The 452,981-nt window shown below is 60.8% G+C and carries 456 protein-coding genes and 5 tRNA genes (2 of these 461 only partly in view); 197 read left to right on the top strand and 264 right to left on the bottom strand.

Translation table 11 applies throughout. From position 1 onward, the window contains the following. From cysK to tyrS, 4 genes are all read right to left on the bottom strand, one after another. Positions 1-95, bottom strand: the 5' end (the start) of a protein-coding gene (gene cysK, locus IB285_RS06090) for a cysteine synthase A (RefSeq protein ID WP_190787336.1). The gene continues 826 nt to the left of window position 1, outside the view; the window shows 95 of its 921 coding nt (coding positions 1-95); its start codon is at positions 93-95; its stop codon lies off the left edge, out of view. 1 nt (position 96) lies between these two features. Further along, positions 97-1,407, bottom strand: coding sequence for an MFS transporter (locus tag IB285_RS06085; protein WP_190787335.1), 1,311 nt, complete (start codon positions 1,405-1,407; stop codon positions 97-99). A gap of 84 nt (positions 1,408-1,491) precedes the next feature. Continuing rightward, positions 1,492-1,830, bottom strand: a complete 339-nt coding sequence (locus tag IB285_RS06080) for a PilZ domain-containing protein (protein WP_190787334.1) — start codon at positions 1,828-1,830, stop codon at positions 1,492-1,494. 97 nt (positions 1,831-1,927) lie between these two features. Then, a complete protein-coding gene (gene tyrS / locus IB285_RS06075; protein WP_190787333.1) occupies positions 1,928-3,160 on the bottom strand; it encodes a tyrosine--tRNA ligase in 1,233 nt (410 codons plus the stop codon). A 76-nt stretch (positions 3,161-3,236) separates the two neighbouring features. Between tyrS and IB285_RS06070 the strand changes: the two genes are divergently transcribed. Continuing rightward, positions 3,237-3,755 (top strand): DOMON domain-containing protein, encoded by a 519-nt coding sequence (locus IB285_RS06070; RefSeq protein ID WP_190787332.1) that lies wholly within the window; start codon positions 3,237-3,239, stop codon positions 3,753-3,755. Here the strand turns inward: IB285_RS06070 and IB285_RS06065 are convergent. Further along, entirely contained in the window at positions 3,752-4,237 is a 486-nt protein-coding gene (locus IB285_RS06065) for a TspO/MBR family protein (RefSeq protein ID WP_199803338.1), read from the bottom strand. The genes IB285_RS06070 and IB285_RS06065 overlap by 4 nt on opposite strands. Before the next feature lie 71 nt (positions 4,238-4,308). Between IB285_RS06065 and IB285_RS06060 the strand changes: the two genes are divergently transcribed. Together IB285_RS06060 and IB285_RS06055 are read left to right on the top strand one after the other, a co-directional pair. Further along, positions 4,309-5,511, top strand: coding sequence for an exo-beta-N-acetylmuramidase NamZ family protein (locus IB285_RS06060; RefSeq protein ID WP_190787330.1), 1,203 nt, complete (start codon positions 4,309-4,311; stop codon positions 5,509-5,511). Between the two features lie 3 nt (positions 5,512-5,514). Next, positions 5,515-6,531 carry an aspartyl/asparaginyl beta-hydroxylase domain-containing protein gene (locus tag IB285_RS06055; protein WP_190787329.1) on the top strand — a complete coding sequence of 339 codons (1,017 nt, stop codon included), beginning with the start codon at positions 5,515-5,517 and terminating at the stop codon, positions 6,529-6,531. Between the two features lie 20 nt (positions 6,532-6,551). On the opposite strand, the gene IB285_RS06050 is transcribed toward IB285_RS06055, so the two are convergent. Then, positions 6,552-7,736, bottom strand: a complete 1,185-nt coding sequence (locus IB285_RS06050; RefSeq protein ID WP_190787328.1) for a vWA domain-containing protein — start codon at positions 7,734-7,736, stop codon at positions 6,552-6,554. Positions 7,737-7,869: 133 nt separating this feature from the next. Between IB285_RS06050 and IB285_RS06045 the strand changes: the two genes are divergently transcribed. Beyond that, complete coding sequence (locus tag IB285_RS06045) at positions 7,870-9,270, top strand: methyl-accepting chemotaxis protein (protein ID WP_190787327.1); 1,401 nt, start codon at positions 7,870-7,872, stop codon at positions 9,268-9,270. Here the strand turns inward: IB285_RS06045 and IB285_RS06040 are convergent. Both IB285_RS06040 and IB285_RS06035 read right to left on the bottom strand, forming a co-directional pair. Further along, positions 9,255-9,704 carry a GFA family protein gene (locus IB285_RS06040; RefSeq protein WP_190787326.1) on the bottom strand — a complete coding sequence of 150 codons (450 nt, stop codon included), beginning with the start codon at positions 9,702-9,704 and terminating at the stop codon, positions 9,255-9,257. The two genes, IB285_RS06045 and IB285_RS06040, sit on opposite strands and share 16 nt — an antisense overlap. Next, positions 9,704-10,573, bottom strand: coding sequence for an AAA family ATPase (locus tag IB285_RS06035; protein ID WP_190787325.1), 870 nt, complete (start codon positions 10,571-10,573; stop codon positions 9,704-9,706). The genes IB285_RS06040 and IB285_RS06035 overlap by 1 nt, the downstream gene beginning before the upstream one ends. Before the next feature lie 194 nt (positions 10,574-10,767). Here IB285_RS06035 and IB285_RS06030 point away from each other — a divergent pair, with 194 nt between their 5' ends. Continuing rightward, the gene (locus tag IB285_RS06030) at positions 10,768-11,979 is read left to right on the top strand and encodes a bifunctional alpha/beta hydrolase/OsmC family protein (RefSeq protein WP_407925601.1); all 1,212 of its coding nucleotides are present in this window, start codon (positions 10,768-10,770) and stop codon (positions 11,977-11,979) included. Here IB285_RS06030 and IB285_RS06025 read toward each other — a convergent pair. The 3 genes from IB285_RS06025 to IB285_RS06015 all read right to left on the bottom strand — a co-directional run bounded on the left by IB285_RS06025 (position 11,976) and on the right by IB285_RS06015 (position 15,593). After that, positions 11,976-12,353, bottom strand: coding sequence for a hypothetical protein (locus IB285_RS06025; RefSeq protein WP_190787323.1), 378 nt, complete (start codon positions 12,351-12,353; stop codon positions 11,976-11,978). The two genes, IB285_RS06030 and IB285_RS06025, sit on opposite strands and share 4 nt — an antisense overlap. Beyond that, on the bottom strand, positions 12,346-14,337 hold the full coding sequence (gene parE, locus IB285_RS06020; RefSeq protein WP_190787322.1) for a DNA topoisomerase IV subunit B: 1,992 nt from the start codon (positions 14,335-14,337) through the stop codon (positions 12,346-12,348). Before parE ends, IB285_RS06025 begins: the two co-directional genes overlap by 8 nt. Positions 14,338-14,399: 62 nt before the next feature. Continuing rightward, positions 14,400-15,593, bottom strand: coding sequence for a penicillin-binding protein activator (locus tag IB285_RS06015; protein WP_190787321.1), 1,194 nt, complete (start codon positions 15,591-15,593; stop codon positions 14,400-14,402). 40 nt (positions 15,594-15,633) lie between these two features. On the opposite strand from IB285_RS06015, the gene rsmI reads away from it, so the two are divergent. From rsmI to gshB, 3 genes are read left to right on the top strand one after another with little or no spacing between them, the layout of a single operon-like run. Next, the gene (rsmI, locus tag IB285_RS06010) at positions 15,634-16,491 is read left to right on the top strand and encodes a 16S rRNA (cytidine(1402)-2'-O)-methyltransferase (RefSeq protein WP_190787320.1); all 858 of its coding nucleotides are present in this window, start codon (positions 15,634-15,636) and stop codon (positions 16,489-16,491) included. Beyond that, a complete protein-coding gene (locus IB285_RS06005; protein ID WP_190787319.1) occupies positions 16,488-16,844 on the top strand; it encodes a YraN family protein in 357 nt (118 codons plus the stop codon). The genes rsmI and IB285_RS06005 overlap by 4 nt, the downstream gene beginning before the upstream one ends. An 11-nt stretch (positions 16,845-16,855) precedes the next feature. After that, positions 16,856-17,812 (top strand): glutathione synthase, encoded by a 957-nt coding sequence (gshB, locus tag IB285_RS06000; RefSeq protein ID WP_190787318.1) that lies wholly within the window; start codon positions 16,856-16,858, stop codon positions 17,810-17,812. A gap of 265 nt (positions 17,813-18,077) precedes the next feature. On the opposite strand, the gene IB285_RS05995 is transcribed toward gshB, so the two are convergent. The 4 genes from IB285_RS05995 to IB285_RS05980 form a co-directional block, all read right to left on the bottom strand. Continuing rightward, complete coding sequence (locus IB285_RS05995; protein ID WP_190787317.1) at positions 18,078-18,299, bottom strand: hypothetical protein; 222 nt, start codon at positions 18,297-18,299, stop codon at positions 18,078-18,080. Positions 18,300-18,302: 3 nt separating this feature from the next. Continuing rightward, positions 18,303-19,202: a tyrosine recombinase XerC gene (locus IB285_RS05990; RefSeq protein ID WP_190787316.1), complete on the bottom strand. Its 900-nt coding sequence runs from the start codon at positions 19,200-19,202 to the stop codon at positions 18,303-18,305. Beyond that, positions 19,199-20,350: a radical SAM family heme chaperone HemW gene (gene hemW, locus IB285_RS05985; protein ID WP_190787315.1), complete on the bottom strand. Its 1,152-nt coding sequence runs from the start codon at positions 20,348-20,350 to the stop codon at positions 19,199-19,201. Before hemW ends, IB285_RS05990 begins: the two co-directional genes overlap by 4 nt. Positions 20,351-20,492: 142 nt before the next feature. Further along, on the bottom strand, positions 20,493-20,744 hold the full coding sequence (locus IB285_RS05980; protein WP_190787314.1) for a hypothetical protein: 252 nt from the start codon (positions 20,742-20,744) through the stop codon (positions 20,493-20,495). A gap of 1 nt (position 20,745) precedes the next feature. Between IB285_RS05980 and IB285_RS05975 the strand changes: the two genes are divergently transcribed. Then, positions 20,746-21,198 carry a CAP domain-containing protein gene (locus tag IB285_RS05975; RefSeq protein WP_199803337.1) on the top strand — a complete coding sequence of 151 codons (453 nt, stop codon included), beginning with the start codon at positions 20,746-20,748 and terminating at the stop codon, positions 21,196-21,198. On the opposite strand, the gene rdgB is transcribed toward IB285_RS05975, so the two are convergent. Continuing rightward, complete coding sequence (gene rdgB, locus IB285_RS05970; protein WP_190787313.1) at positions 21,199-21,828, bottom strand: RdgB/HAM1 family non-canonical purine NTP pyrophosphatase; 630 nt, start codon at positions 21,826-21,828, stop codon at positions 21,199-21,201. Further along, positions 21,825-22,538 carry a ribonuclease PH gene (rph, locus tag IB285_RS05965; RefSeq protein ID WP_190787312.1) on the bottom strand — a complete coding sequence of 238 codons (714 nt, stop codon included), beginning with the start codon at positions 22,536-22,538 and terminating at the stop codon, positions 21,825-21,827. The genes rdgB and rph overlap by 4 nt, the downstream gene beginning before the upstream one ends. Before the next feature lie 106 nt (positions 22,539-22,644). Here rph and hrcA point away from each other — a divergent pair, with 106 nt between their 5' ends. From hrcA to IB285_RS05950, 3 genes are read left to right on the top strand one after another with little or no spacing between them, the layout of a single operon-like run. Then, complete coding sequence (gene hrcA, locus IB285_RS05960; protein WP_190789014.1) at positions 22,645-23,700, top strand: heat-inducible transcriptional repressor HrcA; 1,056 nt, start codon at positions 22,645-22,647, stop codon at positions 23,698-23,700. A gap of 17 nt (positions 23,701-23,717) precedes the next feature. After that, positions 23,718-24,317, top strand: coding sequence for a nucleotide exchange factor GrpE (gene grpE / locus IB285_RS05955; RefSeq protein WP_190787311.1), 600 nt, complete (start codon positions 23,718-23,720; stop codon positions 24,315-24,317). Positions 24,318-24,329: 12 nt separating this feature from the next. Further along, positions 24,330-25,247, top strand: a complete 918-nt coding sequence (locus IB285_RS05950) for a cobaltochelatase CobT-related protein (protein WP_190787310.1) — start codon at positions 24,330-24,332, stop codon at positions 25,245-25,247. A gap of 2 nt (positions 25,248-25,249) precedes the next feature. On the opposite strand, the gene IB285_RS05945 is transcribed toward IB285_RS05950, so the two are convergent. The 3 genes from IB285_RS05945 to IB285_RS05935 form a co-directional block, all read right to left on the bottom strand. Continuing rightward, on the bottom strand, positions 25,250-25,918 hold the full coding sequence (locus IB285_RS05945) for a crotonase/enoyl-CoA hydratase family protein (RefSeq protein WP_190787309.1): 669 nt from the start codon (positions 25,916-25,918) through the stop codon (positions 25,250-25,252). Between the two features lie 104 nt (positions 25,919-26,022). Continuing rightward, on the bottom strand, positions 26,023-26,496 hold the full coding sequence (locus IB285_RS05940; protein WP_190787308.1) for a vgr related protein: 474 nt from the start codon (positions 26,494-26,496) through the stop codon (positions 26,023-26,025). Between the two features lie 50 nt (positions 26,497-26,546). Next, positions 26,547-27,083: a copper chaperone PCu(A)C gene (locus tag IB285_RS05935; protein ID WP_328705857.1), complete on the bottom strand. Its 537-nt coding sequence runs from the start codon at positions 27,081-27,083 to the stop codon at positions 26,547-26,549. A gap of 176 nt (positions 27,084-27,259) precedes the next feature. On the opposite strand from IB285_RS05935, the gene dnaK reads away from it, so the two are divergent. From dnaK to IB285_RS05920, 3 genes are all read left to right on the top strand, one after another. Then, entirely contained in the window at positions 27,260-29,194 is a 1,935-nt protein-coding gene (gene dnaK, locus IB285_RS05930) for a molecular chaperone DnaK (RefSeq protein ID WP_190787307.1), read from the top strand. A gap of 72 nt (positions 29,195-29,266) precedes the next feature. Continuing rightward, positions 29,267-30,409 (top strand): molecular chaperone DnaJ, encoded by a 1,143-nt coding sequence (gene dnaJ, locus IB285_RS05925; protein ID WP_190787306.1) that lies wholly within the window; start codon positions 29,267-29,269, stop codon positions 30,407-30,409. A 58-nt stretch (positions 30,410-30,467) separates the two neighbouring features. Beyond that, positions 30,468-31,361, top strand: a complete 894-nt coding sequence (locus IB285_RS05920) for an MBL fold metallo-hydrolase (protein ID WP_190787305.1) — start codon at positions 30,468-30,470, stop codon at positions 31,359-31,361. Positions 31,362-31,376: 15 nt separating this feature from the next. Here the strand turns inward: IB285_RS05920 and IB285_RS05915 are convergent, their stop codons facing one another. Further along, the gene (locus tag IB285_RS05915) at positions 31,377-33,701 is read right to left on the bottom strand and encodes a patatin-like protein (protein WP_190787304.1); all 2,325 of its coding nucleotides are present in this window, start codon (positions 33,699-33,701) and stop codon (positions 31,377-31,379) included. Between the two features lie 71 nt (positions 33,702-33,772). On the opposite strand from IB285_RS05915, the gene radA reads away from it, so the two are divergent. From radA to IB285_RS05870, 9 genes are all read left to right on the top strand, one after another. Beyond that, positions 33,773-35,140 carry a DNA repair protein RadA gene (gene radA, locus IB285_RS05910; RefSeq protein ID WP_190787303.1) on the top strand — a complete coding sequence of 456 codons (1,368 nt, stop codon included), beginning with the start codon at positions 33,773-33,775 and terminating at the stop codon, positions 35,138-35,140. Positions 35,141-35,151: 11 nt separating this feature from the next. Continuing rightward, entirely contained in the window at positions 35,152-35,691 is a 540-nt protein-coding gene (locus IB285_RS05905) for a CvpA family protein (protein ID WP_190787302.1), read from the top strand. Between the two features lie 5 nt (positions 35,692-35,696). After that, positions 35,697-36,137, top strand: coding sequence for an iron-sulfur cluster assembly scaffold protein (locus tag IB285_RS05900; protein ID WP_190787301.1), 441 nt, complete (start codon positions 35,697-35,699; stop codon positions 36,135-36,137). Between the two features lie 53 nt (positions 36,138-36,190). Further along, complete coding sequence (locus IB285_RS05895; RefSeq protein WP_190787300.1) at positions 36,191-37,831, top strand: MFS transporter; 1,641 nt, start codon at positions 36,191-36,193, stop codon at positions 37,829-37,831. Next, entirely contained in the window at positions 37,815-38,864 is a 1,050-nt protein-coding gene (gene alr / locus IB285_RS05890) for an alanine racemase (protein ID WP_190787299.1), read from the top strand. Before IB285_RS05895 ends, alr begins: the two co-directional genes overlap by 17 nt. 69 nt (positions 38,865-38,933) lie before the next feature. After that, a complete protein-coding gene (phaR, locus tag IB285_RS05885; protein ID WP_190787298.1) occupies positions 38,934-39,521 on the top strand; it encodes a polyhydroxyalkanoate synthesis repressor PhaR in 588 nt (195 codons plus the stop codon). A gap of 62 nt (positions 39,522-39,583) precedes the next feature. Beyond that, complete coding sequence (proS, locus tag IB285_RS05880; protein WP_190787297.1) at positions 39,584-41,128, top strand: proline--tRNA ligase; 1,545 nt, start codon at positions 39,584-39,586, stop codon at positions 41,126-41,128. 85 nt (positions 41,129-41,213) lie between these two features. Continuing rightward, the gene (rnr, locus tag IB285_RS05875) at positions 41,214-43,511 is read left to right on the top strand and encodes a ribonuclease R (protein ID WP_190787296.1); all 2,298 of its coding nucleotides are present in this window, start codon (positions 41,214-41,216) and stop codon (positions 43,509-43,511) included. Between the two features lie 47 nt (positions 43,512-43,558). After that, positions 43,559-44,074: a peroxiredoxin-like family protein gene (locus IB285_RS05870; protein WP_190787295.1), complete on the top strand. Its 516-nt coding sequence runs from the start codon at positions 43,559-43,561 to the stop codon at positions 44,072-44,074. Here IB285_RS05870 and IB285_RS05865 read toward each other — a convergent pair. Then, the gene (locus IB285_RS05865) at positions 44,071-44,523 is read right to left on the bottom strand and encodes a universal stress protein (RefSeq protein WP_190787294.1); all 453 of its coding nucleotides are present in this window, start codon (positions 44,521-44,523) and stop codon (positions 44,071-44,073) included. The two genes, IB285_RS05870 and IB285_RS05865, sit on opposite strands and share 4 nt — an antisense overlap. 127 nt (positions 44,524-44,650) lie before the next feature. Here IB285_RS05865 and IB285_RS05860 point away from each other — a divergent pair, with 127 nt between their 5' ends. The 5 genes from IB285_RS05860 (at position 44,651) to IB285_RS05840 (ending at position 48,736) form a co-directional block, all read left to right on the top strand. Beyond that, entirely contained in the window at positions 44,651-46,078 is a 1,428-nt protein-coding gene (locus IB285_RS05860; protein ID WP_190787293.1) for a 2-oxo acid dehydrogenase subunit E2, read from the top strand. Continuing rightward, the gene (locus tag IB285_RS05855) at positions 46,075-46,554 is read left to right on the top strand and encodes a hypothetical protein (RefSeq protein ID WP_190787292.1); all 480 of its coding nucleotides are present in this window, start codon (positions 46,075-46,077) and stop codon (positions 46,552-46,554) included. The genes IB285_RS05860 and IB285_RS05855 overlap by 4 nt, the downstream gene beginning before the upstream one ends. Before the next feature lie 22 nt (positions 46,555-46,576). Next, positions 46,577-46,936 (top strand): acyl-CoA thioesterase, encoded by a 360-nt coding sequence (locus tag IB285_RS05850; protein ID WP_234033078.1) that lies wholly within the window; start codon positions 46,577-46,579, stop codon positions 46,934-46,936. A 188-nt stretch (positions 46,937-47,124) separates the two neighbouring features. Further along, on the top strand, positions 47,125-48,540 hold the full coding sequence (gene lpdA, locus IB285_RS05845) for a dihydrolipoyl dehydrogenase (protein ID WP_190787291.1): 1,416 nt from the start codon (positions 47,125-47,127) through the stop codon (positions 48,538-48,540). A gap of 7 nt (positions 48,541-48,547) precedes the next feature. Then, positions 48,548-48,736, top strand: coding sequence for a hypothetical protein (locus IB285_RS05840; RefSeq protein ID WP_190787290.1), 189 nt, complete (start codon positions 48,548-48,550; stop codon positions 48,734-48,736). A 15-nt stretch (positions 48,737-48,751) separates the two neighbouring features. Here the strand turns inward: IB285_RS05840 and IB285_RS05835 are convergent, their stop codons facing one another. Both IB285_RS05835 and IB285_RS05830 read right to left on the bottom strand, forming a co-directional pair. Then, positions 48,752-50,092 (bottom strand): putative bifunctional diguanylate cyclase/phosphodiesterase, encoded by a 1,341-nt coding sequence (locus IB285_RS05835; protein ID WP_190787289.1) that lies wholly within the window; start codon positions 50,090-50,092, stop codon positions 48,752-48,754. A 624-nt stretch (positions 50,093-50,716) separates the two neighbouring features. Continuing rightward, positions 50,717-50,806, bottom strand: a tRNA-Ser gene (locus tag IB285_RS05830). A 152-nt stretch (positions 50,807-50,958) separates the two neighbouring features. Here IB285_RS05830 and IB285_RS05825 point away from each other — a divergent pair. The 9 genes from IB285_RS05825 to mazG all read left to right on the top strand — a co-directional run bounded on the left by IB285_RS05825 (position 50,959) and on the right by mazG (position 58,969). After that, positions 50,959-51,993 (top strand): lytic murein transglycosylase, encoded by a 1,035-nt coding sequence (locus IB285_RS05825; protein WP_190787288.1) that lies wholly within the window; start codon positions 50,959-50,961, stop codon positions 51,991-51,993. Between the two features lie 100 nt (positions 51,994-52,093). Beyond that, a complete protein-coding gene (locus IB285_RS05820) occupies positions 52,094-53,218 on the top strand; it encodes a D-alanyl-D-alanine carboxypeptidase family protein (RefSeq protein ID WP_328705856.1) in 1,125 nt (374 codons plus the stop codon). Next, positions 53,215-53,877 (top strand): dTMP kinase, encoded by a 663-nt coding sequence (gene tmk / locus IB285_RS05815; RefSeq protein WP_190787286.1) that lies wholly within the window; start codon positions 53,215-53,217, stop codon positions 53,875-53,877. Before IB285_RS05820 ends, tmk begins: the two co-directional genes overlap by 4 nt. After that, complete coding sequence (locus tag IB285_RS05810) at positions 53,874-54,839, top strand: DNA polymerase III subunit delta' (protein ID WP_190787285.1); 966 nt, start codon at positions 53,874-53,876, stop codon at positions 54,837-54,839. The genes tmk and IB285_RS05810 overlap by 4 nt, the downstream gene beginning before the upstream one ends. After that, on the top strand, positions 54,832-56,406 hold the full coding sequence (gene metG, locus IB285_RS05805) for a methionine--tRNA ligase (protein WP_190787284.1): 1,575 nt from the start codon (positions 54,832-54,834) through the stop codon (positions 56,404-56,406). Before IB285_RS05810 ends, metG begins: the two co-directional genes overlap by 8 nt. Next, positions 56,406-57,182: a TatD family hydrolase gene (locus tag IB285_RS05800; protein ID WP_190789011.1), complete on the top strand. Its 777-nt coding sequence runs from the start codon at positions 56,406-56,408 to the stop codon at positions 57,180-57,182. Before metG ends, IB285_RS05800 begins: the two co-directional genes overlap by 1 nt. Further along, positions 57,179-57,961: an MBL fold metallo-hydrolase gene (locus IB285_RS05795; protein WP_190787283.1), complete on the top strand. Its 783-nt coding sequence runs from the start codon at positions 57,179-57,181 to the stop codon at positions 57,959-57,961. Before IB285_RS05800 ends, IB285_RS05795 begins: the two co-directional genes overlap by 4 nt. Then, the gene (locus tag IB285_RS05790) at positions 57,958-58,125 is read left to right on the top strand and encodes a hypothetical protein (RefSeq protein ID WP_190787282.1); all 168 of its coding nucleotides are present in this window, start codon (positions 57,958-57,960) and stop codon (positions 58,123-58,125) included. Before IB285_RS05795 ends, IB285_RS05790 begins: the two co-directional genes overlap by 4 nt. Positions 58,126-58,180: 55 nt before the next feature. Beyond that, positions 58,181-58,969, top strand: a complete 789-nt coding sequence (gene mazG / locus IB285_RS05785; RefSeq protein WP_190787281.1) for a nucleoside triphosphate pyrophosphohydrolase — start codon at positions 58,181-58,183, stop codon at positions 58,967-58,969. On the opposite strand, the gene hflX is transcribed toward mazG, so the two are convergent. From hflX to dusB, 7 genes are all read right to left on the bottom strand, one after another. Then, entirely contained in the window at positions 58,970-60,274 is a 1,305-nt protein-coding gene (hflX, locus tag IB285_RS05780; protein WP_190787280.1) for a GTPase HflX, read from the bottom strand. A gap of 17 nt (positions 60,275-60,291) precedes the next feature. Next, a complete protein-coding gene (gene hfq, locus IB285_RS05775; protein ID WP_190787279.1) occupies positions 60,292-60,888 on the bottom strand; it encodes an RNA chaperone Hfq in 597 nt (198 codons plus the stop codon). A gap of 161 nt (positions 60,889-61,049) precedes the next feature. Then, entirely contained in the window at positions 61,050-62,438 is a 1,389-nt protein-coding gene (gene ntrX / locus IB285_RS05770) for a nitrogen assimilation response regulator NtrX (RefSeq protein WP_190787278.1), read from the bottom strand. Between the two features lie 46 nt (positions 62,439-62,484). After that, a complete protein-coding gene (locus IB285_RS05765) occupies positions 62,485-64,710 on the bottom strand; it encodes a sensor histidine kinase (RefSeq protein WP_190787277.1) in 2,226 nt (741 codons plus the stop codon). Between the two features lie 70 nt (positions 64,711-64,780). Further along, positions 64,781-66,217: a sigma-54-dependent transcriptional regulator gene (locus IB285_RS05760; protein ID WP_190787276.1), complete on the bottom strand. Its 1,437-nt coding sequence runs from the start codon at positions 66,215-66,217 to the stop codon at positions 64,781-64,783. Further along, complete coding sequence (locus IB285_RS05755; RefSeq protein ID WP_190787275.1) at positions 66,198-67,289, bottom strand: two-component system sensor histidine kinase NtrB; 1,092 nt, start codon at positions 67,287-67,289, stop codon at positions 66,198-66,200. The genes IB285_RS05760 and IB285_RS05755 overlap by 20 nt, the downstream gene beginning before the upstream one ends. Before the next feature lie 61 nt (positions 67,290-67,350). Beyond that, entirely contained in the window at positions 67,351-68,367 is a 1,017-nt protein-coding gene (dusB, locus tag IB285_RS05750) for a tRNA dihydrouridine synthase DusB (protein ID WP_190787274.1), read from the bottom strand. A 76-nt stretch (positions 68,368-68,443) separates the two neighbouring features. Between dusB and IB285_RS05745 the strand changes: the two genes are divergently transcribed. Continuing rightward, positions 68,444-69,604: a bifunctional 2-C-methyl-D-erythritol 4-phosphate cytidylyltransferase/2-C-methyl-D-erythritol 2,4-cyclodiphosphate synthase gene (locus tag IB285_RS05745; protein WP_190787273.1), complete on the top strand. Its 1,161-nt coding sequence runs from the start codon at positions 68,444-68,446 to the stop codon at positions 69,602-69,604. A gap of 11 nt (positions 69,605-69,615) precedes the next feature. Beyond that, complete coding sequence (locus IB285_RS05740; protein ID WP_190787272.1) at positions 69,616-70,140, top strand: CinA family protein; 525 nt, start codon at positions 69,616-69,618, stop codon at positions 70,138-70,140. Here the strand turns inward: IB285_RS05740 and IB285_RS05735 are convergent. Beyond that, entirely contained in the window at positions 70,101-70,562 is a 462-nt protein-coding gene (locus IB285_RS05735) for a type II toxin-antitoxin system RatA family toxin (protein WP_190787271.1), read from the bottom strand. The two genes, IB285_RS05740 and IB285_RS05735, sit on opposite strands and share 40 nt — an antisense overlap. Then, positions 70,562-71,512 carry a lipoyl synthase gene (lipA, locus tag IB285_RS05730; protein ID WP_190787270.1) on the bottom strand — a complete coding sequence of 317 codons (951 nt, stop codon included), beginning with the start codon at positions 71,510-71,512 and terminating at the stop codon, positions 70,562-70,564. Before lipA ends, IB285_RS05735 begins: the two co-directional genes overlap by 1 nt. A 139-nt stretch (positions 71,513-71,651) precedes the next feature. On the opposite strand from lipA, the gene IB285_RS05725 reads away from it, so the two are divergent. The 4 genes from IB285_RS05725 to IB285_RS05710 are packed head-to-tail and all read left to right on the top strand — an operon-like array spanning position 71,652 to position 74,378. Next, positions 71,652-72,641, top strand: a complete 990-nt coding sequence (locus tag IB285_RS05725) for a sodium-dependent bicarbonate transport family permease (RefSeq protein WP_190787269.1) — start codon at positions 71,652-71,654, stop codon at positions 72,639-72,641. Continuing rightward, positions 72,638-72,946, top strand: a complete 309-nt coding sequence (locus tag IB285_RS05720; protein ID WP_190787268.1) for a P-II family nitrogen regulator — start codon at positions 72,638-72,640, stop codon at positions 72,944-72,946. Before IB285_RS05725 ends, IB285_RS05720 begins: the two co-directional genes overlap by 4 nt. Positions 72,947-72,976: 30 nt before the next feature. Next, positions 72,977-73,618, top strand: a complete 642-nt coding sequence (locus tag IB285_RS05715; protein ID WP_190787267.1) for a carbonic anhydrase — start codon at positions 72,977-72,979, stop codon at positions 73,616-73,618. Positions 73,619-73,658: 40 nt separating this feature from the next. Then, entirely contained in the window at positions 73,659-74,378 is a 720-nt protein-coding gene (locus IB285_RS05710; RefSeq protein ID WP_190787266.1) for an NYN domain-containing protein, read from the top strand. 80 nt (positions 74,379-74,458) lie between these two features. On the opposite strand, the gene IB285_RS05705 is transcribed toward IB285_RS05710, so the two are convergent. Then, positions 74,459-75,808, bottom strand: coding sequence for a tetratricopeptide repeat protein (locus IB285_RS05705; protein WP_190787265.1), 1,350 nt, complete (start codon positions 75,806-75,808; stop codon positions 74,459-74,461). 393 nt (positions 75,809-76,201) lie between these two features. On the opposite strand from IB285_RS05705, the gene gyrA reads away from it, so the two are divergent. After that, on the top strand, positions 76,202-78,958 hold the full coding sequence (gene gyrA / locus IB285_RS05700; RefSeq protein ID WP_407925600.1) for a DNA gyrase subunit A: 2,757 nt from the start codon (positions 76,202-76,204) through the stop codon (positions 78,956-78,958). Positions 78,959-78,982: 24 nt separating this feature from the next. Here the strand turns inward: gyrA and IB285_RS05695 are convergent, their stop codons facing one another. Continuing rightward, positions 78,983-79,633 (bottom strand): lysoplasmalogenase family protein, encoded by a 651-nt coding sequence (locus tag IB285_RS05695; protein WP_190787263.1) that lies wholly within the window; start codon positions 79,631-79,633, stop codon positions 78,983-78,985. Positions 79,634-79,723: 90 nt separating this feature from the next. Between IB285_RS05695 and trmFO the strand changes: the two genes are divergently transcribed. Continuing rightward, positions 79,724-81,109 carry a methylenetetrahydrofolate--tRNA-(uracil(54)-C(5))-methyltransferase (FADH(2)-oxidizing) TrmFO gene (gene trmFO, locus IB285_RS05690; protein WP_190787262.1) on the top strand — a complete coding sequence of 462 codons (1,386 nt, stop codon included), beginning with the start codon at positions 79,724-79,726 and terminating at the stop codon, positions 81,107-81,109. Positions 81,110-81,111: 2 nt separating this feature from the next. Here the strand turns inward: trmFO and IB285_RS05685 are convergent, their stop codons facing one another. Together IB285_RS05685 and IB285_RS05680 are read right to left on the bottom strand one after the other, a co-directional pair. After that, positions 81,112-81,576, bottom strand: a complete 465-nt coding sequence (locus IB285_RS05685; protein WP_190787261.1) for an EF-hand domain-containing protein — start codon at positions 81,574-81,576, stop codon at positions 81,112-81,114. A 41-nt stretch (positions 81,577-81,617) separates the two neighbouring features. Further along, complete coding sequence (locus tag IB285_RS05680; RefSeq protein ID WP_190787260.1) at positions 81,618-82,271, bottom strand: hypothetical protein; 654 nt, start codon at positions 82,269-82,271, stop codon at positions 81,618-81,620. Positions 82,272-82,457: 186 nt separating this feature from the next. Here IB285_RS05680 and IB285_RS05675 point away from each other — a divergent pair, with 186 nt between their 5' ends. Genes IB285_RS05675 through IB285_RS05665 form a run of 3 tightly spaced genes read left to right on the top strand, consistent with a single transcriptional unit; the run spans position 82,458 to position 85,248 of the window. Further along, positions 82,458-83,990: a TadE/TadG family type IV pilus assembly protein gene (locus IB285_RS05675; RefSeq protein ID WP_190787259.1), complete on the top strand. Its 1,533-nt coding sequence runs from the start codon at positions 82,458-82,460 to the stop codon at positions 83,988-83,990. Continuing rightward, positions 83,987-84,607, top strand: a complete 621-nt coding sequence (locus IB285_RS05670) for a TadE/TadG family type IV pilus assembly protein (protein WP_328705854.1) — start codon at positions 83,987-83,989, stop codon at positions 84,605-84,607. Before IB285_RS05675 ends, IB285_RS05670 begins: the two co-directional genes overlap by 4 nt. Next, positions 84,604-85,248: a TadE/TadG family type IV pilus assembly protein gene (locus tag IB285_RS05665; RefSeq protein WP_190787257.1), complete on the top strand. Its 645-nt coding sequence runs from the start codon at positions 84,604-84,606 to the stop codon at positions 85,246-85,248. Before IB285_RS05670 ends, IB285_RS05665 begins: the two co-directional genes overlap by 4 nt. Before the next feature lie 4 nt (positions 85,249-85,252). Here the strand turns inward: IB285_RS05665 and IB285_RS05660 are convergent, their stop codons facing one another. The 3 genes from IB285_RS05660 to IB285_RS05650 all read right to left on the bottom strand — a co-directional run bounded on the left by IB285_RS05660 (position 85,253) and on the right by IB285_RS05650 (position 88,258). Continuing rightward, on the bottom strand, positions 85,253-86,635 hold the full coding sequence (locus IB285_RS05660; RefSeq protein ID WP_190787256.1) for a pyruvate dehydrogenase complex E1 component subunit beta: 1,383 nt from the start codon (positions 86,633-86,635) through the stop codon (positions 85,253-85,255). A 3-nt stretch (positions 86,636-86,638) separates the two neighbouring features. After that, entirely contained in the window at positions 86,639-87,760 is a 1,122-nt protein-coding gene (gene pdhA, locus IB285_RS05655) for a pyruvate dehydrogenase (acetyl-transferring) E1 component subunit alpha (protein WP_190787255.1), read from the bottom strand. 198 nt (positions 87,761-87,958) lie between these two features. Beyond that, the gene (locus IB285_RS05650) at positions 87,959-88,258 is read right to left on the bottom strand and encodes an FtsB family cell division protein (protein WP_190787254.1); all 300 of its coding nucleotides are present in this window, start codon (positions 88,256-88,258) and stop codon (positions 87,959-87,961) included. 157 nt (positions 88,259-88,415) lie between these two features. Here IB285_RS05650 and IB285_RS05645 point away from each other — a divergent pair, with 157 nt between their 5' ends. The 3 genes from IB285_RS05645 (at position 88,416) to IB285_RS05635 (ending at position 91,519) form a co-directional block, all read left to right on the top strand. Continuing rightward, positions 88,416-89,288: a mechanosensitive ion channel family protein gene (locus IB285_RS05645; RefSeq protein ID WP_234033076.1), complete on the top strand. Its 873-nt coding sequence runs from the start codon at positions 88,416-88,418 to the stop codon at positions 89,286-89,288. Between the two features lie 93 nt (positions 89,289-89,381). Then, the gene (locus IB285_RS05640; protein WP_190787253.1) at positions 89,382-90,296 is read left to right on the top strand and encodes a haloalkane dehalogenase; all 915 of its coding nucleotides are present in this window, start codon (positions 89,382-89,384) and stop codon (positions 90,294-90,296) included. Then, positions 90,293-91,519, top strand: coding sequence for an MFS transporter (locus IB285_RS05635; protein WP_199803334.1), 1,227 nt, complete (start codon positions 90,293-90,295; stop codon positions 91,517-91,519). Before IB285_RS05640 ends, IB285_RS05635 begins: the two co-directional genes overlap by 4 nt. Before the next feature lie 11 nt (positions 91,520-91,530). Here IB285_RS05635 and IB285_RS05630 read toward each other — a convergent pair. From IB285_RS05630 to grxC, 4 genes are all read right to left on the bottom strand, one after another. Beyond that, positions 91,531-91,607: transfer RNA gene (locus IB285_RS05630), tRNA-Arg, on the bottom strand. Between the two features lie 34 nt (positions 91,608-91,641). After that, positions 91,642-92,118: a DUF1178 family protein gene (locus tag IB285_RS05625; RefSeq protein WP_190787252.1), complete on the bottom strand. Its 477-nt coding sequence runs from the start codon at positions 92,116-92,118 to the stop codon at positions 91,642-91,644. An 8-nt stretch (positions 92,119-92,126) separates the two neighbouring features. Beyond that, positions 92,127-92,921 carry a carbon-nitrogen hydrolase family protein gene (locus IB285_RS05620; RefSeq protein ID WP_199803435.1) on the bottom strand — a complete coding sequence of 265 codons (795 nt, stop codon included), beginning with the start codon at positions 92,919-92,921 and terminating at the stop codon, positions 92,127-92,129. Positions 92,922-92,953: 32 nt separating this feature from the next. Beyond that, complete coding sequence (grxC, locus tag IB285_RS05615; RefSeq protein ID WP_190787250.1) at positions 92,954-93,217, bottom strand: glutaredoxin 3; 264 nt, start codon at positions 93,215-93,217, stop codon at positions 92,954-92,956. Between the two features lie 164 nt (positions 93,218-93,381). Here grxC and IB285_RS05610 point away from each other — a divergent pair, with 164 nt between their 5' ends. Further along, positions 93,382-93,870 carry an Hsp20 family protein gene (locus IB285_RS05610; RefSeq protein WP_190787249.1) on the top strand — a complete coding sequence of 163 codons (489 nt, stop codon included), beginning with the start codon at positions 93,382-93,384 and terminating at the stop codon, positions 93,868-93,870. Between the two features lie 448 nt (positions 93,871-94,318). Here the strand turns inward: IB285_RS05610 and IB285_RS05605 are convergent, their stop codons facing one another. The 3 genes from IB285_RS05605 to tpiA form a co-directional block, all read right to left on the bottom strand. Continuing rightward, entirely contained in the window at positions 94,319-95,953 is a 1,635-nt protein-coding gene (locus tag IB285_RS05605; RefSeq protein ID WP_190787248.1) for a CTP synthase, read from the bottom strand. A gap of 110 nt (positions 95,954-96,063) precedes the next feature. Beyond that, positions 96,064-96,432 carry a preprotein translocase subunit SecG gene (gene secG / locus IB285_RS05600; RefSeq protein ID WP_190787247.1) on the bottom strand — a complete coding sequence of 123 codons (369 nt, stop codon included), beginning with the start codon at positions 96,430-96,432 and terminating at the stop codon, positions 96,064-96,066. Positions 96,433-96,509: 77 nt separating this feature from the next. Further along, positions 96,510-97,283, bottom strand: coding sequence for a triose-phosphate isomerase (gene tpiA / locus IB285_RS05595; RefSeq protein ID WP_190787246.1), 774 nt, complete (start codon positions 97,281-97,283; stop codon positions 96,510-96,512). 223 nt (positions 97,284-97,506) lie between these two features. Here tpiA and IB285_RS05590 point away from each other — a divergent pair, with 223 nt between their 5' ends. From IB285_RS05590 to lexA, 11 genes are all read left to right on the top strand, one after another. Beyond that, positions 97,507-99,444, top strand: a complete 1,938-nt coding sequence (locus tag IB285_RS05590) for a peptidylprolyl isomerase (protein ID WP_190787245.1) — start codon at positions 97,507-97,509, stop codon at positions 99,442-99,444. A gap of 129 nt (positions 99,445-99,573) precedes the next feature. Then, on the top strand, positions 99,574-101,007 hold the full coding sequence (gene trpE, locus IB285_RS05585; protein WP_190789008.1) for an anthranilate synthase component I: 1,434 nt from the start codon (positions 99,574-99,576) through the stop codon (positions 101,005-101,007). Positions 101,008-101,026: 19 nt separating this feature from the next. Further along, positions 101,027-102,133: an alpha/beta fold hydrolase gene (locus IB285_RS05580; RefSeq protein ID WP_190787244.1), complete on the top strand. Its 1,107-nt coding sequence runs from the start codon at positions 101,027-101,029 to the stop codon at positions 102,131-102,133. Next, on the top strand, positions 102,130-102,969 hold the full coding sequence (locus IB285_RS05575) for a phosphodiester glycosidase family protein (protein WP_190787243.1): 840 nt from the start codon (positions 102,130-102,132) through the stop codon (positions 102,967-102,969). Before IB285_RS05580 ends, IB285_RS05575 begins: the two co-directional genes overlap by 4 nt. Continuing rightward, positions 102,969-103,946 (top strand): prolyl aminopeptidase, encoded by a 978-nt coding sequence (gene pip / locus IB285_RS05570; RefSeq protein ID WP_234033075.1) that lies wholly within the window; start codon positions 102,969-102,971, stop codon positions 103,944-103,946. The genes IB285_RS05575 and pip overlap by 1 nt, the downstream gene beginning before the upstream one ends. Beyond that, positions 103,943-104,554: an anthranilate synthase component II gene (locus IB285_RS05565; protein WP_190787241.1), complete on the top strand. Its 612-nt coding sequence runs from the start codon at positions 103,943-103,945 to the stop codon at positions 104,552-104,554. Before pip ends, IB285_RS05565 begins: the two co-directional genes overlap by 4 nt. After that, positions 104,551-105,543: an anthranilate phosphoribosyltransferase gene (gene trpD, locus IB285_RS05560; RefSeq protein WP_190787240.1), complete on the top strand. Its 993-nt coding sequence runs from the start codon at positions 104,551-104,553 to the stop codon at positions 105,541-105,543. Before IB285_RS05565 ends, trpD begins: the two co-directional genes overlap by 4 nt. 5 nt (positions 105,544-105,548) lie before the next feature. Continuing rightward, positions 105,549-106,337, top strand: coding sequence for an indole-3-glycerol phosphate synthase TrpC (trpC, locus tag IB285_RS05555; RefSeq protein WP_190789007.1), 789 nt, complete (start codon positions 105,549-105,551; stop codon positions 106,335-106,337). Between the two features lie 151 nt (positions 106,338-106,488). Then, entirely contained in the window at positions 106,489-106,962 is a 474-nt protein-coding gene (gene moaC, locus IB285_RS05550) for a cyclic pyranopterin monophosphate synthase MoaC (RefSeq protein ID WP_190787239.1), read from the top strand. Then, positions 106,944-108,152 carry a molybdopterin molybdotransferase MoeA gene (locus tag IB285_RS05545; RefSeq protein WP_234033074.1) on the top strand — a complete coding sequence of 403 codons (1,209 nt, stop codon included), beginning with the start codon at positions 106,944-106,946 and terminating at the stop codon, positions 108,150-108,152. The genes moaC and IB285_RS05545 overlap by 19 nt, the downstream gene beginning before the upstream one ends. A gap of 194 nt (positions 108,153-108,346) precedes the next feature. Further along, positions 108,347-109,036: a transcriptional repressor LexA gene (gene lexA, locus IB285_RS05540; protein ID WP_190787238.1), complete on the top strand. Its 690-nt coding sequence runs from the start codon at positions 108,347-108,349 to the stop codon at positions 109,034-109,036. Positions 109,037-109,058: 22 nt separating this feature from the next. Here the strand turns inward: lexA and IB285_RS05535 are convergent, their stop codons facing one another. Next, the gene (locus tag IB285_RS05535; RefSeq protein WP_328705853.1) at positions 109,059-111,188 is read right to left on the bottom strand and encodes a ComEC/Rec2 family competence protein; all 2,130 of its coding nucleotides are present in this window, start codon (positions 111,186-111,188) and stop codon (positions 109,059-109,061) included. A 149-nt stretch (positions 111,189-111,337) separates the two neighbouring features. Here IB285_RS05535 and gltX point away from each other — a divergent pair, with 149 nt between their 5' ends. From gltX to IB285_RS05520, 3 genes are read left to right on the top strand one after another with little or no spacing between them, the layout of a single operon-like run. Continuing rightward, positions 111,338-112,762, top strand: coding sequence for a glutamate--tRNA ligase (gene gltX / locus IB285_RS05530; protein WP_190787236.1), 1,425 nt, complete (start codon positions 111,338-111,340; stop codon positions 112,760-112,762). A 39-nt stretch (positions 112,763-112,801) separates the two neighbouring features. After that, a complete protein-coding gene (locus IB285_RS05525) occupies positions 112,802-114,088 on the top strand; it encodes a citrate synthase (RefSeq protein WP_190787235.1) in 1,287 nt (428 codons plus the stop codon). 21 nt (positions 114,089-114,109) lie between these two features. Then, on the top strand, positions 114,110-114,319 hold the full coding sequence (locus IB285_RS05520; RefSeq protein WP_190787234.1) for a hypothetical protein: 210 nt from the start codon (positions 114,110-114,112) through the stop codon (positions 114,317-114,319). A gap of 2 nt (positions 114,320-114,321) precedes the next feature. Here IB285_RS05520 and IB285_RS05515 read toward each other — a convergent pair whose 3' ends face one another. From IB285_RS05515 to IB285_RS05500, 4 genes are all read right to left on the bottom strand, one after another. Further along, on the bottom strand, positions 114,322-115,752 hold the full coding sequence (locus tag IB285_RS05515; RefSeq protein ID WP_190787233.1) for a sensor histidine kinase: 1,431 nt from the start codon (positions 115,750-115,752) through the stop codon (positions 114,322-114,324). Between the two features lie 11 nt (positions 115,753-115,763). After that, complete coding sequence (locus tag IB285_RS05510) at positions 115,764-116,723, bottom strand: hypothetical protein (protein WP_190787232.1); 960 nt, start codon at positions 116,721-116,723, stop codon at positions 115,764-115,766. Positions 116,724-116,763: 40 nt separating this feature from the next. Beyond that, the gene (locus tag IB285_RS05505) at positions 116,764-117,960 is read right to left on the bottom strand and encodes a hypothetical protein (RefSeq protein ID WP_190787231.1); all 1,197 of its coding nucleotides are present in this window, start codon (positions 117,958-117,960) and stop codon (positions 116,764-116,766) included. A 113-nt stretch (positions 117,961-118,073) separates the two neighbouring features. Beyond that, on the bottom strand, positions 118,074-118,373 hold the full coding sequence (locus tag IB285_RS05500; RefSeq protein WP_190787230.1) for an Hpt domain-containing protein: 300 nt from the start codon (positions 118,371-118,373) through the stop codon (positions 118,074-118,076). A gap of 142 nt (positions 118,374-118,515) precedes the next feature. Between IB285_RS05500 and IB285_RS05495 the strand changes: the two genes are divergently transcribed. Beyond that, on the top strand, positions 118,516-120,996 hold the full coding sequence (locus tag IB285_RS05495) for an ATPase (protein ID WP_190787229.1): 2,481 nt from the start codon (positions 118,516-118,518) through the stop codon (positions 120,994-120,996). Here the strand turns inward: IB285_RS05495 and IB285_RS05490 are convergent. The 22 genes from IB285_RS05490 to IB285_RS05385 all read right to left on the bottom strand — a co-directional run bounded on the left by IB285_RS05490 (position 120,993) and on the right by IB285_RS05385 (position 140,303). After that, positions 120,993-121,283, bottom strand: coding sequence for a DUF1467 family protein (locus IB285_RS05490; protein WP_190787228.1), 291 nt, complete (start codon positions 121,281-121,283; stop codon positions 120,993-120,995). The two genes, IB285_RS05495 and IB285_RS05490, sit on opposite strands and share 4 nt — an antisense overlap. Next, positions 121,283-122,950, bottom strand: a complete 1,668-nt coding sequence (locus IB285_RS05485; protein ID WP_190787227.1) for a ribonuclease J — start codon at positions 122,948-122,950, stop codon at positions 121,283-121,285. The genes IB285_RS05490 and IB285_RS05485 overlap by 1 nt, the downstream gene beginning before the upstream one ends. 33 nt (positions 122,951-122,983) lie before the next feature. Beyond that, positions 122,984-123,775 carry a type III pantothenate kinase gene (locus IB285_RS05480; RefSeq protein ID WP_190787226.1) on the bottom strand — a complete coding sequence of 264 codons (792 nt, stop codon included), beginning with the start codon at positions 123,773-123,775 and terminating at the stop codon, positions 122,984-122,986. 12 nt (positions 123,776-123,787) lie between these two features. Beyond that, positions 123,788-124,498, bottom strand: coding sequence for a biotin--[acetyl-CoA-carboxylase] ligase (locus tag IB285_RS05475; RefSeq protein WP_190787225.1), 711 nt, complete (start codon positions 124,496-124,498; stop codon positions 123,788-123,790). Positions 124,499-124,508: 10 nt separating this feature from the next. Beyond that, positions 124,509-125,987: an NADH-quinone oxidoreductase subunit NuoN gene (gene nuoN, locus IB285_RS05470; protein WP_190787224.1), complete on the bottom strand. Its 1,479-nt coding sequence runs from the start codon at positions 125,985-125,987 to the stop codon at positions 124,509-124,511. Continuing rightward, the gene (locus tag IB285_RS05465) at positions 125,987-127,525 is read right to left on the bottom strand and encodes an NADH-quinone oxidoreductase subunit M (protein WP_190787223.1); all 1,539 of its coding nucleotides are present in this window, start codon (positions 127,523-127,525) and stop codon (positions 125,987-125,989) included. The genes nuoN and IB285_RS05465 overlap by 1 nt, the downstream gene beginning before the upstream one ends. Further along, on the bottom strand, positions 127,525-129,534 hold the full coding sequence (nuoL, locus tag IB285_RS05460; RefSeq protein ID WP_190787222.1) for an NADH-quinone oxidoreductase subunit L: 2,010 nt from the start codon (positions 129,532-129,534) through the stop codon (positions 127,525-127,527). The genes IB285_RS05465 and nuoL overlap by 1 nt, the downstream gene beginning before the upstream one ends. 6 nt (positions 129,535-129,540) lie before the next feature. Continuing rightward, positions 129,541-129,846, bottom strand: a complete 306-nt coding sequence (gene nuoK / locus IB285_RS05455; protein WP_190787221.1) for an NADH-quinone oxidoreductase subunit NuoK — start codon at positions 129,844-129,846, stop codon at positions 129,541-129,543. Beyond that, complete coding sequence (locus IB285_RS05450; protein ID WP_190787220.1) at positions 129,843-130,466, bottom strand: NADH-quinone oxidoreductase subunit J; 624 nt, start codon at positions 130,464-130,466, stop codon at positions 129,843-129,845. The genes nuoK and IB285_RS05450 overlap by 4 nt, the downstream gene beginning before the upstream one ends. 45 nt (positions 130,467-130,511) lie before the next feature. Beyond that, complete coding sequence (gene nuoI, locus IB285_RS05445) at positions 130,512-131,000, bottom strand: NADH-quinone oxidoreductase subunit NuoI (RefSeq protein WP_190787219.1); 489 nt, start codon at positions 130,998-131,000, stop codon at positions 130,512-130,514. Next, positions 130,997-132,043, bottom strand: a complete 1,047-nt coding sequence (gene nuoH / locus IB285_RS05440) for an NADH-quinone oxidoreductase subunit NuoH (RefSeq protein ID WP_190787218.1) — start codon at positions 132,041-132,043, stop codon at positions 130,997-130,999. Before nuoH ends, nuoI begins: the two co-directional genes overlap by 4 nt. Next, entirely contained in the window at positions 132,040-132,315 is a 276-nt protein-coding gene (locus tag IB285_RS05435; RefSeq protein ID WP_190787217.1) for a hypothetical protein, read from the bottom strand. Before IB285_RS05435 ends, nuoH begins: the two co-directional genes overlap by 4 nt. Continuing rightward, a complete protein-coding gene (nuoG, locus tag IB285_RS05430) occupies positions 132,312-134,330 on the bottom strand; it encodes an NADH-quinone oxidoreductase subunit NuoG (RefSeq protein WP_190787216.1) in 2,019 nt (672 codons plus the stop codon). The genes IB285_RS05435 and nuoG overlap by 4 nt, the downstream gene beginning before the upstream one ends. Continuing rightward, positions 134,331-134,795, bottom strand: a complete 465-nt coding sequence (locus tag IB285_RS05425) for a DUF3291 domain-containing protein (RefSeq protein ID WP_190787215.1) — start codon at positions 134,793-134,795, stop codon at positions 134,331-134,333. Beyond that, positions 134,795-136,087 carry an NADH-quinone oxidoreductase subunit NuoF gene (gene nuoF / locus IB285_RS05420; RefSeq protein ID WP_190787214.1) on the bottom strand — a complete coding sequence of 431 codons (1,293 nt, stop codon included), beginning with the start codon at positions 136,085-136,087 and terminating at the stop codon, positions 134,795-134,797. Before nuoF ends, IB285_RS05425 begins: the two co-directional genes overlap by 1 nt. Further along, positions 136,074-136,262 (bottom strand): hypothetical protein, encoded by a 189-nt coding sequence (locus IB285_RS05415; protein WP_190787213.1) that lies wholly within the window; start codon positions 136,260-136,262, stop codon positions 136,074-136,076. The genes nuoF and IB285_RS05415 overlap by 14 nt, the downstream gene beginning before the upstream one ends. Before the next feature lie 97 nt (positions 136,263-136,359). Beyond that, positions 136,360-137,028 carry a complex I 24 kDa subunit family protein gene (locus IB285_RS05410; protein ID WP_190787212.1) on the bottom strand — a complete coding sequence of 223 codons (669 nt, stop codon included), beginning with the start codon at positions 137,026-137,028 and terminating at the stop codon, positions 136,360-136,362. Next, positions 137,021-137,332 (bottom strand): hypothetical protein, encoded by a 312-nt coding sequence (locus tag IB285_RS05405; protein ID WP_190787211.1) that lies wholly within the window; start codon positions 137,330-137,332, stop codon positions 137,021-137,023. Before IB285_RS05405 ends, IB285_RS05410 begins: the two co-directional genes overlap by 8 nt. Beyond that, a complete protein-coding gene (locus IB285_RS05400; RefSeq protein ID WP_190787210.1) occupies positions 137,329-138,534 on the bottom strand; it encodes an NADH-quinone oxidoreductase subunit D in 1,206 nt (401 codons plus the stop codon). The genes IB285_RS05405 and IB285_RS05400 overlap by 4 nt, the downstream gene beginning before the upstream one ends. A 2-nt stretch (positions 138,535-138,536) precedes the next feature. Beyond that, a complete protein-coding gene (locus IB285_RS05395) occupies positions 138,537-139,310 on the bottom strand; it encodes an NADH-quinone oxidoreductase subunit C (protein ID WP_190787209.1) in 774 nt (257 codons plus the stop codon). A 16-nt stretch (positions 139,311-139,326) separates the two neighbouring features. Beyond that, a complete protein-coding gene (locus tag IB285_RS05390; RefSeq protein ID WP_190789004.1) occupies positions 139,327-139,857 on the bottom strand; it encodes a NuoB/complex I 20 kDa subunit family protein in 531 nt (176 codons plus the stop codon). A gap of 71 nt (positions 139,858-139,928) precedes the next feature. Beyond that, positions 139,929-140,303 carry an NADH-quinone oxidoreductase subunit A gene (locus IB285_RS05385; protein ID WP_190789005.1) on the bottom strand — a complete coding sequence of 125 codons (375 nt, stop codon included), beginning with the start codon at positions 140,301-140,303 and terminating at the stop codon, positions 139,929-139,931. A gap of 216 nt (positions 140,304-140,519) precedes the next feature. Between IB285_RS05385 and IB285_RS05380 the strand changes: the two genes are divergently transcribed. Further along, positions 140,520-141,293, top strand: coding sequence for a glutathione S-transferase family protein (locus tag IB285_RS05380; protein WP_190787208.1), 774 nt, complete (start codon positions 140,520-140,522; stop codon positions 141,291-141,293). Positions 141,294-141,309: 16 nt separating this feature from the next. Here IB285_RS05380 and IB285_RS05375 read toward each other — a convergent pair whose 3' ends face one another. Further along, positions 141,310-142,740, bottom strand: a complete 1,431-nt coding sequence (locus IB285_RS05375) for a coniferyl aldehyde dehydrogenase (RefSeq protein WP_190787207.1) — start codon at positions 142,738-142,740, stop codon at positions 141,310-141,312. A gap of 170 nt (positions 142,741-142,910) precedes the next feature. Here IB285_RS05375 and IB285_RS05370 point away from each other — a divergent pair, with 170 nt between their 5' ends. Next, positions 142,911-144,107, top strand: coding sequence for a thiolase family protein (locus IB285_RS05370; protein WP_190787206.1), 1,197 nt, complete (start codon positions 142,911-142,913; stop codon positions 144,105-144,107). A 24-nt stretch (positions 144,108-144,131) separates the two neighbouring features. Here IB285_RS05370 and IB285_RS05365 read toward each other — a convergent pair whose 3' ends face one another. Then, positions 144,132-144,617: an SH3 domain-containing protein gene (locus IB285_RS05365; RefSeq protein WP_190787205.1), complete on the bottom strand. Its 486-nt coding sequence runs from the start codon at positions 144,615-144,617 to the stop codon at positions 144,132-144,134. A 128-nt stretch (positions 144,618-144,745) separates the two neighbouring features. On the opposite strand from IB285_RS05365, the gene IB285_RS05360 reads away from it, so the two are divergent. Next, positions 144,746-145,762, top strand: coding sequence for a 2-hydroxyacid dehydrogenase (locus IB285_RS05360; RefSeq protein WP_190787204.1), 1,017 nt, complete (start codon positions 144,746-144,748; stop codon positions 145,760-145,762). Positions 145,763-145,789: 27 nt separating this feature from the next. On the opposite strand, the gene IB285_RS05355 is transcribed toward IB285_RS05360, so the two are convergent. From IB285_RS05355 to IB285_RS05325, 7 genes are all read right to left on the bottom strand, one after another. Further along, positions 145,790-146,581, bottom strand: coding sequence for an enoyl-ACP reductase FabI (locus IB285_RS05355; protein ID WP_190789003.1), 792 nt, complete (start codon positions 146,579-146,581; stop codon positions 145,790-145,792). A 35-nt stretch (positions 146,582-146,616) separates the two neighbouring features. Further along, positions 146,617-147,846: a beta-ketoacyl synthase N-terminal-like domain-containing protein gene (locus IB285_RS05350; protein ID WP_190787203.1), complete on the bottom strand. Its 1,230-nt coding sequence runs from the start codon at positions 147,844-147,846 to the stop codon at positions 146,617-146,619. A gap of 26 nt (positions 147,847-147,872) precedes the next feature. Continuing rightward, on the bottom strand, positions 147,873-148,382 hold the full coding sequence (gene fabA / locus IB285_RS05345; protein ID WP_190787202.1) for a bifunctional 3-hydroxydecanoyl-ACP dehydratase/trans-2-decenoyl-ACP isomerase: 510 nt from the start codon (positions 148,380-148,382) through the stop codon (positions 147,873-147,875). A gap of 119 nt (positions 148,383-148,501) precedes the next feature. Further along, the gene (locus IB285_RS05340) at positions 148,502-149,221 is read right to left on the bottom strand and encodes a class I SAM-dependent methyltransferase (protein ID WP_190787201.1); all 720 of its coding nucleotides are present in this window, start codon (positions 149,219-149,221) and stop codon (positions 148,502-148,504) included. Continuing rightward, positions 149,218-150,345 carry a peptide chain release factor 2 gene (gene prfB, locus IB285_RS05335; RefSeq protein WP_190787200.1) on the bottom strand — a complete coding sequence of 376 codons (1,128 nt, stop codon included), beginning with the start codon at positions 150,343-150,345 and terminating at the stop codon, positions 149,218-149,220. Before prfB ends, IB285_RS05340 begins: the two co-directional genes overlap by 4 nt. A 77-nt stretch (positions 150,346-150,422) precedes the next feature. After that, a complete protein-coding gene (locus tag IB285_RS05330; protein WP_190787199.1) occupies positions 150,423-152,945 on the bottom strand; it encodes a penicillin-binding protein 1A in 2,523 nt (840 codons plus the stop codon). Positions 152,946-153,031: 86 nt separating this feature from the next. Beyond that, a complete protein-coding gene (locus tag IB285_RS05325) occupies positions 153,032-153,925 on the bottom strand; it encodes an N-acetylmuramoyl-L-alanine amidase family protein (RefSeq protein ID WP_190787198.1) in 894 nt (297 codons plus the stop codon). A gap of 452 nt (positions 153,926-154,377) precedes the next feature. Between IB285_RS05325 and IB285_RS05320 the strand changes: the two genes are divergently transcribed. Then, positions 154,378-157,074: an Rne/Rng family ribonuclease gene (locus tag IB285_RS05320; RefSeq protein ID WP_190787197.1), complete on the top strand. Its 2,697-nt coding sequence runs from the start codon at positions 154,378-154,380 to the stop codon at positions 157,072-157,074. A gap of 42 nt (positions 157,075-157,116) precedes the next feature. Here IB285_RS05320 and IB285_RS05315 read toward each other — a convergent pair whose 3' ends face one another. Then, positions 157,117-157,752 (bottom strand): class I SAM-dependent methyltransferase, encoded by a 636-nt coding sequence (locus tag IB285_RS05315; RefSeq protein WP_190787196.1) that lies wholly within the window; start codon positions 157,750-157,752, stop codon positions 157,117-157,119. Positions 157,753-157,835: 83 nt separating this feature from the next. Next, positions 157,836-158,600, bottom strand: coding sequence for a nucleotidyltransferase family protein (locus IB285_RS05310; RefSeq protein ID WP_190787195.1), 765 nt, complete (start codon positions 158,598-158,600; stop codon positions 157,836-157,838). Positions 158,601-158,748: 148 nt separating this feature from the next. Between IB285_RS05310 and IB285_RS05305 the strand changes: the two genes are divergently transcribed. Both IB285_RS05305 and IB285_RS05300 read left to right on the top strand, forming a co-directional pair. Beyond that, a complete protein-coding gene (locus tag IB285_RS05305) occupies positions 158,749-159,936 on the top strand; it encodes a hypothetical protein (RefSeq protein WP_190787194.1) in 1,188 nt (395 codons plus the stop codon). Positions 159,937-159,938: 2 nt separating this feature from the next. Then, entirely contained in the window at positions 159,939-161,048 is a 1,110-nt protein-coding gene (locus IB285_RS05300) for a glycosyltransferase family 4 protein (RefSeq protein ID WP_328705851.1), read from the top strand. A gap of 14 nt (positions 161,049-161,062) precedes the next feature. On the opposite strand, the gene IB285_RS05295 is transcribed toward IB285_RS05300, so the two are convergent. Continuing rightward, positions 161,063-161,809, bottom strand: coding sequence for an SDR family NAD(P)-dependent oxidoreductase (locus tag IB285_RS05295; protein WP_190787193.1), 747 nt, complete (start codon positions 161,807-161,809; stop codon positions 161,063-161,065). A gap of 226 nt (positions 161,810-162,035) precedes the next feature. Here IB285_RS05295 and IB285_RS05290 point away from each other — a divergent pair, with 226 nt between their 5' ends. From IB285_RS05290 to zapE, 3 genes are read left to right on the top strand one after another with little or no spacing between them, the layout of a single operon-like run. Further along, positions 162,036-162,818: a succinate dehydrogenase iron-sulfur subunit gene (locus IB285_RS05290; RefSeq protein WP_190787192.1), complete on the top strand. Its 783-nt coding sequence runs from the start codon at positions 162,036-162,038 to the stop codon at positions 162,816-162,818. Positions 162,819-162,840: 22 nt separating this feature from the next. Beyond that, complete coding sequence (locus tag IB285_RS05285; protein ID WP_190787191.1) at positions 162,841-163,329, top strand: PaaI family thioesterase; 489 nt, start codon at positions 162,841-162,843, stop codon at positions 163,327-163,329. After that, positions 163,326-164,441, top strand: a complete 1,116-nt coding sequence (gene zapE, locus IB285_RS05280; RefSeq protein ID WP_190787190.1) for a cell division protein ZapE — start codon at positions 163,326-163,328, stop codon at positions 164,439-164,441. The genes IB285_RS05285 and zapE overlap by 4 nt, the downstream gene beginning before the upstream one ends. A 3-nt stretch (positions 164,442-164,444) precedes the next feature. Here the strand turns inward: zapE and IB285_RS05275 are convergent, their stop codons facing one another. The 4 genes from IB285_RS05275 to IB285_RS05260 form a co-directional block, all read right to left on the bottom strand. After that, on the bottom strand, positions 164,445-165,320 hold the full coding sequence (locus IB285_RS05275) for a crotonase/enoyl-CoA hydratase family protein (protein WP_234033072.1): 876 nt from the start codon (positions 165,318-165,320) through the stop codon (positions 164,445-164,447). 289 nt (positions 165,321-165,609) lie between these two features. Beyond that, positions 165,610-166,725 (bottom strand): ExeA family protein, encoded by a 1,116-nt coding sequence (locus IB285_RS05270; RefSeq protein WP_190787188.1) that lies wholly within the window; start codon positions 166,723-166,725, stop codon positions 165,610-165,612. Positions 166,726-166,840: 115 nt separating this feature from the next. Then, positions 166,841-168,073, bottom strand: a complete 1,233-nt coding sequence (locus IB285_RS05265) for a pyridoxal-dependent decarboxylase, exosortase A system-associated (RefSeq protein WP_190787187.1) — start codon at positions 168,071-168,073, stop codon at positions 166,841-166,843. Further along, entirely contained in the window at positions 168,070-169,626 is a 1,557-nt protein-coding gene (locus IB285_RS05260) for an acyl-CoA ligase (AMP-forming), exosortase A system-associated (protein ID WP_190787186.1), read from the bottom strand. The genes IB285_RS05265 and IB285_RS05260 overlap by 4 nt, the downstream gene beginning before the upstream one ends. 255 nt (positions 169,627-169,881) lie before the next feature. On the opposite strand from IB285_RS05260, the gene IB285_RS05255 reads away from it, so the two are divergent. After that, positions 169,882-170,229, top strand: coding sequence for an acyl carrier protein (locus IB285_RS05255; protein ID WP_190787185.1), 348 nt, complete (start codon positions 169,882-169,884; stop codon positions 170,227-170,229). A gap of 30 nt (positions 170,230-170,259) precedes the next feature. Here IB285_RS05255 and IB285_RS05250 read toward each other — a convergent pair whose 3' ends face one another. Genes IB285_RS05250 through IB285_RS05225 form a run of 6 tightly spaced genes read right to left on the bottom strand, consistent with a single transcriptional unit; the run spans position 170,260 to position 177,820 of the window. Then, positions 170,260-171,465, bottom strand: a complete 1,206-nt coding sequence (locus IB285_RS05250) for a class I SAM-dependent RNA methyltransferase (protein ID WP_190787184.1) — start codon at positions 171,463-171,465, stop codon at positions 170,260-170,262. Further along, entirely contained in the window at positions 171,462-172,850 is a 1,389-nt protein-coding gene (locus IB285_RS05245) for an NAD(P)H-hydrate dehydratase (RefSeq protein ID WP_190787183.1), read from the bottom strand. Before IB285_RS05245 ends, IB285_RS05250 begins: the two co-directional genes overlap by 4 nt. A gap of 23 nt (positions 172,851-172,873) precedes the next feature. Then, positions 172,874-174,589: a dihydroxy-acid dehydratase gene (gene ilvD / locus IB285_RS05240; protein ID WP_190787182.1), complete on the bottom strand. Its 1,716-nt coding sequence runs from the start codon at positions 174,587-174,589 to the stop codon at positions 172,874-172,876. A gap of 41 nt (positions 174,590-174,630) precedes the next feature. Further along, the gene (locus tag IB285_RS05235; RefSeq protein ID WP_190787181.1) at positions 174,631-175,356 is read right to left on the bottom strand and encodes an N-formylglutamate amidohydrolase; all 726 of its coding nucleotides are present in this window, start codon (positions 175,354-175,356) and stop codon (positions 174,631-174,633) included. After that, positions 175,353-176,165, bottom strand: a complete 813-nt coding sequence (locus IB285_RS05230; RefSeq protein WP_190787180.1) for a 4-(cytidine 5'-diphospho)-2-C-methyl-D-erythritol kinase — start codon at positions 176,163-176,165, stop codon at positions 175,353-175,355. The genes IB285_RS05235 and IB285_RS05230 overlap by 4 nt, the downstream gene beginning before the upstream one ends. 8 nt (positions 176,166-176,173) lie before the next feature. Next, positions 176,174-177,820: an electron transfer flavoprotein-ubiquinone oxidoreductase gene (locus tag IB285_RS05225; RefSeq protein ID WP_190787179.1), complete on the bottom strand. Its 1,647-nt coding sequence runs from the start codon at positions 177,818-177,820 to the stop codon at positions 176,174-176,176. 88 nt (positions 177,821-177,908) lie between these two features. Between IB285_RS05225 and IB285_RS05220 the strand changes: the two genes are divergently transcribed. From IB285_RS05220 to IB285_RS05205, 4 genes are read left to right on the top strand one after another with little or no spacing between them, the layout of a single operon-like run. Beyond that, complete coding sequence (locus IB285_RS05220) at positions 177,909-178,691, top strand: uracil-DNA glycosylase family protein (RefSeq protein WP_190787178.1); 783 nt, start codon at positions 177,909-177,911, stop codon at positions 178,689-178,691. Then, positions 178,691-180,457, top strand: coding sequence for a lytic transglycosylase domain-containing protein (locus IB285_RS05215; RefSeq protein ID WP_234033071.1), 1,767 nt, complete (start codon positions 178,691-178,693; stop codon positions 180,455-180,457). The genes IB285_RS05220 and IB285_RS05215 overlap by 1 nt, the downstream gene beginning before the upstream one ends. A 12-nt stretch (positions 180,458-180,469) precedes the next feature. Then, complete coding sequence (moaB, locus tag IB285_RS05210) at positions 180,470-181,000, top strand: molybdenum cofactor biosynthesis protein B (RefSeq protein ID WP_190787177.1); 531 nt, start codon at positions 180,470-180,472, stop codon at positions 180,998-181,000. A 39-nt stretch (positions 181,001-181,039) separates the two neighbouring features. Next, the gene (locus tag IB285_RS05205) at positions 181,040-182,152 is read left to right on the top strand and encodes a PA0069 family radical SAM protein (protein ID WP_190787176.1); all 1,113 of its coding nucleotides are present in this window, start codon (positions 181,040-181,042) and stop codon (positions 182,150-182,152) included. Positions 182,153-182,161: 9 nt separating this feature from the next. On the opposite strand, the gene IB285_RS05200 is transcribed toward IB285_RS05205, so the two are convergent. The 6 genes from IB285_RS05200 to dnaE all read right to left on the bottom strand — a co-directional run bounded on the left by IB285_RS05200 (position 182,162) and on the right by dnaE (position 190,090). Then, entirely contained in the window at positions 182,162-183,028 is an 867-nt protein-coding gene (locus tag IB285_RS05200) for a sterol desaturase family protein (RefSeq protein WP_190787175.1), read from the bottom strand. A gap of 41 nt (positions 183,029-183,069) precedes the next feature. After that, positions 183,070-183,510: a DUF1330 domain-containing protein gene (locus IB285_RS05195; RefSeq protein WP_190787174.1), complete on the bottom strand. Its 441-nt coding sequence runs from the start codon at positions 183,508-183,510 to the stop codon at positions 183,070-183,072. Then, positions 183,507-184,037: a GNAT family N-acetyltransferase gene (locus IB285_RS05190; protein ID WP_407925615.1), complete on the bottom strand. Its 531-nt coding sequence runs from the start codon at positions 184,035-184,037 to the stop codon at positions 183,507-183,509. The genes IB285_RS05195 and IB285_RS05190 overlap by 4 nt, the downstream gene beginning before the upstream one ends. Beyond that, positions 184,024-185,631, bottom strand: coding sequence for a long-chain fatty acid--CoA ligase (locus IB285_RS05185; RefSeq protein WP_234033069.1), 1,608 nt, complete (start codon positions 185,629-185,631; stop codon positions 184,024-184,026). The genes IB285_RS05190 and IB285_RS05185 overlap by 14 nt, the downstream gene beginning before the upstream one ends. 116 nt (positions 185,632-185,747) lie before the next feature. Then, positions 185,748-186,575 carry a helix-turn-helix domain-containing protein gene (locus tag IB285_RS05180; protein ID WP_190787172.1) on the bottom strand — a complete coding sequence of 276 codons (828 nt, stop codon included), beginning with the start codon at positions 186,573-186,575 and terminating at the stop codon, positions 185,748-185,750. Next, positions 186,575-190,090 carry a DNA polymerase III subunit alpha gene (gene dnaE, locus IB285_RS05175; protein WP_190787171.1) on the bottom strand — a complete coding sequence of 1,172 codons (3,516 nt, stop codon included), beginning with the start codon at positions 190,088-190,090 and terminating at the stop codon, positions 186,575-186,577. Before dnaE ends, IB285_RS05180 begins: the two co-directional genes overlap by 1 nt. 109 nt (positions 190,091-190,199) lie before the next feature. Here dnaE and IB285_RS05170 point away from each other — a divergent pair, with 109 nt between their 5' ends. Further along, positions 190,200-190,481, top strand: a complete 282-nt coding sequence (locus tag IB285_RS05170; protein WP_190788999.1) for a DUF6958 family protein — start codon at positions 190,200-190,202, stop codon at positions 190,479-190,481. A gap of 6 nt (positions 190,482-190,487) precedes the next feature. Here the strand turns inward: IB285_RS05170 and IB285_RS05165 are convergent, their stop codons facing one another. The 5 genes from IB285_RS05165 to IB285_RS05145 all read right to left on the bottom strand — a co-directional run bounded on the left by IB285_RS05165 (position 190,488) and on the right by IB285_RS05145 (position 193,861). Then, positions 190,488-190,967 (bottom strand): glutathione peroxidase, encoded by a 480-nt coding sequence (locus IB285_RS05165; RefSeq protein ID WP_190787170.1) that lies wholly within the window; start codon positions 190,965-190,967, stop codon positions 190,488-190,490. Between the two features lie 16 nt (positions 190,968-190,983). Next, on the bottom strand, positions 190,984-191,505 hold the full coding sequence (locus IB285_RS05160) for a hypothetical protein (RefSeq protein ID WP_190787169.1): 522 nt from the start codon (positions 191,503-191,505) through the stop codon (positions 190,984-190,986). A 113-nt stretch (positions 191,506-191,618) separates the two neighbouring features. Further along, entirely contained in the window at positions 191,619-191,900 is a 282-nt protein-coding gene (locus IB285_RS05155) for a hypothetical protein (RefSeq protein WP_190787168.1), read from the bottom strand. A 49-nt stretch (positions 191,901-191,949) separates the two neighbouring features. Next, positions 191,950-192,630, bottom strand: coding sequence for an ABC transporter ATP-binding protein (locus IB285_RS05150; RefSeq protein WP_190787167.1), 681 nt, complete (start codon positions 192,628-192,630; stop codon positions 191,950-191,952). Continuing rightward, on the bottom strand, positions 192,623-193,861 hold the full coding sequence (locus IB285_RS05145) for a lipoprotein-releasing ABC transporter permease subunit (RefSeq protein WP_190787166.1): 1,239 nt from the start codon (positions 193,859-193,861) through the stop codon (positions 192,623-192,625). The genes IB285_RS05150 and IB285_RS05145 overlap by 8 nt, the downstream gene beginning before the upstream one ends. Positions 193,862-194,090: 229 nt before the next feature. Between IB285_RS05145 and purF the strand changes: the two genes are divergently transcribed. The 3 genes from purF (at position 194,091) to IB285_RS05130 (ending at position 196,817) form a co-directional block, all read left to right on the top strand. Continuing rightward, entirely contained in the window at positions 194,091-195,578 is a 1,488-nt protein-coding gene (gene purF, locus IB285_RS05140; RefSeq protein ID WP_190787165.1) for an amidophosphoribosyltransferase, read from the top strand. 3 nt (positions 195,579-195,581) lie between these two features. Continuing rightward, complete coding sequence (locus tag IB285_RS05135) at positions 195,582-196,298, top strand: SDR family NAD(P)-dependent oxidoreductase (protein ID WP_190787164.1); 717 nt, start codon at positions 195,582-195,584, stop codon at positions 196,296-196,298. Positions 196,299-196,469: 171 nt separating this feature from the next. Further along, a complete protein-coding gene (locus tag IB285_RS05130) occupies positions 196,470-196,817 on the top strand; it encodes a PilZ domain-containing protein (RefSeq protein WP_190787163.1) in 348 nt (115 codons plus the stop codon). 21 nt (positions 196,818-196,838) lie between these two features. Here IB285_RS05130 and IB285_RS05125 read toward each other — a convergent pair whose 3' ends face one another. The 4 genes from IB285_RS05125 to IB285_RS05110 are packed head-to-tail and all read right to left on the bottom strand — an operon-like array spanning position 196,839 to position 201,661. Next, a complete protein-coding gene (locus IB285_RS05125) occupies positions 196,839-198,035 on the bottom strand; it encodes a serine hydrolase domain-containing protein (RefSeq protein ID WP_190787162.1) in 1,197 nt (398 codons plus the stop codon). A gap of 27 nt (positions 198,036-198,062) precedes the next feature. Next, positions 198,063-199,298, bottom strand: a complete 1,236-nt coding sequence (locus IB285_RS05120; protein ID WP_190787161.1) for an SAM-dependent methyltransferase — start codon at positions 199,296-199,298, stop codon at positions 198,063-198,065. 53 nt (positions 199,299-199,351) lie between these two features. Then, on the bottom strand, positions 199,352-200,737 hold the full coding sequence (locus IB285_RS05115) for a cryptochrome/photolyase family protein (RefSeq protein WP_190787160.1): 1,386 nt from the start codon (positions 200,735-200,737) through the stop codon (positions 199,352-199,354). Between the two features lie 15 nt (positions 200,738-200,752). After that, positions 200,753-201,661, bottom strand: coding sequence for a metal-dependent hydrolase (locus IB285_RS05110; RefSeq protein WP_190787159.1), 909 nt, complete (start codon positions 201,659-201,661; stop codon positions 200,753-200,755). Between the two features lie 96 nt (positions 201,662-201,757). On the opposite strand from IB285_RS05110, the gene IB285_RS05105 reads away from it, so the two are divergent. Both IB285_RS05105 and IB285_RS05100 read left to right on the top strand, forming a co-directional pair. Next, positions 201,758-202,705 carry an alpha/beta hydrolase gene (locus IB285_RS05105; protein WP_190787158.1) on the top strand — a complete coding sequence of 316 codons (948 nt, stop codon included), beginning with the start codon at positions 201,758-201,760 and terminating at the stop codon, positions 202,703-202,705. After that, on the top strand, positions 202,698-203,192 hold the full coding sequence (locus IB285_RS05100; RefSeq protein WP_190787157.1) for an RNA pyrophosphohydrolase: 495 nt from the start codon (positions 202,698-202,700) through the stop codon (positions 203,190-203,192). Before IB285_RS05105 ends, IB285_RS05100 begins: the two co-directional genes overlap by 8 nt. A 9-nt stretch (positions 203,193-203,201) precedes the next feature. Here the strand turns inward: IB285_RS05100 and IB285_RS05095 are convergent, their stop codons facing one another. From IB285_RS05095 to IB285_RS05060, 8 genes are all read right to left on the bottom strand, one after another. Further along, positions 203,202-203,882 carry a glutathione S-transferase family protein gene (locus IB285_RS05095; protein WP_190787156.1) on the bottom strand — a complete coding sequence of 227 codons (681 nt, stop codon included), beginning with the start codon at positions 203,880-203,882 and terminating at the stop codon, positions 203,202-203,204. 25 nt (positions 203,883-203,907) lie between these two features. Continuing rightward, a complete protein-coding gene (locus IB285_RS05090; RefSeq protein WP_234033068.1) occupies positions 203,908-204,402 on the bottom strand; it encodes a tetratricopeptide repeat protein in 495 nt (164 codons plus the stop codon). A gap of 62 nt (positions 204,403-204,464) precedes the next feature. Continuing rightward, a complete protein-coding gene (locus IB285_RS05085) occupies positions 204,465-205,643 on the bottom strand; it encodes an RsmB/NOP family class I SAM-dependent RNA methyltransferase (RefSeq protein WP_190787154.1) in 1,179 nt (392 codons plus the stop codon). Then, a complete protein-coding gene (locus tag IB285_RS05080; protein WP_190787153.1) occupies positions 205,640-205,918 on the bottom strand; it encodes a hypothetical protein in 279 nt (92 codons plus the stop codon). Before IB285_RS05080 ends, IB285_RS05085 begins: the two co-directional genes overlap by 4 nt. 3 nt (positions 205,919-205,921) lie before the next feature. Then, positions 205,922-207,376 carry an IMP dehydrogenase gene (guaB, locus tag IB285_RS05075; protein ID WP_190787152.1) on the bottom strand — a complete coding sequence of 485 codons (1,455 nt, stop codon included), beginning with the start codon at positions 207,374-207,376 and terminating at the stop codon, positions 205,922-205,924. A gap of 114 nt (positions 207,377-207,490) precedes the next feature. Next, the gene (locus IB285_RS05070; protein WP_234033724.1) at positions 207,491-207,706 is read right to left on the bottom strand and encodes a hypothetical protein; all 216 of its coding nucleotides are present in this window, start codon (positions 207,704-207,706) and stop codon (positions 207,491-207,493) included. A gap of 82 nt (positions 207,707-207,788) precedes the next feature. Continuing rightward, complete coding sequence (locus tag IB285_RS05065; RefSeq protein ID WP_190787151.1) at positions 207,789-209,267, bottom strand: M28 family peptidase; 1,479 nt, start codon at positions 209,265-209,267, stop codon at positions 207,789-207,791. After that, positions 209,264-210,019 carry a 3-hydroxybutyrate dehydrogenase gene (locus tag IB285_RS05060; RefSeq protein ID WP_190787150.1) on the bottom strand — a complete coding sequence of 252 codons (756 nt, stop codon included), beginning with the start codon at positions 210,017-210,019 and terminating at the stop codon, positions 209,264-209,266. The genes IB285_RS05065 and IB285_RS05060 overlap by 4 nt, the downstream gene beginning before the upstream one ends. Before the next feature lie 131 nt (positions 210,020-210,150). Between IB285_RS05060 and ypfJ the strand changes: the two genes are divergently transcribed. Continuing rightward, positions 210,151-211,011 (top strand): KPN_02809 family neutral zinc metallopeptidase, encoded by an 861-nt coding sequence (ypfJ, locus tag IB285_RS05055; protein WP_190787149.1) that lies wholly within the window; start codon positions 210,151-210,153, stop codon positions 211,009-211,011. Positions 211,012-211,048: 37 nt separating this feature from the next. Then, positions 211,049-211,510 carry a hypothetical protein gene (locus IB285_RS05050; protein WP_328705850.1) on the top strand — a complete coding sequence of 154 codons (462 nt, stop codon included), beginning with the start codon at positions 211,049-211,051 and terminating at the stop codon, positions 211,508-211,510. A gap of 59 nt (positions 211,511-211,569) precedes the next feature. On the opposite strand, the gene IB285_RS05045 is transcribed toward IB285_RS05050, so the two are convergent. Beyond that, complete coding sequence (locus tag IB285_RS05045; RefSeq protein ID WP_190787148.1) at positions 211,570-213,237, bottom strand: M56 family metallopeptidase; 1,668 nt, start codon at positions 213,235-213,237, stop codon at positions 211,570-211,572. Beyond that, the gene (locus IB285_RS05040) at positions 213,234-213,605 is read right to left on the bottom strand and encodes a BlaI/MecI/CopY family transcriptional regulator (protein ID WP_190788996.1); all 372 of its coding nucleotides are present in this window, start codon (positions 213,603-213,605) and stop codon (positions 213,234-213,236) included. The genes IB285_RS05045 and IB285_RS05040 overlap by 4 nt, the downstream gene beginning before the upstream one ends. Positions 213,606-213,761: 156 nt before the next feature. Between IB285_RS05040 and IB285_RS05035 the strand changes: the two genes are divergently transcribed. After that, positions 213,762-215,312, top strand: a complete 1,551-nt coding sequence (locus IB285_RS05035) for an esterase-like activity of phytase family protein (protein ID WP_190787147.1) — start codon at positions 213,762-213,764, stop codon at positions 215,310-215,312. A 3-nt stretch (positions 215,313-215,315) separates the two neighbouring features. On the opposite strand, the gene IB285_RS05030 is transcribed toward IB285_RS05035, so the two are convergent. From IB285_RS05030 to sdhC, 4 genes are read right to left on the bottom strand one after another with little or no spacing between them, the layout of a single operon-like run. After that, positions 215,316-216,299 (bottom strand): C13 family peptidase, encoded by a 984-nt coding sequence (locus tag IB285_RS05030; RefSeq protein WP_190787146.1) that lies wholly within the window; start codon positions 216,297-216,299, stop codon positions 215,316-215,318. Positions 216,300-216,359: 60 nt separating this feature from the next. Then, complete coding sequence (gene sdhA / locus IB285_RS05025) at positions 216,360-218,204, bottom strand: succinate dehydrogenase flavoprotein subunit (RefSeq protein ID WP_190787145.1); 1,845 nt, start codon at positions 218,202-218,204, stop codon at positions 216,360-216,362. Then, complete coding sequence (gene sdhD, locus IB285_RS05020; RefSeq protein ID WP_190787144.1) at positions 218,204-218,590, bottom strand: succinate dehydrogenase, hydrophobic membrane anchor protein; 387 nt, start codon at positions 218,588-218,590, stop codon at positions 218,204-218,206. The genes sdhA and sdhD overlap by 1 nt, the downstream gene beginning before the upstream one ends. Positions 218,591-218,602: 12 nt before the next feature. Further along, on the bottom strand, positions 218,603-218,983 hold the full coding sequence (gene sdhC / locus IB285_RS05015; protein ID WP_190787143.1) for a succinate dehydrogenase, cytochrome b556 subunit: 381 nt from the start codon (positions 218,981-218,983) through the stop codon (positions 218,603-218,605). A 106-nt stretch (positions 218,984-219,089) separates the two neighbouring features. Here sdhC and IB285_RS05010 point away from each other — a divergent pair, with 106 nt between their 5' ends. From IB285_RS05010 to IB285_RS05000, 3 genes are read left to right on the top strand one after another with little or no spacing between them, the layout of a single operon-like run. Continuing rightward, positions 219,090-219,815 (top strand): SDR family NAD(P)-dependent oxidoreductase, encoded by a 726-nt coding sequence (locus IB285_RS05010; RefSeq protein ID WP_190787142.1) that lies wholly within the window; start codon positions 219,090-219,092, stop codon positions 219,813-219,815. Continuing rightward, entirely contained in the window at positions 219,805-220,719 is a 915-nt protein-coding gene (locus IB285_RS05005) for a 50S ribosomal protein L11 methyltransferase (protein WP_234033066.1), read from the top strand. The genes IB285_RS05010 and IB285_RS05005 overlap by 11 nt, the downstream gene beginning before the upstream one ends. Positions 220,720-220,734: 15 nt before the next feature. Beyond that, entirely contained in the window at positions 220,735-221,421 is a 687-nt protein-coding gene (locus tag IB285_RS05000) for a DUF2459 domain-containing protein (RefSeq protein WP_328705849.1), read from the top strand. On the opposite strand, the gene IB285_RS04995 is transcribed toward IB285_RS05000, so the two are convergent. Beyond that, positions 221,418-222,611 carry an RNA polymerase sigma factor gene (locus tag IB285_RS04995; protein WP_190787141.1) on the bottom strand — a complete coding sequence of 398 codons (1,194 nt, stop codon included), beginning with the start codon at positions 222,609-222,611 and terminating at the stop codon, positions 221,418-221,420. The two genes, IB285_RS05000 and IB285_RS04995, sit on opposite strands and share 4 nt — an antisense overlap. A 29-nt stretch (positions 222,612-222,640) precedes the next feature. After that, entirely contained in the window at positions 222,641-222,997 is a 357-nt protein-coding gene (locus IB285_RS04990; protein WP_190787140.1) for a YciI family protein, read from the bottom strand. Between the two features lie 156 nt (positions 222,998-223,153). Between IB285_RS04990 and IB285_RS04985 the strand changes: the two genes are divergently transcribed. Beyond that, on the top strand, positions 223,154-223,825 hold the full coding sequence (locus IB285_RS04985) for an SDR family oxidoreductase (protein ID WP_190787139.1): 672 nt from the start codon (positions 223,154-223,156) through the stop codon (positions 223,823-223,825). Here IB285_RS04985 and IB285_RS04980 read toward each other — a convergent pair. From IB285_RS04980 to IB285_RS04955, 6 genes are all read right to left on the bottom strand, one after another. Further along, a complete protein-coding gene (locus IB285_RS04980; RefSeq protein WP_190787138.1) occupies positions 223,822-224,922 on the bottom strand; it encodes a serine hydrolase in 1,101 nt (366 codons plus the stop codon). The genes IB285_RS04985 and IB285_RS04980 overlap by 4 nt on opposite strands. 71 nt (positions 224,923-224,993) lie before the next feature. Next, a complete protein-coding gene (locus tag IB285_RS04975; protein ID WP_190787137.1) occupies positions 224,994-225,494 on the bottom strand; it encodes a CinA family protein in 501 nt (166 codons plus the stop codon). After that, positions 225,494-227,560: an NAD-dependent DNA ligase LigA gene (gene ligA, locus IB285_RS04970; RefSeq protein ID WP_190787136.1), complete on the bottom strand. Its 2,067-nt coding sequence runs from the start codon at positions 227,558-227,560 to the stop codon at positions 225,494-225,496. The genes IB285_RS04975 and ligA overlap by 1 nt, the downstream gene beginning before the upstream one ends. Positions 227,561-227,569: 9 nt before the next feature. Beyond that, a complete protein-coding gene (locus tag IB285_RS04965) occupies positions 227,570-228,283 on the bottom strand; it encodes a GNAT family N-acetyltransferase (RefSeq protein ID WP_190787135.1) in 714 nt (237 codons plus the stop codon). A gap of 45 nt (positions 228,284-228,328) precedes the next feature. After that, the gene (gene recN, locus IB285_RS04960) at positions 228,329-229,996 is read right to left on the bottom strand and encodes a DNA repair protein RecN (RefSeq protein WP_190787134.1); all 1,668 of its coding nucleotides are present in this window, start codon (positions 229,994-229,996) and stop codon (positions 228,329-228,331) included. A gap of 81 nt (positions 229,997-230,077) precedes the next feature. Beyond that, positions 230,078-230,872: an outer membrane protein assembly factor BamD gene (locus IB285_RS04955; protein ID WP_190787133.1), complete on the bottom strand. Its 795-nt coding sequence runs from the start codon at positions 230,870-230,872 to the stop codon at positions 230,078-230,080. 243 nt (positions 230,873-231,115) lie between these two features. Here IB285_RS04955 and IB285_RS04950 point away from each other — a divergent pair, with 243 nt between their 5' ends. Next, positions 231,116-231,949, top strand: coding sequence for a hypothetical protein (locus IB285_RS04950; RefSeq protein ID WP_190787132.1), 834 nt, complete (start codon positions 231,116-231,118; stop codon positions 231,947-231,949). On the opposite strand, the gene IB285_RS04945 is transcribed toward IB285_RS04950, so the two are convergent. Beyond that, on the bottom strand, positions 231,946-234,567 hold the full coding sequence (locus IB285_RS04945; protein WP_190787131.1) for an ATP-binding protein: 2,622 nt from the start codon (positions 234,565-234,567) through the stop codon (positions 231,946-231,948). The two genes, IB285_RS04950 and IB285_RS04945, sit on opposite strands and share 4 nt — an antisense overlap. A 129-nt stretch (positions 234,568-234,696) precedes the next feature. Beyond that, entirely contained in the window at positions 234,697-234,945 is a 249-nt protein-coding gene (locus IB285_RS15000) for a hypothetical protein (protein ID WP_234033065.1), read from the bottom strand. Positions 234,946-234,948: 3 nt separating this feature from the next. Between IB285_RS15000 and IB285_RS04935 the strand changes: the two genes are divergently transcribed. Beyond that, the gene (locus tag IB285_RS04935; RefSeq protein WP_190787130.1) at positions 234,949-235,104 is read left to right on the top strand and encodes a Flp family type IVb pilin; all 156 of its coding nucleotides are present in this window, start codon (positions 234,949-234,951) and stop codon (positions 235,102-235,104) included. Between the two features lie 172 nt (positions 235,105-235,276). On the opposite strand, the gene lepA is transcribed toward IB285_RS04935, so the two are convergent. From lepA to IB285_RS04920, 3 genes are all read right to left on the bottom strand, one after another. Then, positions 235,277-237,094, bottom strand: coding sequence for a translation elongation factor 4 (gene lepA / locus IB285_RS04930; RefSeq protein ID WP_190787129.1), 1,818 nt, complete (start codon positions 237,092-237,094; stop codon positions 235,277-235,279). 71 nt (positions 237,095-237,165) lie between these two features. After that, positions 237,166-239,286, bottom strand: a complete 2,121-nt coding sequence (locus IB285_RS04925) for a putative bifunctional diguanylate cyclase/phosphodiesterase (protein ID WP_328705848.1) — start codon at positions 239,284-239,286, stop codon at positions 237,166-237,168. Positions 239,287-239,528: 242 nt separating this feature from the next. Next, positions 239,529-241,664, bottom strand: a complete 2,136-nt coding sequence (locus IB285_RS04920; RefSeq protein WP_234033064.1) for a putative bifunctional diguanylate cyclase/phosphodiesterase — start codon at positions 241,662-241,664, stop codon at positions 239,529-239,531. A gap of 253 nt (positions 241,665-241,917) precedes the next feature. Between IB285_RS04920 and IB285_RS04915 the strand changes: the two genes are divergently transcribed. Then, complete coding sequence (locus tag IB285_RS04915; RefSeq protein WP_234033063.1) at positions 241,918-243,630, top strand: alpha/beta fold hydrolase; 1,713 nt, start codon at positions 241,918-241,920, stop codon at positions 243,628-243,630. Positions 243,631-243,752: 122 nt separating this feature from the next. Then, positions 243,753-244,607: an alpha/beta fold hydrolase gene (locus tag IB285_RS04910; protein WP_328705847.1), complete on the top strand. Its 855-nt coding sequence runs from the start codon at positions 243,753-243,755 to the stop codon at positions 244,605-244,607. On the opposite strand, the gene IB285_RS04905 is transcribed toward IB285_RS04910, so the two are convergent. Next, positions 244,604-245,512 (bottom strand): alpha/beta fold hydrolase, encoded by a 909-nt coding sequence (locus IB285_RS04905; RefSeq protein WP_190787127.1) that lies wholly within the window; start codon positions 245,510-245,512, stop codon positions 244,604-244,606. The two genes, IB285_RS04910 and IB285_RS04905, sit on opposite strands and share 4 nt — an antisense overlap. A gap of 109 nt (positions 245,513-245,621) precedes the next feature. Here IB285_RS04905 and IB285_RS04900 point away from each other — a divergent pair, with 109 nt between their 5' ends. Together IB285_RS04900 and IB285_RS04895 are read left to right on the top strand one after the other, a co-directional pair. Further along, entirely contained in the window at positions 245,622-247,388 is a 1,767-nt protein-coding gene (locus IB285_RS04900; protein WP_190787126.1) for an N-acyl-D-amino-acid deacylase family protein, read from the top strand. Continuing rightward, positions 247,385-248,221 carry an SDR family NAD(P)-dependent oxidoreductase gene (locus IB285_RS04895; protein ID WP_190787125.1) on the top strand — a complete coding sequence of 279 codons (837 nt, stop codon included), beginning with the start codon at positions 247,385-247,387 and terminating at the stop codon, positions 248,219-248,221. Before IB285_RS04900 ends, IB285_RS04895 begins: the two co-directional genes overlap by 4 nt. On the opposite strand, the gene IB285_RS04890 is transcribed toward IB285_RS04895, so the two are convergent. The 7 genes from IB285_RS04890 to IB285_RS04860 form a co-directional block, all read right to left on the bottom strand. Continuing rightward, the gene (locus IB285_RS04890; RefSeq protein ID WP_190787124.1) at positions 248,218-249,303 is read right to left on the bottom strand and encodes a DUF2855 family protein; all 1,086 of its coding nucleotides are present in this window, start codon (positions 249,301-249,303) and stop codon (positions 248,218-248,220) included. The two genes, IB285_RS04895 and IB285_RS04890, sit on opposite strands and share 4 nt — an antisense overlap. A 38-nt stretch (positions 249,304-249,341) precedes the next feature. Beyond that, positions 249,342-249,968 (bottom strand): glutathione S-transferase family protein, encoded by a 627-nt coding sequence (locus IB285_RS04885; RefSeq protein WP_190787123.1) that lies wholly within the window; start codon positions 249,966-249,968, stop codon positions 249,342-249,344. Beyond that, complete coding sequence (locus IB285_RS04880) at positions 249,965-250,282, bottom strand: antibiotic biosynthesis monooxygenase (RefSeq protein ID WP_190787122.1); 318 nt, start codon at positions 250,280-250,282, stop codon at positions 249,965-249,967. The genes IB285_RS04885 and IB285_RS04880 overlap by 4 nt, the downstream gene beginning before the upstream one ends. After that, a complete protein-coding gene (dnaN, locus tag IB285_RS04875) occupies positions 250,279-251,406 on the bottom strand; it encodes a DNA polymerase III subunit beta (RefSeq protein WP_190787121.1) in 1,128 nt (375 codons plus the stop codon). The genes IB285_RS04880 and dnaN overlap by 4 nt, the downstream gene beginning before the upstream one ends. Positions 251,407-251,566: 160 nt before the next feature. Continuing rightward, positions 251,567-252,319, bottom strand: coding sequence for a 3-oxoacyl-[acyl-carrier-protein] reductase (fabG, locus tag IB285_RS04870; RefSeq protein WP_190787120.1), 753 nt, complete (start codon positions 252,317-252,319; stop codon positions 251,567-251,569). Continuing rightward, positions 252,319-253,257 (bottom strand): ACP S-malonyltransferase, encoded by a 939-nt coding sequence (gene fabD, locus IB285_RS04865; protein WP_190787119.1) that lies wholly within the window; start codon positions 253,255-253,257, stop codon positions 252,319-252,321. Before fabD ends, fabG begins: the two co-directional genes overlap by 1 nt. A 25-nt stretch (positions 253,258-253,282) precedes the next feature. Then, a complete protein-coding gene (locus tag IB285_RS04860) occupies positions 253,283-254,113 on the bottom strand; it encodes an LD-carboxypeptidase (protein WP_190787118.1) in 831 nt (276 codons plus the stop codon). Between the two features lie 54 nt (positions 254,114-254,167). Here IB285_RS04860 and IB285_RS04855 point away from each other — a divergent pair, with 54 nt between their 5' ends. From IB285_RS04855 to IB285_RS04845, 3 genes are all read left to right on the top strand, one after another. Beyond that, complete coding sequence (locus IB285_RS04855) at positions 254,168-255,595, top strand: Mur ligase family protein (RefSeq protein ID WP_190787117.1); 1,428 nt, start codon at positions 254,168-254,170, stop codon at positions 255,593-255,595. Then, positions 255,592-255,873: an FUSC family protein gene (locus tag IB285_RS04850; RefSeq protein ID WP_190787116.1), complete on the top strand. Its 282-nt coding sequence runs from the start codon at positions 255,592-255,594 to the stop codon at positions 255,871-255,873. Before IB285_RS04855 ends, IB285_RS04850 begins: the two co-directional genes overlap by 4 nt. A gap of 65 nt (positions 255,874-255,938) precedes the next feature. After that, complete coding sequence (locus IB285_RS04845; protein WP_190787115.1) at positions 255,939-257,465, top strand: class I adenylate-forming enzyme family protein; 1,527 nt, start codon at positions 255,939-255,941, stop codon at positions 257,463-257,465. On the opposite strand, the gene IB285_RS04840 is transcribed toward IB285_RS04845, so the two are convergent. Both IB285_RS04840 and IB285_RS04835 read right to left on the bottom strand, forming a co-directional pair. Then, positions 257,462-258,109 carry a glutathione S-transferase family protein gene (locus IB285_RS04840; RefSeq protein WP_190787114.1) on the bottom strand — a complete coding sequence of 216 codons (648 nt, stop codon included), beginning with the start codon at positions 258,107-258,109 and terminating at the stop codon, positions 257,462-257,464. The genes IB285_RS04845 and IB285_RS04840 overlap by 4 nt on opposite strands. After that, positions 258,109-259,068 (bottom strand): DUF808 domain-containing protein, encoded by a 960-nt coding sequence (locus IB285_RS04835; protein ID WP_190787113.1) that lies wholly within the window; start codon positions 259,066-259,068, stop codon positions 258,109-258,111. The genes IB285_RS04840 and IB285_RS04835 overlap by 1 nt, the downstream gene beginning before the upstream one ends. Before the next feature lie 196 nt (positions 259,069-259,264). Here IB285_RS04835 and rpsF point away from each other — a divergent pair, with 196 nt between their 5' ends. From rpsF to IB285_RS04815, 4 genes are all read left to right on the top strand, one after another. Beyond that, the gene (gene rpsF, locus IB285_RS04830; protein ID WP_190787112.1) at positions 259,265-259,630 is read left to right on the top strand and encodes a 30S ribosomal protein S6; all 366 of its coding nucleotides are present in this window, start codon (positions 259,265-259,267) and stop codon (positions 259,628-259,630) included. Beyond that, positions 259,630-259,854 (top strand): 30S ribosomal protein S18, encoded by a 225-nt coding sequence (gene rpsR / locus IB285_RS04825; protein ID WP_007164455.1) that lies wholly within the window; start codon positions 259,630-259,632, stop codon positions 259,852-259,854. Before rpsF ends, rpsR begins: the two co-directional genes overlap by 1 nt. Positions 259,855-259,868: 14 nt before the next feature. After that, entirely contained in the window at positions 259,869-260,543 is a 675-nt protein-coding gene (gene rplI, locus IB285_RS04820; protein ID WP_190787111.1) for a 50S ribosomal protein L9, read from the top strand. A gap of 127 nt (positions 260,544-260,670) precedes the next feature. Further along, the gene (locus IB285_RS04815; protein WP_190787110.1) at positions 260,671-262,119 is read left to right on the top strand and encodes an AMP nucleosidase; all 1,449 of its coding nucleotides are present in this window, start codon (positions 260,671-260,673) and stop codon (positions 262,117-262,119) included. Positions 262,120-262,171: 52 nt separating this feature from the next. On the opposite strand, the gene IB285_RS04810 is transcribed toward IB285_RS04815, so the two are convergent. The 12 genes from IB285_RS04810 to IB285_RS04755 all read right to left on the bottom strand — a co-directional run bounded on the left by IB285_RS04810 (position 262,172) and on the right by IB285_RS04755 (position 271,813). Then, entirely contained in the window at positions 262,172-262,897 is a 726-nt protein-coding gene (locus IB285_RS04810) for an SIMPL domain-containing protein (RefSeq protein ID WP_190787109.1), read from the bottom strand. Further along, complete coding sequence (gene rimK / locus IB285_RS04805; RefSeq protein WP_190787108.1) at positions 262,897-263,802, bottom strand: 30S ribosomal protein S6--L-glutamate ligase; 906 nt, start codon at positions 263,800-263,802, stop codon at positions 262,897-262,899. Before rimK ends, IB285_RS04810 begins: the two co-directional genes overlap by 1 nt. 59 nt (positions 263,803-263,861) lie before the next feature. Further along, positions 263,862-264,293 carry an ATP-dependent zinc protease family protein gene (locus IB285_RS04800; RefSeq protein ID WP_190787107.1) on the bottom strand — a complete coding sequence of 144 codons (432 nt, stop codon included), beginning with the start codon at positions 264,291-264,293 and terminating at the stop codon, positions 263,862-263,864. Further along, positions 264,290-265,354 (bottom strand): YncE family protein, encoded by a 1,065-nt coding sequence (locus tag IB285_RS04795; RefSeq protein ID WP_190787106.1) that lies wholly within the window; start codon positions 265,352-265,354, stop codon positions 264,290-264,292. The genes IB285_RS04800 and IB285_RS04795 overlap by 4 nt, the downstream gene beginning before the upstream one ends. Continuing rightward, positions 265,344-265,913, bottom strand: coding sequence for a type III secretion system chaperone family protein (locus IB285_RS04790; RefSeq protein ID WP_190787105.1), 570 nt, complete (start codon positions 265,911-265,913; stop codon positions 265,344-265,346). The genes IB285_RS04795 and IB285_RS04790 overlap by 11 nt, the downstream gene beginning before the upstream one ends. Next, positions 265,910-267,781, bottom strand: a complete 1,872-nt coding sequence (locus IB285_RS04785; RefSeq protein ID WP_190787104.1) for a M2 family metallopeptidase — start codon at positions 267,779-267,781, stop codon at positions 265,910-265,912. Before IB285_RS04785 ends, IB285_RS04790 begins: the two co-directional genes overlap by 4 nt. A gap of 69 nt (positions 267,782-267,850) precedes the next feature. Further along, positions 267,851-268,366, bottom strand: a complete 516-nt coding sequence (locus tag IB285_RS04780) for a hypothetical protein (protein WP_190787103.1) — start codon at positions 268,364-268,366, stop codon at positions 267,851-267,853. After that, positions 268,363-269,121: an alpha/beta fold hydrolase gene (locus IB285_RS04775; protein WP_328705846.1), complete on the bottom strand. Its 759-nt coding sequence runs from the start codon at positions 269,119-269,121 to the stop codon at positions 268,363-268,365. The genes IB285_RS04780 and IB285_RS04775 overlap by 4 nt, the downstream gene beginning before the upstream one ends. Further along, positions 269,118-269,606 (bottom strand): GFA family protein, encoded by a 489-nt coding sequence (locus IB285_RS04770; RefSeq protein WP_190787101.1) that lies wholly within the window; start codon positions 269,604-269,606, stop codon positions 269,118-269,120. The genes IB285_RS04775 and IB285_RS04770 overlap by 4 nt, the downstream gene beginning before the upstream one ends. Then, positions 269,570-270,220: a 2-hydroxychromene-2-carboxylate isomerase gene (locus tag IB285_RS04765; RefSeq protein ID WP_190787100.1), complete on the bottom strand. Its 651-nt coding sequence runs from the start codon at positions 270,218-270,220 to the stop codon at positions 269,570-269,572. The genes IB285_RS04770 and IB285_RS04765 overlap by 37 nt, the downstream gene beginning before the upstream one ends. 19 nt (positions 270,221-270,239) lie before the next feature. Then, on the bottom strand, positions 270,240-270,782 hold the full coding sequence (locus IB285_RS04760) for an aspartate-semialdehyde dehydrogenase (protein ID WP_190788990.1): 543 nt from the start codon (positions 270,780-270,782) through the stop codon (positions 270,240-270,242). A gap of 5 nt (positions 270,783-270,787) precedes the next feature. Beyond that, a complete protein-coding gene (locus tag IB285_RS04755) occupies positions 270,788-271,813 on the bottom strand; it encodes an aspartate-semialdehyde dehydrogenase (RefSeq protein WP_190787099.1) in 1,026 nt (341 codons plus the stop codon). Between the two features lie 79 nt (positions 271,814-271,892). Between IB285_RS04755 and IB285_RS04750 the strand changes: the two genes are divergently transcribed. After that, positions 271,893-272,759: an alpha/beta fold hydrolase gene (locus IB285_RS04750; protein ID WP_190787098.1), complete on the top strand. Its 867-nt coding sequence runs from the start codon at positions 271,893-271,895 to the stop codon at positions 272,757-272,759. On the opposite strand, the gene IB285_RS04745 is transcribed toward IB285_RS04750, so the two are convergent. The 10 genes from IB285_RS04745 to IB285_RS04700 all read right to left on the bottom strand — a co-directional run bounded on the left by IB285_RS04745 (position 272,743) and on the right by IB285_RS04700 (position 281,000). Next, positions 272,743-274,965, bottom strand: coding sequence for a S9 family peptidase (locus IB285_RS04745; RefSeq protein WP_190787097.1), 2,223 nt, complete (start codon positions 274,963-274,965; stop codon positions 272,743-272,745). The two genes, IB285_RS04750 and IB285_RS04745, sit on opposite strands and share 17 nt — an antisense overlap. Before the next feature lie 131 nt (positions 274,966-275,096). Further along, entirely contained in the window at positions 275,097-275,465 is a 369-nt protein-coding gene (gene rplS, locus IB285_RS04740) for a 50S ribosomal protein L19 (protein ID WP_328705845.1), read from the bottom strand. Continuing rightward, entirely contained in the window at positions 275,462-276,211 is a 750-nt protein-coding gene (trmD, locus tag IB285_RS04735; protein WP_190787096.1) for a tRNA (guanosine(37)-N1)-methyltransferase TrmD, read from the bottom strand. The genes rplS and trmD overlap by 4 nt, the downstream gene beginning before the upstream one ends. Continuing rightward, positions 276,208-276,519 carry a hypothetical protein gene (locus IB285_RS04730; RefSeq protein ID WP_190787095.1) on the bottom strand — a complete coding sequence of 104 codons (312 nt, stop codon included), beginning with the start codon at positions 276,517-276,519 and terminating at the stop codon, positions 276,208-276,210. The genes trmD and IB285_RS04730 overlap by 4 nt, the downstream gene beginning before the upstream one ends. Next, entirely contained in the window at positions 276,507-277,472 is a 966-nt protein-coding gene (locus tag IB285_RS04725; RefSeq protein ID WP_190787094.1) for a carbon-nitrogen hydrolase family protein, read from the bottom strand. The genes IB285_RS04730 and IB285_RS04725 overlap by 13 nt, the downstream gene beginning before the upstream one ends. Next, positions 277,469-277,984: a ribosome maturation factor RimM gene (rimM, locus tag IB285_RS04720; protein WP_190787093.1), complete on the bottom strand. Its 516-nt coding sequence runs from the start codon at positions 277,982-277,984 to the stop codon at positions 277,469-277,471. The genes IB285_RS04725 and rimM overlap by 4 nt, the downstream gene beginning before the upstream one ends. A gap of 9 nt (positions 277,985-277,993) precedes the next feature. After that, positions 277,994-278,566, bottom strand: coding sequence for a 30S ribosomal protein S16 (gene rpsP, locus IB285_RS04715; protein WP_190787092.1), 573 nt, complete (start codon positions 278,564-278,566; stop codon positions 277,994-277,996). A gap of 50 nt (positions 278,567-278,616) precedes the next feature. Then, complete coding sequence (gene ffh / locus IB285_RS04710; RefSeq protein WP_190787091.1) at positions 278,617-280,095, bottom strand: signal recognition particle protein; 1,479 nt, start codon at positions 280,093-280,095, stop codon at positions 278,617-278,619. A 386-nt stretch (positions 280,096-280,481) separates the two neighbouring features. Next, positions 280,482-280,557 (bottom strand) — tRNA-Ala (locus IB285_RS04705). Positions 280,558-280,652: 95 nt separating this feature from the next. Then, positions 280,653-281,000, bottom strand: coding sequence for a TIGR02300 family protein (locus IB285_RS04700; RefSeq protein WP_190787090.1), 348 nt, complete (start codon positions 280,998-281,000; stop codon positions 280,653-280,655). A 167-nt stretch (positions 281,001-281,167) separates the two neighbouring features. Here IB285_RS04700 and aroA point away from each other — a divergent pair, with 167 nt between their 5' ends. The 7 genes from aroA (at position 281,168) to IB285_RS04665 (ending at position 287,719) form a co-directional block, all read left to right on the top strand. Continuing rightward, positions 281,168-282,487: a 3-phosphoshikimate 1-carboxyvinyltransferase gene (gene aroA, locus IB285_RS04695; protein ID WP_190787089.1), complete on the top strand. Its 1,320-nt coding sequence runs from the start codon at positions 281,168-281,170 to the stop codon at positions 282,485-282,487. Beyond that, positions 282,484-282,756, top strand: a complete 273-nt coding sequence (locus IB285_RS04690) for a CBU_0592 family membrane protein (protein WP_190787088.1) — start codon at positions 282,484-282,486, stop codon at positions 282,754-282,756. Before aroA ends, IB285_RS04690 begins: the two co-directional genes overlap by 4 nt. Next, the gene (locus IB285_RS04685) at positions 282,753-282,962 is read left to right on the top strand and encodes a hypothetical protein (RefSeq protein WP_190787087.1); all 210 of its coding nucleotides are present in this window, start codon (positions 282,753-282,755) and stop codon (positions 282,960-282,962) included. Before IB285_RS04690 ends, IB285_RS04685 begins: the two co-directional genes overlap by 4 nt. Beyond that, the gene (cmk, locus tag IB285_RS04680) at positions 282,959-283,582 is read left to right on the top strand and encodes a (d)CMP kinase (protein WP_190787086.1); all 624 of its coding nucleotides are present in this window, start codon (positions 282,959-282,961) and stop codon (positions 283,580-283,582) included. The genes IB285_RS04685 and cmk overlap by 4 nt, the downstream gene beginning before the upstream one ends. Positions 283,583-284,049: 467 nt before the next feature. After that, positions 284,050-285,756: a 30S ribosomal protein S1 gene (gene rpsA, locus IB285_RS04675; protein ID WP_190787085.1), complete on the top strand. Its 1,707-nt coding sequence runs from the start codon at positions 284,050-284,052 to the stop codon at positions 285,754-285,756. 221 nt (positions 285,757-285,977) lie between these two features. Further along, positions 285,978-286,733, top strand: a complete 756-nt coding sequence (gene gloB / locus IB285_RS04670; RefSeq protein ID WP_190787084.1) for a hydroxyacylglutathione hydrolase — start codon at positions 285,978-285,980, stop codon at positions 286,731-286,733. A 5-nt stretch (positions 286,734-286,738) separates the two neighbouring features. Continuing rightward, positions 286,739-287,719, top strand: coding sequence for an NADPH:quinone oxidoreductase family protein (locus IB285_RS04665; protein WP_190787083.1), 981 nt, complete (start codon positions 286,739-286,741; stop codon positions 287,717-287,719). Between the two features lie 74 nt (positions 287,720-287,793). Here the strand turns inward: IB285_RS04665 and IB285_RS04660 are convergent, their stop codons facing one another. From IB285_RS04660 to IB285_RS04625, 8 genes are all read right to left on the bottom strand, one after another. Next, complete coding sequence (locus IB285_RS04660; RefSeq protein ID WP_190787082.1) at positions 287,794-288,324, bottom strand: F0F1 ATP synthase subunit B family protein; 531 nt, start codon at positions 288,322-288,324, stop codon at positions 287,794-287,796. Continuing rightward, entirely contained in the window at positions 288,317-288,811 is a 495-nt protein-coding gene (locus IB285_RS04655) for a F0F1 ATP synthase subunit B family protein (protein WP_190787081.1), read from the bottom strand. Before IB285_RS04655 ends, IB285_RS04660 begins: the two co-directional genes overlap by 8 nt. Positions 288,812-288,895: 84 nt before the next feature. After that, entirely contained in the window at positions 288,896-289,123 is a 228-nt protein-coding gene (locus IB285_RS04650; RefSeq protein WP_027442220.1) for a F0F1 ATP synthase subunit C, read from the bottom strand. A gap of 48 nt (positions 289,124-289,171) precedes the next feature. Next, a complete protein-coding gene (locus IB285_RS04645; RefSeq protein ID WP_190787080.1) occupies positions 289,172-289,960 on the bottom strand; it encodes a F0F1 ATP synthase subunit A in 789 nt (262 codons plus the stop codon). 50 nt (positions 289,961-290,010) lie between these two features. Next, entirely contained in the window at positions 290,011-290,337 is a 327-nt protein-coding gene (locus IB285_RS04640) for an AtpZ/AtpI family protein (protein WP_190787079.1), read from the bottom strand. Positions 290,338-290,499: 162 nt separating this feature from the next. Then, on the bottom strand, positions 290,500-290,886 hold the full coding sequence (locus tag IB285_RS04635; RefSeq protein WP_407925614.1) for a YdbL family protein: 387 nt from the start codon (positions 290,884-290,886) through the stop codon (positions 290,500-290,502). 41 nt (positions 290,887-290,927) lie between these two features. Further along, entirely contained in the window at positions 290,928-291,188 is a 261-nt protein-coding gene (locus IB285_RS14995; RefSeq protein ID WP_234033062.1) for a YnbE family lipoprotein, read from the bottom strand. Then, positions 291,185-294,322: an intermembrane phospholipid transport protein YdbH family protein gene (locus IB285_RS04625; RefSeq protein WP_190787078.1), complete on the bottom strand. Its 3,138-nt coding sequence runs from the start codon at positions 294,320-294,322 to the stop codon at positions 291,185-291,187. The genes IB285_RS14995 and IB285_RS04625 overlap by 4 nt, the downstream gene beginning before the upstream one ends. A 245-nt stretch (positions 294,323-294,567) precedes the next feature. Between IB285_RS04625 and radC the strand changes: the two genes are divergently transcribed. Next, complete coding sequence (gene radC, locus IB285_RS04620) at positions 294,568-295,278, top strand: RadC family protein (protein ID WP_328705844.1); 711 nt, start codon at positions 294,568-294,570, stop codon at positions 295,276-295,278. 1 nt (position 295,279) lies between these two features. Here the strand turns inward: radC and IB285_RS04615 are convergent, their stop codons facing one another. Beyond that, on the bottom strand, positions 295,280-297,523 hold the full coding sequence (locus tag IB285_RS04615; protein ID WP_190787076.1) for an FAD-dependent oxidoreductase: 2,244 nt from the start codon (positions 297,521-297,523) through the stop codon (positions 295,280-295,282). Between the two features lie 135 nt (positions 297,524-297,658). Here IB285_RS04615 and purB point away from each other — a divergent pair, with 135 nt between their 5' ends. The 9 genes from purB to IB285_RS04570 all read left to right on the top strand — a co-directional run bounded on the left by purB (position 297,659) and on the right by IB285_RS04570 (position 305,553). Continuing rightward, complete coding sequence (gene purB / locus IB285_RS04610; protein WP_190787075.1) at positions 297,659-298,969, top strand: adenylosuccinate lyase; 1,311 nt, start codon at positions 297,659-297,661, stop codon at positions 298,967-298,969. A gap of 100 nt (positions 298,970-299,069) precedes the next feature. Next, positions 299,070-299,453, top strand: a complete 384-nt coding sequence (locus IB285_RS04605) for a LapA family protein (RefSeq protein WP_190787074.1) — start codon at positions 299,070-299,072, stop codon at positions 299,451-299,453. Further along, entirely contained in the window at positions 299,450-300,124 is a 675-nt protein-coding gene (gene pyrF / locus IB285_RS04600; RefSeq protein WP_190787073.1) for an orotidine-5'-phosphate decarboxylase, read from the top strand. Before IB285_RS04605 ends, pyrF begins: the two co-directional genes overlap by 4 nt. A 10-nt stretch (positions 300,125-300,134) precedes the next feature. Further along, complete coding sequence (locus IB285_RS04595; protein WP_190787072.1) at positions 300,135-300,779, top strand: phosphoribosylanthranilate isomerase; 645 nt, start codon at positions 300,135-300,137, stop codon at positions 300,777-300,779. 116 nt (positions 300,780-300,895) lie between these two features. Continuing rightward, the gene (gene trpB / locus IB285_RS04590) at positions 300,896-302,113 is read left to right on the top strand and encodes a tryptophan synthase subunit beta (protein ID WP_190787071.1); all 1,218 of its coding nucleotides are present in this window, start codon (positions 300,896-300,898) and stop codon (positions 302,111-302,113) included. 44 nt (positions 302,114-302,157) lie between these two features. Further along, on the top strand, positions 302,158-302,553 hold the full coding sequence (locus IB285_RS04585) for an endonuclease domain-containing protein (RefSeq protein WP_190787070.1): 396 nt from the start codon (positions 302,158-302,160) through the stop codon (positions 302,551-302,553). Further along, positions 302,550-303,332: a tryptophan synthase subunit alpha gene (trpA, locus tag IB285_RS04580; protein WP_190787069.1), complete on the top strand. Its 783-nt coding sequence runs from the start codon at positions 302,550-302,552 to the stop codon at positions 303,330-303,332. Before IB285_RS04585 ends, trpA begins: the two co-directional genes overlap by 4 nt. Before the next feature lie 12 nt (positions 303,333-303,344). Further along, entirely contained in the window at positions 303,345-304,196 is an 852-nt protein-coding gene (gene accD / locus IB285_RS04575) for an acetyl-CoA carboxylase, carboxyltransferase subunit beta (protein WP_190787068.1), read from the top strand. A gap of 19 nt (positions 304,197-304,215) precedes the next feature. Then, a complete protein-coding gene (locus IB285_RS04570; protein ID WP_190787067.1) occupies positions 304,216-305,553 on the top strand; it encodes a bifunctional folylpolyglutamate synthase/dihydrofolate synthase in 1,338 nt (445 codons plus the stop codon). Here IB285_RS04570 and IB285_RS04565 read toward each other — a convergent pair whose 3' ends face one another. Beyond that, positions 305,554-307,365: an AmpG family muropeptide MFS transporter gene (locus IB285_RS04565; protein ID WP_190787066.1), complete on the bottom strand. Its 1,812-nt coding sequence runs from the start codon at positions 307,363-307,365 to the stop codon at positions 305,554-305,556. A 68-nt stretch (positions 307,366-307,433) separates the two neighbouring features. Between IB285_RS04565 and IB285_RS04560 the strand changes: the two genes are divergently transcribed. From IB285_RS04560 to rsmD, 3 genes are read left to right on the top strand one after another with little or no spacing between them, the layout of a single operon-like run. Continuing rightward, positions 307,434-308,618 carry an aromatic ring-hydroxylating oxygenase subunit alpha gene (locus IB285_RS04560; protein ID WP_190787065.1) on the top strand — a complete coding sequence of 395 codons (1,185 nt, stop codon included), beginning with the start codon at positions 307,434-307,436 and terminating at the stop codon, positions 308,616-308,618. Positions 308,619-308,638: 20 nt separating this feature from the next. Further along, positions 308,639-309,418, top strand: a complete 780-nt coding sequence (locus IB285_RS14990) for a pseudouridine synthase (protein WP_190787064.1) — start codon at positions 308,639-308,641, stop codon at positions 309,416-309,418. Next, positions 309,415-309,978: a 16S rRNA (guanine(966)-N(2))-methyltransferase RsmD gene (gene rsmD / locus IB285_RS04550; RefSeq protein ID WP_328705843.1), complete on the top strand. Its 564-nt coding sequence runs from the start codon at positions 309,415-309,417 to the stop codon at positions 309,976-309,978. Before IB285_RS14990 ends, rsmD begins: the two co-directional genes overlap by 4 nt. 36 nt (positions 309,979-310,014) lie before the next feature. On the opposite strand, the gene IB285_RS04545 is transcribed toward rsmD, so the two are convergent. After that, on the bottom strand, positions 310,015-310,377 hold the full coding sequence (locus tag IB285_RS04545; RefSeq protein WP_190787063.1) for a hypothetical protein: 363 nt from the start codon (positions 310,375-310,377) through the stop codon (positions 310,015-310,017). A gap of 336 nt (positions 310,378-310,713) precedes the next feature. Then, positions 310,714-311,019: a hypothetical protein gene (locus IB285_RS04540; protein ID WP_190787062.1), complete on the bottom strand. Its 306-nt coding sequence runs from the start codon at positions 311,017-311,019 to the stop codon at positions 310,714-310,716. A 174-nt stretch (positions 311,020-311,193) separates the two neighbouring features. Here IB285_RS04540 and IB285_RS04535 point away from each other — a divergent pair, with 174 nt between their 5' ends. Then, positions 311,194-313,500 (top strand): ATP-dependent helicase, encoded by a 2,307-nt coding sequence (locus IB285_RS04535; RefSeq protein ID WP_199803330.1) that lies wholly within the window; start codon positions 311,194-311,196, stop codon positions 313,498-313,500. Between the two features lie 64 nt (positions 313,501-313,564). On the opposite strand, the gene IB285_RS04530 is transcribed toward IB285_RS04535, so the two are convergent. Beyond that, positions 313,565-313,888 (bottom strand): UrcA family protein, encoded by a 324-nt coding sequence (locus IB285_RS04530; protein ID WP_190787061.1) that lies wholly within the window; start codon positions 313,886-313,888, stop codon positions 313,565-313,567. Positions 313,889-314,178: 290 nt separating this feature from the next. Here IB285_RS04530 and IB285_RS15120 point away from each other — a divergent pair, with 290 nt between their 5' ends. After that, the gene (locus tag IB285_RS15120; RefSeq protein WP_190787060.1) at positions 314,179-315,177 is read left to right on the top strand and encodes a helix-turn-helix transcriptional regulator; all 999 of its coding nucleotides are present in this window, start codon (positions 314,179-314,181) and stop codon (positions 315,175-315,177) included. A gap of 34 nt (positions 315,178-315,211) precedes the next feature. Here IB285_RS15120 and IB285_RS04520 read toward each other — a convergent pair whose 3' ends face one another. Then, on the bottom strand, positions 315,212-316,615 hold the full coding sequence (locus tag IB285_RS04520) for a DEAD/DEAH box helicase (protein ID WP_190787059.1): 1,404 nt from the start codon (positions 316,613-316,615) through the stop codon (positions 315,212-315,214). Between the two features lie 147 nt (positions 316,616-316,762). Next, on the bottom strand, positions 316,763-317,386 hold the full coding sequence (locus tag IB285_RS04515) for a hypothetical protein (protein ID WP_190787058.1): 624 nt from the start codon (positions 317,384-317,386) through the stop codon (positions 316,763-316,765). 161 nt (positions 317,387-317,547) lie between these two features. On the opposite strand from IB285_RS04515, the gene IB285_RS04510 reads away from it, so the two are divergent. Further along, the gene (locus tag IB285_RS04510) at positions 317,548-318,993 is read left to right on the top strand and encodes an FAD-binding oxidoreductase (RefSeq protein WP_190787057.1); all 1,446 of its coding nucleotides are present in this window, start codon (positions 317,548-317,550) and stop codon (positions 318,991-318,993) included. Positions 318,994-319,153: 160 nt separating this feature from the next. Then, entirely contained in the window at positions 319,154-319,939 is a 786-nt protein-coding gene (locus tag IB285_RS04505; protein ID WP_190787056.1) for a SapC family protein, read from the top strand. Between the two features lie 241 nt (positions 319,940-320,180). Here the strand turns inward: IB285_RS04505 and IB285_RS04500 are convergent, their stop codons facing one another. After that, positions 320,181-321,209: an N-formylglutamate amidohydrolase gene (locus tag IB285_RS04500; protein WP_190787055.1), complete on the bottom strand. Its 1,029-nt coding sequence runs from the start codon at positions 321,207-321,209 to the stop codon at positions 320,181-320,183. A gap of 200 nt (positions 321,210-321,409) precedes the next feature. On the opposite strand from IB285_RS04500, the gene cpdR reads away from it, so the two are divergent. The 4 genes from cpdR (at position 321,410) to IB285_RS04480 (ending at position 324,631) form a co-directional block, all read left to right on the top strand. After that, positions 321,410-321,799 carry a cell cycle two-component system response regulator CpdR gene (gene cpdR, locus IB285_RS04495; protein WP_190787054.1) on the top strand — a complete coding sequence of 130 codons (390 nt, stop codon included), beginning with the start codon at positions 321,410-321,412 and terminating at the stop codon, positions 321,797-321,799. A 110-nt stretch (positions 321,800-321,909) separates the two neighbouring features. Next, a tRNA-Val gene (locus IB285_RS04490) sits at positions 321,910-321,984 on the top strand. Between the two features lie 92 nt (positions 321,985-322,076). Next, positions 322,077-323,525 carry a DUF6538 domain-containing protein gene (locus IB285_RS04485; RefSeq protein ID WP_190787053.1) on the top strand — a complete coding sequence of 483 codons (1,449 nt, stop codon included), beginning with the start codon at positions 322,077-322,079 and terminating at the stop codon, positions 323,523-323,525. 83 nt (positions 323,526-323,608) lie between these two features. Next, positions 323,609-324,631, top strand: coding sequence for a hypothetical protein (locus tag IB285_RS04480; protein ID WP_190787052.1), 1,023 nt, complete (start codon positions 323,609-323,611; stop codon positions 324,629-324,631). Positions 324,632-324,884: 253 nt separating this feature from the next. On the opposite strand, the gene IB285_RS04475 is transcribed toward IB285_RS04480, so the two are convergent. Further along, complete coding sequence (locus IB285_RS04475) at positions 324,885-325,490, bottom strand: SOS response-associated peptidase (protein WP_190787051.1); 606 nt, start codon at positions 325,488-325,490, stop codon at positions 324,885-324,887. 408 nt (positions 325,491-325,898) lie between these two features. Further along, positions 325,899-326,426: a hypothetical protein gene (locus tag IB285_RS04470; protein ID WP_234033060.1), complete on the bottom strand. Its 528-nt coding sequence runs from the start codon at positions 326,424-326,426 to the stop codon at positions 325,899-325,901. A gap of 331 nt (positions 326,427-326,757) precedes the next feature. Here IB285_RS04470 and IB285_RS04465 point away from each other — a divergent pair, with 331 nt between their 5' ends. The 9 genes from IB285_RS04465 to IB285_RS04425 all read left to right on the top strand — a co-directional run bounded on the left by IB285_RS04465 (position 326,758) and on the right by IB285_RS04425 (position 335,089). Next, the gene (locus tag IB285_RS04465; RefSeq protein ID WP_190787049.1) at positions 326,758-327,468 is read left to right on the top strand and encodes a recombinase family protein; all 711 of its coding nucleotides are present in this window, start codon (positions 326,758-326,760) and stop codon (positions 327,466-327,468) included. 130 nt (positions 327,469-327,598) lie between these two features. Then, positions 327,599-327,877, top strand: a complete 279-nt coding sequence (locus IB285_RS04460; RefSeq protein ID WP_190787048.1) for a hypothetical protein — start codon at positions 327,599-327,601, stop codon at positions 327,875-327,877. Then, a complete protein-coding gene (locus IB285_RS04455; protein WP_190787047.1) occupies positions 327,874-328,137 on the top strand; it encodes a helix-turn-helix domain-containing protein in 264 nt (87 codons plus the stop codon). Before IB285_RS04460 ends, IB285_RS04455 begins: the two co-directional genes overlap by 4 nt. A gap of 311 nt (positions 328,138-328,448) precedes the next feature. After that, positions 328,449-328,703, top strand: a complete 255-nt coding sequence (locus IB285_RS04450) for a hypothetical protein (RefSeq protein ID WP_190787046.1) — start codon at positions 328,449-328,451, stop codon at positions 328,701-328,703. Between the two features lie 39 nt (positions 328,704-328,742). Beyond that, the gene (locus tag IB285_RS04445) at positions 328,743-329,639 is read left to right on the top strand and encodes a hypothetical protein (RefSeq protein ID WP_190787045.1); all 897 of its coding nucleotides are present in this window, start codon (positions 328,743-328,745) and stop codon (positions 329,637-329,639) included. 14 nt (positions 329,640-329,653) lie between these two features. After that, entirely contained in the window at positions 329,654-329,974 is a 321-nt protein-coding gene (locus tag IB285_RS04440; protein ID WP_190787044.1) for a hypothetical protein, read from the top strand. Between the two features lie 222 nt (positions 329,975-330,196). Further along, a complete protein-coding gene (locus IB285_RS04435) occupies positions 330,197-330,709 on the top strand; it encodes a hypothetical protein (protein ID WP_190787043.1) in 513 nt (170 codons plus the stop codon). Beyond that, positions 330,706-331,221, top strand: coding sequence for a hypothetical protein (locus tag IB285_RS04430; protein ID WP_190787042.1), 516 nt, complete (start codon positions 330,706-330,708; stop codon positions 331,219-331,221). Before IB285_RS04435 ends, IB285_RS04430 begins: the two co-directional genes overlap by 4 nt. A 31-nt stretch (positions 331,222-331,252) precedes the next feature. Beyond that, a complete protein-coding gene (locus IB285_RS04425; protein ID WP_190787041.1) occupies positions 331,253-335,089 on the top strand; it encodes a transglycosylase SLT domain-containing protein in 3,837 nt (1,278 codons plus the stop codon). Positions 335,090-335,130: 41 nt separating this feature from the next. Here IB285_RS04425 and IB285_RS04420 read toward each other — a convergent pair whose 3' ends face one another. Then, positions 335,131-336,375 (bottom strand): PIN domain-containing protein, encoded by a 1,245-nt coding sequence (locus tag IB285_RS04420; RefSeq protein WP_190787040.1) that lies wholly within the window; start codon positions 336,373-336,375, stop codon positions 335,131-335,133. A gap of 477 nt (positions 336,376-336,852) precedes the next feature. On the opposite strand from IB285_RS04420, the gene IB285_RS04415 reads away from it, so the two are divergent. From IB285_RS04415 to IB285_RS04395, 5 genes are all read left to right on the top strand, one after another. After that, complete coding sequence (locus IB285_RS04415) at positions 336,853-337,548, top strand: SDR family oxidoreductase (protein ID WP_190787039.1); 696 nt, start codon at positions 336,853-336,855, stop codon at positions 337,546-337,548. Positions 337,549-337,707: 159 nt separating this feature from the next. Continuing rightward, positions 337,708-338,928, top strand: a complete 1,221-nt coding sequence (locus IB285_RS04410) for an NADP-dependent isocitrate dehydrogenase (RefSeq protein ID WP_190787038.1) — start codon at positions 337,708-337,710, stop codon at positions 338,926-338,928. 96 nt (positions 338,929-339,024) lie between these two features. Further along, a complete protein-coding gene (locus IB285_RS04405) occupies positions 339,025-340,674 on the top strand; it encodes a bifunctional GNAT family N-acetyltransferase/carbon-nitrogen hydrolase family protein (protein ID WP_190787037.1) in 1,650 nt (549 codons plus the stop codon). A 31-nt stretch (positions 340,675-340,705) separates the two neighbouring features. Next, positions 340,706-342,475 (top strand): cation:proton antiporter domain-containing protein, encoded by a 1,770-nt coding sequence (locus IB285_RS04400; protein WP_190787036.1) that lies wholly within the window; start codon positions 340,706-340,708, stop codon positions 342,473-342,475. 66 nt (positions 342,476-342,541) lie between these two features. Then, positions 342,542-342,730, top strand: coding sequence for a hypothetical protein (locus tag IB285_RS04395; protein ID WP_190787035.1), 189 nt, complete (start codon positions 342,542-342,544; stop codon positions 342,728-342,730). 23 nt (positions 342,731-342,753) lie between these two features. Here IB285_RS04395 and alaS read toward each other — a convergent pair whose 3' ends face one another. The 6 genes from alaS to dapA all read right to left on the bottom strand — a co-directional run bounded on the left by alaS (position 342,754) and on the right by dapA (position 351,578). Continuing rightward, positions 342,754-345,414 carry an alanine--tRNA ligase gene (gene alaS, locus IB285_RS04390; RefSeq protein ID WP_190787034.1) on the bottom strand — a complete coding sequence of 887 codons (2,661 nt, stop codon included), beginning with the start codon at positions 345,412-345,414 and terminating at the stop codon, positions 342,754-342,756. 223 nt (positions 345,415-345,637) lie between these two features. Then, positions 345,638-346,702 (bottom strand): recombinase RecA, encoded by a 1,065-nt coding sequence (gene recA / locus IB285_RS04385; RefSeq protein ID WP_190787033.1) that lies wholly within the window; start codon positions 346,700-346,702, stop codon positions 345,638-345,640. A gap of 135 nt (positions 346,703-346,837) precedes the next feature. Continuing rightward, positions 346,838-349,264: a response regulator gene (locus IB285_RS04380; protein WP_190788984.1), complete on the bottom strand. Its 2,427-nt coding sequence runs from the start codon at positions 349,262-349,264 to the stop codon at positions 346,838-346,840. A 111-nt stretch (positions 349,265-349,375) separates the two neighbouring features. Continuing rightward, positions 349,376-349,909, bottom strand: a complete 534-nt coding sequence (locus IB285_RS04375) for a DUF2062 domain-containing protein (RefSeq protein ID WP_190788983.1) — start codon at positions 349,907-349,909, stop codon at positions 349,376-349,378. 216 nt (positions 349,910-350,125) lie between these two features. Beyond that, entirely contained in the window at positions 350,126-350,608 is a 483-nt protein-coding gene (gene smpB / locus IB285_RS04370; RefSeq protein WP_190787032.1) for an SsrA-binding protein SmpB, read from the bottom strand. An 82-nt stretch (positions 350,609-350,690) separates the two neighbouring features. After that, complete coding sequence (dapA, locus tag IB285_RS04365) at positions 350,691-351,578, bottom strand: 4-hydroxy-tetrahydrodipicolinate synthase (RefSeq protein ID WP_190787031.1); 888 nt, start codon at positions 351,576-351,578, stop codon at positions 350,691-350,693. Positions 351,579-351,686: 108 nt separating this feature from the next. On the opposite strand from dapA, the gene IB285_RS04360 reads away from it, so the two are divergent. From IB285_RS04360 to rlmN, 4 genes are read left to right on the top strand one after another with little or no spacing between them, the layout of a single operon-like run. Next, positions 351,687-353,642, top strand: coding sequence for a lytic transglycosylase domain-containing protein (locus IB285_RS04360; protein WP_234033059.1), 1,956 nt, complete (start codon positions 351,687-351,689; stop codon positions 353,640-353,642). An 8-nt stretch (positions 353,643-353,650) separates the two neighbouring features. Further along, a complete protein-coding gene (greB, locus tag IB285_RS04355) occupies positions 353,651-354,133 on the top strand; it encodes a transcription elongation factor GreB (RefSeq protein WP_328705842.1) in 483 nt (160 codons plus the stop codon). Continuing rightward, positions 354,126-354,590 carry a hypothetical protein gene (locus IB285_RS04350; protein ID WP_190787029.1) on the top strand — a complete coding sequence of 155 codons (465 nt, stop codon included), beginning with the start codon at positions 354,126-354,128 and terminating at the stop codon, positions 354,588-354,590. Before greB ends, IB285_RS04350 begins: the two co-directional genes overlap by 8 nt. A gap of 41 nt (positions 354,591-354,631) precedes the next feature. Next, entirely contained in the window at positions 354,632-355,870 is a 1,239-nt protein-coding gene (gene rlmN, locus IB285_RS04345; protein ID WP_190787028.1) for a 23S rRNA (adenine(2503)-C(2))-methyltransferase RlmN, read from the top strand. A gap of 71 nt (positions 355,871-355,941) precedes the next feature. Here rlmN and IB285_RS04340 read toward each other — a convergent pair whose 3' ends face one another. Further along, entirely contained in the window at positions 355,942-356,394 is a 453-nt protein-coding gene (locus IB285_RS04340; RefSeq protein ID WP_190787027.1) for a hypothetical protein, read from the bottom strand. A 52-nt stretch (positions 356,395-356,446) separates the two neighbouring features. On the opposite strand from IB285_RS04340, the gene IB285_RS04335 reads away from it, so the two are divergent. The 4 genes from IB285_RS04335 (at position 356,447) to IB285_RS04320 (ending at position 359,235) form a co-directional block, all read left to right on the top strand. Beyond that, on the top strand, positions 356,447-357,043 hold the full coding sequence (locus tag IB285_RS04335) for a class I SAM-dependent methyltransferase (protein ID WP_190787026.1): 597 nt from the start codon (positions 356,447-356,449) through the stop codon (positions 357,041-357,043). Further along, a complete protein-coding gene (locus IB285_RS04330) occupies positions 357,040-357,690 on the top strand; it encodes an MOSC domain-containing protein (protein WP_190787025.1) in 651 nt (216 codons plus the stop codon). The genes IB285_RS04335 and IB285_RS04330 overlap by 4 nt, the downstream gene beginning before the upstream one ends. Before the next feature lie 126 nt (positions 357,691-357,816). Next, positions 357,817-358,323 (top strand): glycine zipper 2TM domain-containing protein, encoded by a 507-nt coding sequence (locus IB285_RS04325; RefSeq protein ID WP_190787024.1) that lies wholly within the window; start codon positions 357,817-357,819, stop codon positions 358,321-358,323. Positions 358,324-358,443: 120 nt separating this feature from the next. Then, complete coding sequence (locus IB285_RS04320; protein ID WP_190787023.1) at positions 358,444-359,235, top strand: SDR family oxidoreductase; 792 nt, start codon at positions 358,444-358,446, stop codon at positions 359,233-359,235. On the opposite strand, the gene IB285_RS04315 is transcribed toward IB285_RS04320, so the two are convergent. Beyond that, entirely contained in the window at positions 359,220-359,660 is a 441-nt protein-coding gene (locus IB285_RS04315) for a DUF1801 domain-containing protein (RefSeq protein ID WP_190787022.1), read from the bottom strand. The two genes, IB285_RS04320 and IB285_RS04315, sit on opposite strands and share 16 nt — an antisense overlap. Before the next feature lie 86 nt (positions 359,661-359,746). On the opposite strand from IB285_RS04315, the gene IB285_RS04310 reads away from it, so the two are divergent. Beyond that, the gene (locus tag IB285_RS04310; RefSeq protein WP_190787021.1) at positions 359,747-360,994 is read left to right on the top strand and encodes an SAM-dependent methyltransferase; all 1,248 of its coding nucleotides are present in this window, start codon (positions 359,747-359,749) and stop codon (positions 360,992-360,994) included. Positions 360,995-361,003: 9 nt separating this feature from the next. Here IB285_RS04310 and IB285_RS04305 read toward each other — a convergent pair whose 3' ends face one another. After that, complete coding sequence (locus tag IB285_RS04305) at positions 361,004-361,429, bottom strand: hypothetical protein (RefSeq protein WP_199803329.1); 426 nt, start codon at positions 361,427-361,429, stop codon at positions 361,004-361,006. A 93-nt stretch (positions 361,430-361,522) separates the two neighbouring features. Continuing rightward, on the bottom strand, positions 361,523-362,347 hold the full coding sequence (locus IB285_RS04300) for an SDR family NAD(P)-dependent oxidoreductase (RefSeq protein WP_190787020.1): 825 nt from the start codon (positions 362,345-362,347) through the stop codon (positions 361,523-361,525). A 158-nt stretch (positions 362,348-362,505) separates the two neighbouring features. Here IB285_RS04300 and IB285_RS04295 point away from each other — a divergent pair, with 158 nt between their 5' ends. The 3 genes from IB285_RS04295 (at position 362,506) to IB285_RS04285 (ending at position 365,986) form a co-directional block, all read left to right on the top strand. Beyond that, positions 362,506-363,720: an argininosuccinate synthase gene (locus IB285_RS04295; protein ID WP_190787019.1), complete on the top strand. Its 1,215-nt coding sequence runs from the start codon at positions 362,506-362,508 to the stop codon at positions 363,718-363,720. Positions 363,721-364,621: 901 nt separating this feature from the next. Then, on the top strand, positions 364,622-365,242 hold the full coding sequence (locus tag IB285_RS04290; RefSeq protein ID WP_190787018.1) for a septal ring lytic transglycosylase RlpA family protein: 621 nt from the start codon (positions 364,622-364,624) through the stop codon (positions 365,240-365,242). A 447-nt stretch (positions 365,243-365,689) separates the two neighbouring features. Further along, positions 365,690-365,986, top strand: a complete 297-nt coding sequence (locus IB285_RS04285) for a hypothetical protein (RefSeq protein ID WP_190787017.1) — start codon at positions 365,690-365,692, stop codon at positions 365,984-365,986. A gap of 186 nt (positions 365,987-366,172) precedes the next feature. Here the strand turns inward: IB285_RS04285 and IB285_RS04280 are convergent, their stop codons facing one another. The 5 genes from IB285_RS04280 to IB285_RS04260 form a co-directional block, all read right to left on the bottom strand. Continuing rightward, the gene (locus tag IB285_RS04280) at positions 366,173-366,466 is read right to left on the bottom strand and encodes a hypothetical protein (protein WP_190787016.1); all 294 of its coding nucleotides are present in this window, start codon (positions 366,464-366,466) and stop codon (positions 366,173-366,175) included. Between the two features lie 71 nt (positions 366,467-366,537). After that, the gene (locus IB285_RS04275; RefSeq protein ID WP_190787015.1) at positions 366,538-366,780 is read right to left on the bottom strand and encodes a hypothetical protein; all 243 of its coding nucleotides are present in this window, start codon (positions 366,778-366,780) and stop codon (positions 366,538-366,540) included. Between the two features lie 160 nt (positions 366,781-366,940). After that, positions 366,941-368,227, bottom strand: coding sequence for a DUF5677 domain-containing protein (locus tag IB285_RS04270; protein ID WP_190787014.1), 1,287 nt, complete (start codon positions 368,225-368,227; stop codon positions 366,941-366,943). 235 nt (positions 368,228-368,462) lie between these two features. Continuing rightward, positions 368,463-371,378: an excinuclease ABC subunit UvrA gene (uvrA, locus tag IB285_RS04265; protein WP_190787013.1), complete on the bottom strand. Its 2,916-nt coding sequence runs from the start codon at positions 371,376-371,378 to the stop codon at positions 368,463-368,465. A 147-nt stretch (positions 371,379-371,525) separates the two neighbouring features. Then, entirely contained in the window at positions 371,526-373,826 is a 2,301-nt protein-coding gene (locus IB285_RS04260) for a winged helix-turn-helix domain-containing protein (protein WP_190787012.1), read from the bottom strand. Positions 373,827-374,048: 222 nt separating this feature from the next. Here IB285_RS04260 and IB285_RS04255 point away from each other — a divergent pair, with 222 nt between their 5' ends. Further along, the gene (locus tag IB285_RS04255) at positions 374,049-374,390 is read left to right on the top strand and encodes a UrcA family protein (RefSeq protein WP_190787011.1); all 342 of its coding nucleotides are present in this window, start codon (positions 374,049-374,051) and stop codon (positions 374,388-374,390) included. Positions 374,391-374,605: 215 nt separating this feature from the next. Next, entirely contained in the window at positions 374,606-374,932 is a 327-nt protein-coding gene (locus IB285_RS04250; protein ID WP_190787010.1) for a hypothetical protein, read from the top strand. A 132-nt stretch (positions 374,933-375,064) separates the two neighbouring features. Here the strand turns inward: IB285_RS04250 and IB285_RS04245 are convergent, their stop codons facing one another. After that, the gene (locus tag IB285_RS04245; RefSeq protein WP_190787009.1) at positions 375,065-375,274 is read right to left on the bottom strand and encodes a hypothetical protein; all 210 of its coding nucleotides are present in this window, start codon (positions 375,272-375,274) and stop codon (positions 375,065-375,067) included. Positions 375,275-375,543: 269 nt separating this feature from the next. On the opposite strand from IB285_RS04245, the gene IB285_RS04240 reads away from it, so the two are divergent. Then, entirely contained in the window at positions 375,544-376,125 is a 582-nt protein-coding gene (locus IB285_RS04240; RefSeq protein ID WP_234033058.1) for a lysozyme, read from the top strand. A gap of 200 nt (positions 376,126-376,325) precedes the next feature. On the opposite strand, the gene IB285_RS04235 is transcribed toward IB285_RS04240, so the two are convergent. From IB285_RS04235 to IB285_RS04225, 3 genes are read right to left on the bottom strand one after another with little or no spacing between them, the layout of a single operon-like run. Next, positions 376,326-377,069, bottom strand: a complete 744-nt coding sequence (locus IB285_RS04235; protein WP_190787007.1) for an ABC transporter ATP-binding protein — start codon at positions 377,067-377,069, stop codon at positions 376,326-376,328. Beyond that, positions 377,066-378,046, bottom strand: coding sequence for a FecCD family ABC transporter permease (locus IB285_RS04230; protein ID WP_190787006.1), 981 nt, complete (start codon positions 378,044-378,046; stop codon positions 377,066-377,068). Before IB285_RS04230 ends, IB285_RS04235 begins: the two co-directional genes overlap by 4 nt. Further along, positions 378,043-378,909: an ABC transporter substrate-binding protein gene (locus IB285_RS04225; protein ID WP_190787005.1), complete on the bottom strand. Its 867-nt coding sequence runs from the start codon at positions 378,907-378,909 to the stop codon at positions 378,043-378,045. The genes IB285_RS04230 and IB285_RS04225 overlap by 4 nt, the downstream gene beginning before the upstream one ends. 324 nt (positions 378,910-379,233) lie before the next feature. On the opposite strand from IB285_RS04225, the gene IB285_RS04220 reads away from it, so the two are divergent. From IB285_RS04220 to IB285_RS04155, 14 genes are all read left to right on the top strand, one after another. Further along, entirely contained in the window at positions 379,234-379,491 is a 258-nt protein-coding gene (locus IB285_RS04220) for a hypothetical protein (RefSeq protein ID WP_234033057.1), read from the top strand. 108 nt (positions 379,492-379,599) lie between these two features. After that, a complete protein-coding gene (locus IB285_RS04215; protein WP_190787003.1) occupies positions 379,600-381,561 on the top strand; it encodes a putative bifunctional diguanylate cyclase/phosphodiesterase in 1,962 nt (653 codons plus the stop codon). 299 nt (positions 381,562-381,860) lie between these two features. Further along, positions 381,861-382,835: a malate dehydrogenase gene (mdh, locus tag IB285_RS04210; protein ID WP_190787002.1), complete on the top strand. Its 975-nt coding sequence runs from the start codon at positions 381,861-381,863 to the stop codon at positions 382,833-382,835. Beyond that, positions 382,835-383,014, top strand: coding sequence for a hypothetical protein (locus tag IB285_RS04205; RefSeq protein WP_190787001.1), 180 nt, complete (start codon positions 382,835-382,837; stop codon positions 383,012-383,014). Before mdh ends, IB285_RS04205 begins: the two co-directional genes overlap by 1 nt. A gap of 12 nt (positions 383,015-383,026) precedes the next feature. Then, positions 383,027-383,917, top strand: coding sequence for a succinate--CoA ligase subunit alpha (gene sucD / locus IB285_RS04200; protein ID WP_190787000.1), 891 nt, complete (start codon positions 383,027-383,029; stop codon positions 383,915-383,917). Positions 383,918-383,993: 76 nt separating this feature from the next. Further along, positions 383,994-386,855, top strand: a complete 2,862-nt coding sequence (locus IB285_RS04195) for a 2-oxoglutarate dehydrogenase E1 component (protein WP_190786999.1) — start codon at positions 383,994-383,996, stop codon at positions 386,853-386,855. A gap of 29 nt (positions 386,856-386,884) precedes the next feature. After that, positions 386,885-388,120, top strand: a complete 1,236-nt coding sequence (odhB, locus tag IB285_RS04190) for a 2-oxoglutarate dehydrogenase complex dihydrolipoyllysine-residue succinyltransferase (protein ID WP_190786998.1) — start codon at positions 386,885-386,887, stop codon at positions 388,118-388,120. A 10-nt stretch (positions 388,121-388,130) separates the two neighbouring features. Next, positions 388,131-388,451 (top strand): hypothetical protein, encoded by a 321-nt coding sequence (locus tag IB285_RS04185; RefSeq protein WP_190786997.1) that lies wholly within the window; start codon positions 388,131-388,133, stop codon positions 388,449-388,451. Next, positions 388,444-389,844 (top strand): dihydrolipoyl dehydrogenase, encoded by a 1,401-nt coding sequence (gene lpdA, locus IB285_RS04180; protein ID WP_190786996.1) that lies wholly within the window; start codon positions 388,444-388,446, stop codon positions 389,842-389,844. The genes IB285_RS04185 and lpdA (IB285_RS04180) overlap by 8 nt, the downstream gene beginning before the upstream one ends. Positions 389,845-389,864: 20 nt before the next feature. Continuing rightward, positions 389,865-390,851: a Rossmann-fold NAD(P)-binding domain-containing protein gene (locus tag IB285_RS04175; RefSeq protein WP_190786995.1), complete on the top strand. Its 987-nt coding sequence runs from the start codon at positions 389,865-389,867 to the stop codon at positions 390,849-390,851. A gap of 80 nt (positions 390,852-390,931) precedes the next feature. Beyond that, a complete protein-coding gene (locus tag IB285_RS04170) occupies positions 390,932-392,095 on the top strand; it encodes a serine hydrolase domain-containing protein (protein ID WP_190786994.1) in 1,164 nt (387 codons plus the stop codon). Positions 392,096-392,237: 142 nt separating this feature from the next. Continuing rightward, the gene (locus IB285_RS04165; RefSeq protein ID WP_190786993.1) at positions 392,238-393,596 is read left to right on the top strand and encodes an amidase family protein; all 1,359 of its coding nucleotides are present in this window, start codon (positions 392,238-392,240) and stop codon (positions 393,594-393,596) included. Positions 393,597-393,613: 17 nt separating this feature from the next. Next, the gene (locus IB285_RS04160; protein WP_234033056.1) at positions 393,614-394,324 is read left to right on the top strand and encodes a PepSY domain-containing protein; all 711 of its coding nucleotides are present in this window, start codon (positions 393,614-393,616) and stop codon (positions 394,322-394,324) included. After that, positions 394,324-395,016, top strand: a complete 693-nt coding sequence (locus IB285_RS04155) for a trimeric intracellular cation channel family protein (RefSeq protein ID WP_190786991.1) — start codon at positions 394,324-394,326, stop codon at positions 395,014-395,016. Before IB285_RS04160 ends, IB285_RS04155 begins: the two co-directional genes overlap by 1 nt. Here the strand turns inward: IB285_RS04155 and IB285_RS04150 are convergent. From IB285_RS04150 to rpsL, 35 genes are all read right to left on the bottom strand, one after another. Beyond that, positions 395,013-395,861, bottom strand: a complete 849-nt coding sequence (locus IB285_RS04150; RefSeq protein ID WP_190786990.1) for a hypothetical protein — start codon at positions 395,859-395,861, stop codon at positions 395,013-395,015. The two genes, IB285_RS04155 and IB285_RS04150, sit on opposite strands and share 4 nt — an antisense overlap. A gap of 165 nt (positions 395,862-396,026) precedes the next feature. After that, positions 396,027-396,569, bottom strand: a complete 543-nt coding sequence (locus IB285_RS04145) for a hypothetical protein (RefSeq protein ID WP_190786989.1) — start codon at positions 396,567-396,569, stop codon at positions 396,027-396,029. Between the two features lie 145 nt (positions 396,570-396,714). Next, positions 396,715-398,112 (bottom strand): serine hydrolase domain-containing protein, encoded by a 1,398-nt coding sequence (locus IB285_RS04140; protein WP_190786988.1) that lies wholly within the window; start codon positions 398,110-398,112, stop codon positions 396,715-396,717. Positions 398,113-398,200: 88 nt separating this feature from the next. Continuing rightward, positions 398,201-398,623 (bottom strand): 50S ribosomal protein L17, encoded by a 423-nt coding sequence (rplQ, locus tag IB285_RS04135; protein WP_190786987.1) that lies wholly within the window; start codon positions 398,621-398,623, stop codon positions 398,201-398,203. A gap of 144 nt (positions 398,624-398,767) precedes the next feature. After that, positions 398,768-399,823, bottom strand: a complete 1,056-nt coding sequence (locus IB285_RS04130) for a DNA-directed RNA polymerase subunit alpha (RefSeq protein ID WP_190786986.1) — start codon at positions 399,821-399,823, stop codon at positions 398,768-398,770. Positions 399,824-399,939: 116 nt separating this feature from the next. Next, positions 399,940-400,332 (bottom strand): 30S ribosomal protein S11, encoded by a 393-nt coding sequence (gene rpsK / locus IB285_RS04125; protein ID WP_190786985.1) that lies wholly within the window; start codon positions 400,330-400,332, stop codon positions 399,940-399,942. A 57-nt stretch (positions 400,333-400,389) separates the two neighbouring features. Beyond that, entirely contained in the window at positions 400,390-400,758 is a 369-nt protein-coding gene (gene rpsM / locus IB285_RS04120) for a 30S ribosomal protein S13 (protein ID WP_190786984.1), read from the bottom strand. A 392-nt stretch (positions 400,759-401,150) separates the two neighbouring features. Then, positions 401,151-401,840 (bottom strand): SRPBCC family protein, encoded by a 690-nt coding sequence (locus IB285_RS04115; protein WP_190786983.1) that lies wholly within the window; start codon positions 401,838-401,840, stop codon positions 401,151-401,153. 72 nt (positions 401,841-401,912) lie between these two features. Continuing rightward, entirely contained in the window at positions 401,913-402,557 is a 645-nt protein-coding gene (locus IB285_RS04110; RefSeq protein WP_190786982.1) for an adenylate kinase, read from the bottom strand. 65 nt (positions 402,558-402,622) lie between these two features. Next, on the bottom strand, positions 402,623-403,987 hold the full coding sequence (secY, locus tag IB285_RS04105; RefSeq protein WP_190786981.1) for a preprotein translocase subunit SecY: 1,365 nt from the start codon (positions 403,985-403,987) through the stop codon (positions 402,623-402,625). Between the two features lie 105 nt (positions 403,988-404,092). Next, entirely contained in the window at positions 404,093-404,596 is a 504-nt protein-coding gene (gene rplO, locus IB285_RS04100; RefSeq protein ID WP_190786980.1) for a 50S ribosomal protein L15, read from the bottom strand. Between the two features lie 72 nt (positions 404,597-404,668). Further along, positions 404,669-404,854, bottom strand: a complete 186-nt coding sequence (rpmD, locus tag IB285_RS04095) for a 50S ribosomal protein L30 (RefSeq protein ID WP_190786979.1) — start codon at positions 404,852-404,854, stop codon at positions 404,669-404,671. A gap of 5 nt (positions 404,855-404,859) precedes the next feature. Then, complete coding sequence (rpsE, locus tag IB285_RS14980; protein WP_234033055.1) at positions 404,860-405,711, bottom strand: 30S ribosomal protein S5; 852 nt, start codon at positions 405,709-405,711, stop codon at positions 404,860-404,862. Continuing rightward, the gene (rplR, locus tag IB285_RS04085; protein ID WP_190786978.1) at positions 405,711-406,055 is read right to left on the bottom strand and encodes a 50S ribosomal protein L18; all 345 of its coding nucleotides are present in this window, start codon (positions 406,053-406,055) and stop codon (positions 405,711-405,713) included. Before rplR ends, rpsE begins: the two co-directional genes overlap by 1 nt. 1 nt (position 406,056) lies before the next feature. After that, positions 406,057-406,590: a 50S ribosomal protein L6 gene (gene rplF, locus IB285_RS04080; protein WP_190786977.1), complete on the bottom strand. Its 534-nt coding sequence runs from the start codon at positions 406,588-406,590 to the stop codon at positions 406,057-406,059. Continuing rightward, positions 406,590-406,985 (bottom strand): 30S ribosomal protein S8, encoded by a 396-nt coding sequence (gene rpsH / locus IB285_RS04075; RefSeq protein ID WP_190786976.1) that lies wholly within the window; start codon positions 406,983-406,985, stop codon positions 406,590-406,592. Before rpsH ends, rplF begins: the two co-directional genes overlap by 1 nt. Positions 406,986-406,996: 11 nt before the next feature. Beyond that, entirely contained in the window at positions 406,997-407,302 is a 306-nt protein-coding gene (rpsN, locus tag IB285_RS04070; protein WP_190786975.1) for a 30S ribosomal protein S14, read from the bottom strand. A 43-nt stretch (positions 407,303-407,345) separates the two neighbouring features. Beyond that, positions 407,346-407,927 carry a 50S ribosomal protein L5 gene (gene rplE / locus IB285_RS04065; protein ID WP_190786974.1) on the bottom strand — a complete coding sequence of 194 codons (582 nt, stop codon included), beginning with the start codon at positions 407,925-407,927 and terminating at the stop codon, positions 407,346-407,348. Next, positions 407,920-408,240 carry a 50S ribosomal protein L24 gene (gene rplX / locus IB285_RS04060; protein ID WP_190786973.1) on the bottom strand — a complete coding sequence of 107 codons (321 nt, stop codon included), beginning with the start codon at positions 408,238-408,240 and terminating at the stop codon, positions 407,920-407,922. Before rplX ends, rplE begins: the two co-directional genes overlap by 8 nt. Position 408,241: 1 nt before the next feature. Then, positions 408,242-408,610, bottom strand: coding sequence for a 50S ribosomal protein L14 (gene rplN / locus IB285_RS04055; RefSeq protein WP_010411138.1), 369 nt, complete (start codon positions 408,608-408,610; stop codon positions 408,242-408,244). Between the two features lie 68 nt (positions 408,611-408,678). Continuing rightward, entirely contained in the window at positions 408,679-408,981 is a 303-nt protein-coding gene (gene rpsQ, locus IB285_RS04050; RefSeq protein WP_190786972.1) for a 30S ribosomal protein S17, read from the bottom strand. A gap of 10 nt (positions 408,982-408,991) precedes the next feature. Continuing rightward, the gene (gene rpmC / locus IB285_RS04045; protein ID WP_190786971.1) at positions 408,992-409,204 is read right to left on the bottom strand and encodes a 50S ribosomal protein L29; all 213 of its coding nucleotides are present in this window, start codon (positions 409,202-409,204) and stop codon (positions 408,992-408,994) included. After that, positions 409,204-409,638, bottom strand: coding sequence for a 50S ribosomal protein L16 (rplP, locus tag IB285_RS04040; protein ID WP_190786970.1), 435 nt, complete (start codon positions 409,636-409,638; stop codon positions 409,204-409,206). Before rplP ends, rpmC begins: the two co-directional genes overlap by 1 nt. Positions 409,639-409,659: 21 nt before the next feature. Next, complete coding sequence (rpsC, locus tag IB285_RS04035) at positions 409,660-410,355, bottom strand: 30S ribosomal protein S3 (RefSeq protein WP_190786969.1); 696 nt, start codon at positions 410,353-410,355, stop codon at positions 409,660-409,662. Between the two features lies 1 nt (position 410,356). Further along, a complete protein-coding gene (gene rplV / locus IB285_RS04030) occupies positions 410,357-410,740 on the bottom strand; it encodes a 50S ribosomal protein L22 (protein WP_190786968.1) in 384 nt (127 codons plus the stop codon). Continuing rightward, positions 410,740-411,015 carry a 30S ribosomal protein S19 gene (gene rpsS, locus IB285_RS04025; RefSeq protein ID WP_190786967.1) on the bottom strand — a complete coding sequence of 92 codons (276 nt, stop codon included), beginning with the start codon at positions 411,013-411,015 and terminating at the stop codon, positions 410,740-410,742. Before rpsS ends, rplV begins: the two co-directional genes overlap by 1 nt. 6 nt (positions 411,016-411,021) lie before the next feature. Further along, positions 411,022-411,858 carry a 50S ribosomal protein L2 gene (gene rplB, locus IB285_RS04020; RefSeq protein ID WP_190786966.1) on the bottom strand — a complete coding sequence of 279 codons (837 nt, stop codon included), beginning with the start codon at positions 411,856-411,858 and terminating at the stop codon, positions 411,022-411,024. Between the two features lie 8 nt (positions 411,859-411,866). After that, positions 411,867-412,175, bottom strand: coding sequence for a 50S ribosomal protein L23 (locus IB285_RS04015; RefSeq protein ID WP_190786965.1), 309 nt, complete (start codon positions 412,173-412,175; stop codon positions 411,867-411,869). Then, a complete protein-coding gene (gene rplD / locus IB285_RS04010; protein WP_190786964.1) occupies positions 412,168-412,791 on the bottom strand; it encodes a 50S ribosomal protein L4 in 624 nt (207 codons plus the stop codon). The genes IB285_RS04015 and rplD overlap by 8 nt, the downstream gene beginning before the upstream one ends. Positions 412,792-412,794: 3 nt before the next feature. Next, positions 412,795-413,610 (bottom strand): 50S ribosomal protein L3, encoded by an 816-nt coding sequence (gene rplC, locus IB285_RS04005; RefSeq protein WP_190786963.1) that lies wholly within the window; start codon positions 413,608-413,610, stop codon positions 412,795-412,797. A gap of 297 nt (positions 413,611-413,907) precedes the next feature. Continuing rightward, positions 413,908-414,219 carry a 30S ribosomal protein S10 gene (gene rpsJ / locus IB285_RS04000; protein ID WP_061924928.1) on the bottom strand — a complete coding sequence of 104 codons (312 nt, stop codon included), beginning with the start codon at positions 414,217-414,219 and terminating at the stop codon, positions 413,908-413,910. Positions 414,220-414,531: 312 nt separating this feature from the next. After that, positions 414,532-415,707, bottom strand: a complete 1,176-nt coding sequence (tuf, locus tag IB285_RS03995; protein ID WP_190786962.1) for an elongation factor Tu — start codon at positions 415,705-415,707, stop codon at positions 414,532-414,534. Between the two features lie 91 nt (positions 415,708-415,798). Then, positions 415,799-417,892: an elongation factor G gene (gene fusA / locus IB285_RS03990; RefSeq protein WP_190786961.1), complete on the bottom strand. Its 2,094-nt coding sequence runs from the start codon at positions 417,890-417,892 to the stop codon at positions 415,799-415,801. A 103-nt stretch (positions 417,893-417,995) separates the two neighbouring features. Further along, positions 417,996-418,466: a 30S ribosomal protein S7 gene (gene rpsG / locus IB285_RS03985; RefSeq protein WP_190786960.1), complete on the bottom strand. Its 471-nt coding sequence runs from the start codon at positions 418,464-418,466 to the stop codon at positions 417,996-417,998. 251 nt (positions 418,467-418,717) lie between these two features. Then, positions 418,718-419,089 carry a 30S ribosomal protein S12 gene (rpsL, locus tag IB285_RS03980; RefSeq protein WP_007164630.1) on the bottom strand — a complete coding sequence of 124 codons (372 nt, stop codon included), beginning with the start codon at positions 419,087-419,089 and terminating at the stop codon, positions 418,718-418,720. A 541-nt stretch (positions 419,090-419,630) separates the two neighbouring features. On the opposite strand from rpsL, the gene IB285_RS03975 reads away from it, so the two are divergent. From IB285_RS03975 to IB285_RS03965, 3 genes are all read left to right on the top strand, one after another. Then, positions 419,631-420,560 carry a hypothetical protein gene (locus tag IB285_RS03975; protein WP_190786959.1) on the top strand — a complete coding sequence of 310 codons (930 nt, stop codon included), beginning with the start codon at positions 419,631-419,633 and terminating at the stop codon, positions 420,558-420,560. Then, entirely contained in the window at positions 420,550-421,071 is a 522-nt protein-coding gene (locus IB285_RS03970; protein ID WP_190786958.1) for a hypothetical protein, read from the top strand. Before IB285_RS03975 ends, IB285_RS03970 begins: the two co-directional genes overlap by 11 nt. A 490-nt stretch (positions 421,072-421,561) precedes the next feature. Further along, complete coding sequence (locus IB285_RS03965) at positions 421,562-422,083, top strand: hypothetical protein (protein WP_190786957.1); 522 nt, start codon at positions 421,562-421,564, stop codon at positions 422,081-422,083. A gap of 55 nt (positions 422,084-422,138) precedes the next feature. On the opposite strand, the gene IB285_RS03960 is transcribed toward IB285_RS03965, so the two are convergent. From IB285_RS03960 to IB285_RS03915, 10 genes are all read right to left on the bottom strand, one after another. Further along, positions 422,139-422,681, bottom strand: a complete 543-nt coding sequence (locus tag IB285_RS03960; RefSeq protein WP_190786956.1) for a GNAT family N-acetyltransferase — start codon at positions 422,679-422,681, stop codon at positions 422,139-422,141. Beyond that, the gene (locus IB285_RS03955) at positions 422,678-423,466 is read right to left on the bottom strand and encodes a LysR family transcriptional regulator (protein WP_190786955.1); all 789 of its coding nucleotides are present in this window, start codon (positions 423,464-423,466) and stop codon (positions 422,678-422,680) included. The genes IB285_RS03960 and IB285_RS03955 overlap by 4 nt, the downstream gene beginning before the upstream one ends. Positions 423,467-423,539: 73 nt before the next feature. Continuing rightward, a complete protein-coding gene (gene apaG, locus IB285_RS03950; RefSeq protein ID WP_190786954.1) occupies positions 423,540-423,947 on the bottom strand; it encodes a Co2+/Mg2+ efflux protein ApaG in 408 nt (135 codons plus the stop codon). A 148-nt stretch (positions 423,948-424,095) separates the two neighbouring features. Beyond that, positions 424,096-424,473 (bottom strand): hypothetical protein, encoded by a 378-nt coding sequence (locus tag IB285_RS03945; protein WP_190786953.1) that lies wholly within the window; start codon positions 424,471-424,473, stop codon positions 424,096-424,098. Between the two features lie 55 nt (positions 424,474-424,528). Then, positions 424,529-424,738, bottom strand: coding sequence for a hypothetical protein (locus IB285_RS03940; protein ID WP_190786952.1), 210 nt, complete (start codon positions 424,736-424,738; stop codon positions 424,529-424,531). A 187-nt stretch (positions 424,739-424,925) separates the two neighbouring features. After that, positions 424,926-425,696 carry a helix-turn-helix transcriptional regulator gene (locus IB285_RS03935; RefSeq protein WP_190786951.1) on the bottom strand — a complete coding sequence of 257 codons (771 nt, stop codon included), beginning with the start codon at positions 425,694-425,696 and terminating at the stop codon, positions 424,926-424,928. 174 nt (positions 425,697-425,870) lie between these two features. Further along, positions 425,871-426,500, bottom strand: coding sequence for a 2-hydroxychromene-2-carboxylate isomerase (locus tag IB285_RS03930; RefSeq protein WP_190786950.1), 630 nt, complete (start codon positions 426,498-426,500; stop codon positions 425,871-425,873). Positions 426,501-426,572: 72 nt separating this feature from the next. Then, entirely contained in the window at positions 426,573-428,093 is a 1,521-nt protein-coding gene (locus IB285_RS03925; protein ID WP_190786949.1) for a SulP family inorganic anion transporter, read from the bottom strand. Positions 428,094-428,553: 460 nt separating this feature from the next. Next, positions 428,554-429,771 carry a trans-sulfuration enzyme family protein gene (locus tag IB285_RS03920; RefSeq protein ID WP_190786948.1) on the bottom strand — a complete coding sequence of 406 codons (1,218 nt, stop codon included), beginning with the start codon at positions 429,769-429,771 and terminating at the stop codon, positions 428,554-428,556. 19 nt (positions 429,772-429,790) lie between these two features. Beyond that, the gene (locus IB285_RS03915; protein WP_190786947.1) at positions 429,791-430,330 is read right to left on the bottom strand and encodes a TetR/AcrR family transcriptional regulator; all 540 of its coding nucleotides are present in this window, start codon (positions 430,328-430,330) and stop codon (positions 429,791-429,793) included. Positions 430,331-430,406: 76 nt separating this feature from the next. Between IB285_RS03915 and IB285_RS03910 the strand changes: the two genes are divergently transcribed. Together IB285_RS03910 and IB285_RS03905 are read left to right on the top strand one after the other, a co-directional pair. Further along, complete coding sequence (locus IB285_RS03910; protein ID WP_190786946.1) at positions 430,407-430,814, top strand: hypothetical protein; 408 nt, start codon at positions 430,407-430,409, stop codon at positions 430,812-430,814. 63 nt (positions 430,815-430,877) lie between these two features. Further along, complete coding sequence (locus tag IB285_RS03905; RefSeq protein ID WP_190786945.1) at positions 430,878-432,224, top strand: phospholipid carrier-dependent glycosyltransferase; 1,347 nt, start codon at positions 430,878-430,880, stop codon at positions 432,222-432,224. Here the strand turns inward: IB285_RS03905 and IB285_RS03900 are convergent. Genes IB285_RS03900 through IB285_RS03880 form a run of 5 tightly spaced genes read right to left on the bottom strand, consistent with a single transcriptional unit; the run spans position 432,221 to position 435,895 of the window. Beyond that, complete coding sequence (locus tag IB285_RS03900; RefSeq protein ID WP_190786944.1) at positions 432,221-433,324, bottom strand: glycosyltransferase family 2 protein; 1,104 nt, start codon at positions 433,322-433,324, stop codon at positions 432,221-432,223. The two genes, IB285_RS03905 and IB285_RS03900, sit on opposite strands and share 4 nt — an antisense overlap. Positions 433,325-433,339: 15 nt before the next feature. Then, a complete protein-coding gene (gene leuB, locus IB285_RS03895) occupies positions 433,340-434,398 on the bottom strand; it encodes a 3-isopropylmalate dehydrogenase (protein ID WP_190786943.1) in 1,059 nt (352 codons plus the stop codon). Between the two features lie 7 nt (positions 434,399-434,405). Continuing rightward, the gene (recO, locus tag IB285_RS03890) at positions 434,406-435,008 is read right to left on the bottom strand and encodes a DNA repair protein RecO (RefSeq protein ID WP_190786942.1); all 603 of its coding nucleotides are present in this window, start codon (positions 435,006-435,008) and stop codon (positions 434,406-434,408) included. A gap of 42 nt (positions 435,009-435,050) precedes the next feature. Continuing rightward, positions 435,051-435,302 (bottom strand): accessory factor UbiK family protein, encoded by a 252-nt coding sequence (locus tag IB285_RS03885; RefSeq protein WP_190786941.1) that lies wholly within the window; start codon positions 435,300-435,302, stop codon positions 435,051-435,053. Positions 435,303-435,346: 44 nt separating this feature from the next. Then, the gene (locus IB285_RS03880) at positions 435,347-435,895 is read right to left on the bottom strand and encodes a TspO/MBR family protein (RefSeq protein WP_190786940.1); all 549 of its coding nucleotides are present in this window, start codon (positions 435,893-435,895) and stop codon (positions 435,347-435,349) included. A gap of 722 nt (positions 435,896-436,617) precedes the next feature. Here IB285_RS03880 and IB285_RS03875 point away from each other — a divergent pair. Next, the gene (locus tag IB285_RS03875; protein ID WP_190786939.1) at positions 436,618-437,289 is read left to right on the top strand and encodes a DUF6969 family protein; all 672 of its coding nucleotides are present in this window, start codon (positions 436,618-436,620) and stop codon (positions 437,287-437,289) included. A gap of 3 nt (positions 437,290-437,292) precedes the next feature. Here the strand turns inward: IB285_RS03875 and IB285_RS03870 are convergent, their stop codons facing one another. Next, complete coding sequence (locus IB285_RS03870) at positions 437,293-438,048, bottom strand: TlyA family RNA methyltransferase (protein ID WP_190786938.1); 756 nt, start codon at positions 438,046-438,048, stop codon at positions 437,293-437,295. A 34-nt stretch (positions 438,049-438,082) separates the two neighbouring features. Here IB285_RS03870 and IB285_RS03865 point away from each other — a divergent pair, with 34 nt between their 5' ends. From IB285_RS03865 to IB285_RS03845, 5 genes are all read left to right on the top strand, one after another. Continuing rightward, positions 438,083-438,730, top strand: a complete 648-nt coding sequence (locus IB285_RS03865; RefSeq protein WP_190786937.1) for a hypothetical protein — start codon at positions 438,083-438,085, stop codon at positions 438,728-438,730. A 780-nt stretch (positions 438,731-439,510) separates the two neighbouring features. Further along, a complete protein-coding gene (locus tag IB285_RS03860) occupies positions 439,511-440,593 on the top strand; it encodes a branched-chain amino acid aminotransferase (RefSeq protein WP_190786936.1) in 1,083 nt (360 codons plus the stop codon). A gap of 4 nt (positions 440,594-440,597) precedes the next feature. Further along, the gene (gene trhO / locus IB285_RS03855) at positions 440,598-441,536 is read left to right on the top strand and encodes an oxygen-dependent tRNA uridine(34) hydroxylase TrhO (RefSeq protein WP_190786935.1); all 939 of its coding nucleotides are present in this window, start codon (positions 440,598-440,600) and stop codon (positions 441,534-441,536) included. A 6-nt stretch (positions 441,537-441,542) separates the two neighbouring features. Continuing rightward, positions 441,543-442,187: a glutathione S-transferase gene (locus tag IB285_RS03850; RefSeq protein WP_190786934.1), complete on the top strand. Its 645-nt coding sequence runs from the start codon at positions 441,543-441,545 to the stop codon at positions 442,185-442,187. A gap of 52 nt (positions 442,188-442,239) precedes the next feature. Next, positions 442,240-442,623, top strand: a complete 384-nt coding sequence (locus tag IB285_RS03845) for an STAS/SEC14 domain-containing protein (RefSeq protein ID WP_190786933.1) — start codon at positions 442,240-442,242, stop codon at positions 442,621-442,623. A 6-nt stretch (positions 442,624-442,629) separates the two neighbouring features. Here the strand turns inward: IB285_RS03845 and IB285_RS03840 are convergent, their stop codons facing one another. Further along, entirely contained in the window at positions 442,630-443,523 is an 894-nt protein-coding gene (locus tag IB285_RS03840; RefSeq protein ID WP_190786932.1) for a LysR family transcriptional regulator, read from the bottom strand. 128 nt (positions 443,524-443,651) lie between these two features. On the opposite strand from IB285_RS03840, the gene IB285_RS03835 reads away from it, so the two are divergent. The 3 genes from IB285_RS03835 to IB285_RS03825 all read left to right on the top strand — a co-directional run bounded on the left by IB285_RS03835 (position 443,652) and on the right by IB285_RS03825 (position 445,504). Further along, a complete protein-coding gene (locus IB285_RS03835) occupies positions 443,652-444,365 on the top strand; it encodes a pirin family protein (protein WP_190786931.1) in 714 nt (237 codons plus the stop codon). An 86-nt stretch (positions 444,366-444,451) separates the two neighbouring features. After that, positions 444,452-445,045 (top strand): FMN-dependent NADH-azoreductase, encoded by a 594-nt coding sequence (locus IB285_RS03830; RefSeq protein WP_190786930.1) that lies wholly within the window; start codon positions 444,452-444,454, stop codon positions 445,043-445,045. A gap of 33 nt (positions 445,046-445,078) precedes the next feature. Beyond that, complete coding sequence (locus IB285_RS03825) at positions 445,079-445,504, top strand: DoxX family protein (RefSeq protein WP_190786929.1); 426 nt, start codon at positions 445,079-445,081, stop codon at positions 445,502-445,504. 64 nt (positions 445,505-445,568) lie between these two features. Here IB285_RS03825 and IB285_RS03820 read toward each other — a convergent pair whose 3' ends face one another. Continuing rightward, positions 445,569-447,644: an NAD(+) synthase gene (locus tag IB285_RS03820; protein WP_190786928.1), complete on the bottom strand. Its 2,076-nt coding sequence runs from the start codon at positions 447,642-447,644 to the stop codon at positions 445,569-445,571. Between the two features lie 59 nt (positions 447,645-447,703). Then, positions 447,704-448,717, bottom strand: coding sequence for a DNA topoisomerase IB (locus tag IB285_RS03815; protein ID WP_190786927.1), 1,014 nt, complete (start codon positions 448,715-448,717; stop codon positions 447,704-447,706). Positions 448,718-448,837: 120 nt separating this feature from the next. Between IB285_RS03815 and yghU the strand changes: the two genes are divergently transcribed. From yghU to IB285_RS03800, 3 genes are all read left to right on the top strand, one after another. After that, the gene (yghU, locus tag IB285_RS03810) at positions 448,838-449,698 is read left to right on the top strand and encodes a glutathione-dependent disulfide-bond oxidoreductase (protein ID WP_190786926.1); all 861 of its coding nucleotides are present in this window, start codon (positions 448,838-448,840) and stop codon (positions 449,696-449,698) included. Between the two features lie 99 nt (positions 449,699-449,797). After that, the gene (locus tag IB285_RS03805; RefSeq protein ID WP_190786925.1) at positions 449,798-451,180 is read left to right on the top strand and encodes an MFS transporter; all 1,383 of its coding nucleotides are present in this window, start codon (positions 449,798-449,800) and stop codon (positions 451,178-451,180) included. Between the two features lie 69 nt (positions 451,181-451,249). After that, positions 451,250-451,324 (top strand) — tRNA-Gln (locus IB285_RS03800). Positions 451,325-451,377: 53 nt separating this feature from the next. Here the strand turns inward: IB285_RS03800 and IB285_RS03795 are convergent. Then, positions 451,378-452,151 (bottom strand): SDR family NAD(P)-dependent oxidoreductase, encoded by a 774-nt coding sequence (locus tag IB285_RS03795; protein ID WP_190786924.1) that lies wholly within the window; start codon positions 452,149-452,151, stop codon positions 451,378-451,380. Positions 452,152-452,200: 49 nt separating this feature from the next. Next, positions 452,201-452,981, bottom strand: partial view of an NAD(P)/FAD-dependent oxidoreductase gene (locus tag IB285_RS03790; protein ID WP_190786923.1) — the 3' portion only. It continues 191 nt past the right edge of the window; 781 of the gene's 972 nt are visible here — the last part of the coding sequence; the start codon falls outside the window, past its right edge; the stop codon is at positions 452,201-452,203.

Here is a 452,981-nt window from a genome sequence, read left to right as displayed (position 1 = left end):
TCCGATTTCAGCCAGACTTCGTGATCGGGAAACATCCGCGACAGGCGGATATGCGGGGTGTTGCCGATCGTTTCGAGAATGCTGTGCGCTTTCATGTCAGGCCTCCTGGGGATTGGTTCTATCTTGTTTCTGATCGTCTTCTAACAAATTGTCCGGCGGATCGAAGGTCTTTGTTGTTCGCAGCACCGGGAATACGCGGCTCCATAGCCCGACAGTTACAATAGCGCCGATCCCGCCTGCGACCACGGCGGCGACCGGACCGATGAGGAATGCGAGGGTGCCGGAGAAGAAATCTCCGCCTTCGTTAGAGGCGCTTATCGTAAGCAGGCTGACCGAGGATACCCGGCCGCGCTTATCGTCCGGCGTGTGGAGCTGGATCAGCGATTGGCGGATATAGACGCTGAACATGTCCGCTGCGCCGACGATAAATAGCATCGCGAGGCTGAGCGGCATGGATTTGGAAAGGCCGAAAATGATCGTGGCCAGGCCGAATACGGCAACCGCCCAAAGCATTTTGGGCCCGACGCCTGTCTTGATCGGGCGGAAGGAGAACCACAGCGCTGTCAGCGCCGCTCCGACAGCGGGAGCCATCGCGAGTTGACTGAGCCCGGTTTCTCCCACTTGCAGGATGTCGCGTGCGTAGACCGGAAAGAGAGCGGTTGCGCCCGCGAGAAACACCGCAAGCAGATCGAGCGTGATTGCGCCAAGCACCATCTTATTGTGCACGACATATTTCATGCCGTCGACGATGGCACCGATGGGGCGCTGGTCCTTGCGAATGGCGGGCTGCGGGACTTTCCCAATGAGTGAAAGCGCCACCACCGACACCGCGAACAGACCGGTCGCCACTGCATAAGGGAGGGCAGGGCCGATGGCATAGAGGTAGCCGCCCAGCGCCGGCCCTCCGATCATTCCGACCTGCCAAGAAATCGAAGATAGCGCGATCGCGGTGGGCAGAATGTCCTTCGGAACGAGATTGGGCGCCAGTGCGGAGAGTGCAGGCCCGGCAAACCCGCGCGCCACGCCCAGCAATACCGCGATGCCGAACAGGATCGGGATCGAGATCGCGTCGGTCCATGTTGCCCAGCCAAGCACGGCTGCGCAGATAAGTTGCAGCAGAACTGTTAATCGCCCGAGCGATCGGCGGTCGAAACGATCGGCAGCGAGCCCGGAAAAGGGCGTGAGTATGAACAGCGGCAAGAATTGAAGGAGGCCGATAAGAGCGAGCTGGCCGGAGGCCCCGGCAATGGTCATCCCGCCATCGCGCGCGATGTTGTACGTCTGCCAGCCGATGATCAACAGCATCGCGTATTGCGCCAACGTCATCGACAGGCGGCTCAGCCAATAGCAGCGAAAGTTATGGATCCGAAACGGATGGGTCGAAGGATCGGTGCTTGTCTCGGTCACGCAAGCGCCATGGCAGCAGACGCCATGTCTGCCAAGCCAGCTATACTATTCCGTAATGAGCCGCTGCTTTTGCGGCGGTGCTAATTACCGATTGCGACGCAGACGCGGATTGGGCTGCAGCGTGTCGATGATATCCATGAAGTCATCGAGGCGGATGATACGCTCGAACTGGAAGCCCGCGCGATTGTCGCGGGTCCAGATGACATAGGCCTCTATCCGGCCGACGATGGGCAAGCGAATGATTACGCGGTCGCCGCGGCTGAGCTTTTCCGCGTCATCGACCATGAAACCGTGGGCGGAAATGTTGCTGACATGAAGGTTCAGGTCGCCATGCGCGAAGTGCTCGACGATCACCGGATAGTCGACCGGATGACGCGCTGCGCGGCGCAAATCAGTGACGCTTAAGTTTGCTCCCGCTGACACGTTTACACGACCTCCATTATCAAACCCTGCGATCCCTAATGCACCGCAAAGGCTGATAATTGGTAAATCGCGCGGGTCGGGCGCTTTTGCGCTCAGGTCAAAGGGTGACGATGCCGTGCTTCTTCTTGCCCAGGCTGAGCTTCAATGCGTCCCCTTCGGCAGGCGCGATTAGGAAACCGGGATCCGTGATCGCCTTACCCTCGAGCTTGACTGCCCCTTCGGCGAGTTTGCGCTTTGCCTCGCCATTGGAAGCGGTGAAGCCGAGTTCCGTCAGCACCGCTCCGATGCGCATGCCGTCCTGCCCGACAGAAAGCGTCGGCAGGTCTTCGCCAGCGCCTCCGCCAGCGAATGTATCGCGCGCTGTCGCTTGAGCAGCACTTGCGGCCTCCGCGCCGCGGACCATGGCCGTTACCTCGTTGGCCAGCACCTCCTTGGCATGGTTGATTTCCGCCCCTTCCAGCGCTTCGAGACGAGCGATCTCGTCCAGCGGCAAGTCGGTGAAGAGCCGCAGGAACTTTCCCACGTCCTGGTCATCGGTGTTGCGCCAGTATTGCCAGAAATCGTAGCCGGGCAGCTTGTCTTCATTGAGCCAGATCGCGCCATCGACCGACTTGCCCATCTTCGCGCCATCTGCACGGGTGATCAGTGGAGCCGTGACGCCGTAGACCTCTTTCCCGTCGATCCTGCGGGTCAGCTCTATACCGTTGACGATATTGCCCCACTGGTCGCTGCCGCCGAGCTGTAGGCGGCAATCGTAATCGCGCGCCAGCACAAGGAAGTCATACGCCTGCATTATCATGTAGTTGAATTCGATAAAGGTGAGCGGCTGCTCACGGTCGAGCCTGGTTTTGACCGAATCGAACGTCAGCATACGGTTGACGGTAAAATGCGGACCGACATCGCGCAGCATCTCGATATAGCCGAGCTTGCTCAGCCAATCGTCATTGTTGATGAGAAGCGCGCCTGTTTCGCTGTCGTCGAAGCGCAGGATCTTTTCGAAGCTGCCTTTAATCGAGGCGACATTGCTCGCGAGCCGCTCTTCGGTCAGCATCTGGCGCGTTTCGTCCTTGCCCGAAGGATCGCCGACCTTTGCCGTGCCGCCGCCCATGATGACGATTGGCTGGTGCCCTGCCTGTTGCAATCGTTTGAGCAGCATGATCGAAGCCAGGTTGCCGATATGCAGGGAAGGAGCGGTCGGGTCGAAGCCGACATAGCCGGTTACCACCTGTTTCTGTGCAAGCGCATCGAGCGTGCCAGCATCGGTGATCTGGTGCAGATGGCCGCGGCTTTCCAGCAGGCGCAAAAGTTCGGATTCGTAATTCTCACTCATGGCGCACGCGCTTAACAGCGGGGGCGGGGCTGGGGAAGGGCTTGCCCGCTCTGCCAGGCTCCGCAATAGGACGCGCATGACACCTCTCATGCTTCACCAGACATGCGATCTCGGACCCATCCGGGCCGTGACCGCTTCTCTCACGCCGACCGAGGCAGGGTGTGAGGCGGAATTCCGTCTCGATGGCCGCGCGGATGCCATCGTCGTGCCGCCTCAGGCAGAACCGGAGCGGATGGACAATCTGTGGAAGACCACTTGTTTCGAGATTTTCTGGCAACCGATCGGAGGCTCCGCCTACCGCGAGTTCAACCTGTCGCCATCGGGCCGCTGGGCGGCGTACGACTTCGACAGCTTTCGCGAAGGTATGCGCGATGCGCCGGTCGCCGCAATCAGCGTTGCGTCATCATACGATGAGACCGGACTTGTCCTCACAGCGAGCATCGCCGCCGAACTGCCCGATCCCGCGCAGGTGGCGCTCAACGCCATAGTCGAGCATCAGGGAGGCGATCTGCAATTCTGGGCGCTCGCCTTTCCGCCAGGCAAGCCGGAATTTCATTCGGAAGCGTGCCGCCAGATGATTGTCGACAGGCGTTAAGCGGTCGCTTTTCCGAACGGCGCGTTGAGCTGGACGATCTTCCAGTTGAGCAGCATCGCGAAGCTCACCCAGGCGAGATACGGAACGTTCAGCCATCCGGCGAGCGATGAGTATTGCGGCAGGATTACGCACAGCGACAGCACCGAAGCCCACAGGAACACGTTTTCGAACAAGGCCCAGTCCGGGCGCTTTACTTTGAAGAACAGCGGCGACCACGCGAGATGCAGCACGAAATTCACGGCGAACAGCGCGATAACAATGTTGCGATCTGCAATGGTCGGTGCGCCCACCCACGCGCGGTAAATGCTCCACGCCGATAGGCCGAGAATGATCGTCCATGCCGGACCGAACGCCCAATCGGGCGGCTGCCAGCTGGGCTTGTTGAGATTTCGGTACCACTCGCCGATCTCGGTCAGCGCGCCGCCCGCGCCGCCGAGGATGATTGCCCAAAGGCCTGCAATGATTGCGGGTGTCCACTCCATGGATGGAGCCTTACGCGCATGCATGCGCAAATACCATTGCCTTTGGATGGCCGGTGTTCCAACCACGGCCCATGAAGTTTGGAATCGACCGCCTGCTCGCCGACCCGCAATTGCTTAGCGAATTGCAGGGAAAGCGCGTCGCCCTTGTCGCGCACCCTGCGAGCGTGGCCGAAGATCTGACCCATAGCCTTGATGCGCTGATCGCTGCGGGTGTGAATGTCACCAGCGCCTTCGGTCCGCAGCATGGTCTCAAGGGCGATAAGCAGGACAACATGGTCGAAACGGCGGACGAAACGGATCCGCAATACGGCATTCCGGTGTTCTCGCTCTACGGCCCGGTGCGGCGCCCCACCGGGCAAATGATGACGAGCGCGGATGTATTCCTGTTCGATCTGCAAGACCTTGGCTGCCGCATCTACACCTTTGTCACTACTCTGCTGTATCTGCTTGAAGAGGCGGCGAAAACTGGCAAGGAAGTGTGGGTTCTCGATCGTCCCAATCCGGCGGGCCGTGCTGTCGAGGGCACGCTGTTGGTTCCTGGTAACGAGAGCTTCGTTGGCGCGGCTCCCATGCCGATGCGCCACGGCCTGACGATGGGCGAGATGGGGCATTGGTTCATCGAGCATTTCGGCTTGGACGTTGGCTATCGCGTTGTGAAGATGGAAGACTGGAAGCCCGATGGCCCCGGTCATGGCTGGCCGGTGGACCGCGTCTGGATCAACCCCTCGCCCAATGCTGCCAATGTGAACATGGCGCGCGCCTATGCCGGTACGGTTATGATCGAAGGCGCGACCGTCAGCGAGGGGCGGGGAACCACGCGCCCTCTCGAGGTTCTGTTCGGCGCGCCGGATGTGGATGCAAAGGCTGTGCTGGCAGAGATGCGCAAGCTTGCACCGGATTGGCTAAATGGTTGCGCTCTACGCGATTGCTGGTTCGAGCCGACCTTCCACAAGCATGCAGGTACGCTCTGCAATGCCTTGATGGTCCACGCAGAAGGCCCGCATTACGATCACGATTCGTTCAAGCCATGGCGGTTGCAGGCGCTCGCTTTCAAAGCGATCAGACGGCTTTATCCAGGCTATCGGATCTGGCGCGGGACCGATTTCAAATACGAGTATACCGAGGATGTTCTCGCAATCGATGTGATCAATGGCGGACCGGCTTTGCGCGAATGGGTCGATGATCCAAGTGCCATGCCCGACGATCTCGATGCGCTCGCCTCGACTGACGAAGCGGCCTGGATCGAGCAGGTGAGAGGGCACCTGCTGTACTGAGCTATGGCTATTGACCGACCTAATCCGGCTATGGACGAGGCCGAAGCAGACCGGCGGCTCGGCGCGGACAGGCGCGATGCGCTGGCCATGCTCGCCAAGGCCGACAACCGCATGCTTGCCGGGGATCACAGAGCTGCCAACGCGTACTATGGCCAAGTCGGAAGGCTGGCGGCCGAGGGCGCACCCATCAATCGCTCGGAACTGCTGCGAGCACGCGATGCGTGCGAATGGCTGGCGCGCCGGTTCGGTGACGTCATCAGGGAGGGGCTGGTCGAGCGGGGATTAGCCGTAGGCGACATGCACCCCCGTTTCGCCAAATCGCTGGCTCTCATGCTGGGTGAAAGGCAGCGCGAGGCAGTTTACGTGCGATATCCGCAGATGCCGCAAATGTACTTCTATCCGGACCTTCCGCATGTTGAATTCGCGGACCCGAATTCGGCTGAATGGGCGGCAATGATAGAGGCCCAGACCGATAACATCCTCAGTGAAGCCAAAGCGCTGCTCGCCGGCGGTGCGGATTTCGGCCCCTACGTCAAAGCGACGCAGGATCGTCCGCAGGGCGACGTGCACGGTATGCTGGAAAACTCGTCCTGGAGTACGCTGGACCTGACGGACAAGGGTGCGCCCGTGCCTGAAAGGATCGAATTGGCTCCAAAGACATGGTCCAGCGTGTCGGAGAATGCGCCGCTGTGCGATATAGGCAACCGCGCGCCTTCGGTGATGTTCTCAATGCTGCGCGCAGGTTCGCGCATTCCGCCGCATACTGGGATGATCAACACCCGCTACGTGTGTCACCTGCCGCTCATCGTACCCGGCAACGGCGCGCTGCGCGTGGGAGAGCAAAAGCGCGAATGGGAATACGGCAAGCTGATGATGTTCGATGACACGGTCGAGCACGAGGCATGGAATGACGCCGCGACCGACCGATTGGTGTTGATCTTTGATGTGTGGCGGCCGGAGATCAGCGCCGAAGAGCGCTCTCAAATTCGGACTCTGTTTGAGGTGGTCGACGCCTACTAGCGCGCGCTGTGGTGCGGCGCTTAGTGCCCTTGCTTGCGGCTTAGCTCGCGCATCGCATCATCCAGCCCCTCCAGGGTGAGCGGGTACATGCGGTTGTCGACGAGTTCTTTCATCATCTTCGTCGATTGCGAATAGCCCCATTGCTTCTCAGGCACGGGGTTTAGCCAGATGGTCGCAGGATAGGTGTTGGTCACGCGCTGCATCCATACGGCGCCGGCTTCTTCGTTCATGTGTTCGACACTGCCGCCCGGATGCGTGATTTCGTAGGGGCTCATCGCGGCATCGCCGACAAAGATCACCTTGTAATCGTGTCCGTATTTGTGGAGCACGTCCCACACCTTGGTCCGTTCCTGCCAGCGGCGTTTGTTGTCCTTCCAAACACCTTCGTAAAGGCAGTTATGGAAGTAGAAGAATTCGAGGTTCTTGAATTCGGCATTGGCTGCGCTGAACAGCTCTTCGCAAAGCTTAATGAAGGGGTCCATCGAGCCGCCCACATCGAGGAACAGCAGCAGTTTCACGGCATTGTGACGCTCGGGCCGCATGTGAATGTCGAGCCAGCCCTGTTTCGCGGTGCCATCGATGGTCGCATCGAGATCAAGCTCGTCCGCGGCGCCCTCCCGCGCGAACCGGCGCAGGCGGCGCAGCGCCATCTTGATGTTGCGGGTGCCCAGTTCCTTGGTGTTGTCGAGGTTCTTGAACTCGCGCTTTTCCCAGACCTTGATCGCGCGCTTGTGCTTGCTCTCGCCGCCGATGCGCACACCTTCGGGGTTGTAGCCAGAATTGCCGAACGGCGAGGTGCCCCCGGTGCCGATCCACTTGTTGCCGCCTTCGTGGCGCTTTTCCTGTTCGGCCAGACGCTCTTTCAGCGTCTCCATGATCTCGTCCCAGCTGCCGAGTTTCTCGATCTCGGCCATTTCCTCTTCGGTGAGGAATTTTTCGGCAACGTTTTTCAACCAATCTTCGGGAATATCGACCGGGTTCTGCCCGTAATCGGTCATCACCCCCTTGAACACTTTGTGAAAAACCTGGTCGAAGCGGTCGAGAAGCCCTTCGTCCTTCACGAAGGTAGCGCGGCTGAGATAGTAGAACGCCTCGGGCGTCTGCTCGATCACGTCCTTGTCGAGCGCTTCAAGCAGCGTCAGGTGCTCCTTGAAGCTCGCGCCGATACCTGCTTCGCGCAGTTCGTCCATGAAGTTGAAAAACATGGGTGTGGTGTAGCGGCGCAGAGACAGCGTTTCCAGTCTTTTAGCGACGTCAGTCGCCGCCCCTTAAAGCTTCGCTAACCATCAACGCTTACTGCGGCAAAGGTACTGTTCATACTCAGGGGTCGCAGCCGCAATGAAATCTACCGCCATCGATGCAACCGACGCAGTCGCGCTCGAGAGTATTCCTGAAAGCTGCGGCGCTGTAACGGTCGGATGCACCGACGTCGCCGGGGTCGTGAAGGCGGTCATTCAGTCGTCTGAAAAGCTGCGCGAAGAACACGAGGCGCTGCGCGGGACCGTGCGCGCGCTGGAGGTGGATCAGGAAAAGGTGGCAGAGGCGAGCGACGAAGCGCGCCTGCTTTCCGAACGCGCGATCGAGCGCTTGGGTGAGGGGACCGCGCTGATCCAGGCTTCGCTCGATCAGATCAACGGCCTGCTCGACCTTGTCGGCACCCTTGGCCAGCACGTGACCAGCTTTTCCGCGGCGATGGAACAGGTACGCCGCAGTGCGCAGGACATCGACGATATCGCCGAGACGACCAATATTCTCGCGCTCAACGCGACAATCGAGGCCATGCGCGCAGGCGAGGCGGGGCGAACCTTCGCCGTGGTTGCGAGCGAGGTGAAGAGCCTCGCGAACGACACCCGCAAGGCTACCGAAGAAATCGCCCAGACCGTCGAGGCGCTCGGCGGTGAGGCGAACGAGGTTATCGGCCGTATCGAGGCTGGCTCACAGGCCAGCAGCGAAGCGAAGGCATCGGTCGCGCGGATCGAAACGACGATCAGCAGCGTTGGCGAACTTGTGGAAGAGGTGGATAAGCAGAATGACGTGATCGCCCGTTCCACCGGCACGATCAGTAATCACGTGGGCGCCGTGCAGGATGTGCTCAACAGCTTCGATCAGGCCGCGCGCGATAATGAAGAGCAACTTGAAGGCGCCCATCACAAGATGGGCGACCTTGAGCTTACCGCTAGCGAGATGTTCGACCGGATCGTCCATGCCGGGCTTTCACCGCAAGACAGCGTGATGGTGCAAAAGGCTCAGGAAATCGCGGCCGAGGTGAGGCAACATGCCGAAGCGGCGCTGGCGTCAGGCGCGCTCAGGGAAGAGGCGCTGTTCGACACGAATTACGAAGAGATCTCCGGCAGCAATCCGCCGCGTTTCCGTACCGCGCTGACCGATTGGGCCCATGCCGAGTGGCGCACATTCCTGGACGAGGCAAAGGCCGGGAGCGAGCACGTTATCGCCGCTGCCTGCACCGATCTCAGCGGGTATCTGCCAACGCACCTGACCGAACGTTCACGCAAGCCCACCGGTGACCTGACCCACGACACCCAGTTCTGCCGCAATGGTCGGATGATCCTCGATCCGATCGACAAGCGCGCCAAGGCGAGCGACGCGCCTTACATGATGGCTGTCTACCGGCAGGAGGGCGACGGCGAGCAATATCTAGTCGTGCGCAATGTCTACGTGCCGCTCATCATCAATGGCCGCCGCTGGGGCGATTTCGAACTGGCTTACACCTTCGATTGATCGGAGGCGGGCCGCTGCCATTCGGCGGAACCGGGGCCGGCCTCAAGCACAGTCATGCCATCAGGGAAAGGCGCCCATGATGGCGCGCTCGGCCCCCAGATGATCGAAGTCGGCGGGCAGATTTCGGGATCGTCGAGCGTGCCTGCGCGCACGCGCATCGGCTGCTCCGGCCCCTTTACCGTCTCGCTGTAAAGCTGCGATCCGCATTTCGCGCAAAAGCCGCGCTCGACCGTGTTGCCGCTGTCGGCGACACGCTGGATCGTGGTGATCGGCCCGGAATATTCGACGGAGGGGGCGGGGAACAGAACATTGACCGTCGCCATGCCGGAAGCGATCCGCTGGCAGTCCCGGCACCAGCAATAGCGGGCGCCCTGTGGTTCGGCGGCGATGGTGAAACGCACCGCCCCGCAAAAGCATCCGCCCTGGTGCGCCATCAGGTCGGATTGCGGCGAGCCATGAAGGCAAGCCGTTCGAACAGCATCACATCCTGTTCGTTCTTGAGCAGCGCGCCGTGCATCGGCGGGATCGCGCTGTTGGGATTGGAGTCCTGCAGCACCTCTAGCGGCATGTCTTCGTTGAGGAGCAGCTTGAGCCAATCGAGCAGCTCGCTGGTCGATGGCTTTTTCTTGAGGCCGGGCACTTCGCGCAGCTCGTAGAAGATATCCATCGCCTTTTTCACGAGCGTCTTCTGGATGCCTGGATAGTGCACGTCGATGATCGACTGCATCGTCTCGCGATCGGGAAACTTGATGTAATGGAAGAAACAGCGGCGCAGAAAGGCGTCCGGCAGTTCTTTCTCATTGTTCGAGGTGATCACGACGATAGGTCGCTCCTTCGCCTCGATCCGCTCCTGCGTTTCGTAAACGTCGAAGCTCATCCGGTCGAGCTCCTGAAGAAGATCGTTCGGAAATTCGATATCGGCCTTGTCGATCTCATCGATCAGCAGCACGGGAAGCTCTTCGGACGTAAACGCCTCCCACAGCTTGCCCTTCTTGATGTAGTTGCGAATATCGTGGACCCGCTCTTCGCCCAGCTGACCGTCACGCAGGCGAGCAACGGCATCGTATTCGTAAAGGCCCTGCTGCGCTTTTGTTGTCGATTTGACGTTCCATTCGATCAGCGGCGCATTGATGGCCTTCGAAATCTCGTGAGCGAGAACCGTCTTGCCTGTGCCGGGTTCGCCTTTGACCAGGAGCGGGCGGCGCAAGGTCACTGCGGCATTGACAGCCACCTTGAGGTCATCGGTCGCTATGTAATCGCTCGTGCCTTCGAAACGCTGCTGGCCATTGGGCTGATCGGTCATGGGAATCCTTCGATTGGTCCGTATTCGAAACTTAAATGCTGCGCTGCGATAGGGCGGCCCGCGCACTGGCGCAAGAGGTGAGGGCGCGGGCTATCTGAATAGAGAAGCGCCGATGCGGAAAGGCTTTTTGGAGAAGAGGTGTAGCGATTTGCGCCCTTTTCCCGAATATGGGTGAAAGGAGGACACCTATGCCGATGGAATCGCTTTCAATCGCCACGCCGAGCGGACAGACATTGTCCGGCGCGCTCGAAATGCCGACCGGGCTGGTTCGCGGTGCTGCGGTATTCGCGCACTGCTTCACCTGCACGAAGCAGAGCCGCGCTGCGATCAGCGTCGCGCGCGCCTTGGCCCGGCAAGGGATCGCATGCCTTCGTTTCGATTTTACCGGGCTTGGCGGGAGCGACGGTGATTTCGGCAAAGCCGGGTTCGCGACAGACATCGTCGATCTCATCGCCGCTGCAGAGCATCTGTTCGAGCGCTTCGAAGGCAAGCTCCTGCTCGTCGGGCACAGTCTAGGCGGCGCGGCGGTTCTTGCTGCTGCTTCGCAGCTGGGCAGCTCCAAGGTTGCCGCGGTCGCTACCATCGGCGCGCCTTCGGATGTTCCGCACGTCCTGCACAACATCTCCGGCGATCTCGACGCGATCGAGCGTGATGGCGAGGGCGAAGTGACAATCGGAGGACGCCCCTTCAACCTAAGCGGCGAATTCCTCGAAAAGACGCGCTCGGTGGACTTGCTCGCCTTGGTGAAAGACCTGCGCATTCCGTACCTCGCGCTTCATTCCCCCTCCGACGACATTGTCGGTGTCGAGCACGCCAGCGCTCTCTTCCAGGCCGCGTTTCACCCGAAGAGCTTCGTAAGCCTCGCGGGTGCAGACCACTTGCTTACCAACCCCTCCGACGCTGAATTTGCCGCGAGCATCATTGCGAGCTGGGCGCAGCGATATCTGCCGCTGCGCGACGATTGGCCGATGCCGGAAGACGGAGTTGTGGTGCAGACCGGGCACGGCAAATTTGGCACCGAAGTGCACACGGCTACGCACCGGTTCGTCGCGGATGAACCCCGGAGCTATGGCGGTGACGATACCGGGCCGACCCCATACGACCTGCTGCTGGCCGCTCTGGGCACCTGCACCGCGATGACGATGAAGATGTATGCCGACCGCAAGGAATGGCCATTCGACGGCGCGCGTATCCATGTCACTCACGAGCGCAACCACGCGGAAGACTGCGGACACGCGCTTTCTGCAGAAGAAGAGGGCATGACCGCACAGGCGCTCAACCGAGTGATCGAGGTGTTTGGCGATGAGCTGACCGAGGAACAGCGCCGAAAAATCATCGAAATTGCCGACAAATGCCCGGTTCACAAGACGTTAGAGGGGCATCTTCACATTCACACGGAAAGCTAGAGCCGGTCTAGCGAACCTGCGCATACGAGCAGGAATGTGAGAGTGAGGATGGCGAGGGTCGCGACCTTCCATCCGGTGCCCGCGTCCTTCATCCCGCGATCCCAGGTCCACGCTCCGATCGCGCCGGTGACCAGTGCGGACAGCGCAATAGTGATGGCTCCATGCTGACCCAGCAGCAGGATGAAGATCGCGAAAACGGCCACCATCTGGACCACCAACGCGCCGGTAAACCAAACTATCGGGATCGGCCTGTACGCCGTGTCGGGCACCTCCCAATCGGGCAGCGAGCTGTCGGGACGCGAAATGCGCCGGTCGCCCGCCATGATATCCTCTTCGCGGGGGTTGGGATAGCGCGGCTTTTCCTCGTCAGGCATCGATCATGTCGCGGTCCATTTCGCCCGCGCGGTTCTGGATGAAGTTGAAGCGGTGCTCGGGGTTGCGGCCCATGAGCTGATCGACCAGCTCTTTGACAGCCGCCCGGTCTTCGAATTCTGGCGGCAGAGTGATGCGGATCAGCGAGCGCGTGTCCGGGTGCATCGTGGTTTCGCGCAGTTGCTGAGGGTTCATCTCGCCGAGGCCTTTGAACCGGGCAACCTCGACGTTCTTGCCCTTGAAAACCGTCTGTTCCAGCTCGGCGCGATGTTCGTCGTCGCGCGCGTAGCGGCTCTCTTTCCCGGCGGTGAGACGATACAGGGGGGGCTGGGCGAGGAACAGATGCCCCTTGCGAACGATGTCAGGCATTTCCTGGAAGAAGAACGTCATCAACAAGGTCGCGATATGCGCGCCATCGACGTCGGCATCGGTCATTATGATGACGCGGTCGTAACGCAGCGCCTCGGCATCGCAGTCCTTCCGGGTGCCGCAGCCGAGCGCAAGGGACAGGTCGGCGATCTCGCTATTGGCGCGGATCTTGTCTGCGGTCGCGCTGGCGACGTTCAGGATCTTTCCCCGGATCGGCAGGATCGCCTGCGTCTTGCGGTCGCGCGCCTGCTTTGCGCTGCCGCCTGCGGAATCGCCTTCGACGATGAACAGCTCGGTTTCGCCGTCGGTTTCGCCGGAGCAATCGGTGAGCTTGCCGGGCAGGCGCAGCTTCTTCGCATTGGTCGCGCTCTTGCGCTTGATCTCGCGTTCCTGCTTGCGCTTCAGCCGCTCATCCATGCGCTCCATGACCTCTCCCAGCAGCGCCTTGCCGCGCTCCATGTTGTCGGTCAGGAAATGGTCGAAATGGTCGCGTACGGCGTTTTCGACGAGGCGCGCGGCTTCGGGAGAGGTCAAGCGGTCCTTGGTCTGCGACTGGAACTGCGGGTCGCGGATGAAAACCGACAGCATCACTTCGCCGCCCGTCATCACGTCGTCAGCGGTAATGTCCTTTGCTTTCTTCGTGCCGGTCAATTCGCCGAACGCCCGGAGCCCCTTGGTCAGCGCAGCACGCAGCCCCTGTTCGTGGGTTCCGCCATCGGGTGTGGGGACGGTGTTGCAGTACCAGCTGGTCGACCCATCGGAATAGAGCGGCCACGCAACGGCCCACTCCACCTTGCCCTGAGACTGGCCGTCCGGTCCCTCGGGGAAATCCTGATTGCCGGTGAAGGGCTGTGCGGTCACGCATTCGCGCGCGCCGACCTGCTCGGCGAGATGGTCTGCAAGACCGCCGGGAAACTTGAAAGTTGCCTCGGCAGGCACGTCATCGCTGGCAAGGCTCTCGGCGCATTTCCAGCGGATTTCGACACCCGCGAACAGGTATGCTTTGGAGCGCGCCAGTTTGAACAGCCGATGCGGCTTGAACTTGCGGTCGCCGAAAATCTCCGTGTCGGGCGTGAAGCTGACCTGGGTGCCGCGCCGGTTGGGCGCCGCGCCGATTTCCTCGATCTTGCCAAGCGTCTGACCCTTCGCAAACTCCTGCGCATAGAGTTGCTTGTCGCGGGCGACTTCGACGCGGGTGTGAGACGACAACGCGTTGACGACGCTTACGCCGACACCGTGCAGGCCGCCGCTGGTCGCGTAGGCTTTGCCGGAGAACTTGCCGCCAGAATGCAGCGTAGACAGGATGACTTCGAGGGTCGATTTGCCCGGAAACTTGGGATGCTCGTCGACCGGGATGCCGCGACCATTGTCCGAAATCGTCAGCCTGTTGCCTTCCTCGAGGCGCACCTCGATCCGGTTTGCATGGCCGGCGACCGCTTCGTCCATCGAATTGTCGAGCACCTCGGCGGCGAGATGGTGGAGCGCGCGGTCATCGGTGCCGCCGATATACATGCCGGGGCGGCGGCGCACCGGCTCCAGCCCTTCGAGCACTTCGATCGAGGAGGAATCGTAATCGCCGCTCGATGTCGGCGTGTTTTCGAAAAGGTCGTCGGACATAGCTCCGATATGGCGCGCCTGGCGCCTGCTAACAAGCGCAGCCCGAGGTGTTTTGCGCCGCTTTAATTGCCGAAAGTGCCCGGCGCAGCATCCACTGCGACCACGCGGTCGCCGCGAACTTCGCGCACTTCCAGCATACGCTCGGCCACTCCGTTGCGGCCAAAGCGAAATGCGCCGTCCACGCCGAGGAAGCCTCCGCGATCATAGAGCTGGTTTTTGGGGAAGTTGTTGCCGACCCTCCAATCGCGCGCCACGCGCAGGGTCAACAGCACCGCATCATACCCCAGCGTCGCGATGCGGTAGGGCCGTGATCCGAAGCGCGTTTCGTAGCTGTCGGCAAAGCGGCGATAGCGCCCGTCGGAAACCGCCGAGAACAACGCGCCGTTGATCGCATTGGAGCGCGTTAGGACAGACTCGCCGCTCCAAAGCTCCGTGCCGAGCAGCCGAGTCCCGCTGGCGCCGCCGCTTTTCAACTCGCCTGCCGCCTGCACGGCAAGCCGCGCGCCATCGGCGATGAGGACAGTATCGTACCCGCCTGCCTGGCGCAGACGCTGCGCCGCGCTGACAATCGAGGTGTTGCCGCGGGCATACCGCGCCGACCCGATGAGATTGCCGCCATAATCGCTCAGCGCGTTGTTGAGCGCATCGAAGGAGCGCTGTCCATAATCGCCTTCGGGCACGAGCGCAGCGAAACTGTTCGATCCTCGTTCGCGGGCATATTGCACGGTGCGCCGGATCGACTGTTCGGGAATGTGACCCATCACGAAAACATCGGAGCCTGCAACCGTCACATCGTTCGAAAACGCGATTGCAGGGACATTCGCAGCGCTGGCTGCAGCCCGCACCGCTGGCACATTCTGCCCGAGCAGTGGGCCAAGGATGAGCTTGTTTCCGTCCGCAATCGCCTGACGGGCTACCGCTGCCGCACCATCAGCCGTGTCGTAAGTTGTGATGCGCAGATTGTCAGCATTGGTATCGAGCAGCGCCATCGTGGTCGCATTCGCGAGCGATTGCCCGACATCGGCAGTGTTGCCTGACATCGGTACGAGTAGCGCAACGCGGTGCCGGGTGGCATCGGTGGGCAGGGCAGAGCTTGGCTCGGGCGAAGGGCCGACATCCGGGCCGGTCGATCCAGGACCTGTCCTTGGAATGACCGCACACCCGCTCAGCAGGGCCGCAGTGCCCGCGATGGTAAGCGCGCGTTTCGAGAACACGCGGCCGATGGCGCGCGAAAGTGTTGCGTGCGTAAGCTTCATTCTTGCCGACCCCTGATCGCTGCTTCATGGAAGGCCTCTCATGCAGACGCCTCAATCTGAATCAGCCCTTAGTGAACCTCTGGAAGCCGGGCTTTATATTGTCGCAACACCGATTGGCAATCTTGGCGATATAACGGTGCGTGCTGTCGATGTGCTGCGCGGGTGCGAAGTGATCGCGTGCGAGGACACGCGGGTGACGGGCAAGCTTTTGAAGCATTGCGGCGTTTCCACGCGGATGCAGCGATATGACGATCATGCATCGGAACGGCAACGAGCCACGTTGATAGAACAGGCACGCACGCAGGCCGTGGCGCTGGTAAGCGATGCGGGCACGCCGCTGATATCGGATCCGGGGTACCGCTTGGTACGCGACGCGCGTAAGGCGGGTATCACCGTGACCAGCCTGCCCGGCGCCTGCGCGGCGATCACAGGGCTGACGCTGGCGGGCCTTCCCAATGATCGCTTCCTGTTTGCGGGATTTCTTCCCGTGAAGGAGAAAGCGCGCGCGAACATGCTGGCCGAACTCGGCGAAGTCGCCGCGACGCTGATCTTCTACGAAACCGGCCCCCGGCTTGAAAGGAGCCTGCGCGCGATCGCCGACATCTGGCCGCAGCGCGAAGTCGCCGTTGCGCGCGAGCTCACCAAATTGCACGAGGAATGCCGCACCGGCGCGGCCGCGGAACTGGCCGAGCACTACCGCGAACATCCGCCAAAGGGTGAGATCGTCCTGCTTATCGGTCCGCCTGCTGAAAACATCGGCGATGGCGATCCCGATGCGCTGCTTACCGAGGCGCTCATCGATCACAGCCCCAGCAAGGCGGCAGGAATCGTCGCCAAGGCCACTGGCCTGGACCGAAAGGATCTCTACTCACGCGCCGTGGAGCTCAAAAACCAGTGACAGCAAAGCGTGAAATCGCAGAGCGGCGCGGGCGCGAAGCGGAGGCGCAGGCCGCGCAGTGGCTCGCGGTGCAGGGCTGGCACATTCTCGCCGAGCGGGTGAAAACGCCGCTCGGAGAAATCGATCTCATCGCGCGTAAGGACGGGCTTACCGCCTTTATCGAAGTCAAATGGCGCAAGCGGGCGCGCGATCTCGCCGAGGCGATCGACGAGCGCCGCCTTTTGCGCGTTGCCGCCGCGGTCGAGGCGGTCGCGCATGAATACGCCGAAGCCGGTGACGATCTGCGGATCGACGTAATCCTGCTTGCACCCGGCACCCGCCCGCGCCACATCACCAACGCGTTCCAACCGTAAAGGATATCTGCATGAGCCTGCGCGTCGCGGTCCAGATGGACCCCATCGAGAATATCAATATCGCCGGGGATTCGTCGTTTGCCTTGATGCTCGCAGCGCAGGAACGCGGATATTCCATCTTTGAATACCATGTCGAAAGCCTGACGCTCGACGCCGACGACCGCCTGTTTGCCGAGTGTTTCCCGGTGACGGTCCAGCGCGTCGAAGGCGATCATTTCAGCAAGGGCGAGGCGCAGCGGCTCGATCTTGGCAAGGACATCGATGTTGTCTTGATGCGGCAGGATCCGCCCTTCCACATGGGCTACATCACCGCGACGCATATGCTCGAGCGCATCAAGAGCGAAACGCTGGTCGTCAACGATCCGGCTAATGTCCGTAATGCGCCTGAAAAGGTGATGGTGCTCGATTACCGCCGCTTCATGCCGCCCACCTTGGTCACCCGGTCGCCGGACGAAGTAAAACGCTTCATGGAGGAACATGGCGCGGTCGTGGTCAAGCCGATCCACGGGAATGGCGGCAAGGCGATTTTTCGCATCCCGGAAAGCGGCGACAACCTCACCGCTCTGTTCGAGGTCTTCAACCAGACCTGGCCCGAGCCGCACATGGTCCAGCCCTTCCTTCCCGAAGTGGCCGAGGGCGACAAGCGCATCGTCCTGATCGACGGCGAAATCGCAGGCGCAATCAATCGGATACCGGGCGAAGGCGAGTTCCGTTCGAACCTCGCCATGGGCGGCAGCGCGGAGGCAACGCAGCTGACGACACGCGAGCGCGAGATTTGCGAGGCGATGGGGCCGGAGCTCAAGCGTCTGGGCCTGACCTTCGTCGGCATCGATGTGATCGGCGGCAAATGGCTGACCGAGATCAATGTGACATCGCCGACTGGGATTGTGGCGATTTCGAACTTCGACGGGACGGATCTGGCTGGGATGATCTGGGACGCGATTGAGGGGCGGTTGGGGTCGCTTTGATCTTTAGGAAAAGCTTGATCGCGGTCGGACTCGGATGCCTTGCTATTATGGTCGCCTTTATTATCGCTGCGGCGTTTGGCCTTACATGTGCATGGGACATCCTTTTCGGCATCGCTTACTGCCTTGATGGGTACGGCGGCTGCCCCTGGGACTAAGCACCTCGTCATTGCGAGGAGCCGAAGGCGACGCGGCAATCCAGCTTCTGGGGTTTTCACTTGAAGCAAGGCCAGAAGCTGGATTGCTTCGCTCCGCTCGCAATGACGATCTAGAGGCTTGTGCCCCGCTGCCAAAAACACATAACCGCCATCGAACAAGGCGCGTATAAAAAGGCAAACAGGATGTAGTCGAAGCTGTCGCTCGGATCGAAGTATGTCACCGAGTAAATGTATGGTCCGATCAATTGATAGTCGAGCAGTAGAGCCGGGAAGGAGGCGATCGTGAGGCTACTCAGTTCGTTAAGTGCGATTAAGATCGTCTTCCAGATCATCTATCACCCCTTCTTCGCTCTCGGATGCGCCCTCCGGTAATTCTCCAGCAAACTCGCTGCATCGACTTTCGTGTAAATCTGGGTCGACCCCAGCGAGGCGTGCCCAAGCAATTCCTGCAAACTGCGCAAATCTGCTCCCGCGCCCAGCAAGTGCGTTGCGAAGCTGTGCCTCAGCGCGTGAGGGGTGGCAGTGTCGGGCAGACCTAGCGCGCGGCGTGCCTTGGCCATCGCCTTTTGCACCATGCCCTGTGACAACGCGCCGCCCTTGGCACCGCGAAACAGTGGTTCCTTCGCCGACAGGGGGTAGGGGCATGCTTTTGCATATTCGGCGACCGCGTCCCGCGTGATTGGCAGCACCGGGACGATGCGCTGCTTGCCGCCTTTGCCGGTCACCTGCAGGGTCTCGGCCAAGGGGACATCGCGGCCCTGCAGCGATAGCGCTTCGGCGATGCGCAGGCCCGATCCATACATCAGCAGCAGCACAGCCCGGTCGCGCGCTCCGATCCAGTCCTCGCTCGCGGTCCCCTCGATCAGGTCGGCAATGTTCACGGCATCGTCGGGCGTAACGGGGCGCGGAAGCCCCTTCTTGAGCCGAGGTCCGCGCACCCGCGGCGAAGCGGGATCGGGATCTCCGGTTTCGCTGCGGGCAAAAGCGATCAGGGATTTGAGCGCGGAAAGCTCGCGCGCGGCACTGGTATTGGCAAGCCCTTCCGCCCGGCGCGCAGCCAGATGCGCGCGCAGGTCATGCGCTTCAAGCGCTGCAATCTCGGTAAAGCTCGACAGATCGCGGCCGTCGATCAGCTTGCGGGCGGCGAGGCAGTAAGCGCGCACGGTATGCGGTGACCGGCGCAGGCTTTGGGTCAGATGCGCTTGCCACGCCTCGAGAATTTCCGCGCGGCTCATGCCTTCACCAGCGCATCGGCCACGATCTCGGCAAGCAAACCGTCGAGCAAGGGCCGCCCGGCGGCGCTGACGCCGAGGTGTGGACCATCCTGCCAAAGGAGACCAAGATCGGTGTATTGGGTCACTTTCTCCGGAACGATAAGTTCGCTCCGCGCAATGCCGAAGCGTGCTTCCAATGCCGCGATGTCGAGGCCCTCTTTCAGCCTGAGACCCATCAGCAGGGCCTCGCTCGCCTGTTCGGGTATCGCCAGCGATCTCTGCTCGGCTATCCCGTGGCCGCGCTTCTCAACAGCGGCGAGGAAATTCTCCGGCTTCTTGTGTCGCGCAGTCGCAAAGCCGCCGCGCCGCCCATGCGCGCCCGGCCCAATCCCGGCATAATCCTGATACCGCCAATAGGTAAGGTTATGGCGGCTTTCCTCGCCGGGGCGGGCGTGATTGCTGGTTTCATAGGCGGGAAGACCGGCGGCCTGGGTCAGTTCCTGCGTCAGCGCGAACAGTTCTGCGGCTTCGTCATCGTCCAGCGGCGCGAAGACACCGCGCCTTACATCGGTGGCAAAGCGTGTGCCCGGTTCGATCGTCAGCTGGTAGAGCGACAGGTGCGACGTGCCGAAATCCAGCGCTTCCTCCAGCTGAGATCGCCACTGACGGGCAGATTGGCCGGGGAGGGCATAGATCAGGTCGAAACTCACCCGTTCGAATTGCTCCCTCGCGGTCTGCAAGGCATCCCGTGCCTCCGCCGAACCGTGAAGGCGCCCCAGCCATCGCAGCGTCTCGTCATCGAGCGATTGGACGCCGAGCGAGGCGCGGTTGATTCCCGCCGCTGCAAGGTCGGCGAAATTGGCCGCTTCGACCGACGACGGATTGGCCTCCAGCGTGATCTCGATGTCGCTGTCGAACCCCCACAAGTCCTGCGCTTCGCTCAGCAAGCTTTCGACGAGGCGCGGCGGCATCAGCGAGGGTGTTCCGCCGCCGAAGAAAATGGAAGTGAGCGTTTCGCCGCCCGCTTCCGCAGCCTCGGCGCGCATATCCTTGAGCAGCGCGGCTTCCCAGGCGGCAGTGTCGACGCGCTCACGGACATGCGAGTTGAAGTCGCAATAGGGGCATTTCTTTTCGCAAAAAGGCCAGTGAATGTAGAGCGCGCGTGCCACTTCTCGACTCTATGCGATGAGCGCGGCGAAAAGCCAATCGGTCACTTCAGCTCATTCCCGCACCGGGTGAGGCATCGGCGGTTGCGCATTCGAGCCGAGCGGTTTTGACTAACGAGAATTAAGCATGTTGGTTCAGGCGGAATTAGACATGCGGGGTCGATAGAAATTTCATGAAAACAGGACGCGATTTGCTGCGCTCATCGAGCATACTCGTCTTCGCTTTGCCGTTCTTGCTGGCAGGTTGCGGAGGCGGAGGGTCTTCTTCGGGCGGGGGCACGGCTGTCGCCGTCGCGCCGCTTCCAGGCTCACCTCCCGCGCCAAGCCCTACGCCGTCCCCATCGCCGACCCCGACGCCCGCTCCCACACCTTCGCCATCGCCCACCCCACCGGGCACTGTGACGACGGTTCAGGACGAGTTGCTGCAAGTGATGTTGCGCGATCATAATCGGGCGCGCGCAGAGGTCGGTGTCCCCGACCTGGTACTGGACGATGACCTCAGCCGCGCGGCGCTCGCCTACGCTGAGGAACTCGCAGCGTCAGGACGGTTCGAACACAGCCCGGGGACCACGCGTCCAAACCAAGGTGAGAACCTATGGGCGGGCACCGAAAGCGCGTTCACCTTTGAAGAAATGGCCGCAGGCTGGATCGATGAGAAGCAATACTACATCCACGACAGCTTCCCCTATGTCAGCACGACAGGGCGCTGGCAGGATGTCGGCCATTACACCCAGATCATCTGGCGCAATACGGAAAGGCTAGGCTGCGGTATCGCAACCGGGACGGGCCGCGATTATCTCGTCTGCCGATATTCTCCGCAGGGAAATATCGTCGGTCAGTTCGCCTATTGATCAGCTGCCGAACTGGTCCGCGACCAGTTTTGCAAACGCATCGGCGCGGTGGCTGATGGAGTGCTTTTCAGCCTGGTCGATCTCGGCAAAGGTTTGCTCGCGGCCATTGGGAATGAAGACCGGATCGTAGCCGAAACCCATTTCTCCGCGCGGCGGCCAGGTGAGCGAACCGGGGCATTGCCCTTCGTAGATCGCATGCTCTCCGTCGGGCCACGCAATCGCCAACACGCAATGAAATGCCGCGCTGCGATCAGTGTCGGAACCAAGCTGTTGCAACATCCCTTCGACCTTGCCCATGGCCATGTACCAGTCGCGGCCCGGATCGCCTTCGAACCATTGCCGCTCGGCCCAATCGGCGGTGTAGACACCCGGGCGTCCGCCCAGCGCATCGACGCCGAGGCCGCTGTCATCGGCCAGGGCTGCAAGGCCTGATGCTTCCGCTGCCGAGCGCGCTTTTATGAGGGCGTTCTCGGCAAAGGTCGTTCCGGTTTCAGGCGGCTCCGGCAGGCCAAGCGACCCGGCAGAGATGCACTTCATTCCATACGGGTCGAGCAGCGCCGAGATTTCCTTCAGTTTGCCGGAATTGTGGGTTGCAATCACAAGCGACCCGCCGCCAAGTTTCCGCGTCATTTTGTCGCTTCCAGCTGCTTGGCGAAGATGCCGTCGCAGCCGATCCGGGCGAGGCGCAGCAGGCGCAGCAGGCCTTCTTCGTCATAGGTCGCGCCTTCGGCAGTGGCTTGCACTTCGGCGATTTGACCGCCTTCGATCAGGACGAAATTGGCATCGGCCTCTGCGGAAGAATCCTCGGGGTAATCGAGATCGAGCACCGGCGTGCCATTATAGATGCCGCAGGAAATGGCCGCGACCTGGCCCGTGATCGGATCTTCCTTGATATCGCCGCTCTGCATCAGCCCGTTCACCGCGAGACGCAGCGCGATCCACGCGCCGGAGATCGATGCAGTGCGTGTTCCGCCGTCGGCCTGGATCACATCGCAATCGAGCGTAATCTGGCGCTCGCCCAGTTTCTTGAGATCAACCACCGCGCGAAGGCTGCGACCGATCAGACGCTGAATCTCCTGCGTGCGGCCGGACTGCTTGCCGCGGGCGGCTTCGCGGCTGCTGCGCGTGTGCGTGGAGCGCGGGAGCATCGAATATTCGCCGGTAACCCAGCCTTCGCCCTTGCCGCGCAGCCATGGCGGGATGCGTTCTTCGACGCTTGCGGTGCACAGCACGCGGGTATCGCCGAAGCTGATGAGGCAGGAGCCCTCTGCGTGCTTGGTAAAACCGGTTTCGATGGTGATAGCGCGCATTTCGTCGGGCGCGCGTCCTGATGGGCGCATGAATAAAGCTCCTGGGTGTTCGATTCGTGTCTTGCCGCGCGGTGTGGCGGGGAACATCGCTGGCCGCAAGGCTTGGCGAATGCGCGATGTGCGCTAAATGGACGATATGGCTTCACCACCGATCACCGAACTGGCCGAGAGGGCGCGCGAGATTTTTCGCCGTGTGGTCGAAGGGTACATCGAGAGCGGACAGCCTGTCGGTTCGAAGACTTTGGCGGCCGATGGCACGCTCAGCCTCTCGCCGGCTTCCATCCGGTCGGTTCTGGCAGAGCTGGAAAGTCTCGGGCTTCTGGCTGCGCCGCATACCAGCGCGGGCCGGATGCCGACCGATGCAGGACTGCGCATCTTCGTCGATGGAATGATGCGCGTCGCCGAGCCGACCCATGAAGAACGCGCGCAGATCGAAGCGCGCCTTTCGGAAAGCGGCCCGGTGGAGCAGGCGCTGCAGAAAACGAGCGCACTGCTCTCCGACCTGTCGGGAGCCGCGGGCATGGTGATGGTCCCCACGCGCGAACAGAAACTGGCGCAGTTCAGTCTTGTCGATCTGGGACAGGGCAGGGCGCTCGCCGTGCTTGTTGGCGAGGATGGCGGGGTCGAGAACCGGGTCATGGAGCTTGGAGGTGCGCTCAGCCCCAGCGCGCTCGATCAGGCCAGCAATTACATCACCTCGCGCCTATCCGGCAGGACGCTGGCCGACGCTGCGCAGGCGATGCACGCGGAACTCCGGGCGGGGAAAACTCAGCTGGACGATGCCAGTAGAGATCTGGTCGAACGCGGCCTCGCGGTGTGGAGCGCGGATGCCGATGAGCGTCCGGTCCTGATCGTGCGCGGCGCGGCCAACCTGCTGGATGAAAGCGCGCTTGACGATATCGACCGGGTGCGATCGCTGCTCGATGATCTGGAAAACAAGCAATCGGTCGCCAGTCTGCTCGAAAGCGCGCGCGAAGCCGATGCGACGCGCATTTTCATCGGCAGCGAAAACCGACTGTTTGGGCTCTCCGGATCATCGGTCATCGCCTCGCCCTACCGCGACAGGGAAGGGCGCATCGTCGGTGTTCTGGGCGTGATCGGGCCCACGCGGTTGAATTACGCGCGGGTTGTCCCCATGGTTGACCTGACCGCAAGATCGCTTGGCCGTTCGCTGGACAAGCTCATCGTTTGAATGGAAAATCAAAGCACATGATCGACAATGACAAGCCGCAGGAAGATGCGGTGAATGAAGACGTAAAGGCAGAACTGAAGGGCGTGCCGGAGGAATTCCTCACCGATGATGACGAGCTGGAAGCGCCGGAAAGCGACACCGACCTGACCGAAGCGCTCGAAGCCTTGCGCCGCGATCTGGACGAGGCGAAGCAGGAAGTGCTTTATGCCAAGGCCGACACGCAGAATGTCCGCCGCCGCGCGGAAAAGGACATTCAGGACGCGCGCAACTATGCCGCGACCGGCTTTGCGCGCGACATTCTGAGCGTAGCGGACAATCTCTCACGCGCCATCGATGCCATCCCGGGATCGCTGCGCGAGGACGAGAAGATGAAAGGTCTGGTGGTCGGCCTTGAAGCAACGCAGCGAGAGCTTGAAAAGGTCTTCAAACAGCACGGCATCGAACGGATCGCCGCGATGGGCCTGCCGCTCGACCCAAACCAGCATCAAGCGATGATGGAAGTGCCGACGGACGACAAGGAGCCGGGCACTATTGTGCAGGAAATGCAGTCGGGCTGGATGATCAAGGACCGCCTGCTGCGCCCAGCAATGGTGGGTGTGGCGAAGAAGCCGGATTGATCGAAATTGGCGTTGACGGGCTTTCTCATCGCGCTCGTTATTGGTGTGTCGATTGTCTGGCTACTTAGGTCGATCTTTTCAGCTAAGACTGAGAAAGATCGTCCAGAATTGTCCTATTCGGTGTTCACTACCGAGTACGACATTGTCTGCCATGGCACCGAGGTCGACCGGCTACTTGAAGAGCATGCGCTTAATCGCGCGCCTGCACGTCACCTCAGTGAAGAGAGTAATCCAGACCGGATTGCCGTCGCCAAAGCCGCTAGAGATCGTACTTGCGAGAACCTGGGAAGCCGTGAGCATGTGGATCTGTCGGACACGTCTATCCTTGTCATGCTGGACCAATCCGGTTCGATGGCGGAACGGATGCCTCAAGTTTCGGCGCAATTGGCCGGCTGTCTCGAGCATTTGGAGATTTGCGATGCAAGGACGTCTCTTGTTGGTTTCACAACGGTAGGCTGGCACGGTGGTCGCTCGCGCCAAAAATGGTCATCATCGGGAAAGCGCAAGTATCCTGGACGTTTGTGCGACTTGCTTTTCGTGCGGCACTCAGATTTCGACGAGCCTGCCCGGAAGATAGACCTTGAGCCGATGAACCTCCACAACGTTCTTTTCGAGAACGTGGATGGAGAGGCGTTGGCGTGGGCGTGCGAACGTCTCAAAGAGGAACGAAGAGAACAGAAACTGCTGATTGTGGTAAGTGACGGAGCACCGGTAGATGACTCCACTTTGCAAGCCAACGAACCATCTTTTCTGTGGCGCCACTTTCTAAATACCGTTCAAGAGATTGAGAATGATCCGGAAATAGCAATTGCTGCAATTGGCTTGGATTACCGCGTAGATTCAGTTTACTCGCACGCAATTTCCGTCGACGCGGAAAATGAGGTTGCCGCGGCAGTCTTATCGCTGATGAAAGAACTGCGAGTGCGATAGCTTCACCCAAAATCAGGGAGCGGGCTTGCTTCGATATCGTCGATCAATTGGCGGTTCATTGCCGCCTTGTTCGCGTTGAAAGCGCCTGCGTTCAGGCCCTTCATGTGGGCGAGCTCCTCGGTGAGCGCGCTGTCCACCTCGTTTGGCTCGACGACCCGGTCGAAATAACCCGCCTCGCGCGCGGCGTCGGGGGCGAACATCTCTGACGTGGCAACTGCTTTGCGGCCATGCGGGCCGAGCCGCGCCGCGCCGAGGATCATGGGATAGATCGGCAGCGCCATCCCGATCGCGCTCTCGTTCATGCCGGTCACGAAATCGCCGCGCGTGCCGATGGCCTTGTCCGCCGCCAACATCAGAAAGGCGCCCATAGGATAGGCGTGGCCTTCGCAAAGGGTGATCACCGGAGCCGGGTGGCGCAGGATGGCGAGGATCGCGTCCTTGCCTGCCTGAAGCTGTGCGGTGGCGGTTTCGGGCCCGGCAGCGAAGCCTTTGAGGTCGAAGCCTGCCGAGAAAATGCCGGATCGCCCGCGAATAGCTACAGGTGCCTGATCACCGGCGCACTCGGCCAGGGCCGCTACCAGCGCATCGAGCTTTTCCTTGTTAAGCGCGTTTACCTTGCCGTCGTCCATGGTGATGAGATGTGCGCCGTCCAGCTGGGTGAGAGTGATCACGGTCTGCTCCTTTTTTCAGGTCCCGGGCTCGCCGCTATCCCACGAATTCGGGGCAGGCAAAGCGCATTTTTGCCATACCGCTACGGCGCGCTGCGGCAATGCGATTACAAAGTTGCGCCCTTGAAGCGCACGAGCATGTCATAGGCAGCCTTGTCCGCGATCCCGGCGACCTTCGCACCGTGCCTCAGCCAGAAGGCGTGCTTCACGATTTCGGCCTGCTGCTCGATGCCATAGGCACTGAATGGCTGGCCCGGTTTCAGCGTGTAGTCGTAGCGGCAGAAAGGGTGGCGGTTGAGGATGAGATACCAGTCGCCGCGCGTCTGCGTCTGCCAGACATGAGCAAGCTCGTGGATCAAAAGGCCCTGGCGCGCGAGATTCTCGGCAGAGAAGTCATCGCAATAGGCCGAACCGCCGGGATGGAAATGCACATGCCCGCGCGGTGCCATCGTTATTCGTTTGGGCTGAAACGGAAAGAACTTGCGGCGTTTCAGCTTGACCGAACGGTAATCGATCGCATCGCCATAGACGGTGCGGGCGAGGGTGACCTCGCCCGGCGTCAGATGCCGTTCGCCGCCCACCGGGCAGGCGGGCAGCGGAGTATCGGTGCCGGTCGGTAGGTCGCCGTGCTTCAGCTGTCGTCCCCGCTATTCGGTGCAGGAAGGCCGCGCTCGTCCCCTGCGGGCAAGACATCCGCCTCGAAAGTGTGGGTGCCCCCGCCGGAGACGGTCAGCGTAACTTCGGCCTTGTCACCGGGTTTGAGTTCGGGTGACGGCTCGAATGCCATGACATGCAGACCGCCCGGCTCGAAGCTAACCTCCGAACCCTTCTTGATCGCAATCGGTAGCGCTTCCATCATCTGTACTTTGAAATCGTACTCGCCGTAATCGTGCAAGGTCGCGCTGCCTGCCTGAGTAACGTCGGCCCGGCGAATGGTGAGGCCCCGATCTCCTTCGTAGGTGAGGTCGAAATAGACGGCTGCCGGGTTGCCTTCGACGGCCCCAAGGATCATCCGCGCGTTATCGACGCTGATGCCCGGCACTTGCCCTTCGACTGCTACCGGCGCTTCGACTTCGCTTTCGCACGCCCCCAGCATAATCGTGCTGCCAAGCGCGGCAGCGACCAGCAATTTCTTCATATTGCGTCCCGTTTTTGTAGTTGCATCCACGTTTGTGTCCCCTCCTTGGATGGTTTGAAAACTAGTGCGGCCAATCTCTTGTGCCAAGCAAAACCGCACCTATATCCGCCTCATATTCGAGCCGCCGAGGCGCTTTGCCCAAAGGATTTTCCACCGGGGAAGCACACGAAGGCGGTGTCCAAAGACCATGATAGGATGGGGAAATAATGGGTAAAGTAATCGGTATCGACCTCGGCACGACCAACTCCTGCGTTGCAGTGATGGATGGCGGCAAGCCCAAGGTTATCGAAAATTCCGAAGGCGCGCGCACGACGCCTTCCATCGTCGCCTTCACCAAGGATGGTGAGCGATTGATCGGTCAGCCTGCCAAGCGCCAGGCGGTCACCAATCCGGACAACACTCTGTTCGCGATCAAGCGGCTTATCGGCCGCCGTTTCGACGATCCTCTGACCAAGAAGGATATGGAGATCGTCCCTTACGACATCGTAAAGGGCAAGAACGGCGATGCCTGGGTCGAAGCAGGCGGTGAGGAATACTCCCCCAGCCAGATTTCCGCCTTTATCCTGCAGAAGATGAAGGAAACCGCCGAAAGCTATCTCGGCGAAACGGTTGAGCAGGCCGTCATCACGGTCCCCGCTTACTTCAACGACGCGCAGCGCCAGGCGACCAAGGACGCCGGCCAGATCGCCGGTCTAGAAGTGCTGCGCATCATCAACGAGCCAACGGCTGCTGCGCTTGCCTATGGCATGGACAAGGAAGACGGCAAGACCATTGCTGTTTACGACCTTGGCGGCGGTACTTTCGACGTCTCGATCCTCGAGATCGGTGACGGTGTGTTCGAAGTGAAGTCCACCAACGGCGACACTTTCCTGGGCGGTGAAGATTTCGACAACGCGATCGTCGATTACCTCGCCGAGCAGTTCCAGAAAAAAGAGAACATGGACCTGAAGACCGACAAGCTCGCGCTTCAGCGTCTGAAAGAAGCGGCGGAAAAGGCCAAGATCGAGCTTTCGAGTTCGGCCACGACCGAAGTCAACCTGCCCTTCATTACCGCGCGCATGGAAGGTGGTTCATCTACCCCGCTGCACCTTGTTGAAACTATCAGCCGCGCCGACCTCGAAAAGCTGGTCGGCAAGCTGATCGATCGCACGCTCGAGCCCTGCAAAAAGGCTCTGGCCGATGCGGGCGTCAGCAAGGACGAGATCGACGAAGTGATCCTGGTGGGCGGCATGACCCGCATGCCGCGCGTCCGCGAAGTGGTCGAGAAATTCTTCGAAGCGAAGCCGCACACCGGTGTGAACCCCGATGAAGTGGTCGCCATGGGTGCTGCAATCCAGGCCGGCGTCCTTCAGGGCGACGTCAAGGATGTGCTGCTGCTCGACGTGACGCCGCTTTCGCTCGGTATCGAAACGCTGGGCGGGGTCTTTACTCGCATGATCGATCGCAACACGACGATCCCGACGAAGAAGACCCAGACCTACTCGACCGCCGAAGACAATCAGAACGCGGTGACGATCAAGGTCTATCAGGGCGAGCGTGAAATGGCGGCTGACAACAAGCTGCTCGGCAATTTCGACCTTGTCGGCATTCCGCCCGCACCGCGCGGTGTCCCGCAGATCGAGGTCACCTTCGATATCGACGCAAACGGCATTGTGTCGGTTGCTGCGAAGGACAAAGGCACCGGCAAGGAACAGACGATCAAGATCCAGGCATCGGGCGGTCTGTCGGATTCCGACATCGACCAGATGGTGCAGGACGCGGAGAAATTCGCGGACGAGGACAAGAAGCGTAAAGCCGCTGCCGAAGCGCGCAACCAGGCCGACAGCCTCGTGCACGCCACCGAGAAGCAGCTCGAAGAGCATGGCGACAAGATCGACGCCGGTACGAAGGCCGAAGTCGAGGAAGCGCTGGCCGCCACCAAGACCGCTCTTGAAGGCGACGATGCGGACGAGATCACAGCGAAGGCCGAAGCTCTGACGCAGGTAGCGATGAAGATGGGTCAGCAGATCTACGAACAGGAGCAGGCAAACGCCGCCCCTGAAGGTGGTGACGCAGGCGCTGACAGTGCTGCCGAAGAACCGGCCGACGAAGAAGTCGTCGACGCCGAATTCTCCGAGGTCGACGAAGACAACAAGGGCTGATGTCCTGATGAAACCGGCAATCACCACCGGCGCTCAGCGTGCCGGTGGTGATTAGCTTTGGGACGGATACCTATGGCAGCTACTCAAGTCGATTATTACCAGACACTCGAAGTGTCGCGCGATGCCGATGGCTCGACGCTCAAAAGCGCGTATCGCAAGCTCGCAATGAAGTATCACCCGGACCGCAATCCGGGCGATGCCGATGCTGAAGCCAAGTTCAAGGCGTGCAACGAGGCGTATGAGTGTCTCAAGGATCCGCAAAAGCGCGCAGCCTATGACCGCTACGGGCACGAGGCGTTCACGCAAGGGATGAACGGCGCGGGCGGTTTCGGCGGAGGCCGGGGCGGTCAGGGTGATTTTGCCGATATCGGCGACATTTTCGAAACGATTTTCGGTAGCGCATTTGGCGGTGCAGGCGCAGCGCGCCAACAGCAGCGCCGCGGAGCCGATCTGCGTTATGACATGCAGGTTACGCTCGAAGAAGCGTTTGAGGGCAAATCCACCGAGATCGAGATCGAGGTCTCGCAAAGCTGCGATACGTGTGATGGCTCCGGCGCAACGCCCGGTACGGGTGAGCGCCAGTGCAATCTGTGCCACGGACAAGGCTCGGTGCGCGCGAAACAGGGTCTGTTCGTGGTTGAGCGGCCATGCCCCACATGCGGCGGGCGCGGCGCAGTTATCGAAGACCCGTGCGGTGATTGCCGCGGCGAAGGCCGCGTGGACCGCGCACAGGCACTCGAAGTCGATATTCCGCCGGGCGTCGATACCGGTACGCGTATCCGACTTTCAGGGAAGGGTGAGGCGGGGCAGCGCGGTTCCCCTCCCGGCGATCTCTATATCTTCATTCATGTGAAGGACCACGCCGTGTTCGAGCGCGAAGGCACCACGCTCGCCGCGCGCATCCCGGTCAGCTTCACGACAGCCGCACTCGGCGGAAGTGTGAGCATCCCCGATCTCGATGGCTCGACCAACACTGTCGACATTCCGGTTGGCATCCAGTCCGGCAAACAGCTGCGAGTGCGCGGCGCCGGTATGCCGGTGCTCCAAGGGCGCGGGCGCGGCGACCTCGTCGTCGAGATCAAGGTCGAGACGCCGACCAAACTCAGCCGCCGGCAAAAAGAGATCCTCGAAGAGTTCCGCGAGACCGAGACTGGCGACGAGTGTCCGGAGAGCAAGGGCTTCTTCAGCAAGATCAAGGATGTCTTCGGCACATAGCGCGCTCGACACGGGTTTCATCGCAGGTTAGTCCTCTCACGCAAGAGGAGAGAATGCCATGAACCGTTTCGCCGCCCTTTCAATTGCCTCCGCAGCCCTGCTGGTCGCATCGCCGACGATTGCCCAGCGCAATTTCGATAACGTCGAAGTCACTTCGGAAGAAATCGCACCAGGCGTCGCGGTCCTGTTTGGTGCGGGCGGCAATATCGGGGTGAGCTACGGCGAAGACGCGACCGTGATGATCGACGATCAGTTCGCGCCTTTATCGACCAAGATCGAGGCAGTGGTTGCCGATCTGGGCGCAACGCCGGTCAAATACGTCGTCAACACGCATTGGCATTTCGACCACACGGGCGGCAATGAGCATTTTGGCAAGACAGGAGCGACGATCTTTGCGCATGACAATGTCCGCATCCGCATGGCCGAAGGAGGTACGGCAGCGGGCAACAACACGCCGCCAGCGCCGAAAAAAGCTCTCCCTATAGTTACTTACGGACAGGGCCTGAGATTTCACCTCAACGGTGATACGATCAACCTAGCGTTTGTCGGCGGCGGTCACACGGATGGCGACAGTGTGGTGATGTGGGAGGAAAAGAACATCGTTCACATGGGCGATCTCTATTTCAACATTCCCGGCTATCCCTTTATCGACGTCAATTCGGGCGGTAACGTCTACAACGCGATGCAATCGCTCGATCTTGTCATTGCCATGACCGACAGCGATACCAAGGTCATTCCGGGCCATGGCCCGATGTCGAACAAGGCCGAACTGGTCGCCTACCGCGCGATGATCGGCGAGGCCGTGTCACGGGTCGAGAAACTGCATTCCGACGGCATGAGCCTTGAGGAGGCAGTGGCTGCACAGCCGCTGGCGGATATCGATCGCGGGGAGGGCGGTTTTATCAGCGCCGATGCGTTCGTCACTGCGATCTGGAACAGCATCGAGCAGTAATCGGACCTCTTCTGGTCAGACGTCTGAAAACTTCGCGATCACTTCTTCCCGGACGGTTTCGAGCAAGCCTTGCTGGCACCGTCCTGCTGCCTCTTCCTCCGCGATGATCGCGAGGAATGCCGCGCGTTTCACGCGGCGCACCATGGTATCCGGCAGCCCAGTTTCGACCGTGGACGAAACAAAATCGACCATGCGCTCAGCCCCGTGGAGGCGGCCCCAGAGGTAGTCGTTTTCACGGTAGGACCTGCTGAAGAATGCGCCGAAATTGTAAAATTCGATCCCGCGCAGGGTGGCCTGCGTGCCGCCTTCGCGAATGGAGCGGGCGTCGTCTGGGGAAATGCGATCGATTTTCGCCGGATTGTACTCCGCGAGTTGATCGCTCTGGACTAGCGGAAGCGTGGCGACATCGTAAAAAGGAAAGCCGAGATAGGTAAGCAGCATGCGCCGCTTAAGGTTTTTGGGCATCGCCTCGAGCGCTTCTGCGAACATCTCCTCCGCTTCGATATCGGTTTCCGGCAAGAGCCTGCGCGATGCGAGGTAATCGAGCACCGATCCCGGATTTTCCAGCACATGTATTGCGATCTGCCTGAATTCGCCGCACCTGATCGCGCTGTCGTCCGCGCGGAGGTACAGGCTCAGGATATCGTAGATCTTGCCGCGGGCGACATCGAGCGCGTCGTCCGGAATATCGGGGTCGGTTTCCCAGTCGCGCGAAAGGCGCCGCGCAAGCAGCTGCAACCGGCGAATTCGAAAGCCGATATCGTGCGCCCGGAAGAAGGCGATGGCTTCGGGTGTCGCGCCGCCGCTTTCCTGGGTGAGTGTCTCTATCCCGCGCGCCGCCAATTCCCGCCGCAGCACTTCGGCGATGAGGCCGCTATCCGCCAGCGTCAGTTCGGGTGCGGAGGCGTGCGTCAGCTCGGCTAGGCGATCAATGATCGCGCTGAACTTTGTCTGGGCATAGGATCCGAAGGCATAGCCGGCACGCTCGGCGGCGGCCTGCTGCGCTTTTGCGCGCCAATTTCCCAGGCGTTTGGGTGTCGGACTGTCGAGGAAGAAGGTCCGCCCGAACAGCTTTTCGACGGCGCGCTCGATCTCGGGCCGCAGCCCTCTGACGATGCGGCTCAACCGTTCGGCATCGCGCGCTTGTTGCTCGATCCGTTCCAAGTCATCGCGGATCGGCTGTTCGCGCGGGATCGTCGAAAGCGAGCCGAATATTGCTCCGAAAAAGCCGATTGGCCGGTCGAGTTGATCGCCCACGGAAACCGTGCGGTCCGGACGCGGTTCGATATAGACGAACCGCCGGTCGACTTCGCGCTGCGACGTGCGCCGCGCAAGCGCATCGAGGGCGGCTGCGAACGGCGCGTTCACGAGCACAGCACCGTCAATCAAGGCGACGTTCTCCACCGTGCCATCGCGAACATGGATTGGCATCACCCGATTGAGGAAGGCTCCACGCGACGACCAGTCATGTCCCTCAGCGTCCCCAAGCCGGTCAATCTCGGCCATGGTAAGCGGCGGGAATGCGCCGGGAAAGCTGGCTGTCGCCCGCGCGGCGAGAACCAGTTCGAGCGGGTCGGCCAAGGGCGTTTCGCGTGCCCGCGACACATTCGCCCTGAAGGCGATCGGCATGCGGTGCTCTGTTTCCTCGACGATCGGCGGAGAGTTCAGCCGCAGCATTTCCGCGTGTCCGCGAAAATCGGTCGCCGTCACGAACAGGTCGATCGGATGGCCATCGGGGAGTAGCGGCGGGCCATCCTCGGTTGCCTCCATGCTTTCCAGCGCCTCGAACAACATCGCGGAGAAGCGATCGCCCGAAAAAGGCGGGCTGAACCAGCGCCCGCGAACAAGCCTCGAAACTTTGCCACGAACTTCAGAACGGGTTTCGGGCGAGACGCTTTCGCTGACCGCATTCCCGGGACGTTTGAGAAACCAATCGGCAATCGGCTGCGCCCAAAGCTTTGCAAAGCGCCACATCGGTTCCGCATCGGGGTCGGTCAAACGGCTGACATCGGCGTTTTCGAGCCAAAGATCGGTGAGCGGCTCGAACGACCGGCCCGAATGCAATGCCTGAGCCAGGAAAATAGCGTTGATCCCCCCAGCGCTTGCTCCGGTCAGAATATCGGGAAGCACGCGCAGCCTCACGCCATGATCACGCTCGATCTCGGCAATGAAGTCACGGTACACACGGGCGACGCCTGTCAGCGTACTATCCTCGTTCGCATGATAGCACCGGCTCGCGCGGGCGAGGTGCCACACTTCCTTCGTTACTCCGTGCATGTAAACGGCGAGGCTGACGCCGCCGTAACATACCAGAGCAAGACGCAGTTCCTTTTGGCGCATGATTCACGCTCTGCCGGGGAAAGGTTGGCTTTGCAATTGCGTTCTGCAAATGTTCCAGATATTGGCGGGCCATGGCAAAGAGCAAGAAACGGTTTGTGTGTCAGTCCTGCGGCAGTGTTTCTCCGCGTTGGCAGGGGCAGTGCCCCGATTGCGCGGAATGGAATACACTGGTCGAAGACGCACCTGCGACGGTCTTCTCGCAAAAGCACGATCTGTCGCGCGGTGGGCGCGGTATCGAGTTTGTGCCGCTCAACAAGCCGACCGAGCTACCGGTGCGCAAATCGACGGGGTTGGCCGAATTCGACCGCGCGCTGGGCGGAGGTCTGGTGCCAGGTTCGGCGGTGCTCATGGGCGGTGATCCGGGGATAGGAAAATCGACGCTGCTGCTGCAAACCGCGGCGACCATTGCACGCGGCGGTAATGATGTCGTGTATGTGAGCGGGGAGGAAGCCGCAGGCCAGGTTCGCTTGCGCGCATCGAGGCTGGGGGTTGCCGACGCGCCGATCCGCCTCGCCTCGGAAACATCGGTTCGCGATATCTTGACGACCCTGGGCAATGGTCCGGCTCCTGCCTTGCTGGTGATCGATTCCATCCAGACGATGCATTCCGACACGATCGAAGGGGCTCCGGGCACCGTCAGCCAGGTCCGAGGCTGCGCGCTCGAATTGATCCGTTATGCCAAGGAAAACGGGACGGCTCTGTTCCTCGTCGGCCATGTCACGAAGGACGGGAATATCGCCGGCCCGCGCGTGCTTGAACACATGGTCGACGTCGTGATGAGCTTTGAGGGAGAGCGCAGCCACCAATACCGCATCCTGAGGGCGCTCAAGAACCGTTTCGGTGCGGTCGATGAAATTGGCGTCTTCTCGATGGCGACCGAGGGGCTGGAAGAGGTTGCCAACCCGTCCATGCTGTTCCTGTCCGGGCGGGATCGAGCGTTGGCAGGCAGCGCGGTGTTTCCGGCTTTAGAAGGCACGCGGCCTGTGCTGGTGGAGATTCAGGCGCTCATTGTCCGCTTGCAATCGGGTGCGACGCCGCGCCGCGCCGTGGTGGGCTGGGACAACGGGCGGCTTGCCATGCTGCTTGCCGTGCTTGAATCCCGGTGCGGACTGAATTTCAGCTCTGCCGAAGTGTATCTCAATATCGCGGGCGGATATCGCCTCGCCGACCCGGCGGCCGATCTCGCGGTGGCCGCCGCGCTTGTGTCGGCGCTGGCGGACAAACCGCTTCCCGACAAGGCTGCCTGGTTCGGCGAGGTGTCGCTCGCGGGTGAAATCCGACCGGTTGCGCATTCGGATTTGCGGCTGAAAGAGGCGGAGAAGCTCGGCTTTTTGAAGGGTTATGGACCGTCCGACATGAAGAACGGATCTTCCACCATGAAGTATCTTGGTTTGGGACAACTTTCGAACCTCGTTGACCAGGTGATGGGCAGCGCATAATCGAAGCGGCCATGGGATTGTTCGACATCATCGTGCTGTTGCTGGTCGGCTTCGCTGCAATCGGCGGATTTATCCGGGGCCTCGTGCAGGAAGTGCTTTCGCTCGCGGCCTGGATACTGGCCGCGTTCTCCATCCATTACCTGCATGGACCGCTGACAGAGGGGCTGGGCACTTTTTACAACGGAGCGGCCGTTACGCCGATCCTCGCCTTCGCTCTCCTCCTGCTGATTCCCTATGCCGCCATGCGCGTTATCGCGGGTAATGTCGGCGAAGCATCGCGAAATTCCATTCTTGGGCCGATCGACCGGGTGCTTGGCTTCGGGTTTGGCACCGTCAAGGGCGTGATCATCGTCGTCTTTGCCTTTTCCATCGTTGCCATCGGGTTCGATACCGTGTGGGGATATAAGGGACGCCCGACCTGGATCACGTCGGCGCGGACCTATCCTGCGGTCGACACATTCTCGCGCGAACTTGTGCAGATGATCGCGGAGCGGCGCGCCCGTGTTCAGAGCGAGGCCGATGCGGCGGAAGCGGTCGTTACGGAAGAATAGAGGCGATGGCCGATCCCGCCGGTACCAAGCTCTATTCACCGCAATTGCTGGCACTGTCTGCTTCGCTGGCGAACTACCCGCTCGACAGCGCATTTTCGCGTCGCGCCGAGGCGCGCTCGCGCACATGCGGTTCGACCATCATTGCCGGGCTTGATACCGATGACGACCAGCGCGTTTCCCGGATCGGCATGCAGGTTTCAGCCTGCGCTGTCGGGCAAAGCTCCGCGGCGATCATGGCAGGAGATATCCGCGGCCGGAGCGAGCGAGACTTGCGAAACATGCTGAGCGACATCGAAGCTTGGCTAGAGGATGCGGGGGCTACGCCGGACTGGCCCGGTTTCGAGGCGCTTGTGCCCGCGAAACCCCACACCGGCAGGCACGGTGCATTGCTGCTGCCGTGGAAGGCCGCACTGGCGGCGCTTTCCAGTGATGATCCCAGCGGCTAGGACAGGTTGCATGTTCAGCCCGGAGACACGGGCGTTAGGGGTTTTTGGGGATTATGGCAGAGGCGCAAGCGCTCGCGGATCGTGAACCGACGGAAAAGGAAATCAGGCTCGTCATCGGCGCATCGAGTGCCGGTACCATATTCGAGTGGTACGATTTCTTCATCTACGGCACGCTGGCTTACATCCTGAAAGACGCGTTTTACGACGTCGATAACGACACTCTCGGCCTGCTGCTCGTGTGGTCTACCTTCGCGGTAGGTTTCGCTTTCCGTCCGATCGGGGCGATCCTGTTCGGCTTCCTCGGCGACAGGCTGGGGCGCAAATACACATTCCTCGTGACGGTAACGCTGATGGGGATCGCGACTGCAGGGGTTGGGTTCATACCGACGGTGGAAACGATCGGCATAGCCGCGCCCATAATCGTGATCTTGCTCAGGGTTCTTCAAGGCCTCGCGCTTGGCGGCGAATATGGCGGAGCGGCGATCTATGTGGCCGAACACGCTCCGCCTGAGAAGCGCGGATTTTACACCAGCTTCATCCAAGCGAGCGTCGCGGGCGGTTTCGTGTTGTCGATCATCGTAGTTCTGGCCTGCCGCTTCCTTATTCCGGAGGATGATTTCGTCAGCTGGGGCTGGCGTGTACCGTTCCTGCTTTCCATCCTGCTGCTTGTGATTTCGCTGTGGATGCGGCTGATGCTGTCGGAGAGCCCCGTGTTTCAGGCCATGAAGGAAGCGGGCGAGACCTCGGGCAACCCCTTCGTCGAAAGCTTCACCTATCCGGGCAACCCGAAGCGCATCTTCGTCGCCCTTTTCGGCGTGACGGGGATCCTCACGACGATCTGGTACACGGCGTTCTTTTCCGGGATGAGCTTCCTGCGCGGACCGATGCATGTCGCCGATCTGACAGTGGAACTGATCCTGCTGATCTCCGGCCTTATTGCCATGAGTTTCTACCTCGTGATCGGGAAGTGGTCGGATCGGGTTGGGCGGAAAAAGCCAATCATCATCGGCGCGCTTGCTACGCTAGTTCTGCTGTTTCCGGCGTTCTGGGGGCTGGGCAGTCTTGCGAATCCCGGTCTCGCCCAAGCGGCTGAAGAGACCCCGATCACGATCAGCGGTCCCGAATGCGTCACCGATCCGTTTGCCGACCTGTTCGACCGGGAACAGACCGATTGCGGTAAGGTGCTTGAAACGCTCACCGCATCGGGCGTCTCGTACACCCTGACCGAAAGCGATACGCTCAGCCTGAACGCGGGCGGCGAAGCGATCGCGATTGACCCTGCGTGGTTTGACAGCGGTGCCGCGCGCACGGAGGGCATTCAGGGTGCGCTTGGCGAATACGGCTATGACTTCTCAAAGCAGCAGCCCGATACCGCCAACATCATCGGCATCATCGCGATCTTGCTAATGCTGGGCATGCTGTCGGCGCTGACATACGGATCTGTCGCAGCGTTGCTTTCAGAGATGTTCCCGCCGCGCATCCGGTATTCATCCATGTCGATCCCCTACCACATCGGCGCTGGTTATCTTGGCGGGTTCCTGCCCTTGATCGCAGGTGTGATCGTGGCGAGTACGGGGGATATCTATTCGGGGCTCTGGTACACTTGGGGCGTGGTCGCATTCGGCGTCCTCGTGGCGTGGTGGGGCCTGCCTGACGGTCCGCCGCGAGATTTCGCCGATGACGTCGCAAGCTGACGCGCCGGAGCCGACGCACCGGCTGCGGATCGATACCGAAGCGCTGGCTCACAACTGGCGCGCTCTCGATGCGATGTCAGGCAGGGCGCAAGCCGGTGCAGCGGTCAAGGCCGATTGCTATGGGCTGGGCGTCGACATTTGCGTGCCCGTCTTGCGCGATGCCGGATGCAAGCACTTCTTCGTCGCGCACTGGAGCGAGGTCGAAGCTGTCCTCAAACATGTCGCCGCAGATCAGATTGCGGTCTTGCACGGGCCGTTGACCAGCGCCGAGGTCGATTACGCGATCGCAACCGGTGTGCGCCCGGTCATCAACTCGGTTCCTCAGGCGGAGCGATGGATAGCGGGCGGGGGAGGCGTCTGCCACCTCATGATCGATACCGGCATCAATCGCCTTGGCGTGTCGACGGGTGAGCTGGACAGCGAAGCACTGCAAGCGCTCGATATCGACCTGCTGATGTCGCACCTCGCCTCGGCAGACGAGAACGGCGACATGAACGCGCGGCAGCTGCACGCCTTCCGCGGTGCGATAGGGAAGATTGCGCATCGCCGTCTCAGTCTGTCCAACAGTGCAGGCATTGCGCTGGGCGAGGATTTCGCTGTCGATGTCACGCGCCCGGGCCTTGCACTTTATGGGGGCGTACCCCGGCCTGAGCTCGCCGACGCGATCCATCAGGTCGCCTTCATCGAAGCGGCGATCATCCAGGTACGTGAAATCGGCGCGGGCGACAGCGTCGGCTATAATGGTGAGTTCACCGCGACCGGGCCAATGCGGGTCGGAACCATTTCGCTCGGTTATGCGGACGGTTTCCTGCGCGCGCGCGGAAAGGGCTTCGCATTGCGGCATGGGGACCGGCATCTGCCGCTGCTTGGAAAAGTATCGATGGACATGATCGTGGTCGATCTCGCAGCAGCGCCCGATCTGGGCGAAGGCGACTGGCTGGATGTGCCGTTCGATCTGAAAAATGCTGCGCAGCAAAGCGCTGTTTCTCAATACGAATTGCTTACCGTATTGGGACAGCGCCTGCGCGGCTGACACGCCGATATTGCACTGCACATTGTGCAGGTGCTAAGCGACTTGAAGCAAAGTTGAACTGGGATCGTTATGGCCAAGAAATCAAGCGCCGCTGCGGGCGAAAGCATTACCATCAAGAAATACGCCAACCGGCGGCTCTACAACACGAGCTCATCGAGCTACATCACGCTCGATGACCTCGCCAAGATGGTGCGAGAGAACGTCGATTTTCAGGTGGTCGATGCGAAGAGCGGGGATGACATCACGCATCAGATCCTCACGCAGATCATCATGGATGAAGAGGCGAGCGGAGAGCAGATGCTCCCGGTGAGTTTTCTGCGCCAGCTTATCGGCATGTACGGCAATTCGATGCAGTCGCTGATGCCGTCCTATCTCGAAGCGAGCATGACCAACTTCCGCGAGAACCAGTCGAAAATCCGCGAGGCTTTCGAAAAGGGCATGTCCGCAGGACCGCTCGCAGCGATCCATGAAACCAATATGGCGATGGTCCGCGCGGCCGCGGAGACCTTCATTCCGGGTCAGAAGAAAGCCGCAGCGGCGAAACGCTCCGCCGAGAGCCAGGCGGCGGCCCAGTCCGCTTCGACGCAGGACGAGATCTCGGCCATGCGCGAGCAGATGGCGGCGATGCAAAAGAAGCTCGACGAACTCAGCAAATAGCGGTTAGCCCGCGTACAACAGCGCTCAAGCGCCAATCCATTACAGCAGGAATATCACCGCCCGTGTCCAACATCCGTCACGCCCTTACCGTGAAGCGCGAAGACGATTTCGCCAAATGGTATCAGGAAGTCATCAGCGCCGCCGATCTCGCCGAAGAATCCGGTGTGCGCGGCTGCATGGTTATCAAGCCATGGGGATACGGCATCTGGGAGCGCGTGCAGCGCCTGATGGATGATCGGATCAAGCAGGCCGGCGTCCAGAACACCTATTTCCCGATCTTCATCCCGCTCGCCAATTTCGAACGTGAGGCGGCGCATGTCGAAGGCTTCGCCAAGGAAATGGCCGTTGTCACCCATCACCGCCTGATCGCCGATGGAAAGGGAGGTCTGATCCCCGATCCCGAGGCAAAGCTGGAGGAACCGCTGGTCGTGCGGCCGACCTCCGAAACGATCATTGGCGATGCGATGAGCCGCTGGGTGCAATCCTGGCGCGATCTGCCGCTATTGCTCAACCAGTGGGGCAATGTCGTGCGGTGGGAAATGCGCACACGCATGTTCCTGCGCACGAGTGAGTTCCTTTGGCAGGAAGGGCACACCGCACATGCGACGCGGGAGGATGCGCTCGAAGAAACGCACCGCGCGCTCGAAATGTACCGGGCCTGCGTGGAAGAGGATCTCGCGCTGCCGGTCATCGCCGGCGAGAAGCCGGAAAACGAGCGCTTCCCCGGCGCCGATGAAACCTGGTCGATCGAGGCGATGATGCAGGATGGCAAGGCGCTTCAGGCGGGCACCTCGCACTATCTCGGCACAAATTTCGCGAAGGCCGCGAGCATCCAGTATCAGGACCGCGAGGGCACACAGCAATATTGCCACACCACCAGCTGGGGCACATCCACGCGGCTTGTCGGCGGTCTCGTGATGACCCACGGCGACGATGATGGCCTGCGCGTGCCGCCGCGCGTTGCACCGCATCAGGTCATCATCCTTCCGATCCTGCGCGACAAGCCGGAAGACGAGGCTTTGCTCGCCTATTGCGAGGAATTGCGCGCTGGTCTGGTGGCGCACAGCGCGCTTGGCGAGCCTGTCCGCGTGCTGCTCGACAAGACACCGGGCAAGGCGTCTGCGAAACGGTGGGACTGGGTGCGCAGAGGCGCGCCGGTCATCCTCGAAGTCGGTCCGCGCGATATGGAAAACGGCAAGGTTGCAGCGATCCGCCGCGACACGCTGTGGAATGCCGAGACCGGCAAACTCGCGACTGAGTTCGTCCTTCGCGATGAATTCGTATCGGGGATCGGCGCGCTGCTCGAAGACATTCAGGGTAGCCTGTTCAGCGAAGCGAGCGAACGCCGCGATGCGAACATCACACGCGGCGTGACCGAGTGGGATGAGGTCGTGCAATTCTACAAGTCGAACGGCAAGTATCCGGGCTGGGTCGAGGTGCAGTGGTCCAAACCCACCAGCGAGGCGCTTGAGAAGGTGGTTGAGCGATTGAAGGCTGAAAAGCTCACCATCCGCAACGTGCCGCGCGGAAGCGACGCGGCGGACGGTGCCTGCATCTTCACCGGCGAACCGGCGGTCGAAAGGATCCTTGTCGCGCGCGCATACTGACGCTGGTCGGCGGATACGCTGATACAGGGCAGGCGCAGAGCGATCGAAGGTGACAGGCGAGGGGCACTCGTCCATAGGCCGTGCCATGGCCAAACGACACAATCAGCGCCCGCAGGGTATGCCCAGCAAGGCGCAAGTCCTTGAATTTATCCAGTCCTCTGACAAGCCCGCAGGCAAACGCGAGATCGCCAAGGCGTTCGGCCTCAAGGGCCAGGAAAAGATCGGGCTCAAGAAACTGCTGAAGGACATGGCCGAGGAAGGCCTGATCGACGGCAAGAAAACCGCCTATCACCGCATGGGCGGTGTTCCCAAGGTCACCGTGCTGCGCGTGGTCGCGATCGAGGATGGCGAACCGATTGCCGAGGCGGACAACTGGGCGCCCGACGCTCCGGGAAGCCCGCCGCGCATCACGCTCAAGGAAATGAAGGGGAAGGGCGGGAAACGTGCCCCGGCGCTGAAGCGCGGCGACCGGGTGCTGGCGCGCACCGAAGAGCGCGATAGCGGTTGGATCGCGCATCCCATGAAAAAACTGCCCGCCAGAACCGAAGGTTTGCTGGGCGTGGTCGAGATCGACGGCGGCGGTAAGGCATGGCTGGCACCGGTCGACAAACGCATCCGCAATTCCTCTCCGATCAGTGATCTGGGCGAAGCCGATGAGGGGCTGCTTGTGCTAGCCGAGCGCACCGGCCGCAATGAGCGATCGGGCGTGAAGGTGGTCGAGGTCATCGGCGATCCGCTCGCCCCCAAAAGCTTCAGCATGATCGCGATTGCCAAGCACGGGATCCCGCATGTCTTTCCCGATACGGTCCACGAAGAGGCGCGGCGTGCTGCCGAATTGCCGCTTTCGGAGGATAAACGCGAAGACCTGCGGCATTTGCCCATCGTCGCGATCGATCCCGCCGATGCGCGCGATCATGACGATGCGATCTGGGCCGAGCCGGACCAGCAGGGTGGGTTCGACGCGCTGATCGCCATCGCCGATGTCTCCTATTATGTCCGGCCCGGATCGGCGCTCGACAGGGAAGCGAGAAAACGCGGCAATTCGGTCTACTTCCCCGACCGGGTGGTGCCGATGCTCCCCGAAATCCTGTCCGCCGATGTGTGTTCGCTGCGCGAGGATGAAGACCGCGCGGCGATGGCCTGTCACATCAAGATCGATGCAAGCGGCCACGTCACCGGTTTCCGCTTCACACGCGCGATCGTTCGCATCCATCACAACATTCCGTATGAAGACGCGCAGGCGGCGGTCGATAACGGCGATCCGCCCGAATACCTCGCCAATCTGTGGGCGGCATGGAAACTGCTTGCCGATGCGCGGGCCAAGCGAGATCCGCTGGAGCTGGACTTGCCCGAGCGGCGGGTGATGCTGAACGATGAGGGACAGATCGAGGAGATCGCCGTACGCGAACGGCTCGACGCTCACCGCGTGGTCGAGGATTTCATGATCGCCGCGAACGTCGCTGCGGCAAAGGCGCTTGAGGCGAAGAACTCGCCTGTCGTCTACCGCGTCCACGAAACGCCAAGCCGCGAGAAGCTGCTCGCTTTGCGCGAATACATGGCGACGATGGGCAAGAAACTGGCGCTCGGCCAGGTCGTCACTCCAGGGTTGTTCAACCGGATGCTGAAGGATGTCACCGACGAATCCGAAAAGGCGCAGGTGATGGAGGCGGTGCTGCGCAGCCAGACGCAGGCCTATTACGGCCCTGCCAATGCCGGGCATTTCGGGCTCGCGCTCGGTTCGTATGCTCACTTCACATCGCCGATCCGGCGCTATGCCGACCTGCTCGTCCACCGCGCGCTGGTCGATGCCTACAAGCTCGAACAGCCCAAGCCAGGCAACGGTCTGCCGGAAGGCACCGGCCTATCTGACAAGGACCGCGCGAGCCTGCAGGAGGTTTCCGACGCCATCAGCACGAGCGAGCGACGCGCGATGGAAGCAGAACGCGACACGATCGACCGCTACGTCGCCGCATGGCTTTCGGGCCGGGTGGGGGAGACATTCGACACGCGCATTACCGGGGTGCAGGGCTTCGGCTTCTTCGCGACCATTGTCGGCGTCGGCGGCGACGGCCTGGTCCCGATCTCCGTGCTGGGCGATGAGTACTTCCGCCATGATGAGGCATCCCAATCGCTGATCGGCGAGAGGTCGGGCACGACCTATTCCGCGGGCGACCGGCTCAAGCTCAAACTGGCCGAATCCAACGCGCTTACAGGCGCGCTCAAATTCGTGCCGGTCGATGCCGATGGCAATGCGATCGAGGCGCGCGGGCGCAGACCCGAACCGAGGCGGCGAGGCGCGGGAGGGCCGAAGAAGGGCAAGTACCAGACGGGCAAACGCGGGCGCCCCGGCAATATCCGGCATCAGGGGCGGCGCAAGAAATAACGGAACGCGCGGGCGCAGCACTCATTGATCCCGTGAAGGAGAAGACAATGCTCAAACCCGGACAGAAAGTGCCCACCCTCGACCTGCCGCTGACAATAGGCGCGCAGTACGACCTTGCCAAGCAATCGCCTGAAAACTTCACGGTCGCGGTCTTCTATCGCGGCAAGCACTGCCCGATCTGCAAAGGCTATCTGGAAGAGCTCGCCGGAAAGCTTGGCGAGTTTACCAAGCGCGGCCTGAACGTCGTTGCCGTATCCATGGACGCCAAAGAACGTGCGATGGTCGTCGACAAGGAATGGGACACCGGTGACGTGCCGCTCGCATACGACATGAGCGAGGATACCGCGCGCGAATGGGGTCTTTACATCTCGCAAAAACGCGAAGGTAGCGACGAACCGGAAGTGTTTTCCGAGCCAGGCCTCTTCGTGATCCGACCCGATGGCGAGCTCTATTTTGCCAGCGTCCAGAACGCACCGTTCACGCGCCCGCCCCTCGATCAGCTTCTGCAGGGCCTCGATTACGTGATGAACAACGATTACCCGTCCCGCGGCACGCTCACCTAGTTCGTATGGTCGCTCTTGGTCTCGTCGTAATCCGCCGGGATGACATAGAGCGGGCAGGGCAGGTCGCCTGCATGGGCTGAGAAGTGCTGGACGAGCGGGCCGGGGCTGCTGCCCCTGGCCGCGCCCAGAACCAGCGCGGCGACTTCCCGATGTCCGTCGAGAAATTCGGTAACAATTTTCTGGCCGTTGCCGATCTTTACCGAAATCGTCGGCATCAACCCGCTTTCGGCGAGCAGATTTCCGGCGACGCCGTGAGCCAGCATTTCGGCGCGGTCACGGGCCTCCTGCTCGATCGTCGCCTGCACGGCGCCGAACGCGCTCACATTCTGCTGGCGCACGATTGCGAGGATGTGCACCGCACCGTCGACTGCAACGGCGCGCCGCGCGGCATAACGCAGCGCCGAGCGCGCTTCTTCGCTGTCGTCGGTCACCACCAGAAACGTGCGCATCGCTGCCCTCCCGAAGCCTGCCTGTGCGAGCTATCCTTTCAAATGGTTTCGTATGCAAGGTCTTGCCGCGAGCCTGTGGATTCGTCACAGACTACAGGCAAACGCCCCAACGGAGATCGACGAGTCCATGGCCATAGAAATCAAGATGCCCGCATTGTCGCCCACGATGGAGGAAGGGACACTTGCGAAATGGCTCGTAAAGGTTGGAGACACGGTAAATTCCGGCGACATCATGGCGGAAATCGAGACCGACAAGGCAACGATGGAATTCGAAGCGGTCGATGAAGGCACACTTGCCGCAATCGTGATTGAGGAAGGTACGGAAAACGTCGCCGTCGGCGCCGTCATCGCGATGCTCGCCGAAGAGGGCGAGGATGCGGGCGATGTGAGCGCCCCTTCGCAAGACGAAACGCCCGCGCCATCTCCATCACCGGCACCGGCACCCGCTCCTGCGGCGAAAGATGGTCCGCCCGCAACACCGACAGCGCGCAAGCTGGCCGAGGCGAACGGGGTCGATCTGACGCAGATCGAGGGGACCGGGCCGAATGGCAAGATTACCAAGGGCGACGTCGAAGGTGCGATGGGCGGGGGAGAGGCATCGTCCGTTACCGGCGCGGCGCCTGAGCCCAGCCCTGCACCTGCACCCTCGGCTTCTTCGGGAGAGCGCATCATCGCCTCCCCGCTTGCAAAGCGCATCGCCGAGCAGAAAGGCATCGATCTGTCGGCAGTGAAGGGCACAGGTCCCAATGGCCGCATCGTCAAAGCCGATGTCGAAAGTTTCGATCCGGCGAGCGCGCCTACTCCAACTCAGGAAATGGCAAAGCCTGCAGCTCCAGCGAAAACGCCCGCAGAAACCGAATTCGGCGCACCTTACGAAGAGGAAAAGCTCACCAATGTGCGCAAGGTGATCGCGCGGCGTCTCACCGAAAGCAAGCAGACCGTCCCGCATTATTATCTCGCCATGGACATCAACCTCGATCCACTGCTTGCGCTGCGCACGGAGCTCAATGCCAGCCTCGAGGCGGACGGCTTGAAGCTTTCGGTCAACGATCTGATCATCAAGGCGCTGGCCCGGGCATTGATGCGCGTGCCGCAGTGCAATGTCAGCTACCAAGGCGACACGATGCACAAATATTCGCGCGCCGACATCTCGGTCGCGGTGGCGGCGCCGACAGGCCTGATCACGCCGGTCATTACCGAGGCCGATACCAAAGGCTTGGCGCAGATCTCGAAAGAGATGAAGGAACTCGCCGGGAAAGCGCGCGACGGCAAGCTTCAGCCCCACGAATACCAGGGCGGAACCGCTTCGCTTTCGAATCTCGGCATGTTCGGGATCAAGCAATTCGATGCCGTCATCAATCCTCCTCAGGGCATGATCCTGGCGGTTGGAGCGGGCGAGCCGCGTCCCTATATCGTTGATGGAGCGCTGCAGGCTGCAACAGTGATGACGGCCAGCGGCAGCTTCGATCACCGCGCTATCGATGGTGCGGACGGTGCGCAATTGATGGAGGCGATCAAACAGCTGTGCGAAAACCCGATGGGATTGGTGGTTTGACGAAAGACCGAAGTCGGCTCTGGTTCGGGATTATCGCGGCGGCGCTGACAGTGACCGCCTGCGCTCAGGGTGATGAGCGCGATACGACCGCGCCCACGGCCCGGACGATTGACGCCGGGACTCCGCCGCGCCCTGTTCAGATCGGTTTCGACGGGCCGCGTTTCGATGCCTGCGCGGGCTATGGCCGCGTTACCAACCTCAACGCGAGCAGCGACCGCGAATTGCCCGTGCGCTCCGCTCCATCGGGCAGTGCGGACGAAGTCGACCGGCTCGCTGCGGGACGCGGTGTGTCGATGTGCCAACAGGTCGGCAACTGGATCGGCATCGTTTACGCGCCAGCGGGCGAGGGAGAGAACCAGGGGCAGGGCGAAGAACGTTGCGGAACCGGATCGCCAGTGCCGAGTGTGCGCGCCTATGAAGGGCCATGCAAGTCGGGCTGGGTGAACGAAAACTTCATCGAGCTGATCGCGAGCTGATCACTTGGATCAACGTGACCCCATGATCCGTGCGACCGCTATGCCGACCGATCTCAATCCCTATGGCGGGGTGTTCGGCGGTTGGTTGATGGCGCAGATGGCTCTGGGAGCAGGTTCGCTTGCAAGCCGCGTTGGCAAGGGCAAGGCGGTGGTCGTCCATGCCACCGATTTCACCTTTCCGGGCGCAATGGATGTCGGCGATGAGCTGTCGGTCTACTGCGATGTTACCGCGACCGGAAACACCTCGCTGACTATCATAGCCGAAGGGGTGGGGCGAGAACGCAACGGCGAGGGGACGACAACAGTGTCACGCGGGACATTCAAATTCGTGCTGCTTGATGAGGATGACCGGCCCAGATCGGTGCGATCCGAGAATGATTAATCGCTGTCCTACAGGCCGCGCATCGTGCCATGAAACGCGCATGTTTGAGGCTGCGTACCCCTTCCCGACCTTCGTGCGAAAAAATCCCGTAAAATCAGCGTGCTTTTCACGCCCAGGACCGTGTAACATGCGGTCCATGTCTCCGCGCAGACCACTCTATCGAAACCCCCTCCCCAAGGAATTGATCAATGGCTGACACATCGTACGACGTCGTCCTTCTAGGCTCTGGCCCCGGTGGGTACGTCGCGGCGATCCGCTGCGCGCAGCTCGGGCTGAAGACCGCCATCGTGGAGCGCGAGAACCTGGGCGGCATCTGCCTCAACTGGGGCTGCATCCCGACCAAGGCGATGCTGCGCTCGGCCGAGATCAAGCACTTCATGGACCATGCGGCGAGTTATGGCCTGAAGGTGGCGGGCGAAATCGAGGCTGATCTGGATGCCATCGTAAAGCGCAGCCGCGGTGTTGCTAAACAGCTCAATCACGGCGTCGGGCACCTGATGAAGAAGAACAAGATCGCCGTTCACATGGGGGAGGGCACGCTGACCGGGCCGACTTCGCTGACGGTAAAGGGTGAGAAGGGAGAGGAGAAGCTCTCCGCCAAGCACGTGATCGTCGCCACCGGCGCCCGTGCGCGCGACCTCCCGTTCGCGCCCGCTGACGGCAAGCGCGTTTGGACCTATCGCCATGCCATGGTGCCGCCCGAAATGCCGAGCAAACTGCTGGTGATCGGATCGGGCGCAATCGGTATCGAATTCGCAAGCTTCTACAACGACATGGGCGTCGACGTGACCGTGGTGGAGATGCTCGATCGGATCGTGCCGGTCGAAGATGCGGACGTGTCGACCTTCTTGGAGAAGAACCTCAAAAAGCAGGGCATGACGATCATGACCGGCGCCGGGGTCGAAGACCTGAAGGTCGGCGGCAAGGGCGTGACAGCCAAGATCAAGGACAAGGCGGGCAAGACCGAAACCACCGAGTTCAGCCACGTCATCGTCGCTATCGGCATTGTCCCGAACACCGAAGATGTGGGGCTTGAGAAGCTCGCCGAAATGGACCGCGGTTTCATCCAGATCGATGATTACGGACGCACCAAGTCGAAAGGTCTCTGGGCAATTGGCGATTGCACGCCCGGCCCGTGGCTGGCGCACAAGGCGAGCCATGAAGGCGTGACATGTGCCGAGGCAATCGCGAAGGAACTCGGCAACACAGACGTGCACCCGCATCCGCTGAATCGCGATGCGATCCCCGGTTGCACCTACTGCCATCCGCAGGTCGCGAGCGTCGGCATGACCGAGGCGAAGGCGAAGGAAGCGGGCTATGATGTGAAGGTCGGCAACTTCCCCTTCATCGGCAACGGCAAGGCGATTGCGCTGGGCGAAGCGGAGGGCTTCATCAAAACAGTGTTCGATGCGAAGACCGGTGAGCTGTTAGGCGCACACATGGTTGGCGCGGAAGTGACCGAGCTGATCCAGGGCTACACGGTCGGGAAGACACTGGAAACGACCGAGGCCGAGCTCATGCAAACCGTGTTCCCGCATCCGACGCTTTCGGAAATGATGCACGAAAGCGTGCTCGACGCCTACGGCCGCGCACTGCATTACTGAGCTATCGATGACAGATCGCAAGGACGCCGCTGACAACCCCTTTCTGAGCAAGGATGACCTTATCGCTCACCTGAAGGGCAAGATGTTCCCGAGGGGAAAGCACTTTGCGCCCTCGCTGGTGATGTGGGGCGATCCCCATGGCGAGGAGCATGACGTGGACCACCTGGAACACATGCCCAAGCCAGATGAGGAATGATGGCGCGAGAGGCTATCAGGCGACCTGACGCCGATTTGGCGAGGCTGCGCGATCCGGGCTGACAAATGCCGATGGCTTCGCAAAATGATATCCCTGCAAGCAGGTGCAGCCCAGTTCGCGCATCGCGTCCGCTTGTTCGCCCGCTTCGATCCCTTCGGCAGCAACAACCATATCGAGCGACTTTGCCATCGAAACCACGGCGCTGACGACCGCCTGGCTATTGGCAGATCCTTCGGCGGAGGACTGCGCGAATTTCGGGTCGATCTTGATCATGGAGAAGCGCATCTTCTCGATGTAGTTGAGAGACGAATAGCCGCTGCCGAAATCGTCGAGGGCGAACGAAACTCCGATAGCGTTGAGCCTTTTGACCAGATCCTGAAGGTCATCGTCCATTTCGAGTACAGCGGATTCCGTAAGTTCCAGGACAAGTCGGTCCGGTGACAGCCCGCTCAAGGAAAGAGCTTCGACCACAGTCGCAAAAAAGCCGTTGTTGATCAGCTGGAGCCTCGACACATTGACGGCCAACTTCACATGCGCAGGCCATTTCACGGCCTCTGCGCAGGAGGTGTACAGAAGCCATCCTCCGAGCTCATCGATCAGTAGATTCTCCTCGGCGATCGGGATGAAGTCCGCAGGCGACACCGATCCCCTAATCGGGTGGGTCCAGCGCATCAATGCCTCGTAACACAGCACCCGGGAGCTGGAGGCATCAAACATAGGCTGGTAAGACACCGTGATCTCACCGCGTCCAAGCGCAAACTGTAGATCCCGTTCGAGCAATGCCCGCTCTTCCAGACGCCCGCGCATTTCCCTGCGGTATGCCGCATAAGTGCCGCGGCCCCGGTTCTTTGCTTCGTACAATGCGAGGTCCGCATTGGTCATCAGTACACTGGTCGACGAAGCCTCGCGGTCGATTGCGGTCAGTCCGATTGATGCGCCGATCGACACATCTTTCCCTTCTATGCGGAATCCGCTGCCTACTTCTGCGATGATTTCTGCGGCGACCTGCTCTGCTTTCTCCATCGATTCAGGGTGCGGCAGAAAAAGACCGAATTCGTCTCCACCCAGACGCCCGATGATTGCGTCCTCACCGCCCGCCTTGCGGAAACGTTTGGCGGTCTCGCAAAGCAATCCATCGCCAACCGCGTGACCGTAAACATCGTTTACTTGTTTGAAGCGATCCAGATCGATGAGCATGAAGGCCGCGGTCTGGCCTTTACTCGCGCACTCTGTTGCTTCCTGATCGAGCAGGGCGCGGAAGTGGTCGCGTGCGAACAATCCGGTGAGGCTGTCGTGCCGTGTGATATAGAGAAGCTGCTCGTTGGCAGCCTTTATCGCTGCGCGGTTATTTGTCACCGTTCGCAAGACAATGAGCGTGATTGAGCAAGCGAAAATCGCCAGCGCGATCATAAAAGAGAGCAAATAGTTCTGATTCCGCGCGACAGTGAGCCTTGCTGCCGTGGCCGCATCGTTTGAAGGCGACGCAGCTGGCTGCGCCGCTCGAGGCGACGGACTTCTTTCCTCTGTTTGCAGACCCCCTGAAGCATTGGCTTGGGAGGCTTGTGCACTCGTCAAATCAAGCGCTGGCATCGCACCAACAGCATGCGCGCTGCAAGCCAGCGCAAACGCCGCTGCGAGTGTCCCCCATGAGAATAGCTTCATAGCTCCGATCCGATGCTCTCGGGCGCGATGCCTACGCCGATGACGGGGCATTTTTAGCGGAGGGACCTCTCAAACGGAGTTCATCGATATCGTTAAAATAGTAAGAAATTCGCCGCGAGCCGCTTGAAGGGATCAGCATGAGGAATCTTTCCGAGGCTTGCAGTGCTGCGATTATGACTGGTTAGCGAAAGGTAAACCCGCGCAGCCATCCCAAACTTACTTCAAATATCCCGTTATCGATATTTGCGATTTGAAGGCCTGGTGACGCTGATGGCCCCGCCGATTCGAGTTCGCGACCGTGCCAATTGGCTGGAAGAGTGGCGGACAGGGTGGGATTCGAACCCACGAAGGGTTTGCACCCTTGCCGGTTTTCAAGACCGGTGCATTCAACCGCTCTGCCACCTGTCCGCTCGGCAATGCGCGCTAATGGCATGTTGAGCGCTTGTCACGCCTTTCGATGAATCGCTCCGACTGTTTGGTGACGACAATCGTGCCGAAATGACCGGATAATAGCCGGATCCGTTGTTGGGGATTCATGAAAAGTGTGAGAAATGAGGGGGATGATTATTCGCTCCCTTCTCGCCGTTGCCGCGCTTCTTTCGCTCTCCGCTCCTGCGTCCACTGGCCTTGCCCAGAGTACGGCGGTCGATGGCATTTCCTTCGACGCCTATGTCGAGCAATTGAAGGCGCGCGCCAGATCGGAGGGGGTTAGCGAAGCGACGATCCAGCGCATGACGGCAGGGCTCACACCCAATGAACGCGTTATTCGCCTTGATCAGGGACAACCGGGACGCCCCACGCGGCGCGGATATCCGGCACTCGCGCCGTATATCTCGACGCACGTCAATTCGACCCGGATTGCGGGCGGCAGGACTGTTTTTCGAGAAAACCGCAGGCAGCTGCGTGCAGCCGAAGATAGGTACGGCGTCCCGGCGGAAATTATCGTCGCCATTTTCGGGCACGAGACGAGTTATGGCCGGATCCGAGGCAATTTCGATCTGGCGCGCAGCCTTGCGACCTTGGCGTGGGAGGGGCGCCGCAGGGAGCTGTTCTCCGGCGAATTCATCGCTCTGATGAAGGTCGCGGATCGAGGATATTCGCGCGATCAGCTTGTGGGTAGCTATGCCGGTGCCTTTGGCAATCCGCAATTCCTCCCATCGGTATATCTCCGCCTGGCATCGGATGGAGACGGGGACGGGCGCGCGAACATTTTCACCAATCGCGCGGACACCTTCGCCTCGATCGCCAATTATTTCCGCGACGCTGGCTGGCGCACTAGTCAGCCATGGGGTGTCCGCGCCTACGTACCGAGCGGTTTCAACGTGGATGCCTACAAGACCGAACTGAAGGCGCAGGTGTGCCCGCGTGTTCACGAGCGGCACAGCCAATGGAAAACTGTGCGCGAATGGCGCGATCTCGGCGTGCAGCCGCAGCGCCCCTTGCCCGATGATACGCTCGTCTCGCTATTCCAGCCCGACGGTCCCGGTACACGGGCATGGCTTCTCACCGGAAATTACCGCGTGATCCTCGAATACAATTGCTCGAACTATTACGCGATGAGTGTCGGATTGCTCGCGGACGAAATCGTGAACTAAGCGCACGGCGATCCTCGCAAAGCCTGGGCGCTCGCGTTATATGCCGCGCGTGAATTCGTCTCTTTCCAGATCGATCCTGGCTTTTGTTATAGCCATTTCCGTGTTTGCGCGCGGAGATATAGTGCAGGCTCAGGCAAACGCGTCTGCGAGCCTTCCTTCAGCGGAAGACGCGCCTATTGCGCTGCTGGTCGACATAAGTTCCGGCCAGACCCTGCATTCGCGCGGCGCGGCGCGCCGGTTCATTCCGGCGTCGATAACGAAGACGATGACGATCTTTCTCGCGTTCGAGTTGATCGAGGAAGGGCGGCTCGATCCGCGGCAGGTGGTTACTGTCAACCCCGAAAGCTGGCGCGAATGGAGCATGAAGGGATCGACCATGTTCCTCCCCGCAGATGCGCGAGTGACAGTGGGCGATCTCATCTTTGGTATAGCCAACGTGTCGGCAAACGATGGCTCAATCGCCTTGGCGGAGGCCTATTCCGGCACTGTCGAAGGCTGGACCGCTGAGATGAATGCGAAGGCTCGCGAGATCGGTATGACGGACAGCAATTTCGCCACGCCCAACGGTTGGCCGGATGAAGGACGAACCTTCACCACGGCTGCCGATCTGGCGAAGCTGGCCGAGGCGATGATCCGCCGCCATCCGGAAAAGTTCGCGCGCTATGTCGGTCGCCCGGAATTCACATACAACGGCATCACCCAGCGTAATCACGATCCCCTGCTTGGCCGGGTGCGCGGGGCAGATGGGATCAAGACGGGCTACACCAACGAATCCGGATATGGCTTTCTGGGGACCGTACAGCGCGGGCCACAACGGCTCGTTCTTGTGGTGGCGGGATCTCCGCGTGGCTCGCTTCGTGCGCGTGCCGCCCGGCAATATGCCGAGTGGGGCTTTGCAGCATTCGATCAGACGCTTTTGTTCGGAGCCGATAACGTCATCGGCCGCGTCCAGGTACAGGGAGGCTCGACCCGGCGTCTGGAAGTCATTGCCGGCAGGGAAGTCTTCCTGAACGTGCCGACAGGCCAGACCGCCAATCCCCAAATCCGTATCGTCTACGATGGCCCCTTGCGCGCGCCCATCAATGCCGGCGATCGAGTAGCCATCCTTGAAATCGAGATGGCCGGAATGGACACCGCTCGGATCCCCCTGCGCGCGCGGTACGACGTCGAAGGGGCCGGGCTCTTCGCGCGCATTCTCAACGGCATCGCCGGGTGGTTCGCATGAGCGAGACAAAGAAACGCGGGCGTTTCATCGCTTTTGAAGGAGGGGAGGGCGCCGGCAAGTCTACGCAGGCCAAGCTGCTCGCCGACGCGCTTCGATCGCGGGGCTTCACGGTCGATGTCACGCGCGAACCCGGTGGTACTCCAGGTGCCGAGGCGATCCGCAAATTGTTGCTCCACCCGCCAGGCGAGGGCGATGCAGGGTGGGGCGCGAAGGCCGAAGCACTTCTGTTCGCCGCCGCAAGAGCCGACCACGTTGAGCGACGTATCCTACCTGCGGTTGAAGCAGGCAACTGGGTGGTGTGCGATAGGTTCGTCGATTCGAGCCGTGCCTATCAGGGCGGTGCGGGGGGACTTGGTGATCAAGCCATTGTCGCCCTGCATGATTTCGGCAGCGACGGATTGCGGCCCGATCTGACCATCCTGCTGCAGGCTGATCCGGACAAAGTGGCCGAACGCTTGGCGATCCGCGACGGGACAGAAGCCGATGCGATTGGCGGGCGCAGCGCGGAGTATCATCGCCAGGTGGCCAAGCGCTTCGTTGCTCTTGCCGAAGCCGATCCGACCGGTTTCGCGGTGATCGATGGCAGCGCCGACGAAGATACGGTGCATCGCAAAGTGCTCGAAGCGCTCGAACCCTTGGTCGCAGGCAAGGCGTCGTGACCAATTGGCTCAATCATCACGCCGCTTGGCACGAATGGCGCCGCGCGATGGCCAGCGACCGGATGCACCATGGCTGGATACTTGCCGGCAAAAGCGGTCTGGGAAAGCGCGACTTCGCCGTCGCCGCAGCGCGCGAACTGGTCGCCGAAAACGGCGTGCACCAACCCGAAGGCGATCACCCAGATATCCTTATCCTGACCCACCTTCCAAAGGACGAAAAGGAGGAGAAGAAGCGGGATGAGGGCAAACCCTACCAGACCAAACGCAACATCTCGGTCGCGCAAATCCGCGCGATGCAGAAGCGGCTGACGACCCGGCCCACGCTCGGCTCCCGGCGGGCAATCATCATCGATCCCGCTGACGACATGGAACCAAGCGCGTCGAACGCCCTTCTCAAAAGCCTTGAAGAACCACCGCAGGGTACGTTTTTCCTGCTGGTGACGCATCGGCCCTCCCGGTTGCTGCCCACCATCCGATCACGATGCCGCCTGTTGCGGTTTCCCACGCTTTCCGACGAGGAACTTCGCCGGATGCTCGATGAGAGCGGCGCGGCAGATGGCGGCGCGCGCGATGCCGCGATCCGCGCTGCGGAAGGGTCATTCGGGGCCGCAACGCGTTTCATGGACCAGGACATGGGAGCGCTCGCAGACCTGATCGAGCGGCTTTTGGGGGAGGGGGATCCGGGATTTGCAGCACGCGGCGAACTTGCAAGAGCGATCGGTCCGCGGGCCGACCGCGACCGGATTCAGGCCGCCCTGGAGCTGGCTCAGGCCATCGTCGCCGATCATGCGCGCCGGGCAATAGGCTCTGCGCAGGCCCGCGCACTGATCGACACGCATGGCGAGCTGGTAACGCTCGCCGGACAGGCACCGACATACAACTTCGATACCGGGCTGCTCGCGATGGAGATCGGAACCTTGCTTAGCTCCGCCAGCGCGGCTAGCGAGCACGCCAATGGCTGATCGAGACCCCACACCGTTCTATATCACGACCGCAATTAGCTATCCCAACGGACGGCCGCACATCGGCCATGCCTATGAGGCGATATCGGCTGACGTCATCGCACGTTTCCAGCGGCTGATGGGGCGCAAAGTCCGCTTCCAGACCGGCACGGACGAGCATGGCCTCAAAATGGCCCGCAAAGCCGAAGAACAAGGCCGGACTGCGCGCGATCTCGCGGATGAAATGTCCGGATATTTCCGTGAGATGTGCGATGAACTTAACGTCTCCTACGACCGCTTCATACGCACCGTCGAAGACGATCATCACCGCGCCAGCCAGGCCATATGGAGCCGCATGGAGGCAACTGGCGATCTTTACCTCGACCGGTACGAGGGATGGTATTCGGTTCGTGATGAAGCCTATTATGACGAGAGCGAGCTGACCGAAGGGGAGGGGGGCACAAAGCTTTCCCCGCAAGGCACGCCGGTCGAATGGACGGTTGAGGAAAGCTGGTTCTTCCGCTTGTCCAAATATCAGGACCGGCTGCTAGAGCTCCTGCGCTCACCGGGTTTCCTCGAACCGGCGAGCCGCCGCAACGAGATGATTGCGTTTGTCGAGCAGGGCCTGCGCGATCTTTCGGTAAGCCGCACGAGCTTCGATTGGGGCGTGAAGGTCCCCGGCAGTGACGACCACGTCATGTATGTCTGGGTCGACGCGCTGACAAATTACCTGACCGGATTGGGCTTCCCCAACGATACGCAGGAGATGCGCGACTTCTGGCCCGCAGACCTGCATATCATCGGCAAGGATATCGTCCGTTTTCACACGATCTACTGGCCTGCATTCCTGATGAGCGCGGACTTGCCGCTGCCGAAGAAAGTGTTCGGCCACGGATTCCTGCTGAACCGTGGGCAAAAAGAATCCAAATCGCTCGGCAATGTCACCGATCCATCGGAGCTCGCCGGGACATTCGGCGTCGATGCCTTGCGCTATTTCCTGATGCGCGAAGTCGCCTTCGGTCAGGACGGCAGCTACTCGCCCGAAGCGATCGTGACGCGCGCAAATGCCGAGTTGGCAAACTCCTTCGGCAATCTGGCGCAGCGCACGCTGTCGATGATCGCGAAGAATATGGACGGCAAGCTCGCGATATTCGAGCCGAGTGATGATGATTGGAAATTGCTCGGAACGGTGCGCTCTGCCTGCGCTGAGGAACTGCCTGAGCAGTTCGAGAAGCTGGCATTTTCAACCGGGATCGAAGCATGGATCAAAGCGGTCTATGCCTGCAATCAGTATGTTGACGAGCAGGCACCCTGGGCACTTCGCAAGACCGATCCGGAACGTATGCAGATCGTGCTACTCACGCTCTTCGCTACACTTCGCGACCTTACGATCGCAATTCAGCCCGTCGTACCCGAAAAGGCTGCGAGCCTTTTGGATCAGCTCGGAATTCCCGAAAACGAGCGCAGGATCGACGCAATTCCGGACCCTGACTGGTATAACCGTTTGGTCGAAACCGGCTTCACAGTAAGCAAACCGACACCGATATTCCCACGTCTGGAGTTACCCGAAGAGGCCGAGGCTGAATGATGCTCGTCGATAGCCATTGCCACCTCGAATATAAGGGACTTGTCGAAGATCAACAGGGCGTCCTGTCGCGCGCGCGCGAAGCCGGGGTGGGGGCGTTTCTCAACATCTCGACGAAGCAGACCGAATGGGCGCAGGTCGTCGCCACGGCCGAGCGCGAGGCGGATGTTTTCGCAAGCGTGGGCATACACCCGCACGAAGCGGACAAGCATGAGGATTTGGGCCGCGCGACATTGTTCGCAGCGACTGAAAATCCCAAGGTTATCGGTATCGGCGAAACGGGGCTCGATTACTATTACGAGCATTCGGACCGCGATACCCAAGCAAAACTGTTCCGGATGCACATCGACGTAGCGCGTGAAACGGGGCTGCCGGTGATCATTCACACGCGCGATGCAGAGGACGACACGTTCGAAATTCTGAGCGAGGAGATGGAGAAGGGCGCGTTTCCGGCGTTGATCCACTGCTTTACCGCTTCGGCGGAGTTCGGCCGGAAGGTGCTCGACCTTGGATTGACTATCTCGCTTTCCGGCATCGTTACCTTCAAGAACGCCAAGGATTTGCAGGAAGCCGCCAAACTCGTCCCTGGGGGTCGGCTGCTGGTCGAAACCGACAGCCCGTTTCTCGCGCCGGTGCCGCACCGTGGCCGCCCGTGCGAGCCTGCTTACGTCGCTGACACAGCCAAGTTCGTCGCACAGCTGCGCGGCGAACATCCCGAGGCGCTTGCGGAGCAGACAACCGAGAATTTCGCCAGGCTGTTCAACAAGGCGGCGCTGTGAAAGTCATAATGCTGGGCTCGGGCACATCGACAGGTGTGCCGCGTGTCGGCGGGCCGGATGGAACAGGCGACTGGGGTGATTGCGACCCCGAAGAGCCGCGCAACCGGCGCACGCGCGTTTCCATTATCGTCGAAAGCGATGCGGGCGCGCGTCTCTTGATCGACACGTCCAGCGATTGCCGCGCGCAATTGCTGGCGAACCGTATCCCGTCCATCGATGCGGTTTTCTGGACTCACGACCATGCAGACCACTGTCACGGCATCGATGATCTTCGGGTGATGCGATATGGTCGAGGCGGTCCGATACCGGGATACGCTTCGACCGAGACTGTGAGGCGTCTGCGCAATCGGTTTGGTTATGTGTTTGCCGGTCAGGACGGTTATCCCACAATCATCAATCTCGATACGCTTGACCGGCTGCGCATTGTCGCGGGCTTTGGTGTTGAATGGTGTCAAATGGAGCACGGACCAGGTGAAACCACCGGATACCGCTTTGAATCCGATGGGAAGTCAATTGCTTATGCGACTGACTTCAGTGCTATTTCCGACGAAATGGTGGACCTCTATGACGGTGTCGACGTGCTCGTGAGTGATTGCCTGCGGCGGGATCCGCATCCGACACATGCGCATCTCGCGATGGCAATCGAGCTGTCCGAACGATGCGGAGCGAAGTCACTGGTGCTCAGCCATCTCGATAAAAGCATGGATTACAGAACGCTCGTGAACGAGGTGCCGGATGGTGTCATTGTCGGCTATGATGGTTTGGAGGTGATTGCATGACCGAAATGGGCGTAATCTCGATCGTGGCATTGCTCGGCTGGCTGTTCCTAGCTGGAAGCGCGCTCGCGTCGTACAAGCTCGGCTTCAGCAAGATTGTGCAAATGGCGCTGATCTGGGTGGCGATTTTTGCGGGAGGCTTCCTTGTGGTGAGCTTCTTTATGTAGCCCTCTACCTATCCTCTATTTAACATAATATATATTATCATTCCAAAGGTGAGGCATGCGAGAGGGCTCCCCCGACAGCGCGAAAAACAGCGAGATGCGGCGGTTGCAGTCAATCATGGCGCGGCTGCGCGATCCCGAGCGCGGTTGCGAGTGGGATCTCGCGCAGGATTTTGCGAGCATCGCGCCGTACACCATTGAAGAGGCTTATGAAGTCGCCGACGCGATCGAGCGAGATGACATGGCCGAGCTTCGGGACGAACTCGGCGATTTGTTGCTCCAGGTCGTCTTCCACGCCCGGATGGCAGAAGAAGCCGGTCTTTTCACCTTTGAGGACGTCGCACGGTCGATCAGCGAGAAGATGGAAAGCCGTCATCCCCATATATTCGGCAATGAAGACGGCCAAATGGGCGAAACGCGCTGGGAGAACCTCAAGGAGACCGAACGCACCGCCAAAGGCGCGACCAGCGCGCTCGATGGTGTTGCGCTCGCACTGCCGGCCCTGATGCGAGCACAGAAGATCCAGAAACGCGCTGCGAGGACCGGCTTCGATTGGCCTGATCCGGCCGGACCGGAATCGAAAATTACCGAGGAAATCGAGGAACTTAAGTCGGCCACCGCGGAATCCGACAAATTGGAAGAAGCAGGCGATCTGCTTTTCGCTGCGGTCAACTATGTCCGCGCCCACGGGGTCAGCGCCGAGGATGCCTTGCGCGCCGCCAATTCCAAGTTCGAGCGCCGTTTTCGCGAAATGGAAGACAGGGCCAGAGGCCGCTTCTCGGACCTAAGCCTCGATCAGCAGGAAGAGCTGTGGCAGGCGGTCAAGAAAGATGAAAGCACCTGCTAATCAGTCGCTTATAGCGGCGTATTGACCCAATTCCTTCGGATTTAGGCGGACAGTCAATCTCCGAAGCGGGCCGCTATCCCCCTCGCCTGCATCGGCGTCCTCCACTACGTCGCCATGCGCATGCAGCCAAGCGATGCGCCGACCGTCGCTTACAGGGAGCGTCACAGTCATTTCCTTAGCCTGAGATGTCAGCATTTCAGCGATCTTGGCATTGAACGCATCCAGACCATCCCCGCTCGCGGCAGAAATGAGGACGGCGTTTTGCGCTTCGGCCAGTTCGCTGAGCTCATCGCGCACGTCAGTGCCGAGCAAATCGACCTTGTTCCAGATCTCAAGGATTGGAATATCGCTCTCGCCAGTGTCCGCATCGACAACGTCGAGGTCGGCGAGGACCTCCATGACCTGCTTCTTTTGCGCCGCATTTGCCGGGTTAGCCATGTCGCGGACGTGACAGATTATGTCGGCTCCCGTGACCTCTTCGAGAGTGGCGCGGAAAGCGGCGACCAGCTGCGTGGGAAGATCGGAGATGAAACCCACCGTATCTGAAAGGATCGCTTTTTCGACACCGGGCAGGCTGATCGCCCGCATTGTGGGGTCCAGCGTCGCGAAGAGCAGATCCTCGGCCATCACATCGGCGCCCGTCAGCCGATTGAAGAGCGTCGATTTCCCGGCATTCGTGTAGCCGACCAGAGCCATTACCGGCCAGGGCGCCCTTCCCCGCCGCTCCCGGTGAAGAGTACGTGTCTTGCGGACTTGTTCGAGCTCGCGCCTCAGCCTGCCCATGCGCTGACGGATCATGCGCCTATCGGCTTCGATCTGGGTCTCGCCCGGTCCGCCGAGGAATCCAAAACCGCCGCGTTGCCGCTCGAGGTGGGTCCAGCTGCGGACAAGACGGCTCTGCTGATAATCCAGATGTGCCAGCTCGACCTGCAACCGACCTTCTGCCGTAGCCGCCCTCTCCCCGAAGATTTCAAGGATCAGTCCGGTGCGATCAATGACTTTACGCTTTAGCTTTTCTTCGAGGTTGCGCTGCTGGATCGGCGAGAGCGCGCCGTCCACTATCACCAACTCGCATTCGTATTGTTCGCACCAAGTGGCGATGTTCTGGACCTGCCCGGATCCGAACAGGGTGTTGGGCTGCATCTGCCTGACCGGGAGTATTTGGGAATGCCCGATCACCACGCCGATTGCGAGCGCGAGGCCTTGAGCTTCCTCAAGCCGCTCTCGCGCATCGAGATCGTATCGCAGGCTGCGGATGTCCGGGCACAGGACAAGGGCCCGCGCACCGCGGGTCACCTCGTCCATCAAGTCATCATCGAAACTCAGTCGTCGGCCCCAAAGTCATCGCCATAGTCGGCGTCTTCATCGTCGCTCAGGTCGACAGGGCTCGCAGGCTGGATCGTCGAAACCGCATGCTTGTAGGCAAGCTGAACCGCACCGTCCCGTTCCAGAAGCATGCAGAACAGGTCGTATGCGGCAAGCCGCCCCTGCAGCATGACGCCGTTTACGAGGAACATCGTCACCTGGACATTGCTTTCGCTGACGCGGTTCAGGAACACGTCCTGCAGCAATCGCTGCTTCTTGTTTCCAGCGCGGGTCTGAAACTGTCCAGCATCGACCGATTGGCCCGGCATGATGGTAGAGATCGCATGCTTATAAACGAGCTGCGACTGGCCATCGCGGCGAAGCAGTATCGAGAAGTTATCGAACCAGGTCACGATGCCCTGGAGCTTTACGCCTTTGACGAGGAACATCGTCACCGGAGTCTTGTTCTTACGCAGCAAATTCAGGAAAGCGTCTTGCAGGTTGCCCTGCCCACCGCCGTTTCCGCTGGATTGCCTGCCGCCTTGCCGCGCAGGTGTCTCAGCTTCTTCGGGGCTCGATATTGGACGCGGAGAGAGTGTCCGTCCATTCGACATGTTTCATGCTCCTGTTTTATTGGCGGCCGCTTTTACGGTCCGCAGAAAAGGCAAATGCCAGCAACCCTCCTGCTAAATATCTTGGTGCTTATCATGGGGAATATACGAAGCACGGGCAACAGTTCAATTTAAACGACCGTATGGCGTTTGCCCAAGAAAGCTCATTCCTTGCGCGCGTTTTCCCTGCGCTCCGCCATTCCGAGCAGTTTCAATTTGCGGTGCAACGCGGACCTTTCCATCCCGATGAAGGTCGCAGTTTTGGAGATATTGCCGGAGAATCGGCGGATCTGGATCGTAAGGTATTCACGCTCGAAGCTTTCCCGCGCTTCGCGCAGCGGCACTCCCATCATCGCCGACAGACCCTGTCCCGAGGCTGCAAGGCGTCCGCCTGTGACTTCAGCAGGTAGCATGTCGGTTTCAACCTCGGTCAAGCGGTCGCGCGGCGTCATAATGATGGTGCGCTCGATCACATTGCGAAGCTGGCGAACATTTCCCGGCCAATCATATGCCTGCAGCGCCGCCATCGCTTCTTCGGAAATGCTGGGCGGAGTGAGCCCCTGATCGTTCGAATAGCGCGTGAAGAAATGCTCCGCCAATGCGGGGATATCGTCGCGCCGTTCGCTCAAGGAAGGAATGGTGACGGGAACCACGTTGAGGCGGTAGAACAGGTCTTCGCGAAAGCGGTTTTCCTCCATCTCCACCGCGAGGTCGCGTGTGGTCGAAGACACGACACGCACGTCCACGCCGATCTGGCGCGTTCCGCCAACGCGAACAAAGCTTTGTTCGGTCAGCACCCTCAGAATGCGCGCCTGGGTTGAAAGCGGCATGTCGGCGACTTCATCGAGATAGAGCGTCCCGCCATCTGCCAGTTCGAGAAGGCCGGGGCGGACCTGTTTACCGTCGGATTCCTCACCGAAAAGCTCCTGTTCGAAACGTTCGGGGGTGATCCGGGCGGAATTGACGAGCACGAACGCGCCATCCGCCCGTCCGCTCCATGTGTGAAGCAAACGCGCCGCGACTTCCTTCCCCGCCCCCGCAGGACCGGAGATGAGAACGCGGCTACCGGTATTCGCCACCCGTTTGAGTGTCGCGCGCACGGCGTTGATGGCGGAGGAATTGCCGGTGAATTCGGCCTCGCTCCAGCTGCTGTCCCGCAGGCGATTGTTCTCGCGCCGCAACCGTTCGGTTTCGGTCGCGCGTTCGACCAGCAGAAGCAGCCTTTCGGCCTCGAATGGTTTCTCGATAAAGTCCATCGCCCCGCGGCTGACCGCGGAAACTGCGGTGTCGATATTGCCATGCCCCGAGAAAATAATGACCGGAAGGTCAGGCTCACGCGCTTTGATGGCATCGAGCAGCTCCAGGCCGTCCATCTCGCTCCCATGCAGCCACACGTCCAGCAGAACGAGGCTTGGGCGGCGTTCGTCTATGGCGGCCAGTGCACTGGTGCTCTCCGCTGCCGTGCGGCACTCATAGCCTTCGTCTCCCAGAACTCCGGAGACAAGATCGCGGATATCGCGTTCATCGTCGACAATCAGGATTTCGAGCGCCATGCGAGGCTCCTTAGGGGCATTACAATTGAAGGTGTTGAGGGGCGGATCACGCAGCCTCTCCGGTAGAGACCTGGGGATCGCGGGCGAATTGCAGGGTTACGCGCGATCCGCCGGTATCGGTGCTGGCAAAGCTCATTTCGCCGCCATGCTCGTCGACGATCTTGTTTACGATGGCGAGGCCAAGGCCAGTCCCCTTTTCGCGGGTTGTCATATAGGGTTCGGTCAGGCGGTCTCGGTCTTGCGGAAGGCCAATGCCGTTGTCTTCGATCTGGATCGAAATCTTCTCGTCGTCGCCGAGCATGGTAACCGCGATCTGTCCGGCATATTCATCGCCCGCCTCCGCCGCGCGCGCTTCAATCGCTTCGACCGCGTTCTTGAGAACATTGGTCATCGCCTGCCCCATCTGGTGGCGGTCGCAGCTGATGCTGCGCTGATCGAGCTGGCTCGCCGAGACGCTGAATTCGATGCCGGGATGCGCGACCTCTTGCAGGAAGACTGCCTGCCGGACGAGGTCGACCGCGTCCTCTGCGCGGAACACAGGTTTGGGAAGCCGCGCGAATGATGAGAACTCGTCCACCATCTTGCGCAGATCGCCGACCTGGCGAACGATCGTGCTTGTCAGTTCATCGAACAGCTCGCCGTCGCCCTCCTCTACCTGTTTGCGATAGCGCCTTTTCAGCCGCTCGGTTGCGAGCTGGATCGGCGTGAGCGGGTTCTTGATCTCGTGTGCAATCCGCCGCGCGACGTCGGACCAGGCAGCCTGCCGCTGGTCCAGCAATTGGCGCGTGATATCCTCGAAGGTGATAACGTGTCCGCGGCTACCGGGAGCGACCTTCACTGCCAAGGTGAGGAACTCGCTCCCTTTTGCGTGGGTGACGATCGCGCGCTGCTGACCGGAGCGGACCATTTGGCATATCTCGGGCGAGAGAGTATCGAGCGCCTGTCCGACGAGATCGCTGGCCCCCTCCTCCGCAAGCAGGTCCTGTGCGGATTCGTTCATCAGCATGACGGTGCTGTTCTCGTCGACCGAGATCACTCCGGCACTTACGGATTCGAGCACCGCCTCCATGAACGCACGGCGGTCGTCAATCTGGCGGTTTGCGCTAACCAGCGCTTCGGTCTGCTTTTCCAGCTGCGCCGTCATCCGGTTGAACGCCCGGTTGAGCAGGCCGATCTCATCAGCGCCGGTCCGGCCTTCGACCCGGAGTGCAAAGTTGCCCTGACCGACTTTCCTGGCTGCTCCCACAAGGTCCGTCAGCGGCTCGACCTGACGATCGGCAAATCGCAGCGCGAACCAAACCCCGACGCCGACAAGCAAAAGGCTCACCACGACGAGCGCGGTGTTGAATCGGAGCTGCAGCGTACTCGATTCATTGGTGAGTGTTTCATATGCCGTCGCGACGGCTTGCGCGCGGGTCCACGCGTTGAACATCGTCGCCTCGGTGTTTCGCGCGTTATAGAGGTAGATCCCGCTGTCCCTATCGATAGCAGCCAGGGCGGCGATGCGATCCGGACTGCCTCTGACCACCACGAATTCGCCTTCGTCTAGCTGCGGGAGGACTTCCTCGCTGAATTCGAGCGGCCGGTTGTCGGCGAGCAATTCGTAGGTTGCAGCCGTCCGTAGGCTGCCATCGGCGAGGCGCTGCAGAATGACGCTTTCGGAAATGTCGCGCGATTGCGCCTGAAAAGCATAGAAGTCTGCGAAGTCCTGCTCGGTGATCGGGACCCGTTCCAAGATGACGCGCATATCGCTCGCCATCGTGATCGTTTCGTCCTGCACGTCGCGCTGGTTCGCGTCGTAATAGCTCTGCGCCAGCTCATTGGCGTTGTCCATCAACCCGCGCGATGCATCAGAATACCAGAAATCAACCCCGGTCTGGAACAGGAACGCGGCGAAGCCCGACACCAGTAACGTCGGGACCGCGGCCACCATCGAAAAGAAAAAGACGAGGCGGACGTGAAGCCGTGCGGTGCTGCCAGCGGCGCGTTTCAGCGCGAGCCTGCGCCCGATCAGAATGAGCAGTGCCATCGCCGGGACAAGCACCGATATCAACAGCAGCGTCACTTCCATTGGCGAGGCTATTTCGCCTTGCTTCGCATCGCCCGAATAAGCGAAGTAATTGGCAATGATGGCAGCTATCAGTGATGCGACGGCGAGCAGTTCGAACAGGCGATATATGTTCGCGCGCCGCGAGGAGACGACGAACTGTCTCCACCACCGGGGTAATTGTCGCGGCGATTGGTTCTGAGATGGTGACGCACTACTAGCCATCGTTGCTCAGTTACAACGTGAGTGTTGCAATTATGCAAGCGCTATTCGCCATTTAGCCCCGGATTGTGCGTTAAAGCGGGCGTGCGAAGCGATCAGGCTCAATCCCGAGTTCGCCGATCCTTTTCCTGAGCGTATTCCGATTGATGCCGAGTAGCTTGGCTGCGCGCAGCTGATTGCCGCTGGTTCTCCCCAACGCATGTTCGATGAGCGGTTTTTCGAACGCAGCTATGGCCTGGGAATAGACCGAGCCTGCGGATGGGTTTTCCGCTGCAAGCCATGTCTCGAGCGCCTGCCCAATACCGCTTGTCCGCACATCTCCCGATTGACCGATCGGCAGCTGTTCGTCACCGATTATGTCGGCAAGACTGCCGGGATCGATAACGTCATCCCTGGCCATCAGCGCGAGCCGGTAGACCACATTGCGGAGCTCGCGCACATTGCCGCGCCAGTTCCGGCCCCTGAGCTTTTCAAGCGCGTCGGCCGACAGCTGGCGGCGTGGCAACCCCTCCTCCACCGCTTGCGAAAGGAAGTGCTGGCATAGCACGTCGATGTCTTCACGCCTGTCGCGCAAAGGGGGAAGCTCGATCGGAACCACGTTAAGCCGGTAATAAAGATCCTCCCGAAAGGTACCGGCTGATATCATCGGGACGAGATCGCGATTGGTCGCGGCGACGATCCGCACATCGACAGCGATCTCCTGCCGCCCGCCGACGCGCCTGATCCGGCCCGATTGGAGCGCGCGCAGCAGCCGCGTTTGCGCTTCGGCAGGCATGTCGCCGATCTCATCCAGGAACAATGTACCGCCATTGGCCTGCTCGAACTTGCCGATCGCTTGGGCTACCGCGCCGGTGAACGCGCCCTTCTCATGCCCGAACAGCTCGCTTTCGATGAGGTCCGCAGGAATTGCCGCAGTGTTGACCGCCACGAACGGCCCGGACCGCCGGCTGCCGAGCTGGTGGATCGCTTCGGCAACCAATTCCTTGCCGGTTCCGCTTTCGCCGGTGACAAGGACTGTGAGATCGTTTCGAAGCACTCGTGTGATCATCCGGTATACGCTTTGCATGGCCTGACTGCGGCCAACCAGCGGCATACCGTCATCATCGGGCTCGTCGGGCAGATTGGCGCTGCTTCCGCTCCCGCCGCACGCTTGCTGTACTGCCTGCACCAGCTCATCGAGATCGAACGGTTTCGGAAAGTACTCAAACGCGTCGCTGTCGCTCGCCCTTACAGCGGTATCGAGAGTGTTCTGTGCCGAGAGCACGATCACCGGCATGTCTGGCGCGGCCTTCCGAACGCTGTCGAGGCTTGCCAGTCCGTCGCCGTCTTCAAGCATCACATCGGTCAGCATCACATCGAAAGCGTGCCCGCGCAGCCAACCATCGCGTGCCGCGACGCTGGTGCAGTGTTCGATCTTGAACCCCTCATCCTCCAGCGCGGCGATGATGACCGTGGCAATTGCGGTGTCATCCTCGACCAGCAGGACATTCCTAGCGCTTGCGCGAGACATCGGCTGTCCTTTCCTTGCGTGCGGCCTGCGGTAGGTGGAGCCGGAAATGTGTGTGCCCTGCCCTCACGTCTCGCTCATGGCTCACACTGCCATTCATGTCTCGTACCAGCTTGCGCACGAGCGCTAGCCCGAGGCCCTGCCCCGATGGCTTCGACGAAACGAACGGTTCGAACACATGATCGCGCAGTGCTTCATCGATGCCGGCGCCGTTGTCGGTGATGGTGATTTCGATCGGCAGCCGGACTGCCCGGCCAAGACGGATCGCACTGAAGGCAAGACCGCTCACGAACCGTGTCTGTACGGTAATTTCAGGCGTGTCCCGGGACCCGACAGCAGCATCGCGCGCATTCGATATCAGGTTGATGATGACCTGTTCTAGCGCGTCACGATTTGCCAAGACCGGAGGCAATGACGGGTCGAATTCTTCGCGGATTTGCACCTGCTTGGTTCCAGCAGCACGCACTGTGGCGATCGCGCTGCGTATCGCTTCGTGGGGATTGCAGGGAGCGACAGGCTCCGTCTGGGTGCTGCCAAGCTGCTGCATACGGTCGATGAGCCGCGCGATCCGGTCGACCTCATCGGTGATCATCCGCGCCAGTTTCTTGTCCTTTTGCGGTAGCTTCCGTGCGACGAGCTGCCCGGCCCCGCGAATGGCCGAAAGCGGGTTCTTGATCTCATGCGCCAGGATAGATGGCGCGCCGATCGTTGCGCTGAGCTCGGCTTCCCTTGCGGTGTCTTCGTGCGAAACCTCGGACAGGGTGACGACCCGCCAACCGGGAAACCCGCCGAGCGGAGAAACGGTCAGGTTCACCCGGGTCTCGGCGCGGGGCGCTTCGATACGGATGTCGCGGGCGACGAGAGCAGCGTCGTTTGCGGCAAGTTTCTCGATGACGCGCTCTTCCAGGCCCCCGAGTATCTCCAGTATATTTCGTCCAGTCAGACGCTTTGAACTCTGGCCCAGCAGGTTTTCCGCCGCATGATTGGCTTCGCCGATGCACCCTTTCGGGTCGATCAGGACCATCGCGAAGATCAGCCCGCCAATCTGAGCCTCGGCTGATGGTTTGTCCGTCATGCGATCATCGGCGCTCACGCTGCCTGCAAATGGGTCCCCGACGCCCCCGTTTGAGCCCATTTCAGGCTGCCCGGCGATGGAGGAACGGTTCGTAAAAACGCGCGATTTCCCCCAGCACTTCATCGGGATCGTCGATGAAGTTCGCCTTGTTGCGGAACTCGGCCGACCCGTGCATTCCCTTGGTGTACCAGCCAAGATGCTTGCGCGCGATCTTGGTACCGACATCGCGGCCATAATGGTCGAGCATGCGGTTATAGTGCTCGATCAATACGCTGTACTGCTCATCGAAACTCGGTGTTGCCACGGTCTCACCCGTCCGCCACCAATGCATCACCTGCCCCAGCAGCCAGGGTTTTCCGTAGGCGCCGCGACCGATCATGAGGCCGTCTGCGCCCGACTGCTCGAGCGCTTTTGCAGCGTCGTCGATAGCACAGATATCGCCGTTGACGATCACCGGGATCGATACGGCATCCTTCACCTTGCGGATGAAGGACCAGTCTGCACTGCCCTTGTACATCTGGTTGCGAGTGCGCCCGTGGACGGTGATCATTTTCACGCCCAAATCTTCGGCAATACGGGCCATTTCTGGCGCGTTGAGGCTCTGGTGATCCCAGCCCATCCGCATCTTCACGGTAACTGGTACGTCGACAGCTTTCACTGTGGCTTCCATCAGCTTGGTCGCCAGTGGAACCTCCCGCATGAGCGCCGAGCCAGCGAACTGTCCGACGACTTTGCGCACCGGGCAGCCAAAGTTGATGTCGATAATCGCCGCGCCGTTGCCTTCCTGTAGCTTCGCGGCCTCGGCCATGCTTTCCGGGTCACAGCCGACGAGCTGCATCGACACTGGCTCTTCGATCCTATCCCAGGCCGTTTTCTGGATAGACTGGCGCGTTTCGCGAATGGCCGCCTCGCTCGCGACCATTTCGGTGACGTTGAGTCCCGAGCCATAGCGGCGCACCAGCGTGCGAAACGGCATGTCAGTCACGCCGGTCATCGGCGCAAGCAATACGGGCTCCGCAATCTCGACGGGGCCGATCTGGATCGGCTTGATCGCCGGAGGAATGGGAAGCGCAGTCATTTCATCAGTGCCTAAATTATGGGCAGCGCATAGTGGATTGCGCATTGTGCGTCCAGACCCTAAGCGCGGGGCCGCGATGGCCAGCCAGACCCCCCTCCCCGCATTTTCCGCGATAATCGTCGCTGCGGGTAAAGGACTGCGAGCGGGAGGCGATACGCCCAAGCAGTTCAGGACATGGCGCGGGAGGCCGGTCTTGCAGCACTCGGTCGATGCGCTGAACGCAGCGGGCTGCCAGTCCATAGTCATTGTCGCGCCAACTGGATTGCATGCAGAAGCGCTCGCGGCCGCAGGTGATGCGGCAAATGCTCTGACCGTCGATGGCGGCGTCACGCGTCAGGAATCGGTTCGTGCCGGATTGGACCGCCTTACCGATGCGAAGCCTGAGCTTGTTCTGATCCACGATGCGGCACGCCCCGATCTGCCTGTGGAGGTCATCGAAAGGCTGTTGGCGTCGCTCTCCACGCATGCTGGAGCGATCCCGACCCTGCCCGTGGTCGACAGCCTCGCCGTGTCGAGCAAGGATGGCACCATGGCGGGGAAAGCGGATCGCGAGATTCTTCGCCGGGTTCAGACACCCCAGGCATTTCGTTACGAAGATATCCTCGCCGCGCACCATTCCTGGACAGGAGCCCCGGATGCAGGTGACGATGCGCAGGTTCTTATGGCAAGCGGTGGTTCAGTGGCGCTCGTGCAGGGTGACGAGAGGCTCAAGAAGATAACCTTTGCAGAGGATTTCGCAGACCCGATGACAATCCCTCAATTCCGCGTTGGACAGGGATATGATGTCCACCGACTTCAGGCGGGCGAAGAGTTGTGGCTGTGCGGCATCAAGCTCGATCATGACAAGGGATTGGCCGGACATAGCGATGCGGATGTCGCGCTCCATGCGATAACGGACGCGGTGCTCGGGGCAATCGGTGATGGCGATATCGGGACGCATTTCCCGCCAAGCGATCCGCAATGGGCTGGCGCGCGATCGGGCCAGTTTCTCGAACATGCGGTGAAGTTGGCGCGCGAAGCAGGATTTGCGCTCTATAATCTGGACCTGACCATCATCTGCGAAGCGCCGAAGATCGGACCTCACCGGCCCGCAATGCGTAGCGAGGTCGCGCGGCTCACCGGACTGTCCGAGGACGCGGTGAGCATCAAGGCAACCACCACCGAACGGCTCGGCTTCACCGGGCGCGAAGAAGGCATCGCGGCGCAAGCGATAGTCGGGCTCTCCAAGGCCCGCTAAAGGGAACGAAAATGAGCAAGCAACTTCTCCCCGACGATATCGATGAACTGGCAGCGCGCGTGGTTTCGGAAAACGAGACTGCGGGCCGCAAGGTTGCTTTGGCGGAAAGCTGCACCGGCGGCCTTGTCGCTGCGGCCATCACCGAGATTCCCGGTTCCTCTTCGGTCCTTGATCGCGGGTTCGTCACCTACTCCAACGAAGCGAAAATGGAATCGCTTGGCGTGGCACAGGACATCATCGAAACCTTCGGCGCGGTCTCGATCGCTTGCGTATGGGCCATGGCTCAGGGAGCGCTCAAGAACTCAAACGCCGATGTAGCCGTGGCGATCAGCGGTGTTGCGGGACCTGGTGGCGGGACCCAGCTGAAGCCGGTCGGCACGGTCGTATTCGCGCGAGCCTACCGCAATCAGGACGGCGAGCCTGAGGGCGAACTGAAACACTTCGATGGGAATGAGGATGCCGCGAGCGGGCTCAGCGAGCGCGCCTCGATCCGGCGTCAGGCGACGATCTGCGCGCTCGAGCTGTTATTGCCGTAAAGATCGTGCGCGCGCTGTTCGAAAGCGGCGACCATCTTGCGGAATGCGCGCTCAAAATACTGGCCCGCTAGCGCCTGGAACACGCGGTTCTTGAACTCGAAATCGACGAAGAAATCGATCTCGCAGGTGTTTTCGTCGATTGGGCGGAAGGTCCAGATATTGTCGAGATCGGATAGCGGCCCGTCGACATAGTGCACGTCGATCTCCCGCGGGCGATCTTTCGCTACGCGGGAGGTGAATTTCTCGCGGATCGATTTGAACCCGACGACCATGTCGGCAACCATTTCGGTCTCGGTGTCCGAGCGCACGCGGGTCGCAATGACCCATGGCAGAAACTCGCCATACCGCTTCACATCCGCAACCAGATCGAACATCTGTGTCGCGCTGTAAGGCAGCCGGCGGGTTTCGCGAATACCGACCATCAGGCGTCCAGCCGGTCCCTTTTGCGAAGCTTTTCCTCTCGCGCAGCCTTCATCACGGCGAAGTCGTCGCCAGCGTGGTAGCTTGAGCGAGTAAGCGGGCTGGAGGCGACCTGCAGGAACCCCTTCGCCCTTGCGATTGAGCCGTAGGCGCCGAACGCCTTTGGCGTAACGAATTCTTCGACCGCCGCGTGTTTCGGCGTTGGCTGCAGGTATTGCCCCATCGTGATGAAATCGACCTCTGCGCTGCGCATGTCGTCCATCACCTGATGCACTTCCAGGCGCTGCTCGCCGAGGCCGAGCATGATGCCCGATTTAGTGAAGATCAGCGGATTGTGCGCCTTCACCTCTTCAAGCAAGCGAAGCGAGGCATAATACCGCGCACCAGGCCGGATCGTGGGATAAAGACGCGGCACGGTTTCGAGATTGTGATTGTAAACGTCGGGGCCAGCTTCGCAGATCGCCTCGACCGCAAGACGCATCTTGCCGCGGAAATCGGGAGTGAGAATTTCGATGGTGGTGTCCGGCGTATTCCGGCGCAGCGCCTCGATCACCTTGACGAATTGCCCTGCCCCGCCATCGGGCAGATCGTCGCGGTCGACACTGGTGATGACGATATGCTTGAGGCCCATCTTCGCCGCAGCGATCGCGGTATTCTCAGGCTCCATCGGATCGGCGGGGCGCGGCATCCCGGTCTTCACATTGCAAAACGCACAGGCCCGCGTGCACACATCGCCGAGGATCATTACGGTCGCGTGCTTCTGAGTCCAGCACTCACCGATATTGGGGCAAGCCGCCTCTTCGCAGACGGTGTTGAGGTTGAGATCGCGCATCAATCGGCGCGTCTCATGATAGCCTTCGCTGACCGGCGCACGAACGCGAATCCAGTCCGGCTTGCGCTGGCGCCGAGGGCGCTCGTTTTCAGGCTTCGGCGAGTTCGCAAGATCGTTCATGCGCGTTCATTTAGGCTGCCGCAGCGTCCGCCGCAAGCGCGCAGCCGTGCTTAAGGCGCGCTATTCGGGCAAGCCGGAACAAATCTATCGCAACCGCTTTTGCTTTTCATGCAACTCATGGATCGTTAAAGGGGCGGCAATGTTCGAAACTGCAATTCAGACCTTCACATCCCCGGTGGTCCTTTTCTTCGTACTGGGGTTGCTTGCAGCGTTCGCGCGGTCCGATCTTGCGATCCCGGAGGCCATTGCCAAGGCGATGTCGCTCTACCTTATGGCCGCGATCGGTATCAAAGGCGGCGTTGCGGTGGCGAAATCCGGCATTGATGCGACGGTGATATCGGCGCTGGGTGCAGGCATCCTTGCCGGGTTCTTGCTCCCGTTTTTCGCGTATGCGGTGCTCAAGACATTTGGAAAGCTCGACCGCATCAATTCCGGCGCGGTCGCGGCGCATTATGGTTCCATCAGTGTCGTCACCTTCGTGACCGCGGTTGAAATCCTGACCGGCCAAGCACGCGAGCCCGGTGGTTATATGGTCGCCGTGATGGCAGCGATGGAAGCGCCGGCGATCCTGTCCGGCCTGCTGCTCGCCCGCGGTCTTGGCAGCAAGGATGAAGGCAGTCAGAGCACGGGCGAAATGTTCCACGAGGTGTTCACCAATTCCTCGATTGTCCTGCTGCTCGGCGCATTCGCCATTGGGATGATCGGAGGACCAGACGGCTTCGCTCCTGTCAGCCCGTTCTTCGAAGCCGGGTTCAAAGGCGTTCTGTGCATCTTCCTGCTCGATATGGGGCTTATCGCCGCTCGCCGCATGATGGATGCGCGCGCGATCACGTGGCGCCTTACCTCCATCGCTATCTTCCTGCCGCTGGTGAACGGGGTGTTCGGAACCGCACTTGGCGTAGGCATCGGGCTCGATGCTGGCTCTGCCGCGGCGCTAGGCGTGCTGTGCGCCAGCGCGAGCTATATCGCCGTGCCCGCAGCGATGCGGCTTGCCCTGCCGGAGGCTGACCCTGGCATTTATCTGACCATGTCGCTCAGCATCACCTTCCCCTTCAACGTGCTTATCAATATCGGCATTATCAGCGCATTCGCAGTGTATCTGACAGGCAGTGGAGGGGTTGTGCCATGATCGAGACGGTAATTCGCAAGCGGATCGAAATCCTCGCCGACACCCAGCTGCAAAAGCGGGTGACCGCGGCTATCGACAAGGTCGGCATCACCGGGTGGACCATCGTCCCTGTGACCAGCGGAAAGGGCCGAGAAGGACCTTGGCGCGAAGAACGCGTGATGGGCACGGACAAGGTGCTCGTGCTCACAATAGCTGCGGAAGACAAGGCGATGGCCCTTGCCGAAGATCTGGCTCCCATGCTTACCAAGTACGGCTTTATCCTGAGCATGTGGGATGTTCAGGTGATCCGGGGGGAGCGATTCTAGCGCGCTCTATCCCGCGGAAGGGAGAGGAAAGTGCCGGAATTTGCCGAACTTCTGAAAGGCTATCGCCGCTTTCGCGCGGATACGTATCCGCGCCAACGCGCCCGCTTCGAAGAAACGATAGCGCAAGGTCAGCATCCCAAGCTGATGATCATCGGCTGCAGCGACAGCCGGGTCGACCCGGCACAGATATTCGATGTGGATCCGGGTGAGATTTTCGTGGTTCGCAATGTCGCCGCACTGGTCCCGCCCTTCGAAACCACACCAGGCCAGCACGGCGTTTCGGCTGCGGTCGAGTTCGCCGTTCAGATGCTCGAAGTGAAGCAGATCCTTGTCATGGGACATGGCCGGTGCGGAGGTTGCAAGGCCGCCCTCACCCGCAGCTTTGAAGGATCGGACCGCGGTTCCGGCGGGTTTGTTGCCGACTGGATCAAATTGCTCGATGAAGCGCGCGAACCGGTCGCACGCAAGCACGGGACAAACGGCCGGAAGGCCGAACTCGCGATGGAATTCGCCGCCATCCGCCAAAGTCTCGCCAATCTGCGCACGTTTCCGTGGCTCGCAGAGAAAGAACAATCCGGCGCGCTAAAGCTGCGCGGCGCTCATTTCTCGATCCGCGAAGGCGTGCTCTATTCGCTCGATGAAGAAACCGGCGAATTTCTTCCTGAAGATTGATCCCTTGCCCTTACCTGCTCGCCGCGTCATGTGAGCGCTCATGTCCACTGAACTCAAGAATATCGCCCTGCTGATCGATGCGGATAACACGACGCCGCAGGGTATCGATCCTGTCCTCACCGTCATGGCCGAGCTGGGCCAGGTCAATATCCGCCGCGCCTATGGCAATTTTGCGAAGGACAACCTCGCACGCTGGGACAAGATCACGAACAAGTTCGGCATCCGCCCGCAGCAGCAATTCGATGTGTCCAAGGGCAAGAATGCGACCGACATGGCCATGACGATCGACGCGATTGATCTGCTCTATCAAGGCAAGGTCGACGGGTTCGGCATCATGACATCGGACAGCGATTTTACTCCGCTTGTTACGCGTCTGAGGCAGGACGGCATTCTGGTCTACGGCTTTGGCGAGAAGAAGACACCGCCTGCGTTCCAGGCCGTTTGCACCAGGTTTCTCTACATTGACGAGCTGATTGCCACGACGACGGACGATAACGGCAAGAAGCCCAAGTCCAAGCGCGGATCGAACGCCGAAATGGTCGATCTCAATGACCTCGTCCTGGCCGCTTACCGCGAAGCAAAGCGCGACGATGCGGGCTTTGCGAAGCTGCAGCAGGTCGGTCAGATCGCTGGGAACCGGTCAAGCTTCGATGTGCGCAATTACGGTTTCAAGAGTTTGTCGGAACTCATTGGTTCGCTTGACAATTTTAAGCTTGAACGCCGGGACGACAACCAGGTCTATGTGAAACGGCTGCACTGAACCCTGCGCGCTTGCGGCACGAAAAAGGGGCACCGGGAGACGATCCCGATGCCCCTTTTCCTTTTTTGTCGGATAGCCGATCAGCTGGTCGCGTCGGCAACCTCCGTCACGCTTTCACCGGTGCTAGCCGACGGCGCGCTCATCTGATTGGCATAGGCAATCCAGAGCTGCGCAATCGGAGCTCGCAAGCCTTCGACTTTTGAAAGCGTCGTGCGCGCCGCATCATACTGCCCAAGACCAACCTGAGCCATCCCGAGACGCGTTAGCACTTCGGCGCTCTCAACACCTGGCATGGTCAGCGCCTTCTCATAGAATTTGGCGGCCTTGGCGTAATCGCCATAGCTGTAAAACGCGTTCGCAGCGGCGGTAACCGTGCGCAGCTGCGCCCCGGCAGCATCGGCATCCGATTCGAGCGCGGGCAGGTCCGCACGGTCGGTAGCGATACGTCCATCAGCCGTTGTGAGCGCATCGGCCACGAAGATATCATCGCGGCTGACGGCATCCTTCGCATATGCCTCTTCGATCACATCCTTCACTTCTTTCGGAAGACGGCGCGGATCGGCCGACTCCACGTAGTAGATGTAATCCTGCTTATCCTTGAGCGCGTTGACCGTGCGCGACAGACGCAGTAGATCGAGCATCTGCGCAGCTTCGTACGAGTTCAGATTGCGCGTCAGGTTGATCGCGTCGCGCCAATTGTCGGGCGACGGGAATTCGGCAATCCAGAGAGTCGCGAAGTCGTAGACCTGCGGCACGATCTCTTCGTTGTAGGCAACGGTCAGGCCGCGGCGATACCACTGCTCGGGAACGTCCAGCCCCTGCCCCTTACGCGCTTCGATGGCCTGATCGAGGAAGGCAAGTCCTTCGACATTCTGGCCAGCGGCGAAGAAGTTCTCAGCCATGGCGATCTGCAGATCAGCTTCCGAAATGTCGGCGGTCGTGAAGTTGTTGTCGATTGCGCCCTGCAGGTATGTCCGCGCTTTCGGGAAATCCTGCATGGCATTGGACAGCTGGTAAGCGATGAAGTTGTACCGGCCGACCTGCTCTGCAGGCACCTTGCCGCTTGCCAGCATCAGTTCCATACCCTGCAGCTGAAGCGGGCGATCGCTCAGCTTGATGCCCGAATTGAAGATCAGGCCGCCGGCGGCGATCTTCTCGTCATTGGTGTTCGACAACGGGATCAGTGCTTCGAGCTGCGTTTTGTAAGGCGCGGCGTCAGCGCCTTCTTCCTGCAGAGCTTCGTTGACGGGCTGATATGCGGCGATGAACTCATCAGAATAACCGCCGCCATCTTCTTCCTTGTCTTTCTTCTTGCGCTGCGCCTGTGCTTCGGCGGGATAGACAGCAGTGGCGACCACGGCAGAACCTGTTGCCAGAGCTACGGTCAAGGCGAGATTCGAGCTACGCTTACGCATATTGAAAAGTGTCATTCGGGGTATCTCCTGCGGTGTTGTACGCCGCGCTGCCTAGAATTTCGGTTCGCGGTCGGATTTGTGCCTGACGCGCTTTGAACCCAAGCGCCCAGATTTGCAATTCTGCCTAGGTGAACCGGGCTGAATGGCCTTTGAATGGTTTTCATAAAAACGGATCGAACGCCCTGTGGTTCCGGAGTTTGCCCTCGAGTGCTTTCTCTCGCACTGCATCGGAGTGCGAGCTGTATGGCAAGTGTGGAAAAGATCGCTTTGTTCTAACAATGTTCCGCTCGGCGCGTGGCGATTTGCAACGCGAAACCCTACATTGATAGTTGTACATCATAGCAATCAGAAACGGCCCTCACTTTGAGCGACGATAACGACATCATCGATTCCCCAAATCCTTCACCCATGGGTGATTACGAACGCATCGACATCGTCGATGAGATGAAGACGAGCTACCTCGATTACGCCATGAGCGTGATCGTGGCGCGCGCCCTTCCCGACGTTCGCGACGGGCTGAAACCGGTGCATCGCCGCATTCTCTACGCCAGCCAGGAAGGCGGCTTCGTCGCCGGACGCCCTTATCGCAAGAGCGCGAAGATCGTCGGCGACGTGATGGGTAACTACCACCCACACGGCGATTCAGCGATTTACGATGCGCTCGCTCGCATGACGCAGGACTGGTCGCTGCGCGTGCCGCTGGTCGATGGCCAGGGCAATTTCGGCTCGATGGACCCGGACCCGCCCGCCTCGATGCGTTACACCGAGGCACGGCTCGCCCGCGTGGCGAACACGCTGCTCGACGATCTAGACAAGGATACGGTCGATTTCGCCGATAACTACGACGGCAGCAGGCAGGAGCCTACCGTCCTTCCCGCTCGCTTCCCCAACCTGCTCGTCAACGGCGCGGGCGGGATCGCGGTCGGCATGGCGACCAACGTTCCGCCGCACAATCTGGGCGAAGTGATCGACGGCTGTCTCGCCTATATCGAAGACCCGACGATCACGACCGAGCAATTGTTCGAGATCATTCCTGGACCCGATTTCCCCACCGCTCCGCTGATCCTTGGATCCAGCGGCGCGAAAGCGGCCTATACGACTGGGCGCGGCTCCATCCTGATGCGCTGCCGCCACGAGATCGAGGAAAAGCGCGGCGATCGCCAATCGATCGTCCTCACATCGATCCCGTTTCAGGTCGGCAAGTCCGGGCTCGTCGAAAAAATCGCAGATGCGGCGAAAGAGAAGCGGATCGAAGGCATTTCGGATATCCGCGACGAAAGCTCCCGCGAAGGCGTGCGCGTCGTTGTCGATCTGAAGCGCGACGCTTCGCCCGAAGTCGTTCTCAACCAGATCTGGCGCTACACACCGGCCCAATCGAGCTTCCCGGCCAACATGCTTGCCATTCGCGGCGGCCGCCCGGAAACGCTGTCGCTGCGCGACATCATCCAGAGCTTCATCGGTTTCCGCGAAGAAGTCATCACGCGCCGAACCAAGTTCGAATTGAATAAGGCGCGTGAGCGGGCGCATCTCTTGCTGGGCCTCGTCGTCGCGGTATCCAACCTCGACGAAGTGGTCGCGATGATCCGCGGCGCTGCGAACCCTGCCGAGGCGCGGAGCAAATTGCTCGCGAAACAATGGCCGATCGGCGACATCGCGCAATATATCCGCCTTGTCGAAGCGATTGAACCGAATGCAGAGGAAGCAGGCGGCACCTACACCCTGTCCGAGCGGCAGGTGAAGGCGATCCTCGAACTGCGTCTGCACCGCCTCACCGCGCTCGGCCGCGACGAAATCGGCGAAGAGCTCAAGGAGCTGGCGGTCCAGATCGAGGAGCTGCTTTCGATCCTTGCCGACCGCGTGAAGCTCTACGGTCTGATGCGCGAGGAGCTGGAGGAGATCAAGGCGACCTACGCGACGCCGCGTGTCTCCGAGATCGCGCCTGCATGGGACGGGCTCGATGACGAAGACCTGATCGAGCGCGACGACATGGTCGTCACCGTGACGCTCGATGGATACATAAAGCGCACGCCGCTTTCGACTTTCCGCGCGCAAAATCGCGGCGGTAAAGGCCGTGCCGGTATGTCGACCAAGGATGAGGACGCCATCTCGGAGATGTTCGTCACCTCGACGCACAACCCGGTGCTGTTCTTCTCGACCGCGGGTAAGGTTTACCGGATCAAGGTCTGGAAGCTCCCCGAAGGCGGGCCGACCACTCGCGGGCGGCCGATTGTCAACATGCTACCCGCGCTCGACGATGGCGAAACCATCCGCACTGTCCTGCCTCTGCCCGAAGACGAGGATGAATGGGGCGCACTCTCGGTCGTGTTTGCGACCGCGAAAGGCAATACGCGCCGAAACTCGATGGATGCGTTCACGAACATCCCGTCGAATGGCAAATATGCGATGAAATTCGATGAGGACAGCGACGATCAGCTTATCGGCGTGCGGCTTGTTGCAGCGGGTGATGATGTGCTGCTCGCCTCGCGGCAGGGCAAGGCGATCCGCTTTGCCGCCGAGGACGTGCGTGAGTTCACCTCCCGCACCTCGACCGGTGTTCGCGGGATGAAGCTTGCCGAAGGCGACGAGGTTGTGTCCTTGTCCACCCTTGGCGCAACCGGAACCACGCCCGAAGAGCGCGAGCAATATCTCAAATACGCTCCGTGGAAGGGCGAAAAGGAAGGCGAACCCGACCTGACCGAAGAGCGCTATGAGACGCTCAAGGAAAAGGAGCAGTTCATCCTAACCGTCTGTTCGAACGGCTACGGTAAGGTGTCCAGCGCCTATGAATATCGCCGCATCGGACGCGGCGGTCAGGGCCTGATCAACATCGACAACATCGCTCGCAATGGCCCTGTCGTCGCAAGCTTCCCGGTCACAACCGGCGAGCAGTTGATGCTGGTCACCGATCAGGCAAAGCTCATTCGCATCGGGCTCGAGAGCCTGCGCGTTATCGGCCGCAATTCGGCAGGCGTTCGTCTGTTCGATGTCGGAAAAGGCGAAACGATCGTCAGCGCGGTGAAGATCGACGAAACCGAAGAGCCGGAAAACGAAGCGGAAGAACTGGTGGTCGAGGAAATGGTGGAACGGCGCGGTGGCGGCGATGAAACCGCTCCCGACACGACGGCGCATTCGGACAAGAATATCGACGACGAGCCGGGCGGATAACCAACTGCGCCCGGCGCCCCGCCGCTATCTGGCGGGGTGTTCGCCGCGCAGCGTCTGCACCACGCCGGTCGCGATCATCAATTGACCGGCGTAATAAAGCGGCCAGACCAGAATGTCCGGTAGCACGCCGAGGTCGAATGCACCCATACGGCTGAAGATGAGCCAGTCGCTGACCACGAACAGAACGGCACCAATCCCCACACGGTAGCGTGGGAAACGGCTCATCCATGCAGCACCCGCCATCGCGCCGAGCGCGGCGGCGTAGATCGCTATCATCGGATCACCGCTCAGCAGATAGGATATCGCTGGAACTCCGATCAAAAGCACCAGTGCGAGCAGTTTCTGGCTCGTACTCGTGCGATTCCGGCGATTGCGCAGGTACAGCACGATCGCAGCAAGATGCGATGCGAAGAACAGAGCGCCGCCTGCCTCGAATGACAATTCCAGCACCGTGTCCGCCGCCGCCGACAGGGCAAACGCGAGGACCAGGATCCCCCCATCAAGCCCGTTCGTTCGCTTGAACGCATAGACAGCCAGCAGCCCAACCCCTGCCCCTTTCAGCAGAAACAGCCAAAGCTCGCCGATCGGATTGTTCCAGAGGAAGTAGTAAGCGCATGCCGCGACAACGCTCGCGAGCAGCCATGGTCGATGTTCGATCAATGCGCGTTTCGACACCTTGCTTCCCTCGCCTCCCCGAATGACTGGACCGTGCACCATGCCCGATTGGGCTTGCCGTTCGGCTACCACGCAATTACCTCGCGCTCCATGAGCAACTCCCAAACTACCCACGATGTTCATATTATCGGCGGCGGGCTCGCCGGGTCCGAAGCCGCGTGGCAGCTTGCCCGGCGCGGGGTGAAAGTGCGGCTGTCGGAGATGCGCGGATCGGGCGAGATGACGCCTGCGCACCAGACGGATGGGTTGGCGGAGCTGGTGTGCTCGAACAGTTTTCGCTCCGATGACGATACAAAGAACGCGGTCGGCCTGCTCCACCATGAAATGCGCGAGCTCGACAGCATCGTCATGCGCGCAGGCGAAACCGCGCGCGTGCCCGCCGGCAGCGCCATGGCGGTCGATCGGGACGTGTTCAGCGCGGCAGTAGAAAGGGCTCTATCAGAGCGTCCCAACATCACTATTGTGCGCGAACGGGTCGATGCCCTTCCCGAAGCAGGTCTGACAATTGTCGCGACCGGCCCGTTAACGGCGCAGTCATTGGCCCAGAGCATTGTCGGGGCGACCGGGGAAGAGCGGCTCGCTTTCTTCGATGCAATCGCGCCCATCGTCCACCGCGACAGCATCGACATGTCTAAATGCTGGATCCAGTCGCGCTGGAATAAGCGGACCGAAGCTTCAAACGAGGATGGCGATTACATCAACTGCCCAATGACCAAGGATCAGTACCTTGAATTCCATCAGGGGCTGATCGACGCGGAAAAGACCGATTTCAAGGAATGGGAGAAGGACACGCCTTATTTCGATGGGTGTATGCCGATTGAGGTCATGGCCGCGCGCGGGGTCGAAACGCTGCGATACGGGCCGATGAAGGGCGTCGGGCTCGACAATCCCTACGACACGACGGAAGAACATCCGCAGGGCCGCTGGCCCTATGCCGTGGTCCAGCTGCGCCAGGACAACAAACTCGGCACGCTGTGGAACATGGTCGGCTTTCAGACCAAGATGAAGTACGGCGCGCAGGTCGAGCTTTTCCGTACCATTCCCGGCCTTGAAAATGCCGAGTTTGCAAGGCTTGGCGGGCTACATCGCAACACATTTCTGAACTCGCCGCAGGTGCTCGACCGTCAGCTTCGCTTGAAAGCAGCGCCGCATATCCGCTTCGCCGGTCAGGTCACAGGCTGCGAAGGCTATGTCGAAAGCGCCGCCATCGGTCTCGTCGCTGGCATGATGACCGCGAACGAGCTGGCTGGGCGTGACTGGACGCCTTTGCCAGCGACCACTGCTCTCGGCGCACTGCTCAGCCACATCACCGGTGATGCCGAGGCGTCCACCTTCCAGCCGATGAACGTCAATTTCGGACTGTTTCCGCCACTTCACGAGGTGAAGAAGAAACAGCGCAAGGAAGCGTACACTTCACGGGCGAAAAGCGATCTGAAAGACTGGCTTGCAACGACTGGCGAGGCCGTACCCGCCTGATTTCAGCAGCGGCAGCTGGTGCGCCTCGCCTTGGGCTTCGGCGCGCTGGTGGCGAACTCAGCCGGAGAAAGCTCCGCATTGGCATCGGCGTCCATCTCATCGAAGCGAGTAACGGTGGTCACTGCCCATTCTTCGAAAGTCAGTAAGTTGTTGCCATCGACATCGAGCTTGCGAAAACCATCGGACCGGCTTGAGAGCATCTCGTTGCGCGTGATCTTGCGGTCGCGGTTGCGATCGTAGCGGAAGAAACGCTTTTCCTCACGGGTAAGCTCGCTTGCCTCGGGCGGCGTCGGCCCGGTCATTTCCCCTGGATCGCTGATCGGCAGGATTGCAGGCGACGGGCCAAGCTCTTCGGCAATCGGCGGCGGCGGGGCGTTTGCCTCAACCTTGGCGGTGCCTTGCCACCAGAATACGCCAACCCCGGCAAAGATCAGCCCAAGAAAAACCCCCAATATTGTCTGGCGCACCGGCCCCTCCGCTCTTTCGATTATCGAGTGATAACACGGAATTACGCGCCGAGGATACCCGCTCTGAGAGCGGTAAGCGACGCGCCTCGCCCTTCCATGAGCGGACGCCCTCCCGACTTGAGGGCACGCATCGCGAGAGCGTCCAGCACCGCAAGGCCTCTAAGCGCGCGCGGCAACCTTCCGCCGGCCCGGATATTCAGGGCCGTTCGCACGATCTCCGCCCGTTCGGCGTCATCCGACACCCGGCGCGCAGCATCCGCCAGCGCCCAGCGAATACCAGCGGCCTGTGCGCGGTCTCGCTCGTCATCCGTGGCATCGCCGAGGAAGTGCAGGAATGCGCAGGCCCGCCCCTTGCCGAAATCCAGCAATTGCGAGCTCGCCAGCTGGTCTGAAACAATCAGCACTTCCCAGCCGTCGATGACAGGGACCATCGCAGGTTCGTTTCCTGCCCAATGCTCCCCGATTGCATCGAGGACCGCATCGCCCGAGGGCCTCTCGGCGGATGGCTTGCCAAGCATTTCGCGCCACCATGCGAGCCGCATTTGGCCCAGTATCGGCTCGGTCGTTCCCGAAAGAATCCGCGCGAGCCGCCCGTCCAATGCGAAATAGGTGCGCATCGCCGGTCGGATGGCGGAAGGCGTGTAAGCCAATGCGAGCTCCAGCTCCGGCGGCAGGTGTTCTTCAGTGTCCGTCATTTCGAAGCCGCTCTGGCACCGAGTTTTGGTGCCTTGTCAATACGCGTCCGAGAGGGTTTAGCACCGGTAAGTTAAAAAGTGCCCATTTTAACTTCTCGCTAACCATGTGGTTCAACAGATCGGATACCACGGCTGCGCTAAACCGCCTCGATACACGTCGATTTGCATTGACACTACGAGGGCACAATGGGTTCATTCCACACATTTCTGAAGAAGTTGCGTCAAGACCGTAAAGGAAACGCAATGGTTATCGGAGTGGCCGCGATCTTCCCGATCGCTGCCATGATCGGCTCTGGCCTCGACATGAGCCGCGCATATCTGGCTCAGGCCAAACTTCAGAATGCCTGCGACTCTGCTGCGCTGGCAGCTCGCCGTTCCATGGCCGGCAACGTCTTCGAGGAAAGCGACCGGGTTGAGGGGCAACGCTTTTTCGATTTCAACTTTCCTGATGGGACTGCCGGAGCTTCGGTAAACTCGGTGACGATTCAGCAGTCCGCGACCAATACCTCGACAGTCGAAGTATCGGCGAATGCCGAAGTGCCGACTACTTTGATGGCGATTTTCGGAAATGACGCGATTCCCATTTCAGTCACTTGTAACGCCGACCAAGATTACGGCAATAACGACATCATGGTGGTGCTCGACGTCACCGGCTCGATGAACAATTCGCCGTCCGGTGGCGGTGCCTCAAAGATCAGCATGCTTCGTAACGGTGCAGCTGGTCTGTATCGTGCACTTTCTGGTGCTGCAAATACGCGCACACGTTACGGCATCATCCCGTATTCCATGTCGGTGAATGTCGCCCGTCGCCTGCGCACGCGAGATATCTTGCGCGAAACCTATTACTTGCAGTGCGATAACGGCGATGATGACGAGCCGAACGATCCCGACGATTGCACCTATCGCGAAACCGAGCTGGTCCCGATTCACATCAATGATACTAAATGGGCATCGGATGAGAATACAACAGGCCAGAACATCCGAGATTTTCGTCAGAGCGGTGAAGGTTGTGTTGAAGAGCGTCCGTCAATCGGCGAAAGCGATCACCCAATCGTGATCAGGACCACTGTTTCTGAGGACGACATTGATCTCATCGCTAGCAATGGCAACGACCGCGCGCGTCAGTGGGGCCGCTACGATCCCGATCAGCAGCATGCCCAGGATTACGATGTTTGTCCGGCTGAAGCGACAAAGCTCAGAACCTATGGAGGCGAAGCCGCCTATCAAAACGCGATCGACGCGGCCACCGCGACGGTAACTGGTAACACTTATCACGATCTCGGCATTATCTGGGCATCGCGCTTTCTTTCTTCGACGGGGATGTTCGCGAGCGATAATCCTGAAGAGTTTAATGGTGTGCCTGTAGCAAAACACATCGTGTTCTTGACGGATGGCGAAATGTGCCCGGAAGATGACGCTTACACTAGCTATGGTGTTGAAGACGTAGAGGATCGCATTACCGGAACGGCCGGCAGGATCTATGGATGCGGCAACAGCACCTTGAGAGGCTTGCACACCGAACGTTTCCTTTCTGCCTGCAACACCGCAAGAGGGATGGGGATGACGATCTGGGTCATCGCCTTCGATGTAACCGATACCGATGACATCGCGCCGTGCGCTACAAGCACCGGCCACTTTTACACCAGCGATGGCTCTAATCTTGAGGCAGTGTTTGAGCGTATTGGACAGGGAATCGGTCGATTGAGGTTGACACAATGATTGGATTTTCTTCGAAACTCCTTCATGCAATCCGCGATAGGAGCGGGGTTGCCGCGACAGAATTCGGTCTGATCGCACTTCCGTTCTGCGTGCTAATCGTTGGAGCACTGGATGTCGGGTATGAGAACTACTTGCGAGTTCAGATGCAAGGCGTGCTCAACGATGTCGCGCGGACCGGCACCGTGCAAAACCCGGATTTTGGTGCCTCTGGTGCAACGCCGGAGGAACAGATTGAAAACGCGTTGAAAAACCGGATCAACCTGGTCGCACGGAACGCAACGTACACCATCGAACAGACAAATTATTACGAGTTTTCCGGTGTCGGACGTTCGGAGAAGCTTGTCACTGACGTAAACGGAAACGGAGAGTTCGACGCTAGCGAGGACTGCTGGGAAGACCTGGACGGTGACGGCGAATTTGACGAAATTGCCGGTCGTGATGGTTTGGGCGGCGCGGACGATGTCGTCTTTTACGAGGTCAATGTTGTAATGCCGAGGCTTCTACCAATGACTTCGCTTCTTGGATTTGACGGAAACTACAACCTTACCGCTCGAGCAGCGGTTCGAAATCAGCCATATGGCGATCAGGCGGTCCCCTTGGTGGAGTGCGGATCATGAAAAAGCGATCTGAACGTGCCTCAGTGCGCGAGCTTAAAAATGAAACCGAAGGTGTGGTGCTCATAGAGTTTGCGCTCATCCTCCCCCTTCTCATCACGCTGATTTTTGGCTGTCTGGAACTAGCAAATTATGCGCTATCGCATCTGCGCGTTAGCCAAATTGCCTTGACAGTTGCCGACAACGCCGGGCGTGTTCAAACCTCGATCGACGAAGTCGATATCTACGAGGTATTTGAAGGTGCCCGAACGGTTGGTGATCCTATCGATTTCGCAGCTAACGGGCGCTTGGTGCTCTCTTCTTTGCAGAATAATGAACAGACGGGCAGTGATGCAGGCCAGATGATCAATTGGCAACGCTGCATGGGCCAACTTGATGTCGATCCCGCCTACGGTGAAGAGGGCGATGGTCGAAACAACGATGACCTGGAAGACGGTTTGGGACCTGCCGGGAACAAAATCGTGGCTGCTGACGGAACAGCAGTTATGTTTGTAGAAGTGACATACACTTATCAGCCGCTAATCAATCTCGGATTTATCAACAACGCGAGCGAAATCCGGTACGAAAGCGCGTTCAACGTTCGCGAACGGGCTAACCAGGACATCACAAATACACAGTCATTGACAACCAACGACTGCGACTGACTGTCTAATCCGCGTAGCAGACCTTCTTCGCCGCCGCGACGATGCGGTCGGCGTCGATGAGGGCCAGCTTTTCGAGGTTGGCAGCGTAGGGCAGAGGAACGTCTTCATTGCATACCCGCAGGACGGGCGCATCGAGATCGTCGAAGCCTTCCTCCATGCAGATCGCGATGATTTCACTGGCGATCGAGCAGGTTGGCCAGCCCTCTTCGGCTATGACGAGCCGGTTGGTCTTCGCGAGGCTCGTCAGCACTGCTTGCTTGTCTAGCGGGCGCAAGGTGCGCAGGTCGATCACTTCAGCATCGATACCCTCGCCAGCCAGAGTCTCTGCGGCTTCCAGAGCCATGCCAACGCCAATGGAATAGCTCACGATGGTGACGTCCGATCCCTCTCGCATGATCCGCGCCTTGCCGATCGGCAGCACATGGTCATCCAGATCGGGGACATCGAAGCTCTTGCCGTAAACCAGCTCGTTTTCCAGGAACACGACCGGGTCTTCCGATCGGATCGCGGCCTTCATCAGTCCCTTCGCATCGGCGCTGTCATAGGGCGCGATTACGATCAGGCCTGGGACACTTGCGTACCACGGACCATAATTCTGGCTGTGCTGAGCGCCGACGCGGCTGGCCGCGCCGTTTGGGCCGCGGAAAACGACGGGGCAGCGCATCTGACCGCCCGACATGTAATTCGTCTTGGCGGCAGAGTTCACGATGTGGTCGATCGCCTGCATCGCGAAGTTGAAAGTCATGAATTCAACAATCGGACGCAGACCGCCCATGGCAGCGCCGGTCCCTACCCCGGCGAAACCGTATTCGGTGATCGGGGTGTCGATCACCCGCTTGGGACCGAATTCCTCGAGTAGGCCTTGGGTCACCTTGTAGGCGCCCTGATATTCGGCGACTTCCTCTCCCATCACGAAAACGCGCGGATCGCTGCGCATTTCCTCTGCCATCCCATCCCGCAGCGCCTCGCGCACCGTGGTGCTTGTGAAGGTGGTGCCTTCCGGGATGTCGGGATCGGATTTTGGCTCGGTCTTGGGTCTTTCGGGTGCACTCACACCGCCCGGCTCGTCTCGGCCTTCGTCCTTCCCCTCGCCCGGGACAGGATCGGCCGGCTCAGGCGTCGGCGCGGGAGCAGCGGTTTCCTCGCCTTCCCCTTCGAGATGGGCGATCACGGTGCCGACTGCCACGTCCTCGGTCCCTTCCTTGATCAGGATCTTGGATAACACGCCCTCATCGATGGCTTCGAATTCCATCGTTGCCTTGTCGGTTTCGATTTCGGCGATGATGTCGCCGGGCTCGATCGCGTCCCCTTCGGACTTGAGCCATTTCGCGAGCGTGCCCTGCTCCATGGTCGGCGACAGCGCCGGCATCTTGAGTTCGATAGCCATGGATCAATACTCCTCCACCAGAACATCGGTGTAGAGTTCTTCCGGCGCAGGCTCAGGCGAATTCTCTGCAAAATCAGCGGATTCAGCCACAATCTTGCGAATTTCCTTGTCGATCGCTTTCAGCTCCTCCTCGGTCTTGCCGGTTTCGATGAGGGTTTTCTTCAGCCGTTCGATCGGATCGTGATGATCGCGCTGATCCTGCACTTCCTCGCGGGTTCGGTATTTCGCGGGATCCGACATTGAATGACCGCGATAACGGTAGGTGTTGAGCTCCATCAGCACCGGCCCCTTCCCATCGCGCACATGCTTGAACGCAACCTCTGCCGCCGCCCGCACCTCGAGCACGTCCATGCCGTTCACATCCATGCCCGGAATGCGGAATGCCGTGCCGCGGCGGTGGAAGCGTGTTTCTGCGGAAGAGCGCTTGGTCGCGGTGCCCATCGCATACTGGTTGTCTTCGACCACGAATACGATCGGCAGGTTCCAGAGCGCAGCCATGTTGAAGGTTTCGTACACCTGGCCCTGGTTCGCCGCACCGTCACCGAAATAGGCGAGGCACAGACCGCCATCTTCATTGTACTGATGCGCCAGAGCGAGACCGCCGCCGAGCGCGACTTGTGCGCCCACAATACCGTGACCGCCATAAAACTTGTGCTCGGTGCTGAACATGTGCATCGAGCCGCCCTTCCCCTTGGAAATGCCGGCCTCGCGCCCGGTCAGCTCTGCCATGATCACTTTCGGGTCGATCCCATAGGCCAGCATGTGGCCGTGATCGCGGTAACCGGTGATGACGCTGTCCTTGTCTCCGTCCAGCGCACTTTGCAGGCCGATGGCGACCGCTTCCTGACCGATATACAGGTGGCAGAACCCGCCGATCAGCCCAAGCCCGTAAAGCTGGCCCGCCTTTTCCTCGAACCGGCGGATGAGCAGCATCTGCCGATAGAATTCCATCATCTGGTCGGTATCGGCATCGAAGCGTTTATTGGCGTCGAATTCTTCCTGCAGCGAATGCAGAACAAAATCGGGATCGTCCTGCGCTGCGGTGGCATCTGCCTGTTTTTTCGCTGCTGGTTTCTTGGCGCCGGATTTTGCGGGCGACTTCTTGGATGCAGGCTGTTTCGCCAAGGTGCGTTATCCTCTTGCAATCGGCCGCGCCAAAGGGGGAGGAGAGCGCGCCGGTATTCCCATTGCCCCTATAGTCAGGTGTGTCGGCGGGACGCAACGTAAAGCGCGCCTTTTCAGCATGTCACCGCAGGATATTGAAATGGTGGAGGTGTGATGGCCGAACTTGCTGGCGAGACCGGCAAACGCCGAAGGAAGATGCTATTCGTCCTCGACCGTGATCATCACTTCGTCGGCGTGCAACACGCCCAGATTCTTGCGTACAAGCTCGCTGGCAAGATCGGGATCGGCAGCTTCGGGATTAAGGAGGTCTACTCGGTTGCGCAGAGCATCACGCTTTTCGGTGAGTTCCGCGACCTGCGCGCTGCGCTGCTCGAGGGCCTGCACATTCTCGCTCCATGCGAGCAGGCCCGTGGGGCCAGCGATGGCAAATCCGGTCAGGACGAGCAGCGCCATGAGCGCAAGGCCCTGCCGCAACTGTTCCCGTGGTGGTCTGCGCATTCCCTAATTCCCCAATACAACTCTACAGAATCATAGTTAACCCGCGGCATCAAGTCGAAACGTGACGTACCGGTCGTTTTTCTTGGTGTGTTGCTTCGGAACGAACCGCGCCGCTCCCTCGTTAAAGGCAAAAAACAACGAGGGACCTGCGAAAATTATGCTCAGCACATTGATGGAACAGCTGAATGAGATGGGCACCGAACTGGTGCGCACTTTGCCCAGCATTGCCATTGCGATCGTCATCATCGTCATCACTGCGATCGTGGCGGGCTTCACGGTGAAAATTGCCGATGCGCTTATCGGCAAGACCGATCTGCGCCCGTCGTTGCGCAATCTCATCGAAACGCTGGTGAAGCTGGGCACGTGGATTCTCGGCCTCCTCATTGCTGCGATCGTGGTGTTCCCCGGCCTTACCGTTGGCAGTCTCATCGCAGGGCTCGGCATAGGCGCGGTCGCCATCGGCTTTGCATTTCAGGACATTTTCGAGAATTTCCTTGCAGGCGTGCTGATCATGATCCGCGAGAAGATGCGGATCGGCGACGTGATCGAATGCGAAGGGATCATCGGCAAGGTCGAGCACATCACGCTGCGCGAATCGCACATTCGCGCGCTCTCGGGCGAGCTGACCGTCGTGCCGAACTCGGTGCTGTTCAAGAATCCCGTCGAAATCCTGACCGACAAGGATCAGCGCCGCCACGATGTCGTGATCGGGGTGTCCTACGACACCGACCTCGACGAAGCGGCGGAGGTCATCCGCAAGGCCGTGTCCGCGGTCGATGAAGTCGATACCGAAAAAGGCCTCGACATATTCGCGCAGGAATTCAACTCATCATCGGTCGATTTCCTCGTGCGCTGGTGGTCGGGTTCCACTCCTCGCAATGGCTGGGAATCGAAGGACAAGGTCGTGCGCGCGATCAAGCGCGGGCTGGACGATGCAGGTATCGAGATCCCGTTCCCTTACATCACGCACACGTTCAAGGAGCGTGTGCCGATGGGGCAGGATCCGGGCGAGCCAAGCACCGGCAGCTGATCCTTTTCGTGGGCTAGAGAGCCCGCGCGCGAACAGGCGGTGGCCGATAGGTTTTTTCATGCTACTCAACTCTGCGAGAAGGAGATGAGAATCATGAAAGTCCTGTCCTACGACCCCGCCCGTTTCGCCGCAATCCCCGATTACGATTTCGCAGAGAACTGGATCGAGATCGATCTGGGTGACGGACATTCGGGCCGGATGCACTACATTGACGAGGGGCCGAAGGACGCGCCTCCGGTGCTGCTGTTCCATGGCGAGCCTAGCTGGAGCTTTCTCTATCGCAAGATGATCCCGGTGCTGCTGGATGCAGGATTTCGCTGCCTCGCGCCCGATCTGATCGGATTCGGCAAAAGCGACAAGCCGGACGATATCGGGTTCTACAGCTATGATCGCCACATCAGCTGGCTGAAGCAATGGCGTGAGGCTGTCGTGCCGCAGCCGGCCGCCTTGTTCTGCCAGGACTGGGGCGGCTTGCTCGGCCTGCGCATGGTGGGCGAAGAGCCGGAAAAGTTCACCTGCGTGGTCGCCAGCAACACCTTCCTGCCGACCGGCGGTACGCCCTCCCCGGCGTTTCTCGCGTGGCGGCAATTCGCCAAATCCTCGCCCGAATTCCAGATCGGAGAACTGCTCCAACGCGCCACCGCGACCGAACGATCGGCTGAAGAGGTGGCCGCCTACGATGCGCCTTTCCCCGATGAACCGAGCAAAGCGGGCGCGCGCGCTTTCCCCGCTCTCGTCCCGGTGGAAGACGGGATGGACGGCATCGAACAGAACAAGCGCGCATGGGAGGGGTTGGCTGGTTTCGACAAGCCGTTCCTGACCCTGTTCGGCGAGGATGACCCGGTCACAGGCGGCCTCGCACAGCCCCTTATTGACCGGATCGCTGGCGCGAAGGACATGCCGCACGCCATGCTCTCGACCTGCGGGCATTTCTGCCAGGAAGACCGGCCAAAGGAGCTGGCGCAGGGCGTGATCGATACGGCGAAAAAGGCCGGCTTCCTCGCTTGAGCGAAGCGGCGGCCACCACAGGGGCGGTCTATCTCAGCCGGGCGCAGGAATATGCGCTCGCGGTGACTGTCGCCGTGGTGACCGCCAACGCGTATTACATCCACCCCATTATTGGGGAGGTCGCGCGCGATTTTGGCGTCAGCGAGGCGTGCATCGGGATCGTGCCTGCGCTTAATCAGCTGGCCTTGGCGGTGGGGATTCTGCTGCTCTTGCCGTTGGGCGATCACTACTCGAACAAGCGGCTGTGCATCATCTTCGTCGCGATGCAGGCGCTTTTCATCCTGGGGATGGCGCTGGCGGAGGGCTTCGCGGCATTTACGCTTGCCTCGACCTTGCTCGGTTTCGTGACGATTGCGCCGTACCTCATCCCTGCTTTCGCGTCGAAACGGGTCGCGCCCGATCGGCTTGGCCAAGTGACCGCATTGCTGACCGCCGGCGTGATCTTCGGTATCCTCGTTGCGCGCGTTGGCGCAGGCGTAATCGCCGAGCAATTTGGCTGGCGGACCGTTTACTGGTGCGCCTTCGCGCTTATCGCGGGCGTGACGCTGTTTCTGCCTGTGACGATGCGTACTGAGGCGAGCCCTGGCAAGCAGCCGCAATCGAACTACACCGAGCTGATCCGGTCGGTTTTCACATTGGCCGCGCGGCACCGCGACATGATGATATCCGGCGTGATCCAGGGCCTGAATTTCGCGGCTTTCACAGCAACCTGGCTCGCACTGGCGCTGTATCTGACGAGCCCGGAACTGGGCTACGGCGTCGATACGGTGGGCTATCTTGCGGGCATTGCCGCGATCAGCATATTTTCGACGCCGCGACTGGGCCAGTGGGCCGACCGTGTGGGCGCGCGGCGAGCGCGCGTCATTTCGGCTGTGGTGCAGCTCATCGGCATTTCGCTGTTTTATCCGCTGGGCGCGAATGTGTGGACGCTGCTGGTCCCGCTCGTCATCGTCAATCTGGTGGGACCGACCATCGACGTGACAGGGCGCATGACTTTCCTCGCCCTGGAGCCGGAAATCCGCACGCGGCTGACCACGAGCTATATCGTGATGATGTTCATCGGCGGCGCCTTGGGAAGCATACTCGGCACATCGGTATACGATCTCGCAGGCTGGGCTGGCACCTGCTTGCTCTTGCTCGCGATTTCGGGATTGGTCGTCGCCCTATCAGTGATCGCGGAAAGGTCTTGGAACCAGTCGTGCACCCAAGCCGCATCGCAATAGCGAAAATCAAGTGGTGACCCCGGCGTGATTCGAACACGCGGCCCCCAGATTAGGAATCTGGTGCTCTATCCGGCTGAGCTACGGGGTCGCCAGTCTCGCCAATAGCATCGGCGCGTTTCAAATCAATTGAGTTTGTCGGGCGGCGCTACCGGGAATGGCAGCGGCGCAACCGGGACGCCTTCATCGAGCAGCGACTTTGCCTCTTCAAGCGTGGCCTGACCGTGGATCGGAGCCTCATCACGCTCGCCATAATGCATTTCGCGCGACTGTTCCGCGAACTTCTCACCGACGAAAGTGCTGTTTTTCAGAGCCTTCTCTTGCGCTTTGGCGAGCACCTGCATGGCTTTTTGGACCTCAGCCGGCATCGGCATATTGGAGACGGGAGCGGCCTCGCCCTGCACCGCAGAGAGCTGCTCCGCTGGACGCGCATTGCCCTTGGCCGGAACGGCGGGAGCCATCGGCGCCTTGCCGACACTTTCGCTACCGCATTCGGGGCACGTCACAAGGCCGCCCGCTTGCTGCTCCTCGAAATCGGAAGACGAGCCGAACCAGCCCTCAAAACGGTGGCCATGGTCACAGTGAAGGTCGTAAACTATCATGTTGACTTCTAGTTGGGTATTTCCCGCCTGTTGGCAAGGCTGGGCAATTGCCGCCGAACGTCTTCGATCCGGCCCAAATCCACATCGCAGAAAGCGAGGCCGGGCTCATCGCCGCCCATGTCGAGCAGAACTTCTCCCCAGGGATCCACGACAAGGCTGTGTCCGAAGGTCTGACGGCCATCCTCATGCGTGCCAACCTGCGCAGCAGCGATCACGAAAGCGCTCGCCTCGATCGCGCGGGCTCGCAGCATGGCATGCCAATGCGCCTCGCCTGTCGGTCTGGTGAAGGCGGCCGGGACTGCAATTGCATCGCACTTCGCGCGGCCCAGCGCCTCGAACAGAGCAGGAAACCTGAGGTCATAACATATAGTCAGCCCCAACCTGCCCAGCGGCGTCGAACTCTCCGTCACGACGGACCGGCCCGGCTCGTAAGCTGCGCTCTCTCGCCAGCTTTCGCCGGTCGCAAGCTCGACATCGAACATGTGAATCTTGTCGTAGGTGACCGGTTCACGCCCGTTGGCGAAGAAATAGTGCGAACGATTGACCCACTTCCCGTCTGGCAGGGCGAGCGGCATCGATCCTAAAGCCAGATCGGTTTGTCCGCGCGTCGCCAGCTCCGCGAGCCGCCGCTGAAATCCAGCATATGCTTCGCTGTTGATCGTCTGCGAGGCGCGCGGGCGATCGCGATCGAGCAGCAGGGACATTTCCGGCGTGAAAAGGACATCGGCCCCGCCCGTCTGCGCCTCGGCCATTGCGCTGTCGATTGCAGCAAAATTCGCCTCGGCATCGATGCCCGAAGTCATTTGCAATACTGCGATCTTGGGCACGTGTGTTCTTACCCGGCGAGCAAGGCGTCGAGCTTGCCCTCACGCTCAAGCGCGGCAAGATCGTCGGAGCCGCCGACGTGTGTATCGCCGATGAAAATCTGGGGCACTGTCATCGCGCCCGGCGCGCGTTCGCGCATTTCATCGCGCTTCGGCCCGCCCATGGTGATATCGTATTCATTGAACTCCACGCCCTTCGATGAAAGCAAGCGCTTGGCTCTCACGCAGTAGGGACAAGCAAACTTGCTGTAGATGTCGATTTTCGGTGTGCTCATCGCGCAGTTTTGACCTCTTGAAAGGTGTTTTCGCAAACCCAAATAGAACGTGTCGCGGCGTTTCGCCAGTCTTGGGAAACATCATCCGCGATAAACCCGCAGGCGCTGCGTGATGCAGGTCTGCACACATGTTCAGATTGCTCAAACAAGAGGATTTGCAGATTATGTCACGTCTTGATTTTACCCCATACCGCCGCAGCACCGTTGGCTTCGATCGTCTGTTCGATCTTCTCGAAAGCCAGGCGCGCACGAATTCGGGCGACAATTATCCGCCCTTCAACATCGCGCGTAGCGGAGATGACAATTACCGCATCACTCTGGCCGTCGCCGGCTTCCGCCCGCAGGACATCGACATCACGGCGCAGCAAAACCTGCTCGTCGTCCAGGGCAAGAAGCGCGACGACGTCGATAATGGCGGCGAACTGCTGCATGTCGGCATCGCAAACCGCGGTTTCGAACGCCGTTTCGAGCTAGCGGATTTCGTGCGCGTTGAAAGCGCCGATCTCGCAGATGGGCTGCTCACCATCGATCTCGTACGCGAAGTGCCCGACGCGATGAAGCCCAAGAAGATCGCCGTGAACGGCGCAGCCACTCTCACCGCCGTGCTGGACAGCTCCGACGAAGGCGATGACGAGGTAAAAGGCGCCGCCTGATCGGCACGAATCTGGCCTCGCCGGACAATAATATCGTTGTCTAAAAATATAGGGGCGGATCGCAATGATCCGCCCCCGCGACCGTTAGGCCGCCTCGTCACGATGCTCACCGTCCGGGTCGCAGAAGACGGTCAACTTCGGTCCGAGCTCAATCCCGTGGTGGCCGATCGATCCTGTGGCTGTTTCGCCCCCGAAACGATACTGCCCGCCCCTGATTTGGCAGTAAGACCAGGCAGAAAGCCTGTGTAATGGTTTTGTAATGACCCTTATGCGTGCAGGCGTAATGCGCAAACGCATCATGGCGCAAGCGTAAACTTACATGCTTGTAAGAACGCGACAGACGCCAATAACCCGCAGAAATCCGCCGGTTTTCTGGTTAATGCAAAAATTGCATTTCAAAACAGTGCGTTGCTCAAACGAGCCGTTGATATGCGGGAATAATCTGCGTTCAAACTAATCTTGAATGAGCAAGCGCCGCTTCGATAAACCCGGCGAAGAGCGGATGCGGATCGAATGGGCGCGATTTCAATTCCGGGTGGAATTGCACTCCGACGAACCAAGGATGGTCCGGACGCTCGACGATTTCCGGAAGCAGGCCATCGGGTGACATGCCGGAGAAGACCAGCCCCTGCTTTTCGAGCGGATCGATATATTTCGAATTGACTTCGTAGCGGTGGCGGTGACGTTCCGAAATCTCGGTCGAGCCGCCATAGATCTGGGCGACATGGCTGTTGGCGCTGAGGCTCGCATCGTACGCGCCGAGCCGCATCGTGCCGCCTAGGTCACCGCCTTCCTCGCGCTCCTCCAGCCCCTCTTCGCTCATCCATTCCGTGATGATGCCCACGACCGGCTCATTGGTTTCGCCGAACTCGGTCGAGGACGCATCACCGAACCCGGCCGACCTTGCGCCTTCGATACAGGCCATCTGCATGCCCAGGCAAATACCGAAGAAAGGCACCTTGCGTTCGCGAGCAAAGCGGACGCTGGCGATCTTTCCTTCGCTGCCGCGCTCACCGAACCCACCGGGAACGAGCACACCATGCAGCGGCTCAAGCTCGGCGATGATTTCGCTTTCGTCGCCTTCGAACAGTTCCGCGTCGATCCACTTGATGTTGACCTTTGTCCGATTGGCGAGGCCGCCATGGACGAGCGCTTCGTTGAGGCTCTTGTAAGCGTCGGGAAGACCTACGTATTTGCCTACAACGCCGATCGTTACTTCGCCTTCGGGATTGAAATATCTGTCGGTAACGTCGCTCCACGCGGAAAGATCGGGCGCTGGCGCATCGGTGATGCCGAACCCGCGCAGCACCTCTGCGTCCAGACCCTCTTCATGGTACTGGAGCGGGACCGAATAGATCGAGGGCGCATCCAGTGCCGGGATCACGGCTTCCTTGCGGACATTGCAGAAGTTCGCGATTTTCTGGCGCTCGCCTTCCGGGATCGGATGTTCGGCGCGGCACAGAAGCACGTCCGGCTTTATCCCGAGGCTCGCCAGCTCCCTGACAGAATGCTGCGTCGGCTTGGTCTTCAGCTCACCGGCGGCGGCGATATAGGGCACCAACGTCACATGCACGCTGAGCGTTTGAAGCGGATCGAGTTCGTTTCGAAGCTGCCGGATTGCTTCCATGAATGGCAGAGATTCGATGTCGCCGACCGTGCCGCCAATCTCGCACAGGATGAAATCGTGGTCGTCTTGGTCTGCGAGCGCGAATTCCTTGATCGCGTCGGTCACGTGCGGAATCACCTGGACGGTCGCGCCGAGATAGTCCCCGCGGCGTTCCTTCGCGATGATGTCGCGGTAGACGCGGCCCGAGGTGATGTTGTCGCTCTGACGCGCGGAAACGCCGGTGAACCGCTCATAGTGGCCGAGGTCGAGATCGGTCTCGGCCCCATCGTCGGTCACGTAGACTTCGCCGTGCTGATACGGGCTCATCGTGCCCGGATCGACATTGAGATAGGGATCGAATTTCCGAATGCGGACCTTGTAGCCACGCGCCTGAAGGAGGGCAGCAAGACTTGCCGCCATAAGACCTTTGCCGAGCGAGGAAACCACGCCGCCGGTGATAAAAATGTACCGCGCCATGGGAGCCGAGCCTTAAGCGTTGGATTGGATTCGGGGCAAGCAAATAACGGCGTGCAAATGCCGCCATCCACAGCAATCAGGCAGAACCGCCCTACTAATGTCAGGGTAATCTATTCCGCGAGAGGATCGTCTTGCGCGGGCGCCGGCTGATCGGTGGCGGGCGCCGTGTCGCCGCCGGTCGGTTCGCCAAGCAGATCGGGCGCTCCCGCGCCGCCGACATCGCGGTCAAGCGTAGAGCTGATCGCGCTGTTACTGGTCTCGTTCACTGCCACTGCTGCAAGCGCGATCGAGAGCGCTACGAACGAAACCGCAAGCCATTTCGTCGCCCGGGTAAGAAAGTCCGCCGCCCCGCGCGCGCCCAATGCACCGTTCGGGTTGCCGCCTATCCCCAAACCGCCCCCTTCGCTGCGCTGCATGAGGACGACGCCCACCAATGCGGCGGCCACGATGGCTTGAAGGACGGTGAGGAATAGGAACATGGAACTCGATCTCGATAAAGTGTGTGGCAGCTATTTAAGGCTCCGGCGAGCCAGCGGCAAGTGCAGGCGGCGGCGCCTTAAACCTCGGCGGTTTCTCCGGCAGCAAGAGCGATGCTCATGAAGCTGTCCGCGGTGAGGCTTGCCCCTCCGACCAGCGCGCCGCCTACTTCGGGCGTGCCGAGAATCTCGGAGGCGTTCTCCGGCTTCACCGAGCCGCCATAAAGGATACGGATTTCAGGGCCTTTTTCCGACCCATACATCTCGAAGAGCAGCGCCCGGATCGCGGCGTGCATTTGCGCGATATCGTCGATTGTGGCCGAATTGCCGGTGCCGATCGCCCAGATCGGTTCGTAAGCGATCGTGATGCGCTCATGCACATCTTCGAGGTCCTTGGCGCTGGCTGGGAGCGATGCCTTGAGCTGCTCGGTCACGAAATCTACGGCCTTGCCCGCTTCGCGCGTCTTTGCGCTTTCGCCGCAGCACAGGATCACGCGCAGGCCTGCTGCGAGGGCAGCTTCAGCCTTGGCGTTGATAAGCTTGTCGCTTTCGCCGTGATTCTCGCGGCGCTCGCTATGGCCCAGGATCACGAACTTCGCGCCCGCGTCGGCAACCATCCCGGCGGAGATATCCCCCGTGTGCGCACCGTCTTCCTCGTAGTGGCAGTCCTGCGCGCCGACGCCGATCTGTTCCGCCTCGCGATGAACCGGGTGGATGAGCGTATATGGCGGGGCGATGGCGACTTCGACCTTCATGTGCCGCTGCGCCGCACGGTCGATCGCGCGCGCCTCCGACAGCATGGCGCGCATGCCGTGCATTTTCCAGTTACCGACGATGTAAGGCCGCTGAGGCATTCAATTATCCTAAGAAATTTCGCTTCGGAGCGAATCCGAGGCCCCCATTTAGGGTCGAGGGGCCGCGTCCGCTACCCGAGTAAAGAGATACAGTCAAAACGTCTGCGAACCTGTTGCCGGGAGGTCGCATGGCCGATAAAGCGCTCTGCCAGACGTGCAAGTGCACACCAGATCATCCCGGTGCCCGAAAGCGCCGTGTAAAGTCGGGATTTGAAGACAACCCATGATTTCGTTCTTTCGCAATTTCTTCCAGTCGAAAATCGGCCTGCCGATCTTCATCGGCTTCCTGATACTTGTGGCGCTGGCATTTGCCGCCGCCGATATTACCGGAACGACCTTTGGCGGCGTCTCCGGCGGAGACCGGGTTGCAGTCGTTGGCGATGACCGGATCACGACATCCGAACTGGTGAGCACCTCCAATTCCGCCATCCAGAACATCCGGCGGGAAAACCCGACAATCACCATGCCGCAATTCGTCGAACAGGGTGGGCTCGACGAGGTCCTGAGCCAGTTGATCGATCGCTATGCCATCGGCGGTTATGCCGAGCGCAATGGCCTGCGCGCGGGCGATAACCTCGTGAACAGCGAAATCCTCCAGATTGCGGCGTTTCGCGGGGCAACGGGCGAATTCGACCAGCAGGTCTATCAGGCAGCACTGCGCAATCAGGGCCTGACCGATGCAGTCGTCCGCCGCGATCTTGCCGATGGCCTGCTCGCCCAGCAATTGCTGGTGCCTGCCCTTGCCGCTCCGCAAATGCCGGCGAAGGCTGCGAAGCAATATGCCGCCCTGCTGCTAGAGCGTCGGCGCGGCGGAATCGCCTTCATCCCGAGCTTTGCTTTCGCGCCCGAAGACGATCCCACCGACGAACAGCTTGAAACCTTCTACAGCGAGAACCGCTCGCGCTTCACGCTGCCTGAACGCCGCACGATCCGCTATGCGCAATTCGGCGCCGACGAACTCGATGTGGATGTTGCCCCGAGCGCTGAGGAAATCCGCAATTTCTATGAAGCGAACGCCGCACGTTACGCTGCCAGCGAGACGCGCGATGTGTCGTCCTTCCTGGTGCCCACGCAGGACGCGGCGCGATCACTAGTCGAGCGCATCCGCGGCGGCCTTTCGCTCGAAGCAGCCGCACGCGAGGCTGGCTTCAGCGTTTCCAGCGTAACCGGCCAGACGCAGGCTCAGCTTTCTTCTGCACTCAGCCCCGCAGTCGCCACAAATGTCTTCGCGGCGGCGGAAGGCCAAATCGCCGAGCCCGCGCAAAGCAGCCTGGGCTGGTATGTCGCGCGCGTGGATGACGTCACGCGCACAGAGGCTCGCACTCTCGCGCAGGCGACGCCCGAAATCACCGAAGAGATCACCGTCCAGAAACGTGCCGCGGCGCTCGCCGATCTGAGCGCACGGATCGAGGAAGAGGTCGATGGCGGAACCGCCCTTGTGGACGTCGCAGAAGCGTACGGTCTCGAAGTGCGCACGACCCCGCCCGTGCTCGCCGATGGCAGGCTCTTCGGACAGAACACCGGATCGCTGAATCCAGCGCTTATCCGCACGGTCGAAACCGCGTTCCAGATGGACGAAAGCGAACCGCAACTCGCCGAAGTCGTTCCCGGATCGCAATTCGTCATCTTCGACGTCGCCGAGATCATCGAGTCCGCCGCTCCCCCGCTTTCGGAGAACCGGGACCAGGTCGTAATCGCCTGGGGCTTTGCCGAAGGGGCCAAGGCGGCGAAGGAAACCGCCGACCGGGTGCTGGAGAAAGTGCGCGGAGACAGCTCGCTGAGCGCCGCCGTGTCCGAAGAGGATGCGCAGCTCCCGCCGATCGAACAGATCGATCTTGCGCGCCAGCAACTCTTCGCCCAGCGCGATCAGAACCCGCCTCCGCCGCTTGTTCTGATGTTCAGCATGGCCGAGGGGTCGAGCAAGATCTACGAAGCGCCTAACGATATCGGTTGGTACATCGTGACCCTCGATGAAATCGTCACCGAAGACCTGCCAGAGGACAGCCCCCTGCTGGCGCAAGCCCAGCAGCAGCTCGCGACTGCACTGGAAGACGAGTACGCAGACCAGCTGACCAAGGCGATCCGGACCGAACTCGGCGTCGAGCGCAACGATGATGCGATTGAAGCGGTTCGCAGGCAATTGGTTGGCGAAACCAACTAAGCGCGGCCGAACCATGCATTATCCCGCTCCAGCGTGACTTCCGCCCGCCCCAATTTCGCCTCGCTTGAAAATGGCGAGCGCGCTGCCGAGGCTTTGGCAGAGGGCAAGCCCGCGCTCGTGTGGCGGCGCATGATCGCCGACAGCGACACTCCGGTGGGTGCAGCCCGCCGCCTGATCGAGCCGGGACGCGGCGATTTCCTGCTGGAATCGGTCGAAGGGGGCGAGGTTCGCGGGCGCTACAGCCTGCTTGGGCTCGATCCCGATCTGGTGTTTCGCGGTAGCGAATCCGAAGCAGCGATCAACCGCGACTGGCGCAGCGACCGCAAAGCTTTCGAAACTTGCGAAGGCGACGCGCTGACCGAGCTTCGCGCGCTCGCCAGCGCATGCCGGATCGACGTCCCCGACGAGCTGCCTCCCGCGCTCGCCTGCCTGGTGGGCTACTTCGGATACGAGACGATTGGCCTCGTCGAAAAGCTGCCGCGTGCGGAAGCGAGCGAGCTTGCCCTGCCCGACATGCTGTTCGTGCGCCCGACCATCATACTGGTGTTCGACGGTCTCACCGACGAACTGTTTTGCATTGCCCCAATCTGGGAGGCCGCCGACCCAACAATGGCGATCTCACAGGCCAGCGAGCGGATCGATGAAACCATGCGCGCGCTCACCCGGCCCCGCCCGCCTGAGCCGCGCCTTCCCGATACGAGCGGCGATGCCGAGCTCGCGCCGGTCATGGAAGAGGCCGATTACAAGGCAATGGTGGCGCGGGCGAAGGACTACATCGTCGCAGGCGACATCTTTCAGGTGGTGCTTGCGCAGCGCTTCACCTGTCCGTTCGAATTGCCGCCGCTCGAGCTTTACAGGGCACTGCGCCGCGTCAATCCATCGCCGTTTCTTTATTTCCTCGACCTGCCCGGCTTCTCTATCGTCGGATCCAGCCCGGAAATTCTGGTGCGCGTGCGCGACGGCGAAGTGACGATCAGACCGATTGCAGGGACACGGCCTCGCGGCGCGAACCCAGGCGAAGATCGCGAGAACGAAAAAAGCCTGCTCGCCGATCCCAAGGAGCGCGCAGAGCACTTGATGCTGCTCGATCTGGGGCGCAATGATGTGGGCCGGGTTGCGGCACAGGGCAGCGTGGAGGTCACTGACAGCTTCACTATCGAACGCTACAGCCATGTGATGCACATCGTCAGCAATGTCATCGGCGCTTTGAGCGAGGAAAAGGACGCACTCGACGCGCTGTTTGCAGGCTTTCCGGCGGGTACGGTCTCGGGCGCTCCCAAGATACGCGCATGCGAGATCATAGCGGAGCTCGAACCCGAAACACGCGGTGCCTATGCCGGCGGCGTCGGCTATTTCGCGCCCGACGGATCGGTCGACAGCTGTATTGTCCTGCGCACAGCCGTGGTGAAGGACGGTACGATGCACGTACAGGCCGGAGCAGGCATCGTTGCCGACAGCGATCCGGATTACGAATATGCCGAGTGCCGGGCGAAGGCTGGCGCGCTGATCGCTGCAGCAAACGAGGCGGTTCGCGCTGCGCGCGAGCCGGGGTTCGGACAATGATCGGCAGGAGAGTAACACCATGACCGCTTCAATTCCATCACGCCTCGCCGCTGCACTTGCCGCACTCTGCGCGCTCATTGCCTTGCACTCGCAGGCCGCTGCGGAGGATTGGATCGCGCTCGCCGATGAGCACATGATCGAGCTGGAGGATTTTACCTTCGATACCGGTGAGACGCTCCCTTCGATCACCATGCATGCGCTGACGCTCGGCACACCCCGCCGGAATGAAGACGGCGAGATCGAGAATGCCGTCATGTTGCTGCACGGAACGGGCGGCCAGGCCAGCTCGCTTTTGCGCCCGCGTTTTGGCGATGCGATGTTCGGGCCCGGCCAACCGCTCGATATCTCGAGGTTCTACATCATCTCGCCGAGCAATCTCGGGCACGGCAAGAGCAGCAAGCCGAGCGATGGGCTGCGCGCCGCCTTTCCGCGCTATGATTACGACGACATGGTGCGCGCCCAGTACCGGATGCTGAACGAAGGGTTCGACGTCGAAGGTTTGGAGATGGTTCTCGGCACGTCGATGGGCTGCATGCACTCCTTCGTCTGGGGACCGACCTATCCCGGCTTCGTCGACAAGTACGTGGCACTCGCTTGCAACGCGGTCGAGATTGCCGGACGCAACCGGCTCATGCGGCAGATGGTGATTGATGGATATCGCAGCGACCCGGCCTATGATGGCGGCGATTATGCCGATCCGGCAGACCTGATCGTCGGCCAGGCAATCCGGCGCGATATCCTGCTGATGGCAGGCAGCAATCCGTACCGACAGGCAGCAGAATTGCCGACTCGCGCATCGGTCGAGCAGTATTATGCCGCGGCGCGCGATAGCTTTGCCGCGAACCCGGTCGATCCCAATGACACGATCTATCAGTTCGATGCCTCGCGGGATTACAATCCCGCAGCCCGGCTGCACGAGATCACTTCGCCGGTGCTGTGGATCAATTCCGCCGACGATTTTATCAATCCGCCGAGCCTCGGAAACCCCGCAGCGCTTGCCTCCACGATGCCCAATGCGCGGTTCGTGCTGATCCCGCCGAGTGCGGAAACCTATGGCCACGGCACTCACAGCCGTCCGAACTTGTGGATGGACGAACTCCAGCAATTTCTTGAAGCGAACCCATGAAACCAAGCCTCACTTTCATTCTCGCCGCCATGGTGCTTTCGGCTTGCACGGAGCAGCCGGAGGGTGATCCGATACTGCGCGCCGAGCTGGGCGAGGATGGCGCCGCGCAAGAGATCGTGCCAGTGCCGGAACCGGGGTTCGACACGCTTGAGCCGGAAGCCGAGCCAGTCTCCGCGTGCCGCTTGACCAGTTTTGAACAGGTTTCGCTCACGCATTGCATCGCAGATCCCGCGGAGCACCGCATCACCACCGCGCTTGCCCCGTCGAGCGGGGATGATGCGGGCCGGTTCGCCGGGTTTGCTCGCGATACCGAGACCGACACAGTGGAATTCGCCATGAATGGCGGGATGTACGGCGACGACCTGAAGGCGATCGGGTATTTCGTTCAAGACAGCGACCGGCTGTCCGAACTCAACCGTGCCGATGGCGAAGGCAATTTCCACATGAAGCCCAACGGCGTGTTCTTCGGCAGCGATGGCACGTGGCGGGTCCTCGATAGCGACACGTTCTTCCGCACGGTCGGGGATCGTCCGCAATTCGGCACCCAGTCGGGCCCGATGCTCGTGGTCGAAGGCGAACTGCACCCCGATTTCCAGGAAAACGGCCCCTCGCGTGCCATCCGCAACGGTGTCGGCGTCGATGCCGCAGGAAAGGCGCATTTCGTCATCTCCGAAGAGCCGATTAGCTTCGGGCAGTTCGCACGCTTTTTCCGCGATCGTCTGGAAACGCCGAATGCGCTCTATCTCGACGGGAACATCTCGTCGCTCTGGAACCCGGCAACCGGGCGCATGGATAGCGGGCGCGTCGGCCCATTGCTGGTCGTGGAGAAGAAGTGATGCCGGCGAGCAATATGCAGACCTACGAGCGCACGCTCTACCCGGAGATCGAGCCCTACGAAACCGGCATGCTCGATGTCGGCGAAGGACATTCGCTCTATTACGAGCGGTGCGGCACGCCCGGCGCGAAACCGGCGGTGTTCCTCCACGGCGGGCCGGGCGGCGGCATGGCTCCCTCGCATCGCCGCCAATGGGATCCTGAACTCTACGATGTCCTGCTGTTCGATCAGCGCGGCTGCGGCAAATCGACGCCTTTTGCCGAGATCGAGAACAACGACACCGGCCGGATCGTCGCCGATATCGAGCGCCTGCGCGAAATGTGCGGGCACGAGGCATGGCAGGTGTTCGGCGGAAGCTGGGGCGCGACGCTCGCGCTCGCTTACGCGCAGGCGCATCCCGATCGCACCACGGAACTGGTGCTGCGCGGTGTGTTCCTCGCCCGCCAGCGGGAGCGGAGCTGGCTGTACGGTTACGGCGCAAGCGAGATCATGGCCGAACGGTGGGATTCGTTCTCCGGCCATATCCCGGAAGGTGAGCGCGGCGATCTCGTCACTGCTTACTACAAGCGGCTGACCAGCGATGATGAGCCAACCCGCCTCGCAGCAGCGAAAGAGTGGTCACTTTGGGAAGGCAGCGTCGCCACCCTGCTTCCAAACGAGGCGTTGATGGACGAGTTCGCCGATCCTTCGAAAGCCGTCCCGTTCGCGCGGATATGCGCCAAGTTCTTCCTAGAGGATTTCTTCCTCGAGGAATCGCAATTGCTCAAGAATGCGGACCGATTGAAGGGCATCCCGGGTATCATCGTCCAGGGCCGCCACGACATCTGCACGCCGCCCGGAGCCGCGTGGGCGCTCAAGAAAGCATGGCCCGAAGTCGATCTGCGGATCGTGCACGATGCCGGGCACAGCGCCAGCGAGCCGGGTATCGTGGACGGTCTTGTCCGTGCGACCGATGAGCTCGCGGGGAAAACGGCATGATCCTCGTCATCGACAATTACGACAGCTTCACCTTCAACCTAGTCCATTACCTTATGGAGCTTGGCGCAGAGGTGCGGGTCGAGCGCAACGATGCGCTCAGCGCCAGCGAGGCTATCGCGACCAATGCCAGCGGATTTCTGATCTCGCCCGGTCCCTGCACCCCGAACGAAGCAGGCATCAGCATCGACCTGGTGGCCGCCTGCGCCGATGTGGGCAAACCGCTGCTCGGCGTGTGTCTGGGCCATCAATCGATCGGGCAGCACTTTGGCGGCCAAGTCGTTCGAGGCGGGTTGATGCACGGCAAGACCTCGCCGGTTACGCACGATGGCACCGGCGTCTTCGCAGGACTACCCTCGCCCTTCACCGCGACCCGCTATCACAGCCTGGAGGTGGTCGGCGTGCCCGATGCGCTCATCGCGAATGCCCATGCCGAGACACCGGGCTTAGACGAGACAAGTGTCATGGGCTTTCGCCACGAAGAATTGCCGATCCATGGCGTGCAGTTCCACCCGGAAAGCATCGCGACCGAGCACGGTCATGCGCTGCTGGCGAATTTCATGAAAACCTGCGGGATCGAAGCCCGCCTTCCCGAAAGGCTCGCCTCATGAGCGCGCTGCCCGACATATCGACCCCGCTTAGCGAAACCGATGCGGAAACCGCTTTCGGTGCCCTGCTCGACGGCGTGCCGAGCGAAGAGGAAATCGAGCAATTCCTGGTCGCCCTGTCCGAACGTGGTGAAACCTCGGACGAGATTGCCGGCGCCGCCCGCGCCCTGCGCGCCCGCTTGCTTCCGATCGAAGCACCCGAGGATGCGATCGACGTCTGCGGCACCGGCGGCGACGGGCATCATACGCTCAACGTTTCGACCGCTGTCAGCCTCGTCGTTGCAGCCTGCGGCGTGCCGGTCGCAAAACATGGCAATCGCGCCGCTTCGTCCAAGGCGGGTGCCGCCGATACGCTTGAGGCACTCGGCCTCGATATGGATGCGGCCGGCCGGACCGCGGAAAAAACGCTCGCGGAAATCGGCATCTGCTTCCTCTTCGCAAAGAACCACCACCCGGCGATGGGGCGTATCCAACCGATCCGCAAAAGGATCGGCAAACGCACCATTTTCAACCTTATGGGGCCGCTCTCCAACCCGGCAGGCGTTAAGAGCCAGCTGATCGGGATTGCGCGCCCTGCCTATGTCCCGATCTATGCAGGGGCGATGGCGAAGCTTGGAACGGGCAGGTCGCTGATCGTGTCGGGCGACGAGGGACTGGACGAATTGTCGCTGGCCGGCGGCAATGAAGTCGCGCTCGTCACAGGCAATGCTTTCGAGATGCACCGCCTTCATCCGTTCGACGCCGATATCCAGATTTCGCCGATCGAAGCCATTCGCGGGGATGATGCGAAGCACAACGCAGCCGCGCTCAAGGCGCTGTTGATGGGCGCTCCGGGCCCATACCGCGATGCAGTCACCTTCAATGCCGCAGGCGCGCTTGCCGTAGCCGGTCGGGGTGAAGAATGGCCGGAGCGCGTGGGGATCGCAGCCGAGGCAATCGATTCCGGCGCCGCGCTCAAAGTGCTTGAAAACTGGATCGAACTGGCCAGCTGATGGCGATGAACAAGCTTGAGGAAATCTGCGCGGCCAAGCGCGAGATCGTCGCCGCGCGAAAATCCGTCATATCGCGCGCGCAGATGGAGGAGACCGCCCGTACCCAGACGCGACCGCGCGGTTTCGAAGCGGCGCTGCGCCGAACAGCCGAGACTGGCTTTGCGCTGATTGCGGAGATCAAAAAGGCGAGTCCGTCCAAGGGCTTGATCCGCGAAGATTTCAAACCGGCTGAACATGCGCGCGACTACGAAAAAGGCGGCGCAGCATGTCTCTCCGTGCTGACCGACGCGCCGTATTTTCTGGGGCACGAAGATTTCCTGATTGCCGCCCGCGCTGCCTGCTCGCTTCCGGTCCTGCGCAAGGACTTCATGGTCGATCCATGGCAATGCCTCGAAGCGCGCACTCTGGGAGCCGACGCGATCCTGATCATCGTCGCAGCGCTGGGCGATAGCGAAATGGCCGAGATCGAAGCGGCGGCGCGCGAGTATGGCATGGATGTGCTGGTCGAGGTTCATGACGAGGCCGAGTTGGAGCGAGCGGGCAAAGCGCTGAAATCGCGCCTGATCGGTATCAACAACCGCGATCTGAAGACTTTCACGACATCCTTGGCCACGACCGAGCGCCTCGCTCCGCTGGCACCCGCAGGCGCTTTGCTGGTCGGGGAAAGCGGTATTTCGCAGCATTCCGATCTGGAGCGCCTCGCGCAGTCAGGCGTGCGCACATTCCTCGTGGGTGAAAGCCTGATGCGCGCAGACGATGTGGCCGGTGCTACAAGGGCTCTGATCGAGGGTTGAACCCACGTTGATCGTCGCCCCTGTCCTACTCCGGCGGATCGTGGCATGAATGCGCTATGACAGCACGATCGACGCCCGATAGGCCGCAAAGATTTTCGCTCCCAGGACCGTGTAACATGCGGTCCATGTCTCCCAGTAGCGCGGGGCAAAGATGAGCGATCTCACCCATCTCGACGCAAGCGGCGCAGCACGCATGGTCGATGTTGGCGGGAAAGCCGAAACGCACCGGGTCGCGGTCGCATCGGGCCGGATCGCCATGTCGAAGCAGGCGCTCGAAGCCATCCGTGCCGGAGATGCTCCCAAGGGCGATGTGCTGGGCACCGCGCGGATCGCGGGGATCATGGCGGCCAAGCGCACGGGCGAGCTGATCCCGCTGTGCCACCCGTTGGGGCTGGAGGCGGTCACCATCGACTTCGCGTTCGAGGACAGCGCCATCGCCGTCACCGCCAGCGCATCGCTTACGGGCAAGACTGGCGTAGAGATGGAGGCCATGGTGGCCGTGTCTACCGCGCTGCTCACGATCTACGACATGGCCAAGGCCATCGATAAAGGCATGGTAATCGAGAACGTACGCCCGATCGAGAAGCGCGGGGGCAAATCGGGGATATGGAAGGCCCCGGCCTGATGGCGGCGATGCTGACGCTGGAGGAGGCGCAGGAGCGGCTGCTGGCGCTGGCGCCGCTCGGCACAGTTGAGCAGGTCGCAGTCGATGAAATCCCTCCTTGGCGCTATCTCGCTGGCGATCGGCAGGCCCTTCGCACGCAGCCTCCCGCGAATCTGTCCGCCATGGATGGCTATGCGATCTGCGGCGCTGGCCCTTGGCGCAAGGTTGGCGAAAGCCGCGCTGGCACACCCTTCGCCGGCACGCTGGAGCCCGGTCAATGCACGCGTATCTCGACCGGAGCGCACATGCCGCGCGGCGCGGACCGGGTGCTGATCCAGGAGAATGCCGCGCTCGATGGCGATCACGTGCGGCTCGCGGATGGCGAAGCGCTGCCGGAACCGCAGCGCCATGTACGGCCGCGCGGCTTCGACTTTACGGAAGGCGGCATTGTGCTGGCTTCGGGTGTGCGTCTGGGTCCAGCGCAATTGGCGCTCGCTCTCGCTTCGGGTCATGGCCGCCTCTCCGTGCGGCGACCGCCCCGGATCGCGGTGCTCGACAGCGGAGACGAGCTGGCGCGCGACCCCGCCGAATGCGGACCCGACCTGATACCCGCGAGCAATGGCGCGATGATCTCAGCCATGCTCCGCCCGCTGGTTGGCGAGGTCACGCGGCTCGGGCCAGTTCCGGACGATGAAGCCGCACTCGCGCAGGCTCTCGCGAAGGCCGAGGATTGCGACATCCTCATCACGTCGGGTGGAGCCTCCGTGGGCGATCACGACCTCATACAGCATGCACTCACGGAATGGGGCGCGGACCTTGCGTTCTGGAAGGTCGCAATTAAGCCGGGCAAGCCCTTGATGGTGGCGACGCGCGGCGAGCAGGTGATCGTCGGCCTGCCCGGCAACCCAGTTTCGAGCTTCGTCACCTGTTTCCTGTTCGCGTTGCCGCTGGTCCGTGCCGCCTTGGGAGCAGCCGATCCGCTGCCATTGCCGCAGCACGTGCCTGCGGGCGAAGACTTGCCCGAAGTCGGCTTGCGGCGAGAGTTCCTGCGCGGCGTCAGCGACGGCAAGACAGTGCGCAGAGCATCATCGCAGGATTCGAGTGCGCTGCTGGCGCTCGCATCGGCAAACTGCCTGATTGATCGCGGCGCTTACAGCGCTGCGACATCGAAGGGTGATAAGGTACCGGTATACTACCTCCAGAATGGCTGAATTCCGGGGTGCAGGTCCTCCCCCTGTTCTTGACAGGACGAATCAGGTTGCCTATTCGTTCTTCATTCGTTCACCATAAAGGCGGGCGGAGAGTGTTCGCAACGCACCTCTCTCACGGTGCCTCTGGGAATGCGCAAGTCTGGCACTGCGGGCGGTGAAACGCCTCGGAAATGTGCGTATCAGGGAGTGACCCCATGCTGACTGCAAAGCAGCACGAATTGATCCAGTTCATCCAGAAACGTCTGGACGAAACCGGGATATCGCCAAGTTTCGAAGAAATGAAGGAAGCCCTCGACCTGAAGAGCAAGTCCGGCGTTCACCGCCTGATTTCGGCTCTTGAGGAACGCGGTTTCATCCGCCGTCTGCCCAATCGGGCGCGCGCGCTCGAAGTGATCAAGCAACCCGAAGATGCAACGCCCACTCCGCGGGCGACGGTCGCGGCTAACGATGCGGTGGCCTCGGCATCCGCTGTGATGAGCAAAGCCCCAGAGCCGGCCAACGATGTCATCGAAATTCCGCTTCACGGCAGGATCGCGGCCGGCGCACCAATCGAAGCGCTCGAAGGGCAGAACTCGCTACCCGTGCCTGCGGCCCTCCTGGGTCCGGGAGAGCATTATGCGCTCGAGGTGTCCGGGGACTCGATGATCGAGGCCGGGATCTTCGATGGCGACTTCGCGCTCGTCCGCCGCACTGACAGCGCCCGCGACGGCGAGATCGTCGTGGCACTTGTTCGCGGCGAGGAAGCGACGCTCAAATATCTCCACAAGGACGGCGGCAGCGTGCGCCTCGATCCCGCCAACGCGGCATACGATCCCCAGGTCTACGGTCCGGGGGAGGTGCAGGTTCAGGGCAAACTTGCCGGACTGCTGCGCCGCTACCACTGATCCGTACGCGCGGGTGGCGGCTTTACGGCTGCTCCCCGCGCCACCAGCCATGTTCGCCCTGCCCTTCGGCAACGGTCGCAATGCGTTCGTTTTTGAGGTCGATCGCCAATCCACCGGTTTGCACGAGCAAACGGCGATCGGCCTTCAGCCAGCGCGGTTTGCACGATCGCGGTAGGAAGCGGTCCGCGATGACAATATCGGAGCGCTCACATGCGGCAGCGAGAGCACGCTCTTCCACCAGGTCTCTGTTGCGCGCCATCAGCAAGCTCCAATCGCGTCCACCGCGAGCAATCGTGATGACGCAGAACTGGTCCGAGCACTCTGCACCGGGCCAATCGGGCAATGCAATCGGATCGCTGGTCACGCTCGCCAGTTCGAGCAGGTTGTCGCGCGAATAGGAAGAACGACTGTCGCGCAAGGAGAGCAGCTGCCGCTCGCCGCGCGGACCTTCGATCGTGATCCCCACATGACGCCCTTCGCGTCCGACCAGAATGTCAGGAATGGGAGTCCCGATCAGCATGACCGAAGCGACCGCTGCTGGCACCAGACCCCATAACCGCGCGCTCCCATTCCAGAGCGCGAGCCACAATGCTCCGATCACGAACAAACCGATGGTAAGCCTGTCCATCTGCGGCATCAGTTTCACCGCCCCGGGCTGCGACGCCGTCATATGCGCCAGCCCAAGCAGCGCATCGAGGGAGTGCTGCACCAGCCACCAGGCTGGTGCGCCCGCGTCGACGGTATCGAGGAAAAGCGCCAAAGCGATCAGCGGCATCGAGACGAAGGTGACGAGGGGAATGGCGATGACATTCGCAAACGCTCCGTAAAGTCCCGCCCGGTGGAAGTGAAACAGGACGATCGGCATGAGCGCGATCTCGATAACCAGCCCTGTCACGAAGAGCATGGTTACACGCCTTCCCATCTGTTTGACCCAAGGCTCCTCACGCGGGGCAAGAAATGCCTTTGCAGGCGATGAGGAGTGGAGCGCAACGATCGCGAGGACCGCCGAAAAACTCATCTGAAAGCTTGGGCCGACTACGCTTTCAGGCCACAGCAGCATCACGAACGCTGCAGCCGTGGCCACCATGCGCAGCGACAAGGCGTCCCGCCCCATCGCCAGCGCTATGAGCACCAGCATCGCCGCGGCACAGCTGCGGACTGTTGGCACCTCTGCCCCGGTGAGCAGGGTATAGCCGATCCCCGCAAGCGCACCGACGGCAGCTGCGGCCACCGGCAGTCGAATCCGCAGCGCAATCGGCGGCACCAGCGCGAGCAATTTCAGCGCCAGTAGATAAGCAGCCGCGATCACCGCGCTCACGTGCAATCCGCTTATGGAAAGAAGGTGGGTCAAACCCGCATCGCGCATCGCATCTTCATCCGCCTCGGCAATGGCTCCGCGGTCTCCGCTGGCGAAGGCCGCCGCGATGGTTCCTGCCGATCCGCTCACCCGCTCTCGTACATGCGCAGACAATCCGCGCTGGATCGCCGCGATCCCCGTCGCAGGCGGCGCCGCTTCGATGATGTCGATACCGCCCACAACGCTGCCGGTGGCGGCGAGCCCCTTGAACCAGGCCGCGCGGGCGAAGTCGTACGCTCCGGGGAGCATGGGGCTGGCAGGCGGCATCAACCGCACACGTGCGCGAACAACAGCGCCTTCGGTCAGTCCGTCCCCGTCCTCGCCAGCAAGACCCGGCGTATCGGACGGCACATTGACCCTGATTTTGCGAGCGGTTCCGGTCTCGGCGTCGCGAACCGCCAGCGTCAGCCTGATGCGGTCACGCGAGGGCTGATCTTCGCGCTCTAGTACATAGCCCTGGACGCGCTCAACCACAGGACGATTGATCGGTTCGGCTCCAACCGTTTCCGAGCGCAACCAGATGACGGCGATGCCCGCTGCGAACACGAGACTGCTCGCGACCAAAGCGCTACGCAGGTGCCCGCGATCATCATCGCCTCGCCATGCCGCCAATGCGCCGAGCGCGATCAGCACCCCGCAGCCCATTGCGCCCATCCACTGCCATGGCGATGCCAGCGCGAACCACGTTAGGATGCCGCCGGCAAAAACGACCGCGAGCCATGGTGCGCGGTCGAACCCGGCATCTGCAAGAAAGCGTTCGGCAAAATCGGCAATTCTGCGCGGGGTGCTGGACAAGGAAGCGGCCCTTTGCCAAGGGCGCTGCATTGCAACATCATCGGCGACCGGGCCGCTCGCAGCACCGTCGCCCAAAGGCACTAACGGCGCATCGCGCATCGTGCTCCCCCTCGTTCCCGATGGGTGAATTGAAAAGGAATTTGAACGACATGGCAAGCAAAAGCGAAAGCGGCGGCAGCGCGGTAGTCACGCGTTTTGCGCCCTCGCCGACCGGCTTTCTCCATATTGGCGGTGCGCGCACCGCACTGTTCAACTGGCTCTATGCGCGTCACCACGGGGGCCGTGCACTGCTCAGGATCGAAGATACCGACAAGAAACGCTCCACGCAGGAGGCTATCGACGCCATCCTGGACGGGCTCGACTGGCTCGGTCTCGAATACGATGACCCGCCGATCTTCCAGTCCGACCGCGCCGAACGCCACGCGGAGGTTGCACACAAGCTGCTCGACGCTGGACACGCCTATAAATGCTTCGCCACGCCCGAGGAACTCGAAGCAATGCGCGCCGAACAGCGCGCCAACAAGCAGCCCATGCGCTATGACGGACGCTGGCGCGACCGCGATCCGTCAGAGGCTCCTGCGGGTGCATCCTTCACCGTCAGGCTCAAGACGCCGCAGGATGGTCAGACCACCATTCATGATGAGGTTCAAGGCCAAGTCTCGGTCCGCAACGAGGAAATCGACGATTACATCATCCTGCGCGCCGATGGCACGCCGACCTACATGCTGGCGGCAGTGGTCGACGATCACGACATGGGCGTGACCCATGTCATTCGCGGGGACGATCACCTCAACAACGCCTTTCGCCAGCTGCCGATCTACCGCGCGATGGACCAGATCGAAGGCGATTGGCCGGATCCGACCTATGCGCACATTCCGCTTATCCATGGGTCCGATGGAGCCAAATTGTCCAAGCGTCACGGCGCGCTTGGCGTGGATGCTTATCGTGACGAGATGGGCGTGCTGTCTGACGCTCTCTTCAACTATCTGCTGCGCCTTGGCTGGGGCCACGGCGACCGCGAGGAGATCACCCGCGCAGAAGCCATCGAACTGTTCGACCTATCCGGCGTCGGCAAAAGCCCATCACGCTTCGATATCAAGAAGCTGGAAAACCTGAACGGGCACTACATTCGCGAAGCCGATGATGCGATGCTGGCAGAGCTGGTTGCGGCGCAGATCGACGGCGAAGTGGACACAGCGCTTTTGGCGAAGGCGATGCCGGTCCTGAAAACGCGTGCAAAGAGCACCCACGAACTCGCTGAAGGTGCTGCGTTTCTGGTCGCAAAACGCCCTCTAGCGATGACTGAGAAAGCAGCCAAACTGCTGGATGACGAAAGCCGCGCGCGTTTGTCGGTAATTTCGGAGGCCCTGGCCCGCGAAAATGACTGGACAAGCGAGGCTCTCGAAGCCACTACCAAATCGCTCGCCGAGGAACTGGAATTGGGACTTGGCAAGCTTGCGCAGCCAATGCGCGCTGCGCTTACCGGGACGACAACCTCGCCCGGAATTTTCGACGTTCTGGTCCTACTCGGACGGGAAGAAGCCCTCGCCCGGCTCGACGCACAAGCTGCGTGAGCGGACTGGCAGGGCAGGAATAGAGCAGGAGACACAATCTTGGCAGATCAAAACGCCAAACTCGATATCGGCGGCGAGACCCACGAATTTCCCGTGCTCCAAGGCAGCACCGGTCCCGATGTGGTCGACATTCGCAAATTGTACGGCCAGACAGGCAAGTTCACGTTCGATCCCGGTTACAAATCGACCGCCAGCTGCGAAAGCGCGCTGACCTATATCGATGGCAACGAAGGCGTTCTCCTCCACCGCGGATATCCGATCGGGCAGCTGGCCGAACATTCGAGCTTCATGGAGGTTTCGTATCTTTTGCTGAATGGCGAATTGCCAAGCCGCGACGAGCTTGACGATTTCACCTACACGATCACGCGCCACACGATGCTGCACGATCAGCTGCGGCAGTTCTACCAGGGCTTCCGCCGCGATGCGCACCCGATGGCTATCATGTGCGGCGTCGTCGGCGCGCTGTCCGCGTTCTATCACGACAGCACCGACATCTCGGACCCGGAGCATCGCAAGATCAGTTCCCATCGTCTGATCGCCAAGATGCCGACGATTGCGGCTGCGGCGTACAAATACTCGGTCGGGCAGCCGATGATGCAGCCCGACAACTCGCTGAGCTACACCGGCAACTTCCTACGCATGACCTTCGGCGTTCCGGCGGAGCCATATGAAGTCGTTCCCGAGGTTGAGCGCGCGATGGATCGGATTTTCATCCTTCACGCCGATCATGAACAGAACGCATCGACATCGACCGTCCGCCTCGCCGGTTCGTCTGGCGCAAACCCGTTTGCCTGTATCGCAGCCGGCATTGCCTGTCTGTGGGGCCCGGCGCATGGCGGCGCGAACGAAGCGGCGCTCAACATGCTCCGCGAAATCGGCACGCCGGACAAGATCCCGCACTATATCGAGCGCGCCAAGGACAAGAACGATCCGTTCCGCCTTATGGGCTTCGGCCACCGCGTTTACAAGAACTACGATCCGCGCGCGACCGTCATGCAGAAGACGGTTCGTGAGGTGTTCGATGCGCTGAAGGTGAAGGATCCGGTCTTCGAAACAGCCCTTGCACTCGAAGAAATCGCGCTGAACGACGATTACTTCAAGGAAAAGAAACTGTTCCCGAATGTGGATTTCTACTCCGGGATCATCCTGTCGGCGATCGGTTTCCCGACCACCATGTTCACCGCCCTGTTCGCTCTCGCCCGTACGGTGGGCTGGGTCGCGCAATGGAACGAGATGATTTCCGATCCAGGCCAGGTCATCGGCCGTCCGCGCCAGCTCTATACCGGACCGACCGAGCGGGACTACGTCCAGCTCAGCGACCGGTAAGACCCAGATCAGAGCAAAATCATGGGGCGGTCCCTGATCCGGCTTGCGCTGCAGGCCATCGGGGCCGCCCTTATCGCATCCAGCGTCCTGTGGGCATTGCAAGGGCTCGGCATCGTGCTTTGGCCTGCAGACAGTTTCATGCTTTCGAAGCGCGAATGGGCGCTCTATGGCGCCATCGCGTCCGCAATAGGGGGCTTGTTCCTGATGATTGCTTTCAGAGTGCGGCGCTGAGTTCAGCTTGATTGCTGAAGCGAGGGCAGGCGCAGTGTGAACACGGCGCCGGTGCTCATGCCCTCTGGCGATGAGGCTTCGACGCTGAGATCGCCCCCCATGACCACCGCAAGCCGCCGCGAGATATAAAGTCCAAGGCCAGACCCCGTGTCCTTGCCGCCATCGCTGTCGCGTCCGAGGCGTTCGAACTTCTCGAAAATCTTGGCTCTCTGCTCGGGTGAAATGCCCGGCCCCTGATCGGCCACGGACACTGCGACCATTCCATCATCTTCATCGATGCGCGTCTCGACGGTCACGGTGCTGCCTTCGGGCGAGTACGCAATTGCGTTGCCGATAAGGTTGATGAGCACCTGAAGCACGCGCCGGAACTCCGCATTCGCCACCGCGCGCTCATCTGCGCTTTTGCCCTGTTCGGGCAATTCGAGCGTGATCGAACGCGATTGTGCCCGCACGCCGAGGATCCCCCCTGCCCTGCGCGCAGCATCGGCCAGATCGACCTTTTCCTTGGCGGTGGAAAAGCCCGCGCTCTCGACGACTTCCAGATCTGCGAGGTCGTCGAGCATTCCAGAGAGATGCTGACCGGCCATCGCGATGTTTCCGGCATATTCGCTGTATTCTGACCGAAGCGGGCCTGCGAGCTTGGCCTGAATGGTTTCCGCATTCGCAACGATGCGCGCAATCGGTTGACGCAGGACCGGCGTGAGTGCTCCCCCGATCAGCCGTGTATAGGGGCTGTTGCCGTCTTCTCCATCACCACCGAACTCATTGATGAGCGGCTCGTCTGCGATGAACAGGAGCTCGAACCCTCTCGGGTCCTCCTTACGCGGGCCTATGGGCAGCAATCGCGCGCGCCACGAGCGAAGCGAGCCGGGGATCTTGCAGTGCGCTCCGTCGAGCAGTCGCCAGTGCAGCGGCTGCTGATGCGCAACCCCTGAAAGCGAGACATATTCCGTCCAGACTTTGCCTGGTCCCGCCTTCACCGCTTCGTGAAATTCATCGGCATCCGGCACAAGCGCTGTCAGCAGCTGCAGTTTCTGAGTGCTGTCGAGGCGCGCAGTGATCTCGGCAGAGGCACGGTCGATGATATCGAGCCGTTCGGCGAGATCGTGCGTAGAGCTGATATCGCCCGCGCTTCTCTGCCAGTTATCAACGAGGAGCTCGCAGCCACCACCCGCATCGTCTTCCAGAGGAACGATCCGCGCAAAGCCGCTGACAACATCTGTGCCATCGAAAGCGCTGAATTCCCGCGCGATCTTGAGGCCCATCTGTCTCGCCTGCCCGACGAGATCCAGCAATTCGGGAATGGCCAAAGGACCCGGGATTACGCCGCCGCAACTCTCCTGCAGTTCCGCCAGCGCTTCGTCCGCGCTGAGCAGCCGATCGCGCTCGTCGGTTATGCCGCGCGCAGCGAGAGTGGCTTCCGGGGGTTCCATGACGAGCCTAGTCACCCAGCGTCCCGCGCATTGGAATTGTTTAGCAGGATACTGGCCCGTTCTGGGGCAATTGCTTCGATTTCGCTCGGAAGCCGCTCTGCCGGATGGAGCAGTTCGAATTGAGCCTTTATCGCGGAGCTGCCGAGGCCCGCTGCGCGCAAGCTGAGCGCCAGACGCGCGGCCTGATGCTCATGGCAGGCGAGCACAGCCAGTTCGCGCGGCTGCTTGCCGAGCGCCGAAAGCGCGCTCGCGAAGAGAGCGAAACCGGCGTGATCAAGCTGAAGGGCAGCGATTGCACCTCCGCGCATCGCCGTGACCAATCTGGCGAGCAAGCCGATACGGCTCGCGCCCTCGTCGTATTTTGCCTTCAGGGATTTCACGGCCGGAGCCATGGCGGGATCATGCCGGTCATGCGCTTCCCACCTTTTCAAAATGGCATGGAACAGCTCTGCCGGAAGCTCGGCCAGAGGCAGGTCCATGCGCCGCTGGCTCTGTACGAACCGGGACTGCGCGGCGAGCGTGTTCATCGCAAGCTCTGCGGTTGCAGCATTGTCCGACGCGATCAATTCCTGCAGCAGCGGGCTCAGGATCGGATCAATGGAGGAGCGCTGCTCGAACTTCTCGGCAAGATGCCCTTCCATCGCCATCGCGTAGCAATAGCTGAGCACAACGCTGTCGCTGGCCAGACGATCGGACAGCAGATCCAGCTCGGCGTTGTCCGCCTCGGCCTTCCGCGCTGGATCTTTCGCCGCGAGCAATTGCGTAGAGAGCGAAGCAAGCATCCCGCGCAGCCTTGCGACGATGGCGTCGCTTACGAGCGATTGCCCCGAACTTGCGAGCATATGCGACAGGACAGGCGGGACGCTGCGCAGCGCCCGATCGCCGCGGGTCAGCTCATCCTTCAGGATGGCTTCCACACTCGGTATCCTCGCCCCGCTTTCGCTGCCCAGATCTGATGCAGTCTTGCCCATTCAACTGCCCTTATACCGGTTTGGTTAAGGCCGCGTTAGCTTAGTCTCGCGCCGTGCGCAGCATCACCTGAGACAAAGCGGCGAGCGAAAGGATCGCGAGACCTTCCGTGAGCAAGCCGCCAAAAGCGCATATGGCCAGAAACGCAAGATTCAGCGTCCTATCTTCCCAGAAAGCACTGACGAGCGGCCTACTGTCCTTGCTGGCAAGTGTAGTGAGGCCGATGGCCAGAACCGGAAGCGCCAGAAGCGCTAGGCGACCCGCTTCTTGCGAGACCGCCAGAATGAGAAGCGCAGTCGTAGCAATGGAACACAACACTCTGATAATATGCGGTTTTGAGTGCTCATTTTGCGACGCAAGGATCGCCGACTTAAGCCTCTCCCAGCGGGCGCCCAGACTGAAAAGAAACGTTGCAAGTGCAGCTACGATCAGGGCCGCGCCCGCCAACTCGTTCCATGCGATGACTCCGGCAACGCCAAGCAATGCCGCCCCGCCCGCCACTAATGCCATTCCCCCGCGCGCCAGACCGAACGAGGCAGCTTTCTGGACGATTTGCGAAGCCAGAGCATCGAAGGGCGCGGTCCAATTGGCCTTTGGGGAGTGCTTCTCGATAATCCCGCGCTGATGCGCGTCGACCGCAGACGCGCTGGTCGCCATCAGCCAATCAACGGTATCCAACTGTTCCACAGGCAGCGGCACCATCGGTGTGCGAGCCTGAAGTGCAATTCTGAGAAGCAAAGAGAGGAATTCGCCGTCCGGAGGAAGCTCACCGAGCCTCTGCGCAATCGTGGCCTGAAGGACCGCTATCCCGGCCCAGTTGCGGGTCGCATCGATCCGCTCGAAATCTTCCGGGAGGCTCCGAGCAAGTTCATGGTCAGCGGGAACCGTCAGGATACCCTTGGATGTGCCCGCCGGCGACGTGAGCAGTTCGCCGCAAATGTCGTCGTTCGCCACCAGGCCGTCCGCCATCACAATCAGCAGATCGTCGGAGTGCAGCTGCGCAATCAGCTGGGCATGCGTCCGAACAGCGTGAAATTCGCCGCCCAGTACCTCGACATGCTCACGAAGTTGCGCCACCCCTTCATCGGCATGTTCATGCAGGCAGATGAATCTCTGACAGCCTAATTTGCGCACGGTTTCGGCCTGCCAGACCAGCAGGGAACGCCCGTTCAGCGTCAAACCCGCACGCAGATCACCGGTATTGGTGCGTTTGCGTGCCGACAGGACTGCGGTGATCAAGCTCAGGACCTTTCCAATGAGGCTCCCTCGCTACGCGTGTTGCAACGCCGCGTTCAAGCGCAAGCGGTGCGATTTGCCGTGATTTCGTCGTGAGTAGACGCGAAAAGCGCGTGTCAGCCCGAAAATCGGCCCAGCACGTCCTCGATATCCCGGATCGCTGCAGGTTCCCCTGGTGCAGAGGCGAGCGCGTTTTCGGCGGCCGTCAGCAGGTCCTGTGCATGGAAACTCGCAGCCAACCCCTTGAGGCGCATCGCGGCAACGTTCCAGTTGCCATCGCAACGCGACCGCTTGAGCAGATCAAGCTGTTTGCTCGCACTCTCGTAAAACGCGCCGCGAAGCTCCCGAATCAGTGCAGGGTCATCACCCGCCGCAGCGGCGAGATTCGCATCGAGGGCGCCGTTTTCATAAGCCATATCGTGCGGCTTAAACGCCGTAAGGTTAAAGCAGGGTTTATCCAGACGAATCCTGTGATATCTTGTTGAGATGACCGGAGGAAATCACCCCATTCGCGCCGTCGGCCCAGAGCCTGATGGCAGTGCCGCCGAAATCGAGGAAGTGAGCACGACTGCTTCCTATGAGGACGCCGAATTCTATCCTGAAATGGAAGACGAGGCGTATGACCATTACGAAGAGATGACCGAGCCAGCGCGCTATGGCTGGATAGTCCCGGCGCTCGCTATCACGGCGGTTCTGGGTTGGACCGGGCTTTACGGATGGGCGATGCGCGCCGAATTGCTGGCCGCGCCCCAGACACCGCCTGCCCAGTGGGTGCGCTGGATCATCGACTGGTCGGTTCCCGTGCTGCTTATCGGGATCGCGTGGCTGATCGCGATGCGCAACTCCCGCTCGGAAGCGCGGCGGTTCGCCGATACTGCTGCGATGCTTAGTCATGAGAGCGCGCGATTGGAAAGCCGCCTCAATGTGGTGAACCGCGAGCTTAGCGTTGCGCGGGAATTCCTTGGCGCTCAGTCGCTTGAACTGGAATCGCTTGGCCGCATCGCCAGCGAGAAAATCTCTGCCCACGCTGCAGAACTGCAAGACCTGATCACCACCAATGGCGAGCAGGTCGATCGGATCGGAACCACAAGCGAGGCTGCACTGTCCAACATGACAAAGCTGCGCGACGATTTGCCCGTCGTGGCCAATTCCGCGCGTGACGTGTCGAACCAAGTCGGCAATGCCGGTCGTACCGCACACGAGCAGGTCGAGAAGCTCATTGGCGGCTTTCAGAGATTGAACGAATTCGGATCGGCAAGCGAAGTCCAGGTGAACGCACTGGGCAAACGCGTGGGCGAAACGCTGTCGGTCTTCGAAACCCAGCTTTCGATGATCGAAGCGCTGGTCACGAACCGTTTCGAGACGCTTCAAGCGCAAACCGAAGCCTATCGCGGCGAGATCGAAAGCTCCGAGAAAACCGCTTTGGGCGCGCTGAGTGAGCGCATCACCCTGTTGCAGGCCGAGACGAAAGCGGTTTCGACCAAGCTTCGCGACGCCGAAGTCGCCGCAATGGAGCAATTGCATCAATCGAAAGAGCGCTTACACGACGAAGTCGGCATGACGGTGGAATCGCTCGACAAGCTCGATCAACACGCTCTTGCAGCGGCAAAGCGCCGGGTCGAAGAGCTACGGGACGAAGCAAGCCGTTTCGACGACATGCTTGCGCAGCGTGATCAGCGCTTCAACGAAGAAATGGAGCGCAGGCAGGCCGATTTCGATACTCGTGAGGCGCAGGCCAGCGAAGTGCTGGCGCAGCGACTTGCCGAGCTAGACGAAGCGATCGCAACCAGGCGCGAGGCGCAATCGGTCGAGACGGCGAAACTTGTGGCCCACAGCCAGGAAATGTCCGAGCAGCTCGACAGGCTCGGTTCGCTCATCAGCGACATTGGCAAGCAGGGCGACGAAACGCGCTCGACCCTCAGCCTCGGCATGCGCGAATTGGACGAGCAGCTCGCCAAGAAGCGCGAAGCCCTTTCGGAAACCGAGGCTCAGCTTACCGTCCTTACCGATGCGGGCATCCGCCTGCTCGAAATCATCCAGTCTGGCGCGAAGCACAGCCGCGAGGATCTTCCCCAGGCAATCGGCGTCGCTGCAGGTGATCTTGGCAATGTCGAACAGCGCGCAGAGGCGCTCAGCAGCGCAATCATGCGGACCAGCCAGCAGAGCAACGATATTGGCGACTATCTGGTGAAAACGCAGGAGGCGTTGAGCGAAACCGATTCCTCGATCGACGCGCTGCAATCGAAGCTGAACGAGCAAAGCGAAGATACGCTCGCGAAATTGCAAGGCCTGCGCGCTGGCTTTGCCAAGCTCTCCAGCGAAGGCGATACCTTTGGTGAAAAAACGCAGGAGACGCTTCGCGAGGCTCTGAACAGCCTGGAAACGGCAACCCGGTCGGCCTTCACTGCCTTGGACGAAGGCGCCCGCGAAAAGGTGGCCAGCCTTGCAGATACTATCAGCGAGGACGCCGTCGAAGCACTCGAGCGGTCGCTGCGCAATAATAGCGCCGAAACTATCGGCAAGCTTGAACAGGCCGCCGCTCATGCGTCGGGCGTCGGGCGCGAAGCCACCGTGCAGCTGCGCGATCAGCTGGCCAAGGTGAACGAGCTGACCGGCAACCTCGAACAGCGTGTAACGCGCGCCCGCGAACTAGCCGAGGAGCAGGTCAACAATGACTTTGCGCGCCGGATGGCTTTGATCACCGACAGCCTGAACTCCAATGCGATCGATATCACCGGCGCCTTGTCGCAGGATGTGACCGACACTGCATGGGATGCGTACCTGAAGGGGGATCGAGGCATATTCACGCGCCGTGCGGTTCGCTTGATCGACAATGGGGAAGCGCGCGAAATCGCCGAACTTTATCAGAACGACGACGCGTTCAAGGGCAACGTCAGCCGCTACATTCACGACTTCGAACAGATGCTGCGATCGATGCTGTCGACACGCGACGGGAACGCTCTTGGAGTGACGCTTCTGGGCTCGGATATGGGCAAGCTGTACGTCGTGCTCGCCCAGGCTATCGAACGCTTCCGCTAATCGCGCGGTCCCAGTTGGGTTGGCGGTTCGGGGAGGATGTCGAAGGTGTCCACCCCAACCCAGCCATATTCGTAATTGAGCACGAAGATGGTTGTAAGCACGCTGGCGATGATCGTCGCCCGGATGGCCAGTTTGCCCGGCCTGAAGCTGACCGGCGCGCTTTCGGCCTGCCCTGGCACTGTATCGACGCCCGCTTCATCGGCGGTGCGCACGCCAAATGGCAGCATGATGAACGCTGTCATCACCCAGATGAGGAAGTAGATCGCAAGGATCGACGTCCATTCCATCAGCGGCGGCCTTCCTTGATCCGGCCCGGCATGATAACCCGCACCTGCGGGCTCTTCCCGGACCACCGGCGGGCTGCGCGCCGCGCTGCGAGCCGGGCCGCTTCATGAACTGCGGCGGGATCCTGCGCGCTCTTGCCTTTCAACTTGCCAATCGCTTTCAGAATATCGTCCTGTGTTTCCGCGATGAAATCCGGCATGTCTTCGTCCAGCGGCAGGCCGATCGCCTCGATTGCAGGCGCCTCTCCGCGATAGAGCACGACGACGATCGCGCCTTCGTGAGCAACCCGGCGGCGCATAGTGACCGCTTCGCCATCGGCCGGAGTGATTATGTCGCCATCAAGGACAAGTCGTCCGCTGCGAACCTGCGCCAAACGTCCCGGCTCTCCGGGCGCAAGGCGCACGATGTCGCCGTTCGACTGGACGATGTTATGCGGAATGCCGCTCGCCTTGCCGACGCGCGCCTGTTCGCGCATGTGACGGATCTCGCCGTGCACAGGAACCAGCACCTCTGGTTTGAGCCAGTCATACAGCGCTTCGAGTTCCGGGCGCCCCGGATGGCCCGACACATGAATGCCCGCCTGCCGATCGGTCACCATCGTGACCCCGCGAGCGGCCAGCATGTTCTGAATTTTGCCGATCGCGATCTCGTTACCCGGGATCTGGCGTGAGGAGAAAAGCACGACATCTCCTCCGGTCAGCTCGATCGGATGGCTATCGTCGGCGATGCGGGAGAGCGCGGCGCGCGGCTCGCCCTGCCCGCCGGTGGCCAGGATAAGCACCTCGCCGCGCGGCAGGCGCATCGCCGTGTCGAAATCGACCGATTCGGGGAAGTCCTCGAGATAACCGTTATCCTGGGCGACCTCGATGATGCGATCGAGGGAACGACCAGCAACGCAGACCTGCCGTCCGGTCTCGCGCGCGACTTCGCCAAGGGTCTGGAGGCGCGCGACATTGCTGGCGAAGGTGGTGACTAGCACACGCTTCCCGCTGTGCCTCGCGACCTCTTCCATCAGCGCCTGATGCACGGCCCCTTCGGAGCCTGAGGGATTAGGATTAAAGACGTTGGTCGAATCGCACACGAGCGCGCGAACGCCCTCGGCGCCGATCTCCCGCAACTCTTCCTCGGTAGTGGGTTCGCCGATGATCGGCTCTTCATCGAGCTTCCAGTCGCCGGTGTGGAATACCCGTCCGTACGGCGTATCGATCAGCAGTGCGTTACCCTCGGCAATCGAATGCGCGAGCGGAATGTAGGTGACCGAGAAGGGGCCGATATCCAGGTGCCCGTGGTCTTCCTCAATGATGTTGAGCTCGACCTTGCCGAGCAATCCCGCCTCGTCGAGCTTGCGCGCAACCAGATCGGCGGTGAACGGCGTCGCGTAAAGCGGCACGCCGAGTTCTTCCGCAAAGTACGGCACTGCCCCGATATGGTCTTCATGCGCGTGGGTCAGCACGATGCCCAGCAGGTCGCGCGTCCGCTCCTCGATAAATTCGAGATCGGCAAAGACGAGGTCGACACCGGGATATTCGTTGCCGGAAAAGGTCATGCCCAGATCGACCATGAGCCATTTGCCGTCGCAGCCATACAGATTGACGTTCATGCCAATCTCTCCGGAGCCGCCGAGGGCGAGGAGAAGCAGTTCGTTCTCGGGTTTGAAGTTCTTTTTCACTTAGCAATGTAAATCTTTGTATTTGAGTGATAATCAGTTCGATGCTTGCTCAGCCAGAATGGCGAGGCCCTCAATCGTGAGGTCCGCATCGACGTAATCGAAAATGTCGGTCGCATCGTTGAACAATATCGCGAGGCCGCCTGTGGCGACGACCTTTGCAGGTCTGCCGATTTCGGCTCGCATCCGTTCAACAATGCCTTCCATCATGGCGACGTAGCCCCAGAACACACCGATCAGCATCTGGTCCTCAGTGTTGCGTCCGATAACGCTTTTCGAGGCCGGCGCGCGGATCGCGATGCGCGGAAGCTTCGCCGTCTTTCCCACCAACGCATCGAGGGAGAGGTTGATCCCCGGTGCGATGGAGCCGCCTTTATACGTGCCGTTGAAGTCGATCGCTTCGAATTTGGTCGCGGTGCCGAAATCGATCACGATCAGGTCTCCGCCATATTTGCGGTGCGCGGCGAGTATATTCAAGGCCCGGTCCGCACCCAGCGAGCTGGGCTGATCGACATCGATCTCAAACTGCCACGCTGCCTTGCCCTCGCCTGCTTTGAGCGGGGTGATCCCGAAATATTTCTGCGCAAGGACCGAAAGGTTGTGGTCTGCGCGCGGTACGACCGAGGCGTACACAATCTGCGTGATCTCGTCGCGCCCCACCCCTTCGATCGAAAGCAGTTGCAGCAGCCAGACCGCGTATTCATCGCCCGTCCGCCGCGGGTCGCTCGCGATGCGCCAACGTGCGCGCGCATCGAAGCCGCCCTTCCCGTTCGGTTCGAACAGCGCAAAGACGACATTGGTGTTTCCTACATCGGCGGCGAGCAGCATGTCGGCCTCTCCTTAGCTTATGTCACCAGCGCGAATGACACGTTCCGCGCCGTCCGCCAAGCGGAGGCGGAGCGCTCCGTCGCTTTCCTCTAACCCGGCAAAGGTGCCCTCCACGAACTCGCCGTCCGCGTCGTGCACCCGGATCGGTGCTCCTTGAGAGTGGATCGACAATGCCAGAAAGCGTTCGAGCATGTCGGAAAGGCTGGTGTCACGCCACGATTGGAGCTCACGCGCGAATACTCTAGCCAAGTCGTCGGCAAAGTCCCTCAGCGGCGGGGGTTTGACGAAATCGGCGATGGCGACAATCCGGCGCTCAGCCAGATCAGGCGCTTGCGCAAGGTTGACGCCGATCCCCACGACGACATGCTCCGCGACCATTTCCAGCAGGATTCCCGACAGCTTCGCGCCTTCCAGCATGACGTCATTCGGCCATTTGAGCTGGACGTTTGCACCATCGCCCACGGCATCGCTGGCGGCCTCGAAAACCGACAAGGCCGCCACGAACGAAAGCGTTGCCGGGGGCTTATCGCCAGCCTTGATCGCGACAACAGTGGAGCCCATGAAATTGCCCGAGCCGTCGAACCATTCGCGGCCCTGACGCCCCCGGCCGGCATTTTGCCGCTCCGCAACGAGCCAACTGCCTTCATTTACTCTCTCGCCCGCTCTGACAGCAGCCGCGAGATCGGCGTTGGTCGACCCCGTTTCCTCGACGAAAGTGATCAAACCGCCCAAATCAGACGGCAAGGAACAGCGCCGCTGCAGCCTTGTCGGCCAGATCGGTAAGCGATGGCGTGAGCAGGTATCCGAGCGGCGAGATGATCGCCGCGGTCAGGAACAGCAGCACCCAATGCGCCGTTCCGCTCGATCCCTTCACCACGTCAGCGGGTTCATCGAAGAACATCACCTTGACGAACTTGATGTAATAGAACGCGCCGATGACGCTCGCGGCGATGGCGATGGCGCCGAACGCGATCAGGCCGGCCTCGACGGTCGCTTGGAACACCACAAACTTGCTGTAAAAACCGAGCAGCGGTGGGATCCCTGCGAGGCTGAACATGAAAAGCAGCAGGCACCAGGCAATCGCTGGCTGGGTGACCGAAAGCCCGCGAATGTCACCGAAGGTTTCGAACAGTTCACCCTCTTCGCTCCGGAGCATCAGCAGCGCTGTAAACCCGCCGAGGCTCATCGCCACGTAGATAAAGAGATAGACCAGCATGGCGCTTGCCCCCGCTTCGTTCGCAACGGCGAGGCCGAGCAGGATGAAGCCGACGTTGTTGATTGATGAGTAGGCGAGCAGCCGCTTCAGGTTTTCCTGCCCGATCGCCCCGAGCGCGCCGAAGATGATCGATGCAAGCGCGGTGAACATCACGATCTGCTGCCAGGCCGTCACCTGCGCTCCGAACACTTCGAACACGACGCGGGCCGTGAGCGCGACAGCAGCGACTTTGGGCGCGGTGGCAAAGAACATCGTCACCGGCGTGGGCGCGCCTTCGTAGACATCCGGCGTCCACATGTGGAACGGCACCGCCGCTATCTTGAACGCGAGGCCCGCCAGAACGAAAATCAATCCTAACAGGGCGCCGATCGCCAGCTCACCTGTCAATCCGGCGCGCACGGTCGCGAAGTCGGTGCCGCCGGTGAAACCGTAAAGCAGGCTCATACCATAAAGCAGAATGCCCGATGCGAGCGCGCCAAGGACAAAGTATTTGAGGCCTGCCTCAGCCGAGCGTGTGTCACGCCTAAGGATCGCCGCGAGCACATACGAAGCCAGACTGTTCAGCTCGAGCCCGAGGTAAAGCGTCATGAAATCGGCCGCCGAAACCATGATGTTCATGCCGAGCGCCGCGAACAGGATCAGGACAGGGTATTCGGATCGCAGGCCGCGTTCCTGACCGGCAGCAGCCGAGTTGAAGAAGGCAGGCGCGATCATCAGACAGGCGATTGCAGCGAGATAGATCAGCGCCTTTGCAAACAGCGCGAAGCTATCGACCCGCATCAATCCGCCGAACGCAATTGTTTCGGGACCGTCGGTTCCAAAGTGCAGGCCAGGCACCAGCATGAAGCCCGCGCCGAACAGCGCAGCAGCCGCTGCGATGGCGACGAAGCGCGCGGCTTTGTCACCGCCCCAGGCTGCGACCATCAGCAGCGCGAGCCCCGCGCCGGTCAGCAGCAGTTCCGGCGCGATCAGCGCAAAGGAAGGAGCAAAATCCATCAGTGCTCTCCCCCCTGATGCGCAATGGCGTTGGCAGCTTCGGTCCGCGCAGGTCCATCGGCCAGCTGGCTGTCATCTGCAGGAGCAGCCGACGCGATACGAGCGTCGAGTGCGGCAATGTCAGCGCGCATGGGCGCGAGGAAGCTTTCTGGATAGACGCCCATCCACAAAACAGCAGCCGCGATTGGCGCCATCATCGCCCACTCGCGGGCGCTGATATCCGGCATGGCCGCCGCATCTTCGTTTGTCTGCGCACCGAAAGCGACGCGCCGATAAAGGTACAGCATGTAAGCAGCGCCCAGAATGATGCCGGTGGTGCAAACGAAGGCCACCCAGGTGGAGGTCTGATAAATCCCGGCAAGCGCGAGGAATTCTCCGATGAAGTTGCTCGTCCCCGGAAGGCCAACGCTCGCCATGATGAACAGCAGGAAGAAGAGCGCGTAATACGGCATGTTGATGCTGAGCCCGCCATAACGGTCGATCTCACGGGTATGCAGCCGGTCGTAGATCACACCGACACACAGGAAGAGCGCGCCCGAAACAAGACCGTGGCCGAGCATGATCATCATCGCACCTTCGAGACCCTGCACGTTGAATGCGAACAGCCCTGCCGTGACCAGCGCCATGTGCGCGACGGAAGAATAGGCGATCAGTTTCTTCATGTCCTGCTGCACCAGCGCGACGAGCGAGGTGTAGACCACCGCAACCATCGACAATGCGAAGATCAGCCAGGCGAGCTCGCCCGAAGCCTCGGGAAACATCGGCAGGCTGAAGCGGATGAACCCATACCCGCCGAGCTTCAGCAGCACGCCTGCGAGTATTACGGATCCCGCGGTCGGTGCCTGAACGTGCGCGTCAGGCAACCAGGTGTGGACCGGCCACATCGGCATCTTCACCGCGAAACTCGCGAAGAAGGCGAGGAATAGCCAGAACTGCGCGCCCGCCGGGAAATCGTACTGCATCAGTGTTGGAATGTCGGAAGTGCCAGCCTCGCCCACCATCCAGAACATCGCGATCAGCATCAGCACCGATCCGAGCAGCGTGTAGAGGAAGAATTTGTAGCTAGCGTAGATGCGATTATCGCCGCCCCACACACCGATGATGAGGTACATCGGGATCAGCCCGGCCTCGAAGAAGATGTAGAACAGGAAGAGGTCCTGAGCAGCGAACACGCCGATCATCAGCACTTCCATGAACAGGAAGGCGCTCATGTATTCGCCGACACGCTTGGTGATCGAAGTCCAGCTGGCGAGGATGCAGATCGGCATAAGGAAAACGCTGAGCATGATCAGCATCAGGGCGATCCCGTCTATCCCGAGAGCATACGAAAAGCCCTCGAACAATTCGGCCCGTTCCGTAAACTGCCACTGCGCTCCGCCGATGTCGTAATTTACCCATAGCAGGACGCCGAGCGCGAAAGTCGCAAGCGTCGCTGCGAGCGCGACGCCGCGCGCGGCCGCTCCACCGATGAACAGGCAGAGGATTGCGCCCACGAGAGGCACCAGCATCATCGTGGTGAGGATCGGAAAGCCGTCCATTAGAGGAGAACCCAGGTAATAGCCGCGATCAGGCCGAGCAGCATGATCAACGCGTAGGTGTAGAGATAGCCCGACTGGATCGTCTTCGCCGCGCCCGAGCTGCGCTCGACCACCCATGCGATGCCGTTGGGGCCGAAGCGGTCGATCGTGCCGATGTCGCCCAGTTTCCAGAACTGGCGGCCCAGCCAGAAGGCCGGCTTCACGAAGATGCGATCATAGAGCTCGTCGAAATACCACTTGTTGTAAACGAAGCGGTGCAGCCATCCGAAGTTCTCGACGAATTTCGCCGGAATGTCGGGCTTTGCAATGTAGGCGATGTAGGCGCAGATAAAGCCCGCAATCATGACGGTCGTCGCGGTCAGCTTCACCCAGAGCGGCACGGCGTGCAGCGCATGGACGAGGTATTCGTTGAAGAAGATCGAAGCGCCCCAGAACGCACCGTTTACGGCATCCGCCGACCCATCGATGAACGGATACTTGTAGATGTATCCGGCAAGCACCGCGCCCACTGTCAGCAGCAGCAACGGGATCAGCATCGACCACGGGCTTTCATGCGGGTGGTATCCGCCGGTCGTATCCGCGCCTGCCTCCTCGGGCGTTTTGTGGACGGAGTGCTGGATATGCTCGCTCTCGATCCAGCGCGGCTTGCCCCAGAAGGTGAGGAACATCAGCCGCCAGCTGTAGAAGCTGGTGAGTAGCGCCGCGACCGCACCCGCCCAGAAGGCGAATTGCGAAATGCCGGTGCCGCGCGCCCATGCCGCCTCGAGAATAGCGTCTTTCGAATAGAAGCCCGCAAAGCCGAACACGCCCAATACGCCGACGCCGGTGATCGCAAGCGTGCCCGCCATCATCGCCCAGAAGGTGATCGGGATTTTCTTACGCAAGTCGCCGTAATAGCGCATGTCCTGTTCGTGATGCATCGCGTGGATGACCGAACCTGCGCCGAGGAACAGCAGCGCTTTGAAGAAAGCGTGCGTGAACAGGTGGAACATCGCGACGCCATACGCTCCGACGCCCGCTGCAAAGAACATGTAGCCAAGCTGCGAGCACGTCGAATAGGCGATGACGCGCTTGATGTCCCACTGCGTCGTGCCGATGGTTGCCGCGAAGAAGCACGTCGCCGCGCCCACCACGGTCACGATCGCCAGCGCCGTCGGCGCGGTCTCGAACATCGGCGAGAGGCGGCACACCATGAACACGCCGGCGGTCACCATGGTCGCTGCGTGGATCAGGGCCGAAACCGGCGTAGGGCCTTCCATCGCGTCCGGCAGCCAAGTGTGCAGGAACAGCTGCGCAGACTTCCCCATCGCTCCGATGAACAGCAGGATACACAGGATATCCATCGTATAGAGGCGCATGCCGAGGAAGCCGATGGTGGTTCCGGACATCGCTGGCGCGGCTTCGAGGATTTCGGTGATCGACGTCGTCTGGAACACCAGGAACGTGCCGAAGATGCCGAGTATGAAGCCAAGGTCGCCCACGCGGTTCACTACGAAAGCCTTGATCGCGGCGGCGCCTGCGCTCGGTTTCTTGAACCAGAAACCGATCAGCAGGTACGAGGCGAGCCCCACCCCTTCCCAACCGAAGAACATCTGGACGAGATTGTCGGCCGTCACCAGCATCAGCATCGCGAAGGTGAAAAGCGACAGGTAGGCGAAGAAGCGCGGCTGATCCGGGTCTTCCTCCATGTACCCCCACGAATAGAGGTGCACGAGCGCGGAAACGCTGTTGATGACGACAAGCATGACGGCGGTCAGCGCATCGACGCGCAGCGCCCAATCGAACGTCATGTCGCCCGATTGTACCCATTTGAGCACCGGCACGACTTCGGCAGTCGCACTCCCGCTCAGAAAGCCGAGGAAAATCGGCCAGCTCAGCGCCGCCGAAACGAACAGAGCGCCGGTGGTGATCGACTTCGCAAAGACGCTCGGCGCATTCTTGTTCACCAGCCCAGCCACGATAGACGCGAGCAGGGGCAGGAATACGATGATGAGGATCTGGGTCTGCACCGGTGCTTATCCCTTCATCCGGTTCACATCGTCGACCGCGATGGTGCCGCGGCCGCGGAAATAGATGACGAGTATCGCGAGCCCGATGGCCGCTTCCGCCGCAGCGACAGTCAGCACCAGCATGGCAAAGACCTGACCGACCAGATCATCCATGAACGCGCTGAACGCGACGAGGTTGATGTTCACCGCGAGCAGGATGAGCTCGACCGCCATCAGGATAACGATCACGTTCTTGCGGTTGAGGAAGATACCCAGCACGCCCAGCACGAACAGGATCGCGCCCACGACGAGGTAGTGCTCTACGCCGATCACAACTCTACCCCCTGCCCGACTTCCGGGTTTTTCATGACAGTTGCCTCGTGCGGGCGGCGGGCGATCTGCTTACCGACATTCTGGCGGCCACGCGCACCCGGCTTCGGTGGCTGGAAGGTCAGCACGATTGCGCCGATCATCGCCACGAGCAGGATGATCCCGGCGACTTCGAACAGCAGGATATACCGGCCATAAAGGAGCCCGCCGATCGCCTCGATATTACTCTGCCCTACGCCCTGCGTCGCCGCACCGTCAGGTGTGCCGAGCTCCAGCCCGCCAGCATTGTAAGCGCCAATGCCCAGCAGCAGTTCTGCGAGGAGGATTGCCGCAATCGCGATGCCCAGCGGGAAGTTCTTGATGAAGCCAGCACGCATCGCCGCAAAATCGATGTCGAGCATCATCACGACGAACAGGAACAGCACCGCGACCGCGCCGACGTAAACGATCACCAGCAGCATCGCGATGAATTCCGCGCCGACAAGGACCATGAGGCCCGCAGCGTTGAAGAAGGCGAGGATCAGCCACAGAACGCTGTGCACCGGGTTGCGCGACATGATGACCATGACGGCGCTTGCGATGACCAGACCTGCGAACAGGTAGAATGCTAATGCTTGAATCATGATCCCTGTTTTTCCGTCCCGCCATTATCTGGCTTGGGCGCGCCCTTAACGATAGGGCGCGTCGGCTTCAAGATTGGCTGCGATGGCCCGTTCCCATTTGTCACCATTCGCAAGCAGCTTGGCCTTGTCATAGAGCAGCTCCTCGCGGGTTTCGGTGGCGTATTCGAAGTTCGGCCCTTCGACGATTGCATCGACGGGGCAGGCTTCCTGGCAGAACCCGCAATAGATGCACTTTGTCATGTCGATGTCGTAGCGCGTCGTGCGGCGGCTCCCGTCTTCGCGCGGCTCGCTCTCGATCGTGATAGCCTGCGCGGGGCAGACGGCTTCGCACAGCTTGCACGCGATGCAGCGTTCTTCGCCGTTCGGATAACGGCGAAGCGCATGCTCTCCGCGAAAGCGCGGGCTGAGCGGTGATTTCTCGAACGGGTAGTTGATCGTCACCTTGGGCTTGAAGAAGTACTTCAAAGTCAGCGCATGCGCTTTCAGGAATTCGAACAGCGTGAACGATTTAAGGAGCTGTGTTGCGGTGGTCATGAGAAATGCCCTGTGGCCATCAGGTAGCCGGAGATTAGTGCGACAAAAATCAGGCTCATCGGCAGGAACACTTTCCAGCCAAGCCGCATCAGCTGGTCATAGCGGTACCGCGGAACGGTCGCCCAGATCCAGCTGAAGAGGAAAAAGAAGAAGAACGTCTTCACCAGGAACCACACGATCCCCGGCACATAATAGAGCGGCGCCCACTCGATCGGTGGCAGCCAACCGCCCATGAACAGCAGCGTGCAGAGCGAGCACATCAGCAGGATGTTCGCATACTCGCCGAGCCAGAACAGCGCGAAGCTCATGCTGGAATACTCGGTCTGATACCCGGCGACGAGCTCGGATTCCGCCTCGGTCAGGTCAAACGGCGCACGCGCGGTTTCTGCGAGCGCAGAGATGAAGAACACCACAAACATCGGGAACAGCAGCGGATTGACGAAGAAGCCGTTGATGAAGCCGAGGCCGTGCCCCTTCTGCGCCATCACGATGCCGCTCATGTTGAATGTACCCGCGAACAGCACCACGCAGACCAGCACGAAACCGATCGACACCTCGTAGGAGATCATCTGTGCGGCGGCGCGCATGGCGGAGAAGAACGGGTATTTGGAGTTCGACGCCCACCCGCTCATGACCACGCCGTACACACCGAGCGAGGAGATCGCGAGGATGTAGAGCAGGCCGACATTGATGTCCGACACCACCACGCCTGCATCGAACGGGATCACGGCCCACGCGGCGAGCGCCACCGTGAAGGTGATGATCGGCGCGAGCAGGAAAATGCCCTTGTTTGCAGCGCTTGGGATGATGGTTTCCTGCAGGAAGACCTTGAGCCCGTCGGCGAAGGATTGGAGCAAACCGAAAGGTCCGACCACATTCGGACCGCGCCGCATCATGATCGCGCCCAGCACCTTGCGGTCGACATAGATCACCATCGCGACGCTGAACATGACGAGCAGCGAGATCGTGATGATCCCGACCAGCGTTGCCACCGTCCAGGCCCACTCATAGGAGAGGCCGAGGTTCTGGAAGAATTCGGTCACGCTTCCGGACCTTTCATCTTGTCAAAAATTGCTATCAGAAGGTGTATGAAAGCACCGCTAGATACCAAGTAGGCAGCCTCGGTAATGCCCCAATAAACAGCGGTTGAGCGCGCAACAAATCGTGCTTTCTCGAACGGTCCGACTGAATCAGCGTAGGCATATGTCGCCTCCACCAAACTGATTTCGTTGTATATACGCCAAAGACCCGCAAGCACTGCGAAAGTGTAGAACGCGTAAGGTAGCCGACGCAGAAGAATCGGAAGCTCAGTCATTCCGCAGCTTCCTTGATTTCATCTGCGTGAAGCAACTCAGCCGAACACTGCTGCATCACCGCACTTGCGCGTGCGATGGGGTTCGTGAGGTAGAAATCCGCGATGGGATAGGTGCTGATCGTACCTTCCGCCTTCCCGTTCGCATCTGCCTCGGGCAGCGCGCCATAATCGGCGAGGCCCTCTTCACCCAGCGCGGGCACTGCGGCGATCATCTTGCCCTGAAGCTCAGTGAAGCTGTCGAACCCGACATTTACACCCAGTGCATCCGCGAGCGCGCGCAGGATCGTCCAGTCTTCACGCGCATCGCCCGGCGCGAACACAGCCTTTTCGGCGAACTGCACACGCCCTTCGGTGTTGACGTAGGTCCCGTCTTTTTCGGCATAGCTGGCCGCGGGCAGGATGATGTCGGCCGCATGCGCGCCGCGATCGCCGTGATGACCGATATATACCTTCAGGCTGTCGGCGAAGGGTTCGTAGTCCATTTCGTCCGCGCCGATGCTGAGCAGCACCTTGGGCGCCTTCGCCGCGATGTCCGCCATTCCGCCCGGCACGGTAAAACCGAGCATAAGCGAGCCCATACGCGCAGCGCTCATGTGCAGCACGTTGAAGCCGTTCCACCCATCTTTGACGAGCCCGAACTTGTCGACCAGCTTCAATGCCGGTGCCAGCGCCCCCTTGGACAAAGCCGCTCCGCCCAGGATCACCGCCGGACGCTCGGCCGCCTTCATCGCATCGCCAAGAGCCTTGGGCACCCGGTTCAAAACCTTCAGGTCTTCGCCGAGGAATTCAGCCGGATAGGTAGTCTCCCATTCCGGCCCAACGACGAACACCTTCGCCCCGGCCTTCACGGCCTTGCGAATACGGGCGTTCACCAGAGCCGCTTCCCAGCGGATGTGCGAACCCACGATCAGGATTGCGTCGGCAGTCTCGATGCCGGCCAGCGTCGAATTGAAGTTCACCGCGGCGATATTGCTGACATCATACGTCATGCCGGTCTGGCGCGCTTCGATTTGGGTCGATCCGCACGCCTTCAGCAGGCTCTTGGCGGCAAACATGGTTTCGCAATCGACCATGTCACCTGCCACTGCGGCGATGCTGGATTTCGCCGTGCCGAGCTGCGCCGCAACGGCGTCAAACGCTTCGTTCCATGCCACGGGCTGCAGCTTGCCACCTTTCCGCATGAAAACTTTGTCGAGACGGCGCTTCGACAGACCATCGACCTGGTAGCGGCCTTTGTCCGACAGCCATTCCTCGTTGACGTCATCGTTGATGCGGGGGAGCGCGCGCATGACTTCGCGGCCCTTCGAATGCAGCGAAATATTGGCGCCAACCGCGTCCGACACGTCGATACTGAGTGTCCGCTTCAGCTCCCACGGACGCGCCTCGAAGGCGTAGGGCCGCGACGTCAAAGCGCCGACCGGGCACAGGTCGATCACGTTCGCGCTCAGCTCATGTGCCGCGGCCTGTTCCAGATAGGTCGTGATCTGCATATCCTCGCCGCGATAGAGCGCGCCGATTTCGTCCACGCCCGCGATCTCTTCCGAGAAGCGCACGCAGCGGGTGCAGTGGATGCAGCGGGTCATGATCGTCTTGATCAGCGGTCCCATATACTTCTCGGTCACGGCGCGCTTGTTCTCGCGCTCATAACGCGAACCGCCGCGGCCATAGGCCACCGCCTGGTCCTGCAGATCGCACTCGCCGCCCTGATCACAAATCGGGCAATCGAGCGGGTGGTTGATGAGGAGAAACTCCATCACCCCTTCGCGCGCCTTCTTCACCATCGGCGTGTCGGTGCGGATTTCCTGATTGTCGGCAGCAGGCAGCGCGCAGGAGGCCTGCGGCTTGGGCGGACCCGGCTTCACTTCGACGAGGCACATGCGGCAATTGCCCGCGATGCTCAGGCGCTCATGATAGCAGAAACGCGGGATTTCCTTACCCGCAAGCTCGCAAGCCTGAAGGACAGTGGCCCCTGCCGGGACTTCGATTTCTTCGCCGTCTACGGTGACTTTAGGCATTTAATTTCCTACCGCACATCGGACCGCGCTCATGCGCTCGGCATCCATAATTGGCTCCCAGCCAAATGCGCGCTCCGTAGCGCCATTCTGCTGGTAATCCTGAAGGCGTTCCCACGCTTCGTCGAGCGTCGGCTCATGCCCCTCAGGCACGTACCAGAAGACAAGGTGCGCTTCATGAGCTGCCTCGAACCATTTGTCTTTTCCGCGATAGAACTTTTCATGAAGCGTGCTGAAGACGAAGTGCTCCAAGGAAGCAGCATCTCCCCATACCGACAGATTGACCGCCATATCATCGCCAATGCGGAAACTGGTAGCGTTGTTGCTGTCGTCTTTGAGCCGCCAGACAAATCCCGGGCTGCGCTCGGCAATGCCGTTCACAAGATCAAGGTTGTCCATGAAGCCAGCCATGCGCGGATCGTCGGTCGGGAATTTGAAACGACCAATGTTGAGTTCGGCGATATGCATCACTCCGCCGCCTCCGCGAATTGTGCGTTATGATCGTGGATGCGCTTCTCCAGCTCTGGGCGGAAATGCCGGATGAGGCCCTGAATCGGCCATGCAGCCGCGTCGCCTAGGGCACAGATAGTGTGGCCCTCGACCTGCTTGGTCACCTCTTGCAGCATGTCGATTTCTTCGATTGCCGCATCGCCGGTGCGCAGGCGCTCCATCATGCGCCACATCCAGCCCGTGCCCTCGCGGCACGGCGTGCACTGGCCGCAGCTTTCATGCTTGTAGAAGTAGCTGATGCGGCTGATCGCGCGGACGATATCGGTGGACTTGTCCATGACGATGACCGCCGCGGTGCCGAGGCCGGAACCAAGCTCTTTCAGCCCGTCAAAGTCCATCGGGGCGTCCATGATTTGCTCGGCCGGAACCAGCGGGACCGAGGAGCCTCCGGGGATCACCGCCAGGAGGTTATCCCACCCGCCGCGAATGCCGCCGCAATGCTTCTCGATCAGCTCGCGGAAGGGAATGCTCATTTCCTCTTCGACGACGCAGGGTTTGTCGACATGGCCGCTGATCTGGAACAGCTTGGTGCCGTGATTGCCCTCGCGCCCGAAGCTCGCAAACCAGTCACCGCCGCGCCTTAGGATCGTGGGCACAACCGCGATACTCTCGACATTGTTCACGGTGGTCGGGCAGCCGTAGAGCCCCGCGCCTGCCGGGAACGGCGGTTTGAGGCGCGGCTGACCTTTCTTGCCTTCAAGGCTTTCGATCATCGCGGTCTCTTCGCCGCAGATATAGGCGCCTGCGCCGCGATGCATGAAGACGTCGAAGTCGTAGCCCGAGCCGCTGGCATCCTTGCCGATCAAACCCGCATCGTATGCTTCGTCTATAGCTTTCTGGAGCGTCTCAGCCTCGCGGATATATTCACCACGGATATAAATGTAGGCCGCACGCGCACGCATCGCGAAGCCGGCGACGAGCGCGCCTTCGATCAGCTTGTGCGGATCGTGGCGGATGATCTCGCGATCCTTGCACGAACCTGGCTCGGATTCGTCGGCATTGATGACTAGAAAACTTGGCCGACCGTCCTTGCTCTCTTTTGGCATGAACGACCATTTAAGACCGGTGGGAAAACCCGCCCCGCCCCGCCCGCGCAGGCCGGACGTCTTGATCTCTTCGATGATCGCATCCTGGCCGCGCTCGATCAGCGCCTTAGTGTTGTCCCAATCGCCGCGCGCCTGCGCTGCATTCAGACCCCAATCCTGAAAGCCATAAACATTGGTGAAGATGCGGTCCTTATCGGCGAGCATCGTGCTGATCCTTCAATCTTGCCTGCCGCAATTGGCGCAGGCACAATACCTGGAACATCAGTCCCAAGGCCATCATCATGACACCGGTCCGGTGATCTCCGGTCGCGGCGAGATAGGCGCCCACGAAGAAGCCGAAGATGCCCGCAACGGCAAGAACGAGCGTGCCGCCGCTCATTGATCGTCTCCTCCGGTCTCATCACGATTGGCTGAGACAGCGATAAAGACCGCCGAAAGGGCGATGAAAACGCTTCCAAGTGCGATCCAGACGGCCATCACCACTCACCCCGGTAATCGTGGTTGGCATCGACCATTTCCTTGAGCGTGCTCGGCCCGCCGGATGGTTCGGACGTGTGGCGACCGGGCTCCTGCGTCCCTGCCTTGGGCTGCTCGCCCTTGACCAGCGCGTCGAGCACCGCGTCGAGCCGCTCGACCGTCAGATCTTCGTAATTGTCGTCATTGATCTGGACCATCGGCGCGGTCGCGCAATTGCCCATGCATTCGACTTCGGTGAGGGTCCAGAAGCCGTCTTCGGAAACCTCGCCCTTCTTCATGCCACGCGCCTTGCACGCGCTGATGATGTCGTCCGAGCCACGCAGCATGCACGGCGTCGTGCCGCAGACCTGCACATGATATTTTCCGACCGGCTTCATGTTGTACATGAAATAGAAGGTCGCGACTTCGAGCACGCGGATGACCGGCACACCGATGTATTTCGCGACGTATTCGATCACCGGCAGCGGCAGCCAACCCTGCGTATCAGTCTCTTCGCCAACCTGCCGCTGGGCAAGATCGAGCAACGGCATCACCGCCGATTTCTGACGCCCTTCCGGGTACTTGGCGATGTGATAATCCGCCTTCGCCTTGTTCGCCTTGGTCCATTCGAAGGACCCCCAGCGCTCGCGCAGTTCAGGCGTATCGGGAGCGGGTGTCCGGTCAGCCATTGCTCACGTCTTTCTCCGCATCGTAGGCAGATTTCATCTTCATAATGCGCGGCCGCACAAAACCCCACCATCCAGCATTGTAGATGATACCGAGCGTTGCGACCTGATCCTTTGTCAGAAAAGGAATCTCAGGGAGCGTGATCCAGCGCGCCCAAACAGCGATGCTGAACCACAGCCACGCGAGACCGAGTATCGAGAACGCCTTAGAGTGGCGCTCGACATACGCCATGATCGGCGCAAAAGCACCTTGCTCCACCGCCGTCGGCTTATCGAGAAAATCCTTGATCGGATCGTTTCTTGTCACCGGTCACACTCCCCGAACACGACGTCGATCGCGCCTAGAATGGCGGTCGCGTCGGGCAGCATGTGGCCTTTGCTCATCATGTCCATCGCCTGCAGGTGCGAGAACGCCGTAGGGCGGATCTTGCAGCGGTACGGCTTGTTGGTGCCGTCGCTGACGAGGTACACGCCGAATTCGCCCTTGGGGCTCTCGGTCGCGACATAGACTTCGCCCTCGGGCACATGGAAGCCTTCGGTGTAGAGCTTGAAGTGGTGGATCAGGCTCTCCATCGATTGCTTCATCTCGCCGCGCTTGGGCGGTGAGACCTTGCCATCGGTGCTGGCGACCGGGCCATCCGGCATATCGCGCAGGCACTGACGAATGATCTTGGCGCTCTCGCGCACTTCCTTCACGCGGACCATGAAGCGATCGTAGCAGTCGCTGTTCGTGCCGACCGGAATATCGAATTCCATGCGGTCATAGACATCATAAGGTTGCGATTTGCGCAGGTCCCACGGAATGCCCGCCGCGCGGATCATCGGGCCGGAAAAGCCCCATGCGACCGCATCGTCGCGGCTCACCACGGCAATATCTACGTTGCGCTGCTTGAAAATGCGGTTGTCCATAACGAGGCTCATCGCGTCGTCGAACAGCTGGAAGAACCGGTTGTCGAGCCAGTCGCCGATATCGACGAGCAGCTTTTCAGGCACATCCTGATGCACGCCGCCCGGACGGAACCAGGCCGAATGCATGCGCGCACCGCTTGCCCGCTCGAAGAAGTTCATGCAATCTTCGCGCAGGTCCATGATCCACAGGTTCGGCGTGAACGCGCCCACATCGAGCACATGCGCGCCCATGTTGAGCATGTGATTGCAGATGCGCGTCAGCTCGGCGAACAGGACGCGGAGGTACTGCGCGCGCTCCGGCACTTCAAGGTTCAGCAGCTTCTCGATCGCGAGCACATAGGAGTGCTCCTGACACAGCGGCGAACAGTAATCGAGCCGGTCGAAATACGGGAGAGCCTGCAGATAGGTCTTCTGCTCGATCAGTTTTTCGGTGCCGCGGTGGAGCAGGCCGACATGCGGGTCGATCCGTTCGATCACTTCACCGTCGAGCTCCATGACCATGCGCAGAACACCGTGGGCCGCGGGGTGCTGAGGCCCGAAATTGATCGTGTAATTGGTGATGACGTTGCCGTCGGTGGTGGGGGATTCCTCGATCTGCATGATTAGCTATCGCCCCCCTTCTCTTCCTGTTCGATCTCGACCTCGACCATGTCTGGAGGGACGGCTTCGGTGCCTTTCTCGGCAAGTTCCTCGGCGTCTTCGCCAGCGCCGGTATCGGCGGGCGTTTCGGTGACCTTGGGCTTGTCGACGTCGGGCGCGCCGTCTGCCTTCTCGTCGCCGGGCAGCACGTAATCCGAGCCCTCCCAGGGAGAGAGGAAATCGAAGGTGCGCATGTCCTGTGGCAACTCGACCGGCTCGTACACCACGCGCTTTTCCTCCTCGGAATAACGCAGCTCGGTATAGCCCGTCATCGGGAAGTCCTTGCGGAAAGGATGTCCTTCGAACCCGTAATCTGTGAGGATGCGGCGCAGATCCCTGTTACCGGCAAAAGTCACGCCGTACATGTCGAACACTTCGCGCTCGAGCCAGCCCGCATTGGGCCAAAGGGTTGTGACGGTCGGGACCGGCGCCGCCTCATCGGTCGACACCTTGACCATGATGCGGTGGTTCTTCGTCAGCGAAAGCAGCATGTAGACGACTTCGAAGCGCTCGGGCCGGTCGGGATAATCCGCGCCTGCGATTTCCATCAGCTGCTGGTATTTGTGATCGTCGCGCAGCGTGCGCAGCACATCCTCGATCGCGTCGCGCTGAACGGTGAAGATGATCTCACCATGCTTTTCCTGCGCGTCGATAACCCACACGCTGATGCTCTCGCTAAGCGCGTCGATCACGCCATCGTTAGAGGCGAATTTGGGTGCGGAGTGTTGGACGGCCATGGTTTAACGCGAGCCCTTAACGTTCGATCGTTCCTGCACGGCGAATCTTACGCTGCAATTGCATCACGCCGTAAAGCAGCGCTTCGGCGGTTGGCGGGCAGCCGGGAACATAAATGTCGACCGGCACGATCCGGTCGCAACCGCGCACAACACTGTACGAGTAATGGTAATAGCCGCCGCCATTGGCGCAGCTGCCCATCGAAATCACGTATTTCGGATCCGACATCTGATCGTAGACCTTGCGCAGCGCAGGCGCCATCTTGTTGCAGAGCGTGCCCGCGACGATCATCAGGTCCGACTGGCGGGGCGACGCGCGCGGGGCCGCGCCAAACCGCTCCATGTCGAAACGCGGCATGTTGGCGTGGATCATCTCGACCGCGCAGCATGCGAGGCCGAAGGTCATCCACCACAGCGAACCGGTGCGCGCCCACTGGAAAACATCCTCGGTCGATGTGACCAGAAAGCCCTTGTCGTTCACTTCGGTCTGAAGCGCGTTGAAATAATCCGCATCGGGCTGCTTAACTTCGCCGCCTTTGGCGGTCGGCATGGTCGCAGCCGCTTCCGACGCGCTGATCGGCACGGTCGGAGGCGTGATAATGGTGGAGTTCTGCGAGTTGCTCATTCCCAGTCCAGAGCCCCTTTCTTCCATTCATATGCGAGGCCGACGGCGAGAATAAACAGGAACGTCATCATCCCGATCCAGCCAACCCACTGCGTTTCGCCAAGGCTCACGGCCCAGGGGAACAGAAACGCCGCTTCGAGATCGAAGATGATAAAGCTGATCGCCACGAGATAGAAGCGCACATCGAACTGGCTGCGCGCGTCTTCGAACGCTGGAAATCCGCACTCATATTCGCTGAGCTTGTCGGCGTCCGGGTTGTGCGCGCCGGTCAGGCGGGAAACGCCCATCGGCAGGAACACGAACAGGCATGACAGCCCCAATGCGATGATGATGAAGATCAGTATCGGGAGATACTGGCTGAGGTCTATCACAGCGATTTCCAAGCTAATTAATCCCTAGCGCCCGCGTCTAGGCGTGTCGTTTGCCCCGCGCAAGGGTGCGAATCGGGCATTTCGTGCATCATCTCTTGACCATACTGAAATCGTCAGTGCGAGTGTAACGGTCCGGCGCGATAAGGCGAATATAGGCCGACGCGCACCGCTGGCCTAATGCAGCCCGATACCCATCCAAACCGAGGAATTGTCCGAATGAAGCCGATCAAGCTCTATGGTTATTGCACCAGCCCGTATGTCCGCAAGGTCGGCGCATTCCTGATGTACAAGGGCCTTGATTTCGAGTTTGTCGGCATCAGCCCGTTCGAGGCGGCGAGCCAGCTTTCCAAATTCGGTGGAACGCAGGTGCCGGTGCTTGAGATCGGCGACGACTGGAAACGGGATTCGACGCCGATCGGGCACTGGCTCGACGAGCTCTATCCCGAAAAGCTGTTGGTGCCAGCTGATGATCCGGAGCGTGAAACCATATTGGAGATGGACCGCTGGGTGAGCGATCGTTTCATGCCGTCGATTTTCCGTGCAGCCATCGACGCACCTGACAATCTTGCCTTCAGGTACCGCGCATGGCGCCTGGCCGCACTGGTCTCGAGCGGATCACCGCTTCCCGAGCAGGTCCGCAACGATTGGCCAAAGGTACTCAAAGGCGCCGAGTTCATTCAGGCAATGAGGCCGCAAATGAATATGGAGGTCGATGCCGACACCAACCGTATGCAGCTCGCCGGAGAGATCGTGACGCGCCTCGGCGAAGGCCCCTTCTTCGGCGGGCTCGACAGGCCGTCAATCGTCGACCTGTCGCTATTCCCGCAGATGGTCTTCGGCGTGATGGGCGGGCTGGAAGAGGAAATCAGCGCAGCCGCCCTTCCCCCGCTCAAGACGTGGATGCAGCGGATGGCAGGCGAATTGCCCGCCAATCCAGTGCTGATCCCCGACAGCTACGTGGTGAAGCCGCTGGCAGAAGCCCTCGCCTGACCACTGCAACCTCAGCTCATTTCATCATGCCCGCAGCGGCTTTTTCGGTCGCCTTGCCATAGGGCGGCTTGAACCCGCCAAGCTTAGCCACGTCGATCTTCGGCTGGTGATAGACCGCGCGGGCGTGGCTGAATTCCTTGAACCCCTCGATCGCGTGATAGCTGCCGATCCCCGACGGGCCGATCCCGCCGAACGGCAGGTCTTCCATCGAGACATGGAAAATCACGTCGTTGGTGGTGACGCCGCCCGAGATGGTGCGGGTCAGCACCCGCTCCTGCTCCGCCTTGTCTTCGCCGAAATAATACAGGCCGAGCGGGCGATCATGCTCGTTTACGTAATCCACCGCCTGATCGACCGCCTTGTAAGTCTTTACCGGAAGGACAGGTCCGAAAATCTCCTCCTGCATCACCTTCATCTCGTCACTGACGTTCTTGATGATGTTGAGCGGCATTTTGCGCTGGTTCGCGTTCGAGAAGTCCTCGTTGCCCGGGTTGACTTCGATCACTTCGGCGCCCTTGTCGCGTGCATCTTCGACGAGGCCCTGTAGCCTCTCGAAATGCCGATCGGAGACGATCGAGGCGTAGTCGTCGTTCTCGAGCAGCGTGGGGTACATGTTGGCGACGCCGTTCGAGACGCCTGCAACGGCTTCGTCCTGCTTGTCCTCGGGCACATACATATAATCGGGAGAGAGGCATATCTGCCCGGCGTTCATCATCTTGCCCAGCGCAATGCGCTCGCCCGCTTTCTCGAAATCGGCGCTCCGCCCCATGATGACCGGCGATTTGCCGCCCAGCTCCAGAGTGACCGGCACAAGGTTTTCCGCAGCCGACTGCATCACCCGGCGCCCCGTCTCCGTCGAACCGGTGAAGACGAGATGGTCGAACGGCAGCGATGAGAACGCCGCCGCCACTTCAGGCCCGCCGTTGAAAACCGCCACTTCGTCCGGTGTGAAATACTCCTCGACCAGTTCCGCCATGAGCAGGCTGGTGCGCTCTGTAAATTCGCTTGGCTTGATCATCGCGCGGTTGCCCGCCGCGAGCACCTGCATGAGCGGCGAGAACGCGAGGTTCACCGGGAAATTCCACGGGCTGAGGATGCCAATCACGCCCTTCGGCTCATAGCGCACTTCGGCTTTCGCGCCGAGCAGGCCCAGCGGAAACTGGACCGGGCGTCTTTCCGATTTCGCCCACTTGTCCATGTTCTTGAGCGCATGCTTGCCCGCGCCCACGGTGCCCGCGATATCGGTAAGCATGCTCTGTTCCATCGCGCGATTGCCGAAATCGGCGCTCATCGCCTTGCACAGATTCTCCGCGTGATCTTTCAGCAAGGCCATCGCCCGCTTGATCCGGTCCTTGCGCATGGCCATCGTTTCCGGGCGCGATGCGGTGAAGGCATCGCGCTGGCGTTTCAGGATTGCTTCAAGCTCTTGGCGGCGATCGTCGGCCATCTTTTTCTCTCCCAAAGGGCATTCGTTTCAATTTGCGACCCACCCTTGCGCAATCGCGGCGCGCTGACAAGCGTTAGACCAATTGCCGAGCCTCAATCGATTGCATGTGCCGCAGCGCAGCATTACATCGCCAAGGCAACACCTCCTCCCCGAACCGAAGGACTCAAGTGATGACCCAGTTTTCCGCCGCCGATCCGATCGTGATCCTCTCCTATGCCCGCACACCGATGGGCGGAATGCAGGGCGCGCTATCCGATGTGTCCGCGACCGATCTCGGCGCGACTGCGGTCAAGGCGGCGGTTGAGCGTTCGGGCATTGCGGGCGAGGATTTCGACCGCGCCTATATGGGCTGCGTTCTTCCCGCCGGGCTCGGTCAGGCTCCGGCGCGGCAGGCCGCGATCAAGGGCGGCCTGCCTAAATCGGTGCAGGCGACCACGGTCAACAAGGTTTGCGGCAGCGGCATGCAGACCGTGATTATGGGCGCCGAAGCGCTTGCCAGCGGAACGATCGACATGGTGGTTGCCGGCGGCATGGAGAGCATGACGAACGCCCCATACCTTCTCAAGAAGCACCGCTCCGGGGCGCGGCTGGGCCATGACACCACTTATGATCACATGTTTCTCGATGGCCTCGAAGATGCATACGAGGAAGGCCGCGCCATGGGCACTTTCGCGCAGGATACGGCCGACGAGTATCAGCTGACGCGCGAGAGCATGGATGAATACTCAATCGAATCGCTCCGCCGGGCCAACGCCGCAATCGAAAGCGGTGCTTTCGCCGACGAGGTTGTCCCGGTGAGCTATTCGACGCGCAAGGGCGACGTCACCGTCGAAACCGACGAACAGCCCGGTCGCGGCCGCCCGGACAAAATTCCGACTTTGCGCGCCGCTTTTGCGAAGGACGGCACGATCACCGCAGCCACCTCCAGTTCGATCTCCGACGGAGCGGCCGCCGTGGTTCTCACCCGGGAAAGCGTCGCAAAGGAAAAGGGCGCGAAGCCGGTGGCTAAGATCGTCGCGATGGCCGCCCACGCCCGCGAGCCGAAGGACTTCACAGTTGCTCCCGTCGGCGCGATCGAGAAAGTCCTCGATAAGGCGGGGTGGAGCGTCGATAACGTCGAGCTATGGGAAGTGAACGAAGCATTTGCCTGCGTTTCCATGTTCGCAATGCGCGACATCGGCATCCCGCATGAAAAGATCAATGTGAATGGTGGCGCGACCGCACTCGGCCACCCCATCGGCGCATCCGGCACGCGCATCATCGTGACCCTGCTCAACGCGCTCAAGCAGCAGGGCAAGACGAAGGGAGTAGCGAGCCTGTGCATCGGCGGCGGTGAAGCCACCGCGGTTGCGGTAGAACTGGTCTGATATTGGGGCAGTGCGGGCGCGGCCTTAAGGCTCGCCCGCGCCCCACAGGCGGTCCTGCACGACCCAACCGGTGCGCCCGGAAACGTCTATTTCACACCAGTTCTCCCGGCACCGCAGCAGCTTTCCGACGACGCCCGGCTCCGCGCGCCATTGCAAGGCGGAGGCCGCATCGGGTGCTTCGCGAAGATCGACCAGCCCGTTACCGATGACCAGAAAGCCTCGCTCGGGCGTCAGCTGGCTTCGCGCGATCCAGCCCTGTTCGCCCTCGGGATCCTCGACCAGGCGCCAGCTTTCGCGAACACGCACTACTTTCACCGGCAATCCCCGCCGCTTGTACACCCAATCGATCGGGTATTCCTGACTGGGGCCGACGCGCATGCGCACCTCGTCGTACCGCAAGGACGCCCAATACGGCACTTCGCGCTGCTGCGCGCTCGCCGAACAAACCGGAATCAGGACCGATAGGACGGTGGTCAGGCTCAGCAGCGTAATCAGGCGAAAGACAATCATTGCATTGTGATAGCGCTCGAACCTCTCAGCCTTCAACTGGGTAAAAGCGCAGAGCCGCTTTAAGTTTGTGGGCGGCATCCTGCTCGCACGTCTTGACCGCCCGCCCCCTCTCGCCTTAGCCCGCGTGCATGGCCGCAAATCACACTCCGCTGCAATTTCTCTCGGGCAAACCCAAAGTCGTTGTGACCCGCCATTTAATGCCAAGCGTCGAGGCGCGGATGAGCGAGCTTTACGAGGCCACGCTCAACACCAACGACACCCCGATGACGCGCGAGCAACTCATCGCTGCCATGCAGGACTGCGACGTTCTGGTGCCAACAGTGACCGACACCATCGATGCAGAGATGATCGAGGCGGCTGGGGACCGGCTAAAGCTGATCGCGAGTTTCGGTGCGGGGACCGAGCATATCGATCTCGCCGCCGCGGCAAAGCGCAAGATCATGGTCACGAACACGCCCGGCGTCTTCACGGACGATACGGCGGACATCGCCATGGCCGGGATTATCGGCGTACCGCGGCGCATTCGTGAAGGAACGGCCCTGGTGCGCCGCGGTGAGTGGACCGGGTGGGCACCTTCAGGTTTGCTCGGACGAAAGCTGGGCGGCAAGGTTCTCGGCATCGTAGGTATGGGGCGCATCGGGCAAGCGGTCGCGCACCGTGCCCGCGCCTTCGGCCTCGAAGTTGCCTATTACAACCGCAAATGCCTGCCGGAATCGCTGGAGCGAATGCTCGGCGTGCGGTATATCAAGGATCTCGATGCGCTTGTCGGCCTCAGCGATATTTTGTCGCTGCATTGCCCGCTGACCGACGAAACGCGCGGCCTGATGGATGCGCGGCGGATCGCGCTGATGAAAGATGGCGCGAGTATCATCAACACCGCGCGGGGCGAATTGATCCACCAGGAAGCGCTTATTGCCGCGCTACAAAGCGGGAAGCTCGCAGGCGCGGGCCTCGATGTCTATCCTGACGAACCGAATGTTGACAAGCGTTTGCTCGAGCACCCCAATGTCATGACCCTCCCCCATATCGGCAGCGCGACCGCCGAAGGGCGCGAGGCGTCCGGCGAAAAAGTGATCGCGAATATCCGCTTCTGGGCAGACGGACACCGACCGCCCGATCAGGTGCTGACGGCGCTGGTCGGCTAGCCCGCTCTGCTGACGGCAGGCTTGCGGTCAGAGATTGTCATGCTGGGGCATGCCCAGGACGTGGAAACCGCCATCCACGCGGATGATTTCGCCGGTCGTGCAAGCGCCCGCATCCGAACACAGATAGACTGCGGTGCCGCCGACCGCTTCAAGCGTGGCATTGGCCCTTAGAGGCGCATTCGCCTCGGTATGCTTCCAAGTCCGGCGCGCGCCGCCGATGGCGGAGCCTGCCAGCGTTTTCATCGGGCCAGGACTGATGGCGTTTACCCGGATGCCCTCTGGTCCCAGATCGTCAGCAAGGTATCGCACCGCCGCTTCAAGTGCGGCCTTGGCCACGCCCATCACGTTGTAATTCGGGGTCACGCGATTGGAGCCCATATAGCTCAGGGTGATCAACGTGCCGCCATTTTCGACCATCATCGGATGCGCGCGCCGCGCCACTTCGATGAAGCTGTAGGCGGAGATATCCATCGAGTTTTTGAAGTTCGCCCGCGAGGTATTCAGGATGCGGCCCGTCAGCTCCGACTTGTCGGAAAAGGCAATGGCGTGGATCAGAAAATCCAGCCTGCCCCAGCGCTTTTGCAACGCGTCGAAGGCAGCATCCAAGGAGGCGTCGTCGGTGACGTCCACATCCAGCATGAAGTCCGAACCGACGCTTTCGGCGAGTGGTGCCAAACGCTTTCCGAACGCTTCGCCCTGATAGGTGAATGTCAGTTCCGCTCCCGCGTCAGCGCACGCCTTGGCAATGCCCCAGGCGATCGAACGATCGTTGGCGACTCCCATCACCAGTCCGCGTTTTCCGGCAAGCACGCCCATGATCTCTTCCCTCACCCATTGGCCGCTAGGCCATCAAATTATCCGTGAAATTTCGACAAGCACATCGACCCGTTGGTCCCGCCGAACCCGAACGAGTTGGTCATGACGGTATCGAGCCCGGCATTCTCGACGAGTTCGGTGGCGATCTCTTCCGGTTTTAGAGCCGGGTCGAGCGTTTCCACATTGATCGACGGAATGATGAAATCGTGTCCCAGCGCCAGCAGGCAATAGACCGCCTCCTGCGCCCCGGTTGCGCCTTGGCTGTGACCGGTCATCGACTTGGTCGAGCTGACCGGCGGAGTTGATCCGTCCCCAAATACGCGGCGCACCGCCTCGATCTCGCCGACATCACCCACCGGCGTGGAAGTGCCGTGCGCGTTGATATAGCTAACCGCGCGGTCTTCGCCGAGTGACTTGAGCGCACCGCGCATCGCCCTTTCGGCGCCCTCGCCCGAAGGAGCGACCATGTCGGCGCCATCGGACGTAGCGCTAAAACCGGTAACCTCCGCATAGATTTTCGCACCGCGTGCCTGCGCATGCTCGAGGCTTTCAAGCACCACGATCGCGCCGCCGCCGCTGATCACGAACCCGTCGCGGTCGGCATCGAAAGCGCGGCTGGCACGCGCTGGCGTATCGTTATACTTGCTCGACATCGCCCCCATGGCATCGAACAGGCAGGACAGCGTCCAGTCCAGTTCCTCGCCGCCGCCGCCGAACATCACGTCCTGCAATCCCAGCGCGATCTGCTGCGCAGCCATGCCGATGCAGTGAAGCGAGGTGGAACAGGCCGACGTGATCGAGAAGTTCATCCCCTTGATCTGATAGGCCGTTGCGAGGTTCGCGCTGACGGTTGAGGACATGGTCTTTGGCACGGCAAAGGGGCCAATCCGCTTCGTCGCGCCGGTCTTAAGAACGGTCTGGTGCGCTGCGAGCATGGCCGAGGTCGAGGGACCGCCAGAGCCCGCGATCACACCGGTCATCGGATTGACGACGTCCTTTTCCTCAAGCCCCGCGTCGGCGATTGCCTGCCCCATCGCGATATGCGCGTAGGCCGCCCCCGACCCCATGAAGCGCAAGGTTCGCTTGTCGACGTGCTCGGAAACGTCGAGATCGACAGCGCCCGCAATCTGCGAGCGAAAGCCGTGCTCGGCCATGTCTTCGTTGAACGTGATGCCCGATTTGCCTGCCTTCAGCGAAGCCAGCACTTCCTCGGCATTGTTACCAATCGAGGAGACGATCCCCAGTCCGGTTATGACGACGCGACGCATGTTCCCCTTTTCCGCCTCTGAACCTCTCAGGCTTCAGATAGAGCGACTTTCATGTCTTTAACTTGATAAATGACTTCACCGTCCGCCTCGACCCGGCCATCGGCCACGCCCATGGTCAATCGGCGTGTCTGCACGGCCTTGGTGAAATCCACATAATATGTCAGCATCTTGCGGTCCGGACGCACCATGCCGGTCAGCTTGACCTCACCAACACCCAGCGCATAGCCGCGCCCCTGCCAGCCCCGCCAGCCAAGGTTGAAACCGGTGAGCTGCCACAGCCCGTCAAGGCCGAGGCAACCGGGCATAATCGGGTTGCCGGGGAAGTGGCAATCGAAAAACCACAGGTCTGGTTTGATGTCGAATTCGGCAACGACATGGCCTTTGCCATGCTCCCCGCCATCGCCGGAAATTTCGGTGATCCGGTCCATCATCAGCATCGGGGGTTCGGGCAATTGGGCATTGCCGGCTCCGAACAATTCACCGCGCGCGCACTTCAAAAGATCGTCGCGGTCAAAGCTGGTTGGGAAATCAGTCATCCCGGGCGATGCTCCTCACCTGTTGCCCCTCATTCGGGGGCTGCGCCTAGCACCCTGCTTTGGGAGTGGAAAGGGCGCTTGGGCCTTGGAGAGACAATTCGCTGCGGAAAGACTCGGCGTCAACCGTTGCTGCATGCCTTGATCGCGGAAGGCTCCGAACGCTTCTCTCCCCGTTCGAACCTGGCAAAATAGCCGCGAATGTCGGGCCTCTCGATAAATTCGACCAAACGATATCCCACGGCAGAAAATTCGCAGAAGAGCAGCTTCGGCGGAATGCCATGCCGGTCGGTCGGGCGGTCGACATCCACCACGATGATCTGACCTTCGGCCGCAAGGGCAGGCCACATCCGCCACAGAAACGCATAGGGCTCGGTCACCTCGTGATACATGTGCACCAGGAAGATGCGGTCGAAACTGTCCACGGGCAGCTGCGGATCGTCTGCCTCGCCGAGCTTGATCGAGATATTTTCGAGCCGCTCCCGCTCAACCCGCCGGCCCAGGCGCTGCAGCGCCTCGCGGCTGATGTCCTGCGCCAGCACCCGGCCATCTTCGCCGACCCGCTCGGCGAGCCGCACAGTGTAATATCCCTCGCCTGCACCGATATCGGCGACGGTCGTGCCCTCTTCGATATTGGCGAGGTCCATGACGACCTGCGCTTCATTGCGCTCGTCGCGGGCATCCTCGTTCGAAAACTGGTTGGAGACAACCTCGGCAACGGGTCTGTCGGGCAGCGGAAATTCGAGCGCGCTCTCGGGGCGGTCGGGCGTCGCAGCCATCGGCTCGCAGCCGATCAGCAGCGGCGAAAAGGCCGTCAGGACCAGCGCCGCGGCTCGCATCATTCGACGTCCTCGATATCGACGGTCTCCCCGGTCACGCGCTGCGCCAGCGCGGCGGAGATGAACTCATCGATTTCCCCGTCGAGCACCTTGTCGGGAGAGCTCGATGTCACCCCGGTGCGGAGGTCCTTGACCATCTGGTACGGCTGCAGGACGTAAGAGCGGATTTGGTGACCCCAGCCAATGTCACTCTTTTCCTGATACTCGCCCGAAGCGGCTGCTTCGCGTTCAGCCATCTCGCGTTCGAACAGACGCGCCTTGAGCATGTTCATAGCTGTCGCGCGGTTCTTGTGCTGGCTGCGGTCGTTCTGGCTCGCGACCACGATCCCGGTGGGCTGGTGAGTGATGCGCACCGCGGAATCGGTGGTGTTGACGTGCTGACCGCCAGCGCCAGATGCACGGTAGGTGTCGATCTTGAGGTCGGATGGGTCGATTTCGATCTCGATATCGTCGTCGATCACCGGATAGACCCAGACACTGGAAAAGCTGGTGTGGCGTTTCGCCGCGCTGTCATACGGGCTGATGCGGACAAGCCGGTGTACGCCGCTTTCGGTTTTGGAATAGCCATAAGCGCCCTCGCCCTTGATGAGCAAAGTCGCCGACTTGATCCCGGCCTGATCGCCGGCTTGATACTCCACAGTCTCGATCTTGAACCCGCGCCGTTCGGCCCAGCGGCCATACATGCGGAACAGCATTTCGGCCCAGTCCTGGCTTTCCGTCCCGCCCGCGCCCGCGTGAATTTCAAGGTAGGTGTCGTTGGCATCCGCCTCGCCGGAAAGGAGCGCCTGCACCTTGTCCGCGTCGGCGCGGTTCGCCAGTTTTTCGAGGCTTTTGAGGCCATCATTGACGATGCCTTCCTCGCCCTCGGCCTCACCCATCTCGATGAACTCGACTGCGTCGGCCATTTCTGCCGAGATTTCCCGGACAGTCGTTACCGCGGTTTCGAGGTTCTTCTGTTCGCGGCTGATCGCCTGCGCTTCCTTAGGGTTATCCCACAGGGTCGGATCCTGGACGCGCGCATCCAGCTCATCGAGACGGCGCAGCGCGCGCTCCCAATCGAGCGATTGACGCACCAGATCGAGAGCAGCCTCGATCCGGTCGATATTGGCTTGGGCCTCGGCCCGCATACACTTGTCCTTTGAATGTTGTCTTGCCGCTTCGCTTAACGTGAGAGCCGCGATTGTAAAGCGCAGCTGGCCGCGCGCTAATAGATGCCGCCGCGTTCTTCGACGAAGTCGCTAGGTTGTCCATCGTTCGACTCGAATGCCCGGTTTCGCCCTTCCTCGCGTCCGGCGCGGATCAGTTCGAGGATTTCGTTCCGCTTTGCCGCGATCTGATCCTGACGGGTCGAGCGGGATGGTTCGGTATCCGGCTTGAACGCCTCCCAGATCACAGCCGCGCGCGGATCGTCCGAAGGCCAGCCATCGTACACGCGCTTGCCGGTGCGCCGATCGATGCGGACCATGCGCACGCCGGACGGCGCAATGGCGGGCTCATCGCTCCAGCGCTCGCGTGTTTTCTGGACGAATTGCTTGAAGATGGGCGCAGCCGTGTTGCCGCCCTGGACCCACCCGCCAAGATTGCGCGGAGTATCGTGGCCGAGGTAAACGCCGGCCACGAATTCGGGCGATCCGCCCACAAACCATGCATTGGTCGGTCCGGTGGTCGTCCCGGTCTTGCCGAACAGCGGAAGCTCGAGATCGCGCAACCGGGTCGCGGTGCCACGCGTCACCACGCCTTCGAGCATGTGGACGACCTGGAATGCCGTTCGCGGGTCGAGTGCTTCCTCGCCCATCTGCCCGGGACGCGGCATGGGCCCGCCATCCCATTCCGGCATGTTGCAACCCTGGCACTGCCGCTTGTCGGCCCGCCAGATGACCTTGCCGCGCCGGTCCTGTACGTAATCGATCACGGTTGGCTCATGCAGGCGGCCATGATTGGCGAGCGCGGCATAGGCATTGACCATGCGCTGTACGGTGCTGCTGCCCGATCCCAGAGCCGACGCGTAAAACGGCTCGTGATCGCCGATATCGACCGCCTTGAAGGTTTTTACGACGTTATCGATCCCCGCTTCGGAAGCGATGTGGACTGTCATCAGGTTGCGGCTTTGCTCAAGGCCGAAACGCATCGGATAGACCCCTCCCCCGCGGCTGCCGCCGAAATTGGAGAAGCACTTGTTTCCGAGCCGCGCGCCCTGCCAGACGCAGAATTCCTGATCGGGCACCTCGGTTGCGGGCGTCATCCCGTTTTCCAGTCCCGCGGCGTAGACGAAGGGCTTGATGGTCGAGCCGGGCTGACGCTCAGCCTGCGTGGCGCGGTTGAAGTCGGTCAGACGGTGATCGAAACCGCCCTGCATCGCGAGCACTCGGCCGGTCTGGACGGACTGGGCGAGGAAGCCCCCCGAAACCTCCGGTATGGTGGCGACGCGGTAGCCGTTTCCGCTTGGGCGCACGGCGATGACATCGCCCGCCTTGAGCGCGTTCGGCAAGCCGGAAAGCGGGCTTTCATCGCCATTGGAGAATCCGATGGTTGCGCTCGATCCACTGCGCTGGGTCACGACACCGACGCGCCAGTCTTCGTAGCGGATGGCGAGATAGGAGCTGGCGAGCTGGCTCGCCCAATTGCCTTCGCTGACATCGATCGTTGCGATGGGACCGGTCCAGCCCCGATTCCCGTGATAGCGCATCAACCCGGCGCGCAGGGCCTCGCGCGCGGCTTCCTGCAGTTCAGGATCGAGCGAGGTTCGGACCCACAATCCGCCGGCATACACACTGTTATTGCCATCTTCGGCGGTTTCGCCGAATTCGTCGATCAGCTTGCGGCGAACCTCTTCGAGGAAATAGCCTGCATCGACCGAGCGCTGGCTCCGCTGCCGCACCAGGCCCAGCGGCATGGCTGCGGCCTCTTGGCGCTCTGCTTCGGTGATGTAGCCGTTCTCTTCCATCTGCGAGAGGACGAAATCGCGCCGGGCGAGCGCCGCTTCTTCCTGACCGGCGCGGCCATACCGCTCGGGCGCCTTGGGCAGGATGGCGAGGAATGCCATTTCGTGCAGCTCGAGATCGCCGACATCCTTGTCAAAATAGGCGCGCGCTGCGGCCTGCACGCCAAAACTGCGCCGACCGAGTGGAATTTCGTTGAGATAGAGCTCGAGGATTTCCTGCTTCGAAAGCACCCCTTCGATGCGGGTCGCAAGGATCATTTCCTTGAGCTTACGCGTGACCGAGTATTCATCGCCGAGCAGCAGGATCTTCGCCAATTGCTGCGTGATGGTGGAGCCGCCGACCGCACGGTCGCCCGAACCGTATTTCGTCACGTAATCCATCACCGCGTTGGCGGTGCCGGTCATGTCCACGCCGCCGTGACTATAGAAGGTCTTGTCCTCTGCCGAGAGATAGGCGGCGATCAACTGATCGGGAAAATCGGGGTATTGCAGCTGCACGCGCCGCTCGCGCGCGTAGGAATGCACGATCTCGCCATCGATCCCGCGAACGACCGTAGGCAGCGGCGTCTCGTAATCGACAAGGCTTTCGGCGTCGGGCAGGTCGCTGGCGAGCCATACGAACAGCACGACCCATGCAAGCATCCCCAGACCGGCAAGCACGGCAGCAGCCTTGAAAAGCAGGCTTCCGCGCCATTTCTCCGCAAACCACGCGGCCGCGCCGCCAAGGTCGCGATTCACACGATAGCGAAAGTATTTCAACAGGTTAGCTGTATCTGCGTCAGTCATTTCGCGCGGCGATTAGCACGGGTCGCAGCACAGATGCCAGCGACTTCGAAAAGGGTTTGCCATTAATCACAGCTTTCCTGAACGGCTCATTGCCCTGCGCCTTCTGAGGCTCTCGGTTCCGTCCTGCGGGCGAAATACACGCGGATCGCCTGTGCCAGCACTTCAGCGTATTGCCGCTGACCTTCGTCGGTCGAAAGCCGAGCCCGATCGGTATCATTGCTCACGAACCCGCTTTCGAACAGCACAGACGGCACATCGGGGGCCTGAAGCACGATGAGCGCCGCAGATCGGCGCGCCGACGGGTGGAACGCGATCTCCCCTTCCCCCTCGCGGGCAATCAGCGACGCGAATTCCGCCGCCTCTTCCTGGGTCCGGGCCTGCGACAATTCGACCAAGATCGCGCTCACTTCCTCGCTCTGTCCCTCGATGGTTATGCCGTTCACACGGTCCGCGTCATTCTCCCGTGAGGCAAAGCGTGCCGCAGCTTCGCTCGATGCTTCGCTTGAAAGCGTGTAGATGCTCGCGCCCGACACATCGCTGTAAGTGCCCGCCGAATCCGCGTGGATGGAAATGAACAGATCAGCGCCAAGCTCGCGCGCGATTTCCGGGCGGTATTCCAGCGGGACGAGATCGTCGCCGTCGCGGGTCATCGCAACCCGGATCCCGCCCGCATCAAGGAGAATATCGCGCACGATAGAAGCGATCGAGAGCACCACGTCCTTTTCGCGCAAATTGTCGCCGACAGCGCCGTAATCCCTGCCGCCGTGCCCGGCATCGATCACCACCAATGGACGCGAAGGATCGCTTGGCCCCTCCACTTCGGGTAGCTGGAAATCGGGCACATCCTGGTTAACAAGAAAGCTCAGCACGTAGTCGCGCCCCCATTGGGGAACCGGGATTTTCAGACCAAGAACGAATGCTCCGCCCAGCAAAAGCGCAGGTACGGCGACAATCAGCAAAAGGAGCGTGCGAATGCTCATTGCGTTAAGTGCTTAGGATGTTGCTCCGTATCAGCGCAATAGAGTTGCGAGACGAAACCCACGGTGCTAGCAACAAGGCATTGAAACATCGGTTGCCGCTTGGGAAACATACCAAAGGTGCCGGTTTTTCTCCCGCACGGTTCCAACCGGTCATCCACCCACCGGAACCGCTCAACAGGTTGATGCAGTGACGAGACGGTTCTCCCCGCAAATGATGTCGCAGCGCGCTTTCGGCGCCGGCGATCATACGGGCCGTAGGGCGGACAATTTCCGCACGTCTTTCACAGCAGACACGAATATCGCAGGCTCCTCGGCTTTCCGGCGAGATGCGAATGCAACAATCGGCGCGCTGAAACAGCGCGTCATCTCATCACGTAATTTGCGTCCCTCTTATCGACCAATGGCCGCGCGAGCGCCCGTTGTCCTGCGAGCGGACGTATGGAGAATATTTAATGGCAACGCGCATGCTAATCGATGCGCGCCACTCGGAAGAAACCCGGGTGGCGGTCCTCAAAGGCAACCGGATTGAGGAGTTCGATTTCGAATCTGCCGAACACAAGCAGATCAAAGGCAACATCTACCTCGCCAAGGTTACAAGGGTAGAACCATCACTACAGGCTGCTTTCGTCGATTTCGGCGGAAACCGTCACGGGTTCCTCGCATTCAGCGAAATTCACCCGGATTATTACCAGATCCCGCAATCGGATCGCGAAGCGCTGCTCGCCGAAGAGGCAGCGGCAGCTGAAGAAGAAGCGCGCCTGCGCGAAGAGGAAGAAGCCGAGGGCATCGCGCCTGGCGAAGAGTACGACGCAGAGGACGAGAGCGCAGAAGCGCTCGCGGAAGACTTGGCGGAAGACGGTCTGGAAGAGATCGACACCAGCGAGAAAGAGAAAGTCGCCACCATCGAAGACGGCGCATCGGATGACACCGATGACGATGATGATGAGGACGACGAAGACGACGAGTCCGAAGAGGACGGCGACGACGACAAGAGCGAAGACAAGCCCCGCCGCGGTCGTGGCCGCGGGCGTGGACGCCGCCGCCAGGGTAAAGGCGGCAAGGGCGGCAAAGGCTCCGGCGGTCGCAGCCGCGCGAAGGAAGTCGACGAAGTGCGCGCCAAGCGCATGGCGCTGCGCCGCCGCTACAAGATTCAGGACGTCATCAACCGCCGTCAGGTCCTGCTCGTCCAGGTCGTCAAGGAAGAGCGCGGGAACAAGGGCGCTGCGCTGACCACCTATCTCAGTCTCGCGGGCCGTTATACCGTCCTCATGCCGAACAGCTCGCATGGCGGCGGCATCAGCAGGAAGATCAACTCGACCAGCGATCGCAAGCGTCTGAAGCAGGTCGTCTCTGACCTCGCCCTCCCCAAGACGATGGGCCTGATCGTCCGCACCGCTGGCCTCAGCCGCACCAAGACCGAGATCAAGCGCGATTTCGATTACCTTGCGCGGCTGTGGGATGAAATCCGGCAAAAAACGCTGTCATCGACCGCGCCGAGCCTGGTTCATTCAGACAGCGACCTGATCAAGCGCGCGATCCGCGACATCTACAATCGCGAGATCGAGGAAGTCATCGTTGAGGGCGAGGACGGCTATAAATCGGCCAAATCGTTCATGAAGATGCTGATGCCCAGCCATGCGCGCCGGGTGAAGGCCTATTCCGATCCGGTTCCGCTGTTCCAGCGTTATGGCGCAGAGGATCAGCTGCGGGCGATGTACGATCCGATGGTTCAGCTGAAATCGGGCGGCTATCTGATCATCAATCCGACCGAGGCGCTCGTCTCGATCGATATCAACTCGGGCCGCTCGACCAAAGAGCACGGCATCGAGCAGACCGCGCTCCACACCAACCTCGAAGCGGCGCGGGAAATCGCGCGTCAGCTGCGCCTACGCGACATGGCCGGCCTCGTCGTCATCGACTTCATCGATATGGAATACAATTCCAACGTCCGCAAAGTCGAAAAGGCAATGAAGGAAGCGCTGAAGTCCGACCGCGCGCGCATTCAGGTGGGACGCATTTCGGGCTTTGGCCTTATGGAGATGAGCCGCCAGCGCCTGCGCACCGGCGTGCTCGAAGCGACTACGCGCGAGTGCCCGCATTGCGATGGCACCGGCCTCGTCCGCACCGCTTCATCCGCTGGTCTTTCGGCGCTGCGCCTGATCGAGGATGAGGCGGCCAAGGGCAAAGGCACCATCATCAAGCTCGCCGCGAGCACCGAAGCAGCGATTTACATGCTCAATGAAAAGCGCGCCGAACTCGTGGAGATTGAAGAGCGCTACGGCGTCACGATCGAAGTCATTCCCGAAGGCGAGGACGAAGGTGCAAAGATGACCGTGTCGAGCGCGGGCCCGCGTCCGACCGAAGCGCCGAAATTCGAGCCAATCATCGACGATGACGAAGATGACGACGACATCCCCGAGGATGAAAGCTCCGAAGAGGACGACGATCAGCCGAAGAAGAAGCGCCGCCGCCGCCGCAGGGGTGGCCGCGGTCGTGGTAAGAAACGCGACGACGAAGGTGCGGATAGCTCCGACGACAACAAGTCCGACGATTCGCAGGACGACAATTCGTCAGGCGGGGAAGAAGCATCCGACAATGACGGCGAGGAAAAGCCGAAACGGCGCCGCCGGCGCGGAGGCCGTGGCCGCCGCAAACCAAGCGACGACACGGTAACCGAAGAAGATGCGAAGAACCTCGAAGAGGTCTCCGAGCACGTCAAGGAAGACATGACCGTCGTCGCCGGGCCTGACGATGCGCCGGAAACCGCCGCGGCAATGGCCGATGAAGGCGAAGAAGCGCCTGCTGAAAAGCCGAAGCGCAAGCGGGCTCCGCGCAAGAAAAAGGCCGAAGAAACCGAAGCGAAAGCTACCGAAGACACATCTTCGGATGGCGAGGCCGCGGCCGAGGAGAAGCCGAAGCGCAAGCGGGCTCCGCGCAAGAAGAAGGTCGGGGAATCCGCAGCGGCTGACGGCGGAGAAGCCGCAGAAGCATCCGCCGAGGAAAAGCCCAAACGGAAATCGCGGGCCAAGCCAAAGGCTGAAGAGAGCGCCGAGGCTGAAACTGCGACGGCTCCTGCCGAAGAAGCGGCCGAGGAAAGCTCTACAGGCACGAAAAAGCGCGGCTGGTGGCAGCGCACATTCGGCGAGTAATCGGCTGATTTGATTGGATTTGGCGCGTAAGGCGGGCGGTGACTACACCCCCGGCTTGCGCGCCACGCCCCATTCATTCCATCCGGCGAATTTGGGCGCTTTGGGAAGGTAACCCTGGCCCAGCGGTTCGACGTCGAACCCCGCCCCGCGGAAGGCGGACCCGATTGGCCGGGTGAGATGGCAGCCGCCCGCAATACGTTTCCAGACTGGCTCGATCCGGTCCTGCCACTTTGCAATGCCTGCATCGGGCGCTCGCCCGTGCTCAAGGAACAGCGCCCTGCCGCCCGGCCTCAAGATGCGCCGCATTTCCGATAGCACGCGCGCGGGATCCTCGACCGAGCACAGCGTGAAGGTGCACACGACATTGTCGAATGAGCCATCGGGGAACGGGATGCTTTCGCCCACCCCCTCGCGTATATCGGCGGGCCACCCTTTCGCTTGCGCGGCTGCGCGGGTCTGATCGAGCAACCCACCATGCGGGTCAATCCCCGCATAGCTCGACACGGCGCTTACATCGTAGAATTGCTGATTGATGCCGCCCCCGCAGCCAAGCTCAAACACGTCGCCTTTCGCCAGCGGCACAAGCTGCGAGCGGCGCTTCATCACCTGACCCTGGCTGCACGCACAGGTCACGAGGCGCGGCATGATGTGCGCGTCGTACCACTCGGCCAATCCCATAAGCCGCGTCCTCCCCTACCCGATCGGCATAGAAGCTGTCCTACATCACGGCCGGACGCAAGTGTTCTGATGAAAAGCGAGCGTTATGCGGCGAGGGATTCGCGCTGTTCCAGCACGCTGCGCATATCCGCCAAGTCGAGCCGGGTGTCCGCATCGACCGCGGCGAGCCCGCTTGGCGCAGGAACGACGCCGACCTTGGCATCGACCTGATCGCCCAGGCGCCCGATGGCCGTGCCGACCGAAAGACGCCCAACCAGCATCGACAGGAGCGTGCCCGGACCGAGGCGCGCGGCTATTTTCCACGGCTTCTTGCGGTCCTTCTCAACCATGCTCCACAGCTCGATGGCCGCAGCGGCTTGCGGGGTTTTCAGGTAGAACAGGTTGCAACCCGACCAATTCCCGTCGGAAAAACGCAGATAGGTTCGCTTGCTGTGCGGCAGTTCGGCTTTGATCAGATCGCAGCTGGCCATCATGATGCCCATGTCCAATCCGTCGCGGGTCTGGTGCATCAGCAAGTCGACCCAATCGCCTTGCAGCAGTCCATGGTCGGACGTGGTCACGATCAACGGAGCGCCGAATTGCCGGACAGTTGACAGCACGGTCGCGCTCGGCCCCTGCTCGGCGGAAACGGGCGTCGCGCCCAGTTCGGTCGCAGCGCGCGCTACCTCGGGATCGTTGCTCGCGACGAGGATTTCCTCGACGCTGCTCTCCTTCAAGGCGGAGATGACCCGCGCGAGCATCGTCTTGCCCGCAAGGTCGATCAACGCCTTGTGCGGAACATTTTCGCTCTCAGCCAGGGAATCGACACCCGGTCTCGAGCCAGCAAGGACCAACGCTCTTAGAGTCACAAGTTTTACCTTCCAATATTAACAGCATGGGCCGACGAACCCGGCCTGGGCCGAGTTCAGTGACCTGGGTGATCGTTCGCGCATACGGGCCCACCCGCCCATCCATTCGCCGGTACTCTTGAAGTTGGCACCGGCGATGGCGCTGTCTATGGACCATCCCGCAATGCAGCGTGCGCTCTTCCTTTTCAACCATGATGCACCCCATCAGGTCGCACATCTGGCAAGGATCGCCGCAAAACTGGCGAAAAACGACGCCGGGATCGCAGTGATCGTCGCATACGCCACCCCCTCGCTGCGCAATCACGTCGAGAACGCCATCGGCACCGAAACCGCAAAAACCGTGACGTGGGTCGAATTGAAGCTACGCGGTGTCATCGGCACATTGGCGAACATAGGCGACAGGCTTTTCCCGGCTAGCCGGCTGCTGCGCCTGCGCCGCTATGCCGATCTGTTCGAAAGCTGCGATGTCATTGTGAGCAGCGAGCGAACCTTTTTACGCATCAAGCGTCATATCGATCCCGCCAAAAGCCCGCTCTTTGTAAAAATACCCCACGGCGCGGGAGACCGGGCGGTGACCTTTCACAGGGACAACACCCGCTTTGACCTGCTGCTGGTTTCGGGCGGCAAGTTCCGGGATGAGTTTATCTCCGCTGGCGTCGCCCCTGAGAAAATCGCCGTCGTCGGTTACCCCAAGTTCGAGGGAATCGACTTGTCGCGCAGGCAAGAGTTTTTCGACAACGGCAACCCGACATTCCTCTACAACCCGCATTTCGATCCGCATCTTTCGAGCTGGTACGATGCTGGACCCGATCTCCTGCGCTGGTTTGCGAGCGAAGAAGGCCAAACCTTCAACTGCATATTCGCCCCTCACGTCATGCTCTTCAAAAAGAAATGGCACTTCTCGCCGGAGCATCGCCGATTGCGAGCCGCTCCGCCCGTCCCGCCGGAAGTGCGCGGTGCGGCGAATGTCCTGATCGACACCAGCGGCCCGCGCCTCTTCGACATGAGCTACACCCTCTCCGCCGACGCCTATATTGGCGATGCATCCAGCCAGATTTACGAGTTTCTGGTTCGGCCACGACCAGCATTTTTTCTCGATATCGCCGATGCTGTCCGCACCGAGCGAGCACAACCGCCAGCGTTCCAGCAAACCGGACCGGTAGCCCGGTCGCTCGCCGAATTGACTGCCAAGCTAACCGCTTTCGAAAGCATCGGCGCGCAATATCGCAGCGCTCAGCAGGAACTCGTCGACCGGACATTCGACCTGAGCGAGGTGCCGTCCTCTCAGCGAGCGGCGAATGCGATTATCGATCTGCTGAAGCGCGAGGGCGCATAAGAGTGCCTGACCTCAAGATCGCTTATGTCATCAACTCGATGGAAGGCGGCGGCGCGCAAACGCCCTTGCCGCGCATTGTCGAGGCACTGAATGCCGCGGGGGCCGAGACGACGGTGCTCGCTTTGTCACGGCGAAATGGAGAAGCCCTCCCACCGCTCCATGCAGCGGGGTTGCAACCTGTCGTGCGCGATGGGAGTGACACGGACCACGTTGCAGCCTTGCGATGGATCGACAAGCAGGTGGACGCGCTTGGCGCGGATGCGCTTTTCACATCGCTCACACGGGCAACATTGCTTGGCCAAATCGTCGCGAACCGCCGGAATCTTCCGATTGCCAGCTGGCAGCACAATGCTTTCCTCAAGCCCTGGAACGAGCGCTTGCTCCGCTGGCGGGCGTCGAAATCCGATCTGTGGGTTTCCGATAGCAACGAGGTCGCGAAGCTGACGCGGGAACGGCTTGGCGTGCCATCGGAGCAGAGCCTGACATGGCCGATCTTCGCAACCAATCCTGATGCCAAGACCGCGAGGCCGTGGCGCGAGGGCGAAACTCTCCAGGTTGGCAGCCTCGGGCGGCTCCATCCTGCCAAGGGATACGATATCCTGATCGAGGCGCTGCTGATGCTCCAGCGCGAGGGCTGGCAGCCGCCCGTGCCCATCAAGATCACAATCGCAGGCACCGGCGGCGATGAAGCGGACCTGCGCTCCGCCGCGAGCGAAGTACGCATCGCCGAGATCACCTTCGCCGGTTTCGTCAGCGTGCCCGGCAAATTCCTGTCCGGCTTGCATCTTTACCTGCAACCCTCGCGCCGCGAAGGGTTCTGCATTGCAGCGCATGAAGCCATGCAGGCAGGTCTTCCGGTTATAGTGGCAGACACCGGGGAGATGGCGATCACGGTCGGGTCCGATTTCGGGCGCGTAGTCCGCTCGGGCAATGCCGATGATCTTGCCCGCGCGCTTTGCGAAATGCTCAGCGATCCTGATGCATTGGCAGACGCTGGCGCGATGGCGAGGGATACCGTCCTGAAAAAGTTTTCCGGCGCGGCATTCGATGCCAACGCGCAAAAAGTGGTCGATCACCTGAAGGCCGTTCGGCGGATCAAGTCTGGCTCTTAAGTCAGGCTTGTATTTCAGGCAGGCACAGTCTTGCCGGCAAAATCGAAGACCTTGCCGCTGTCCTCGGGACCGAGTGTGGCGAGCACATCAATGAGATTGCCTGCGGCTTCATGCGGCTCTGTCAGCTGGCCTTCGGGCAGGTTCGACTGGAACGGCGCCGACAAGGCGCTGTCGACCGTGCCCGGATGCAGGCCGGCGACCACACCGTGCTTGTGAGTGCGCTGTAACTCGATAGCGAAGTTCTTGAGCAGCATATTGAGCGCCGCTTTCGATGCGCGGTAGGAATGCCATCCGCCGAGGCCGTTGTCAGAGATCGAACCGACCCGCGCACTGATGGCGGCAAAGACAAAACGCTTCTCGCGCGGCATGAGCGGCAGGATGTGCTTGGCGATCAATGCAGGGCCGATTGTGTTTAGGGCGAACACCTTCGCCATGGTCGCGCCGTCCAATCGTTTGAACGTCCGTTCCGGCCCCTTACCGCTTTCCAGCGTCAGCACCCCGGTCGCGACGATCACCCAATCGGGCGGATTATCCTTCATCATGGCCGCCGCCGCTCCGATAGAGGCCTCATCGGTGAGATCGAAAGCGAACGGTGCTTCGCCGGGCAAGCCGATCGCGGTTTGCGAACGCGACCCGGTGTAAATCGTCTCGCACCCGCGATCCGAAAGCTGCCTACACAGCGCTGTGCCGATGCCGCCGGTGCTGCCGAAGATTGCGGCGGATTTGGGAACGGTGCTCTGCTGTTTTCCTACTCGGTCCATGCTGGCTAGAAGCGGAGAAATGCCCGCAAAGTTCCTCGAAAACGTTTCCGCTCAGGACCGTGTAATATGCGGTCCATGCCTCCCGGTGGGCCTCAGCCGCTCGCCGGGTGTCGGCAAGGTGATGATGCAGCCTCAATCGCTGTCCCAAACGACGCAACACAGGGTCACTTGCCTCGCGCACGCAAGGCGTTAGATAGGTTTCAAGCAAACACAGGATTACACTGACATGGCGACCTTCACCCTCCCCAAGAACTCGACCATCCGCAAGGACGGCAACGTGCATAAAGCCGCCGATGCCAAGCGGGTGAAGAGCTTCAAGGTGTATCGCTACGATCCCGACACCGGCAAGAACCCGCGTTACGACAAGTTCGAGATCGACCTCGATGAATGCGGCCCGATGGTTCTCGATGCGCTGTTCAAGATCAAGAACGAGGTCGATCCCACGCTGACCTTTCGCCGGTCCTGCCGCGAGGGGATTTGCGGTTCGTGCGCCATGAACATGAACGGCAAGAATGGCCTCGCCTGCACCACCGCGATCGAGGATCTGAAAGGCGAGATTCGCATCACGCCGCTGCCGCATATGGACGTGATCAAGGATCTGGTGCCCGATTTCACGCACTTCTATGCGCAATACGCCTCGATCCGCCCATGGCTGCAAACGGTCAGCCCGACGCCGTCGGGCAAAGAGCGGCTGCAGACGCCGGAGCAGCGAGAGCAGCTCGATGGCCTTTACGAATGTATCCTGTGCGCCTGCTGTTCGACTTCCTGCCCGTCCTACTGGTGGAATTCGGACAAGTTCCTTGGTCCTGCGATCCTGCTTCAGGCCTATCGCTGGCTCGCGGACAGCCGCGACGAAATGACGGGCGAGCGGCTCGATGCGCTGGAAGACCCCTTCCGCCTCTATCGCTGCCATACGATCATGAACTGCGCGAATGTCTGTCCCAAGGGTCTGAGCCCGGCCAAGGCGATCGCCGAAACCAAGAAGATGATGGCCGAACGCGCTATCTGATCGCGGTGCAAGGCGCAGCCGGATGAGCGACCACGGCGCTCCCTTCGATTACCATCCTTTGACCGAAGCAGAAGCGGGCGGCGAAACCGGTTGGTACAGCTGGAATCTTGTCGACCGGACGAGGTACAACACTGCCGTGCTCGGTGAATTGCGGGTCCGCGGCGAAGGTGATCGCTGCCGGCTGCGCATGTTTCCGGAGCGGCGGCACACCAATCTCGGCGACAACATCCACGGCGCCGCCACGCTTGGCCTGATCGATATCGCGCTGTTCGCGACGATGCATGTCATCGGCAGCGGCAATGCCGGACCATCGGTGACGGTGGAGCTTTCGACGCAGTTCGTCGGCGCTGGCGACCCTGACCGTCCGCTCGATGCGGTCACGGAGATCGTCCGCGAAACGGGGCGGATGCTGTTCCTGCGCGGTGAATGCGTCCAGGGCGAGGACGTGGTGACGAGCTATTCAGGCATCGTGCGCAAGATGAAGCTCCGCCCTGCAGGGAAAGCGGAATGACCGGCCTGCTGGGTCGCTACGAGAAGCTCATATCCTCTGGCGAGCTGCGAGCAGACCCGGATCAGCGCACCGCCGCAGTGAGGCTGGACGCGTTGCAAAAGGAGCTTGAGGCCGAGGCGCCGGGTGGATTGCTCGGCCAGCTGTTCGGACGAAAGAAGGAGCGTCCCCAAGGCGTCTACATGTGGGGCGGAGTTGGCCGCGGCAAATCCATGTTGATGGACCTGTTCCACGAAACCCTGAAGGTGGATGAGAAACGCCGCGTACACTTTCATGCTTTCATGCAGGACGTCCACGCGATGATGCGCGCTTGGCGCAAGACGGAGCCGGGCGATCCCATCCCGCATGTGGCGCAAGACATTGCTCAGGACGTCCGGTGCCTCGCTTTCGATGAGATGGTGGTTAACAATTCGGCCGATGCGATGATCATGAGCCGGCTGTTCACGCAGCTGATTTGCAAGCAGGGCGTGACGGTTGTCACCACCTCCAACCGCCCTCCCCGCGACCTCTACAAGGATGGGCTGAACCGCGAGCACTTCCTGCCCTTCATCGACTTGATCGCGAGCGAGATGGACGTGGTTGGTTTGAATGGTCCGACCGACTACCGGCTCGACCGGATCGGGGACCTCGCCACCTGGCACACCCCAATCGGCGACGAGGCGACTGCCAAGGTCCGCGAGGCGTTCTTCCGCCTCACCGACTTTGCGCCCGAAGACGCCGAACACGTCCCGAGCGAGGAACTGGCCGTGGGCGAAAGCCGCACTTTGCATGTGCCCAAATCGCTAAAAGGTGTGGGCGTGTTCAGCTTCAAGCGCCTATGCGGAGAAGCGCGCGGCGCGCCCGATTACCTCGCCGTCGCCCGGGCGTTTCATACCGTGATCATCGTCGGCATCCCGCAGATGGGCCCGGACAAACGCAACGAAGCCGCCCGCTTCGTGACTCTCATCGACGCCCTGTATGAGCACCGGGTGAAGCTGTTCGCGACGGCGGCGGCCGAGCCGGATGAGCTCTACGTCGCGGGCGATGGCAGCTTCGAGTTCGAGCGCACGGCAAGCCGCCTCAACGAAATGCAGAGCGACGAATACATGGCCCTCGGACATGGAGCCGAATACTGATCGTCAGGCAGCGGCGATCCGCTCCGCGAGCCGGGCCTGTGCGGCGACCAGCCTGTTCATCACCTTGAGATCCTGCTCGCGCAGTTGAAGCGCGGTATCGGCCCACATTTCGGTAATGCGGTTGAGCTCGGCAAGCTTCAATTGCCACACTTGCTTGATCGCACGGCGCGAACCCACGAGACCGGCGTGACGCCGCTCGGACTTCTTGATGAAATCGCGGGTCGCATTCAGGCCGTCACCCGGCTCTGCGAGAGCGTGGACGATCCCCAGATCGTACATCTGCTCCGCGGTGAAAGTCTCGTTGGAGACGATGATCCGGTCAGCCATCGCACTTCCAAGCTTGCGCGCGAGCAAGGCGTGAGCGCCCATGCCGGGATACAGGCCGAACATGATTTCGGGGAGCCCGAACGTCGCCTGCCTCTCGGCGACGATGTAGTCGAAGGAAAGCAGCGCTTCGAACCCACCGCCGAGGGCCGCGCCCTGCACCAATCCAACGGTCAGCATCGGAATCTCGAGCGTGCGAATATTGCGATCGAGGATCGCGCAGCAGCGGTGGCCGTACTCGACCAGCCCGTCGCGATCGCGTTCGCGGATCAGTTTCTGGAACAGATGAAGGTCGCCGCCAAAGCAGAAAACGTCGTCGCACCGGCTGCCGAGCACAAGATACCGGAGCGGCACTTTGTCTGGGCCAAATCCATCAGTGATAAGCTGCTGCCAGCTTTCGAAATCGTTGAGCATCGCCGGCGTGAAACTCGGTCGCCCGTCCGGATTCATATAAGTCCAGAGGGTTGCAGTGGTGTCTTCGTATAAGACATCAAGCTCTTGTAATTCGAATATTTCTTTCGGGATGGCGGAATGCAGCGCACTTTCTGCGTACATTTCCTCATCCGCGGTCAATGGAACCGCCCTGCCAGCGCCGCTATCCATAACGTTACTCCGAGACAACCCTGTTTAGACTGGCTTGTTTTACCCTCGCCAGCACTCGAACGGCCGTTTGGCTCCATTTGCGAAAAGGCTAGGCGAGACCGGAGTCCCTTGGCAATTAGATATTTACTCTTCGTACACCATAAGAGTCTCAAAATGGGCCAAACGATGCGAAATTGTCACGCATTGTTGCGCGGCTGAGGACGTCACTCGACGATTTTGCTCCGCCTCACGCGCACAAAAGTCAGGCAGCTTCCTGCGTTTCTTCGTCTTCGAGCCACTCGATCAACATAGTCAGGACATGGCGCAAGGATTGTTCCTGTTCATCGAGCCGCTTTTCGACCTTCGCCACGGCTGCCGTCAGATCATCGTACGCCTGATCCGTTGAAGGCCCGTTCCCCGACACCGGCGGTTTCCCCACCTGTTGCAGCGCTGCGAGAGCGGTCTCGAGCTCGGCACCCGCAAATCGTTGCTGCGCGTGCTGATCGGCAACCTCACCGTCCGTTGTCTCAACAGCATCCGCCGTTCGTTGTTCGATCTGGACGTCCATCTTCATCTCCTTGATCACTTCACCGAGCATTTCGGCGGTAAGCGCATCGCTTTCTTCCAGGGCCCCGACGAGCAGCAGCCGGTTCATAATCTGATTGATTTGCCGCAAGCTGCCTTGCGTCTCATCGACCAACACATCGAGCATCTGCTCTTCGATCGATGGATGTCCGTTCCAGCCCACACGCTGCAGCCGCTCGTAGACAAAGCTGTGCGTTTCTTCGGCATCGAGCGGCGCAAGTTCATATGAGGCAACGACGTTTTGGCGCAGCTGCTGGACCTCACCATGCACGGACTGCTCTTCCAGAAAGTCGGACGAGCCGACCAGAATGCCCTGAAGCAAGGATTGCGATCCAAGGCGGAGCTCAGCGAGTTCGCGAAGCCTTTGGAAGCCATCAGGCTCCAAGGTCTCAGACCCATCTACAATCAGAAGGCAGCGCCGCCCTGCGCGAGTCTCACCTTGCAGAAAGGTCTCCAGCGTATCGAGATCAGCAGTGGCCGCCTCCACGCCTGATTGCCCGCCCGCACCGAATGCTTCCGCCAAATGGGAAAAGCCGTCCTCGCCGTTCAACGCAGACGCAGCGATCTGTGCGACCGTCAGATCCCCTGCCGTCGATCTGTCCAACAGGCGCTGCACAAGCTCCGATTTACCGGAGCCCGCTGCACCCGTTACCACGATGAACCCCTCGCGCTGATCGAGCGCCAGGCCAAGATAGGACAGGGCTTTGCGGTGCGAGGCGCTTTCGAAATAGAATGCGGGGTCCGACGTCAATTCGAAGGGGCGACCCTCAAAACCATAGAATTGATGGTACATCGATGTCGGCTCCGTCGATCGCAGGCTCCGGCGCATGCCGAACAGCCCCCAACTCTATGCCAACAAACTGCTAAAAATTCGGTAAGGAGGGACCGCTGCGCACAGGCGGTCATGCTCAGACTAGGATTTCACGCGCGCTGCCGTGCCCCAGAAATGCGGACGGCGAGGCGGTCGCACCGTAGGCCCCGGCACAGAACACCGCGACCAGATCGCCGACCTCTGCACGCGGAAGGTGTGCCAGATCGGCCAGTCTGTCGAGCGGTGTGCAAAGGCAGCCGACGACATTGACCACTTCGCTCGGCTCGGCATCGAACCGGCTTGCGATCGCAACGGGATAGTTTCTCCTGACGACTGTACCGAAATTGCCCGAGGCGGCCAGTTGGTGGTGCAGCCCGCCATCGGTGACGAGATAGGTGACGCCGTGGCTGTCCTTTCTATCGACCACACGGCAAAGATACACGCCCGCCTCGCCGATCAGATAGCGGCCAAGCTCCAGGCAAAGCTCGGCATCCTGTAAGGACTCGGGCAGATCGGCGACATTCGCGTGCAAGGCGCACCCGACCGCATCCAATTCCAAAGGTTCATCGCCGGGAAAGTAAGGAATACCGAACCCGCCCCCCATATTCAGCTTGGGCAAGGGCTCGCCTATCAGCCGGGCAAGTTCATCAGCCAATTTCAACACGTTCGACTGCGCTTCTATGATTGCGTCAGCGTTCAGCGCCTGGCTGCCGGTGAAGATATGAAGCCCGCGCCATTCCGCGCCTTCGTTGATGAGATATTTGGCGAGATCGGGCACCTTTTCCGCATCGACACCGAAGGGCTTTGCGCCGCCGCCCATTTTCATCCCCGAACCCTTCAGCTCGAAATCAGGGTTCACGCGGATCGCAATCCTTGGGCACACTCCGAGACGCTGCCCGATAGCGATTGCGCGTTCTCCTTCGCCGGAGGACTCGCAATTAAGCGTGACCCCTGCGGAAATCGCAGCCTCGAGTTCCTCGCCTCGTTTGCCGGGGCCTGCGAAACTGATGCGCGCGGGATCGACGCCAGCGTTCTGGGCGAGCTGCAACTCGCCCGATGAAGCGATATCGAAACCGTCGACAAGCGGCGCCATGTGCTTGAGCACCGGCTCGAAAGGATTGGCCTTGATGGCGTAATTGATACCAATTCGCGCAGGCAAAGCATCTCGCAGCTTCCGCACTCGGGCGCTTATCAGTTCACGCGAATACACGAACAAAGGCGTCGATCCTGCGGATGCGACGAGATCGCTGGCCGTCTGGCCACCGACGAAAAGCTCTCCACCCTGCGCCTTGAACCCCTCCGGGATCGGACCGACCGGTTTCGCCTTCACGCGGCCTCTCCCTCGGAAATCTCACGCAGCAGAGCTGTCCGGTCGATCTTGCCGTTTGGATTCAGTGGCATGCTGTCTCGCCAGTGTATTGCCTGCGGTTGCATGAAATTGGGAAGCTCCCGCTTCAGCGATTTGGCAAGGTTCGCGCGCTCTGCAGGGTCACTCACTCCGCGCACAACCAGATGGACAGCATGGCCGAGCCGATCATCCGGCACACCTAACGCGACCGCCTCCGACACCAGATCTGTCGCGATCGCCGCCTCCTCGATTTCCTGCGGACTGATGCGATTGCCTGCGCTCTTGATCATCGCGTCGCGGCGGCCGACGAAGTGCAGCAAGCCATTTTCATCGCGCCGGACCCTGTCTCCGGACCAGACCGCGGTGCCGCCATAGGCCGAATGATCGGGCGCAGGCTTGAACCGAATGGCCGTCCGCTCGGGGTCTTTCCAATATCCTTGCGCCACCAGCGGTCCGCAATGCACGAGCTCTCCTTCCTCGTTTGCCGACGCTGGGTTTCCCTCGTCGTCGATGACGAGAATTTCTGCGAATGGAATGGCCTTACCCATTGATGTCGGGTGCTTTTCGACCAGATCGGGATTCAGATACGTCGAGCGAAAAGCCTCGGTAAGCCCGTACATCGGATAGAGATCGGCCTGCGGGAAGATCGTGGTCAGATCCTTCACAAGCTCGGTGGTCAGCGCGCCGCCGCTGTTCGTGAGGCGGCGCAAAGGTGCACTCGCCTCCGCCACCCAGTCCAGTTCGGTTAGCTGCACCCAGAGCGGCGGGACCGCCGCCAACGTGGTCACACCATGAGCCGCGCACGCCTTCGAAACGTCGCGCGGAAACAGGAAGTCGAGCGGGACAACCGCACCCCCGGCATACCACGTCGAAAGGAGCTGGTTCTGGCCGTAATCGAATGACAGCGGAAGGACCGCCAAAGTCACATCGTCCGGCGCCATCTCGAGATAATGCGCGACGCTGACGGCACCCAGCCAAAGATTGGCGTGGCTGAGCATGACGCCTTTCGGTCGCCCGGTCGAACCGCTCGTGTAGAGAATTGCAGTCAACTCACCAGTATCGGCCTGCGATGGACCTGATGCCAGGCTCGCTTGCGTCGCCGCGACAAGTGCTTCGTTTTCTTCGAGCGCTCGGCAGCCACCCGGCAAGTCATCGGTTTCCAGCGACGCGAGCCGGGCCTTGGTGCCGATCAGCATCGAAGCACCGCAATCCGCCAGAATATGCGCTGCTTGGGCGCGTTTCAGTAGCGGATTGATCGGCACATGGACCAGCCCTGCCCTCGCCGCCGCAAGCGGCATCAGGCAGGTAAGCTCGCCCTTAGCTGCCCATGTAGCGACGCGCGCGCCCGACAGAGGGACTTCGCGTTTCAGCCAACCGGCGAGGCGGTCGACCCGTTCTCGCAACTGTTCATGCGTCAGAGTCTCGCTTCGCAGCACCAGCGCCCGCGCGTTGCCATGACCGCCATTGTGCGCAAGCTCGACGAGATGATCGAGCGGGCGCGGAACCGGGTCGAGTGGTATGGGTGTGGGTGTCATAGACAGCGAAAGAGGCCTTCTGGATGCTCCCCACTGCGTATCACGGCACCTTCGCCGCGTTGCAAGTCCTGTGATTGTGGAAGGGCGATTCAACCGCGAATAGCCGAGCATGGTGGCTGCTGAGCACACTTTCCGTTAGAGCCGTCGAGCTTGCACCGGAGCGGGTGGCTGGGTAAGGCCGCGATCCTGAATTGGGCGTTTGGCGCAAAAAGACGCTGCGCCGGGGCGCATTGCTCGAAACGAGGGATGAACTTGATGGGCACCAATCCGGTCACCACCGGCCAGCATGACGCTGCGACGCAGGGCTCCGGGGAAACGGAATCCTCGGGCATCAAGCCGAGCCGTGCCGAAATCGATGCCAGGCTCAAGGCCATCCTCGTCGACGTGCTCGGTATCGAGGCCGAGGATGCTGCAGAATTCGGTGACGATACAGGGCTTTTCGGCCATCTTCCCGAGCTTGACTCCATGGCGGTCGCCGGGCTCCTCACCGAGATGGAGGATCGGCTCGACATCGTGATCGACGACGATGATGTGGATGGCGAAATGCTGGAAACCTATGGTGGATTATTGGCTTTTGCCGAAGCCAAGATCGTCACTGATTAAAGCGCTTGAACGCTGCCGACAGGTTTCACTTTAAGCAGACCGCTCGAACAGGCTGACCAGCTCGACATGGGTCGACCACCGGAATTGACCCACGGGTCTGAGTTTGGCCAGCCTGAAACCGGCATCGACAAGTTTCGAGGCATCGCGGGCCCAGCTCGACGGATTGCAACTGACATAGACAACTCGCGAAAGGCTGCTCGCCGCGATTTCGCCGATCTGGCTGCGCGCGCCGGCCCGCGGGGGATCGAGCAAAACCGCGTCGAAACGGCTTAGCTCGTCCGATTGCAGGGGATTGCGAAACAGGTCGCGGTGTATCGGAAAAACGCTGCCGCCAACCCGGGCGGAAACAGCTTTTGAGGCGAGGTGAGCAGCTTGGTCGGCCTCGGCAGCAAGCACCTTGCGCCCTTCGCGCAGCGCGAATGCGAAAGTGCCCAGCCCTGCGAATAGGTCCGCAACACGCTGTGCGTCCCCGACCCACTCCCGTGCATCGGCGATCATCCGCGCTTCGGCGTCCTTGGTAGCCTGCAGGAACGCGCCGATCGGCATCGGAACCGGGACGCCCGATAGAGCCACGGTTGCAGGCTCCGGCTCCCACACGGTTTCCGCGCCATATCCCTGATCGAGCGACAATCGCGCGAGTCCCTGATCGCGGGCAAAATCGAGCGAGGCCTCGGTCGCTTCCAGTCCTTCCAGCGGAAAATTCGACAGGGCTACATCGAGACCCTGATCGCACAGGGTGACTTGCGCATCGACAGACCGTTTTGCCGGACCAAATCTCGCGATGAATTGCCTCAGCGGGCCAATCAATGCGGCCAGTTGCGGGGCGATGACATGGCACTCGGCCAAATCGACGATTGTATGAGAGCCCGATTGTTTGAAGCCGAGGACCGCGCCCTTCTGCGTTCTCATCCCGTGAAATGTCGCGCGTCGCCGTGCGGCCGGCGGCGAAAGATGCGTGGGTAAGACTTCACCGATGTCGAGGCCCTGCCCTTCGACGGAATTGACCACACGGTCGCGCACGAATTGCATCAGCGCGGCCTCGTCGGCGTGTTGGAGCTGACACCCGCCACACTTGCCGAAATGCTGGCACGGCGGGGCTACGTGATGCCTTCCCCGCTCGGCGATTGCGCCGTTACTTACCATATCGCTAGGCAAAGCCCCCGGGACATGGTTTCCATTGGCGGTCACGCCGTCACCCTTGGCGGCCAGTCTCACGATTGTCTCAAGCTCGGTCACAGACAGGCCGCGTATCCGTTTTGCACCGAATTGGCGAGCTGCATCGCAGTGAAAGGAGCCTCTGTTCTGCGTGCAGCCTCCCCGTGAATCCAGACGGCTTCGCAGGCGGCCTCGAAAGCATCACGCCCAGCGGCCATGCGGCTGACCGCGATTCCCGCGAGCACGTCGCCACTGCCCGCGACGGAGAGCCAGCTTGGCGCAGGCGGAGCGAGTGCCAAGCGGCCATCGGGCGCTGCGATCACCGTGTCGGGACCCTTTGCGCAGATCACCATCCCTGCCGCCTTGGCCAAAGCGCGGGCGCGCGCGATGCGCCCGTCGGCTATGACGGCGAAGGATTTGCACAAGCCCGCAAGCTCCCCATCATGCGGTGTCGCAATTCGGGGCGCATCGCCCGTTAGCATCTCCGGTCTAAGCAAAACGAGCGCATCGGCATCGATCACGGTGGGAAGGTCAGCGCGTAGCGCGGTGGTCAGTCGCTCCTCGGATTTCGAGCTTCTGCCAAGGCCCGGTCCTATCAAAACCGCGTTGATCCGTTCGTCCGAGAGGGCATCGGACAAGGGTGAACTGTCCTGAACGATTGCAGGATCGCTGGTATGCTGGGCTTCGCTGAACAGTTTGACGTACCCGGCCCCTCCGCTCTGCGCTGCTCTGGCTGCGAGCACAGAAGCGCCCGGCATTTCGCCATCGACAATCACAGCGAGACCTCTGGTGTATTTGTGCGCCGTGTCTGCAGGGGCGCTCAGCTCGGGTCGTTCGATCAGCTGCGCCGCTCCTTCGGTCGGACTAACACCGATGGGAACGAGACGCTTCACGCCCATCCGGGTACGCGCGGGGAGCAGCCAGTGCGCAAATTTCCATGCGCCCAGCGCCAGCGTGACATCGAAGTGCGGCAGGCGATCGTTGAGCAGCGCGCCGCTGTCGCTTTCCACGCCCGAGGGAAGATCGATGGCGATGCGGATCGAATGCCGCTCGGCCAGATCGCGCAGCAACAGCGAATGCTCACCCGACAAGGGCCGCGAGAGGCCCGAACCGAACAGGCAATCGACGAAGACCTCGCCAGCGACGCCGCCACCCGACGTCGAAACATCCCCGCCCCACTCCGTTCGGGCCGACTTGCCCGCATCGGTCTTGGGAGAAATCGGAGCAACCACCTGCACCGCGTTGCCGGCTTCACGCAAACGCCGCGCGATCACATAACCGTCGCCGCCATTGTTTCCGGGGCCGCACAGGACGGTGACGGATCGCCCGGCTGCAATGCGTCTGATCCACTCCGCCGCACCTCCCGCGGCAATTTCCATCAGCTCCGACACCGTTGTTCCTGCGTCGAATATCTTCTGCTCCGCAGCCTGCATCTGCGCGACGGTCAGGATGTCGCGATCACTCATCCGATTGACCAAAGGTGAGCGCGTTAAATATCGGCAAACACATGCCTTTCGCTTTTCGCTCCGGGATGGGTAAGCGCGCCCTTGCTCGCTGGCCCCACATTCTGCGCGTACCGCCAGAGGGCACCCGACTGGTAGTCGTTGGTGCGAGGGGTCCAGGCCGCGCGGCGGCTTTCGAGAACGGATTCGTCCACTTCGAGATCGATCGTCCCCGCTTCGGCGTCGATGCTGATTGTGTCGCCGTCCTCCACCAGCGCGATCGGACCGCCGTCGGAAGCCTCCGGACCGACATGACCAATGCAAAAGCCGCGCGTCGCGCCCGAAAAACGCCCGTCGGTGATCAGCGCGACTTTCTCGCCCATGCCCTGCCCGTAGAGCGCCGCGGTAGTCGCAAGCATTTCGCGCATTCCCGGGCCGCCCTTCGGTCCTTCGTAGCGGATGATAATCACGCAGCCTTCGGCAATGCCGCGGTTTTCGACGGCCTCGAAGGCATCTTCCTCGCAATCGAACACCCGCGCCGGACCGGAGAACTGGAGGCGCTCCATCCCTGCGACCTTCACAATGGCTCCATCAGGCGCGAGCGAACCTTTAAGCCCGACGACGCCGCCTGTGGGCGTGATCGGGGCCTTCACATTATAGAACACCTTCTGATCGGGGTTCCACGTGATCTCCTCGATATTCTCGCCCAGCGTCTTGCCGGTCACGGTAATGGGTTCGGGGTCGAGGAACCCGCCATCAAGGAGCGTCTTCATCCCCATGTAAACGCCGCCAGCCTCGTGCATGTCCTTGGCGACGTATTTCCCGCCCGGTTTAAGGTCGGCGATGTAAGGTGTGGACTTGAAGATCTCGGCAACGTCGAACAGGTCGAAGTCGATGCCAGCCTCGCTCGCCATGGCCGGCAGATGCAAGGCTGCGTTGGTCGATCCACCGGTCGCTGCGACGACGCGGGCGGCGTTTTCGAAAGCCGCCTTGGTGCAGATATCGCGCGGGCGAAGATTGATTTCGAGCAGCTTCATCACCTGCCGCCCCGCTGCACGCGCGATCTCCTCACGCGATTTGTAAGGAGCCGGGGACATATTACTGTTTGGCAGGGATAATCCTATCGCCTCGCCAACGCACGCCATCGTGTTCGCCGTGAATTGGCCGCCGCATGCGCCGTGTCCGGGGCAGGCGACTTTCTCGAGCGCGATCAGCTCCTGTAGCGGGCAGTTGCCGGCCGCATGCTGCCCCACTGCCTCGAAGACATCGACGACGGTGACGTCCTCGCCCTTGTAGGTGCCGGGCAAAATCGAGCCGCCATAGACGAAGATCGATGGGACATTGAGCCGCAGCATCGACATCATCATGCCGGGAAGGCTTTTGTCGCAGCCAGCAAAGCCCACAAGCGCATCATAGCAATGTCCGCGCACCGAAAGCTCGACCGAATCCGCGATGACCTCGCGGCTGACCAGAGAGCTCTTCATGCCCTGGTGACCCATCGCGATACCATCGGTGACCGTGATCGTGTTGAAGCGGCGCGGGGTGCCGCCGCCTTCGATAACGCCCTCGCGGCAGATATTCGCCTGCGGATCGAGTGTGGTGTTGCACGGAGCGCTGTCGTTGCCTGCGCTCGCGACCGCCACGAACGGACGGGCGATCTCTTCCTCCGTCATGCCCATCGCGTAATAATAGGAGCGGTGCGGCGCACGCTCCGGCCCGACGGAGACGTGCCTGCTGGGCAATTTGGACTTGTCGAAAGACATTTTGTTTCCCGTATCGTGCGTTTCGGGAAACAGCACTGCCGTTAGTCGAGCGCGAGCGCAACCCTTCCGCAGACATCCGCGATCATGGCGGCGTAGCGCGACTGTTCCGCGCGCGTCGCGATAAGGTCCTGCCGCACCTCGATTGCGCAGTAATAGCGGCCATGCGCCTCTGCGTGGCGGTTCATCGTCGCGTTCAATTCCTTGCCGGAATAGGGCTCGTTATCGCCCACATTGAGGCCAAGCTCACCGAACAGGCGGATAGCGTGGCGCGCGGCGCGGTCATCTTCGTTGTAGAGCAGTGCGACCTCCCAGGGCCGATCATCGTCGCCGTTCTGCATTTTCGGCGTGAAACTGTGCAGCGAAATGATCAGCTTCGGGTCCGCCGCCTCGAGCCATTTCTCGAGCGCATCGTGGTACGGGCGATAATACTTCTCCAGCCTCGCCTCAACATCGGCACCGATATTGCCGGGAATGAGATGCCCATCGCTTTCTGTGGGCACGACGTTTGGATGGTCCTCTTCGCGGTGAAGATCGACGACGAGGCGGCTGACACACGCCAGGTGCGCGGGAACGTCATGGCGGCGAGCCATGCGCTCTGCCACGCCGTTTACGCCGATATCGACCGCAATATGATCGTTGAGCAGATCCCGCGCGATGCCCAGCGGGATGCCTTCCGGCACGTAGTTCGACGCGTGGTCGGCCACGCAAACGAGGCCTCCGCGCCGCGGTGTGCCGACCTGGCGATAGGGATTGTCATCAAGTATCATCTCAACATCCCTACCATTTGCCACCATTGCGGTTCCGATTCCGCCAGCACGCGCGCCGCGCGGTCTCTGTGCTCGCCCGTTTCATAAAGCGCGAAGCAAGTCGCCCCCGAACCAGACATTTCGCACATCCAGGGATCGGTTTCATTCAGCGATTCAAGCACATCGGCGATCGGCGGGCATATTTCGACCGCGGGCGACCGCAGGTCGTTTCGCCCGCCGCGAGCGATTTCGCGAGCAGAACCTGTCGGCAGCGCGCCGCGGTATTTCCCATCCCACGCTTTGAACACCGGACCTGTTGGAAGCGGGATCCGAGGATTTACCAGCAGAACGGCCATCCCCGACATATCGTTGTCGACCGGCTCAAGCTCGGTCCCGGTGCCGCGGCCCACGGCCATCTCGCTGCGCACACAGGAAGGCACATCCGCGCCCAGCCTTTCGGCCCGTTGGTGCCAGTCATCGGGAAGGCCGTGCGCCTGTTCGATAATGCGGAACACGGCCCCGGCATCGGCCGACCCGCCGCCCAGCCCGGCGGCGACTGGGATGTTCTTCTCCAGCGTCACATCGAGACCGCCGACGCGTGGAAGCGCGGTGAGCGCGCGCATGACGAGATTGTCGAACGGATTGTCGAGCGCCTGCGCAAACTCGCCGATCGTGTTCAGACGATCATGCTCGGCAGCTTTCGCCACCAGCGTATCGCCCGCATCGACGAAGGCGAAGAGCGTCTCAAGCGCGTGATAGCCATCGTCGCGCCGCCCGCGAACATGCAGCGCGAGATTGAGCTTAGCGTAGGCGGTTTCGGTGATCGCCAAGTGCGGCGTCACATGTTCGGGTAATTGGGACCGCCGCCGCCTTCCGGGGTGACCCAGTTGATGTTCTGGTTCGGGTCCTTGATGTCGCAGGTCTTGCAGTGGACGCAGTTTTGCGAATTGATCACGAATTTGGGCTCGGCGCCCTCTTCTTCGACCCACTCGTAGACGCCCGCCGGGCAATAGCGCGCCGAAGGGCCGCCATAGACCTCCAGCTCGCTTTCCCGCTGCAATTCGCGATCACCCACTTGCAGGTGGACCGGCTGATCCTCTGCGTGGTTGGTGAAGCTGAAAGCAACATTCGTCAGGCGGTCGAAGCTGATGTCGCCGTCGGGCTTGGGATATTCGATCTTCGGATAAAGGTCCGCACGGCCCGTCATCGTGTAATCGGGATGATGCTTCATGCTGATCGGAAGGCCGATCTTCAGAGTGCGCATCCACATGTCCACGCCGCCGAGGAGCGTTCCCAGATCGCCGCCATATTTGGCCACAGCCGGTTCGGCGTTCTGCACCAGTTTCAGCTCGTCGGCGATCCAGCTGGAGCGCACGGCGCTGTCATAGTCCGACACTTCGGTCTTTTCGTGACCGGCGGCGATCGCCTCGGCGATGCTTTCAGCTGCGAGCATGCCGCTCTTCATGGCGGTGTGACTGCCCTTGATCCGCGGTACGTTTACGAAACCTGCGGCACAGCCAATCAGCGCTCCGCCCGGGAAGGCCAGTTTCGGCACGGACTGCCAGCCACCTTCGTTGATCGCGCGGGCGCCGTAAGCCACGCGGGTTCCCCCTTCGAGATAGTCGCGGATCGCGGGATGCTGCTTCCAGCGCTGGAACTCCTGATAGGGCGAGACCCAGGGGTTCTTGTAATCAAGCGCGGTCACGAAACCGAGCGCCACCTGACCGTTTGCCTGATGGTAGAGGAAGCCCCCGCCCCAGCTGTCGCTTTCGGTGAGCGGCCAACCCTGCGTATGGATCACGCGGCCCGGAACGTGCTTCTTCGGGTCGATATCCCACAGCTCCTTGATGCCGAGGCCGTAGACCTGCGGTTGGCAATTCGCCTCAAGGTCGTATTTCGCCTTCATCACCTTGGTAAGATTACCGCGCGCACCCTCCGCGAACAGCGTGTATTTCGCGTGGATTTCCATGCCGGGCTGGAAATCGCCTTTCTCCGATCCATCGGCGGCCACGCCCATGTCCTGCGTGACGACGCCGCCGATGCGGCCTTCGTCGTCAAAGATCGGAGCCGCAGCAGGAAAACCCGGGAACACCATGACGCCCAGCTCCTCAGCCTGCTCGCCAAGCCAGCGGGTCATGTTGCCGAGCGATCCGGTGTAGCATCCATCGTTGCTCATCAGTGGCGGCATGATCAGGTGCGGAAGCGACGTCTTCCCGCTCTTGCTCAGGACCCAGTGCCAGTTGTCGGTCACCGGCGTTTCCGCCATCGGGCAATCCATGTCGCGCCAGTCGGGAAACAGCTCGTTCAGTGCCTTGGGATCGACCACAGCGCCGGAAAGGATATGCGCGCCGATCTCAGACCCTTTCTCGAGCACGACGACTTCGAGCTCTTCATTGATCTGTTTCAGCCGGATCGCTGCAGAGAGGCCTGCTGGCCCTCCGCCGACGATAACGACATCGCAAGGCATTGATTCACGTTCGGACATACGCTTTTCTTTTCCCGGATTACTCGCGTTTCTCTTGCATTCCACTTGCTAACTGGACTTTGCGCAGTCAAGACCTGCATTGGATAGGATGGACACCCCGCCCCCCTCTTTTGCCCGCGATCTGGATGCCGCCATGGATTGGTGGCGCGATGCCGGTGTCGATCTCGATTTCGCCGATGACGTTACGGTTTGGTTGAGTGAAGAAAGCGGTGGGCCTACAGGCGCAGCGTCTGGAACTGCGCAAAAAAGCCACGCCAAACCAGATCCTGCTGCGCCAGCGGAAAACGAGCAACATTCGGCTACTGCTGCCGCGCGGGCGGACTTGCTCGGCGATTCGCTGCCGGTAACGCTTGAAGAATTTCACAAATTCTGGCTCGAGGCGCCCGGTCTCGACACCGTGGGACCACGGGGACGCATTCCGCCGCGCGGGACAGCGCGAGCGGCCCTGATGGTCTTGGTGGTCGGGCCGGAAGAGACGGATCGCACCTTATTGCTGAGCGGTCCGCAGGGGCAATTGCTGGCGAAAATTTTCACTGCGATGGGCGTTGATGAGGACAATACATATGTCGCATCGGCGCTGACACGGCATACGCCGATGGCCGACACGGTTGCGATTGCAGCGAGCGGGATGGACGCGGTTACGGCTCTCCATATCAAGCTCGCAGCGCCAAAGCGCCTGATCGCCTTGGGCACAGACATCCTGCCGCTGATCGGCCACGACCGGGCGCAGGACATTATGTCTTTACGCAAAATCAACCATGAAGGCGCAAGCATTCCCTTGATGGTGAGCGAGGGTCTGGACAGCATGATGTCGATGCCGCGGCTCAAGGCCCGGTTCTGGCGGAGATGGATGGAATGGTCGGCGGAGTGATGACGACAAAACTACTGAGAACTCTAGGGCTTTTGGTAGGGGTCGCCGGTGCCGCCGTCCTACCCGTTACCGCGTCCGCGCAAAGCCAGAGCATGGCCGCCCATTATGGCAAACAGGATACCCAAACCGAGCGTATCCCTGCGATCCTCGATCAGCGCGAGCGTGAGCATTACCGCGAGGTCTTTCGTGCCATCGACCGCGAGGAATGGGGCCGCGTTGAAAGCCTGCTCGTAGATCAGCGGGAATCGTTGCTCTACCAGACAGCGCTCGCCGAGTATTACACGCACGCCAACAGTCCAACGGTAAGCGCAGAAAGGCTTGAAGACTGGTTCGAGCTAGGGGTGCATCTCCCGCAATCCGCGCAGCTCGGCCGTCTTGCGGCGAAGCGCGGCGTCGAACAATTGCCGCGCCTTCCGGTCGCACAGCGGTTCAGCCGCCAGCCCGCGGCACCGAAGCGCATCCGCCCCCGTACCGTAATGGACGACACGCTCCCCTCGCAGGTGCGAGCGGACATTCTTGACCGGATCAAGAATGACGATCCTGCGGGCGCTCAGGCGCTGCTTGCCGAGGTGGATTACGCGCTGAGCCCGGAAGCGCGTGCGGAATGGCGTCAGCGCGTCGCGTGGAGCTATTACATCGAGAACAACGATGCGGCCGCGCTGCAGATGGCGCAGACTGTGTCGGAAGGGCGCGGTGCCTGGGTGGCCGAGGGCGAATGGGTCGCGGGCCTTGCAGCGTGGCGGCTCGGCGACTGCCTGTTCGCAGCGGATTCCTTCATGCGGGCTGCTGCGCAATCCACCAATCCCGAACTGACATCGGCTGCGCATTACTGGGCGCACCGCTCGCTCATCCGGTGCCGCCAACCCGGCGCTGCGCAGGATCAGCTGGCTGCGGCTGCGCGCTATGACGAGACGCTCTACGGCCTGCTCGCGACCGACCAGCTTGGCATCGATCTTCCCGCGGCAGCGCAGCCGCAGGCGTTCACCGACGATGACTGGCGCTCGCTCGCCGATATCTATAACGTTCAGATCGCCGCAGCGCTAGTCGAGATTGGGCGCCCTGCACTCGCGGATGAGGTTCTCCGCTACCAAGCGCGGGTCGGAGCCCCTTCGGATTACGATGCCATGGCCCGGCTTGCTCGCGAGCTCGGCCTGCCGTCGACACAGCTGTTCATGGCGCACAATGCACCGCGCGGTCAAAGCAGCGACCCGTCACTCCGCTTTCCCGTCGCGCGCTGGCGGCCCACAACCGGTTGGAGGGTCGATCCAGCGCTCGCCTTTGCGCACGCGTTGCAGGAATCGAATTTTAGAGCCGCCGCCGTCAGCCCCGCCAACGCGCGCGGACTGATGCAGATCACGCCGATCACCGTCCGCCAGCATTCTCCGCGCCTCAATATGAGCGCGCAATATGTCAATCTGAACGATCCCGAGGTGAACCTCGCCTTCGGTCAGCGCAATCTCGAAATGCTCAGGGACACTGCGGCGACGCGGGACAACCTGCTCAAGATCATGGCCGCGTACAATGCCGGCCTCACCCCGATCACACGCTGGAATTACGAGATCCGCGACCAGAACGATCCGCTGCTGTGGATGGAGTCGATCCCGTACTGGGAGACGCGCGGCTATGTCTCGATCGTCCTTCGCAATTACTGGATGTACGAGCGCGCTGCCGGAGTGCCCAGCCCTAGCCGGAGAGCCCTGGCCCAAGGGCTCTGGCCAGCCTTTCCCGATATGGCTAGATCGAGGTCGGCCCGTTTCGAACAATAGAGGACAGTGCGCATGGCGATCGACGAGAGCAAGACCTTCACGCCGATCAACATTGCGGTCCTGACCGTTTCCGATACCCGCACCGCCGCCGATGATACGTCCGGCAACATCCTGGCCGAGCGGATCGTGTCCGCGGGACACACGCTGGCAGCGCGCGAGATCGTGAAGGACGACGCTTCATTGCTCGCCACGCAGCTCGACGCCTGGATCGACGACCCGCAGATCGATGCGATTGTCAGCACCGGCGGCACCGGCCTGACGGGCCGCGATGTCACCCCGGAGGCGCTCTCGCGGATCGAGGATGGCCGCGATATTCCGGGATTTGGCGAGCTGTTCCGCTGGCTCAGTTTCAAGACCATCGGAACGAGCACCGTGCAATCGCGCGCCTGCGCCATCGTCGCACGGGGCACGTATATCTTCGCCCTCCCCGGATCGAACGGAGCGGTTAAAGACGGTTGGGACGGCATCCTCGTCGAACAACTGGACAGCCGCAATCGGCCCTGCAACTTCGTGGAGCTGATGCCGCGCCTCAAGGAGAAATAGCTCTTCCCAAGAGCATTTGTTCTTATTATGTTCTCATAGGTGAAGGTACGAGAACATCCCGAATACCAAAGCGGACGCGGCGCAGCCTCGGCGAAGGTCCCGACCCGTTTCGGCCTGGCCTCCCGCGAGACCGATGGCGAATGGCGCGATCACATGCTCGCGCTGGCCGCTGATGGTGATGCACCGCCAGTAAAGCTGCGCACCACCGTCACCGAAGAGCACCCCAGGACAATCCTGAGCTTCAACAAGTCGCCCGACGTCCCGTTCGACCGGTCGATCAACGCTTATCGTGGCTGCGAGCATGGCTGCGTCTATTGCTTCGCCCGCCCCACCCATGCCTATCATGACCTGTCACCGGGCCTCGACTTCGAAACGCAATTGTTTGCCAAGCCTGATGCCGCAAAGCTGCTTCGCGAGACGCTGGCCAAGCGCAAATACCGACCCCGGCCGATCGCGATGGGAACCAACACCGATCCGTACCAACCGATCGAGCGCAATTACCGGATCACCCGCGAGGTGCTGGAAGTGTGCTCGGAGGCGCGGCATCCGGTGACCATCACGACCAAGTCCGACCGGGTGACCCGCGATCTCGATCTGCTTGCGAAGATGGCGAGCCAGAGCCTTGTGGCGGTGGCAATATCGGTGACGACGCTCGATCCGGTGCTGTCGGGCAAGCTCGAACCGCGGTGCGCCGCGCCTGCAAAAAGGCTGGCCGCGCTCGGCAAGCTGGTTGAGGCGGGCGTGCCGGTGCATTGCTCGATTTCGCCAATTATCCCCGCCATCACCGACGAATTCATGGAAGGCATTATCGAGCGCGCAGCCGCCCTGGGCGTGCGTAGCGCTGGCTGGATACCTTTAAGGCTGCCGCATGAAGTCGCCCCGCTGTTCCGCGAATGGCTCCAGGTTCACTTTCCCGATCGCGCGGGCAAGGTGATGAGCATCGTGCGCTCGATCCGATCGGGGAGAGACAACGACCCCAATTTCTTCAGCCGGATGAACCCGCAAGGCGTGTGGGCCGACCTGTTCCGCGCGCGCTTCCGCATCGCCTGCAAACGCGCCGGGATCGGCACAGGCAAGAACTCGCCGAAGTTCGAGCTTGATTGCACGCAGTTCAGACCGCCGGAAGTGGGCGGGCAGATGCGGTTGTTGTGACAGGAGCTTTTAGTTCGCTGCTCGGTCCTCACGCTTTCTCAGCCACGGCAATATCGGAAACAGGAACTGCTCCTTGATCGTCAAACGCTTGCGATCATCTTGGCCCACCACTTCGGATTCGCCGTCTTTGAAGGTGCCGAAAATGCGATCGAACAGGATGATCGAATTGCTGTAATTGCAGCGCGTGTCTTCAAAGCTCAGCGCGGTGTGATGCAGGCTGTGCTGACGGATCGTGGTGAAGAAGAATCCAAACCACGCCGGTGGGTCTGAACGAATGTTGGCGTGAGCGTAGAACGCGATTGCGCCGAGAGAAACGAAAGCCGCAAACAGCGCGTTCTCGTCGAAATCAAAAAGTGCAATCACGCTGAGGCTGATCAGGAACAGCTCGATAGGATTGCCGATCAATCCCTTCATCGCATTCAACTGGGTCAAATGGTGATGCGGCGCGTGCGTGGACCACAAGAATGCATTGTTGTGCATCCAGCGATGCATCCAGTACTGCCCGAATTCGAACAGCAGCATGATCAAAAGGACCTGCAAGAGAAACGGAAGGTCTGCAAGCCACGGCGTCGCTATGCCGAGAGCTTCCTTCACACGGGTCAATTGGCTGTCCACCAGCAAATCGGTCATCGTCTCGATAACAAGGACGCCGAACACCAGGTAGAAGATATCGGTCAGCCATTCCTGCCGGTTCATCCGCCAATCGGCATGCCGTTCATGGATGAACTCCATCAACTGCACAAAAACCAGAGTGCCCAAAGCCATGAGCGGAAAAAGCCATCCGGCTTCTGTTATCTCGCGCGGCGCCAAGCCGAAAACGGTCCAGATAACAGCTAGTGTCGCCGGTGGCAGAAGATTGAATAAAGTCTGTTTCATCGGTCCCTGACTTCCAATAAAGCGTCAACAAAGCAGGCGTTTCACCCAAAGCCCGAGCCAACTTCGCCCGGTGCGAAGCGCATCAGCCGGCTGTCCACCAAAGCCGCCGTGCGATTCACGACCGCCAACTGGTAATCGGCATCCTTGATCATCTCGAAGAACGCGCCGGCATTGGGGTATTGCGCGACGAAGCCATCGTGCCAGACCTTGTCGTCGGGCTCCGGTCCGGTGACCATTGTCTGAAAAGCGCCGCGCCATACGATCTGGCCTCCAACCCGGCGAAAAATCGGGCCGGAGGTGTTGCCGTATTCCTCGTAAGCGCGCCTGCCGCTCCATTCTTTACCGGCGTGTTCATGCCCATCGGGATATTCGGCCTCGTCGCGGTAGCGCAGGAGGTTTAGCATGTGGATCGGTTCATCGCGCGGCAGATCCTTGAATGCCTGAAAATTGGTGGGCGATGGATCGATGTAGAATGTCGTCACAGGCAGGAGCCTCCGTTCGCAAGATCGCGTTGCATATAGACAGTATCGAGCGACCGGCCGAACTTCCACCCGACATTTCGCAGACGCCCGGCGTGCACGAACCCGGCCGAGGTGTGAAGCGCGACCGAGGCCGGTTCGCCGCCGCCGATGATCGCAATCATTTGCTCGAAACCGCTTTCGCGCGCGGCATGGATCAAGGCGTCCAGCAAAAGTCTGCCGATCCCTTTGCCGCGCTGCTCATGCGCGACGTAGATGCTGTTTTCGCAAGTGCGCGCATAGGCTGCGCGATCGCGAAATTGGGCGGCATAGCCATAACCCGCAACCGCCTCGGATCGCGCGGCGATGAGGAAAGGCCAGCCCCGTGCGCAGACGCTGCCGATTTTCGCCGCCCATTCCGCTTCATCAGGACCTTCGGCATCGAATGTGCCTGTCCCATGAGCGACGTGATAATCGTAAATTCCCTGCACAGCCGAAGCGTCGCCTGGACGCGCGGTCCGGATACGCACGGTGTGGTCAGGCAAGCGAATAGTCCGCGAACCGTTCGCGCAGGTCCTTCTTGCTGATCTTGCCGGTTGCGGTGTGCGGGATGTCGTCCACGAATTCGACAGCATCGGGCAGCCACCATTTCGCGATGAGCGGCTTAAGATGCTCGACGATGTCATCGCCAGAGCACTCTGCCCCTTCCTTTTTGACCACGAACAGGACCGGGCGCTCATCCCATTTCGGGTGGTACATCCCGACACAGGCGGCCTCAGCGACTGCAGGGTGCCCGACCGCGGCGTTCTCAAGCTCGACCGAGCTGATCCACTCACCGCCCGACTTGATCACATCTTTCGTACGGTCGGTTAGTTGAAGGGTGCCGTCCGGATGGATGATGCCGACATCGCCAGTGTCGAACCAGCCTTCGTTGTTCACCGCGTCCTGTTCGGCCTTGAAATAGCGCTTGATGATCCACGGCCCGCGGATTTGCAGCGCTCCCGATGCCTTGCCATCGCGCGGCAATTCGGTCGCCATGTCATCGAGATCGACGGTGCGCAGCTCGACGCCGAAGATCGGGCGCCCCTGCATTGCGGTTTTCTCGACCTTTTCCTCGAAAGAAAGCTCGTCCCAATCCCAGGTCGGTCCGCCAACCGTGCCGATGGGAGATGTCTCAGTCATGCCCCAGGCGTGCTGGACGCGCGTCCCGTTCTTCATCAGACGCTCGATCATGAATTTCGGGCAAGCCGAACCGCCGATGGTGGCCGCCTTCAACGGCGGGAGGTCGAGATCGTTGGCATCGCAGTATTGGAAGTGGGCGAGCCAGACGGTCGGAACGCCTGCGCTGTCGGTCACCTTTTCGCGCAGCATCAGCTCGTGGAGCACTGCGGGATCGTTGACCGCCGAAAACACGAACTTGATCCCCGCCATCGCGCCCGCATACGGCAAACCCCAGCTCGCAGCGTGGAACATGGGCACGACCGGCAGCATGACCGAGGCCGCGCTGAAATTGAACGCGGCAGGCTGCAGGCCGGCGAGCGCGTGCATCAGCGTCGATCGGTGCTCGTACTGCACGCCCTTCGGGTTGCCGGTGGTCCCGGAGGTGTAGCAGATCATGCAGGGATCGGTTTCAGGGCCGGTATGCCATTCATAGTCACCGTCCTGCTCGCCGATCCAATCTTCGAAAGCGGGCGCATTCTCCCCTGAATCGTAGCAGATGTAATGCTCGACGGTGGTCCAGCGGTCCTTCATCGCATCGACGATCGGCTGGAAGGCTGCATCGTAGCACAGCACCTTATCCTCGGCATGGTTGACGATGTATTCGAGCTGATCCTCGAACAGGCGCGGGTTCACCGTGTGGAGGACGCCGCCCATGCCCGCGACCCCGTACCAGCTGACGAGATGGCGCGAATGGTTCATGGCAAGGCTAGCAACCTTGTCCCCCGGCTTCAGCCCGAGCGCTTTCAGCGCCTGCGCCATTTTCAGAGCGTCGCGGCGGATGCCCGCCCAGTCGGTGCGCGTTTCCGTGCCATCCGCCCAGCGCGAGACGATTTCGCGGCTACCGGCTTCGCGGGCCGCATGATCGATCACGCTGGTGATGCGCATCGACCATTCCTGCATCGCGCCGAGCTTGGTTGCGGTCATGTTTCTCTCTCCTCAAGGACTGCCTGCACCCCGACCGTATCGAGGCAGAAATTGTGGAAGCGACAATGCCGCGCGACAGTGCGCTTTGCAATCGACCAAATGCAGTTGCGCAGCAGTCAAAGGACTGGGCCGGGTGCTCTCAGCGCCCGGCCCACATTCCCTTGCTCATCGCCGTCTTGCGGGACGATTTCGTAGTCGGCCACTTTCCATTGCGATCCGACCTTTTCGAGCACAACCCTTTCGGTCTGACGGTTGGCATGTTCGAAAACGGAGTCGAAGGTTACGATCTCGAACGCGGTACCATCGCGCCCTTTGAACTCATCGGTTCGAGTGACAGTCGCGAGAGAGCGGTTTTTGACCTTGCCCTTGTTCATAACCAGGGTCAGGCCAAACTTGTAACGTTCAAGCGCGTACTGATCGCGAAACGTTTGCCCGGCCTCTTGGTAACTTTCGTCGAACTTGCCAAAGTCAACGAGACCAAGCCAGCGGCGCGCCTGAAGCTCAGACGCAGAAGGCCGCGCTGGTGCGGAAACGGCCTCAGAGGAAGAGGGAGCCTGCGAGGGCACAACGGCAAGAGCCGCCAGCGAAAGAGCGAGTGTAATAGACATAATCAAGATACCTTTCCGCCGCGTTGCAAGGTGGAACAACTCACCTTGGCTTCGATCCGCGGCATTCAGATCATCCTGATTTTCCTCACTTTCCCATACCCCCAAAGGCTTGCGCACAAGGTTTTGGGGTGTCTTCTGATCGGCGTCGGCCAGAATTCGCGCTGCTTCCTTGCCGGAGGTCACACCAAGTTTACGGCGCGCGCTTCGCAGGCGGTCATTCAGCGTATGGACCGATATGTCGAGCTCGCGCGCGCCGGATTTGGCATCGTAGCCCGCCAGCAGCAGACGCAGGGCGTCTTTCTCTTTCTCGGTAAGCTGGTTGGCGGGTTCGGGCATCACGCCACCAGTTTGAGATTCGCCCTGCCGCGCAGCGGCGTGAGCTCGACATTCTCGATCCCTTCGATCTCGGCGATTCGTTCTGCCAAGTCGCCGCTGAGAACGAAATTGCGTCCGAGGCGGACCATCGCTTCCTCATCCGCCCCGAGGATGAGACGAACCAGCACTTCGCCCGGCGATGCATCGCCGGTCGACAGTTCCAGTTTCAGATCGTTTAGCGCCTGAATGCTGAGGATATCGGCGCGCAGCATCATCGGAGTGCTCCCGCTAACCAATGCCAGAGGTTTTGCACCTCGCACCGTTAGGCGGGGCGGTTCGCCGGGATTGGGCGAGTCGAGTTCCACGGTCAGCAGCAGGCATTCCCCGCTCTGCGCCCAGGCGTCGAATTGCGGGACCAGGGACTCCTCGAAACAGGCGGCGGAGAACTGGCCCGACGTGTCGGAGAAATCGGCGCGGATAAACTCGGCGCCGCGTTTGGTGCGACCTTTGTTCACGCCTTCCACCATCGCCGCGACGACGGCCGTGCCTCGCCCTCCTGCGGGAGCGCCCGCTTCCATCAGGCTCTGGTAGGTGCGCGCCCCTTGCGCGGAGGCCACATCGCGAAACTGCTGCACCGGGTGAGCCGAAAAATAGAAACCGAAATTCTCGCGCTCCTTCGCCATCTGCTCGGTGCGCGGCCATTCCTCCGCCGGCTGCAGGCGAAGCTTGTCCTCGGGCGCGTTCTCGCCGCCAAAGAGACCGCCCTGCCCGCTGGTCCGCTCACGCATGGCCGCCTCGGCCACGGCGAGCAGCATGTCCGCATTCGCGAAGAGCAGCGCGCGGTTCGGCTCAAGGCTGTCGAGCGCGCCTGCGCAGATCAGACCTTCCAGCTGGCGACGGTTCATCGAACCTTGCGGCAGGCGCTCGAAGAAATCCTTCAGGCTTTCGAACCGGCCGCTGGCCTCGCGTTCCGCGACGATGGCTTCCATCGCCTTTTCACCGACATTGCGGATGCCGGCCAATGCATAGCGCACGCCGTAACCGTCGTCCGTCTGCTCGACCGTGAAACGGGCTTCGGATGCGTTGACGTCGGGTGCAAGCACCTCGATCCCGCCAGCACTCTCCTTTGCGCCGGGCGCTTTGTAACGGCGCGCATCGTCGACGAAGATGTTGAGCTTTTCCGACTGGTGGAGGTCGAAACACATCGAGGCCGCGTAAAACTCTTCGGGGTAATGCGCTTTCAGCCACGCGGTCTGGTAGGCAAGTAGCGCATAGGCAGCGGCATGCGATTTATTAAAGCCGTAGCCTGCGAACTTGTCGATCAAGTCGAATAGCTCGTTTGCCTGCCTCGCCTCGATGCCTGAGACCTCTTTGCATCCCTCGACAAAGCGCCCGCGCTGTTTGTCCATTTCCGCCTGGACCTTTTTGCCCATGGCGCGGCGCAGGAGGTCCGCATCGCCGAGCGAATACCCGGCGAGGATCTGCGCAGCCTGCATCACCTGTTCCTGATAGACGAAGATGCCGTAGGTTTCGGCGAGGATGCCTTCCAGCTTGGGGTGCGGGTATTCGATAGACACTTCGCCCGCCTTGCGCTGTCCGAACAGCGGGATGTTGTCCATCGGGCCAGGGCGGTAGAGGGAAACAAGTGCAATGATGTCGCCGAAATTGCTCGGCTTCACCGCTTTCAGCGTGCGCCGCATCCCCTCGGATTCCAGCTGAAACACGCCGACCGTATTACCATCCTGCATGAGATCGTAGACAGCGGCATCGTCGAGCGGCAGCGTGCCGAGATCGATAGTAATACCGCGCAGTTCGAGCAGGTCGGTTGCCTTGCGCAGGACCGAGAGCGTTTTCAGCCCGAGGAAGTCGAACTTCACAAGACCGCTCGATTCGACGTGCTTCATGTCGAATTGCGTCACCGGCATGTCGGATCGCGGATCGCGGTAGAGCGGGACCAACTGGGCAAGCGGCCTGTCGCCGATCACAACGCCGGCTGCGTGAGTCGATGAATTGCGCGGCAACCCTTCAAGCTGCATGGCCAGATCGACCAGCCGCTTCACCTCGTTGTCGTTCGTGTATTCACGCTTGAAATCAGCGGCCCCGTTGAGCGCTCGCGGCAGCGTCCATGGATCGGTCGGATGGTTGGGGACCATCTTGGTAAGCCGGTCCACCTGCCCGTAACTCATCTGCAAAATGCGCCCGCAATCGCGCAGCACTGCGCGCGCTTTCAGCTTTCCGAAGGTGATGATCTGCGCGACATGATCCGCACCGTATTTCTGCTGCACGTACCGGATCACTTCGCCGCGACGCGTTTCGCAGAAGTCTATGTCGAAGTCGGGCATCGAAACGCGCTCGGGATTGAGGAAACGTTCGAACAGCAGGCCGAGCTGGATCGGATCGAGATCGGTGATGGTGAGCGCCCAGGCGACAATGGAACCTGCGCCCGAACCGCGGCCCGGCCCGACCGGAATGCCCTGCTCTTTCGCCCATTTGATGAAATCGGCCACGATCAGGAAGTATCCGGGAAAGCCCATATTGACGATGATGCCGATCTCATAATCGAGCCGGTCGAAATAGACCTTGCGCTCTTCGTCCGAGAGGTCGCCATACGGCTCGAGCCTCGCTTCCAGACCGGCGCGCGATTCCTCGGCGAGCATCTTCGCCTCGCCTTCGAGATCCCCTGCAAGACTGGGCAGAATGGGATCGCGGTATGGAGGCGCGTAGGCGCAGCGCTGGGCAATGACGACGGTGTTCGAAATCGCCTCCGGGATATCCGCGAACAGCTCCTCCATCATATCCGCCGATTTGACGAAGCTCTGTGCATTCGACCGGGGACGGTCGTCATTCTCGACATAGGTCGAATTTGCGATACACAGCATTGCGTCATGCGCGCTGTGCATATGCGGCTCGGCGAAGTTCGCAGGGTTGGTCGCGACAAGCGGGATGTCGCGCGCATAGGCAAGATCGATAAGGGCGTCTTCCGCCCGCTCGCAAGTCTGATCCCCGCCGCGCGCAAGCTCGATATAAAGGCGCCCCGGAAACAGCTGCTGCAGTCGATCGCACAGCGCTTCTGCTTTGGGCGTCTGACCATCGGCGAGCAATCGCGTGAGTGCCCCCTCGCCCGCCCCGGTCAGCGCAATGAGCCCATCCGTGCGGCCATCGAGATCGCCGAGCGCGACGTGCGGCTCCAGCTCGAGCGGCCGCTCGAGATGCGCTTTCGAGACGAGATGGCACAAATTGTCATACCCCGCCTCATCCTGCGCGTAGAGCGGCAAGTAATCGACTTGCTTGCCCTCCCCGCCCTCTGCGCCGTCTCGCGCCACCCCAAGCAAGGTGCCGATAATGGGCTGTACGCCCTCGCCTTTGCAGCCGCCCGCGAACATGACCGCGCCGTACAGCCCGTTGCGGTCGCAAATCGCGATCGCCGGAAATCCGCGTTCCTTCGCGAGTTTGGCAATGGCCTTCGGATCGATCGCCCCTTCGAGCATCGAATAGGAGGACAGAACGCGCAGCGGAATGAACGGGGCGAAAGGCATGACTACAAGTTACGCCGGAAGACCGCTCATTCAAGTTGGCGCTATCGGGGATTGGGGATAAGCTTGGGTGCAAATTGGCTGAGGTAGCAGGAGAGCCAGTGTGGCGGAGATGATCGAAGTCGAGAACGTCAACACGCCCGGGCGCACAACCCGGGTCAACGCGGCCAAGTATGCCGATATGCTCTCCGCGTTTGAAGCAGCGCTACCACGGCAATCGCCGGGGCTCACCCAGGCGGAAACGAAGGAAGCGGTCAAACCGCACCTGTCCGATGAATTGTTCCCAGGCGGCAAGACGTGCGGTTGGTGGGCGAAAACCGTTCAACTCGATCTTGAGGCAAAGGGAAAGCTTTTGCGCGAGCCGACCAAGCCGCTGCGCTGGCACTGGAAGTAAGCCGGTTCAGAGCAGTTTCTTGACGTCTTTCGCAATCAGCTTGGGCGTGTCCTGCGGCCCATAGCGTTTCACGACATTGCCCTCGCGGTCGATCAGGAACTTGGTGAAGTTCCACTTGATCGAAGTCGAGCCCATCAACCCCTTTTTCTCGGATTTCATCCAGTCGAACAGCGGCGAAGCATCCGGGCCGTTCACTTCGACCTTTTCCATCAAAGGAAAGGTGACGCCGAAATTGACCTTGCAGAATTCCGCGATTTCGTCCGCGCTGCCGGGCTCTTGCGCGCCAAACTGATTGCACGGAAAGCCCAGAACCTCGAAATCCTCGTCCCTGAATTCCTGATAGAGCTTTTCAAGCCCGTCATATTGCGGGGTAAAGCCGCATTTGCTCGCGGTGTTGACGACCAGCAGGACCTTGCCCTTCTTGGTCGCCAGGTCGAGCTCTTCGCCCCGGTTCGTCGTCACGGTGAAATCGGCGATGGTGGTCATGTGTATTCCTTGAAAGTCAGGGCGCAGCCTTGCGACTGTAAGTCAGATCGAAGCTCGTCTGCCATGTCTTGCCATGGTCCGTCGAGCCTTCTCCGAACTGGCGCACGCTGCCATCGCTTTCGAGCGAATATGTCATGCGCGTCAGAACATCTTCGCCGGAGGGCCCGATGCCGTCCCAGTATCCCGTCAGCACCATCGTATCACCGACCGGTCCTCCCGCGAAATCGACACGCTTTCCATCGCTTCCGACCCATAGCTGCTCCCATCGCCCGGACCGGTGGTTGAGCATGCTCATGCTCGTTCCCCCGCCTCCGCTCAGCGGCATCCACGTCTCTCGGATCACGCAGCCACTGGCGATGCGTTCGATACGGCTGTCGGCCACTTTCGTGTCGCGTCCGGTGGGGTAGACCTCCCACTCGCCAACCCAGAGATCGAAAGCGCCATGCAACTCGCTTTCGCAGGCGGGCGGCGGAGGCGCAGGCGACGCCTCGGGCGCGGCGGCCGTCTGAAGCGCGAGGATAAGAGATGCGATGATCATGATTGGTCCCCCTTAAAATGCGGCGATCAGCTTAGCCCAGCTTTCGGTAAAGGATAGCCACGATCGGTGAACGGCAGACCGGCATCTTTTGCGAGCGTTGAGCCCAGCGCGGCTCAGTCAGCCGAGGGAAAGTCATCGCGCGCTGCAAGCTCGACTGCTTCTGCGGCGGAATATTCACGGTCGCCAAGCTTCTCGATCACGTAGCGCGACCGCTCATCCTCCGGAAGCATGGCGACATGCCGGATCATTTCCGCAAAGGTGCCGCGGCGCAGCGCCTTCATCCCGTCGAGCACGCCATCACCGTCATCGGCGGCATGCAGCGCGGCGCGATCGTCCCATGCATGTTCGCCGGTTTCCAGCGGAGTGCCTTTGTAAGTGCTTGGATGGTCAGACATTAAATCCTCCTTTTGCCCTCCAACGGTCAAAATCGAGGATGGGTCCGCATTAACTGAGGACGCCGTCATGCAAGCGAACCACCCGGTCCATGCGGCTAGCAAGACGTTCGTTATGGGTCGCGACCAGCGCGGCGCTGCCCTCGCCCCGCACCAGCTCAAGAAACTGGCCGAGTACCGTGTCCGAGGTTGTCTCATCGAGGTTGCCGGTGGGTTCATCGGCAAGCACCAGCGTCGGCTGATTGGCGAGAGCGCGCGCCACCGCGACCCGTTGCTGCTCACCGCCCGACAGCTGGCTCGGTCGGTGGGACAGGCGATGACCGAGGCCCAGGCTCTTGAGAAGGCTCTGAGCGCGCTCAAGCGCCGCATCGCGAGAAGTGCCCGCAATCATCTGCGGCATGACCACGTTCTCCGTCGCGTCGAAATCGGGAAGTAGATGGTGGAACTGGTACACAAAGCCCAGATGCTCGCGCCGAAGCCGCGTCCGCTGGTCCGTGGGCAGCGTCTCCGCCGCCTCTCCTGCGATCCCGATCGAACCTTCGAACCCGCCTTCGAGCAAGCCGACCGCCTGCAGCATCGTCGATTTGCCCGAGCCCGAGGGCCCTAGCAGCGCGACAATTTCACCTGGCATGATGTCGAGATCGACGCCGCGTAGCACCTCGATGCGCTGGCCGCCCTGTTCGAAAGTGCGCTTGAGCCCGCGCAGCGATACGATCGGTTTAGCACTACTCATATCGCAGCACCTGTACCGGATCGGTATTGGACGCCTTCATCGCTGGATAGAGCGTCGCGAGGAAACTCAAACCGATGCCTAGAGCCGTGATGCCGATGATTTCAAGCGGCTCTACCCGCACCGGGAGCGATGTGAGGAACCGCACGCTCGGATCCCAGATTTCGACCCCGGTCAGGAACGCGACCCCGTCGACGATCGGGTTGCGGAAATAGAGAAGCAGGAAACCCAGCGCCAATCCCGCGACCGTTCCCATGGTCCCGATGGTGGTACCGGTGGTCACGAATATCTTGAGCAGGCTGCGCCGCGTCGCGCCCATGGTGCGCATGATCGCAATATCGCGCGTCTTCGCGCGCACCAGCATCACCAAGCTCGAAAGGATATTAAAAGACGCCACCAGCACCATGAAACTGAGAACGAAGAACATCGCGACACGCTCGACCTCCAGTGCCTCGAACAGCGTCGAATTGATTTCCTTCCAGTCGGCAATCGCCGCCCGTCCCACCAGTGTATCGCGCACTGGCTCAAGGATTTCACCGACATTGTCCGGGTCGGTCACCGTCACCTCGATCAGTCCGACCGTGTCGCCGAGCAATAGGAGCTTCTGTGCGTCCTGCATCGGCATCATCACGAATGTCTCATCGAAATCGTAAAGCCCGATTTCGAAGATCGCGCCGACTTCATATCCCACTTGGCGGATCGAAGTGCCGAAGGGAGTCACGCGCCCCTGCGGATTGATGATCGTGATCGTGTCGCCGACCCGCGCACCGATATTGGAGGCGAGCCGCGATCCGATCGCCACCTTACCGCTGTCCGGCTGGATATCCGCGATATTGCCTAACAGCACCTTGTCTCCGAGAGCGGCAATGTCTTCGTCCGTATGGCCGCGCACGAAAATGGCGACCGCCCGTCCATTGAAGCTGGCGAGCAGAGGCTGTTCGATCAGCGGCGAGGCGCTGACAACGCCCTCGGTCGAGCGCACCTGATCGAGCGTCGTCTCCCAGTTATCAAGCTTGCCGCCATAGGCCTGCACCACGGCATGACCGTTAAGGCCAGCAAACTTGTCAAGCATTTCCCCGCGGAAGCCGCCCATTACGCTCATAACGAGCACGAGCATGGCAACCGACAGCATCACGACGCCGACCGATATTCCAGCGACGAGCGCGATGAAGGCCTCACCCTTACCCGGCCACAGGTAACGCTTGGCGATCATTCGTTCAAAAGGTGTAAGCATGGAAAAGTTGCGCTGGCCCGGTGATGCTGAACGCAGGCTGTAGAGGCCACATCACCTTCACACAATCCGCCTGCCGCTCGATATTGTGAGTAAAGCGCCTCTCGCTGCGAGAGTTCCGGCGGCGGGGCGAAAAATGAGGGCACAGGCCGTCTCACCGCACTTGTAATTGAACCGCAACATCGCCATTGAGCACGCACTCCACCGGGCAGCGCAGCGGACAGGTCTGGCGATGGCACACACGCTCTCCAATGTTACGCATCCATATCTGGATGCAGATGGCGACAAGCTGAGCGAGGAATGCGGCGTTTTCGGCGCGATCAACGCAGCCGATGCCTCTGCGGCAACTGCGCTCGGCCTTCATGCGCTCCAGCACCGCGGTCAGGAAGCCGTGGGGATCACCAGCTACGATGGAACCGAATTCTATTCGCGGCGCGGGCTTGGCCATGTGGCCGAGAATTTCTCCTCGTCAGAGGCGATTGCGGAACTGCCCGGCCACATGTCGGCGGGCCATGTCCGTTATTCGACCACGGGCGGCTCGGGCCTGCGCAATGTGCAGCCGCTTTATGCCGAGCTTGCCAGCGGCGGCTTTGCGGTGGCGCATAATGGCAATATCTCCAACGCCAGAGCGCTGCGTAAAGACCTGGTGGGCAAGGGTTCGATCTTCCAGTCCACCTCGGACACAGAAGTCATCATCCACCTCGTCGCGACGAGCCGGTACCCCACGATTGCGGACCGCTTGATCGATGCGCTGCGCTTGGTCGAAGGCGCGTATGCGCTGATCGTGATGACGCCCGAAGGCATGATCGCCTGCCGCGACCCGCTCGGCATCCGCCCGCTGGTGATGGGGCGGATGGGCGACGCGGTGGTGTTCGCCAGCGAAAGCGTTGCCTTCGACGTGATCGGTGCAGAGCTGATCCGCGAGGTCGAGCCGGGCGAATTGCTGCAGGTGGATTTCTCAGGCGAGATCAAGAGCGTCCACCCGTTCGGCAACCCCGCCCCTCGCCCCTGCATTTTCGAACATGTCTATTTCAGCCGCCCGGACAGCATTTTTGCCGGGCAGAGCGTCTATGAAGCGCGCAAGGCCATCGGCACCGAACTCGCTATCGAGGCACCGTGCGATGTCGATCTCGTTGTACCGGTGCCAGACAGCGGCGTGCCGGCGGCGATCGGCTATGCCCAGCAATCGGGCGTCCCCTTCGAGCTCGGGATCATTCGTTCGCACTATGTCGGGCGGACCTTCATCCAACCATCGGACAGCGCCCGCCATTCTGGCGTGAAACGCAAGCACAACGCCAATCGCGGGCTCGTCGCCGGAAAGCGCATCGTGCTGATCGACGATTCCATCGTGCGCGGCACCACCAGCATGAAAATCGTCGAGATGATGCGCGAGGCCGGTGCGAGCGAAGTGCATTTCCGCGTGGCGAGCCCGCCGACCGCGCATAGCTGCTTCTATGGCGTCGATACGCCGGAACGGTCGAAACTGCTCGCGGCGCGCATGGAGCTTGAGCCGATGCGCGAATTCATCAAGGCAGACAGTCTTGCCTTCATCTCGATCGACGGCCTTTACCGCGCCGTGGGCGCGAAGGGGCGAGACAATTCCTGCCCGCAATTCTGCGATGCCTGCTTCACCGGCGATTATCCGACATCGCTGACCGATCTGGGCGGATCGGACCAGAAGACCGCCGAACTTCCCTTTGCAGATCCCAAGGCCGCCTGACCCATGACAGATACGAAACCGCTAGAAGGGCAAACCGCCCTTGTCACCGGCGCGAGCCGCGGAATTGGCGCGGCGACCGCAATCGCTCTGGCCGAGGCCGGGGCGCATGTCATTCTGGTGGCGCGAAAGGTGAAGGCGCTGGAAGAGGTCGAGGACACAATCCACGCAGCCGGCGGCACTTCGACCATCGCGCCGCTGGATCTTACCGAGGCGGATGCCGTCGGCAGGCTCGCCGGGGCCATTGCTGGACGGTGGGAGACGCTCGATATACTCGTACTTTCAGCAGCTTACTTGCCGGAGCTCACACCGGTTTCGCAGATTGATCCGAAGCAGTTCACGCAGGCCGTGATGACGAATTTCGTGGCAACGCAGGCCCTGATCGCGTCGTTCGATCCGCTGCTTCGCCGCGCCGAAAACGGCCGGATCATCGGCCTCACCTCCAGCGTCGGGGCCGGTCCGCGGGCCTTCTGGGGCGCCTATGGATCGACCAAGGCGGCGTTCGACAATCTCCTCGACACCTACGCTGCCGAAGTCGAGAAGCTGAGCCCGCTTCGTGTGGCGATCGTCGATCCGGGAGCGACGCGCACGGAAATGCGCGCTCGCGCCTATCCGGGGGAAAACCCCGAAACTGTCAAACCCCCTGAAAAGGTGGCGGAACGGATCGTCGCCCTGCTTCAGGAAGACTTCGCGACCGGCCACCGCGAACGGGTGGAAAGCTAGACCTGACGCTAAGCCTTCGAGGCGGCTCACAAAAACGCAATCCTAACGATGCGTTAACCATTTCGTGCAAGACAGTGGAAAGGCCGGATGGTCGATGCCCCCGATTGACCAACCTACCAAAGACCAACCGGCGAAGAGACCAACCGCTGATTGAGAAGGCTTTGTAAGGCTATGCCGAGCGAAAACGATACATACAGGGTTGCCGCGCAGGAAGATCGCTGCGCGCCGCGCACTAAGCTTACTATCCCAGCCACTTTGCGGGCATCGGGTGGCCGCGCGTTTCAGAGTGTGGTCCAGGATCTGTCGATCTCCGGCTTTTCCGCTGCGTCGATCAACCGCATGCATGAAGGTCAGGTCTGCTGGCTGACGCTGCCGGGGCTCGAATCGCTGCAATCCGAAGTCGTCTGGTGGGACAATTGCATCGTCGGCTGCGCATTTACCGAGCTGCTCAGCCCGATCGTGCACGACAATATCCTGCAGCGTTACAGCAACACCGGGATCATCCGCACCGCAATCTGACCCCCGCGGAAAGCGGCGCGATCATTCGCTGGCCGCGGCGATTTTCTCGACCACAGCGCGCGCCATTGCGCGATTATCGCTGGATGTCGCCTGCGGCCAGTTGCTGACAATCGCAACGACCAGGTTCTTTTCCGGAACGATGGTGATGGCCTGTCCGAAAATGCCCTGTGCGCCGTAATTGCCGCCGGGGAAGGTCCACCACTGATAGCCATAGCCGAAACCGGTATCGCCGAAATCGACGAGGGAATCGCCTGCTTCGGCGAACCATCCCTCCGGCACGACATCCGCCCCGCCCTCCAGCGCGAATTGCCCCATGCGGGCATAATCGGCAAGGCGCAGAGACAAGCAGCACCCGCCGATATTGCCGCCGCGCGGGTCAATCATCCAGAATAAGCCGCCTTCAAAGCCTGTCGGCTCGACGATCTTCTCCTGCGCGTATTCGGCCAGCGGCAATCCGACAGCGTTTTCGACGAGAAGTCCGATCAGGTTCGTCTCACCCGTCTTGTAGACCCATTTCTCTCCGGGCTCCGCTTCGCGCTCCAGCGTCTTCATTTGCGCCACAATGGCATCGGGCCCGTATTCAACGACATAGCGGTTCATCTGCGCCACATCGCTGTTCGGATCGGTGTAATCCTCGTTCCAGGCAACACCGCTCGTCATGGTTGCGATCTGCCGCACCGTCACGCCGTCATAGGCAGAGCCTGCGAGCCCGGGGATATACTTGATCACCGGATCGTCGAGACTGGCAATGAAACCGTCCTTGAGCGCCGCGCCCAGCAGCGTGGAGGTGAAGCTCTTTGCGACCGAAAAGCTGGTCCAGCGGTCGGTTGCACCAAACCCCAGACCGTAATTCTCATATCGCACCGCGCCGTCCTGCAGCACCATCACGCCCGCGGCGCTGGTCTTAGACATCAGCTCGGCAAGGTCGCTCTGAATATCCGCGCTGAGCGGCTGCCCCTGCGGGAGCGCGCGCGGATCGGATGCGGCAGGAACTTCGTGGCCTGCAAACCAGCTCTCCATATCGCGAAACCGCGCCGAACGCTGCGCATCGTCCCAGAACAGGACCTGCAATTCGGATTGATCGCGCTCGGGTGGGCTGACCAGCTGCACCGGCTCCAGCGGAGCGGTGTTCACTGCTACGCCCGGTGCAACGGTGCCGGTGCAGGATACGAGAGCGATCGCCGCTGCTCCGGTGACCATCAGATCGCGCAATTTCATTTTATTCTCCTGGTGGCCCTCGCCCGTTCAATCCTTGATCAGTGTCACCTGATGCACGTCGATATTGCCTGAAAGGAACCCGCCCTCGCAGTATGAAAGGTAATAGCGCCAAAGGCCGATGAAGCGATCGTCGAACCCGCTGGGGAGCCGTCCCTCCATCAAGGCGATATCGAAGTTTTCGCGCCAATTCCGCAAGGTCGCGGCGTAGTCGCGCCCGAAATCGGCCTGATCGCTCCAGCGCAGCCCTCGCTCTTCGGCGAGAGCGCGGAATTCGGATGTCTTTATGAGCATCCCGCCGGGGAAGACGTAAGCCTGGATGAAATCGGCAGACTGCGCATAGGTTTCGAACAGGTCATCCGCCATCGAGATATATTGGATCGCGGCGCGGCCTCCGGGCCTGAGATTGCGGGCAACGCAGTCCATGAAATCCGGCCAGTATTCGCGGCCCAGCGCCTCGACCATTTCGATACTCGCGATGGCATCGAACTGGCCGTCGACGTCGCGATAGTCCTGTTTCCTGAAATCGATTGCCGGATCGGCGTGCGCGCGCGCGAACGCAAGCTGTTCATCGGAAAGGCTGATCGCGGTGACGTTTGCCCCGCCCACGGCAAGCTTGCGCGCCATCGATCCCCAACCGCAGCCGATCTCCAGCACGGTGGCGGGGTTTGCAAGCCGCTCGGCAATCGCATCCAGCTTGCGGTTTTGCGATGCGACCAGGTCGCTTCCTGCGAGGCCCAGCGCGCTCGAATAGGTCATCGTCGGGTCAAGCCATGCGCTGTAGAAATCGTTGCCGAGGTCGTAATGCGCGGCGATATTGCGCACCGATCCGGCCTTGCTGTTGTGATTGAACCGGTGCGCCAAGGCGGCCAGCCATCGGAACGGGCCGATGCTGCGCGCGGTGTTACCGAGCGACCTCGCATTCGCGCCGAACAAAGCGAACAGGTGGGCATGATTGTCAGCCTCCCATTCGCCCGCTTCATAAGCCTGATACCAGCCCACCGAGCCATTGGTTGCGAGCCGGATCAGAGCGCGCCAGTCTTTCAGGTGAATCTCGACATCGAAGCCGGGGGCACGGCCGCCCAGGACCCGCCGGGTGCCGTCGGGCAGGTACGAGGTCAGCGAGCCTGTTTCCAGACCTGCATCGACCCTGTCGAGCATGGTCTTGAAACCCGGAGCGAAAAGCTTGGCGACCAGACCCGGCTGCGGCGCGAAGCGCGCGCCGCCGGCCAATAGCGGCTCACCTCTCATCCCCTGCGCATCCATTGCAGCGTCTTAAGCGCAGGCCGATACCAGGGGCAAGGTGCTTAGCGCGGGTCCTATCCGTTTTTCATCGCGTTATAGGCATCCAGCGCGCGCTCACGGCCCGCTTTGTGCGCAATGATCTTCTCCGGGTAGTCACCGCGTTTGTCATCCGCCGGGTCGTGAATCTCGTTATCATCCAGATTGGCCAGCTCGGGAACGTATTCCCGGATATATCCTGCGGCGTAGAACTTTTCCGACTGGCTGAGCGGCGCCATGATCCGCACGAACATGTTGGAATCGACGCCTGTGCCCGAAACCCACTGCCAATTCGTCGCGTTCGAGGCGTAATCCGCATCGACCAGGGTGTCCCAAAACCATTGCTCGCCGCGTCGCCAATCGATCAGCAAGTGCTTGATCAGAAAGCTGGCGGCAATCATGCGCACGCGGTTGTGCATCCACCCGGTTTGCCACAGCTGGCGCATCCCGGCATCGACAATCGGGTATCCAGTTTGCCCCTTCTGCCAAGCGCGAAGATCGCTGGCGGCATCGTCATCCTTGTCGGGATCGCGCCATTCCAGCTCGTCGTAATCTTCGCGGTAATTCTCGCTGGGATAGGCCGGGAATTGCGCAATCACGTTTTGCGCATAGTCGCGCCAGACAAGCTCGCTTTCGTAGGTATCCCATCCATCGGAGCGCTTGTGCTTAAGCGCGTGCCATATCTGGATCGGCGAAATCTCACCGAAATGGAGGTGCGGTGAGAGGCGCGACGACCCGTCGACCGAGGGCAGATTGCGCTTGTCGTCGTAGTCCCCAACGTCATCTTCCCATTCGGAGAGGCGCTCATGCGCGGCGTCCTCCCCGACTTCCCAGAAATCGGCGATCCCGCCGGACCAGTCGGGGTTGGTCGGGAGAAGGTCCCAGTCGGACAGCTCATCGCTCTCCGGCCATTGATCCGGCGATGACAGCGTCTCCGGCTCGGGCGCGGCATCGCGCGGCGGGAACTTGGCTTTGCTCGCTTTGTAGAACGGAGTGTAGATCTTGTACGGGTCGCCCGATCCGGTGGTGATGAAGCCCGGCGGGAAGATGTAATTGCCATCGTAAAGCTGCAGGTCGAGCTTGTCATCGAGCTTCCCTTGCGCCTTGCGCCACCACGGCTCGTAATGCCGATTGGCGTGGACAGTCTGCGCGCCGATTCCTTCGGCGATCTTGCAAAGCTCCTCGACCGCATCGCCGCGCCGCAGGATGATCCGCGAATTGCGCTTGCCAAAGCTCTTACCCAGACTTTCGAGCGAGTGGTGCAGCCACCAACGCGAAGCGCCGCCATAGGCGTGATGGTCGGCTGCCTCATCGTCGAGCACGTACACCGCAATGACGGGCCCTTTCTCCGCGGCGGCGCTCAGGGCGGGATTGTCGGCCATGCGCAGATCGCGCCGCAGCCAGAGGATTTGTGGTTCGCTCATGTGAGGAAGAGCGCGTTACTCGGCGGGGAGTTCCTCGCATTCGACATCAGGCAGCGCGACCGAGAAACGGCCGCGGGCGCGCGGGTCGTAAAAGCGGGCATCGTGGAGGATCACAGAACCATCCTCTGCGCGAACGCCGAAGGGTGTTCGTGACCAGAACACAAAAGCCTCTGCCTGCGAGGAAAGCTCGGCTTCGTCCAAAAAGCCGATATCGCAATGCCCAACAGAATTGCCCTCAATCCGGTACACTCCGGAGCGTTCGCGAATGATGGTCTCTCGCTCCCATGAATTGATCGCCAGAGGGCTTTCGATCGAGGTCATGCCGGTCTGCTCAAGAGTGGCATTCTCCTCCACCTTGGTGATGACCCAGTTCGCGAAGATGTAAACGGAACCAATCGCCGCCCCGATCCAGGCTGCCCGCTGCCAATCTCCGCCCCGCTTCTCCCTGCGGCGCGACCACCAGACGCTGACGATTAAGATAGCCCACAGCCAAACGTCGATGATGAAAAGTGTGTCGCCGTAGAACCATTGGCTGGAGAACGGTTCAAGCAGGCGAATGCCATACACATTGAACCAGTCGAAGGCCGGGTGGCTGAGGCATCCAATCAGGGACAGGCCGAACAGCCATCCGAAATGCACCGGCAACCTGTCCTCGGGTCGCTTGCCGCGCTTCGCCTGCCAGCGATCGAAACCCCACAGCAGGCCGGCGAGGATCAGCGGTAGCAGCACCATCGCGGGCGGACCGTGCGTAATCCCGCGGCGAAATCCGAGATGCTCTGTCCCCTCAAGCCAGAAGAAGCACGCCGCATCGACATCGGGCAGGTTCGCGCCAATGATCAGCGCAGGCATGCCCAGCCCGGTCTTCTTCTTGAGCCCCGCCTGACCCATCAGTGCGCCCACCAGGCTGTGTGTCAAATTATCCATGCGGGGCGACTAACCGCCGCTTGCCATCAATGCGAGTGGAAATGCAGCGCAAGCCGTCCTATCGAACGGACCAGTCCATTGGAGAACACCGATAATATGAGCGAAACCGGCCCGTATATCCGCCCCGACATGAAAGCATTTATCGATGCGCTTGCGGCCATGAACGGTCCCAAGATCGTCGACATGACCCTGGCAGAGGCGCGCGCATCCTATGTTGCGCTGCACGGCATGGCGGATCGGCCCGCGCGCGATCTTGCGGTGATCCGAGACCTTTCGTGCCCCGGCCCCGCAGGTGACATTCCGCTGCGCCTTTACGATGCGCGCGAGAAACGTGAACCCAGCCCGGTCATCACATTCTTTCACGGCGGCGGCTTCATCATCGGCGATCTTGAAACGCACCATTCGCTGTGCACCGAGATTGCCGCGCTCAGCGACCTCCCCGTCGTCGCGGTCGATTACCGCCGCGCGCCGGAGGCCCCCTTCCCGCAGCCGATCGAGGATTGCGAGGCGGCAGCGCGCTGGATCGCGTCCAGCCCGGCCGAGCTCGATCGCCCGGCGACCGGCCTTGTCACGATGGGCGACAGCGCGGGCGGCAATGCCAGCATCGTCATCGGACAATCGCTCGCCGCGAGCCCCGCGGACGTGCCGATCGTCCTGCAGGTTCCGATCTTTCCGCTGGCGAGCGATGCCATGGACTCGCAAAGCCTGAAGGACTTCGATGATGGGTTTGTACTCACGAAAGAAACCATCGAGTTTTTCGACGCGCAATATGCGGCGGACAAGAGCGATCAGCGTGCGATCCCGATCCTGGGAGATCATTCGAACGCGCCGCCGACCGTGCTTGTTACCGCCAGCCTTGACCCTATCCGCGATTCAGGCCGCGATTATGCCAAGGCGCTGGCCGATGCGGGCCGCGATTTCATCTTCCTTGAAATGAAGGGCATCACCCACAGCTTTACCAACCTGCGTCAGGCCGTGCCGAGTACGCAGGGCGATCTCGAACGCATCGTGGCAGCGATGAAATTCATGCTCGAGAATGGCTGAAATGCCGAGCGAGGCAAGCGAACTCCCCTATCGGCCCTGTGCCGGGTTCATGCTCGTAAACCGCGAGCGGCGCGTGTTTGTGGGCGAGCGGATCAATCCGCGCACGCATGGCTTCTGGCAGATGCCCCAAGGAGGGATTGATCCGGGCGAAGACCCCCAGACCGCCGCCCTGCGCGAACTCGAAGAGGAAACCGGCATCGGTGCCGATCTGGTGGAGATCGTCGCGCCTGCATCGCGCCCGCTGCATTACGACCTGCCGCCGGACCTGCTCGGCAATGTCTGGAAAGGCAAATATCGCGGCCAGATCCAGCACTGGTATCTCGGTCGGTTCATGGGCGATGAAACCCATATCGATCTCGAGACGCATCATCCGGCTGAATTCCGCGCATATAAATGGGTCGAGCCGCAGCTGCTTCCCGATCTCATCGTCCCGTTCAAACGCGAAGTTTACACAGCGCTTGTCGCCGAGTTCGCGCCGCTGATCTGAGCCGGGGGCTCAGTTTTCGAAACGAAACGCGATGCGCGGCCTGTCATCCTTGGCGCGTGCGGCGATGAAGGATGGGAGCGCTTCGATCCGGTCGAACCACGCCGAAATGTTCGGATATTTGCCATCGAATGTCCCTTTGTCCCGCGCAGCGTACATCGGATAGACAAGCGTAATATCGGCTGCGGTGAGATTATTGCCGCCGAAGAATGGCTGCGTGCCGAGATCTTTTTCCATCTCACCAATCAGCGCATCGAGCCGCGGATTGACGAACAGCTTTCGCACCTGGCCGAAAATCGCCTTGAGAAGGGCGCTGATCGGCCACGGCGTGCGTGTCTCCAGCAGGTTCAGCACCATCGCCACTCCTTGGATCGACATCAGCGAGCCTTGCGCTGCATGAAACCAGAACAAATGCCGCGCCCTGTCGGGATGTCCCGCAGAAGGCCTGAGGTCGCTATCCGGATACGCATCAAGCACGTAATCGATGATCGCGTTGCTTTCGGCGAGGACCAGTTCGCCGTCAGTCACAACAGGGGCGGTGCCCAGCGGCGAAAGCGCCTTGTAATCGTCGGGTGCGAGATTGGTTTCGGGATCGCGGTTGTAGCTCTTGAGCTCGTATTCCGCGCCGAGCGCTTCCAGCAGCCAGAGGATACGGAAACTCTGCGAATATTCGAGGTGATGGAGCGTCAGCATGAGTGACAAGCCCCTTCGCTAAGGATCAGTTGCTGGTCGGCCCATCTCCGGGCGTTTCCGCCGCAAGACGCGCTGGCGGGCCAGCTTCGATCACGCCTTGCAGGGCAACCGTCTCCGGGCAGTTCGCACCGCACAGGCTTTCGAGCCGCGCAAGATTGCGCTTCGCTTTTTCAAGCGCGCCTTTCTCGACCAGCGCTTCGCCCTCGCCAGAAATGGCTGCGAAATTGTCCGGATCGCGCGTCAGCGCTTCGCGGTAGAACCGGATTGCCTTACCCTGCAGTCCATCCTGACGGGCAGCTTCGGCCAGTTCGAGGAAGATAGGGGTGTAGGCCGGATCGACGGCCAGAGCCGCTTCGAACGCGTCGATGGCGGCTTGTGTGTCCCCGGCGGCGAGGAGCGCGCGGCCTTCCATGATGAGTTCGGCAGCTCGCGGATCGGCGTCCGGATCCTGTGCTGTAGTGACACTCGCTGTCGTAACCAGGAATAACGACAAAGCAGCGGCAGCGGGCGCGAAACGCATGAAATGCTCCTTGAATGCAGCAGGCCGGGAGGTGGCGGACTGAGCCATATGGCCCGTGGCTATCACGCCGAGCGGAGAATGGCGACAAAAAAGCCGTCTGTGCCGTGGTGAAACGGATCGAGGCGAGTGCCGTTCCCGCGCGGCTCTCCCACCGGCAGTTCGAGCTGCTCTGCCTTCCAGGTCGGGTTATCGGCAATAAAGGCCGCAATCCGATCGGTTCCCTCGGCATCGAGCAGCGAGCAGGTGATGAAAGCGATCCGTCCGCCCGGCTTCGTAAGCTTCGCTGCGATATCGAGCAGCCTGTCCTGGATCTCAGTGTATTTCTGGAGCCGTTCGGGTGTGAGCCGCCACTTTGCCTCAGGCTTGCGCCGCCATGTGCCGGTTCCCGAACACGGCGCATCGACCAGCACGAGATCGGCCGAACCGAGGTGATCCGACAGCGCTTCAAGCTCGGCATTGGGATTCATCAGCAGTGTCTCGATGATGCCGGCGCCGGCCCGCTCGGCGCGCGGCGCGAGCTTTGAGAGCCGCCCGCGATCGGTGTCGCTGGCAAGCAACCTCCCCTCATTCTGCATAGCCGCGGCCAGCGAGAGAGTCTTTCCGCCGGCACCGGCGCACAGATCGATAACGGTCTCACCGGGCATGGCGCGCGCGGCGAGACAGGCGAGCTGACTGCCATGGTCCTGCACCTCGATCTGGCCATCCCGGTATTGCGGCCACTGCTCGACCGCGGTGCCCGAGGGAAACCGCAAGGCCTGCGGTGCGGCGAGCGGCTCGCCGGGTTCGGGCAAGTCAATACCGTCGCGATCGGCTTTGAGCGCGTTGACGCGAACATCCAGCGGGGCTCTGCCAAGCATGCTCTGGGCAGCATCGCCTTCGACACCGGACTGCGCGAGGCGCTCGACAAGCCATACAGGCGCGACGCCGCTTTCGGCTACGGGTTCTCCTTCGCAGACCGGTTTGGGCCCATGCCCCTCGCCATCGAACAGGGCCAGCAATGCGGGATCGGTCTGCGCGAGGCTCAGCATTGCCGCCCGCCCGCTCTTGGGCACTTCACCGCAATGCCGGATCGCCCTGTATACAAGCTCGCGAACAGCTCGGCGGTCTTTCGATCCGGCATACCGGCGCTGCTTAAAATACTTCGCAATCAAACGGTCGGCAGGCGCGCCTTCGGCCCGTGCACCCTCGATCACCTCATCGAGCACCTCAATCGCCGCCTGCACGCGGGCCGACGGCGTCACTGGGACCGCTCTTCCCGCAGCTTCCGCTGGTTTTCCTCCAGCTGATCGGTCAGGCGGTTGAACTCCTCGACATCGGGCATGGGTTTGCAGAACATGTGGAACGTGATCGAACTCTCGTGCTCCTGCGTCACCCGAGCGCGAATGATCTGTTCGCCCGCCTCGAGGCAGTCGGCCTCGTCCGCGTAGAGAGCCGGATGCCGCACCAATTCCACCTGCGCCGGGTCCTCGTCCGATATGCCGAGGATGAAGAGCATGAACGGGACGAAAAGCTCCACTGTCTACCTCGTCGGGTAATTTGGCGCTTCGCGCGTGATCGCGACGTCGTGGACGTGGCTTTCCGAGAGGCCCGCATTGGTTATGCGGATGAACTTCGCATTGCTGCGAAGATCGTCGATCGTCGCGGAGCCGGTATAACCCATGGCGGCCTTCACCCCGCCGACAAGCTGGTGGATCACATCGGCCGCTGGTCCTTTAAACGGTACCTGGCCTTCGATGCCTTCAGGCACCAGCTTCATGGCGGAAACGTCCTGCTGGAAATAGCGATCGGCACTGCCGCGGGCCATCGCGCCGACGCTGCCCATGCCGCGATACGCCTTGTAGCTTCGCCCCTGATAGAGGAACACCTCGCCGGGGCTTTCCGCCGTGCCAGCGAGCATCGAGCCGATCATTACCGAGCTTGCACCTGCCGCGAGCGCCTTTGCCGCATCACCGCTGGTGCGCAGGCCGCCATCGGCGATCACGGGAACCCCTGATTTCGAAGCTTCCTCGGCGCTGTCCATAATCGCAGTCAATTGCGGCACGCCGACGCCCGCGACAACGCGCGTGGTGCAGATCGAGCCCGGCCCGATACCGACCTTCACCGCATCGGCGCCTGCGTCGATCAGCGCCTTGGTCGCCTCTGCGGTGGCAACGTTCCCTGCGACTACCTGCACTGAATTGGAGAGCTTCTTCACACGCTCGACGGCGATCGCCACATCCTTGTTGTGGCCATGGGCGGTGTCGATGATGACCACATCCACCTCCGCATCGATCAGCGCTTCGGAGCGCTCGAAGCCCTTGTCGCCGACCGTCGTCGCCGCCGCAACGCGCAGCCGCCCGGCGCTGTCCTTGGTCGCGTGCGGATAGGTGACGGCTTTCTCGATATCCTTGACCGTGATGAGGCCGATGCATTTAAAATCGTCGTCGACCACCAGCAGCTTTTCGATCCGCCGCTTGTGCAGCAGGCGCCGTGCGTCCTCCTGCGACGTGCCGAGCGGAACGGTCGCAAGGTTCTCCGTCGTCATCAGCTCACGCACTGGCTGGGCTGGGTTTTCGGCGAAGCGCACGTCGCGGTTCGTGAGCATTCCTACGAGCTTGCCGTTGCCATCGGTCACCGGGATACCGCTGATGCGATGTTGCTGCATCAGCGCCTGCGCATCGCCCAGCACAGCCTCCGGCCCGATCGTGATCGGATTGACGACCATGCCGCTTTCGAAGCGTTTGACCGCGCGCACCGCAGCGCACTGATCGGGAAGTTCCAGATTGCGGTGGAGAACGCCGATTCCGCCCATCTGCGCCATCGCAATGGCCATGTCGGCCTCGGTTACGGTGTCCATCGCCGCCGACAGGATGGGAATGTTGAGACCGATTTCGCGCGTCAGCCGCGTCTTGGTGTCGGCCATGCTGGGCAGCACGCTGCTCTCTGCCGGTCGCAGCAACACATCGTCGAATGTGAGGCCTAGGGGGATGTCCATTTCTGCCGCTTTCGTTTGGAGGGCCAAGATTCGTTGGCGGCCCATCTAACGATGCTTTTATCGCGGCGCTAGTGCAGGCATTATCGGATCATTGCACACGAACCGAAATGCTCCTCAGCCGGTCATGCCGCTGACGCTTACTTGCCCACCGCGGTCTTTGATCTTGCCTCGGACCATGCCTGAGACATGCACAGTCGCACCGGCCTCCACGATGAGGTCGCCGCCGATCATGCCGGAAATTTCAAGATCGGATCCCGCGGGGACCAAAGCATCGCCCATCGCCATCCCCGAAAATTTACCAGAGCTCGGCAGTCTTTCCGCATCGCGCACAACAATCTCCTTCGCAGTGATGATGGTGACTTAATACATCAACACACCGAAGGTTCCGCATGCCGCTGGCAATTGGCCAGCCTCACGGGGCCGCTGGAAATCCGTCAACCGAGGCAAGCCTGCGCACCAGTTCCTCGTGCAGCAACAGGTCGTCGATCGCCCCGCCCAGTTCGATGTTTTCCAACTCGTCGCCCGCGCGGTGGTATTCGGATGCGAGGTATGGGCCGAGCACGATTTCGGAGCCGAATGCGGTCGAAAGAAACACTGCCGGAACGCCTTCCTGCAGCAGCGCCCAGCCATCCTGGCGCTGCACGAATTGCTCGGCAAAGGCGCGGTCGCCAAGCTCCCTTCCGGATTGCGCCAGCACGTCGAAGATCACCGGATCGAGCGGCGTGCGCCCCTCCCCAACGAACCCGACCCTGCTGCCCGCTGGCGCGACCGCAACCGTATCGAAGTTGAAGGCAGCGATGATCGTCTCGAGCGGCATTGGCGGCGCCTGGGTAAATGCCGTCGCGCCCAGCAACCCCGATTCCTCCGCGCTGGTCGCGACCACGTAAATATCCCGGTCGTGCGGGCCGCTTGCCACGAGCCTGCGCGACAGTTCGAGCAGGCTTGCCACCCCGCTCGCATTGTCGACCGCCCCGTTGCAAATGGTGTCATCCGCCTGCCCCTCTTCGCACTCCCCGAGGTGATCCCAATGCGCCATCAGCACGATCGAGCCTGAATCCGGCACAGTGCCGGGAATCTTGCCGATCACATTGTAGCTGGTGAATGCGGATCGGTCCGAATTCGCCTCGACCGTTGCCGCGGCGTAGAGATCGACACCGGAAAAATCCGGCGTGTCGGCCAGATCGACAAGCGCCGCCCAATCGTTTTTGCCAAGGGCTTCTTCCATCGCGGCATGGGTTGTGAAGCCTGTAAGCTCCGATCCGTTTTCGCTCGCCAGCGACACCTGCTCAAAGGAATACGCCTGATTAACACGGGCGATGGCATCGATATCGGCTACGACCGTGATGATAGCCGCCGGACGTTTCGCAAACAGGATCTCCCGGCGCTGGGGGCTCAGCCCTTCTTCGCCCAGCATGACGACGACTTTGCCCGTCACGTCTTCGTCGGAGACGCTTTCGGCAGCCCTTCCGACGAAGACCACCTGCCCGTTTTCGACGAGTTCGCGCCGCCGTGCCGAGAATGCGACAGCGGTTGCCGGGTCGAGCTCAACGGTTTCACGCCCGACGGTCACTGCAATGCGGCTCGTGGACGGCTTCGTGCTCGCCAATTGCACAGGCGCGCGCCACGCGCTGCCCGGATCGTTGGTGCCGGAGACCAAGCCAGCGGCCTCCATGCGCTGCGTTATGTAATCGATCGTGCGTTCTTCGCCGATAGTGCCCGGCTTGCGCCCGCCGAACTCATCGCTGGCCAGGATCGCGATATCCTGCCTCAGATTGCGTTCTATCGCCGCGCGTTCCTGCGCAGGCACGCTTGCGATAGGCGCGGTCGCACACCCGGCGAGCACCAACGCCGCCAGAACCGCCAGCCCCTGTTTCGCCCCCATTCGGATCATTCGGCTGTCCAGCCTCCGTCTATGCTCCAGTTGGCCCCGGTGACGTTCCCGGCTTCTTCGCGGCACAGAAACGCGGCGAGAGCGCTGACTTCTTCGGGCTGGACGAATTTCTTGGTCGGCTGCTTTGCTAGCAGGACATCGTTGATGACTTCCTCGCGCGAAAGGCCTCTCGCCGCCATCGTGTCGGGGATCTGTCCCTCTATCAGCGGGGTCCAGACATAGCCCGGGCTGATGCAATTGGCGGTGACACCGGTCTGGGCAAGCTCCAGCGCGATGGTCTTTGTGAAGCCGGCAATCGCGTGCTTGCTGGCATTGTACGCGCTCTTGAACGGCGAGGCGGTAAGCGAGTGCGCGCTGGCGGTGTTGATGATCCGGCCCCAGCCCTTCTCCTTCATGCCGGGCACGGCAAGGCGCGATGTATGGAAGGCAGCCGTCAGATTGAGCGCGATGATTGCATCCCATTTGTCGGTCGGAAAGTCCTCGACCGGCGAAACATGCTGCATTCCTGCATTGTTGACGAGGATATCGACGTGTCCGACCTCCCCCATCATCGCCTCGATCGCGGCGGGATCGAGCAGGTTCGCACCGTTGAAATCGGCATCGAGTTCCTGCCGCACCTTCTCGATCTCATCCGGATCGCCGAGCCCGTTGAGCACGATTTCCGCGCCCTCTTCGCGCAAGGCGCGCGCAATCGCGAGGCCGATGCCCGAAGTCGAACCGGTGATCAGGGCGCGTTTGCCTTTGAGGAACATCGATAACATCCGTGAATTGTTTGAGTATCGAGCTTTCGCCGCTTGCGTGATCGGTGTCCAGACTTTTCGGTCGGCACTTTCAAGACTTGATCGCGTCTGCACGGAAAGCTGACCAGCGGGGAGAATTTCAGATGCGGCTCAATCCATTCGACACTTCGAAGATCAAGGTTCGCGGCGGCGGTGGCGGCATGCGCCGCGCAGGCGGCGTGGGCTGCGGGACTATCGTTATCGCGATCATCGGTGCGGTGGTGTTCGGGATTGATCCGATGCAGACGATCGGCATGGTCGAAGGCGTGCAGCAGCAGACGGCGCCGCAAACCCAGCAAGCCAATGTGAGCGAGGAGCAACTCTGCAGCAGCAGCGCTTATGCAACCGAGGCGTGCAATGCCCTGCAGAGTCTGAACGAGACCTGGCAGCCGGAATTTGCGCGGGCCAATGTCCCGTTCCAGCAACCCGAGCTGGTCCTCTATCCATCAGGCAGGGTCACGACGCAGGGGTGCGGGACTGCTTCGTCGGCCGCTGGACCGTTCTACTGCCCCGCCGATTACGGCATCTACATCGACACCTCGTTCTACGATCAGCTCGCACAGATGGCGGGCACCGGCGGCGATTTCGCGCGGCTGTACGTCATGGCGCATGAATACGGACACCACATCCAGAACCTGACGGGGCTCGCAGGCCAGGTCCGCAGCCTGCAGCAGCGCAGTCCATCCCGCTCCAACGACCTGCAGGTTCGCATGGAGCTTCAGGCGGATTGTTATGCCGGGGTCTGGGCGGGCAAAAACCGCAGCCGCATCGAGCCGGGCGATATGGAAGAGGGCCTAAGGGCCGCGAGCGCCATTGGCGATGACACGTTGCAACGCCGGTCGGGTCAGCGCATAAACCCCGAGAACTTCACTCACGGTACGAGCCAGCAGCGCATGAACGCGCTGCGGCGCGGCTTGGAGACGGCAGATGACACGGTGTGCGACACATATTTCGACTTCCGCTAAAGCGCTGGTAGCAGCCTCTGCGATCTGGCTGCTGCCAGTGTCCCCGCTGGCAGCGCAAGTCCAGCAGGAGGAGCCGGACGCGGAGGAAGTCGCGCGCACGCCGCTAACCGATCTCAACATCGATTCCGAGGACATTCCGGAGGTCCTGCTGCAGGCCGAAGCCGATCCGTACCTCTCCGACGGACTGGAAAGCTGCAACGCCATTGTCGGCGAGATCGCAAAGCTCGATAGCGTGCTGGGTGCCGATTACGACTTGATCGGGTCAGGAGATACGGGCCTGAGCCGCGGCAAGGTCGCGCAGAGCGTCGTCGGCTCCTTCATCCCCTTCCGCGGGATTGTCCGCGAAGTGTCAGGTGCTGCTGGCGATCAGCGTAAAGCGCGCTCCGCAGCGACGGCAGGCATGGTCCGGCGCGGCTTCTTGAAAGGACTGGGCCAGGAACGCGGCTGTGCGTATCCCGCACGCCCCCGCGCCGAACGGCTCGAGGAGGCAGGCCAATAAAAAGGCCGGAGCGGTTTGCGTACCGCCCCGGCCCTAAAATTCATGACAGGATCGCTGGCTTAGCCTTCGCGTCCGCGGCGTTTCCAATCCTTGATCTGGCGATCCAGTTCCTTGAGCAGGTTCCGCCGCATTTCGCCGGTGATTTCCGGGTTATCGGCAATCGCCGAGCGCGCTTCTTTCAGCCCTTTCAGCGCGTGAGCCATGATGTCGGCCTCGCACAGATAGATTTTGTTAGCGCCGCCTTTGCCATCAACGAAGGTCGCAACCTCGCCCGATTTTCCGCGGCACTGCATCTTGATGATCGTGCGGCCTTTTTCGCTGTCGCGGTGGTTCATTTCGACCATGGCGATTTCGGCTTCCTTGATCGCCTCTTTGATCTCCTCATCCGCTTCTGCGAGTTCCGCACGAAGCTCTGCGAGCGTTTCTTCGAGCTCCTCCGAATCGAAATCGTGGTCGCGGTTCACCGCGTGGATGCGCCGGACGGTGTATTCGCTCCGGCGTTTCTGCGTGTCTTTGTCCCTGCTGATGACCTTCACCGTCTTGGTCTTCTCGACCTTCTCGGCTTTCTCGACCTCAGTGTCGGGATCGACCACCACTATCGTCTGCGATGCAACCGCCGGGACCGCTGGCGGGGCGGGAGGCGCAGGCGGAGCGCCCACAGGCGGGGCCGGCGGCAGCGGCGCCGCAGGCGGCTCCACCGACACGGGCGGCGGTGCGGGCGGTTCGGGAGCGTTGCTCTCCGCGTAGGTGACCGAAGCCGTAAGCGGCAGGGCCAGCACAGCCGCCCCGATCATAAGTCTGCCAGCCATCCGGCGGCTAGACGAGGTGTCGGACATATTCAGGCTCCTCAAACGGTGAATTATCGATTTGTCGCCCAATACCGGGCAGGCCATCGGCGCAGCCAGAGCGACATTCGGGCCGACCGCAGTGCTGGCGATAAGATTGGCGTACATCGCGCGGGCCTCCTCCGGCTCTTTCGCCACCACCCGCGCATCGCAGGCGGCCTCCTGATCGCGCCGCATTGCGAGCCAGCCATAACGGCTGAGCGGATTGAACCAGTGAAGCGCGAACAGCGGCTGCACGATGATGTTGATCAGCAGATCGCCAGCCCTGTGATGCGCCAGTTCATGCGCCAATGCGAGATCGCGGGCCTCCCTGTCATCGAGCGCCATGAAACCTTCGGGAAGCGCAATAACGGGATCGATCACACCAAAAGCAAGGGGTGCTTTCGTACCGGGAGTTTCGACGAGCCGAATTCTGCCCGCCCGGCCCATTTCCTTCCCGCCACTCAGCAGGTCTGTACGCAGCTCGAAATAACTGGCAAAACGGTGCCACAAGAAGACGGCAGCGCCGATCAACCACACCGCGCATCCAACCTCAACCCAGGGGACTGCGAGGAGAATGGATGACAAGTCTATCGGTATGAGGGGACCGGTCGCTGCCAATCCCGGTTCGAGGAGTATTTCCGAGTCTACCTGTGTCGCAACAGCAGCATCGGACCCTTGATCCAGGATTATCACTGTCCCCTCGCCAACCGGCGCAGCTTCTTGCGGCGCCAGCCAATGGGGCAGAGTAACGGTGGGCAAGATCAGGCGTATGGCCGGGAGCAACCACAGGGCATAGGCCACTTGCGGGCCGAACCACCGGGCAACCGGACGTCTGACAAGCAGGACGAATGCGATCAGCGCAGCCGTCCATAGGAGCGTATCGAGGAGCCACTGCATCATTGCTTGAGCTCCTTCAAAAGAGCCTCGATTTCGGCGAGGTCGTTTTCGCTCAAGGCCTCTGATTCAGCGAGATGCGCCACCAGCGAGGCGGCTTTACCTCCAAACAGCCGATCGACGAGACGGCGGGATTCGCCGCCAACATACTCTGATCGAGCCATCAATGCGCTGTAGAGAAAACGGCGGCCATCGGGCCGCGCTGAAATCGCCTGTTTCTGCACAAGGCGAGAAAGCAGGGTCTTGACGGTCGGGAGGCTCCAGCCCCGGTTATCGCAGATTTCGTCGCAGACGTCTGCTGCGGATAAAGTCCCGCGATCCCACAGGACTTCCATCACTGCGTGTTCCGCTTCGCTGATTCGTTCGGGTCCCATAGTCCCGGAAGATGTGTCTTTGGACTTACTCAAGACTGCCTCCCAACTTCTTGATTACATCTGTAGTCAGATCGACTACGCTTGTAAACATGAAGCGTAGATGAATGATTGTGATACTCACTTGCCTGTCACCCCGCGAACGATATCACCGGATCAATGACACGCAAACTCGCCCCCTTCGCCGCCCTTGCCCTTTTCTGCCTCGGCTCAGCGGCCGCTGCGGAGGAAATATTGCCGCAGACCGCACCGGTCGTCCTGAACGCCGACGATACGCAAGGCGAAACAGTCTGCGAACTCGTATTCATGGGCGGTGTCGAACTGGAACCGGGCGAAAACGAGATCGGCGGGATTTCAAGCCTCAGCTGGCACGAAGGGGATCTGGTCGGCGTGCTCGACGACGGGCGCTGGATCAGACTGACGCCCGACGAGATAAACGGCAGGCTCGTCGATCTGATCGCGCTTGAAGGCGGGACGCTGCACGGCACCGATGGCAAAAAGCTCCGCAAGAAACGCGATGCGGACGCCGAGGCGCTGACCCGCGCCGCCGATGGCTCCTGGCTGGTCGCGTTCGAGCAGGATCACCGGATCTGGCGCTACGCGGCGCTTGATGGACCAGCGGCTCGGACCGAGCTTCCGATTGCGGACCTGACTTTCGGTGCGAAGGACAATGCCGGTTTGGAGGCGCTCGCGCTTTCGCCGGATGGCCTGATCGCATGCGGCGAATGGGTCGGCAGCGATATTCCCAACTGTATGAGCGAGCAGGGCGGCGGTCTGGTCAGTTTCGAGGTCGATCCGCCCGCACCTTTGCAGGAGCGCGGCGGAGTGCCGACCGACGCCGACTGTGCCAGCGATGGCACCTGCTATCTGCTCTTCCGCAGCTATTCGCGCGAACTGGGCAACGCAGCGGCGATCGTTGCGATCGCTCCGGACAACACGTCGAACACGCTTGCGACCATGCTTCCACCGACGACCCTCGACAATTTCGAAGGGCTGGCCGTGCGAGAGAATGCGGGGCGCACCTATCTCTACATCGCGTCCGACAACAACTTCTCAGGCGATCAGCGCACTCTCATCATGAAATTCGAGGTCGCCTCGGCGCGCAAGGATGTGCCGCTCGATGCGCCGCCCGTTACCGCCACGCCCGATGCGCAGTACGAGACGGTCAGCGTCGTCCTGGAAACCGAAATGGGCGACATTACCGTCGCTCTGGAAACCGAGCGCGCTCCGATCACGGCGGCCAATTTCCTGCGCTACGTCGATGAAGACCGGTTCGATGGGACCGTTTTCTACCGCGCGATGTCGCTCGACCGAGAGCCGCGCCCCAATGGCCTGCTCCAAGGGGGGACGCAGTTCGATCCCGACCGCATTCTGGACGGGATCGAGCACGAGCCGACCAATGTCACCGGGCTCAGCCACACCAACGGCGCGCTCTCGATGGCGATGGGCGAGCCGGGCACCGCAAACGGCGACTTTTCGATCATGCTGCAAGACCAGATCGGTCTCGATGCTCAGCCCGATTCTGATGATCCGGTGTGGAAGAACGGTTATGCCGTATTCGGCTACGTCACAGATGGAATGGACGTCGTCGCGGCGATCCATGCACGCCCGACCGATCCGGATAAGGGCGAAGGGTGGATGAAGGGCCAGATGCTCGCCGATCCTGTCACGATCATCGATGTAAGGCGCGCCGAAGAAGCAACGGAATAGCGTTCATTCTCCGACGGCGGGACGCCCTACCGGAGCTGTGGCGACGGTCGGCATTCGCCGTTCGAGATCGCCGAGCCACGCGCTGACATTGGCGCCGACCGAAACCTGCGGCAAAGATGCCGTGAGCCTGCTTTCGGCCTCCCAGACGGCGATCTGGCGGGTGGCTTCGCGGGCTGCGTCAGGCAGGCTCTGGGGTTTGCGCAGCGCCCGGTTGATCAGCGCGTCGCCATAGAAGGTCCAGTCGTTCTCCGCCTCGCAGCCAAACGAGGTGCGCTGGGCGGCGGCCGCGGTCAGGATCGCAGTGTCCGGGCTCGCAAGCTCGGGTACGAACACGCCCGAATAACACGCGCTGATGATGAGAAGCCGCCGCTCGATACCAAGCTCGGCGAGCACCTCTTTTAACCGGCTCGGCGAGAATATCCCGTACCCGTTATCGCCATAGTGATTGACCAGCCCCACCTTCGCGCCGTGGCTGGTGCTGTAAAGCACAAGCACGTCCTCTTCCGGATCCATAATCTCGGCAATGTGAGCGAGGCCAAGGATCAGCGACCTGATCGAGCCTCTCGCTAGATCGTCACGCATCCCGTCGGCCCCGGCAAGTGTCAAAGTCCTGCCCTCGCCGCCATATCGGCGCGAGAGCACACGGCCCGCTTCACGCGCTTCGCGAGCAAATACGGGATCGCTGTCGAGCGCGACGGTGACAACGTAGGCATCGATTTCGCCCGGACGCTGGGGCGCAAGGCCGTCCAATGCTGCCGATAATCGCCGCTGCTGCTCGAGCATTTCCTTAGCTGGAATGCCGCGCTGCATGTGCGGACCGAGATCGAAGCTCTTGAGCGCCTCGTCCCGGTCTTCACCAATCGCCAGATTGGGGAATGGCTGAGTATGCTCGGGCGGCTGACTGCTGCTCTCCCCGCCATCCTGCGATGATGCAGGAAAAGCGAGAAACGCGGCAAGCGAAAGCCCGAAAAGAGCGCGTGTTACCATGCAGCGAAGCTGCCCCGCGCCGATGCTTTGGTCAAGCTGCGAGATCGGCCTGGGAACGACTTAATATACGCGCGCTTTCGGCTCGATATAGGTAGCGTCGTCCGTCAGTGTGTATTCGTGGACCGGGCGGTAATCGATCTGGATGTTCGATCCGCTTCCGCCCCAGCCTTCGAACCAGGCGATGGTGTGCTTCATCCATTCGGCATCGTTGCGATCGGGAAAATCCTCATGCGCGTGCGCACCGCGGCTTTCCTTGCGGTTCGCTGCGGATGCCATGGTGACATTCGCCTGCGCCATCAAATTGTCGAGCTCAAGCGTTTCGATCAGGTCGCTGTTCCAGATGAGCGACTGGTCGGTCACGTGGATGTCTTCCATCCGCTTGTTCTGCGCAGCGAGCTTCTGAACGCCTTCGTCCATCAGCTTTGTGTCGCGGAACACGGCGGCGTGGGCCTGCATCGCCTTCTGCATGTCGGCGCGGATCGCCGCGGTGGGCGAACCGCCCTGCGCGTAGCGGAAGTGATCGACCCGGCCGAGCGCGAAGTCGGCGCTGTCGGCGGGAAGCTCTGGCTGGCTTGCACCGGCGACCGTGTTTTCCTTGAGGTGCAGACCGGTCGCGCGGCCGAACACCACGAGATCGATCAGCGAGTTCGAACCGAGGCGGTTGGCGCCGTGCACCGAAACGCAGGCTGCCTCGCCCACGGCGTAAAGGCCGGGCACGACATGATCCGGATCGCCGTCCGGGCCGAGCGTCACCACCTGCCCGTGATAGTTACACGGAATGCCGCCCATATTGTAATGGACCGTCGGCGTCACCGGCAGCGCTTCGCGCGTCAGATCGACACCGGCGAAGATCTTGCCGCTTTCGGTGATGCCGGGCAGACGCTCTGCGAGCACCTTCGGATCAATGTGATCGAGGTGAAGGTGGATATGGTCGCCTTCCGGCCCCTGCCCGCGCCCTTCGCGCATTTCGAGCGCCATCGAGCGGCTGACGACATCGCGTGAGGCGAGGTCTTTCGCCGAGGGAGCATAGCGCTCCATGAAACGCTCGCCTTCGCTGTTGGTCAGATAACCGCCCTCGCCGCGCGCGCCTTCGGTGATGAGCACGCCCGCGCCGTAAATTCCGGTCGGGTGGAACTGTACGAACTCCATGTCCTGCAGCGGAAGTCCTGCGCGCAGCACCATGCCGCCGCCATCGCCGGTGCAGGTGTGCGCCGAAGTCGCGGTGAAATAGCAGCGCCCATAACCGCCGGTGGCGAGCACGACCGATTGCGCGCGGAAGCGGTGGATCGTCCCGTCATCGAGGCACATCGCCATCACGCCGACGCATTTCTTCTCACCGTTTTCTTCGGACATGATCAGGTCGAGCGCGAAATATTCGATGAAGAAATCCGCATCGTATTTGAGGCTCTGCTGATAGAGCGCGTGGAGCATTGCGTGCCCGGTACGGTCGGCGGCTGCGCAGGTGCGCTGGACGGGAGGCCCTTCGCCCATATTCTGCATGTGACCGCCGAACGGGCGCTGGTAGATCGTGCCGTCTTCGTTGCGCGAGAACGGAACGCCGGCATGCTCGAGCTCGTAGACCGCCTGCGGCGCTTCGCGCGCGAGATATTCGATCGCATCCTGGTCGCCCAGCCAGTCCGATCCCTTAACGGTGTCGTACATGTGCCAGGTCCAGTGATCGGGCGTGTTGTTGCCGAGGCTTGCCGCGATGCCGCCTTGCGCAGCCACCGTGTGCGAACGCGTTGGGAAGACCTTGGAAATGTTGGCGGTGCGAAGTCCAGCTTCCGCCGCGCCCATTGTTGCGCGAAGGCCCGATCCGCCTGCGCCGACCACCACCACGTCATAGGTGTGATCGATAATCTTGTAAGCGCCCTTGAGGCTGCCATTGGATTCACCGGTAGCCATCAGGCCTGACCTCCAAATGCGAGACTGGCGACGCTGAACACAGAAAATGTTCCGCCAGCGATAACTGCAATATTGAGCGCCGATAGCAGCGCGAATTTCGTGCCGTAATTGTGGACGTAGTCCTCGATCAGGACCTGCAGGCCCAGCCGGGCGTGCCAGAACAGGCTGACGACCAGCAGGATCATCGCCGTTGCCGAGACGGGGTGCGCCAGCCACGTACTGACCGAGGCGTGGCTGTAATCGTCCATGAAAATGAAGCTGATGATCAGCCAGCTCATCAGCACGAGATTGCTGATGGCGGTGAAGCGGTGGACGAGCCAGTGATGCGCCCCGTCATGCGAAGAGCCAAGACCGCGAACGCGCCCGATGGAAGTGCCGTTACCCATGTCTCGCCCTCCTCAGTCCAGGATCACGACCGCCCAGAGGGCGATGGTGAGGATGATCGCGATGATCGGCGAGGCGATCGACCAGAACCGGTTGGTGTTGAGCTCGTAACCTGCACCGATATCGAGCACGAAGTGGCGCAGGCCGCTCATCATGTGGGTGAAGAATGCCCAGGACAGTCCGAACAGCACGATCCAGCCGACAGGCGATGTCATCGCGTTGACGAATGTCTCGTAGGCTGCCGGTCCGCTTGCAATCGCACCAAGCCACCACACCAGCACGAACAGCCCGACCAGCGCCAATCCGTCTCCGGTCGCGCGGTGCAGGATCGATACCAGCATGTGAGGTCCCCACCGCCATATCTGGAGGTGCGGCGAAAGCGGTCTTTGGTTCATGGCTATCCCGTTTAAACTTGTTTGCCCTTCCCACTTAGCGGTCTCGCCGGATGAGGCAAGCCGTGAGCGCTCGACTCCGCTTGCAAAGTTTCGGATAGAGCGTTGCATGAGTTTCATTTTAATCACCGGATCGAGCCGTGGGATCGGCGCAGCCGCCAAGGCCGAGCTTGCAAGCCGCGGTATCGAGGTCATCGGCCACCAGACGCGCGAGGGGTATCCCGGCAATATCGCAGCCGACTTCACCGATCCCGGCGCAGTGCAAACCTTATGGGATGAGGCACTCGAGCGATCCGGCGGCGACATCTCGGCGGTGGTGAACAATGCCGGATTGTTCGATGCCAACCCGCTGGAACGCTCGGACATCGAATGGCTCGATGCGTGGGAAGACACCCTGCGCATCAATCTGACCGCCGCGGCACAGCTCAGTCGGTTTGCCTTGCGGCACTGGCAATCGCGCGATGCAGCACCGGATGGCGTGCGCGGCAGGCTCGTCCATGTCGCGAGTAGAGCGGCCTATCGCGGGGACAGTCCGGCGCACTGGCATTACGCGGCGGCAAAAGGCGGCATGGTCGCCATGCACAAGACGATTGCGCGCGCCTATGCCGCCGAAGGTGTTCTGAGCTTCGCCATCACACCGGGCTTCACCGACACGTCGATGGCAGGAGATTACCTTGAAAGCAGGGGCGGCGCAGGCTTGCTCGCCGACATTCCGCTGGGACGCGTCGCGACCCCGGAGGAAATCGCGAAGATCATCGCGTTTTGCGCGCTCGATGCCCCGCCCAGCATGACCGGCGCGGTGATCGATGCCAATGGGGCCAGCTTTGTCCGCTGACTCCGCATGGAAGCTATCGGCCTTCGCGCCCAAGGCCGAGGTGCAAGCGGCGCTGCTCGCTCATGACGAGATCGAAGAATGGGATTTCGACCTTGTCATTTCCGGGCGCGAGATCGTCGAAGACCGACCGCTCGAATGGGTGCTAGAGGGATGGTATCCGAGAAAGCCCGGCGCGCCGCAGAAGCGAGCTTTTGCTGGGCTGTTCGACGGCAAGGCTCCCAAAATCGAAGTCGAAAAACTGCCCGCAGAAGATTGGGTAACACTAAGCCAGCAGGGCACGCCGCCGATCAGCGCGGGCCGGTTCTATGTCCACACACCCGATTTCCCGCCTGCGGACGATGCGATCAACTTCGCCATCCCTGCCAGCCAGGCATTCGGCACTGGGCAGCATGAGACGACCGCCGGGTGCCTCGAAATGCTGAGCGCGATGAAGGCGAGCGGCGCGCATTACCGCGCGATTGCCGATATCGGCACGGGTACAGGCCTGCTCGGCTTTGCAGCGATGAAGCTCTGGCCCGGCGCGGAGGTCACCGCCTCCGACATCGATCCGGTGTGCGCGGGCGTGGTCGAGGACAATGCGCGGCTCAACGCGATGCCATGGGGATCAGGGCGCGGCGCGATGACCATGGTGATCGCGCAAGGGATGGACGATCCGCTGTTGCAGGCGCGCGGACCCTACGATCTGCTGATCGCGAATATCCTCGCCGGGCCGCTGGTCGAACTGGCTCCCGATTTCGCCGCGTCTGTCCCGCCGACAGGCAGCGTCCTGCTCGCTGGTTTACTCGCTGGGGGACAGGAACGCGCCGTGCGCCGCGCATACAGACAGGCAGGGTTCCGGCTCGCCGCACGGCTTCAGCGGGGAGACTGGGCGATCCTGTGGCTGCGAAGGCGTCATGCTCGATGACCGCGCTGGGTAGCTGTGTCTGGTAGGCGGCAATGGCTGAAACGCGGCCTGGCGGTGCTTGCCGCGATGCTGGTTCTGCCGACCACGCTGTTCCTGCTCAGCGCCTGGATTGGCTCTTCGATCCCGCGCAATTCCGATTGGATAGAGGCCGATCAGGGCGTCGAGATCTTTGTCGGAGAAAATGGCATCCACACCGAAATCGCCATGCCGGTCACCACCGATATCATTGACTGGCGCGGACAGTTCCCGATCGGCGATATTGCAGCGCCCGCTCGCCCCTACACCCACGTTTCGGTGAGCTGGGGTGAGCGCGCGTTCTTCCTCGAAACGCCGACATGGGCAGATTTGAACCCTGCGGTGGCAGCTAGGGCGCTGTTCGGAGGAGAAGGCGTGCTTCATGTTGCGTGGTATGTGCGCCCCGCTCCCTCCGACGATTTCCGCCCGATGCGCATCAGCCGGGAGCAATACGCGGCACTCACTCGCGAGATCACCGTGCAACTTGCCAAGGAGGAAGCGCGTTCCGTTTACCCAGGCTACAGCCAGCACGATGTGTTCTACGATGCGCGCGGCACCTATCACCTGGGCAATACCTGCAACCAGTGGACGAGCGACCGCCTGGCGGCTGCAGAGATAGGAACCGGTTTGTGGACCCCGCTGGCGGGCGGCGTGATGAAATGGGTTCCTCCCGTAGGCGAGGACTAGCCCTGCGCTAGCTCGATCCGGCAACGCTCCAGGAACAGCCGTTCGGCTCGCGGAGGGTTCATGGCCAGCGCTTCGTCGAGCGCTGTTGCTGCTGCCTCTCGATCGCCCAGGCATGTGAGCAGATGGGCGTTTGCGACATGCAGAGGGCGCGCATTGCGAAGCCGCTCGATCGGTAATGTCGACAGGACCTCGATTGCAGGCTGCGGCCCCTTCACCTGGGCAAGGGCCAATGCGCGGTTGAGCGCAACCATCGGCCCCGGCCTCATCTGCATCAGTACATCGTATAGCGAGAGGATTGCCCTCCAGTCGGTCTCGCCATCGAATGCGCGCCGCGCGTGGGTCAGCTGGATCGCCGCCATGATCTGATAGGGGCCGCTTCGCTCCAGGCAGGCGGCGCGGTCCATCCATGTACGCGCCTGCTCGATCGCTTCGAAGTCCCAGCGTGAGGGGTCCTGCTTCGACAGCGGGATCATCGCCCCAATCTCGTCGAGCCGCGCAGCCTCGCGCGACCGGGCAAGCATGACAAGGGAGGCAAGCGCCAGCGCTTCGGGTTCTTCAGGAAGGAGGTCCGCAATCATCGCGGCCAACCGTTCGATTTCGGCGGACAGTTCCGGATCGATCTCGCCCGCCGCATCCTGGTAGGCGGCCGTGTAGGCCAGCTCGATCGTTAGCAGCACTGCCTCGAGGCGCTCACCCCAATGCCGCCGCTCGGGCAATTCGAATGCGATTCCCGCCTCGCGCACTTTGGTCTTGGCGCGGGTGATACGCTGGAACATGGCAGGCTCGCTGGTCAGGAAAACGCGCGCGATAGCGCTCACAGGCAGTCCGCACACGACCTTCAAAGCGAGCGCAGTGCGCGCCTCAATCCCGATAGCGGGATGGCAGCAGATGAAGATCAGCCGCAAACGCTCATCGGGGATCGCTTCGGGGAGTTCGATGACATCGCCCATGTCTTGCCCTCCTTCATCGATCAGGGCCGCTGCCTCGCTTGCCCGTGCTCGCGCCGCCTCCTTGCGGATCGCATCAACGGCCTTGCGCCGCGCAACGGTCATCAGCCATCCTTCGAGGCGGTCTGGTGGGTTATCGAGCGCGAGGCAGGCCTCCATCGCCTCGCCGAACGCATCCTCGGCCGCATCGAGATCGCGAAGCCGCGCGGCCAAGGCTGCAACCAGCCGGGGCCGCGCGGCCATGCAACGGCGCGCAAGGTCTGCGCTCTCGCTCACCCTTCCATCGGCCAGACCGGGCGGACTTCGACCGCGCCCTTGCCGGGGACCGGGATCTGCTTCGCCCACTCAAGCGCATCGTCGAGGCTGTCGACGTCGATGATGTAGAAGCCGCCCAGTTCTTCGTGCGTTTCGGCAAAGGGGCCGTCGTGCAGCGCATGGCTGCCATTGTCCCACTTGATCGTGGTCGCGGTGCTTCCCGGCTTCAGGCGCTCGCCGCTAAAGGCGATGCCCTTGCCGGCCCATTTTTGCGCCAGCGCCATATGGCCCGCGAGCGTCGCTTCCATCTTCTTGGCGCCCTCCTCGCCTTCATAGATGCTCTCGTCCTCGTTGATCAGCAGCATGTATTGCATGTCTTGTCTCCGTGGTTCGCCGCGCCGGAATGGCGAGGCTCCGACACTGTGACGAAGGACGCAAGCCGGATTCGACAGCATGTCGCGAAAAATCTTGGAACGTGCGCCCCGCCCGCCATTTGATGATGCAAAGCCCTGCAATCAAAGGATACCCCCATGGCAAAAACCCTCCTTATCACCGGCGCATCTTCGGGCATCGGTGCTGCCACCGCCAAAGCCGCAGCCGAAGCCGGATGGAACGTCGCGCTGTGCGCGCGTTCCGGCGACAAGCTGGAAGCGCTTTCCAGCGACATTGGCGATGCGGCGCTCGCGATCACCTGCGATGTTACCAAGCGCAGCGAAATCGCCGAAGCGCTCAGCAAAACGGCCGAGCATTTCGGCGGGGTCGATGCGGTCTACGCGAATGCCGGAACAGGCGTTGAAAAACCGGGCATCGAAAACGGCGACCCCGATGAATGGCACGACATGATCCACGTCAATATCCTCGCCGTGCTCTACGCCGCGCACGAAGCCATTCCGCACCTCAAGAAAACGAAGGGCCACTTTATCGTCACCGGTTCGAAAGCGGGCCGACATACGTTCAAGGGATCGGTCTATTCGGCGACCAAATGGTTCGTCCACGGCTTCGGCGAGAACCTCGCCGAGGAAATGCGCGAATGGGGCGGCAGGGCGACGGTGATCGCACCCGGCATGGTCGACACGGCATTCTTCGACGAGCCGAAGCCCACCAAGATCCAACCGGAGGATGTTGCAAGCGCCGTGGTCTTCGCCCTCGGCCAGCCCAAAACCGCTGCGGTGCGCGAGATTTACATCATGCCCAACGATTAGGCGGCGTTATCGCCGTCAAGCGCGGCGCGGTTCCGGTGAAATTCCGCAACGGCGCGCGTGACGGCCTGCATCATCTCCATACGCGCCGGGATCGATTCCCGCGTCCTCCCGATCAGGACCGCGACGCCGTATTCGGTGCCATCGGGCGCGATGAGGAGGCCGACATCGTTGTAGCCCGACTGTTCACCGTCGAACACTTGGCCCGTGCCGGTCTTGTGTTCGATCCCCCAGCCCTCGGCCAGCCCGCCCTTTAACCGCCGCGGCCCGCTGCGGGTGCGGGAGAGCGTATTGCGCAGATAATGGGTCGAGGCTTCGGAAAGGAGTTCGCCGCGGGCCAGTTGCGCCATGGAGTAGGCAATACCGAGAGCGCTCGCGCCGTCGATGGGATCGCCGAGATACGCCTCGAATGCCTCGCGCCGACGCTCTTGCGGCACCACATCGCGCGCACGGTAAAACATGTCGCCGTAGGAATAGGATTGGTCCCAGTGCAATCCCGCAATCGCGCTCTGCTTGGTGCGCTCGTCGGCCCCGAACTGGATCATGTCTAGTCCCACGTCATCGAGCCAATCCTGCACCGCCTCCGCCCCGCCGATGCGGCGCAGCACGCGGTCGTTCGCGGTGTTGTCGCTGCTGGCCAGAGCGCGCTCTATCAGGTCGTCGTAATCGCTCGAAAAGCTGCCGCGCGTGCGCACGATATTCCGGATCGGCTGATAGAACAGCGTGAGGTCGGCCCGGCGGATCGAGACGCGCTCCGTCAGATCGAGCTCTCCGGCATCGACCTTCGCCAGAGCGGCCATCGCCACCCACAGCTTGCTCACGCTCTGCTGCGGCATGAGCCGGTCGCCGTTCGAGTGGTAAGCGTATCCGTTCTCCACATCGATCACGGCGATCCCGACTTCGCCCGAGATGGAGCTGCCGATCTCACCGAGCCGTGCTTCGAAAGCGCGTTCCTCGGCGCTTGGCAATCGTTCGGGTGCAGCCTCGCCGATGGGCACTTTCACCGTCTCCGGTACCGGCGCAGGGCTGGCTGCGGCGAAAACGAGCGCGACGGCCAAAATCGGTATAAAGATCAACACGAAGCGGAAATATGCGGCCATGCATCACCAATCCGCCGCCGCCTAAAGGTTTCCCCTCTATCTGCGAGCAATGGCACTTTTTCCTGGATCGCCTAGTCCGCAGCGCTGAGCGCGGCTTCGAGCAAGTCGAGCGCGTTGCGCGTGAACGCATCCATGTTGGCGATGCGATCGTCGCTGGCGGTTTCGACGGTGCCAAGTCTTTCGGTGGCGGGCCCGGCCACGGCAGCCACGCTGCGGCCCGAGGCGACGCCCATCGGATGCTTGCTTGATCCGGCTGAACCGCTTTCCGCGATCCCCCATTCCGCTCCCAACCGGTCCCGGATGGCGCGCGCCTGCAGCATGGCGTATTCGTCTGTCGCCGAGCGCATGCCTTTATAGGCATCGCGCGGAAGTTCGAAAAGCACATCGCGCGCCTTGAACGAATAGACGATCCCGCCGCCGACATAGAATTTGAGCGCGCCTGGTACCGTGAGCAGGCACGCCGCGATAAGCCCGCCGGTCGCACCGTCCGCGACCGCGATCTTTTCCCCGCGTGAGCGGAGCATGTCGGCAATCCGCGCCGCCTGCGGGTGAAGTTCGCGAAGCAGGTCCATCAGCCTGCCTCCGCCACGATCTTCGCCCAGCCCGCTTCATCGACCGTTTCGATGCCCAGCTCCTGCGCTTTCTTGAGCTTCGATCCCGCGCCCGGTCCCGCGACCAGCAAATCGGTCTTCGCGCTCACCGACCCGGAAGCTTTGGCCCCCAGCCTCTCGGCCTGCGCCTTCGCCTCGTCACGGCTCATGGTTTCGAGCTTTCCGGTGAAGACGACCGTCTTGCCCGCGACCGGCGAATCCAGCGTTTCGACCTCGTAGCGCGGAGGATCGATCTGCCCGAGCAGGTCCTCCCACACCGCGACATTGTGCGGTTCGTGGAAGAAATCGCCCAAAGCCTCGACAACGCTTGGTCCGATCCCGTCGATGCTGGTGAGCTCGGCAGCTGCCTCTTCATCGCCTGCGCGCGCCTTTTCCGCGATTTCACGCAGAACCGGCAGTTCATGCACATTCTTGAGCAGGTCACGCGCCGTCACCTCACCGACATGGCGAATACCAAGTCCGAAGAGCAGCCGCGCCGCATCCGGGCGGCGCTTGCTTTCCACAGCCGCCAACAGGTTATCCACAGACTTGTCCTGCCATCCCTCGAGCGCGAGTATCTCCTGGCGCCGTTCCTTCAGGCGATAGATATCCGCGGGGCTTTCCAGCCATCCGAGCGCAAAGAACTGCGCAATCGTTTTGGACCCGAAGCCGTCGATATCCAAAGCCTTGCGACTGACGAAATGTTCAAGCCTTTGAGTGCGTTGCGCGGGACATATGAGACCGCCTGTGCAGCGTACATCGACCTCGCCCTCCTCGGCGACCGCTTCGCTGGCGCATTCGGGACACTTGTCGGGAAAGACAAAGGGCTCGCGCGGCTCCTTACGCGTCAGGTTATCCACAACCTGCGGGATGACATCGCCCGCCCGCTGGATCACGACTCTGTCGCCCGGTTTCACGCCCAGCCGCTCGATCTCGTCGCGATTGTGCAGCGTGACGTTGGTGACTGTGACACCGCCAACCAGCACCGGCGACAGCCTGCCCACCGGGGTCAGCTTGCCGGTCCGCCCGACCTGGATGTCGATGGCCTCCAGCGTCGTTTCGGCTCGCTCGGCCGGGAATTTGTGCGCGAGCGCCCAGCGCGGTGCTTTCGCGACAAAACCCAGCCGCTGCTGATAATCGAGGCGATCGACCTTGTAGACGACGCCGTCGATCTCATAGCCGAGATCGGGCCGCTGCCGTCCGATTTCCTCGTAATGCGCGATCATCGCATCGACGCTGTCGGTGAGCTTCAGGAACGGCGAAAGCGGAAAGCCCCAGCTTTCGATCATGCGCACCATGTCGTGCTGGCTGCCAGACGGAACGTCGGATGCCGCACCCCAGCCATAGGCCCAGAACTTGAGCGGCCTTTTAGCCGTGACGCCTGCATCCTTCTGCCGCAGCGAACCCGCAGCGGCGTTGCGCGGATTGGCGAACAGCTTTCCCCCCGCCTCTTCCTGCGCAGCATTGAGCGCAGCGAAATCGCCGCGCGACATGTAAACCTCGCCGCGCACTTCGAAGACTTCGGGAACGCCTGCCGGGAGTTCCTGGGGAATGTCCACGATATGGGCGACATTGGCGGTCACATCCTCACCCACCTGCCCGTCCCCGCGCGTCGCCGCGCGCACCAGCTTGCCGTTTTCGTAGCGCAGCGAGCAGGAAAGGCCATCGATCTTGTCTTCGGCGGTGATCGCCACGGGCTCGCCCTCATCGAGCGACAGGAACCGCCGTATCCGCGCGGCCCACTCCTCAACCTCCTCGCGGTTGAAAGCATTGTCGAGGCTCATCATGCGGACCTCGTGCGTCACTTTGGAGAGCGGCGAAGCGGCAACCTCATGTCCCACCTTTCGCGAAGGGCTGTCCTCGCGGATCAGATGCGGGAAAGCCTCCTCAAGCTCGGCATTGCGCCGGACAAGCGCGTCGTATTCCTGATCGGTAATCTCGGGCGCGTCATCGGCATGGTAGAGCCGATCGTGCTTCGCGATCGCCTTGGCGAGCCGCATGAGTTCATTGGCGGCTTCGGCTTCGGTCATGCTAGCTGCTTCAGTCATTCCGTGCTCTTAAGCCCGAGCAAGAACTGTGACCATCATCTTTCGCGCTGGTGCGAAACCCAAGCTCTTGTAGAGGCCTATAGCAGTTTCATTGTGCGCGTAGGAATGCAGGAACGGCGTTTCGTCTCTGGCTCGCTGCGCCTGCGTCACGTGCGCTATCAGGCGCCGTGCCATGCCTTTTCCGCGGTATTGCGGCCACGTGCACACGCCGCTGACCTCGGTCAGACCGGGTGCGGGTCGCATGCGCTCACCAGCCATCGCGGCGAGTGCTCGGCCCCGGCGAATGCCGAAAAACTGGCCATATCGGTGGGTCAACTCGCCCCATGGTCCTGGCTCGGTCGCGAGCGCGAGATCCGTCATTTCCGGCACGTCTTCTTCACCCAATGGAAGGATGTCCGGATCTGGCTCGCCTGCCCTTTCATCCGTTTCCGCGACCATCTGCAATAGCGGCGCGGTTCGGACGGTCCGCGTTCCCGAGGGTGCTGGCCATTCCTCTTGTTCAACCAGCCATATTTCATGCGGTGAGGCGCCAACGATGTTAGCAAGGTCAGCCTGAGCGGCATCGCTTCTGTCCGAGGCCGCAGCGAACGGTCCATAGCGTGGATCAATGCGGAGGGCTTTGCCGGTGCCAATGGCGAGATCGGCCTGCTCGCCAGTAAGCGCCCGCCAGATTGGACGGGAAAGCGCCTCACTCCACGCCGACCTAGTCGAAGCGTCAGGCATGCGAGGTCGGCTTCGCTTCGAGCAGAGCTGCCTCCCGTCTGTCCATCACACCCCCTCCAGCAGCCGATCTGCCTGCGCCCTCGCCTCGCTCGTGATCTCCGCGCCGGACAGCATCCGTGCGATTTCTTCCTGCCGTCCCGCTTCATCGAGCAAGGCGACGCTCGTTTTCGTGACGGTCCCCGACGAAGCCTTGGCGATCAGGTAGTGCTGCGCGCCGCGCGCGGCGACCTGCGGAGAGTGCGTTACGGCCAGCAACTGGCCTTCATCGGCGGCGAGCCGCGCGAGCCGTTCGCCGATTGCGCTCGCCACCGCACCGCCCACGCCGCGGTCGATCTCATCGAAGATGATCGTTGCCGCGCCGCCCTTTTCAGCCAGCGCCACCTTCAGCGCGAGGATGAAACGCGAAAGTTCGCCGCCCGAAGCGATCTTTGCCAAAGGTGCGAAGTCTGCGCCGGGATTGGTCGCGATCAGGAATTCGCATCCGTCCATACCGTGCGCGCCCCATTTGTCTTCGGGCAAAGCCGCGATCGACGTCAGGAACCGCGCCGCATCCAGCTTCAGCGGGGCAAGCTCCGCCGCGACCGCCTTGTCGAGCTTCCGCGCCGCCTTGATCCGCAGATCGTGCGCTTTCTCGGCGGCCTTCACATAGGCTTCGCGCGCTTCCTTCGCAGCCGCTTCAAGCGCATCCAGCTGTGCCTCGCCGCCCTCGATAGCGTCCAGTTTCGCGCGCATTTCCCGGATGAGATCGGGCAATTGATCGACCTCGCAGCGGTGTTTGCGGGCGAGCGCACGCAATTCGAACAGGCGCGTTTCCGCCTGGTCGAGTGCCTGCGGATCGTGGACCAGTGCCTCCGCTGCGGATTCGAGCTTTTCCTCGGCCTCCCCCGCTTCGATTACGGCGCGGTCGAGCGCGGCCAGCGCCTCCGTTAGCATCGGGTGTTCGCCGGCGATCCGGTCAAGCTTGCGCGCCGCCACTCTAAGCGAGGCGAGCGGCGAATCCGAACCCTCCCAGACATGGCGCAATTCTTCGAGTTCGCCCGAAAGCTTCTCTGCCTTCTGCATATCCGTGCGGGTCGCGGCGAGGCGCACTTCCTCACCCGCCTGCGGTTCCAGAGCGGTGAGTTCGGCAAGGTGGGCGATGAGCAGGTCCTGATCGGCCTTCGCCTGCTCGACGTCGGATCGCGCTTCGGATAGCTGTGCCTCGGCCTTCGCCCACTGGGCCCAGTGGCGCGCCAATCCGGCAAGGCCCGTCCCCGCATACCGATCGAGCAGAGCGCGGTGACCGCGCGGGTTCACCAGCCCGCGATCGTCGTGCTGACCGTGCAGTTCCACCAGCGCCGGTCTCAGCTCCCGCAGCAGCGCGACGCTGGCGGGCTGATCGTTGATGAAAGCTTTCGACCCCGCGTCTGCCTTGACTTGGCGGCGAATGATCAGCGGCTCTCCGGGCTCGAGCTCGATATCGGCATCGTCCAGCGCTTCGGCGACAGCTGGCGGAAGCTCGCTGAATTCGAAGCTGGCGGTAACGCTCGCCTTCGCCTCGCCCGCGCGCACCAGAGCGGTTTCCGCCCGGTCTCCCAGCACCAGCCCGAGAGCGTCGAGCAGAATCGATTTGCCCGCCCCCGTCTCGCCGGTCAGTACGCCGAGCCCGCGCCCGAAATCCAGATCGAGCGCTTCGATGAGTACGATATTGCGGATCGAGAGCCGGGTCAGCATTGCGCCTTGGCTTTAACCCAAGTGAATGGGCGCGTCACGCGGCGCTGTCGGCTCTTCCCACAATCGGAACGATCTTCACAATTAGGAAGGCTGAACGCCCGCGGCGTGATCCTCGACGAGTTCGAAGGCTTTCTCGTACCACTCGGTGCCCGGATAGTTCGCGCCGAGCACGGCGGCGTATTTCACCGCTTCTTCGCGCAAACCGATCGCGAGGCTGCTTTCCGTCAGGCGATACAATGCCTCCGGCGTGTGGCTGGTCGTCTCGAAATTCTCGATCACGTTCCGAAAACGGAGCGCGGAGGCGAGCCACAGGCCGGAACGCTGATAGAACCGCCCGATCTCCATCTCCTTGCCTGCGAGGTGATCGTCCACCAGGTCGAGCTTCAGCCGCGCATCGGCGGCATATTCGGTCTGCGGGAAGCGCCGATTGACTTCGCGCAGCGCCGTCTTGGCCTGCTCGGTGATCTTCTGGTCGCGGTTCACATCGCTGATCTGCTCGTAATAGCTCAATGCGATCAGGTAATAGGCGTAGGGCGCGTCCTTGTTACCCGGGTGGATGGAGAGGAAACGCTGCGCGTTCTGAATCGCCTTGTTGTAATCGCGCGCGATGTAATAGCTGAACGCACTCATCAGCTGCGCCCGGCGCGCCCAGGGCGAATAGGGGTGCTGCCGCTCCACTTCGTCGAACAGCGCCGCTGCGAGCATCACATTGCCCCCGTCGAGCCGCCGCTGCGCCTCTCCGTAAAGCGATTCGACATCCCGCGCGACATAGGCGACGTCTTCGTTGCCCGAGCCGCCGCCGCAGGCGGTGAGAGTGACGATCGAGGCGCCCAGGATCCCGGCGCGCAGCAGCGAAGTGCGAAGTGTCGTTTTCATGAGGCCAGCCTATAGCCATGCCCTGCGTGAACGCCAAGTGAAGTTGGACGTTTGTTGACAGCCTCTGGCACCGGCGCCCGCGCACCGTGCGGGCCCGCACATTTTCCTACTCACCGCTTTTGTGGTTCATGATCCTGATCGGTTGCCAAGCAACCGCAAGCCCAACCGGGCGCCCGCAGCGACGCGATCCATGATCGCATGAGCGAGGATCACGCGCGCCGGATGGCGTGCGGAAAGGAAAAAATGACCCGCCGCACAGACAACCGCACCACCCGCCTGCCAGTCAAACGGGGCGAGCTCCCCGACTTCACCCCCGTGCCCATCAAGCACCGCTCCGACGGCTGGACGGCCGAGCGCCAGCACGACTTCATCGAAGCGCTCGCCGACACCGGAAGCGTCGAGGCGGCCTGCAAACACGTCAACATGAGCACGGTCGGCGCCTACCGCATCCGCCGCCTGCCCGAAGGGGAAAGCTTCGCCAAGGCGTGGGAGGCCGCGCTCGATCTCGGCGTGCGGCGGCTGGAGGACATCGCGATGGAACGCGCGCTCAACGGTGTGGAGGAGCCGTTCTACGCCTATGGCAACCTCGTCGGCACGCGCAAACGCTACAACGACCGGCTGCTGATGTTCATGCTGAGAAACCGCGCGCCCGAACGCTTCGGCAATTCGGTGACGAAAGGCGGCGGCGACCTCAAGGGCCTCAACGCGATCGGCAAGATGGAAAAGCGCCGGCTCAAGAAGAAATGGCGCAAGGAATGGGAGGCCGAGCGGAGCACCGTCTCGCCCGAGAAAGTGCGCGCCCGGATTGATGCGAAGATCGAGGGGCTGCGCGTCGAGATCGAACTGCGTCAGCAGCGCGAGTGGGAATGCCTGTCGGAGGAAACCCGCGCCGCATGGGACCGCTTTGTGGAGCTACGGGACCGCGATCTCGACCAGGCGCAAGCGGACGAGGAGGCCCGGATGCTGGTCGCCGAAGGCCCGCGCGACACGATCAATGCCGTGCCGCAAAAGCGGAAGAAGCCTGAGCCAAAGTCGCGGAAGACTGTGCACAAGTTGACGGATGATGGGTGGGATTAAGCCCCTGAAAGGTAGCCGTTATAGTCATCGGCTAATTCAGCATAAATGTTACCCAAATTATATACTAGAGTGTCACGTCGATAATCCGCATCCTCAATATGTGATAAAATTTGATCGAGGCGGTCCAACTTTTGCGACAAAATATCCGCAGCTTTTTGATCAAAACTCGGCCGTCTGAATACATCGTTTGCCCAAGTTTGAAGTGATTTAGCGCCCAATAGCAACATAGTAGACTCGGAGATATGACACTCAAATACATCTGATACGGCGTTGAAGACATTCAGTTTGTCGCCTGCTTGTTCGGATTGCCTATTAACTATTGCCACGTATCGTTTCGCAGACTCTCGCGCAATTTCGCGCATTTCTGGTAAACTGTCATCAGCTCTTCCTTCGCTGATAGCGCGTTGTATTTCAAACATTGACCTTCGGAATCGGTACGCAGCCTTCTCTGGGTCTGGGCGGGCGGCAGCTTGCGAGCCAAGATTAGCTTCCGCGAGAGCGACAGTAAAAGCAGCCGGGCCTCTTATATCGGAACTTGGAACCTTTTCCGCGACTTCCGAAATTCCAACCCAATCGGACAAAAGTCTCTTGGCTTCAATCCAGTACTGAGCAAGCTCAATCCGTGTGCAGCCGTTTTCAAGCGCTTTCTTGAACCATTTGTCGGCTTCCTTGGGCTGAGGAGGATAGACTTGAAGCAAGCAACGCCCCAACATGCATGGCAAATCACTGCTTTTGGAGTTATGCTTAACTGCAGCGCGAGCGATTGCGAGCGCTGCGTCAAATTCCTCCTCTCGCCACTCTGCAACTATTTGCGCAATCAGAAACGAAACGGTGGAGTCTGATCGATTTCCTCTATTTCTCGCGCGCGCACACTCCTTCTCTATTCGCTTAGGATCGTTGACCCTCGCCTTTATGATGTCCGACATCAATAAAATCGGTGCGGGGACCGTCAACTTCGCGCCCAAAAGTGCCGCATCGTTTGCAGCAAACATGTGATACTCTCGTATTCGCGAAAGGTGTTGAAGAAGCTTCTGTTGATCGATCTCAAGTATATGGGCTAGCTCCACTTGCGTGGTCTCACCGAGCGTGATCAATGCAAACAGAGTTCGGCATTCGGCATCTGATAGCTGACCAAGCTCCCGCTCGAAAGCGAATCGCCTAACTTCCTCACCTGCAGCCCCTTTCCAATCTCGAACCGCGTTGGAAATCGAAGTCCCAAGCCTGGACAGCCTGAATATCGAAGCCGCAAATATTGGAGATCCAAGCGACGCTTTCCATAGTTGATCTGTCAAAGAACTGTTGATCTCTATTCCAGTCTCCTCAACCAAAAGTGCAACGTAGTCACCGAATTCATCGCGAGGAAATCCATCCACCTTTACACGCTGACTAGCTCCACCGAACTCGAGTCTTGAAGTTATCAAAAATCGTGTCCCAGATGCGAACGTCCGACCGGAGAGCGCCTGGACTTGCGAAAAGAGCTCACTCTGTTCTTCAAGGGGTAAAGTATCGATATCATCAATAACTACGAGACAAGGAAGCTCTTGTAGATGATCGTGCGCAAGCTCAGCGAAGTCTGGTGCAGTCTCACAGTCGTCAACGTCACTGTCCACAGCACCGACCTCAATACAAAGTGCCGCGAAGAAGCTCCTAATGTCAAAAAAGTCGACGCGGCTTGCTGCGAGGTTTTGACCTCTAATCGCCGAGTATGTTTGTCTTTTTGCCGATAGCCAGATGACCTTTTCAATCGTCGACGGTTTATTCTGCACAATTTGAGTGCAAAATTCATAAGCAATCGAAGTTTTCCCAGTACCACCGAGAGCAGTCAAAACTTTGAGTGGTGAATTCTTCTCGATTAGCCACCCCCAAAGCGCCGAAAGATAGTCTGAACGCCCAACAAATCTAAGCAAATTGGGGTCTCGCGGAGGAAGGTTATTTTCGGTCGAGCGCTGAAGCGACTTTTTCGTCTGATCTAGAGACCTTTCCGAACAAAGAAATGGAATGACTCTTGGATCAGCTTTTGCTGGGACGCATTGATCATCTATCCGAGCGAACACATCCCCCTTTTTAAATGCTTGCTTCCCTTTTATTTCAGGTGCGCCCTTTGAGAACTGCACCACGGGCGCACCGTCGGGGCGCCTTGGTATATGAAGTAATCCGATTTCAAGCTCTTGCGCTGCGACCGGCAGTCTAATTTTACAGAATCTGCAGGTGATCTCAGTTTTCGTGTAGCTTCTCAATTTTTCGTTGAGTTTGTCTACCTTGAAAGCAAAGCCAGCAATATTTCGGCAACCAACTATCGGATCGTTTATTCCTTCGCCGACTCCTGCAAGGATATAGCCTCCATAACTATTATGGAATGCCACAACATCCTTCATCAATTCCGCTATTGCCTTATCGTCCGGAGGATCGACACTCGGAAAGTTCTTACCGACGACATTCGGGAATGTACGCTTGTAGTCCCACAGCGCCCCTTCATATTCTAACGGTGCAGAATCGGGGAGAACAATAGCAAGGACATCAGAATCTAAGCGTCCCTCCTGAATGTACTGAAAAATTCTCCGTTCTGATTTTAAACTAGGTGCAAATTGACTCGCACCCATACCCTGAAGATTGTTCATTCAAAAATTGCCCCCGCTTAGTCTTGCAACTGAGCGAGCATATATTTCAATATATTTCAAGCAGCCTTTGTTCGGATTTCACCGATTACACAATCTCACCAGAAAAATCATGTAGGAGATATGGACTATCTATTCCTCACCCATCCGAAGCGCAGCAATAAACGCTTCCTGCGGGATGCTCACATTCCCGTATTCCCGCATCTTCGCTTTGCCGTTCTTCTGCTTTTCCAAAAGTTTCTTCTTAAGGGAAATGTCCCCGCCATAGGATGCCGCGACAGCGCTCTTTTGCGACGCAATTATTTCGACAAACGATAAATTCTTACGAAAGATTTTCGTAATACTCGCGGCATACCCTGTAAAAGAATCAAGGGATCGCAACTCATGCAACGAATACTTTCGAACGAAGACGGCGCAACGGCGATTGAATACGGGCTTATCGCTGCACTCATTTCGCTTGCCGCGATCATTGCCTTCACAAGCCTCGGGCTAAATCTTGAGCAGGTTTTCCAAACTGTCGCAGATGGAATGTCGGGCTAGCGAGCGCCACGCGCCGTTCCGCGATTGCTGGCGCAATCGCTCCATGCGCCGCGCGGCGTCGTCAGTCGGGTTCGTCCTTCGTCAGGCTCAGGACGACCCGCTGGCCGGAATTACAGCCCTCTGCTTCTAGCTTGTCGTTTGCTGCGCAAACGCCTGCGCTAGGCGCGGGGCTTCATTCTTCCCCCATCCTCAAGGCCGCAATAAACGCCTCCTGCGGGATGCTCACATTCCCGTATTCCCGCATCTTCGCTTTCCCCTTCTTCTGCTTTTCGAGCAGTTTCTTCTTGCGGGAAATATCGCCGCCATAGCATTTGGCGGTCACGTCCTTGCGCATCGCTGCGATCGTTTCGCGGGCAATGATCTTGCCGCCGATGGCGGCTTGCACGGGGATCTTGAACAGGTGCCGCGGGATCAGGTCTTTCAGCCGCTCGCACATGCCGCGGCCGCGCTCTTCCGCGACGCCGGAATGGACGATCAGCGATAGCGCATCGACCGGCTCGCCATTCACGAGGATGTTCATCTTTACGAGGTCGCCTTCGCGGTTGCCGATCTGCTCGTAATCGAAGCTGGCATAGCCGCGGCTGATGCTTTTCAGGCGGTCGTAGAAATCGAAGACCACTTCGTTGAGCGGCAATTCGTAGGTCACCTGCGCGCGCCCGCCGACATAGGTAAGGTCGGTCTGGATGCCGCGGCGGTCCTGGCACAGTTTCAGGATCGATCCGAGATATTCGTCCGGGGTGTAGATCACCGCCTTGATCCACGGCTCCTCGATCATGTCGATGCGGTTCACGTCCGGCCAGTCGGCGGGGTTGTGAATGTCGATCGTCTTCGCGTCCTCGGTCTTCGATCTGGACAGGTGGACGCGGTAGACGACCGATGGCGCGGTGGTGATGAGGTCGAGGTCGTATTCGCGGGAGAGGCGTTCCTGGATGATTTCGAGGTGCAGCAGGCCGAGGAAGCCTGCGCGAAAGCCAAATCCCAGCGCGGCGGAGCTTTCCATTTCGAAGCTGAAGCTCGCATCGTTGAGACGCAGCTTGCCGATGCTCTCGCGCAGTTTCTCGAAATCCGCCGCGTCGACCGGGAAGAGGCCGCAGAACACGACCGGCTGCACTTCCTTGTAGCCTTTGAGCGGCTCTGTCGCGCCGCCCTTCACCGTGGTGATCGTGTCGCCGACGCGGGCCTGTTCGACCTCCTTGATCTGCGCGGTGATGAAGCCGATTTCGCCGGGGCCGAGCTCGGTCAGGTCCACGCGTTTGGGAGTGAAGGCGCCGACGCGGTCGATCAGGTGCTGCGTGCCGCCCTGCATGAACTTGACGCTCTGCCCCTTGGTCAGCACGCCTTCGATCACGCGGACGAGGATGACGACGCCGAGATAGGGGTCATACCAGCTATCGACGAGGGAGGCCTTGAGCGGTTTGTCGCGCTCGCCTGTCGGCGGCGGGATCTTGGCAACCACCGCTTCGAGCACGTCTTCGATGCCGATCCCGGTCTTGGCCGATGTCATCACCGCTTCGGAGGCGTCGAGGCCGATGACCTCTTCGATCTCGGCCTGCACCCGCTCGGGCTCGGCGGCGGGAAGATCGACCTTGTTGATGACGGGGACGATTTCGTGGTCGTGCTCGATCGACTGGTAGACATTGGCGAGCGTCTGCGCCTCGACCCCCTGCGCCGCGTCCACCACCAGCAGCGCGCCTTCGCACGCGGCCAGGGAGCGCGAGACTTCATAGGCGAAATCGACGTGGCCGGGCGTGTCCATGAGGTTGAGCTGGTAGGTCTCGCCGTCCTTCGCGGTGTAGTTGAGCCGGACGGTCTGGGCCTTGATCGTGATGCCGCGCTCACGCTCGATATCCATGTTATCAAGCACTTGCTCGGACATCTCGCGCTCGGTGAGCCCGCCAGTGAACTGGATCAACCGATCAGCGAGCGTGGACTTGCCGTGATCGATATGCGCGATAATCGAAAAGTTTCGGATTTTTGAAAGGTCAGTCATCACGACGCGCAAATAGCTGTAGGAAAGAGCTATGTCATTCGCGAAAATCGCAACAGCTGTGAACGGCTATTTTAAGCGGGTTCGTGCTCCGCGCCGGGTGCGTAACCGAATTGAGGGATACTCGCGCCTTGGCCCAGCAAGCCGCCTTCCATTGCTTTGTAACTCCCGGGCGAAAGTGCAGCCAAAGGAGCGCCCGCTGCTGCCAGGGCATAGGGCGATACGCGATTGCGGGTGCAGAGCCCGCCAGAGCCATCATCGATCAGCTTTTGTTCGAATTCGAGCCCTTGCGTATCGCCGCTGGTGCGGATGACTGTTGCGACAGCGAGTTGCCCGCCGCCAAGATCGACAACAAATTGTGTACCCTTCGGCACGTCGGCCAGCCCTTGAATGAGGGCGCCCGTTTTCGAAAGGTTACGCAAAGTGACTTCGTAAGAATGATCGTCGTGAATTACCTGTATCTTGCGATACACCGTCCGGCGACGTGCACGGCGTGTCCGGTCGCTGCTTGGTTCGATCTTCCACCCTTCGCCGAGCAGTTCGCTTTCGGCCTCTTCTCGCGTCAGCGGCGCGGAAAAAATGGGGCCCTGCACCCGACGCACACCGCAATCGAGCAGTGATGCAAGAAGTGCATTGGTCTCGATACCATTAGCGACCGTATCCATGTCGAGCGCGTCGGACAGCGCGACGATCGCCCGGATCAGGCCGAGCTCGCGGCTGTCGTGCCGATCCGCTTCGGCAATCAGCTTCTCATCGATTTTAATCGAATCGAAGGGGGCCCGCCGCAGGTAGGAAAGCGAGGAATACCCGCTCCCGAATTCATCAAGAGTTAGCCGCACGCCGAGCTTGAAAAGCTGCGCGAGCGTACTGTCGACAGCAGTCGTATCGCCGAAGAAGACGGCTTCGTTGATTTCAAGATCGAGGCGCCCCGCGGCCATATCGGCATCTCGCAGCGCTTCCTTCACGTGGCTCACGAATTCGCTCGAGCCGAAGAGCGGGACCGGCACATTCACTGACACACGAATGGATTCGGGCCAATACGCGGCATGGTCGCATGCCTGCGAAATCGCCCAGCGGCCGACATCGCTGACCTGGCTCGACCCATCGAGGATCGAGGCAAATTCAATCTCGTCGATTTCGCCGCGCTGCTCGTGCTTCCAGCAGATATGCGCCTCGAGCGCCTCAACTTTCTGCGTGGCAGCATCAACGATCGGCTCGTATTTCAGAAACAGCTCATCCTGCTCGATCGCCTTGCCGAGATCTGCCTCCAGGCGCCTGCGAAAAATTGCTTCGTTCTCGAGATCGCCCGAAAAGAAGCGGTATTGACCGCGTCCGCCATTTTTTGCGGCATAAAGTGCAAGGTCGGCAGAGCGGACGACTTCATCGCACGTGACGCCATCGTGCGGGGCGATGGCGATCCCTACGGAGCAGCCGATTACGCAGCGCCCCTCTTCTAGCGAATAGGGCTGTTTGAGCATCGTGATGATTTTCATCGCGATTTCACCCAGCACGCCGCGGTCATCGACATCTGGGATCATGATCTGAAATTCGTCGCCGCCAAGCCGGCCGATTTCGCAATCCCGCTCAATCGAGCGGCTGAGCCGCACGGCCACCTGCTTCAGCAATTCATCGCCGGCGGCATGACCAAGCGTGTCGTTGACCTGCTTGAACTTGTCGAGATCCAACATCAGGATCGCGCAATTGCGCTTCGCTGCCTTGAACGCGGTAAGCGTCGTGTCGATGAGATGTGCCATGCGGTGACGGTTCGACAAACCGGTCAGCGAGTCGAATTTAGCAAGCCGCGCCGTTTCAGCCTCACGGTGGTATTCTTCGGTGATGTCCGCCCCGGTCCCGCGAAATCCTAGGGCACGCCCTTTCTCATCCTTTATGGGTCGGCCCGAAAGACGCAGTACGGCCCCATCGGGACGTTTCGCCGCATGGACCGCGATACCCGAAAATGCCTTGTTGGCGCCGATCATTAACGCGAGCGAGCGGGTGCGTGCCTGCCCATCGATGGGTTCGAAAACTACTGAAAGCGGCTGATTAAGCATCTCTTCAAGCGGGAGACCAAGCCTATCGGCGATCGTAGCGCTCAAATAGGTCAGGTTGCCGTCAGCATCGCACGCCCAAAACCAGCCGAGACCGGACTGCTCAAGCTCGTCGAGCATGGCCAGCTTCTCGCCGTCTGACAGCACCGTTGCGGCCCCTCCCCGACGTCCTCGGAAAAGGCTTCCATTCTTCGATGACAAGAGTCCCTTCAGGGCCACCTGCGGCAATCCTCCAATAATGGACGGTTCAACCCTTTTGAACCTCACTCATCGGTAAAGCCGGTTGGTTATTATTGTCCTAATATCGAGCCTTAATGTTTGCGGCTCGCGCTACAGATTATTTTTCTGGTCCGCCGCGGCATGATCCCTCCAGGCGCGCTCGATCATGGTCATTTTTCGTTGGATGCGCTCATGTCAACTTCGACAAATCGTTTCGGGGTATTGCTGGACCCGCCCATTACCGATGCCACAATGTCGTCATTGAGAGCCTCCAGCGGCCTGCCTGCGGCTTCGATCTGATAGGGCGAAACCCGGTGGCGTGTGCAAAGGCCATCCGCGCCATCGCTGATGAGAGGCATCTCAAATTCCACCCCCTGGCTGAAGCCTTCCGACCGCCTGACGGTTGCGACGGCAAGTTGCCCCCCACTCAAATCGAGAACAACTTCGGTTCCAACCGGAACATCCAGCAGACCTTCGATCTTGGCGCCCGTTTTCGAGAGATTGCGCAGGAACACGTTGTAGCGGCTGTCCCCATGGATCAGCCCGATCTTGCGGAATTCGGTTCGGCGGTCAGATCGGTATTTCTCCGGCCCGCGAGGTTCGAAGATCAGTTCTCCAGCCTCGAGCCGATCGGTGATGTAGTCCGCCGATTGCGCGCGGGAGAACAGCGCACCTTGGAGGTGCGACGCCCCCTGCGCGACGACGGCTGCGAGCTCATCCTTTGTTTCCACGCCTTCGGCAACCGTTTCCATGTTGAGAGCACGCGCAAGACTGACGACAGCAGATACGATTGCCGCGTTGTTATTGCCGGCATCACTGCAACCGCGCACAAAGCTTTGATCGATCTTGATTTTATCGAACGGAGCGTCGCGTAGATAGCTTAACGACGAATATCCCGTTCCGAAATCGTCCAAAGCTAGGCGAACGCCCATCGCCTTCAGTTCTTTGAACATGCGCAGCGCGCGTTCCATATCACCGACGAACACGCTTTCTGTGATTTCGAGCTCGATGCGCGACGGTTGCACCCCCGAGCTCTTGAGCGCGCGTTTCACGATTTCTGTCAGATCATCGGACGCGAATTGAACGGCGGATACGTTGATTGCAGCGCGAATAGTCGTCGGCCAGTCGGCAACGCGCTGGCAGACCTCGTTGATCGCCCATTCACCCATCTGGCGGATGATCCCGACCTCTTCCGCCACTGGGATGAAATCGGCAGGAGATACCATCCCGCGGTCCGAATGATTCCACCGCATCAGAGCCTCTACGCAGACGACTTTATGCTCATCTGCGGAGACGATCGGCTGGTAATGCATCTCGAGCTCGTCTTTTACGAGAGCGTCGCGCAGGTCTTCCTCGATCTGGTGGCGATGGCTGGCGCGATCGCGCAAATCGTCGGAATAAAATCGGAATTGTCCGCGACCGCCTCCCTTGGCGGCGTATAGGGCAAGATCGGCGGCCTTGACCAATTCCTCGCTCTCAATCCCATCGAATGGCGCAACTGCTACGCCTACCGAACAGCCAATCACCGCGCGCATCCCGTTGATGGAGTATGGCTGTGACAGCATCTGGATAATGCGGTCCGAAAGATCGCCGAGGACTTGGCGATCTTCGATATCGGGCAGGATGATCTGGAACTCGTCACCGCCAAGCCTGCCGATTTCACCCTGATCACCGACAATGCGTTTCAAACGCGCGGCAACCTGTTTGAGGAGCTCATCGCCCGCCGGATGCCCCAGCGTGTCGTTGACCTGTTTGAACCGGTCGAGATCGAGGAGCATGGTCGCACAGCATCTCTTGGCCGTCTGAAAGGCGGTCAGGGTCGCCCCCAGCTTGTGCGTGATGCGGTGGCGATTCGCCAGGCCGGTGAGCGAGTCATAGCGCGAAAGCTTTTCCGCATCGCGCTGGCTGGCAATGCTGGCCGTGACGTCGCGCGCAATGCCATGATAACCGGTGAATTCTTCGGACTCACCAATTCTGGGAGCGCCGGAAATTTCCCACCATACTGTCTTCTCGCCAATGTCGATCTTCACAGTCGTGGGACGCAAGGAGTTCCGGGCGGCGAGTTGAAATTTGAGCGGACGCTGAGGCGCTGCGCCTTCGAATTCGTCATCGTCCTTGAATATCTCGGTCAGCTGGAGGCCAATGAGAGCTTTCTCTTCGCCTGAAATACGCTCGATCGCCGGTTCGGAAAGATAGATCAGCCGGCCTGCTCCATCGCTTGCCCAGAACCAGCCCAGCTCGGACTTTTCGAGGCTGTCGAGCAGCCCGGCCCGGCGCTCCACGTCGGACGAGCGGATCGGAACCAAAGGGGCATCCTGCCCACCGGCTCCACCAATCTTCGTCGGTGATTTTGTCAGTCGTGAAAGCAATCCAGCCATTCAGGCGGCTCTCCAAGCGCGTCAAAGGAACGTTGCCCTCTGACACGGATTGATTGAGGAATGGCTAATTCCGATTAACTCTTTCAATCACGCGCAAACGCGCGGGTCGATGCTTGAAAACCACCACTGCAACAGGCATGTGGTGGGTCAGGCCTGAAGGGCACTTCGGAAGGATAATCCGATGAAAGGGGATAGAATGGCAGAAGGCACGGTAAAGCTCGAAAACGAGGCAGCGCAATCGACCAATGCGTTGGGGCCGCTAATCGGCGTGGCGCGTGAGGACTTCGTCGGCGCAGTCGCACTTTTGCTACGCGAGACCGCTTCGGACCCGAACAGGCTGTTCCGGCATGCCAAATCCGTGACCGAGGACATGGTCAAGATCATGACCGGTAAGAGCGAACTGGCGCCTGATCCAAAGGACAAAAGGTTTCAGGATCCGGCGTGGCAGTTTAACCCATTTTTCCGCGCGGGTGCGCAGTATTATCTCGCCGTGCAGAATGGCATGCGCGGCTGGCTGGAAGACCTCGAGCTCGACGAGCTAGAGCGCAATCGCGCCAATTTCATCGCCAACATCATCCTTGACGGGATCGCGCCAACCAACACGCTTGCAGGCAATCCGATCGCGCAGAAACAGCTTATCAATTCAGGCGGGCTATCGCTCATCAAAGGATTGCAGAACGCCTATAACGATCTGGTCAACAACAAGGGCATGGTCAGCCAAGTCGACAAGCGCCCGTTCAAGCTGGGCGAAAACATCGCCACGTCCAAAGGATCGGTGGTTTATCGCACCGAGATGTTCGAGTTGGTGCAGTACGCCCCCACGACGGACGAAGTGTATGAGATCCCGCAGCTTACCATCCCGCCGCAGATCAACAAGATGTACATCAACGATCTCTCACCGGAGAAATCGATCATCAAGTGGCAGGTCGATAACGGGCTCCAGACCTTTGTCATTTCCTGGCGCAACCCGTCGAAGGAACAGGGCCATTGGGACATTGCCGATTACATCGCCTCCTGCGAAGAAGCGCTGGAGGTTGTGTCACAGATTACGGGTTCGAAGAAAGTCAACGTGTCGGCCGGCTGCTCCGGCGGGCAGACCGCATCGGTGCTGGCATCGAAACTGGCGGCGAAGGAAAACGACATCATCGGCACACTCACGCTGATGGTGTGCGTCCTGCACCCCAAACCAACCGACATCGAGGCAGGATCGCTGGTCAGCGAAAACGGCATGAGGCTGGCCCGCCAGCGCGCGGCCAAGCAGGGTGTGATCAAAGCAGATGATCTTGCCCGCGGCTTTGCGTGGTTGAGGCCCAACGACCTCATCTGGAACTATGTCATCAACAATTACCTGCTCGGCATGGACCCGCCCGCCTTCGACGTTCTCTATTGGAATGCCGACGCGACCAACCTTTCCGCGAGCCTGATGGGCGATTTCCTTACGCTCTTCGAAACGCTCGCGTTTACGAAAAAGGGCGAGGTCGAAATGGCCGATCACAAGATCGACCTATCCAAAGTCACCTCCGACATGTTCATCCTTGGCGGCGTGACCGACCATATCACACCGTGGAAGGCGACATACCGTTCGACCCAGCTGTTCGGATCGAAAGACGTCACCTACGTCCTCAGCCAGTCGGGCCATATGCAGGCGATTCTCAACCCTCCCGGCAATCCAAAGGCGAAATATTTCGTCCAGAAGAAAAAGGGCAAGCTTCCGGCGACCGCAGACGAGTGGCTGCAGGGCACCGAAGAGATCAAGGGCAGCTGGTGGCCATTCTGGATGGAGTGGATCCAGGAGCGCTCGGGCGACAAGAAAGCCGCGCCAAAGAAGCTGGGGAGCACCAAGCACAAGCCGCTGGACCCGGCGCCCGGACTCTACGTAGTAGAAGAAGTCTGATACCAGCCTTTCGTAACGCGCACATCAATTTGCGCGAACAGGCTTATGGGAGGCAGCACCGTGAGGGATCCACGATGCTGCTTCCCACCCGCAATCCTGCGGGATGAAAGGATGTGAGTTTCGTGTCGGATGCAATGAAAGATGCTGTCGTTTCCATGAAGGAAGTGGGCGGCCGGACGCTACGGGTTGCTACATGGCGGCTCGATGAGCCCTCCGACCACCCACCGATCCTCTTCTTCAATGGCATCGGTGCGAATATAGAGGCCGTGGCACCCCTGGCGGCGGCATTATCGGAGCGGGCATTCATCATGTTCGACATGCCGGGCGTGGGCGAATCGCCTGATCCGGTTGTGCCTTACAACCCCTTCACGATCAGCTGGACCGCATCGCAATTGCTGAACGCGCTCGATGTCGATGAAGTCGATGTGATGGGTATCAGTTGGGGCGGAGGCATCGCCCAGCACTTCACCATGCAGCATCCGGGACGCACGCGCCGTCTGGTTCTGATCGCGACGAGCGCCGGCATGCTGATGATCCCCGGTAGCCCGAAGGCTCTGTCGAAAATGGCCAATCCTCGCCGCTATGTCGATGCGGATTACATGATCAAGAATTTCGAGACGCTCTACGGCGAAGGGCTCGGCAAGACGAGCGGCAAGAAAAGTCACATGTCCTTGCTGAAACCGCCCTCCCCGCGCGGGTACATGTACCAGCTGCTCTGCATGCTGGGATGGACCAGCGCGCCTGCCCTGCCGTTCCTGCTGCGAAAGAAAACGCTCATCATGATGGGCGATGACGATGCGATCGTTCCGCTCGCCAATGGCAAGTTTCTCTCCTGGCTCATCCCGAACAGTGAAATGGTCGTGATGAAAGGCGGCGGACACCTGTTCCTGCTCAGCCACAAGGACGAGAGCGTCAAAGCAATCCGTGAGTTTCTCGATGCGGTCCCGTCCGAAATCGAGCTCGAAGAGGCAGCCTAGTCTCTTGCCGCCGCGTCAGGCAGCCACTCGCCAAAAGCGGCGTTGATCTCTTCGGGAATGTCCTGCTGAACCCAGTGCGAGGCGTGCGGATAGCGGCGCAGCGTCAGGTCGCTCACGTATCGGTCCATCCCGTCGAGCACATGGATGTCGATGGCGAGGTCCTGCTCTCCCCATAACACCAGGGTTGGCACATCGACCTGGCCCTTCCCCGTGTCGCGGGCGTCGGGTCGCTGGAGCAACGCGCGATAATAGTTGAGTATCGCGGTCAGCGCTCCGGGCCGCGCAGCCGCATCACGATAGGGCGCGACTTCCTCCTGCGTGAAGAGGTGCTTGTTGACCGCCGATTGCCGGAAGATGCGGCCGATCGGCTTGGCTCGCGCGCGGCCCAGCAGCTTTTCGGGAAGCCACGGCAGCTGGAAGAAGAAAATGTACCAGCTTTTCCTCAGCTGCCGCCAATACCGCAGCTCGCGCCGGGCGCAGCGCGGGTGCGGAACGTTGAGGATCACAAGACGAGATAGCGGCCTGATTTTCAGGATCGCAAAGTACCACGCGATGATCGCGCCCCAATCATGGGCGATCAAAGTCACCTCACGCGCGCCGCTCGTATCGATCAGAGCGGCAACATCCTGCGCAAGCGTTCGCAGCCGGTACGCGTCTATCCCTTCCGGCCGATCGGTAGCGCCATACCCGCGCAGGTTTGGCGCCCAGACGCGGTAGCCCTTGTCGGCAAGCACCGACATCTGGTGCCGCCATGAATAATGCAGCTCGGGAAAGCCGTGGAGGCAGAGCGCGAGATGATCGCCCTCCCCTGCCTCGGCGACTTCAAATGTCAGCCCATTCGCCTCCACCCAGCGAATGGCGATGCCGCTGCCTTCAGACGGGTTCCAGCTTGGTGTTTTCTCCATGCCGAATGGCTAACATCAGTGCACCCCTCGGGCCAGTGCGAGGCTTCGCTCATTCTGGACAATCCGGTTGCATTGTGAGACCTTCCAAGACCGGAAGAGGAGAGATTTCATGCCAGCATTCGACCTCATCATCAGAGGCGGAACCATCGTCGATGGGACCGGTGCAGAGCGATTCACCGGCGATGTTGCAATCAAGGACGGATTGATCGCGCAGGTCGGCGAGGTCCGCGGCGATGCGGCACGCGAGATCGACGCGAGCGGAAAGGTCGTCGCACCCGGCTTCGTCGACATCCACACGCACTACGATGGGCAGGCGACGTGGGATCAGGAGATGGCACCCTCCAGCTGGCATGGCGTCACAACCGTCGTAATGGGCAATTGCGGGGTCGGCTTCGCGCCCGCCAAGCCTGACCGGCATGAATGGCTCATCAGCCTGATGGAAGGGGTCGAGGACATCCCCGGCACCGCTTTGGCTGAAGGCATCACCTGGGACTGGGAAACCTTCCCGGAATATCTCGACGCGCTCGAAAAATTGCCGCGCACCGTCGATGTCGGGACGCATGTGCCCCATGGTGCGGTTCGCGCTTATGTGCTGGGCGACCGCGAGCAACCCGGTGCCGTTCCGACCGATGAGGATATCGAGGTAATGTCCGCGATTGTCGAAGAGGGCGTGCGCGCCGGTGCGCTCGGCTTCTCGACTTCGCGCACAGTGCTGCACAAATCGGTCGACGGAGAGCTGGTGCCCGGAACGACGGCAACGCCGGAAGAACTGGTCGCGATTGGCAAAGCAATGGGCCGCGCCAAGGATGCGGGCGGATATGCCGTGTTCGAAATGGCGAGCGACCTTCAGCGCGACTGGAACGAGTTCGAATGGATGGGCAAATTGAGCCGGGAAGCAGGAATCCCCGTCACATTTGCCGCGCTTGAATCGATCGCCAAGGAGATGCCGCTCGCCGAACAGATCGAAACCATGCGCGCGGAAAACGACAATGGCGCGAACATCGTCGCCCAGATCGCGCTGCGCGGAAACGGGATCATCATGGCGTGGCAGGGAACGGTGAACCCCTTTGCCTTCCGCCCAAGCTGGCAGGCGATCAAGGATCTGCCCTGGGCCGAGCAAAAGGCCAAATTGCTCGATCCCGCGTTCAAGAAGCAGCTGCTGTCGGAGCCGAACGACTATTCCGAAGCGCCGATGGACATCATCGGCGTGGTCATGGTCATCACCCAAGGCTGGGCGTTGCAATACGAGATGGACCCGGATTTCGATTACGAGCCGGATGAGACAGCGAGCGTGAATGCGCGCGCCAAGGCGGCGGGTGTCGATCCGCAGGAATATGCTTACGACATGCTGTGCCGCGACGACGCGAGCGGTTTCATCTACCTCCCGATCCTCAACTATGCAGAGGGGAATCTCGATTTCCTTGTGCCCCTCCAGCACGCCGACGACACGGTAAATTCGCTGTCCGATGGCGGCGCGCATTGCGGGACGATCTGCGATGCGGCCTCGCCAACTTTCATGCTGGAGCACTGGGTACGCGATCGCAAACGCGGGGATCGGATCACGCTGGAGAACGCTATCAAGCGCCAGTGCCGCGATACGGCGGTGCTCTACGGTCTCGAAGATCGCGGCGTGATCGCGCCCGGATATCTCGCCGATATCAACGTGATCGACATGGAGAGCCTTAGGCTCGGCCGCCCATGGCTTGCTTTCGATCTGCCTGCGGGCGGCAAGCGCCTTTTGCAGAAGGCCGATGGCTACGTCTGCACGATCAAGAACGGCGTGGTCACATTCGAAGACGGCAAATGGACCGGCGAAACCCCTGGCGGCCTGATCCGAGGCCCGCAGCGCGCGGAACTGGCGGAAGCGGCTGAGTGACCGCATTCGAGCCAAAGCGCGGCGACTGGGCCGTCATCACCGGCGCCGGGCGCGGTATCGGTCGCTGGCTCGCGCAGCATTTCGCCGCCAAGGGCATGCGCATCTGCGCGCTCGATATCGATGCCTATGAGGCGGAGGAAACCGCACGGCTTTGCGGACCGGAAGCGCGCGCGCATGGCTGCGACGTTTCGGATGCTGGCGAAACCGCACGCGTCGCCGAGCGGCTCATCGCGCAAGGCGTGGAACCGTCATTGCTCTGGATAAATGCAGGCGTAGGCAGCGCCGACACTGTGAGCGAAGCCAAAGCGCGCACGCTCGACTGGCTCATGGGTGTCAATGTCATGGGCCCGGTCCACACCGCGCAGGCGTGGCTGCCCGCGCTCAAGGCACAAACCGGCGCCCGTCACGTGGGCATCACCGCGAGTTCGGCTTCGGTCGTTCCGGTATCAGGCCCCTTCACGCTCTACGCCACGACCAAGCAGATGACGGCTGCGATAGGTGAGGCGCTGACAGCGGAGCTGCAAGAGGACGGGATCGGAGTGACGATCCTCTGCCCCGGAATTCTCAACACGCAGATATGGAACGCCGCGCAGGCCCGGCCCGAGCGCTTTGGCGGCGCGCGCTCAGCGCCAGATGAGGTTGGCGATCACTGGCGCGCCCAGCCCGGCCCTGAAGTGCTGGAGCAAGGTCTCGACACAGTGCTGAAACGCGGCGGCGGCTGGTGCATCGTACCGACCGAAGAGAACACGGAAAAAGCCATGGAGGCGCGTCACCGCGCGCAGCACCACGGGTTCTTCCATTATGCGGTCCAGCGTGAGGACGCCGGCAACTAAGGCTCGATCACGATACCCTTGGACGGGTCGACATTCCCGCCGACCATTTCGAGGAACGTCTTGCGCGCCGCTTCGAGCCCCTGATGCTTCTCGACCTCTACCGACCCCTCCGCTGCAGCTAGAAAGCCGTGCCAAGCCTGAGCCACAAGCTTGCCGCCCTCGGCCGGTCCGTGCTCCTTGAAAAACGCGACCGCGTGATCGGGGGCGAAGAACAGCGTCGGTTTCGGTCCGGGCAATCCGCGATCCTCTGCCAAACCGCCGCCGCGTTCCTCAATATGGGTGACACCGACCAGACACGAATATTTGAGGGTGTCGGCATAATGTTCATGCAGCTTTGCAAGCAGCGCTGAATTGCCTGCAAAATCGACAATGACCGAATCCGAAATCGGCATCATTCCGACCTCGTCATAGGTGTACACCTTGTCGTAAAGGCCGGTCCCTTCGACGAAATCGGCATTCCCAGCGGAAGTTAGGCCCACGCGCTTGATGCCAGGGGAATTCTGCTTTGCCACGCTCGCAAGGCCCATGGCGGTCTTCGACGAGGCACTCGTCACGATGAGCTGGGAGGCTTCGAACCAGCTTTCGTTGCGCATGAAGTATTCGATCAGGAAACCGGTCTTGAACAGCGGGCCGAAGATCATCCTTTCCGCCTCGCGCGCGGGATCGTGCTCCGGATCGTCGGCAAGCCGCGAATACTGGTTGTAGATCGGGCTCATCGGCTGACGGTAATCGGTGGTGTCCATGAAGCTGCCCGCCGAAACACTGCCCGGCCGCACGTCGAGATGGCTGGCCATGGGCAGGTAGCCATAAACCCGCTCACCCACCGCGATTTCGGGGTGATTGCTTTCGATAACCTTCGCATGGCCCCACATCGGCACGATGCCGAGGTCATCGGGCGCAGGAAAGAAATTCCAGTATCCAAAGCCATCGCCCACAACAGCGTAGGTCACATTGTTTGCAGTCACCGAAAAGCTTTCGATTTCAAGGCGTACCGCCCCATCGGCAAGCGAAGGGGGTTCGATGCTTACGATATCTGCCTGGGTAAGCTCGTCCTTGCGAACGTGAACTTGCTGGATCGTCATGCCTGTGGGCCTCCTCTTTGCTGAGCACCCCTAACCGATCATTGCTCGGTTTCCCAGCGTGTCGCGGCGATCGACATGCGCTTTTCGCATTTGCCGAGCCATACGGAGAGATGATCGCATTGCGCGATGCCCATTTCGCCTTGCGGCGTCAGCTGCAGGCCGCGAAACACCGGGTAGAGAAAGACATCGGCGAGCGTAAAGCCAAGCTTCGTCCACGCGCCGTCCTTTGCCAGTTCCGCCTCGACATGGCCGAGCGCCAGGCTGATCTGCGGAAGCGCGCGGTCAATGGTCTCGCGCTCCAGCGGATAGCCGGCCATGCGGTGCATGATCCAGGGCATGACCAGACCGCGCTCGAACAGCGGAAAGAGATAGTTATTCGCAACTGCGATCCACTGATCGGCGATGGCGCGTTCGGCCGGATCGCCGGGCTGGAGCGCGCCGTCATTATGCGCATTGTCGATATAATGCGCGATCGCGACGCTCTCGATCAATTGCAGGCCGTCGATCTCCACCACCGGGACTTTGCCAAAGGGGTGGCGGTTTTGCGGTGAGCGCGCAGGTGTCGCGATAGTTTCATGGGTTATACCCGCTTCTTCACACGCGATCTGAACAATGCGGGTGTAGGTCGAGATGACCGTACCAAAGATGCGGGCCTGTGCGCTCATTCAAAGGCACGGGTCACGCTGTAATGCACCGCCTGCGTGTCCCATTCGGTGAGCAGCTTCAGTGCCGCATCGGGCAAATTCGCGCGGGTGCGGTCCTTGCCGACAAAGCCTTCAATCGCTGCTTCATCGGAGAACCGCAATACCGTGGTGAACACTGTACCGCCATCGGGAGCATCCCTCTCCCACAGCTCATAGCCAAGATAACCCTCGATCCCGCGCGCAGCGATGCCGGGCATGATCGTCTCGGTCAGCAGGGTGCGGTAGGCATCCGCCTGCGCCGCATTCGTGCGGCCATTCCAGACCCGCGCAATCACACTCGCATCGGCATCAGGACATAGAGCGCAGGCGATTTCTCATCCTTGCGGATCAAGGTGGGCGCGCCCGCATCGGCGAGGTGCAGCTCGACTGTGTCGCTTTCGATCTGGTCGAGGATGTCCTTGAGGTAATTCGCGTTGAACCCGATCTCGAATCCGTCGGAGGAGTAGTCGGCCATCAGTTCTTCTGTTGCGGTCCCGTTATCGGGCGAAGTCACCGACAGCGTGACCTTGTCCTTGTCGAGCCCCATTTTCACCGCGCGGGTCTTTTCGGTTGCGATAGTCGCAACGCGGTCGACACCCTGGAAGAACAGCTTTGGATCGACCTTCAGCAGCTTGTCGTTCCCGGTCGGGATCACGCGGCTGTAATCCGGGAATGTCCCGTCGATGAGCTTGCTGGTGAGCACCACGCCGCCTTCTCCGCCGAGGGTGAAGCGGATCTTGCTCGCTGACAAGTCGATCTGCACGTTGCCGTCGAGAGCCTCCTCCAGAAGCTTGCGCAGCTCCGCGACCGCTTTGCGCGGTACGATGACATCGGGCATTCCGTCCGCTCCGTCAGGGCGCGACAGGGTGAAACGCGCAAGGCGGTGCCCGTCGGTCGCCGCCGCTTTCAGCACCGGCTCATCGTCGTCGGTGACGTGTAGAAAGATCCCGTTGAGGTAGTAACGGGTTTCCTCGGTCGAAATGGCGAAGCGCGTGCGGTCGATCAGCTCGGCCAGCGTGCGCGCAGGCAGCTCGAACGATGTCGGAAGATCGCCTTCGACGATGACCGGAAAGTCGTCACGCGGGAGGGTCGGCAATTTGAAGCGGCTGCGGCCTGCCTTGATCTCCATGCGGTTTTCGGCGGTTTCGAGGCTCACCTGCGAGCCGTCGGGCAGCTTGCGCGCGATATCGAACAGCAGGTGCGCGGAGACGGTGATCGCGCCGGGCGCTTCGACCGACGCTGCGCTCATCGTTTCGACCACCTGCAGGTCCAAGTCGGTCGCCATCACCTTCACGCTGCCGCCATCGCTTGCGTCGATCAGGACGTTGGACAGGATCGGGATCGTGTTGCGCCGCTCGACAACCGACTGGACGTGAGAGAGACACCGCAGAAGCGTTGCGCGTTCGATGGTAGCTTTCATCGCTTGGACCTTACCCTAGACTGAGGGCGAAGGCGGGTTGGAATCACCGCCCACACCGGAATTGCGCGAAAACCTTAGCGTTGTGGTCTATGCGGGCAAGCCGTGAGAGGGCCTATCGCGGATTCCTTTGGGGATAAGGGGCGAAGGAGCAATCGGCCGATCAGCTCAGCATCGCCATCCCGCCATTCACATGCAGCGTCTGCCCGGTGACATAGCCTGCCTCGCGGCTTGCGAGATAGGCGCATGCGGCACCGATATCGTCGCCCTCGCCCATCTTGCCCGCGGGGATTTTCGCATTGATCGTATCGGTTTGCTTCTCATCGAGCTGCGCCGTCATCGCGGTGCGGATGAAGCCGGGTGCAACGCAATTCGCCGTGATCCCGCGCGAGGCGACTTCCTGCGCGAAGCTCTTCGTCATGCCGGTCAGACCCGCCTTTGCCGCGGTGTAGTTCATCTGTCCGGGATTACCCGTCGCGCCGACCACGCTGGTGATGTTCACGATGCGCCCGAAACGGGCTTTCATCATCGGACGCGCGCTCGCCCGCATCAGGCGAAACGCAGCCTCGAGGTTAATGCGGATCACATCGTCCCATTCTTCATCCTTCATCCGCATCGCGAGATTGTCGCGCGTGATGCCGGCATTGTTCACGAGGATGTCGATCCCGCCGAGCGTATCGAGCGTGGCGGGGATCAGCTCCTCAACCTGTTCCGGGTTCGAAAGATCGCACGTAATTTCGACATGTTCGCCGCCGTGCTCTTCGTGCAATTGCTCGCGGAAAACCCGCAGTTTCTGACCATTGGAACCGGACAGGGCAATCCGGGCACCCTGCTTGGCCAGCGCGATCGCAATAGCGGAACCGATCCCGCCGCTCGCGCCGGTTACCAGCGCATTCATCCCCTTGAGTGAGAACATTATCCGATTTCCTTTGCGAATGTTTCGAGGTCTTCCATCGTGATGAGGCTGTGGGTCGCAGCCTCCCTGTCGATACGGCCTATCATCGGTCCGAGCACTTTTCCGCCCAGTTCGACGAAGATTTCCACGCCGTCTGCGCGCATGGCAATCACACTTTCCCGCCAGCGTACCCGGCCGGTCACCTGCTCGACAAGAAGCGCGCGCTCCTCTTCGGGGTCGGACACCTTGGCCGCGGTGACATTGGCAAATAGCGGCAGAGCGAGCGCACCCGGCGGAGTTTCGCCGAGGGCCTGCGCCATCCGGTCAGCGGCCGGTTGCATGAGCGAGCAGTGAAATGGGGCCGACACGGGCAACAGCACGCCGCGCTTGATACCGTGGTCCTTCACAACCGCGACCGCGCGCTCGACCGCGCTCTTGTGGCCGGAAATGACGACCTGCGTGGGATCGTTGTCATTGGCGATTTCGCATACTTCGCCGTCTGCCGCTGCCTCGGCAAGCGCGGTGGCCTTGTCGATATCGGCGCCAAGCAGCGCGGCCATCGCGCCCTCTCCGACCGGAACAGCCTCCTGCATCGCCTGACCCCTCAATTTCAGCAATCTGGCAGTCGTCGTAAGGTCGAACGCGCCAACCGCGCAGAGCGCCGTGTATTCGCCCAGCGAGTGCCCGGCGACACACGATCCCGCTTCGGCAAGTTTAACGCCGAAATCCTGCTCCAGCACCCTAAGCGTCGCGATGGCGTTGGCCATGATCGCAGGTTGGGCGTTTTCGGTGAGCGTCAGCTGATCCTCTGGGCCTTCGCGCATGATAGCGGAGAGCTTTTGCGAAAGCGCCTCGTCTACCTCTTCGAACACCTCGCGGGCTGCTGTGCTGGCATCGGCAAGGTCGCTGCCCATCCCGACCTTCTGGCTACCCTGGCCCGGAAAAACGAATGCACGCATGAAAAAACCTCCTGTTGCGCCGCGCCTAGGCAGCGCGCGAGGGACTCGCAAGTCCGAAGGGCACGACCTTGTTGGCAGACGTGTGCCCAATCTCTGCCCGGCCGAGATACGGCACCCCTGCCCGGTCGCACCAATAGCGCGCGATTTCCTCTTCGGTCTGGCCGAATTCGACGTAGTTTTCAGGAATATCGGTCACCGCGCCAAGCCGCAGGCCCGCTATTCGCGGCAAAACCCCAGATAGGTGAAAAAACAGCCGGTCGATCGAGTAGAGATGCTCGCTCACCTCCTCCACCATGACGACATGACCGCCAAGATCGGGCATCAGCGGCGTGTTCGATATCATCGCAAGCGTGATCAGGTTGAACGCAACGGCCGGTATCTTGCCATCCAATGATGGCTCAAGCCCGCTATTGTCGCCATTCAGCCATTGAAGAACGCGTCTTACCGCTTTTCGGCCGTTCTCGGACCGCGCGCTTACCGGCATTGATCCATGTGCGCACTGACCGATGCCGTGGCGATAGAGCGCGGCAAGCAGGTACCCGCAATCGGAAAAGCCCACATAGGTCTTAGACCGCGCCGCCTCGTTCATTCGCGCCACCGCTGCCTCAGCAATGCGGTTCGAGCCATAGCCGCCCTTGGCAAACCACACCGCATCGAAAGCAGGATCGTTCGCGCAGTCGATCAGGCCGGTGAGGCGCACCAGATCATCCCCTGCAAAGTGTCCCTGCCGCGCGAAGCATTGTTCGTGGAAGGTGACGTTCGTGCCGGGAAATTCCGCCGCGACCAGCTCTTCGAGAGCGCGGGCGTGATCGCGGGTTATCGGCGTTGCGGGTGCGCAAATGGCGATATTCGTCATGCGCAGACCCTATGTCGCTTGTCAGCATTCACGCAAGCCAATAACCTGATTCGTATGGACGATGAGGTTATCAGGCCGGACCTTGAAGGTCGGCCCTTTTTCTTTTGCGGGATAGGCGGCTCGGGCATGCTTCCGCTTGCGCAGATCGCGCGCGGGACAGGCCATGCGGTCGCAGGCTCGGACCGCAGCATGGACCAGGGACGCACGCCGGAAAAGTTCGAATGGCTTGCCGAAAACGGCTTCGAGCTGTTCCCGCAGGATGGCAGCGGGATCACATCCTCGCGTCAGATCCTGATCGCATCGGCTGCGGTCGAGGATACGGTCCCCGAAGTCGCCAAGGCCCGAACGCTGGGCAATGCGAGGATGAGCCGTGCGGAATTGCTTTCCGCCCTGTTCAACGAGGCCGCGCAGTCCGTCGCCATCGGCGGCACCTCGGGCAAGTCCACCGTCACCGGCATGATCGCGTGGATTATGCATCAGGCAGGGCTCGATCCAACCGTGATGAACGGCGCGGTGATGAAAAACTTCGCCAATGCGGATAACCCCTTCGCGAGCGCGCGCGTCGGCGATCCGGGCGTGTTCGTGAGCGAAGTGGATGAGAGCGACGGATCGATCGCGCTCTATCGCCCGAGCGTTGCGGTGCTGCTCAATGTCAGCCTCGACCACAAAAGCATCGAGGAACTGGAGAAGCTGTTCGGTGACTATCTCGCGAAAGCGCAGCGTGCGGTCGTCAATTATGACGATGAGCGCGCCCGCGGCCTCTCTGGACGTGCGAATGATGCGGTGAGCTTCGGGATCGAGGCCGAGGACGCCAATATTGCGGCGGTGGAGGGTTCGATCGAGTACCAGCCCTTTGCTGTCGCTGCCGACATCATCGACAATCGCAGCGGCGAGAGCGCGCACCTCACCCTGCCGATGCCGGGCAGGCATAATCTGTCGAATGCGCTCGCTGCGATTGCCGCAGCGGGCGCTGCCGGGGTGAATCTGGAAGAAGCGGTTGAGGCGCTTTCGCGTTTCAAGGGGCTGGCCCGCCGCTTCGACGTTGTTGGGACGACCAAGAGCAGCATTACTGTGATCGACGATTTCGGCCACAATCCCGAAAAGTGCGCGGCCACCTTGCGCACGCTCAAATCGGTGCCGGGACGGGTCATCGCGTTCTTTCAGCCGCATGGATACGGGCCGCTGCGCCAGATGGGCGACGAGCTGGCCGAAACCTTCGCGCGGGAGCTGGATGCGACTGATATCACCATCATGTGCGACCCGGTCTATTTCGGAGGCACCGTTGACCGCAGCCAGGGCAGCGAGCGAATAATCGAGCTGATCAAGCAAGCGGGCGGCACGGCGGAACACATCGCCTCACGCGAGGATTGCGGAAAGCGGATCGCGGAATTGGCAAAGGATGGTGACCGCATCGTGATCATGGGAGCACGCGACGACACGCTGAGCGAATTTGCGCGCACCGTACTCGCAAGCGTCCCATGAGCCTGTTCGACCGCGCGAAACGCCATGCCTGGCGCATGGCAGTGGCCACCATGATGGCGATCCTGTTCGTGCTGGCGATCGACATGATCTATGGCCATTCGACCATCGCCTTCGCGATCGCGATCGTCGTCCTGATCTGGCTCAACGCGCCGATGCTGCGGTTCAATTGCCCGCGCTGTGGATACAACATGTTCTTCCGGGGAATGATCGTGATCCCATGGCCGCGGCGCGAATGCGGCAAATGCGGGTTGCAACTCGACGCCCCGGAGCAATCGTAGGGCGACAGCCGCCTTCCCAAAATCGCTGATGGAGCGCGGGTTCCCGTGGCGCTAATCCTGGCTCCATGGATGCACGCGATTTTTCGATGGATACGCTTTTGCGCGCCTGCGCGGCGCGCCATGCCGCACGGGAGGCGACAGTCGATGGCGCGCAGCGGCTGACCTATGCCGAGCTCGACCTGCGGGTCGAGCGGGTGGCGCGCTGGTTGCTTGCCAAGGGTATCGCGCCGGGAGACCGCGTCGCGATCCTGCTCACCGATGGCGCTCCGTACCTTACGATCCTGCTCGGCTGCGGGCGCATCGGGGCGATTGCGGTCCTGCTGAATTGGCGGCTGTCACCCGGCGAAATTGCGTGGATCGCAGGCAATGCCGAGCCCGCGATGACCTTTGTCAATCCGCGCTTCGCCGATCTGCTGGAGGAAGCCGACGCGGGCGAAGTAATCGAAGTCGACGAGGCTCACGATCCCGGCGGCGCCTTCGAGAGCATCGCGACGCGCGAACAACCAGAAGTCACCCTGCCCGACCTCACATCGGAACGGCCGCTCTACATGATGTATACCAGCGGGACGACCGGAAAGCCGAAAGGCTGCCTGCAAGCGGGCAGCGCGGTCGCATCATCGGCGATGGGGTTCTGCGTGCGGCGTGGTTTCACGCACCAAGAGCGCCTGCTCTCGATTAATCCGATGTTCCATGTCGTTGGCATGCAGCAGGTTGCAGCGATGCTCGCTTGCGGGGGAACCAGCGTGTTTGCCGGGCGCGACGATGACAGCGCGGCGGTGCTCGATCTGATCCACCGGGAAAGCTGCACCACCACCAGCGCCTTTCCGCAGATCTCGTTCCAGTGGTTCGCGATGGACGCGGTGCGCAATGGCATGATGCCGCTTGCCAACTACACTGGCGGCGCCGGCATGGGCCGTCCGCAAATCTACGAGACTTTCGAAAAGGAGTGGGATTGCCGCGTGGTCGGCGGATATGGCCAGACCGAGGTCTGCGGTTTCGCGACCTTCATTGACTACCCGGACATGCTCGAGCATCCGCGCTCAATCGGCTGGGCCATGCCGCATGTCGAAATGACGATCCTCGATGCGCAAGGCAACGAGCTCGCTCCGGGCGAAGAGGGTGAAATATGCCTGCGCGGGCCTTCGGTCATGCTGGGCTATTGGCGCAACGAGGAAGCGAGCGAGGCAGCGCTCGGCCATGGCTGGCTGCGTACCGGCGACCTTGGCACAATGGACGAGCGCGGGCTCGGCTACCTGCTCGGCCGCGCAAAGGAATTGATCAAGACCGGCGGCGAAAACGTCTACCCAGCAGAGATCGATGCGGTGTTCGCAAACATGCCCGAAGTCGCCGATGCCGGATGCGCCGGGGTGCCAGACGCAAAATGGGGCGAAGCGGTCAAAGCGTTCGTGGTGTTGCACCCCGGCAAGGAATTGACGCGGGAGGAAATCACCGCACGCTTCAAGGAGGCGATCGCCGGGTACAAACGTCCGCGCTACATCGAATTCGTGGATCAATTGCCGCGCGATCCGCTTGGCAAGCTGCTCAGGCGGGAGCTATCCGCACGTCCGGTCAGCGAAGATCAGGCGGCCTAGTCCGCCTCGAGCGCCTTCCTGCCCTCTTCCTCGCGTGCAAACGCGCGCTGGTATCCTTCGCGGGCGGTCATACGCTCTCGGTAAACCTTGAGCGAATGCGGTACGCGGTCGTCCAACCCCACATTCTGCGCGAGGATCAGCGCATAAGCTATGCAGATATCCGCGACGGTGAAGCGATCGGCGCATAGATATTCGCGGGTCTCCAGACGCTGTTCGATCTTCACAAGGCGCTTTTCAAACCACTTGGCATAGGCCTCGCCCGCCTCCGCCCAGCCCTTCTCCTTCTCGAAGATGGCGAAGCGCATGTAGACCGTTTGCGGAAAGGTGATCGTCGCGTCCGCGTGATAGGTGAAATCACAATATTCCGCGTAATCCCGCTCGCCCGGAGCGATGGCGAGATCGGTAAACTCTCCGCGCGTCGCGAGGTAATGCGCGATTGCGCAACTTTCCGTCAGTCGCGACTCCCCGTCGATGAGCAAGGGCACCGTGCCGAGCGGATTGATCTCCATATACTCAGGGGCGAGATAGCGCGGGGGAAATGGCAGGACCTTGAGGTCAACATCGACGCCCGCCTCCTCCGCCGCCCAGGTCGCGCGCAGCCCGCGCGACCGGGCGCAGGTATAAAGAACGGGACGATCTGCCATCAGTGCGCTCCTGCAGTCTCGCCGCCGTGCCCGATCTTCAGCACTTTATGCAGCACGAAAGCGATGATTGCGCCCAGGACCAGGCCGATGACGGCCGAAATGGCCGCATAGGTCGCCCAGCCCAGGATACCGGACAGCGCCCCGGTGGCACCCTTCACTGCATATTCCGCTCCATGGGCGAAATCGTAGAGCAGGTCGAAGCCGATCTCGTGCGTGCCGTGAACGATGATACCGCCGCCGACCCACAGCATCGCGACGGTACCGATCAGCGAAAGTGCGGTGAGCAATTTGGGCACGAAGGCAACAAGTCCCTCGCCAAAATTGCGCTGTGCGATGTTGTCGGATTCTGCCAGAGCCAGCCCGATATCGTCCAGCTTTACGATAATCGCCACGGTCCCATAAACCACCACGGTAACGACAACCGCCACCAATGCGAGTGCAAGGCCGCGCTCCCACCATGTCGGCAGATCGAGCTCATTGAGCACAATAGCCATGATCTCCGCCGACAGGATCAGGTCGGTGCGGATCGCCCCAGAAATGCGCTGTTTTTCGAACTCGGCGGGATCTGCAATCTCATCCTCGACCGTCTTGCCATGCTTTTCTGCCCCGAGCTTCTCGAGCACTTTTTCAGCGCCCTCGTAACAGAGAAACGCGCCGCCCAGCATCAGGATGAAAATGATCAGGCCGGGCAGGAATTCGGAAAGCAGGATCGCGCCGGGCAGCAACAACACCAGCTTGTTGAAGAGGCTCCCCTTGGTGATCGCCCAGATGATCGGCAGTTCGCGCGCGGGCGACAGGCCGGTCACATAGCTCGGCGTGACCGCCGCATCGTCGATCACCACACCGGCCGTCTTAGACCCGGCCCGGCCCGCGGCGGCGGCGATATCGTCTGCCGAAGCGGCGGCGGCGCGCGCGATGACGGCGACGTCATCGAACAATGCGACTAATCCTGAAGGCAAGCCAATTCCCCTTATCTCGTACCCTTGTGCAACGGCGGCCTGCCAAGCTCGTTCCGATACGACAAGCCTTGCATTAAACCGCAAACCCGCTATGTGCGCGCATCCGCTTTTTCCAGGGCGGATAGCAGAAAGCCGGAGGGGCCCCGTCATTCGGACGGACAAGCCAGCGATCGGCATAAATCGAAAGGAACGCGAGATGGCTCATTACGAGCATATCTTTCTCGCGCGTCAGGACCTCTCGCAGGCCCAGGTAGACGCGTTGGCGGCCACGGCGACCGAAATCGTCGAAGCGAACGAAGGCAAGGTCACCAAGACCGAAACATGGGGCCTCAAAACCCTCGCCTACAAGATCGACCGCAACCGCAAGGCACACTTCGTGATGCTCAACATCGATGCCCCGGGCACCGTTGTCGAGGAACTCGAGCGCCAGACCCGTATCAACGAAGACGTCATCCGCTACATGACCATCCGTGTCGAAGAGCACGAAGATGGCCCCAGCGTGATGATGCGCAAGAACGAGCGCGATCGTAAGCGCCGTTCCGACCGTGAGGAGCGCGACTGATGGCCCGCCCGTTTTTCCGCCGCCGCAAGTCCTGCCCGTTCAGCGGAAAGGACGCCCCCAAGATCGATTACAAGGACGTGCGCCTGCTGCAGGGCTTCATGTCCGAGCGTGGCAAGATCGTGCCTTCGCGCATAACCGCCGTTTCCGCCAAGAAACAGCGTGAGCTCGCCAAGGCGATCAAGCGTGCACGCCACATCGGCCTGCTTCCCTACATCGTTAAGTAAGAGGAGAATACATCATGGATATCATTCTTCTCCAGCGTATCGAGAAGCTCGGCACGATCGGTGACGTCGTCACCGTGAAGGACGGCTATGCCCGCAACTTCCTGCTTCCGCAGAAGAAAGCCCTGCGCGCCAACGAAGCGAACAAGAAGGTGTTCGAGGCCAACCGCGAACGGCTCGAAAAAGAGAACGCAGAGCGCCGTGCAGAAGCCGAAAAGCTTGGCGAAAAGGTCGAAGGTGCAGAGGTCATCCTCATCCGTGCCGCGTCCAACGCCGGTCAGCTTTATGGTTCGGTCAACGTCCGCGACATGGTCGCCGGCCTGACCGAGCAAGGCCACGACATCGACAAGAAGCAGGTCATCATGGGCGCACCGATCAAGACGATCGGCATGCACGACGTGACCGTTGCCCTGCACCCAGAGGTGCACGTGACTGTAAGAGCTAACGTCGCCCGCAGCGACGACGAGGCCGAGCTGCAGACGCAAGGCGTCGATGTTCTCGCCCAGCTGTTCGAGGAAGAGCAGAAGGAAATCGAGGAACAGGCCGAGGCAAATCGCACCGATCCGAACCTCGAGCCGGGTGAGATCCCCGCCGAACTGCTCGAAGAAGGCGTTGCGACACCGGAAGGCACGACCGAGACCGAAGCTCTCGTCGAAGCAACCGACCACAAGACCGAGGACGACGACGCGTAAGCGACATCGTCACGAAACATGAAGGGCGCGGCGTCGAAAGACTGCCGCGCCCTTTTTGTAACAGGCACTTGCGCCGCAGATCGCCAGTGTCTTTGAAACATCCGATCCGAACCGCTAGGCAGAATATATGAAACCAATCGCCACCATCCTCGAAGAATTGCAGCAGAACTACAGCGATGCCGTGGACGCTTTGCGCGAAGACGTGATCGCATATGGGCGCGACGGCACCGTGCCGCCGCAGCGCAAGCGAGAGGATGGCAGCTATGCCTATCCGCAGCTGACCCTGCATTATTCGGGCAATGGCGATCCCCTCGACCGCAGCCGTGCTTTCGGCCGGCTCGAAATGCCCGGCACCTACACGACCACGGTGACACGGCCCGACCTGTTCGGCGATTATCTGGCCGAACAGCTCGAGCTCATTTCGAACGAATACGACATCGAGGTCGAGGTCGGGCGGTCGCGGCAGGAAATCCCCTTTCCCTACGTGCTTGATGGCGAGGCTGGTGCAGCGATGTCCGGCATAGCGCCGCAGGATATTGCCCAGCACTTCCCCTCGACCGACCTCTCGCTGATCGGAGACGAGCTCGCCGATGGCATTGAATTCGACGAAAACGAGGACATGCCGCTGTCGCTGTTCGACGGCCTGCGGACCGATTACTCGCTCGCGCGCCTGGCCCATTACACCGGCACGCAGGTTGAGGATTTTCAGGACTTCATCCTGTTCACCAACTATCACCGCTATGTCGATGAATTCGTGAACTGGGGCGCGCAGCAGATCTGCGCCGAAGAGGACGAAAGCGGCTATGTCGCGCTGACCGGCGCTGCAGGGCTCAACATCGCCCAATGCACGAACAACGCTCAGGCTCTGCTCAACGACACAGCCTGGCGGCGGCACCAGATGCCGGCCTATCACCTCAAACGCCCCGACAAGCGCGGGATCACACTCGTCAATATCGGCGTCGGCCCCTCCAACGCGAAAACGATCTGCGATCACCTTGCGGTTTTGCGTCCGCATGCCTGGATGATGATCGGGCATTGCGGCGGCGTCCGCTCCAGCCAGAAGATCGGCGACTTCGTGCTCGCCCATGCCTATCTGCGCGACGACCACGTGCTGGACGCAGTGCTTCCGCCCGAAATCCCGATCCCGCCGATTGCCGAAGTGCAGCTTGCCCTGGCTGGCGCGGCTGAAGAGGTATCGGGCGCACAGGGCGCGAATATCAAGCAGCGGATGCGCACCGGCACCGTCGTCACCACCGATGACCGCAATTGGGAGCTGCACTATTCAAGCTCGGCCAAGAGGTTTTCGCACAGCCGCGCCATTGCGGTGGAAATGGAGAGCGCAACGATCGCCGCCCAAGGGTACCGGTTCCGCGTGCCCTACGGCACCCTGCTCTGCGTCTCGGACAAACCGCTCCACGGCGAGATCAAGCTGCCGGGACAGGCGAACAAGTTTTACGAAGAAGCGATCGCCGCGCACCTGCAGATCGGCCTGGAAGCGTGCAAACGCCTTCGCGACGAAGGCGACCGGCTGCACTCGCGGAAATTGCGCGCCTTCAATGAGCCGCCGTTTAGGTAGAAAACGAACCGCCAAATATCTCGCGTCGGCCACGGGACGATCGGTTGTAAAGCTACATCGGTATGGCGGCATACTCGACGTCGTATTCCGCCTTGATTTCGATCTGTCCCGGTTCGATCGGGGTTCTCGCGAGCCGACTTCCCGTCACGACAATGTAGCCGGAACCGTTCTGGAATTCGACCTCACTGTCGGAAACGAGAAGGACCCTCGAAATGCGCATGCCAAGAGCCGCTGCCGTGCTCTCGGCTTGCGCCTGTGCTTCGCGCAGTGCATCGGCCTCGGCCTCGCGAGTGAGTGGCTCTTTGGCACCTTCCGCGACGGCAAAGTAAGGTCCGTCGATCGAATTGACGCCGGCATTGAACAGCGCACTAATCAGTTCACCTGCGCGTTCGAGATCCCGGCTTGTCACGGTGAGACGATTGCTTGCACGAAAGCCGATGATCCGCTCTTCTCGTCGGTCGCGCTGGTCCGAATATTGTGGCTGGACTTCGAGCCCCGAAGTCTGAATGTCCGAAGCGGCAATTCCCTGCGCGCGCAACATCTCGACGACTGGTCCCAACCTGCGATTGTTTGCATCCAATGCGGTGGCCGCCGTCGCGGCGACGGTTTCCATGCCAATCGTCGCGGTCATTTGCGTTGGTGTTGCTGTCACCACACCCTCACCCTTTACTCTGAGAATAGTCTCTTCGGGTTGCACCACAGGCCGCGCTGGCGCCGTTTGGGCTGCCAGAGGGGACGCGACCATCGCTGCACCTAGGAGCGGCAGAAGCTTGTGCATCACCCCTGCCCCTTAGTCTTCGTCTTGCCCGCCCTCGCGTTCTTCTCGATGTAATCGATTATCATTCCGGCGATGTCTTTTTCGGTCGCCTTTTCGATGCCTTCGAGACCGGGTGAGGAATTGACCTCCGTGATCACCGGTCCGTGGTTCGAGCGCAGCATGTCCACACCGCAGACATTGAGCCCCATGTGCTTTGCCGCGCGCACGGCTGTGGAGCGTTCTTCCGGCGTGATCTTGATGAGCTGCGCGCTGCCGCCGCGGTGAAGGTTCGAGCGGAAGTCGTCCGCTGCGCCGGTGCGCTTCATTGCCGCGACGACCTTCCCGCCGACGACCAGGGCGCGGATGTCGGTGCCGCCTGCTTCCTTGATGAACTCCTGCACGAGGATGTTTACATTTGCCCCGCGAAACGCCTCAATCACCGATTTGGCGCTGCTCATCGTCTCGGCGAGCACCACCCCGATGCCCTGTGTTCCCTCCAGCAGCTTGATCACGACCGGCGGACCGTTGACCGCCTTTATGATCTCCTCGGCCTGTTTGGGATCGTTGGCGTAGGCCGTCAGCGGCAATCCGATGCCGTGTTTGGCAAGAATCTGCATCGAGCGCAGCTTGTCGCGGCTGCGGCCGATCGCGACGCTTTCATTCAGCGGCCAGCAGCCGCGCATTTCGAACTGGCGCAGGATCGAAAGGCCGTAATTGGTGATGGATGCACCGATACGCGGGATGATCGCATCATATCCGACCATCGCCTCACCATTATAGAACACCTCCGGCCGATGGCTCGCAATATGCACGGTGCAGCGCGTGGTGTTGAGGATATCGAGCTCGTGGCCGCGGGTCTCTGCTGCCTCTTTAAGCCGCTTGTGCGAATACAGGTTCGGATTGCGAGCGAGCATGGCAATTTTCATGGGCGGCCCTTTCTCCGGCGATTGCGCCGGACCATTTCATTGTAAGCGATACCGTGCAGTCAGGCGCGCGATTGCAACCATGAACGGCCGCTGTCGACAACGAAGCGCCTTCTTAGCGCGGTGCGACCGATAAGTATCGGAAATTTCATCTCGGATCGGTCGGCCAGACTGAATTCGGCGCGGAATTCCGCACCGCCGATTCGCACCGGAGTCTTGATGACGTAGCGCTGTTGAGTCTCGCCGTTGGAGCTGGTGATACCGCGCCTGTCGACCTGCACTGCCTCGCATTCCAGCTCGATATCGTCCCAATCGACCGAGAACCGAACAAAGGTCCTGCCATCACGTTCAAAGGTCTCGATCACGTGCCCGTGGAGCGAGGACGTGCGCGCACCCGTGTCGATCTTCGCAGGGATATTGGTGATCCCGAGGCCGGGCAGGTCGACGCATTCCCGCCAGCCGACCGTGGGGAGCGACTGCGCCTTTTCGCTCAAGGCAGGATCGCCATGCCGTCTCCGCCCTCACCCGTGGGCAGGCGGCGCAGGACTTCGCCGGTGGCATAATCGACCTCGGCCACGGTGTTGCTTGCTGTCTCTGCGACATAGATCCGCTCGCCGTCGTCGGACCACAGGATCGTGACCTGGAACCGATCTTGCGCTTCTTCGGCGCTCGATACCGCGATGGAGCGAACCACTCTGGCGGTGGCAAGATCGATCACAGTCAGGCCGCCATCGGCAAGGTCTGAAGTGACCGCAACGTCGCCCTGCGGCCGAATCGCAAGCCGCAGCGGAAATGCGCCAGTGTCGATCGTGTGGCGCACTTCCATGGTTTCGGGATCGAGCTCGAAAGCCTGGTTCGATCCGCGCGCGGAGACCCATAGCGCCTCGCCATCGGGCGACAGCGCAATGCCTTCAGGCTCTTCACCCACGGTGACAGAAAGCGGCGCGGTCTCCGCCTCCAGATCGATCCGGGTAACGGTGCGAGAGCCGAGGTCAGTCGTCCAAGCGGTGGTCGCATCGGGAGAAACCACGAGCATGTGGCTGCCCTCCTTACCCGTCGCGTATTCGAAGGTTTCCTGCTTTCCGAGCGGTTCGTGAATCCACACGATCGACTGGCGGCCCTCTGCTGTCGCGTAGATATCGCCCGTCGAATGCCAGACGATGCCATGAGGACGCGCATTGTCGCCCAGCTCGATGCTGGCAACACGCGACAGGTCTGACGTCGCGAAGATATCGACCGTCGTCCCGCCATAACAGGCAAGCGCAACGTGGTTGCCATCGGGCGAGGTCGCCAGTTCATGCGGATTGGTGCAGCTGTCGAGGCGCAGCACCTCTTCGCCCGTGTCGAGGTCGATCTTGGACAGCGTATTCCCGCGCTTGTTCGCAACGAAGAGAGCCGCACCTTCACGCGCACCGGTATCCCAGCCAGCTTCCGGCGTACCCTGTCGCACCTCCGCAGTGCCGAGCGGTGCGCTCTTGAAGAACTCTTCTACCTCTCCCGAGCACGCGCCCAAAGAGAGGGCGATAACGCCGCAGAGGGCCGCCTTATTCCGCATCAGATCCATCGCCTTCACCGGTTTCGTTTGTGGCAGTCGCCGCTTCCTCTCCTGCGCCATCATTCTCGAACACGACATCGCGGTAATCGCGCGTGATGCCGCTGAACCGTTGGACGGCGTTCAGGAAAACGGTCGCAGGTATGCCTTCGCGCCGGGTCAGGATCGCCCACTGCATTACCGGATCGCCATCACTCGCGCGAAAGACCGAAACATATTTGTTCTGCTTGTTAGCAGCGGCCAGCGCTTCATCGGAAATCGGCGTTTCGCGGTCCCACCATGCCGACAAAACGAGTGTTTCGCAGAAGTCCGGGACGGCAGGTGCGCAGTCGGTAAATCGCACCTGATTGACGCCGATAGCGGTGTCTATCTCGATGAAGGTCGTATCTTCGTCATCCTTGCGTTCGAACAGTTCGACATCGTAGCCTGCCGAGCGCAGGACATTCATCACCCCCTGAACGTCGCCGGCCGATACCATCGGCATTGCACTGTCCTGAGCGATCGCCGCGGGCGCGCAGACTGCCAATGCACCGGCAGCGATGATCGATACAGTCTTGCTCACCAGCCTTGCTCCTGGCCTTCATTCTGTTCGTCAAGCCATTCCTTCAGCGGAGCGAAGTATTCCGCCATCGCCTTGCCGCTCATCTTGCGCTCACCGGTGAACGCCTCGAGCGCGTCGGGCCATGGCTTTGATGCGCCGAGTTCGAGCATCGCGTTGAGGTTCTTCCCTACTTCCTCGTTGCCATAGAAGGAGCAGCGATGAAGCGGCCCTTCCCATCCGGCCTGGTCGCAGGCGGCCTTGTAAAACTGGAATTGCAGCAACCGCGCAAGGAAATAGCGCGTGTAAGAGACGTTACCGGGAACGTGATATTTCGCACCCGGATCGAAGGCGCCCGCGGGGCGCTCTACCGGTGGGACGATGCCTTGGTATTCGGTGCGGAGCTCGGTCCAGGCTTTGTTGTAGTCCTCCGGCGCGACCGACCCGTCGAACAGGCTCCAGCGATACCGGTCGACCAGCAGGCCGAATGGCAGGAAAGCGACCTTGTCCATCGCCTGACGCAACAGCAGACCGATATCCTTGTCCGCGCTTGGCACCTGATCCGCCTCGAGCATGCCGATCTGCACCAGATATTCCGGCGTGATCGACAGCGCGATCATGTCTCCGATCGCTTCGTGAAAGCCGTCATTCGCGCCCGTGAGGTGCAGATAATCCTGCATGTTGTAGGCGCGCTGGTAGTAATTGTGGCCAAGCTCGTGGTGGATGGTGATGAAGTCATCCGCATTCTGCTTGATACACATCTTGATCCGCAGATCGTCGACATTGTCGAGGTTCCATGCGCTCGCATGGCAGACGACTTCGCGGTCGCGCGGCTTGGTAAACTGGCTCCGCTCCCAGAATGTCTCGGGCAGCGCTTCGAAGCCGAGCGAGGAGAAGAACTGCTCGCCGACCTTGGTCATTTCGACCGCGTCGAGGCCCTTTTGCTCGATCAGATCGGTAAGGTCGTATCCGATGTCACCTGCGCCCTCTGGCGCGACCAGCGGATAGATGTTGCCCCATTCCTGCGCCCACATATTGCCAAGCAGGTCGGCGCGGATCGGGCCGGTGGCAGGCTGGATGGTATCGCCGTGTTTCTCATTGAGCTTGCGGCGGACATAGGTGTGGAGCGCGACGTAAAGCGGCTTCACTTCCTGCCACATGCGCTCGGTCTCGGCAGCGAACTGCTCTGGGGTCATGTCATAACCTGAGCGCCACATCGTGCCGACATTGTCGAAGCCCAGTTCGGCCGCACCCTCATTGGCGATCGCAATCATGCGGGTGTAGTCCTCGCGCATCGGGGCGCCGACATTGTCGTGCCAGCTTGCCCACATCTCGGCGAGTTCGGCGGGCGTCCGCTCGATATTGCCCATTTCGGCTTCGATATCGGAGCCATTGATGGGCTCGCCGTTCAGCGTGCCCTTCCCCTGCCCGTACTGCGCGCCAAGATCGGTCGCGATGTTCGAAAGCTCCTCCGCCGCGCCATCGCGCGAGGGCGCGGGCATTGCGATGCCGTTGCGCAGCATATCGAGCTTGCGCGAAACCTCCGGATCAAGGCCCTCGATGCCTGCATATTTCGCGGCTTCGTTGGCGTAGCCTACACTCTTGAGCGTCGCTTCGGCGCCGTATTGCGCGGCGAGCGTGTTGGAATCGTGATTGATGTTGGTCGCGTTGAGCCATGAAACGTGCGCGAAGGTCTTCGAAAACTCGAACATGTCCGCCTCGGCCGCGGCGACGAACTCAGCCGCACCTTCCGGCGTGAGTGGGAACCGGCTTTCGGCGGTTTGCTGCGCTGCGTCTTCGCCCGAATGGTCATCGGCGAGTACCGGCGTGGAAGCGAGCGAAATGGTAAGCGCGGCGAGCGAGGTCTTGAGCGCGGAAGAAGCGAATTTCATTGGGTGTGCGATCCTGTAGAAATGATGTGTCTGCGATAATGTGCTGATTGAACCGGTGGCCGGATTGAATCAAGTATCGCCCGGCGCTTTCCGCGCGAGGATCAGGCCGATCAGCACACCGATGAATGTCACAACCCAAGATGCGATCTTTACGGGCTGCGCCGTGGCAGCCGTCGCAGCCATCCAGTCTGAGCCCTCACCGCGGAGCATCTGAACGATTTGCAGGATCGTCTCGATATAGTCGGTTAAGCAAAACAGGGCCGCTGCGGCGATCACGACCGCGCCGATTGCTTTTAGCCCCCTGTTCTCGAAACCTCTAAAGCTCCGTCCCGCGCGCCAGCTGCCATAGCTGTAGACGCCGATGAATATCAGATCGATCAGCATGGAAATGGTGACGATCGCAGTCAGACCGGCTTCGCTCCAGCTCGCCTGGATGATATCGACCTGCCGCGCTGTGCCTGCGGCCTGGTGATCGACGACGCCGTAGGGTGCATCACCCCTGGTCAGCACGCTGATCACAATAAGCGCCGCGAAGATCGCCAACCCGATCAGCCAATATCTCAGATCGGGCGATTTGCGCGTCACGGCTGGCTCAGGAAACTGACTATGGCATCGCCGAGTTCGGCCTTGGTCGCGCTGTCGAGGTGCCCGCCGGGGACTTCCTGATAGCGCGCATTGGGCAGCAGACCGGCCAATTCTTCCGCCGATCCATTGTCATCGTCCTTCTCGCCGTTCAGCACCAGCGCCGGCTGCTGGATATCGCCGAGCAGGGCCGGATCGAGATCCTCGAATGCGTCGAGCAGCAGCCGCGCGGCAATTCGGTCGACACCCTGAGACTTCAGGAACTGGCGCGAGAGATAGGCAGGATCGCCGCGCTCGATCGAGTCGAATTCGTCGATGACACGTTTGAAGAAGGCGGAGCGGCGCCGCCAATCGGTGAGGCCCGCGACGCCCATGCCGCACGCGATCAATCGCCGCGGATTGAGAACGCCCGCCGCGCAGCCGTGGATCGCGGTGCGCGCGCCGAGCGAGAAGCCAACGAGGTCATAGCCGCCGTCCTCAAGGCACTCATGACCGATCAGCGCCGCCGCATCGCGTATGAGAACGCTTGGGGGATAAGAGTCGGAGTCCCTCGGTGACGCGCTTTCGCCGTGGACACGGAAATCGAGCATGATGGCGCGAAACCCTGCATCGGCCAGCTTTTCGGCATGGCCCCACTTGATCCAGTTCATCTCGGCGCTCGAAAACAGACCGTGGAGCAGCACGACAGGCTTGCCCTCACCGAGCCTGTGGACCGCGAGTTCGGCACCGTCGAACGAGGCGAATTTATCCGTTGTCACTGTCCAGCGATCCCCAGCAGATTGACCCATTCCTCGGCGGTCTCCGGATTGGCGTCCATGGTCTTGGCATCCCTGGGAAGCGCGATCCACGGCTGCTTGCTGCGGACCCAGATATGCGCGGCCGGTACGACCTCATTGCTGTTGTGCAAGGTGCCGCACCTCAGCGAGCCGAAACCCTCGCGCGTGTCGTTTATGGCGTAGATGCGTGCCTTGCACTTTGCGCAGCCGAAAATGCTTGCCTCCGCGCCGCTGGGTTGTCGGTATTCGGCGACGTCCAGCTCTCCTTCAACGGTGAGATCGTCGATCCGGAACAGCATGTGCTGACTGAAAGCGGAGCCCGTGCGCGTCTGGCAATCGGTGCAGTGGCATGCATAGGGGTTGAGCCGGAAGCCATCGGCCAGCGTGTATCGAACCGCACCGCACAGGCACTCGCCGGAAAGCTCGCCCTTCACTGCTTCTGCAAGCCTTTTTGCTCCATGCGCCATCTGGCCGTGTCGATGCGGTCCTGCCCAAAGAATGGCTCGCCTTCGAAGACCAATGTGGGAACGCCCCAATGTCCGGCAGCCTCAAGCGCCTCCTGATTGGCGGCGATTTCGGCGTCGAGCGCGTCGGCGTCGCTGGCAACCTCTGCATCGAGTTCGGCGAGATCGACACCCGCTCTAGTAGCAGCCGCGGCCAGGTGATCGCCTTGGTCCCAGCCGTCTATCTCGCCTGAGAAAATGATTTTGGAAACCTCATCGGCAAAGGCGAGGCCTTTACGCTTCCGACTGGCCGCCTGGCCCAGCCTGCACACGCGGCGGATCAGCGGCTGCTCCTTGGCAATCTCGCGCGTGGTCAGATCCTGCACCACCGGGTCGGGGCGCGGCCATCGGAACGGTATGCCAAGCATCTGCGCCGTGCGAAAGGAATCCATCAGGATGTAGCGCGGAGCGGCAGGGTTGCCGGTGAACAGGATATCGGGATCGCGGATTGCAATCGGCCAGACCGTGCGCAGCGCGATGTCGAGATCGTATTCCTCTGCCATTGCGCGGTAACGCCCGACCGCGAGGTAGGAATAGGGAGAGCGGAAGCTGAAGAACAGGTCGGCTTTGAGTGTCATCTCGCCAGCCTAGCCCGCTCTACCGGAAAAAGCACTGCGTTCCGGCATAGAGCATCGACAGCTCGCCGTCTTCGAAGAAGCCGCCGACCCGCTCGCCCAGCGAAAATTCCTCGCCCAGCGTGCTTCCCTCGATCATGGCAAAACCGTCTTCCGCTTCGATTTCGGAGCGCGGAGCGCCGATCGCAATCTCGCCTGCCAGTTCGATATTCTCGGATGCATCGCGCCAGAGCCAACCGACCAGCGACCCGTCCTGGAAATTCACCGTGAGCCCGCCGGGGAATGTCGAATAGGCAACCGGTCCGGCGCCGCATGCGTCATTGGTTCCGCCCTCGCTTGCCTTGCCGAGTGCCCGTGCGATCGCGCCCTCAACCTCCCGCTGCCCGGCGGCTAAGTAAAACGCTTCGTTGCCTGCGACGAGGCCGTCGCCGCGCAGAAGCACTTCGTCGGCCTCGACCTGCGGCGCGCTCGGCCGCAACTGCGCCGCTTCGCTGGGTGTCGGGACGTCGCCGCTATCGCAAGCGGTCGCCGCCAGTGCCAACGCCGACAAAGCCAGAACGCGCATGGTGCTCACCCCTTCTTCAAGTGCCGCCGACCGAGCAATTCCGCGATCTGCACAGCGTTGAGCGCAGCGCCCTTGCGCAGATTGTCGGACACGCACCACAAAGTGATACCGTTTTCCACCGTCGGGTCATCGCGCACGCGGCTGATGTAGGTCGCGCTGTCGCCGGCGCTTTCCACCGGGGTGACGTAGCCTTCATCCTCGCGCTTATCGACCAGCATGATGCCCGGCGCCTCGCGCAGGATTTCCTGAGCTTGCTCTGCGCTGATTTCGTTTTCGAACTCAATGTTCACTGCCTCGGAATGCCCAACAAACACGGGCACCCGCACGCAGGTGGCATTGAGCTTGATCTTGGGATCGAGGATTTTCTTGGTCTCGACCACCATCTTCCATTCTTCCTTGGTCGAGCCATCGTCGAGGAAGACGTCGATATGCGGGATCACGTTGAAAGCGATCTGCTTGGTGAACTTGGTCGGCTCGACCGGATCGCCGACGAAGATCGCGCGGCTCTGTTCGAACAGCTCGTCCATTCCCGCCTTGCCCGCTCCCGAAACCGATTGATAGGTCGAGACGACGACACGCTTGATTGTGGCCGCCTTGTGCAGCGGCGCTAGCGCCACCACGAGCTGCGCGGTGGAGCAGTTTGGGTTGGCGATGATATTGCGTTCTTTGTAGCCGTCGATCGCGTCCGGGTTCACCTCCGGCACGATCAGCGGCACGTCGGGCTCCATCCGGAACAGCGAAGAATTGTCGATCACCACGCAGCCCGCGGCGGCTGCCTTGGGCGCATATTCCTTGGCCGGACCCGACCCTGCCGCAAACAGCGCAATATCCCAGCCCGCCCAGTCGAAATGCTCGATATTCTTGCATTTGAGCATCTTGCCGGTGTCGCCGTATTCGACCTCGGTGCCCTGCGAGCGGCCCGAGGCTACTGCCGCCACTTCATCGACAGGGAACTCGCGCTCGGCAAGGATCTGCATCATTTCGCGCCCGACATTTCCGGTCGCGCCGACTACGGCTACGCGGTAACCCAATTCACATACTCCACTTCAAAGCTGTTTGCGTGCCTCGCTGACGGCACTACCGTCGCTTGGCAAGGGATAAGGTGAGTAAATGGATACGCAGACGTGGCGTGCAAGGGCGAACTATTTCGAGTTTAAGGGGTACCGAATAGCCTATTGGACCGGCGGGGATAGGACTGCGCGCCCGCTATTGCTGGTGCATGGCTTTCCGACCTGCGCGTGGGACTGGGTGCCGGTCTGGGAAACGCTTGGCGCAGAGCATCACCTGATTGCCTGCGATATGCTGGGCTTCGGTCTCTCCGACAAGCCGCGCTCAGGATATACGATACACCGCCAGACTCATGTGCAGGAGGCTTTGCTTGCCCATCTCGGCGTCGGCGAGTTCGATGCGCTGGTGCACGATTACGGGGTGTCGGTCGGGCAGGAATTGCTGGCCCGGCAGCAAGAAGGTGCTGGCGCTTCGGGCCTCGGTCAGATGATCTTTCTCAACGGCGGCATATTCCCGGATCAGCACCGCCCCCGCCCGATCCAGAAGCTCGGCGTTTCGCCTCTCGGGTTTCTCGTCGGACTGCTGATGAGCCCCAAGAGCTTCGGCAAAAGCTTCTCGGAAGTTTTCGGGCCCGAAACACAACCGAGCGAGGCGGAGCTCGATGCGTTCTGGGAATTCATCAGTCACAACGGCGGCAACCGCATCACGCACAAGTTGCTGCACTACATAGCCGACAGGGTCGAGCATAAGGAGCGCTGGGAAGCCGCCTTAGTGCGCGCGCAGGACCGGATCGGCCTCATCAACGGCGCGCTCGATCCCGTGTCGGGCAAGCACGCCTATGACATGTGGCGTGAAGTGGTGCCGAAGGCGCGGCATCACCTGATCGAAACCGTCGGGCATTACCCGCAGGTCGAAGCGCCGTACGAGGTCGCCGCCAAAGCGCTGGATTGGCTTACTCCGGCGGTGTGACGCCGTTGGCCTCCAGAAAGCGGAAGATCGTGTTCCAGAGATGCGGCGAGATGTTCTCACCCGCCACGCGGTGCGTGTAGCCGGGGTAGAGCATCATCTCGAACGGCACATTGCCTTCCTGCAGCACACTGATGAGCTCCGACGAGTTTTCGAACACCACGTTATCGTCGGCCATGCCATGGATCAGAAGCAACGGATCACTGATCTTGGTCGCGTCGGGGATTGCGCTCGCAGCCTCGTATGCTTCGGGAACCACGCGCGGGTCGCCCATGAAGCGTTCGGTGTAGTGCGTGTCGTAAAGCTCCCACTTCGTCACCGGTGCGCCTGAAATGCCTGCCGCGTAGAGGCCCGGATCGGCCTGAAGCTGTTTCAACGTCATGTAGCCGCCATACGACCAGCCATAGAGCGCGATCTTGTCTGGATCGACGTAATCGAGCGTTTTCAGGAACTCGGCACCGGTGCGCTGATCGACAACCTCGACCCCGCCCATCGCCCGGTAGAGCGGCTGTTCGAAGTCAACACCGCGATTGGCCGTGCCGCGATTATCGAGCGCGAAGTAGATGTATCCCTTATCCACGATCGCCTGCGCAAGCGCGCCCTGCCAACCCTTGTCGACGATCTGCGGACCGGGGCCGGAATAGTGGTAGTAGAACACCGGATATTTCTTGCCCGGCTCCATCTCAGGCTTGAGCATCATCCAGTGCAGCTCGGTTCCGTCCTCAGCCTCCACTGTGCCGTATTCAGGTGCGATATGGCTTTCGAGGAACGGTGCGTAAGGATGGTCGTCATCGACCGCGTTTTCCTCGATCCAGGTCAGGCGCTCGCCATCGCTGTTCGCGAGATAGGTCTGCGGCGGTTGGTTGGTCCCGGAGCGAGTGACCAGCAGGCTTTTTCCGGTCAGATCCATGCTGGCGCTGTTGGTGTAGTCGATGTAGGTCAGCAGCGTCGTCGGTGAAGCCGCATCGAGACTGGTGCGATATATCTGCTGGGTCAGCACGTCATTCGTGCGGCGATAAAAGAGCAGCTGCTCTTCCTCATCAATGCCAACCAGCGCCGTTGCAGGAGCATCGCCGCTCGTCAGTTGATCGAAGTATTCACCATCGAACCGGTAAAACTGGCCAAACCCATCGAGCTCGGACCACCACAGCAGCGTGCCGTCCTTCAGGAAGCGGTAGTTGTCCGAAAGGTTGATCCAGTAATCCTCACGCGCAGCCCTTTCTGTGAACCAGATTTCGCTCTCGCCAGTAGTCGGATCGACCTTAAGCATATCTAGCACGGTCTGCTCGCGGTTCTGGCGCTGAACATAGAGATAATCGTCCGGCGCCCAATCTACCCGCGCGATATAGATATCGGTGTTATCGCCAAGATCCACCTTAACCCTGTTTCCGCCATCGGGGTCCATGATGAACAGCTCGACAATCGCGTTGTCCGACCCCGCCACTGGATAGCGCTGGTCGAAAACGCTGGTGCCGGTCGCGCCGATGGCAGCACGGGTGACGATGCCAACCGGGCTTTCATCGGTGCGCTGGACGGCGATGCGGTCATCATTCGGGCTCCACCAATATCCGGTGAGGCGGCTCATTTCCTCCTGCGCCACGAATTCCGCTTCCCCCCAGCGGATTGTCTCGTCTTCCTTGGGAGTGATCGGACGCGCGCCCTCGCCCACGACGCCGACCCACAGCTGACGGTCGCGCACGAAAGAGACAAAGCCGCCCTTGCTCGAAAGCTTGGGGTTGAGCTCGCTTTCCTCGGTGTCGGTCAGGCGCGTGACGTCTCCATCGAGACGCGCGAAGTACAAATCGCCGTCGAGCGGAACGAGCACGCCCGACCCATCGCTCGCCCATTGATAGCTGATAATGCCTTTGAGGTTGCCAACACGCGCGCGCTCGCGCTGCATCTTCTCGTCTTCCGAAAGCTCACGGCCCGAACCGAGCTTTTCGCTATCAACCAGCATCGACCATTCGCCGCTCGAAACTTCGAAGCCCCACAGGTCATAGCGTGCGCGATCATCAGCGCGGTTGCGCAAAAGAGTGAGATATCGGCCATCGGGCGAAAGCTTGGCCTGCCGCGGCGATGGTCCATCGAGCGACGGCGAGGCAAACACGCGCTCGAAGGTGAGGTCTTGAGGTTCGCTCATTGTGTGATCGTCCGCGATAGCAGGAACAGACAGCACAGCGGCAGCGGCGGCAAGGAAGGATAGACGCATTTCAAGGAGGGCCCCTCAATTCGAATGAATTGGCAGTCTCCCTCGCAAGCAGCCAGTGTAAAGGCAACCCCACAACGAAAAAGGGCGGCCCCATTAGGACCGCCCTTTCGAAATCTCTTTGCTGCGAGAGCTTACGCCTTCGGAGCGTTCTCGCGGCGTTCAGCGATACGCGCACGCTTACCGGTGCGGCCACGCAGATAGTAAAGCTTTGCACGGCGCACCACGCCGCGGCGCACCACGGTGATGCTGTCGACGATTGGCGAGTAGATCGGGAACACACGCTCCACGCCCTCGCCAAAGCTCATCTTGCGGACGGTGAAGTTGGAGCCCATCCCGCGGTTCGAACGCGCGATGACCACGCCTTCGAAGTTCTGCACACGCTCGCGGTTGCCTTCCTTAACCTTCACGCCGACGCGAACGGTGTCGCCCGCGCGGAAGTCTGGAATTTCTTTTTCGACCTTGCCGATTTCTTCGGCTTCGATTTGCTGGATCAGGTTCACTGGTCCGGTTCCTTGTTCTTTCGCCGCGCGCCAGAGGCAGACTGGTCCCGAACGCCCTCATAGCGTTCCCAAAGGTCCGGCCTGCGTAACCGAGTAATCTCTTCGCTTTTTGACTTTCGCCAAGCCGCGATCTTCGCATGATCCCCCGATCGCAGCACTTCGGGGATCGTGCGCCCTTCCCATTCCTGAGGTCGGGTGTATTGCGGATATTCGAGAAGGCCGTCTTCGAACGACTCCTCCGCCCCGCTATTGGCCGCGCCCATTACGCCGGGAAGCAGCCGAATGCAAGCGTCGAGTATGGCGAGCGCCGCCGTTTCTCCGCCCGATAGGACGATGTCGGCAAGGCTGACCTGCTCGATCGCAGGCCTAGCTTCGAACAGGCGCTCATCGAAGCCCTCAAAACGGCCGCACAGGATGGTGACGCCGGGGCCTTCGGCGAGCTCGCGAATGCGGCCTTGCGTGATGGGCTTTCCGCGCGGTGTCATGGCGAGGATTGGCGCACCGGGTTGCTGCTCAATCGCATGATCGACCGCCGCGCCGAGGATATCCGCCTTGAGCACCATCCCCGCCCCGCCGCCTGCGGGCGCGTCATCGACAGTGCGGTGCTTGTCAGTGGCAAAGTCGCGTGGATTCACGGTCTCGCAAGACCAATCCCCCCGCTCCAGCGCCTTGCCCGCAAGCGAAGTGCCCAGCGGTCCGGGGAACATCTCCGGATAGAGCGTGAGGATGGTGGCGGCAAAGGTCATGGACGACGTTCAGCGACAACAAAGTCGAGAAAGTAAGTACTGAGCCACGCTGCGGGGGCGGAGAAGAATGCAAAGGATAATAAGCTGAAGAGAAACCAGAGAAACCAGTCAAATCCATAAGTTGCGGCATCGTGAGGTGCCCAGTGATTGATGGACATCAGTACAGCCATTGTCGCTATGTTCCCTATGGCAGCGGCGAGCATGACTCGCCTCCATTGAGAAAGCCGCGTTGGCACAATCTTCAAAACGACCGACAGAAGAACGGACGCGAGTATCAGAACTGCGGCGAACTTGATCAGTTCTTCCAATTCACCCCATCCTTCGCCCGCGTATCGACATTGAGCTCGAACACATCGGGCCGAGAGTAATGGCCGTCGGTGTCGAGGCTCGCGAGTGTCTCACCGATTTCGCTCAGGTCCAGCTCAGCGTGGAGTGTTTCCTCACCCTCGCCCGCCTGCGCGACCACGCGCGCATCGGGGGCGATGATCATCGAGCCTCCGCGGTTCAGCACGTCGCTCTCGATCGCCTCGAAAAGCTCCCGCGCCTCCGCAGAGCCGCCCACGTTTTCGAGTCCTTCAAACAGGTCGGCTTTCTTCTGCACCAGCCCTGCGGCAAGCACAAAGCACCGCCCCTCCATCGCGTAGTGCCGTGAGGCCAGCGCATATTCCTCGCGCACGGTCGGCCATGAGGCGCAGTGCACGCTCTCGCCGAGATTGTGCATCGCTGCGCGGGCGAGCGGCATCCAGTGTTCCCAGCAGATCAGGTTGCCCACCCGGCCCCATTCGGCCTCGTGCACGCCAATTGTCGAGCCGTCGCCGCGCATCCAGATCAGCCGTTCGCCATGCGTTGGCACCAGCTTGCGGTGGTCGAGCGGCACTTCGCCGGGGCGAAAGAGCAGCTGGTTGTTGTAGAGGCTCTGGCGCAGCCGCTCATGCGCGCCGATCGAAATGCACGCGCCGCTCTCATCGCACAGTTCCTGCAACGGTAGCAGCCGCTCGTCCCCCGGCACAATCGCATTGTCCAGCATGATCCGGTGGCACGCTTTCGTACCCGGATGGTCCCACAGCGCCGCGCCCGGCGCTTCGTCCAACCACAGCGGGTAACCGCCAAGGAAAGTCTCACCGAACGCTACAAGCTTCGCCCCGCCCTCGATCGCTTCGCGCGCAAGCGTGGTGGCCTTTGCGATACCCCCATCGAAATCGAGCGAGATCGGCGCGGCCTGGCAAATGGCGACGCTGAGAGTATTCGAGACCTTGTTCATTCGGCGAACTCCTTTGCGATGACCATTCGTGACTGGTCCCACGTGGTTACAGCCGCTTTTGTCATCGGGATCATGAAGGTCTTCATGCCTTTGACCGGAATTGGATCCTTCTCGATCTCGATAACGTCTGTCGCGCCGAAATTATGGACGCCGATGACCTTGCCGAGAGTGTCGCCTTCATCGGTCTGCACCGCAAGACCAATCAGGTCGGCGTGGTAGAATTCGCCTTCCTCCAATTGAGGAAGAGCATCGCGCGAAACCTTGAGCACGGTGCCGCGCAGTTTTTCCGCCTGGGTGCGATTGGTGACTTCCGCAAAGCGCGCGATGGCGCCGCCCTTGTTATCGGAACGGACTTTCTTTAGGTTCAAAGCGCCCTCGTTGAAACCGGTGTGCGCGGAAAGTGCTTCGACGCCATCGCCGAACATTTTGAGGCGAACCTCTCCCGTAACGCCATGCGCACCGGTGATCGCGGCAAGTTCCACGGTCCGGCGCGCATCGCGTTGATCGGGCATCGGAAAGGCTTACTCGGCCTTTTCTTCGGCGTCGTCGGCCTTGGCATCTTCGCCGGCCGTGTCATCGGCCTGCTCGTTGGTTTCGCCGCCTTCCGCGGTCTGCTCGGCGATGGCCGCTTCGTCGGCTGCGGTATCGCCTTCGTTGTCAACGGCATCGGCGACAGCTTCAGCAGTCTCTTCCGACTTGGCCGAGCCGGTTGCGTCGTTTTCGGCTTCAGTCGCAGCCTTGGCCGCTTCTTCGGCTTCCTTGGCTTTCTCGGCCTTTTCCTCGGCGCGCTCCTTGGCTTTCTCGCCAGGCTCGCCCTTCTGCGGGTTGTTGCGTGCTTCGCGCTCCATGATGCCGGCTGCGTCGAAGAAGCGCAGGACACGGTCGGAAGGCTTAGCGCCGACACCGATCCAGTACTTCGCGCGGTCTTCGTCGAGCTTTACGCGACCCTCATCATCTTTGGCGAGCAGCGGGTTGTATGTGCCGATCTGCTCCAGATACTTGCCGTCGCGCGGGCTGCGCGAATCGGAGACGACGATGCGATAGTAAGGACGCTTCTTTGCGCCGCCGCGCGAGAGCCGAATTGCTACTGCCATTTGAAATTACCTTTCGAGTTTAAATATCTGAAGTTGCGTATGTATTGAAATCACTTCTTGGGGCCGGGACCGCCAAGGCCGGGAAGTCCGCCGGGCGGCAATCCGCCTCCCGGTCCGCCGAGGCCAGGTAGTCCGCCAGGCGCGCCGCCGGGACCGCCCATACCGCCGCCACCAAACATCGCCGCAAGGCCCTTGAGCCCGCCCATTTTCTTGATCTGCTTCATCGCGCGGCCCATTTCCTGGTGCATCTTGAGCAGCTTGTTGACGGTCTGAACGTCGGTGCCGCTGCCTGCTGCCACGCGCTTCTTGCGCTTGGCATTCATCACGCCGGGATGCGCGCGCTCTTTCGCTGTCATCGATCCGATGATGGCGTCCATGTGCACCAGCACCTTGTCGTCCATGTTGGATGCGGCCATCGCGGCCTTGGCCTTCTTCATGCCCGGCATCATGCCTGCCAGCATTCCGAGGCCGCCCATGTTCTGCATCTGCTTCAATTGCATGCGCAGATCGTTGAGGTCGAACTTGCCCTTCTCGAAATTCTTCGCGAGCTGTTCGGCCTCTTCTTCCTTGATCGTCGCCGCGGCCTTTTCGACCAGGCTGACGACGTCGCCCATGCCGAGGATGCGATCGGCGACGCTGTTCGGGCGGAAGGCTTCGATTGCGTCGAGTTTTTCGCCGGTGCCTGCAAACTTGATCGGCTTGCCGGTGACGGCGCGCATCGAAAGCGCCGCGCCGCCGCGGGCATCGCCGTCCATCCGCGTGAGCACGACGCCGGTGAGCGGCACTTCATCGGTGAAGCTCTGCGCGACATTGACCGCGTCCTGACCGGTGAGCGAGTCGACCACCAGCAACACTTCGGTCGGCGCCGAGACGCTGGAAACCGCCTTCATTTCGGCCATCAACGCTTCGTCGACATGCAGTCGGCCCGCAGTATCGAGCAGCAGCACATCGAAGTTCTGAAGGCGCGCCGATTCCATGGCGCGCCGCGCGATATCGACCGGCTGCTGACCGGCGACGATCGGCAGGGTTGCGATATCGACCTGCTCACCCAGCACCGCGAGCTGTTCCTGCGCGGCTGGACGGTTCACGTCGAGCGATGCCATCATCGCCTTCTTGCCGTGTTTCTCGCGGATCAGCTTGCCGAGCTTGGCAGTGGTCGTCGTCTTACCCGAGCCTTGAAGGCCGACCATCATGATCACAACCGGCGGCTTCGCCTCGAGCGTAAGCCCCTCGCCTGCAAGCGCAGCCTGCGGATCGTCGGGATTACCGCCGAGCGTGCGGACGAGTTCGTCATGGACGATCTTGACGACCTGCTGGCCCGGCTTAACCGATTTCAGAACTTCCTGGCCGACTGCCTTTTCGGTCACTGCGTCGATGAAACGGCGGGCAACCGGCAGCGCAACGTCGGCCTCGAGCAGTGCAATGCGCACCTCACGCATCGCATCGCGAACGTCCTGCTCTTTAAGAGCGCCGCGGCCTTTGAGCTTGTCAAAGACGCCGCCAAGGCGGTCGGACAAATTGTCAAACATCGTCTTCAACTCCTCGCGCGGGCTCCGGCCCACGCTCGTCTTGCTTGTCTGGTCGCTTCCCGAACCGAAAAAGTGGTGCCCACTTTTTCTGGGAAACTCCCGCTTTCATCTGGTCGCTTCCCGAACCGAAAAAGTGGTGCCCACTTTTTCTGGGAAACTCCCGTAAACGCGAAAAACGCCGGCGGACGAAACCTCGTCGGCCAGCGTGCGGTCTCAATTTGAAACCGGCTTATATCTACATCGCCATCGGCTTGTATTTTAGGTCTGAGTGAAAGCGAAAATCGTGCTTCGTTGTGAGCCGGAGCGCAGCGACCTTCAAGGTCGTGAGCACCGGAAGCGCAACGGAGCACGATTTGCAGCCCGCTCAGGCCAGAAAGACAAGTCGATGGTGGAGCCTAGCGGGATCGAACCGCTGACCTCAACACTGCCAGTGTTGCGCTCTCCCAGCTGAGCTAAGGCCCCTTATCATCGAATTTTGACCCTATGAAAGATAGAGCCAAACCCTCGCTTTCGCAAGGAGCAGGCCCTCTAGGACTGCCCCTCGCGAAACGCAAGATTTAATTATCTTCGTCTTCGTCGTCGCCCTTGCCCTTGGACACGCCGAGATCATCGTCGCCGCCGAGATCGACATCGTTATCGGGCGAGTCTTCCTCGTCATCGATGTTCTCGATGTCTTTCAGCTCATCATCTTCATCATCGTCGCCGGAAAGATCGCTGTCGGCCTCGCCATCCTTCTTCTTCTTGTCATCGTCGAACGGGATCGGCTGCTTCGATTTCAGCACCGGCTCGGGATACCATTCCTCACCGCATTCGATGCAGGTTACCGGCTCATCATTGCCGAGGTCGTAAAAGCGTTCCCCGCATTTGGGGCAGGAACGCTTGGTGCCCCATTCTGGCTTGGCCATTCTCACTAAATCCTTAGTCTTGCCCGCTCATCTGGCGGCGGCGTGATTTCGCATTTTATTGGGACCGGATCATACCGGAATCAAGATCGCGGCGCGCCTTGCCAGATGCACGGGGCACTGTCAAAGCAGCGCGTCTCGAACGCCGACGTAATCACGGATCTTCGCAATTGCCAGCCCACACCTTCCATTCCTCCGGTCCGCTCAAGGGGACGATCAGCGTGCCCGGCGACAAATCGATCAGCCACCGCGCGCTGATGTTTGCCTCGCTCGCAGTGGGCGAGAGCACGATCGAAGGATTGCTTGAGGGTGAGGACGTGCTTGCGACCGCATCCGCCATGCGGCAATTGGGCGCCGACATCGAACGCGCGGATAACGGCACCTGGCGCGTTCACGGCGCAGGCGTCGGCAGCCTGATCGAGCCGAGACAAGCTCTCGACATGGGCAATTCGGGCACCTCGACACGGCTGCTGATGGGATTGCTCGCCAGCCATGGCTTCAGCGCGACGTTCACCGGCGACGCGAGCCTTTCCGGCAGGCCGATGAACCGGGTGATCGAGCCGCTTTCGCAAATGGGCGCGAGCTTCGAGGCGTCGAGCGGCGGCACCCTGCCTTTGATGCTGCGCGGTGCGCTCCCGGCTGTCCCCATCACCTACCGCCTGCCGGTGGCGAGCGCGCAGGTGAAAAGCGCTGTGTTACTCGCCGGGCTCAACACGCCCGGCATCACCCGCGTGATAGAGCCCGTCGCGACCCGCGATCATACCGAACGCATGCTCGCACGTTTTGGCGCAGAACTTGAAATCGGAGAGCAGGATGGGGAGCGGCTGATCTCCATCCGCGGCGAAGCAGACCTTGTGCCGCAGCACGTGGTCGTGCCCGGCGACCCCTCTTCGGCAGCGTTCTTCATCGTCGCGGCGCTGATCGTGCCCGGTAGCGATATCACCATCCGCAATGTCGGAATGAACGTCACGCGCGCAGGCATTGTCCACGCGCTGCGACAGATGGGCGGAGATATCGAGGAGATTGACCCGCGCGAGGTCGGCGGTGAGCCGGTTGCAGACCTGCGCGTGCGCCACTCGGATCTCAAGGGCGCGGATATCGACCCCACGCTCGCCCCGTCGATGATCGACGAATTTCCCGTGCTTTTCGTCGCCGCTGCCCTGGCAGACGGCACGACGCGGACCAGCGGCCTCGAAGAATTGCGCGTCAAGGAAAGCGACCGGCTGTCGGCGATGGCGGAAGCGCTCACACTCGCCGGTGCACGCGTCGAGGAACAGGAGGACGGCCTCATCATCCACGGCACAGGCGGCGATCCCCTGCCGGGCACTCCCGCAGGCACATATGTCGAGACGAAGCTCGATCACAGGATCGCGATGAGCATGGGAGTCGCCGGACTTGCGAGCCGCGACGGCGTGAGCGTGGACGATACCGCGCCGATTTCGACCAGCTTTCCGACCTTCATGGACCTTCTCGCAGGAGCAACGCAGTGATCGCTGAACTCGATTGGGCGAGCTATGTCGGCTTCGTCGGCACCGCCTGCATCATCGGGGCCTACGCCTATCTTACCTATGTCGAGCAGCCCAACCCGTTCATCCTCCACGGCGTGAACCTGTCGGGAGCGGCACTGCTCACGGTCTCGCTGATGGTGCACACGAACTGGCCGAGCCTCGTGCTCGAGGGGTTCTGGGCCGCAATTGCGATATTCGGCCTGTTCAAGGCCTTGCGCGCACGCACCCGCCGCGACACAAAGCCGACGTGATCAAACGCCGTCTTCTCGCAGCCGCAATCCTGTTCGTGTTCGCGGTCGGTTCCGCTCTGTACTGGAACGACGGAACGCCCGATTGGGTGTTGCTGAGTGTCAATCTCGCCGCTGCCTTAATCGGTTTGACGGTGCTCCATTTTCGCTGGCGCTCGCGTGAGCGCCGCTCGCTCTCGCCGGAAAAGGCCAAGGACATTTTCTCATGATCATCGCTGTCGATGGCCCGACCGCGTCGGGCAAAGGCACGATTGCCAAGAAGTTGGCGGCGCATTTTGGCCTGCCGCACCTCGATACGGGCCTGCTCTACCGCGCTGTCGGCCAGCAGGTCTGGCTCAATGGCGGAAACCCCGATGCGGAGGCGGATGCCGTCGCTGCCTGCGATTTCGATGACGAATTGCTCGCCGACGATATCTTGCGCTCCGAAGACGTAGGCAGCCTTGCCAGCAGGGTATCGGTGCATCCGGGCGTCCGGCAGAAACTGTTCGAGCGCCAGCGCACCTTTGCCACCCAGCCAGGCGGAGCGATCCTTGACGGGCGCGATATCGGCACGGTCATCGCTCCCGATGCCGACGTAAAGCTGTTCATCACCGCAAGCGTGCAGGAGCGCGCGCGGCGTCGCTGGCTTGAGATGACCGACCGCGGCGTCGAGGTCCAATTGGCCGATGTCGAAGCGGACATTACGCGGCGCGATGCGCGCGACATCAACCGGACCGATGCACCGCTAAAGGCTGCGAGCGATGCGCTCATTATCGACACCACGAGCTTCGACCGCGAGCAGGCGTTCGAAACCGTGCGCGAAGCGGTGGAGCAAAAGCTCGGAGAATAGGGACAGGGCGGGTGTTTCGCCTTTCCTACATGGACTGCGATGGCGCAGGGTCGAGCCATGCCGTGCACCGCCCTCACCTCCTATCGCACCCGAGCCCGCGCGAAAAGTCACACCGGGTCGCTGAAAGCTGACACTTTCTTCGCGCGAAACCGGCTTGAACCCGCGCAAATCCGGGGCGGAGCGCAGATCGGCATATTTTCCAAAGCATCCACTAACGCGGTCCATGTCTCGCTCCGCGCGCCCGAGCCGCCGCACATCGCATTTCCCTTGCCTTTACGCCGCGTTTCGCTTAAGCGCGCGCCCGTTCTCGCAATCGCTTGGTTGAAAGGACCTTTGCACTCGCATTCGGCGGTGCGGAGATGTCGGCCTCTTGCCCTGCTAGCCCCCGCAATGGTGCGTGGGAGGCAGTTTAAGACCCCGGAAAACCGGTGGCCGGTAGCAAAACGATAGACAGGATCATTCCTCTTATGGCGACTTCGCCCAACCCAACGCGCGACGATTTCGAAGCGCTTCTCAATGAACAACTCGGCGGCGCCGACAGCGATGGTTTCGAAGGCCGCGTTGTCAAAGGCACCGTGACCTCGATCGAAGCCGGCATGGCTGTGGTCGACGTAGGCCTCAAATCCGAAGGCCGCATCAATCTCAAGGAATTCGCGCGCGGCGAAGACGATCACGGCCTGTCGGTCGGCGATGAAGTCGAAGTCTATGTCGACCGCGTCGAAAACGCCGACGGCGAGGCAATGCTCAGCCGCGACCGCGCCCGCCGCGAAGCCGCGTGGGACAAGCTCGAAAACGAATTCGGCGAAAGCGCCCGCGTCGAAGGCCGCATCTTCGGCCGCGTCAAAGGCGGCTTCACCGTCGACCTCGACGGCGCAGTAGCCTTCCTTCCCGGCAGCCAGGTCGATATCCGCCCCGTGCGCGATGTCACGCCGCTGATGGATATGCCTCAGCCGTTCCAGATCCTGAAAATGGACCGTCGCCGCGGCAACATCGTGGTCTCGCGCCGCGCCGTTCTCGAAGAAACGCGCGCCGAACAGCGCAGCGAGCTGATCGACAAGCTGGCCGAAGGTCAGGTGATCGACGGCGTGGTCAAGAACATCACCGATTACGGTGCGTTCGTGGACCTCGGCGGCATTGACGGCCTGCTCCACGTCACCGACATGAGCTACAAGCGGGTCAATCACCCAAGCGAGATCATCGAAATCGGCCAGACTGTCACCGTGCAGATCGTGCGCATCAACTCCGATACGCAGCGCATCAGCCTGGGCATGAAGCAGCTCGAAAGCGATCCATGGGATGGCGTCGCTGCGAAATACCCGGTCGGCGCGAAGCTGAGCGGCCAGGTCACCAACATCACCGAATACGGTGCGTTCGTGGAACTGGAGCCGGGCATCGAAGGCCTCGTCCACGTGAGCGAAATGAGCTGGACCAAGAAGAACGTGCACCCGGGCAAGATCGTTTCGACCTCGCAGGAAGTCGAAGTGGTCGTCCTCGAAGTGGACAGCGAAAAGCGTCGCATCTCGCTCGGCCTCAAGCAGGCCCAGGGCAACCCGTGGGACGAGTTCGCCGAGAAGTATCCGGTGGGCGCCGAAGTCGAAGGCGAAGTCAAGAACGCCACCGAATTCGGTCTGTTCATCGGCCTCGATGGCGACGTCGATGGCATGGTCCACATGTCCGACATCGCGTGGGGCATCTCGGGCGAAGACGCGCTGGCGCTCCACCGCAAGGGTGAGCAGGTCAAGGCGGTCGTTCTCGACGTCGATGTCGAAAAGGAACGCATCAGCCTCGGCATGAAGCAGCTCGAAAAGGGCGCACCGTCGGCTGATGGCGCCGATGCCAGCGCTCTGCGCAAGGGCCAGACCGTTACCGTCACTGTCCTCGAAGTCCGCGATGGCGGCCTCGAAGTGCAGGTTGGCGACGATGGTGCAACCGGCTTCATCAAGCGCTCCGATCTCAGCCGCGACCGCGACGAACAGCGTCCCGACCGTTTCCAGGTCGGCAGCAAGGTCGATGCGATGGTCACCGGATTCGACCGTTCGAAGAAGCCGAACTTCTCGATCAAGGCGCGTCAGATCGCCGAAGAGAAGGAAGCGGTGCAGCAGTTCGGTTCTTCCGACAGCGGCGCATCGCTCGGCGACATCCTGGGAGAAGCGCTCAAGAAGTCGGACGACTGATCTTGTTGAGAGGCGTGGATCATCCGATCCACGCCTTTCGGCCTAACCGGCCGACGCGCGGTCGCGCTTTGACTGCCGTGACCAATAACTGAACGGCTGCTAGCAGCCGCCCGCAGCGACGCGACCTTCAGATCGCACGAGCGAGGAGACCGCACGCCGGATGGCGTGCGAAACACCAACCCGCCCTTTCCTACTTTGGCAGAGAGGCGTATGACATCCCCATGCTCACAGTCCACCAGTTCCCCTGCCTCACCGACAATTACGGTTTCCTGCTGCACAATTCGGTGACGGATGAAACCGCCGCAATCGATACGCCTGATGCGAAGGAATACCTGAAGCAGGCGGACGCAAAGGGTTGGACGATCACCCACATCTGGAACACGCATTGGCATCCAGACCATGCGGGCGGGAACAAGGAGATCGTCGAAGCAACCGGCGCGCGCGTGCTCGCCCCGAAGGAGGTTGAGAAGCTGTCTCCTATCGACCGGGTTGTGAGCCACGGCGACAGCGTCAATCTCGGCGAACACCGCGCCGAGGTGATCGACGTATCGGGTCACACCAATGGGCACATCGCCTACCACATCGTCGAGGAAGGGATCGCCCTTGTCGGCGATGCCGTATTCGCCCTTGGCTGCGGCCGGATGTTCGAGGGTGAGCCCAAGCAATTCTGGAACAGCCTTGAGCGGATCAAGCGCATGTCGACCGCGACGACGCTGTATTGCGCGCACGAATACACCCAGGCGAACGCCAAGTTCGCTCTGCACGCAGATCCCGACAACAAGGCTCTAAAGGCCTATGCGAGAGAAGTTGATGAGAAACGCGCCCGCGGCGAACCAACCGTTCCGACCGTGCTCAAACGCGAGCTCGAAACGAACCCCTTCCTGCGCGCCGACGACCCGGCGTTGATGGCGAGATGGGGCGGGAACACTCCGCACGAGACCTTTGCCGCACTGCGCGAAGCCAAGGACAACTTCTAACTGCCATGCAGGCATTAAGAGTTGAACAGCTCACTCACGATCTGAGCGGAGTGTCGCTGGTCGATACGCCGGTTACCAAGCGTGGGCCAGATGAGGTGCTGGTCCGGGTGCGCGCAGCCTCCCTCAATTTCCCCGACCTGCTGATGACGCGGGGGGAATACCAGTTCAAACCGGCACTGCCCTTCACCAGCGGCTTGGAACTGGCGGGCGAGGTGATCGAGGCCGGGCCCGACAGCGTTTTCGCACCCGGCGACCGTGTGATGGGCGGGAACAAGACGGGCGCATTTGCGGAGCTTGCGGCGATCCCGGAACGCGGCCTTTCCCGCATGCCGGAAGGGGTGGAGTTTGCCACCGCTGCCGCCATGGGCGCCGCCTATTCGACCGCATACACCGGCCTCGTCGAGCTTTGCGATGTGCAAGCGGGGCAATGGGTGCTGGTACATGGTGCGAGCGGCGGAGTGGGTCTTGCCGCGATCGACCTGGCCAAGGCGCTGGGGGCAAGGGTTATCGCGGCGACGGGCATCGATGCAAAGCGCGGCCGCATCGCCGAGCTTCACGAACCCGACCAAGTCATCCTCGCCGAAGGGCGCTTTCGCGAGCGCGTGAGCGAAATCACCGAAGGCTCGCTTGCAGATATCGTGTTCGACCCAGTGGGCGGAGACATTTTCGATGAGTCCACCCGTTGCACGGCTTTTGGCGGAAAGCTGGTGGTGGTCGGCTTCACGAGCGGGCGCATCGCGGAGGTCGCGACCAACATTCCGCTGATCAAGGGATTCTCGATCGTCGGCCTCCGCGCGGGCGAGTATGCGCGCCGTTTCCCAGAGCGCGGCGCGGCCATCAACGCAGAGGTCGCGCGGCTTGCATCCGAGGGCCGTATCACCCCCGCAATCGACCGCGTGCTACCGCTGAGCCGCTGGCGTGAGGGATTTGAGGCGATGGCGAACCGTGAGCTGGTCGGCAAAGTGGTATTCGAACCCGGAGCCTGAGCAGAAAAAAGGCGGCACCTGCCAAATGAAGCAGGACCGCCCTTCCCTTATTCGGATCTCAACGATGCGCTCGCTTAGAGCGAGGAGATAACCTCGTCCGCGAGCTTTGCATCATCTTCGCTGGTGTGACGTTCCGCGATGAGCTTGCGCGATGCACTGGCTGCGGCTTCGACGGCCTTGGCCTTGACCCCGGCGACGGCATCGCGCTCAGCAGCGGCGATCTTGTCTTCGGCCATACGCGTGCGGCGGGCGACCATGGCTTCGCTGTCGGCTTCGGCCTTTTCGAGGATGGCATCGGCCTCGCGCTGCGCACCTTCCATCATCTTTTCCGCGTCCTGCTCGGCGCTTGCGATCTTGGCAGCGTACTCGTCACGGAGTTTCTCGGCCTCGGCGCGGAGGCTCTTCGCTTCGTCGAGCTGCTGTTTGATCTCGGCAATCTTCTTGTCGAGACCGCCAGTGATCATGCTCGGAACCTTTTTCCAAAGGAACACGATGATAAGCACGAGCATGGCCAGCGACACCCAGACATAGTCCTGAATGCCAAAGGCCGAAGGTGGAGCATAATCGGCGCCTGCCGCCGCGAGAATGGTTAGAGCTTCAGGCATTGGTCAGCGCCTTCTTTACCGCTGAGCGCGCGGTGCGTTTGTCAACCTTACCGCCCGCAAGGCGCGCGACGATCTCTTGAGTTGCCTCGGCAGCCACATCCTCGATCTCGGTCATGGCGCTTTCACGGGCAGCCTCGATTTCGGCTTCGGCCTTTTCGAGCTTGGCATCGAGACGTTTCTGCGCCCGCGCAAGCTTCGCTTCGGTCTTGGCCGCAGCCTCGGCCTTCGCTTCGGCGATCTTAGCCTGAGCTGCAGCACGATTTTCATTCTCGCGAACCCGCCACGCCTCTTCCTGCTCATCCGCGGCGTCGCGTGCGCCCTGCGCGGCTGCCAGGTCATCGGCGATTTGCTTGTCGCGCAGTTCGACCGTGCCCATCACCTTGGGCACCATGCCTCGTCCGATGAGGAAAAACGTAATGCCGAAGAATACTAGCAGCCAGAAAATTTGGCTGGAATAGAATTCAGCAAGTTGGGCTATCTGAGGCATGAGCCGGGTCCGAAATGTGCGGTCAGTGTGGTGATCGACGGGCTGGCGAGGTTTGCGCCGGCCAGCCCGCAGGATCAGGTTCGTTTAGGCGACGAAGATCAGGATCATCGCAACTACGAACGCCAGCAGGCCGAGAAGTTCGGCTGCGGCGAAGCCGATGAACAGGCGGCCCTGCTGGCCGTCTGCTGCGCCCGGATTGCGGAGTGCGCTCTCGAGGAATGAGCCGAAGACGTTGCCCACGCCGATGGCTGCCATACCGGCACCGATAGCTGCGAGGCCTGCGCCGACGAGCTTGGCTGCTTCTGCTTCCATTTTAAAAACTCCTTAGGAAATCAAACTGTTGGAATGGAAAGGTGAAAATCAGTGAAGATGCTCTGCGTCGTTGATGTAGAGCGACGTGAGCAGTGCAAAAACGTAGGCCTGGATGCCCGCGACCAGGATTTCCAGCGCGCTGATGGCAATCATCAGGGCAAAGCTGGGAATGGCGACCATCAGGCTCGTCCCGACGCCAGCATTCAATCCGTCAATGACGAAGCTGGAAAGGACCTTGAGAAGGACGTGACCTGCCATCATCGCCACGAACAGACGCAGTGCGAGGCTGAACGGACGGATCATGAATGAGAAGAATTCGATGAGCGCGATCGGCAGGACCATCGCTGCAGGCGTTCCGTGCGGCACGAACAGCGTGAAGAATTTTATGCCATGCTTCCAGAAACCAACCACCAGGACGATCGAAAAGCTGATCACGGCGAGCACGCCGGTGACGGTGAAGTGGCTGGTAAAGGTGAACGGGTGCAGGCCAAGAACGCCGATGGGCAGCAGGCCCAGCAGGTTCGCAAACAGGATGAACATGAATAGGCTGAAGATGTAGGACACATATTTGCGCCCTTCCTTGCCCACGTTCGCTTCCAGCATATCGTCGATGAAGCCGGTGAAACTTTCCACCGCCATCTGCCAGCGGCCGGGCACCAGCTCGCGCTTCATTCCGCCAGCGACGAACGTCCACAGCAGGATGACTGTAATGGCCATCCACAGCGCGGAATTGGTGAACGCGATGTTGAAACCCGCCAGTTCCCAGTTGGCCGAGCCGAAAAGCGGCTCGATCTGGAACTGTTTCATCGGATCGACTTTGCCCTGTTCGGCTGCCACTGTCTGTCGGTCCCTAATACCCTATGCGAAACGCGCCCTTTGTCGCGATCCTATTCCGGATCGGCAGGACGCGCATTCGCCGCTCGAATAATGTTCCTGAAGGCCACACCTATCCCTACGAACAGGCCGACCAACAGACCCCATGGCAAGGTCCCGACCAAGGCATCGAACGCCCAGCCAATGACCATACCGCCGAAAATCCCACCAAGCAGATCCGCCAAAACCCGGTTGCCGCTGCGATAATTCGCATCAGCCCCTTTGATCTTCGGTCGGATGCGTTCGTCTTCGCGCTCGCGTGCGGCCTTCAGCCGGTTCTCGAGCGCATCGATCCGCGCATCCTCTGCGATGGATTCTCGTGCGGGCTTTTCGTCGCTCATGCCTGCTTCCAGTTGGGGTTGCGAGGCACACGCGTAGAAGTGCCCGCCAAGGGCGAGGCCCCCTTAGAAGGGGGGCATATCCAAGTCAACCGTAGCCCGCTTGTATTTGACGCATGATCCCTTGCGAAAACGTGGCCAGGGATCGCCGTCAGGCCGTTGCCGTTACGGACAGCGCGGATCGCGCTGCGGCGGCGCGCTGGTGCGGGTTTGCCAGCTGCCGTCGGGCGCCTGGTATTTCTCGCCTGGCTTTGTACGTGTGATGGCTTCGCATCCGGCAGTCAGCGCGTATTCCTCAAGCGTCGCGTTGTTCTGCTGCGCCTTGCGGGCATAAACGGCGCGGCGCTTGATATTGATGTCGTTCACCAGGCGTTGAAGCTCAGGCGTCGCGGCGCCGACAATCCCCAGATAACCGTCCATTTTCTCACCTACGCTGCCATTGGCGCGCGCGGCTGCGTAGGCCGGATCGCGCTGAGCCGCGGCCGGCACGGCAAAGGCGGTGAGAGCTGCAGCCCCGGCCGCTGCAGTCAAAACAAGATTTCGCATCTTCATCATTTCAATCCTACCCCTCGAACCGGTCACGAACGCGCCGATCAAAAAATGTCGGCGTTTTCTTCGACCGTATTGGCGGCATCTTCTGCCAGCCGATAAAGCACTTCGGCCCGGATGTTGATGTTGAGCTCGATTACAATCGGCTCCTCCGGTGCGGAGACATTGATGCAACCACCGAGCATCGCCGCGACTGCGACCAACATTCCGGTTCTGACCTTCACCCTCTTTGCCCCCAAAGCTTTACCCTGATGGTCAGTGCTTCTGGCAGGACTGCGGATTCCGGTCAATTTCGGGTCTTTCATGGCGTATCCTCGCTTTCTGGAGGTTGAACGGGCAATTCATCGGCGCGGCGAGCGTCGGTACTGGGTGCATCGCCGGGCTCGGGTGGTTCAGGCGCTGGGACCGGCTCGCTGGTGCGGTCGATTATTTCGAGGCCGCCCTGCCCCAGCAGTCTTTCCTCGAAACCTTCGGCGAAGGCGGTGGGATCGGACCAGCCGCGCGCGATCAGAGCCAATTGCGAAAAGTTTTCCGACCGAACGTTGATGTTGAAGCGGATCGGAAGCTTTGCGAGGCGCCGGGTGACGAAATTTTCGACGGCTCCCTCGCCCTGACTCACCCCATCGATCTGAAACTTGGTGATGATCTCGCCAGCGACATTTCCGTCGAGGGCGATACTCATCTGGCGAAAATCGAGCGAGCGCAGGGACTGGAAGGCGTAATTCGCCATTGCCCCGAGGTCCTCGTAGGTGAGCTCGCCGACATACGACACATTGCCGCCTGGGGGGCGCGATATCAGCAGCCCGCCGGTGATTGTCCCGTTGCCCTCCTCATCGAAGGTGATCGGGATCGTCCCGTCGAAGGTCCCTTCGGCATCGAGGTTGGTCAGCTCCATCTGCGCGATGAATGCAGCCGCCTCCAGAGCGATCATCTCGAATACGTAGCTTTGCGAACCGGGCGCGCCGTAATCGAGCGTCACCGGCCTCAGAATTAGTGTACCGCCCATAAACGGCCAGCGCGCGTCATCCACTGCGATCAATTGTCCGTCGGTCACCGAAAACCGCAGTTCGCCAGCGAGCACTTCAATACCGGGATTGATCGAGCCGATCTGAAGCGTCTGGTTGGGGGCAGTCGTCAAGCCGAGGAGGTCCGTAAATTCGATGGTGCCGCTAAGCCCGTCGACCGGTCCGAACGCAGCCGCCAGATCGAGGTCGTCAGTTCCGAATGTGCCAGTGCTGGTGAGTTCGTCGCCGTTCCAGCTTATCAGCCCTTCGCCGCTCACCGTGCCGTCGGCGAAAGCGATGACGCCTTTCGCGAGATAGGTCAGGTCTTCGGGGCTCAGCTCTTCGTCGAACTCAATGCCGGGAACGTCAATAACGGCCTGGCCGATACCGGTTCCGAGATCGTGGTCGATGTCGACATTGGTGACTAGGCGGCCAGTGCTCGGGTGCAACAGGCCGGCATCAGCCGCGATCCTACCGTCTGCGAGCACCAGCGCGGCGTCGCGGGCAACCAGAGGCTCAAACCTCGCCTCGCCATCAATCCTTTCGGTAAGTCGAAATTCGCCTTGATCGATAATCAGCGCATCATCGCGGTAAGCCCACTCGCCGCTCAAATCGGACAGGTCGAGCGGCACCGGATCGAGCATCGCCGTCCCGCCCGAAAAAGTGCCGCCAATCTCACCGCCGAGCTCCCCGGTCACTTCCTGAGCGGTGAGACGGACTGCGCTGCCCTCCTCCCCGATTGTCGCCAGAACGCCGGACAAATCGAAGCCGCCCGGATAAGCAAAGCCCGCGCTGGCAGCCGTTACCCGCGTAGGCGAATCGCCGAGCCTGCCGCCGAGGGCAACGTCGCGTGTTAATGCATTGATCCGAAGCGCATCATCGTAGCGCATCATCGCTTCACCAGAGCGCGGGCACAGTGCGAGTGACTGTCCGCGAAGGGATAGATTGTACAGATCGAGCGAGTCGAACTGCACGCTGCTGCATCGCCTGCCGACACGCAGACCGCGCAGGTCGCTCCATGTGCCTGATACCGGCAAACGAAGACCGCCAACCGAACCTCCGGGTACAGCGCCGCTTGCGGTCAGTATCCCGTTGAAATCGATCGTGCCGTCAAGCTCCTGCCGAAGCTGCAAACGCGGGATCGCAATGCGGTTTGGCCCGGAAGCATAGTCGGCCATGGTCATTCGCAGTGCCAAGCCGCCACTTCCGGCGCGCTCCATGCGGCCATTGATCATGGGCAATCCAGCGCCGCCCGTGATGAAATTTCCGGTTAATCGACTGCGATCCTCTCCGTTCGACCAGTTCAGCCGCGACAGCGCGACGATCGTTTCTCCCGCGCCGCTTCGCAGCTGCGCTTCAGGCATTACGACGGAAGTACCCGTGGGTGTACGCCGCACCGTCACATCTGCGGAAAATCCGCCTCCCGCCACAGCGCGGCTAAAATTGCGCTCGAACTTGTCCAGTATCGACTCAATCAAGGTCCCTTCCGAAGCAGATTTGGCACTGTCCAACACATCTGCCGCTCCGCCCGCCAATGCGAGCCCGTCGCCCGTAATCTCGGCATCCCAATCGGCGCGCGCGAAATCGGCGTCGCTTCGCAGCGAACCTTGCGCATTCAGCTGCGCAACATCTCCGTAGGATGAGGCGAAGCCCTCGGCTGCAAGATCATGCCTTACGTTCAGGCCGTCGGCGTTCCATTGCAATCCAAGACTGCCGGTCATTCCGTCCAGGCTGTTTTCCACAAAAGCAGCATTCGCAATGGCGAGATTCGCAGTGCCATCTACCGCAGAAAAATTGCCAGCTATGGCCAGATCTGCTCCGATGTCCGCCGAAGAAATCTCGACGCCCTCGCAAGAGAGGTCTCTTACCCTCAGCGGTCCGCCGAATGTCGCCTGACCGCTGCGTGATTCAATCTCACCAAAGACTGTCGCGGTTTCCGCGGTGCAGCTTTCGTTTCCGATCCCCGGTGCGGTCGCCGCAAGTGCGCCTGTGAACCCATCCTGCAACGGTCCGCTGCCATCGATCTTCGCGGCGATCGCTCCGTAATCGCTTTCGATCAGTGCGCGGCCATCGATTATCGCGAGGTCCATTTCGGGCAGCCCCGAAGTTTCTTCGCTTTCAGCAAAAATGAGCGAGTCCAGCTCGCCGAATCTGAGCTCGCCGTCGATATAGGTGCCGTAAAGGCGAGGCCGTACCAGTTCGACGCCCTCAACCGTTGGTGTTCGCAGCCCGTAATCGAGGTTGATTGTGACCTCTTCGGCGGTGAAGTCCGGCTGCTGCGGATCGCCCACCACGAGGTTCGCAATGACCTGCCTTTGCGGGTCGATCGAGACGATGTCGTAGGTCGCCTCGACATCGTAGCTGGTGAGCAGATTATCGATCACATTGCCCGCAATGCGTTCCCGCGCGAGCCAGGCGGCAGCAAACGCAATCATTATTATTATCAACAGGCTAAGGCTGATTCGCCAACGCCATCGGCTTGGCCAGAGGCCGCGCTTCGAGCCTATCGCGGCTTCGCTGATGTCAGAAGGCGGATCGGCTGCGACCATCGTTTGCACCACTTGCGCGTATCGCCGGGTAAAGGCAATGACGTTCCTTGGAAGATCCAGGCGAGTTCTGATCGACAAGGCTATGAGGGGGCAGCTTGCCAGAAGCTGACGAGGGTTTCGACTTCGGTCCGGTGGACGCTGCCAAAGCTGCGCCAGTTTCCGATTCGGGGAAGCAAGCGGGCATCGGACACCGCGCCCGGTTGCGCGAACGGTTGCTGAAAGGGGGCGCGGAAGCGCTCGCCGATTACGAAGTGCTGGAATATTTGCTGTTCGCCGGAATGCGGCAGGGCGATACCAAGCCTGTCGCCAAGGCGTTGCTCAAGCAGTTCGGATCGCTCGCCGGAGTTCTGAATGCCGACCCGAAGGCCCTTCAACGGGTCAAAGGCGTCGGCGAGACCAGCGCCGCAGCGCTGAAAAGCGTGGCGCTCGCCGCACGCCGCATGGCTCGCAGCGAAGTCGTGCAAAAACCCGTTCTTTCAAGCTGGCAGGCGCTGCTCGATTACCTCGCGATCGACATGGCCCACCTTACCGTAGAGCGGGTCCGGGTGCTGTATCTCGATGCGAAAAACCGCCTGATCGACGACCACCATGTCGGCGATGGCTCGATCGACGAGGCTGCGATCCACCCCCGCGAAGTCATCCGCCGCGCAATGGATGTCGGGGCGAGCGCGCTGATCCTCGTGCACAATCACCCCAGCGGCAGCCCGGAGCCCAGCCGCGCCGACATCCAGATCACGCAGAAGATTGCGGAAGCGGGCAGGCTTTTAGGCGTCACCGTCCACGACCACGTCATTATCGGCCGGGAGGGGCATGTCAGCCTGCGGTCGAAAGGCCTGATCTAGGCTACACCTGCTTTTCGGTAATCAAACGAACGCCGGAATGCTGAGCGAAGAAGTTCCACATCCAGTTCACCACCACGGTCACGCGGTTGCGCATGCCGGTAAGGAAACCGACGTGAACGATACCCCAGAGCCACCAGGCGCTATTGCCCGATAGCTTGAGCGAGCCGAAATCCGCGACCGCAGATTTGCGGCCGATGGTCGCGAGGCTTCCCTGGTGCTTGTATTCGAAAGGTCCCGGGCATTCGACGTCGAGCAGCTCTGCCTCGACCACGCGGGAAACATACGCTCCCGCCTGTTTCGCCGCCGGAGCCAGACCGGGGACGGGATTGCCATTCCACGCATTGCTGCCCGCGGTGTCACCGATAGCGAAGATATCCTCGAATACGCCATCCTTGCCTTTCACACGGAGATAGTCGTTCACCTGAATGCGGCCCGACCTGTCGGCTTGAGCGCCGAGCCACGTGGCTGCCGGAGACGCCGTGACCCCTGCGGCCCACAGAACGGTTTCGGTATCGATCCTGGCATCATCGCCGATCTGGACGTGCTCCTTCGCAATATCGGTGACGCGGCAGCCAGTGCGGATTTCTACTCCCAGATCTTCGAGCGAAGCCGCCGCCTTGTCGGAAAGTTCCTGCGGAAATGCCGGAAGGATGCGGTCGCCCGACTGGACGAGGATCACCCGCGCAGTTGCTGGATCGACAGTGCGGAATTCCCGTGCCACGTTGATCCGCGCGAGTTCTGCAATAGCCCCCGCGAGCTCGACACCGGTTGGGCCCGCACCGACCACGACAAAGGTTAGCAATCGCTCGATCTTTTCAGGATCGTCGCACGCTTCCGCCTGCTCAAAAGCGTTAAGGATCGACGCGCGCACCGCCACGCCATCTTCGATCGTCTTCAGCCCGGGAGCGAACGCGCCCCATTCATCCTTGCCGAAATAGCTGTGCGTTGCTCCCGTCGCGAGCACGAGCTTGTCGAACTGCAAGGTCTGGTTTTCGCCGTATGTGATCGTCTTCGCTTCCGCATCTATCGCGCTCACTTCGCCTTTCAGCACGCGAACATTACCGTCGGCGCGGAACAAGCTGCGGATGGGGGTTGCGATATCTGCCGGGTTCAAGGTTGCGGTGGCGATTTGATAGAGCAGCGGCTGGAAGAGATGGTAGTTGCGCTTATCGATAAGAGTGATGCGGACCGGCAGGCGCTTGAGTCGCTCCACCGCCGCAAGACCTCCAAAGCCTGCGCCGACGACGACGATATGCGGCCAGTCGGCTGGAATATCCGAATAATCCCGGTCGAATAGGATGTTGCGCTCCATCCATCCGCCAATGAGCCGGTCGACCGACACGACGCCAGCGCCGCGCGCTTCATAGATCGCAAGGAGCAGGAACGGAAACAAAGTGACATTGGGGTGAGCGCCCGCGATCATAGTGAAACCGATCACGATGACGAGCGCGTATGAAACAAAGCTTGCGGCAAAGCCGATCAGCATCAGCACGCCGAATGTCACAGCGAGCCAATCCGGCATGCCCGTAAAAATGCTTGTCGGCAGCCATGTGGCCAACGCGATCGACGGCTCGAAAAGGTCTGCGTAGGCAAAAAGACCCACCGCAAGCCAAACGCGGGTCGCCATCATGGCGATGGGAGCGACGTTGTCGCGCAGCCATTCTCCAACGATGATCGTAGGCCGCGCCAGCGGCATCGCGCTCTGCTTAAGTCCAGATGACAGGACACGGTCGAGCGAGAACGCCGCCGGGCCGTGCGCGACGTACCAGACGAGAATTGCTGCGACCATAAGGTTGCTGGTCGTCGGAACATAGACCGCCTGGCTGATGATCGTCAGCGCCGCCATGGCGATCGCTGCTGGACGGGTGAAGAAGCCCGCAAGCAAAAGGATCGGCCCCACGAGCTCGATCGTGAGCCCAGTCGCGGCTGCCTCCATCGGACCCATCCAGCTGACCGGATACTCATTCGCGGCGAGATAGACAGCAGTGTCCCAGTCGCTGGCTTTGACGAGGCCCGAGCGCAAAAACCAGAATGCTACGAAGAAACGGATGGCAAGATCGGTGAACGGCCAGAACAGCTCCGCACCGCCCGAATACCATTTGGCCCAGCGGCGCAGCGTGACGCGGACGAAGGGCGAAAGCCGCTCCTCCTGCAACAATTCGCGTCCCTTGCCTGGATCGCCCGAGCTTGAGCCTTCCAGGCTTGGATCGCCATGCTCAGCTGCCTGCGCCGTGCGTGCCATCATCAATTGCCTCCTACACGCAGGTTCGCGCGTGCACGGAATCGGTTACAGCCTGTTTGTACGCCCTTGCCAAGTCGGCGGTCTGGCAATAGCCGCGCCAGCACACGATTTTTCATGCTTTGACCGAGGAATTCCGAGATGGTCCCGCGTTATGCCCGTCCTGCCATGTCCGCTTTATGGGAGCCGGAAGCCAAGTTCCGAATCTGGTTCGAGATCGAAGCGCACGCGACGCAAAAGCTTGGCGAAATGGGTGTCGTTCCCGAAAGCGCAGGCAAAGCCTTGTGGGATTGGTGGGCGACGGATCCCAAGATCGACGTAGAGGCGATCGACGCAATCGAAGCGGTTACCAAGCATGACGTCATCGCGTTCCTGACCTGGGTTGCGGAGCAGGTGGGCGACGAGGCGCGCTTCATGCACCAGGGCATGACGTCATCCGATGTGCTCGATACCACACTTTCGGTTCAGCTTGTTCGGGCATCAGACATATTGCTCGAAGATCTTGGTGCGCTGCTCGCCGCCATCAAGTCGCGTGCGGAGGAGCACAAATACACGCCGACTATCGGGCGCAGTCACGGGATACATGCCGAACCCGTCACATTCGGTCTGAAGCTCGCTCAGGCCTATGCCGAATTTTCCCGCTGCCGGGACCGCCTTGTCGCAGCCCAAGCCGAGATAGCGACCTGCGCCGTATCGGGTGCGGTCGGTACCTTTGCGAATATTGACCCCGAAGTCGAAGCCTACGTCGCCGAGCAGCTTGGGCTGACGCCGGAGCCTGTCAGCACGCAGGTTATCCCGCGTGATCGCCACGCGATGTATTTCGCCACCCTCGCAGTCATTGCTGGCTCGATCGAGCGGCTCGCGGTTGAAATCCGCCACCTCCAGCGCACCGAAGTGCTCGAGGCGGAGGAGTACTTCTCGCCGGGTCAAAAGGGCTCGTCCGCGATGCCGCACAAGCGCAACCCGATCCTGACCGAGAACCTGACCGGCCAGGCTCGGATGATTCGCGCTTATGCCCTGCCTGCGCTGGAAAACGTGGCGCTCTGGCACGAACGCGACATCTCCCATTCCTCGGTTGAGCGTTTCATCGGCCCGGATGCGACCATCACGCTTGATTTTTCCCTCGCACGTCTGACCGGCGTCGTGGAAAAACTGCTCATCTATCCCGAGCGGATGCAGGCCAATCTCGATGCGATGGGCGGGCTCGTGCATTCACAGCGTGTTCTGCTGGCGCTGACACAAGCGGGCGTGAGCCGTGAAGATGCCTACCGCCTTGTCCAACGAAACGCGATGAAGGTCTGGGAATCGTCCGGCAAGGTGTCGCTACTCGAATTGCTCAAGGCCGACGATGAAGTGACCGCCGCACTTTCGGAGGCAGAACTAGAAGAGAAATTCGACCTCGATTACCATTTCAAACATGTCGATACGATCTTCGACCGGGTCCTCGGATAGACGGGCGGCATTCTTGTCGAGCTTCGCCGCCGGTAGACACGTGCGGCAAAACCCTTAGGGTCCGGGACTTCCGGCAAGGGAACTAGGAGGGGCGCCGCCCATGCAAATTGTCCGCACGATCGTCTGGGTCCTGATCCTGTTCGCGATCCTGACCTTTTCGTTCTTCAATTGGGAATCGGTTGAAGTGACGCTCTGGGATAATCTCGTCCTCGAAACACGAATCCCGGCGCTCGTCATCATCGCGTTCGTCCTGGGACTGGCACCGATGTGGCTCTATCACCGCAGCGTGAAGTGGAGCCTCGACCGGCGCATCCGCAGCCTCGAGAACTCCGTGAAATCGAACGCTCTGTCAAAACGGCACGAGCCCGCCCCGACTTCCCCTGCATCCGCACCTGCAGCCGCGGCTGTGGGTAATCCGGGGGATAAACCGGTATCCGCTGGGGACACACTCACGCCAACCGGCGGAGATGACGGCGAAAAATGAGCAATCCGGTTTATCTTGCGCTCGACCTGCCGCAGATCGAGCCTGCCAAGGCGCTGCTGAATAAAGTCAAAGCGCATATTGGCGGCGTGAAGCTTGGGCTGGAGTTTTTCTGCGCACATGGCGGGCACGGGGTGCACGAGATCGCGCATATGGGCCTGCCCATCTTTCTCGACCTCAAGTTTCACGACATCCCCAACACAGTCGCAGCGGCGATGCAGGCCGTGCATGTCTACGAGCCCTCGATCGTAACGGTCCATGCCAGCGGCGGACGGGCGATGATGGAGGATGCCAAAGCCGCAGCAGCGGAAGGCTGCAAGGTCGTGGCCGTCACCATGCTCACCAGCCTTGATGAAACCGACCTGGCGAAAACCGGGGTCGGCGGTACGCCGCACGATCACGTGATGAGGCTTGCCGATCTCGCGCATGACGCCGGTCTCGACGGGATCGTCTGTTCCGGGCAGGAAGTCGGTGAGGTCCGCAAGCAATGGAAGGACGGCTTTTTCGTCGTGCCTGGTCTGCGGCCCGGCAATAACGGTAGCGGAGATCAAAAACGCGTCGTTACCCCTCGCAAGGCGCGCGATGACGGCGCGAGCGTGCTGGTTATCGGTCGCCCGATCAGCCGCGCGGATGACCCTGTCGCCGCCGCCCGAGCGATCGAGGCGACGCTCTAAGGTCGTTTCCATGGCAGTTCAGATCAAAATCTGCGGGATTCGTGAACCGCGAGCGCTCGAAGCGGTGATCGCTGCTGGTGCAAACTTCGCAGGTTTCATTTTCCATGCGTCGAGCCCGCGCAACCTGACCCTTGAGGAGGCAGCAGACCTCACCATACAGGCCAATGGCCGTATCAAGCGAGTTGCGCTGATCGTGGACCCAACCAACGAGTTTCTGGACGAGCTTTTCGCGTCCGCTCGGTTCGAAGCCATCCAGTTGCAGGGAAGCGAAAGCCCCGAGCGCCTTATCGAAATCCGCGAACGGTACGGTGTAAGAGCTTGGAAGGCGATTTCGGTTGCGAAGCGGGAAGATGTTCTTCGCGCGAACGATTATGTGGGCGTGGCGGATTTCATCCTTTTCGATGCGAAAACCCCGCCCGGCGCCCTGCCTGGCGGGATGGGTTTACGGTTCGACTGGCGGCTGCTCGACGGACTCGATTTGGCGTGGCCGTGGGGCCTTGCCGGCGGCCTGGATCCGGAGAATGTCGATGAGGCCATCAAGCGTACAAGAGCGCCGCTGGTCGATGTGTGTTCGGGAACCGAAAGTGCACCGGGTGTGAAGGACATGGACAAGATTGCGGCGTTCTGTAAGGCGGCGCTACAAACCTTTGCTTGATCGGCTGATCCTGAGGAGCCATCGAGCTTGTCGAAATAGCGTCTCGAAAGGTCGAATTGCTTTGAAACGAGACTGCGAAGAGCTCAGTCTTTCCTCAGCATAAGCGTTAGAATGTCATGAACGAAACCACCCCGAATTCCTTCCGCACCCAGCCTGACGATCGCGGGCATTTTGGCGAATTTGGTGGCCGCTATGTCGCCGAAACACTGATGCCGCTGATCCTCAACCTGGAGCGCGAATACCGCGCGGCGCAAGCCGACCCGGCGTTTGCTGCCGAGTTCGACGATCTGCTCGAACACTATGTAGGCCGCCCTTCCCCGCTGTATTTCGCAGAGCGGCTGACAGAGGCGCTTGGCGGTGCACAGGTCTGGTTCAAGCGCGACGAACTCAATCACACAGGCGCGCACAAGATCAACAATTGCATCGGGCAAATCCTGCTCGCGAAACGCATGGGCAAAACCCGCATCATCGCCGAAACCGGCGCGGGCCAGCATGGCGTCGCGACCGCAACTGTATGCGCGCGGTTTGGTCTGCCCTGCATCGTCTACATGGGCGCAGAGGACGTGAAGCGGCAGTCGCCCAACGTCTTCCGCATGAAGCTGCTCGGCGCCGAGGTCGTGCCCGTCACCAGTGGCCGCGGCACACTGAAAGACGCGATGAACGATGCGCTGCGCGATTGGGTCGCGAATGTGCATGATACATTCTACATCATCGGAACTGCCGCCGGTCCACATCCTTATCCAGAGATGGTGCGCAACTTCCAGAGCGTGATCGGCACCGAAGCGCGCGCACAGATGCTTGAGCGCACCGAACGACTGCCCGACCTGCTCGTCGCGTGCATCGGCGGCGGATCGAACGCTCTGGGGCTGTTCCACCCATTTCTCGACGATACCGACGTGAAGATGCTCGGCGTCGAGGCTGCCGGTCATGGGCTCGAAACCGGGGAGCACAATGCCAGCCTCCTCGGCGGATCGCCCGGCATACTTCACGGCAACAAGACGTATCTATTGCAGGATGAAAACGGCCAGATTGACGAAGGTTATTCGATCAGCGCGGGCCTCGACTATCCTGGGATTGGCCCGGAACACGCATGGCTGAAGGAGTCGGGCCGCGTTGAATACACCGCCGTCACAGACGAACAAGCGCTCGAAGGCTTCCAACTGCTCTGCCGCACCGAGGGAATTATCCCCGCGCTAGAGCCCAGCCACGCCGTCCACGCCGTCGCCGAGCGCGCCAAGCAAATGAGCGAGGACCAGATCATCCTGATGAATCTGTGCGGACGCGGCGACAAAGATATCTTCACCGTGGCTGAGAAGCTGGGAGTAGAGATGTAATCAAGCCCTCTCCCCGTTCGGGGAGAGGGTTGGGAGAGGGGCCGATGCGGGATCCAAGACTCACAAACAGAGCAAAAGAAATGCGCAAGCTTATGCCGGAGCCGGAACGGCGAATGTGGCATGAGTTGCGTGCGGGGCGAATGCTTGGCGTGAAATTCCGCCGTCAAAAAGTCGTGGGGCCCTATATTTTAGACTTTGCCGCCAACGATCCGAAGATAGTGGTGGAGCTGGATGGCGAAACACATGCCGATTGCGACATGCAGGATGCTGAGAGAACCCGGTTCCTTGAGTCTGAAGGTTACACCGTGATTAGGTTCTCGAATTCGGAAGTGTGCAAAAATATGAATGGTGTTCGACTCAAACTGGTTCTGGCCATCGACAACTTGCAACAGGCCCCTCCCCCAACCCCCTCCCCTAAAGGAGAGGGGGCTATATTGTGACCCGCCTTGAATCCGCCTTCTCCAAACCCCACGCCGCCTTCGTCGCCTTTATCACCGCAGGCGATGGCGACACTGCTGCCAATCTTGACGCGCTTGTCGCGGGCGGTGCGAATGTGATCGAGCTGGGCATGCCCTTCACCGATCCGATGGCCGATGGTCCAGCGATCCAATCCGCCAACTTGCGCAGCCTTGCCAAGGGCACAACCACGCAAACTGTGTTGATGATCGCCAATGAGTTTCGCGCCCGTCACCCCGACGTACCCCTGGTGCTGATGGGCTATGCCAACCCGATGATCCGCCGCGGTGCGCAATGGTTCGCTGAGCACGCCGCCGGCGCAGGCGTCGATGGCGTCATCTGCGTCGATATTCCGCCGGAGGAAGACGATACGCTCGGCCCTGCTTTGCGCGCCGCCGGGATCGCTCCGATCCGCCTGTCCACGCCGACCACCGACGCCGCCCGCCTGCCGACGGTGATCGAAGGGAGCGAAGGCTTCCTCTATTACGTGTCGGTCGCCGGTATCACCGGTAAACAACAAGCTGCGATCGATAGTATCGAGGCCAATGTCAGCCGCATCAAGCAATCAACCGATCTGCCCGTCGCGGTCGGCTTTGGCGTGCGCACGCCCGAACAGGCCGCAGAAATCGCAAAGGTGGCCGACGGCGTCGTAGTAGGCTCCGCATTTGTAGATCTGGTCGGCGAATTTGGCACCGATGCCCCGGCCAAGCTACAAGAGCTCACATCGGCTATGGCAAGCGCCATCGCCAAAGCGCGTTCCTGAGGAAATACACAGATGAACTGGTTCACACGTGTCCGCAATTCGCTGGGCTTTGGCGAGGAGAAAAAGACCTCCGAAAAAGACCTGTGGATCAAGTGCAAGTCCTGCCAGGAAATGCTCTTTGTCCAGGAATACGAGGACAATCTGCATGTGTGCCCACGCTGCGAGCATCACGGACGGATCAACGCGGATACACGGCTAGCCATGCTGCTCGACGAGGGCTTCGAACTCCTTCCGCAGCCGCAGGTCACGGAAGACCCGCTGAAGTTCAAGGACAGCAAGAAATACACCGACCGCCTGAAAGCCGCGCGCGCCAGCAATCCGCACGAGGATGCATTCAGCGTTGGATCGGGAGCCATCGAAGGTCGCCCCGCAGTTGTCGGCGTACAGGATTTCGGTTTCATGGGCGGCTCCATGGGCATGGCGGTCGGTATGGCTTTTTGCGCCGGAGCCGAGCGCGCCCTTACCCGCAAATGCCCTTACATCGTCATCACCGCAGCAGGCGGAGCGCGCATGCAGGAAGGCATCTTGAGCCTCATGCAAATGCCCCGTGCCACGGTCATGACGCGGCGATTGAAAACGGCTGGCCTGCCTTACATCGTCGTGCTGACAGATCCGACAACCGGCGGTGTCACGGCAAGCTATGCCATGCTCGGCGACGTCCATATTGCCGAACCCGGTGCGCTTATTGGTTTTGCGGGGCAGAGGGTGATCCAGGACACCATCCGCGAGCAGCTTCCCGAGGGATTCCAGCGCGCCGAATACCTGCACAAGCACGGCATGGTCGACATGGTGGTGCACCGCAAAGAGCTGAAACAGACGCTCGCCGACGTTATCGGCTATCTGCAGCCGCAGGCCGCCGCCTGACTTTACGCCGGTTCTCCCAATGAGAGACATGGGCAAATCCGACGATCCGCGCGTTCAGGCGCAGCTGGATCGGCTCGGCGGGTTGAGTATTCAGCGCGACACCTTGGGGTTGGAAGCGATCCGAACCCTGCTTGCGCGCCTCGGCGATCCGCACAAGCGCTTGCCGCCCGTGTTCCATGTCGCGGGCACCAATGGCAAGGGCTCGACCTGCGCGTTTCTCAGAGCGATGCTGGAAGCTGAGGGGTACCGCGTTCACGTGACCACCTCGCCGCATCTTGTCAGGTATAACGAGCGGTTCCGTGTGGCGGGCAAACTGATCGAAGATGCACGGCTGGCCGAATTGCTCGAAAAAGTGTTCGACGCTGCCGAGGGGCTCGGTTGCAGCTTTTTCGAGATTACCATCGCCGCCGCGTTCGTAGAGTTCGCGCGCGTGCCTGCCGATGCCTGTGTTGTCGAAGTCGGTCTCGGCGGCAGGCTCGATGCGACGAATGTTATGGAACCCGATGTGCTTGCCGCGTGCGGGATAGCGGCGCTTGGCATCGATCATGAGCGTTTCCTGCTCGCGCCCGAGGAAGGCGTGCCGAAGGAGCCGATGGCGCGGATTGCTTTCGAGAAGGCGGGCATTGCGAAGAAAGGCGTGCCGTTGGTGACTCTCGCTTACGATCCTTTGGCAGACAACCAGATTGTTGAAAGTGCTAACGCGGCGGGTGCCTCGCTCAAGGCTTATCGCAAATCATGGTATGCAAGCCCGGACGGCTCTCATTACGAAGACCACTTTGGCACACGAAACGCACTGAGCACACATTTCTTGGATGACGATACTGAACTAAGGCTTCCAGAACCTGTCATCCTAGGTGATCATCAGCGTCTCAATGCGGCGCTAGCGGTCGCAATGTTACGTGCTCAGCAGCGAGTCGAAATTTCTGCGAACGCCATATACGAAGGTGTGCGAACAGCAGTGTGGCCGGCCCGAATGCAGCTGTTGTCTCACGGACCGCTGACCGCCCTCACCTCTGCTCCGAAAGTCTGGCTTGATGGCGGTCACAACGCCAGCGCGGGTGAGCAGGTCGCTAAATTCTTCGACGGCCCTTTGCATCTCATCGTTGGAATGCTCGACAACAAGGATCCGGCGGCCATAATCGGACCGCTAGGCGAGAAAATCCGAACGCTTTCCATCGTCACCGTTCCCGGCCATGATAGCCATCCTGCGAGCGCCTTTGGCGAAAGGGCCGTGGCGCGGAACAATCTCCAAGACGCCGTTCTCAAAGTTCCGTCAGACGACTATCCAATCCTAATCGCAGGCTCGCTTTACCTCGCAGGCGAGGCGCTGCGGCTCAACGACGAGATACCGGACTGATCATTCTGCCGGCTGCGCTGCTGGCTCCGGTGTCACGACTCCTGATTTCGCACCGAAGCGGCTCTCTCGCATCCACTCAGCAAGGCACAGGACCACCGCGATCAATCCGATGAACGTCGTGAGCACGAACACGTCGAAATAGCCCTGATCCTCGATCATCTCTCCAAGCGCGCCGCGCCCCAGCGTACCGATAAGCAGCGTAAGCGAAGACAGGAGTGCGTACTGCACGGCTGCATATTTTTTGGATACGATCGAGGAAAGCCATGCGATGTAAGCAGCACCGGCAATGCCGATCGCGAGGTTTTCGAACATGATCGTGAAGGTCAGGCGTGGCAGCCCTTCGGACCCAAATGGCGCGATGAAATTGATAAGAGCGCTGAAGCCAACAGCATCGCTCGCCGCCTGCATGTACATGCCGCCAATCGCCAGATCGGCGTATAGCAGATTGGTGAGCGCCGCCAGCAATGCACCAAGCGTCAGCGTCAGCATCCGGCCCATAACCGTCAGCATGTACCCGCCCAAAGCGAGCCCTGCGATGATCGCACCCACGCCGAAGAACTTCGATGCGAACGCGACCTCGTCATTGGTGTAGTTCAATTCGCCCAAGTAGAAGGGATAAGCGAACGTCCCCCAGATCGCGTCGCAAATCCGGTATGTCAGCACCAGCGCGAGGATCAGCACAAGGCTCCACCCCAGCCGCCCTACGAATTCCACAAGCGGCACCAACAGCGCACGGTAAAGGTGATCGAGCGCACCGAACTTCATCGCGCTCACGTCTTCACCAACGGCAATGACATCCTGCCCGTCGCTTTTCCGTTTGTGCAGACGAGCCGCGATTATTGCGGGGAGGATAATCGTGGCTGCGATAATCATAGGACCCATTTTGGCAGTAAACTCGGTGGGGTCCGGTCGACCTTCCGGCCCGAGTGGGAACATCCCCAGCAGCCAGTTGAAGTCTAGCACCCTTTCGCTACCCAGAATCGCAAACTCATAGACCGGCAGCATCGGAATGAATCCGCCCAGAGCCCGGACCATGAAAATGCCTAGGATCAACAGCGCCCATGCCCACAAAGCGATGACTTGCCACAGGAACTTGTTTCGCACTTCGGCGCGCAGCTCACCGGGCTTGTAGAATTCAGCGAGGTCTTCCGCGCTGGGCCCGATTGAACTTGCAGCTTCTCTCTGGGTGTCGGGCGCAAACAGGCCCGCTGCACCGATCGCGAGGAGGATTACACCCATGAGCATGTACGTTTCCGGCCAGCCGATGCGTGCAGCGATAATCAGTCCGAACGCACCCCCCACAAGCGCTGCGAGCCGGTATCCCATCTGATAGACGGTCGAGAGGATATCGAGCGTCGCCTTCTCGTCGGCCACGTCAATGCGCCAGGCATTGATCGCGATATCTTGCGTCGCGCTTGCGAGCGCACCGATGCCGGCGAGCAGCGAGAACCAGCCCAGCTGCGATTTTGGCTCCAACACGCTCAACGTGACGAGGATCGTACCGAGGACCAACTGCATCGGCACGATCCACTGCTTGCGTTTGCCCAAGCGCCGAAATGCCGGAATATCGACTTTGTCGACCAGAGGCGACCAGATGAACTGAAATGCGTAAGCAAGCCCGATCAGGGAGAATACACCCATGGTCTCGAGATCGACCTCGGCCTCACTCAGCCAAGCATACAACGTGCCTAAAAACAGTGAAAACGGAAGACCGCTGGCAAAGCCGAACAGCGCCATGAAACCGGTCTTGCGCTGACCCATCGCTCTTGCGACTTCTGCCCAACCCGGTTTTTCTGCTTTCGCCTGAGACATTCGCGACCTTTCAGCGCATCGTATTTTCTGCGACACTAGCCGCTGGAGAAGGAGATAGGAACGCTGCGATGAACGCGCCAACAACGCCATCAACAGATCAGACCGACAATAGTGCCGGAAAGCTGCGCCCGACGGGCGGCCAACTGGCCTTGGCGGAGAACATTCGCAGCGGCGCGGTTCGCGAAACCGACCGGATCGATACCGTGCCGGCGAGCCGCTATACCGACCCCGAACATTTCAAGGCGGAGAAGTCGGCGCTGTTCGATCGCTTACCGCAGGTGCTTTGCCCCACCGCTTTGCTTCCTGAACCCGGCATGGCCGTGCCGCACGATGCCACTGGGCGCCCTCTGCTGATTACGCGGGACAAAAAGGGCAAGGCGCACGTGTTTCTCAATGTCTGCCAGCATCGCGGGACGCGTCTGGTCGAAGGCGACGAGGTGCAATGCGCCTCCAAGTTGGTGTGCCCCTATCATGCATGGACTTACAACCTCGATGGCGGGCTTGTCGGTCTCCCCCGGCCCGAGACCTTTCCGGATCTCGACAAAACTCAATTCGGCCTGAAGGAATTGCCAAGCTGCGAAGCGGGCGGGTTGATCTGGTTCGCACCGGTTGAGGGCGCGAATTTCAGTGATGCGGAAACGCTCGGCGAAGATTTCAGCGCGTTCGGCATGGACCGCAGCCACCTGTTCCGGCGCAAGACCCATACAGTCAAAGGCAACTGGAAGCTGATAATGGACGCTTTCCTCGAAAGCTATCATGTCACCCGGTTGCACGCGAACACGATCGGTCCGTTCTTCAAGGATGGAATCACGAGCGGTGACAGCGTCGGTCCGCACATGCGCTCAGCCGTAGGCAGGCTGGAAGAGGTCGAGAACGTCGATTTCACCGACATGGAGGAATTGCGGCGGGTGGTGACCTTCGCCTATCAGCTGCTTCCGGCCACAATTATCGTCCCCTCCCCCGACTACATCAACGTGATGGTCCTGATGCCGCAGGCGCATGACTTGACCCTTGTCGAAGACTTCATGCTGATCCCGGAAGTCCCCGCGACAGACAAAGCCCGCGATCATTGGGAACGCAGCTGGTCGCTGCTCGATGGCGGCGTGTTCGCCAGCGAAGATTTTCGTGCTGCCGAGCTTGGTCAACAAGGCCTTGAAAGCGGCGCGGTCAGCGAAATCACCCTCGGTACTCTCGAAGGTGGCATCGCGCGGTTTGATGAGACAGTGCAGGAATTCTTGCAGGGTTCCGGCTGAAGGCCTAGGCGGCGGCCACCATGCCGACCAATCCGAAACAATCCGACGACCGCCCCGAAGGCGACCGCATTGCCAAATTGCTTGCGCGCGCGGGCGTTGCCAGCCGCCGCGAGATCGAGCGCATGATCGCCGACCGCCGTATCGCAATCGATGGGAAGCCGGTCGAGACGCCTGCGACATTCCTGACGAGCCTCAAGGGCGTGAGCGTCGATGGAAAGCCGGTGGCAGGGCCCGAACCGACGCAGCTCTACGCCTTTCACAAGCCCACGGGTCTTATCACTGCGGAGCGAGACATGGCAGGTCGCCCCACGATCTATGCCGCGCTGGTCAACGCGCTGCCTAAGGACGCGCCGCGCCTGATGCCGATCGGCAGACTGGACCTCAACACCGAGGGGCTGTTGCTGCTTACGAATGATGGCGGGTTGAAACGCCAGATGGAGCTCCCGGCGACCGGTATTCCGCGCACCTACCGGGCGCGCGCATTTGGCGATGTGACCCAGGATCAGCTGGAGGCGCTGATCGATGGGGTCGAGATCGATGGCGTACGCTATGGTTCGATCGACGCGAACATGGAGCGCGCATCTGGTCGCAATCATTGGATCGAGATGACCATTACCGAGGGCAAAAACCGCGAAGTGCGGCGCGTTCTCGAATATCTCGGCCTCAAGGTGAACCGCCTGATCCGTACCGCCTATGGCCCGTTCCAGTTGGGCGACCTCCCACGCGGCCAGGCATCGCGCATTCGCAAGGGCGACCTCGATCGGTTCGTAAGCTCAATCAAGCGGAGCAAGCGCGCGTGAGGATCATCGCGGGCGAGTGGCGCGGGAGAAAGCTCACCGCGCCGAAAGGCGATGCGACCCGGCCGACTGCCGACCGGACGCGGGAAACGCTCTTCTCGATGTTGGCCAGCAGGCTTGGCAGCTTCGAAGGCTTGCGCGTTGCCGACCTCTTCGCAGGGTCTGGCGCATTGGGCCTGGAAGCGTTGTCACGCGGAGCGGCGCATTGTCTCTTTGTCGAGCAGGACCGTGCAGCCCTGGATGCAATCCGCGCCAACATCGTGGCGCTTGCTGCGCGCCCGCAAACCGATGTCGACGCGATGTCGGTTATGCACCTGCGGGCTGCGCGCGAACCGTACGACCTGATCCTGCTCGACCCACCATACAAGACCAGCGCCGGCTCGGTTGCGCTGGACCGGTTGCTGCGGCTCGGATGGATCGGCCGCGCAACCTGGATAGCTGTCGAAACGGCGTTTAATGAGGATGTGAATGTCAAAGGCTTGGCAAAGGACGCAGAACGCCGGGTCGGTAAGGGCAAGCTAACCTTGCTTCGCATGACCGACCCGGACGCTGCGCCCGAATGACCTCCCGTCATCGGCGGCTCTTTTTGATGGATGTTATCAGCCGTCTGGAGGAGGCGGAGGCATTGCATCAGCGCTATCGCCGCTACCGCTTGCGCTGCTCTTGATTGCTTCCCACGCGGAATCGCGTTCCGGACCGGTCATTGCGGTGATAGCGATCTTGTCTTCATCCGTCAGCCGCCAGAACAGTGCCTGCTCATCCGGCTCCAGGGACCAATAATATTCCTGTGTGGCCGCAGGCCAGGAATCGTATCCGAATTTCTGGTCGGGCTCCCAACCGTCATACTGGGCCTGCTGGTCCGGAGTAAGGGCAGGTGCAGACCCTCCGTCTGCGTCTACTTGATCGATCGGCGCATCCCCTGGCGGTGGACCCGCTTCCTGTGCGGTAGTGGGATTAGCCACTATCAGGCCAAATGTCGCCAGTGCCACTCCGGCAAGATAGTAATGTGATCTTCGCATGGGTTTCTCCTAAAGATTTTCCCAAGCGCCAACGAACGCGGTCTGCATTTTTGCATTGCCGAACCGGGATCACCCCTCCGCTTCGGTGAACTTTTTATGATTGCTTTTTCGGTGTTTAGGAAGCCTTCGGCGGAGCAAACGGCTCATCACCCGCACAGCCGGGCGGGAATTGTGGCCAAAATCGGACCGGTTGAAAAACCGCGTCGCTGCCGGGTCGGTGAAGCATGAAAAAAGGGCGACCGAAGCCACCCTTTCGTAAATTAGTTATCCATCGCGGACTTAGTCCATTTTGCTGGCAGGCTTTCCTGGCCAATAATCGAGCGGACGATTGCCCCAGTTCAGGCCGGCTGCGCGCGGGTTGATGCAGTCGTCCTGCTCGCCATTCATGCACACATCGTAGACTTCACCGGAAATGCGAACCTTCGTGGCCTTGCCGTTGTCATTGCGCTCGACGATTACCGGCGTATCGGCTTCGGTCGAACCGTCATTGACAGTGGTATCATCGTTCTGAGCGAGGGTCGGCGCGGCCAGGCCCAGCGTAGCGAGCGATACGGCGGTCACGGCGGATGCGATAAAATTCTTCATGTTTTCAGCCTTTTAATTTGTTTGCGTGTTTGCAGGACCAATGAAGACAGGCTGGGATCGGTTCCGAAAAATTCGGTTCGGCAGACGAACCGTGCTTCAGCGTCGATCAGTCGAAAACGTCTCCTCCGCGCTTGCGGAGAGTGACCGCGTTCCCTACTTGTTCGGCCTACGCAAATGACCGATATTGTCCCCTCTCAATCCACCAACGACACCGGCGTCCCGTCATACGCAGCGCGGCTCAACCCGCCACAGCAAGAGGCTGTGCTGACGACCGAGGGACCGGTACTGATGTTGGCTGGAGCGGGTACGGGCAAGACGGCCGCGCTGACTGCGCGCCTCGCGCACCTTGTGGCAACCCGGCGTGCCTATCCCAGCCAGATTCTATGCGTAACCTTTACCAATAAGGCCGCGCGCGAAATGCGCGAACGTGTCGGCCAACATCTGGGGCCGGGCAGTGAAGGCCTTCGCTGGCTCGGAACATTCCATTCGATCTGCGCGAAGATGCTGCGCCAGCACGCAGAGTTGGTCGGTCTGCAAAGCAATTACACCATCATCGACACTGACGATCAGCTACGCCTGCTGAAGCAGCTTATCATGGATAGTGACCTCGACGAGAAACGCTGGCCCGCACGCCAGCTGGCGGGCTTGATCGATCGCTGGAAAAACCGCGGGCTAAACCCTGATGATCTCGATGCGGTTGAGAATGAGAGCTATGCCAATGGACGCGGACAGGCGATGTACCAGCTCTATCAGGACCGGCTGAAAGCGCTCAATGCTTGCGATTTTGGCGATCTGATGCTTCACATGCTGAACATCCTCCGCAAGCACACGGATGTGCTGGAAGATTACCAGCGCCGCTTCCGCTACATTCTTGTCGACGAGTATCAGGACACGAATGCCGTCCAATATCTCTGGCTGAGGTTGCTCGCTCAGGCGCACAAAAACATCTGCGTCGTGGGTGACGATGATCAGTCGATCTATTCGTGGCGAGGCGCGGAGGTCGCCAATATCCTGCGGTTCGAAAAGGATTTCCCTGGCGCACACGTGGTCAGGCTGGAACAGAACTACCGCTCGACCCCGCACATCCTTGGCGCAGCGTCCGGACTGATCCGAGCGAATTCGGACCGCCACGAAAAGACGCTGTGGACCGAGGCCAATGGCGGCGACAAGGTTAAGGTCATCGGGGTCTGGGACGCTCCGGAAGAAGCGCGGCGCGTCGGCGAAGAGATCGAGCGCCTGGAGGGCGAAGGCGCAAATCTCGATCAGATCGCCATTCTCGTTCGCGCACAATACCAGACGCGCGAGTTCGAAGACCGCTTTATCCAGATCGGTGTGAATTACCGGATCATCGGAGGCTTCCGCTTTTACGAGCGCGCCGAAATCCGTGACGCGCTCGCCTATCTGCGTGTGATTGCGCAACCGCAGGACGATCTGGCGTTCGAGCGGATTTACAATCAGCCCAAACGTGGGCTTGGCGCGAAGACACTCGAAAAGATGCATCAACATGCGCGCCGGACGGGTCTCCCTCTCGCCGCCGCTTCGCTCGAGCTTGCCGATAGCGACGAACTGCCCAAACGCGCCGCGAACACGATTGGTGGATTGATGCGCCAATTCCTTAGCTGGCGCGAAGCGGCGGAAAACATGACCCCCTCGGACTTGCTCCGCCTCGTGCTCGATGAAACCGGCTATAACGACATGCTGGCCAATGATCGCAGCGCCGAAAGCGCAGGCCGTGCGGAAAACCTGTCCGAACTTGCCCGCGCGATGGAGGAATACGATACGCTCGGCGACTTCCTCGAACACGTCAGCCTCGTCATGGACAATGATCGCGGCGAAGAGAAAGAGACCGTCACGATCATGACGATCCACGCGGCAAAGGGCCTCGAATTTGATAACGTGTTCTGCGTTGGCTGGGAGGAAGGCGTCTTCCCATCACAGCGCGCGATCGATGAAGGCGGGCTCGCGTCGCTAGAGGAAGAGCGGCGCCTCGCCTATGTCGCGATCACCCGTGCCAAGCGGCGCTGCACGATCCTGCACGCAGCGAACCGGCGCATATACGGCCAGTGGACGAGCTCGATCCCCTCGCGCTTCATCGAAGAACTGCCCGAGGAGCATATCGAGCAGGAAACGACCATGACTGGCGGGAAAAGCCTGTGGCAGGCGAACTGGAGCGAGAACGACGATCCGTTTGCCCATGTCGCGCGGGATCGCCCGGATCGCGCTCAGGCGCGCGGCCCAGGCTGGCAGCGTGCGGTCGCAACCGGCTATGAGACCAAGCAGCAGCGTTTGCGCGAACCGGGTCGCTCGGCAGCAAGCTTCGCGGCCAAACCACGCAGCGACATCGCCATCGGAGCGATGGTCCACCATGATAAGTTTGGCACTGGGTGCGTCACCGATCAGGAAGGCAACAAGCTCGAAATCGAGTTTGAAGAGCATGGCACGAAACGCGTGATCGACAGCTTCGTAAAGGTCGTGGGGTAAAAGACAGAGGACGGCGACGAAAACCCGTCACCGCCCTCTCTGGTGCATTACAAACGTCTCAAGATTACCCGCGATAGGCGATCTCGATATCGCCCGCGAACTTGGTGCGGCCGTTGGTGATCGCGGCTACGGTTTTCTTCGCCTGGCGACGCAGATTACGCTCGCATCTGCTAGCGTGCACCTGGTTGGCAATGCTGCGGCTCGCGTTGCGACCGCAAACACCCTTGATCGCTTTCTCGAGTCGATTTTCGAGCATTGCCAATCCGCGTTCGTCGCTCAGATTGAGGTCTCCGAAGTAGACCGCAATCGACACATCTTCAGCAGCTGCCGGAGCGGTAACAACCGCAAATGTGCAAGCGGCGAAACACAGCTTAAGTGTTGTAAACATGTTATTTCCTCCCGGTTTTCCATCGATCTGACTTCGCAAAATCTGAAGTCGAAACCGAGGCTATGACGATTCGCGGATCGCCACATCGGACGAACGTCCGATGTCGAGCGAGGAGACAGTCCTACTAATCCGAAAGCGCGAGCGGGCTGAATCTGCTATACTGGATTTGCGGTCGCTCGAGGTTCAATGTGGGATAGGCTGTGACTGACTACAAAGCATTCGAGAGAGCGATATCGTCGATCTACGAAGCCTCTATTGATGCGGACCACATTGACGACTCTCTGATTGCCGTGGCTGAAGCAATGGACTCAACGCAGGCAGCGTTGATGGTCTTGAAGGACGGCAAACTGGCTGGCGGAAGCATGCCGCTGATGGAGCCCGAAAAGCTCCGCAGTTACTGGGAAATCAACAAATACGCAGTCGAATATGATCCACCGCGACCGCCGCCTGTCAATAATCTGGGTCAGGTCGTCGGAGCGGACAACGATGAATTTCGACCAATCTTCGAGCAATGTATCGAGTACCGCGAATGGTGGATACCAAACGATCTCGACATGGGCGCGCTCTACGCGAACATTGCCCGAGGATCGTCGCGGCTCGCCCAGATCGCCGTGTACCGCGCCGTTGGAAATGAATTCAGCCGAGAGGAGCGACAAGGATTCGCCGAGCTTAGCGCCCATTTTATTCGTGCGAGCAGGATCGAAACCCGTGTGAGGATGGGCGCAGCACTGGAAGCGGGGCTTTCCGGGCCTGGGCATCAAGGCTCGGTAATCGTTGATCGGAATTACCGAATACTAAGTCACGATAGCGATGCTTTGGGAGGATTCGCCCGGCTTGGGGCAGTTCGCAGCGCGACTTACGGTCCGAGCACGATCGGACCGGTTGGCCAATTGCGAAATCTGATCGACGATGCGCAAGATCCGAACCGTAAAGCTGGTTCCTGCTGGTTGCGAGCACGCACAGGCGAACGTGTGTGGATCGACATCATGCCGATACGAGAGGGTAGTAATAGAAGAACCAATTGGTTGAACACAGATAGGCCTGCAGCCCTGCTCCAGTTCTCGATACCGCAAAAGACGATCCCTCTACGCGTCCGCGGTCTCGCCAAGGAATTCGGGCTAACCCCGGCGGAAGAGGCTGTCGCGGTTGAGATCGTCAAGGGTGACGGGAGAGCGGCAACCGCCCAGCGTCTGGAAATCTCCGAAAGCACGGTACGATCGCATCTATCCGTGATCTTCGAAAAGATCGGGATACACCGACAATCTGAATTGATCAGACTGCTAAACTGACCGTTAGACCCGCGCGCCGCTCAATCGAAGTGGATTAGCCAAAACCAATGTCGAGGAAGCCGGGCTTGGGACCGTTCCACTCACCCGGGGCAGTGGGTTCGTCATCTTCATCGCGGCGGCGAGAGCGCGATTTCGATTGCGCATTCCGCTGGGTCGCTTCGTCGGGTTTCGGCTTGCGCTGGGACCGGCCTTTCTTGGTTTTCTCTTTAGCCTCGCCTTCAGCGTCATCGGGTCTTTCCTTGCGGCGATTGCGCGGCTTCTTCCCGTCAGACTGTTCATCTTCCGATGCCTTCGCCGAAGGATCAGCAAGCTCTACGCGCACATCGTCTTTGCCGAACACGGCGATCTTGTTGCCCGTAAGCTTTTCGACGTTCGCGATCGCTTCGGCGTCCTCATCAGCGACGAAGGTGAACGCGCGGCCTTTGGCCCCTGCCCTTCCCGTCCGGCCGATCCGGTGAACGTAGTCGTCAGGGTGCCACGGGGTGTCGAAGTTGAATACGTGACTGACGCCTTTGATATCCAGCCCGCGCGCAGCAACATCCGATGCGACGAGAATATTTACGTCGCCCGACTTGAAACGGTCGAGTTCCTTGAGGCGCGACGACTGGTCCATGTCGCCATGGATTTCTCCGCTGCGGAAACCGTCACGCTGCAATTGCTTGTTGAGGTCGCGAACGGTCGTTTTGCGATTGGCAAAGATGATCGCCGTTTCGACCTGGTCATTCTGCAGGAGCCACTTGAGCGTATCGCGCTTCTGACGCGCCTTCACCGGCACCTTGAAAGCCGTGATGTCCTTATTGGTCGAAGCGGCGCGCGTCGTTTCGATCCGCTTGGGATTGCTCAGAAACTTTTTTGCCAGCTTTTCGATCGGCGGCGGCATTGTGGCCGAAAACAGCATCGTCTGGCGGGTTTCGGGGAGCTTGTCGCAGATAAATTCGATGTCGGGGATGAAACCCATATCGAGCATCCGGTCGGCTTCATCGATTACCAGCAGCTCGCACCCGGAAAGCAGGATCTTGCCGCGCTCGAACAGGTCCATCAGGCGGCCCGGCGTCGCGATGAGCACATCGACGCCCTCGTCCAGCGCTTTCAACTGATCGCCCATTTGAACGCCGCCGATCAGCAGCGCCATTTTCAGATCGTGGTTCTTGCCGTATTTCTCGAAGTTCTCCGCGACCTGTGCGGCCAGCTCTCGCGTCGGCTCGAGGATCAGGGAACGCGGCATCAGAGCCCGGCGGCGGCCCGCGGCCATCACGTCGATCATCGGCAGCACGAAACTGGCAGTCTTCCCCGTGCCGGTCTGGGCGATACCAATGAGGTCCTTCATCATCAGGACCGCAGGAATGGCCTCCGCCTGAATAGCAGTCGGCTCAGTATAGCCCGCATCGTCTACGGCTTTAAGTAGTTCGGGCGAAAGGCCGAGATCGGCGAATGTCATGCGTCAGGTTATGTCCGGATAGAGGCAACACGAAATTGCCGAAAGCTTCAGCCTGGAGCGTGAAAGCCAGCCTCAGGCGCTGCGCCTCTGCGGAAAAAAGGTGCCAAAGTCAAGAAACCTGCGGCTTAGCGTCGCGCGTCGAAACGATCAATTCTCTACTGCTACGAGCTGACGCATGCGCTGAACTTCGCACTTTGCACCGCTGCGAGACTGCAATTTGTCCCGATCGATGCAGAGCTTCCCATCGGCATTCTTCTCGATATAGAAGCCGGAATAGAAATCCCGGGCCCGGCAAGCCTTTTCGAGGTTTAGCGTGATGATCCTGGCATCACGCAGGAATAGCAGCAGTCGGCTTCCACTTCCGGTCTGTACGCCAGAGATGCCTCCGATCGCGACGCACTTGTCCATCTCACGCTCTTCGTAGCGGGTGTTGAGCGCGCGCTGGGGCAGCTGCGCAAGCAGCTGATTGCGGTCGCGTGAACGCTGCGGCGATATCCGAACGATGACCCGCTGTTCAATGCGGACCTGGCGGAGAACTTGGCCGCCGCGAAAGACGTCAAGCGGAGCGATTGCGGTGGGCGTTGGGTCAACCGGATAGCGCGCGGGCAGAGGAATACCTTTTTGCGATTCCTTGGGTGCCTCCCGATCATCTGCCGCACCGGAATGCGAGCTCGCGCCAGACAAGGCTGCCGCGCCTGCAAGCTCACTGCCCTGCCCGAGCACGGTCAGCATCATCGCAATTGGCGTTGCAAGGGCGAGCAAGCTCGGCATTGAATTCGGTGTTCCTCCTGTCCGGCAATCCCGCCGGTCACGCGCCCCCTGCACGCTTACAGATATGAGTAGCGCGAACGATTGAACGTTGGCTTAACTGCGCCGTCCAACCACTGCAATTCGCTGGCATAAAAGCCCGCTCCTGTGGCATAGCCGCAACAATGACGACCACACTGTCCCGCACCGACGCCTTTCTAGACGAAGCGCGCTCGCTTCTTGGGCCCAAGGGGCTCACCACCGATCCCGCAGACCTGACGCAGTGGCTCACGGATTGGCGTGGTCGCTACACCGGACGCGCCCTAGCGCTCGCCGCCCCGGCATCCACCGCCGAGGTTTCCGCGCTCGTCAAAGTCTGCGCTAAATATGGCATTCCTATCGTTCCTCAAGGCGGGAACAGCGGCATGGCGGGTGGTGCGACACCTGACGATAGCGGCACAGCGATCCTGCTTTCGCTCCGAAGGATGAACGCGATCCGTTCCTTGGATGCCGAAGCCGGGCAATGCGTATGCGAGGCGGGCGTCATCCTGCAAACGCTGCATGAGACTGCAGAGGCCAACGAGTTGCGCTTCCCCCTCACCCTTGGCGGGAAAGGATCTGCAACAATTGGCGGCTTGGTTTCGACCAATGCGGGAGGCACGCAGGTCTTGCGCCATGGAACCATGCGGGCCCAAGTGCTCGGAGTGGAGGCCGTCCTTGCCGATGGCAGCATATTCGACGGCCTCACCGTGCTCAAGAAGGACAATCGCGGGTTCGATCTCAAGCAATTGCTGATCGGCTCCGAAGGCACGCTCGGAATTGTCACGGCGGCGACATTACGCCTGCTTCCGGTGGCGTCAGCAAGGGCGACCGCATGGGTAGGCCTCCCGACGATCACCGGGGCGAGAAGTCTGCTTCGCTTCGTCGATAGGGCGATGGGAGATACGCTAGAGGGGTTCGAAGTTATCCCTGATCACTGTCTCGAGAGCGTGCTGGACCATCTTCCCGATGCACGTGCTCCATTGTCCGAACACCACGAATGGAATGCGCTGATTGAGTGCATTTCCGCCGAAGGTGACAACGCAAGCCTGCGGAGCGAGCTGGAAAAGGTGCTCGCCGATGCGATGGAAAGCGGTCTGCTGGATGACGCAGTCCTCGCTTCGAATGAAAGCCAATCAGAGGATTTCTGGCTGCTTCGCGATTCGATTTCGGCTGCCGAAAGAGCATTGGGCCCGGCGATGCAGCACGATATCTCCGTACCTGTCGAAGCGATGCCGGAGTTCATCCTGGCGGCCATACCAGAGATCGAGAGCAGCTTTCCCGGTACCAAGGGAGCGGCATTCGGACACCTTGGCGACGGGAATGTCCATTTTCATATCCTCGCACCAACGGGCGCGAAGCCGGGTGAATGGGAAGAAAACGAAGGCAAGCTTATCAGTGCGCGCGTGTACGATCTTGTTACCAAGTGGGGCGGCTCGATCAGCGCAGAGCATGGCATCGGTCAGATGAAGGTCGAGGAACTGGGGCGATTGGGCGATCCGGTTGCACTTGGCATGATGCGAAAGGTCAAAGAGGCACTCGATCCGGCTGGCCTGCTCAATCCCGGAAAACTGGTGCCGATGCCAGACTGATCAGCGATGTCGAACGCCGAGGATCGATAGACGGGGCACGCCTTGTCGCCGATAGCTTGCACAGCGCCTCACGGTCGCCTAAAGCGCGCCCACGAATGGCCGGGGGCATCTTCTCGGGCCAGATCGCAAGATTTCAATCCAATATTTCCGGAGACAATTCATGGCCAGCGCGCCGCAGCCGCAACTTCCGCTGTTTTACAACGACCTGCTTCCACTCAACAGCCGCGATCACAGCGATTGGAAAGTCGGTGCGTTCGAGAATGCTGACTTTCTCGCCAACACTCATGCAATTCCGCTCACCGTTGACGAATTCGTCGATGCGCAGCGCGATTATCCGATCGTGTTCACCGCTGGCGACAACCCGCTTCCGATTGCTCTGATGGGCCTGAACGAAGGTGTGAACGTCTTCATCGGCGATGACGGTAAGTTGATCAGCCGCATCTACATCCCGGCGTACATCCGCCGCTATCCATTCCTGCTCGCCAAATTGCAGAAGGATAGCGAAGACATGTCGCTCTGCTTCGATCCAAGCGCGGGCGTGGTCGGTAAGCGTGACGAGGGCAATGTCCTGTTCGAAAACGGCGAAGCGACCGAGTACACCAAGAGTGTGCTGGAGTTCTGCCGCAAGTTCGAGGAATCGGGTCAGCGGACCAAGGCATTTCTGGACGAGCTCAAAAAGCTCGACCTGCTGATGGACGGGGAAATTGCGATCACGCGCAACGACATGCCGGACAAGCCTTTCGTCTATCGCGGGTTCCGCATGGTCGACGAAAACAAGCTTCGCGAGCTTCCCTCCGAAACGGTCGAGGCGCTCAACAAGAATGGTATGAACATGCTGATCCACGCACATCTCTTCTCGATGAACCTGATGCGCACCCTCTTCGAGCGCCAGTCGGAACAGGGTAAGATCCCAACTCCGGACGCGAAAACGGAAACGATCAACTAATTTGCAAAGCAGCTAGGTACCGCTCTCGCGGGCCCTCTCGAACAACGGTCGCGGTGCGAGACCTCTTGAAGGTGTCGCGCCGTGATCTTATTTTGAAGCAGCGGACGGCACCCCCCTCATCAGCCGTCTGCGACTACGCCGAACAGGCGGAGTCTTCCCTGAACCTTGGCCACCTCGTGCGCATTTGCCGCGCGAGGTGGTTTTTTCATTTAAATGAACGATTTAGCGTTGGATACCAAAGCTATTCAGCGGCCTGCGCGGTCTCACCGTTGGCTGCCAGGTGCGCCACTTGCGCGCCGAGTTCACGCACAAGACCGGCGATCATCTGCGCCAGACCGGGCAATGCATCGCTAGGTTCGGAAAGCCATTCATCGAGATACGCACCGCGGCATACCTCTATTTGCAAGGCATGCACTCCGCGAGACGGCGCTCCATGTCGATCAAGCACATAGCCCCCTGAATAAGGACGATTGTGCGCAACCGGGCATCCGCTTCGCTCAAGATATCGGATCGAGCCGGCGGTTAGGCTATGCTGACATGACGCCCCGAACCGATCGCCCAAAACGATTTGCGGGGCGGCTTGCTGCCCATTCTGACGTCGCAGCGGCGGCATCGAATGAAGATCTACGAGCAGCGCCGCGCCCCATTCTGCACGAATCCGTTCAAGCTCGTTCGAAAGAAAAGTATGGTAAGGGCGATGAATGCGGTCGACCCGCCGATCCAGTTCATCGCGTGAAAGCTTCTCGCACCAGATATCGCCGAATCCGGGCAGACGGCGCGGCACCAGTCCAAGACCGCTGCGCGCTCGGTGGTTTACTCCTGTGACAGCTAAATTCCCTGTGTCAGAGCGCCGAGTTGGTCCGCTGATCATGTTCCAATCGACGTCATCATGCGCTCGGTTGAGGTCTATCATCGCTCGCGGTGCATGCGCCACGAGCAGGCCCGTCCCCGTGGCTTTCGCGATCTCGACCGCGAGCTTGTCCACATAGCGATCCTCGAGCCGCAATTGGCTGAGGTGAGCATCCCGCATCTGCGCCAGCGTGTCCGATGGATAGACGCGTCCCGCATGAGGCACCGCGATCAGCACAGGCAGCGGCATCGAGACAGGCGAAACGTGAGTGAAAGCCGGTCCGAACAAACCTTCGGCGCAAGTGCCCGAGACCGCCCCGCCCCGTTTGCTGCGCAACTCGCGGTCGGAGCCTACGCGCTCCACACGCAAACTCTCGACCTTATTCGACGGCGCATCAATCGGATGATCGGGGCTTTTCATCGCGGCATTTGCTGCCCGCTTTGCCCGCAGCTGTCAAAGGCGAATTCGATTAGGTGACACGTAAAGCGAAAGAGTCGGCCAAAATTGAAAAATTGGCGATTAACCTTCTCTTTTTGGCACGGTTTGCATGACCGTCTCAAAATCGATCACCGGTCGCAAATGGTAGGATTTCTTAAGTTCATGCTGCTAGCGGGATCGGCATGACAAAGAACTCAACTCCGCGAATCCTCCTTGCCGAGGATGAAGAGGCCATGCGCGTTTACCTTGAACGAGCGCTCAGCAAGGCTGGATACGAGGTGTCTTCTGTCGATCGCGGAACAGAGGCAATACCGCTGCTCGAATCGCAGGAGTTCGACTTGCTCTTGTCCGATATCGTCATGCCCGAAATGGACGGGATCGAACTGGCGCAGCGCTGCGCCGAAATTTCGCCGCGCACAAAAGTGATGTTCATCACAGGCTTTGCAGCCGTTTCGCTTCGGGCCAGCCGTGAGCAGCCGCATGCGAAGGTGCTGTCTAAACCATTCCACCTGCGCGACCTCGTGCTGGAGGTGGAGAGAGTCTTCGAAGAGCAGCGGCAAGCCTCTCTCTGACCCTTGCACAAAATCAGGTCTTTTCAGACGCGCTTATCTCTTGCACTGTTTTCGGCAGCGCGTTAATGGGCCGCTCCCGCTCAGCAAATGGGCGGTTCGATTGATGGTGCGGGCGTATAGCTCAGTGGTAGAGCACTGTATTGACATTGCAGGGGTCGGAAGTTCAACTCTTCCTACGCCCACCATCGGAAACCCGGAACTCCGGGAAAAATCGCAGAAATCAGGGCTTTTTCACGGCTGGCTATTACAGTAACGTAACAGCGCAGTGAGGAAAGCCATGTGCACCTACCTTCTTCGAATCGGCCCCAAGTACTATTTCCGGCGGCAAGTCCCGAAGGACTTAGTTGGGCAATTCCAAACCGCGACGGGCAAGCCTCGGACAGAGTGGCGGCACACACTCGACACGGACGACCGGGAAGAAGCGAAACGGCTTCTCCGTCCCCACGCCGCCGATACCGACAAGCTGATCGACGAGGCTCGCTCCCGCCTTGCTGTCGCCCAAGAGGAAGCTGCCCTAGAAACCCGGCAGGATTCCGCTCAGGCCCGAAAAGAGGCTGAGGAGGCCAAGGCGGCGGACGCCGTGCAGCGGCGCACAGAGGCGCGCTATGAGGCCCGGAGCGAATATCGGCAGTTGGCACGGGAACGGATGCTCTTAAGCACGGTCGAGTTGACCGAAGAGGAGGCTTCCTGGCGTGATCTTGTCAAAGAACGCGAACAAGAGCTGGAGACGCTTCGAGAGGCGGTCGAGGGCCAACGAGCCTTCAATGATCGCCTCGCTGTCGAGAACGACCGCACCGCAGGACGAATCCCCCTAATGGCGCTTTTCGAGCGCTACGCTGAGACAGGGGCTGCAAGCTCTGTCGTCATCAGCAAATGGCGTCCCAAGGTGCGGAGCCTGATCGAACATCTCGGGCATGACGACGCGGCACGCGTCACTCGTGCGGACCTGACAGGTTGGATTGCCTCACTGGTCGCCAAGGGCCTCGCCAAGAAAACGATCACGGGACAATACCTTGCGGCGGTGCGGCTCACATTATCAATCGCGCACGACGACGGGTTCATCCCGGACAACCCGGCGAAGGGGCTGACTGTGCGCGCCCCAAAGGCGGCCAAGCTTCGCAGCCGCGACCTCTCCGATGCGGAAGCGCGGACAATCTTGGAGGCATCCCTACAGCCACCTCCGGACTCGCTCGCGCAAAGCCATGCCCTCGCCCGACGTTGGGTGCCATGGATTATGGCCTATACCGGCGCGAGGGTGGCTGAGGTTTGCCAACTTCGCCGAACGGACCTTCGGGAGGAAGGCGGTATCCCCGTCATAGTTATCACGCCCGAAGCCGGGCCAGTTAAAACCCATGAGGCGCGTACCGTCCCGCTTCATCCACATCTTGTCGAACAAGGCATCATGCGATTGAGCAAGCCGGGAGACGAAACCCCGCTATTCTACGACACAGGGACGGGGAGCGAGATCAACCCCGCCCCCAAGCTCCGAGCGGCGCGAATTGGCGAGTGGGTGCGCTCGCTGGGGGTCGAAGCGCCCCAGCCAAATCACTCATGGCGACACAGGTTCAAGACTGTAGCGCGCGGGGCGGGGATCGAGGCGGCGACAATGGATGTGCTGCAAGGCCACGCCCCGTCGAATGAGGGCGGGCGCTATGGGGAGACGCCTCTTGCTATCCTACACGAGGCTGTGAAAAGCCTGCCTCGTTACGAGATTGATGGTGCCTAGCTGGCATGGCGGGTCGCGCTTATCCCCATCTGCCGATTGCGGCGCATTGACGAAGCGTCTGAATGAGGAGCACGCACTTCTCTATGTCTATTAGCACATCTCGACCCGACAACTTCGCCGATACCTCTCTCCATCAAAGTGAGGAGTATAGGAGAGCAAAGCGGAACGTATTACTTTGGGGCGTGCTTACCGTCGTGGTTGCTACCGGGACTGCGGGAAGTGAGGACATAGTCGGACTTGGTAGCCTCACCTACGGCCTTTCATTTTCGCCCAAATTACTAGTTCTCGGCTCGTGCTTTATACTGGCCTTTATGACTATTGGTTATTGGCGGGCAGAGCAGCGCATGTTGGCGCACAACACTCCGTTAATGAGGGCAAGCGGTATAGGGGGTGAGATCGACGCGCTGAGAGAACTCTCCAACAGAGCAAACACTGTGTTGGGCGCACTTGAAGGACTGGAGCATAAAAAGGATGCGTTCTCGCTCGTCTTTGAACAATTAAATGACCCGGATCAGTTCGAAAAGCTGCGCGTCGCGGATCAGGCTAAAAATCAAGTATATGAGTGGGAAAATTTTCGAGATAACGTAGGCCAGAAGCAACGGGGCAGCGATGGGGTGACGCAGGAAAAGCGCATTCGGCTGATGTTGAAGGATATTTACGATTGGGTCCCTACCGCCCTAACTGAATTGACGCGCAAACAGCACCGATTGACTCTTGAACTTGTAAAGAAATCACTAGAAAACGCCGATCAAAATCATCCGGGTGAGAGTGCGAATTGGGTCAGTCAAGTGGGGGCACTTGCTTCCGACATCACTGGGTTTGCCGACGCAATTGGCGAGCGCTATCGACGGTATTTCTTCTGGCATGACCGCTTTCCGGTGATCGCACTGACCATATTTGCAATATTTATTGCAGCCGCGCGGTTATTCATACCGCAAAGTTTTTATTCCGCCCTCGATTACGCCTTTCCGTCGGAGCAAGTCGAACAAGCTTCTTCGGTCAAAGCCAGCCCTCCGGATGGTGGGCCGAAAGCTATCGAGGCAGGCCGGGGCGAACTCCCAGTCAATCCTACAGCGACGCCTGCCGCAATTTCTGAGATGCAATAAGGCGGGCTCTAGCATAGTGAGCTAGGCTGCCTAGTGGTAAGACGTGCGGTCGATTGAGTTGAGCTGGGGCCAGTCATCGGTTCACTTGTTGGGCCCGCGCAGTCCCAGAGTTGTACAACTCCGCCTAACGCCCCGCACCTGCAACATTTTCCGGCCACAACGCTCTTGCGACCCGAAGGGCCTGGAATTTATTTTGGCCCGACAACACTAGGCCCCGCCATCGTGCGGGGTCTTTTTTACTGCCTAAGGCTGTCTATCTCTTGAACCAAGGCTCAGAGGTGCGGTCGATATTGAGCGGCCCCGCCCATGGCCTGCAAAGCGCCCGCGCCGCTTCTGGCGTCCCCTCAGTCCACTTGCCGTAATCCTCAGAACCCAGCAGCACCGGCATACGGCTGTGCACCTCCGCAGCGTCTCCAGCGGCATCCGTCATCACCATGGAATAGCAGGGTCCCCACTCGTCGCTGTCCCGCCATATACCGCCCACCGCGAACAGCTCGGTATTCGGAAGGCTCATCCAAGTGCGCGTCATCCCACCCCTGGGCCCCTGCGCCTCTGCCCAAGCAGTGAGCGGGATCAAGCAGCGCCTCTCTTCGAAGCTGTAGCGCCACATGAAGCTATCGAGCTTGTCAGTGCGCGCATTGTTCACCGGCTTTGGCTTCAGCGGCTGGCCGGTCCGTTTGCTCTTCAAAGCAAGCGGAAACCCCCAGGTCATCTTCTGGGCCTTGCCTTCTGCGATCACCAAACCCGGATAGCCGGGGTAGACTTCGCTGCCGAAATTGGAGCCCCCTGCTTCATTGATCGCCGAAAACCACTTCGCGACCTCGTCGGCATTCTTTGTCATGCGATATAGATTACACATGCTCTGGCTAGAGGCCGCACTGCTCGCGGGGTCAACCGCAATCGCTCAAACCCGCCGATACGAGCGAAATGTTGTGCCATCGGCCAAGGTTGCTTGCGGGAATGCGGTTAGGAAACTCTCGGCTTCCTCAATACTCCGGAAGTAATACGCAACGGCGAAGGTTCCTATGGAGCGCGTCGCATGGGTCGCATAGCGTTCCTTGGGCAGGTTCTCTCGCAACCAAATTGTGATTTCGTCAAGCAACACCCCCAAGCCGTCTCCGGGCACAGCCACTTTGACCCGTATCGGAAATGCGTCGTCGTCATAACGGGATTGCGGAGTGGATCGCCTGGGCACGGCGTGGAACATACAAAGAACATTCAGCCGCGCAAGCAGATTCACGAATCCTAATACCAAAGCCAGGCACCCCTACAGCAGCTCTGTTGCCCACGCTGGTACGGGTAGGTTTCGTTGACGCATCTCTTGGAGCCGATCTCGGTCTCGCCTCAGTTGCCCATCGTCCCGTTGAACCTCTATTTCAGCGGGGTCCGGCTTCGTATTGTCTGCAGTGCTGATGGCAACTGCAGCACCAATGGCAGCCGCCGCTATGACCCCAAATGTTGCAATTGCGGCCTGCAAAACCGATGCAAACGCCTTCGGATCGTCCATCACTCCGCGGAGACTCCTGGCTAATCCTGGCGAAAGGGGGCCGACCTTCTCGACAACCTCCGCAGGTTTGAGATTGTCGAGCTTCGCGTTGACCAGGATGATGCCGAGCCTCGTGAACAGCTCCGGGTCAACTGGCTCGCCAGCGGTTTGAGTGAATGTCGGATGAGGACCTCCGGTCACGTCGAAAGTCCCTGCGACAATATCTGCCCAGGCCCCGCAACGCGGGCATGTTTCCTCACAGCCCGACAGACTGACATTCAGGCCTTGTGTGATTTGAATGCTCGCCAAGAAAACATGCGTGCATCGCCTGCATATTGCCGGAACATTGCCCATCGCTGAACTATGGAGCGCGGGAGCCGGTAGACAAAACTCAATACTGGAAAAGTCGGGGATAGCCGGAATTGCAACCCTAGATGGCAGCATCTTGTGGCGACCTGAAAATGACATTCTGATGCGAGGGGGGACCTCCAAGTATGTAGGGGCGAATTTACCCCCATACCCCCGGCTGGCCCAGCGCACAGAAAAAAGCTCGACTGCATCGGGCCGCAATTAGCTCTTTACATTTCTGACAACGGACGTAGTCTATAACGTAATCATTGGCTTTTCAGGAGCAAAACCTATGACTGACTACGTTGCCTACATGCGCGTCTCTACGGCAAAGCAGGGGCGCAGTGGCCTCGGGCTGGAGGCACAACAAGCGGCTATCAACGGCTTCCTACGAGAAGGCGATAAGCTGCTCTCGCCGCCCTACGTTGAGACGGAGAGCGGCAAGCAGGACAACAGGCCGGAATTGGAAAAGGCACTTAACCGGTGCCAGCTCACCGGAGCGACGTTGCTTGTCGCCAAGCTCGACCGACTGAGCCGTAATGTGGCCTTCATCGCTACGCTACAGGATGCCGGTGTGCGCTTCGTGGCGGCGGACATGCCGGAGGCGAATGAGCTGACCATTCACGTGATGGCCGCAATGGCGCAACACGAGCGGAAGGCAATCAGCAAGCGGACAAAGGAAGCGCTAAAGGCGGCAAAGGATCGAGGCACAAAGCTGGGCGGCTGGAGAGAATACGGAGAGAAGCACCCGAAGTATGGCCAGAAACGCGTCCCCGTCGATCACACGAAAGGCACAACCGCTCGCCAGAGCAAAGCGGCGGAGTTCAGCGCCAGGGTAGGCAAGGTCATAGCTGAGATGCGCGCAGAAGGGGCCGATAGCATGGCTGAGATTGCCCGCCGCCTGAATGCCGAGGGAATACGTACCCGTCGAGGCGGCAAGTGGCAGGCAACACAGGTTAGCCGGGTCTTGAATGCGGTAGCTACTGAGCAAGCGGCTGACTGACCAAGAATACCTGCGAGCCTCTGAGCTATCGGTGCGTGGCGCAACAGAGAATGGCTGGAAAGGCTACAAGGGGCTTGGCGGGAAAGCCGGACTTGGGGATGCTAAAGGCCTCACACAGGAGGGAATACGAATGCTTACGAATACAGATCGCACCTTCATCCTCACGGGCGTAGCGGAGTTCTTGGAGACGCGCCCGCTGCTCAGTGAACGGCGAATAGGACAGCTATGCGGCGGCGGTGAGCGGATGATAAGCGATCTACGCCAAGGCAGGCAGCCGAAGGCAGGTCCCATGATAGCTCTGCTTGAGCGCCTCCAGCTCCATTGGGCGGACCAGCTAGCGGATGAGGAATGCTGGCTCCAAGAGCAGCCCACGTGGAATGCAGCGGCTCCGCAGCGGGTGGCCGCATGAGCACCGCAGCTCCGCTCAACCCTGCGCAGCTCGCCGAGCGGTGGGACGTATCCACCACCCTCATCTATGATCTGCTCAATGCCGGATCGCTGAAGGGCTTCAAGCTGGGCAAGCTCTGGCGTATCCCACTCGCCGCCGTAGAGGCGTATGAGCAGCAAGGCAGCGAGACTGCCCAACCTCCGGCGGATGAGCCCGTAGAGCCACCTGAGGTGGACGCATCGACCATAGCTCGCATGACCCGGATTGCCCCTGGTGATTAGCAGGAATGCGTTCATAAAAGTATTCGTTTATATGAACTGATACCGTCATAGAGAGCACGGCATCGCGTCAGTGACATCTGAATTGGTACCGTCATAGAGACAAGGCGGTTTCCCCGCCCTCTCCCCCGCGCTTCTTAGTCCTTGTCGCGGGGTGCTCAGCGCTTTGATGCGCAATGATCCTTTGGAGACCCCTGCTCGTAGCCTGCCGTGAGGGCGGGGGTCTCCTCTATGGATTTACCGCCGCCATGAGCGCGGACCCTCTATCTCGATTTATTGACACTCGAAACACACGATCCCCGAAAGGACAACATATGGAATTGCCCGCCGTCCCCTTGGACGACGCTATCGACCTCGCCACTGTATCCGACCGCCTGAATAACCCTGAGGTGGCCGCGTACTTTCGTGGAAATGCTCACCGGCTCGCCTCAGTAAGAGCCATCATAAGCCTCCTCGATCTGCCAGCCCCGGATTGGTCGCGCCGTAGCCTCTCAGGCCGGGCGTCGGTCCACAAGGCCGCCATCGACCGCTGGAAAGCCGACAATCCTGACGAGGCGGCGTCCCGCTAACATCCTCGGCGATACTCCCGCCGACAAAACTAGGAAACCATGAACGATCAATCCCCGTCGCTCACCAGCGACATCAACTTTCCTCCAGGTTTCGACAGCCTGCCGCGCAAGGAGCGCGAGAAAGTACATCGTCGCAACATTCAAGCCATCCTACCAAGACAAGGCACGGAAGGTGCCGAGCGCTACAAGAAACGCTACCCCGAGGCAGCGCAGGTTCGCTATCAGCTTGGCAACCCCCGCGCCTACCTCCCCAAACCGGCAGGATACACGGCAGCAATCGCTTCGATGGTCGAGCATTGGTTCAATAGCAGGACAGCCTGCGCAGAAACCAACACAGCCGATGTCAAACGCCTAAACGCCAAGCTCGAAAGCTCTTTCGTTCCGACCAATCATTTCAACACCAGCCTATCGCCAGCCCGGAAAGAACGCCTCGCCAAGGTATTCGCAGATAATGGATCACACTACGACCGGACACGCCTCAACACCCTTTCGCAGGTGCGGGAAGCGGTGAAAGCTGCCCATAGAGAAGCTGATCCGGACACTAAACCGTTCGGCAACATCGGACGACGCAAAGGGAACAAGCTGCTTCTAGCCGGTCAGGAATACACCATCACAAAGCATGGCTCCCATGAGTGCATACGACCGCGCATCAATGGAGCAAAACGCCGCCTGCATCTCGACGATCTTCTTTGGATGGCTGGTTTGCTGCAAGCAGATGATACCCCGGGGGAGCACTCCCCTACGTTACGTAGTAACTACATAGCCCGGGCCCATTCGGGGAATGACGCGCCGCCGCAGGGTAGTTCTCTTACCGGGCCGGGACCATCGGCAGACGACGCCGAAGAATCCCTTATCGGGCCGGGCCCATTCGATCCCCTTTCCTCAGTCTCACCCGACGACATCGCCGCGCTTAAGGCGGCCGCCACTGACGCCTAATCTCAAGGACACTTATGCTAAATTTCCCCCGCTCCCCCGACGCCGGGTGCGAGCGCCTCGCTGCGTATCTCGCAGCCGACCCCGACCGCTGCCCCGTTTATGAGAACATCGCCGGGCGGCTTACGCCTGATGGCCGCTTCGGCATCATCGCCAGATACTACGTAATCCGCTGCGCATTCCGCCGAGCGGTATTCCGAGGCGTTCTCATTGCCACCGGGCAAAAGCTCCCCTCTTGGGCCAAAGAGACCCCCGAGGCTGCGGAGAAGAACCGTGTATTCGTGGCTCGATACCGCCTCGCCTACAACGCCTACCGAGTGGATTGCCGCCGTGGGTAAGCAGGAAAGCCCGACCTACGAAACCCCACCGTCGCCAGAAGTGGAAGCCGCCCTTGCTGCTCTCGCAGAAAAGGTTCGGACCACCCGAGAACGCGAAGAGAAAGCCGCTGAGCGGCGTAGGGCGAAGGCAGCAAAGTGGCGCGCCCGGCGCACTCCACGACATAAAAACAGACAATCGACGCGAGGCGACACCCGCCCGCATTCACAAAGGACAACCCCCGAATGAACACTGAAATATCCCGGCTCTCCTCAGAATTGGAAGCGGCGCAAGCTGACCTGGAACTGGCTGAGCGGATCAAAACCGCAAGAGCCCGAGTGGCAGACCTTTCCGGTAAGCTGGCAGACGCCCAAGCCGAATACAGGCAAGAGCAAGAAGAAGCCGCCAAAGCGGCCCGGGCTGAGCGTCTGGGACGCATCAGCAATGTCCGCGTAACCGACAAGACAAGCTCCGCCGCCTCGGCCCAAGGCGGCGTCCTGCACCGCGTTTGGCAGATCGACTGGGATGCGCCCAAGTGGGATCACCGCACCAACACGTCTCCTGTCGGTAGGCACACTGCACACGGGTTTTACGATTTGCGGACGAACGTCATGGAGTACCTGCTTGATGAGGCACCCGAACAAATCCCGGCAGAGATTTTGGCGCTCTGCCCCGGCGATCCTCGTGAGGCCATGTGCGAATACCTCGCTGCCCGCCGACGCGGTTACACGCGCGGCCCTGCGAAAGAGATCGCATGAGCCAATTAACGAAACGAGAGCGCGCAACCGCTGCCGCCGCGCTCTTAGAGATTCGGGGCCGTGGGATCGATACGCGAGAGGTTACCGATACCGCCGCAACATTGATCCGGATGGGTACACCTGAGGGCAAGGCCTATCAGCGCAGCTTCGCCAAGCTACTAAGCACCCGGCCCTCCCTTCGCGGGCCGCTCCAGAGGATCGAAACCCTTGTTGCTCGGTCGGACATACCGACTGTCGCGCGCTATAACGTCGCCCTCACGAACTACATGAGTTCGGGCGATCAAGCTCATTTAGACAGCATCGCACCGACGGTCGCTGCCGACTTGGCCCAGCTCTCTAACGAAACCGGAGACGCGGGCTATACCGAAATGCTCCCCGGCGAAGCCCCTGCCCCTGCGGAACCGTCCGCACCGAGCACTCCAGACCGCGACGGCTGGGGACCGACCGGCTTTCAATCGAACGCGGCTGCCTCCGAAGCTCAGAACACGAAAACACAAGGATCACATGAGTAACTCTAACCGGGGCCTTTCCTACAAGGACCCCATGTACGACCAGATCGAGGCCGAGCTGGAGCGCGAGATGGGTCTCCCGGTGGGGGGCATGAACGCGATCCGCACCAAAGGCGAACGGTCTAACGCTAACCAGGTTTCCCCGGTTGGCGCTCGCACGGTCTATCAGATCATGCCGCAGACGCGAAAGCTGTTCCTCGATAAGTACGGGGTGGATGCTTACGCAAACCCGGAGAGCGCAGCGCGTGTCGCTGCCCTCCACCTCAAAGAAAGCATGGATCGCAACGACAACAGTTGGGAGGCTGCCGTAGGTGAGTACCACGGCGGTCCCGACCGAAAGCGCTGGGGACGCATAAACGAGGCCTACCGCTCCCGTGTTCTCGGGGGCGAGGTCTCGCCAGCGTCTCCCCGCAACTCCGTCGTACCGCGCCCGAAGGTTCCAACCGTCTCCGAGATGCTCGGTAGCACACCCGGTGAGCTGTTCGGCGATGTTGAGGCCGAGCTGCGTGAGATCAAGCGGCGACCACGACCGAAGAAGCCCAGCGTATCAGAGCTGGTAAGCCTAAAGCTCACAGAGGGTATGACCCTCGCGCCGGTCAACGAAGCGGCTGCGGGTGCCGAGCTACAAATGCGCGATGCGACTGAGCAGGCTGTGGCAGAGGAAGAGGCAATCACCGCCTGGGATCGCTTCAAGGCAGGCATGGCCGAAACCCTTGCGGGCGAAGTCGTGGATGCTCTCAGCGAGCAGTCGATTGAGGGCGACCCCGAGTTCCACTCGTTCTACCTAAAGAACTGGCAGGACATCGAGAGCTACGCCCAGAATGACCGTGAGGTCGCAATGCTTCGGGACGCGAACAGCTCTGAGGAGCTTACACAAATCCATCAGCAGATCGACGAGCAGCGAGAGCGCGAGAAGGTGATAGGCAGTGCCGCATCGCCCACCGCCCTCCTGATCGGCACCGGCATCCTCGATCCTCTTGGATGGGCCGCTGGCCTCGGCGTCGGCAAAGCCGCGCAATTAGCAGGTGTCGGTAGCCGAGCGCTCGCAGTAGCGGGGCGTCCTGGCGCATCCCTCGCCTCCGCCGCCGGAGAAGGCGCGGTAGGTAACCTTGCGGTGACTGCCGGGCTCGATGCAACAGGCGACTACGTTGACCCCTCCGAGTACCTCCTGTCTGCCCTCACGGGTGCCGGGATTGGATGGGCAGCCGGTGCAGCCTCCAATCGCTTAGGCCGCGACGGGATCGTATCTGAGCAGATCGCTCAAGCCCGCGCAGCTCGGGAACGCTACTCCGCAGAGATGCGAGAGCAGGTCGAGCTAGAGCTTGGCGAAGGTGCCAGCCCCGAGCAGGTGACCGAGGCGCTCAACTCCCGCATCCGGGATCAGCACATGGAAGTCCTGGACTATGCCCTGGCAGACATCCCAGAGAGCCAGCGCCTTGGCGTAGCCGAAGAGCTGCTGACCCAGTCGGATGACTTCCAGGCCCGCGTGGCAGAGAGTGGCGACCTGGCCGGTGTGGCCGATGAAACCGAACGTGCCTTGGTCGAAGAGACCATCGCACGGGCAACTCGGATCGACGACGCCAACCCAGTGAACAAGGCCGCCCTCAAAACGATCCTCGCAGGCGTAGACCTGGAGGCCACAAGTACCCGGCTGCTCCTCTCCGATAGCCCGGTAGCTAGAGCCGTCGGTGTCACCCTCCTGGAGAACCCGCAGGGTGCCGGTGGGCGGCAGCGTACGGCAGCCATCTCGCAGTTCATGCGGGAGCGCGTGTACAACGAGCAGTTCCACGGGTTCGACAATCTGGCTCACCAGTTCCGCAAGCGCGAGAATATCGGTGTGGTCAGGGACTTCTGGGATGGCTCAGCTCGCAACCAGTTCAATCGCCGGGTGTTCACCGAGATCGAGCGCCGCAACGGCAAGGCCGCAGGCACTACCTTTGATCGCAACCCCTTCGTGGTGGAAGCCGCCGACCTGTTTCAGGCCGGTATGGAGAAAATGCGGATAGAGCAGCAGCGCGCCGGTACCATCGGTAACGCACGGCTCGGAGACAACAGTGTGGGCTACGTGCCTCACCGCCTAGACCCCCGTAAGGTTCGTGCCCTCTCGGCAGACCAGATGGGCGCAGTACGCACAGTGCTGGCTCGTCAGTTCCAAGAGATCGAAGGGTTCGACAGTGCGTTCTCAGACCGCCTCGCAGCCCGTTACCTGGAGCGCAGCATCGACGCTGCCAACGGTATGTACCAGGTGCCCTTCAACCTCCACTCCCCGGAGGCCGGGCAGATCGTCCGGGATGCCCTAGAAGCCATGAGCATGGACCCTGCCGAGATCGACAAGATCATGGGCAAGTTCAGCCGGGGCGGCGCAGGGCATACCAAGCGGCGTCTCCGCCTGGACCTGGATGAGGAGATCGGGGACGGGACCAAACTTATGGACCTGTTCGTCACTGACGTCCCTGCCCTGTACCGCTCGTACGCCCGCCGGGTCTCCGGCGAGGTTGCTCTCGCGCAGTACGGCGTAATGGGCAAGAAGGGCCTGGATGTCCTCAAGAAGTCCATGATCGCCTCGGGAGCCTCTCCTAAGGATGTCGCTGCTTTCGATCAGATCGCAGCGGAGTTCCTCAACACCCCGTTCGGTGAGGCCAACTGGAATTGGATGGAGAACATCCGGCTCGCCACGAGCGCCTCGCGCCTCGGTGGCATGGCCTTCACCCAGTTCGCCGAGTTCGGCAACGCCATCCCGGCCTTGGGCGTCCAGGCTGCTTTCCGCAGCATCAAAGAGATGCCCCGTATGATGAAAGAGGTCCGGGAGATCGCCATGGGCCACACGGCTCCTAACGACCTGCTTCGCAGCATCGACCAGATGGGTGGCGGCGTGGGTATGGACGACTACTGGATGACCCGCATGTTCGATGTACGCGACAACGATGTCGAGCTGTACAACGGCAGCGACATGGGCGTCCTGACGCGCGCCGTGCGCGGCGGGGCACATGCCAACATGATCCTATCCGGGCACCGGATGATTATGGCTGCGCAGACCCGGATGATGTCCGAGGAGGTTCTCCGCCGAGCCGTCAAGTACGCCAAGAGCGGGGCCGATGATACAGCCCTGGATGACATCGGGATCACTCCCGCGATCCGGGATGCTCTCCGAAAGGACATGGACAAGATCGCGGAGTTCGACAGCAAGGGCCGCGTCACTAAGCTCGACCTGTTCAAAGGCGAGGCGCTGACCCCCGACAAGGTCAACGAACTGGCCCAGGCAGTCGAGCGCGGTTCTGCCCAGATCATCCAAAGGACCTTCACCGGGGAGACCGGGAAGTGGGCGCACAACGGCTTCCTAAAGATGCTTTTCCAGTTCCGTACCTTCTCGATCACCGCTGTTGAAAAACAGTGGGGTCGAAACATGCGCAACTACGGGGCCATGAAATCCTTCATGTACCTGATGGCTGCCATGAGCTTCGCTCTGCCGATCCACATGACCCGCGTAGGCCTCAAGACGGCCGGTATGTCTGAGGATCGTAGGGAGAAGTACCTGGAGAACAACCTCAAGCCGCTGGCGCTGACCCGCGCCACGCTTAACTACGCCTCCACCGCCGGTCTCTCCGGCGACATCATGGACTTAGGCGTAAGCTTCGCGTCGAACTATGGCGGGGATTTGGGAGAGAGCCTGAGCGACAGCTATGGTGTTCGCGGCAAACGGGCCGACCGGCTCTTTGGAGGCGTTGTAGCTCCCGGAGCCGGGCTAGCTGATGATCTATTCGGCGGGACGATTGGCGGCGATCCGCATAAGCTCATCCGGTCGCTTCCGGGAAGCAACCTCCCCTACGTAGCGCCATTCATCACAGCGCTGCGTGAGTCGTGGGACGAATAATGCAGGTGACGATAGCGGGGAATTTTCTTCGCTATCGTCACTCACTCACCTATCTCGCGCGCGGACCGTATTCGTTTTCGAGGCATGATCCCGCCATCATCAATTCTGACTTCAATTCTCGCCTCTTGGGGCTCTCGTTCGACACAGCTGATACTCGTGGCGAATTGAATGGGCTGCCCGATCAACGCGTCATCTTCGATCTCAATGAATATCTCTGGCAGGTCACGGGTCATGCCTGGCTTTACGCTAGGAACTGATAAAATCGCTCCTTTACCGTTGTCATCCGCGTAAGCGGTTTCTTGATCATATGAAATACGCGGCGAAGTCAGGTTATGGATATAATCTAGGGGATCGTAAATTTGTCGTTTTGAGTCAGGGGGATCAGGTAGCTCTGGGGCTACCGGCACATTGTCCCTATCTAAGAACCGGATGCCCGGCGGAGCAAACATATGCACATCGACGTCAGTTGCGATAGAGCAACCCTCGTTTGTCAACGCGAGGCGCAAACTTTCGATCTTTCTTATGCGAGCCAGCCAGGCTTTATGCTGATCCAGCCAAGTTTCGTATGCGCTTTCATATTTCTCACGGCGCATATTCCATCGTTCTGCTGACTTTTCGTTTATAAGGTTCGAATAGGCTACTAATCCTCGCAAGCTTTCATCAGTAACGAAATCAGTTTGCGCTTTTCTTGGCGGGTATTTGAGCATCTCCTCATTAGTTGGCAGAGTGTCGGGTATGATCTCGCGAAATACACTTATCGCGACAGGTTTATCCCCTAGCCCACCTAAGGAAAGCGTAGGGAGCGAGTTGCGAAGCCTTTCCAACTCAGCCTTGTCCGCACGCCTAGCCTTTTCATCATCATCTGGTTCCTCGGGTAGCCGCAACTCATTGGGAAGTTCTAAAATGTCTATGGAGCGTGACCGGAGCTTCATTTTCAAGCCGGTATCACCTGACGCGATAAAGACCTGTTTCCCAGTTTCGCTTTCAAGCTCAATTCCGCTCGCAATGTAATGGTCGTCATCGACAGCCTCAGAGAGCCTGTGTTCACTAAAGTCCAGCAGAGGCTCTTGATCGCGGAACATAAGGGCTACAGACTGCCTAAGCGGGATGGGATCGCTTTCCTCCATTTTCGCAGACAGGAATTTGATGGTCTTGTCGCAGCGCTGCTTAAACTTGCGAGAGCTAGCATTGATCTTCTTCCGCTCCAGCTCGCGAAGCAGCACCGGAGCAATTACGACCGTGCATTCGTCGTAGCCGGTTAGCTTTAGCCAGTCGATTTGATCCATGCGCTGAAAATATCCGCACACGTTTATGTCAATGAGAATAAGGCAGCGCTTCATAGCTTATATCTAGACCGTCTCCGGCATTTTTCCATCGCGCAGGGGCTTTTGTCCGACTGGTTACTCTGTTTTCAGGTGGAGCAACCGCAACCCGGTGTACTCTATCCTGGCCAAGCCCGGGTTCCTCGCCCGCTATTTCTTAACAGCAACCATCGGCATTGGGCCCAGAATGAAGGGCCTACTTGCGCTTATCCCCACGCGTTGTTGACCGGGCTATTACAGCGCGCTATCACACTCATTACAGCCAGCCAATGCAAGCCTTTGTTTTCTAGCGACAAATTCAACCCCCGAGAGAGTTCAACTCTTCCTACGCCCACCATCGAACCAGCTAGAACAGGCGCCGCGGGTACGGCGCCTTTCTTTTTTTCCGCATAATTCAAGTCCGCTTCAGGCACTTCGGCGGGTGTCGTCCGTTGGGCTCGCATGACCAAGAAAATCCTATTATTTGGCGCAACCGGTGATACCGGTCGGCATGTCCTCGACCAGGCCCTCGAACGCGGACACTCGGTGCGCGGTGCGGAACGTGAATGGCCCACAAATTTCTGCGATCACAAGAGGTTCGAGCAACGCGAAGGCGACTTGATCGAGGGCCGCCTCGCATCGTTGATGGACGGTATCGACTGCGTAATCTCCGCAGTCGGGCTCGGGCGTGATCCGCAAACGCTCATCAATCCGCCTGCACTTTATACCGAAGGCGCAGTGCAGATGGTCAAAGCGATGCGCGCGGCCGGCGTGACTCGGCTTGTCACCATTTCGGCGGCTTTTGCCGATCCTGATGCAACCGTCCCGCTGTGGTTCAAGGCCGCCACCGCGCCACTCGACCGGATTTTCCGCCAGATGGGCGAGATGGAGCGCGTGCTCAGGGTCTGCGACGATATTGAATGGACGGCCGTACGCCCCGGCTGGCTCCTTAATCGCGTGCAGACAGGAGATTTCGAAGTGTCCCTTGAAGACTTGCCGGCTGGGAAACTTCGCACGCGCCGGGCGGACCTTGCGCAGTTCATGCTCGATTGCGCGCTGGACGGTCTGCATGTGCACGAAACGCCCTTCATTGCGCGAAAGGAGAGCATCGCGCTCGAAACGCCGCCTGCGCTTATCGAAGAACTGCTTCCCTTCTGACGCTGCCTGCGAAACCACGGCCATAAGGTCAGACGCGCCGATTCGATCCCGAGTGCATGTCTATCTTGAATGCCAGCCCACCTCTGCTAGAGCGCGCGGGAAGGATCAATCAGACATCCGATCGAACACACCAAGTCCAGAAGGGATGAGGCGCTAGCCATGCAAAAAATCAAAGTAGCAAACCCCGTTGTCGAGCTTGACGGCGACGAGATGACCAAGATCATCTGGCAATGGATCCGTGAGCGCTTGATACTCCCCTATCTCGATATCGATCTGAAGTACTACGATCTCTCGATCGAGAAACGCGACGAAACGGATGATCAGATTACGGTCGATGCGGCCAATGCGATCAAGGAACACGGCGTGGGCGTCAAATGCGCAACGATCACACCCGACGAAGCACGCGTAGAAGAATTCGACCTGAAGAAGATGTGGAAGTCGCCGAATGGCACGATCCGCAACATACTTGGCGGCGTGGTCTTCCGCGAGCCGATCGTAATCGAGAATGTCCCACGTCTGGTCCCCGGTTGGACTGACCCGATCGTCGTGGGTCGTCACGCGTTCGGCGATCAATACCGCGCCACCGATACCCTGATCCCTGGCCCCGGCAAGCTCCGGATGGTGTATCAGGGCGATGACGGGACCGAGATCGACCTCAATGTGTTCGACTTCCCGTCCGCTGGCATCGCAATGTCGATGTACAACCTGGACGACTCCATCCGCGACTTCGCGCGGGCCTCGATGAATTACGGCCTCGACCGCAAGTGGCCCGTATACCTTTCGACCAAGAACACGATCATGAAAGCCTATGATGGCCGCTTCAAGGATCTGTTCCAGGAAGTGTTCGACAGCGAATTCAAGGATAAATTCGCCGAGGCAGGCATCACCTACGAACACCGCCTGATTGACGACATGGTCGCATCTGCACTGAAATGGAGCGGCAAGTTCGTCTGGGCCTGCAAGAATTATGATGGCGATGTTCAGTCTGACACCGTCGCGCAGGGCTTTGGCTCGCTCGGCCTGATGACCTCCGTCCTTATGACGCCCGATGGCAAGACCGTCGAAGCGGAAGCCGCACACGGCACCGTCACCCGCCACTATCGCCAGCACCAGCAGGGCAAGGCAACCTCGACCAACCCGATCGCATCAATCTTCGCTTGGACGCGCGGCCTGATGTATCGCGGCAAATTCGATGGCACGCCTGACGTCGTGAAATTCGCCGAAACGCTTGAGCGGGTCTGCATCGAGACCGTCGAGAAGGGCCAGATGACCAAGGACCTCGCGCTCCTCATCGGACCCGGCCAGAATTGGCAAACGACCGAGCAGTTCTTCGAATCGATCGTCACCAATCTCGAAAAAGAGATGGAAAGCTGGGCCTGATCTAATCGGAACCAGCGCATCTACACAGCGTAGCAAGGGGGCGGCTTTTCCAGTGGGAGGGCCGCCCTTTTCATCTGGACAGGGACAGAAGAATACATGACCGCACCCCGCCCGAAGGCCCGTCTCGAAATACGCCAGGCCAAGCTGAAAGATGTGCGCGCGATCGGCGATCTGGTGCGCCGCGCCTATGCCGATCTGCCAGCCTACACACAGGGCGAAATCCGCGGGCAGATCAACAATTATGCCGATGGTTGCTTCATCGCGAAGCTCGACGGCAAGATCGTCGGCTATTGCGCATCGATGCGGCTCGATGAGCATGTCGCTCTCGGCGATCATTCATGGGACGAGGTAACCGGCAACGGTTTCGGTTCTCGGCACGATCCCACCGGCGACTGGCTCTATGGATACGAGATGTGCGTCGATCCGGGCGTGCGTGGTACGCGGATCGGGCGCAGGCTGTATGAAGAACGCCGCGCGCTGGCGGAACGGCTCGATCTGAAAGGGATCGTTTTCGGCGGGCGCATGCCGGGTCTGGCCAAAGCGATGCGGCGCAAGACGAACCGCGCGGAGACGCCGGAGGAATATCTCCAGAAGGTCATCGACACCAAAATCCACGATCCTGTGCTGCGTTTCCAGCTGGCGAATGGTTTCGAACCACATGGAATTCTCTCCGACTATCTACCCGAAGATAAGCAGTCCAAGGCGTATGCCGTGCGCATGATCTGGCGCAATCCGTATGTCGACGTGGATGCGCCGCCCAAGCACCGTCTGCCGCGCGACGTGGAAAGCGTCCGCATCGCTACCTGCCAATTGCAGGCCCGCGCGGTCGCCGACTTCGACGAGTTCATGAAACAGGTCGAATATTTCGTCGATGTGGCGGCGGACTACGAAAGCGACTTCATCGTCTTCCCCGAGCTCTTCACGCTCATGCTGCTAAGCGCCGAGGAGGAGGAGCAGAGCCCGCTCGAATCCATCGAACTGCTGAGCAAATACACGCCGCGAATTCGCAAGCGCCTGTCCGAAATGGCGCTCAGCTACAACATCAACATCATCGGCGGCTCACACCCCACGCGCATGCCCGATGGTGACATTCACAACGTCGCCTATGTTTGTCTGCGTGACGGATCGATCCATGCGCAGGAGAAGATCCACCCCACTCCGAACGAAGCCTATTGGTGGAACATCAAAGGTGGAGACAGCATCGATGCCATCCCAACCGATTGTGGCCCGATCGGCGTTCTCATCTGCTATGATAGCGAATTCCCCGAACTCGCCCGCCGTCTCGTTGATGAAGGCGCGCGCATTATCTTCGTTCCCTTCTGCACTGACAGCAGACAGGGCTACATGCGCGTCCGTTACTGTGCGCAGGCCCGCGCGATCGAGAACCAATGCTACGTCGTGATGAGCGGAAATGTCGGCAACCTGCCCAACGTCGCGAACATGGACATCCAGTATGCGCAAAGCTGCATCCTCACCCCATGCGACTTCCCCTTTGCTCGCGATGGGATTGCGGCTGAAGCGAGTGAGAATGTCGAAACGCTGACGATCAGCGACGTCAATTTGGCAGACCTCAGCTGGGCCCGGGCGGAGGGGACGGTGCAGAACCTGCACGATCGCCGCTTTGACCTCTATCGCATCGAATGGGACCGCCGCGTTGGCAACATCTCCGATCCTCTTGGTCTCCCGGCAGATGAGCAGGATGGCCCTGCACGGCCAATCGGTCCACATTCACCCGGCGGTGGATGACAGCGTGAAGCGCTCAGGGTAAGCCATCTGAATGGCAGGCGAACTCTCAATGTCCCCAGTTATGCAGGATGCGCTCGTAATCCTGGGGGCGGCCGGCATCGTTATTCCGGTGTTCGCCCGTTTCCGCATCACGCCGATCATCGGTTTCATCCTCATCGGTGTGCTTGTCGGCCCCTTCGGGCTTGGCACACTGGTGCGCGAGATACCGTGGCTGCAATATGTCACGATTTCCGATCCCGAGCGATTGCAACCCTTTGCGGATTTCGGGATCATCCTGCTCCTCTTCGCCATCGGTCTCGAATTGTCATTCAACCGGCTCTGGCAATTGCGCAGGCTGGTATTCGGTCTGGGATCGCTCGAATTGCTGATCATCGGCAGCATTTCAGCGGTATTTTTCGGCTATTACAGCGGTATGGAAACGACCTCGGCGCTCGCGTTGGGGTTTGCGCTCGCCTTCTCCTCGACAGCAATCGTGCTCCCCATCTCGGGCACGAGATCGCCGGTGGGCAGAGCCGCGCTATCTATGCTCCTCTTCGAAGATATCATGATCGTGCCGATCATCTTCATCCTTGGCGCGCTTGCACCCAACGATGATGGCGAAGGCTGGACTGCGCTCACAGATACGCTTTGGCAGGGCGGCCTCGTCATCCTGCTCCTGCTTGTGATCGGGCGATTCGCCCTTCCCCGCCTTTTCTCTCAAGCGGCGCGCACCAAGAGCCCTGAACTGTTCCTCGCCGCATCATTGCTCGTGGTGATCGGAGCAAGCCTCGCGACGGCGGCGACCGGACTTTCTCCAATCGTGGGCGCGCTGATCGCTGGCCTGCTGATCGCGGAGACCGAATACCACACAGAAGTCGAATCGATCATGGAGCCTTTTAAGGGCCTCGCTCTTGGTATTTTCCTCATCACGATCGGGATGAGCATCAACATCCTTACCATCATCGGCGACTGGACGAACATCGCACTCGCCGTCGTCGGAGTGCTCGTTTTCAAGGCGGTCGTGACTGGATCGCTGCTCAAGATGATGGGCGCGCGCCGCAGCACCGCCGCCGAAACCGGCGTGCTCATGGCCAGCCCCAGTGAAACCACCTTGATCGTGCTCGCCGCCGCGACGAGCGCGCTGGTTATCGATAGCGAAACCGCGCAATTCTGGCAGATTGTCACCGCCATCGGTCTCACGATCACGCCCCTTCTGGCGAAGCTTGGCCGCTCGATCGCGCGCCGCGTCGAGCCGACACCCGAGCTGCCCGAAGAAGACGAGGATGAAGCGAGAACGATCATCGTCGGCGGCGGCCGCGTCGGGCGGCTCGTCGCCGACATGCTGCAATCGCACGACCAGACCTACATTATCCTCGATTCCGATCCGGACATTATCGACCGGGCCAAGCGCGGCGGATATCGGGCAATCTTCGGCGATGCCGCGCGCGGGGACGCGCTGACCAATCTCGGTATCGACAAGGCGCCAGCATTGGTGCTGACGATGGACGAGCCGGTCTTGGCGCAGCGGTTGGTTTCGAAGCTAAGGGGCGAATACCCCGACCTGCTCATCGTCGCCCGCGCGCGCGATACCGATCATGCAGCGTCACTCTATCGAGCCGGTGCAAGTCATGCAGTCCCCGAGACGCTCGAGAGCTCGTTACAGCTATCGGAAGCTGTCCTGGTCGATATCGGAGTGGCCATGGGTCCGGTCATCGCTTCGATTCACGAAAAACGCGATGAATTCCGCGAGAAGCTCGAACGAGACGGCGGACTTGCAGAAAAGCCCAAGCTTCGCACCTCTTCAACGGGGGTCGAGAACTGAAACTTCGTTTGAGAAAGCCCGAACCTTTTTCATCGCTTACGCGTTGGATGAGAAAGGAGAAATCGCATGGCCGACACTATCGACCCGACCAAACCCATTCCGAACGATGAGAAGTTCAAACCGCAAAATGTGCAAGGCACTCTGAAAGATCAGGCGCCGACATCAAGCAACCGTGGGCAGCCAGGCGACACCGGCGGCAACGACGTCCCGCAGGGCAGCGACGGCGTAACGAAGGAAACGCCTGACGCTTCCTGAGTGCGTTGCGCCAAGCCTAAGTCTTAGGCTTGCAGCGCATTCTTGACGGCAGCGATCGCATCATTCGCTTTGCTGCCGTCAGGGCCGCCGCCCTGGGCCATATCCGGTCGTCCGCCTCCGCCTTTTCCGCCTAAAGCTTCGACGCCAGCACGAACGAGGTCGACTGCGCTGAATTGATCGGTCAGATCATCGGTCACTGCCGCAGCGATGCTTGCCTTGCCATCGTTCACCGCGACGATAGTGGCCACACCTGACCCCAGACGCTGTTTGGCCTCGTCAAGAAGGGGGCGGAGTTCCTTGGGGCTGAGCCCTTCCAGCACCTGACCGCTAAACTTCGTGCCGCCGATATTTTCATCTGCCGACTGCGATCCGCTGCTGTCGGCTGAGCCTCCGCCAAGAGCGAGAGCCCGCTTCGCGTCGGCGAGTTCCTTCTCAAGCCGCTTGCGGTCGGCCAGCAGTGCGGAAACGCGCGCTGGCACCTCTTCAGGGGTCGCGCGAATTGCGCTTGCCGCGGCTTTCAGCGCCTCTTCGCGTTCGACGAGCCAGCTTCGTGCAGCCTTCCCGGTCAGAGCTTCAATCCGCCGCACTCCGGAAGAAACCGCGCTTTCGGATACGATGCGGAACAAGCCGATATCGCCGGTTGCCTTCACGTGAGTGCCACCGCAAAGCTCGACGGAGTAATTCTTACCTCCATCGGCAGCGCGCCCCATCGAGAGCACGCGAACTTCATCGCCATACTTTTCGCCGAATAGCGCCAGCGCGCCCGCTTCGACCGCATCGTCCGGGCTCATCAGGCGCGTCGAGACAGGCTCGTTCGCGAGAATTTCGGCGTTCACTTCCGCTTCGATGGCAGAGATATCATCATCGCTGAGTGCCTTCGGGTGGGAGAAGTCGAAGCGGAGGCGATCCTCCGCAACCAGAGAGCCCTTTTGGGTCACATGGTCGCCCAGCTGGCTGCGCAGAGCCGCGTGAACAAGGTGCGTGGCCGAATGGTTCGCGCGAATCTGCGTGCGCCGTTCACCGTCCACCTCCAGTTGCACATTGTCGCCCACCGCAATTGTCCCTACACCGATTTGGACATGGTGCGCATGCAGGCGGCCGAGCGGTTTGCTTGTATCGCTCACCTTCGCCGCGAATCCATCGGGCGTTGAAATCGAGCCGGTATCGCCGGTCTGACCGCCGCTCTCACCGTAGAACGGCGTCTGATTGGTGAGGATCACGACTTCGTCACCGGCATCAGCGGATCTAACTTCCCCGCCATGCTTGACTATCGCCACTACCGTGCCTTCGCCGGATGTTGCAGCGTAGCCGGTAAACTCGGTGGCCCCTTCGCGCTCAGCGATGTCGAACCAGACCTCACCCGATGCCGCGTCGCCCGAGCCTTTCCAGGCGGCGCGAGCAGCCTCTTTCTGCCGGTTCATGGCGGCGTCAAAGCCTTCGCGGTCGACCCCGATGCTGCGAGCGCGCAGGGCATCTTCGGTCAGATCATAAGGGAAACCGTAAGTGTCATAGAGCTTGAAAGCGGTCTCCCCGTCGAGTTCGCCGCCTTCTTCCATATCGCCGGTTGCCTCATCGAGAAGTTTCAGGCCCTTTTCGAGCGTCTTGCGAAACTGTGTTTCCTCGCGCTCAAGCACTTCCTCGATCAATGCCTGACCGCGCGAGAGCTCGGGATAGGCCTGCCCCATCTCTGAAACGAGGCTCGGGACAAGACGGTGCATCAACGGTTCGCTTGCACCAAGCAGGTGCGCGTGCCGCATCGCGCGGCGCATGATCCGGCGCAGAACGTAGCCGCGACCTTCATTAGAGGGGAGCACGCCGTCCGCCATGAGGAAGCTCGTCGAGCGCAGATGGTCGGCGATCACGCGATGACTTGCGGCTTCGTTCCCTTCGGCTTTGACCTCGGTGAGTTGCTCGGACGCTGCGATCAGCGCTTTGAACGTGTCGGTGTCGTAATTGTTGTGAACGCCCTGCATCACCGCTGCAATGCGCTCGAGCCCCATGCCCGTGTCGATCGATGGGCGCGGCAGGTCCTTGCGGGTGCCATCAGCCTGCTGGTCGAATTGCATGAAAACGAGGTTCCATATCTCGACAAAGCGACCGCCATCTTCGTCGGGGCTCCCCGGAGGTCCGCCCGCAATGTGCTCGCCATGATCGTAAAAGATTTCCGAACACGGGCCGCATGGACCGGTTTCCCCCATCGACCAGAAATTGTCGCTCGTTGCGATGCGGATAATTCGGTCTTCGGGAAGGCCGGAAATCTTACGCCAGAGATCGAACGCCTCGTCGTCGGTATGGTAGACCGTGGCGGTCAGTCTGTCTGCCGGGAGACCCCACTCCCGTGTAAGCAGTTGCCAAGCATTTTGGATCGCCTGCTCTTTGAAGTAATCACCAAACGAAAAGTTGCCGAGCATCTCGAAAAATGTGTGATGCCGCGCAGTGTACCCGACATTGTCGAGATCGTTATGCTTACCGCCTGCGCGCACGCATTTCTGCGACGATACAGCCCTCGGCCCCGGAGGCGTTTCAAGTCCTGTGAAGGCATTCTTGAAAGGCACCATGCCCGCATTGACGAACATGAGCGTGGGATCGTTGTACGGCACCAGCGGGGCGCTGGGCACAGCGACATGATCGGCATTGCCGAAAAAATCGAGAAACGAGCGGCGAATATCGTTGGTGGACGTCATGAAAGGGCAGTTAGGCAATGCACGGGGCGGCGACAAGACACCGCGTGTCATCTCCGCGACAAGCTGCAAACGTGCAACGCGCCGAAATCAATCGCGTTTGCCACCCGATCGCTCCAAACACAGAAAAACCGGCGCGGCCGATAGCCCTAGGGGTGGGCTGGCGCACGCCGGCTTTCCGGTCTTCCGGGCGCTGCAGCGATCGCAGTCTTAGCCCGCTTGAGGATCAGTCGTCGGGGTTCGCGTCCGGCCCCGCCATCATCTCCTCGGCAACCTCGTCGGTGCAGCCGCGTATGGCGGCTTCCAACCGGTCGCAAACTTCAGGATTTTCCTTGAGATAGGTTTTCGCATTCTCCCGGCCTTGGCCAATGCGAACGCTGTCATAGGAATACCAGCTGCCCGACTTCTCCACGATCCCCGCCTTGACGCCCAGATCGAGGATCTCGCCGATCTTCGAGACGCCCTCGCCGTACATGATGTCGAATTCGACCTGCTTGAACGGAGGCGCGACCTTGTTCTTCACGACCTTTACGCGAGTCGAGTTGCCAATCACTTCGTCGCGGTCCTTGATCTGGCCGGTGCGGCGAATGTCGAGACGCACCGATGCATAGAATTTAAGCGCGTTGCCACCCGTCGTCGTCTCCGGGTTTCCGTACATGACCCCGATTTTCATGCGCAGCTGGTTGATGAAGATAACCATGCATTTCGAACGGTTGATCGACCCGGTCAGCTTGCGCAGCGATTGGGACATCAGTCGCGCCTGAAGGCCAACATGGGCATCACCCATTTCACCTTCGATTTCAGCGCGCGGGACAAGCGCCGCGACCGAGTCGACCACCAACACATCAATCGCGTTGGAGCGCACGAGAGTGTCGGTAATTTCGAGTGCCTGCTCGCCGGTGTCGGGCTGCGAGACGATAAGTTCGTCGATATCCACGCCCAGCTTGCGGGCATAGACCGGATCGAGCGCATGCTCCGCATCGACAAAAGCGGCCGTTCCGCCCGCCTTCTGCGCCTCGGCAATGACATGCAGCGCCAAAGTCGTCTTGCCCGAGCTTTCCGGACCATAGACTTCGATTACACGGCCTTTGGGCAGGCCGCCAATACCAAGAGCGATGTCGAGCCCCAGCGATCCGGTCGAAATCGCTTCGACTTCCATCGTTTCCTTCGAGCCCAGCTTCATCGCCGACCCCTTGCCGAATGCCCGATCGATTTGAGCAAGTGCGGCGTCGAGCGCCTTTTGACGGTCCACGTCTTTTTCCTTCTCTACCAGCTTGAGATTAGTAGCCATCGCACGCTCTCCTTCACTTGCCTAGATGCGAGTCGGTTTTATCGACCGCCCTTGTGAAGGTATGATGTATCTGATTTGTTCTCATGGAACAAGAGCGGAACAAAACTTTTTTCTCGACAAGCCATAAATGCCGATTCAAGCGTCAGAAACGTCGGCTTTCTGCTTCACCGCGCGCATCACCCCGCCCACCTTTTCGACGATCGCCGAGACGCTGAACGGCTTCGCGATGAAGTGCATGTCCGGTATGTCGATGTCCTTGCGAAGCTGTTCCTCGGCGTAGCCAGACATGAACAGGACAGGCATGTCAGGCAGGTCCTTGCGAATCTCGCGCACCATTGCGGGGCCGTCCATGCCTGGCATCACCACGTCGCTGACGATGAGGTCGAACTCGCCGCCCTCTTCGATCGCTTCGAGCCCCTCCTCGCCGCCGGGACACGCAGTCACTTCGTAGCCGGCCCGCACCAGCGCGCGCTCAGCCACGGCGCGAACCATGTCTTCGTCTTCGACCAGCAGGATTTTGCCGCCCACCGACCAATCGGAGGAAACCGGTGCTGGCGTTTCGCGGCGTTTTGGCGCTTCCCCGCGGTGGACCGGGAAGTAGATGGTGAAGCGCGCGCCGACCGGCTTGTCGGAACTGTCCGTTACATTATCGGCGAAGATAAAACCGCCCGATTGCTTGACGATACCGTAGGCCGTTGAGAGCCCCAGCCCAGTCCCCTTCCCCTGTTCTTTCGTGGTGAAGAAAGGTTCAAACAGTTTCGGGAGCACCTTTTGCGGAATGCCTCCGCCGGTGTCCTGCACGATCAGCACCGTGTAATTGGCCGTCGGTAAAATCTCCGAGCCGAGCTTCACGACCTCGTCCGCACCGATGCTGCGCGTAAGCAGCGAGATCCGCCCTGCCCCGGTCCCGTTGGACTGGATCGCATCGCGCGCATTCACCGCCAGGTTCATGATGACCTGCTCGAGCTGCTGAGGGTCGGCACGAACCGGGCCGAGATCGCGGTCGTGCTGTACGAAATACGTAATCTTCTCGCCCAGCAGCCTTTTGATGAGAGGCCCCACCTCGCTCACCACATCCGGCAGCTGCAGGATCTCGGGCCGAAGCGTCTGTTGCCGCGAAAACGCCAGCAATTGCCTGGTAAGCGATGCCGCGCGGTTCGAATTGGCCCTGATCTGCTGGATATCGTCGTAATCGCTATCGCCGGGCGTATGGCGGAGCAGCATCAGATCGCAGGTGCCAATGATCGCTGTCAGCACATTGTTGAAATCGTGGGCGACGCCGCCGGCGAGCTGGCCGACCGCCTGCATCTTTGTGGCCTGAGCCACCTGACGCTTGAGCTGATTCTCCTCGCTGGAATCGGCGAGGCTTATGAGAACTGCGGCCTCACCCAATCCGCGCACGCCCGCAAGCCCGATCGATACCGGCTCATCGGGATGAGAAATAAGCCGGACCGCCATATCGCCGCTGGTGGCGGGGCCGCGGCCATGTCTGCGCACCGCGTCCGACAGCGCCGCCTTGTCCTCATGCACGGCGAGGTCCGTGGGAAACGCAGGCAGCCCGCGCCCTTCCCGGTCCACCGAGCGCAAGAAAGCGTCATTACCAAACAGAAACCGTCCATCGCGATCGGTCATGGCAAGGCCCAGCGGCAATTGGCCGAGCAAGGCGTCCAGCTGCGCAACACCTGCTTGCGACGAGCCATCCCAGCCGCTGCCGATCCCGACGCCGCTGTCGATCATCAGCATGAGTGTCGCCCCGGCATCGGAGCTGGCATTGCGCGCCGTTACAGGGTCCTGAAGGGGAACATCGACAAGTGTTTGGGGAGTGCCACCCCTGCCTTCCCTTGCGAAATAAATCCGGTCGCGATCATCCGAACGAAGGAAGGATACGAAATCCTGACCGGCAAGGGTCGCGGTGGGATCACCGGCAGCCCGTTCGGCAAAGCCCGAACTTACCGAACGCACTACGCCTGTCGCGGTCGTGATCGCAGTCTCGATGCCGGCGCGGCTGAGCATCCGCCCGAAAGGCCCCGACAGATCTAGATCGCTGATCGTATCGTCTTTTTCGGTCGCAAGGCCCTGGAACTGCCAGACGAGATGATCGTCGGCCCGGCCTGCGCGCCGCACCGATACGCGCCAGGCTTCCTCGGTCGAGACTGTTTCAAGACTTTCCAGCGTGCCGGCACCATCGCGCCACGCTTCGCGGGCAAGCTTCGTCATCGCCTCGAGCGCGGGACGGTCGAGCGGCAAGGAAGGAGGCGCGCTGCCAACGCCGAAAGTTTCGATGAACACAGAGTTTGCGCAAACCAGCCGGTTGGCCCGGTCTGTGATGGCGATGGCCTCTCCTTCGGCTGCAGCACCTTCGATTGCGGCCAACGTCACCGACCAGTCCGGAGCAGCCAGCGCAACCTGCTCCGGCGCCGCGCGGGCGCGGTCGAACAGAAACACGCCCGTAAGCAGCAGCCCGATGCCGAGCACGAAAACGAGCGCCAGCAGCCAGTCAGAGGTAATGGCGAGCAGCACCAGCGCGCTCACGACAACCGCACCGCCCAATGCGGCTATCATCAATCGGCTACTTTCAGTCAGGCCGCCCGTCTTTCGGCGGGGATAACCAATTTCCATGTCGGTCGTATGTTTCAAGCGAACCTGATCCCAATGGCGTCAGCGGAAATAGCCCTAATTGGCCTTGAGCCTTTGGTCGAGCCGGGCTTCCATCCGTTTTAGACGTTTTGCCCGGCGGCGCGCGATAACCACACGCCAGATTGCGCTAGAAAGGAGATAACCGGCAGCTGCGGACAGGACCGCAAGAACGATGAACCCGAACGCGGTGACCCCGGCGAGCTCAAAGAAATCGGAAAGCCAGCTCCATGCGCCGCTCTGCAGCTGCTCATTGGCATAGCCCGAAGTCGCGGCGTCGATCTGCAAGGTGAAGCGTCCGACACGATTGGCAACGACCGCCCAGATCGGAAACGTCAACGGGTTGGTCACGAAAGTGACCAGCGCAGCCAGAGGAACATTTGCCCGCGAAGGCAAAGCCAAGAACGCAGCGAGGAAGATCTGGCCGATCGGAATGATGAACGCGGAAAACAGGCCGAGAGCAACTCCGCGTGGTACGGACCTGCGGGTGAAGCGCCACAGCTCAGGAGAGAGAAACCTGTGTGCGATCGGCGCCAGATATTTGTTGCGCGCCATCTCCTCGCGCTTGGGCATGTGCTTTCGGATCATGTCCGAAGCCCAGGTTTTTCCGCCTGATGGTCTGGTGCGAGCGTTCTTCATCACTGATCGCCGCCCCTGTGCGCCATGGCCCAGAAACACAAGCTATTGTCGTCAAGATGCAGCGCGGCTTCCATGAATGATCATATGGGTAGCATTGCCCAAGTGACCAGTGGGTGAATCCGGTCATTTTTCATCGAAAAATCGCAGGCGCTAGCCGCGATCGCGCATGAGCCGAGCCTTGTCGCGTTTCCAGTCGCGCTCCTTGATGGTCGCGCGCTTGTCGTGCGCCTGCTTCCCTTTGGCGAGCGCTAGCTCGACTTTCGCGCGTCCCTGCCCATTGAAATAGATCGACAGCGGGACAAGCGTCATGCCTTTACGCTCAACCGCGCCGAACAGCTTCCCGATCTGACGTGCATTCAAAAGCAGCTTTCGCGGGCGGCGCGGTTCATGGTTAAGGCGGTTGCCGTGGCTGTATTCAGGGATGTTCGAATTGATGAGCCACACTTCGCCATCCTTCACCTCGGCATAGCTTTCGGCGATTGTCGCCTCGCCAGCGCGCAGCGCCTTTACCTCGGTGCCCTGCAAGGCCAGGCCAGCCTCGAATTTCTCGTCGATATGATAATCGAACCGTGCACGGCGGTTTTCCGCGACGGTTTTCTGCTTATCGAATTCGGGTGGTTTGGGCCTTGCCATAGGTCGGGCGAGATAGGCGCTGTTTCCGTGCTAGCAAAGGGCTCAATTGCATAAATCGCGCACCTAAGGAGCGGCGCGCCCACTAAGCTTCAATCAGGCCAGCATGAACGAGGGCTTCGTCGACCGCCTTTTGCGAGGCCTCGCTCGCGTTGGTCAGCGGCAGCCGCACGTCGGGCTCAAATCCCTCGCGCACACGGCTAAGCGCGTATTTTACCGGTCCCGGAGAGGCGTCGGAAAACATCGCATAGTGTAGCGGGAACAGCCGGTCATTGAGTTGACGTGCTTTCTTCAGATCGTTGGCCGAGATCGCTTCATGAAACTCCGCGCACAGCGCCGGCGCCACATTGGCCGTGACCGAAATCGCGCCCCTCCCGCCTGCTGCTGCGTGCGGAAGCCAAAGCTCGTCATTGCCGGAGAGCTGGCAGAATTCGTGGCTTAGGCCCATCCGGTGGTCGGCCACGCGTGAAAGATCGCCGCTGGCATCCTTTATCGCGATGATGCGGTCGGGGTACTTCTTCACGAGCGCCACCACCGTATCATCTTCGATGTCGGTCACTGTTCGGCTCGGCACATTGTAGAGCACGATGGGAAGCTCGCAGTTCTCCGCAAGATAGCTGAAGTGCGCGATCAGTCCTTCCTGGCTTGGGCGGTTATAGTACGGCGCAACGCATAGTCCGGCAGATGCGCCTGCTTTCTTGGCGAAGGTCATGTGAAGCGCAGCGTTCATGGTGTCGTTGCTGCCGCAACCTGCGATCACCGGAACGCGCCCGGCAGCTTGTTCGATGCAAACCTCGATCACGCGGTGATGTTCGGCATTTGATAGAGTTGATGCCTCGCCGGTCGTCCCGCAGGGAACCAAACCGGCGCTCCCTTGCTCTATTTGCCAATCGACCAATTCTCGAAATGTCGGTTCGTCGAACGATCCGTCCTTAAAAGGAGTCGCCAAAGCGGGAATTGATCCGCTGAACATTGTTAATCTTCCTGTTTGTACCAATATTCTTTGAAAACGGGGCATTATCGTAACCGACGAGCCCTTTGTTAAGCGCCTGATAAGGAGCCGATCGCCACGATGTCCAGCATGGCCTTCAAAATCAAATCCTCCCCCCTCGCTCTCGCGGCAATCCTCACAAGCGGTTTGGCGGCACTCTCCGTTCCCGCATTATCTCAATCGAGCAGCATTGATCGCAGTGCAAATCTGGTTGCGCAGCAGCCGACGCAGATCGGCGCGGCGATCAGCAAGTGGGAGCGTTTGCAGGCCAGTGATGAACTGAACTTTCGCGATTATGCCGGGTTTGTCATGGCCTACCCTGACTTCCCGCGAGGAAACCTGCTTCGCATCAGGGCCGAAAACCGGTTGAATGACGAAGCGCCCGTGCAGTCCGAAATTCTCAGTTTCTTCGATGCGCATCCGCCGATCACCAATGCGGGCCGGGCTCGATATGCGCTCGCTCTTGGCGGAGCACAAAGGCCTGAAGCTCTCGAGGTCGCCCGCGCTGCATGGCGTGGCGGCGCGATGAGCGACCCGTCCGAGGTGTACATGCTCGGGCTGTTCGGTTCGCAGTTCACGGATGCCGATCACGCGGCGCGCATGGATGCGCTGCTTTGGCAGGGAGACAGTGAGGCGGCGACGCGGCAGCTCATCAATATCCCCGCATCCGAAAGAGAGATGGCGCTGGCGCGGCTTGCGCTCATTCGCGGAGCGAGCCCGCTTGAATCCGGTTTGACAGTGCCCTCAAACGCCATGCGGAACGCGGGCTACATTTATAATCTGCTGAATTACTATCGCGGAAGCGGCCAGACCAATGCGGCGATACAGCTGCTTGCGAACCGCCAGACCTTCGATGCGCCCGCAATTGAAGCGGAAGATTTCCTCGGCGACATGCTCGCGGTGGCGAAAGCGGCAAGTGCGTCGGACACCGTGCGGATCACGAGCAAGATCGATGATCTGTTCGAGCCGGGGCAGGATATTTCGCAAGGTTCGTTCCGTCTGCGCGACCGTTACACCGATCTCATGTGGATGGGCGGCACGAATGCGCTGTGGCGGCTGCGCGATGGTGCGCGCGCCGCGCCGCTGTTTGAACGGTATGGCAAGGCTGCGAGGACTCCCCTCACCAAGGCCAAGGGCTTCTATTGGGCAGGCCGCGCAGCACGCGAGGCCGGCATGACGCAAGAAGCGACGAACTATTTCGAGATGGCGGCTGCGTTTCCGCATTATTACTATGGGCAGCTCGCGCTTGGCGCGTTGGACAGACCGATGCCGGACTTCCAAGAGCTGCCACAGGTTCAGGTGGACGCCGCCACCCGTGCTCAATTCGAAGAGGACTCCCTTACGAAAGCAATACGATCGATTGCAGCCAATCGCCGAGACTGGCGGACTGAGCGCCGGTTCTTCCAGGCCATCGGTGAAAGCGCTGAAACGCCGGAGGAGCTGCTCCTCGTCAACAACCTCGCTGCCGAAACCGGACTTGAGGAAATGGCAGTCGTGGTCGGCATGGAGGCTGGTGCCAACGGGCTTGTCGGGTACGAGCGGGTAGGCTTCCCCACGGTGGACGTGCCGGTAGTGAATGACTGGACGATGGTTCATGCAATTGCCCGGCAGGAAAGCGAATTCGACCGCACCCGCCGCAGCCACGCCAACGCCATCGGCATGATGCAGCTTCTGCGAAGCACCGCGCGCGAAGAAGCGGGCATTCTCGGCATCCAGTACATGAGCGCCAGCCTGACCGAAGACCCGAAATACAATATCACCTTGGGCGATGCGCATTTCGCTCGGAGGATGGACCTTTACGGCGGCGCTTACCCGCTCGCCATCGCATCCTACAATGCGGGTCCGGGACGAGTGCGGCAATGGCTTGAGCTAAATGGTGATCCGCGCCGCGGCGAGATCGATTGGGTCACCTGGATCGAGAAGATCCCAGCCAATTTCGAAACCCGCTATTACGTGATGCGGGTAATCGGGAACGCGGTGACCTATTCGCACATGTATCCCGAAAAAGCCGGATTGCCGCGCACGGTCGACACTTTCCTGCCTTAGAGCAGATAGTGGCGACCAAGCCCGGCCCTCCTATAACACCGCAAGGCATGGCGGCGCTCAAGGCGCGCTACGATCATTTGCTCGGCAAGGAGCGCCCGGAGATCGTGGAGATCGTCAGCTGGGCGGCGGGCAATGGCGATCGTTCGGAGAACGGCGATTATATCTACGGACGCAAGCGGATGCGCGAGATCGATCGCGAGCTTGCCTATATCGCGCGCCGGATGAAGATCCTGCGCGTGGTCGATCCCGCCAACCAGCCTGACCGGACCCGTATCTTCTTCGGCGCCCGGGTCGAGCTTGCCGATGAGGATGACGAGCGGCAGACCGTGACGCTGGTGGGCGATGATGAGCAAGACGCAGGAAATGGCCGGATCGGATGGAATTCACCGATGGCAAAGGCGCTTCGCGGCGCATCCGTCGGGGATTTGCGGGTGGTAAGGCTTCCCGGCGGCGCCAAGGAATGGGAAGTAATCTCCATCGATTATGCGTAAGCTTGCTCTCCTCTTGGCGCTAGGCGCCCTTGCCACGCCCGCAATCGCGAAAGACAGCCTTGGCGTCTATTCGGATTGGGCAGCGTTTCGCGATGGTGACGTCGCGAACTGCTATGCCATAGCCAAGGCGACCAATCGCGAACTCGGCGTAGCCTATGCCACTGTCGCCAGCTGGCCAAAGCGAGGCATCCGCAATCAGGTGCATATCAGGCTTTCACGCGAGGCGCCTTCGAGCGGCAGAGTGCGCGTGCGCGTAGGTCGGACAGGTTTCAACCTCATCGCCCAAGGACGCAATGCTTGGGCAGAGGATCGGCAGATGAATGCCGCCATCGTGGCCGCCCTGCGTTCCGCCAATTCGATGCAGGTGCGCGTGCGCGGGTTTACCGATCGATACAATCTTGCGGGCGTCGCCACCGCCATGGATGCCGCCGTGATCGGCTGTTCGCAGGCCAGCTGACTGGTCAAATCGGCAAGCGCACATTATATGCGCGTTCAATCATGGCAGATACCGAACTCATGTCGATCCCCGGCCAGGTGGATCCCGTCCCCGTCGCGCGTGACATTACGCCGCGCGAAGACGGCCGCATCGACCTGATCGGTCTGCCGAAGTCGCGTATCCGCGAATTGTTTGCAGACGCCGGGCTTGATGCGAAACAGGCCAAGCTGCGCGCAAAGCAGGTGTATCACTGGCTTTATCATCGCGGCGTCACCGATTTCGAAGCGATGACCGACATCGCGAAGACCATGCGCCCGTGGCTCGCCGAGCGTTTCGTCATCGGCCGCCCAGAGGTGGTCGAGGCGCAGCATTCCAATGATGGCACTCGCAAGTGGCTGCTGCAAACCGCCGATGGCCACGATTTCGAGATGGTGTTCATACCCGATGCAGATCGCGGGACCTTATGCATTTCGAGCCAGGTCGGCTGCACGCTGAACTGTACCTTCTGCCACACAGGCACCATGCGGCTCGTAAGAAACCTCACGCCCGGCGAAATCGTCGGGCAAGTCATGCTGGCGCGCGATGCGCTCGGCGAATGGCCGAAGGGTCGGATGGACGGGCTCGATGACACCGAAGACACGGGCCATTACACCGCCGACGGCCGTCTCCTCACGAATATCGTCCTGATGGGCATGGGCGAACCGCTCTACAATTTCGACAATGTTCGCGACGCGATGCAGCTCGTCATGGACGGGGACGGCCTCGCCCTTTCCAAACGGCGCATCACCCTTTCCACCAGCGGTGTCGTGCCGATGATGGAACGGTGCAGCGAAGAAATCGGCGTGAACCTCGCAATCAGCCTCCACGCCGTCACTAAGACGGTGCGGGACGAGATCGTACCGCTCAATCGGAAATACGGGATCGAAGAACTGCTTCAGGCGTGCGCGGATTACCCCAAGGCGTCCAATGCGCGGCGGATCACGTTCGAATACGTGATGCTGAAAGACAAGAACGACAGCGACGAAGATGCGCGCGAGCTTGTCCGCCTGCTCAAGAAGTTCGATCTTCCCGCGAAGGTCAATCTCATCCCGTTCAATCCGTGGCCCGGCGCAGAATATGAATGCTCCGACCCCGACCGGATCAAAAGCTTTTCCAAGATCGTTTTCGAAGGCGGCATCAGCGCTCCGGTGCGCACGCCGCGCGGGCGGGATATCGATGCTGCCTGCGGCCAGTTGAAGACGGCTGCGCAAAAGAAAAGCCGGGCACAGCGCGATCGCGAAGCAGCCGCGCTCAGCGGCTGAACGCTACATTAACACCCTGTTATAATTGCAAGTTGGTAACCTGACCGCGATTACCAGCGAACTTTCCAGTGTCACGCTCGGATCATTCGAAGCGTTAAATTAAAGGAACACTGGAAATGAAAAAGTCCCTGATCGCTCTCTCCGCCGCAGCCTTTGCGGTTCTCGCTACCCCTGCCGGCGCTGCCACGTCGGTCGCACCATCCGCTGCTCCCGCAGTGTCCCAAAGCGCCGTGCTTGATGTGCAATCGCCCACCACCGTGCAAACTTCGGAACTCGGAAAGAGACATCATCGCGGCTTTCGCGGAAAGCGCTTCGGCAAATTCCGCCATGGCAAGGGTTTCCACCGCAAGGGCTTTCATAAAGGCCACCGTGGTTTCAAGAAGAAGCACCACATCCATGATCGCCACCACGATGCGTATTTCCATGACCGCAAATTCGATCATCACGACGACCGCAAGCATCACATCACCAAGAAGAAGTTCAAAGGCAAACGCTTCGGATATCGCTACTAATGATTGAACCATGAGGACGCGCTCGACTAAAGCAGTCGGCGCGCCCTCAGCCTTTGCGAGTCAAATGACGGGTATCGATCAGGCCACTTACGATTTCTATCAGAGCGGAGCGCCTTTTTTCTCGCTCAGCTCCGCAGTCTCTCACAGCCGGTTCCTCGACGAATTTCTCGACCTCTTGAAACCGGGCGCCCGTGTTCTCGAACTGGGATGCGGAGCCGGACGGGATGCCGCACGGATCAAAGAACGGGGTTTCCAACTCGACGCAACCGACGGCATTCCCGCCATGGTCGCAAAAGCCAACGAACGTCATGATGTCGGCGCCCGCTTAATGCGGTTCGATGAGCTCTCTCTCACTGCCAACTACGATGCAGTCTGGGCCCATGCCTGCTTGTTGCATTGCGCGCGAGCCGAGTTGCCGGGCGTGCTTGGCCGGATCAAAGATGCCTTGGTCCCCGCCGGGTTGCACTTGGCGAGTTTCAAGCTTGGCGATGGCGAAGGGCGCGATCTGCTGGGCAGGCTTCATAACTTTCCCTCGGCTGACTGGCTTCGAAATGCTTATACCGAAGCCGGCTTCGAGCTCGTCGACGAAACGATTTACGCCGGAAAAGGCAGCGATGGGACGCCTCGCGACTGGATCGCTCTAACTGTCAGGAAACCATGAAACACACAGTCACCGCTATCTGCACCGGCACCGCCCGTCCCTTCAACGGAGCGGAAACGAGCGCGATTGCAAAGCGTCCTCGCGAGGGCGTGGTCCAGATCCTTGAAGAGGGCTTCGCACCCGATGAGCAGGCCGATCGGCGGGTACACGGAGGCCCTGAGATGGCGGTGCACCTCTACCCGCTCGACCACCATGCATACTGGCGAGAGCAGCTGGGCGACCTCGAATTGCTTGATCAACCCGGAGCCTTTGGCTCCAACCTCGCGGTCGAAGGCATTTCGGAGCACGATGTGCATATCGGGGACCGCTTCCGCTTTGGCGACGCGCTGCTCGAGATCAGCCAGCCGCGTCAGCCCTGCTGGAAGATCGAGCACCGCTTCGGAGCAGAGACCGATTCGAAAGGCATGGTAGCAAGGATCATCAAGACCGGACGGTGCGGATGGTACTTCCGTGTGCTCGAAATCGGCAATGCGCAGGCGGGCGATGTGCTTGAGCGTCTTGAGACAGGCCACGAGAAATGGAGCGTTGCGCGAACGTTTTCTGCGCTGGTCGCGGGAAAGGCGAGTCGCGAGGAGTTGGAGGAGCTGGCGTCCCTTGGGCGGCTCGCCCCGAAACTGCGTACCAAGGCTACCGAAAAACTCGGCTGAAAAACACTTCGTCGCGTAGGATCAACGGCTCGACCATGGCGAGCACCCTCCAACAAATCGTTCATCTTAGGTTCGCCTTACCTGAACCAAATAGCGGAAACCCAATCAAGGGAAAGGCAACCCACCATGAAGATTCTCACCGCACTCGTTTCCGCCGCCGCCCTCTCCACCATCGCCGCTCCGGCGCAGGCCGCTGAGGTTGCGCCGACCGCTGTCGCTCCTATCGCAAGCTGGACCGGTACCGCGCCTGTCGAACTGACGCGCGACCCGCCGCCACATGCGCGCGCATATGGTCGTCGAGGAAAGTATCGTGATTACGTCCGGTATGACGATGATTATTACGATGACGATTATTATGACCGTCGGCGTGATCGGATTTACGATCGCCGCGGCCGGTACATCGAGCCACGGCGCATTCGCCGCGGTGATCGCGTCTGGCGTGGCCGGGACGGACGGTATTATTGCCGCCGCGACAACGGCACGACCGGCCTGATCATCGGTGCAGCCGGTGGTGCGCTGCTTGGCCGCGCAATCGATACAAGAGGCGATCGCACCGTCGGCACGCTGCTCGGCGGCGCACTGGGCGCGGTCCTTGGCCGTGAGATCGACCGCGGCGGAGCACGCTGCCGCTAAGTCTCGAACAAATCACTAGGCTATTGGCGCTGTCGATCCCATCGGTCGGCAGCGCCTTTTTTGTTCGGCTGCTAGCCCCACAATTGAACCTGTAGGCGTGCGCTGATAGGCGTGCGGACGATGACACGCCCTGCCGTCCTGATTACCGGAGGTGCCACGCGAATTGGTGCGGAGATGGCGCGAGGTTTCGCGAAAGCCGGCTGGCACGTCGTAGTCCACTACAACTCATCGTCCGGGCCTGCCGAGGAGCTTGCTGCAGCTCTACCCTCCGCCGAGATCGTGCAATGCGATCTGAGCGACGATGAGGCTGCAGTAGAAATGATACTGGAGCTTGCTGGCCGAATTTCGGATTGGCGCTGCCTGATCAATTCCGCATCGGTCTTCAGCTATGACGGTGCGACCGATCTTGACCCGGAGACAAACCGGGAAGCGATGCAGATCAATGCGCTTTCCCCCGCGCGCATGTCCCAGCTGTTCCTGCAACGCGCGCAAAGCAATGATCTTCGCTGCGTGATCCAGATCACCGACATGAAGCTGGCTAATCCCAATCCCGATTTCTTCAGCTACACTATGTCCAAGCATGCGCTTTCTGCAACCATCGGCATGCTTGCGAAGAGCGCGGACCAGCCGAGAACTCGCATTTACGGGATCGCACCGGGTGCGATCCTCGCGAGCCATGACCAGAGCGAAGAGGAGACCGAAGTCTCGCACCGGCTCAACCTGCTGAAGCGGAAAACCGGCGCAAGCGAGATTGTGGATGCCGCTTTGTTTCTCGCGACGGGTGCGGCGCGGAGCGGGCAGACACTCTACATCGACAGCGGTCAGCACCTGCTCGATCAGGATCGCGACGTGATCTGGCTTGCGCGTGAGCAGGTGAAGGCTCGGCAAGCGAGCGATCACTCCGGAGGATAGATCCGCTTCATCGCAGCCCAGTCATTCGTGACAAGTTCTTCGAGTACATTCAGGTCTACATCAGCCAGCTTGTTGACGTAGAGGCAGCTTTTGCCGGTCTTGTACTTGCCCAGCCGCGACAGCGCATCGTCGCGCTCTTTCGCGGCGATATCGTCGCAATAGCCGCCCATGAGATACAGCGAATGCTTGGCCTTTCGCGGGCTGAAACCGGTCCGCATCCAGTGCACCTCGCGTCCACTGTCGTAGACCGTCCGGTATTCGCCGTACCCGATAATGCTTGGCCCCCAGAGCGCCGGTTCCTCGCCCGTCACCCTGCGAAACATCGCATCGAGCGTGCGCGCCTCGGCCCGCTTCTTCTCGGGCTCCACTGCATTGAGGAAATCACTGACAGTCGCATCGGTTTTCGCTGTTTTCGGCTCGGCCATGCCAATCAGAGTATCCTATTGTTGACAGGAGCAAAAGGCATGGCTTTGTACGCCAATGGGGTCCCTCAAAAAGGCGCGACGATTCAATGAGCAAGACGTTACTCGAAAAATTCCTGAACAAAGGTATCAAGCAAGGACGGCTTGGTGTCGTATTCGCAGATGGCAGCGCCGACACTTTCGGCGAGGCCGCGGAAGGCTTTCCGGAAATCGTCATCCGCTTCACCGACAGCAAGGTACCGCGCGACATCATCATGGACCCGCGCCTTGGCGCAGCCGAAGCCTTCATGGACGGCCGCCTGATCATCGAAAAAGGCGATGTCATGGGCCTTGTCACCCTGCTTCGGGCGAACAGTCCGTGGGATCAGGGCGGCGATATCGCCTCGCCCAAATTGATGCGCCGGATCGTCGACCGCGCGACCTGGGCGGTCGAAAAGGTCAACAATGCCGTCAGCGCCAAGGACAATGTGGCGCACCACTACGATATCGGCAACGATCTCTATGCCTTGATGCTAGACGACGAGCACTGGCAATACAGCTGCGCCTATTGGCCGTCCGATGACATGACGTTGGGCGAAGCGCAGGAGGCGAAGCTCGCCCATATCGCCTCAAAGCTTACGCTATCCAAGGGGCAGACCGTCCTCGATATCGGCTGCGGCTGGGGCGGTATGGCGATCTATCTCGCCAAGAATTACGATGTGCACGTAACCGGGATCACGCTGTCGGAAGAGCAGGCCCAACTTGCCCGTGAGCGTGCCGCCGATGCGGGCGTCACCGAGAAGGTCAGCATCGAGCTTGTCGATTACCGCGATTTCGCAGCCGCAGGGCGCAAGTTCGACCGCATCGTATCGGTCGGCATGTTCGAACATGTCGGCCAGCCGCAGTTCGAGACGTTTTTCGAAGCATGCGCGAACCTGCTCACCGATGACGGTTCGATGCTGCTCCATACCATTGGCCGCATGGGCGTGCCCGGTGCAACCGATGCGTTCACTCGGAAATACATCTTCCCGGGTGGCTATATCCCGGCTTTGTCCGAAACGGTCGCTGCGTCGGAGAAGTTTCGCCTGATCGCCACCGATGTCGAAACCCTGCGCCTTCACTACGCGAAGACGATCCACAAATGGTACGAGAATTGCGAAGCCAATCGCGATGCCATCATCGCGATGTACGATGCGCGCTTCTACCGAATGTGGACGTTCTACCTCGCCGGAGCGGCGACCGTCTTCGAATATGGCAGCATGTGCAATTACCAGATCCAGTACGCGCGCAGCCGCCATGCCCTACCGATCACACGCGGTTACATGGAAGCGGAAGAGAAGCGGCTGCTCGGCAGCTAAGAAGCCGCCTTAGCGAAGAGCGAGCATTTCATCCGTGACAAGCTTCACGGGACCATGATCGTCGGTGTGGTCGCCATGCACGTGATGCAGGCGGCCATTATGGACGAAATCCATGTGTGAGCCGTGCTGGATCATCTGGTGCTCCTCACCCTCATGATCGTGGGGATGGTCGTCCGACGTCACCGTGGTGGCCAGCTCATGCGCTTCGGGATTGGTGCTGCTGACGACGATCATATGCTCGTCCACATGACCGTCATGGCCATGATGCAGATGCCCGTCATGAATGTAGTCGATGTGCCCGCCATGCTCGAGCGCAGTATGTCCGCAATCCGCCGCGTGGGTGTGCGATGCGTGATCGGCGTGCAGGATCTCATGAGCGGAGGCTGCGCTGGAAAGAGAAGACGCTGCTGCGAGAACAAAAACGAGACATTTCATGGGCCGGCTCCTGTTGGACGATGACCCGCTCTTATCAGCGTCCAGCCTACCTGTCACTTTTCATGTCCAACCGGACTAACGCTCAGCAAACCATCAGTACTTTACATGCGTCGAATACCCCCCGTCGACAATCAGGTTCTGCCCCATGATCCAGCTCGCTTTCTCGCTCGCCAGAAACAGGATCGCGTTGGCGATTTCTTCCGGCCTGCCGAACCGCCCCGCGGGATGGCGGGCGAGGTTCTCAGCGTAGTAATCAGGCATGTAGTCTTCGAGGAAGCCCCAGCTGCCATCGTCGATCCGGGTTGGTCCGGGGCAGACCGTGTTGCAGCGTATGCCCTCCCCCATGTGCCGGTGGGCCAGCTGGTGAACGATGTTGATGAGAGCGGCTTTCATCGCCGCATAGCTCAGGTTTTCGCCGAAGGGGTGGTCCTCGACCGCGGCGACGCTTCCCGTTTGCACGAAGGCTCCGCCGCCCGCTTTCTTGAACCAGGGATATGCGGCTTCGAACATCGCAACGCTGGAGAGGAGATCGACTTCATAGCTCAGATCCCAGCTTTCCCGCGTGTTGGGCCTCCCGCCCAAAGCGCTGGCATTCGAAACGACAATGTCCACTCCGCCCATTACATCGGCAGCTTGCTCCACCCACGCTCTCACGGCATCGCCATCGGCGCAGTCTACGACCTCGCCGTGGACGGTACCGAACCCAGACAGGTGTTCGACCGCCTCTGCGACGCCTGATTGCGCGAGCGGATGTCCTTCTCCTTGGAAACCCGCCTCGAACGGCCTGTCGCCGCCGGGCCTCCGGCCGCAAATCGCAACTTCGGCTCCTTCCTCCAGAAAGCTGCGTGCCGTCACGAGGCCGATACCGCGCGTCGCCGCACTGATAATCACTTTCTTTCCCGCAAGTCCGAGGTCCATAGTCGCACTATCTCCTTCTTTTCGCGTTTGATTAGCGCGCGCCCATACACTCAGTCGACTATCGCTATTGCAGGCCGCCTCGCGCCTTCGCTCCAGCGCCCTTGCATCGCATCCCGCAGGCGAATAGGGCGCGCTGCAAACGAGGAGTGTGTTCCGAAATGTCCGATATTAAACGCGTGGTGCTTGCCTATTCCGGAGGGCTGGATACGTCCGTGATTGCCAAGTGGCTGAGCGTCGAACGCGGGCTCGAAGTGGTGACCTTCACCGCCGATCTTGGACAAGGCGAAGAGATCGAACCCGCGCGGGAAAAAGCGCACGCCATGGGCATTCCCGACGAGCACATCTTCATCGAAGACCTGCGCGAAGAATTCGTCCGCGATTACGTCTTCCCCATGATGCGCGCCAATGCGCGGTATGAAGGCGATTACCTGCTCGGCACTTCCATCGCCCGTCCGCTCATCTCCAAACGACAGGTCGAAATCGCGCACGAGACCGGCGCCGACGCGATCGCGCACGGAGCCACCGGCAAGGGCAACGACCAGGTTCGCTTCGAACTGTCGGCGTATGCGCTCGATCCGAATATCGAAGTGATTGCTCCGTGGCGCGAATGGGACCTCAACTCGCGAACCGCACTCATCGCCTGGGCTGAGGCTCACCAGATCAAGGTGCCGACCGACAAGCGCGGCGAAAGTCCCTTCTCGACCGACGCGAACCTCCTGCACACCTCGTCTGAAGGCAAGGTGCTCGAGGATCCGTGGGAGGAGACCCCCGACTATGTCTATTCGCGTACCGATCACCCCGAGGACGCGCCCGACACACCCGAATATATCGAGATCGGTTTCGAGCGCGGTGATGGCGTCTCGCTTAATGGCGAGGCGATGAGCCCCGCCACCTTGCTGACCGCGCTCAACGATCTCGGCCGCAAGCACGGGATCGGACGGCTCGACCTCGTCGAGAACCGCTTCGTCGGCATGAAGAGCCGCGGCATGTACGAAACGCCAGGCGGCGAGATCTATGCTCGCGCACACCGCGGTATCGAGCAGATCACACTCGACCGCGGCGCAGCGCATCTCAAGGATGAGCTGATGCCGAAATATGCGGAGCTCATATACAACGGTTTCTGGTTCAGTCCCGAGCGCGAGATGCTTCAGGCAGCGATCGATCTCAGCCAGGAGAAGGTATCCGGGACAGTGCGGCTCAAGCTGTACAAGGGCCAGGCAAGCGTGGTCGGGCGCAAGAGCGAGCACACGCTCTATTCCGAAGCGCATGTGACTTTTGAAGACGATGCAGGCGCCTACGATCAGCAGGACGCCGAAGGCTTCATCAAGTTGAACGCCCTGCGGCTGAGATTGCTGGCGAAGCGCGACTCGTGAGGGCTGGCTTACGCGGATAGGCGAGTCGGCCCGATTCGCATCTGGTCATCTCGACCGATCGAGCACATTTGCACACCAACTGGAGCGCAAAACGCACGGTTTCGTTCCCGCGAATTTCCCGAATGCGACGAATTGATGACTTATCCACTGCCGTCCACAAGTGATCTGGGCAAAAGTGGAAAACTCACCCTTGCCAGCCTTGCGAACGAACGGATTCGCAGTCAATTTGATCATGTCTTCGGAACAGGAAGACATTGAGAAACAGAGCGCAAGGCCCTGATTTTCAATGAAATTCATGTTCCAAGAATGCGGTGGCGACTGTCCACGCGCTGTCCGAGAGACGAGGTGCAGGAGGCTTCGGCCAAATGCAAGTCGGATCGTTTGAGGAAAGTGCGAAACGACGTCATCGGATAAGACCGAAGATTTGGTCAGTGGTCGAGGAAGTGGAAGGGTCAAACCGGAAGCAGCCGTTTGAGATCAAGGACAATACAGATCATCGGTCTCGGCTTTGCCCTAGGAGAAGCCGTGAGAACGGAAGGTTTCGGCCGGAAGGAAACGCGGCAGATCGCAAGCGAAGTCGGATGCCGGCGCGAGCGCCGGTGACAGAACGCGGGCTTTCGAGCACGCGGAAAGACACCGGGCGCCAAGCGCTTCCGGAACGGACGCACCTTCGGGTGCGAAAGAGACGGAAGACCACGCGCTGGTGAGAGTGGGGTCGGCAGCAATGCCGGCCCCATTTGCTTTGCGCCTTCCGGTGCGCTGCCGGGCCATCACCCGCACTCACACCTGCCTCGCGATCAGGTACATCCGCTACCAATCCGCAAAGCGTTAACGCCTATCATTCCGGCGCGCATTTCGCTCGGTTCGAACTGTCGCTGCCTTGCCCTGTTTGCGCCTCGCCATGCGCAGCGCCTATAAGCCCCGTCTAATGGCATCACGAGCACTCACGCCCCGCCGCGCCCTTAGCACCCTGCCCGGCCTCCGCGCCGCAATCCCGCTCGCCGCGCTTCTGTGCGGCGCATCCACCAGCGCCGCCGACGATCCCGAGCCGGGCTCCGCCCGCTCAACCGCCCTTGCCGAGACGTCCCTCGCCGAAACCGGCCCCCGCATCGACCCGCCGCTCGTCAGCGAGTTCGCGCCCTTCATCGGCCCCCGCCCCGATCTCAACGTCCCGCCCACTGCGGTCGACCTGTCCGAGATCGAGCCACCGATCGAGGACCCGGTCCTCCGCACCCTCGGCACCGGCGTCGCCTCCTTCTACGGCAGGCGGTTCCACGGACGCCGCACAGCGAATGGCGAGCGGTTCGACATGAACGCCATGACCGCCGCTCACAAGACGCTCCCCTTCGGCACCAAGGTCCGCGTGACCAACCCGCGCAACGGGCGCAGCGTCGTCGTGCGCATCAACGATCGCGGCCCCTTCACCCGCGGGCGCACCATCGACCTGTCGCGCGCCGCCGCGCGTGAGATCGGCATGATCGCCAGAGGCCACGCCCGGGTCGAGCTCGACATCCTCCGCTAGCTCGCCGACATCCTCCAGGCCCTCCGCCTGCGCCGCCGCGATCGCCTCGGCCGCTTCCTCCTCGCTTGTCACCTGCCACCAGCGCGCGGCCCCTTCCTCGAACGCGGCGAGCTGCACCGCCTCCAGCGCATCGGCCTCCGCCACGCTGTTTGCCGCCTGATCGGGCGAGAGCACTCCTTCTGGCCGGGCGTCGTTCATCGCGGCAAGCCGCAGGTCGAGCTCGGTCGGAGCGTAGGGGTCCCACGCCTCCTCCCCGGCCCCGTCACCGGGCGCCACCTCAGACTTGGCCTGAGACTTGGACCGCATGTTACACGGTCCAGAGGGTATTTCCGGCAGGTCCGGCGCCGCGTCCCCTTCCGCCGCCTCGAACGCGGCAACCACCTCGTCGAACTCGCCCGCGAGCATCGCGGTGTCCGCCCCTTCGGCGAGCCGATCGAGCCGCGCGAGATGCGCCAGCAGCAGCCGCGAATCGAAGCGCCGCCGCACCGCGACGACCTCGCCGTGGTAGAACACCTGCTCCTCCACCCCGTTCATCGCGCGCGTGGCGAGCGCTTCTTCCGCATGTTCGCGCGCGACGAGCAGCGCCGCGTTCCAGGCCCGCGCAAAGTCCGGGCAAGCGCGCCGCATGCGGTAGGCTGTCTGATGCGAAACCCGCGCCGCCTTCGCCGCGCTGCGCACCTCGCCGCAATCGGCAAGGCGGCGGAGGAAAGCCGCCTGCCGCGCCCGCGTGAACTGCACGTGTGAGGGATGCGCCGCATCCGCAGGCAGCGCCTCGATAATCGCCGGGAGCGCAGCGGAGGCCGAGGCACCCTCGGCTGGAATGAAGGGGTCGGGGTTATGGTGCATGGGAAAGCTCCTTCGTGAGGGAGCCATCCCAACTACACATGAAAGCCGAGGTAGGAAAACGTGCGCGGATTAGGCACGATCTGCTCAGTCGGTGAGTTCGATCCCCGCATCCGTGGCACAGCCGATGAGCGCGCGTTCCATGCTGGAGCGGCTCATGCCGCTGCCGCCGAGCGCGGCCATGGTCTTGTCGGTGACGCAGTTGCACATCTCTCCCGCCTGCTCGCGGGTGATGGAGCTGTCGGCACGCTCGGTGCGGGAGATGCACTTCACCACCGCCGCGCCTTTCGCTCCGCCGCCATAATCGTCCGGATCGGGCGCGTTGCAGGCGGAAAGCGAGCCGAGAACGGCGACGGCGAGGATGACGCGTGTGTGGAGCATGGGCGCGAGCATAGCGCCCAAAGGTTAAGGAGACGCGCAGTGGCACGTGATGCGCCGCTTAAGCGCAACTGTCAGCAGTATCTGGTCGAGGCGTCCGCACCCGTGCTGTCATGGTTCGGGAGGACGCGGTAACCGCACAGGATCATCTCATTGCGAGCAAGCTGCGCGCGTTGCTCGCCCGTCATCTGCGAGCCGCTCCCGATGCGCCCGGCATCGACATGCCGCTCCCACTCGCGCTGATGATCGCGAGCTTCGTGCTGAGTGTGGCGGCGCATTTGTTGGGAGATGGTCGGGAGGTTCGAGGTCTTGGGCATGGTGGAGAGTCCTTTTGTTGCGCACGCCATCCGGCGTGCGATTTCCTCGCTCACACGGCCTACAGGCCGCGTCGCTGCGGGCGGCCGGTCGGCCTTGCGACCCTTCGGGCCGTTTGGACTCTTTCAGTTAGCGGGTTTGGGTTGAGTAGGAAAATCGCAACTAGATCATCGATAAATCGATGTCTTCGATCTGCTGTTCGAACAAGGCTTCCTCGATGCTCTGGTGATCAACAAGTAAAACTTGTGCCGCGGTCTCAAATTTCAAAATGGCATCGTCTCGCAAACGAACGAGAGCATGCAAGAGAATAGCATGGTCGATCGACCGGGAGCGGGAGGAGAGCAGCGAGCTAATTAGCAGGATGGATTGTGCAGTCTTTTGCGCTGGTTCTTGCAAACCAGCATTTGTCGACCCTGCAGACAGATTTCCCTGCCCGTTTAGAGAACCAACGCGGACACGCAAGGCGGTGGACGAAGCATGAACGTTATAGCTCGCATACTTGTATTCTGGTTTCGAAGCCTCCGCCCCTGCTCGTTCTGCAAGATTTGCAAACCTTGGGTTTGGGTTGTTTAGATATCGTGATGCCCAGCCGTAGTCCCCGGCAAACTCTTTTCCATGGAGCTTCACAACGCTATCGAAGTCTTCCTCTATTTCAGCCATCTCTTTTTGACTGAGAGGCGTTGAGCCAGAAACTCTGCAGGTTCGTTGATGAAGATCCGCAGCTTTCTTTCTCTCCACCACCTGATGATCGAAATAGCGTCGCGCCAACTCATTGCCGCCATCGTGCAGAAGCAATGCAATTATCTCAATCTCATGCAGGGTTCGCCAGCGAGCCATCGCTCCATCGGGAAAGCCGTTCTCAATCAATGTGAGTATTTCCCGGGCCACTTGGCAGGCACGAACGTGAAGCTGAACCAACGCATGTCGGGCAATGGGAGCGCGCTTTGCTTTCGATTTCGAAAGGCGCGCTCTCTCCTTCTCACCTTCATCGGTACAGAGATCAACTAAGAGTCGGAGGTCATCCAACGCCTCGCCCCATCGAGCCTCTAGACGCCATCTAAATGCGGAAAAATCTCTTTCCTCCGCCCTTCTGTATCTAAACCAGTCTTTACGATAATCATCGAGCATTTCTCGCGATTGTTCGCGGGCAAGCCTATCAACTATCTCCGGAATTTCGCCAACTAACGCGTCAGCTTGCTTCTCCAAAAGTGCAATATCATCGGCGCTGATCTGGATAGATATGTCAAGTTCTTCGTCGTCCTCATCTTCAAAATGAAACTCTTGATCTCCATTCTCTAACATATGAGAGGCTAATGCCTTGGCCCCTTTTCGATATTGTTTGACCCCAGCTTCCTTTAGCTTTCCCTCAAGCAACTTGGACAGAAGTTGCTCTGGCGTCTTTGAAACTGAGTCTAAAAATACGGAATTGATCGATTTCCCGTTAGACAATTCTTGTCTCCATCAACAATGAGCCGGTCATCAATTTGCTCGCTCGGATAAGAGTCGGATGCGCAAAAACGAGAATCTACTCGACCGCTAGGTTTGGCGTGTCTTCTGCAATTGTTTCGCCGCCGCAGACGCCGTCGCATTAACTCGTCATTACGAGCGAAGCGAAGCAACCCAGAGTGGCTCTTGAGACGCTCTGGATTGCCACGGCGACGGCGTCGCCTCGCAATGACGGTGGCTATTCCGCCGCTTCCTGCTGACGCCTGAGCATAGGCGCGAGGTACTGCCCCGTAAACGAGCGCTCCACCTCCGCCACCTCTTCCGGCGTCCCCGCTGCGACCACCTCGCCGCCGCGCACGCCTCCTTCCGGCCCCAGGTCCACGATCCAGTCGGCGGTCTTGATGACGTCGAGATTGTGCTCGATCACCACCACGCTGTTGCCCTGCTCCACCAGCCGGTGCAGCACTTCGAGCAGCTTGCGCACATCCTCGAAATGCAGGCCCGTCGTCGGCTCGTCGAGGATGTAGAGCGTCTGCCCGGTCGAGCGTTTGCTGAGCTCCTTGGCGAGTTTCACGCGCTGCGCCTCACCGCCTGACAGCGTCGTCGCCTGCTGGCCGACCTTGACGTAGCCCAGCCCCACCTCGTTCAGCATCCGCATCTTGTCGCGGATCGGGGGGACCGCCTTGAAGAAGCTCTCCGCATCCTCGATCGTCATGTCGAGCACGTCAGCGATGCTCAGCCCCTTGAACTTCACCTCGAGCGTTTCGCGGTTGTAGCGTTTGCCGCCGCATTCCTCGCACGTGACATAGACATCGGGGAGGAAGTGCATCTCGATCTTGATGAGGCCGTCGCCCTTGCACTGTTCGCAGCGCCCGCCCTTCACGTTGAAGGAGAAGCGGCCCGGCTTGTACCCGCGGGCCTGGCTTTCGGGAAGCCCCGCGAACCAGTCGCGGATATTGGTGAAGGCGCCGGTGTAGGTCGCGGGGTTGGAGCGCGGGGTGCGGCCGATGGGGGACTGGTCGATCTCGATGACCTTGTCGCAATATTCGAGGCCTTCGACCGCCTCATGCTTGCCCGCGATCACCCGCGCGCCGTTGAGCACCCGCGCCGCCGAGGCGTAGAGTGTGTCGATGGTGAAGGACGATTTGCCGCTGCCCGAAACGCCGGTGATGCAGGTGAACGTGCCGAGCGGGATGGAGGCGGTCACGTCCTTGAGGTTGTTCGCCTGCGCGCCCTTCACCGTCAGCTGGTGCCCGTTGCCGGGCCGCCGGGTTTGCGGAACCGCGATCTCGCGCCGCCCGGTGAGGTAATCGGCGGTGAGCGAGTTCTTCGCCTTCATGATCTGCTTGAGCGTGCCCTGCGCCACGACTTCGCCCCCGCGCACGCCCGCTCCGGGGCCGAGGTCGACGACATGGTCCGCGGTGCGGATCGCGTCTTCGTCATGCTCGACGACGATCACCGTGTTTCCGAGATCGCGCAGCCGCTTGAGCGTCTCCAGCAGCCGGTCATTGTCGCGCTGGTGCAGGCCGATGGAGGGCTCGTCGAGCACGTACAGCACACCCGACAGCCCGCTGCCGATCTGGCTGGCGAGCCGGATGCGCTGGCTCTCCCCGCCGCTCAGTGTACCCGAGGTGCGGTCGAGGTTGAGGTAATCGAGCCCGACATTGTCGAGGAAGCCCAGCCGCTCGTTGATCTCCTTCAGGATAGCGCGCGCGATCTGCGATTGCTGGTCGGTGAGCTGGTCGTCCAGCGCAAGGAACCAGTCCTTCGCCGCGCTCACGCTCATCGTCACCGGCTCGGCAATATCGGTGCCCGCGACCTTCACCGCGAGCGCCTTTTCATTAAGCCGCTTGCCGTCGCAGGTCTCGCACGGCTGCGCGGTCTGGAACTTGGCCAGCTCCTCCTGCATCCAGCTGCTTTCGGTCTGCATAAGCCGCCGGTTGAGGTTGCCGATCACACCTTCGAACGGCTTGTTGACGGTGTAGGTCTTGCGCCCGTCCTTGAACGTCAGCGGCACCGGCATCCCGCCCGTTCCGTGCAGGATGATCAGCCGCTGGTCCGGTTCGAGATCCTTCCACGGGGTCGTGATATCGAAACCGTAAGCCTTTGCTAGGCTGGTGAGCACCTGCATGTAATAGGGCGATGGCGGGTTGGACTTCGCCCACGGCGCGATCGCGCCCTGCTTCAATGTCAGAGCCTCGTTCGGCACCACCAATTGCTCGTCGAACAGCTGCTTCTCGCCGATCCCGTCGCAAGTCGGACACGCGCCTTGGGGCGAGTTGAACGAGAACAGGCGCGGCTCGATTTCCTCGATGGTGAAGCCGCTCACTGGACAGGCGAACTTTTCCGAGAAGACGATGCGATTGGCGGGAATCCCCGCCCCCTTCATCGCACCGCCGCTGTCTGCCTCATCTTCCCGCCCTGGCACTACGCCATCGGCGAGATCGACATAGGCAAGCCCATCGGCCAGCTTGAGTGCCGTCTCGAAACTGTCAGCGAGGCGCGTCTCTAGCCCCTCTTTCACGGCAAGCCGATCGACCACGACTTCGATATCGTGCTTGAATTTCTTGTCGAGTGCGGGCGCTTCCTCGATTGCATAAAGCTCCCCGTCGATCCGCACACGGGTGAAGCCCGCCTTCTGCCATTCGGCGAGCTCCTTGCGATATTCGCCCTTGCGTCCGCGCACCACCGGCGCGAGCAGATACGCGCGCGTGCCCTCGGGCAGCGCCATCACCCGGTCTACCATGTTGGAGACGCTCTGCGCCTCGATCGGCTCGCCCGTCGCGGGCGAATAGGGCACGCCCACCCTCGCCCACAGCACGCGCATGTAGTCGTAAATCTCGGTGACGGTCGCAACGGTCGAGCGAGGGTTGCGAGAGGTCGTCTTTTGCTCGATCGAGATCGCCGGTGAAAGCCCGTCAATATGCTCGACATCGGGCTTCTGCATCATCTCGAGGAACTGGCGCGCATAGGCCGAAAGGCTTTCGACATAACGCCGCTGCCCCTCGGCATAGATCGTATCGAAAGCGAGGCTCGACTTACCCGATCCGGAAAGCCCGGTCACGACAATCAGGCTGTCGCGCGGCAGATCGATATCGACGCCCTTGAGATTGTGTTCACGCGCACCGCGCACGGAGATTTTCGTCAAAGCCATAGGGCGCTATGTTCCGGTAATGTTCACAGTGTCAAGGGGATCGCGGAGCCTACGCGAGCAATGCACTGCAAATGGTTGCCCGCGGCCTCTTTTACAATGCGCGAAACAGCTGGCGGTTTCAGAAGGACCTGAACGGCCGTATGAAACTCAGCTTACGCCAAGGGCAAGGATTTCGGCGCGCTCACGTTCAAGGTTCGCACGAATTGGATCCAACACTGCGCGAACCTGCGGCAAGTCACGTATGGCCGCATACAGCGGATTGCTTCCCAGCAGCAGCCCGCCGGAGATATCGGGGTCTGCCATCACATACGGCCAGCCGTATGCGGGCAGCGCTTCGATTATTTCGGTGGCTTTGGCCCGGTCGTCCCTGGCCGCGGCCAGATCGAGTTCGAAAAGGATGGGAATGATCCATCCTTTATCGGTGTCATTCCAGCGCTCAATCTGCTGTTCCGCGCTGGAAAGATGCGCCTCAGCTTCGGACTCTCGCCCGGCGTCTCGCAGCGCCAGGGCCAGGAAAGGGGATATCTGAGGGACAATAAATTCCGGCCTGCCCCCGGCTTCGGCATAGGCAAGGAAATCTGCATGCGAGGAAAAGCGGGCATCATACAGTGAAAGCAACTCTGCAGCGCGCCCGTTTTCGAGGAAAAGCGGTATTGCCGGACCCACGAATTCAGCCATATCCCATAGGTCACCGTCGCCGCCTGTCACTGCGCGGATCTCATCCACACTTGGCAATTCGCGTCGATGCATCCGGTACATGAGCTGCTTTTCCGGAGTGCGGAGATATGGCAATTCTCCGGGCAGCTGCACGCCAAGCAGCACCTCGATCATGCCCATATGCATATCCAAACTGTACCGTCTTTCGGTCGTCGTGATTGATCCCGACGCCTCTTGTGCCTTTTCCACATAAGTCGAGAGGTCACCGTCGATCCGAGCCAGACGCCCCTCCGCCAGCGCCGATTGCGATGGGGTGACTGCCGCCGCCAGAATATCACGCTCGATCCGACGCGCCAGATCGATCTGGCCGAATTGCACCGCATCGCTCGAAGCGCGCCAACTCGCAGGCCAGAGTGGATCCAGTTCGATCATGCGCAGCGAGCTCTCGATGTGAGGCGCGGCAACGAGCTGAAAATCGCGCTGTGTAAGGGCGAGCCAAAACCAAGCTTCGACATCCCCCGGGTCAAGCGCAATGGCTTGCTTCAGCAAGGCAAGACGTTCTTCTCCGTCCTGCCGGAGCATTCCAGCCAGTTTGAGGGCATCCACCGACTGAGGGTCTAACGCCAGAGCGGTGTTTGCCAGGTCAAGCGCGAGTGCTTCATTGGCATTCTCATCGCCCTCGGGCAGCAGGAAATACGCTTTTGCAAGACCTGCCCATCCTTCTGCGAATTCCGGGCTACGCTGCGTCACCTGTTGCATGATCTGCAGCGCCGCCACACGCTGGTCATCCCCGCGCGTTTTAATCAGCCCCATTGCCGTGAGGTAGAGGCTGTAGTCCTCGCTTGAAACTGCGCTGTCCGGTGTGCGTTCGGCGACGGTCCGGCCCAACGCGCTTGCCATTTCGCGAGCCGTGCGCATCGGCAGGAATCGGGCTGCGTTGCGCCCACTCGCCAGCTGGTCGCTCCAGACCTGCTGGCTGTCTTGCGGATCGACGAGACTTGCGGCCAAGGTGACGCGTTCCGCGCCGACCTGAAGGCTTCCAGTCCAGATATAATCGGCGTTGAGCTTACGGCCTATCTCTGTCGGATCGAGGCCCTTCTCCATAAGATGCCTTGCGCTATCTCCGCTCGTAACTTCAACTGAACCAATCCGAGCGAATTGAGCGCGCAGCTCGGCTTCGAGACCGCGCCCGTAAAGCGGGTCGGTTCCTTCCGCGATATCCAGCGGCAACATCGCAATCTTGAGCCGCTCGACGGGTGGCTGAGAGGGCAACTGCCACATCGCAAGAGCTGCAATCGCGGCCACGAAAAGCATGAGCACCCCGGCCATCACAGCTTTCGAACGCGGCATGGGACGAGAGATCGGGATATTCGCAGCTGGTCCTGACTCCACCGGAGCAGGCTCTTCGCCGATCTTCCCGCCATTCACCACCAGCCGGTAGCCGACCTTGGGCACGTTCTCGACCATTACGGCATCGCCGCCAGCGATCTTGAATGCGGATCGCAGCAGAGAGATCACGCGATTGATCGAGGTGTCTCCGACAATGCGCCCTTCCCAGCACCGTTCGGTCAGATCTTCGCGCGACAGGATAGCCCCGATCGGATCGCTTAGCGCGACAAGTACCTGCATGACCTTCGGTTCGAGCATGGTCTCACCAGCAGGGCCGGAAATGGTGCGCAGCGCCGGCTGGACTTGAACCGGGCCGAGCGAGAAGTCGGGCTGATGCGCAAGATCGATCCGACGCGAGCGCGTCTGCAATTCCTCTGGCGATGCCGCGAATGGACTGTTCACGTCGCTTTTCCCGTCAACCGATCTCGGGCCAAGGCGATTCCCTGACCTTGCTTCATGAATAGTGCAGGAAATCGCGGCGAAGTCACCTGTTCAGGGCCAACATAAACTTTCCATAAGCTCAAAATCATTGGATTCTCAGCGTTTGTGCGCAGCGCGATAAGAACGTTCCCACCATTCTCCAACCATCCGAACGACGGATCATGTCAAACCGGGAGAATGACCATGAACACTTTCATCAAGAAAGCCGCACTTGCCCTCAGTCTCGCAGCCATACCCGCTGCCGTATTCGCCGCGCCGGAGGAGCACACGATTGCGGTAAGTTACGCCGACCTCAACCTGGCAACCGACGAAGGCACCGCGATCCTCGACCGGCGGATCGACAACGCGATCGAGAAGATCTGCGGCGGACCGGCTCCTCGCGATGTGAACGCCGGTATGAAGGTGCGTCGATGCATGGCGAAGACCAAGCTGACCGTGAGCGGACAGCGCGACCTTGCAGTGAAGACCTATCGCACCAATCAGCTGGCGGCATCCGACCGTTCCATCCGTTTCGCCGCGCAATAAACGCAGCAACCCTCCTACCCTGGGCGCGCGGCCATTCTCCTCGCGCCTCACTCGGCGGCTCCGGATATTGCATCCGGGGTCGCCTTTTTCGTGAACGTCCTTCATTCGTTCGCGCTGACATGTTTCTGGCGCGCGGCGAAATTTCACGCGTTAACAATGCTTTTGCCCCTCTCTGTGATAGGCTCGACCACGGTGGGACGGTAAGGGGATGTTCGATGTTCAAATTCGCGTTCGCGCCCGCCACCGCCGCCTTGGCAATGGCGCTCGTGTCCACGCCCACGCAATCGCTGGCCTGCAATCCTGACGATTGCGGCAAAGGCAGTCTCAGCGCCGAAGAGCTGGCGCGCGACAAAGCCGAAATCCGGCGTCTCAACCGCGAGCAGGCACGCTACGTCAAGCGGCGCGATGCAGAATATGCGAAAGGCTGGGCCGCAACCCGCAATCACGAAGCGGAAATGGACCGGTACGAGCGCGAAATGGCGGCTTGGCGCGAAGCTGTGAGACGCTGCCAGGCTGGCGATTACCGCTACTGCGCGCGGTAAATCGCTCCTGATATTGTCTGAAATGCCCTGTTGCAAACCGGCGTCGGCTGCTTCCCGGCGCCTTTTGCGCGGCCTGGGCCGTGCCTGATGAGAGATGAACCGTGGACCTTTCACCACTGATCACCCGTTGATTTAGTGAATTGAAAATAAACGGTTTTCATATTTCGGCGCACCCAGAAACCGCGCCAACATGGGGGCCAGACAGATAAAGCGAGCACCGATCCGCAGCGTCAATTGAAACAGCTGCCATCCGATAATGTCGGTGACTCCAAGGAGAACCGACAATCCAGACTGCCACTGACAAAACATCAAACGCCCAAAAATCCACCAGACTTTCGACATCGCAAACGCCAATTATCAGGCATAGCACTGGCGAAGTTGCCATTCCCTCGCCGGACAAAACTCCCGCCAAACTCCGCAAGCGCCGATTTCTTAAACAATTCCGCAAACGCTGGGCCGACCGCCGCGAGCGGCGTCGAGCACGACGCGCACGTGCGTTCCCTTCCACGAGTGCGACCGCTTCGCGCAGCACCCGTTCGTCCAAGCGCAAGCGCAAACGAACGGCAATGGCCTTGGGATTTAGCGCTGCCACGTTGACTGGTACGTCACAATTGGCACTCAGCGCCGGGCCGATTGCCGCACAGTCGCAGATTGCCGATGTTGAAGATGCGGCCTCGTACGATCTTTTCGACCCGACAGAGCGCCGCGCCGCCAGTGAACTGACGGCGAGTGAACGGCTGATCGAGGCGATGATAGAGGAAGAAGGCGTGCGCTATGATGTGTACCGCGACGTCGCAGGCTATCCGACCGTAGGGGTCGGGCACCTTTTGCTTCCCGAAGACAATCTTCGCGTGGGCGACACCATCTCTCACGAGAGAGCGATGGACTTCCTCGAAAGCGACATCGCCAAAGCCGAAGACATCGTTGTGCGCCTGGTCGGCGATCTTCCGATCAATCAGCACGAATTCGACGCTCTGGTCGACCTCGCCTTCAATGTTGGCGAAGGCACACTCTCGGCCGACGAAAGTCCGCGGCTCAACCGCGCAATCGAAGCTGCGGACTACGACCGCATTGCCGACGAACTTAACTATACCACTGCCGGAAACAGAGTGGCGAAGGGACTCGTTTATCGAAGCGAGCGCCGCCAGCGCATCTTCATGGCAAGCGATTACAGCGATCCGAGGGAAGTTTAATCCACTCTCCCCGGAGAGCCCTACAGGAAATCTGAAGTTCCGCGTGCGGCCAGAAACCTTATTATCGAAGGCCTCTTAGCAAGGTTTGCCAGGACGCCTTTCGGGTCGCACCAGAGGGTCGCCGTTTCGGTACCTCTAGAGAAATTGGACGCGTCGTTCCCTCCCACTCCCCGGAACGGCGCGTCTTTTTGCGCGGGTGGTTAATGCTCGATAATGAGCGCGCGGCTGCCGCGATCTCCGATCCACTGGGCATCGACACCCCAACAGCTCCGGATCGTCTCGCTGGACAGCGCATCTTCGACAGGCCCGCTCGCCGCACATTTTCCTTCGTGCAGCACGACTGCGTTGTCGGCATGGTTCATGGCGAGGGCAAGGTCGTGGAGGACGATGACGACCCCTTGGCCTGAGTGCGCGCAGTTCTGCAGATGTGAAACCAGGCTCAGCTGATGCGCGAGATCGAGCGCCGCCAGCGGTTCATCGGCGAGGATCCAGCGCGGCTCGCCTGCCAGAACGCGTGCGAGCAGGACACGGGCCTGCTCCCCCCCTGACAATTGGCGGGCGGGCCGATGGCGCAGCGGCTCGAGCGTGAGCGCCGCGATGGCCGTCTCTATCTCAGCGGTTCCTCGGTCACGGTGCGGCAACCGGCCAAGCGCGACAACGTTCTCGACTGCGACATCCCAAGCAATTTCCGTGTGTTGCGGCAGATATCCGAGAGTCTTTGCGCGCTCTAGCGGGGGCAATTCGCTCAGTCGCTCACCGTCCAGTTCGACCGTGCCGGACACAGGTTCGAGCAGCCCGGCCAAAGCGAGGAGCAGGCTCGATTTTCCGGCTCCGTTAGGTCCGACAATCGCGGTAATTGTGCCGGGCGGGAATTCTGTGTCGACGTTTTTCAGAACGCTTTGCCCGCCGCGCTCCAGCGTAAGATCGTTTGCGACCAGTTTCATAGGCTGCCGCTCCTCATTCGCAGCAGGAGCCAGAGGAAGAATGGCGCGCCGATCAGCGATAAAGCGATCCCCAGCCGCAGCTCGGTTATCAGCGGCAACACCCGCACAGAGCTGTCGGCGATCAGAACGAGACACGCGCCGGCAAGCGCGCTCGGCACGATCAGGCTCGATGGCAACCGGTCGGTCAGGGGGCGGACCAGGTGCGGCACGATAAGACCGACAAAGCCGATGATGCCTGCCACCGCCACTCCGGCGCCGACGGTCAGCCCCACGCCGACAATCAGCAATCCGAGCAGTCGCCGCGGGTCGATACCGAGCGAGCGCGCCGCGTCTTCGCCCAGGGTGAGCGCGTCGAGCGAGCGCGATGCAAGGATCAGCACGACAATGCCGGCCCCCGTCAAGGGTGCGGCGATCGCCACTTCGCGCCACGACCGGTCGGTGAGTGCGCCGTTAAGCCACAGCACGATCTCGCTCAGGGCAAAGGGATTGGGCGCAAGCGTTATGGCGAGCGCGGTCAGCGATCCGGCGAGGCTTGCAATCATCAGTCCGGCAAGCGTGAACAGGGCAATGCCGCCTCCTGCGCCCGATGACGTGCGCCCTGCGATGAGCGCGAGCAGTGCCATCGCCAGCCCTGCTCCGATCAGGGCGAAGGCTGGAAGGCTCCACGCCGCAATCGCGGGCGGAAGAAGCGCGCCGAACCAGAAACTCGCAACCGCGCCCAATGCCGCCATTGGCGCGATGCCGAACAAGCCGGGGTCGGCGAGAGGGTTGCGCAGATAACCCTGCATCGCCGCGCCCGCTGCGCCTAGCCCCGCTCCCACCGCGATTGCAAGCACCGCGCGCGGCAGTCGCAACTCCATCAGGATGATCGCAGCGTTCGGCGTCGTCGCGGGGTCGATCCACACTCTGCCGGCAAGCAGCGAAAGCGGGACAAGCGCCGCAAGTAGAAGCGCAAAGACGACAGCGGCGCGATTCATGGCGTCGCGCTACTTTTCGGTGTGCGAAGGCGCTCCAGACGCTCGGCGAGCGCGATCAAGGAAGGACCGCCGCAATAGAACAGAGATGGGTCCAAAGCCTCGGTCCGGGTGTCAGAGAGGTCCTGCAACGCCGGATGGTGCTGGCCTGTGCTTTTCCCTGCAATGAGGATCAGTTCGGGAGGATCGGCGAGCAGGCTTTCGAGCGAAACGTAATCGCCTTGCCCCAGCCTCTCGCCATCTACGCTCCGCTGCAGTCCTCCGCGCTCGAGCATGGTCGTCACCAGCGCGTCTTCGCCCGCGACGATCTGGCCCGATTGCCACAGCAATGTGTCGACATCGCCGCGCGCGGCGCGCATCTCGTCCAGACCGGTGACGGCTGCTTCGATGCGCGAAATGAGCTTATCGGACTCACCGCCCGTCAATTCTGCAACGCGCGCGATCTGCGCATAGCTTTCCTCCACGCTCTTAGGGCTGCCGAAGGTCTCGACCCGCAGGCCAAGCCGTTCGAGAGCGGAGCGCGTGCTCGGCGCGATGAAAGTTGATGCGAGGACAAGGTCCGGCTCGAGCGCGAGTATTTCCTCGGCTGTGCCGCCGGTGAAGCGGTACTGCCGAGCGACATCGGGTGCGATCGAGCTCGACGCGGCATCTCGGCTGTAATGCGAAAGGGCAAGAACCTGCTGCGGAGCCGCCACCTCGACCAGGATCGCGTCAATACACGGGTTGAGGCTAACGACCGTTGGCGGGGCCTGAGGCTCGCTTTCACGGCTGCCGGGCTCGACGCAGCCGGTAAGCGCGAGCGCTGGCAACAGAGAGGCCAGCAAGCGGGTATACCCGGCGGATAAGGCGAAAAGTTTCGGCGGCATGACCCCTCTTCGCCGCGATAGGCAAGCCCGCTGCAATCGGCAAGCGGCGCGATCCTAAGGTGCTCGGTAATATCACCGGTGGGTGGGTTAATGCACTGGAAACCCTGTCAAAATACCAAGCCTTAAGCGCCCGCAAGTAAATGCAAACTCCCGCTACAAATTGAAGCGCGCAGCCGCCCCGCAGCCACCGCCCGTCACGAAGGCGCATGGTTGAAAATGACGAGTTGCCGCGCCCCTAACTGGTTGATTTTGTTCATGTCGATCCGATTTGCCGCCCCGAAAACTCCGGGGCGTTCTCCGGCCTGCTCTCCCATCGCACGCGCAATGGCCCGCCGCGCGGTGGAGCACGCAGCGAATGACAATGGAGACACAGGACCGGCAGATGACTTGATGCGCGCCGCCTTGCGCCATTTTGCAAAGCACGGTCTTGGCGCAGCCCGCGCAGCGCGCGAACAAGCAGAGGACGCATTTTTCCGCGGCGATCGGCAAGCCTATGACTGGTGGCTGGGCATCACACGCACGCTCGACAAGCGTCTTGCGGCCGAGGCGGACAGCCAAATGCAGGCAGCAGAGCTCTCCTGAAGCCTGCCGAGCGATAAGACATCGGCCTAACCCACAGAAACATAACGATGAAAAAGGTAAGTACCGCGTTAACCTGAGCTTGACGTCTGTGCTTTAATCCCGTGTGCGATGAAAGTGTTGAGCACACTGGCGAGACTTCGCACCTTGCGTCTCGAGCGCGATTGGTCGGACAAACTGTCCGCCCGCGTCCGCCGCTTGCTCGTCACCACGCTCTATACCCAGCCCGGCAGCCTCGCCATCGGCGCGCTCAACGGGATTGCGGCCACGGCAGTTGCAGCATGGTTTTCAGGATTGCCCGAACTCTGGGTCGGCAGCATGGTCCTCACCATCATCGCGGTTGCGCGGGTCGCTGCGGCGCTGGGAATATCGCCGGAATCGAAGAAGACGAGCACCCAGACGCTCGAGATCATCTACGAGATCGGCGCATTCAGCTATGCCCTCGCAATCGGCGGGATCGCTGCGCTTGCCATCTGGCTGGAAACGAGCGCAGAGGTACAGGTGCTGCTGGTTGCCAACGCCGTCTGCTACGGCGTCGCAGTCGCTGCCCGCAATGCCGGCCGGCCGAGCATCGCAATTGGTCAGCTCACCCTCACTTGTCTGCCGATCATGATCGCCGCGCTGGCGATGACGAGCGCTGGTTATTTCACGCTGTTCATTACCATGGCGCTGCTTCTGCCGGCGATGGGATCGATCACGATGAACATCTTCAAGGTCTTGAGGGATTCGATCTCCTCTGCGGAAACCAGCGCCCGCTTGGCTGAAAAGATGAAGTTGCTCGCCCGGACCGATGTCGTCACCGGGCTCGCCAATCGCGCCGGGCTGAACCACGCGATGGTCGAGACCATGATGTCGATCGAGGATGACGCCAACCTTGCACTCTTCTGGATCGACCTCGACCGGTTCAAGGAAGTGAACGATTTGCTGGGCCATCCGGTCGGTGACCGGGTGCTGAGCGAAGTCGCGCGGCGATTGAGACAGGTGTGCCCCGACGATGCCACCGTGTCACGCTTTGGAGGCGACGAATTTGTCGTTTCCGCACCGGTGCTCGACCGCAAGCATGCGGAACGTCTCGCCAGCGAAATCCACTTCGAAATCATGCGCCCGTTCCGGATCGACGGCGATCGGCTCGAAGTGCGCGCGTCGCTCGGCGTTGCACTGTTGCCCGAAGACGGTTCGGACAGCGACACGCTGATGCAATGCGCAGACCTTGCGCTGTACCACGCCAAGATCGGCGGGCGCGGTCAGACGCGTTTCTTCGACAAGTCAATGACGCGCGATCTCGTGCGCCGCCGTGAAATCGAAGATGAGCTGCGCACAGCGCTGCAGCGCGAGGAACTGTCGATCTTCTTCCAGCCGATCGTCGATCTGGAAACCGGGCGCATAAGAGCATTCGAAGCGCTGATCCGCTGGTTCCATCCCGAAAAGGGCGAGCTCGCACCCGACGAGTTCATACCCGTCGCCGAGGAAACCGGCGTCATCGTCACGCTTGGCAACTGGATCACCGCTCAGGCCGCTCGCATCGCTGCGCAGTGGCCCGAAGACGTGACGGTCGCCGTCAATCTTTCGCCGCTTCAGATCCGCGCACCCGGTGCAGCGCTCGGCATCCAGAACGCGCTGCGCGAAGCGGGGCTCGACCCGCACCGGCTCGAGCTGGAAGTCACCGAAAGCCTGTTTGTCGAAGACAACCACGCCACCGCTAATTTCATACAGGAACTGTCGGCCATCGGCGTCAAGTTTGCGCTCGACGATTTCGGCACCGGCTACTCCTCGCTCGGCTACATCAACAATTATCCCTTCAACAAGATCAAGGTCGATCGCAGCTTCGTCTCGGGCAAGAATGTCGGTCGGAAGAGCGATGCGATCATACGCGCCGTCGCCGAAATGGGATCGACGCTGGAGATGGAAATTGTTGCCGAGGGGCTCGAAACGCTCGAGCAGGTCAACGCCGTTCGGGAAGCGGGCTGTACGCTTGGCCAGGGATACTATTTCAGCCGCGCAGTGCCGGATTATCTCGCGGCGATGCTGCTGGCGCAGGAACGCGAAGGCGACGCTCGCAAGGCGAGCGGTTAGACCCATCCGTAGCAGACTGGGTAGGTTGCACTCGCCCACGATTTCCAAAGCAGGAAAATGCGCGTGAAGGCCCTTGCGACAGGGTTCCGGATACCCGTGCCAAGATGCTCTTATTGCAACTGCGAACTATGTGCAAAGATAGTTGCCCGCTACGACCTTTTGGCGGTTGCAATCATACCTTCACCGGCTTACCTCGCCCTCTACGCATCCGGTTGCCATCGCCACATGGGACGAGGCTTAAGCGGCTGGAATGAGGCACTCCTTTTCGTCCCAGAATCCCAGGGAAGGATATCTCGAATATGGCCCAAGCGACTGGACGCAAGAAGATCGCGCTTATCGGCTCCGGCATGATCGGCGGCACGCTCGCCCATCTCGCCGCGAAGAAGGAAATGGGCGACATCGTCCTGTTCGACATCGCCGAAGGTATGCCGCAGGGCAAAGCGCTCGATCTTAGCCAGTGCGGCCCGATCGAGGGGTTCGACGCCAAGATAACCGGCACGAACGATTATGCCGATATTGCCGGTGCCGATGTCGTGATCGTAACTGCCGGTGTGCCGCGCAAGCCCGGCATGAGCCGCGACGACCTGCTTGGCATCAACCTCTCGGTGATGAAAGCGGTCGGCGAAGGCATCAAGAACAATTGCCCCGACGCTTTCGTGATCTGCATCACCAACCCGCTGGACGCGATGGTCTGGGCGCTGCGCGAGTTCTCCGGCCTGCCGCACAATAAGGTGGTCGGCATGGCAGGCGTGCTCGACAGCGCTCGTTTCGCGACCTTCCTCGCATGGGAATTCGATTGCTCGGTGAAGGACGTCAACGCATTCGTACTCGGCGGCCACGGCGACACCATGGTCCCGGTCAAAAGCTACACCACGATCAACGGCATCCCGGTGGACGACTATGCCAAGATCAAGGGCGTGCCCGCATCGCGCCTCGACGAGATCGTGGACCGAACCCGCAAGGGCGGCGGCGAGATCGTCGGTCTGCTCGGAAACGGCTCGGCGTATTATGCGCCCGCGACCAGCGCGATTTCGATGGCCGAGGCGTATCTTGGCGACCAGAAGCGCATCCTGCCATGTGCAAGCTATGTCGAGGGCAAGTATGGCCTTGACGGCCTTTATGTCGGCGTCCCCACCGTGATCGGCGCGGGCGGAACCGAGGAAGTGGTCGAAATCGAACTGTCGGACGAAGAGAAAGCCAATCTCAAGGTCTCAACCGACGCGGTCGAAGAACTGCTCGAGGCGTGCAAGGGGCTGGATAGCTCGCTGGCTTAGTGGCTGAACGTCGCACCGAGAAGCAGCGCAAAGACGCTGCCATCTTCTTCAAGAAGACAGGTCGCAAGGCCCAGAAAGGTGTGGAGCCAAACGACCGCGGATATGACCACGAGTTTCAGAAGAAACTCAGGCGAATACGACCAGAAGACTTTGACCGCCTGATTAATGGCGATGACTAAAAAGGATCAGAGATGTCCATCCTCGTAAACAAAGACACAAAAGTAATCACTCAGGGCATGACGGGTGACACCGGCACGTTCCACACGCAGCAGGCGCTCGATTACGGGACGCAAATGGTCGCGGGCGTGACCCCGGGCAAAGGCGGCACCACGCATATCGGCCTCCCGAATTTCAACACCGTGCGCGAGGCCAAGGAAGCCACCGGCGCGACCGCTTCGTGCATCTATGTGCCCCCTCCCTTCGCCGCCGACGCGATCTGCGAGGCGATCGATGCGGAGATGGAACTGATCATCTGCATCACCGAGGGCATTCCGGTGCTGGACATGGTGCGCGCCAAGGCTGCCCTGACCGGTTCGAAATCGCGCCTGATCGGCCCGAACTGCCCCGGCGTCCTGACGCCCGAGGAATGCAAGATCGGCATCATGCCGGGTTCGATCTTTCAGAAGGGCAGCGTTGGCGTGGTCTCGCGCTCGGGAACACTCACCTATGAAGCGGTGCACCAGACCACGCAGGTCGGCCTTGGCCAGACAACTGCGGTCGGCATTGGCGGCGACCCGGTCAACGGCACCAACTTCATCGACGTGCTCGACCTGTTCCTCGACGATCCCGAAACGAAGTCGATCATCATGATCGGCGAAATCGGCGGCTCCGCTGAGGAAGAAGCCGCTGAATTCCTAAAGGCAGAGGCCGCCAAGGGCCGCAGCAAGCCGACCGTCGGCTTCATCGCCGGCCGCACCGCGCCTCCGGGCCGCCGCATGGGCCATGCCGGTGCGATTGTGTCAGGCGGCAAAGGCGGCGCGGATGACAAGATCGCGGCGATGGAAGATGCGGGGATTCGCGTATCGCCCTCCCCGTCCGAGCTTGGCACCACGCTCGATGCGATGCTGAAGGAGCTCGCGTAAACAGACGCGAGTGGGCTGAAAGAAATGGCCTGAGCATAGGGCCGCACCTCACTCCTCCTCCCCTTGGAGAACCCATATGGGTCAAGAACCGAACGATTTTCTGCCGCAGATGACCGACCAGGAAGGCCCCCAGCCGGGGCCGTCCTGGGGCAATCCGAAATGGCTCGATTCCGTCAGCGATGCAGGCGCAGACCTGACAACGGCCATGGACCCGACACAGATGCGCGTCGCGGTGGAAAAGGCGGCGAAGGCGGCAGGCAAAGCGCTCAACCCAAAAGCGATCGAGGAAGCCGCGGCCAATTCGATTTCGGCGATGACGCTGGTTCGGCTTTACCGTGTGCGCGGCCACATGGCAGCGGATCTCGACCCGCTGGGCCTGTCGAGCAAGCGTGAGGAACCCGAAGACCTGACGCTCGCTTTCCACGGGCTTGCCGGTAAGGAAGCGCAGGAAGTGTTCGTGGGCGGCGTGCTCGGGCTTGAATGGACGACCGTGCGCGAATTGCATGACCGTCTGCGCGCCGTCTATTGCGGCAAGGTCGGCCTCGAATACATGCACATCGCCGACACCGAAGAGCGGCGTTTCCTGCAGGACAAGTTCGAAAGCCCCGGCGAAACGATCCAGTTCACCGACGAAGGCAAGAAGGCGATCCTCGCCGCCGTGCTGCGCGGTGAGCAGTACGAAGAATTCCTTGGCAAGAAATATGTCGGGACCAAACGGTTCGGCCTCGATGGCGGGGAATCGATGATCCCTGCGCTCGAAGCGGTCATCAAGCATGGCGGCAGCGCGGGCGTGCGCGAGATCATCTACGGCATGGCCCACCGCGGCCGGCTCAACGTGCTCGCGAACGTGATGGAGAAGCCTTACAAGGTGATCTTCCACGAATTCTCGGGCGGCTCGGCCAATCCCGAAGATGTCGGCGGATCGGGCGATGTGAAGTACCACCTCGGCACCAGCACCGATCGCACTTTCGACGGGATCGAAGTACACATGTCGCTGGTCCCGAACCCTTCACACCTCGAAACGGTCAATCCGGTGGTGCTCGGCAAAACGCGCGCGCAGCAGGCTGTGCGCGACGGGAAGAAAACAGAGCAGGTGCTGCCGGTCTTGATCCACGGCGATGCGGCGTTCGCAGGCCAGGGTGTCGTCTGGGAAAGCCTCTCGCTTTCGGGCGTGCCCGGCTATGACACGGGCGGCTGTCTGCACTTCATCATCAACAACCAGATCGGCTTTACCACCAGCCCCAATTTCGCGCGCTCCTCGCCCTACCCCAGCGATGTCGCGAAAGGCGTTATGGCGCCGATCCTCCACGTGAACGGCGATGATCCCGAAGCGGTGACCTTCGCGTGCAAGCTGGCGGTCGAGTACCGCCAGAAATTCGGCCGCGATGTCGTGATCGATATGTGGTGCTATCGCCGGTTCGGGCACAATGAGGGCGACGAGCCGAGCTTCACCCAGCCGCTGATGTACGAAGTCATCCGCAAGCATCCTAAGGTTTCGCGCATCTACGCCGAGCGGCTGATCGACCAGGGCGTGATCGACAAGGATCACCGCGACAAGGTCGCGTCCGAATTCGTCGCGCTGCTCGATGAGGAATTCGAAGCCGCGAAGAGCTACAACCCCAACGAAGCGGACTGGTTCGGCGGTCGCTGGGCAGGCCTCAACAAGCCTGCCGATCCGGAGACGGCGCGGCGCAATATCGACACCGCGATCGAACCCAAGATGTTCGACAGTCTCGGCCGCGTGCTGACCGAAGTGCCGGACGATGTGAACATCCACAAAACGCTTGGCCGCGTGCTCAAGGCAAAGGCCGAGATGTTCGAAAGCGGCGACGGGTTCGACTGGGCCACCGCCGAAGCGCTCGCCTATGGCAGCCTCGTGATGGAAGGCTACAATGTGCGCCTGTCCGGTCAGGATTCCGGCCGCGGCACCTTTTCGCAGCGCCATGCCGTGTGGGTCGATCAGGACGACGAGAGCAAATACATACCTCTCAACACCCTGCCCCACGGCAAGTTCGAAGTGCACGATTCCACGCTGTCGGAATACGGCGTGCTCGGGTTCGAATACGGGTTCGCGATGGCTGATCCCAAGACTCTGGTGCTATGGGAGGCGCAGTTCGGCGACTTTGCCAATGGCGCGCAGATCATGATCGACCAGTACATCGCCTCGGGCGAGGTCAAATGGCTGCGCGCAAACGGTCTCGTCATGCTGCTGCCGCATGGGTACGAGGGCCAGGGGCCGGAGCACTCCTCCGCCCGGCTCGAACGCTTCCTGCAACTGTGCGCGAATGACAATATCCAGGTCTGCAACATCACTACCCCGGCCAATTACTTCCACGTATTGCGCCGACAGATGCTGCGTCCGTTCCGCAAGCCGCTGATCATAATGACACCGAAATCGCTGCTGCGTCATCCGCTGGCGAAGAGCCCGCGCGCCGAGTTCGAAGGCGATCATCACTTCATGCGGATCAAATCCGACATGACCGAGATTCCCGACGAGAAGGTCAAGCGTCTGATCCTGTGTTCGGGCAAGGTCGCATACGACCTGATGGAAAAGCGCGATGAGGAAGGGATCGATGACATCTCGATCGTCCGCATCGAGCAGCTTTACCCCTTCCCCGGCGAACCGCTTACCGTGCGGCTGAAGCGCATGACCAATCTCGAAGAGATCGTGTGGTGCCAGGAAGAGCCGAAAAACAACGGCGCCTGGTTCTTCGTCGATCGCCTGATCGAGCTCGCAGCACGCGATGCAGGGTTCGACGGCATGCGCCCCATTTATGCAGGGCGCGAGGTTGCCGCCTCCCCGGCGACCGGCCTCGCCAAGCGGCATGTGGCGCAGCAGGAAGGGCTCGTTTCCGTCGCGCTCGACCTCGCCAATGTCGGCAAGACGAAAAATCGCAAACCCAAGCGGCGCGGCGGCGCTGCCAAAGCCTATTCCTGAGCAACACCCTTTGAAAGGGATCCATTGTCATGAGTACTGAAATCACCGTCCCGGCTCTCGGGGAATCCGTTACCGAAGGGTCGATCGGCGAATGGCTGAAACAGCCCGGCGATGCGGTCGCCGCAGACGAACCGATTGCGAGCCTCGAGACCGATAAGGTCGCCGTCGACGTGCCTTCACCCGTTGCAGGCGTGCTGCAGGAACACCGCGCCGCCGTGGGCGACACGGTGGAAGTCGGCGCAGTAATCGCCGTCATCGAAGAAGGCGCGACCGCCGCTGCCTCCGGTGAAGAGGCAGGGCGTAAAGAGCAGCAGAGCGATGCAGGCGAAGAGAAGCGCGAAGAGGCGGACAAGGATCTCGCCAACGCCGCGCAGACCCTCTCGCCCGCCGTGCGCCGCGCCGTGCTCGAACACGGGGTCGATCCCTCGACGATTAAGGGCACTGGCAAGGATGGCCGCCTGACCAAGGAAGACGTGCTGGCCGCGGCCAAGGCCAAGGGCGATCCCGCACCAGCGCCCTCGCCTGCTCCGACGCCGAGCCCGGCACCGGCTGCTGCAACGGGCGAGCGCAAGGAAGAGCGCGTCAAGATGACGCGGATGCGCCAGACCATCGCCAAGCGTTTGAAAGGCGCGCAGGAAGAGGCAGCGCTGCTCACCACCTTCAACGATGTCGACATGTCCGCCGTCATCGAAGCGCGCACCAAGTACAAGGACATGTTCGCGAAGAAGCACGACATCCGTCTCGGCTTCATGGGCTTCTTCGCCAAGGCTGCGTGCCTGGCGTTGAAAGACGTGCCGAGCGTCAATGCCTATATCGAAGGCGATGAGATCGTCTATCACGATTACGTCGACATCTCTGTGGCCGTATCCGCGCCCAACGGTCTCGTCGTTCCCGTCATCCGTGATGCCGACAAGAAGGGCTTTGCCCGGATCGAAAAGGACATCGCCGATTTCGGTGCGCGCGCCAAGGAAGGCACGCTGACCATGGCTGACATGACCGGCGGCACCTTCACCATCTCGAACGGCGGCGTGTTCGGATCGCTGATGTCGACCCCGATCATCAATCCGCCGCAATCGGCCGTGCTCGGCCTGCACCGGATCGAGGATCGCCCTGTCGCAGTGAACGGCGAAGTCGTGATCCGCCCGATGATGTACATCGCGCTCAGCTACGACCACCGCCTGATCGACGGACGCGAGGCCGTGACCGCGCTCAAGATTATCAAGGAAGCGATCGAAGATCCAACCCGGATGCTGATCGATTTATGAGGACGGGATGATGAAACGACTTGCTTTACCGCTCCTCGTGTTTGCATCGCTCACCGGATGCGATGTTGCCACCGACTTGGCGAGTGACGCCCTCGCCACGGAGGTGCGCGCGCAGTATATCGCGCAATGCGAAGGCGTTGCGGAAAGCGCGGGCATCGCCTCGGAAAACGTGACCGTCGCCTGCGATTGCAGTGCCGATAACTTCGCCACCGATCTTAAGGACGGCGAATTGCAAATCGGCCGCGCCCGGATCGAGGAAGTACTGAAAATCTGTGTGCAGAAACAGCTGGGTGCCCCCGGCGATGCCCCTGCGGAGAATATCAATGGCTGAATACGACTACGACGTTCTTGTTATCGGCGCCGGACCCGGCGGTTATGTCGCGGCAATCCGCGCGGCGCAGCTTGGGCTGAAGACCGCCTGCGTGGAAAGCCGCGAGACACTCGGCGGAACCTGCCTCAATGTCGGCTGTATTCCTTCGAAAGCGCTGCTGCACGGCTCCGAACTGTTCGAAGAAGCCGAAGGCGGCCATTTCGCGACCTGGGGCATCACTGCAAAACCGAAGCTCGACCTGTCGAAGATGATGGCGGAGAAATCCAAGGCGGTGGGCGAGCTCACCGGCGGCATCGAGTTCCTGTTCAAGAAGAACAAGGTAACCTGGATCAAGGGTCACGCCGCATTCGAAGACGCGCACAGCGTCAAAGTAGGCGGCGATACGGTGACCGCGAAGGACATCATCATCGCCACCGGGTCCAGCGTCACCCCGCTGCCCGGCGTCGAGGTCGACAATGCAGCGAAGCGGATCGTCGATTCCACCGGCGCGCTCGAACTCGAAGAAGTGCCCGAGCACCTCGTCGTGATCGGCGGCGGTGTCATCGGGCTGGAGCTTGGCTCAGTCTGGCGCAGGCTCGGTGCGAAAGTCACCGTGATCGAATTCCTCGACCAGCTGCTTCCGGGAATGGACGCCGATGTGCGCAAGGAAGCGGGCAAAATCTTCAAGAAGCAAGGCATGGACCTGATGCTCGGCCACAAGGTCACCGGTGCAAGCGTCAAGGGCAAGACTGTTTCGCTGACGGTCGAAAAGGCTGCTGGCGGCGATGAGCAGACCATCAAGGCGAGCCATGTGCTCGTGTCCATCGGCCGGCGGCCCAACACAGAGGGACTCGCGCTCGACAAAATCGGGATCGAGACCAACAAGCGCGGCCAGATCGAGGTCGGCCACGATTTCCGCACGAAGGTGGACGGTGTGTGGGCAATCGGCGATGTCGTGCCCGGCCCGATGCTCGCGCACAAAGCCGAAGACGAAGGGATCGCCTGCGCAGAGAACGTCGCGGGCCAGACCGGGATCATCAATCACGATGTCATCCCCGGCGTGGTCTACACGATGCCGGAGTTCGCCGATGTCGGCATGACTGAAGCGGAAGCGAAGGAAGCAGGCCACACCGTCAAGGTCGGCAAATTCCCGATGATGGCGAACAGCCGCGCAAAGGCGAACCGCGACACCGAAGGCTTCGTCAAAGTAGTGGCCGATGCGGAAACTGACCGCGTGCTGGGCGTCCATATCGTCGCCAGCCTTGCAGGCACGATGATCGCGCAGGCAGCGCAGGCGATGGAATTCGGAGCAACATCTGAAGACATCGCCTATACCTGCCACGCTCACCCGACTCATGCCGAGGCGGTGAAGGAAGCGGCGATGGCAGTTCAGGGCAAGCCGATCCACATGTAGTCAGGCAAAAGGAAACGATCATGGCCCGCACTGCAGCAATCATCGGAGCGGGCCAGATCGGATACGCCGCCGCGCAACGCTTCGCGTCCGCAGGCTGGGACGTCACCGTCCATGCGCGGACAAGGCCGGAATGGCTCGATCCGGAAAGCCACCGCTTCACGCACTATGTCACGGGCGACAATGTAGAGCCCAGCGCAGAAGCGGTAGTCGACACAATCGCCTTCGATGCGGACGATATTGCGGCTTACGATCCTGACACAGTGGGCCGTCTCATCGCCGTCTCGTCAGCGAGCGTCTATTGCGATGCAAATGGCCGCACACTCGATGAAGCCGCGCAGAACGGTTTTCCTGAATTCGCCCGGCCCATCGACGAGGATGACGCGACGGTGCCGCCCGGCGACGCGACCTACTCCACGCGCAAGGTCCGTATGGAGAACCGGGCGCTTGAGCTGTTCGGCGACCGGGCCACGATCCTGCGCCCATGCGCGGTTCATGGGCCATGGAGCCGCCATCCGCGCGAATGGTGGTTCGTGAAACGGCTGCTCGACGGTAGAGTGCGGATTCCGCTGCTCCTCGGCGGCGAAAGCGTCTTTCACACGACGACGGCGGACACGATCGGCGTGGTAGCCGTTCATGCCGCCAAGCAAGCGCTGGGCGGGCCATTCAATATCGGAGATCGCGCCCCGCCCTCGGTGCTGGAGATAGGAAGCACGATTGCGGGATTGCTCGGGCGAAAGGCCGAATTCATACGCGTGGAAGGATCGGATGGCTCCATCGGAAGAACCCCGTGGTCCGTCCCCCTCCCCTTCACCGTCTCATCGGCGCGCCTTGAGCAATCGGGCTTCACGGGATCGGTCGATTATACCGGCGGGGCTCAGTCTGCGATCAATTGGCTCGCGGATCGCAGCCCAGGCGACTGGCGCAAGGCTTTTCCGCAGCTTGTCGCTTATCCGTGGGACCTGTTCGATTACGACAGCGAAGATCATTTCATCGATCAAATGAACTAGCCGGCGCAAAGCTGGTTGCGCTTTGCAAAACTTCCCGTATGTGTATTGCCCTATTGATACAGCAATACGGGTGAGGTCTCATGGCAGTTCGGAAATCCATCGTCGGAATAATGGCCGCAGCAACCATCGCGCTGGCGGCACCGCAGCTTTCGGCGCGATCGGAAACCGGCTCTGCGCCCGCCGAGGTGTCCGAGGTCGCCGCTGCCGCGCTTGAACGGGACAACATCGCCGGGATCGGGATGGCCCGCATAGAGGATGGCGCGGTGGTCTGGACCGGATATTGGGGTGAGCAATCGCCGGGTGTTCCCGTTACTGCGGAAACGGCGTTCAACACGGCGTCGGTTGCGAAGACCATCATTGCCGAAACGGTGCTGCGACTGTCAGATCAGGGCCGAATGTCGCTGGATGATCCAATCGCAGAGCATTACATGCACCCTGATCTTGGCGAGGATCCCCATTACGCCGCTCTCACACCGCGAATCCTGCTTTCGCATCAGGCAGCGCTCAAGAACTGGCCGCATAATTACGACGACGAACGCATGGCCTTTACCGGCGAGCCGGGCACCGGACAGCTCAGCTATTCCGGCGAAGGCATCGAGATCGTGATGAACTATCTGGAGGCGCGCTTCGGCAAACCCTATCCGGAACTCGCCGAGGAGGTCGTGTTCGAACCTCTCGGTGTGGATGGCATCGCTGTGGGCCGCGAGGAGTGGCTGGAAGGACGGGTCGGCGAGCCGCGCGGCGGCGATGGCACTGTCTATCCGCCCTTTACCAGCAGCGGCAGTGGCCGTGTGATGCAAGTCGGCCGATACACCGCAGCCGACAATCTTTACGCAACCGTGCCCGGCTATGCGCAGCTGCTCATCAAACTGATCGAGGGAGACGGGCTCTCCGAAGAAATGCAGGCCGAACGGGCGGCGCAGCTCTCCAGCTCTCCCAGCGAGATGGGGTATTTCTGCATCACCGAAGCGGAGGATTGCCCCGATCCCATCGGTTTCGGCGTTGGATGGGGCCTGTTCGGAGAACCGGACCGCACCGTGCTCAACCATGGCGGGAACGACTTCGCCGAGCATGCACAGGTCTACTTTATTCCGGAAACCCGCGAGGGGCTGGTCCTGTTCGTCAACGGTGGAAATGCCTTCCCGACCGGCATCGAGCTCATCTTGGCGGTCGATCCTGATCTGCGCATGGCGAAGCATTTCGACGCGCTGATCAAGCGGATGCGCGAAGCTGAAGGCGGATAAAACAGCCTCCCGCGAATGTAGCGGGCACAAGCGCTATGGCGGACCACGCGGGCTTACGGTATCGGCTCATTTAGGCGCAGAGACTCGCTTCCCCGCGCCGCCACCGTGAACGGCGCAAGGGATCAGGGGGAATTCGCCCAGCATGGCCTATCCGAAACTCACCGATAAACCCGGCGCGGTGGAGACTGCGGCGGCGATACGTTCGGGCGAACTGAGCCCGATCGAAGCCGTCGACGCGGCGATCCTGCGGATTGAGCACCTCGATGCCGAGATCCACGCCGTGGCCGTCCCCGATTTCGAACGAGCCTGCGAGGCTGCGCGATCAATGGCTGGGCAGAGCGCAAGCGACGATAAACCGCTGTTCGGCGTGCCGATGACCGTCAAGGAAAGCTTCGATGCCGAAGGTCTGCAATCGTGCTGGGGGCATGAACGGCTTACCGACTACGTCGCCTCGCGCGATTCTGAGGTTGTGCGCCGGTTGAAGGCGGCTGGCGCAATCATCATCGGGAAGACCAACGTGCCCGTCGACCTTACAGACTGGCAGAGCTTCAATCCGGTTTATGGCCGCACGAAGAACCCGCACAACCCGGATCGCTCCCCCGGCGGATCGTCGGGCGGCGGCGCGGCAGCGGTCGCGAGCGGCATGGTCCCGTGCGAATTCGGGAGCGATATCGGCGGCTCCGTCCGTGTGCCTGCGCATTTCTGCGGGATCTGGGGGCACAAGACCACATGGGGCCTCGTCAGCAAGCGCGGGCACGATCATCCGCAGATGGCGCGGCGAGAGGGCTTTACCGCTGCGCATGACGGCGCGCTTTCCATCGCCGGACCGCTGGCACGCAACGCCGCGGATCTCGCGCTGCTCACCACGCTTTGCGGTGCGGTTCCGCTGCGCCGCAACGCCAAACCCTTGCGCGATTGCAAGGTGCTGGCGATTACCGAATTTCCCGGAAGCCCCGTGGATGCCAGCGTCTCCGAACCGACCGACCAGGCGATCGAAACCCTGATCGATGCCGGGATCCACATCGACCGGGCCAGCGCGCTGATCCCCGATCTCGCTCAGCAACAGACGGATTACCTGCGTATGCTCAACATCGGGCTGGCCCGCGGTGCCCCTTCGCCGGACGGCAAACGCGCAAGCGCCAGCGACTGGTTCGACCTGCTCGATGTGCAGGCCGCGAACGAATTTGCATGGGCGCAGCTGTTCGAGGCTTACGATTTCGTGCTTGCGCCGCCTGCGCCTGTGCTCGCGATTCCGCATTTGGAAGGGTCGGTTTTCGAGGCCACGATCCGGGTGAACGGCCAGGACCTGCCCGCCGGTGCAGCGCTGGCCTGGGCGGGGCTTGCGACCTTCCCGAACCTGCCGTCGACCGTGCTTCCGATAGGGGAAAGCAATTACGAAGGCACCGCCCTGCCCTGCGGGATGCAGGTGATCGGGCCGCGCTGGGGCGACCTCGATTGCATCGCCGCGGCCGAGGCTATCGGCGCGATCCTGCACTGCTGAGCGCTATGGCTGGCCTGATGCGCAAACTCGCCCGGTGGCATATCTGGCTGGGCTGGCTGGTCGGCGTACCGATCGTGATGTGGACCGCGACCGGACTGTTCATGGTCGCGAAGCCGATAGGGGAGGTGCGCGGCAATCACCTTCGGATTGCGCAGAGCGAGGAGCCGGACGTGCTTCCGTCTGGCAATCCCGCTCCGATTGCGTTTCAGCTTGAGAATGTACCGCCGATCCACTCCTTTGAAACGCGTATGCAGCGCGGACGGGCGGTTACGTTTCTCACCTATGCCGATGGCCGGATCGAACGATTCGATGCTCAAAGCGGCACCCAGATCGGGCCGGTCGATGCGGCGAAGGCGCGCTCCATCGTCGCGAAGGAAATCGTCGGCGGGGCTAACGTAGAGCGCGTGACCTTTTTCGGAGCGGACGCGGTCCCGATGGATTTTCGGCGTCCCATGCCGGTGTGGCAGATCGCGCTGGAGGACGGCGCGCGTGTCTATGTCGGGCGGGACACCGGCGATGTCGAAGCGGTGCGCACACGCTGGTGGCGCTGGTTCGACATCATGTGGGGCCTGCACATCATGGACCTGTCGGAACGCGAGGATACCAGCCACCCGATCCTGATCCTGTTCGCCGCGCTGGCACTGATCGGCTCGCTGATCGGATCCATCCTGATGTTCCGCCGCCGCAAGGCGCGCGTTAATCGCACAATCGAGAGTGGGAGCACCTGATGGACGAGGCAGTGCTCACGCCGATTCTCGATATCCTCGACATTGCCGGCATCGCTATCTTCGCGCTTTCGGGCGCAGTCATCGCAGCGAAGGAACGCCAGACTTTCGTCACCATGGCGTTTTTCGCGCTGGTCACCGGCGTCGGCGGCGGGACGGTGCGCGACCTGCTGATCGATGCGCCGGTTTTCTGGATCACCGATCCGTGGGTGGCGGCGGTCTGCCTGCTCACTGCTCTCATCGCATGGTTCACGCCGGTTAGGCTGTGGCAGGGCAAGCTTTTCGACTTTGCCGATGGCGCAGGATTGGCGGCCTATGCCGTGCTCGGCAGCGCAAAGGCGCTCGCTTACGGAATTCCTCCCGTTCCGGCAGTGCTGATGGGGATCATCACCGGCTGTGTGGGCGGAATCATCCGCGATGTGGTCGCCGGGCGTCCTTCGATCATCATGCAGCCCGAACTCTACGTCACTGCCGCAGCACTCAGCGCAGCGGTGACAGTGACCGGCATGACCGCAGCGCCGCTCATCGCGCCGAGCCTCGTCATCGCGGATGGCTGGATCTGGGGAGCCGCGTTCCTCGCAGGGATGGCACTGCGCGCGGCGGCGATCCAGTGGCAATGGGGCCTGCCCAGCTACGGACGCAAAAAAGGGGCGGACGAGCCGCCCCTCGCGCCCCCTTCAAAAGAGAAGAGTTAGCCGCCGATATCCGCGTCGATCTCGTCGCCGATCTCTTCGCCCGGTAGCGGGCCACCCGGATAGGCAGGACGCGGCTCGTCCGAAGCGGCGAGCGTGTCGGCAGGTGCGCCATCCGCCGCAGCTGAACTTGCCTGCGCGGCATTCGCTTCGCGCGCTGCGATGTAGCTCGCATCGGTCCACTGGTTATCGTCTCCGCGCGCTCTCACGGTCTCGCCAGGAGTAAATGCAGAACCGCGGAAGCTTCCGTAATCGATGTCGTCGACGCGGCCGTCATTGTCGATCCGGCAGCTGAAGCCTTCGCCGTTGAAGAGCGCACCGGTCACGATCCAGCCCTCGCCCATGCGGTCCACGCCGTCCACGGTATCCACGCGCACGTCGCGCTCGATCCGGCGAACGCACTGATCGACGGCATTGTCGAGCCCGGAAGCCGATGCATTGTAGCCCCGCCGGTCATCGCGGCGATCGTAGTCACGGTAACGCCGGTCGTAATCGCGGTCGCGGCGATCGACGATCACCACATCGCGCTCACGATGGCGGCGGTTGTTGTTCGCAGCGCTCGCCACGGCTGCGATCCCGCCCAGGATCAGGACGCCTGCAAGGATATCTCCGCCCCGGATACCGCGCCGGCGATGCCAACCGCCCCTGCGCCAGCCCCGGCGACCCCAGCGGCGCCACTCGCCGTTCTCGAACTCACCATCATAGGCGCTGTGATCGAATTCAGCGAAGATCGAGCTGCCTACTGCAGCCGGGCCTTTCGGCAGATCGGCCGCGGCAGCCGGTGTGGCGGTCATGGAAATGGCGGCGATCAGCCCGGCGACAGCCCCGGTACGGCTTTTGGAAAGCATGAATGCTCCCTCCTGTTTGTGAAGCGAGCGGCCACCAATCGCTCTGGAATGCCCATGCGCATAGACGGCTCAGGCTTTCAGGTGCCTGAACCGTCTATGAACTCTTTAGAATGGGGAGGTGAACGGGACGGTGGGAGGACCGCCCCGAACCCTCACGCCCTGCGATCAGCGCAGGCCGCGAATCTTGCGGAATTCGACATAGGGTCGCTGGCCGCGACCGACGAAGCAGGTGAAACGCCCACGATCGAAATCACGGCGACCATATCCGCGCCCGCCTTCGACCTGGATGCGGCCTTTCACGCGGAAGCCACCCCGGGTGCGATCGACATCGCGGATTTGCGTCACGTCGGCATAGCGATAGCCACCGAAGCGGCGGGCCTGGCGCTCGGCTGCACGCACACAGCGTTCGACCGCGCGGCGACCGTTGTTGAAGCCGCGATTGTAACGAACGCGCTGATTGTATCCACGGTAGTCGCGGTCGCGATAGCGCCGATCGCGGTAGTGGTCGCGGTCCTTGTCGAACGCTCCGGCCAGCGCTGCGATGCCGCCGATGACCACGGCACCGGCGATTATCTCTCCGGCACCGATACCGCGATCACGTTCGTAGTAATCGTCGGCCATTGCCGGACTTGCGGTTGCCAGGGCCATCGCGCCTGCCGCGACAGTCCCGAGCGTGCCTTTGGCGAGTGCCTGTTTGAGCTTCGTCATTGAATTCATCCTCGGGGTCTACAGAGACGGAGGAATTTCCGTTCACTGTGAGGACCTTCTAGATGAACAAAACTGAGGTGATTCTGAGCAAGCCTTGCAGGCACTGTTCAGTTAAACGGCTATTTACATGAACAGCCCCGCGCGATCATTCGATCGCCGCAAGCAGGTCCCGCGTGAAGGCAGCTATGTCGAAGCGAGTGCCTGAGGGGTCTTCTCCGCGCCGCACGATCACGACGTCGCGGCTCGGCACGATCACCACGAATTGCCCGCGATTGCCCATCGCCGCGTACGTATCCGCGGGCACGCCTTCGGAATTGTTCAACAGCCAGAAGCTCGCGCCGTATCCGAACGGCCTGCCTTCCGGCTGCGGACCGGATGGCGAAGACACGTAATCCACCCAGCCTTCTTTCAGCAGACGCTGGCCGTCCGGCAGCACACCATCATCGAGATAAAGCTGCCCGAGCTTCACGAGATCCCGCGCGGTCGTCCACACCTGGCTGGACAGGATGTAGTGGTTGTTCGTGTCTGTTTCGACATGGGTGTTGGTCATGCCAATGGATCGGAACACGTCTTCGGGCGACGCAGCAGCAATGCCATCGAGCGCGCGGACAGCCATGAGAGTGTCGTTATTGGCATAGCGGAACACGGTCCCGGGGGGATGGATCACGGGCCAACTGCGAGCCCGCTCATGCACGGTGCTGCCGCCCCAATAGATGGGATCGGTGCGATTACCCGGCGTGTCCGAATACCGCCCGGATGCCATGCGCAGCATATGATCGATCGTTATCTGCGATCGCGGGTCTTCCGGTCGCAAGCCGCGGATGGCGATTTCGTTCACATCGTGATCGGTGTTGTGAAGCACCGCGCCGATCCAGGTCGCGGCAAGGCTCTTCGCCACAGACCAGGTCCGCTGAGGCGACTGGGCATTGTACCCGTCCGCATAAGAGGTCCCGATAGTCTGGCCGCCCTTGGTGACGATCATCGCAGTGCTGCGCGGCGCATCGAGCGCATTCACGTCGCCCATGTAGCGCGCGAACACACCTCCTAGCGCCGGATCGGGCTCAACCACGTCCTCCTCGGTAAGATCGGGCTTGGCAAAGCGGCGCAGGAATTCGCCGCGGTCGGCATCAGGCTGGACCACGAACAGCTCATCGGTGTCGAACGTCTCCCCGATCGGTTTCAGCGTGCAGTTCGATGCGCCCCCGACACTGGCGACGCGCGGGGGCATGTCATCCGCCCAGCTGACGGCGACATGTTCGACCTTCTCCCAGCGTTCATGACGATATTCCTGAACGGGAAGCTCGGCGATATACGGAGCATAATCGGGATCGATGCCAGCAAGGTCCCACTGCATGATCTGCTCCGGCGTCCGGATCTGCTCCGCCTCTTGCCACGCGGCCATCGCGCTGCACAGGAACAGCGCCTTGTACCCGGCGGCCAGCGCGCGGTCATATCGCGCATCGAGCTGGTCCTGGCTGGATTGGGCGGCGGCCGGAATGGCAAGCGTGAGAGCGGCTACGGCCGCGAGCATGGTGTTCTTCATGGCGCGGAACACTAGCCGTGCTTCGGCAAAAGAAAAGGGCCAGCGGATTGCTCCGCCAGCCCTTCTTTTGGGTATTCCCCGAGTAAGCTTACGCTTCGGCGTATTCCTCGTCGTCATTCATGACGGGGCCGCTATCCTGACCCTTGGCGTCTTCGTCACGCTCGACAAATTCGATGATCGCCATTTGCGCCGCATCGCTGTCACGATAACCGGCCTTGATGATGCGGGTGTAGCCGCCATCGCGGTCGCTGTAACGCTCAGCCAGAACGTCGAACAGCTTCTTCAGCTGGGTTTCGTCTAGCAGGCGAGCCTGAGCGAGACGACGGTTCGAAAGGCCGCCGCGCTTCGCCAGCGTGACCAGCTTTTCGACATAGGGACGCAGTTCCTTCGCCTTGGGCAGCGTGGTGTGGATCTGCTCATGCTTGATGAGAGCCGCAGCCATGTTGCGGAACAGAGCCTTGCGGTGGCCCGATTTACGCGAAAGCTTACGCCGTGAAATTCCGTGACGCATTGTATTCTTCCTTCAGTTCGTAGGGAGCCCGTTTGAGGTAGCTCCATCCTGGTGGCTATTGGGGCCGCCACCTTTGCCCTTGTGATTTCCTGCGAAAGCAAGAGCCCATGGGCTCCGGGTCGAGCCCGGAGCTCATGGAATGACTTAGCCCAGAAGTTCTTGTTCGAGCTTCTTGGCCATTTCTTCGATGTTCTCAGGCGGCCAGCCCGGGATATCCATGCCAAGGCGCAGACCCATGCTGGACAGCACTTCCTTGATCTCGTTCAAGGACTTGCGACCGAAATTTGGCGTGCGAAGCATTTCGGCTTCGGTCTTCTGAACGAGGTCGCCGATATAGATGATGTTGTCGTTCTTGAGGCAGTTGGCCGAACGCACCGACAGCTCCAGTTCGTCGACCTTCTTGAGAAGGTAGCGATTGAGCTGGTTGGCATCGTCTTCCTGCGGCTGAGCAGCCTGGCCGATCATGGCCGATTGCGGCTGCGGGATGCCGTCTTCGAAGTGGACGAACAGCGTCAGCTGGTCCTGGAGGATGCGCGCGGCATAAGCCACGGCGTCTTCCGGAGTGACGGTGCCATCGGTTTCGACGGTCAGCGAAAGCTTGTCGTAATCGAGCTCCTGCCCGACACGCGCATTCTCGACCTTGTAACTAACCTGGCGGACCGGCGAGTAGAGCGAGTCGACCGGGATCAGACCGATCGGCGCATCGGCCGGGCGATTGTTGACTGCGGGCGAGTAGCCTTTGCCGATGTCTGCGGTCAGCTCCATGTTGAGCGTCGCGCCTTCATCGAGGTGGCACAGGACGAGGTCCTTGTTCATCACTTCGATGTCGCCCGAAACGGCGATGTCGCCAGCCTTGACGGTCGCAGGGCCGGTCACGGAAAGCTGCAGCCGCTTGGGGCCTTCGCCTTCCATCTTGAGAGCGATCTGCTTCACGTTCAGGACGATGTCGGTCACGTCTTCGCGCACACCGGCGAGCGACGAGAATTCGTGCAGTACGTTCTCGATCTTGATCGAGGTGATAGCAGCGCCCTGCAACGAGCTGAGAAGCACGCGGCGCAGAGCGTTGCCGAGCGTGAGACCAAAGCCGCGCTCAAGCGGTTCGGCAACGAAGGTTACCTTGCGCTGCTTATCGCCCTTGTCCTTGATCTCGAGGGTGTTGGGTTTCTTCAGTTCCTGCCAGTTCTTCGTGTTGACGGACATGGATTTCCCCTAGTGTGCCTTGCGGCGGGTTGGAAATGGGTGCGGACCGGGGCGCGAAAAGCGCGTCCGGCCCGAGAGAAAGTGCGGCGGGCTTGGCACCCGCCAAAACATTCGGGTCAGACGCGGCGACGTTTCGATGGACGGACCCCGTTGTGCGGGATCGGCGTCACATCGCGGATCGACGTGATGTTGAAACCGACAGCGGCGAGACCGCGCAGCGCGCTCTCACGGCCCGAACCCGGGCCTTTTACTTCGACTTCGAGGGTGCGAACACCATGCTCAGCTGCCTTCTTGCCGGCATCGTCCGCCGCGACCTGCGCTGCATACGGTGTGGACTTACGGCTGCCCTTGAAGCCCATCATGCCTGCGCTGGACCAGCTGATCGCATTGCCCTGAGCATCGGTGATGGTGATCATGGTGTTGTTGAAGCTGGCGTTGATATGCGCAACGCCGCTCGTGATGTTCTTCCTGTCGCGGCGTCTTACTTTACCGCCCGGTTCGCGTGCCATTTCTCGTATTCCTTATTGAATGCGGGTGAAGGAAAAAGCGTTCAGGTCGCCCTGAGCTTACTTCTTCTTCCCGGCGATCGGCTTGGCCTTGCCCTTGCGGGTGCGGGCGTTGGTGTGCGTGCGCTGTCCGCGAACGGGCAGGCCGTTACGATGGCGCAGACCGCGATAGGTCCGCAGGTCCATCAGACGCTTGATATTCATCGCGGTGTTGCGGCGCAGATCGCCTTCCACCGTGTGATCTTCGTCGATGGTTTCGCGAATCCGCAGGACTTCCTCGTCGGTCAGGTCCTGCACGCGTGCACTGTGATCGATGCCAAGCTTGTCGGCGATCTGGACGGCCGTGGTGCGACCAATTCCGTGAATGTAGGTAAGCGCGATGATAACACGCTTATTGGTGGGGATATTTACCCCGGCAATACGAGCCACTTAATTCTCCATGCTCCACAGGGATTTACGGCATTGGCGCCATCGTCCCTATCTCAACGCTCACTGCAATGACACGCCGGTTGCCCCTTGCTTGTCCGACGGAGAGACCGAAGTGATCCGGGCTCCAAACGGCAAAAGTCCGGATGGCACGCATTTTGAAAAAGCGTTGCCTGCCGGACTGTGTCGCCAGGGTCGTATTTGGCGTGTCGAGTGAGCCGCGCGCTTACTGCGATTCTCGGTAGCAGTCAACAGCAGGCACGCGCATAAACCATTGAGCCGCCAATATGGGCAGCTCAGCAGTGGTTTCAAGAGGTACGATAACGCCCGCTCACGCACCCGTCAAAAACAGTCTGTGCAAAGGGTGATGCGGGCTTCCGCCGGGCTATGAGGCCTCAGCCGTCTGCGTCGCTTGAAGGTGTCTCTTCGCTTTCCGGTTCTTCGTTTGCAGGCTCGTCGTTTTCCGGGCTTTCGTCCGCGTCGCCCTCACCTTCCGCATCGGTATCTGCATCGGGCGCGGCTGCGGCTCCGCCGACTCGGCCAAGCAGGTTCGCCAGTCCATTCAGTTGCTCGGACATGACTCCATCGACCGCCCTCGCGATGACTGGCGTCTCGAACCGCATCTTGCCGCCGACATTGTATTCCCACACGATCCGGGTGCCGGCATCGACTTCGCTGAGCGCGATTGTGAGGATGCCCGTCACCGGCTCGCTTTGCAGCGGACCGAGAGCGCCGGTCATGCGCAGCGCCGACTCCGGATAGGCCTGAATCACCCGCATATGCTCCACGCTGCCTTCGAGGGTGATGCGTCCGGCATCTTCTGCCTCGGGGATGGTTTCGCAAAAGCATCCGCCCGCCTGCGGAGTAAGGGTGAGGTTGGAGGAATCGGCGGACCAGGTATGGGCCGAATTCCACCAGGTCGAAGGCGTGATCAGCGCCAGCCAGACCTCTTTGGGCGTCGCATCGACCACCGCCTCATCACGGGTAACGAAGCCGGCTTCGCTCTCGTCGGTGACTTCTGCCGCGAGCGGCGTGCCTGCGAGCAGTGCCGCGGCGGCACCGATTGATGTGATGATTTTGCGCATGACCCAAATCTCCCTCTGGGCGATGCTTATGCGATTGCTGCGTTGAGCGAAAGGCCCGCCTTTGAGAAGCGATCAGGCGAGGATCGCGTCGATCGCGGTGGCGACCTCTTCGATACCGGCCATGCCGTCCACGCGCGTCACGATACCGCGCGCTTCATATCCGGGCAGGATCGGGGCGGTTTTTGCGCGGTATTCATCCATGCGCGTGCGCACCGTTTCCTCGTTATCGTCGGGCCGGCGCTTGAACTCGGTCGAACCGCACACATCGCACACGCCCTCTTTCGAGGGAGGATTGGCGGTGTCGTGATACAGCGCGCCGCACTTGGCGCAGCTGAAGCGGCCCGTAATGCGTTCGACCAGCGCATCGACATCGACGCCGAGCTCGATCACGTGATCGAGGCTGCGTCCGTGCTTGGCGAGGATGCGGTCGAGATCCTCCGCCTGCGCCGCCGTGCGGGGGTAGCCATCGAAGATCGCGCCCTCACCCTTGTCCATCGCGGCAAGGTTGGCATCGATCAGCTCGGACACGATTTCATCGGAGACAAGCTCGCCGCGGTCCATCACGGCCTTGGCCTTCAGGCCGACAGGCGTTCCGCCCTTCACCGCCGCACGAAGCATATCGCCGGTCGACAGCTGCCGCATCGAATGGCGCTCCACCAGTCCTGCGCTCTGCGTGCCTTTGCCTGCTCCGGGAGGCCCAAGAAGAATGATGTTCACCGACGAACCCCCATTATGGCGCGACACTCGGCCGCGCGTTCCAACAGTTCAGCCGCATTCATGCGTTAACGCATGCGGCCTTTCAACTTAGCCTTCTTGATTAGATCGCCGTACTGGTGCGCCAACAGGTGCGACTGGATCTGGCTGAGCGTGTCCACGGTCACGTTCACCACGATCAGCAGGCTGGTTCCGCCGAGGAACAGCGGGATACCCGTTTGGGCGATCATGTATTCCGGGATCACACAGACGAGCGTCAGGTAGATCGCACCGACGACGGTGATCCGGGTGAGGACATATTCGAGGTAATCGGCGGTCCGCTTGCCCGGACGGATGCCCGGAATGAACCCGCCGCCCTTCTTCAGATCCTCGGCGCGCTCTTCGGGATTGAAGACGACCGCCGTGTAGAAGAATGTGAAGAAGATGATGCCGAGACCATACAGCGTCATGTAAATCGGCTGTCCGTGCGCGAGATACTGGTTCAGCGTCACGATCACACCGCCGAACGTGCTTTCGGTATCGACCGAATTTCCAGCGAATTGCGAAATCGTGAGCGGCAAGAGCAGCAGTGAGCTTGCGAAAATCGGCGGAATAACACCGGCAGTATTGAGCTTCAGCGGCAGGTAGGAATTGTCCTGCTGCATCATCCCGTTCTGGGTCGCGCGCTTCGGGTATTTGACGAGCAGGCGCCGCTGCGCGCGCTCGACATAGGAGATCAGCAGGATCAGGACGACAACCATGATGAGGAAGCCGATGATGATGCCTGGCGAGATCGAACCCGTGCGGCCGCCTTCGAACAGGTTGGTCGCGAAGGTCGGGAACTGGGCGACGATGCCTGCCATGATGATGAGCGAGACGCCGTTACCGATCCCGCGCGAGGTGATCTGCTCACCCAGCCACAGGAGGAACATCGTACCGCCGACGAGGCTGATGACAGCGCCAACGCGGAACATGTATCCCGGCTCGACCACGGCGGAGATGCCGTTCTGCGCGCTGAAACTTTCGAGGCCTGCGGCGAGGAAATAGCCCTGGATCGCACAGAGGAAGACCGTGCCGTAACGGGTGTACTGGTTCAGCTTCTGCCGCCCGGTTGCGCCCTCTTTCTTGAGAGCCGCAAGGGTCGGGTGCAGCGCCGAGGCCATCTGCACGACGATCGAGGCGGTGATATAGGGCATGACGCCGAGCGCGATGAGGCTCATCCGCTCAAGGCTGCCGCCCGAAAACGTGTTGAACAGCTCGAGCACGCCGCCCCGGCCGAGATCGGCGAGGTTCTGCAAAGCAGCCGGGTTGACCCCGGGCAGCGGAACATAGCTGAGAAAACGGAAAACGATCAGCGCACCGATCGTGAACCAGATGCGTTGGCGCAGCTCTGTCGCCTTGGCAAAATTGCCGAGGTTCATGTTGCTGGCGATGTTATCGGCGCGTGATGCCATTGTACTGCGTTAATCCTGGTCTTGCGCCGGCCCGTCCCGGCTCAGAACGGATAGATAGGGTGCAGGAGGCCCGTTGTCGAACCCCCTGCCCCAGCTTTTCTGGTATTATTTTGCCGCTTGGGCGTTGGCGGCCTTCACTTCGGCATTGGTCGGAGCGGTCACTTCGACGCTGCCGCCCGCCTTTTCGACGGCTGCGATCGCGCCCTTGGTCGCGCCGGTGACGACGAACTTGACCTTGGCCTTGATCTCACCCTTGCCGAGCAGACGAACGCCGTCCTTGCCGCCGCGGACCAGTCCGGATTCGCGCAGGGCCTCTTCGGTGACGTCTTTCTTGCCGTCGAGCTTCTTCGCATCGATCCATTTCTGGACCATGCCGATGTTCACTTCGGCGTAATCCTTGCCGAACGGGTTGTTAAAGCCGCGCTTTGGCAGGCGCATGTGAAGCGGCATCTGGCCGCCTTCGAAGCCCTTGATCGCTACGCCCGAACGGCTCTTCTGGCCCTTCTGGCCGCGTGCAGCGGTCTTGCCCTTGCCCGAGCCGATACCACGGCCGACGCGCATGCGACCCTTGCGGGCGCCTTCATTGTCACGGATGTCGTTGAGTTTCATGTTGCACTCGCTTTCGCTTTTGTTCGCGCTGAAAGAATGAGGCCCCGCACGATGCGAGGCCCCGATTATGATTTAGTCGACCACTTCGACCAGATGCGGGATCTTGGCGATCGCGCCGCGCACTTCAGGGGTATCCTGACGCTCGACGACCTTGTGCATCTTGTTAAGCCCAAGACCGATGAGGATCTTGCGCTGGCTTTCGGGACGACGGATCGGCGAACCGATCTGTCTGATCATCACTGTTTTCTTGGCAGCCATTGATCTTACTCCACAACTGCTGCGGCGTCGGCTTCAGCCTCCGCCTTGTCGGCGCCGCCGCGACCCAGCAGGTCGGCGACTTTCTTGCCGCGACGCTGGGCAACCGACTTCGGCGAAGTCTGGTTGACGAGCGCATCGAACGTGGCGCGGATCATGTTGTACGGGTTGGACGTGCCGACCGATTTGGTGACAACGTCGGCAACGCCGAGGCTTTCGAACACGGCACGCATCGGACCACCGGCGATGATGCCGGTACCGGGAGGCGCTGTGCGGACGGTGACCTTGCCGGCACCGAAACGCCCGTTTGCATCGTGATGCAGCGTGCGGCCTTCTTTCAGAGCGACGCGGATCATGTGCTTGCGAGCAGCAGCGGTTGCCTTGGTAATGGCTTCCGGCACTTCGCGTGCCTTACCCTTGCCGAAGCCGACGCGGCCCTGACCGTCACCGACCACGACGAGCGCAGCAAAGCCGAAGCGCTTACCACCCTTGACGGTCTTGGAGACGCGGTTGATGTGCACCAGCTTTTCGATGATGCCGTCATCTTCCTCTTCGCGGCGACCGCCACGGCGATTGTCGCGTCCACCGCGGCCACGGCCACCGCCGCGATTGTCACCGCCACGACCACGACCGCGGCCCTGGCGCTCTTCAGCCTTGGGCTGTTCGGTCGGCTGAGCGGATGGCTCCTGCGCCGGATTCTGGTTGTCGGCAGCTTCCGAAGGCGTTTCCACTGCAGCCGGAACGTCGGCGTTGGCTTTGGCAGCCGCTGCTTCAGGCGTTTCGGTCACTTCCGGCGTCGCCGGAGCTTCGGTGGCTTCTGCCGGGGTGTTATCTTCTGGTTTCTTGTCGTCGGCCATCATCAGAACTCCAGCCCGCCTTCGCGAGCGGCATCGGCCAGCGCTTTCACGCGGCCATGGAACAGGAACCCGCCGCGATCGAACACGACAGTGGTCACGCCGGCCTTCTTCGCGGCATCCGCGATGTCCTTGCCGACCTTTGCGGCGGCATCGACATTCGCGCCCGAGGACTTGGCCCCCAGGGTCGACGCAGCGGCCACGGTGCGGCCTTCGGCGTCGTTGATGATCTGCGCGTAGATGTGGCGACCGGTGCGGTGCACCGACAGGCGCGGCTTGTCACCGGCGCGAGCGCGAAGAGCGCTGCGAACACGGCGGCGGCGACGTTCAAAGAGAGAGAGCTTTGCCATCTTACTTCTTCTTTCCTTCCTTGCGGAAGACATATTCGCCGCGATACTTGATGCCTTTGCCCTTGTAGGGCTCGGGCTTGCGCCAGCGGCGGATTTCGGCAGCAAACTGGCCGACGGCCTGCTTGTCGATGCCGGAGATCTCGACCGTGGTCTGATCGGGCGTTTTGACTTCGATACCTTCAGGCACTTCGAGATCGACATCGTGGCTGAAGCCGAGCTCCAGCTTCAGGGTCTTGCCCTGCGCCTTCGCACGGTAACCAACGCCGGAAATCTCGAGCGTCTTCGAAAAGCCTTCGGTGACACCTTCGACCAGGTTCGAAACCAGCGTGCGCTGCATGCCCCAATAGGACCGTGCCTGCTTGGTGTCGTTGGCCGGGTTCACATGGATTTCGTCGCCTTCGACCTTGTAGTCGATGAGGTCGGACAGACCCATGGTGAGGGTACCTTTCGGGCCCTTCACGCTCAGCGTGCCGTTGTCGATATTGGCCGTGACCCCATTGGGGATAGCGACCGCCTTTTTACCAATGCGGCTCATCAGAAGACCTCCGCAAGCACTTCACCGCCGACATTGCCCTCACGCGCTTCAGCGTCCGAGAGGACACCGCGCGGGGTGGAGACGATGGTGATGCCAAGGCCGTTGCGCACGATCGGCAGCTCTTTCGAACCCGAATAGACGCGGCGGCCAGGCTTGGAAACGCGGCTCACATGCTTGATCGCAGGTTCGCCTTCGAAATATTTCAGTTCGATCCGCAGCGCCTTGTGCTTGCCGGTTTCATCCTCGCTGTAGCCACGGATGTAGCCTTCGCGGGTCAGAACCTCGAGCACGTTCGCACGCAGCTTGGACGCTGGCGAAAGGACGCTGTCCTTCTTCGCCTGCTGCCCGTTGCGGATGCGGGTGAGCATATCACCCAGTGGATCGGTCATAGCCATTTGTCAGATCCTCACCAGCTCGACTTCGTCAGGCCTGGAATCAGGCCCTTGTTGCCGAGGTTGCGCAGTTCGATACGGTTGATGCCGAACTTGCGATAATAGCCGCGCGGGCGGCCGGTGGTGGAACAGCGGTTGCGCACGCGGGTCGGGTTCGCGTTGCGCGGAATTTCCGCCATTTTGAGACGCGCGATGAGACGTTCTGCTTCGTCGAGCGACTTGTCATCGGCAATCGCCTTCAGCTTCTCGTACTTTGCTGCGTACTGCTTAACGAGCTTCTTGCGACGCTCATTCTTGTTGATGGAACTCAGTTTCGCCATTGGACTTAAGCTCTCTTACCTTCTGTTTCGGTCATGAAACGGCTCACGCCGCCTCTTTCTGTTCGCTCTTGGCTTCGCCCTGGAACGGGAAGCCGAAAAGACGCAGCAGCTCGCGCGCCTCTTCATCGGTGTTCGCAGTCGTGGTCACGATGATGTCCATTCCGCGAACTTTTTCGATCTTGTCGTAGCTGATCTCGGGGAACACGATCTGTTCCTTGAGACCCATCGCGTAATTGCCGCGGCCGTCGAACGACTTTGCGTTCAGCCCGCGAAAGTCGCGGATGCGCGGCATGGCGATGGTGACGAGACGATCCATGAATTCGTACATGCGATCGCGGCGCAGGGTGACCTTGCAACCGATCGGCATGCCTTCGCGCAGCTTGAACTGAGCGATCGATTTCTTCGCCTTGGTGATGACAGGTTTCTGACCAGCGATCAGAGCCATTTCCTCGGCTGCGGTCTGGACCTTCTTCTTGTCCTGGCTCGCTTCGCCCACACCCATGTTGAGCGTGACCTTTTCGAGGCGCGGGACCTGGAGACGGTTCGTGTAGCCGAACTTCTCAGTCATCGCCTTGACGATCTCGTCCTCATAACGGGACTTCATGCGCGGAGTGTAATCAGCCATCGATGGTCTCCCCACTCTTCACGGCAACGCGCACCTTCTTGCCGTCCTTCATTTCGAAACGGACACGGGTTGGCGCGTCATCCTTGGGATCGGCCACAGCAACCTTGGCGATGTGCATCGGAGCCGGGAAACGGTCGATGCCACCCTGCGGGTTCTGCTGGCTCGGCTTGCGGTGACGGGCAACGACATTGATGCCTTCGACAACGATCTTGCCATCTTTCGGCATGACCTGCTGGACAGTGCCGGTGCGGCCCTTGTCCTTGCCCGAAAGCACGACAACCTTGTCGCCCTTCTTGATCTTAGCGGATGCCATCTTAGAGCACCTCCGGTGCGAGCGAGATGATCTTCATGAAGCCCCGGCCGCGCAGTTCGCGGACCACCGGGCCAAAGATACGGGTGCCGATCGGCTCTTCGCTCTTGTTCACGAGGACCGCAGCGTTGCTGTCAAAACGGATCACGCTGCCATCGGGACGGCGAACGTCCTTCTTGGTGCGAACGATCACGGCACGATGAACATCGCCCTTTTTGACCTTTGCGCGCGGCTGGGCTTCCTTCACGGAAACCACGATCACGTCGCCAACGGAGGCAAACCGACGCTTCGACCCGCCCAGCACCTTGATGCACTGGACGCGCTTTGCGCCGCTATTGTCCGCGACGTCGAGATTGGATTGCATCTGGATCATTGATCCGGTTCCTTCTCTTGGCTTTCCGGGACTTTGGCCAGAACCAGCCCGGGAGTTCCTACGTCAAATTATTCTGCGCCACCCGGGGTGGCTTCGGCGACTTCGAGATCGGCTTCGACGGCCTGCGTACCGCCGGCAACAACCCGATCCTTCACGGCCCACGTCTTGGTCTTGGAGATCGGTTTGGTCTCCTCGATCCGGACGATGTCGCCCATCGCATATTCGTTCTTCTCATCGTGCGCGTGATACTTTTTCGAACGACGGATGATCTTCCCGTAAAGCGGGTGCTTCACCTTGCGTTCGACCAGCACGGTCACGGTCTTGTCGGTCTTGTCGGAGGTGACAGTTCCGATCAGGATACGTTTCGGCATTGTCTACTCCTTACGCCTTTTCAGCGGCGGCTTTCGCAGCGCGCTCGTTCTGCAGCGTTTTGATCTGCGCGATGTTGCGGCGCACTTCACGGATACGCGAAGGCTTTTCCAGCTGGTTCGTCGCCGACTGGAAACGCAGGTTGTACTGCTCGCGCCTAAGCTCGGTTAGCTCGGTGGAGAGCTGGTCGTCGGTCTTCGTGCGAAGATCTTCGATATCGGCCATCATTCGCCTCCCAGGTGGCTGGTGTCACCCAGACGGGCGACGACTTTGGTCTTGATCGGAAGCTTCATCGCGGCACGCTCGAAAGCGGCTGCGGCGATCGGTCCCGAAACACCGTCGAGTTCAAACAGGATGCGGCCCGGCTTTACGCGCGCTGCCCAGTATTCGACCGAGCCCTTGCCCTTACCCTGACGAACTTCGGCAGGCTTCTTGGACACGGGTACGTCCGGGAACACGCGGATCCAGAGACGACCCTGACGCTTCATGTGACGCGTGATCGCGCGGCGAGCCGCTTCGATCTGGCGCGCGGTGATCCGCTCGGGCTCGAGAGCTTTCAGACCATAGGAGCCAAAGTTCAGCGTGGTGCCGCCCTTTGCATCGCCCTTGATCCGGCCCTTAAAGGCCTTGCGGTACTTGGTTTTCTTCGGTTGCAGCATGGTTTCTTCCTAATCCTGCAATCAGCGAGCCGGACGAACGCCGGAGGTCTGCGATTCCATCATCAGGCGGTCCTGTGCGGTCGGATCGTGAGCGAGGATCTCGCCCTTGAAGACCCAGACCTTGATGCCGATGATGCCGTATGCAGTCAGCGCTTCGGTTTCAGCGTAATCGATATTGGCGCGCAGCGTGTGAAGCGGCACGCGGCCTTCACGATACTGCTCCACGCGGGCGATTTCAGCGCCGCCGAGACGGCCACCGCACACGATCTTGATGCCTTCGGCGCCAAGACGCATGGCCGACTGCATGGCGCGCTTCATCGCACGGCGGAAAGCCACGCGGCGAACCAGCTGATCGGCGATACCCTGAGCGACAAGCTTCGCGTCGATTTCCGGCTTGCGGATCTCGACGATGTTCAGCTTCACTTCGCTTTCGGTCATCGTGGCCAGCTTCTGACGCAGCTTTTCGATGTCCGCGCCCTTCTTGCCGATGATGACGCCGGGGCGAGCCGCATAGATCGAGACGCGGCACAGCTTGGCCGGACGCTCGATCACAACCTTCGAGATCGCTGCCTGTGTCAGGTTCTCGACGATGTACTTGCGGATCTTGATGTCTTCGCTGAGCAGCGCGGCGTAGTCACGCCCTTCGGCGTACCAGCGGCTGTCCCAGGTGCGGTTGATCTGCAGGCGCAGACCGATCGGATTGCTCTTCTGGCCCATCTTACACCTCTTCTTCTTGCTGTTCGCGAACCACAATGCGCAGCTTGCTGAACGGCTTAAGGATACGGGTCGACTTACCGCGACCACGCGTGTGGAACCGCTTCATGGTGATCGACTTGCCAACCGAAGCCTCAGCGACGACGAGAGCGTCGACATCGAGATCGTGATTGTTTTCCGCATTGGCGATCGCCGATGCGAGAACCTTGCTGGCATCCTTGGCCATCGCCTTCTTGGAGAACGACAGGATGTTCAGCGCTTCTTCGGCTTTCTTGCCGCGGATCAGCTGCGCAACGAGGTTCAGCTTCTGAGCCGAGCCGCGAATCTGCGTGCCGACAGCCAGGGCCTCGTTATCCGCAACGCGGCGGGGTGATTTTGCCTTGCTCATTAGCGCTTGCCCTTCTTGTCGGCAGCGTGGCCGGGGAAGCTGCGCGTTGGCGCGAATTCACCGAGCTTGTGGCCGACCATCTCTTCCGAAACGGAGACGGGAATGAATTTCTGTCCGTTATAAACGTTGAAGGTCAGCCCAACGAACTGCGGCAGGATCGTGGAGCGGCGCGACCAGGTCTTGATCGGCTTGCTGCTGCCAGCTTCCTGTGCGTCCTCTGCCTTTTTGAGCAGGCTGAGCTCGACAAACGGACCTTTCCATACGGAACGTGCCATCGTGTCTTACCTCTTCTTCTTCGCGTGACGCGAACGGATGATCATCTTGTCCGTCTGCTTGTTCTTACGAGTGCGGGCGCCCTTGGTCGGCTTGCCCCACGGGGTCACCGGATGACGGCCACCGCTGGTGCGGCCTTCACCACCACCGTGCGGGTGATCGACCGGGTTCTTTGCGACACCGCGAGTGAGCGGACGGCGACCCTTCCAACGGGTGCGACCGGCCTTGCCGAAGTTCTGGTTCTGGTTGTCCGGGTTCGAAACCGCGCCAACCGTACCCATGCAATCGGAGCGCAGGTAACGCTGCTCGCCCGAGTTGAGGCGAACGATAACCATGCCGCGGTCACGGCCGACGAGCTGAACATAGGTGCCAGCGCTGCGAGCGATCTGACCGCCCTTGCCCGGCTTCATCTCCACGTTGTGGCAGATCGTGCCGACCGGCATCTGACCCAGAAGCATGGCATTGCCCGGCTTCGTGTCGACCTTTTCACCGGCCACTACCGTATCGCCGACAGCAAGACGCTGCGGGCAGAGGATGTAGGCCAGTTCGCCGTCTTCGTACTTCAGCAGTGCGATGAAGGCGGTGCGGTTGGGGTCGTATTCGATCCGCTCGACGGTCGCGGGGACATCCCACTTGCGACGCTTGAAGTCGATGAAGCGGTACTTCTGCTTGTGACCGCCGGCGATGCCACGCGACGTGACATGACCCTTGTTGTTCCGGCCGCCGGTCTTGCGCTTGCCTTCCGTGAGCGACTTGACCGGACCACCTTTGTGGAGACCGGACTTGTCGACCAGGATGAGGCCGCGGCGCGCGGGGCTCGTTGGTTTGTAATTCTTGAGTGCCATGATCCGCCTCAGATACCGCTGGTGATGTCGATCATCTCGCCGTCAGCGAGGCGTACGACAGCCTTTTTGAAATCCGAACGCTTGTAGGGCTTGCCCCGCCAGCGCTTCGTCTTGCCCTTGGTGAGAATGGTGTTCACCGCGACGACCTTCTTGTCGTAGATCGCCTCAACCGCTTCCTTGATCTGCGGCTTGGTTGCGTCATTCGCCACCTTGAATACCACCGCGTTGTTCTCCGAAGCCATGGTCGACTTTTCGGTGATGTGCGGGGCCAGGATCACGTCGTAGTGACGCGCATCGATGCCATCTTTCTTAGCCATTGAAGCGCGCCTCCAGCTTTTCGACAGCGTCCTTGGTCAGGACCAGCGTGTCGTGGTTGAGAATGTCGTAGACGTTGGCGCCTGCGGCCGGGAGCACGTTCACGCCCGGAAGGTTGCCAGCGGCCTTCTTGAAACCATCGTCGACGCTTTCGCCGTCGATCACGAGCACCTTGCCGGCAAAGCCGTGCTTGGCGAAGTGACCTTTGAGCGCCTGCGTCTTGGCTTCTTTCAGCGCGAGGCTGTCGACAACCACGAGGCCGTCTTTCGCTTTGCTCGAAAGCGCCATCTTCAGGCCCAGTGCGCGAACTTTCTTGTTCAGCGACTGGTTGAAGTCACGCTTGCGCGCGCCGTGGGCCTTACCGCCGCCGATAAAGATCGGAGCGCCGCGATCGCCGTGACGTGCGCCGCCCGAACCCTTTTGCGGGCCGAACTTCTTGCCGGTGCGGGCGACGTCCGAACGCTCACGCGTCGGGCGTGCGGTGCCACGGCGGTTTTCGAGCTGCCAGGTGACAACGCGGTGCAGGATGTCTGCGCGCGGCTCTACGCCGAACACGTCATCGTTCAGCTCGATGTCGCCCGACGCCTTCCCGTCGATTTTCTGGACCTTCACCTTCATGGCTTAGTCTTCCTTCTTCTCGTCGCCGGCGGGAGCATCGGCTGCCGGAGCGCAATCGTCTGCGGCTGCTTCTTCGCCCTGCGACGGGGTTTCGATGGTCTCTTCCGAAGCCGGAGCTTCGACTTCGTCCTGCGGTTTCGCGGTATCGACCAGAGCTGCCGGGAACGGGAGTTCCTCGGCGAATGCCTTCTTCACGGCGTCGCTCACAAGCAACCAGCCATTCTTCGAACCGGGGACGGAGCCCTTTACGAAGATCAGGCCACGGTCTGCATCGGTGCGAACCACTTCGAGGTTCTGCTGGGTACGCTGGCGATCACCCATGTGACCGGCCATCTTCTTGCCCTTGAACACGCGGCCCGGATCCTGACGGTTACCCGTCGAACCGTGCGAACGGTGCGAGATCGAGACACCGTGGGTGGCGCGAAGACCGCCGAAGCCCCAACGCTTCATGGCGCCAGCAAAGCCCTTACCCTGCGTGTGGCCGGTGATGTCGACCTTCTGGCCGGCAACGAAGTGATCGGCACTGATCAGCGCTCCGACAGGCGGGAGACCTTCTTCGTTTTCGACGCGGAATTCTGCGACGCGCTTCTTCAGCCCGACACCGGCCTTGCCGAAGTGTTCACGCTGCGGCTTCGCCACGTTTTTCTGTTTTGCTTCGCCTGCACCCAGCTGGACTGCGAAGTAGCCGTCCGTATCTGCGGTGCGGTGCGAGACGACCTGGCAATCTTCCAGAGCGAGCACGGTTACGGGCACGTGCCGACCGTCCTCCTGGAAGAGGCGGGTCATCCCAACCTTCTTTGCGATCACGCCTGTGCGCATCGTCTAAACTCCTAACAGAGGCACAAGGGGACCATCCCCAGGTGCGTGACGGGCGACTGCAAGGCGACCGCCCCACAGAAACCCTCCAGCCCAAATTGTCATGCGTCGCCCCGTCCGGGCCGAGTGCCGCCCTGCCCGATTTGGCAGTTTGGCTAGACGGGGGACGCAGCCCGAGCATGCTCGGCGGTATCCCAATGTCTGCGAGAAGAGGTTCTTCTCACTGTGCGTTCCTGCGGAAGCAGGAACCCAGAGCCTTGGTGCCCTGGACCCCGGATCAAGTCCGGGGATCACTCGCCCTTAAGCAAGCTTGATCTCGACGTTCACGCCTGCAGCAAGGTCGAGCTTCATCAGCGCGTCGACTGTCTGGGCGTTGGGCTGTACGATATCGAGCAGCCGCTTGTAGGTGCGCACCTCGAACTGCTCGCGCGACTTCTTGTCGATGTGCGGGCCGCGGTTCACGGTGAACTTCTCGATACGCGTCGGCATGGGAATGGGGCCACGAATAAGAGCACCCGTACGACGCGCTGTTTCTGCAATCTCTCCAGTTGCCTGGTCGAGAACGCGATGGTCGAACGCCTTGAGGCGAATACGGATATTCTGTGCTTCCATTACCTATACCGATGCGAAAGAGCCAAGGAGCGTTTTACCGCTCCCAAAAATAAAAGGCCCACCCTGTTTCCCCGGTTTCCCGGACGGGAGGCCCCATGAATTTCGTTGCAACTGAGACGAATCCCGGTTGGCTTGGTCGCGCATATACGGAGCGAGTAGGATTCTGGCAACCCCGAAAACCCACGAATTTCGCGCTATTTGCAAGAGACCCGTTGCACCGCGATCGGCGAACCTACTCTTACACAAATTGGGGCCCGGCTCTCATGTAAGAACCGGGCCCCTGATTTGGTGCGTTCCGTGAGGAACAGCAGCTTACTTCGTGATCGAGCTCACAACGCCCGAACCCACGGTGCGGCCGCCTTCGCGGATAGCGAAACGCAGACCTTCGTCCATGGCGATCGGTGCGATCAGCTTGACGTTGATGGTCACGTTGTCGCCCGGCATCACCATTTCGGTGCCTTCGGGAAGGATCACTTCGCCGGTCACGTCGGTGGTGCGGAAGTAGAACTGCGGACGGTAGTTGGCGAAGAACGGCGTGTGACGGCCACCTTCGTCCTTCGACAGAACGTAGACTTCTGCGCTGAACTCGGTGTGCGGGTTGACCGAACCGGGCTTCGCGAGAACCTGACCACGCTCTACGTCTTCACGGCCAACGCCGCGGATCAGAGCGCCGATGTTGTCGCCGGCTTCACCCGAATCGAGCAGCTTGCGGAACATTTCGACACCGGTGACGGTGGTCTTCTGGGTGTCCTTGATGCCGACGATTTCGACTTCGTCGCCAACATTGACCTTGCCGGTTTCGACACGGCCGGTGACAACCGTACCACGACCCGAGATCGAGAACACGTCTTCGATCGGCATCAGGAAGTCCTTGTCGACCGGACGATCGGGCTGCGGGATGTGGTTGTCGACAGCGTCCATCAGTTCCTTGATGGAGTTTTCGCCGATTTCCGGATCGCGGCCTTCGAGAGCGGCCAGAGCCGAACCCTTGATGATCGGAATGTTGTCGCCATCGAAATCGTACGAGCTGAGCAGTTCGCGGACTTCGAGCTCAACGAGTTCGAGGATTTCTTCGTCGTCGACCTGATCGACCTTGTTCATGTAAACGACCAGAGCCGGAACGCCGACCTGACGGGCAAGCAGGATGTGCTCGCGGGTCTGCGGCATGGGGCCGTCAGCTGCGTTCACAACCAGGATCGCGCCGTCCATCTGAGCAGCACCGGTGATCATGTTCTTCACGTAGTCGGCGTGGCCCGGGCAATCGACGTGCGCATAGTGACGTGCGTCGGTTTCGTACTCAACGTGAGCGGTCGAGATGGTGATCCCGCGCTCGCGCTCTTCCGGAGCCTTGTCGATGTTACCGAAATCGACAGCTGCACCCTGCACCTTGGTGATAGCCGCAGTCAGCGTGGTCTTGCCGTGGTCAACGTGACCGATGGTGCCGACGTTTACGTGCGGCTTGTTCCGCTCAAATTTTTCCTTCGCCATTTCGAAAATAACCTCTGTTAGAAAATGAAATCGTGCGGGAGAAAGGCGGTGCCCGCTGAATCAGGCGCCGCCCCTATACCGGCTTGCTCGGTTAAGCAAGCTTCTCCTTAACCTCTTGCGCCACGCTCGCCGGAACTTCGTCGTAGTGGCTGAACTGCATCGTGTACTGGGCACGGCCCTGTGTGAACGAACGCAGCTCATTGACGTAGCCGAACATGTTGGCCAGCGGAACGAATGCTTCGACCGCCTGGGCGTTGCCGCGGCTGTCCGTACCCTGGATCTGACCGCGACGGCTGTTCAGGTCGCCGATGACGTCGCCGAGGTAATCCTCCGGCGTGACAACTTCAACCTTCATAACCGGCTCGAGCAGCTTGATCCCGGCCTTCTGCGCAGCTTCGCGCATCGCGCCGCGACCGGTGATTTCGAATGCGACCGTGCTCGAGTCGACGTCATGGTATTTGCCGTCGATCAGGCGGATCGTGAAATCGATGATCGGGAAGCCGACCAGGAAGCCGCTTTCGGCCTGCTCGCGCATGCCTTTCTCGACCGACGGGATGTATTCGCGCGGAATGTTACCGCCCTTGATCTCGTCTTCGAAGATGATGCCCTGGCCGCGCTCACCGGGGGTGACGACAACCTTGGCTTCACCGAACTGACCCGAACCACCCGACTGTTTCTTGTGGGTGTAGGTGAGTTCGACTTCGCGGCCGAGCGATTCGCGGTAAGCCACCTGCGGCGCGCCGACATTGGCTTCGACCTTGAATTCGCGCTTCATGCGATCGACGAGAATGTCGAGGTGAAGCTCGCCCATTCCCTTGATGATCGTCTGGCCCGATTCGTGATCGGTGGTGACGCGGAAGCTTGGGTCCTCGGCAGCCAGGCGGTTGAGGGCAACGCCCATCTTTTCCTGGTCGGCCTTGGTCTTCGGCTCAACGCTCAGCTCGATAACCGGATCGGGGAATTCCATCCGCTCAAGGATGATCGGAGCATTCGGCGCACAAAGGGTATCACCGGTGGTGGTTTCCTTCAGGCCCGCAATCGCAACGATGTCTCCGGCGAATGCCTCTTCGATGTCCTCGCGATTGTTCGAGTGCATCAGCAGCATACGGCCGATCTTTTCCTTCTTGTCCTTGACCGAGTTCAGGACAGTACCTTTCGACAGCTGGCCCGAATAGATGCGGGTGAAGGTCAGCGAGCCGACGAACGGGTCGTTCATGATCTTGAACGCCAGTGCGGAGAACGGTGCGCTGTCATCGGACGGACGCTCGTCTTCCTCGTCGCTTTCAGGCTTCACACCCTTAATGGCGGGAACGTCGAGCGGCGAAGGCATGTAATCGACCACCGCATCGAGCAGCGGCTGAACGCCCTTGTTCTTGAACGCCGAGCCGCACAGCACGGGCACGAAGTCGCGCGCCATGGTGCCCTTGCGGATAAGCCGCTTGAGCGTTGCTGCGTCGGGCTCTTCGCCCTCGAGGTAAGCTTCCATGACGTCGTCGTCTTGCTCGACAACGGTCTCGATCAGCTTCTCGCGGTATTCGGCAGCCTTGTCGGCGAGATCGGCCGGGATATCGACATAGTTGAAGTTCGCACCAAGCGCTTCGTTTTCCCAGATGATGCCGCGGTTGTTGACGAGGTCGACAACGCCCTGAAGGTCGGCTTCAGCGCCGATCGGCAGGTACAGCACCAGCGGCGTCGCGCCGAGGCGATCGATGATGCTCTGGACGCAGTAGTAGAAGTCGGCACCGGTGCGATCGAGCTTGTTCACGAAGCACATTCTCGGCACGCCGTACTTGTCGGCCTGGCGCCAGACGGTTTCGGACTGCGGCTCAACGCCGGCAACGCCGTCGAACACGGCAACCGCGCCGTCGAGCACGCGAAGCGAACGTTCGACTTCGATCGTGAAGTCCACGTGCCCCGGCGTGTCGATGATGTTGATGCGGTGCTTGGGACCCTGGCCATCTTCGGCAGACCAGAAGGTCGTGGTCGCAGCCGAGGTGATCGTGATCCCGCGTTCCTGCTCCTGCTCCATCCAGTCCATCGTCGCAGCGCCATCGTGCACTTCGCCGATCTTGTAGGACTTACCCGTGTAATACAGGATGCGTTCGGTCGTGGTGGTCTTGCCGGCATCGATGTGAGCCATGATGCCGATATTGCGATAGCGCTCCAGCGGATACTCGCGGGCCATAATTCATTCCTTAAGCGTCAGTGGGGGCCGCCACAGCGGATGGGGCCCCATATAGGGAGGATTGTGACAGGCGAAAGACGTGTGCCCTCGCCTGCCCACAATCTTACCAACGGTAGTGCGAGAACGCGCGGTTCGCATCCGCCATGCGGTGCGTGTCTTCGCGCTTTTTCACAGCGTTGCCCCGGTTGTTCGCCGCATCCATGAGCTCACCGGAGAGGCGCGCCGACATGGTGGTTTCCGGACGACCGCGCGCAGCACCGATCAGCCAGCGGATCGCGAGCGCCTGGGCACGCTCGGGGCGAACCTCGACCGGCACCTGGTACGTCGCACCGCCCACACGGCGGCTGCGCACTTCGACCTGCGGCTTTACGTTGTTGAGCGCATCGTGGAACAGCTGCACCGGATCGGCCTTGGCCTTGGTCTCAACCGTTTCGAGCGCCGAGTACACGATACCTTCGGCAACGGCTTTCTTACCGTCGAGCATCAGGTTGTTCATGAACTTCGAAAGGACCTGATCACCAAACTTGGGATCAGGAAGGATAACCCGCTTTTCGGGTCTACGACGACGTGACATTCTTGCTAACTCCTTCGGAGAGCGGCGACACATCCGTGTCGCCTTGGCGGTTCCAGCCCTCTCCCCCGCCCTTCCACCCGGAGGATACCCTTATGGGCAAAAGGGCGGGGAAGAGGACTGGACCCGCGTTGAAACTCTAATCCGGCTCCGGTCTGCTCCCCTGCCCTTCCACCGTGAGGATAGTTTCCGGGTGGAAGGGCGGGGGAGCGGGCCGGTGCCGTAGCCCTGAGCGGATGCTCAGGGCGTACCCATCATTTAGGCCGCTTGGCGCCGTACTTCGAGCGGGACTGCTTGCGGTCCTTGACCCCTTGCGTATCGAGCACGCCGCGAAGGACGTGGTAGCGAACGCCGGGAAGGTCGCGAACACGGCCGCCGCGGATGAGCACAACGGAGTGCTCCTGCAGGTTGTGGCCTTCGCCCGGGATGTAGGAGATGACTTCGCGCTGGTTCGTCAGGCGCACCTTGGCAACCTTACGCAGAGCGGAGTTCGGCTTCTTCGGCGTCGTTGTATAGACGCGGGTGCAGACACCGCGCTTCTGCGGGTTCTGCTCCATCGCAGGGACCTTGGACTTGGCCTTCTGCGGAGTGCGGCCCTTGCGGACCAGCTGGTTGATCGTCGGCATAAGTTACTCTTCACCGTGTTGCCTGACCCTTCAGCAAAATGGGCACCGGTTTTGCGCCCGGAAGGATCAGAATAAATGGCGGCAACTCAAGGCTCGGTCCGTGGGGAGTGTAGCTTGCGCTTCGGGCAACCTGATTTCCTGCGAACGCAGGACCCCAGAGCCGCAGTGGACTCCTGCTTTTGCAGGAGCGCACGAAGGCACAAGCTGAAACGCTCCACCCAAACCGGCCCTTCGGCCACCGGGTTACTTTGACGGCTGCCTCGCTAAACGTTCCCTCTTCGTGATTTCCTGCAAAAGCAGGAACCCAGCGAAACAAGGAAGCGCCCCAATAGAAAAGGCCTTACTCGAAGGAGCAAGACCTCGCGGGACAAGGCCGGCAATGTTCAGCTCTATTGTTCGAGCGGGACTCGGAGGAGGCACGCTCGGATGGGCGCGCACTTAGGGGGGATTGGGGGTTGGGTCAAGGGTGTGCGTCGCGCTCCGTTAATCTCTTGTAATATTTAGCCTAGCAAAATAGGCAAATAAAAAACGGGAGGAATATTTGACACACTCAGTTGGCATTCGAACTTATCAGCTTTTCATTACAAAAAAGCGGAAAGCCTCATTTGTTGCGTTGGACGACGAGGCTCTTTCGAAACCATTTCCTGAGTTTTTGTCAGAATTCGTGACGTCGCGAACAAGTACACAGAACCTGATCGATATCGAAAAGAGCTGGAAATTCAACCCAGAAAGCACCTCTACGCTATCAGGCCATGAGGGTACAATTGCGTATGGGCGGTACGGCTTCGCCGCGAGCCTGATTGATATCGCCACTGGTAACGAGAATTATCGACGAAAGCGCACTGATTCAGAGGTTTTGAATCTCTTTTATCGCTTCTGGCTCCCCGAAGGCGAAAAATTCTGCGTCGCGGCTTTTGAGTCTTTTAGCGGGAGATCGTGTATCACGCTTGTGTTCGAGGAGCTGAGGAAAAGGTTCGAAGGCGAGAATCCAGAGTTAGTGCTTCGAATAAGAAAGCTTATGCCTACCGGCGCTTCAGCAAAAATCTATGCCGGAAAGCCAATCAAAAATATCGCTCTGACAACACGGAAGCCGCCAAACGATCTTGCCGACAAACTTTTTAAGGGTAAAGCGCACACGACCAAGCGCATGACGGTGAAAATCTTCGCAGGCAGAAATGATCTTCTTGGTGATTTTACAGATTTGATCAACAGCCTGCCTGCTGACGGCTCAGGTGTGTTGTCATACGACGGTGTCGACTTCGACAAAGCGGTGGCCGACGTTAAGGTAGGGAAAGAGATCAAACCGGTGGGTGTATTTGGTGCTCATGACGAAGTGGGTGTCATTGATATCACCGAGGACGTTTCAAAAGATGCCGACGGACTTCCGACGTTCCAATCAGTAAAGAAGGAAGCGGACAAAATTTTGGCTGCGGTTTACGAGACGCTTCAGGATATGACGCGTGAAAATTGATGTAAGTAAAATAGTTTTCGACTTTATCGGTACTATCCGAGGCGAGAGATGGTCCATCACCTCTATTTTCGACATGGTTGTTCTTTTTGGGGTACCAAGTATTGCATCGGCATCCTCAATTTGGTTTAAAGAAAGTATAAAGTCTGAATTTTATTTGAGCCTTTTCACGCTTTTTGGCGTTTTCGTTGCCGTATTTATTGCAGTTCAGGGAGTATTAGTGTCACTTCACGGAGCACCTCCCCCCTCTACAAATAATTCATCAAGCATTAGCGGAAAGCAAAGGCTGAGAGATCGTAACCAATTGGTCAAGGAAGTCAGCTTCGCACTAAGCTATTTAAAGCTTATAATGATAATCGGAATGGCAATTTTCGTAATTCCAATCGCGACCGGCTCGGATCTTTTTTTATTCAAATGGATGGCAGTCGGAATGGCGGTCCATTTGTTCATAAATCTTCTGATAATTTCGAAACGACTACACGCACTTTTCCATTTCCAATTTTCAGATGAATAGGGGCTCGATCCGAGTGCTCATGTTAGCCGGGAACATGTACACCGCGCACTGAGTGTTTGTTTTCGGTAAGCGCATCCGCGCTCGCGACTAGTGCTTTTTCGGTCGTCCAGCTTCGATCCCATCGCGCCAAGGCGTTTGGTGCCTCGTCGCTAGCTCGCGCCAGAACGGCAGCGCAGCCGCCGCAAGGGCGACCGCCCGCCCGCAGGCCCGATAGGGCCGAGGATATCGCACCCCGGATGGGGTGCGGACAACAAAAACTCCTCTCCATACAGACCGGCGCTTTCCGCATAATCCCGGCCACAAAGACAAACGTCCCTTGGCGTGAGTCTTTTGTTTGCGCCCTCAGACGCCGGGCGCGACGCATCCGCGTCGCTTGGCTTCGGCCTACCGGCCGGCGCGCGGTCGCGCGCTGGCTCGCCTCCGGCTCGCACCATTCCCGGCCACATAGTGTTTTCCTACTTGGCCGGATTGCGCATACTTCCGTTGAGCCATGACCAAGCTCACCAACCACCGCGCCATCGCCCGCCAAGCCACTTCCGCCGTCGCCTACTCCGCCGAGCCGCCTGCGCCGGGCGATCCGCTGCTCGATTTTGAGCCGGTTCCGCACAAGGCACCGCGTCGCAACTCGATCACGCCCGATCTCCAGCGCGAATTCATCGCGCATCTCGCCGCCACCGGGATCGTCAAATCCGCCGCCAAGAATATCGGCAAGTCCATCGAGGCCATCTACAAGCTGCGCCAGCGGCCCGGTGCGGAGGGCTTCAACGCGGCGTGGGAGGAGGCTCTCCAATGGGGCGTCCTGCGGCTCGAGGACTGTGCCCTCGAGCGCGCGCTGGCTCAGAGCGCCTTCGATCCCATGGCCAACGGGATGCTGTGCTGGGTGATCCAGCACCGCCGCGCCGACTGGGTCGACGTCCGCAATCTGGAACCGGGCCATCCGGTGTATGACTACATCGCGCGCGAAGTGCTGGAAGGCCTCGGCCGCGAGCCGGACACGGTGTGCGGAGACTGAGGAGAAGTCCCTGTTTTAAGCTCACCCAGATGGGCGAGCGTAAACACGATCCATTTCACCACTCGCGGGCCAGCAATCCGTAGACCCACACGTCGCGCAGCCCCTCGTGCGTGGTCTCATGCTCGCGGAAATGCGCCTCGCGGACGAAGCCCAGCCGCTCCGCCGTGCGGGCCGAGGCGGGGTTCTCGCAATCGACCACGGCGATGAGCTTGCGCGCGGTCCCTTGCTCGGTCGGGCCTTCCCCGATCGGCGCGGTGAACAGGTGATTGATGAGCGCGGCCATGCACTCGCGGGCGACGCCTTCGCGCTGGCGGTGCGCGCAGGTGATGTAGCCGACCTCGATCACCCCTTCCTCATGCGCGGGCATGGCGACGAAGCGGCCGGCGACGCCCGCTGCGTCCTCGGCGATCCAGGTCCTGCCCGGCCAGTCGGGATCGGCGAGCCAGCTGTGCAGTTCCGCTTCGTCGGCGAAGGCCTCGCGGCTGAGATAGCGGCATTGATGCGGGTCGGAGAGCGTCGGGAAGAGCGCGGCAGCGTCGGTCCGGCGGAGCGGTCTCATCGTGAAGCGGGGCGTCGTGAGACTGGGGACGCCGGTCATTCGGTGAGGAACTTGACCAGCGCCTTCACCTTCTTGCTGCGCCATTGCGGGGTCGGCGCGACGAGCCAGTATGCGCGGCGGCTCTCCTCCGGTTCGCCCTGCGCTTGCAATGCGCCGCTTTCGAGCGCGCCTGCGACCAGCGGATGCGGCAGGACGGTGCGGCCCATCCCTGCGAGCGCGCTGGAGAGCGCCTGGCCTGCGCTGCCCGCCTTGATGCATGGCTTCACCCCTTCGGGTAGCGCCGCACCGGGCCAGTCGATCCACGCATCGCGGTGCTTGGGCGCAGCGACGGTGACGCGCTCTGCCGGGGCGAGCTGCACGCCCTCGAGGTCGCCCGGCCCGTCGACCAGCCGGATCGCGATGTCGAGATTGGCCTCGGTAAAATCGGCGTTCTCGTCCGCGACGAAGCTGTAGAGGACCCCGGGCGTATCGGCCTGGAACACCGCAAGGCGCGGGGCGAGCCATTCGGCGTAGAACTCGCGCGGGGCGGCAATCGTGTACCTGTCGGAGGATTGCCCCGCCTGCATGGCCTGCACACTCTCCTCGAAACGAAGGAACCCTTCGCGCAGAGCATCGAGCCCAGCCTCGCCCTCCGGCGTCAGCTCGAGCCCCTTGGACGTGCGGCGGAACAGGACCACGCCGAGGTGATCCTCAAGCGCGCGGATCTGCTGGCCGACAGCCGCAGGCGTCACCGCAAGCTCATCAGCCGCGCGGGTGAAGGACAGGTGGCGCGCCGCCGCGTCGTATACGCGCAGGGCATTGAGAGGGAGATGCGTGCGTTTCACAGGAGCCTGCTTTAGCGCGCTATGCGATCATCGCAAGCCACTGAGAGTGGACCCGCGCAGCCGCTACGCCGGCTCAGCGATTGTCGTCGGCGGTTTCCGGCGCGGCGAGCGGGAAGAACGGGATGCGCACCTCCAGCGGAGAGCCGTCGCCGCGCAGGAAGGTGTAGAACCCTTCCATCGAGCCGTGCGGCGTCGTCAGCGGACAGCCGCTTACGTAATCGTGGCTTTCGCCCGGCTGGAGCATCGGCTGTTCACCGACCACGCCTTCGCCATCGACATGGTTCACCATTCCGCGGGCATCGGTGATACGCCAGTGGCGCGTGCGCAATTGCAGCGGTTCGTGCGAGCCGTTCTCGATGCGGATATGGTAGACCCAAAACCACTTGCCCGCCTCCGGATGGGACTGTTCGGGCAAAAAGTTGACAGCGACCCGAACGGTAACTCCGTCGGTAATGGCAGCGTGTTGGAACAGCTCTTTCATAGCAAACCCAAGGTAACGATTCTCTTTTGGGTAACAAGAGCACCAACGCGGTTAATCCCCGCTGTATCCCGATCGGGGCAGATTTCATCCACCGTTCAATGTCTGCGGGTAACGAATTGCTGGGTGGTCGCGGCCAATGATCGCTAGTTCAGCAGCGAGCGAGCTCCTTGGGAAGCCGGGTCGTATGATGTTCGGCCACCACTGGCCCGGACAACAAGGTCATCTGGCCAGGCTCTTCGCCCGGTCGAATTTCGAACTTTGCCGCGTCGGATTTCAGCACAACGGTTCCGTCCTCCTGCTCCTGTGTCTCAAGATTGCCGAATTCTTTCATGACCCTCCCGGCGATGCCGAAGACAATCTTGTCTTCATTGATGACCATGACACGGCCCATCTGACATTCCATGGCGTCGCGCATCGACGCAGTAACCCAGGCGCCGTTGAGATCCGGACCGGAATTGCCGCAGCCGGAAACTAGCGCAGCGCCAAAGGCCACGGCAAAGGCGGCCGAAAATTGCTTGATTTTCATATTATGCACCTCAGTAAAGGCGATGATATTGATCGCGGAGTGCCACGTTCCGGGCCTATTCGCAGCTCGTCATTTCGATTGACACACCTTCGCGCATGTTTCCGACTGCGGTCTCGACCACATCTTTTGAGTCCACGCGCATCGACTGCGAGTTGATTTCGGATCCATCGCTATCGATGATGGCGAGATTTACGAGCTTGGGCTCATCGGATGTGTTGCGCACAACCACGGATGTCTGACCGAACCTGCCCGGCTCAGTTCTCATTTCGACCCCGGAACAACCTCCACCCATTCCGGCGCAACCGCTTAGTGAGATTGCCGCTCCAAGTAACACGTATGCACGAATGCCCCTGATCATTTTGCCTCCAACCCTGTTGACGAGATCGATCAATCGATCTTCGAAACCGGTCTAGAGGTCTCGGCAGAGAGGCTTAACCTATAAAAAGATAAAGCTAATCGGCCGCCCGAAGCGCGCGACGGGCGCTGTTGCCGAGGAGACCGCGGTGGTAGGCTTTTGGGATGATCTCTCGATTGAGGTGGCAGCCAAGCTTGCCGCGCAACTGCTTGAGATGAAACGATACGGTGACCTCAGACACACCCAGCCTTTCAGAGATCTGCTTGTTGGAAAGCCCGTCCCATAAAGCCATCAGGAGATCCTGCTGGCGGGGCGAAATCTTCAGCGTTTCAAGCGCCGCGAGCTGTCGCCTTTCCGGGTGCAGCTCGTGATAGGCTATTGAGTAAATCATGTAGAGCAGCGGCAACTTGTCCTTGACGATTTTCGAGAATTCAGTTTCAGAAAGGAGGTCTGTCCCCAGCGCAACACCGCCATCGACCACACCGTCTGCATTGCGATGCGAGAAGCCGACGGCTCTCTCCATCCCCGCCTCTTTCGCTTCGGCAATCAGCTGCCTTGCCCTTTCCGGCCAGTCCAGAGGCTGGCGCTCATCCACTGAATACATGATGGCCGGGATGTTGGTGCCAAGCACGTGCGGGATCATCGCATCGACGGAACCGTAGTCACGCGCCGCGTAGTGCTCCTTCCAGTTGTTGCGAAAGTTCTCTATGAAAACGGGGTCCTGGTGAGTTTCAGCGTCCGGAAACACGGTGTAGTTAACGACATTGAACCCGAGCGCCGCATAAGTCTGGACCAAGCATGCCCATTTGTCGTCGAAGCCGTCGGCAGCCTCGAACCGCGAAACGAAATCAATCAAGAAATTCTGCATAGCTACAGGCCGTCGCCTGGATCGACCCTCACCCCCTCATGCGTCTCTTCCGGACCTCATGATCAAATCACACCCATGCGGTATCGTCAAATTGTGCGAAGCGTGGAAGGGCACGCGTGAGCCGTAGTTCTCAGGCGTCGAGGCGCAATCTTGGCCCGGCTACGTCGGTGCCGACTACCCCTTGGCCAGTTCTTCTTCGATTTGCCCCAGCCGCTCCTTGCCGAAGAACATTTCGTAGCTGCTCTCCTCCGCGCCTTTTGTCCCGACGAACATGGTGGGGATGCCGAATGCGCCGCGCTCCACGGCTTTGTCGGTGCTGGCGACGAGGCCCTGTTTCACTTCGTCCGTTTGCGAGCGGGCGAACAAATCCTGCGCATCGAACCCGGCATCGGCGATCACCGCGCCCAAGGCTTCCGGATCGGCGATATCGACCCCGTCCTCCCAGATTGCAGGCAGCAGGGTCTCGGCAAATTGCACACCGCGCCCATCCTGATCGGCTGCATACAGCATTCGCTGGAGCAGGATCGAGTTGAAGGGAAATTGCGGATGAAGCTTGTATTTGCTCAGCGCGTGTTTCTGGATGAAGCGCTGCATTTCGAGCATCGAGTACTCGACCTTGCCCTTCACGTCCTTGTCCCGGATCATCGGCGGCGCATTGCCCGTGAGGCGGTGCATCCCGGCCAAAAACACCGGCACGACATCCAGCTCGGCCCCGGTGCGCTTGATCAAATCGCGCAAGGGCCACCAGACGAGATAGGCGTTGGGACTGACGAAATCGAAGATCAGCTCGACGCGGTTTGCCATATATCTACTCTCCCTTTGCGCGAGAGGTTGCATATGGAAACGGGCTGCGCAAGCTGACTGGAAACGTGGGCGTCAGGTCTTCATCGGCGCGAGGCCCAACTCGATGCCGGTGCGGTCCTCCAGCGCGAAGCGATCGAACAGGTCGGCGCTAGCCGCATTCAGGCCCACGACCCGCGTGTGGCGGCCGTTGCGGCGCATGCGCTCGATCACCTTTTCGAGCGCACCGATCGCCGAAATGTCCCAGAAATGCGCTTTCGACACATCGATCACCACGTGGTGCGCGGCATCGTCATACTGGCTTTCGGGGCCCAATTTCTCGATGAACTTGTCGACACTTGCAAAGAAAATCTCGCCGGTCACAACATAGACCGCGCTGTGCGGGCGGCGCACGCGCTCGACCGTGAAGAGGCTCTTCACCTTCTGCGCGAAGAAGATGCCCGACAGCAGCACGCCTGCGAGCACACCCAGCGCGAGGTCATGCGTCCACACGACGACGGCCACGGTCGTCAGCATGACGATCGAGCTGGTCGGCGGATGGCGGCGCAGATTGGGGATCGAGTTCCAGCTGAATGTCCCGATGCTCACCATGATCATCACCGCGACCAGCGCGGGCATCGGCACCTGCCCGACATAGGGGCCAAGCACGGTGAGCAGGAACAGCAGGAACGCACCCGCGGTGAAGGTCGACAGGCGCCCTCGCCCGCCCGATGCTACGTTGATCACCGACTGGCCGATCATTGCGCAGCCGCCCATGCCGCCAAAGAAGGCCGCCGCGATATTGGCAGCGCCCTGCCCTGCGCTTTCGCGCTGCTTGTTGCTGTCGGTGTGCGTCATGTCGTCGACGATCTGCGCGGTGAGGAGGCTTTCAAGCAGGCCGACAGCGGCCATGGTGAGCGAGTATGGCGCGATGATCCGCAGCGTCTCCCAGGTGAGCGGCACGTCGGGGATCGCGAAGAACGGCAGCCCATCGGGCAGCTCGCCCTCGCCTGCTACGTTGTTGACCGGCAGCCCCCAATACATGGTGGCAGCCGTCAGCAGGACGATCGCGACGAGTGGGCTCGGCACTGATTTCGTGAGGCGCGGCAGCAGATAGATGATGCCCAGACCGATGGCGACCATTGCATAGGTGTAGAGATTGACCCCGTCCTGCGTGGGATCGAGCTGCGGAATCTGCGCCATGAAAATGAGGATCGCAAGCGCGTTGACGAAGCCAGTGATGACGCTGCGGCTGACGAATTGCATCAGCAGGTCGAGCCGCAGGAGAGCCGCAATCCCTTGGAAAATTCCCATCAGGATGGTGGCCGCGAACAGATATTCGACGCCGTAATCACGCACCAACGGGATCACGACGACGGCCACCGCGGCAGTGGCGGCGGAGATCATGCCGGGACGCCCGCCCGTCAGCGCGATCACCATAGCAATCACGACCGATGCATATAGCCCGACGCTCGGATCGACACCGGCGATCAGCGCAAAGCCGATCGCTTCGGGGATCAGCGCAAGCGCGACGACGATGCCGGCGAGGATGTCGGCCTTGGGTTGGCCAAGCCAGTCACGCCGCAGCGTGGCCGCAAAGGAGCGGTCTTGGGTCATATTCAGGTTCCAGATTGTACCCGTCGAGGGTGTGCAGGGTGACGCCTGCGTGGGAGAGTTGGCGCGTCACTAGAGATCAATGCTGCAATGCACAACCGCGCAATTGTTTCGCGGCCGTCATGGTAAAGAGCATGTTACCCGCGATTGATCGCGTTCGGTTAGGGTTGCATCAATAAAACCGCGTCTGTCTGCGGCGATGACGACCCGTCGTTTCCGCAATTCAAAGAGGGTGGCCCCTCTAATAAAGCCGTTCCAAACGGCCCCCGAGAGAATACGCACGAAGCGGGGTCGGTGTGCATGAAGCCGGGATTGCCTTCAAAAGGGCGACCCGGCTTTTTGCGTTCTTGTTTAAGCAAGCCATCCGGCTCGCCGTTTCCTCGCTCATTGCGACCTGAAGGTCGCATCGCTGTGGGCGCCCGGTCGGGCTTGCGGCTCTTCGAGCCGACTAAGGATACCTCTGCTAAATCCCAGCCGCCGCCAGCGCGCGGTCCAGGTCTTCGGTGAGGTCTGCAATATCCTCGAGGCCCACATTGATCCGCAGCAGCCCTTCGGTGACGCCCATTTCGCTTCGCGCGTCCTCGCCCATATTGGCATGAGTGGTGCTCGCCGGATGGCACATCAGGCTCTTGGAATCGCCGATATTGTTCGAGATATCGATAAGCTCCATCGCATCGAGAATGGCGAAGGCGCGCTGCCGCGTGCCGACATCGAACGCGAAGATCGGCCCGGTCGCCTCCATCTGTGCGAGCGCGAGATTGTGGCGATGATGGCTTGGCAGACCGGGGTGACGCATGTGGCCGCCCGCTTTCAGGACGCGCGGTTCAAGGAATTCGCCGAGCGCAACCGCGCTGCGACTCTGATGGTGCGCGCGCAGCGATAGCGTCTCCAACCCCTTGTGCACTACCCAGGCGTTGAACGGCGAAATCGTCGGCCCGGTGTTGCGCTGAAACGGCATGAGCGTTTCGGTAATCCACTCCTCGCTCGCGCAGATCGCGCCTGCCAGCACCCTTCCCTGCCCATCCATCAGCTTGGTCGCGCTATAGGCCACGACGTCGGCTCCGAATTCCATCGGCCGCTGCAAAGCGGGCGAGGCGAAGGCATTGTCGACCACGGTTATGATCCCGTGCGCCTTTGCGAGATCGCAAACATGCTGGAGATCGACCACATCGAGCGTCGGGTTGGCCGGGGTTTCGAAGAAGAAGACCTTGGTATTCGGCTGGATAGCGGCTTCCCATTGGTCATTGTCGGCGCTGTCGATCACGCTTGTCTCGATCCCGAAGCGGGGCAGCAGGCTGTCGACCAGCCAGCGGCACGAACCGAATGCGGCGCGGGCTGCGACGCAGTGATCGCCGGCGGAAAGCTGGCAGAGCAGCGCCGCCGTCATCGCTGCCATTCCGCTGGCCTGCGCGCGGCAGGCCTCCGCCCCTTCGAGGAGGGCGATGCGCTCTTCGAGCATCGCGGCGGTGGGGTTTTGCAGGCGCGAATAGGTCATGCCATCCGCATCGCCAGCAAACCGGTCCGCCACCGTCTGCGCATCGTCATAAGTGTAGCCCGAGGTGAGGAACATCGCCTCGCTCGTCTCGCCATGTTCGCTGCGCCAGGTTCCGCCGCGCACGGCCTGCGTGGCCGGGCGCCATTTGCGGGTCGCGGCGCGGTCCATTCCGGTGGTCTTCTTCATGAGCGCAGGATTAGGGCGGTTAGAGCTGCCCCGCAACAATCCCTTGGCGCGCTGTCTCGCCGTGTCCAACGACATCGAGCATCAAGGTGCCTTCGAGCAGGGTCATGATGTAGCGCGCGCCTCCCGCCGGATCGGGGTCGTCCTTCGGCATTTGCCCTTCAAGCCAGGCGAGCTGATTGGTCATCATTTGCTCCGCCGCATTCTTGTATCCCGGCACCCCGCGCGCCGAACCTGCGACGATTTCCCACCATAACACGAGAAACCTCTGCATCGTCCGTTGGCGCCCTTGCTCAAGAATGCGTTCGAAGCACTCCTGTCTGCTGGTCGGCCGCTCAGGACCGATCGCCATATCCAGCGCAGCCGAATAGACCCCGGCGATGTATTCAAGCAGGTCGGCGACCAGCTGCTCCTTGTTGCCGAAGTGATAGATCAGCATCCGATCGCTCGTGCCCGCAGCCTTGGCAAGCGGCCGCAGGCTCGCCCCGCCGAGCCCGTGTTCGAGCACGTGCGCCGCCAATTTGGGCAGCAGCGTTTCGCGTGAAAGTGAAGAGTTTGCCATTTCCTCTTGTAGCAAGTGCTACATTGCGTTACCACTGCATGTAGCAACCGCTACATAGACAGCCGGAGTACGATCAATGGACATGCTGCAAACCCTCTTCGTCATCATCCTGGTATTCGGCGGGATCGCCATGGCCTATATTCTTGTCGCCAAACCAACAACCGGCAATGCCGCGCTCGCCGCAATGCTTTCCGCAGGCTTTGGTGCGTACACCGCTGTCCAGATCTGGCAGGAAGGTGTCGTGATGTTCTGGACCAACCACACGGTCAACCTGACCGGAATTCAAGTGTGGTGGGACCTAGTGATGTGCGTCGGAATAGCGCTGTTCTTCATCGCGCCGCGCGCGCGAAAAGCGGGGATGAACGTCGTGCCATGGGCGCTGTTTGTCGGAGGCACCGCCAGTATCGGGCTCCTCGCCATGTGCGCGCGGCTGTTCTGGCTGGAGCGCAGTGCAGAAGCGCAGGCAAAGCCTCAGCCCGCATAGACACCTCCTCCAGCGTTAACGCCCTTGCCGCCCGCCAAGCGCTTTCCTAAGCGCTGGCGGGATATGTCAGAGGCTTCCGCCCCGCCCCTTCCAGCGAGCTTGCACGAAGCCGCTCTGCCGCCGGAGCATCCACGCGATCCTTGGGGGTGGTGCGTCGCCATTTCGCTCGGTTTCGCGGCGCTCGGTGCGATCAGGCTGACCATTCCCGGCGCGCCCTATTTCGACGAGGTGCATTACCTACCCGCCGCGCGTGAAATCCTGGCGATCTGGGGAGATGGTGGGCGCTACATCAATCGCGAGCATCCGCTGCTTGCCAAGGAACTCATCGCCGTTGGCATGGCCATTTTCGGAGATAATCCGCTAGGATGGCGGATCATGCCTCTGCTGGCCGGGACCGTCACGGTTTTTGCCGGGATGCGCGCGCTTTGGCACGCAAGCCATGAAAGGTTCGCGACCGCGGCATTCGGCATATTGCTGGTCACGGGGTTCCATGTCTTCGTCCATGCCCGCATCGCCATGCTCGATATTTTCATGGCTGCATTCATCGCGCTAGCCGCTTGGCAGTTCGCCGCTGCCATACGCGAGCCGGAGCGTGGGCGGCTGAGGCTGGCGCTGACGGGCGTCGCGCTGGGCTGCGCGATGGCATCGAAATGGAACGCTGTGCCGATCGCGATGGCACCCGGTGTAGCGTTCTTCGCCGCGCGCCTTTCTGCTGGTCGGCGGCGCCTGCTCATGAGCAAACGTGGCATTCCGGTCCCCGGAATATCGCTGGCCGAAGCGTTTGTGTGGCTCGGCGCCCTTCCGCTGCTGGTATACGCGCTGACGTTCGCGCCGGGATACTGGATGGGAGACCGGTTCCATCCCTCGCCGCTCGCCGAAGGAGGGTTAATTGCGTTCCAGCGGGAGATGCTCGACCTGCAAAGACAGGTGCTTGCGCCGCATTCCTATCAGAGCAGCTGGCAGCAATGGGTGCTGAATACGCGCGGCATCTGGTACCTCTACGAGTTTACCGACAACGCGCAGCGCGGGGTGCTGCTGATCGGAAACCCGCTGACGATGCTGCTGGGCCTGCCTGCACTGGCGTGGTGTCTGGTAAGAGGGGCGCATCGCCGCGATTGGTCGCGGCTCGCGGTGGTCGCCGCTTACTGCGCGAGCCTTGGCCTATGGCTGATCGCGCCTAAGCCGGTGCAATTCTATTACCACTACTTCCTTCCAAGCTGCTTCCTGCTCGCAGCGCTCGCCCTCGCCCTCTCGGACATCCACCGCAGCGCGCAGCATCGCTGGATCAGCTATGTTGTTCTGGCCGGATCGGCTCTGGTCTTCGCGGTGTTTTTCACAATCCTGAGCGCAGGCGAACTCGAAGGCCCGATGAGCTTTGCCAAGTGGACCTGGATCGAGGGCTGGCGCTAAAACCTGCCCCAAACGAAACGGCTCGACAAAGCGTAATTCCACACCGAACCGATGAGGATTCCAGCGAGCGCAGCGAGCGCCCAGAACACGCCCTGACTTTCGAGCAGGGTGGCAACCGCGACATTGGCGAAACCGCCCACGGCGCAGGTCGCGCAAAATCCGATCCACCCGCTTAGCAGCCGGCCGAAGCCCTTCAGGCGCTTGTCGCGGTAGGTGAGCCAGTTGTTCAGCCAGAAATTGAAGCTCATCGCGACGAGCACGGCGATGGTATGCGCTTTCCAGAACGTCGCGGTCATGCCGGTGAACATGATGGTGAGCACCGTGTAATGCACGATCACGCCGAGCCCGCCGACCGTGCCGAATAGCGCAAAGCGTGTCGGGATTACCCGGCCGAGCGTTCGGTCGTAAAGCCCGGCGAGAAAATCGAACAGGATTGCACGGTCGAGCTTGCTCTCACCCTCGCGGCGCGCTGCAAATTTGAGCGGCAATTCCCTGACCCGCAATGTCGCGTCGGCGGTGGCGAGCAGATCGAACAGGATCTTGAAACCGATGCCCGAAAGGCGCGGCGTCAATTCCAGCGCCCGCGATGTGCGGAGCATGAAATATCCGCTCATTGGATCGCTCATCTTGACCCCGGTGATCAGACGCGCCGCCCTGTTGGCGAGGCTTGAAAGACGCTCGCGCTCGGGTTGCTCCCATCCCTCGGTGCTCGCCCCTTCGGCAAAGCGGCTTGCAACACAGATGTCTGCCTCGTCGGCTTTCAGGGTGGCGAGCATCTCCGGCAGCAAAGCGGGATCATGCTGGTGGTCGGCATCCATCACTGCGGCGAATGGAGCAGCCGTCGCGCAAAAGCCTTCGATCGCAGCGCTCGACAGCCCGCGGCGCCCGATCCGCTGGATGATCCGCACGCGCCGGTCGGTCCGTGCCAGCTTGCGGGCTTCTTCCGCCGTGCCGTCAGTGCTGTCGTCATCGACGACGAGCACTTCCCAGCCATCATCGTCCATCACCGGCTTCAACGCGTTCTCGATCCGCTGGATCAGCGGAGCCAGATTGCCGCGCTCATTCAGCGTCGGAAGGATGATCGCCAGTTCAAGCGGCACGGGCCTTCGCCGATGTCACAGCCGCTCGCGGACCGCCGCGCCGATCGCTTCGCAGCCGTCCTCGCCGCCCAGATCGCCGCCGCGAATACCGTCCGCGAGCGCTTTTTCGACAGCGGCTTCGATGCGCGCGGCCTCTGCTTCACAGCCGAACGAATGGCGCAGCATCATCGCCGCCGACAAGATCGTCGCCATCGGGTTTGCCTTGCCCTCGCCAGCAATATCGGGCGCGCTGCCGTGGATTGGCTCATATAGACCGAAAATACCGTGATCGGTCTCGCGCTCGCCCATCGACGCGCTCGGCAGCAGGCCGATCGATCCCACCGCCGCACTCGCGAGGTCGGAAAGGATATCGCCGAACAGGTTACCGGTCAGGATCACCCCGAACTGGGAAGGCCGGCTGATGACCTGCATGGCGGCGTTGTCGACATACATGTGAGTGAGCTCGATATCGGGATGTGCTCCGGCCGCCTCGATCACGGTGTCGCGCCACACCTGGCTGGTTTCGAGCACGTTGGCCTTGTCCACGCTGCACACCCGGCAATCGCCCGCCCGCGCGGCGCGAAAAGCCACTTGCGCGATCCGGCTGACTTCGCTCGCGGAATAGGACATTGTGTCCCAACCCTCGCGGCTGCCGTCGATCCCGATGCGCTCACCTTTGTCGCCGAAATAGACGTCTCCTGTTAGTTCGCGGACGAAAAGGATATCAAGATTGCGGGCGATTTCCGGCTTGAGCGGGGAGAGATGCTCCAGCCCCTCGAAAACCTTGGCCGGTCGCAGGTTCGCAAACAGGCCCAGCTCTTGCCTCAAGCCGAGCACCGCCTGCTCGGGCCGCAAATGCCGCTCCAAACCGTCGCAGGACGGATCGCCAACTGCCCCAAACAGAACTGCGTCGCATTCGCGCGCCATCGTCAAAGTCTCTTGGGGCAGCGGGTGGCCGTGGCGCTTGTACGCGATACCGCCAACGTCGCCATCGAACAGCGTGAGGCCCGGCAGGTCAAGCGCCTCGAGCACCTTCACCGCTTCCCGTGTGACCTCCGGCCCGATCCCGTCGCCGGGCAATACTGCGATCTTCATCAGCGTCTCACTCCACCATCCGCACCAACCGTTCGCCCAGTGCAACACGGGCGGCCATAACATCGCCTTTGGTGTCGGCAAGCAGGTAGCGTGCAATCGGCCGATGAAGCGCGCGAAAGGCCTCTATGTGCGCGTCAAGGTCGCCCGCCATGTCGGGCTTAGCTCCGCCATAGCCGAGCTCGCGCAATAGCATAGCCTCGTAAGCGACCATCGCCGCCAGCCAACCGCGCGCGGACGGCGCATGGCAAATCGCAGTCAACAGCCCGTCCAATGCCTGATAGAGCGAGGGGTACGGATTTCGTTCCGGCAGGACGCTCGCAGTGAGCGCGCAGGCCCAGGTAACCGCCGCTGCGGGAAGCGGCTCGGTCATCCACGGGCCGCGGCTCTCCTCCAGCTCCAGCTTGGCGAATGGCAACTGGCTGTCCGATTTGGCGCGCAGTTCCATCGCCACGCGATTGCCGGGGATCATGACAGGGCGCAGCTGTCGTCCACGTCCGCCCGCGACATAGCCAGCGACTAGGCCATATTCCTCGGTCAGGAGCCGCGCGATCGTGGCCGTCTCGCCGTGCGCGCGCGACGCAACGAGGATCGCTGGCGCGCGGATATTCATTGGACGCGGGGGATCATGGGCGCCGCCTCATCGGCGCGCGGGTTACTTTCCCGCCAGCTTGGCTTCGAGCTCGGCGACTTTCGCTTCGAGAGCGTCGGCCTGTTCGCGCGCTTTCTGCACCATCGCCTTCACCGTGTCGAATTCCTCGCGGCTCACGAAGTCCACGCCGCCCATCACCTCGCGCAGACGTTCGCGAGCGCCCTCGCGGGCCTCGCGTGTCATTCCGGCCATGGTGCCGGCGGCGCTGTTCGCGATTTTTACGAAGTCGGCGATGATCGGGTTTTCGCTTTGCATGGCCGCTATTTGGTGAAGCCGCCGCGCTTTGTCCAGAACGAACTCTACAGATTGATCTCGACTGCTGCCCCGTTTTCATCGTCGCTGCCGCCCTCGGGGTTTTCGGCGATAAACTGGTAATTGAGCGCGGCGGCGAAACAGACCCAGCCGAAATACGGCACCAACAGCAGCGCCGCTGTGCGACGCACCTTCCAGAAAAGCGCGATCACGATGACGAGAGTGACCGCCGCGTAAGCGAGCAGGTAAAGACCGCTCTCCATGTCCTGCATTCCGAAGAACACCGGCGTCCAAGCGAGCGTGCCAACGAAATGAAAGACGAATGCGATCAGGGCGATGCCCCTGCCGCGTGCACCCCATGCGCTCCCGACCAGAGCGACCGAGAACCCGATGAGCACCCACAGCACCGTCCAGACAACACCGAAAATTGCCGTCGGGGGGAAAATCGATGGCTTGGTGAGGCTCTGGAACCACTGCGTCGAGGGACTCCCCAACTGGCCGGAGATAAAGCCGAGCAATACGATAAGAGGGACGAGAAAGAGGGCCCACCTCAAAAAACTCGCTCGCAATTGCTCTTTCGAAGCCAGAATGTTCATTCGCTCTCCTGTTGGGGCGGGCAGATTGCGCGCGGCAGTGTTCTGCGCGTGCACATATGTCGGACTTGGTTGCGACCCCGTTAGTTAGGCAGTGCGATTCGTGTGAACGTCACTGCGAACGCGCAATACATGCTGTTTTTGCCAGAGCCAATTTTCCCACGCTTGGCCGCGAGTCAAGCACTCAAAATCGCAGAAATCGGGGACTTTTGGCTAATTGAGATTAAAGGCGTGTGCGTTTTCTATGCATTGTGATAGCGTCGCCACATTCTTGCCGCGATTCGGGACGCACCTCGGCAGGATTCATCCACCCGCGCGTCCCACCTTATGTAAGGGCTCGATGGGAGCCCATATTGGGGAACAATTTAATGAAAAAGACCAATTTTGCTTCGATGCTCGCTGTCGCTGGCGGTCTCGCTGTTGCAACCTCCGCTTGCTCGGCCCCCGCTGACGATGCCGGCACCGCAGCCGACGAAACCGCACTGAGCGCATGCGCCGCTGCTGAAGAAGTTGCAGAAGCTGCTTGCTGTGCCGCTGCTGAAGTCGCTTGCTGTGCCGCTGGCTGCTGCGCCGCTGGCTGCTGTGCAGCTGGTTGCTGTGCCGCAGAAGGCTGCTGTGCAGCTGGCTGCTGCGGCGCTGCATAAGCCTCGCAGAAACGCTTAATTGCATTCGGCCGATAGCAACACCTGTTGCTGTCGGCCGTTTTGCTTTCTATCTCCGTTGTCATGAACAAGATCGAAGCCGCTCAGACCGTTATCGAAACCATCACTGCGATGGCGCAGGAGCAAAAACCGCTCATGCTGCGCGTCGTGCCTAAGGACAAAGTGACGTTCTGGTCGCATTATCCTCCCAAGGATGCGCGCGACGCGGATTGCAAGTCCCGCTGGTACTACCATGTTCATGCTGCTGGCAGCCGCGATGAAGACGAGCATGGCCACTTCCACCTCTTCCTTCACCGGACACAATTGCCCGAAGGGCTAGAGCCGAAAGTCTGGCCTCCGCAGGGCGAGGATGCAAAGGCGCATGTAACGCACCTTATCGGGCTCTCGATCGACACTGTCGGGATTCCCCGCGCGTGGTTCACCGTGAACCGCTATGTCACCAACGAATTTCTCTACCCGGCCGATGTCATGATCGACCATCTTGAAGACTTCAACGTCGACAAGACGCAGGAGGACGGTCTCGTCAATCGCTTCGTCACTGCAATGGTCGCGCTCTACCGCGAAGAGATCGCGGATTTGCTGAGACAGCGCGACGCGAAGCAGGAAGAGCTCGAAGCGCTGCACGGGGAGAAGGGTTACGAGAAGGAAAGCGGCGTCGAGGTTCTCTCGCAGATCCCGATCGATCTGGACGCCAAGATTTCAAGCCTCGATTGGCCCGAGGAAGAGCTGGCCTGATAATCAGGCCCGAGCCGCGCTGATCAGAAACTCGACGTTGCCCTGAGGTCCGGTAATCGGGCTTTGCGCGATACCCTGCACATCCCAGCCCAGTCCCTCGATCCATTCGCGCACCTCGCCGCACACCCGCTCGTGCAGGGCGGAATCACGCACTACCCCGCCCTTCCCTACCTCTTCGCGCGCAACTTCGAATTGCGGCTTGATCAGCGCGACCAGCCGGCAGTGGGGGGTAGCGAGTTCAAGCGGGCGTTCGAGCACTTTGGCAAGGCTGATAAAGCTCGCATCGCACACCACCCAATCGACCGGGCGGTCGATCTGCTCGGCTGAGAGAATGCGAGCGCTCGTCTGCTCGTAGACCGTGACCCGGTCATCTTGACGCAGTTTCCAGGCAAGCTGGTTGGTCCCGCTATCGACCGCGAAGACATGGCTCGCGCCCTTGGTAAGCAGAACGTCGGTAAAACCCCCGGTCGAGCTGCCGACATCCAACGCCACAGCGCCTGCCGGGTCGAGGCCGAAATGCTCGATCGCATGGGCGAGCTTTATCCCGCCGCGGCTGACCCATGGATGGTCTCTTCCGCGCACTTCGAGCGGCGCGTCCTCGGCGATCTGCTGTCCCGGCTTTTCGATCTTGCTCTCACCTGAAAAGACCGTGCCCGCCATGATCAGCGCCTGCGCGCGGGTCCGGCTCTCGGCCAGTTCTCGCTCGATGAGCAAATGGTCTACCCGCTTCTTTTTCGATGGTTTTGTCGTTTTCGTCATGGACCCGAATGGCGTTAGCGCGCATTTAGGCCCTATGAAAGCAGTCTACTTCCACGCCGCGGGCGCAATCGCGCTGACCTTTGGCATCGCCGCCTGTATCCCCTCGGTCGACATCCCGTCGCAGGTCGAAACGACAGTGCCCGTCGCGGCCGATCCCGCACCCACTCCAGCGCCAGCTCGAACACAGGCCCCTGCCCCCGCGCCCGCCCCCACAGCGGAGCCGCCGCGGAGCGCTTCTGCGCCTCCACCGACAACCGCAGCCGCCGTGCAGCAGCCGGTCTACGACAATTACCTCGATGCGCCTCCGACGCCGGGCACTTGGACTTATGCAGACGAAACCGGCGAAACCCTCGCGCTGTTCGGAACTAGCGCGGCGAGCCCTTCCCTCATTATCCGCTGCGACAAAGCGAGCGGCAATGTCGGTATTGCCCGTGTTATTGATACTCCCGCCACCTCCGCGCGCGTGATGCGGATCGAGACCGAGACCGCGGAGCGATCCATTCAGGCGACGCCGATGCAGGGCGCGCGTCCGATGCTCGCCGCGATCCTGTTCGCGGGCGACCCGCTCCTCGATGCGATGGCGATCACCAAGGGGCGCTTCGCGGTCGAAACCCAGGGTCTTCCATCGCTCTACGTTCCCGCCTGGGTCGAGGTGAGCCGCGTGATCGAAGACTGCCGCTGACGCCGCGCGGTGTTTCGCGTCGCCGATTCTTTTCCGGCTTTCCACAATAACGATGAGCAAGCGGTGCACGCCTGCCCCGGGAATCAAAAACGCCCAGGGTTTCCCCTCGGGCGCATCGTCACTGCTCCAGCGCAACGGCGTTCTATACTGACGTGGGAAAAGTTTTTTTCAAGTCTTGTCTTCGGGCATCAACAGACTCAATTATGTGCGTGAGGTTAGCGGCAAACGCGAACTTCGGCCCCCGGTGATACGGCGAGGTCTTGGCTTTCAAGCGCGAAAGGAGGTGATCCGATGTCTCATGGTTCAGTAGCGAGGTCGGTGAAGATCCCTACGGAGCATATTCGGTAACTTCCTTACCGAGTGAGGTTTCGTGAGCGGCACTTCCGGCCGCTGACCATGAAAGGGCGGTTCTCCTACGGGCGAGAGCCGCCCTTTTCATGTTCTCTTTCGCCCTCAGACGCCGGGCGCGGAGTCTTTGTTGTCCGCAACCCATCCGGGGCGCGAAATCCTCGCGCCTGCAGCGCTGCGGGCGCCCGGTTGGGCTTGCGGCGCTGCGCGCCGTGCTCCGCGACCAAGCCTATGATCCAGCGCAATAGCGCTTGGTGCAGGTTAGCAAGGCAGCGCTCATAGCATCGCTACCAGCGACGCCAGCGCGCGACTGCGCGCCGCCGCTTATGCGGCGAAGCCAAGGCGGACGGATGTCCGCCGCCAGGCGTTTGAGGGCACAAGACAAAAGACTCCCCGCTTGCCCCGAGCGCAACACCATATTACCCGCACTCCATGGAATTCAAACGCATCCCCCACCCCTCGCCGACGCCCGATGCGGCGCGCGAAGCGGCCATTGCCGACCCGGGTTTCGGCACCGTCTTTACCGACCACATGGTCACGATCGACTATGATGAGGCGAAAGGCGGCTGGCAGACCCCTGTGATCGGCCCGAGGGAAGCGATCCCGATGGATCCCGCCTCCAGCGTGCTTCACTATGCGCAGGAAATCTTCGAAGGGATGAAAGCCTATGCCCACGCCGATGGCGGGCTTGCGCTGTTCCGGCCCGAGGCAAACGCCGGGCGCTTCAATGACAGCGCGCGCCGCATGGCGATGCCCGAACTGCCGGAAGAAACCTTCCTCGCCGCCGTGCGCGAAGCGGTCAAAACCGATGCGAAGTGGATGCCGCCTATCGAGGGCGGCTCGCTCTATATCCGGCCGTTCATGTTCGCCTCCGAAGCGTTTCTCGGCGTGCGTCCGGCGAAACAGTACAAGTTCGTCCTCATCCTCGTATCCTCGGGCAATTACTTCAAAAAGGGCGTCAATCCGGTCAAGATCTGGGTGAGCCAGGATTATGTCCGCGCTGCCCCCGGCGGCACTGGTGCGGCCAAGACCGGGGGCAATTACGCCGCCAGCCTCGTCCCGCAGGCCGAGGCCATCGCCAAGGGATGCGATCAGGTCGTGTTTCTCGACGCAATCGAGAACAAATGGGTCGAGGAACTCGGCGGCATGAACCTGTTCTTCGTGCGCGCCGATGGCAGCGTCATCACCCCGCCGCTCACCGGCACAATCCTGCCCGGCATAACCCGAGACAGCCTGATCGCGATGTTGCGCGAAGAAGGGCTCGATGTGCGCGAGGAGCCATATTCGATTGCCCAATGGCGCGAAGAGGCAGAGAGCGGCGAGCTCCTCGAAACGCTCGCCTGCGGCACGGCAGCGGTCGTGACCCCCGTCGGCACAGTCGCCTCGCCCGCTGGCGAATTCACGATCGGCACCGGCGGCATCGGCCAGATGGCGCAGAAAATGCGCGAAAAGCTGGTCGGCATCCAGCACGGCCATGTCGAGGATAAGCACGGCTGGGTGGAACGGATCGGGTGACCCGATGACGGACACGCGCGTCCAAGTCGCAGCTTTGTACCAGTTTACGCCATTCGGCGATCCTGCCGCGCTGAAAGCGCCGCTTGAAGCGGTGTGCAAGGCCAACGGCATTGGCGGCACACTCCTGCTCGCCAAGGAAGGCATCAACGGAACGATTGCCGGTGCGCGCGAGGGGCTCGATGCAGTGCTCGCGCACATTCACGCGCTGCCCGGATGCGAGAAGCTCGAAGTGAAGTTCTCTTCGGCGAAAGAGATGCCCTTCAACCGGATGAAAGTGCGGTTGAAACGCGAAATCGTCACCATGGGTGAACCCGATATCGATCCGCGCGCCAGCGTGGGCACCTATGTCGCCCCTGAGGACTGGAACGACCTCATCAGCGATCCGGACACGGTCGTGATCGACACACGCAACGATTACGAAGTCGCGATCGGCACGTTCAAGGGCGCACTCGATCCGGAAACGCACAGCTTCGGCGAATTTCCGAATTGGTTTCGGGAGCACCGCGAAGGATTGCTCAGCGGCAAAAAGAAAGTCGCGATGTTTTGCACCGGCGGCATTCGCTGCGAGAAATCGACGAGCTTCCTGAAATCGGAAGGCGTCGAGGACGTGTTCCACCTGAAGGGCGGCATCCTCAAATATCTCGAAACAGTGCCCGAAGAGCAAAGCCTGTGGGAAGGCGAATGCTTCGTTTTCGATGAGCGCGTTGCGGTGAAGCACGATCTCGAAATCGGAGACTATGTGCTGTGCCGCGCCTGCCGCCGCCCGATCGACGCCAAGGACATGGCCAGCGAGCATTTCGAGGAAGGGATCAGCTGCCCGCATTGCATCGAGGAGCGCTCCGACGAACAGCGTGCGCGCTATCGCGAGCGGCAGAAGCAAGCCCGGCTGGCGCGCGAACGGGGCGAGAAGCATGTCGGAACGCTGCCCGCATCGGGTGATTGATAAGCTGTGAGTGATCTTCCCATCCTCTACAGCTTCCGCCGTTGCCCCTATGCGATGCGTGCGCGCATGGCGCTGTGGATCGCGAGCATCACGGTCGAACTGCGCGAGGTGAAGCTCGCCGACAAGCCTCCTGAGCTTGCTGAAACCTCTCCGAAAGCAACGGTGCCGGTGCTGGCCCTCCCCGATGGGGAGGTGGTGGATGAGAGCATCGCGGTGATGCGCTGGGCCTTGGCCAAGAGCGATCCCGAGGGCTGGCTGAGCGGAGACGACAAAAAGCTGATCGAGCGTAATGACGGCCCGTTCAAGCACCACCTCGACCGCTACAAATACCCCAATCGTTACGAGGATGAGCCCGATCACGGCCAGATCGACCACCGGGGCGAAGGTCTTGCAATCTTGCAGGATCTCGACGCGCGGCTGACCGATCAACCGCAGCTTTGCGGGGAGACGCGCACTCTGGCCGATATCGCGCTGTTCCCCTTCATCCGGCAGTTCGCCAACACCGATCGGGCCTGGTTCGATGCTCAGGATATCCCGCATCTCCAAAATTGGCTGGAAGGCCATCTGTCCTCCGACCTGTTTCAAGCGGTCATGCCCAAATTCACGCCCTGGAAAGCCGGTGACGATCCGATCGCCTTCGGCCCCCAGTAAGCGATCCTCAATTAGTAGGCGATCCTTAAGCATTTGCGCGTAGGTAGATCGCATGTCGACTCTCGCGCCTGTCCATTCGATCTCGGTCGATCTCGACCATGCAGAGGTGCACTTTGCTGTGGGCGGTTTCTGGACGACTGATGCGATGGGGGATTTTCTCGCCGATCTGGCAAAGGCGGCGACGCCATTCCTCAAATCGCAAGAACCCTTCAGCGCGCTGGGTGATCTCAGAGAATTCGTGCCGCAGAACCGCGATACGGCCGCCGCCATCCGCGACAGTCTGCTGACAGCGCAGAAAAATGGTTTGACCAGCTTTGCCGTCGTGTCCGCTGCGCCGTTGGTAAAGCTGCAATATCAGCGGATTACCGACGGTGTTGAAGTCGAATTCTTCGATACGCCGGACGCCGCCGAGCAATGGCTGCGCCGCCCGCGCTAACCGCACTTATTGCTTCAAACCATCTCTGAACGCATCGATCAGCCAACTCGCCGCGGGCCCCAATCGGTCGTCGCGGCGCCATAACGCGCTGAGCGGATAGCGATCGCCGGGTTTCTCCGGCAGGTCGAGTTCGACGAGGCGGCCGGCTGCAATATCCTCCAGCACCTGATGGCGCGGCATGTTGCCCCAGCCGAGCCCCTCTTTGAGCAGCGAATGCTTCGCGCCGAGATCGCCGAGCCGCCAAGTGAGCGGGCTGAGCACGGAAAATTCGCGGCCTTCGGTCAAATCCGATCTGTCGGCGAGCACCAATTGCAGGTGTTTGCGGCTTTCGCCCGGCTGTGTGCCTTTCTGGGCTAAAGGATGCCCAGGCGCTGCGACCGGTACCAGTTCGACTTCCCCGATCACCTGCCGCTCAAGCGCGGGATGATCGCCGATGACTGGCCCGCCTATCGCCAGTTGCGCACGATCATCGAGCAGGCATTCCGCAACCGCCCCGAGCCCCTCGACATTGAGCGTCAGTGCAACCGTCGGGAACATCCGGCGGAATTCTCCGAGCACCTTCGCGGTCACGTCGCCGGGCACCATCACGTCGATAACTATGCCGACACCGCTTTCGAGACCCGCATGCAGCGACTGGGTCTTGGCGAGCAGCGCATCGACGCGGTCGGCAATGCCCCGCGCTTCGGCGAGCAGCCCCTCGCCGGCTTCGGTCAGCACCGGTTTGCGCGAGCCTTCACGCTCAAACAAGGTGACCGCGAGCTGCGCTTCCAATTGCGAGATGCCATAGCTGATCGCCGAAACCGCGCGTCCTGATGCGCGCGCAGCCGCGCCGAAACTGCCCTCCTCCACCACGGCGAGGAAGATGCGCAGTTGGTCAAGTGTCGGATCGCCAAGCCTCATGCCTGCATATTCAGATATTCCGAACATTTTGGCAAGTTTTATCGCACTTATACAAATGGTGCGACAGGCCTATCTCCTTACTCAACAGAGCGAAACGGTCCACGGATCGCTCATTCAGGAGATACGACATGATCGAACTTCGACCCTTTAACAGCCTCGGCAGCGCCAACCACGGTTGGCTCGATGCCCACCATCACTTTTCGTTCGCCGGTTATCATGATCCAGCACGGGTCAATTGGGGTAGCCTCCGCGTGTGGAACGACGACACGATCGCGCCCGGCACCGGTTTCCCCACCCACCCGCACAGCGACATGGAAATCATCACCTATGTCCGCAAAGGCGCCATCACCCACCGCGACAGTATGGGCAATGAAGGCCGCACCGAAGCGGGCGATGTCCAGGTGATGAGCGCGGGCGACGGCGTCCAGCACTCGGAATACAATCTGGAAGACGGCGAAACGCAGATTTTCCAGATCTGGATCATCCCCGATGAGCGCGGCGGGAAGCCGACCTGGGGTGCGAAGGAATTCCCCAAGGGTGAGCGCGCCGGCCAGTTCGTGCCGCTTGCCGCGAGCACGGCGAACGACAACGACCGCGATGAAGGCGCTTTGCCCATTCGCACCGATGCCCGCGTTCTAGGCGCGACGATCAAGGCTGGCGAGAGCGTGACTTACACGCCCAGCGCAGCGGACCGTCACCTTTACCTCGTGCCGGCCACTGGTGCGGTCAAGATCGATGACGTCGAAGCAAAGGCGCGCGACGGTGTCGCCATGACTCAGCTTGACGAGGTGACCATCACTGCGATCGAAGACAGCGAAGTCATTCTGGTCGACGCTGCCTGACCTTCCCGGGGCCAGCCTTCCCCCAACCCCGCGTCCCGGCTGGCCCCACCCCATTTCTCAAGTCATTTTTCAAGGAGCACATTCTCATGGCAAATATCCTCCACATCACCGCCTCCATCCGCGGCGCTGAAAGCGTTTCCAACGGCATTGGCAACACGCTGATCGAAGGATTGACGAACGGCGACCACGCAGGCGTGACTACCCGCGATCTTTCGAAAAACGATCTTCCATTCGTCGATGAAGACCGCTTCGCTGCCAACCTTGCCCCATACGCCGAGCGCTCGCCCGAGCAGCAGGAGCTTGCAGCAATTGCCGACACGCTGATCGAAGAGCTGAAGTCCGCCGATACGATTGTGATCAGCAGCCCAGTCTACAATTTCGGGGTGCCCGCAACGCTGAAGGCGTGGGCCGATCTCGTGGCTCGTGCAGGCACAACCTTCCAGTACACTGAAAACGGCCCGGTCGGCCTCCTCGAAGGCAAGAAGGCCTATATCGCCGCAGCATCGGGCGGAACGCCCATCGGCAGCGATATGGATTTCATGTCCAGCTGGCTGAAATTTTTCCTCGGCTTCCTCGGGATCAGCGATGTTGAAATCGTCGCCGCCGACGGGATCATGGGCGCAGATGGCGAAGCCAAGATCACCGCAGCACACGAACGCGCCGAGCAGCTTGCTGCATAGGTTCCTACACTTCCTCTTTCCGGGAGAAATACAATGAACACCGTTACTCGAAATGAACTCGGCACCGCGCAGACAGCGGTTGTCGGCCAAGACGCGCTTGCTCTAATTGCCCGCATCCTGCTCGCCGCCCTTTTCATCCTCGCCGGCGTCAACAAGCTGAGCGGGATGGAAGGCACCGTCGGCTATATCGCTTCGGTCGGCTTGCCGCTTCCGGAAATCGTGTACTTCCTCACCGTCGCGCTCGAGATCGGCGGCGGATTGATGCTCGCTGCGGGTTTCAAGACTCGGTACGCCGCTGGCGCCCTTGGCATCTTTACAGTGCTGACCGCGCTCATCTTCCACAACGATTTCTCGCAGCAGATCGAAATGACGATGTTCCTCAAGAACCTTGCCATTGCAGGCGGGATGTTTGCGATTGCTGCCTTCGGTCCGGGCCGCCTGGCGCTCGACCGTCAGTAATTTCTAAAGCCCGAAGGGTCGCATTTGGCCGGGACGCGAAACATCGTCCCGGCCATTCGCGTTTCTAGTCCGAAGACAGCGTCCCGCCGGGAAGCGCCTCGCTCAATTCTTCCAGCCACAGATCGGCAACCGCATCGGAAGGCGCGCGCCAGTCCCCCCGCGGAGACAGTGCCCCGCCCGAGCTTACCTTCGGACCGTTGGGCATGGCGCTTCGCTTGAACTGACTGAAGGTGAAGAACCGCTTCAGGAAGCTTTCGAGCCAGCGCGCGATTTCGGGCAGATCGTATTCGTTCTTGCGGTGCTCCGGGAACCCGGCGGGCCACAAACCAGCGCTCGCCTCTCGCCATGCATGGTAAGCGAGAAACGCAACTTTGCCCGGCCGCTGACCGTAGCGGATGATGTGGTGCAGGAAAAAGTCATTAAGCTCATACGGACCGATCAAGCTCTCGGTCGATTGCATCTCACCGTCCTCGCCAGCAGGCACCAGTTCCGGCGAAATGACCGTGTCGTAAACCGCCTGAAGCACTTCGCAGCATTCGTTGCTGAACTGGCCGGTCTCGATGGTCCAGCGGATCAAGTATCGGATCAGCGTCTTGGGCACGCCCGAATTGACGCCGTAATGACTCATGTGATCACCGACGCCGTAAGTGCACCAGCCAAGCGCTAGTTCGGACAGATCGCCCGTTCCGACAACAAAGCCTTTATGCTGGCCCGCCAGACGGAACAAGTAGTCGGTCCGGAGCCCCGCCTGCACGTTCTCGAAAGTCACGTCATAATGCGGCTCGCCCCCTGCAAAGGGATGATCGATATCCTTCAGCATGAGCTTTGCCGCCGGCTTGATATCGATTTCCTCGGCGGTGATGCCCATGGCTTCCATCAGCTTCCAGGCATTGGATTTGGTGGTATCCGACGTACCGAAGCCGGGCATGGTATAGCCGCGAATGGTCGAGCGCGGCAGATCGAGCCGGTCGCAAGCCTTCGCCGCCACGATCAAAGCGTGGGTGCTGTCGAGCCCGCCTGATATCCCGATGACCAGGCTTTCCGGCTTGGTCGCCTGGATACGCCGCATCAGCGCATCGACCTGAATATTGAAAGCTTCGTAGCAATCCTCATCGAGCGTCTTTGCGTTGTCCGGCACGAATGGGAAGCGGCGCACAGGCCGCATCAGTCCGATATCGCCGTCCACATGGGCATGCTCGAAGACGATCCGCCGGAAAGTGTCCTCTGGCCGGTCGTGCGCCTCGGCTGCATCGGAGAATGTCTGGTTGCGCATCCGCTCGCCTGCGATCTTGTCGGTATCGATATCGACAATGCACAGCTCGGGATCGAGATCGAAGCGGACGCTTTCGGCAAGCAGCGATCCCATTTCGTAGACGACGCCTTGCCCGTCCCATGCGAGATCGGTCGTGCTCTCTCCATGCCCGCTGGCCGAATACACGTACGCGCAGATCGAGCGGGACGAACTGGAGCGGCAATGCATGTGACGATCTTCTGCGCGGCCGATCGTGATCGGTGATGCCGACAGGTTGCAAAGGATATGCGCACCGGCGAGCGCGGCGAGCGTTCCGGGCGGGTTAGGCGACCAGAAATCTTCGCAAATCTCGACGCCGAAGGTGAAGCCGGGCACGTTCGATGCGGCAAAGATCTGGTCGGTCCCGAAGGGCACCTCTTCCCCCGCAACCGCGATCCACAAATCCTGGCAATTGCGGCCATGCGCAAAATAGCGCTTCTCATAAAATTCGCGGTAATTCGGCAGGTAGCTTTTCGGGATCACGCCGAGCAATTCGCCGCCCGCGATCACCAGCGCGCAATTATACACCTTGGAATTGCGCCGCAGGGGCGCGCCGACGATGAGCACCGGGGTTAGGTCTGCGGACGCTTCGACCACCTCGCCCACCGCCTGTTCGACACGGTCAAGCAGCGCGTTCTGAAGATGGAGATCGTCGATCGCGTAAGATGAAAGGCACAACTCAGGATAGACGAGCAGATCGACCTTGCAATCATGCGCCCGCTTCGCCTCCGAAATCACACCCTTCGTATTGTAGGCTACGTTGGCAGTGCGAACACACGGCGTGGACGTCGCGACGCGGACAAAGCCATGCGCGTGCATATCGAAAAAGCGGTGCGAAGTGTCGGCCATGCGTGCGGGGGCTCCTGCTTGTGCTGGAGGGAAGCTCTAGCGGCAATCGCACGCACTTCCTAGGCGGCTAATAATTGCTCCGCCGGCGGGCCTTCCTCGAGAAGGTCGAGCAGACCTCTTTCCGTGCGTGTCAGCCATTTGGTCGAGCGCGGAAGACGCAGGCTATCGCGCCACTCAGCCTGTCCCGAAACCCGCTCGATAACGGCGGGATGGATGTAGCTCTTGCGCGCGGTGGCAGGTGTATTGCCGAGCCTGCTTGATACCTCGTCGAGAATGCTGGTGATGGTCAGCTCCTTGTCAGCCTCGACCAAAGCTTCGAAAGCGAAGACGCTCGCGTGCCATGTGCGGAAATGCTTGGCGGAAAAATCATCCCCCATGGCCTCGCGGATATAGGCGTTGACCGCATGGGAGGTGACCGGCTGCACATCGCCGTCATCGTCCCGGTAGCGGAACAGGTGCTGCCCTGCTCCCTTGCCCGGCAAATCCTTCATCCGTCGCACCGCATTTGCGAGGCGGCCATCGGTCAGCTTCACTTCGCGCTCCCGGCCACCCTTGCCGTTGAAACTGAGATGAATGGTGCGCGCCGAAATATCGGCGTGGCGATTGCGCAATGTCGTCGCGCCGAAGCTCTCGTTCGCTTCGGCATATTGCTCATTGCCGACGCGGATCGCGCTCAGATCAAGCAGGCGCACGACACAGGCGAGCGCTGTCGTCTCGGTCATTTTCGGCTGCGACAGGTCGTCATCGACCCGCGCGCGGATGAGCGGTAGTTTACGGCCGAACGCGGCGCAGCGATCGAACTTGTCGCCTTCGCGCATTCGCCGGAATTCGGGGTGATAGCGGTACTGCTTGCGCCCGCGGTCATCATATCCGGTGGCGAGTATGTGGCCATTGGGCGCCGGGCAATACCATTCATCGGTGTAGGCAGGCGGCAGCGCAACCGCATTCAACCGGGCTCGCTCCTCCGCGTCGCGGATCAGCTTTCCATCGACATCGTAATAGGCAAAGCCCGTGCCTGCGCCTTTGCGCGTGATGCCCGGCAGACTGTCATCGACATAGATAAGCTTTTCCATCTCAAAGGAAATGCGCCGCACCGTCGCCGGGTTCCGGCTTGCTCTTTCGCCAGCGAAGCGCCAACTCCTTTTGCAAGGGTCAGACTGAAAGACACACCCTCCCAAACAGGAGAACCAAAAATGGCCGATCCCACCTACACTCCCCCCGAAGTCTGGAGCGCCGACACCGAATCCGGTGGCCGGTTTGCGAACATCAACCGCCCAACATCGGGCGCGCGTGAAGAAAAAGCGCTTCCCTCCGGCGACAATCCTTTCCAGCTGCATTCGCTCGCCACGCCCAATGGCGTGAAGGCGACGATCATGCTGGAAGAGCTATTGGAGAAAGGCCATTCCGGCGCCGAATACGATGCCTACACCGTCAATATCGGCGAAGGCGAACAATTCACCAGCGGCTTTGTCGATATCAACCCAAATTCGAAAATCCCCGCGCTGATCGATACGAGCGGCGACAAGCCTTTCCGCGTTTTCGAAAGCGGCGCGATCCTCGTCCACCTCGCCGAGAAGTTCGGCGAATTCCTGCCGACCGATCCGGCAGCGCGTGCAGAGGTGCTTAGCTGGGTATTTTGGCAGGTCGGGACCGGCCCGTTCATCGGTGGCGGCTTCGGCCATTTCTACGCCTATGCCCCCGAAAAATACGAGTATCCGATCAACCGCTACGCGATGGAAACCAAACGGATTTTTGACGTCGCGGACAAACAGCTGGGCAAGCATCGCTTCCTCGCAGGCGATGAATACACCATCGCCGACATCGCGAACTTCCCCTGGCTGGCGCCGTTCGTGTTCGGCGTAATCTACAACGAGGCAAAAACGTTCCTGTCGATCGACGAATATAAAAACGTCGCGCGCTGGGTTCACGAAATCAACGCTCGCCCCGCGGTCAAGCGCGGCCGGATCGTCAACAAGGTGTGGGGCGATGACGAGGCGACGCAGCTGCGCGAACGCCATTCCGCCGCCGATTTCGAAGGTAAAAAGCTCGACTGACTCTGACCGCTAGGAACAAGGAGGCGGCGTGGAGGCGAAAGCGAACGCTTGACTCGCCGCGCCGTCTCCCGTCCTCTCTTGCCATGAGGACGCGCAACAGTGCCTGAACCCGGCAGCAACCATGTCGGCACGGGCGAAAAGCTTGGCTACGGCATTGGCGACTTATCCGCCGGGCTGATCCTCAACTTCTTCGGGTTTTTCCTGCTGTTCTACTTCGTCGACCTCGGCGGGCTGGAACCGGCAGCGATCGGTTTGATGCTGCTGCTGACTAAGCTGGTGGATGCCTTTACCGACCCGATGATGGGTCTGGTCGCAGACCGCACTCGCACTCGCTGGGGCCGGTATCGCCCTTACCTGTTGTTCGGTCCCGTCCCGCTCGGCATCGCGCTCGTTCTTATTTTTGCCGCACCCGATGGGTTGAGCGACACTTGGCTGCTCGCCTGGGCTTACATCACCTACACGCTTTGCATGCTCGCCTTCACGGCGGTGAACGTCCCGTATGGCGGGCTGCTCGGTGTGATTTCGCCATCGTCGGAAGTGCGCGCGAGTGTGACTGCGTATCGCATGTTTTTCTCCGCGCTCGGCGGCATCCTGGTCGGCGCGCTGGGCACCACACTCGTGCGCGAGCTCGGCGGAGGCCATGACGCGCTGGGCGTGCTGCTTACGATCTCATGTATCGCCGCCGTGTCGGTGTTCTGCCTGCTGGTGACCTTTGCGACCACGAAAGAGCGCATTCCCTTTGCCGAAACGAACGGCTCGCTCTCTGGCGATGTCAAAGTGCTGCTGACCACCGGACCTTGGATCGTTGTTGCCATTGCAGCGATCCTCGGCGTGACGGCGATCGCTGCGCGCGCTGGTTCGGCGCTGTTCTTCTTCAAGTATGTGGTCGGCGACGATGGGTCTCCGGTGTTCCTGTTTTTCGACCGGCCCGCCCTGTTTTTGACCGCCCTCGCGCTTGGTCAGATCACCGGAGTGATCGTCGGCAATATCCTTCAGAAATCGTTCGAGAAATCGCATCTGCTGATCACGGCGGGCGGTCTCAAGGTCGCGATGATCACTCTGTTCTACTTCCTGCCTCTCGATGCCGTCTGGCCGCAGACCATCGTGCAGTATCTGGTCGGGATAGGGTTCGGCATGCTGATGGTGCTCTCCTATTCGATGTTTACCGACATCGCCGAGTTCATCGACTGGAAGTCCGGTCGTCAGATGACCGCCCTCGTGATCGCGGCATCGGTGTTCGCGGTGAAAGCCGGCATCGCTTTCGGTTCGGCCGTTCCCGGCTTCACGCTCGACCTCACCGACTTCGTCAACGGGCAGGAGCAGACCGAAACCGCGCTCATGGGCATACAGATCGCTTTTGCGGTCGTCCCTGCGGGCGTGATGATCCCCGCTATGATCGCGCTGATGTTCTACAGCCTCAATCGACGGGTCATTGCGGAGGTGGAGCATGACTTGTCTACGCGCCGCGCAGCCCCTGCTTGAACTTTGCGCAAATTGTGCAGCGACAGCCCTTCACATCCTCGCCAGACCCGTTATATGCGCGCCATCTGCTGGGGTGTAGCCAAGTGGTAAGGCACTGGTTTTTGGTACCGGCATGCGCAGGTTCGAATCCTGCCACCCCAGCCAGATATTTCCGAGATACTTGATCGCGCTACCGCTTCGCTGCTTGAGCGCAGGTGTCAGCTCCCAGCCGATGGCTTGCCCGATGCCTGGATGCATTGACCCGTCACCCACGCGCTGGCCGGCGACACGAGATACAGCACCAGTGCGGCGATATCGCGCGGGGTCCCCAGCCTTCCCGCCGGAAGGGCTAGCTGTTCGAGCAGCGGACCGAAATCCTCATCCGTCATGTCGAGCGCCTTCTTCACCGTATCGGTTGGCACGAAACCGGGAAGGATCGAATTGACCCGCGTCTTCGGCCCCAACTCCATCGAGAGCGTGCGCGTGAGCATGTTCACGCCCGATTTCGCCGCGCTGTAATGCGCGCTGCCGGAGAACGGTTCGACCGCCGCCAGCGAGGAGATGTTCACCATAGCGCTGCCATCGCCGAAATGCGGCACCGCCGCCTGCACGCTGTAGAAAATCGAAGAGAGATTTACCGCCAGCGTCTTGTCCCATTCTGCCGGATCGAGCTCCGCCAGCGGCGCCGAGACGAGTGAGCCGCCTGCATTATTCACCCAGATGTCGAGGCTGCCGAATTCCTCGAGCGCGCGCGCTGCGAGAGCGTTCATATCCTCGCGGCTCGACACGTCCGTCTTCAGCGATATCGCGCGGCCACCCTGGTTGTTTGCGTTGATCAGCTTCGCGGTGTGCTCGATCTGATCGGTTGAACGGGCGGCGCACACGATATTCGCGCCGGCTTCGGCCAGCAGAGTGGCAATCCCCTCACCGATCCCCCGTCCGGCGCCGGTGACGACAGCAGTCTTGCCAGTAAGATCGAACAGGTCCTGCATCTCTCATCTCCCCGAGTGGAAATGCGGGAAATAGAGAGGTCGCGGCCGATCAGTCCACTAGCTGTTGTGCGGGACCGAGCACCTTCTCGGCCAGCGCGACGCCGGACAGCCAAGCCCCCTCCACGCGCGGTGAATGGAGGTAATCGCCCGCAATTCCGATGGAGCGTTCGTGATCGAAGCGCGCTTCTTCCCCCTCGACCGGCTCCGCCATCGAATAAAGCCAGCGATGCGCGGCGAGATGGATCGGTACGGTGCATTGCGCCCCAGTCTGATCGAAGAAATCGTCGAGCAGTATCGGTCCGACCTCTTCCTTGGGATGATCGAGCAATTCGCGGCTCCGATCTGCGCTGGCATGGATGACCCAGCACTCTTCGCCAGCTCTCGACGGTTTCGCCGAGTTGCGCGCCGCCCATGAAATCGCGCCATCCGGGTCGCGAACAGTATCGCTTTCGATCTCGAGCGCCTCCGCAAAGCCTGCCATTACCGCCCAGCACGGCTCGGAGCGCGCTTGCGCTGCAACCGCGGCCATCTCCGGGGCTGGCTCGTCAAGCAGCACTTCGGCTTGTTCGGCGGGGATCGCGACCAGGACTGTCTTTGCCGTGAAGATATTCTGGCCGGTATCGATATGCCACTCCCCGTCATTGCGGCGCAATGCCTCGGCTCGGGTGTTCCAACGCACGTTCAGGCGCTGCGCCATCCCTCTGATCGGTCCGTTCATGCCGGGAATACCGACAAACGCATCATCCCCGGCAGCTTGCCAGGGGGCCACCACACCGAGCGACTGCCATTCGTTCACTGCTGCGCGGAAGTCGCCATCCCGTGCGGTGAAA

This window comes from Erythrobacter rubeus (assembly GCF_014705715.1).
Taxonomy (GTDB): domain Bacteria; phylum Pseudomonadota; class Alphaproteobacteria; order Sphingomonadales; family Sphingomonadaceae; genus Erythrobacter; species Erythrobacter rubeus.
Note: the sequence above shows the minus strand (reverse complement) of the source record. Positions and strands in the feature narration are given on the sequence as shown.

What these genes read in the sequence shown, in the direction of transcription:
- tyrS (WP_190787333.1), bottom strand. Translation starts at nt 3,160, where the DNA reads ATGAGTGAGAATTACGAATCCGAACTTTTGCGCCTGCTGGAAAGCCGC.
- IB285_RS06070 (WP_190787332.1), top strand. Translation starts at nt 3,237, where the DNA reads ATGACACCTCTCATGCTTCACCAGACATGCGATCTCGGACCCATCCGG.
- IB285_RS06065 (WP_199803338.1), bottom strand. Translation starts at nt 4,237, where the DNA reads ATGGAGTGGACACCCGCAATCATTGCAGGCCTTTGGGCAATCATCCTC.
- IB285_RS06060 (WP_190787330.1), top strand. Translation starts at nt 4,309, where the DNA reads ATGAAGTTTGGAATCGACCGCCTGCTCGCCGACCCGCAATTGCTTAGC.
- IB285_RS06055 (WP_190787329.1), top strand. Translation starts at nt 5,515, where the DNA reads ATGGCTATTGACCGACCTAATCCGGCTATGGACGAGGCCGAAGCAGAC.
- IB285_RS06050 (WP_190787328.1), bottom strand. Translation starts at nt 7,736, where the DNA reads ATGTTTTTCAACTTCATGGACGAACTGCGCGAAGCAGGTATCGGCGCG.
- IB285_RS06045 (WP_190787327.1), top strand. Translation starts at nt 7,870, where the DNA reads ATGAAATCTACCGCCATCGATGCAACCGACGCAGTCGCGCTCGAGAGT.
- IB285_RS06040 (WP_190787326.1), bottom strand. Translation starts at nt 9,704, where the DNA reads ATGGCGCACCAGGGCGGATGCTTTTGCGGGGCGGTGCGTTTCACCATC.
- IB285_RS06035 (WP_190787325.1), bottom strand. Translation starts at nt 10,573, where the DNA reads ATGACCGATCAGCCCAATGGCCAGCAGCGTTTCGAAGGCACGAGCGAT.
- IB285_RS06030 (WP_407925601.1), top strand. Translation starts at nt 10,768, where the DNA reads ATGGAATCGCTTTCAATCGCCACGCCGAGCGGACAGACATTGTCCGGC.
- IB285_RS06025 (WP_190787323.1), bottom strand. Translation starts at nt 12,353, where the DNA reads ATGCCTGACGAGGAAAAGCCGCGCTATCCCAACCCCCGCGAAGAGGAT.
- parE (WP_190787322.1), bottom strand. Translation starts at nt 14,337, where the DNA reads ATGTCCGACGACCTTTTCGAAAACACGCCGACATCGAGCGGCGATTAC.
- IB285_RS06015 (WP_190787321.1), bottom strand. Translation starts at nt 15,593, where the DNA reads ATGAAGCTTACGCACGCAACACTTTCGCGCGCCATCGGCCGCGTGTTC.
- rsmI (WP_190787320.1), top strand. Translation starts at nt 15,634, where the DNA reads ATGCAGACGCCTCAATCTGAATCAGCCCTTAGTGAACCTCTGGAAGCC.
- gshB (WP_190787318.1), top strand. Translation starts at nt 16,856, where the DNA reads ATGAGCCTGCGCGTCGCGGTCCAGATGGACCCCATCGAGAATATCAAT.
- IB285_RS05995 (WP_190787317.1), bottom strand. Translation starts at nt 18,299, where the DNA reads ATGATCTGGAAGACGATCTTAATCGCACTTAACGAACTGAGTAGCCTC.
- IB285_RS05990 (WP_190787316.1), bottom strand. Translation starts at nt 19,202, where the DNA reads ATGAGCCGCGCGGAAATTCTCGAGGCGTGGCAAGCGCATCTGACCCAA.
- rdgB (WP_190787313.1), bottom strand. Translation starts at nt 21,828, where the DNA reads ATGACGCGGAAACTTGGCGGCGGGTCGCTTGTGATTGCAACCCACAAT.
- rph (WP_190787312.1), bottom strand. Translation starts at nt 22,538, where the DNA reads ATGCGCCCATCAGGACGCGCGCCCGACGAAATGCGCGCTATCACCATC.
- hrcA (WP_190789014.1), top strand. Translation starts at nt 22,645, where the DNA reads ATGGCTTCACCACCGATCACCGAACTGGCCGAGAGGGCGCGCGAGATT.
- grpE (WP_190787311.1), top strand. Translation starts at nt 23,718, where the DNA reads ATGATCGACAATGACAAGCCGCAGGAAGATGCGGTGAATGAAGACGTA.
- dnaK (WP_190787307.1), top strand. Translation starts at nt 27,260, where the DNA reads ATGGGTAAAGTAATCGGTATCGACCTCGGCACGACCAACTCCTGCGTT.
- dnaJ (WP_190787306.1), top strand. Translation starts at nt 29,267, where the DNA reads ATGGCAGCTACTCAAGTCGATTATTACCAGACACTCGAAGTGTCGCGC.
- IB285_RS05920 (WP_190787305.1), top strand. Translation starts at nt 30,468, where the DNA reads ATGAACCGTTTCGCCGCCCTTTCAATTGCCTCCGCAGCCCTGCTGGTC.
- IB285_RS05915 (WP_190787304.1), bottom strand. Translation starts at nt 33,701, where the DNA reads ATGCGCCAAAAGGAACTGCGTCTTGCTCTGGTATGTTACGGCGGCGTC.
- radA (WP_190787303.1), top strand. Translation starts at nt 33,773, where the DNA reads ATGGCAAAGAGCAAGAAACGGTTTGTGTGTCAGTCCTGCGGCAGTGTT.
- IB285_RS05905 (WP_190787302.1), top strand. Translation starts at nt 35,152, where the DNA reads ATGGGATTGTTCGACATCATCGTGCTGTTGCTGGTCGGCTTCGCTGCA.
- IB285_RS05900 (WP_190787301.1), top strand. Translation starts at nt 35,697, where the DNA reads ATGGCCGATCCCGCCGGTACCAAGCTCTATTCACCGCAATTGCTGGCA.
- IB285_RS05895 (WP_190787300.1), top strand. Translation starts at nt 36,191, where the DNA reads ATGGCAGAGGCGCAAGCGCTCGCGGATCGTGAACCGACGGAAAAGGAA.
- alr (WP_190787299.1), top strand. Translation starts at nt 37,815, where the DNA reads ATGACGTCGCAAGCTGACGCGCCGGAGCCGACGCACCGGCTGCGGATC.
- phaR (WP_190787298.1), top strand. Translation starts at nt 38,934, where the DNA reads ATGGCCAAGAAATCAAGCGCCGCTGCGGGCGAAAGCATTACCATCAAG.
- rnr (WP_190787296.1), top strand. Translation starts at nt 41,214, where the DNA reads ATGGCCAAACGACACAATCAGCGCCCGCAGGGTATGCCCAGCAAGGCG.
- IB285_RS05870 (WP_190787295.1), top strand. Translation starts at nt 43,559, where the DNA reads ATGCTCAAACCCGGACAGAAAGTGCCCACCCTCGACCTGCCGCTGACA.
- IB285_RS05865 (WP_190787294.1), bottom strand. Translation starts at nt 44,523, where the DNA reads ATGCGCACGTTTCTGGTGGTGACCGACGACAGCGAAGAAGCGCGCTCG.
- IB285_RS05860 (WP_190787293.1), top strand. Translation starts at nt 44,651, where the DNA reads ATGGCCATAGAAATCAAGATGCCCGCATTGTCGCCCACGATGGAGGAA.
- IB285_RS05850 (WP_234033078.1), top strand. Translation starts at nt 46,577, where the DNA reads ATGATCCGTGCGACCGCTATGCCGACCGATCTCAATCCCTATGGCGGG.
- lpdA (WP_190787291.1), top strand. Translation starts at nt 47,125, where the DNA reads ATGGCTGACACATCGTACGACGTCGTCCTTCTAGGCTCTGGCCCCGGT.
- IB285_RS05840 (WP_190787290.1), top strand. Translation starts at nt 48,548, where the DNA reads ATGACAGATCGCAAGGACGCCGCTGACAACCCCTTTCTGAGCAAGGAT.
- IB285_RS05825 (WP_190787288.1), top strand. Translation starts at nt 50,959, where the DNA reads ATGATTATTCGCTCCCTTCTCGCCGTTGCCGCGCTTCTTTCGCTCTCC.
- tmk (WP_190787286.1), top strand. Translation starts at nt 53,215, where the DNA reads ATGAGCGAGACAAAGAAACGCGGGCGTTTCATCGCTTTTGAAGGAGGG.
- metG (WP_190787284.1), top strand. Translation starts at nt 54,832, where the DNA reads ATGGCTGATCGAGACCCCACACCGTTCTATATCACGACCGCAATTAGC.
- IB285_RS05800 (WP_190789011.1), top strand. Translation starts at nt 56,406, where the DNA reads ATGCTCGTCGATAGCCATTGCCACCTCGAATATAAGGGACTTGTCGAA.
- IB285_RS05790 (WP_190787282.1), top strand. Translation starts at nt 57,958, where the DNA reads ATGACCGAAATGGGCGTAATCTCGATCGTGGCATTGCTCGGCTGGCTG.
- mazG (WP_190787281.1), top strand. Translation starts at nt 58,181, where the DNA reads ATGCGAGAGGGCTCCCCCGACAGCGCGAAAAACAGCGAGATGCGGCGG.
- hflX (WP_190787280.1), bottom strand. Translation starts at nt 60,274, where the DNA reads ATGGACGAGGTGACCCGCGGTGCGCGGGCCCTTGTCCTGTGCCCGGAC.
- hfq (WP_190787279.1), bottom strand. Translation starts at nt 60,888, where the DNA reads ATGTCGAATGGACGGACACTCTCTCCGCGTCCAATATCGAGCCCCGAA.
- ntrX (WP_190787278.1), bottom strand. Translation starts at nt 62,438, where the DNA reads ATGGCGCTCGAAATCCTGATTGTCGACGATGAACGCGATATCCGCGAT.
- IB285_RS05765 (WP_190787277.1), bottom strand. Translation starts at nt 64,710, where the DNA reads ATGGCTAGTAGTGCGTCACCATCTCAGAACCAATCGCCGCGACAATTA.
- IB285_RS05760 (WP_190787276.1), bottom strand. Translation starts at nt 66,217, where the DNA reads ATGTCTCGCGCAAGCGCTAGGAATGTCCTGCTGGTCGAGGATGACACC.
- IB285_RS05755 (WP_190787275.1), bottom strand. Translation starts at nt 67,289, where the DNA reads ATGACGGACAAACCATCAGCCGAGGCTCAGATTGGCGGGCTGATCTTC.
- dusB (WP_190787274.1), bottom strand. Translation starts at nt 68,367, where the DNA reads ATGACTGCGCTTCCCATTCCTCCGGCGATCAAGCCGATCCAGATCGGC.
- IB285_RS05745 (WP_190787273.1), top strand. Translation starts at nt 68,444, where the DNA reads ATGGCCAGCCAGACCCCCCTCCCCGCATTTTCCGCGATAATCGTCGCT.
- IB285_RS05740 (WP_190787272.1), top strand. Translation starts at nt 69,616, where the DNA reads ATGAGCAAGCAACTTCTCCCCGACGATATCGATGAACTGGCAGCGCGC.
- IB285_RS05735 (WP_190787271.1), bottom strand. Translation starts at nt 70,562, where the DNA reads ATGGTCGGTATTCGCGAAACCCGCCGGCTGCCTTACAGCGCGACACAG.
- lipA (WP_190787270.1), bottom strand. Translation starts at nt 71,512, where the DNA reads ATGAACGATCTTGCGAACTCGCCGAAGCCTGAAAACGAGCGCCCTCGG.
- IB285_RS05725 (WP_190787269.1), top strand. Translation starts at nt 71,652, where the DNA reads ATGTTCGAAACTGCAATTCAGACCTTCACATCCCCGGTGGTCCTTTTC.
- IB285_RS05720 (WP_190787268.1), top strand. Translation starts at nt 72,638, where the DNA reads ATGATCGAGACGGTAATTCGCAAGCGGATCGAAATCCTCGCCGACACC.
- IB285_RS05710 (WP_190787266.1), top strand. Translation starts at nt 73,659, where the DNA reads ATGTCCACTGAACTCAAGAATATCGCCCTGCTGATCGATGCGGATAAC.
- IB285_RS05705 (WP_190787265.1), bottom strand. Translation starts at nt 75,808, where the DNA reads ATGACACTTTTCAATATGCGTAAGCGTAGCTCGAATCTCGCCTTGACC.
- gyrA (WP_407925600.1), top strand. Translation starts at nt 76,202, where the DNA reads ATGGGTGATTACGAACGCATCGACATCGTCGATGAGATGAAGACGAGC.
- trmFO (WP_190787262.1), top strand. Translation starts at nt 79,724, where the DNA reads ATGAGCAACTCCCAAACTACCCACGATGTTCATATTATCGGCGGCGGG.
- IB285_RS05680 (WP_190787260.1), bottom strand. Translation starts at nt 82,271, where the DNA reads ATGACGGACACTGAAGAACACCTGCCGCCGGAGCTGGAGCTCGCATTG.
- IB285_RS05675 (WP_190787259.1), top strand. Translation starts at nt 82,458, where the DNA reads ATGGGTTCATTCCACACATTTCTGAAGAAGTTGCGTCAAGACCGTAAA.
- IB285_RS05670 (WP_328705854.1), top strand. Translation starts at nt 83,987, where the DNA reads ATGATTGGATTTTCTTCGAAACTCCTTCATGCAATCCGCGATAGGAGC.
- IB285_RS05665 (WP_190787257.1), top strand. Translation starts at nt 84,604, where the DNA reads ATGAAAAAGCGATCTGAACGTGCCTCAGTGCGCGAGCTTAAAAATGAA.
- IB285_RS05660 (WP_190787256.1), bottom strand. Translation starts at nt 86,635, where the DNA reads ATGGCTATCGAACTCAAGATGCCGGCGCTGTCGCCGACCATGGAGCAG.
- IB285_RS05650 (WP_190787254.1), bottom strand. Translation starts at nt 88,258, where the DNA reads ATGCGCAGACCACCACGGGAACAGTTGCGGCAGGGCCTTGCGCTCATG.
- IB285_RS05645 (WP_234033076.1), top strand. Translation starts at nt 88,416, where the DNA reads ATGCTCAGCACATTGATGGAACAGCTGAATGAGATGGGCACCGAACTG.
- IB285_RS05640 (WP_190787253.1), top strand. Translation starts at nt 89,382, where the DNA reads ATGAAAGTCCTGTCCTACGACCCCGCCCGTTTCGCCGCAATCCCCGAT.
- IB285_RS05625 (WP_190787252.1), bottom strand. Translation starts at nt 92,118, where the DNA reads ATGATAGTTTACGACCTTCACTGTGACCATGGCCACCGTTTTGAGGGC.
- IB285_RS05620 (WP_199803435.1), bottom strand. Translation starts at nt 92,921, where the DNA reads ATGACTTCGGGCATCGATGCCGAGGCGAATTTTGCTGCAATCGACAGC.
- grxC (WP_190787250.1), bottom strand. Translation starts at nt 93,217, where the DNA reads ATGAGCACACCGAAAATCGACATCTACAGCAAGTTTGCTTGTCCCTAC.
- IB285_RS05610 (WP_190787249.1), top strand. Translation starts at nt 93,382, where the DNA reads ATGTCACGTCTTGATTTTACCCCATACCGCCGCAGCACCGTTGGCTTC.
- IB285_RS05605 (WP_190787248.1), bottom strand. Translation starts at nt 95,953, where the DNA reads ATGGCGCGGTACATTTTTATCACCGGCGGCGTGGTTTCCTCGCTCGGC.
- secG (WP_190787247.1), bottom strand. Translation starts at nt 96,432, where the DNA reads ATGTTCCTATTCCTCACCGTCCTTCAAGCCATCGTGGCCGCCGCATTG.
- tpiA (WP_190787246.1), bottom strand. Translation starts at nt 97,283, where the DNA reads ATGCCTCAGCGGCCTTACATCGTCGGTAACTGGAAAATGCACGGCATG.
- IB285_RS05590 (WP_190787245.1), top strand. Translation starts at nt 97,507, where the DNA reads ATGATTTCGTTCTTTCGCAATTTCTTCCAGTCGAAAATCGGCCTGCCG.
- trpE (WP_190789008.1), top strand. Translation starts at nt 99,574, where the DNA reads ATGATCGCCGACAGCGACACTCCGGTGGGTGCAGCCCGCCGCCTGATC.
- IB285_RS05580 (WP_190787244.1), top strand. Translation starts at nt 101,027, where the DNA reads ATGACCGCTTCAATTCCATCACGCCTCGCCGCTGCACTTGCCGCACTC.
- IB285_RS05575 (WP_190787243.1), top strand. Translation starts at nt 102,130, where the DNA reads ATGAAACCAAGCCTCACTTTCATTCTCGCCGCCATGGTGCTTTCGGCT.
- pip (WP_234033075.1), top strand. Translation starts at nt 102,969, where the DNA reads ATGCCGGCGAGCAATATGCAGACCTACGAGCGCACGCTCTACCCGGAG.
- IB285_RS05565 (WP_190787241.1), top strand. Translation starts at nt 103,943, where the DNA reads ATGATCCTCGTCATCGACAATTACGACAGCTTCACCTTCAACCTAGTC.
- trpD (WP_190787240.1), top strand. Translation starts at nt 104,551, where the DNA reads ATGAGCGCGCTGCCCGACATATCGACCCCGCTTAGCGAAACCGATGCG.
- trpC (WP_190789007.1), top strand. Translation starts at nt 105,549, where the DNA reads ATGAACAAGCTTGAGGAAATCTGCGCGGCCAAGCGCGAGATCGTCGCC.
- moaC (WP_190787239.1), top strand. Translation starts at nt 106,489, where the DNA reads ATGAGCGATCTCACCCATCTCGACGCAAGCGGCGCAGCACGCATGGTC.
- IB285_RS05545 (WP_234033074.1), top strand. Translation starts at nt 106,944, where the DNA reads ATGGAAGGCCCCGGCCTGATGGCGGCGATGCTGACGCTGGAGGAGGCG.
- lexA (WP_190787238.1), top strand. Translation starts at nt 108,347, where the DNA reads ATGCTGACTGCAAAGCAGCACGAATTGATCCAGTTCATCCAGAAACGT.
- gltX (WP_190787236.1), top strand. Translation starts at nt 111,338, where the DNA reads ATGGCAAGCAAAAGCGAAAGCGGCGGCAGCGCGGTAGTCACGCGTTTT.
- IB285_RS05520 (WP_190787234.1), top strand. Translation starts at nt 114,110, where the DNA reads ATGGGGCGGTCCCTGATCCGGCTTGCGCTGCAGGCCATCGGGGCCGCC.
- IB285_RS05515 (WP_190787233.1), bottom strand. Translation starts at nt 115,752, where the DNA reads ATGGAACCCCCGGAAGCCACTCTCGCTGCGCGCGGCATAACCGACGAG.
- IB285_RS05510 (WP_190787232.1), bottom strand. Translation starts at nt 116,723, where the DNA reads ATGGGCAAGACTGCATCAGATCTGGGCAGCGAAAGCGGGGCGAGGATA.
- IB285_RS05500 (WP_190787230.1), bottom strand. Translation starts at nt 118,373, where the DNA reads ATGGCTTATGAAAACGGCGCCCTCGATGCGAATCTCGCCGCTGCGGCG.
- IB285_RS05490 (WP_190787228.1), bottom strand. Translation starts at nt 121,283, where the DNA reads ATGGAATGGACGTCGATCCTTGCGATCTACTTCCTCATCTGGGTGATG.
- IB285_RS05480 (WP_190787226.1), bottom strand. Translation starts at nt 123,775, where the DNA reads ATGCTGCTCGCCGCCGATGTAGGAAACACCAATGTCGTCTTTGCGCTG.
- nuoN (WP_190787224.1), bottom strand. Translation starts at nt 125,987, where the DNA reads ATGGATTTTGCTCCTTCCTTTGCGCTGATCGCGCCGGAACTGCTGCTG.
- IB285_RS05465 (WP_190787223.1), bottom strand. Translation starts at nt 127,525, where the DNA reads ATGGACGGCTTTCCGATCCTCACCACGATGATGCTGGTGCCTCTCGTG.
- IB285_RS05450 (WP_190787220.1), bottom strand. Translation starts at nt 130,466, where the DNA reads ATGATTCAAGCATTAGCATTCTACCTGTTCGCAGGTCTGGTCATCGCA.
- nuoI (WP_190787219.1), bottom strand. Translation starts at nt 131,000, where the DNA reads ATGACCACCGCAACACAGCTCCTTAAATCGTTCACGCTGTTCGAATTC.
- IB285_RS05435 (WP_190787217.1), bottom strand. Translation starts at nt 132,315, where the DNA reads ATGACTGAGCTTCCGATTCTTCTGCGTCGGCTACCTTACGCGTTCTAC.
- nuoG (WP_190787216.1), bottom strand. Translation starts at nt 134,330, where the DNA reads ATGCCTAAAGTCACCGTAGACGGCGAAGAAATCGAAGTCCCGGCAGGG.
- IB285_RS05425 (WP_190787215.1), bottom strand. Translation starts at nt 134,795, where the DNA reads ATGCATATCGCCGAACTCAACATTGGTCGTTTCAAATTCCCGACCGAC.
- nuoF (WP_190787214.1), bottom strand. Translation starts at nt 136,087, where the DNA reads ATGCTCGCCGATAAGGACCGCATCTTCACCAATGTTTATGGCTTTCAG.
- IB285_RS05415 (WP_190787213.1), bottom strand. Translation starts at nt 136,262, where the DNA reads ATGAGCGGCGGCACGCTCGTTCTTGCCGTTGCGGGCATCTTCGGCTTC.
- IB285_RS05410 (WP_190787212.1), bottom strand. Translation starts at nt 137,028, where the DNA reads ATGGCTGACCGGACACCCGCTCCCGATACGCCTGAACTGCGCGAGCGC.
- IB285_RS05400 (WP_190787210.1), bottom strand. Translation starts at nt 138,534, where the DNA reads ATGCAGATCGAGGAATCCCCCACCACCGACGGCAACGTCATCACCAAT.
- IB285_RS05395 (WP_190787209.1), bottom strand. Translation starts at nt 139,310, where the DNA reads ATGGCCGTCCAACACTCCGCACCCAAATTCGCCTCTAACGATGGCGTG.
- IB285_RS05390 (WP_190789004.1), bottom strand. Translation starts at nt 139,857, where the DNA reads ATGCCGACCGCCAAAGGCGGCGAAGTTAAGCAGCCCGATGCGGATTAT.
- IB285_RS05380 (WP_190787208.1), top strand. Translation starts at nt 140,520, where the DNA reads ATGAAGCCGATCAAGCTCTATGGTTATTGCACCAGCCCGTATGTCCGC.
- IB285_RS05375 (WP_190787207.1), bottom strand. Translation starts at nt 142,740, where the DNA reads ATGGCCGACGATCGCCGCCAAGAGCTTGAAGCAATCCTGAAACGCCAG.
- IB285_RS05370 (WP_190787206.1), top strand. Translation starts at nt 142,911, where the DNA reads ATGACCCAGTTTTCCGCCGCCGATCCGATCGTGATCCTCTCCTATGCC.
- IB285_RS05365 (WP_190787205.1), bottom strand. Translation starts at nt 144,617, where the DNA reads ATGATTGTCTTTCGCCTGATTACGCTGCTGAGCCTGACCACCGTCCTA.
- IB285_RS05360 (WP_190787204.1), top strand. Translation starts at nt 144,746, where the DNA reads ATGGCCGCAAATCACACTCCGCTGCAATTTCTCTCGGGCAAACCCAAA.
- IB285_RS05350 (WP_190787203.1), bottom strand. Translation starts at nt 147,846, where the DNA reads ATGCGTCGCGTCGTCATAACCGGACTGGGGATCGTCTCCTCGATTGGT.
- fabA (WP_190787202.1), bottom strand. Translation starts at nt 148,382, where the DNA reads ATGACTGATTTCCCAACCAGCTTTGACCGCGACGATCTTTTGAAGTGC.
- IB285_RS05340 (WP_190787201.1), bottom strand. Translation starts at nt 149,221, where the DNA reads ATGATGCGAGCCGCGGCGCTGGTCCTGACGGCCTTTTCGCCGCTGCTG.
- prfB (WP_190787200.1), bottom strand. Translation starts at nt 150,345, where the DNA reads ATGCGGGCCGAGGCCCAAGCCAATATCGACCGGATCGAGGCTGCTCTC.
- IB285_RS05330 (WP_190787199.1), bottom strand. Translation starts at nt 152,945, where the DNA reads ATGACTGACGCAGATACAGCTAACCTGTTGAAATACTTTCGCTATCGT.
- IB285_RS05325 (WP_190787198.1), bottom strand. Translation starts at nt 153,925, where the DNA reads ATGAGCATTCGCACGCTCCTTTTGCTGATTGTCGCCGTACCTGCGCTT.
- IB285_RS05320 (WP_190787197.1), top strand. Translation starts at nt 154,378, where the DNA reads ATGGCAACGCGCATGCTAATCGATGCGCGCCACTCGGAAGAAACCCGG.
- IB285_RS05315 (WP_190787196.1), bottom strand. Translation starts at nt 157,752, where the DNA reads ATGGGATTGGCCGAGTGGTACGACGCGCACATCATGCCGCGCCTCGTG.
- IB285_RS05305 (WP_190787194.1), top strand. Translation starts at nt 158,749, where the DNA reads ATGGACCATCCCGCAATGCAGCGTGCGCTCTTCCTTTTCAACCATGAT.
- IB285_RS05295 (WP_190787193.1), bottom strand. Translation starts at nt 161,809, where the DNA reads ATGGACCGAGTAGGAAAACAGCAGAGCACCGTTCCCAAATCCGCCGCA.
- IB285_RS05290 (WP_190787192.1), top strand. Translation starts at nt 162,036, where the DNA reads ATGGCGACCTTCACCCTCCCCAAGAACTCGACCATCCGCAAGGACGGC.
- IB285_RS05285 (WP_190787191.1), top strand. Translation starts at nt 162,841, where the DNA reads ATGAGCGACCACGGCGCTCCCTTCGATTACCATCCTTTGACCGAAGCA.
- zapE (WP_190787190.1), top strand. Translation starts at nt 163,326, where the DNA reads ATGACCGGCCTGCTGGGTCGCTACGAGAAGCTCATATCCTCTGGCGAG.
- IB285_RS05275 (WP_234033072.1), bottom strand. Translation starts at nt 165,320, where the DNA reads ATGTACGCAGAAAGTGCGCTGCATTCCGCCATCCCGAAAGAAATATTC.
- IB285_RS05270 (WP_190787188.1), bottom strand. Translation starts at nt 166,725, where the DNA reads ATGTACCATCAATTCTATGGTTTTGAGGGTCGCCCCTTCGAATTGACG.
- IB285_RS05260 (WP_190787186.1), bottom strand. Translation starts at nt 169,626, where the DNA reads ATGACACCCACACCCATACCACTCGACCCGGTTCCGCGCCCGCTCGAT.
- IB285_RS05255 (WP_190787185.1), top strand. Translation starts at nt 169,882, where the DNA reads ATGGGCACCAATCCGGTCACCACCGGCCAGCATGACGCTGCGACGCAG.
- IB285_RS05245 (WP_190787183.1), bottom strand. Translation starts at nt 172,850, where the DNA reads ATGAGTGATCGCGACATCCTGACCGTCGCGCAGATGCAGGCTGCGGAG.
- ilvD (WP_190787182.1), bottom strand. Translation starts at nt 174,589, where the DNA reads ATGTCTTTCGACAAGTCCAAATTGCCCAGCAGGCACGTCTCCGTCGGG.
- IB285_RS05235 (WP_190787181.1), bottom strand. Translation starts at nt 175,356, where the DNA reads ATGATACTTGATGACAATCCCTATCGCCAGGTCGGCACACCGCGGCGC.
- IB285_RS05225 (WP_190787179.1), bottom strand. Translation starts at nt 177,820, where the DNA reads ATGTCCGAACGTGAATCAATGCCTTGCGATGTCGTTATCGTCGGCGGA.
- IB285_RS05220 (WP_190787178.1), top strand. Translation starts at nt 177,909, where the DNA reads ATGGACACCCCGCCCCCCTCTTTTGCCCGCGATCTGGATGCCGCCATG.
- IB285_RS05215 (WP_234033071.1), top strand. Translation starts at nt 178,691, where the DNA reads ATGACGACAAAACTACTGAGAACTCTAGGGCTTTTGGTAGGGGTCGCC.
- moaB (WP_190787177.1), top strand. Translation starts at nt 180,470, where the DNA reads ATGGCGATCGACGAGAGCAAGACCTTCACGCCGATCAACATTGCGGTC.
- IB285_RS05200 (WP_190787175.1), bottom strand. Translation starts at nt 183,028, where the DNA reads ATGAAACAGACTTTATTCAATCTTCTGCCACCGGCGACACTAGCTGTT.
- IB285_RS05185 (WP_234033069.1), bottom strand. Translation starts at nt 185,631, where the DNA reads ATGACCGCAACCAAGCTCGGCGCGATGCAGGAATGGTCGATGCGCATC.
- IB285_RS05180 (WP_190787172.1), bottom strand. Translation starts at nt 186,575, where the DNA reads ATGCCCGAACCCGCCAACCAGCTTACCGAGAAAGAGAAAGACGCCCTG.
- dnaE (WP_190787171.1), bottom strand. Translation starts at nt 190,090, where the DNA reads ATGCCTTTCGCCCCGTTCATTCCGCTGCGCGTTCTGTCCTCCTATTCG.
- IB285_RS05170 (WP_190788999.1), top strand. Translation starts at nt 190,200, where the DNA reads ATGATCGAAGTCGAGAACGTCAACACGCCCGGGCGCACAACCCGGGTC.
- IB285_RS05165 (WP_190787170.1), bottom strand. Translation starts at nt 190,967, where the DNA reads ATGACCACCATCGCCGATTTCACCGTGACGACGAACCGGGGCGAAGAG.
- IB285_RS05160 (WP_190787169.1), bottom strand. Translation starts at nt 191,505, where the DNA reads ATGATCATCGCATCTCTTATCCTCGCGCTTCAGACGGCCGCCGCGCCC.
- IB285_RS05155 (WP_190787168.1), bottom strand. Translation starts at nt 191,900, where the DNA reads ATGTCTGACCATCCAAGCACTTACAAAGGCACTCCGCTGGAAACCGGC.
- IB285_RS05150 (WP_190787167.1), bottom strand. Translation starts at nt 192,630, where the DNA reads ATGAGTAGTGCTAAACCGATCGTATCGCTGCGCGGGCTCAAGCGCACT.
- IB285_RS05145 (WP_190787166.1), bottom strand. Translation starts at nt 193,861, where the DNA reads ATGCTTACACCTTTTGAACGAATGATCGCCAAGCGTTACCTGTGGCCG.
- purF (WP_190787165.1), top strand. Translation starts at nt 194,091, where the DNA reads ATGGCACACACGCTCTCCAATGTTACGCATCCATATCTGGATGCAGAT.
- IB285_RS05135 (WP_190787164.1), top strand. Translation starts at nt 195,582, where the DNA reads ATGACAGATACGAAACCGCTAGAAGGGCAAACCGCCCTTGTCACCGGC.
- IB285_RS05130 (WP_190787163.1), top strand. Translation starts at nt 196,470, where the DNA reads ATGCCGAGCGAAAACGATACATACAGGGTTGCCGCGCAGGAAGATCGC.
- IB285_RS05125 (WP_190787162.1), bottom strand. Translation starts at nt 198,035, where the DNA reads ATGAAATTGCGCGATCTGATGGTCACCGGAGCAGCGGCGATCGCTCTC.
- IB285_RS05120 (WP_190787161.1), bottom strand. Translation starts at nt 199,298, where the DNA reads ATGGATGCGCAGGGGATGAGAGGTGAGCCGCTATTGGCCGGCGGCGCG.
- IB285_RS05115 (WP_190787160.1), bottom strand. Translation starts at nt 200,737, where the DNA reads ATGAGCGAACCACAAATCCTCTGGCTGCGGCGCGATCTGCGCATGGCC.
- IB285_RS05110 (WP_190787159.1), bottom strand. Translation starts at nt 201,661, where the DNA reads ATGGATAATTTGACACACAGCCTGGTGGGCGCACTGATGGGTCAGGCG.
- IB285_RS05105 (WP_190787158.1), top strand. Translation starts at nt 201,758, where the DNA reads ATGAGCGAAACCGGCCCGTATATCCGCCCCGACATGAAAGCATTTATC.
- IB285_RS05100 (WP_190787157.1), top strand. Translation starts at nt 202,698, where the DNA reads ATGGCTGAAATGCCGAGCGAGGCAAGCGAACTCCCCTATCGGCCCTGT.
- IB285_RS05095 (WP_190787156.1), bottom strand. Translation starts at nt 203,882, where the DNA reads ATGCTGACGCTCCATCACCTCGAATATTCGCAGAGTTTCCGTATCCTC.
- IB285_RS05090 (WP_234033068.1), bottom strand. Translation starts at nt 204,402, where the DNA reads ATGCGTTTCGCGCCCGCTGCCGCTGCTTTGTCGTTATTCCTGGTTACG.
- guaB (WP_190787152.1), bottom strand. Translation starts at nt 207,376, where the DNA reads ATGGACATCCCCCTAGGCCTCACATTCGACGATGTGTTGCTGCGACCG.
- IB285_RS05065 (WP_190787151.1), bottom strand. Translation starts at nt 209,267, where the DNA reads ATGATCCGAATGGGGGCGAAACAGGGGCTGGCGGTTCTGGCGGCGTTG.
- IB285_RS05060 (WP_190787150.1), bottom strand. Translation starts at nt 210,019, where the DNA reads ATGTTCCTCAAAGGCAAACGCGCCCTGATCACCGGTTCGACTTCGGGC.
- ypfJ (WP_190787149.1), top strand. Translation starts at nt 210,151, where the DNA reads ATGCGGCTCAATCCATTCGACACTTCGAAGATCAAGGTTCGCGGCGGC.
- IB285_RS05045 (WP_190787148.1), bottom strand. Translation starts at nt 213,237, where the DNA reads ATGATGCAGTGGCTCCTCGATACGCTCCTATGGACGGCTGCGCTGATC.
- IB285_RS05040 (WP_190788996.1), bottom strand. Translation starts at nt 213,605, where the DNA reads ATGGGACCCGAACGAATCAGCGAAGCGGAACACGCAGTGATGGAAGTC.
- IB285_RS05035 (WP_190787147.1), top strand. Translation starts at nt 213,762, where the DNA reads ATGACACGCAAACTCGCCCCCTTCGCCGCCCTTGCCCTTTTCTGCCTC.
- IB285_RS05030 (WP_190787146.1), bottom strand. Translation starts at nt 216,299, where the DNA reads ATGGTAACACGCGCTCTTTTCGGGCTTTCGCTTGCCGCGTTTCTCGCT.
- sdhA (WP_190787145.1), bottom strand. Translation starts at nt 218,204, where the DNA reads ATGGCTACCGGTGAATCCAATGGCAGCCTCAAGGGCGCTTACAAGATT.
- sdhD (WP_190787144.1), bottom strand. Translation starts at nt 218,590, where the DNA reads ATGGGTAACGGCACTTCCATCGGGCGCGTTCGCGGTCTTGGCTCTTCG.
- sdhC (WP_190787143.1), bottom strand. Translation starts at nt 218,983, where the DNA reads ATGAACCAAAGACCGCTTTCGCCGCACCTCCAGATATGGCGGTGGGGA.
- IB285_RS05010 (WP_190787142.1), top strand. Translation starts at nt 219,090, where the DNA reads ATGAGTTTCATTTTAATCACCGGATCGAGCCGTGGGATCGGCGCAGCC.
- IB285_RS04995 (WP_190787141.1), bottom strand. Translation starts at nt 222,611, where the DNA reads ATGGCCGCGCGGCCCCGGCTGGTTGCAGCCTTGGCCGCGCGGCTTCGC.
- IB285_RS04990 (WP_190787140.1), bottom strand. Translation starts at nt 222,997, where the DNA reads ATGCAATACATGCTGCTGATCAACGAGGACGAGAGCATCTATGAAGGC.
- IB285_RS04985 (WP_190787139.1), top strand. Translation starts at nt 223,154, where the DNA reads ATGGCAAAAACCCTCCTTATCACCGGCGCATCTTCGGGCATCGGTGCT.
- IB285_RS04980 (WP_190787138.1), bottom strand. Translation starts at nt 224,922, where the DNA reads ATGGCCGCATATTTCCGCTTCGTGTTGATCTTTATACCGATTTTGGCC.
- IB285_RS04975 (WP_190787137.1), bottom strand. Translation starts at nt 225,494, where the DNA reads ATGGACCTGCTTCGCGAACTTCACCCGCAGGCGGCGCGGATTGCCGAC.
- ligA (WP_190787136.1), bottom strand. Translation starts at nt 227,560, where the DNA reads ATGACTGAAGCAGCTAGCATGACCGAAGCCGAAGCCGCCAATGAACTC.
- IB285_RS04965 (WP_190787135.1), bottom strand. Translation starts at nt 228,283, where the DNA reads ATGCCTGACGCTTCGACTAGGTCGGCGTGGAGTGAGGCGCTTTCCCGT.
- recN (WP_190787134.1), bottom strand. Translation starts at nt 229,996, where the DNA reads ATGCTGACCCGGCTCTCGATCCGCAATATCGTACTCATCGAAGCGCTC.
- IB285_RS04955 (WP_190787133.1), bottom strand. Translation starts at nt 230,872, where the DNA reads ATGAAAACGACACTTCGCACTTCGCTGCTGCGCGCCGGGATCCTGGGC.
- IB285_RS04950 (WP_190787132.1), top strand. Translation starts at nt 231,116, where the DNA reads ATGACCCGCCGCACAGACAACCGCACCACCCGCCTGCCAGTCAAACGG.
- IB285_RS04945 (WP_190787131.1), bottom strand. Translation starts at nt 234,567, where the DNA reads ATGAACAATCTTCAGGGTATGGGTGCGAGTCAATTTGCACCTAGTTTA.
- IB285_RS04935 (WP_190787130.1), top strand. Translation starts at nt 234,949, where the DNA reads ATGCAACGAATACTTTCGAACGAAGACGGCGCAACGGCGATTGAATAC.
- lepA (WP_190787129.1), bottom strand. Translation starts at nt 237,094, where the DNA reads ATGACTGACCTTTCAAAAATCCGAAACTTTTCGATTATCGCGCATATC.
- IB285_RS04915 (WP_234033063.1), top strand. Translation starts at nt 241,918, where the DNA reads ATGAAAGGGGATAGAATGGCAGAAGGCACGGTAAAGCTCGAAAACGAG.
- IB285_RS04905 (WP_190787127.1), bottom strand. Translation starts at nt 245,512, where the DNA reads ATGGAGAAAACACCAAGCTGGAACCCGTCTGAAGGCAGCGGCATCGCC.
- IB285_RS04900 (WP_190787126.1), top strand. Translation starts at nt 245,622, where the DNA reads ATGCCAGCATTCGACCTCATCATCAGAGGCGGAACCATCGTCGATGGG.
- IB285_RS04890 (WP_190787124.1), bottom strand. Translation starts at nt 249,303, where the DNA reads ATGACGATCCAGCAAGTTCACGTTCGCAAGGACGAGCTTACCCAGGCA.
- IB285_RS04885 (WP_190787123.1), bottom strand. Translation starts at nt 249,968, where the DNA reads ATGAGCGCACAGGCCCGCATCTTTGGTACGGTCATCTCGACCTACACC.
- dnaN (WP_190787121.1), bottom strand. Translation starts at nt 251,406, where the DNA reads ATGAAAGCTACCATCGAACGCGCAACGCTTCTGCGGTGTCTCTCTCAC.
- fabG (WP_190787120.1), bottom strand. Translation starts at nt 252,319, where the DNA reads ATGTTCTCACTCAAGGGGATGAATGCGCTGGTAACCGGCGCGAGCGGC.
- fabD (WP_190787119.1), bottom strand. Translation starts at nt 253,257, where the DNA reads ATGCGTGCATTCGTTTTTCCGGGCCAGGGTAGCCAGAAGGTCGGGATG.
- IB285_RS04860 (WP_190787118.1), bottom strand. Translation starts at nt 254,113, where the DNA reads ATGACGAATATCGCCATTTGCGCACCCGCAACGCCGATAACCCGCGAT.
- IB285_RS04855 (WP_190787117.1), top strand. Translation starts at nt 254,168, where the DNA reads ATGGACGATGAGGTTATCAGGCCGGACCTTGAAGGTCGGCCCTTTTTC.
- IB285_RS04850 (WP_190787116.1), top strand. Translation starts at nt 255,592, where the DNA reads ATGAGCCTGTTCGACCGCGCGAAACGCCATGCCTGGCGCATGGCAGTG.
- IB285_RS04845 (WP_190787115.1), top strand. Translation starts at nt 255,939, where the DNA reads ATGGATGCACGCGATTTTTCGATGGATACGCTTTTGCGCGCCTGCGCG.
- IB285_RS04840 (WP_190787114.1), bottom strand. Translation starts at nt 258,109, where the DNA reads ATGGCAGATCGTCCCGTTCTTTATACCTGCGCCCGGTCGCGCGGGCTG.
- rpsF (WP_190787112.1), top strand. Translation starts at nt 259,265, where the DNA reads ATGGCTCATTACGAGCATATCTTTCTCGCGCGTCAGGACCTCTCGCAG.
- rpsR (WP_007164455.1), top strand. Translation starts at nt 259,630, where the DNA reads ATGGCCCGCCCGTTTTTCCGCCGCCGCAAGTCCTGCCCGTTCAGCGGA.
- rplI (WP_190787111.1), top strand. Translation starts at nt 259,869, where the DNA reads ATGGATATCATTCTTCTCCAGCGTATCGAGAAGCTCGGCACGATCGGT.
- IB285_RS04815 (WP_190787110.1), top strand. Translation starts at nt 260,671, where the DNA reads ATGAAACCAATCGCCACCATCCTCGAAGAATTGCAGCAGAACTACAGC.
- IB285_RS04810 (WP_190787109.1), bottom strand. Translation starts at nt 262,897, where the DNA reads ATGCACAAGCTTCTGCCGCTCCTAGGTGCAGCGATGGTCGCGTCCCCT.
- rimK (WP_190787108.1), bottom strand. Translation starts at nt 263,802, where the DNA reads ATGAAAATTGCCATGCTCGCTCGCAATCCGAACCTGTATTCGCACAAG.
- IB285_RS04795 (WP_190787106.1), bottom strand. Translation starts at nt 265,354, where the DNA reads ATGCGGAATAAGGCGGCCCTCTGCGGCGTTATCGCCCTCTCTTTGGGC.
- IB285_RS04785 (WP_190787104.1), bottom strand. Translation starts at nt 267,781, where the DNA reads ATGAAATTCGCTTCTTCCGCGCTCAAGACCTCGCTCGCCGCGCTTACC.
- IB285_RS04770 (WP_190787101.1), bottom strand. Translation starts at nt 269,606, where the DNA reads ATGGCGCATGGAGCAAAAAGGCTTGCAGAAGCAGTGAAGGGCGAGCTT.
- IB285_RS04765 (WP_190787100.1), bottom strand. Translation starts at nt 270,220, where the DNA reads ATGACACTCAAAGCCGACCTGTTCTTCAGCTTCCGCTCTCCCTATTCC.
- IB285_RS04760 (WP_190788990.1), bottom strand. Translation starts at nt 270,782, where the DNA reads ATGCGCGTTCTGGCTTTGTCGGCGTTGGCACTGGCGGCGACCGCTTGC.
- IB285_RS04750 (WP_190787098.1), top strand. Translation starts at nt 271,893, where the DNA reads ATGGATACGCAGACGTGGCGTGCAAGGGCGAACTATTTCGAGTTTAAG.
- IB285_RS04745 (WP_190787097.1), bottom strand. Translation starts at nt 274,965, where the DNA reads ATGCGTCTATCCTTCCTTGCCGCCGCTGCCGCTGTGCTGTCTGTTCCT.
- trmD (WP_190787096.1), bottom strand. Translation starts at nt 276,211, where the DNA reads ATGACCTTTGCCGCCACCATCCTCACGCTCTATCCGGAGATGTTCCCC.
- IB285_RS04725 (WP_190787094.1), bottom strand. Translation starts at nt 277,472, where the DNA reads ATGAACAAGGTCTCGAATACTCTCAGCGTCGCCATTTGCCAGGCCGCG.
- rimM (WP_190787093.1), bottom strand. Translation starts at nt 277,984, where the DNA reads ATGCCCGATCAACGCGATGCGCGCCGGACCGTGGAACTTGCCGCGATC.
- rpsP (WP_190787092.1), bottom strand. Translation starts at nt 278,566, where the DNA reads ATGGCAGTAGCAATTCGGCTCTCGCGCGGCGGCGCAAAGAAGCGTCCT.
- ffh (WP_190787091.1), bottom strand. Translation starts at nt 280,095, where the DNA reads ATGTTTGACAATTTGTCCGACCGCCTTGGCGGCGTCTTTGACAAGCTC.
- IB285_RS04700 (WP_190787090.1), bottom strand. Translation starts at nt 281,000, where the DNA reads ATGGCCAAGCCAGAATGGGGCACCAAGCGTTCCTGCCCCAAATGCGGG.
- cmk (WP_190787086.1), top strand. Translation starts at nt 282,959, where the DNA reads ATGATCATCGCTGTCGATGGCCCGACCGCGTCGGGCAAAGGCACGATT.
- rpsA (WP_190787085.1), top strand. Translation starts at nt 284,050, where the DNA reads ATGGCGACTTCGCCCAACCCAACGCGCGACGATTTCGAAGCGCTTCTC.
- gloB (WP_190787084.1), top strand. Translation starts at nt 285,978, where the DNA reads ATGCTCACAGTCCACCAGTTCCCCTGCCTCACCGACAATTACGGTTTC.
- IB285_RS04665 (WP_190787083.1), top strand. Translation starts at nt 286,739, where the DNA reads ATGCAGGCATTAAGAGTTGAACAGCTCACTCACGATCTGAGCGGAGTG.
- IB285_RS04660 (WP_190787082.1), bottom strand. Translation starts at nt 288,324, where the DNA reads ATGCCTGAAGCTCTAACCATTCTCGCGGCGGCAGGCGCCGATTATGCT.
- IB285_RS04655 (WP_190787081.1), bottom strand. Translation starts at nt 288,811, where the DNA reads ATGCCTCAGATAGCCCAACTTGCTGAATTCTATTCCAGCCAAATTTTC.
- IB285_RS04650 (WP_027442220.1), bottom strand. Translation starts at nt 289,123, where the DNA reads ATGGAAGCAGAAGCAGCCAAGCTCGTCGGCGCAGGCCTCGCAGCTATC.
- IB285_RS04640 (WP_190787079.1), bottom strand. Translation starts at nt 290,337, where the DNA reads ATGAGCGACGAAAAGCCCGCACGAGAATCCATCGCAGAGGATGCGCGG.
- IB285_RS04635 (WP_407925614.1), bottom strand. Translation starts at nt 290,886, where the DNA reads ATGAAGATGCGAAATCTTGTTTTGACTGCAGCGGCCGGGGCTGCAGCT.
- IB285_RS14995 (WP_234033062.1), bottom strand. Translation starts at nt 291,188, where the DNA reads ATGAAAGACCCGAAATTGACCGGAATCCGCAGTCCTGCCAGAAGCACT.
- IB285_RS04625 (WP_190787078.1), bottom strand. Translation starts at nt 294,322, where the DNA reads ATGATTGCGTTTGCTGCCGCCTGGCTCGCGCGGGAACGCATTGCGGGC.
- IB285_RS04615 (WP_190787076.1), bottom strand. Translation starts at nt 297,523, where the DNA reads ATGATGGCACGCACGGCGCAGGCAGCTGAGCATGGCGATCCAAGCCTG.
- purB (WP_190787075.1), top strand. Translation starts at nt 297,659, where the DNA reads ATGGTCCCGCGTTATGCCCGTCCTGCCATGTCCGCTTTATGGGAGCCG.
- IB285_RS04605 (WP_190787074.1), top strand. Translation starts at nt 299,070, where the DNA reads ATGCAAATTGTCCGCACGATCGTCTGGGTCCTGATCCTGTTCGCGATC.
- pyrF (WP_190787073.1), top strand. Translation starts at nt 299,450, where the DNA reads ATGAGCAATCCGGTTTATCTTGCGCTCGACCTGCCGCAGATCGAGCCT.
- IB285_RS04595 (WP_190787072.1), top strand. Translation starts at nt 300,135, where the DNA reads ATGGCAGTTCAGATCAAAATCTGCGGGATTCGTGAACCGCGAGCGCTC.
- trpB (WP_190787071.1), top strand. Translation starts at nt 300,896, where the DNA reads ATGAACGAAACCACCCCGAATTCCTTCCGCACCCAGCCTGACGATCGC.
- IB285_RS04585 (WP_190787070.1), top strand. Translation starts at nt 302,158, where the DNA reads ATGCGGGATCCAAGACTCACAAACAGAGCAAAAGAAATGCGCAAGCTT.
- accD (WP_190787068.1), top strand. Translation starts at nt 303,345, where the DNA reads ATGAACTGGTTCACACGTGTCCGCAATTCGCTGGGCTTTGGCGAGGAG.
- IB285_RS04570 (WP_190787067.1), top strand. Translation starts at nt 304,216, where the DNA reads ATGAGAGACATGGGCAAATCCGACGATCCGCGCGTTCAGGCGCAGCTG.
- IB285_RS04565 (WP_190787066.1), bottom strand. Translation starts at nt 307,365, where the DNA reads ATGTCTCAGGCGAAAGCAGAAAAACCGGGTTGGGCAGAAGTCGCAAGA.
- IB285_RS04560 (WP_190787065.1), top strand. Translation starts at nt 307,434, where the DNA reads ATGAACGCGCCAACAACGCCATCAACAGATCAGACCGACAATAGTGCC.
- IB285_RS14990 (WP_190787064.1), top strand. Translation starts at nt 308,639, where the DNA reads ATGCCGACCAATCCGAAACAATCCGACGACCGCCCCGAAGGCGACCGC.
- IB285_RS04540 (WP_190787062.1), bottom strand. Translation starts at nt 311,019, where the DNA reads ATGAAGAATTTTATCGCATCCGCCGTGACCGCCGTATCGCTCGCTACG.
- IB285_RS04535 (WP_199803330.1), top strand. Translation starts at nt 311,194, where the DNA reads ATGACCGATATTGTCCCCTCTCAATCCACCAACGACACCGGCGTCCCG.
- IB285_RS04530 (WP_190787061.1), bottom strand. Translation starts at nt 313,888, where the DNA reads ATGTTTACAACACTTAAGCTGTGTTTCGCCGCTTGCACATTTGCGGTT.
- IB285_RS04520 (WP_190787059.1), bottom strand. Translation starts at nt 316,615, where the DNA reads ATGACATTCGCCGATCTCGGCCTTTCGCCCGAACTACTTAAAGCCGTA.
- IB285_RS04515 (WP_190787058.1), bottom strand. Translation starts at nt 317,386, where the DNA reads ATGCCGAGCTTGCTCGCCCTTGCAACGCCAATTGCGATGATGCTGACC.
- IB285_RS04510 (WP_190787057.1), top strand. Translation starts at nt 317,548, where the DNA reads ATGACGACCACACTGTCCCGCACCGACGCCTTTCTAGACGAAGCGCGC.
- IB285_RS04505 (WP_190787056.1), top strand. Translation starts at nt 319,154, where the DNA reads ATGGCCAGCGCGCCGCAGCCGCAACTTCCGCTGTTTTACAACGACCTG.
- IB285_RS04500 (WP_190787055.1), bottom strand. Translation starts at nt 321,209, where the DNA reads ATGAAAAGCCCCGATCATCCGATTGATGCGCCGTCGAATAAGGTCGAG.
- cpdR (WP_190787054.1), top strand. Translation starts at nt 321,410, where the DNA reads ATGACAAAGAACTCAACTCCGCGAATCCTCCTTGCCGAGGATGAAGAG.
- IB285_RS04485 (WP_190787053.1), top strand. Translation starts at nt 322,077, where the DNA reads ATGTGCACCTACCTTCTTCGAATCGGCCCCAAGTACTATTTCCGGCGG.
- IB285_RS04480 (WP_190787052.1), top strand. Translation starts at nt 323,609, where the DNA reads ATGTCTATTAGCACATCTCGACCCGACAACTTCGCCGATACCTCTCTC.
- IB285_RS04475 (WP_190787051.1), bottom strand. Translation starts at nt 325,490, where the DNA reads ATGTGTAATCTATATCGCATGACAAAGAATGCCGACGAGGTCGCGAAG.
- IB285_RS04465 (WP_190787049.1), top strand. Translation starts at nt 326,758, where the DNA reads ATGACTGACTACGTTGCCTACATGCGCGTCTCTACGGCAAAGCAGGGG.
- IB285_RS04460 (WP_190787048.1), top strand. Translation starts at nt 327,599, where the DNA reads ATGCTTACGAATACAGATCGCACCTTCATCCTCACGGGCGTAGCGGAG.
- IB285_RS04455 (WP_190787047.1), top strand. Translation starts at nt 327,874, where the DNA reads ATGAGCACCGCAGCTCCGCTCAACCCTGCGCAGCTCGCCGAGCGGTGG.
- IB285_RS04450 (WP_190787046.1), top strand. Translation starts at nt 328,449, where the DNA reads ATGGAATTGCCCGCCGTCCCCTTGGACGACGCTATCGACCTCGCCACT.
- IB285_RS04445 (WP_190787045.1), top strand. Translation starts at nt 328,743, where the DNA reads ATGAACGATCAATCCCCGTCGCTCACCAGCGACATCAACTTTCCTCCA.
- IB285_RS04440 (WP_190787044.1), top strand. Translation starts at nt 329,654, where the DNA reads ATGCTAAATTTCCCCCGCTCCCCCGACGCCGGGTGCGAGCGCCTCGCT.
- IB285_RS04435 (WP_190787043.1), top strand. Translation starts at nt 330,197, where the DNA reads ATGAACACTGAAATATCCCGGCTCTCCTCAGAATTGGAAGCGGCGCAA.
- IB285_RS04430 (WP_190787042.1), top strand. Translation starts at nt 330,706, where the DNA reads ATGAGCCAATTAACGAAACGAGAGCGCGCAACCGCTGCCGCCGCGCTC.
- IB285_RS04425 (WP_190787041.1), top strand. Translation starts at nt 331,253, where the DNA reads ATGTACGACCAGATCGAGGCCGAGCTGGAGCGCGAGATGGGTCTCCCG.
- IB285_RS04420 (WP_190787040.1), bottom strand. Translation starts at nt 336,375, where the DNA reads ATGGATCAAATCGACTGGCTAAAGCTAACCGGCTACGACGAATGCACG.
- IB285_RS04415 (WP_190787039.1), top strand. Translation starts at nt 336,853, where the DNA reads ATGACCAAGAAAATCCTATTATTTGGCGCAACCGGTGATACCGGTCGG.
- IB285_RS04410 (WP_190787038.1), top strand. Translation starts at nt 337,708, where the DNA reads ATGCAAAAAATCAAAGTAGCAAACCCCGTTGTCGAGCTTGACGGCGAC.
- IB285_RS04405 (WP_190787037.1), top strand. Translation starts at nt 339,025, where the DNA reads ATGACCGCACCCCGCCCGAAGGCCCGTCTCGAAATACGCCAGGCCAAG.
- IB285_RS04400 (WP_190787036.1), top strand. Translation starts at nt 340,706, where the DNA reads ATGGCAGGCGAACTCTCAATGTCCCCAGTTATGCAGGATGCGCTCGTA.
- IB285_RS04395 (WP_190787035.1), top strand. Translation starts at nt 342,542, where the DNA reads ATGGCCGACACTATCGACCCGACCAAACCCATTCCGAACGATGAGAAG.
- alaS (WP_190787034.1), bottom strand. Translation starts at nt 345,414, where the DNA reads ATGACGTCCACCAACGATATTCGCCGCTCGTTTCTCGATTTTTTCGGC.
- recA (WP_190787033.1), bottom strand. Translation starts at nt 346,702, where the DNA reads ATGGCTACTAATCTCAAGCTGGTAGAGAAGGAAAAAGACGTGGACCGT.
- IB285_RS04380 (WP_190788984.1), bottom strand. Translation starts at nt 349,264, where the DNA reads ATGATAGCCGCATTGGGCGGTGCGGTTGTCGTGAGCGCGCTGGTGCTG.
- IB285_RS04375 (WP_190788983.1), bottom strand. Translation starts at nt 349,909, where the DNA reads ATGCCCAAGCGCGAGGAGATGGCGCGCAACAAATATCTGGCGCCGATC.
- smpB (WP_190787032.1), bottom strand. Translation starts at nt 350,608, where the DNA reads ATGGCAAGGCCCAAACCACCCGAATTCGATAAGCAGAAAACCGTCGCG.
- dapA (WP_190787031.1), bottom strand. Translation starts at nt 351,578, where the DNA reads ATGTTCAGCGGATCAATTCCCGCTTTGGCGACTCCTTTTAAGGACGGA.
- IB285_RS04360 (WP_234033059.1), top strand. Translation starts at nt 351,687, where the DNA reads ATGGCCTTCAAAATCAAATCCTCCCCCCTCGCTCTCGCGGCAATCCTC.
- IB285_RS04350 (WP_190787029.1), top strand. Translation starts at nt 354,126, where the DNA reads ATGCGTAAGCTTGCTCTCCTCTTGGCGCTAGGCGCCCTTGCCACGCCC.
- rlmN (WP_190787028.1), top strand. Translation starts at nt 354,632, where the DNA reads ATGGCAGATACCGAACTCATGTCGATCCCCGGCCAGGTGGATCCCGTC.
- IB285_RS04340 (WP_190787027.1), bottom strand. Translation starts at nt 356,394, where the DNA reads ATGGTTCAATCATTAGTAGCGATATCCGAAGCGTTTGCCTTTGAACTT.
- IB285_RS04335 (WP_190787026.1), top strand. Translation starts at nt 356,447, where the DNA reads ATGACGGGTATCGATCAGGCCACTTACGATTTCTATCAGAGCGGAGCG.
- IB285_RS04330 (WP_190787025.1), top strand. Translation starts at nt 357,040, where the DNA reads ATGAAACACACAGTCACCGCTATCTGCACCGGCACCGCCCGTCCCTTC.
- IB285_RS04325 (WP_190787024.1), top strand. Translation starts at nt 357,817, where the DNA reads ATGAAGATTCTCACCGCACTCGTTTCCGCCGCCGCCCTCTCCACCATC.
- IB285_RS04320 (WP_190787023.1), top strand. Translation starts at nt 358,444, where the DNA reads ATGACACGCCCTGCCGTCCTGATTACCGGAGGTGCCACGCGAATTGGT.
- IB285_RS04315 (WP_190787022.1), bottom strand. Translation starts at nt 359,660, where the DNA reads ATGGCCGAGCCGAAAACAGCGAAAACCGATGCGACTGTCAGTGATTTC.
- IB285_RS04310 (WP_190787021.1), top strand. Translation starts at nt 359,747, where the DNA reads ATGAGCAAGACGTTACTCGAAAAATTCCTGAACAAAGGTATCAAGCAA.
- IB285_RS04305 (WP_199803329.1), bottom strand. Translation starts at nt 361,429, where the DNA reads ATGAAATGTCTCGTTTTTGTTCTCGCAGCAGCGTCTTCTCTTTCCAGC.
- IB285_RS04300 (WP_190787020.1), bottom strand. Translation starts at nt 362,347, where the DNA reads ATGGACCTCGGACTTGCGGGAAAGAAAGTGATTATCAGTGCGGCGACG.
- IB285_RS04295 (WP_190787019.1), top strand. Translation starts at nt 362,506, where the DNA reads ATGTCCGATATTAAACGCGTGGTGCTTGCCTATTCCGGAGGGCTGGAT.
- IB285_RS04290 (WP_190787018.1), top strand. Translation starts at nt 364,622, where the DNA reads ATGCGCAGCGCCTATAAGCCCCGTCTAATGGCATCACGAGCACTCACG.
- IB285_RS04285 (WP_190787017.1), top strand. Translation starts at nt 365,690, where the DNA reads ATGCGCCAGCAGCAGCCGCGAATCGAAGCGCCGCCGCACCGCGACGAC.
- IB285_RS04280 (WP_190787016.1), bottom strand. Translation starts at nt 366,466, where the DNA reads ATGCTCCACACACGCGTCATCCTCGCCGTCGCCGTTCTCGGCTCGCTT.
- IB285_RS04275 (WP_190787015.1), bottom strand. Translation starts at nt 366,780, where the DNA reads ATGCCCAAGACCTCGAACCTCCCGACCATCTCCCAACAAATGCGCCGC.
- uvrA (WP_190787013.1), bottom strand. Translation starts at nt 371,378, where the DNA reads ATGGCTTTGACGAAAATCTCCGTGCGCGGTGCGCGTGAACACAATCTC.
- IB285_RS04255 (WP_190787011.1), top strand. Translation starts at nt 374,049, where the DNA reads ATGAACACTTTCATCAAGAAAGCCGCACTTGCCCTCAGTCTCGCAGCC.
- IB285_RS04250 (WP_190787010.1), top strand. Translation starts at nt 374,606, where the DNA reads ATGTTCAAATTCGCGTTCGCGCCCGCCACCGCCGCCTTGGCAATGGCG.
- IB285_RS04245 (WP_190787009.1), bottom strand. Translation starts at nt 375,274, where the DNA reads ATGTCGAAAGTCTGGTGGATTTTTGGGCGTTTGATGTTTTGTCAGTGG.
- IB285_RS04235 (WP_190787007.1), bottom strand. Translation starts at nt 377,069, where the DNA reads ATGAAACTGGTCGCAAACGATCTTACGCTGGAGCGCGGCGGGCAAAGC.
- IB285_RS04230 (WP_190787006.1), bottom strand. Translation starts at nt 378,046, where the DNA reads ATGAATCGCGCCGCTGTCGTCTTTGCGCTTCTACTTGCGGCGCTTGTC.
- IB285_RS04225 (WP_190787005.1), bottom strand. Translation starts at nt 378,909, where the DNA reads ATGCCGCCGAAACTTTTCGCCTTATCCGCCGGGTATACCCGCTTGCTG.
- IB285_RS04220 (WP_234033057.1), top strand. Translation starts at nt 379,234, where the DNA reads ATGGCCCGCCGCGCGGTGGAGCACGCAGCGAATGACAATGGAGACACA.
- IB285_RS04215 (WP_190787003.1), top strand. Translation starts at nt 379,600, where the DNA reads ATGAAAGTGTTGAGCACACTGGCGAGACTTCGCACCTTGCGTCTCGAG.
- mdh (WP_190787002.1), top strand. Translation starts at nt 381,861, where the DNA reads ATGGCCCAAGCGACTGGACGCAAGAAGATCGCGCTTATCGGCTCCGGC.
- sucD (WP_190787000.1), top strand. Translation starts at nt 383,027, where the DNA reads ATGTCCATCCTCGTAAACAAAGACACAAAAGTAATCACTCAGGGCATG.
- IB285_RS04195 (WP_190786999.1), top strand. Translation starts at nt 383,994, where the DNA reads ATGGGTCAAGAACCGAACGATTTTCTGCCGCAGATGACCGACCAGGAA.
- odhB (WP_190786998.1), top strand. Translation starts at nt 386,885, where the DNA reads ATGAGTACTGAAATCACCGTCCCGGCTCTCGGGGAATCCGTTACCGAA.
- IB285_RS04185 (WP_190786997.1), top strand. Translation starts at nt 388,131, where the DNA reads ATGAAACGACTTGCTTTACCGCTCCTCGTGTTTGCATCGCTCACCGGA.
- lpdA (WP_190786996.1), top strand. Translation starts at nt 388,444, where the DNA reads ATGGCTGAATACGACTACGACGTTCTTGTTATCGGCGCCGGACCCGGC.
- IB285_RS04175 (WP_190786995.1), top strand. Translation starts at nt 389,865, where the DNA reads ATGGCCCGCACTGCAGCAATCATCGGAGCGGGCCAGATCGGATACGCC.
- IB285_RS04170 (WP_190786994.1), top strand. Translation starts at nt 390,932, where the DNA reads ATGGCAGTTCGGAAATCCATCGTCGGAATAATGGCCGCAGCAACCATC.
- IB285_RS04165 (WP_190786993.1), top strand. Translation starts at nt 392,238, where the DNA reads ATGGCCTATCCGAAACTCACCGATAAACCCGGCGCGGTGGAGACTGCG.
- IB285_RS04160 (WP_234033056.1), top strand. Translation starts at nt 393,614, where the DNA reads ATGCGCAAACTCGCCCGGTGGCATATCTGGCTGGGCTGGCTGGTCGGC.
- IB285_RS04155 (WP_190786991.1), top strand. Translation starts at nt 394,324, where the DNA reads ATGGACGAGGCAGTGCTCACGCCGATTCTCGATATCCTCGACATTGCC.
- IB285_RS04150 (WP_190786990.1), bottom strand. Translation starts at nt 395,861, where the DNA reads ATGCTTTCCAAAAGCCGTACCGGGGCTGTCGCCGGGCTGATCGCCGCC.
- IB285_RS04145 (WP_190786989.1), bottom strand. Translation starts at nt 396,569, where the DNA reads ATGACGAAGCTCAAACAGGCACTCGCCAAAGGCACGCTCGGGACTGTC.
- IB285_RS04140 (WP_190786988.1), bottom strand. Translation starts at nt 398,112, where the DNA reads ATGAAGAACACCATGCTCGCGGCCGTAGCCGCTCTCACGCTTGCCATT.
- rplQ (WP_190786987.1), bottom strand. Translation starts at nt 398,623, where the DNA reads ATGCGTCACGGAATTTCACGGCGTAAGCTTTCGCGTAAATCGGGCCAC.
- IB285_RS04130 (WP_190786986.1), bottom strand. Translation starts at nt 399,823, where the DNA reads ATGTCCGTCAACACGAAGAACTGGCAGGAACTGAAGAAACCCAACACC.
- rpsK (WP_190786985.1), bottom strand. Translation starts at nt 400,332, where the DNA reads ATGGCACGCGAACCGGGCGGTAAAGTAAGACGCCGCGACAGGAAGAAC.
- IB285_RS04115 (WP_190786983.1), bottom strand. Translation starts at nt 401,840, where the DNA reads ATGCGCAAAATCATCACATCAATCGGTGCCGCCGCGGCACTGCTCGCA.
- secY (WP_190786981.1), bottom strand. Translation starts at nt 403,987, where the DNA reads ATGGCATCACGCGCCGATAACATCGCCAGCAACATGAACCTCGGCAAT.
- rplO (WP_190786980.1), bottom strand. Translation starts at nt 404,596, where the DNA reads ATGAAACTCAACGACATCCGTGACAATGAAGGCGCCCGCAAGGGTCGC.
- rpmD (WP_190786979.1), bottom strand. Translation starts at nt 404,854, where the DNA reads ATGGCTGCCAAGAAAACAGTGATGATCAGACAGATCGGTTCGCCGATC.
- rpsE (WP_234033055.1), bottom strand. Translation starts at nt 405,711, where the DNA reads ATGATGGCCGACGACAAGAAACCAGAAGATAACACCCCGGCAGAAGCC.
- rplR (WP_190786978.1), bottom strand. Translation starts at nt 406,055, where the DNA reads ATGGCAAAGCTCTCTCTCTTTGAACGTCGCCGCCGCCGTGTTCGCAGC.
- rplF (WP_190786977.1), bottom strand. Translation starts at nt 406,590, where the DNA reads ATGAGCCGCATTGGTAAAAAGGCGGTCGCTATCCCCAATGGGGTCACG.
- rpsH (WP_190786976.1), bottom strand. Translation starts at nt 406,985, where the DNA reads ATGGCTATGACCGATCCACTGGGTGATATGCTCACCCGCATCCGCAAC.
- rpsN (WP_190786975.1), bottom strand. Translation starts at nt 407,302, where the DNA reads ATGGCGAAACTGAGTTCCATCAACAAGAATGAGCGTCGCAAGAAGCTC.
- rplE (WP_190786974.1), bottom strand. Translation starts at nt 407,927, where the DNA reads ATGGCTGATTACACTCCGCGCATGAAGTCCCGTTATGAGGACGAGATC.
- rplX (WP_190786973.1), bottom strand. Translation starts at nt 408,240, where the DNA reads ATGGCATCCGCTAAGATCAAGAAGGGCGACAAGGTTGTCGTGCTTTCG.
- rplN (WP_010411138.1), bottom strand. Translation starts at nt 408,610, where the DNA reads ATGATCCAGATGCAATCCAATCTCGACGTCGCGGACAATAGCGGCGCA.
- rpsQ (WP_190786972.1), bottom strand. Translation starts at nt 408,981, where the DNA reads ATGCCGAAACGTATCCTGATCGGAACTGTCACCTCCGACAAGACCGAC.
- rpmC (WP_190786971.1), bottom strand. Translation starts at nt 409,204, where the DNA reads ATGGCCGATATCGAAGATCTTCGCACGAAGACCGACGACCAGCTCTCC.
- rplP (WP_190786970.1), bottom strand. Translation starts at nt 409,638, where the DNA reads ATGCTGCAACCGAAGAAAACCAAGTACCGCAAGGCCTTTAAGGGCCGG.
- rpsC (WP_190786969.1), bottom strand. Translation starts at nt 410,355, where the DNA reads ATGGGCCAGAAGAGCAATCCGATCGGTCTGCGCCTGCAGATCAACCGC.
- rplV (WP_190786968.1), bottom strand. Translation starts at nt 410,740, where the DNA reads ATGAGCAAGGCAAAATCACCCCGCCGCGTTGCGGATAACGAGGCCCTG.
- rpsS (WP_190786967.1), bottom strand. Translation starts at nt 411,015, where the DNA reads ATGGCACGTTCCGTATGGAAAGGTCCGTTTGTCGAGCTCAGCCTGCTC.
- rplB (WP_190786966.1), bottom strand. Translation starts at nt 411,858, where the DNA reads ATGGCACTCAAGAATTACAAACCAACGAGCCCCGCGCGCCGCGGCCTC.
- IB285_RS04015 (WP_190786965.1), bottom strand. Translation starts at nt 412,175, where the DNA reads ATGGCTAAGAAAGATGGCATCGATGCGCGTCACTACGACGTGATCCTG.
- rplD (WP_190786964.1), bottom strand. Translation starts at nt 412,791, where the DNA reads ATGAAGGTGAAGGTCCAGAAAATCGACGGGAAGGCGTCGGGCGACATC.
- rplC (WP_190786963.1), bottom strand. Translation starts at nt 413,610, where the DNA reads ATGCGCACAGGCGTGATCGCAAAGAAGGTTGGGATGACCCGCCTCTTC.
- rpsJ (WP_061924928.1), bottom strand. Translation starts at nt 414,219, where the DNA reads ATGGAAGCACAGAATATCCGTATTCGCCTCAAGGCGTTCGACCATCGC.
- tuf (WP_190786962.1), bottom strand. Translation starts at nt 415,707, where the DNA reads ATGGCGAAGGAAAAATTTGAGCGGAACAAGCCGCACGTAAACGTCGGC.
- fusA (WP_190786961.1), bottom strand. Translation starts at nt 417,892, where the DNA reads ATGGCCCGCGAGTATCCGCTGGAGCGCTATCGCAATATCGGCATCATG.
- rpsG (WP_190786960.1), bottom strand. Translation starts at nt 418,466, where the DNA reads ATGTCACGTCGTCGTAGACCCGAAAAGCGGGTTATCCTTCCTGATCCC.
- rpsL (WP_007164630.1), bottom strand. Translation starts at nt 419,089, where the DNA reads ATGCCGACGATCAACCAGCTGGTCCGCAAGGGCCGCACTCCGCAGAAG.
- IB285_RS03965 (WP_190786957.1), top strand. Translation starts at nt 421,562, where the DNA reads ATGACCAAGCTCACCAACCACCGCGCCATCGCCCGCCAAGCCACTTCC.
- IB285_RS03960 (WP_190786956.1), bottom strand. Translation starts at nt 422,681, where the DNA reads ATGACCGGCGTCCCCAGTCTCACGACGCCCCGCTTCACGATGAGACCG.
- apaG (WP_190786954.1), bottom strand. Translation starts at nt 423,947, where the DNA reads ATGAAAGAGCTGTTCCAACACGCTGCCATTACCGACGGAGTTACCGTT.
- IB285_RS03945 (WP_190786953.1), bottom strand. Translation starts at nt 424,473, where the DNA reads ATGAAAATCAAGCAATTTTCGGCCGCCTTTGCCGTGGCCTTTGGCGCT.
- IB285_RS03940 (WP_190786952.1), bottom strand. Translation starts at nt 424,738, where the DNA reads ATGAGAACTGAGCCGGGCAGGTTCGGTCAGACATCCGTGGTTGTGCGC.
- IB285_RS03935 (WP_190786951.1), bottom strand. Translation starts at nt 425,696, where the DNA reads ATGCAGAATTTCTTGATTGATTTCGTTTCGCGGTTCGAGGCTGCCGAC.
- IB285_RS03930 (WP_190786950.1), bottom strand. Translation starts at nt 426,500, where the DNA reads ATGGCAAACCGCGTCGAGCTGATCTTCGATTTCGTCAGTCCCAACGCC.
- IB285_RS03925 (WP_190786949.1), bottom strand. Translation starts at nt 428,093, where the DNA reads ATGACCCAAGACCGCTCCTTTGCGGCCACGCTGCGGCGTGACTGGCTT.
- IB285_RS03920 (WP_190786948.1), bottom strand. Translation starts at nt 429,771, where the DNA reads ATGAAGAAGACCACCGGAATGGACCGCGCCGCGACCCGCAAATGGCGC.
- IB285_RS03915 (WP_190786947.1), bottom strand. Translation starts at nt 430,330, where the DNA reads ATGGCAAACTCTTCACTTTCACGCGAAACGCTGCTGCCCAAATTGGCG.
- IB285_RS03910 (WP_190786946.1), top strand. Translation starts at nt 430,407, where the DNA reads ATGGACATGCTGCAAACCCTCTTCGTCATCATCCTGGTATTCGGCGGG.
- IB285_RS03905 (WP_190786945.1), top strand. Translation starts at nt 430,878, where the DNA reads ATGTCAGAGGCTTCCGCCCCGCCCCTTCCAGCGAGCTTGCACGAAGCC.
- leuB (WP_190786943.1), bottom strand. Translation starts at nt 434,398, where the DNA reads ATGAAGATCGCAGTATTGCCCGGCGACGGGATCGGGCCGGAGGTCACA.
- recO (WP_190786942.1), bottom strand. Translation starts at nt 435,008, where the DNA reads ATGAATATCCGCGCGCCAGCGATCCTCGTTGCGTCGCGCGCGCACGGC.
- IB285_RS03885 (WP_190786941.1), bottom strand. Translation starts at nt 435,302, where the DNA reads ATGCAAAGCGAAAACCCGATCATCGCCGACTTCGTAAAAATCGCGAAC.
- IB285_RS03880 (WP_190786940.1), bottom strand. Translation starts at nt 435,895, where the DNA reads ATGAACATTCTGGCTTCGAAAGAGCAATTGCGAGCGAGTTTTTTGAGG.
- IB285_RS03875 (WP_190786939.1), top strand. Translation starts at nt 436,618, where the DNA reads ATGAACAAGATCGAAGCCGCTCAGACCGTTATCGAAACCATCACTGCG.
- IB285_RS03870 (WP_190786938.1), bottom strand. Translation starts at nt 438,048, where the DNA reads ATGACGAAAACGACAAAACCATCGAAAAAGAAGCGGGTAGACCATTTG.
- IB285_RS03865 (WP_190786937.1), top strand. Translation starts at nt 438,083, where the DNA reads ATGAAAGCAGTCTACTTCCACGCCGCGGGCGCAATCGCGCTGACCTTT.
- IB285_RS03860 (WP_190786936.1), top strand. Translation starts at nt 439,511, where the DNA reads ATGGAATTCAAACGCATCCCCCACCCCTCGCCGACGCCCGATGCGGCG.
- trhO (WP_190786935.1), top strand. Translation starts at nt 440,598, where the DNA reads ATGACGGACACGCGCGTCCAAGTCGCAGCTTTGTACCAGTTTACGCCA.
- IB285_RS03845 (WP_190786933.1), top strand. Translation starts at nt 442,240, where the DNA reads ATGTCGACTCTCGCGCCTGTCCATTCGATCTCGGTCGATCTCGACCAT.
- IB285_RS03840 (WP_190786932.1), bottom strand. Translation starts at nt 443,523, where the DNA reads ATGAGGCTTGGCGATCCGACACTTGACCAACTGCGCATCTTCCTCGCC.
- IB285_RS03835 (WP_190786931.1), top strand. Translation starts at nt 443,652, where the DNA reads ATGATCGAACTTCGACCCTTTAACAGCCTCGGCAGCGCCAACCACGGT.
- IB285_RS03830 (WP_190786930.1), top strand. Translation starts at nt 444,452, where the DNA reads ATGGCAAATATCCTCCACATCACCGCCTCCATCCGCGGCGCTGAAAGC.
- IB285_RS03825 (WP_190786929.1), top strand. Translation starts at nt 445,079, where the DNA reads ATGAACACCGTTACTCGAAATGAACTCGGCACCGCGCAGACAGCGGTT.
- IB285_RS03820 (WP_190786928.1), bottom strand. Translation starts at nt 447,644, where the DNA reads ATGGCCGACACTTCGCACCGCTTTTTCGATATGCACGCGCATGGCTTT.
- IB285_RS03815 (WP_190786927.1), bottom strand. Translation starts at nt 448,717, where the DNA reads ATGGAAAAGCTTATCTATGTCGATGACAGTCTGCCGGGCATCACGCGC.
- yghU (WP_190786926.1), top strand. Translation starts at nt 448,838, where the DNA reads ATGGCCGATCCCACCTACACTCCCCCCGAAGTCTGGAGCGCCGACACC.
- IB285_RS03795 (WP_190786924.1), bottom strand. Translation starts at nt 452,151, where the DNA reads ATGCAGGACCTGTTCGATCTTACTGGCAAGACTGCTGTCGTCACCGGC.